The 455427-nt window shown below is 57.5% G+C and carries 444 protein-coding genes, 4 tRNA genes, 2 other RNA genes, 2 pseudogenes and 3 riboswitches (1 of these 455 cut by a window edge); of the genes and pseudogenes, 170 read left to right on the forward strand and 282 right to left on the reverse strand.

Annotation, left to right across the window (positions count from 1 at the left end):
• Positions 1-333 precede the first annotated feature (333 nt).
• The gene (locus G6L01_RS07995) at positions 334-639 is read left to right on the forward strand and encodes a DUF1883 domain-containing protein (RefSeq protein WP_015916040.1); all 306 of its coding nucleotides are present in this window, start codon (positions 334-336) and stop codon (positions 637-639) included.
• A 14-nt stretch (positions 640-653) separates the two neighbouring features.
• Here G6L01_RS07995 and G6L01_RS08000 read toward each other — a convergent pair whose 3' ends face one another.
• From G6L01_RS08000 to crcB, 5 genes are all read right to left on the reverse strand, one after another.
• The gene (locus G6L01_RS08000) at positions 654-1439 is read right to left on the reverse strand and encodes an ATP12 family chaperone protein (RefSeq protein ID WP_070165141.1); all 786 of its coding nucleotides are present in this window, start codon (positions 1437-1439) and stop codon (positions 654-656) included.
• Between the two features lie 9 nt (positions 1440-1448).
• Complete coding sequence (locus G6L01_RS08005) at positions 1449-2102, reverse strand: HAD-IA family hydrolase (protein ID WP_070164847.1); 654 nt, start codon at positions 2100-2102, stop codon at positions 1449-1451.
• Positions 2099-2302 carry a hypothetical protein gene (locus tag G6L01_RS08010; protein ID WP_070164848.1) on the reverse strand — a complete coding sequence of 68 codons (204 nt, stop codon included), beginning with the start codon at positions 2300-2302 and terminating at the stop codon, positions 2099-2101. Before G6L01_RS08010 ends, G6L01_RS08005 begins: the two co-directional genes overlap by 4 nt.
• A gap of 14 nt (positions 2303-2316) precedes the next feature.
• Complete coding sequence (locus G6L01_RS08015; protein WP_070164849.1) at positions 2317-3306, reverse strand: RluA family pseudouridine synthase; 990 nt, start codon at positions 3304-3306, stop codon at positions 2317-2319.
• Between the two features lie 231 nt (positions 3307-3537).
• Positions 3538-3915 carry a fluoride efflux transporter CrcB gene (gene crcB / locus G6L01_RS08020; RefSeq protein ID WP_071206415.1) on the reverse strand — a complete coding sequence of 126 codons (378 nt, stop codon included), beginning with the start codon at positions 3913-3915 and terminating at the stop codon, positions 3538-3540.
• 217 nt (positions 3916-4132) lie between these two features.
• On the opposite strand from crcB, the gene G6L01_RS08025 reads away from it, so the two are divergent.
• Together G6L01_RS08025 and G6L01_RS08030 are read left to right on the forward strand one after the other, a co-directional pair.
• Positions 4133-4429 (forward strand): hypothetical protein, encoded by a 297-nt coding sequence (locus G6L01_RS08025; RefSeq protein WP_070164851.1) that lies wholly within the window; start codon positions 4133-4135, stop codon positions 4427-4429.
• Between the two features lie 210 nt (positions 4430-4639).
• Positions 4640-4852 carry a hypothetical protein gene (locus tag G6L01_RS08030; protein ID WP_070164852.1) on the forward strand — a complete coding sequence of 71 codons (213 nt, stop codon included), beginning with the start codon at positions 4640-4642 and terminating at the stop codon, positions 4850-4852.
• A 99-nt stretch (positions 4853-4951) separates the two neighbouring features.
• Here G6L01_RS08030 and G6L01_RS08035 read toward each other — a convergent pair whose 3' ends face one another.
• Positions 4952-5560 (reverse strand): copper chaperone PCu(A)C, encoded by a 609-nt coding sequence (locus G6L01_RS08035; protein ID WP_234891823.1) that lies wholly within the window; start codon positions 5558-5560, stop codon positions 4952-4954.
• Positions 5561-5730: 170 nt separating this feature from the next.
• A riboswitch (glycine riboswitch) is annotated at positions 5731-5817 on the forward strand.
• A gap of 151 nt (positions 5818-5968) precedes the next feature.
• Here G6L01_RS08035 and gcvT point away from each other — a divergent pair.
• The 4 genes from gcvT to G6L01_RS08055 all read left to right on the forward strand — a co-directional run bounded on the left by gcvT (position 5969) and on the right by G6L01_RS08055 (position 10897).
• Positions 5969-7108, forward strand: coding sequence for a glycine cleavage system aminomethyltransferase GcvT (gene gcvT / locus G6L01_RS08040; RefSeq protein WP_070164854.1), 1140 nt, complete (start codon positions 5969-5971; stop codon positions 7106-7108).
• Positions 7109-7124: 16 nt separating this feature from the next.
• Positions 7125-7487: a glycine cleavage system protein GcvH gene (gene gcvH / locus G6L01_RS08045; RefSeq protein ID WP_070164855.1), complete on the forward strand. Its 363-nt coding sequence runs from the start codon at positions 7125-7127 to the stop codon at positions 7485-7487.
• Positions 7484-10348, forward strand: a complete 2865-nt coding sequence (gene gcvP, locus G6L01_RS08050) for an aminomethyl-transferring glycine dehydrogenase (RefSeq protein ID WP_070164856.1) — start codon at positions 7484-7486, stop codon at positions 10346-10348. The genes gcvH and gcvP overlap by 4 nt, the downstream gene beginning before the upstream one ends.
• Before the next feature lie 261 nt (positions 10349-10609).
• The gene (locus G6L01_RS08055; protein WP_070164857.1) at positions 10610-10897 is read left to right on the forward strand and encodes a hypothetical protein; all 288 of its coding nucleotides are present in this window, start codon (positions 10610-10612) and stop codon (positions 10895-10897) included.
• Between the two features lie 48 nt (positions 10898-10945).
• On the opposite strand, the gene speB is transcribed toward G6L01_RS08055, so the two are convergent.
• Entirely contained in the window at positions 10946-12001 is a 1056-nt protein-coding gene (speB, locus tag G6L01_RS08060) for an agmatinase (RefSeq protein ID WP_070164858.1), read from the reverse strand.
• A 25-nt stretch (positions 12002-12026) separates the two neighbouring features.
• Positions 12027-13208: an aminotransferase gene (locus G6L01_RS08065; RefSeq protein ID WP_070165142.1), complete on the reverse strand. Its 1182-nt coding sequence runs from the start codon at positions 13206-13208 to the stop codon at positions 12027-12029.
• A gap of 377 nt (positions 13209-13585) precedes the next feature.
• On the opposite strand from G6L01_RS08065, the gene sthA reads away from it, so the two are divergent.
• Positions 13586-15010, forward strand: a complete 1425-nt coding sequence (gene sthA / locus G6L01_RS08070; RefSeq protein WP_070164859.1) for a Si-specific NAD(P)(+) transhydrogenase — start codon at positions 13586-13588, stop codon at positions 15008-15010.
• Between the two features lie 57 nt (positions 15011-15067).
• Here the strand turns inward: sthA and G6L01_RS08075 are convergent, their stop codons facing one another.
• From G6L01_RS08075 to G6L01_RS08095, 5 genes are all read right to left on the reverse strand, one after another.
• The gene (locus G6L01_RS08075) at positions 15068-15820 is read right to left on the reverse strand and encodes an MBL fold metallo-hydrolase (RefSeq protein ID WP_070164860.1); all 753 of its coding nucleotides are present in this window, start codon (positions 15818-15820) and stop codon (positions 15068-15070) included.
• 171 nt (positions 15821-15991) lie between these two features.
• On the reverse strand, positions 15992-17473 hold the full coding sequence (tig, locus tag G6L01_RS08080) for a trigger factor (RefSeq protein ID WP_070150637.1): 1482 nt from the start codon (positions 17471-17473) through the stop codon (positions 15992-15994).
• 383 nt (positions 17474-17856) lie between these two features.
• Positions 17857-17941: transfer RNA gene (locus tag G6L01_RS08085), tRNA-Leu, on the reverse strand.
• Between the two features lie 134 nt (positions 17942-18075).
• Complete coding sequence (locus G6L01_RS08090) at positions 18076-18657, reverse strand: GDYXXLXY domain-containing protein (RefSeq protein WP_070164861.1); 582 nt, start codon at positions 18655-18657, stop codon at positions 18076-18078.
• Entirely contained in the window at positions 18654-19766 is a 1113-nt protein-coding gene (locus G6L01_RS08095; protein WP_081344055.1) for a DUF2157 domain-containing protein, read from the reverse strand. Before G6L01_RS08095 ends, G6L01_RS08090 begins: the two co-directional genes overlap by 4 nt.
• Positions 19767-20400: 634 nt before the next feature.
• Here G6L01_RS08095 and G6L01_RS08100 point away from each other — a divergent pair.
• Positions 20401-20550: a DUF1127 domain-containing protein gene (locus G6L01_RS08100; protein ID WP_070164863.1), complete on the forward strand. Its 150-nt coding sequence runs from the start codon at positions 20401-20403 to the stop codon at positions 20548-20550.
• 160 nt (positions 20551-20710) lie between these two features.
• On the opposite strand, the gene G6L01_RS08105 is transcribed toward G6L01_RS08100, so the two are convergent.
• Genes G6L01_RS08105 through G6L01_RS08115 form a run of 3 tightly spaced genes read right to left on the reverse strand, consistent with a single transcriptional unit; the run spans position 20711 to position 23959 of the window.
• Positions 20711-21250, reverse strand: a complete 540-nt coding sequence (locus G6L01_RS08105) for an MOSC domain-containing protein (RefSeq protein ID WP_070164864.1) — start codon at positions 21248-21250, stop codon at positions 20711-20713.
• 1 nt (position 21251) lies between these two features.
• Positions 21252-22559, reverse strand: coding sequence for a replication-associated recombination protein A (locus tag G6L01_RS08110; protein ID WP_070164865.1), 1308 nt, complete (start codon positions 22557-22559; stop codon positions 21252-21254).
• The gene (locus G6L01_RS08115; protein WP_070164866.1) at positions 22556-23959 is read right to left on the reverse strand and encodes a DegQ family serine endoprotease; all 1404 of its coding nucleotides are present in this window, start codon (positions 23957-23959) and stop codon (positions 22556-22558) included. Before G6L01_RS08115 ends, G6L01_RS08110 begins: the two co-directional genes overlap by 4 nt.
• A 54-nt stretch (positions 23960-24013) precedes the next feature.
• Between G6L01_RS08115 and G6L01_RS08120 the strand changes: the two genes are divergently transcribed.
• The 6 genes from G6L01_RS08120 to G6L01_RS08145 all read left to right on the forward strand — a co-directional run bounded on the left by G6L01_RS08120 (position 24014) and on the right by G6L01_RS08145 (position 29508).
• Positions 24014-24211, forward strand: a complete 198-nt coding sequence (locus G6L01_RS08120) for a hypothetical protein (RefSeq protein WP_139190303.1) — start codon at positions 24014-24016, stop codon at positions 24209-24211.
• Between the two features lie 2 nt (positions 24212-24213).
• A complete protein-coding gene (locus G6L01_RS08125; protein ID WP_070165143.1) occupies positions 24214-24576 on the forward strand; it encodes a lysozyme inhibitor LprI family protein in 363 nt (120 codons plus the stop codon).
• Between the two features lie 105 nt (positions 24577-24681).
• Entirely contained in the window at positions 24682-25191 is a 510-nt protein-coding gene (locus G6L01_RS08130) for a DUF1203 domain-containing protein (protein ID WP_070164867.1), read from the forward strand.
• Positions 25192-25211: 20 nt separating this feature from the next.
• On the forward strand, positions 25212-26810 hold the full coding sequence (locus G6L01_RS08135) for an asparaginase domain-containing protein (protein WP_071206421.1): 1599 nt from the start codon (positions 25212-25214) through the stop codon (positions 26808-26810).
• Positions 26811-27022: 212 nt separating this feature from the next.
• Positions 27023-27340, forward strand: coding sequence for a PilZ domain-containing protein (locus tag G6L01_RS08140; RefSeq protein WP_272950981.1), 318 nt, complete (start codon positions 27023-27025; stop codon positions 27338-27340).
• A gap of 164 nt (positions 27341-27504) precedes the next feature.
• The gene (locus G6L01_RS08145; RefSeq protein ID WP_070164870.1) at positions 27505-29508 is read left to right on the forward strand and encodes a bifunctional 2',3'-cyclic-nucleotide 2'-phosphodiesterase/3'-nucleotidase; all 2004 of its coding nucleotides are present in this window, start codon (positions 27505-27507) and stop codon (positions 29506-29508) included.
• Between the two features lie 83 nt (positions 29509-29591).
• On the opposite strand, the gene G6L01_RS08150 is transcribed toward G6L01_RS08145, so the two are convergent.
• Positions 29592-29918, reverse strand: coding sequence for an HlyU family transcriptional regulator (locus G6L01_RS08150; RefSeq protein ID WP_060717018.1), 327 nt, complete (start codon positions 29916-29918; stop codon positions 29592-29594).
• Between the two features lie 139 nt (positions 29919-30057).
• Positions 30058-31098 carry a glycosyltransferase family A protein gene (locus G6L01_RS08155; protein ID WP_070164871.1) on the reverse strand — a complete coding sequence of 347 codons (1041 nt, stop codon included), beginning with the start codon at positions 31096-31098 and terminating at the stop codon, positions 30058-30060.
• A 686-nt stretch (positions 31099-31784) separates the two neighbouring features.
• Here G6L01_RS08155 and ilvA point away from each other — a divergent pair.
• From ilvA to fghA, 15 genes are all read left to right on the forward strand, one after another.
• Positions 31785-33035, forward strand: coding sequence for a threonine ammonia-lyase (gene ilvA / locus G6L01_RS08160; protein ID WP_070164872.1), 1251 nt, complete (start codon positions 31785-31787; stop codon positions 33033-33035).
• Between the two features lie 185 nt (positions 33036-33220).
• Positions 33221-33329: riboswitch (guanidine-I (ykkC/yxkD leader) on the forward strand.
• Between the two features lie 70 nt (positions 33330-33399).
• A complete protein-coding gene (locus tag G6L01_RS08165) occupies positions 33400-34473 on the forward strand; it encodes a putative urea ABC transporter substrate-binding protein (RefSeq protein ID WP_070164873.1) in 1074 nt (357 codons plus the stop codon).
• Positions 34474-34543: 70 nt separating this feature from the next.
• Positions 34544-35362, forward strand: a complete 819-nt coding sequence (locus G6L01_RS08170) for an ABC transporter permease (RefSeq protein WP_070164874.1) — start codon at positions 34544-34546, stop codon at positions 35360-35362.
• Positions 35359-36174: an ABC transporter ATP-binding protein gene (locus G6L01_RS08175; RefSeq protein WP_070164875.1), complete on the forward strand. Its 816-nt coding sequence runs from the start codon at positions 35359-35361 to the stop codon at positions 36172-36174. The genes G6L01_RS08170 and G6L01_RS08175 overlap by 4 nt, the downstream gene beginning before the upstream one ends.
• 11 nt (positions 36175-36185) lie before the next feature.
• Positions 36186-37013 (forward strand): urea amidolyase associated protein UAAP1, encoded by an 828-nt coding sequence (locus G6L01_RS08180; protein WP_070164876.1) that lies wholly within the window; start codon positions 36186-36188, stop codon positions 37011-37013.
• An 11-nt stretch (positions 37014-37024) separates the two neighbouring features.
• Positions 37025-37675 carry an urea amidolyase associated protein UAAP2 gene (locus tag G6L01_RS08185; protein WP_070164877.1) on the forward strand — a complete coding sequence of 217 codons (651 nt, stop codon included), beginning with the start codon at positions 37025-37027 and terminating at the stop codon, positions 37673-37675.
• Positions 37676-37678: 3 nt separating this feature from the next.
• On the forward strand, positions 37679-41248 hold the full coding sequence (gene uca / locus G6L01_RS08190) for an urea carboxylase (RefSeq protein WP_071206425.1): 3570 nt from the start codon (positions 37679-37681) through the stop codon (positions 41246-41248).
• 203 nt (positions 41249-41451) lie between these two features.
• Positions 41452-42093: an RBBP9/YdeN family alpha/beta hydrolase gene (locus G6L01_RS08195; protein WP_070164879.1), complete on the forward strand. Its 642-nt coding sequence runs from the start codon at positions 41452-41454 to the stop codon at positions 42091-42093.
• A 93-nt stretch (positions 42094-42186) separates the two neighbouring features.
• On the forward strand, positions 42187-43125 hold the full coding sequence (locus G6L01_RS08200) for a DMT family transporter (protein ID WP_070164880.1): 939 nt from the start codon (positions 42187-42189) through the stop codon (positions 43123-43125).
• Positions 43126-43326: 201 nt separating this feature from the next.
• Positions 43327-43860, forward strand: a complete 534-nt coding sequence (locus G6L01_RS08205; RefSeq protein ID WP_070164881.1) for a hypothetical protein — start codon at positions 43327-43329, stop codon at positions 43858-43860.
• An 87-nt stretch (positions 43861-43947) separates the two neighbouring features.
• Positions 43948-45075 carry an S-(hydroxymethyl)glutathione dehydrogenase/class III alcohol dehydrogenase gene (locus tag G6L01_RS08210; RefSeq protein WP_070164882.1) on the forward strand — a complete coding sequence of 376 codons (1128 nt, stop codon included), beginning with the start codon at positions 43948-43950 and terminating at the stop codon, positions 45073-45075.
• Positions 45075-45548, forward strand: a complete 474-nt coding sequence (locus G6L01_RS08215) for a GNAT family N-acetyltransferase (protein WP_070164883.1) — start codon at positions 45075-45077, stop codon at positions 45546-45548. Before G6L01_RS08210 ends, G6L01_RS08215 begins: the two co-directional genes overlap by 1 nt.
• Positions 45549-45553: 5 nt before the next feature.
• The gene (locus G6L01_RS08220; protein ID WP_070164884.1) at positions 45554-46018 is read left to right on the forward strand and encodes a YaiI/YqxD family protein; all 465 of its coding nucleotides are present in this window, start codon (positions 45554-45556) and stop codon (positions 46016-46018) included.
• A complete protein-coding gene (locus G6L01_RS08225) occupies positions 46015-46686 on the forward strand; it encodes a DUF1345 domain-containing protein (RefSeq protein ID WP_070164885.1) in 672 nt (223 codons plus the stop codon). The genes G6L01_RS08220 and G6L01_RS08225 overlap by 4 nt, the downstream gene beginning before the upstream one ends.
• A gap of 19 nt (positions 46687-46705) precedes the next feature.
• The gene (gene fghA, locus G6L01_RS08230; RefSeq protein ID WP_070164886.1) at positions 46706-47539 is read left to right on the forward strand and encodes an S-formylglutathione hydrolase; all 834 of its coding nucleotides are present in this window, start codon (positions 46706-46708) and stop codon (positions 47537-47539) included.
• Between the two features lie 3 nt (positions 47540-47542).
• On the opposite strand, the gene lpxB is transcribed toward fghA, so the two are convergent.
• The 14 genes from lpxB to G6L01_RS08300 form a co-directional block, all read right to left on the reverse strand.
• Positions 47543-48718 carry a lipid-A-disaccharide synthase gene (gene lpxB, locus G6L01_RS08235; protein ID WP_071207208.1) on the reverse strand — a complete coding sequence of 392 codons (1176 nt, stop codon included), beginning with the start codon at positions 48716-48718 and terminating at the stop codon, positions 47543-47545.
• Positions 48719-48764: 46 nt separating this feature from the next.
• Complete coding sequence (locus tag G6L01_RS08240; RefSeq protein WP_071206430.1) at positions 48765-49637, reverse strand: LpxI family protein; 873 nt, start codon at positions 49635-49637, stop codon at positions 48765-48767.
• Positions 49638-49640: 3 nt separating this feature from the next.
• Positions 49641-50456: an acyl-ACP--UDP-N-acetylglucosamine O-acyltransferase gene (lpxA, locus tag G6L01_RS08245; protein WP_070164889.1), complete on the reverse strand. Its 816-nt coding sequence runs from the start codon at positions 50454-50456 to the stop codon at positions 49641-49643.
• Positions 50453-50917 (reverse strand): 3-hydroxyacyl-ACP dehydratase FabZ, encoded by a 465-nt coding sequence (gene fabZ, locus G6L01_RS08250; RefSeq protein WP_015916223.1) that lies wholly within the window; start codon positions 50915-50917, stop codon positions 50453-50455. The genes lpxA and fabZ overlap by 4 nt, the downstream gene beginning before the upstream one ends.
• Positions 50914-51978, reverse strand: coding sequence for a UDP-3-O-(3-hydroxymyristoyl)glucosamine N-acyltransferase (lpxD, locus tag G6L01_RS08255; RefSeq protein ID WP_070164890.1), 1065 nt, complete (start codon positions 51976-51978; stop codon positions 50914-50916). The genes fabZ and lpxD overlap by 4 nt, the downstream gene beginning before the upstream one ends.
• Positions 51979-52029: 51 nt before the next feature.
• Positions 52030-54366, reverse strand: a complete 2337-nt coding sequence (gene bamA / locus G6L01_RS08260) for an outer membrane protein assembly factor BamA (RefSeq protein ID WP_070164891.1) — start codon at positions 54364-54366, stop codon at positions 52030-52032.
• Between the two features lie 194 nt (positions 54367-54560).
• Positions 54561-55682: an RIP metalloprotease RseP gene (gene rseP / locus G6L01_RS08265; RefSeq protein WP_070164892.1), complete on the reverse strand. Its 1122-nt coding sequence runs from the start codon at positions 55680-55682 to the stop codon at positions 54561-54563.
• A 110-nt stretch (positions 55683-55792) separates the two neighbouring features.
• Positions 55793-56635, reverse strand: a complete 843-nt coding sequence (locus G6L01_RS08270) for a phosphatidate cytidylyltransferase (protein WP_070164893.1) — start codon at positions 56633-56635, stop codon at positions 55793-55795.
• Positions 56636-56641: 6 nt separating this feature from the next.
• The gene (locus tag G6L01_RS08275; RefSeq protein WP_070164894.1) at positions 56642-57388 is read right to left on the reverse strand and encodes an isoprenyl transferase; all 747 of its coding nucleotides are present in this window, start codon (positions 57386-57388) and stop codon (positions 56642-56644) included.
• Between the two features lie 44 nt (positions 57389-57432).
• Positions 57433-57993, reverse strand: a complete 561-nt coding sequence (frr, locus tag G6L01_RS08280; protein WP_015916229.1) for a ribosome recycling factor — start codon at positions 57991-57993, stop codon at positions 57433-57435.
• A gap of 87 nt (positions 57994-58080) precedes the next feature.
• Positions 58081-58803: a UMP kinase gene (gene pyrH, locus G6L01_RS08285; RefSeq protein WP_070164895.1), complete on the reverse strand. Its 723-nt coding sequence runs from the start codon at positions 58801-58803 to the stop codon at positions 58081-58083.
• 218 nt (positions 58804-59021) lie between these two features.
• On the reverse strand, positions 59022-59948 hold the full coding sequence (gene tsf / locus G6L01_RS08290; RefSeq protein ID WP_070164896.1) for a translation elongation factor Ts: 927 nt from the start codon (positions 59946-59948) through the stop codon (positions 59022-59024).
• A 259-nt stretch (positions 59949-60207) separates the two neighbouring features.
• Positions 60208-60975, reverse strand: a complete 768-nt coding sequence (gene rpsB / locus G6L01_RS08295; protein WP_060717043.1) for a 30S ribosomal protein S2 — start codon at positions 60973-60975, stop codon at positions 60208-60210.
• Positions 60976-61157: 182 nt separating this feature from the next.
• Complete coding sequence (locus G6L01_RS08300; RefSeq protein WP_070164897.1) at positions 61158-61976, reverse strand: cell envelope integrity EipB family protein; 819 nt, start codon at positions 61974-61976, stop codon at positions 61158-61160.
• A 124-nt stretch (positions 61977-62100) separates the two neighbouring features.
• Here G6L01_RS08300 and G6L01_RS08305 point away from each other — a divergent pair, with 124 nt between their 5' ends.
• From G6L01_RS08305 to G6L01_RS08320, 4 genes are read left to right on the forward strand one after another with little or no spacing between them, the layout of a single operon-like run.
• Positions 62101-62571: a RidA family protein gene (locus tag G6L01_RS08305; protein WP_070164898.1), complete on the forward strand. Its 471-nt coding sequence runs from the start codon at positions 62101-62103 to the stop codon at positions 62569-62571.
• Entirely contained in the window at positions 62568-63293 is a 726-nt protein-coding gene (locus G6L01_RS08310; RefSeq protein ID WP_070164899.1) for a glycerophosphodiester phosphodiesterase, read from the forward strand. The genes G6L01_RS08305 and G6L01_RS08310 overlap by 4 nt, the downstream gene beginning before the upstream one ends.
• Before the next feature lie 17 nt (positions 63294-63310).
• On the forward strand, positions 63311-64519 hold the full coding sequence (locus G6L01_RS08315) for a GNAT family N-acetyltransferase (RefSeq protein ID WP_070164900.1): 1209 nt from the start codon (positions 63311-63313) through the stop codon (positions 64517-64519).
• Between the two features lie 55 nt (positions 64520-64574).
• The gene (locus tag G6L01_RS08320; protein ID WP_070164901.1) at positions 64575-65000 is read left to right on the forward strand and encodes an HIT family protein; all 426 of its coding nucleotides are present in this window, start codon (positions 64575-64577) and stop codon (positions 64998-65000) included.
• Here G6L01_RS08320 and G6L01_RS08325 read toward each other — a convergent pair.
• From G6L01_RS08325 to cysE, 7 genes are all read right to left on the reverse strand, one after another.
• A complete protein-coding gene (locus G6L01_RS08325) occupies positions 64995-65327 on the reverse strand; it encodes an AzlD domain-containing protein (protein WP_070164902.1) in 333 nt (110 codons plus the stop codon). The two genes, G6L01_RS08320 and G6L01_RS08325, sit on opposite strands and share 6 nt — an antisense overlap.
• The gene (locus G6L01_RS08330) at positions 65324-66100 is read right to left on the reverse strand and encodes an AzlC family ABC transporter permease (RefSeq protein WP_070164903.1); all 777 of its coding nucleotides are present in this window, start codon (positions 66098-66100) and stop codon (positions 65324-65326) included. Before G6L01_RS08330 ends, G6L01_RS08325 begins: the two co-directional genes overlap by 4 nt.
• A gap of 126 nt (positions 66101-66226) precedes the next feature.
• Positions 66227-68713, reverse strand: coding sequence for an ATP-dependent Clp protease ATP-binding subunit ClpA (gene clpA / locus G6L01_RS08335; protein WP_070164904.1), 2487 nt, complete (start codon positions 68711-68713; stop codon positions 66227-66229).
• A 10-nt stretch (positions 68714-68723) separates the two neighbouring features.
• Positions 68724-69071: an ATP-dependent Clp protease adapter ClpS gene (gene clpS, locus G6L01_RS08340; protein WP_041698048.1), complete on the reverse strand. Its 348-nt coding sequence runs from the start codon at positions 69069-69071 to the stop codon at positions 68724-68726.
• Between the two features lie 412 nt (positions 69072-69483).
• A complete protein-coding gene (locus tag G6L01_RS08345) occupies positions 69484-69837 on the reverse strand; it encodes a phasin family protein (RefSeq protein ID WP_070164905.1) in 354 nt (117 codons plus the stop codon).
• Positions 69838-70028: 191 nt separating this feature from the next.
• Positions 70029-70232 (reverse strand): DUF3126 family protein, encoded by a 204-nt coding sequence (locus G6L01_RS08350; protein WP_060717075.1) that lies wholly within the window; start codon positions 70230-70232, stop codon positions 70029-70031.
• A gap of 341 nt (positions 70233-70573) precedes the next feature.
• Entirely contained in the window at positions 70574-71398 is an 825-nt protein-coding gene (gene cysE, locus G6L01_RS08355) for a serine O-acetyltransferase (RefSeq protein ID WP_070164906.1), read from the reverse strand.
• Between the two features lie 72 nt (positions 71399-71470).
• Here cysE and G6L01_RS08360 point away from each other — a divergent pair, with 72 nt between their 5' ends.
• Positions 71471-72274: an enoyl-CoA hydratase-related protein gene (locus G6L01_RS08360; protein ID WP_070164907.1), complete on the forward strand. Its 804-nt coding sequence runs from the start codon at positions 71471-71473 to the stop codon at positions 72272-72274.
• A gap of 6 nt (positions 72275-72280) precedes the next feature.
• Here the strand turns inward: G6L01_RS08360 and G6L01_RS08365 are convergent, their stop codons facing one another.
• Entirely contained in the window at positions 72281-73066 is a 786-nt protein-coding gene (locus tag G6L01_RS08365) for an alpha/beta fold hydrolase (protein WP_070164908.1), read from the reverse strand.
• Positions 73066-73482 (reverse strand): hypothetical protein, encoded by a 417-nt coding sequence (locus G6L01_RS08370; protein WP_070164909.1) that lies wholly within the window; start codon positions 73480-73482, stop codon positions 73066-73068. Before G6L01_RS08370 ends, G6L01_RS08365 begins: the two co-directional genes overlap by 1 nt.
• On the opposite strand from G6L01_RS08370, the gene G6L01_RS08375 reads away from it, so the two are divergent.
• The gene (locus G6L01_RS08375; RefSeq protein ID WP_015916247.1) at positions 73471-73716 is read left to right on the forward strand and encodes a zinc-finger domain-containing protein; all 246 of its coding nucleotides are present in this window, start codon (positions 73471-73473) and stop codon (positions 73714-73716) included. The genes G6L01_RS08370 and G6L01_RS08375 overlap by 12 nt on opposite strands.
• 38 nt (positions 73717-73754) lie before the next feature.
• On the forward strand, positions 73755-74933 hold the full coding sequence (locus G6L01_RS08380; RefSeq protein WP_070164910.1) for an FAD-dependent monooxygenase: 1179 nt from the start codon (positions 73755-73757) through the stop codon (positions 74931-74933).
• A gap of 51 nt (positions 74934-74984) precedes the next feature.
• Here G6L01_RS08380 and G6L01_RS08385 read toward each other — a convergent pair whose 3' ends face one another.
• Positions 74985-76175: a cystathionine beta-lyase gene (locus G6L01_RS08385; protein ID WP_070164911.1), complete on the reverse strand. Its 1191-nt coding sequence runs from the start codon at positions 76173-76175 to the stop codon at positions 74985-74987.
• 438 nt (positions 76176-76613) lie between these two features.
• Between G6L01_RS08385 and G6L01_RS08390 the strand changes: the two genes are divergently transcribed.
• The 4 genes from G6L01_RS08390 to G6L01_RS08405 all read left to right on the forward strand — a co-directional run bounded on the left by G6L01_RS08390 (position 76614) and on the right by G6L01_RS08405 (position 81010).
• The gene (locus G6L01_RS08390) at positions 76614-77639 is read left to right on the forward strand and encodes an amino acid ABC transporter substrate-binding protein (RefSeq protein WP_174089206.1); all 1026 of its coding nucleotides are present in this window, start codon (positions 76614-76616) and stop codon (positions 77637-77639) included.
• A 133-nt stretch (positions 77640-77772) separates the two neighbouring features.
• Positions 77773-78969: an amino acid ABC transporter permease gene (locus G6L01_RS08395; RefSeq protein WP_070164913.1), complete on the forward strand. Its 1197-nt coding sequence runs from the start codon at positions 77773-77775 to the stop codon at positions 78967-78969.
• Between the two features lie 4 nt (positions 78970-78973).
• Positions 78974-80128, forward strand: coding sequence for an amino acid ABC transporter permease (locus G6L01_RS08400; RefSeq protein ID WP_070164914.1), 1155 nt, complete (start codon positions 78974-78976; stop codon positions 80126-80128).
• 111 nt (positions 80129-80239) lie between these two features.
• Positions 80240-81010 carry an amino acid ABC transporter ATP-binding protein gene (locus tag G6L01_RS08405; RefSeq protein WP_070164915.1) on the forward strand — a complete coding sequence of 257 codons (771 nt, stop codon included), beginning with the start codon at positions 80240-80242 and terminating at the stop codon, positions 81008-81010.
• 155 nt (positions 81011-81165) lie between these two features.
• Here G6L01_RS08405 and G6L01_RS08410 read toward each other — a convergent pair whose 3' ends face one another.
• The 3 genes from G6L01_RS08410 to recA all read right to left on the reverse strand — a co-directional run bounded on the left by G6L01_RS08410 (position 81166) and on the right by recA (position 86552).
• Entirely contained in the window at positions 81166-82563 is a 1398-nt protein-coding gene (locus tag G6L01_RS08410) for an amidase (protein WP_070164916.1), read from the reverse strand.
• A gap of 67 nt (positions 82564-82630) precedes the next feature.
• Complete coding sequence (gene alaS / locus G6L01_RS08415; RefSeq protein WP_070164917.1) at positions 82631-85294, reverse strand: alanine--tRNA ligase; 2664 nt, start codon at positions 85292-85294, stop codon at positions 82631-82633.
• A 169-nt stretch (positions 85295-85463) separates the two neighbouring features.
• On the reverse strand, positions 85464-86552 hold the full coding sequence (gene recA, locus G6L01_RS08420) for a recombinase RecA (RefSeq protein ID WP_015916255.1): 1089 nt from the start codon (positions 86550-86552) through the stop codon (positions 85464-85466).
• A 246-nt stretch (positions 86553-86798) separates the two neighbouring features.
• Here recA and G6L01_RS08425 point away from each other — a divergent pair, with 246 nt between their 5' ends.
• From G6L01_RS08425 to lexA, 3 genes are all read left to right on the forward strand, one after another.
• Positions 86799-87764 (forward strand): carbohydrate kinase family protein, encoded by a 966-nt coding sequence (locus G6L01_RS08425; RefSeq protein WP_070164918.1) that lies wholly within the window; start codon positions 86799-86801, stop codon positions 87762-87764.
• The gene (locus G6L01_RS08430) at positions 87761-88684 is read left to right on the forward strand and encodes a pseudouridine-5'-phosphate glycosidase (protein WP_070164919.1); all 924 of its coding nucleotides are present in this window, start codon (positions 87761-87763) and stop codon (positions 88682-88684) included. Before G6L01_RS08425 ends, G6L01_RS08430 begins: the two co-directional genes overlap by 4 nt.
• A gap of 381 nt (positions 88685-89065) precedes the next feature.
• Positions 89066-89785 carry a transcriptional repressor LexA gene (gene lexA / locus G6L01_RS08435; protein ID WP_060717064.1) on the forward strand — a complete coding sequence of 240 codons (720 nt, stop codon included), beginning with the start codon at positions 89066-89068 and terminating at the stop codon, positions 89783-89785.
• Here lexA and G6L01_RS08440 read toward each other — a convergent pair.
• Positions 89766-92795: a ComEC/Rec2 family competence protein gene (locus tag G6L01_RS08440; RefSeq protein ID WP_070164920.1), complete on the reverse strand. Its 3030-nt coding sequence runs from the start codon at positions 92793-92795 to the stop codon at positions 89766-89768. The two genes, lexA and G6L01_RS08440, sit on opposite strands and share 20 nt — an antisense overlap.
• A gap of 344 nt (positions 92796-93139) precedes the next feature.
• On the opposite strand from G6L01_RS08440, the gene gltA reads away from it, so the two are divergent.
• The 7 genes from gltA to G6L01_RS08475 all read left to right on the forward strand — a co-directional run bounded on the left by gltA (position 93140) and on the right by G6L01_RS08475 (position 100850).
• Complete coding sequence (gene gltA, locus G6L01_RS08445) at positions 93140-94429, forward strand: citrate synthase (RefSeq protein WP_015916260.1); 1290 nt, start codon at positions 93140-93142, stop codon at positions 94427-94429.
• Between the two features lie 197 nt (positions 94430-94626).
• Entirely contained in the window at positions 94627-96516 is a 1890-nt protein-coding gene (locus tag G6L01_RS08450) for a peptidylprolyl isomerase (RefSeq protein ID WP_070164921.1), read from the forward strand.
• Positions 96517-96537: 21 nt separating this feature from the next.
• On the forward strand, positions 96538-97560 hold the full coding sequence (gene trpD, locus G6L01_RS08455) for an anthranilate phosphoribosyltransferase (protein ID WP_070164922.1): 1023 nt from the start codon (positions 96538-96540) through the stop codon (positions 97558-97560).
• On the forward strand, positions 97557-98372 hold the full coding sequence (trpC, locus tag G6L01_RS08460) for an indole-3-glycerol phosphate synthase TrpC (protein ID WP_070164923.1): 816 nt from the start codon (positions 97557-97559) through the stop codon (positions 98370-98372). Before trpD ends, trpC begins: the two co-directional genes overlap by 4 nt.
• Positions 98369-98854 carry a cyclic pyranopterin monophosphate synthase MoaC gene (gene moaC, locus G6L01_RS08465; RefSeq protein ID WP_070164924.1) on the forward strand — a complete coding sequence of 162 codons (486 nt, stop codon included), beginning with the start codon at positions 98369-98371 and terminating at the stop codon, positions 98852-98854. Before trpC ends, moaC begins: the two co-directional genes overlap by 4 nt.
• A complete protein-coding gene (locus tag G6L01_RS08470; protein ID WP_070164925.1) occupies positions 98854-100071 on the forward strand; it encodes a molybdopterin molybdotransferase MoeA in 1218 nt (405 codons plus the stop codon). The genes moaC and G6L01_RS08470 overlap by 1 nt, the downstream gene beginning before the upstream one ends.
• Positions 100072-100145: 74 nt before the next feature.
• Positions 100146-100850, forward strand: coding sequence for a phosphatase PAP2 family protein (locus G6L01_RS08475; protein WP_234891822.1), 705 nt, complete (start codon positions 100146-100148; stop codon positions 100848-100850).
• Here G6L01_RS08475 and G6L01_RS08480 read toward each other — a convergent pair whose 3' ends face one another.
• Positions 100851-102305, reverse strand: a complete 1455-nt coding sequence (locus G6L01_RS08480) for a cobyric acid synthase (RefSeq protein ID WP_070164926.1) — start codon at positions 102303-102305, stop codon at positions 100851-100853. It lies immediately after the preceding gene.
• A 579-nt stretch (positions 102306-102884) separates the two neighbouring features.
• Here G6L01_RS08480 and G6L01_RS08485 point away from each other — a divergent pair.
• The gene (locus G6L01_RS08485) at positions 102885-103883 is read left to right on the forward strand and encodes an ABC transporter substrate-binding protein (protein ID WP_070164927.1); all 999 of its coding nucleotides are present in this window, start codon (positions 102885-102887) and stop codon (positions 103881-103883) included.
• Positions 103884-103932: 49 nt separating this feature from the next.
• On the opposite strand, the gene G6L01_RS08490 is transcribed toward G6L01_RS08485, so the two are convergent.
• Complete coding sequence (locus tag G6L01_RS08490) at positions 103933-104079, reverse strand: hypothetical protein (protein WP_156584069.1); 147 nt, start codon at positions 104077-104079, stop codon at positions 103933-103935.
• A gap of 2 nt (positions 104080-104081) precedes the next feature.
• Here G6L01_RS08490 and G6L01_RS08495 point away from each other — a divergent pair, with 2 nt between their 5' ends.
• A complete protein-coding gene (locus G6L01_RS08495; protein ID WP_070164928.1) occupies positions 104082-104996 on the forward strand; it encodes an ABC transporter permease in 915 nt (304 codons plus the stop codon).
• Positions 104989-106056, forward strand: coding sequence for a quaternary amine ABC transporter ATP-binding protein (locus G6L01_RS08500; protein ID WP_070164929.1), 1068 nt, complete (start codon positions 104989-104991; stop codon positions 106054-106056). Before G6L01_RS08495 ends, G6L01_RS08500 begins: the two co-directional genes overlap by 8 nt.
• 95 nt (positions 106057-106151) lie before the next feature.
• On the opposite strand, the gene G6L01_RS08505 is transcribed toward G6L01_RS08500, so the two are convergent.
• Positions 106152-107174 (reverse strand): glycosyltransferase family 2 protein, encoded by a 1023-nt coding sequence (locus tag G6L01_RS08505; RefSeq protein WP_070164930.1) that lies wholly within the window; start codon positions 107172-107174, stop codon positions 106152-106154.
• A 404-nt stretch (positions 107175-107578) separates the two neighbouring features.
• Between G6L01_RS08505 and G6L01_RS08510 the strand changes: the two genes are divergently transcribed.
• Positions 107579-107929 carry a hypothetical protein gene (locus G6L01_RS08510; protein ID WP_409050044.1) on the forward strand — a complete coding sequence of 117 codons (351 nt, stop codon included), beginning with the start codon at positions 107579-107581 and terminating at the stop codon, positions 107927-107929.
• Positions 107926-109677: an O-linked N-acetylglucosamine transferase, SPINDLY family protein gene (locus G6L01_RS08515; RefSeq protein WP_070164932.1), complete on the forward strand. Its 1752-nt coding sequence runs from the start codon at positions 107926-107928 to the stop codon at positions 109675-109677. Before G6L01_RS08510 ends, G6L01_RS08515 begins: the two co-directional genes overlap by 4 nt.
• 22 nt (positions 109678-109699) lie before the next feature.
• Here the strand turns inward: G6L01_RS08515 and G6L01_RS08520 are convergent, their stop codons facing one another.
• The 3 genes from G6L01_RS08520 to G6L01_RS08530 all read right to left on the reverse strand — a co-directional run bounded on the left by G6L01_RS08520 (position 109700) and on the right by G6L01_RS08530 (position 111008).
• Positions 109700-110443 carry a phosphodiester glycosidase family protein gene (locus G6L01_RS08520; protein ID WP_071206438.1) on the reverse strand — a complete coding sequence of 248 codons (744 nt, stop codon included), beginning with the start codon at positions 110441-110443 and terminating at the stop codon, positions 109700-109702.
• Positions 110444-110614: 171 nt separating this feature from the next.
• On the reverse strand, positions 110615-110767 hold the full coding sequence (locus G6L01_RS08525; RefSeq protein WP_156540883.1) for a hypothetical protein: 153 nt from the start codon (positions 110765-110767) through the stop codon (positions 110615-110617).
• Positions 110768-110849: 82 nt separating this feature from the next.
• On the reverse strand, positions 110850-111008 hold the full coding sequence (locus G6L01_RS08530; RefSeq protein WP_070165145.1) for an entericidin domain-containing protein: 159 nt from the start codon (positions 111006-111008) through the stop codon (positions 110850-110852).
• An 18-nt stretch (positions 111009-111026) separates the two neighbouring features.
• On the opposite strand from G6L01_RS08530, the gene G6L01_RS08535 reads away from it, so the two are divergent.
• Together G6L01_RS08535 and G6L01_RS08540 are read left to right on the forward strand one after the other, a co-directional pair.
• A complete protein-coding gene (locus G6L01_RS08535; protein ID WP_139190304.1) occupies positions 111027-111260 on the forward strand; it encodes a hypothetical protein in 234 nt (77 codons plus the stop codon).
• Complete coding sequence (locus G6L01_RS08540) at positions 111224-112003, forward strand: formyl transferase (protein ID WP_070164934.1); 780 nt, start codon at positions 111224-111226, stop codon at positions 112001-112003. Before G6L01_RS08535 ends, G6L01_RS08540 begins: the two co-directional genes overlap by 37 nt.
• Before the next feature lie 16 nt (positions 112004-112019).
• On the opposite strand, the gene G6L01_RS08545 is transcribed toward G6L01_RS08540, so the two are convergent.
• Positions 112020-113399: a cytochrome P450 gene (locus G6L01_RS08545; protein WP_070164935.1), complete on the reverse strand. Its 1380-nt coding sequence runs from the start codon at positions 113397-113399 to the stop codon at positions 112020-112022.
• 98 nt (positions 113400-113497) lie between these two features.
• On the reverse strand, positions 113498-114436 hold the full coding sequence (locus G6L01_RS08550; RefSeq protein WP_234891821.1) for a LysR family transcriptional regulator: 939 nt from the start codon (positions 114434-114436) through the stop codon (positions 113498-113500).
• A 116-nt stretch (positions 114437-114552) separates the two neighbouring features.
• Here G6L01_RS08550 and G6L01_RS08555 point away from each other — a divergent pair, with 116 nt between their 5' ends.
• From G6L01_RS08555 to G6L01_RS08590, 8 genes are all read left to right on the forward strand, one after another.
• Entirely contained in the window at positions 114553-114786 is a 234-nt protein-coding gene (locus tag G6L01_RS08555; RefSeq protein WP_070164936.1) for a hypothetical protein, read from the forward strand.
• Between the two features lie 79 nt (positions 114787-114865).
• Complete coding sequence (locus G6L01_RS08560) at positions 114866-115087, forward strand: hypothetical protein (RefSeq protein WP_139190306.1); 222 nt, start codon at positions 114866-114868, stop codon at positions 115085-115087.
• A gap of 252 nt (positions 115088-115339) precedes the next feature.
• Positions 115340-116353 carry a GlxA family transcriptional regulator gene (locus G6L01_RS08565; protein WP_015916280.1) on the forward strand — a complete coding sequence of 338 codons (1014 nt, stop codon included), beginning with the start codon at positions 115340-115342 and terminating at the stop codon, positions 116351-116353.
• A 451-nt stretch (positions 116354-116804) separates the two neighbouring features.
• Positions 116805-118001 (forward strand): hypothetical protein, encoded by a 1197-nt coding sequence (locus G6L01_RS08570; RefSeq protein WP_070164938.1) that lies wholly within the window; start codon positions 116805-116807, stop codon positions 117999-118001.
• A 62-nt stretch (positions 118002-118063) separates the two neighbouring features.
• Positions 118064-118684 carry a phosphatidylinositol-specific phospholipase C/glycerophosphodiester phosphodiesterase family protein gene (locus tag G6L01_RS08575; protein WP_070164939.1) on the forward strand — a complete coding sequence of 207 codons (621 nt, stop codon included), beginning with the start codon at positions 118064-118066 and terminating at the stop codon, positions 118682-118684.
• A 30-nt stretch (positions 118685-118714) separates the two neighbouring features.
• Entirely contained in the window at positions 118715-119344 is a 630-nt protein-coding gene (locus G6L01_RS08580) for an HAD family hydrolase (RefSeq protein WP_015916283.1), read from the forward strand.
• Entirely contained in the window at positions 119341-120825 is a 1485-nt protein-coding gene (locus G6L01_RS08585) for a glycosyltransferase family 2 protein (RefSeq protein WP_070164940.1), read from the forward strand. Before G6L01_RS08580 ends, G6L01_RS08585 begins: the two co-directional genes overlap by 4 nt.
• Positions 120826-120896: 71 nt before the next feature.
• Complete coding sequence (locus tag G6L01_RS08590; RefSeq protein ID WP_070164941.1) at positions 120897-121526, forward strand: glycosyltransferase family protein; 630 nt, start codon at positions 120897-120899, stop codon at positions 121524-121526.
• A 182-nt stretch (positions 121527-121708) separates the two neighbouring features.
• Here the strand turns inward: G6L01_RS08590 and lepB are convergent, their stop codons facing one another.
• Positions 121709-122722, reverse strand: a complete 1014-nt coding sequence (lepB, locus tag G6L01_RS08595) for a signal peptidase I (protein WP_139190307.1) — start codon at positions 122720-122722, stop codon at positions 121709-121711.
• Positions 122723-122791: 69 nt separating this feature from the next.
• Positions 122792-126577 carry a vitamin B12-dependent ribonucleotide reductase gene (locus tag G6L01_RS08600; RefSeq protein ID WP_174376573.1) on the reverse strand — a complete coding sequence of 1262 codons (3786 nt, stop codon included), beginning with the start codon at positions 126575-126577 and terminating at the stop codon, positions 122792-122794.
• 804 nt (positions 126578-127381) lie between these two features.
• Here G6L01_RS08600 and G6L01_RS08605 point away from each other — a divergent pair.
• Positions 127382-129283 (forward strand): methyl-accepting chemotaxis protein, encoded by a 1902-nt coding sequence (locus G6L01_RS08605; protein WP_070164943.1) that lies wholly within the window; start codon positions 127382-127384, stop codon positions 129281-129283.
• Positions 129284-129514: 231 nt separating this feature from the next.
• On the opposite strand, the gene G6L01_RS08610 is transcribed toward G6L01_RS08605, so the two are convergent.
• The 9 genes from G6L01_RS08610 to G6L01_RS08650 form a co-directional block, all read right to left on the reverse strand.
• On the reverse strand, positions 129515-130093 hold the full coding sequence (locus tag G6L01_RS08610) for a hypothetical protein (RefSeq protein WP_070165148.1): 579 nt from the start codon (positions 130091-130093) through the stop codon (positions 129515-129517).
• A gap of 99 nt (positions 130094-130192) precedes the next feature.
• Positions 130193-130690 (reverse strand): xanthine phosphoribosyltransferase, encoded by a 498-nt coding sequence (gene gpt / locus G6L01_RS08615; RefSeq protein ID WP_015916290.1) that lies wholly within the window; start codon positions 130688-130690, stop codon positions 130193-130195.
• Positions 130691-131012: 322 nt separating this feature from the next.
• Positions 131013-131852 (reverse strand): universal stress protein, encoded by an 840-nt coding sequence (locus tag G6L01_RS08620; protein ID WP_070164944.1) that lies wholly within the window; start codon positions 131850-131852, stop codon positions 131013-131015.
• A 224-nt stretch (positions 131853-132076) separates the two neighbouring features.
• Positions 132077-132859 carry a competence/damage-inducible protein A gene (locus G6L01_RS08625; protein WP_070164945.1) on the reverse strand — a complete coding sequence of 261 codons (783 nt, stop codon included), beginning with the start codon at positions 132857-132859 and terminating at the stop codon, positions 132077-132079.
• Between the two features lie 377 nt (positions 132860-133236).
• On the reverse strand, positions 133237-135201 hold the full coding sequence (locus tag G6L01_RS08630; RefSeq protein WP_070164946.1) for a methyl-accepting chemotaxis protein: 1965 nt from the start codon (positions 135199-135201) through the stop codon (positions 133237-133239).
• A gap of 287 nt (positions 135202-135488) precedes the next feature.
• Positions 135489-135573: transfer RNA gene (locus G6L01_RS08635), tRNA-Leu, on the reverse strand.
• A 265-nt stretch (positions 135574-135838) separates the two neighbouring features.
• Positions 135839-136312, reverse strand: coding sequence for a chemotaxis protein CheW (locus G6L01_RS08640; protein WP_070150560.1), 474 nt, complete (start codon positions 136310-136312; stop codon positions 135839-135841).
• Between the two features lie 640 nt (positions 136313-136952).
• The gene (locus G6L01_RS08645) at positions 136953-137390 is read right to left on the reverse strand and encodes a DUF1489 family protein (protein ID WP_015916295.1); all 438 of its coding nucleotides are present in this window, start codon (positions 137388-137390) and stop codon (positions 136953-136955) included.
• Between the two features lie 45 nt (positions 137391-137435).
• Complete coding sequence (locus G6L01_RS08650) at positions 137436-138839, reverse strand: L-serine ammonia-lyase (RefSeq protein WP_070164947.1); 1404 nt, start codon at positions 138837-138839, stop codon at positions 137436-137438.
• A 486-nt stretch (positions 138840-139325) separates the two neighbouring features.
• Here G6L01_RS08650 and G6L01_RS08655 point away from each other — a divergent pair, with 486 nt between their 5' ends.
• From G6L01_RS08655 to G6L01_RS08665, 3 genes are all read left to right on the forward strand, one after another.
• Positions 139326-140099 carry a DUF599 domain-containing protein gene (locus tag G6L01_RS08655; RefSeq protein ID WP_070165149.1) on the forward strand — a complete coding sequence of 258 codons (774 nt, stop codon included), beginning with the start codon at positions 139326-139328 and terminating at the stop codon, positions 140097-140099.
• A 128-nt stretch (positions 140100-140227) separates the two neighbouring features.
• Positions 140228-141211, forward strand: a complete 984-nt coding sequence (locus tag G6L01_RS08660; RefSeq protein ID WP_070164948.1) for an acetyltransferase domain-containing protein — start codon at positions 140228-140230, stop codon at positions 141209-141211.
• Positions 141212-141222: 11 nt separating this feature from the next.
• Positions 141223-141699, forward strand: a complete 477-nt coding sequence (locus G6L01_RS08665; protein ID WP_070164949.1) for a methyltransferase family protein — start codon at positions 141223-141225, stop codon at positions 141697-141699.
• Positions 141700-141746: 47 nt separating this feature from the next.
• On the opposite strand, the gene G6L01_RS08670 is transcribed toward G6L01_RS08665, so the two are convergent.
• The 6 genes from G6L01_RS08670 to cobA all read right to left on the reverse strand — a co-directional run bounded on the left by G6L01_RS08670 (position 141747) and on the right by cobA (position 147942).
• Complete coding sequence (locus G6L01_RS08670) at positions 141747-142133, reverse strand: MerR family transcriptional regulator (RefSeq protein WP_060716796.1); 387 nt, start codon at positions 142131-142133, stop codon at positions 141747-141749.
• 144 nt (positions 142134-142277) lie between these two features.
• On the reverse strand, positions 142278-143693 hold the full coding sequence (gene mgtE, locus G6L01_RS08675) for a magnesium transporter (RefSeq protein ID WP_070164950.1): 1416 nt from the start codon (positions 143691-143693) through the stop codon (positions 142278-142280).
• A 121-nt stretch (positions 143694-143814) separates the two neighbouring features.
• Positions 143815-144786, reverse strand: a complete 972-nt coding sequence (cbiB, locus tag G6L01_RS08680; RefSeq protein WP_070164951.1) for an adenosylcobinamide-phosphate synthase CbiB — start codon at positions 144784-144786, stop codon at positions 143815-143817.
• A complete protein-coding gene (cobD, locus tag G6L01_RS08685; protein WP_070164952.1) occupies positions 144783-145796 on the reverse strand; it encodes a threonine-phosphate decarboxylase CobD in 1014 nt (337 codons plus the stop codon). The genes cbiB and cobD overlap by 4 nt, the downstream gene beginning before the upstream one ends.
• On the reverse strand, positions 145793-147103 hold the full coding sequence (locus G6L01_RS08690; protein ID WP_070164953.1) for a cobyrinic acid a,c-diamide synthase CobB: 1311 nt from the start codon (positions 147101-147103) through the stop codon (positions 145793-145795). The genes cobD and G6L01_RS08690 overlap by 4 nt, the downstream gene beginning before the upstream one ends.
• Positions 147100-147942: a uroporphyrinogen-III C-methyltransferase gene (gene cobA / locus G6L01_RS08695; protein WP_070164954.1), complete on the reverse strand. Its 843-nt coding sequence runs from the start codon at positions 147940-147942 to the stop codon at positions 147100-147102. The genes G6L01_RS08690 and cobA overlap by 4 nt, the downstream gene beginning before the upstream one ends.
• Positions 147943-148084: 142 nt before the next feature.
• Here cobA and G6L01_RS08700 point away from each other — a divergent pair, with 142 nt between their 5' ends.
• Complete coding sequence (locus G6L01_RS08700) at positions 148085-149212, forward strand: cobalt-precorrin-5B (C(1))-methyltransferase (RefSeq protein WP_081344059.1); 1128 nt, start codon at positions 148085-148087, stop codon at positions 149210-149212.
• The gene (locus G6L01_RS08705; RefSeq protein ID WP_070164955.1) at positions 149196-149885 is read left to right on the forward strand and encodes a cobalt-precorrin-6A reductase; all 690 of its coding nucleotides are present in this window, start codon (positions 149196-149198) and stop codon (positions 149883-149885) included. The genes G6L01_RS08700 and G6L01_RS08705 overlap by 17 nt, the downstream gene beginning before the upstream one ends.
• A gap of 62 nt (positions 149886-149947) precedes the next feature.
• Here G6L01_RS08705 and G6L01_RS08710 read toward each other — a convergent pair whose 3' ends face one another.
• The 10 genes from G6L01_RS08710 to G6L01_RS08755 form a co-directional block, all read right to left on the reverse strand.
• Positions 149948-150481 carry a chemotaxis protein CheD gene (locus tag G6L01_RS08710; RefSeq protein ID WP_337692692.1) on the reverse strand — a complete coding sequence of 178 codons (534 nt, stop codon included), beginning with the start codon at positions 150479-150481 and terminating at the stop codon, positions 149948-149950.
• A 464-nt stretch (positions 150482-150945) separates the two neighbouring features.
• A complete protein-coding gene (locus G6L01_RS08715; RefSeq protein ID WP_174089207.1) occupies positions 150946-151332 on the reverse strand; it encodes a GNAT family N-acetyltransferase in 387 nt (128 codons plus the stop codon).
• A gap of 200 nt (positions 151333-151532) precedes the next feature.
• On the reverse strand, positions 151533-152492 hold the full coding sequence (locus tag G6L01_RS08720) for a nucleoside hydrolase (RefSeq protein ID WP_070165151.1): 960 nt from the start codon (positions 152490-152492) through the stop codon (positions 151533-151535).
• Positions 152493-152562: 70 nt separating this feature from the next.
• Positions 152563-153354 (reverse strand): precorrin-4 C(11)-methyltransferase, encoded by a 792-nt coding sequence (gene cobM / locus G6L01_RS08725; protein ID WP_070164958.1) that lies wholly within the window; start codon positions 153352-153354, stop codon positions 152563-152565.
• Entirely contained in the window at positions 153355-153792 is a 438-nt protein-coding gene (locus G6L01_RS08730; RefSeq protein ID WP_070164959.1) for a hypothetical protein, read from the reverse strand.
• 3 nt (positions 153793-153795) lie between these two features.
• Complete coding sequence (cobJ, locus tag G6L01_RS08735) at positions 153796-155634, reverse strand: precorrin-3B C(17)-methyltransferase (protein WP_071206444.1); 1839 nt, start codon at positions 155632-155634, stop codon at positions 153796-153798.
• The gene (gene cobI, locus G6L01_RS08740; RefSeq protein WP_070164961.1) at positions 155634-156368 is read right to left on the reverse strand and encodes a precorrin-2 C(20)-methyltransferase; all 735 of its coding nucleotides are present in this window, start codon (positions 156366-156368) and stop codon (positions 155634-155636) included. Before cobI ends, cobJ begins: the two co-directional genes overlap by 1 nt.
• Entirely contained in the window at positions 156365-157591 is a 1227-nt protein-coding gene (cbiE, locus tag G6L01_RS08745) for a precorrin-6y C5,15-methyltransferase (decarboxylating) subunit CbiE (RefSeq protein ID WP_070164962.1), read from the reverse strand. The genes cobI and cbiE overlap by 4 nt, the downstream gene beginning before the upstream one ends.
• Complete coding sequence (locus G6L01_RS08750; protein ID WP_070165152.1) at positions 157584-158255, reverse strand: precorrin-8X methylmutase; 672 nt, start codon at positions 158253-158255, stop codon at positions 157584-157586. Before G6L01_RS08750 ends, cbiE begins: the two co-directional genes overlap by 8 nt.
• Before the next feature lie 995 nt (positions 158256-159250).
• Positions 159251-160576 (reverse strand): sirohydrochlorin chelatase, encoded by a 1326-nt coding sequence (locus G6L01_RS08755; RefSeq protein ID WP_070165153.1) that lies wholly within the window; start codon positions 160574-160576, stop codon positions 159251-159253.
• A 335-nt stretch (positions 160577-160911) separates the two neighbouring features.
• Between G6L01_RS08755 and G6L01_RS08760 the strand changes: the two genes are divergently transcribed.
• The 3 genes from G6L01_RS08760 (at position 160912) to G6L01_RS08770 (ending at position 162303) form a co-directional block, all read left to right on the forward strand.
• Entirely contained in the window at positions 160912-161697 is a 786-nt protein-coding gene (locus tag G6L01_RS08760) for a TSUP family transporter (protein WP_070165154.1), read from the forward strand.
• Positions 161698-161761: 64 nt separating this feature from the next.
• Positions 161762-162010, forward strand: coding sequence for a type II toxin-antitoxin system ParD family antitoxin (locus G6L01_RS08765; protein ID WP_070164964.1), 249 nt, complete (start codon positions 161762-161764; stop codon positions 162008-162010).
• Positions 162007-162303, forward strand: coding sequence for a type II toxin-antitoxin system RelE/ParE family toxin (locus G6L01_RS08770; RefSeq protein WP_070164965.1), 297 nt, complete (start codon positions 162007-162009; stop codon positions 162301-162303). Before G6L01_RS08765 ends, G6L01_RS08770 begins: the two co-directional genes overlap by 4 nt.
• 51 nt (positions 162304-162354) lie before the next feature.
• Here G6L01_RS08770 and cobO read toward each other — a convergent pair whose 3' ends face one another.
• The 6 genes from cobO to G6L01_RS08800 all read right to left on the reverse strand — a co-directional run bounded on the left by cobO (position 162355) and on the right by G6L01_RS08800 (position 169739).
• On the reverse strand, positions 162355-162999 hold the full coding sequence (cobO, locus tag G6L01_RS08775) for a cob(I)yrinic acid a,c-diamide adenosyltransferase (RefSeq protein ID WP_070164966.1): 645 nt from the start codon (positions 162997-162999) through the stop codon (positions 162355-162357).
• Positions 162996-166778 (reverse strand): cobaltochelatase subunit CobN, encoded by a 3783-nt coding sequence (gene cobN / locus G6L01_RS08780; RefSeq protein WP_070164967.1) that lies wholly within the window; start codon positions 166776-166778, stop codon positions 162996-162998. The genes cobO and cobN overlap by 4 nt, the downstream gene beginning before the upstream one ends.
• A gap of 3 nt (positions 166779-166781) precedes the next feature.
• Positions 166782-167855 carry a cobalamin biosynthesis protein CobW gene (cobW, locus tag G6L01_RS08785; protein WP_070164968.1) on the reverse strand — a complete coding sequence of 358 codons (1074 nt, stop codon included), beginning with the start codon at positions 167853-167855 and terminating at the stop codon, positions 166782-166784.
• Positions 167856-167858: 3 nt separating this feature from the next.
• Positions 167859-168386 (reverse strand): bifunctional adenosylcobinamide kinase/adenosylcobinamide-phosphate guanylyltransferase, encoded by a 528-nt coding sequence (cobU, locus tag G6L01_RS08790; protein ID WP_070164969.1) that lies wholly within the window; start codon positions 168384-168386, stop codon positions 167859-167861.
• Between the two features lie 4 nt (positions 168387-168390).
• Entirely contained in the window at positions 168391-168693 is a 303-nt protein-coding gene (locus G6L01_RS08795) for a hypothetical protein (protein ID WP_070164970.1), read from the reverse strand.
• 140 nt (positions 168694-168833) lie between these two features.
• A riboswitch (cobalamin riboswitch) is annotated at positions 168834-169216 on the reverse strand.
• Between the two features lie 64 nt (positions 169217-169280).
• Positions 169281-169739 carry a hypothetical protein gene (locus tag G6L01_RS08800; protein WP_234891820.1) on the reverse strand — a complete coding sequence of 153 codons (459 nt, stop codon included), beginning with the start codon at positions 169737-169739 and terminating at the stop codon, positions 169281-169283.
• 456 nt (positions 169740-170195) lie between these two features.
• Here G6L01_RS08800 and G6L01_RS08805 point away from each other — a divergent pair, with 456 nt between their 5' ends.
• The gene (locus G6L01_RS08805; protein WP_015916326.1) at positions 170196-170339 is read left to right on the forward strand and encodes a DUF1127 domain-containing protein; all 144 of its coding nucleotides are present in this window, start codon (positions 170196-170198) and stop codon (positions 170337-170339) included.
• 153 nt (positions 170340-170492) lie between these two features.
• A complete protein-coding gene (gene trmFO, locus G6L01_RS08810) occupies positions 170493-171950 on the forward strand; it encodes a methylenetetrahydrofolate--tRNA-(uracil(54)-C(5))-methyltransferase (FADH(2)-oxidizing) TrmFO (protein ID WP_070164971.1) in 1458 nt (485 codons plus the stop codon).
• A 45-nt stretch (positions 171951-171995) separates the two neighbouring features.
• Here trmFO and G6L01_RS08815 read toward each other — a convergent pair whose 3' ends face one another.
• The 5 genes from G6L01_RS08815 to yajC form a co-directional block, all read right to left on the reverse strand.
• Entirely contained in the window at positions 171996-172460 is a 465-nt protein-coding gene (locus G6L01_RS08815; RefSeq protein ID WP_070164972.1) for a hypothetical protein, read from the reverse strand.
• A 243-nt stretch (positions 172461-172703) separates the two neighbouring features.
• Positions 172704-173567: a phytoene/squalene synthase family protein gene (locus G6L01_RS08820; RefSeq protein WP_070165156.1), complete on the reverse strand. Its 864-nt coding sequence runs from the start codon at positions 173565-173567 to the stop codon at positions 172704-172706.
• A 4-nt stretch (positions 173568-173571) separates the two neighbouring features.
• Positions 173572-173958 (reverse strand): Mth938-like domain-containing protein, encoded by a 387-nt coding sequence (locus G6L01_RS08825; protein ID WP_070164973.1) that lies wholly within the window; start codon positions 173956-173958, stop codon positions 173572-173574.
• 3 nt (positions 173959-173961) lie between these two features.
• Positions 173962-176532, reverse strand: coding sequence for a protein translocase subunit SecDF (gene secDF / locus G6L01_RS08830; RefSeq protein ID WP_070165157.1), 2571 nt, complete (start codon positions 176530-176532; stop codon positions 173962-173964).
• A 208-nt stretch (positions 176533-176740) separates the two neighbouring features.
• A complete protein-coding gene (gene yajC / locus G6L01_RS08835; protein WP_015916332.1) occupies positions 176741-177112 on the reverse strand; it encodes a preprotein translocase subunit YajC in 372 nt (123 codons plus the stop codon).
• Positions 177113-177321: 209 nt separating this feature from the next.
• Between yajC and G6L01_RS08840 the strand changes: the two genes are divergently transcribed.
• Complete coding sequence (locus tag G6L01_RS08840) at positions 177322-178188, forward strand: ATP-binding protein (protein WP_070164974.1); 867 nt, start codon at positions 177322-177324, stop codon at positions 178186-178188.
• A 116-nt stretch (positions 178189-178304) separates the two neighbouring features.
• Here the strand turns inward: G6L01_RS08840 and G6L01_RS08845 are convergent, their stop codons facing one another.
• The 13 genes and pseudogenes from G6L01_RS08845 to G6L01_RS08905 form a co-directional block, all read right to left on the reverse strand.
• Positions 178305-179954, reverse strand: a complete 1650-nt coding sequence (locus tag G6L01_RS08845; RefSeq protein ID WP_070164975.1) for a LysM peptidoglycan-binding domain-containing M23 family metallopeptidase — start codon at positions 179952-179954, stop codon at positions 178305-178307.
• A gap of 225 nt (positions 179955-180179) precedes the next feature.
• Positions 180180-180833 (reverse strand): protein-L-isoaspartate(D-aspartate) O-methyltransferase, encoded by a 654-nt coding sequence (locus tag G6L01_RS08850; protein WP_070164976.1) that lies wholly within the window; start codon positions 180831-180833, stop codon positions 180180-180182.
• The gene (gene surE, locus G6L01_RS08855) at positions 180830-181600 is read right to left on the reverse strand and encodes a 5'/3'-nucleotidase SurE (protein ID WP_070164977.1); all 771 of its coding nucleotides are present in this window, start codon (positions 181598-181600) and stop codon (positions 180830-180832) included. Before surE ends, G6L01_RS08850 begins: the two co-directional genes overlap by 4 nt.
• 32 nt (positions 181601-181632) lie before the next feature.
• The gene (gene serS, locus G6L01_RS08860; RefSeq protein WP_070164978.1) at positions 181633-182916 is read right to left on the reverse strand and encodes a serine--tRNA ligase; all 1284 of its coding nucleotides are present in this window, start codon (positions 182914-182916) and stop codon (positions 181633-181635) included.
• Positions 182917-183007: 91 nt separating this feature from the next.
• The gene (gene tatC, locus G6L01_RS08865; RefSeq protein WP_070164979.1) at positions 183008-183820 is read right to left on the reverse strand and encodes a twin-arginine translocase subunit TatC; all 813 of its coding nucleotides are present in this window, start codon (positions 183818-183820) and stop codon (positions 183008-183010) included.
• Between the two features lie 188 nt (positions 183821-184008).
• Positions 184009-184701 (reverse strand): annotated as a pseudogene (tatB, locus tag G6L01_RS08870) (Sec-independent protein translocase protein TatB); the annotation flags it as partial.
• A gap of 94 nt (positions 184702-184795) precedes the next feature.
• A complete protein-coding gene (locus tag G6L01_RS08875; RefSeq protein ID WP_070164980.1) occupies positions 184796-185011 on the reverse strand; it encodes a twin-arginine translocase TatA/TatE family subunit in 216 nt (71 codons plus the stop codon).
• A gap of 179 nt (positions 185012-185190) precedes the next feature.
• Positions 185191-185871 carry an SMC-Scp complex subunit ScpB gene (scpB, locus tag G6L01_RS08880; RefSeq protein WP_234891835.1) on the reverse strand — a complete coding sequence of 227 codons (681 nt, stop codon included), beginning with the start codon at positions 185869-185871 and terminating at the stop codon, positions 185191-185193.
• A 41-nt stretch (positions 185872-185912) separates the two neighbouring features.
• Positions 185913-186794: a segregation and condensation protein A gene (locus tag G6L01_RS08885; protein WP_070164982.1), complete on the reverse strand. Its 882-nt coding sequence runs from the start codon at positions 186792-186794 to the stop codon at positions 185913-185915.
• Positions 186794-187810, reverse strand: coding sequence for a beta-N-acetylhexosaminidase (gene nagZ, locus G6L01_RS08890; protein WP_070164983.1), 1017 nt, complete (start codon positions 187808-187810; stop codon positions 186794-186796). The genes G6L01_RS08885 and nagZ overlap by 1 nt, the downstream gene beginning before the upstream one ends.
• Before the next feature lie 164 nt (positions 187811-187974).
• A complete protein-coding gene (locus G6L01_RS08895) occupies positions 187975-190662 on the reverse strand; it encodes an SPOR domain-containing protein (protein ID WP_070164984.1) in 2688 nt (895 codons plus the stop codon).
• A 68-nt stretch (positions 190663-190730) separates the two neighbouring features.
• Complete coding sequence (gene argS, locus G6L01_RS08900) at positions 190731-192488, reverse strand: arginine--tRNA ligase (RefSeq protein ID WP_070164985.1); 1758 nt, start codon at positions 192486-192488, stop codon at positions 190731-190733.
• 62 nt (positions 192489-192550) lie between these two features.
• Positions 192551-193768 (reverse strand): deoxyguanosinetriphosphate triphosphohydrolase, encoded by a 1218-nt coding sequence (locus G6L01_RS08905; RefSeq protein ID WP_070164986.1) that lies wholly within the window; start codon positions 193766-193768, stop codon positions 192551-192553.
• 194 nt (positions 193769-193962) lie between these two features.
• Between G6L01_RS08905 and erpA the strand changes: the two genes are divergently transcribed.
• Both erpA and xth read left to right on the forward strand, forming a co-directional pair.
• Complete coding sequence (erpA, locus tag G6L01_RS08910; RefSeq protein WP_070150521.1) at positions 193963-194295, forward strand: iron-sulfur cluster insertion protein ErpA; 333 nt, start codon at positions 193963-193965, stop codon at positions 194293-194295.
• Between the two features lie 186 nt (positions 194296-194481).
• Positions 194482-195276, forward strand: a complete 795-nt coding sequence (gene xth, locus G6L01_RS08915) for an exodeoxyribonuclease III (protein ID WP_070164987.1) — start codon at positions 194482-194484, stop codon at positions 195274-195276.
• 43 nt (positions 195277-195319) lie between these two features.
• Here the strand turns inward: xth and exoR are convergent, their stop codons facing one another.
• The 7 genes from exoR to G6L01_RS08950 form a co-directional block, all read right to left on the reverse strand.
• Entirely contained in the window at positions 195320-196135 is an 816-nt protein-coding gene (gene exoR, locus G6L01_RS08920) for an exopolysaccharide production regulator ExoR (protein ID WP_060716803.1), read from the reverse strand.
• A 610-nt stretch (positions 196136-196745) separates the two neighbouring features.
• Positions 196746-197960 carry an OmpP1/FadL family transporter gene (locus G6L01_RS08925; RefSeq protein ID WP_070164988.1) on the reverse strand — a complete coding sequence of 405 codons (1215 nt, stop codon included), beginning with the start codon at positions 197958-197960 and terminating at the stop codon, positions 196746-196748.
• Between the two features lie 482 nt (positions 197961-198442).
• Positions 198443-201286 carry a valine--tRNA ligase gene (locus G6L01_RS08930; protein ID WP_070165158.1) on the reverse strand — a complete coding sequence of 948 codons (2844 nt, stop codon included), beginning with the start codon at positions 201284-201286 and terminating at the stop codon, positions 198443-198445.
• Between the two features lie 213 nt (positions 201287-201499).
• The gene (locus tag G6L01_RS08935; RefSeq protein ID WP_070164989.1) at positions 201500-202447 is read right to left on the reverse strand and encodes a PopZ family protein; all 948 of its coding nucleotides are present in this window, start codon (positions 202445-202447) and stop codon (positions 201500-201502) included.
• 325 nt (positions 202448-202772) lie between these two features.
• The gene (locus tag G6L01_RS08940; protein WP_420359832.1) at positions 202773-204176 is read right to left on the reverse strand and encodes a TolC family outer membrane protein; all 1404 of its coding nucleotides are present in this window, start codon (positions 204174-204176) and stop codon (positions 202773-202775) included.
• A 314-nt stretch (positions 204177-204490) separates the two neighbouring features.
• On the reverse strand, positions 204491-204706 hold the full coding sequence (locus G6L01_RS08945) for a hypothetical protein (RefSeq protein ID WP_139190308.1): 216 nt from the start codon (positions 204704-204706) through the stop codon (positions 204491-204493).
• 97 nt (positions 204707-204803) lie between these two features.
• Positions 204804-205457: a protein-L-isoaspartate O-methyltransferase family protein gene (locus G6L01_RS08950; RefSeq protein WP_070165159.1), complete on the reverse strand. Its 654-nt coding sequence runs from the start codon at positions 205455-205457 to the stop codon at positions 204804-204806.
• A gap of 462 nt (positions 205458-205919) precedes the next feature.
• Between G6L01_RS08950 and G6L01_RS08955 the strand changes: the two genes are divergently transcribed.
• From G6L01_RS08955 to G6L01_RS08970, 4 genes are all read left to right on the forward strand, one after another.
• Positions 205920-206450, forward strand: a complete 531-nt coding sequence (locus G6L01_RS08955) for a hypothetical protein (protein WP_139190309.1) — start codon at positions 205920-205922, stop codon at positions 206448-206450.
• A 764-nt stretch (positions 206451-207214) separates the two neighbouring features.
• On the forward strand, positions 207215-207718 hold the full coding sequence (locus G6L01_RS08960; protein ID WP_070164994.1) for a hypothetical protein: 504 nt from the start codon (positions 207215-207217) through the stop codon (positions 207716-207718).
• 473 nt (positions 207719-208191) lie between these two features.
• A complete protein-coding gene (locus tag G6L01_RS08965) occupies positions 208192-208446 on the forward strand; it encodes a BrnT family toxin (protein ID WP_070164995.1) in 255 nt (84 codons plus the stop codon).
• Complete coding sequence (locus G6L01_RS08970) at positions 208436-208753, forward strand: BrnA antitoxin family protein (protein ID WP_070164996.1); 318 nt, start codon at positions 208436-208438, stop codon at positions 208751-208753. The genes G6L01_RS08965 and G6L01_RS08970 overlap by 11 nt, the downstream gene beginning before the upstream one ends.
• A 57-nt stretch (positions 208754-208810) precedes the next feature.
• Here the strand turns inward: G6L01_RS08970 and G6L01_RS08975 are convergent, their stop codons facing one another.
• Both G6L01_RS08975 and G6L01_RS08980 read right to left on the reverse strand, forming a co-directional pair.
• The gene (locus G6L01_RS08975; protein ID WP_070164997.1) at positions 208811-209647 is read right to left on the reverse strand and encodes a DNA adenine methylase; all 837 of its coding nucleotides are present in this window, start codon (positions 209645-209647) and stop codon (positions 208811-208813) included.
• A gap of 307 nt (positions 209648-209954) precedes the next feature.
• The gene (locus tag G6L01_RS08980) at positions 209955-210134 is read right to left on the reverse strand and encodes a hypothetical protein (protein ID WP_070164998.1); all 180 of its coding nucleotides are present in this window, start codon (positions 210132-210134) and stop codon (positions 209955-209957) included.
• A gap of 322 nt (positions 210135-210456) precedes the next feature.
• Here G6L01_RS08980 and G6L01_RS08985 point away from each other — a divergent pair, with 322 nt between their 5' ends.
• Together G6L01_RS08985 and G6L01_RS08990 are read left to right on the forward strand one after the other, a co-directional pair.
• Entirely contained in the window at positions 210457-210855 is a 399-nt protein-coding gene (locus G6L01_RS08985) for a hypothetical protein (protein ID WP_081344063.1), read from the forward strand.
• Between the two features lie 145 nt (positions 210856-211000).
• Positions 211001-211168 (forward strand): Thivi_2564 family membrane protein, encoded by a 168-nt coding sequence (locus G6L01_RS08990; protein WP_015916376.1) that lies wholly within the window; start codon positions 211001-211003, stop codon positions 211166-211168.
• A 44-nt stretch (positions 211169-211212) separates the two neighbouring features.
• Here the strand turns inward: G6L01_RS08990 and G6L01_RS08995 are convergent, their stop codons facing one another.
• From G6L01_RS08995 to G6L01_RS09015, 5 genes are read right to left on the reverse strand one after another with little or no spacing between them, the layout of a single operon-like run.
• The gene (locus tag G6L01_RS08995) at positions 211213-211623 is read right to left on the reverse strand and encodes a hypothetical protein (protein ID WP_070165000.1); all 411 of its coding nucleotides are present in this window, start codon (positions 211621-211623) and stop codon (positions 211213-211215) included.
• A complete protein-coding gene (locus tag G6L01_RS09000) occupies positions 211620-211778 on the reverse strand; it encodes a hypothetical protein (protein WP_156584071.1) in 159 nt (52 codons plus the stop codon). The genes G6L01_RS08995 and G6L01_RS09000 overlap by 4 nt, the downstream gene beginning before the upstream one ends.
• A gap of 28 nt (positions 211779-211806) precedes the next feature.
• On the reverse strand, positions 211807-212244 hold the full coding sequence (locus G6L01_RS09005) for a hypothetical protein (RefSeq protein ID WP_070165001.1): 438 nt from the start codon (positions 212242-212244) through the stop codon (positions 211807-211809).
• Positions 212241-212483, reverse strand: a complete 243-nt coding sequence (locus G6L01_RS09010; protein WP_070165002.1) for a hypothetical protein — start codon at positions 212481-212483, stop codon at positions 212241-212243. The genes G6L01_RS09005 and G6L01_RS09010 overlap by 4 nt, the downstream gene beginning before the upstream one ends.
• Positions 212480-213088, reverse strand: a complete 609-nt coding sequence (locus G6L01_RS09015; protein WP_174089209.1) for a glycoside hydrolase family 19 protein — start codon at positions 213086-213088, stop codon at positions 212480-212482. Before G6L01_RS09015 ends, G6L01_RS09010 begins: the two co-directional genes overlap by 4 nt.
• Before the next feature lie 85 nt (positions 213089-213173).
• Between G6L01_RS09015 and G6L01_RS09020 the strand changes: the two genes are divergently transcribed.
• Complete coding sequence (locus G6L01_RS09020) at positions 213174-213425, forward strand: type II toxin-antitoxin system RelE family toxin (protein WP_071206464.1); 252 nt, start codon at positions 213174-213176, stop codon at positions 213423-213425.
• A gap of 9 nt (positions 213426-213434) precedes the next feature.
• Positions 213435-213788, forward strand: coding sequence for a helix-turn-helix domain-containing protein (locus tag G6L01_RS09025; protein WP_070165005.1), 354 nt, complete (start codon positions 213435-213437; stop codon positions 213786-213788).
• 6 nt (positions 213789-213794) lie between these two features.
• Here the strand turns inward: G6L01_RS09025 and G6L01_RS09030 are convergent, their stop codons facing one another.
• The 5 genes from G6L01_RS09030 to G6L01_RS09050 are packed head-to-tail and all read right to left on the reverse strand — an operon-like array spanning position 213795 to position 219950.
• On the reverse strand, positions 213795-214298 hold the full coding sequence (locus G6L01_RS09030) for a hypothetical protein (RefSeq protein ID WP_070165006.1): 504 nt from the start codon (positions 214296-214298) through the stop codon (positions 213795-213797).
• A 1-nt stretch (position 214299) separates the two neighbouring features.
• Positions 214300-215367, reverse strand: coding sequence for a gp53-like domain-containing protein (locus G6L01_RS09035; RefSeq protein ID WP_070165007.1), 1068 nt, complete (start codon positions 215365-215367; stop codon positions 214300-214302).
• On the reverse strand, positions 215351-215542 hold the full coding sequence (locus G6L01_RS09040; protein ID WP_139190310.1) for a hypothetical protein: 192 nt from the start codon (positions 215540-215542) through the stop codon (positions 215351-215353). The genes G6L01_RS09035 and G6L01_RS09040 overlap by 17 nt, the downstream gene beginning before the upstream one ends.
• A gap of 47 nt (positions 215543-215589) precedes the next feature.
• Complete coding sequence (locus G6L01_RS09045) at positions 215590-217086, reverse strand: hypothetical protein (protein WP_070165009.1); 1497 nt, start codon at positions 217084-217086, stop codon at positions 215590-215592.
• Positions 217083-219950 carry a phage tail protein gene (locus G6L01_RS09050; protein ID WP_070165010.1) on the reverse strand — a complete coding sequence of 956 codons (2868 nt, stop codon included), beginning with the start codon at positions 219948-219950 and terminating at the stop codon, positions 217083-217085. The genes G6L01_RS09045 and G6L01_RS09050 overlap by 4 nt, the downstream gene beginning before the upstream one ends.
• Before the next feature lie 207 nt (positions 219951-220157).
• Here G6L01_RS09050 and G6L01_RS09055 point away from each other — a divergent pair, with 207 nt between their 5' ends.
• On the forward strand, positions 220158-220568 hold the full coding sequence (locus G6L01_RS09055) for a hypothetical protein (RefSeq protein WP_070165011.1): 411 nt from the start codon (positions 220158-220160) through the stop codon (positions 220566-220568).
• 150 nt (positions 220569-220718) lie between these two features.
• Entirely contained in the window at positions 220719-221096 is a 378-nt protein-coding gene (locus G6L01_RS09060) for a hypothetical protein (RefSeq protein ID WP_070165012.1), read from the forward strand.
• A 15-nt stretch (positions 221097-221111) separates the two neighbouring features.
• Here the strand turns inward: G6L01_RS09060 and G6L01_RS09065 are convergent, their stop codons facing one another.
• The 4 genes from G6L01_RS09065 to G6L01_RS09080 are packed head-to-tail and all read right to left on the reverse strand — an operon-like array spanning position 221112 to position 225586.
• On the reverse strand, positions 221112-221543 hold the full coding sequence (locus G6L01_RS09065; RefSeq protein WP_070165013.1) for a GNAT family N-acetyltransferase: 432 nt from the start codon (positions 221541-221543) through the stop codon (positions 221112-221114).
• A complete protein-coding gene (locus tag G6L01_RS09070; RefSeq protein ID WP_070165014.1) occupies positions 221536-222222 on the reverse strand; it encodes a hypothetical protein in 687 nt (228 codons plus the stop codon). Before G6L01_RS09070 ends, G6L01_RS09065 begins: the two co-directional genes overlap by 8 nt.
• Positions 222222-222848 carry a hypothetical protein gene (locus G6L01_RS09075; RefSeq protein WP_070165015.1) on the reverse strand — a complete coding sequence of 209 codons (627 nt, stop codon included), beginning with the start codon at positions 222846-222848 and terminating at the stop codon, positions 222222-222224. The genes G6L01_RS09070 and G6L01_RS09075 overlap by 1 nt, the downstream gene beginning before the upstream one ends.
• A complete protein-coding gene (locus G6L01_RS09080) occupies positions 222845-225586 on the reverse strand; it encodes a tape measure protein (RefSeq protein WP_070165016.1) in 2742 nt (913 codons plus the stop codon). The genes G6L01_RS09075 and G6L01_RS09080 overlap by 4 nt, the downstream gene beginning before the upstream one ends.
• A 289-nt stretch (positions 225587-225875) precedes the next feature.
• Here G6L01_RS09080 and G6L01_RS09085 point away from each other — a divergent pair, with 289 nt between their 5' ends.
• Positions 225876-226625 (forward strand): hypothetical protein, encoded by a 750-nt coding sequence (locus G6L01_RS09085; RefSeq protein ID WP_070165017.1) that lies wholly within the window; start codon positions 225876-225878, stop codon positions 226623-226625.
• Positions 226626-226692: 67 nt separating this feature from the next.
• Here G6L01_RS09085 and G6L01_RS09090 read toward each other — a convergent pair whose 3' ends face one another.
• The 24 genes from G6L01_RS09090 to G6L01_RS09205 all read right to left on the reverse strand — a co-directional run bounded on the left by G6L01_RS09090 (position 226693) and on the right by G6L01_RS09205 (position 245166).
• The gene (locus tag G6L01_RS09090; RefSeq protein ID WP_070165018.1) at positions 226693-227637 is read right to left on the reverse strand and encodes a lysozyme inhibitor LprI family protein; all 945 of its coding nucleotides are present in this window, start codon (positions 227635-227637) and stop codon (positions 226693-226695) included.
• 204 nt (positions 227638-227841) lie between these two features.
• On the reverse strand, positions 227842-228027 hold the full coding sequence (locus G6L01_RS09095; protein WP_070165019.1) for a hypothetical protein: 186 nt from the start codon (positions 228025-228027) through the stop codon (positions 227842-227844).
• Entirely contained in the window at positions 228024-228407 is a 384-nt protein-coding gene (locus tag G6L01_RS09100; protein WP_070165020.1) for a gene transfer agent family protein, read from the reverse strand. Before G6L01_RS09100 ends, G6L01_RS09095 begins: the two co-directional genes overlap by 4 nt.
• Positions 228404-228847 (reverse strand): phage tail tube protein, encoded by a 444-nt coding sequence (locus tag G6L01_RS09105; protein ID WP_070165021.1) that lies wholly within the window; start codon positions 228845-228847, stop codon positions 228404-228406. The genes G6L01_RS09100 and G6L01_RS09105 overlap by 4 nt, the downstream gene beginning before the upstream one ends.
• Before the next feature lie 26 nt (positions 228848-228873).
• A complete protein-coding gene (locus tag G6L01_RS09110; protein WP_070165022.1) occupies positions 228874-229281 on the reverse strand; it encodes a DUF3168 domain-containing protein in 408 nt (135 codons plus the stop codon).
• Positions 229278-229739: an HK97 gp10 family phage protein gene (locus G6L01_RS09115; protein ID WP_070165023.1), complete on the reverse strand. Its 462-nt coding sequence runs from the start codon at positions 229737-229739 to the stop codon at positions 229278-229280. The genes G6L01_RS09110 and G6L01_RS09115 overlap by 4 nt, the downstream gene beginning before the upstream one ends.
• Positions 229736-230098 (reverse strand): head-tail adaptor protein, encoded by a 363-nt coding sequence (locus G6L01_RS09120; protein WP_070165024.1) that lies wholly within the window; start codon positions 230096-230098, stop codon positions 229736-229738. Before G6L01_RS09120 ends, G6L01_RS09115 begins: the two co-directional genes overlap by 4 nt.
• Entirely contained in the window at positions 230073-230270 is a 198-nt protein-coding gene (locus tag G6L01_RS09125; RefSeq protein ID WP_070165025.1) for a hypothetical protein, read from the reverse strand. Before G6L01_RS09125 ends, G6L01_RS09120 begins: the two co-directional genes overlap by 26 nt.
• On the reverse strand, positions 230270-230818 hold the full coding sequence (locus tag G6L01_RS09130) for a head-tail connector protein (RefSeq protein ID WP_070165026.1): 549 nt from the start codon (positions 230816-230818) through the stop codon (positions 230270-230272). Before G6L01_RS09130 ends, G6L01_RS09125 begins: the two co-directional genes overlap by 1 nt.
• Positions 230815-231066, reverse strand: coding sequence for a hypothetical protein (locus tag G6L01_RS09135; protein ID WP_070165027.1), 252 nt, complete (start codon positions 231064-231066; stop codon positions 230815-230817). The genes G6L01_RS09130 and G6L01_RS09135 overlap by 4 nt, the downstream gene beginning before the upstream one ends.
• A gap of 61 nt (positions 231067-231127) precedes the next feature.
• On the reverse strand, positions 231128-232402 hold the full coding sequence (locus G6L01_RS09140) for a phage major capsid protein (protein WP_070165028.1): 1275 nt from the start codon (positions 232400-232402) through the stop codon (positions 231128-231130).
• 49 nt (positions 232403-232451) lie between these two features.
• A complete protein-coding gene (locus G6L01_RS09145) occupies positions 232452-233048 on the reverse strand; it encodes an HK97 family phage prohead protease (protein WP_070165029.1) in 597 nt (198 codons plus the stop codon).
• Positions 233023-234315: a phage portal protein gene (locus G6L01_RS09150; protein WP_070165030.1), complete on the reverse strand. Its 1293-nt coding sequence runs from the start codon at positions 234313-234315 to the stop codon at positions 233023-233025. Before G6L01_RS09150 ends, G6L01_RS09145 begins: the two co-directional genes overlap by 26 nt.
• Positions 234316-234327: 12 nt before the next feature.
• Positions 234328-236142: a terminase large subunit gene (locus G6L01_RS09155; RefSeq protein WP_070165031.1), complete on the reverse strand. Its 1815-nt coding sequence runs from the start codon at positions 236140-236142 to the stop codon at positions 234328-234330.
• Positions 236126-236593, reverse strand: coding sequence for a P27 family phage terminase small subunit (locus G6L01_RS09160; RefSeq protein ID WP_070165032.1), 468 nt, complete (start codon positions 236591-236593; stop codon positions 236126-236128). Before G6L01_RS09160 ends, G6L01_RS09155 begins: the two co-directional genes overlap by 17 nt.
• Positions 236594-236668: 75 nt before the next feature.
• A complete protein-coding gene (locus G6L01_RS09165; RefSeq protein ID WP_070165033.1) occupies positions 236669-237511 on the reverse strand; it encodes a hypothetical protein in 843 nt (280 codons plus the stop codon).
• 300 nt (positions 237512-237811) lie between these two features.
• Entirely contained in the window at positions 237812-239275 is a 1464-nt protein-coding gene (locus G6L01_RS09170) for a biosynthetic peptidoglycan transglycosylase (RefSeq protein WP_070165034.1), read from the reverse strand.
• A 762-nt stretch (positions 239276-240037) separates the two neighbouring features.
• The gene (locus G6L01_RS09175) at positions 240038-240694 is read right to left on the reverse strand and encodes a transcription termination/antitermination NusG family protein (protein ID WP_070165036.1); all 657 of its coding nucleotides are present in this window, start codon (positions 240692-240694) and stop codon (positions 240038-240040) included.
• A complete protein-coding gene (locus tag G6L01_RS09180; protein ID WP_081356550.1) occupies positions 240681-241964 on the reverse strand; it encodes a helix-turn-helix domain-containing protein in 1284 nt (427 codons plus the stop codon). The genes G6L01_RS09175 and G6L01_RS09180 overlap by 14 nt, the downstream gene beginning before the upstream one ends.
• Entirely contained in the window at positions 241961-242254 is a 294-nt protein-coding gene (locus G6L01_RS09185; protein ID WP_070165037.1) for a hypothetical protein, read from the reverse strand. Before G6L01_RS09185 ends, G6L01_RS09180 begins: the two co-directional genes overlap by 4 nt.
• The gene (locus tag G6L01_RS09190) at positions 242251-242811 is read right to left on the reverse strand and encodes a hypothetical protein (protein ID WP_070165038.1); all 561 of its coding nucleotides are present in this window, start codon (positions 242809-242811) and stop codon (positions 242251-242253) included. Before G6L01_RS09190 ends, G6L01_RS09185 begins: the two co-directional genes overlap by 4 nt.
• Complete coding sequence (locus G6L01_RS09195; protein ID WP_070165039.1) at positions 242799-244436, reverse strand: MT-A70 family methyltransferase; 1638 nt, start codon at positions 244434-244436, stop codon at positions 242799-242801. The genes G6L01_RS09190 and G6L01_RS09195 overlap by 13 nt, the downstream gene beginning before the upstream one ends.
• Positions 244436-244672: a hypothetical protein gene (locus tag G6L01_RS09200; protein ID WP_070165040.1), complete on the reverse strand. Its 237-nt coding sequence runs from the start codon at positions 244670-244672 to the stop codon at positions 244436-244438. The genes G6L01_RS09195 and G6L01_RS09200 overlap by 1 nt, the downstream gene beginning before the upstream one ends.
• The gene (locus G6L01_RS09205; RefSeq protein WP_070165041.1) at positions 244669-245166 is read right to left on the reverse strand and encodes a hypothetical protein; all 498 of its coding nucleotides are present in this window, start codon (positions 245164-245166) and stop codon (positions 244669-244671) included. Before G6L01_RS09205 ends, G6L01_RS09200 begins: the two co-directional genes overlap by 4 nt.
• 492 nt (positions 245167-245658) lie before the next feature.
• Here G6L01_RS09205 and G6L01_RS09210 point away from each other — a divergent pair, with 492 nt between their 5' ends.
• The 3 genes from G6L01_RS09210 (at position 245659) to G6L01_RS09220 (ending at position 248389) form a co-directional block, all read left to right on the forward strand.
• Positions 245659-246357, forward strand: a complete 699-nt coding sequence (locus G6L01_RS09210) for an XRE family transcriptional regulator (protein WP_234892416.1) — start codon at positions 245659-245661, stop codon at positions 246355-246357.
• A gap of 617 nt (positions 246358-246974) precedes the next feature.
• Positions 246975-247259: a MerR family transcriptional regulator gene (locus tag G6L01_RS09215; RefSeq protein ID WP_070165044.1), complete on the forward strand. Its 285-nt coding sequence runs from the start codon at positions 246975-246977 to the stop codon at positions 247257-247259.
• A 5-nt stretch (positions 247260-247264) separates the two neighbouring features.
• The gene (locus G6L01_RS09220) at positions 247265-248389 is read left to right on the forward strand and encodes a tyrosine-type recombinase/integrase (protein ID WP_174089210.1); all 1125 of its coding nucleotides are present in this window, start codon (positions 247265-247267) and stop codon (positions 248387-248389) included.
• Between the two features lie 118 nt (positions 248390-248507).
• Here G6L01_RS09220 and G6L01_RS09225 read toward each other — a convergent pair.
• Positions 248508-248581, reverse strand: a tRNA-Cys gene (locus G6L01_RS09225).
• 229 nt (positions 248582-248810) lie between these two features.
• Between G6L01_RS09225 and G6L01_RS09230 the strand changes: the two genes are divergently transcribed.
• Complete coding sequence (locus G6L01_RS09230; protein ID WP_070165046.1) at positions 248811-249128, forward strand: hypothetical protein; 318 nt, start codon at positions 248811-248813, stop codon at positions 249126-249128.
• 118 nt (positions 249129-249246) lie between these two features.
• On the opposite strand, the gene G6L01_RS09235 is transcribed toward G6L01_RS09230, so the two are convergent.
• The 6 genes from G6L01_RS09235 to G6L01_RS09260 all read right to left on the reverse strand — a co-directional run bounded on the left by G6L01_RS09235 (position 249247) and on the right by G6L01_RS09260 (position 257578).
• Positions 249247-250008, reverse strand: a complete 762-nt coding sequence (locus G6L01_RS09235) for an ABC transporter permease (protein WP_060717872.1) — start codon at positions 250006-250008, stop codon at positions 249247-249249.
• The gene (locus G6L01_RS09240; protein ID WP_070165048.1) at positions 250005-250931 is read right to left on the reverse strand and encodes an ABC transporter ATP-binding protein; all 927 of its coding nucleotides are present in this window, start codon (positions 250929-250931) and stop codon (positions 250005-250007) included. Before G6L01_RS09240 ends, G6L01_RS09235 begins: the two co-directional genes overlap by 4 nt.
• 207 nt (positions 250932-251138) lie before the next feature.
• Positions 251139-252464: a GGDEF domain-containing response regulator gene (locus tag G6L01_RS09245; protein WP_070165162.1), complete on the reverse strand. Its 1326-nt coding sequence runs from the start codon at positions 252462-252464 to the stop codon at positions 251139-251141.
• A gap of 504 nt (positions 252465-252968) precedes the next feature.
• Complete coding sequence (locus tag G6L01_RS09250) at positions 252969-253802, reverse strand: response regulator (RefSeq protein ID WP_015916382.1); 834 nt, start codon at positions 253800-253802, stop codon at positions 252969-252971.
• Positions 253803-254058: 256 nt separating this feature from the next.
• Complete coding sequence (locus G6L01_RS09255) at positions 254059-256572, reverse strand: GcvT family protein (protein ID WP_070165163.1); 2514 nt, start codon at positions 256570-256572, stop codon at positions 254059-254061.
• 235 nt (positions 256573-256807) lie between these two features.
• A complete protein-coding gene (locus tag G6L01_RS09260; protein WP_070165049.1) occupies positions 256808-257578 on the reverse strand; it encodes a helix-turn-helix transcriptional regulator in 771 nt (256 codons plus the stop codon).
• Positions 257579-257926: 348 nt separating this feature from the next.
• On the opposite strand from G6L01_RS09260, the gene G6L01_RS09265 reads away from it, so the two are divergent.
• Positions 257927-258721 (forward strand): class I SAM-dependent methyltransferase, encoded by a 795-nt coding sequence (locus G6L01_RS09265; protein WP_070165051.1) that lies wholly within the window; start codon positions 257927-257929, stop codon positions 258719-258721.
• Between the two features lie 44 nt (positions 258722-258765).
• On the opposite strand, the gene G6L01_RS09270 is transcribed toward G6L01_RS09265, so the two are convergent.
• The 3 genes from G6L01_RS09270 to hmuQ form a co-directional block, all read right to left on the reverse strand.
• Positions 258766-261204: a mechanosensitive ion channel domain-containing protein gene (locus G6L01_RS09270; protein WP_070165052.1), complete on the reverse strand. Its 2439-nt coding sequence runs from the start codon at positions 261202-261204 to the stop codon at positions 258766-258768.
• 482 nt (positions 261205-261686) lie between these two features.
• Entirely contained in the window at positions 261687-262220 is a 534-nt protein-coding gene (gene hutX, locus G6L01_RS09275; RefSeq protein ID WP_070165053.1) for a heme utilization cystosolic carrier protein HutX, read from the reverse strand.
• A gap of 7 nt (positions 262221-262227) precedes the next feature.
• Positions 262228-262569: a heme-degrading protein HmuQ gene (gene hmuQ, locus G6L01_RS09280; RefSeq protein WP_070165054.1), complete on the reverse strand. Its 342-nt coding sequence runs from the start codon at positions 262567-262569 to the stop codon at positions 262228-262230.
• Positions 262570-262901: 332 nt separating this feature from the next.
• On the opposite strand from hmuQ, the gene G6L01_RS09285 reads away from it, so the two are divergent.
• The 3 genes from G6L01_RS09285 to G6L01_RS09295 are packed head-to-tail and all read left to right on the forward strand — an operon-like array spanning position 262902 to position 265707.
• A complete protein-coding gene (locus G6L01_RS09285) occupies positions 262902-263801 on the forward strand; it encodes a heme/hemin ABC transporter substrate-binding protein (RefSeq protein WP_234891819.1) in 900 nt (299 codons plus the stop codon).
• Positions 263798-264883, forward strand: a complete 1086-nt coding sequence (locus G6L01_RS09290; protein ID WP_070165056.1) for a FecCD family ABC transporter permease — start codon at positions 263798-263800, stop codon at positions 264881-264883. The genes G6L01_RS09285 and G6L01_RS09290 overlap by 4 nt, the downstream gene beginning before the upstream one ends.
• Before the next feature lie 35 nt (positions 264884-264918).
• Positions 264919-265707: a heme ABC transporter ATP-binding protein gene (locus G6L01_RS09295; RefSeq protein ID WP_070165057.1), complete on the forward strand. Its 789-nt coding sequence runs from the start codon at positions 264919-264921 to the stop codon at positions 265705-265707.
• Positions 265708-266080: 373 nt separating this feature from the next.
• Here G6L01_RS09295 and G6L01_RS09300 read toward each other — a convergent pair whose 3' ends face one another.
• The 24 genes from G6L01_RS09300 to G6L01_RS09415 all read right to left on the reverse strand — a co-directional run bounded on the left by G6L01_RS09300 (position 266081) and on the right by G6L01_RS09415 (position 289393).
• On the reverse strand, positions 266081-266428 hold the full coding sequence (locus G6L01_RS09300) for a hypothetical protein (RefSeq protein WP_071207459.1): 348 nt from the start codon (positions 266426-266428) through the stop codon (positions 266081-266083).
• 3 nt (positions 266429-266431) lie between these two features.
• Positions 266432-266746, reverse strand: a complete 315-nt coding sequence (locus tag G6L01_RS09305) for a hypothetical protein (protein WP_071207458.1) — start codon at positions 266744-266746, stop codon at positions 266432-266434.
• A gap of 1 nt (position 266747) precedes the next feature.
• The gene (locus G6L01_RS09310; RefSeq protein WP_156585805.1) at positions 266748-266894 is read right to left on the reverse strand and encodes a hypothetical protein; all 147 of its coding nucleotides are present in this window, start codon (positions 266892-266894) and stop codon (positions 266748-266750) included.
• Positions 266887-267162, reverse strand: a complete 276-nt coding sequence (locus G6L01_RS09315; RefSeq protein ID WP_071207457.1) for a hypothetical protein — start codon at positions 267160-267162, stop codon at positions 266887-266889. The genes G6L01_RS09310 and G6L01_RS09315 overlap by 8 nt, the downstream gene beginning before the upstream one ends.
• A complete protein-coding gene (locus G6L01_RS09320) occupies positions 267159-267524 on the reverse strand; it encodes a ubiquitination-like system serine protease family protein (RefSeq protein ID WP_081356549.1) in 366 nt (121 codons plus the stop codon). Before G6L01_RS09320 ends, G6L01_RS09315 begins: the two co-directional genes overlap by 4 nt.
• Positions 267521-268348, reverse strand: coding sequence for a glycoside hydrolase family 108 protein (locus G6L01_RS09325; RefSeq protein WP_071207461.1), 828 nt, complete (start codon positions 268346-268348; stop codon positions 267521-267523). Before G6L01_RS09325 ends, G6L01_RS09320 begins: the two co-directional genes overlap by 4 nt.
• Positions 268349-268419: 71 nt before the next feature.
• Positions 268420-268824: a hypothetical protein gene (locus G6L01_RS09330; protein ID WP_071207456.1), complete on the reverse strand. Its 405-nt coding sequence runs from the start codon at positions 268822-268824 to the stop codon at positions 268420-268422.
• Between the two features lie 12 nt (positions 268825-268836).
• Positions 268837-270831: an autotransporter outer membrane beta-barrel domain-containing protein gene (locus tag G6L01_RS09335; protein WP_174089211.1), complete on the reverse strand. Its 1995-nt coding sequence runs from the start codon at positions 270829-270831 to the stop codon at positions 268837-268839.
• 71 nt (positions 270832-270902) lie between these two features.
• Positions 270903-271262, reverse strand: a complete 360-nt coding sequence (locus tag G6L01_RS09340) for a hypothetical protein (protein WP_174089212.1) — start codon at positions 271260-271262, stop codon at positions 270903-270905.
• A 77-nt stretch (positions 271263-271339) separates the two neighbouring features.
• A complete protein-coding gene (locus G6L01_RS09345) occupies positions 271340-273880 on the reverse strand; it encodes a hypothetical protein (RefSeq protein ID WP_174089213.1) in 2541 nt (846 codons plus the stop codon).
• A complete protein-coding gene (locus G6L01_RS09350) occupies positions 273877-275454 on the reverse strand; it encodes a hypothetical protein (protein ID WP_174089214.1) in 1578 nt (525 codons plus the stop codon). The genes G6L01_RS09345 and G6L01_RS09350 overlap by 4 nt, the downstream gene beginning before the upstream one ends.
• Complete coding sequence (locus tag G6L01_RS09355) at positions 275451-278294, reverse strand: phage tail tip lysozyme (RefSeq protein WP_174089215.1); 2844 nt, start codon at positions 278292-278294, stop codon at positions 275451-275453. The genes G6L01_RS09350 and G6L01_RS09355 overlap by 4 nt, the downstream gene beginning before the upstream one ends.
• Before the next feature lie 2 nt (positions 278295-278296).
• Positions 278297-278905, reverse strand: a complete 609-nt coding sequence (locus G6L01_RS09360; protein WP_156612757.1) for a hypothetical protein — start codon at positions 278903-278905, stop codon at positions 278297-278299.
• Positions 278905-281022 carry a phage tail protein gene (locus G6L01_RS09365; protein WP_174089216.1) on the reverse strand — a complete coding sequence of 706 codons (2118 nt, stop codon included), beginning with the start codon at positions 281020-281022 and terminating at the stop codon, positions 278905-278907. The genes G6L01_RS09360 and G6L01_RS09365 overlap by 1 nt, the downstream gene beginning before the upstream one ends.
• Positions 281023-281679, reverse strand: a complete 657-nt coding sequence (locus G6L01_RS09370; protein ID WP_174089217.1) for a phage connector family protein — start codon at positions 281677-281679, stop codon at positions 281023-281025.
• Positions 281680-281765: 86 nt separating this feature from the next.
• On the reverse strand, positions 281766-282050 hold the full coding sequence (locus G6L01_RS09375) for a hypothetical protein (protein ID WP_071201784.1): 285 nt from the start codon (positions 282048-282050) through the stop codon (positions 281766-281768).
• Between the two features lie 66 nt (positions 282051-282116).
• Complete coding sequence (locus tag G6L01_RS09380) at positions 282117-283061, reverse strand: phage capsid protein (protein WP_071201786.1); 945 nt, start codon at positions 283059-283061, stop codon at positions 282117-282119.
• A gap of 156 nt (positions 283062-283217) precedes the next feature.
• Complete coding sequence (locus G6L01_RS09385; RefSeq protein ID WP_174089218.1) at positions 283218-284171, reverse strand: hypothetical protein; 954 nt, start codon at positions 284169-284171, stop codon at positions 283218-283220.
• The gene (locus G6L01_RS09390; RefSeq protein ID WP_174089219.1) at positions 284168-284551 is read right to left on the reverse strand and encodes a hypothetical protein; all 384 of its coding nucleotides are present in this window, start codon (positions 284549-284551) and stop codon (positions 284168-284170) included. Before G6L01_RS09390 ends, G6L01_RS09385 begins: the two co-directional genes overlap by 4 nt.
• Positions 284548-286149 carry a portal protein gene (locus tag G6L01_RS09395; protein ID WP_156584089.1) on the reverse strand — a complete coding sequence of 534 codons (1602 nt, stop codon included), beginning with the start codon at positions 286147-286149 and terminating at the stop codon, positions 284548-284550. Before G6L01_RS09395 ends, G6L01_RS09390 begins: the two co-directional genes overlap by 4 nt.
• Positions 286149-286355, reverse strand: coding sequence for a hypothetical protein (locus G6L01_RS09400; RefSeq protein WP_143116650.1), 207 nt, complete (start codon positions 286353-286355; stop codon positions 286149-286151). Before G6L01_RS09400 ends, G6L01_RS09395 begins: the two co-directional genes overlap by 1 nt.
• Entirely contained in the window at positions 286339-286743 is a 405-nt protein-coding gene (locus G6L01_RS09405) for a hypothetical protein (protein ID WP_174089220.1), read from the reverse strand. Before G6L01_RS09405 ends, G6L01_RS09400 begins: the two co-directional genes overlap by 17 nt.
• Positions 286731-288212 (reverse strand): hypothetical protein, encoded by a 1482-nt coding sequence (locus G6L01_RS09410; protein WP_174096376.1) that lies wholly within the window; start codon positions 288210-288212, stop codon positions 286731-286733. Before G6L01_RS09410 ends, G6L01_RS09405 begins: the two co-directional genes overlap by 13 nt.
• A gap of 500 nt (positions 288213-288712) precedes the next feature.
• The gene (locus tag G6L01_RS09415) at positions 288713-289393 is read right to left on the reverse strand and encodes a hypothetical protein (protein ID WP_174089222.1); all 681 of its coding nucleotides are present in this window, start codon (positions 289391-289393) and stop codon (positions 288713-288715) included.
• 686 nt (positions 289394-290079) lie between these two features.
• Between G6L01_RS09415 and G6L01_RS09420 the strand changes: the two genes are divergently transcribed.
• On the forward strand, positions 290080-290385 hold the full coding sequence (locus G6L01_RS09420) for a helix-turn-helix transcriptional regulator (RefSeq protein ID WP_174096377.1): 306 nt from the start codon (positions 290080-290082) through the stop codon (positions 290383-290385).
• Between the two features lie 362 nt (positions 290386-290747).
• Positions 290748-290990 carry a hypothetical protein gene (locus G6L01_RS09425; RefSeq protein WP_345799414.1) on the forward strand — a complete coding sequence of 81 codons (243 nt, stop codon included), beginning with the start codon at positions 290748-290750 and terminating at the stop codon, positions 290988-290990.
• A gap of 86 nt (positions 290991-291076) precedes the next feature.
• On the opposite strand, the gene G6L01_RS09430 is transcribed toward G6L01_RS09425, so the two are convergent.
• The 12 genes from G6L01_RS09430 to G6L01_RS09485 all read right to left on the reverse strand — a co-directional run bounded on the left by G6L01_RS09430 (position 291077) and on the right by G6L01_RS09485 (position 298499).
• Positions 291077-292957 (reverse strand): hypothetical protein, encoded by a 1881-nt coding sequence (locus tag G6L01_RS09430; protein ID WP_174089224.1) that lies wholly within the window; start codon positions 292955-292957, stop codon positions 291077-291079.
• Between the two features lie 71 nt (positions 292958-293028).
• Positions 293029-293544, reverse strand: a complete 516-nt coding sequence (locus tag G6L01_RS09435) for a DUF2829 domain-containing protein (RefSeq protein ID WP_071207422.1) — start codon at positions 293542-293544, stop codon at positions 293029-293031.
• Positions 293545-293576: 32 nt separating this feature from the next.
• Positions 293577-294359, reverse strand: coding sequence for a hypothetical protein (locus G6L01_RS09440; protein WP_071207420.1), 783 nt, complete (start codon positions 294357-294359; stop codon positions 293577-293579).
• An 18-nt stretch (positions 294360-294377) separates the two neighbouring features.
• On the reverse strand, positions 294378-294671 hold the full coding sequence (locus tag G6L01_RS09445; RefSeq protein ID WP_071207418.1) for a DUF2312 domain-containing protein: 294 nt from the start codon (positions 294669-294671) through the stop codon (positions 294378-294380).
• Positions 294668-295228, reverse strand: a complete 561-nt coding sequence (locus G6L01_RS09450; protein WP_081356547.1) for a dATP/dGTP pyrophosphohydrolase domain-containing protein — start codon at positions 295226-295228, stop codon at positions 294668-294670. The genes G6L01_RS09445 and G6L01_RS09450 overlap by 4 nt, the downstream gene beginning before the upstream one ends.
• On the reverse strand, positions 295228-296349 hold the full coding sequence (locus tag G6L01_RS09455) for a DUF7146 domain-containing protein (protein WP_174089225.1): 1122 nt from the start codon (positions 296347-296349) through the stop codon (positions 295228-295230). The genes G6L01_RS09450 and G6L01_RS09455 overlap by 1 nt, the downstream gene beginning before the upstream one ends.
• Complete coding sequence (locus G6L01_RS09460; RefSeq protein WP_149916849.1) at positions 296346-296558, reverse strand: hypothetical protein; 213 nt, start codon at positions 296556-296558, stop codon at positions 296346-296348. Before G6L01_RS09460 ends, G6L01_RS09455 begins: the two co-directional genes overlap by 4 nt.
• Positions 296558-297100, reverse strand: coding sequence for a hypothetical protein (locus G6L01_RS09465; protein WP_174089226.1), 543 nt, complete (start codon positions 297098-297100; stop codon positions 296558-296560). The genes G6L01_RS09460 and G6L01_RS09465 overlap by 1 nt, the downstream gene beginning before the upstream one ends.
• A gap of 86 nt (positions 297101-297186) precedes the next feature.
• Positions 297187-297450, reverse strand: coding sequence for a hypothetical protein (locus G6L01_RS09470; protein WP_071201803.1), 264 nt, complete (start codon positions 297448-297450; stop codon positions 297187-297189).
• A gap of 232 nt (positions 297451-297682) precedes the next feature.
• A complete protein-coding gene (locus tag G6L01_RS09475) occupies positions 297683-297952 on the reverse strand; it encodes a hypothetical protein (protein WP_156585752.1) in 270 nt (89 codons plus the stop codon).
• Positions 297949-298287, reverse strand: a complete 339-nt coding sequence (locus G6L01_RS09480) for a hypothetical protein (protein ID WP_156585750.1) — start codon at positions 298285-298287, stop codon at positions 297949-297951. The genes G6L01_RS09475 and G6L01_RS09480 overlap by 4 nt, the downstream gene beginning before the upstream one ends.
• A complete protein-coding gene (locus G6L01_RS09485; RefSeq protein ID WP_174089227.1) occupies positions 298284-298499 on the reverse strand; it encodes a helix-turn-helix domain-containing protein in 216 nt (71 codons plus the stop codon). The genes G6L01_RS09480 and G6L01_RS09485 overlap by 4 nt, the downstream gene beginning before the upstream one ends.
• 166 nt (positions 298500-298665) lie before the next feature.
• Between G6L01_RS09485 and G6L01_RS09490 the strand changes: the two genes are divergently transcribed.
• From G6L01_RS09490 to G6L01_RS09535, 10 genes are all read left to right on the forward strand, one after another.
• Complete coding sequence (locus G6L01_RS09490) at positions 298666-299220, forward strand: LexA family protein (protein ID WP_174089228.1); 555 nt, start codon at positions 298666-298668, stop codon at positions 299218-299220.
• A 393-nt stretch (positions 299221-299613) separates the two neighbouring features.
• Entirely contained in the window at positions 299614-299889 is a 276-nt protein-coding gene (locus G6L01_RS09495; RefSeq protein WP_174089229.1) for a hypothetical protein, read from the forward strand.
• The gene (locus G6L01_RS09500) at positions 299886-300089 is read left to right on the forward strand and encodes a hypothetical protein (RefSeq protein WP_156585744.1); all 204 of its coding nucleotides are present in this window, start codon (positions 299886-299888) and stop codon (positions 300087-300089) included. Before G6L01_RS09495 ends, G6L01_RS09500 begins: the two co-directional genes overlap by 4 nt.
• Positions 300086-300355: a hypothetical protein gene (locus G6L01_RS09505; protein WP_174089230.1), complete on the forward strand. Its 270-nt coding sequence runs from the start codon at positions 300086-300088 to the stop codon at positions 300353-300355. Before G6L01_RS09500 ends, G6L01_RS09505 begins: the two co-directional genes overlap by 4 nt.
• Positions 300352-300633: a hypothetical protein gene (locus G6L01_RS09510; protein ID WP_174089231.1), complete on the forward strand. Its 282-nt coding sequence runs from the start codon at positions 300352-300354 to the stop codon at positions 300631-300633. The genes G6L01_RS09505 and G6L01_RS09510 overlap by 4 nt, the downstream gene beginning before the upstream one ends.
• Positions 300633-300761, forward strand: a complete 129-nt coding sequence (locus tag G6L01_RS09515; protein ID WP_267967456.1) for a hypothetical protein — start codon at positions 300633-300635, stop codon at positions 300759-300761. Before G6L01_RS09510 ends, G6L01_RS09515 begins: the two co-directional genes overlap by 1 nt.
• 229 nt (positions 300762-300990) lie before the next feature.
• Complete coding sequence (locus G6L01_RS09520) at positions 300991-301407, forward strand: Lar family restriction alleviation protein (RefSeq protein ID WP_174089232.1); 417 nt, start codon at positions 300991-300993, stop codon at positions 301405-301407.
• Complete coding sequence (locus tag G6L01_RS09525) at positions 301404-301661, forward strand: hypothetical protein (protein WP_174089233.1); 258 nt, start codon at positions 301404-301406, stop codon at positions 301659-301661. The genes G6L01_RS09520 and G6L01_RS09525 overlap by 4 nt, the downstream gene beginning before the upstream one ends.
• On the forward strand, positions 301658-302167 hold the full coding sequence (locus G6L01_RS09530; protein ID WP_071207387.1) for a hypothetical protein: 510 nt from the start codon (positions 301658-301660) through the stop codon (positions 302165-302167). The genes G6L01_RS09525 and G6L01_RS09530 overlap by 4 nt, the downstream gene beginning before the upstream one ends.
• A gap of 2 nt (positions 302168-302169) precedes the next feature.
• Complete coding sequence (locus tag G6L01_RS09535; RefSeq protein ID WP_071207384.1) at positions 302170-303357, forward strand: tyrosine-type recombinase/integrase; 1188 nt, start codon at positions 302170-302172, stop codon at positions 303355-303357.
• A gap of 3 nt (positions 303358-303360) precedes the next feature.
• On the opposite strand, the gene G6L01_RS09540 is transcribed toward G6L01_RS09535, so the two are convergent.
• Entirely contained in the window at positions 303361-303654 is a 294-nt protein-coding gene (locus tag G6L01_RS09540) for a hypothetical protein (RefSeq protein WP_143116644.1), read from the reverse strand.
• Between the two features lie 260 nt (positions 303655-303914).
• Here G6L01_RS09540 and G6L01_RS09545 point away from each other — a divergent pair, with 260 nt between their 5' ends.
• The 3 genes from G6L01_RS09545 to G6L01_RS09555 are packed head-to-tail and all read left to right on the forward strand — an operon-like array spanning position 303915 to position 305316.
• Positions 303915-304172, forward strand: coding sequence for a hypothetical protein (locus tag G6L01_RS09545; RefSeq protein WP_143116643.1), 258 nt, complete (start codon positions 303915-303917; stop codon positions 304170-304172).
• The gene (locus G6L01_RS09550) at positions 304169-304477 is read left to right on the forward strand and encodes a hypothetical protein (protein WP_071207378.1); all 309 of its coding nucleotides are present in this window, start codon (positions 304169-304171) and stop codon (positions 304475-304477) included. The genes G6L01_RS09545 and G6L01_RS09550 overlap by 4 nt, the downstream gene beginning before the upstream one ends.
• Complete coding sequence (locus G6L01_RS09555) at positions 304474-305316, forward strand: BRO-N domain-containing protein (RefSeq protein WP_081356545.1); 843 nt, start codon at positions 304474-304476, stop codon at positions 305314-305316. Before G6L01_RS09550 ends, G6L01_RS09555 begins: the two co-directional genes overlap by 4 nt.
• 98 nt (positions 305317-305414) lie before the next feature.
• On the opposite strand, the gene G6L01_RS09560 is transcribed toward G6L01_RS09555, so the two are convergent.
• The 4 genes from G6L01_RS09560 to G6L01_RS09575 all read right to left on the reverse strand — a co-directional run bounded on the left by G6L01_RS09560 (position 305415) and on the right by G6L01_RS09575 (position 309327).
• Positions 305415-305490 (reverse strand) — tRNA-Lys (locus tag G6L01_RS09560).
• Positions 305491-305628: 138 nt separating this feature from the next.
• Positions 305629-306546, reverse strand: a complete 918-nt coding sequence (locus G6L01_RS09565; protein ID WP_015916420.1) for a PhzF family phenazine biosynthesis protein — start codon at positions 306544-306546, stop codon at positions 305629-305631.
• Between the two features lie 74 nt (positions 306547-306620).
• On the reverse strand, positions 306621-307376 hold the full coding sequence (locus tag G6L01_RS09570) for an NUDIX hydrolase (protein WP_070165058.1): 756 nt from the start codon (positions 307374-307376) through the stop codon (positions 306621-306623).
• Positions 307377-307650: 274 nt separating this feature from the next.
• Positions 307651-309327, reverse strand: a complete 1677-nt coding sequence (locus G6L01_RS09575; RefSeq protein ID WP_071206478.1) for a methyl-accepting chemotaxis protein — start codon at positions 309325-309327, stop codon at positions 307651-307653.
• A gap of 394 nt (positions 309328-309721) precedes the next feature.
• On the opposite strand from G6L01_RS09575, the gene G6L01_RS09580 reads away from it, so the two are divergent.
• Positions 309722-310594 carry a MerR family transcriptional regulator gene (locus G6L01_RS09580; protein WP_070165059.1) on the forward strand — a complete coding sequence of 291 codons (873 nt, stop codon included), beginning with the start codon at positions 309722-309724 and terminating at the stop codon, positions 310592-310594.
• Between the two features lie 255 nt (positions 310595-310849).
• Here G6L01_RS09580 and ilvC read toward each other — a convergent pair whose 3' ends face one another.
• From ilvC to G6L01_RS09600, 4 genes are all read right to left on the reverse strand, one after another.
• A complete protein-coding gene (gene ilvC, locus G6L01_RS09585) occupies positions 310850-311869 on the reverse strand; it encodes a ketol-acid reductoisomerase (RefSeq protein WP_070165060.1) in 1020 nt (339 codons plus the stop codon).
• Between the two features lie 58 nt (positions 311870-311927).
• Positions 311928-312581, reverse strand: a complete 654-nt coding sequence (locus G6L01_RS09590) for a TetR/AcrR family transcriptional regulator C-terminal domain-containing protein (RefSeq protein WP_420359833.1) — start codon at positions 312579-312581, stop codon at positions 311928-311930.
• A gap of 283 nt (positions 312582-312864) precedes the next feature.
• Positions 312865-313374: a peptide-methionine (S)-S-oxide reductase MsrA gene (msrA, locus tag G6L01_RS09595; RefSeq protein ID WP_070165061.1), complete on the reverse strand. Its 510-nt coding sequence runs from the start codon at positions 313372-313374 to the stop codon at positions 312865-312867.
• A gap of 727 nt (positions 313375-314101) precedes the next feature.
• Positions 314102-314398, reverse strand: a complete 297-nt coding sequence (locus G6L01_RS09600; RefSeq protein ID WP_015916427.1) for a PRC-barrel domain-containing protein — start codon at positions 314396-314398, stop codon at positions 314102-314104.
• A 444-nt stretch (positions 314399-314842) separates the two neighbouring features.
• On the opposite strand from G6L01_RS09600, the gene G6L01_RS09605 reads away from it, so the two are divergent.
• Positions 314843-315070, forward strand: a complete 228-nt coding sequence (locus G6L01_RS09605) for a hypothetical protein (RefSeq protein WP_070165062.1) — start codon at positions 314843-314845, stop codon at positions 315068-315070.
• Between the two features lie 125 nt (positions 315071-315195).
• On the opposite strand, the gene G6L01_RS09610 is transcribed toward G6L01_RS09605, so the two are convergent.
• A complete protein-coding gene (locus G6L01_RS09610; protein ID WP_070165063.1) occupies positions 315196-315660 on the reverse strand; it encodes an Lrp/AsnC family transcriptional regulator in 465 nt (154 codons plus the stop codon).
• A gap of 174 nt (positions 315661-315834) precedes the next feature.
• Here G6L01_RS09610 and G6L01_RS09615 point away from each other — a divergent pair, with 174 nt between their 5' ends.
• The 3 genes from G6L01_RS09615 (at position 315835) to G6L01_RS09625 (ending at position 318610) form a co-directional block, all read left to right on the forward strand.
• The gene (locus tag G6L01_RS09615) at positions 315835-316548 is read left to right on the forward strand and encodes an aspartate/glutamate racemase family protein (RefSeq protein WP_070165064.1); all 714 of its coding nucleotides are present in this window, start codon (positions 315835-315837) and stop codon (positions 316546-316548) included.
• Positions 316549-316627: 79 nt separating this feature from the next.
• Positions 316628-317239: a TetR/AcrR family transcriptional regulator gene (locus G6L01_RS09620; protein WP_070165166.1), complete on the forward strand. Its 612-nt coding sequence runs from the start codon at positions 316628-316630 to the stop codon at positions 317237-317239.
• A gap of 156 nt (positions 317240-317395) precedes the next feature.
• Complete coding sequence (locus tag G6L01_RS09625) at positions 317396-318610, forward strand: MFS transporter (RefSeq protein ID WP_070165065.1); 1215 nt, start codon at positions 317396-317398, stop codon at positions 318608-318610.
• Between the two features lie 79 nt (positions 318611-318689).
• Here the strand turns inward: G6L01_RS09625 and G6L01_RS09630 are convergent, their stop codons facing one another.
• Both G6L01_RS09630 and G6L01_RS09635 read right to left on the reverse strand, forming a co-directional pair.
• Complete coding sequence (locus G6L01_RS09630; RefSeq protein WP_070165066.1) at positions 318690-320468, reverse strand: methyl-accepting chemotaxis protein; 1779 nt, start codon at positions 320466-320468, stop codon at positions 318690-318692.
• A 392-nt stretch (positions 320469-320860) separates the two neighbouring features.
• Positions 320861-321271 carry a winged helix-turn-helix transcriptional regulator gene (locus G6L01_RS09635; protein ID WP_070165068.1) on the reverse strand — a complete coding sequence of 137 codons (411 nt, stop codon included), beginning with the start codon at positions 321269-321271 and terminating at the stop codon, positions 320861-320863.
• Between the two features lie 240 nt (positions 321272-321511).
• On the opposite strand from G6L01_RS09635, the gene G6L01_RS09640 reads away from it, so the two are divergent.
• Positions 321512-322387, forward strand: coding sequence for an SDR family oxidoreductase (locus G6L01_RS09640; RefSeq protein ID WP_070165069.1), 876 nt, complete (start codon positions 321512-321514; stop codon positions 322385-322387).
• 131 nt (positions 322388-322518) lie between these two features.
• On the opposite strand, the gene G6L01_RS09645 is transcribed toward G6L01_RS09640, so the two are convergent.
• Positions 322519-323271, reverse strand: coding sequence for a pyridoxine 5'-phosphate synthase (locus tag G6L01_RS09645; protein ID WP_070165070.1), 753 nt, complete (start codon positions 323269-323271; stop codon positions 322519-322521).
• A 656-nt stretch (positions 323272-323927) separates the two neighbouring features.
• Here G6L01_RS09645 and G6L01_RS09650 point away from each other — a divergent pair.
• Entirely contained in the window at positions 323928-324620 is a 693-nt protein-coding gene (locus G6L01_RS09650) for a MerR family transcriptional regulator (protein WP_070165072.1), read from the forward strand.
• A 40-nt stretch (positions 324621-324660) separates the two neighbouring features.
• Here G6L01_RS09650 and G6L01_RS09655 read toward each other — a convergent pair whose 3' ends face one another.
• Together G6L01_RS09655 and G6L01_RS09660 are read right to left on the reverse strand one after the other, a co-directional pair.
• Positions 324661-325791, reverse strand: a complete 1131-nt coding sequence (locus G6L01_RS09655; RefSeq protein WP_070165073.1) for an ATP-dependent DNA helicase — start codon at positions 325789-325791, stop codon at positions 324661-324663.
• A 48-nt stretch (positions 325792-325839) separates the two neighbouring features.
• Positions 325840-326433 (reverse strand): LysE family translocator, encoded by a 594-nt coding sequence (locus G6L01_RS09660; RefSeq protein WP_070165074.1) that lies wholly within the window; start codon positions 326431-326433, stop codon positions 325840-325842.
• 149 nt (positions 326434-326582) lie between these two features.
• Here G6L01_RS09660 and G6L01_RS09665 point away from each other — a divergent pair, with 149 nt between their 5' ends.
• Positions 326583-327428, forward strand: coding sequence for an aldo/keto reductase (locus G6L01_RS09665; RefSeq protein WP_070165075.1), 846 nt, complete (start codon positions 326583-326585; stop codon positions 327426-327428).
• Positions 327429-327446: 18 nt separating this feature from the next.
• Here the strand turns inward: G6L01_RS09665 and G6L01_RS09670 are convergent, their stop codons facing one another.
• The 3 genes from G6L01_RS09670 to G6L01_RS09680 form a co-directional block, all read right to left on the reverse strand.
• Positions 327447-327761, reverse strand: coding sequence for a hypothetical protein (locus G6L01_RS09670; RefSeq protein ID WP_139190312.1), 315 nt, complete (start codon positions 327759-327761; stop codon positions 327447-327449).
• A 201-nt stretch (positions 327762-327962) separates the two neighbouring features.
• Positions 327963-328535 carry an acetolactate synthase small subunit gene (gene ilvN / locus G6L01_RS09675; protein WP_015916441.1) on the reverse strand — a complete coding sequence of 191 codons (573 nt, stop codon included), beginning with the start codon at positions 328533-328535 and terminating at the stop codon, positions 327963-327965.
• 20 nt (positions 328536-328555) lie between these two features.
• Positions 328556-330313, reverse strand: coding sequence for an acetolactate synthase 3 large subunit (locus G6L01_RS09680; RefSeq protein ID WP_070165077.1), 1758 nt, complete (start codon positions 330311-330313; stop codon positions 328556-328558).
• A gap of 408 nt (positions 330314-330721) precedes the next feature.
• On the opposite strand from G6L01_RS09680, the gene G6L01_RS09685 reads away from it, so the two are divergent.
• Positions 330722-332803, forward strand: coding sequence for an ATP-binding protein (locus tag G6L01_RS09685; RefSeq protein WP_420359970.1), 2082 nt, complete (start codon positions 330722-330724; stop codon positions 332801-332803).
• Between the two features lie 3 nt (positions 332804-332806).
• Positions 332807-333928, forward strand: coding sequence for a rhomboid family intramembrane serine protease (locus tag G6L01_RS09690; RefSeq protein WP_070165080.1), 1122 nt, complete (start codon positions 332807-332809; stop codon positions 333926-333928).
• 102 nt (positions 333929-334030) lie between these two features.
• Here the strand turns inward: G6L01_RS09690 and G6L01_RS09695 are convergent, their stop codons facing one another.
• Positions 334031-334288 (reverse strand): hypothetical protein, encoded by a 258-nt coding sequence (locus tag G6L01_RS09695; RefSeq protein ID WP_070165081.1) that lies wholly within the window; start codon positions 334286-334288, stop codon positions 334031-334033.
• 198 nt (positions 334289-334486) lie between these two features.
• On the opposite strand from G6L01_RS09695, the gene G6L01_RS09700 reads away from it, so the two are divergent.
• Entirely contained in the window at positions 334487-335194 is a 708-nt protein-coding gene (locus G6L01_RS09700) for a hypothetical protein (RefSeq protein WP_139190313.1), read from the forward strand.
• 36 nt (positions 335195-335230) lie between these two features.
• Here the strand turns inward: G6L01_RS09700 and miaA are convergent, their stop codons facing one another.
• Positions 335231-336124, reverse strand: coding sequence for a tRNA (adenosine(37)-N6)-dimethylallyltransferase MiaA (gene miaA, locus G6L01_RS09705; protein ID WP_070165083.1), 894 nt, complete (start codon positions 336122-336124; stop codon positions 335231-335233).
• Between miaA and serB the strand changes: the two genes are divergently transcribed.
• Together serB and G6L01_RS09715 are read left to right on the forward strand one after the other, a co-directional pair.
• Positions 336123-337013 carry a phosphoserine phosphatase SerB gene (gene serB / locus G6L01_RS09710; protein WP_070165084.1) on the forward strand — a complete coding sequence of 297 codons (891 nt, stop codon included), beginning with the start codon at positions 336123-336125 and terminating at the stop codon, positions 337011-337013. The two genes, miaA and serB, sit on opposite strands and share 2 nt — an antisense overlap.
• A gap of 9 nt (positions 337014-337022) precedes the next feature.
• The gene (locus G6L01_RS09715) at positions 337023-337589 is read left to right on the forward strand and encodes a GNAT family N-acetyltransferase (protein ID WP_070165085.1); all 567 of its coding nucleotides are present in this window, start codon (positions 337023-337025) and stop codon (positions 337587-337589) included.
• A gap of 62 nt (positions 337590-337651) precedes the next feature.
• On the opposite strand, the gene G6L01_RS09720 is transcribed toward G6L01_RS09715, so the two are convergent.
• From G6L01_RS09720 to G6L01_RS09745, 6 genes are all read right to left on the reverse strand, one after another.
• Positions 337652-339220 (reverse strand): Do family serine endopeptidase, encoded by a 1569-nt coding sequence (locus G6L01_RS09720; protein ID WP_420359835.1) that lies wholly within the window; start codon positions 339218-339220, stop codon positions 337652-337654.
• A 307-nt stretch (positions 339221-339527) separates the two neighbouring features.
• Positions 339528-340445 carry a protease modulator HflC gene (gene hflC, locus G6L01_RS09725; protein ID WP_070165087.1) on the reverse strand — a complete coding sequence of 306 codons (918 nt, stop codon included), beginning with the start codon at positions 340443-340445 and terminating at the stop codon, positions 339528-339530.
• A gap of 1 nt (position 340446) precedes the next feature.
• Positions 340447-341568 carry an FtsH protease activity modulator HflK gene (hflK, locus tag G6L01_RS09730; protein WP_070165167.1) on the reverse strand — a complete coding sequence of 374 codons (1122 nt, stop codon included), beginning with the start codon at positions 341566-341568 and terminating at the stop codon, positions 340447-340449.
• A 248-nt stretch (positions 341569-341816) separates the two neighbouring features.
• Positions 341817-342338: a dihydrofolate reductase gene (locus G6L01_RS09735; RefSeq protein WP_071207374.1), complete on the reverse strand. Its 522-nt coding sequence runs from the start codon at positions 342336-342338 to the stop codon at positions 341817-341819.
• Positions 342339-342553: 215 nt separating this feature from the next.
• Positions 342554-342946 carry a DoxX family protein gene (locus tag G6L01_RS09740; RefSeq protein WP_015916452.1) on the reverse strand — a complete coding sequence of 131 codons (393 nt, stop codon included), beginning with the start codon at positions 342944-342946 and terminating at the stop codon, positions 342554-342556.
• 236 nt (positions 342947-343182) lie between these two features.
• Positions 343183-343977, reverse strand: a complete 795-nt coding sequence (locus tag G6L01_RS09745; RefSeq protein ID WP_070165089.1) for a thymidylate synthase — start codon at positions 343975-343977, stop codon at positions 343183-343185.
• Positions 343978-344176: 199 nt separating this feature from the next.
• Between G6L01_RS09745 and G6L01_RS09750 the strand changes: the two genes are divergently transcribed.
• The 6 genes from G6L01_RS09750 (at position 344177) to G6L01_RS09775 (ending at position 346884) form a co-directional block, all read left to right on the forward strand.
• Positions 344177-344434 carry a hypothetical protein gene (locus G6L01_RS09750; protein WP_070165090.1) on the forward strand — a complete coding sequence of 86 codons (258 nt, stop codon included), beginning with the start codon at positions 344177-344179 and terminating at the stop codon, positions 344432-344434.
• A gap of 89 nt (positions 344435-344523) precedes the next feature.
• Positions 344524-344891: a transfer-messenger RNA gene (ssrA, locus tag G6L01_RS09755) on the forward strand.
• Positions 344892-345175: 284 nt separating this feature from the next.
• Positions 345176-345685, forward strand: a complete 510-nt coding sequence (locus G6L01_RS09760; RefSeq protein ID WP_015916454.1) for an SspB family protein — start codon at positions 345176-345178, stop codon at positions 345683-345685.
• Between the two features lie 26 nt (positions 345686-345711).
• Positions 345712-345924 carry a DUF4169 family protein gene (locus G6L01_RS09765; RefSeq protein WP_070165091.1) on the forward strand — a complete coding sequence of 71 codons (213 nt, stop codon included), beginning with the start codon at positions 345712-345714 and terminating at the stop codon, positions 345922-345924.
• Positions 345925-346049: 125 nt separating this feature from the next.
• On the forward strand, positions 346050-346274 hold the full coding sequence (locus tag G6L01_RS09770) for a ribbon-helix-helix domain-containing protein (protein ID WP_070165168.1): 225 nt from the start codon (positions 346050-346052) through the stop codon (positions 346272-346274).
• A gap of 334 nt (positions 346275-346608) precedes the next feature.
• Entirely contained in the window at positions 346609-346884 is a 276-nt protein-coding gene (locus G6L01_RS09775; protein ID WP_070165092.1) for a hypothetical protein, read from the forward strand.
• Between the two features lie 168 nt (positions 346885-347052).
• Here the strand turns inward: G6L01_RS09775 and G6L01_RS09780 are convergent, their stop codons facing one another.
• The 7 genes from G6L01_RS09780 to G6L01_RS09810 all read right to left on the reverse strand — a co-directional run bounded on the left by G6L01_RS09780 (position 347053) and on the right by G6L01_RS09810 (position 356576).
• Entirely contained in the window at positions 347053-350745 is a 3693-nt protein-coding gene (locus tag G6L01_RS09780; protein ID WP_070165093.1) for an AsmA family protein, read from the reverse strand.
• Positions 350746-350820: 75 nt separating this feature from the next.
• Positions 350821-352230: an FAD-binding oxidoreductase gene (locus G6L01_RS09785; RefSeq protein ID WP_070165094.1), complete on the reverse strand. Its 1410-nt coding sequence runs from the start codon at positions 352228-352230 to the stop codon at positions 350821-350823.
• 222 nt (positions 352231-352452) lie between these two features.
• Positions 352453-353253: a phosphate ABC transporter ATP-binding protein PstB gene (gene pstB / locus G6L01_RS09790; protein ID WP_070165169.1), complete on the reverse strand. Its 801-nt coding sequence runs from the start codon at positions 353251-353253 to the stop codon at positions 352453-352455.
• A gap of 36 nt (positions 353254-353289) precedes the next feature.
• Positions 353290-354141: a phosphate ABC transporter permease PstA gene (gene pstA, locus G6L01_RS09795; protein ID WP_070165095.1), complete on the reverse strand. Its 852-nt coding sequence runs from the start codon at positions 354139-354141 to the stop codon at positions 353290-353292.
• Between the two features lie 9 nt (positions 354142-354150).
• Positions 354151-355125 carry a phosphate ABC transporter permease subunit PstC gene (pstC, locus tag G6L01_RS09800; protein WP_070165096.1) on the reverse strand — a complete coding sequence of 325 codons (975 nt, stop codon included), beginning with the start codon at positions 355123-355125 and terminating at the stop codon, positions 354151-354153.
• Between the two features lie 99 nt (positions 355126-355224).
• The gene (gene pstS, locus G6L01_RS09805) at positions 355225-356274 is read right to left on the reverse strand and encodes a phosphate ABC transporter substrate-binding protein PstS (RefSeq protein WP_070165097.1); all 1050 of its coding nucleotides are present in this window, start codon (positions 356272-356274) and stop codon (positions 355225-355227) included.
• Positions 356275-356306: 32 nt separating this feature from the next.
• Positions 356307-356576 carry a hypothetical protein gene (locus tag G6L01_RS09810; protein ID WP_070165098.1) on the reverse strand — a complete coding sequence of 90 codons (270 nt, stop codon included), beginning with the start codon at positions 356574-356576 and terminating at the stop codon, positions 356307-356309.
• Here G6L01_RS09810 and G6L01_RS09815 point away from each other — a divergent pair.
• From G6L01_RS09815 to G6L01_RS09830, 4 genes are all read left to right on the forward strand, one after another.
• On the forward strand, positions 356575-359097 hold the full coding sequence (locus G6L01_RS09815; protein ID WP_071206472.1) for an ATP-dependent helicase: 2523 nt from the start codon (positions 356575-356577) through the stop codon (positions 359095-359097). The genes G6L01_RS09810 and G6L01_RS09815 overlap by 2 nt on opposite strands.
• Before the next feature lie 36 nt (positions 359098-359133).
• On the forward strand, positions 359134-359541 hold the full coding sequence (locus tag G6L01_RS09820) for a hemin receptor (protein ID WP_139190314.1): 408 nt from the start codon (positions 359134-359136) through the stop codon (positions 359539-359541).
• A 252-nt stretch (positions 359542-359793) separates the two neighbouring features.
• Complete coding sequence (locus tag G6L01_RS09825) at positions 359794-359943, forward strand: hypothetical protein (protein ID WP_156584107.1); 150 nt, start codon at positions 359794-359796, stop codon at positions 359941-359943.
• A 33-nt stretch (positions 359944-359976) separates the two neighbouring features.
• Positions 359977-360708: an AAA family ATPase gene (locus tag G6L01_RS09830; protein WP_174089234.1), complete on the forward strand. Its 732-nt coding sequence runs from the start codon at positions 359977-359979 to the stop codon at positions 360706-360708.
• 447 nt (positions 360709-361155) lie between these two features.
• Here G6L01_RS09830 and G6L01_RS09835 read toward each other — a convergent pair whose 3' ends face one another.
• Both G6L01_RS09835 and G6L01_RS09840 read right to left on the reverse strand, forming a co-directional pair.
• Positions 361156-361437: a DUF6074 family protein gene (locus G6L01_RS09835; protein ID WP_041696784.1), complete on the reverse strand. Its 282-nt coding sequence runs from the start codon at positions 361435-361437 to the stop codon at positions 361156-361158.
• Between the two features lie 308 nt (positions 361438-361745).
• The gene (locus G6L01_RS09840) at positions 361746-364079 is read right to left on the reverse strand and encodes a glucose/quinate/shikimate family membrane-bound PQQ-dependent dehydrogenase (RefSeq protein WP_070166400.1); all 2334 of its coding nucleotides are present in this window, start codon (positions 364077-364079) and stop codon (positions 361746-361748) included.
• A gap of 202 nt (positions 364080-364281) precedes the next feature.
• Here G6L01_RS09840 and pncA point away from each other — a divergent pair, with 202 nt between their 5' ends.
• From pncA to panB, 3 genes are read left to right on the forward strand one after another with little or no spacing between them, the layout of a single operon-like run.
• Positions 364282-364908, forward strand: coding sequence for a bifunctional nicotinamidase/pyrazinamidase (gene pncA / locus G6L01_RS09845; protein ID WP_070166401.1), 627 nt, complete (start codon positions 364282-364284; stop codon positions 364906-364908).
• 44 nt (positions 364909-364952) lie between these two features.
• Entirely contained in the window at positions 364953-365822 is an 870-nt protein-coding gene (gene panC, locus G6L01_RS09850) for a pantoate--beta-alanine ligase (RefSeq protein WP_070166402.1), read from the forward strand.
• The gene (gene panB / locus G6L01_RS09855; protein ID WP_070166403.1) at positions 365819-366643 is read left to right on the forward strand and encodes a 3-methyl-2-oxobutanoate hydroxymethyltransferase; all 825 of its coding nucleotides are present in this window, start codon (positions 365819-365821) and stop codon (positions 366641-366643) included. Before panC ends, panB begins: the two co-directional genes overlap by 4 nt.
• Positions 366644-366693: 50 nt before the next feature.
• Here the strand turns inward: panB and G6L01_RS09860 are convergent, their stop codons facing one another.
• A complete protein-coding gene (locus G6L01_RS09860; protein ID WP_070166404.1) occupies positions 366694-367428 on the reverse strand; it encodes a sulfite exporter TauE/SafE family protein in 735 nt (244 codons plus the stop codon).
• A 559-nt stretch (positions 367429-367987) separates the two neighbouring features.
• Entirely contained in the window at positions 367988-368251 is a 264-nt protein-coding gene (locus G6L01_RS09865; protein WP_070166421.1) for a DUF2164 domain-containing protein, read from the reverse strand.
• A gap of 310 nt (positions 368252-368561) precedes the next feature.
• Here G6L01_RS09865 and G6L01_RS09870 point away from each other — a divergent pair, with 310 nt between their 5' ends.
• The 3 genes from G6L01_RS09870 (at position 368562) to G6L01_RS09880 (ending at position 370011) form a co-directional block, all read left to right on the forward strand.
• Positions 368562-369272, forward strand: a complete 711-nt coding sequence (locus G6L01_RS09870) for an AzlC family ABC transporter permease (RefSeq protein ID WP_070166405.1) — start codon at positions 368562-368564, stop codon at positions 369270-369272.
• Positions 369272-369577: an AzlD family protein gene (locus G6L01_RS09875; protein ID WP_060717914.1), complete on the forward strand. Its 306-nt coding sequence runs from the start codon at positions 369272-369274 to the stop codon at positions 369575-369577. Before G6L01_RS09870 ends, G6L01_RS09875 begins: the two co-directional genes overlap by 1 nt.
• A gap of 233 nt (positions 369578-369810) precedes the next feature.
• Positions 369811-370011, forward strand: a complete 201-nt coding sequence (locus G6L01_RS09880; RefSeq protein ID WP_041696788.1) for a hypothetical protein — start codon at positions 369811-369813, stop codon at positions 370009-370011.
• Between the two features lie 75 nt (positions 370012-370086).
• Here G6L01_RS09880 and G6L01_RS09885 read toward each other — a convergent pair whose 3' ends face one another.
• Positions 370087-371931, reverse strand: coding sequence for an aminopeptidase P family protein (locus G6L01_RS09885; protein WP_071207372.1), 1845 nt, complete (start codon positions 371929-371931; stop codon positions 370087-370089).
• 270 nt (positions 371932-372201) lie between these two features.
• On the opposite strand from G6L01_RS09885, the gene G6L01_RS09890 reads away from it, so the two are divergent.
• Positions 372202-372366, forward strand: coding sequence for a hypothetical protein (locus G6L01_RS09890; RefSeq protein WP_156584108.1), 165 nt, complete (start codon positions 372202-372204; stop codon positions 372364-372366).
• 321 nt (positions 372367-372687) lie between these two features.
• Here the strand turns inward: G6L01_RS09890 and G6L01_RS09895 are convergent, their stop codons facing one another.
• Together G6L01_RS09895 and G6L01_RS09900 are read right to left on the reverse strand one after the other, a co-directional pair.
• A complete protein-coding gene (locus tag G6L01_RS09895; RefSeq protein WP_070166407.1) occupies positions 372688-373560 on the reverse strand; it encodes a 50S ribosomal protein L11 methyltransferase in 873 nt (290 codons plus the stop codon).
• Positions 373561-373686: 126 nt separating this feature from the next.
• On the reverse strand, positions 373687-374286 hold the full coding sequence (locus tag G6L01_RS09900; protein ID WP_070166408.1) for an SCO family protein: 600 nt from the start codon (positions 374284-374286) through the stop codon (positions 373687-373689).
• 504 nt (positions 374287-374790) lie between these two features.
• On the opposite strand from G6L01_RS09900, the gene G6L01_RS09905 reads away from it, so the two are divergent.
• The 3 genes from G6L01_RS09905 (at position 374791) to G6L01_RS09915 (ending at position 377902) form a co-directional block, all read left to right on the forward strand.
• Positions 374791-376797, forward strand: coding sequence for a methyl-accepting chemotaxis protein (locus tag G6L01_RS09905; protein WP_070166409.1), 2007 nt, complete (start codon positions 374791-374793; stop codon positions 376795-376797).
• A gap of 3 nt (positions 376798-376800) precedes the next feature.
• Positions 376801-377265 carry a chemotaxis protein CheW gene (locus G6L01_RS09910; protein WP_015916481.1) on the forward strand — a complete coding sequence of 155 codons (465 nt, stop codon included), beginning with the start codon at positions 376801-376803 and terminating at the stop codon, positions 377263-377265.
• Between the two features lie 289 nt (positions 377266-377554).
• Positions 377555-377902 carry a hypothetical protein gene (locus tag G6L01_RS09915; protein ID WP_345799415.1) on the forward strand — a complete coding sequence of 116 codons (348 nt, stop codon included), beginning with the start codon at positions 377555-377557 and terminating at the stop codon, positions 377900-377902.
• 535 nt (positions 377903-378437) lie between these two features.
• On the opposite strand, the gene G6L01_RS09920 is transcribed toward G6L01_RS09915, so the two are convergent.
• Positions 378438-378926 carry a CreA family protein gene (locus G6L01_RS09920; protein ID WP_070166411.1) on the reverse strand — a complete coding sequence of 163 codons (489 nt, stop codon included), beginning with the start codon at positions 378924-378926 and terminating at the stop codon, positions 378438-378440.
• Between the two features lie 83 nt (positions 378927-379009).
• The gene (locus G6L01_RS09925) at positions 379010-379633 is read right to left on the reverse strand and encodes a 3'-5' exonuclease (protein ID WP_070166412.1); all 624 of its coding nucleotides are present in this window, start codon (positions 379631-379633) and stop codon (positions 379010-379012) included.
• Between the two features lie 52 nt (positions 379634-379685).
• On the opposite strand from G6L01_RS09925, the gene G6L01_RS09930 reads away from it, so the two are divergent.
• The gene (locus G6L01_RS09930) at positions 379686-380327 is read left to right on the forward strand and encodes an alpha/beta hydrolase (protein ID WP_070166413.1); all 642 of its coding nucleotides are present in this window, start codon (positions 379686-379688) and stop codon (positions 380325-380327) included.
• 55 nt (positions 380328-380382) lie between these two features.
• Here G6L01_RS09930 and G6L01_RS09935 read toward each other — a convergent pair whose 3' ends face one another.
• Positions 380383-382212, reverse strand: coding sequence for a methyl-accepting chemotaxis protein (locus G6L01_RS09935; protein ID WP_070166414.1), 1830 nt, complete (start codon positions 382210-382212; stop codon positions 380383-380385).
• A gap of 486 nt (positions 382213-382698) precedes the next feature.
• On the opposite strand from G6L01_RS09935, the gene G6L01_RS09940 reads away from it, so the two are divergent.
• From G6L01_RS09940 to G6L01_RS09950, 3 genes are all read left to right on the forward strand, one after another.
• A complete protein-coding gene (locus G6L01_RS09940) occupies positions 382699-383181 on the forward strand; it encodes a GNAT family N-acetyltransferase (protein ID WP_081344156.1) in 483 nt (160 codons plus the stop codon).
• Positions 383182-383354: 173 nt separating this feature from the next.
• Positions 383355-385409, forward strand: a complete 2055-nt coding sequence (locus tag G6L01_RS09945; RefSeq protein ID WP_070166415.1) for a DEAD/DEAH box helicase — start codon at positions 383355-383357, stop codon at positions 385407-385409.
• Positions 385410-385723: 314 nt separating this feature from the next.
• Positions 385724-387622, forward strand: coding sequence for a flavin monoamine oxidase family protein (locus G6L01_RS09950; protein WP_345799416.1), 1899 nt, complete (start codon positions 385724-385726; stop codon positions 387620-387622).
• A 45-nt stretch (positions 387623-387667) separates the two neighbouring features.
• On the opposite strand, the gene G6L01_RS09955 is transcribed toward G6L01_RS09950, so the two are convergent.
• Both G6L01_RS09955 and G6L01_RS09960 read right to left on the reverse strand, forming a co-directional pair.
• Positions 387668-388123 carry a type VI secretion system amidase immunity protein Tai4 gene (locus G6L01_RS09955; RefSeq protein ID WP_197432307.1) on the reverse strand — a complete coding sequence of 152 codons (456 nt, stop codon included), beginning with the start codon at positions 388121-388123 and terminating at the stop codon, positions 387668-387670.
• Positions 388120-388581, reverse strand: a complete 462-nt coding sequence (locus tag G6L01_RS09960) for a type VI secretion system amidase effector protein Tae4 (protein WP_197432306.1) — start codon at positions 388579-388581, stop codon at positions 388120-388122. The genes G6L01_RS09955 and G6L01_RS09960 overlap by 4 nt, the downstream gene beginning before the upstream one ends.
• A 200-nt stretch (positions 388582-388781) precedes the next feature.
• Here G6L01_RS09960 and G6L01_RS09965 point away from each other — a divergent pair, with 200 nt between their 5' ends.
• Positions 388782-389723 (forward strand): bifunctional helix-turn-helix transcriptional regulator/GNAT family N-acetyltransferase, encoded by a 942-nt coding sequence (locus G6L01_RS09965; RefSeq protein ID WP_070166418.1) that lies wholly within the window; start codon positions 388782-388784, stop codon positions 389721-389723.
• A gap of 104 nt (positions 389724-389827) precedes the next feature.
• Here G6L01_RS09965 and G6L01_RS09970 read toward each other — a convergent pair whose 3' ends face one another.
• The 11 genes from G6L01_RS09970 to G6L01_RS10020 all read right to left on the reverse strand — a co-directional run bounded on the left by G6L01_RS09970 (position 389828) and on the right by G6L01_RS10020 (position 404596).
• The gene (locus G6L01_RS09970; RefSeq protein ID WP_139190055.1) at positions 389828-390166 is read right to left on the reverse strand and encodes a hypothetical protein; all 339 of its coding nucleotides are present in this window, start codon (positions 390164-390166) and stop codon (positions 389828-389830) included.
• Between the two features lie 244 nt (positions 390167-390410).
• Positions 390411-392570, reverse strand: a complete 2160-nt coding sequence (gene ligA, locus G6L01_RS09975) for an NAD-dependent DNA ligase LigA (protein ID WP_070166420.1) — start codon at positions 392568-392570, stop codon at positions 390411-390413.
• 61 nt (positions 392571-392631) lie between these two features.
• Positions 392632-393459 (reverse strand): endonuclease/exonuclease/phosphatase family protein, encoded by an 828-nt coding sequence (locus G6L01_RS09980; RefSeq protein WP_071205541.1) that lies wholly within the window; start codon positions 393457-393459, stop codon positions 392632-392634.
• A 44-nt stretch (positions 393460-393503) separates the two neighbouring features.
• The gene (locus tag G6L01_RS09985; protein WP_071205542.1) at positions 393504-394952 is read right to left on the reverse strand and encodes a phospholipase D-like domain-containing protein; all 1449 of its coding nucleotides are present in this window, start codon (positions 394950-394952) and stop codon (positions 393504-393506) included.
• A gap of 148 nt (positions 394953-395100) precedes the next feature.
• On the reverse strand, positions 395101-396774 hold the full coding sequence (gene recN, locus G6L01_RS09990; RefSeq protein WP_071205544.1) for a DNA repair protein RecN: 1674 nt from the start codon (positions 396772-396774) through the stop codon (positions 395101-395103).
• Positions 396775-396819: 45 nt separating this feature from the next.
• Complete coding sequence (locus G6L01_RS09995) at positions 396820-397689, reverse strand: outer membrane protein assembly factor BamD (protein ID WP_070166425.1); 870 nt, start codon at positions 397687-397689, stop codon at positions 396820-396822.
• Positions 397690-398066: 377 nt separating this feature from the next.
• Positions 398067-399023, reverse strand: coding sequence for a UDP-3-O-acyl-N-acetylglucosamine deacetylase (gene lpxC, locus G6L01_RS10000; protein ID WP_041696793.1), 957 nt, complete (start codon positions 399021-399023; stop codon positions 398067-398069).
• Between the two features lie 475 nt (positions 399024-399498).
• The gene (ftsZ, locus tag G6L01_RS10005; RefSeq protein ID WP_070166426.1) at positions 399499-401319 is read right to left on the reverse strand and encodes a cell division protein FtsZ; all 1821 of its coding nucleotides are present in this window, start codon (positions 401317-401319) and stop codon (positions 399499-399501) included.
• Between the two features lie 102 nt (positions 401320-401421).
• The gene (gene ftsA / locus G6L01_RS10010; RefSeq protein WP_015916499.1) at positions 401422-402747 is read right to left on the reverse strand and encodes a cell division protein FtsA; all 1326 of its coding nucleotides are present in this window, start codon (positions 402745-402747) and stop codon (positions 401422-401424) included.
• Entirely contained in the window at positions 402744-403682 is a 939-nt protein-coding gene (locus G6L01_RS10015; protein WP_070166427.1) for a cell division protein FtsQ/DivIB, read from the reverse strand. The genes ftsA and G6L01_RS10015 overlap by 4 nt, the downstream gene beginning before the upstream one ends.
• A complete protein-coding gene (locus tag G6L01_RS10020; protein ID WP_070166428.1) occupies positions 403670-404596 on the reverse strand; it encodes a D-alanine--D-alanine ligase in 927 nt (308 codons plus the stop codon). Before G6L01_RS10020 ends, G6L01_RS10015 begins: the two co-directional genes overlap by 13 nt.
• 236 nt (positions 404597-404832) lie before the next feature.
• Here G6L01_RS10020 and G6L01_RS10025 point away from each other — a divergent pair, with 236 nt between their 5' ends.
• Positions 404833-405294, forward strand: a complete 462-nt coding sequence (locus G6L01_RS10025) for a hypothetical protein (RefSeq protein WP_156584110.1) — start codon at positions 404833-404835, stop codon at positions 405292-405294.
• 433 nt (positions 405295-405727) lie between these two features.
• Positions 405728-407032 carry an MFS transporter gene (locus G6L01_RS10030; protein WP_070166456.1) on the forward strand — a complete coding sequence of 435 codons (1305 nt, stop codon included), beginning with the start codon at positions 405728-405730 and terminating at the stop codon, positions 407030-407032.
• Positions 407033-407150: 118 nt separating this feature from the next.
• On the opposite strand, the gene murB is transcribed toward G6L01_RS10030, so the two are convergent.
• From murB to G6L01_RS10115, 17 genes are all read right to left on the reverse strand, one after another.
• On the reverse strand, positions 407151-408125 hold the full coding sequence (gene murB / locus G6L01_RS10035) for a UDP-N-acetylmuramate dehydrogenase (RefSeq protein ID WP_070166430.1): 975 nt from the start codon (positions 408123-408125) through the stop codon (positions 407151-407153).
• Positions 408122-409537 carry a UDP-N-acetylmuramate--L-alanine ligase gene (gene murC / locus G6L01_RS10040; RefSeq protein ID WP_070166431.1) on the reverse strand — a complete coding sequence of 472 codons (1416 nt, stop codon included), beginning with the start codon at positions 409535-409537 and terminating at the stop codon, positions 408122-408124. The genes murB and murC overlap by 4 nt, the downstream gene beginning before the upstream one ends.
• A complete protein-coding gene (gene murG / locus G6L01_RS10045; protein WP_070166432.1) occupies positions 409534-410655 on the reverse strand; it encodes an undecaprenyldiphospho-muramoylpentapeptide beta-N-acetylglucosaminyltransferase in 1122 nt (373 codons plus the stop codon). Before murG ends, murC begins: the two co-directional genes overlap by 4 nt.
• A gap of 18 nt (positions 410656-410673) precedes the next feature.
• Positions 410674-411828 carry a putative lipid II flippase FtsW gene (gene ftsW / locus G6L01_RS10050; RefSeq protein ID WP_015916506.1) on the reverse strand — a complete coding sequence of 385 codons (1155 nt, stop codon included), beginning with the start codon at positions 411826-411828 and terminating at the stop codon, positions 410674-410676.
• A gap of 1 nt (position 411829) precedes the next feature.
• Complete coding sequence (gene murD, locus G6L01_RS10055) at positions 411830-413245, reverse strand: UDP-N-acetylmuramoyl-L-alanine--D-glutamate ligase (RefSeq protein ID WP_070166433.1); 1416 nt, start codon at positions 413243-413245, stop codon at positions 411830-411832.
• Positions 413246-413252: 7 nt separating this feature from the next.
• Positions 413253-414353 (reverse strand): phospho-N-acetylmuramoyl-pentapeptide-transferase, encoded by a 1101-nt coding sequence (gene mraY / locus G6L01_RS10060; RefSeq protein WP_060717637.1) that lies wholly within the window; start codon positions 414351-414353, stop codon positions 413253-413255.
• A gap of 52 nt (positions 414354-414405) precedes the next feature.
• A complete protein-coding gene (locus tag G6L01_RS10065; protein WP_070166434.1) occupies positions 414406-415839 on the reverse strand; it encodes a UDP-N-acetylmuramoylalanyl-D-glutamyl-2,6-diaminopimelate--D-alanyl-D-alanine ligase in 1434 nt (477 codons plus the stop codon).
• Positions 415836-417296 (reverse strand): UDP-N-acetylmuramoyl-L-alanyl-D-glutamate--2,6-diaminopimelate ligase, encoded by a 1461-nt coding sequence (locus G6L01_RS10070; protein WP_070166435.1) that lies wholly within the window; start codon positions 417294-417296, stop codon positions 415836-415838. The genes G6L01_RS10065 and G6L01_RS10070 overlap by 4 nt, the downstream gene beginning before the upstream one ends.
• Before the next feature lie 64 nt (positions 417297-417360).
• The gene (locus G6L01_RS10075) at positions 417361-419109 is read right to left on the reverse strand and encodes a peptidoglycan D,D-transpeptidase FtsI family protein (RefSeq protein WP_070166436.1); all 1749 of its coding nucleotides are present in this window, start codon (positions 419107-419109) and stop codon (positions 417361-417363) included.
• A complete protein-coding gene (ftsL, locus tag G6L01_RS10080; protein WP_060717641.1) occupies positions 419109-419528 on the reverse strand; it encodes a cell division protein FtsL in 420 nt (139 codons plus the stop codon). The genes G6L01_RS10075 and ftsL overlap by 1 nt, the downstream gene beginning before the upstream one ends.
• Positions 419529-419531: 3 nt before the next feature.
• Positions 419532-420557 (reverse strand): 16S rRNA (cytosine(1402)-N(4))-methyltransferase RsmH, encoded by a 1026-nt coding sequence (rsmH, locus tag G6L01_RS10085; protein ID WP_070166437.1) that lies wholly within the window; start codon positions 420555-420557, stop codon positions 419532-419534.
• A 116-nt stretch (positions 420558-420673) separates the two neighbouring features.
• Positions 420674-421114, reverse strand: coding sequence for a division/cell wall cluster transcriptional repressor MraZ (mraZ, locus tag G6L01_RS10090; RefSeq protein WP_070166438.1), 441 nt, complete (start codon positions 421112-421114; stop codon positions 420674-420676).
• Between the two features lie 430 nt (positions 421115-421544).
• An RNA gene (rnpB, locus tag G6L01_RS10095) (RNase P RNA component class A) lies at positions 421545-421944 on the reverse strand.
• A 50-nt stretch (positions 421945-421994) separates the two neighbouring features.
• Positions 421995-423188, reverse strand: coding sequence for an NAD(P)/FAD-dependent oxidoreductase (locus G6L01_RS10100; RefSeq protein WP_070166439.1), 1194 nt, complete (start codon positions 423186-423188; stop codon positions 421995-421997).
• A gap of 160 nt (positions 423189-423348) precedes the next feature.
• A complete protein-coding gene (locus tag G6L01_RS10105; RefSeq protein WP_070166440.1) occupies positions 423349-423942 on the reverse strand; it encodes a lytic transglycosylase domain-containing protein in 594 nt (197 codons plus the stop codon).
• Between the two features lie 295 nt (positions 423943-424237).
• Complete coding sequence (locus G6L01_RS10110) at positions 424238-424996, reverse strand: N-acetylmuramoyl-L-alanine amidase (RefSeq protein ID WP_070166441.1); 759 nt, start codon at positions 424994-424996, stop codon at positions 424238-424240.
• The gene (locus tag G6L01_RS10115) at positions 424993-425730 is read right to left on the reverse strand and encodes a J domain-containing protein (protein WP_070166442.1); all 738 of its coding nucleotides are present in this window, start codon (positions 425728-425730) and stop codon (positions 424993-424995) included. The genes G6L01_RS10110 and G6L01_RS10115 overlap by 4 nt, the downstream gene beginning before the upstream one ends.
• A gap of 320 nt (positions 425731-426050) precedes the next feature.
• On the opposite strand from G6L01_RS10115, the gene G6L01_RS10120 reads away from it, so the two are divergent.
• The 3 genes from G6L01_RS10120 (at position 426051) to G6L01_RS10130 (ending at position 429492) form a co-directional block, all read left to right on the forward strand.
• A complete protein-coding gene (locus G6L01_RS10120) occupies positions 426051-427265 on the forward strand; it encodes a pyrophosphate--fructose-6-phosphate 1-phosphotransferase (protein ID WP_070166457.1) in 1215 nt (404 codons plus the stop codon).
• Between the two features lie 240 nt (positions 427266-427505).
• Positions 427506-428141, forward strand: a complete 636-nt coding sequence (locus G6L01_RS10125; protein ID WP_070166443.1) for a LysE family transporter — start codon at positions 427506-427508, stop codon at positions 428139-428141.
• 253 nt (positions 428142-428394) lie between these two features.
• The gene (locus G6L01_RS10130) at positions 428395-429492 is read left to right on the forward strand and encodes a transglycosylase SLT domain-containing protein (protein ID WP_070166444.1); all 1098 of its coding nucleotides are present in this window, start codon (positions 428395-428397) and stop codon (positions 429490-429492) included.
• Positions 429493-429546: 54 nt separating this feature from the next.
• On the opposite strand, the gene G6L01_RS10135 is transcribed toward G6L01_RS10130, so the two are convergent.
• Entirely contained in the window at positions 429547-430926 is a 1380-nt protein-coding gene (locus G6L01_RS10135; RefSeq protein ID WP_070166445.1) for a serine hydrolase domain-containing protein, read from the reverse strand.
• Between the two features lie 292 nt (positions 430927-431218).
• On the opposite strand from G6L01_RS10135, the gene G6L01_RS10140 reads away from it, so the two are divergent.
• From G6L01_RS10140 to G6L01_RS10155, 4 genes are all read left to right on the forward strand, one after another.
• Entirely contained in the window at positions 431219-432466 is a 1248-nt protein-coding gene (locus G6L01_RS10140) for a BtaA family protein (protein ID WP_070148785.1), read from the forward strand.
• Positions 432463-433149, forward strand: a complete 687-nt coding sequence (locus G6L01_RS10145; RefSeq protein ID WP_070166446.1) for a class I SAM-dependent methyltransferase — start codon at positions 432463-432465, stop codon at positions 433147-433149. Before G6L01_RS10140 ends, G6L01_RS10145 begins: the two co-directional genes overlap by 4 nt.
• A gap of 224 nt (positions 433150-433373) precedes the next feature.
• Positions 433374-434177 carry a glycoside hydrolase family 25 protein gene (locus tag G6L01_RS10150; RefSeq protein ID WP_015916525.1) on the forward strand — a complete coding sequence of 268 codons (804 nt, stop codon included), beginning with the start codon at positions 433374-433376 and terminating at the stop codon, positions 434175-434177.
• Between the two features lie 116 nt (positions 434178-434293).
• Complete coding sequence (locus G6L01_RS10155; protein WP_070166447.1) at positions 434294-435484, forward strand: lytic murein transglycosylase; 1191 nt, start codon at positions 434294-434296, stop codon at positions 435482-435484.
• A 151-nt stretch (positions 435485-435635) separates the two neighbouring features.
• On the opposite strand, the gene G6L01_RS10160 is transcribed toward G6L01_RS10155, so the two are convergent.
• The 4 genes from G6L01_RS10160 to G6L01_RS10175 form a co-directional block, all read right to left on the reverse strand.
• The gene (locus G6L01_RS10160; protein ID WP_427832956.1) at positions 435636-436043 is read right to left on the reverse strand and encodes an orotate phosphoribosyltransferase; all 408 of its coding nucleotides are present in this window, start codon (positions 436041-436043) and stop codon (positions 435636-435638) included.
• 148 nt (positions 436044-436191) lie between these two features.
• Positions 436192-436860 (reverse strand): HAD family hydrolase, encoded by a 669-nt coding sequence (locus G6L01_RS10165; RefSeq protein WP_070166449.1) that lies wholly within the window; start codon positions 436858-436860, stop codon positions 436192-436194.
• Positions 436851-438209 carry an adenylosuccinate lyase gene (purB, locus tag G6L01_RS10170; protein WP_070166450.1) on the reverse strand — a complete coding sequence of 453 codons (1359 nt, stop codon included), beginning with the start codon at positions 438207-438209 and terminating at the stop codon, positions 436851-436853. The genes G6L01_RS10165 and purB overlap by 10 nt, the downstream gene beginning before the upstream one ends.
• Before the next feature lie 74 nt (positions 438210-438283).
• Positions 438284-438964: a class II aldolase/adducin family protein gene (locus G6L01_RS10175; RefSeq protein ID WP_070166451.1), complete on the reverse strand. Its 681-nt coding sequence runs from the start codon at positions 438962-438964 to the stop codon at positions 438284-438286.
• Positions 438965-439351: 387 nt separating this feature from the next.
• On the opposite strand from G6L01_RS10175, the gene G6L01_RS10180 reads away from it, so the two are divergent.
• From G6L01_RS10180 to G6L01_RS10195, 4 genes are all read left to right on the forward strand, one after another.
• Positions 439352-439819 (forward strand): DMT family transporter, encoded by a 468-nt coding sequence (locus tag G6L01_RS10180; RefSeq protein WP_070166452.1) that lies wholly within the window; start codon positions 439352-439354, stop codon positions 439817-439819.
• 3 nt (positions 439820-439822) lie between these two features.
• Positions 439823-440257, forward strand: coding sequence for a DMT family transporter (locus G6L01_RS10185; protein WP_070166453.1), 435 nt, complete (start codon positions 439823-439825; stop codon positions 440255-440257).
• A 242-nt stretch (positions 440258-440499) separates the two neighbouring features.
• Positions 440500-441066, forward strand: coding sequence for an isochorismatase family protein (locus G6L01_RS10190; protein ID WP_070166458.1), 567 nt, complete (start codon positions 440500-440502; stop codon positions 441064-441066).
• Between the two features lie 5 nt (positions 441067-441071).
• On the forward strand, positions 441072-442073 hold the full coding sequence (locus G6L01_RS10195; protein ID WP_071205557.1) for a GlxA family transcriptional regulator: 1002 nt from the start codon (positions 441072-441074) through the stop codon (positions 442071-442073).
• Positions 442074-442752: 679 nt separating this feature from the next.
• Here G6L01_RS10195 and metF read toward each other — a convergent pair.
• Together metF and G6L01_RS10205 are read right to left on the reverse strand one after the other, a co-directional pair.
• Positions 442753-443670, reverse strand: coding sequence for a methylenetetrahydrofolate reductase [NAD(P)H] (gene metF / locus G6L01_RS10200; RefSeq protein WP_070166455.1), 918 nt, complete (start codon positions 443668-443670; stop codon positions 442753-442755).
• Entirely contained in the window at positions 443670-444671 is a 1002-nt protein-coding gene (locus G6L01_RS10205) for an ArsR/SmtB family transcription factor (protein WP_070166459.1), read from the reverse strand. Before G6L01_RS10205 ends, metF begins: the two co-directional genes overlap by 1 nt.
• Before the next feature lie 182 nt (positions 444672-444853).
• On the opposite strand from G6L01_RS10205, the gene G6L01_RS10210 reads away from it, so the two are divergent.
• Positions 444854-445617, forward strand: a protein-coding gene (locus tag G6L01_RS10210; protein WP_139190091.1) for an IS5-like element IS869 family transposase whose coding sequence is annotated in 2 segments (ribosomal slippage) — positions 444854-445169 and positions 445169-445617 — 765 coding nt in all. Because the reading frame shifts where the segments join, the coding sequence is not laid out codon by codon here.
• 132 nt (positions 445618-445749) lie between these two features.
• On the opposite strand, the gene G6L01_RS10215 is transcribed toward G6L01_RS10210, so the two are convergent.
• On the reverse strand, positions 445750-447942 hold the full coding sequence (locus tag G6L01_RS10215; RefSeq protein WP_070164533.1) for a methyl-accepting chemotaxis protein: 2193 nt from the start codon (positions 447940-447942) through the stop codon (positions 445750-445752).
• A gap of 309 nt (positions 447943-448251) precedes the next feature.
• Positions 448252-448802: pseudogene (locus G6L01_RS10220) on the reverse strand (methyl-accepting chemotaxis protein); the annotation flags it as partial.
• Between the two features lie 227 nt (positions 448803-449029).
• Here G6L01_RS10220 and G6L01_RS10225 point away from each other — a divergent pair.
• Positions 449030-449254: a hypothetical protein gene (locus G6L01_RS10225; RefSeq protein ID WP_139190206.1), complete on the forward strand. Its 225-nt coding sequence runs from the start codon at positions 449030-449032 to the stop codon at positions 449252-449254.
• 154 nt (positions 449255-449408) lie between these two features.
• Here the strand turns inward: G6L01_RS10225 and ettA are convergent, their stop codons facing one another.
• Positions 449409-451058, reverse strand: coding sequence for an energy-dependent translational throttle protein EttA (ettA, locus tag G6L01_RS10230; protein WP_070164535.1), 1650 nt, complete (start codon positions 451056-451058; stop codon positions 449409-449411).
• 146 nt (positions 451059-451204) lie between these two features.
• A complete protein-coding gene (locus G6L01_RS10235; RefSeq protein ID WP_070164536.1) occupies positions 451205-451927 on the reverse strand; it encodes a ribonuclease T2 family protein in 723 nt (240 codons plus the stop codon).
• A gap of 203 nt (positions 451928-452130) precedes the next feature.
• Here G6L01_RS10235 and G6L01_RS10240 point away from each other — a divergent pair, with 203 nt between their 5' ends.
• The 3 genes from G6L01_RS10240 to G6L01_RS10250 form a co-directional block, all read left to right on the forward strand.
• A complete protein-coding gene (locus G6L01_RS10240) occupies positions 452131-453084 on the forward strand; it encodes an alpha/beta hydrolase (protein WP_070164537.1) in 954 nt (317 codons plus the stop codon).
• A gap of 76 nt (positions 453085-453160) precedes the next feature.
• Positions 453161-454132, forward strand: a complete 972-nt coding sequence (locus G6L01_RS10245) for a DMT family transporter (protein ID WP_070164538.1) — start codon at positions 453161-453163, stop codon at positions 454130-454132.
• Positions 454133-454163: 31 nt separating this feature from the next.
• Positions 454164-455427, forward strand: partial view of a thiamine pyrophosphate-binding protein gene (locus G6L01_RS10250; RefSeq protein ID WP_070164539.1) — the 5' portion only. It continues 389 nt past the right edge of the window; only the first 1264 of its 1653 coding nucleotides appear in the window; its start codon is at positions 454164-454166; its stop codon lies beyond the right edge, outside the window.

Genomic DNA, 455427 nt, shown 5'->3' on the forward strand with positions numbered 1-455427 from the left:
GGAATGGACCTGAATAGCCATGAAAAACCCCGCCCGGCATAGCCTGGGCGGGGTAACCATAGGTTGGGGACCAACGATCCGGCTCCGTAGGGGGGTCGAAACCCTCACATCAGCCCCACTGACGAACGAGTGACGAACCGATAAGTTCCCGATCATTCATCTAGGATTTCCTTAATGATCCTGTTTTATTTTAACGGGACTTAAAAGCCATGGCTCTTTCGGGATTTTTGGATCGATTATACGATTTTAAATCGTCATGGCAGCATGCAGACACGCTTCGCGCAACGGCCGCGATAACCACACAATCATGCCTCATGCGGGAGGAGGCCCATCATGACCAAACCGAGCTTTCGGTTCACTCATTACGATCTGAAGGAATTGCGGGCGGGCACCATTCTGGAAGTCCAGTTGAATGCCATCAACAACGTCCGACTGATGACCGCCAGCAATTTCCAACGCTTCAAGGAAGGGCTGGATTACAAATTTGCGGGCGGCGTCGCGAAGAAAGCCCCGGTCAAAATCGTCGTTCCCGAGCAAGCCCATTGGCATCTGATCGTCGATATGGAAGGCCACCATGGCCTGGCGGAATCATCCGTAAAGATGGTCGCACCGCCAGTGAAATCCAAAAAGGCAAGCTGAAACACTATATCGGCTCAAGCGCGAGCAGCCCTCAACACATCATGGGCGGCCTGCATGTCTACGAAACGCGCCGCGCTGCGCGCTTCTGCTTCCATATCGCTGCCCCAGTGCTCATCTGTCCAGTTTTCATCCAGATGGGCGAGATCCCAGGCTTCAAGCAGGCTCAGATGGCCATCGGCCAGCGCCAGCGCCAGGATAGCGGACCCCGTCAGCGTCGTCATCACGTGCAGGCTGGCGAGCGCCACACCATCGCGGTACCGCTGCAATGCCCGCTCGAAAGCCTCGGCTGCCTCTGATGGCTGCGGTTGATGAATGATGCCGCTGGTCTGAAGAACCCGTGCGCCATGCGTCTCGGCAAGCCAGTCCAAAACCGGATCCCATTTAACACTCTGACGCTCCACCAGTTCCTGAGGCGCATCGGCCCGGTAGCACAGCATGTCATTGCCGCAGAACCGGACGATATCATCCAGCACCTCTTGTGTATTGGCGCTGACAGCATCAAGCGCCGTATTGACAAGCCGGGTGACCGGCATCGTCGCGGGGTCAATCACCTCAGCCTGCGCATGCCATTCGGCAGCAACCAAAGCAGCCAGAGGCTCTGTCGGCAGCACGAGGGCGTTGCGGGCCGGCGTCTTGACCGCCTTGCCATCCAGAAGCACCGCATGACCGTCCTGCCCTGCTGCAATGGTCACGTCTTGATAGAAGCGCTTTGGCAAGGGCTTTTTCATCTGGATCTGCGCCCGGCGCACCGGATCGGGATCACTCAATTCAGGCGTCAAGCCCTCGAAAATATCACGCATGATGGTCACTCACAAAATATGGGCAAGAAGCGCGTCGGCCCGGTCTACGACGAAATGCGCACCGCTGGCCTTCAACTGATCGGTGCTGGCGCTGCCCCAACTGACACCGATCGCCTTGACACCGGCGCTTCTGGCCATTTGCATATCGTAGATCGCGTCACCAATCACCACGGTGTCTTTCAAATCCATGCCGGTTTCATCGCAGCACTCCGTCACCATGGCCGGATGCGGTTTGGACGGGCAATCGTCCGCCGTGCGCGACACGGCGAAATAGGACTGAAAGCCGTGGGCGTCGAGAACATAATTCAAGCCGCGCCGGGATTTGCCGGTCACGGCCCCAATCAGGATCTCGTCTTCCGCAGCCAGCCGCTCGATGAATGCTCGAATACCGTCAAATAGCGGTTCGCTATAGCCCGGTGCTTGGCGCACCTCGGTAAACAGTGATTTGTAATGGTCCCGCATGGCCATAGCTTCGTCATCGACATGCTGCTTGCCGTCGATGCGGGCGATGGCGATGTCCAGCGTCAGGCCCATGATGCTTTTGGTCGCATCAAGCGTCGGCTCCGGCTTGCCGAAAGCAAGAAACGTACGGCGCATGCTCTCGTGAATGGTCCCCGCGCTGTCGATCAAGGTGCCGTCGCAATCGAACAGGACCAGTTTCATTTGTCCTGCTCCTTAGATGCTAAAACCTGCCGTAATAGCGTTGAATTTTCCCGTAGCGCCTCGGAATTTTCCCGCAAAGCTTGCATGTGCTGTTCGGTCAAGACTATGGCTTTCCCTTGACGCCCACGAATCGAAACAAATCCATAGATTAAGAATCCGACTAAGAATAAAGGAATGAGGTAGTTAGCAACGGCATCCATTACAAGCGATCTTTCTAAAAATCTCCGCCATTTTCCATGTCGAGGCCCAGAAGGTTCCAGGTCTGCACCATATGCGGCGGCAAGGGCGCAGTGATGCGCAGGCGGCCGCCATCGGGATGGGGAATATCGATATGGCGGGCATGCAGATGCAGCCGCTTCTGGACGCCGCCGGGGAAATCCCAGTTGGGATCGTCGATATAATATTTCGGATCACCGATGATCGGATGGCCGATATGCAGGGCGTGGAGGCGCAGCTGATGGGTACGGCCCGTATAGGGCTCCATTTCCAGCCAGGCGAGGCTTTGCGCCGCTGTTTCCAGCACACGGTAATAGGAAACGGCGTGATCGGCGCCGTCTTCGCCGTGGCGGGCGATGCGCATGCGGTCGCCGTCTTCGGTCTGTTCTTTGACCACCCAGGTGGAGATCTTATCGTCATGCTTGCGCGGCACGCCCTTGACCAGCGCCCAATAGGTCTTCTTGGTGTCGCGCTCACGAAACGCTGCTGTCAGTTTCTGGGCGGCGCCACGGGTGCGGGCGACGACGAGCACGCCTGACGTATCGCGGTCGAGGCGATGCACGAGACGCGGCTTTTCGCCCTTCTTGCTGGTCCAGGCTTCGAGCATCTGGTCGATATGGCGATTGAGGCCGGAGCCGCCCTGCACGGCCAGACCGGCTGGCTTGTTCAGGACGAAGACTTTTTCATCCTCATGCAACAGCATGCGCGCCAGCAATTCACCGTCGCCAGCATGTTTCAGATCATGGGAGGCAATCGGCCCGGATTTCGGCGTCTTGGCATCAACATCCATCGGCGGCACACGCACCACCTGGCCGGGCTGCACGCGGGCATCGGTTTTCACCCGGCCGCCATCGACGCGGACCTGGCCGGAGCGCATCAGCTTTTGCAAGGGACCGAAGCCGAGGCCCGGATAGTGGATCTTGAACCAGCGGTCGAGGCGCATGCCCGCCTCGTCTGGACCGACGGTAATGTGTTCTATGCCTGCCATAAGGACGTCTTTCGTTCCCTTGGGCGCGCGCGCGCCAAACCCTGTCAATTCACTTAGAGTTTGTCAGGTTCATACTGAACCAGACAGATTCTAGCTTTTTTTGTTTTCGTTTGTCTTTTCGGGAAAACCGGTTTCCACGTTTCCCTGACAAACTCTATGGGCTGGCTTTACCCCATTTCTGCGCCCGTGTGAAACCGCGATTGCGAAAAAACCCCGGAATCCGAAAAGCCATCAGAAAAGCCAGCGACCAACGGCAAGTCCCGCAAACACAGCGCCAATGCCTAAGCCGATACTGGCAGCCACATAAGAGACTGGCCAAAGAAGGTCGCCGCGTTCCGCCAGACTGACCGTATCCAGCATGAAGGCCGAAAACGTGGTGAAGCCGCCGAGCAAACCGGTGATCAGCAGCATGCGCAGATCGGCTGACGCATCAAACTTGCGGGCAATCATTTCGGCAAACAAACCGATGCAGAAAGACCCGATGAGATTGACCGAAAACGTACCGCAGGGAAGAAACGGACCGAATAGCCTGATTGTGACGATGCCGATCCAATATCGCAACACCGACCCAACCGCGCCGCCAAGGGCGACATATATCATGTCTTTCATCGTTTTCCGGGCCTCGCTTCTTTCCTGCATCCCTTTGTGCGTCACCCGGCGGAACGGGCAAAGAAAAAATCAACGCAGTTTACAGCTTTCCCGGCATGTTTTTCTCAACATAAATCGCTTGAATCCGGTCGTTCTTTAAAATGCGATTCATTTATTTAAGGCACGATAGAATTTGTAGTGATGAAATGGCAACAGCTAAACAGATCATGTGAGTGCCATGGTTCAAGTCCTTTCGGTTTCGGCCACCACGGCTGGCTACATTTCCGATACGTTGAAGCCGGTGCAAAAACCAGGCCGCTCAACCTATGTCGAACAGATCAGCCGGCAGATCAGCGTCAAGAAAGAACTTGCCAAGACGCAAAGCATTAACCGCACGGCCATCGAAACCCTGCGGGATAGCTCGGCCATCGGCCTGCACTTCATGAAGGCGGGTGAAAACAAACATCCCCGCGCCAGCCTGGAAGAAACCAAACAGGCCTACCAGGAATCCGAGGACGCCGGTCTCAAAGCGTAACCAAGCCTGAAAGCTTAAGACCGAGCTTCGCGTTCCAAGTGCCCGATACACCCCTACCGGAACAACATCAGACATTCCGCGTTTGTCATCGACGCTGCATGCTGTTGGGCGCAAGTGCGCATGAGTTACAGAATGCAGCGTATAGACCTGGCGCATGATGCCCTCAACCGATCTGGTCCAAGGGATGATGCTGCATAAAGGAGGTTCGCGATGCATAACGACGCTAAAGCCCGTAACGCTGTCGAACACACGGAAAAACCAATTCCTGCCGGAACGAAGTCTGGCAACACCGGACAAGCGGCTGATAATCTTCCAGCCGGACCGCATTCCAAGGAACATTTGATCGACCGGGAGAAAACACCCGGCAGCGGAACTCTGCCGGGGCAACAAGATGGGCCAAATGTCGATGCCGGAACCGGTTGATGTGAGTGTTCCAAAAAAACAAGCCGACAGGTCTCGAATGGTGAACGAAATCAAACCATTATCGAAATGAATTGGCGCCGCGTCCTTTGGCGCGGCGTTTTACCTGCCGCGTATCGTCATCACCGGCATCGCCAGTTCGAGCTTGCCAGCCTTCTCGAAGGTTAGCGTTACCGGTACAGTCTGGTTCGCCTTAAAGGGCATCTGCACACCCATGAACATCAGATGGTAACCGCCCGGTTCCATTTTCAATGTGGCTCCTGGGGCAATGACAAAACCATCTGGTATTTTTCGCATTTTCATGATCGTGCCTTGCATGACCATTTCATGCAATTCCGCCCGCGTGGCACGCGGTGACGAGATTGCGATCAGCTTATCTTCTACGGGGCCGTTATTGGTGATCGTCACAAAACCGCCGCCAATCGGCTGTCCCGGGATCATTGCTTTCAAATAGCCATCGCTGATCTTAAGAGATCCCAGTGTCGCGGTAATCGCCTGTGCGGGCGCAGCCGTCTCACCCTGTGCCGTCATGGCGGCATGATCCATCTCTTGTGCCGCGACGCCGCCGGCGGCAAGCATGATGACAATGGCTGAGGCTAAAAATGTTTTGGTCATTATTGTCTTCCTCTCTCCCAAGCCTCCCGGCGGTAATCTCCGTTGCGCCGATAAGCAATTTTTCTGGAACCTGAGCGAATTGGCGAGGGAAAGCAAGAGGCGTCTGCGCCCTGCTCCCTTTCCGCAGGCTGTATAATTATATTGCTTTATCACTGTCTTTGCACGTGCATTTGCCTTGGATCAAACCGCGCAACGCTGCGACAAAAATTTGGCTTAGAACGACCGGTGGCACTTGCCAAGCGCCCCCCACTCCGGATAATTGCGCCATCACCTTGTAGGGAGAATCCGGTTCAGTCCGGTGCCGAAGGAGCAACCGCCCCGGAAACTCTCAGGCAAACGGACCACAAGGCGTAAACTGCACTCTGGAGAGAGGTTTGATTGCAAAATCAGGCCGCGCCGAAGGGATAACAATCTCAGGCAAACGGACAGAGGGGGCTCATGAACCGGCACAGCCGTGCCTGAATTTGAGCCTATGCGCGCTGCGCATGACAGTGGAGACGCCTCTTGGACGACCATCTCGCCCTCAAACGCACCCCCCTTTATGATCTTCACCTGTCGCTTGGTGCCCGCATGGTGGGTTTTGCTGGCTATGACATGCCGGTGCAATATCCCGCAGGCGTGTTGAAAGAGCATTTGCACACCCGCGCCAACGCTGGCCTGTTTGATGTGTCCCACATGGGGCAAGTTCTGCTGAAGCCAAAATCCGGCAAGGTGGAAGATGCGGCGCTTGCGCTGGAAACACTGGTTCCGGTGGATATTCTGGCCCTCAAAGAAGGTCGCCAGCGCTATGGTTTCTTCACCAATGCTGAAGGCGGCATTCTCGATGATCTGATGATCACCAATCGCGGCGATCATCTGTTTGTGGTGGTCAATGCGGCCTGTAAGGATGCCGATATTGCCCATATGCGGGCGCATCTTGCGGATGCCTGCACCATTGAGGTTCTTGATGATCGCGCCCTTCTGGCGCTGCAAGGCCCGCGTGCTGAAGCTGTTCTTGGTGAGCTTTGGGCTGGTGTCTCCGGCATGAAATTCATGGATGTGCGCGAAATTCCGCTTCTGGATACGCTCTGCATTGTCTCCCGCTCCGGCTATTCCGGCGAGGATGGTTTCGAAATCTCCGTGCCAGCAGATAAGGCCGAAGCGCTGGCGAAAGTGCTGCTGGATCATCCGGATTGTCAGCCGATTGGCCTTGGTGCCCGTGATTCCCTGCGGCTGGAAGCTGGCCTTTGCCTCTATGGCAACGACATTGATACCACCACCAGCCCGGTGGAAGGCGCGATTGAATGGGGCATTCAAAAAGCCCGCCGCGCTGGCGGTGATCGCGAAGGCGGTTTTCCGGGTGCTGAGCGCATACTGGCCGAGCTGTCAAACGGCCCTGCCCGCCGCCGCGTTGGCCTGAAGCCGGAAGGCAAAGCCCCCGTGCGCGGCCATTGCAAGCTGTTTACGGACGCCGAGGGCAAGGTTGAGGTTGGCGAAGTCACGTCTGGCGGCTTTGGACCGACTGTCGAAGGCCCCGTTGCCATGGGCTACGTCCTTGCCGACCACGCCAGTGTTGGCACCCAGCTTTTTGCAGAAGTGCGCGGTAAATATCTGCCTGTTGCCGTCGCCACCCTGCCCTTCATTACACCCACCTACAAACGCTAAATCTCCGGAGAGACCCATGTTGAAATTCACCTCTGAACATGAATGGCTGCAAATTGAAGGCGATGTCGCCACGGTTGGCATTACCGCCCACGCTGCCGAACAGCTTGGCGATCTGGTGTTTGTAGAGCTGCCAGAAGTCGGTAGCACCTTTGCAAAAGACGGTCAGGCCGCAACGGTTGAAAGCGTCAAGGCAGCGTCCGACGTCTATTGTCCGCTGGATGGCGAAGTGACTGAGATCAATCAGGCGATTGTCGATGATCCATCGCTGGTTAATTCCGATCCGCGTGGCGCTGGCTGGTTCTTCAAGCTGAAGCTTGCCAACCCTACTGACGCCGAAACCCTCCTGAACGAAGCCGCTTACAACGAGCTGATCGCATGACCACGCCCACAGAATTCCAGTTTACCGATTACCAGCCCTACGATTTTGCCAATCGTCGCCACATCGGCCCCTCTCCGGCTGAAATGGACGAGATGCTGAAGGTCGTGGGCTATGACAGCCTTGACGGGCTGATTGCAGCAACCGTTCCCGCCTCCATTCGCCAATCCGCACCGCTGGTGTGGGGCAAGGCCATGAGCGAGCGCGAAGCGCTGGACAAGCTGCGCGAAACCGCAAACAAAAACAAGGCTTTGACCTCGCTGATCGGTCAGGGCTATTACGGCACCATCACGCCGCCGGTCATCCAGCGCAATATTCTGGAAAACCCGGCGTGGTACACCGCCTATACGCCCTACCAGCCGGAAATCTCCCAAGGTCGCTTGGAAGCGCTGCTCAACTTCCAAACCATGATCTGCGATCTGACCGGGCTGGACGTTGCCAACGCATCCTTGCTGGATGAGGCAACCGCTGCTGCGGAAGCCATGGCCATGGCGGAGCGCGTTGCAAAATCCAAGGCCAAGGCCTTCTTTGTCGATGCCAATTGCCATCCGCAGACCATTGCCGTCATCCAAACCCGCGCCGAGCCTTTGGGCTGGGGGGTCGTGGTCGGCAATCCCTTCACCGATCTCAACCCCGGCGAAGTGTTTGGTGCGCTGTTTCAATATCCCGGCACGCATGGCCATGTCAGCGATTTTACCCCGCTGATCAACGCCCTGCACAATGCGCAAGCCATTGCAGCCGTGGCGGCTGACCCGCTGGCGCTGCTGTTGCTGAAATCCCCCGGTGAAATGGGTGCCGATATTGCCATTGGCTCCAGCCAGCGCTTTGGTGTTCCTGTCGGCTATGGTGGCCCGCACGCCGCCTATATGGCCGTCAGGGACGCCATCAAGCGTTCCATGCCGGGCCGCCTTGTCGGCGTATCTGTGGATTCGCGCGGCAACCGTGCCTATCGCCTGTCGCTCCAGACGCGCGAGCAGCATATCCGCCGCGAAAAGGCCACCTCCAACATCTGCACAGCCCAAGTGCTGCTGGCGGTCATGGCCTCGATGTATGCGGTGTTCCACGGTCCGCAAGGCTTGAAGGCCATTGCCCAGCAGGTGCATCAGAAAACCGTTCTGCTGGCCAAGGGCTTGGAAAAGCTCGGCTTTACCATTGAGCCAGAGACCTTCTTCGACACCATCACGCTGGAAGTGGGCCATATGCAGGGCCTCATTCTGCGGGCGGCTGTGGCTGAAGGCGTTAACCTGCGCAAGGTCGGCACAACAAAAATCGGCATCTCGCTGGACGAGCGCACCCGCCCTGCCACGCTGGAAGCCGTTTGGCGCGCCTTTGGCGGCAATTTTGCGGTGGGAGATTTCACCCCGGATTATCGCCTGCCCACCAGCCTGCTGCGCACCAGCCAGTACCTGACGCACCCGATCTTCCACATGAACCGCGCGGAAAGCGAAATGACTCGCTACATCCGCCGCCTGTCGGATCGCGATCTGGCGCTGGACCGGGCGATGATTCCGCTTGGCTCCTGCACCATGAAGCTGAACGCCACAGCCGAAATGCTGCCAATCACCTGGCCGGAATTTTCCGACATCCACCCCTTTGCCCCAACCGATCAGGCCTTGGGCTATAAGGAAATGATCGACGATCTCTCGGAAAAGCTCTGCGCCGTGACCGGCTATGATGCCATTTCGATGCAGCCAAACTCCGGCGCGCAAGGCGAATATGCGGGTCTTTTGACCATCCGCAACTATCACCTCGCCAAGGGCGATACGCACCGCACCGTCTGCCTCATTCCAACCTCGGCCCATGGCACCAACCCGGCATCTGCCCAGATGGCGGGCATGCTGGTGGTTCCAGTCAAGGCGCTGGACAATGGCGATGTGGATCTCAATGATTTTCGCGCTAAAGCAGAGCAGCACTCCGCAAACCTGTCTTGCTGCATGATCACCTACCCCTCCACCCACGGCGTGTTTGAAGAAACCGTGCGGGAAATCTGCGAGATCACCCATGCCCATGGCGGGCAGGTCTATCTCGACGGTGCCAATATGAACGCCATGGTCGGCATTTCCCGCCCCGGTGATATTGGCTCGGACGTTTCCCACCTCAACCTGCACAAAACCTTCTGCATTCCGCACGGCGGCGGTGGTCCGGGCATGGGGCCGATTGGCGTCAAAGCCCATCTCACCCCTTACCTTCCCGGACATGTGGAAACCGATGGTCGCCCCGGCGCGGTTTCGGCTGCCCCTTATGGCTCGCCGTCCATCCTTCCCATCAGCTGGTCCTACTGCCTGATGATGGGTGGCGAAGGCCTCACACAAGCCACAAAGGTTGCGATCCTCAACGCCAACTACATCGCCGCCCGCCTCACCGGGGCCTATGATGTGCTCTACACCTCCGCCTCTGGCCGGGTGGCGCACGAGTGCATCATCGACACCCGCCCGCTGGCCGACAGCGCTGGTGTGACGGTGGATGACGTTGCCAAACGCCTGATCGATTGCGGCTTCCACGCCCCCACCATGAGCTGGCCCGTGGCTGGCACGCTGATGATTGAGCCAACAGAATCGGAAACCAAAGCCGAGCTGGACCGCTTCTGCACAGCCATGCTGGCAATCCGCGAAGAAGCCCGCGCCATTGAAGACGGCCGGATGGACAAGACCAACAACCCGCTGAAAAACGCACCGCACACGGTGGAAGATCTGGTTGGTGAATGGGATCGTCCTTACAGCCGCGATCAGGCCTGCTACCCACCGGGTGCGTTCCGCGTGGACAAATACTGGTCTTCCGTCAACCGCGTGGACAATGTCTACGGCGACCGCAATCTGGTGTGCACCTGCCCGCCGATGAGCGAGTATGCAGAAGCCGCGGAATAAGGCATGACATAGCGTGCGACCCTGCCGTCCACTTTCGTCGGGCGGCAGGACCTATTCTTTATGCGGTCGGATTTTACGACCAAAGACTGCAATTTTTGATTGTTTTTGTGCCAATTTCCCCCGAAGTGGAATTCGGCCCTTCTGTCCGCAGTTCAAAAAGAAGCTGTTATACCTAACAATTATGCTATATTAAGCGCTTCGTATCATCGACCATCCGCCTGCAGGCGTCTCTACGTGTAAGCGACAGAATAGGAAGATCCATTGACCCGTTTTCTCACCAGCCTTGCCCTTACCTCTGCCCTGATCCTCTCGGCCCACCAGAGCTTTGCTCAGGCACCGAACAGCGATCGTTGCGTCAAGGGCGGCATGAGCGATTGCCAATCGAAGCCTGGCAAACCGACACAGAAGAAAGCCGCCACCCACGAGCGCATGCATCAAAACAAGATGCCTCCTCAAAAAGCGGCAAAACAGCATCGCGGCAAATCGGTGGACCCGATGACAACCTGCGCCATGGGTTCAAAGTCCCCCTGCAAGCCGCAGCGGCCATAATCAAAATGGCGGGGGTGAACAGGTCACCCTCGCCTCGTCTCGACGTGTCTATTTCTCGCCGATGGACGGACTGAAAACCATCAGGCTGAGGATTTCGAACAGCACCTGTGCGCCCGCATGCGCCGTATTGGTGTTGCTGTCATATTGCGGTGCGACTTCCACCACATCGCCGCCGACAAGGTTGACGCCTTTCAGACCGCGCAGCAATTCCAGCACCTCGCGCGTGGTCAAGCCGCCAACCTCGGGCGTGCCGGTTCCCGGCGCAAAAGCCGGATCGAGACTGTCGATATCAAAAGACAGATAGGTCGGACCATCACCGACCACCTGCAAAGCCTTGGCGATCACCGCTGGAATGCCAAGCACTGAAATCTCCTCGGCATGAATAACCGTCATGCCGCTTTCATAGCTGAATTCCCAGAGATATTCCGCCGGTCCGCGAATGCCGATCTGCACCGTGCGCGTTGGGTCCAACACGCCATCCAGCACCGCATTGCGAAACGGACCGCCATGGTGAAACTTGGTCTGATCGAACAGGCCACTGGTATCGCAATGAGCATCGATATGAATAAGCCCGACAGGTCGGTCTTTTCCAACGGCCTTCAGGATCGGATGGGTGATTGAGTGATCGCCACCGACACTGAGCGGCACCACTCCTTGCGCCACCATCTGGCCAATACGGTTTTCAATATCGACATGGCTCTGTTCCAGCCGATAGCGGCTGGCAAACGGCACGTCACCGACATCCGCCACCTTCAACTCATGCACAGGCGCGCAATCCAGCACATGGTTATATGGCCCGATCCGCTCAATGGTGCGCAGGGCCCGTGGCCCGAAGCGGGAACCAGGGCGGTTGGTGACGCCAAGGTCCATCGGCACACCGATGATCCCCACGTCCAGACCGCCGAAATCCGGATTCTCCGCTTCGACCTGTCGATAGGGTGCCGATAGAAATGTCGGAATGCCCGAATAAGGAGCAAGCCTCGTCCCCTTGCTGTCAAAGATTTTTTCCGCCACCCGCTTGAAGCGGGGATCAAACACTTCCCCGCCGGTTTCGCCGCCATATTTACGTCGCAACGCGTCGAGCTTTTCATTGTCGAAGGCCATAATCGTCACCTTTTCCAGACAGTTTTCAACCAGCCAACGTAAATGTCCTCAACCGGTCCGGCAATGTCGCTATGGTCGGGCAATCGACATTGGCGAAGGCAAGCCGCAGATAGCCCTCCTGCCGCGACCCGAAAAATCCGCCGGGAACCGCCAGAATGCCTGCTCGCCGCGCCAGTTGTTCGGCGACATCGATGGATGCGGCCTGTCCGAACGGATGGCGGGCAAAGGCAAAATAAGCGCCGATCGATGCCAAATGCCATTGCGGCAAAAACTCGAAGGCGTGACGCAGCGCCACGGTACGCCGGGCGATCTCGGCGGCGTTGTCCGCCCGCCAACCATCCAGAACCGGCAAAGCCTTGGCAAGCGCGATCTGGGCAGCGCGCGGTGCGCAGATCTGCAAATTATCCATGATCTTGGCGATTTGCTCCACCACGGTTCTATCAGCGCAAATTGCCGCCAGGCGGTGACCGGGGATGGCGAAGGATTTCGAAAAACTGTAAATCTGGATCAGACCCTCCGGCCAATCAGGCTGCGAAAACAGATCATGCGGCCTGCCGAAATCAGGCTCGAGAAAATCGCGGTAGGTTTCATCGACAATCAGCCAGACACCATGGGCGCGGCAGAGCCGGTAGAGATCGGCAAGCAGGTCCTTCGGATAGACTGCACCGGTCGGATTGTTGGGCGTTACCAGCGCCAGCGCCTTGATGCCGCTTTTCACCACCTGTTCGGCCCGGTCGAGATCCGGCAGGAAACCGTTATCGCTGTCGCAGGGCAAAGCCACCGTTTCAATGCCCAGCATGGCGAGCGTCGTATCATGGTTGAAATAGAAGGGATCGGTCAGCGCGATCCGCTCACCTGCTCCCGCCAGCGCCATGGCAGCACAGATGAAAGCCTGGTTTGCACCGGCGGTAATGTGAATCTGCTCCGGCGTAAAACCTGCACCATAAAGCTCGGACAGATGCGTGCAGTAGGCCTGCCTGAGCACCAACTCCCCCTCGATTGCCCCATAGCCGCAGGCCTCGGCAGACCCCGCCGCCTGTGCGAGCCAGGCCAGCAGATCGGCATGCGGTGGATGGCCGGGCGCTGCCTGCGACAGATCGATCAACGGTCCAGCCGCTCCATCATAAGCGCGTCCCCAACCGAAAACCGAGGGAATAGGCGGCGTCGCGAGCCGGGCGACGCGCGGATTGAAGGAGGCAAGAGACATGGGAAGATCCATATTGGCGGGAGGAACATGAAATATATAGGCTGTCCCGACCGGTTGGCGCAATCACTGAGCCACCGGACCTGGATGTTCTTCCACAGAGACCCCGGAAATCGCCATCTGCTATATATATCAGTCTGATAACACCATTTCCGGATTCGTTTTATGAACAGTCCGATCCTTTCGCGGATTCCTCTCGTCCAGTAGGAGCCCCTAAAAGACCCACTTTTTTAAGGGGATTTTTTGTGTGCAGCGCAATGCGGGATAACCAAACAGTTAGAATGCTCTGCTATCATTGTCGTCATTGGCATACGCAATTGCGTTGCGAGACAAGCCAGGCAACGGTCAAGGCAGGCCGGTAGCAAACAGGAAGAACGGATATGTACCAGTATGATCTCGTGGTAATCGGCAGCGGTCCCGCAGGACGCCGGGCTGCCATTCAGGCCGCCAAGCTTTCCAAGAAGGTCCTGGTCATTGAGCGCGGCGGTCATGTCGGCGGGGTCTCCGTCCATACCGGCACCATCCCTTCCAAAACGCTGCGTGAAACGGCTCTCAACCTGACCGGCTGGCGCGAGCGCGGGTTTTATGGCCGCTCCTACCGCGTCAAGCAGGAAATCAGCGCCGATGACCTTCGCCGCCGGTTGCTGATTACCCTCGACCATGAAGTCGATGTGCTGGAACACCAGTTTTCCCGCAACCGAGTGCATCAGTTGCGCGGGCATGCCATCTTCCTTGATGCTCATACGCTTGAGGTCACCAAGGAAGACGGCGAAGTGCAGCGGGTCAGCGCCAATGCAATCCTGCTGGCAGTCGGCACCCGCCCCCACCGGCCTGCCCATATCGCCTTCGATGGCGTCAGCATTCTCGACAGCGATGATATCGTTCATATCAAGGACGTGCCGCGTTCCATGGTGGTGATCGGCGCGGGCGTTATCGGCATCGAATATGCGACGATCTTCAGCGCTCTGGATACCCAGGTGACAGTGGTTGAACCGCGCGACAGCATGCTGGATTTCATCGACAAGGAAATCGTCGAGGACTTTTCCTACCAGCTCCGTGACCGCAATATGAAGCTGATCTTCGGACAATCGGCGGAAAAGGTCGAAAAGGAAGATGGCAAATGTCGGGTGACGCTGAAGAATGGCCGAGTGCTGAATTCTGAAATGGTGCTGTTTGCCGCAGGCCGCGTCGGCGCCACCGATACGCTGAACCTTGCAGCCTGCGGGCTGGAGGCTGATAACCGTGGCCGGTTGAAGGTCAATCCGGAGACGTTCCAGACCGATGTTCCCAATATCTATGCCGCGGGTGACGTGGTCGGCTTTCCAAGCCTGGCCTCCACATCGATGGAACAGGGCCGCATCGCCGCCCGCCATGCGGTTGGCGCGCCCTCGGGTGAGCCACCGCAATATTTCCCCTACGGCATTTATGCCGTGCCGGAGATTTCCACCTGTGGACTGACCGAGGAAGAGGTCAAGCAACGCGCCATTCCCTACGAATGCGGCATCGCCCATTTCCGCGAGACCTCGCGTGGCCATATCATGGGCCTCGATAGCGGCATGTTGAAAATGATCTTCTCGCTGAAAACCCGCCGCCTGCTTGGCGTCCATATCGTTGGCGAAGGCGCAACCGAACTGGTTCATATTGGCCAGGCCGTGCTGAACCTGAAGGGAACAGTGGAATATTTCGTCGAGAACACCTTCAATTACCCGACGCTGGCCGAAGCCTACAAGATCGCCGGACTAGACGCCTGGAACCGGATGGGAGAACTGAAGGTCGAAAAAACCGTGAAAAATGCGGCGCAATAGGCTCGAAAAGCTGGCATTCGCCAAAGATAAAACTCTGCGCGCTTTTGCTAGACTATTCTAGAAAACCAGGCTGGCGCCATCGGTCGGGATATAAAGCCTTGCTCTCGCCTCTGGCGCTTGCCTCTGTGCGGCGGCGGCGAGATCGGCGCGGCTGACTGTGGCGTGGTCGACGGCGTCCAGATGGGTTGCGATGACCGTGGCCTGCGGCGCCAGTTGCAAGACCTCCATCACCATGGCGGCATCCATTACCAGCGGTCCACAGCCGTTCCATTCCGCACCGCAGGCGTGAACGACGATCACATCCGGTCGGTGATCGACAAGCACCTGGCGCACTGCATCGCACAGAATGGTATCGCCAGCCCAGTAAAGCACCGGCTCCCCGGCGGCCCGCAGCAGGAAGCCGCTGACGTCTCCCATATCCGCCAGCACCTCAGGCGGCCCATGCTGGCCATCTGTCGTTTCCAGACGAACGTCGCCAAGCTGTGTGGCACTTTCAAGCCCCATCACCCGCGAAAAGCCCAGGGCACGGATCGCCGCCACATCACGTGGGTGGCAGAACAACGCGATGTCAGGTGGCAATAACCGTATAGCAACATCGTCGAAATGATCGGAGTGAAGGTGCGAAACCAGCACCGCGTCAATGCCATGAAGCACCTGCTCGACCGGAATTGGCAGATCGACCAGTGGCGAGGTCAAGGCCCCACGATAGCTTCGGCCCTGCCCCTTTGGTGCAAGCCAAGGGTCAATCAGCAGCGTTTGCCCGGCCATCTTTAACCGCAGCGTGGCACTGCGGATCAATTCTATCTGCATGCCGCTCTCCAACCGCTCCGATGCTTCAACAGCCTTCTATCAAAGACAATTGATTCTCTGGAACCACCGGCCCTGCCGGGCGTCACCCCGCCTTTCAGAAAGACCGTCATCACCATAAAAAAACCGCCCCGAAGGGCGGTTTTATCATTACCGAAGTCGCAGAAGGATCGCTTATTCAGCGTCGCCTTCGTCAGCAGCCTTCTTCTTCGCAGCAGCCTTTTTCTTCGGAGCGGCTTCTTCGCCTTCAGCGGAAGCGTCTTCAGCCTTGGCAGCCTTCTTCTTGGCGGACTTCTTAGCAGGCTTGGTGTCGTCGCCGTCTTCGTCTTCGGCCAGCAGTTCTTCCTTGGTCACGGTCTTGTCCGTAACATTGACCTCGGAGATCAGCTTATCCATGACCTTTTCTTCAAAGATCGGAGCACGCAGCGAAGCAGAAGCGCCGGGCGTGTTGCGGAAGAAGTCGATGATCTGCTTTTCCTGGCCCGGGAACTGCTGCAACTGGGCGTAAAGCGCGCGCTGCATTTCTTCCTCGGTCACATCGATAGCGGCCTTTTCACCGATTTCGGAAAGAACCAGGCCGAGACGAACGCGACGTTCAGCCAGGGCGCGGTATTCTTCGCGAGCGGCGTCTTCCGTGGTCTCTTCATCTTCGAAGGTCTTGCCGGACTGCTGCAGATCGGTGTTGATCTGGCGCCAGATATTGTCGAACTCGGCATCGACCAGACGCGAAGGCGCCTCGAACTTGTACATCTCGTCCAGCTGATCAAGGATCTGACGCTTGATCTTCTGGCGCGTCACATTGCCGTACTGGCTTTCGATCTGGCCGCGGACGATTTCCTTCAGCTTGTCGACCGATTCCAGGCCGAGCTTGGTGGCCAGCTCGTCATTGATCTCGGTTTCGGCTGGAGCCGCAACTTCCTTGACGGTGATGTCGAAGGTGGCGTCCTTGCCAGCCAGGTTTGCAGCCGGATATTCGGTCGGGAAGGTCACGTTGATGACCTTTTCGTCGCCAGCCTTCAGGCCAACGAGCTGCTCTTCAAAGCCGGGAATGAAGCGGTTGGAGCCGATGACCAGCTCTGCATCTTCGTCCTTGCCGCCGTCGAAAGGAACGCCATCGACTTTGCCCAGGTAATCCATGGTGACGCGGTCGCCATCAGCAGCAGCACCGTCCTTGGTGGCGAAGGTCCGCGCGCTTTCGGCGATCTTCATGATCTGCTCGTTGACTTCGTCTTCCGACACTTCAACGACTTCACGAACGATCTTGATGCCATCAACCGGCTTCAATTCGATAGCGGGAATGACTTCATAGGCAAGCGTGAATTCGAAATCGGCCTGCGCATTGAGGATCTTGTCGGCTTCTGCCTCGTCCTCGGTCATCGCCACTTCCGGCTGGGTCGCGGACTTTTCGCCACGTTCAGACAGGATAGCGGAGGGACGGTCGCGAACGATTTCGTTGACCAGTTCGGCCATGACCGACTTGCCATACATCTTCTTCAGGTGACCTGCCGGTACCTTGCCCGGACGGAAACCGTTGATGCGAACCTTGTCCTTGACGTCGGCAAGGCGCTCATTCATCTGCGCTTCCATGTCAGCGGCCGGAATGATGACCTTGAGTTCGCGCTTCAGCCCTTCAGCGAGCGTTTCGATAACCTGCATGTTCTAACCTTCGTGTCGTGGCAGCCATGCTCGGACAGCCATGTGTTTCGTTGGCGCCCGTGCCCGGACAGCCGGTTCTTATCGTCTGGGCTGCGAGGCAGCCGGTGGTTCTCCACAGTGCCGTGCGTTTGATAAAACGCACAAGGAACGCTGTAATACTTTAAATTCGCTGGATAATCCCTTGAACCAATACCGGTTCAAGGGATTATCCAGCCAGCACGCCTCCGCTTATCCAGAGGCGGCTGTGTGGCAAACATTCAGCATCTTGCCAGGCAAAGCAGCTCTAAAGGCCACGCGTGCAGGCCTCATCACATAGACCCTAACATACAAACAATGGGCCGGAATGCACGCATTCCCGCCCTCTGCCTTGCTGCCTTACGTTCTGGTGCGGGTAGAGAGACTTGAACTCCCACGCCTTGCGGCACCAGAACCTAAATCTGGCGTGTCTACCAATTTCACCATACCCGCGATCCATCAGAACGTCATGCACTTTGCATGACCCCGCCGGAGCGCGGTCTCTATAACACCCGTTTTTCAACACGCAAAGGAAAAATGACAGTGACATGTCCTCACTGTGAAATCGCACCCCGCGCAGGCATCGGTCAAAAATCCGGTTCGCGATAAACCGGCTGGCCCGCAACGAACAATTGCCGGATCTGCGCCCGTCCCGCAGAAGACACCCGTATGGCGATTGAAACAGCACCTTGATTGCGCTGTGCCTCGATATCGCGGCCCTCGCCTTCGGGAACATAGAATCGCTCGATCCCGTAATGCACGGTCAAACTGTCTCCGGGCGCCAGAGGCGATGGAAAGGACAGCGGCTCGCTTAACAGCACTACGCTTCCGGGCCTTGGCAACAGATCGGCGACCGACGCCTCCTCGACCGTGGCAAAGCCATCGGCCTGCGGCACAACGCGCACATGCAGGCGAACATCCTGCCGACGCGAGGGACGAGGACCGACGATCTTCTCCTCAGGAATGCGGGAAATCGGATAATTCAGCACGACAAAATCGCCGCGCAGCAGATCGCGCGGATCGACGGCCTCAGTCCGCAACAGGACCTCCTGGCCGTTGCGTAAAATATTGGCCCGTTCGCCAATCTGGTAGCCGATTGCTGCCGTTTGCAAGGCAGCCAGAAGAATAGCCGCGGAAACCAGACGAAAAATATGATTGCGCTGCATCATAGCCGCCCCCGTCCTTCAACCGCCACCGGACGCTTGCGCGTGCCCAGCAGCTTTTCCATCTGACTGACGCCGAGGGCCAGCAAAGCGACAATCACACCGGCGATCAGGAAAAAGCCCGATGTGCCCAGCAAAGAATCAATCGTTGTAAAGGACAGATAGAGGATCTCGCCTGCGAAAATCAGATAGGCCAACGCCCGCACCACGCCATCGTGACGCCCGCGAAGCACAAGGGCAGCAATGGAGATACCAACCGCCGTGACGGCCACCACAGCCAGCGGCAAACCGTGATCATAATCTATATTGAGGATGAAAAGGCCCATTGCCGCCAACAGCAAGCCATGAAAACCGGCGATCTGCACGGACATATATCGGGCAAGCATCGGTAGAGCCGAAACCGCGAATGCGGCAATACCTAAAGCCACATAGACCATGGCAAGGCCCGGCTGCATAACCTGCGCATAGACCCAGCCCAGCCAACCGAGAATCAGCAGACCGGAAATATGCTGAACGCGGATGTTGCCGGTGAAAAGCGCCAGGCCGGCAACGAGCGCAGCCAGCAGGGGCGGCGTCCACACCGTCTCCGGCGTCCAGGAAAAGTCAAACTGGTCAAGGGTTGCCGCCGCCAAGCCCAGCGCCAGAACACCAACGAAAGCCGCCATCGCGCCGGAGCGAAACAGCAGGCAGGACAGGCTCGCCATGCCGATCCACAGATAAACCAGATCGAGAAGGTCGCCCGACAGGTGATACAGCTGGCCAACCAGCGACAGTGCTGCGCCGAAACTGGTCGCTCCCAGCACCAGAAGGGCATGGCCCGACGCCTGACGCCCTTGTGCTAGGCAGAAGGCCGCACCGCCATGAAAGCCCCAGATCAGCAGAATCAGAGCAGAAACCTTCACCAGACGCGGAATGGCCTGCCAGTTGGCGGCCACAAGCAGCAAAATGGCAGCAGAGACCAGCACCGCCGACAACATGAGCAACACGCCGCCGATATTGAAATTGCCCGTCTGGCCGTCGTGATCCTCGATCATAGCCTCAGCGGCCTGTTTGCTAATCAGGCCCATGCCGGTCCAGCGATCAAGATCTCTCTTCAGTTTCGTCCGATACATCATAGCTCCGTCCGTCGCGGCAATATTCTATATAGGCGCCTTTTCACCAATGTCGAAAACCCGTTTTCAGTGCCGCAGCAGCGAGAAATATCGGGTCTATATGGGTCGTTCGACGAGCTACAGTTAATTCATGCATCAAACGCATAGCTCACATGATAATATCGCACTGCACAAAACCCATAAAAACGGTAGGATGAATACCAACAGCAGACGGGGACATCAGTGTTTACGGATGCGGGCAGCGCAAGCTGCAATTCAGTTTCGGTGCAGCATACTCCTCCTCCCAATGCGCGCCGAACGGGCTGACAACCCTCCTCCTCCCAGTTGTCGCCCATTTCAAATGACGCCCACCGGATCTCCTCCCCCGGTGGGCGTTATTGTTTTCAGCTTCTTCTTCTCCACCGCTTTCATGAACGACTGGAAACCGCTCAAGCGCAGATTTTCAGCCGCCGAACCGAAGTGAGCCGAATTTGCTCGAGAAATAGACACTTATTAACAAATCATTGAGATGCCATGCATTGAAAGCATAGGTGCTCCGCTGGAATGGCACTTCATAAGTTATGCCGCAGCGCATATATTCTCTTCAACACATGAGGGCTGGCCGATTTGCCAGCAACCGCTGAAAAGAGGCAAGACCATGAACATCACTCGCTCGCTGACCAACTGGCGCAAATATCGTCAGACCATTTCTGAACTGGGCCGCATGTCGGACCGCGAATTGCACGACCTCGGCATTGGCCGTGACGACATCCGTCGCGTTGCCCGCCACGCCGTAAAGGCTGGCTGATCTGCCGTTTAAGTGATCGGTTGAATAAACATATAAAGCGTCGAACATTCCCTTCCGGGTGTTCGGCGCTTTATTGTTTTATGCAGTAAAGATACCGGCAATGGCGCTGAAAAGCGGCTGTTCTTCCCATAAAACCCCGCAACGCGGGTTGGCTGAGAGTTTAGACCGGCTGCAAAGGCCGATGCGGAGGTCCGGGTTGCTCAACACGGATACGATCACCCGGACGAACCACACCACCCTCGATGACCACAGCCATCACACCTGCCTTGCGGATCAGGCTACCGTCCGGGGCTCGATCCAGTACTGCCTGCATCAGGCCCGGCTGAAAATCATTGATCTGTTTGCAGGGATTGCGAAGACCGGTCACTTCGACCACCGCACCCGAGCCAAAATGCAGGCGGCTTCCTTGCGGCAGCGCCAGAAGATCGATTCCAACCGTGGTAATATTCTCGCCAAGATCGCCCGGCGTTACGTCAAATCCCTTATCTTCCAGTTCATCGAACAGTTCGGCGTGAATAAGATGAACCTGGCGCAGGTTCGGTTGGCTCGGATCGGCAGCAACCCGCGAGCGATGCTGGACCGTGACACCAAGGTGAGCGTCGCCCTCCACGCCCAATCCCGCCAGAAGCAAGATCTCGTCTCGCCCCTGCTTGCTGAACAGGTGATCTTTCGAAAGGCTGACCGCCGCAACCTTCATCATGTCAATTGCGCTCCCGCCTCAGCTTTGCCCACCAGTCCAGCCGCTTGCGGATATCCCGCTCGAAACCGCGCTCTGGCGGATCGTAAAAGGTCTGGCGACCCATTTTTTCCGGAAAATAGTCCTGCCCGGAAAACGCATCCGGCTCGTCATGGTCATAGCGATAGCCGTCCCCATAGCCCTCGCCTTTCATCAGCTTGGTTGGGGCGTTGAGAATATGCTTGGGCGGTAGCAGCGAGCCATTTTCCTTGGCGGCGCGCATGGCGGATTTATAGGCGGTATAAACCGCGTTTGATTTCGGCGCGGTGGCGAGGTAGACGCAGGCCTGCGCCAGCGCCAACTCCCCCTCAGGTGAACCGAGATAGTCATAGGCATCCTTGGCGGCATTGCAGACCACCAGCGCCTGAGGATCGGCGAGACCGATATCTTCCACCGCCATTCGGACCAGCCTGCGACCTAGATAAAGCGGGTCTTCGCCTGCATCGAACATCCGGCAAAGATAATAGAGCGCCGCATCCGGGTCCGAACCTCGCACCGATTTATGCAGCGCCGAGATCAGATTGTAATGGCCGTCCTGCCCTTTGTCATAGACCGGCGCACGCCGCTGCACGATCCGTGTCAGCGCCTCGGTGTCAAAGACCTCTCCCTCCCGCGCTGCCCGCCAGACTTCCTCGGCCAGCGTCAGGGCCGCCCGGCCATCGCCATCCGCCATGCGGATCAGGCTGGTCCGGGCAGCCTCATCCAGCGGCAAAGGCTTCTCCTCGGTCGCTTCGGCCCGCTTTAGCAGCGTCTCGATACTCTCCTCATCGTGCGGCTTGAAGGTGAGCACGCGGGCACGTGACAAAAGCGCGGCATTCAGCTCGAAAGACGGGTTTTCGGTGGTGGCACCCACCAGAATGACCGTGCCATCCTCCATGACCGGCAGGAAGCTATCCTGCTGCGCCCGGTTAAAGCGATGGATCTCATCAACGAACAGCAATGTCTGGCGACCGGACATCCGCCGGGCGCGGGCACCCTCAAACACCCGTTTCAGATCCGCCACGCCGGAGAAAATTGCTGAAATCTGCTCGAAGGCCAGATCCGCCTCCCCCGATAGCAGCCGAGCAACAGTGGTTTTGCCGGTGCCGGGCGGACCCCAGAAGATCATCGACCCCAGAGAGCCGGACGCAATCATCCGGGCCAGAACACCGTCGGGCCCGGTCAGATGATCCTGCCCCGTCACATCGGAGAGCGTTTTCGGCCTTAGCCGATCCGCCAGCGGCCTGCGGGCCGCCATGTCCTCATCCAGTTTCGGGGCAAACAGATCACTCATCGAAACATCTGCCGCAGCCGCTGGCCATTGCGATCGATCTCAATCCGCCAATAGGCAGGCGAGCTTTTGGCGATCTGCACCATGTCCCGCGACGAAGTGACCTCCGTACCATTGATGGAGATGATGATATCGCCGGGCTGGAAGCCAAGCCGCTGCGCAACCGAGCCATCGGCAACAGCCGTAATGGCAACGCCTGTCGTCTGCGTGTTCAGTTTCAACTCATAGGCAAGGCGCGGCGACAGATTGCCGACCGTCGCCCCTTCAAACGGGCTGTTGTTCTTGATTACCTGCTCGTCGCGCGGACGGGTTTCAGGTGCACCGGCCAGCGTCAAAGTAATGTCCTTCGGCTTGCCGTTGTCGATCACGTTCAAGGTGACCGATTTGCCAAGCCCTATCGTCGTCAGGCGATAGTTCAGGGCATCCGGATGCTCAACGATGACCCCATCCACCGCCGTAATCACCTGCCCCGCCTTGATACCGGCCTTATCCGCCGGACCACCTTCCACCGTCTTCGTCACCAGTGCACCCAAAACCTGCTTCAGGCCAAGTGCATCGGCAACATCTGACGTGACCGGCTCGAATGTGGCGCCAACGTAAGGCCGCTCGAACGAGGATTCGCCCTTGTCTGCCGCCTCCAGGAACACCTTGACCAGATTGGCTGGAATGGCGAAACCAACACCGTTCGAGCCACCGCCCTTGGAAAAGATCGCGGTATTCAGGCCGATCAGCTCGCCATTCATATTCATCAGCGCGCCGCCGGAATTGCCGGGATTGATCGACGCATCGGTCTGGATGAAGAAGCCGAAATCGCCTTCCGATACCTGATTGCGCGCCAGGCCGGAGACAATGCCGCTGGTCACCGTCTGGCCAACACCGAAGGGATTGCCGATTGCCAGCACGAGATCGCCAACCTCGATCTTATCCGAATCGGCGATTTTCAGCGTCGGCAGGCTTTCCTTGGCGTCGATTTTCAGGACGGCCAGATCCAGCCGCTCATCTTTCAAGACCACTTTCACCGGATATTCCCGGCCATCGGACAGCGCCACCTTGATATCGTCGGCTCCTGCGATAACGTGATTATTGGTCATCACCGTGCCATTCGCCTCAACGATCACCCCCGAGCCCAGCGAAGTCTGGCGTTCCGTGCGGTTGGGAAAACGCTGGCCGAAAAACTGCTGAAAAAACGGATCGCCGGCGAAAGGATTGACGCGGCTCTGGACGATCCGCTCAGCATAAACATTAACGACGGCCCCATGGGTCTGCTTGACCAGTGGGGCAAAGGACATTTGCATATCCGCGCGGCTTTGGGGCAGGCTTTTCGCGTCCTGCGCCAGCCCCGGTGAACCGGCCAGACATGCAAGGACGATGACGGCGGGAGACATCGATTTCAGGCCACGCATACGGGTTTCCTCTTCATTCTCCCAAAACTTGACAACCAAGTCTTATGGGAGGTCTTGGCAAAGCAAAATAGGCTCTTGGGTGAAAATTGTGGCAAAGCATCGTCATTTCAAGCAGCGACGGTTCAGCGCAACGACAATAATGAAAACCGAGATGATCCAACCCACCAAAGCGGGGAACATTTGCTGGTGAAGCGCATTCTTGATAGCCTTGACGGCGAAAGCCTGCCGCGTCGAATGACGGGAAAGCAATGATCATGAAAACCGCATCTGCCACCGCCTCGATTTTGTTTCTCAGCACTCTGGTGATTGCAGGCATGATGCCCCGCCACAGCACTGCCGCGAGCTTCGATTGCACCAAAACCGATCTTAAGGCCGATGAAAAAGCGATTTGCGACAATCGTGCCCTCAACGATCTCGACGTAAAGATGGTCACCACTTTCGAGCTGATATCCGGCCTGCTGCCCATGGGCAATCGCGGCGAATTGCAGGACCAACAGACGGTTTGGCTGAAAACCCGCCAGTCCTGCAATGCAGATAATGACTGCATTGCCAAGGCCTATGATGCTCGGCTGAAGGCATTGAAGAGCGTTTACGACAAGATTGAACGACCTCTTTAAGTTTATTTACGGGCAAGTTTATTTGCACGCTGGCAAGAACCGGGTGGTTTCAGTCCACCGTCCAGGCAAGAGTTTGGCACATTCACGTCAAACAGGAGCCAGACAATGCAAACCATCCGCTTTGCCCCCATGCCATCCACCCTTGCCGAAGCCTACCGCGGAGGTGCGCCGGATGCCTATGGCTGCGTGCCGGAGCGCCGCATCTCGCCCGGTGGCAGTTATCAATGCCGCCATTGCCTGGCGTCAATTGCCGAAGGTGAGCCTTATCTGACCGTGGCCTATCGGCCTTTCCCGCATCTACAGCCCTATGCCGAAACAGGACCGATCTTTCTTCACGCCGAGGAATGCGCGGCTTACGATGATGGCGATACGTTGCCGCCCATCTTCGAAAGCCCTGATTATATTGTGCGTGGTTATGGCCATGATGACCGGATCGTCTATGGCACCGGGGCCGTTACCGAGACATCCCGAATTGCGGCGCGCGCGCAAGAGCTTCTCCAGGACGAAAAAATCGCCTATGTGCATGTCCGGTCGGCTCGCAACAACTGCTTTCAATGCAGGATCGAGCGGACCCCGGTGGGCGAAGGCCTGTCGGAGGGATTGGAAACCGTCTAGGCACTGCAAGGAGACATGTCTTGAAAATTGGCGTCATCAATACCGGCGGCACGATCAGCTGCGTCGGAAATCCGCTGGCTCCGATGACCAGCACGCAATTCAAGGCAGCCTGCCAGTCCCACCTCGATCCGATCCTCAAGCAGAAATTTGCCGATCTGGTGCTGGACTATGTGACCGACCTCGCCTTTCCCGAGAGCGACAGCGGCATGTTGGACAGCACCAATCTGCAACCCTCCGACTGGTGCCTGATTGCCCGCCATATCCTGGAGCGCTACGACACGGTGGACGGCTGGATCGTGCTGCATGGCACCGACACGATGGATTACAGCGGCACGGCACTGGCCATGTTGCTGGCGCGTTTCAGTGCCGATGGCACCGTGCTGGCGCAACTCAACAAGCCGGTTATCCTCACCGGCTCGCAGGTGCCGCTGTTTCACTCCCCGACGCCGGGGGTGATTTCCGGCATGACGTTCAATAGTGACGCCTTTCAGAATGTCTGTGGTGCGGTCGCGGCTGCCCAGACGGGTCTTGCCGGTGTCAGTGTGTTTTTCGATAGCCAGTTGATGCGCGGCTCACGCGTAGTGAAAGCCGATGCCAGCCAGTTCCGTGGCTTTTCCAGCCCGAATTTCCCGGTTATCGGCCAGTATGGCATCACCCTCGGCCTCAATGCCGACCTTGCCCCACTGCCACCCGTATCCTCCGCTGTCAGCCTGGATGATGAAGCCGCAAGGGCAGAAACCCTGGCCCAATTGCAGGCCATCACCTCCAGCATAAACAAGGCCCCGGTCATCACTCTCGGGGCCTTTCCTGCCTGGTACGATGCCGCCCAAGGTAAGGCGCTGCTGGCCGATATGATCCGCGCCTGCGTGGCCCAGGGCATTGGCGGACTGGTGCTGCAAGCCTATGGCGCGGGCAATTTTCCAAGCGGCAATGCCCGGCAGCCGGACCAGGGCGCCATCTACAAGGCATTGGATGAGGCCAATCGGGCGGGCGTGGTTGTCGTCGATAACACCCAGGTTCTGCAGGGTGCTGTGGATTATAATACCTATGCCGCAGGGGCCTGGTTGCCCGCTATAGGCGCGTTGAATCCCGTGGACATGACCGTCATGGCCTCCCTCGCCAAGCTGACCGTGCTTCTGGCTGCCCGCGACGCAAATGGTTGGTCACTGGACGATGTCAAATATCTGATGCAGATCCCGTTGGTTGGCGAGATGGCCGATATTTCCCGGCTGGACAGCCGCAGCAACGCTGTTCTGCTTCCCGGCCAATTGCTGTCCACGCTCAATGGCAGCGCCAGCCTGGTAAACGACCCGGTATACGGCCCGCAACTGCGCGATAGTTCAGGCAAGACGCTTTGGTCGATGCTGGGGTCAATGCTGAACGAAAATGAAAAAACCGCCCTGCCCGGCCGATTACAGATGCGCGACGATGGAAATCTGGTTTTCTATAACCGCAACAATCAGCCGCTGTGGCAGAGCAAGACCGGTGGCGAGCAAGGTGCCTCGTCGCAATTGCGACTTTCGCAGCCAGACGAAAACACGGTGTGTTTGAGCGTATATGATTACCACCGCCGCCAACCGCTCTGGAGCAAGAATTTTTTGCTCACATCCGACCAGTAGGAAGGTCCGAAGATGTGAACCACATCCTCGCCAGAAAATTGGAATGCGAGCTGCAATTTTCACTAGCCGTTCGTATGACGTGGAGGGCGGCCTCGATCGGCTCGGGGTAAGCTGAAATTTTAACGAGATCTTTTACCGTATTTACAACGGTCGCCTCTAAAATCGGAAATCAACCGAGAAAAAAGACTTTCACAATGCAAAACAACCTGAAAATGGATATTCGCACTGCTCCTCGAAGCCGCTGCCGTATGGACAGTGCCGTGCGTTATATGCGCCAAGTTGCCGATTGCCGGATCATCGATATTTCGCGCTCAGGCCTGGCGCTTGAACTCTACACCGCCTTCCACGCCGCGGCAGGCAGCACTGTCCTTATCGAAAATGAGGAAATCGGTCTGCTGGAGGGCATGGTGCGCTGGAATCGCGGTGGACGGCTGGGAATTCAATTTCGCCAGAATAGCAATTCCATTGCGAAGGTTGCCGCTTACTTTCGCAACTTCCATCAGGAAGTGCAGCCTGTCCTGAAACGATAGACTGAATCGCTTCTCCCGACAGATTTGATCGCCAACGGAAATGTCATCCGTCAATTTATGACGTATATGGCATTTCAGTTTAGCATCATCAACCTGTCATGATATGGATGCAACTGGTTTGCGATGCTCACGCATCGACGATGACATTTGCCAGGAGCCTTCCCATGTCGCCACTCGCTCACTTGCGCCCTTCCGACCTGCACCCTATTACGCGCCGCTCACTGCTGGGTGGTTTTGCCGCTGCCAGCGCTCTTGTCGTACTGCATCCGTTTGCCGCCCGGGCGGCCGCCAACCAGGCGCATCTGCGACTGATGGAAACCACCGATATCCATGTCAACCTGATGCCCTACGACTATTATGCCGACAAGCCCAATGACACGATGGGTCTGGCGCGCACGGCAACGCTGATAGACGAGATCCGGGCCGAAGCCGGTAATTCCATGCTGATCGACAATGGTGATTTGCTGCAAGGCAGCCCGATGGGCGATTACATGGCCTATAAGAAAGGCATCAAGGCCGGTGACCAGCATCCGGTGATGAAGGCGATGAACACGCTGGGTTATGATTGCGGCACGCTTGGCAATCACGAATTCAATTACGGCCTCGATTTCATGTTCAACACGCTGGCGGCGGCGAAATATCCTATTGTCTGCGCCAACCTGACCAAGGGCCAGCTGGCAACCGATCCGAAAAACGACGCGCTGTTCTTCAAGCCCTTTACCATTATTGAAAAGACGATCAAGGACGGGGCGGGTGCCGAGAGCGTGATCAAGGTCGGCTTTATCGGTTTCGTTCCGCCGCAAATCATGCTCTGGGATGCCAAGAACCTTGAAGGCAAGGCCCAGACTCGTGACATCGTCGAGGCGGCGCGCGCCTGGGTACCTGTGATGAAGGAGCAAGGTGCCGATATCGTCATCGCGCTATCGCATTCCGGTATTGATGGCAGCGGCCAGACGGAAAGAATGGAAAATGCCTCGCTCTATCTGGCGACAGTTGACGGCATCGATGCGATTTTCACCGGTCATCAACATCTGGTCTTTCCCGGCCCCAAGACCTGGGATGGCGTCCAGGGCGCTGATCCGCTGAAGGGAACATTGATGGGCAAGCCCGCCGTCATGGCTGGTTTCTGGGGCTCACATATGGGCCTGATTGACTTCATGCTGGAAAAAGATGGCAATAGCTGGAAAATCGTCGATTTCACCGCCGAGGCGCGACCGATCTATCACCGCGATGACGCCAAGAAAATCATTGCCGATGTCAGGGACAACCAAAACCTCGTGGCCTCCGTAAAGGACGAGCATGAGGCGACGCTCGCTTACGTACGCACCCCGGTCGGCAAGACATCAGCACCGCTTTACTCCTATTTTGCGCTGGTGGCCGATGACCCGTCAGTGCAGATCGTGTCCAATGCCCAGACCTGGTATATCAAGGACATGCTGAAGGAGACGAAGTACAAGGATTATCCGGTGCTGTCTGCCGCAGCCCCCTTCAAGGCTGGCGGCCGCGGTGGCGCCGATTATTATACCGATGTTCCCGCAGGCGATATTGCCATCAAGAATGTCTCGGACCTCTATCTCTATCCAAATACCGTGCAGGCGGTGCTGATAACAGGCGCGCAAGTCAAGAACTGGCTGGAAATGTCGGCTGGCATGTTCAACCAGATCAAGCCTGGGTCGAAGGATGCAGCCCTGCTCAATCTCGACTTCCCATCCTACAATTACGATGTGATCGACGGCGTCACCTATGAGATCGACCTGTCGCAGCCAGCGAAATATGACAAGGATGGCAAGCCGGTCAATCCAGATGCAAACCGGATCAAGAACCTGAGCTTTAACGGCAAGCCGATCGATCCCGCCCAGCAATTTGTGGTCGTCACCAACAATTACCGCGCCGGTGGTGGTGGAAAATTTCCTGAAATCGCCTCCGACAAGGTGATTTTCGTCGGCCCGGATACCAATCGCGATGTCATCGTCCGCTATATCGTCGCGCAGGGCACCATCAACCCTGCTGCCGATGGCAATTGGCGCTTTGCCGCGATCCCCGACACGACCGCCAGCTTCCAGACAGGCCCTAAGGGCCGGGTGTTTGCCGCTGAGATCAAGGGCGCGAAGATCGAGGATGCCGGTGACGGCGCGGACGGTTTTGCCAATTACCGGCTGATTCTGTAAAACCACGATCCAGCTGAAACGCAAAACGCCCGGACCAAATCCGGGTGTTTTTTATGCATTACGATAGAAGCAAGTGACTGATATCAGGCGCTGCGATCCTTGGCGCCATCGGCAAACAGCGAAGGTCCGTTCTGGTCGATAATCTGGCGGGCCTTACGGAAGGTGCAATCCAGCGCATCTTCCTTGGATGTAAACATGTCGGCGCGAATGAAGCTGCGGGTCAGCGTTTCGCCGTTAACATCCTTTTCGATCCGCCCGGCCAAACGCAACTGGCTGCCTTCCTTGATCGGCTCAGCATAGATCCGGCAATCGCCATGTAATTGCGGCTCAGCGGAAACGGATTGCTTCGTTTCATCTGATGATGATGAACCCGAAAACGCCGAAAAGATCTTCGAAAGAAAGGATGCCATTGCAACTGCCCTCTGCCTGCCAACAAATGTCATGGCACAGGGACGCTCCCGCATCCTGGCCAAGACCAACGTCGTTTGTCGGCAAGCATGATCATAAAATCAAGCGATTTTGCTCAGAACCCGCGATAAAAGGCTGATATCAGGCGACCGCATCCTCAGCAGGCAAGGATTTCACTGCAGTTTCATTGGTCATGACACGACGGTTGCGCAGGAAAAACTGGAAACTGGTTGGCGCCCGCATCAGATATCCCGGATAGGCAGTAATCAGGCGCATCAGAACCTTGAAATCCGGCAGGTAGCCCTTGGCCAAGCCACGCAACAGGGCATAAGTATAGGCGCCTTCATAAAGCTTCTGGCGGAACAGAACAGTCTCCGGATCAGCAAGCAGGATAACCGGCGTATCCTTGAGGTAATTATATTGAAGCGCCAGACACCCCTGGATCGCCACAGATTTCGGGCTCGCCCAGGACACGTTGGACCAATAGAGATTGACGCCTTCCAGGCAGCTGACATTGATCTTCGGATCGATCACCGTGTCGTTGAACAGGCAAAGCTCGATCCAGAAAACATGATCCTCACCGGCACTGCGCAATGCGCCATTGAAACGCAAACCGGCATTTTTCTTGAACCGGTAAACGACGGTCGAAGTCTGCGGAGGGCACTCGCGGATCATCACTTCAGCAAGCCGTCCCTTGCGGAAGGCATGGTAATTATCGCCGCAGATCAGGTCTTCAGCGGAAGCAAGCGCACGGCGCGTACCAGGAAGACTAATGAAATAGTCGGCATAATACTTGCCACGAACATGGTTGCAGAAGAAGAAATCGCCAAAGGCAAGCCCGTCCAAGGCGCGCTGGATGTGATTGTCGTGCCAGACGTCATCAGAATCGAGAAAGGCCACATAGTTGACGGGATCGGCTTCAAGATAATCCAGCGCCATATTGCGCGCTTCGCCTGGTCCACCATTGTCTTTTTCAAGCAGAACGATGCGCAGATTGGGACTAGCTTCGAAACCAGCAAGTTCCTCTTTGGCGGGAATTGGCGAGCTATCGTCAACGATAACAACGCTTATCTCAACGTCACTGTCTAATTTCTGCGCTTTAATCGATTCCAGAGCCCGGGATAAAATTCCCTTCTCTTTCTGGAAAAAGGGAATCACGACAGCAACCGATACACTCATCATACACCTCACGTTGCTTCAACGACACCCTTTGCCACGCGCGGATTTCAAGCCATGCGCAGCCAAGATCTGTTCAGACACCATCACTGATGCCGCAGCGTTCACGGAAAAAGCATTAATACAAAATTAAGCCTACACAACATTAGCCGAGCCAGCAACATCTAGAAACGTCATTTATTGGGTCTATTTTTTTAAGAATCGCGGGAACGAAATCAGCATTACCATTATGCTACACATGTATTTTTACCAATTTCCCAAATTGGGACAGCACTGTTTAAGCAGCAAAATTAAGAAAAACTATTCGAAATCAATATTTTGGAAGATTGGTGTGTATCTACCCCCTTATTATTGGGGATATTTTACAAACCTTAAGTGGATTTATTCTAGGCAATGCAACCGTTTATGATTGCATGCTTGAATGCAAAAAACGGAACTTATGGTAAATTTCTTGATAGCATCAGCTTATGATCCATATCGAGACATGGATTGGCCGTAGGCAGCGGTGTTTCTAACCCTGCCCTTCCTGCTTTCGCTTCAGTAGAGCGCGTCAGCAACGCCGTTCGCCTATACCCTGCCGAGGTAAAACCGTATTTTTCACTATCTGCTGGAGGATTGCTTAAAGCAGTTCCAACTTCGGGATTGATGCGTTAGCAGATAGCACTGATATTGCCGATGCTGGAAACCAGACCATGACAAAAACTGCCGTTCAAGATGCCGTTCATGCCCTTCGCGACCTGTTCCCCGCGACACCCCTGCAATTGAGCGAGCACTTGAGCACATTGTTCAATGCCAATATTTATCTCAAACGCGAAGACCTGACGCCGGTGCGCTCCTATAAGGTGCGCGGCGCCTATAACTTCTTCCGCAAAGTTATCGCCCGGGGACAGATCGACAAGATCTTCGTCTGCGCCTCGGCCGGCAATCATGCACAGGGCTTTGCATTCGCCTGCCGTCACTTCGGCGTGCATGGCGTGGTGTTCATGCCGGTGACCACGCCGCAGCAGAAGATCGACAAGACCCGCAAGTTCGGTGCCGAGTTCATCACCATCCGGCTGGTCGGCGATATCTTCGACCAATGCTATAAGGCAGCCCGCGACTATGTGGATGAAGCCGACGGCCTGATGGTGCCGCCGTTCGACCATGCTGACATCATCGAAGGCCAGGCAACCGTTGCTGCCGAAATTCTGGAACAACTACCGGAAGAGGTCACACCCGATCTGGTGATCATGCCCGTCGGCGGCGGCGGCTTGAGTGCGGGCATGACGGGCTATCTGGCCGAAGACCTACCTGCATCCGCCTTTCTGTTTGCCGAGCCGGTCGGCGCGCCAAGCCTCAAACGCTCGTTGGAAGCGGGTGAAGTCATCACCCTCCCCAAGGTCGATAATTTTGTTGATGGTGCCGCCGTGGCGCGAATCGGCGATGCCAATTTTGCAGCCTTGAAACAGTTTCCGCCCGCTCAGGTCATGCTGGTGCCGGAAAACGCGATTTGCGGAACGATCATCGACATGCTGAATGTCGAAGGCGTGGTGCTGGAACCGGCGGGCGCCTTGGCGATTGCTGCCCTCGGCCTGGCGGAGCGTCCATCCATTGAGGGCAAGACCGTGGTTCTCGTCGTCTCCGGTGGCAATTTCGATTTCGAGCGCCTGCCCGACGTTAAAGAGCGCGCCATGCGCTATGCCGGCTTGAAGAAATATTTCATCCTGCGCCTGCCGCAGCGGCCCGGCGCGTTGCGCGATTTTCTCAACCTGCTCGGCCCGGAAGACGATATCGCCCGCTTCGAATATCTGAAGAAATCCGCCCGCAATTTTGGCTCGATCCTGATCGGAATTGAAACGACGGATGCCTCGAATTTTTCCGGCCTGTTTCAACGCTTCGATGAAAATGGTCTCGGCTTCGAGGACATCACCGAAAACGACATCCTGGCCAATCTGATCATCTGACGATGTTTAAAATTGCACCGCTGTCTGCTTAAAATTTGACGTTCTGCCGCATTTGCCGGACGACAATAGCTCACGACAGAACAGTAAATTTTGAAAAACCGCCAAAAAACAAAGGATAAACAGACAAAACTCCAAATAGCACTCGGCAATTGCCAAGCTGGCACAAGAGTTGCTAGTATACAGCCAGAGTTGGCAGCTAGGGTTCCGGCGCGAGAAGCGTGACTGGTCCGAGAGCAGCCACCGGCGGGGGAGACATCCCTGTCGGGTGCACGGCGGGATAAAAGCCCGGGAGACCTCGTTAGCCAAGGGATTGGCGGCGTTGGTCTATGCCGATCCCTTTTGAAAAAAGCAAAAGGGGAAATTCATGCGCCTGTTCTCAAAACTTCTCTCTGTTTCCGTACTGTCCGCAGCTATGTCGCTCACCGGACTTGTCCCAGCCGATGCCGCCACCAAGAAGGAGTTCAAGGTTGCCTGGTCGATCTATGTCGGCTGGATGCCGTGGGGCTATGCCAGCGACCATGGCATCGTCAAGAAATGGGCCGACAAATACGGCATCAAGATCGATGTCACGCAGTTCAACGATTACGTGGAATCGATGAACCAATACACCGCCGGTGCCTTCGATGCGGTCACGCTGACCAATATGGACGGTCTTTCCATTCCCGCCGCTGGCGGCGTCGATACCACGGCGGTGATCGTCGGCGACTTTTCCAATGGCAATGACGCGGTCATCCTGAAGGGTAAGGACAAGCTTGCCGATATCAGAGGCCAGAACGTCAATCTGGTCGAATTTTCTGTCTCGCATTACCTGCTGGTGCGGGCACTGGAAAGCCTTAAACTGACGGAAAAAGACGTGAAGGTGGTCAACACCTCAGATGCCGATATGGTCGCTGCCTATAAGACCGACGATGTGACCTCGGTTGTCACCTGGAACCCGCTGGTCTCGACCATTCTGGAAGAACCGACAGCGAAGAAAGTGTTCGACAGTTCGCAGATCCCCGGCGAAATCATGGACCTGATGGTCGCCAATACCGAAGTCCTCAAGGACAATCCGGATTTCGGCAAGGCGCTGGCGGGCATCTGGTATGATACGGTCAAGCTGATGATGACCGACACCGCAGAAGGCAAGGCTGCCCGCGAGGAGATGGGCAAGGCTTCGGGCACTGACCTCAAGGGCTTCGACAGCCAGTTGGCCGCCACCAAGCTGTTCGACAAGCCAGCGGATGCCAGCGCCTTCACCACCTCGCCCGGCCTGCCGAAAACCATGGATCTGGTGCGTAATTTCCTGTTTGAAAAAGGCCTGCTGGGCAATGGCGCACCCTCTGCCGACGTGATCGGTATCGAAATGCCTGATGGTAAGGTGCTGGGCGACAAGGCCAATGTGAAGTTCCGCTTCACCACCACCTATATGGATGCCGCCGCCAAAGGCACACTCTGAGCAACGCCTGACCTGTGAGTGGGGCGGATATCTTTCCGCCCCACATTCCCCAAGAGTTCGGAGCGACAGGATGCGTTGGATCAATCAAAAACCGAGCAATGGTGCGAAACTTGGCCTCGCTGCCCTGCCCTTTGCACTGGTGCTTCTCGCCTATGGCGCAGGTTCGGCGGCACGGTTGGCGGAAAACGCCAATGACAAGCTGCTGCCAGGCTTTGCCGCCTTTGCCGATGCCATCAACCGTGTGGCCTTTACCGCCGATGCCCGCACCGGCGACTATGTTCTCTGGACCGATACGCTGGCCAGCCTGACGCGGCTTTCCTCCGGGCTTGGAATTTCACTGTTGATCGCACTGACGATCGGCATGGCCATCGGCATGCTACCCTATCTGCGTGCGCTGCTGTCGCCCTTCGTCGCCGCCATTTCCATGGTGCCACCATTGGCGCTGCTGCCCATTCTATTCATCGCCATGGGCCTGGGCGAGGTCTCGAAAATCACCCTGATCGTTATCGGCGTTGCACCGATCGTGATCCGTGATCTGGCGCTCACCGCCCTTGCCCTGCCGCGCGAACAGATCATCAAGGCGGAAACGCTAGGCGGCTCCTCCTGGCAGGTCGCCATCAGGGTGGTCCTGCCCCAAATCCTGCCGCGCCTGCTCACCTGTCTCAGATTGCAGCTTGGCCCGGCCTTCCTGTTTCTGATCGCAGCGGAAGCAATTTCCTCTGATAGCGGCCTCGGCTACCGGATCTTCCTGGTGCGCCGTTACCTGTCCATGGATGTGATTTTTCCTTACGTGTTGTGGATCACGCTGATTGCTGTTGTGGCCGATGTCCTGCTCGACCGGTTGCGCATCGCCCTGTTTCCCTGGTCCAACCTGGAGAAGGGCGCATGAGCGGGTTGAAGATCGACAATATCTGGAAGGAATATGGCGACCAGATCGTGCTGGAAGGCGTTTCGCTAACAGTCGCGTCCCGCGCATTCGTGGCGCTGGTCGGCCCATCCGGCTGCGGCAAGAGCACGTTTCTGCGCATGCTGCTGGGGCAGGAACAGCCGACGCGCGGCACCATCCTGCTGGATGGCGAACCGCTGCCGAAGGAGCCGGGACCGGATCGCGGCGTGGTCTTCCAGCGCTACTCGGTATTTCCGCACCTCACCGTGCTGGGCAATGTGCTGTTGGGTAAGGAATTGCCCGCCTCGCCATTGGCTGGTCGCCTGTTCGGCTCTGCCCGGCGCAATGCGGTGGATGAGGCCCGCGCGATGATTGCCGCCGTTGGCCTTGCCGGATCGGAAGCGAAATATCCGGCCCAGCTTTCCGGCGGCATGCAGCAACGGCTGGCGCTCGCGCAGGCACTGATCATGAAGCCAAAAGTGCTGCTGCTGGACGAGCCGTTCGGGGCGCTCGATCCGGGCATTCGCGCCGAAATCCACACGCTGATGAAAAAGCTCTGGCACGAAAACCCGATGACCGTCGTCATGGTCACTCATGACATGCGGGAAGCCTTCACACTGGCCAGCCGCGTTGTGGCTTTCGAGCGTCCCCGTGACCGGCCAGAGGAAAAACAGCGCTACGGCGCCACCATCACCAAGGACATTTCCATCTGGCCACCCCGCCAGGCGGGTACCCCTTCCATCTTTCGCCCTGACCGGGACGGCCCGGTCGCAGCAAACGGGCTTCACCGGGACGACCCGGCACATCGTCGATAGGAGATAAAAACATGCATATCCGACGCTCTGCCGAAGAGATTGCCGCCAACCGGGCGCGCTATGAGGAACACCAGAAAAACGGTCTGGACTTTTCCCCGAAGGCCCTGCCGGGCAAAAGCCCGCTGCCCGCACAGGACATCGAGGTGGCGGACCTTATCCATAGCGAGACCATTCCCGGCGGCTGGTATTGGTCCACGCCAGTAAAAACCCATGAGACCCTGCGCATCGCCCTGCCCCACGGGTTTTCAACCGTCACGCTCGTCGCCTGGAACGCTGCTGAGCCGTCCGAACGGCTGAACCTGCCTGATACCGTCAAGATGCAATGGACGACCGGGCTTGGCAAAGGCCGGTTGATGTTTTCCGACATGGGCAAGGTGATGTTTTCGATCACCGAAGACACATGCGGCGCGCATGATTGCCTGATGGGTGGCTCCACCGCAGCAAGCAACGCCCGCAAATACGCCAGTGCCAACAGCCAGGGCCTGCGCAATACCCGCGACAATCTCCTGATCATGGTGAGCAAGCTCGGCCTCGACAAGCGCGATATTCCAGCAGCCCTTGCCTTGTTTGCCCCAGTGCGGGTCGATGCGGAAGGACGCTTCCACTGGAGGCCGGAACTGCTCAATGGCGGAGATTACATCGAGCTTCGCGCCGAGATGGAGATGATCGTCGGCTTTTCCAATTGCCCGCATCCGCTCGATCCCAATCCGCTCTACCAGCCCAATCCCGTTGTCATTAGCCGGATAAAGGCCAAGCAGCCGCAAGCGGACGATCTTTGCCGCACGGCGACAGCCGAAGCTGTGCGTGGCTTTGAAAACAATGCGTTTGCAGCGCTGTAAGGGAGGAAACCATGTCTGAATTCAACACCACATCCCCCCTTCGCACGCCTTATACCGCTGTGCAGGATCACGTCATTGCGGCGGAAGCGCCATTTTCAACCGTGGTCAAGAAGGGCCAGATCCTGCGGATCGAGGACAGCTATGGCCAGCAGGCCATCGACACGCTGTTTTATAATGCCAAGGATTTGTCCGAGCGTTACTCCAATCAGGATACGATGCGCGAACAGGGTGCCGCCTATATTTCCACCGGCACCAAAATCATCTCCAATGAAGGCCGGATCATGCTGACCATGACCGCCGATAGCTGCGGGCGACACGATACCTCAGCCGGGGCCTGCTCCTGCGAAAGCAATACGGTGCGCTTTGGCCATGGTACCAAACATCTGCATGCCTGCCGCGATAATTTCGTGCTGGAAGTGGCGAAATACGGCATGAGCAAGCGCGACGTGGTCGCCAATATCAACTTCTTCATGAATGTGCCGATTGAGCCGAGCGGCCAGATGACCATTGTCGATGGCATTTCCGCCCCCGGCGATTATGTCGAGCTACAAGCCGAAATGGATGTGCTGCTGGTGATTTCCAATTGCCCGCAAATCAACAATCCCTGCAACGGTTTTGATCCGACGCCTGCCCGGGTTCTGGTCTGGGATAGCGAGGACTGATCGATGTTCAAGAAGGTTCTGATTGCCAACCGGGGCGAAATCGCCGTCCGGATCATCAAGACATTGCGGCGTCTGGGCATTGCCTCCGTCGCCGTCTATTCCGATGCCGACCGCTTTGCAGTGCATGTGCGGCTGGCCGATGAAGCCATCCGGCTAGGCCCGGCCCAGGCCAGCGAAAGCTATCTAAATGTCGAGGCTGTGATCGCCGCCTGCAAGGCGACGGGGGCTGAAGCCGTCCATCCCGGCTATGGCTTTCTCTCGGAAAATATCGGTTTTTCCGAGCGGCTACAGGCCGAAGGCATCGCCTTTATCGGCCCGACGCCAGAGAATATCGCCAGCTTCGGCCTGAAACATACCGCCCGGCAACTGGCGGCAGACAGCGGCGTGCCATTATTGCCAGGCAGCGGCTTGCTGGACAGCGCCGAAGACGCGCTTTCGGCAGCCGACTTGATCGGCTACCCGGTAATGCTGAAATCTACGGCGGGTGGCGGCGGCATTGGCATGCAGCTCTGCCATGATGCAGCTAGCCTGCAAGCGGCCTTCGACACCGTCCAGCGCACTGCCAAAGCCAGTTTCGGCGATGCGCGGGTCTATCTGGAACGCTTTGTTTCGAAGGCAAGGCATGTCGAGGTACAAATCTTTGGCGATGGACAGGGCCGGGTCATCGCGCTTGGTGAGCGCGATTGCTCACTTCAGCGCCGCAACCAGAAAGTCATCGAGGAAACCCCGGCCCCCGGCCTGTCGGACGCGGTGCGCCAGCGCCTGCATGAGGCAGCAGTATCGCTTGGTCGGTCTGTCCATTACCGCTCGGCAGGCACGGTCGAATTTATCTACGATCCCGCCCGCCAAGAGTTTTACTTTCTGGAGGTCAATACACGGCTTCAGGTCGAGCATCCCATCACTGAGTCCGTGTTCGGCATTGATCTGGTGGAATGGATGATCCGCCAGGCCGCCGATGAGGATGTGCTGACCGGCAATGAACATCTGGTGCCGAAGGGAGCTGCCATCGAGGCCCGGATTTATGCCGAAATGCCCCATGCCGATTTTCGCCCTAGCGCGGGGCTGCTGACGGACGTGGTGTTTGCGAAAACAGCCCGTGTCGATGGCTGGATCGAGACCGGCACGGAGGTGACACCCTATTACGACCCGATGCTGGCCAAGCTGATCGTGTCAGGCAAAGACCGTGAGGCGGCGATTGCCGCTTTGCAATCGGCGCTATCGGCAACGTCCATTTCCGGCATTGAGACCAATCTCGATTATCTCAGCGCTATCGCCGCCTCTGATCTGTTTTTAAGCGGTGATGTCGCAACCACGGCGCTGAAGGATTTTTCCTTCGTGCCTGATGTGGTCGAGGTCATCGCCCCCGGCGCCCAATCCAGCCTTCAGGAACTGCCGGGGCGGCTGGGGCTCTGGCATGTCGGCGTGCCACCGAGCGGGCCGATGGATGCCCGCTCCTTCCGCCATGCCAACCGGCTGGTCGGCAATGGCGACGATGTGGCGGCGCTGGAACTGACTGTCTCCGGGCCGATGCTGAAATTCTTCTCCAATGTCACCCTCGCACTGGCCGGTGCCGAGATGGCGATGACATTGGATGGCGCACCAGTCGCGCATAATACGGCTTTTACCGTCAAACCCGGACAGGTTCTCGCCATTGGAGGGATTTCCGGTCCCGGCCAGCGCGCCTATCTGGCAGTCTCGGGCGGATTTGCGGCGCCTGTCGTGCTTGGATCGCGCGCCACCTTCGGCCTTGGCCAATTCGGCGGCAATGCCACGGGAACCCTGAAAGTTGGCCATGTGTTGCGGCTGGCCCGCAGCCCGCAACACATCGCCACGCCAGCCGAGGAGCCACCAGAGCTGACCCGCGCATGGTCGGTCGGTGTGGTCTATGGCCCGCATGGTGCGCCGGATTTCTTTCTGGACAGTGATATCGAAACGCTGTTTTCGACTGATTATGAGGTGCATTTCAACAGCGCCCGCACCGGGGTCCGGCTGATCGGCCCTGCGCCGACATGGGCGCGGCAGGATGGCGGTGAGGCCGGGCTGCATCCCTCCAACCTGCATGATAACGCCTATGCGATTGGGGCCATCGATTTTACCGGGGATATGCCGATCATTCTCGGTCCTGACGGCCCAAGCCTGGGCGGCTTCGTCTGCCCGGCGGTGATTGCCGGAGACGAACAGTGGAAGATGGGCCAGTTCAAGCCCGGCGATACCATTCGTTTTCATCCTGTGGCGCGCGATGGGGATAGGGCCGCCGCGTTAAGAAACGCCGAGCACGGGATACCACCAACGCCAGCTCAAACCCGCCTCCCACCCAAAGCCGGATCACCCATCCTCAGCCACAATTCCAACGGCCCTGTCTGCGTCACCTATCGCCGTCAGGGTGACGACAATTTGCTGGTGGAATATGGCGAGATGCAGCTCGACATCGCCATTCGCATGCGGGTCCACCTGCTGATGCAGGCGGTCAAGGCGGCCAAGTTACCGGGCCTGATCGACCTCACCCCCGGCATTCGGTCGCTGCAAATCCATTATGATGGCACCAGCCTGTCGCGCGTCCGGCTGCTAGGCCTGCTAAACGAAATAGAGGCCAACCTACCCCCGGTGGGGGATGTGACGGTGCCGAGCCGCACGGTCTATCTGCCGCTCTCCTGGAACGACCCGGAGGCGGAACTGGCGATGCGCAAATACCAGGAGCTGGTGCGGCCCAACGCCCCCTGGTGCCCGTCCAATATCGAGTTCATCCGGCGGATCAACGGCCTTGCCGACGAGCAGGCCGTGAAGGACACCATTTTCAACGCCCGCTATCTGGTGATGGGTCTTGGCGATGTCTATCTCGGCGCGCCGGTTGCCACCCCGCTCGATCCACGCCACCGGCTGGTAACGACAAAATACAATCCGGCCCGCACCTGGACGCCGGAAAATGCCGTTGGCATTGGTGGCGCCTATATGTGCATCTACGGCATGGAAGGTCCAGGGGGCTACCAGCTGTTTGGCCGCACCATCCAGATGTGGAACACTTGGCGGCAAACGCCGGTCTTTACCCGCGACAAGCCTTGGCTGCTGGATTTCTTCGACCAGATCCGTTTCTTCCCCGTCAGCCACGATGAGCTGATGGAGGCTCGCGCCGCCTTCCCGCATGGCGGTTATCCGATCCGTATCGAGGACGGCACCTTTTCCTATGCAAGCTACGCGGCGGACCTGGCTGAAAATGCCGAAAGCATCGGCGCGTTCAAGCGCCAGCAACAGGCAGCCTTCGAGGCCGAACGCCAGCGTTGGAAGGACCAGGGCCTCGACAGCTTCACCGCCGATGAGGACGCGAGCCCCAGTGCTGGCGGCGATATTCCAGACAATTGCTTCGGCGTGGAAAGCGCCGTGCCGGGCAATCTATGGAAAGTGCTGGTGGAGGAAGGACAGTCCGTTGCCGCCGGAGAGACGATTGCCATCATTGAATCGATGAAGATGGAGATCACGGTGACGGCCCATGCACCGGGCATCCTGCGGGAATTGCGCGTCGTTCCAGGAAAGACGGTCAAAGCGGGCGACGTGATCGCCGTCCTGCAAAATCTCTGAAATAGCCTGCCACAACGCACCAATGACCGGATATCTGGAATGAAATTTCATTTATCCGGTCAAATTTTCTACTAAAAAACCAGAGAATAGATGGAGCTTTCTCGTCCTTGGTCAGATTCGGACCGATAATCACCGATATAGGAGCATGATCGACGCGGGATCGGCATGTTCGGATGTCCTGACAGTTACGGAAAGGATCAGCCATGCCAAGCCAGACCTGTAGCATCGATACCCTTGTCGTTCCGGGACTGAACGGTTCAGCCGCCGGGCATTGGCAGCGGCATTGGGTCGAAGACCAGCCCACCAGCATCATGGTCGAGCAGGACGATTGGGCTCATCCCGAGCTTGGCGCCTGGAAAGCCCGGCTGGAACAGCAGCTGTCCTCGTGTAGGTCAGGCGCTTGGATCGTCGCCCATAGCATGGGCTGCCTTCTGACCGCCCAAATGGCCGATAGTCCGCTTCGCCATCTGATCCGTGGCGCGCTGCTTGTCGCACCCTGCGACCTGAAAACCACAGAGAACCAACATCCCGATGTCATCAGGTTCGGCGAGATGCCGTGCCAGCGCCTGCCCTTTCCTTCATTGATGATCGGCAGCAGCAACGATCCCTATATGGATACTGAAACCGTGCAGCGCACCGCGTCCTGCTGGGGCAGCCGGCTGGTCAATCTTGGCCCGGTCGGCCATATCAATCCGCAAAGCGGATTTGGCCGGTGGAGCGAAGGCTATGCTCTTCTCTCGCAGCTGCAAACCACCGTTGAGGGCCGCCGCGCCATTCAGCCAGCACTTCCTGCGAGAACAGTGCCGACAGCCGCGGCTGAGACACATATGCATTCACACGCCTGAACATACGTACAATTTTTTTCAACCTGCCTTTGTGAGCCGAGCCTTGATTAAGGCCTCGCCTCATGATCATCATCGGAAAACCTGGATATTCCGATGACATCTGCATCCGCCAATCTTTCCAATCCGTTGCGCGGCATGGCGCTGATGGCAGGCTGCATGCTTGTGCTGCCGGGCATGGACGCGATTGCCAAATACATGGCCAATATCGAAGGCATGTCACCGGGGCAGATCACCTTTTACCGTTTCTTCTTCCAGCTTGCCTGCACCCTGCCCTTTCTGGTCGCATTGCAGGGCAGCAAAGCCTTTACCGCCAAGCGGCCGTTTCTCAACCTGCTGCGGGGTGCGCTGCATGGCGCGGCAAGCCTGTGTTTTTTCGCCGCCGTCAAATATATGCCGCTCGCCGATGTGTTCGCGATCTATTTCGTCGAGCCGTTCATCCTGACAGCGCTATCGGCGCTGTTTCTGGGCGACAAGGTCGGATGGCGACGCTGGCTTGCCATTCTGATCGGCTTTGGCGGCGCGATGATCGTTATCCAGCCAAGCTGGGAAATTTTCGGCGCGACCTCGCTTCTACCGGTGCTCTGCGCCTTCCTGTTTGCCCTCTACATGTTTCTCAATCGCGCCATCGGCAATGCCGATTCGCCAATGACCATGCAGACAATGTCGGGCGTCGGGGGCACGATTTTCATGGGCGGCGCGATCCTGATCGGCCAATCAGCAGGCAGTGCCGATTTCACACCGTCGCTTCCGGCCAGCGTGACCGGTCTACTGCTGCTGGTTCTGCTCGGTGTTCTCTCAGGCCATATACACCTTCTGGTAGTAAAGGCCTTCCGCATGGCACCGCTGTCCGTACTCGCACCCTTCCAGTATTTCGAGATCATCGCAGCGACTATTCTCGGCTATGTGCTGTTTGATGATTTCCCGTCACCGTCGAAATGGCTGGGCATCGGCATCATCGTCGCCTCCGGCCTGTTCATTCTATGGCGCGAACACCGTAACGCCTCTGCCGGCAAGGCTCTGGCCGCGACCTGAATACACCCAAAAAAGAGCAAATCCATATTCAGTATTTTGACCGGCGAAACCAGGGCATTTTGAGTGGTTATCCGCAGTGCAGCGCATATAACGTCTCGTTTCAGCTCATTGTAACCTTTTGTAAACTCCGTTCGTTATGGCGAAAGAAAGAATTGGCATTTAGATCAATCTACGGTTTCATGATGAAACGAGGTTTCGACTATGAGGGAATTTCGTCTCTCGTTTCCGGCATGTGTTATCGCCGGCAAGCAGAGATTGGACCACCATGACGTGGTTCTTCTCAAGACATACGGCCTGCCGCATGGCGTTTGCAGCCATGAGGACGCATTGACGCTTCTGGTGCTGAACGGATGCTGTCCCGATAAATGCGCTGAATGGCAGGGCTATTTTATCGATTCCATGGCGTCCTACATTTTACGCAAACACCCGCCGGAAAACCGCATTGACACTTATAAACTGCAATGGCTGATCAGCACCTTCACCACCGATGGCAAGGCAAACTCGCCCATCGAACAGCGGCTTTTGCAACACATTTCCATGATGATGGCAGATTTGCAGAGTGAGTCCGGTCAGACGCCGGACCTGGATGGTGTCACTGAAAAGACGGTCGTGAGCAGCGTTCATCCGCTGAAAAGACAGGCAAGAGAGTTGCGCAGCCGTTTCTCAGGCCGCAGCCCCAAAGAAGAAAAGAGCTTGCCTCTTCAACAGCCTAAAAAACGATTTGCGCTGGGCTGAGTTTTGAGAAAAACCCCTTCCGGATCTTGAGGCTTTGCGCAAGTCAGTGCAAAACTCCGCCGACAAGAAACCAAGGGAGACTTCTTTATGGATGTTCGCGCCGCCGTTGCCACCCAGGCAGGCAAGCCGCTTGAAATCATGACCGTTCAGCTGGACGGCCCGAAGGCTGGCGAAGTGCTGGTTGAAGTCAAGGCTACAGGCATCTGCCATACCGATGATTTCACCTTGTCCGGCGCCGATCCCGAAGGTCTGTTTCCGGCGATTCTCGGCCATGAAGGAGCTGGCATCGTGGTCGATGTCGGGCCGGGCGTCACCTCGCTGAAAAAGGGCGATCACGTCATTCCGCTTTACACGCCTGAATGCCGCGAATGCTATTCCTGCCTGTCGCGCAAGACCAATCTGTGTACCGCCATCCGCTCTACCCAGGGCCAGGGCGTCATGCCGGATGGCACATCGCGCTTTTCCATCGGCAAGGACAAGATCCATCATTACATGGGCTGCTCAACCTTCGCCAATTTCACCGTCCTGCCGGAAATTGCCTTGGCCAAGGTCAATCCCGACGCGCCTTTCGACAAGATCTGCTATATCGGCTGCGGCGTCACGACAGGCATCGGTGCTGTCATCAACACTGCCAAGGTGGAGATCGGCGCAACCGCCATCGTCTTTGGCCTGGGCGGCATCGGTCTCAACGTGCTTCAGGGCCTGCGGCTTGCAGGTGCCGACATGATCATTGGCGTCGATATCAACAATGACCGCAAGGCCTGGGGCGAAAAATTCGGCATGACGCATTTCGTCAATCCGACCGAAGTCGATGGCGACATCGTGGCCTATCTGGTCAACCTGACGAAGCGCAATGGCGACCTGATCGGTGGCGCCGATTACACATTCGACTGCACCGGCAACACCAAGGTGATGCGCCAGGCGCTGGAATCCTCACATCGCGGCTGGGGCAAATCCGTAATCATCGGCGTTGCGGGCGCGGGCCAGGAAATCTCCACCCGCCCGTTCCAGCTGGTCACCGGCCGCAACTGGATGGGCACCGCCTTTGGCGGCGCGCGTGGGCGTACCGACGTGCCGAAGATTGTCGAATGGTACATGGAAGGCAAGATCCTGATCGACCCGATGATCACCCACACCATGCCGCTTGAGGACATCAACAAGGGCTTCGAGCTGATGCATTCGGGGACAAGCATCCGCAGCGTGGTTCTGTATTGATGGCAAATATGCCTTATCGGGTTGACGTGCGGAGACTGGATGCATTCTCCGCACGAGACCTTTATGACCTCCTGAAAATGCGTGTCGATGTGTTTGTCGTCGAGCAAAAATGCCCCTATCCGGAGCTTGATGGTAAGGATATCGATGCCCTGCATCTGCGGCTGGCAGATGGGGACGATCTCATCGCAAGCGCCCGAATTTTAGCCTCCGACACGCCTTCGTCTGCGGTCAAGATCGGGCGCGTCGTCGTCTCGCCTTCCCATCGCGGCAAGCGGCTGGGCGATGCCTTGATGCGCGAAGCCATTGCGGCCTGTGAACAACGTTTTCCATCAAGTCCGATAGAACTTTCCGCCCAAAGCCATCTGCAACTTTTCTATCAGTCATTTGGCTTTCTTCCGATCTCGGCGGAATATCTGGAAGATGGTATTGCCCATGTCGATATGGTTCGTGCCGTCTCCATCGGGAGGGCCTGAAGCCAATGATCTATGTGGATGCCGACGCCTGCCCGGTCAAAGCCGAGGTGCTGAAAGTGGCCGAACGCCACGACATGCCAGTGACCTTCGTTGCCAATTCCGGCCTGCGCCCTTCGCGTGACCCGATGGTCACGAATGTTATCGTCTCCAATGGTTTTGATGCCGCTGACGACTGGATCGCCGAACGGGCTGGACCAGGCGACATCGTCATTACCGCCGATGTGCCGCTGGCCGGGCGCTGTGTCGCGACGGGTGCTTTCGTTACCGGGCCGACCGGGCGGATGTTCGATGAAACCAATATCGGCATGGCAACCGCCATGCGCGATCTCGGCGCCCATTTGCGCGAGACCGGCGAAAGCAAAGGCTATAACCGGGCCTTCAGCCCCCGCGACCGCTCGCAGTTTCTGGAAACGCTGGACCGGCTTTGCCGCCGCTGCAAATCCCTCCGTCAGGACACGCCCCCATTATGACCTCGAAGAAAAAGCCCCGTTTCTACGCATTGAGACGCCATAGGCACAGCCCGTTCTACGCATCCGGCCTGCTTGGCCTTTTAACTTTGCCGGTCTTTCTGTGGATCAAGCCCGCCTTGGCCGTCGAGTCCTCGGCTATCGTGTTTTTCGTGCTCTATGTCGCGTTGATGATCAAACGCATCCCCGGCATCACCGCCGAACGCCTGAAGAACAGCCCACAACGCGACGATGCCCCGACCATCGTCATCCCGCTGGTCAGCTTGCTGGCGGTGGTGGCTGCGGTCGCCGCTCTGTTCAACGCCTTGAACCGGGCAGGTTCTCCCAGCCTGCTGGAAGTGTCGCTGGCGTTTGTGTCGGTCATCAGCGGCTGGTTCACCATTCACACCATGTTTGCCATGCATTACGCCCATGATTATTGGCGACATCTGACGCATGTACCCGACCCCGGCCCTTCCGGCGGTCTGGATTTTCCCGACACGCCGGAGCCAGGCGGTTATGAGTTTCTGTATTTCGCCTTCGTCATCGGCATGACCGCCCAGACATCCGATGTCGCCATCACCAGCACGGCCATGCGGCGGCTCAACCTCGCCCATTCCATCGTGTCGTTCTTCTTCAATACAATCCTGGTCGCGGCAGCCGTCAACGCGGTCGTTTCGATAGCCAATTGATCAACAGGAGCCAAGTTTCATGAATATCCTGTCGCAAAACACCGCCTTTGGCGGCATGCAGGGCGTGTTTTCGCACCAGTCCGATGTCACCGGCTGCGAAATGACCTTTGCCGTCTTCGTGCCACCCCAGGCCATCACTGAAAAGCGCCCGGTGCTCTGGTATCTGTCCGGCCTGACCTGCAGCCATGCGAATGTGATGGAAAAGGGTGAGTACCGCCGGCTGGCCGCCGAACTCGGCCTGATCATCGTCTGCCCAGACACCAGCCCACGCGGCAATGACGTGCCGGATGAATTGACCAACTGGAAGATGGGCAAGGGCGCTGGCATGTATCTGAATGCCACCGAAATGCCCTGGGCCGAACATTTCCAGATGTACAGCTACATCACCGAGGAATTGCCTGCGCTGATTGCCGAACAGTTCCGTGCCGACATGAGCCGCCAAGGCATTTTCGGCCATTCGATGGGCGGCCATGGCGCATTGACCATCGCGCTCAAACATCCCGACCGCTTCAAGAGCTGCTCTGCTTTTGCCCCAATTGTCAGCCCGCTAAAAGCCGATTGGACGCAGGATGCTTTCGAGAAATATCTTGGCCCTGACCGGTCCCTCTGGCGACAATATGATGCCTGCGCCCTGATCGAGGATGGAGCGCGCTTTCCGGAATTCCTGGTGGATCAGGGCAAGGCCGATAGTTTCCTGGAAACCGGGCTACAGCCCTGGCTACTGGAAGAGGCAGTGAAAAATACCGATATCGGCCTGACGCTGCGGCTGCATGAACGCTACGACCATTCCTATTATTTCATCTCGACATTCATGGACGATCACCTGCGCTGGCATGGCGAACGACTGGGCTAATAATCATATAATTGCGCGGGTCTTCAAAACATCCAGCACGATCTTCGCCCCCGCCTCTCCGGCGGGGATTTCCGTCTGCATTTTCTGCCAGACCAGATCGAAGCCCTCCACCATGGCTTGACGCTCCCGCGTGTCGGTAGACAGGCGCTCCATCCAGCGGGCCAGCGATGCGCCGCGCAATTGCTCGTTCAGATATTCCGGCACCACGACATAATCGGCAATGATGCTTGGCAAGGCACCAGTCCAGGTCTTGATCCGGCTGTGCAGCAGCTTTATCAGCCAATCGGTCTTGTAGGTCGAGACAACAGGCACACCAGCCAGGCAAAGCTCCAGCAGCACCGTGCCTGAAGCTGCAATCGCCGCATCCGCCTCGGCAAAGGCGCGCCACTTTGCGTCCTCCCCGATAACCACGTCAGGCTTTTCTTCCCAATTGGCGACAGCTTCACGCACCTGACGCTCCCGCCGTGGCACGGTCGGCAGCACAAACCGCGTCGGCCCGTTGCGCTCAACGAAAATACGGGCAGCATCACGAAACACCGGAGACAGCGCCGAAATTTCCGCGCCGCGCGATCCCGGCAGCAGCATGATGGTTTTGGGCTCCTCTGCGACGGGGAGCGGACGCAGCATGCGGTCTGCTCTGCAGGCCAGCATGGCGGGGCTGGTGACCAGTCGATGACCGACAAAATGCGTTTCCGGCCCGCCAAGCCGTTGCATCACGGCTGGCTCGAACGGTAGGACGGCCAAAACACTATCGACATAGGCCAGCATCGCCTTGGCGCGGTATTCCTTCCATGCCCAGACGCTCGGGCAGACATAATTGACCACCGGCATGGTCGGGCAGGCAGCCCTCACCTTTTTTGCAACGCGATGGGTAAAATCCGGGCTGTCAACGATCAGCAGCAGATCTGGCTTGGCCGAGACAATCGCTTTGGCGGTCGTCCCGATCAATGTCAGGAAACGCGGCAGCTTGGCCAAGACCTGGGTAATGCCCATGACCGACAATTCCGAAAAATCAAACAATGAGGTCAGGCCCTGAGCCTCCAAAGCCGGTCCGCCGACCCCGATCAAGGTGATTTCGCCGTCATGGCGCTGTTTCAGCGCCGCAATCAGATCCGCACCCAGCAAATCGCCGGAGACTTCGCCAGCAATGACTGCGATCTTCAGGGGCCGGTTTTCCATGCTTCATTTCCCTCAGGGCAGACCCAATCGGGCTTCGCCCTCATGTTTAGTCTAATCGGGCTTCGCCCTCAGGTTCTAATTCAATACCGGAGATAAAAATACCCGCCGCATCAGCCTGTCTCAAGGTTTCCTGGCGTTGTAAAAGCAAGGCGCGTCCCGCCTGAACCGCGATCCCGGAAAGCCCGGCACGGGCTGCATTTTCAATGGTTGATTGCCCGATGGTTGGCAGGTCGGCGCGAATATCCTGCTGCGGCTTGCACAGTTTGACCAGCACGCCGCGCCGCCGCGATGAAATCCGCCCTTCGGCGCGAAGCTCGGCAACGCGCTGCAACATCCGGTCCGTGCCTTCAACACCTTCAAGAGCAACGATGCGCCCCCCGACGCTGACGGCCCCCTGGCCGACATCCAGCCGGCCCAACGCATCGGCGGCTTTGGCGGCGGCGGCAATGTCGCGCATGTCGTCATCGGTCGGTCGGGACGCACCGAGCGGCCCAAGCTCTGCAAGCAGTTGCGGCGCAATTTCATGCGCGCCCACCACCCGGCAGCCCTGCGACTCGATCAGTTGAATGACCATTTTCAGCACGGCGTCATCGCCACCCGACAACAGGGTTTTCACCGCAAAAGGCAGTTTCACCAAAAAGCGAAGATTAACGTGTATCTCTTTGAAATTCGGACGCTTTTTAACGCCACCCGACATCACAACTCGTTTAATGCCATGTCGTTTTATCAGGCTCGACAGCCCCGCCATGTCGCCAACCCCGATCACGGAGGACTGGAAACCCTCCCAGCGCTGGTCCGCCTCGTTTTTCAGCGGCAGGATGAAGGGATCTTCACCCGCCGCACGCGCTGCTTCGGCGACATAGACCGGCAGCATACCGCTGCCGGCAATGATGGCGAGACGCCCCTGCGGGCCGCTCATCCCTCAGCTCTTGCCACGGAACGGCGACGAGAGCGCCCGGTCGCTTTCGGCAACAATGAAATCCAGGATTTCAATGACCTCGGCGCAATCGGCAAACTCTTCGCGAATGGCCGCAGCCTTTTCACGAATGGCACCTTCTTCATCGAACAATGCTTTATAGGCCTTACGGACTCGGTGAATGGTGGCGCGTTCCACTCCGGCCCGGGTCATGCCGACCACATTCAATCCACCCAGCAGGCCTGGATTACCGTTCAGCATGCCATAGGGAATGACATCGTAGCTGCACGCCGTCAGCCCGCCGATAAAGGCCTGCCGCCCGATACGGGTAAACTGGTGAACGGCGGAGCCGCCACCAAGGATAGCCCGATCACCGATTTTGACATGGCCAGCCAACATCACGTTGTTGGATAGAATGATATGATTGCCGAGCTGGCAATCATGCGCCACATGCGAATTGGCGAGGAACAGATTGTTGCTGCCGACCACCGTGTGTCCGCCACCCTCTACCGTGCCGCAATTGATCGTCACGCCTTCACGCATCGTGCAATTGTCGCCGATGGTCAAGGTTGTCTGTTCGCCTGCATGATGGATGCTCTGTGGCTCGCCACCGATCACCGCATTGGGAAATATCCGGCTATTCTTGCCGACAGTGGTTTTTCCCGTCAGCACCACATGCGACATAAACTCAGCACCATCGCCCAACACGACCTTGGGACCGATATGGCAGAACGGTCCTATCGTCACATTTTCCCCGATAACCGCGCCATCTTCGATGACACTGGAAGGATGAATGCGGGCACTGGCTGGAATAACGGTCATTGGGCTTCCTTATTGACGATCATTGCCCCGATATCGGCTTCTGCGACAAGCGCACCATCCACCTTGGCATCGCAGTGGAACTTCCACACATTACCGCGCTGTTTCTGCTTGGTGACGTGGAACTCCACACGGTCGCCCGGCACAACGGGCTTGCGGAACCTGGCATTGTCGATCGTCATGAAATAAACGAGATCGCCAGCAGTTCCGGCCTTGCGTGCACAGATAGCCCCTGCCGTCTGCGCCATGCCTTCAATCAGCAGCACGCCTGGCATGATCGGCTGCTCGGGAAAATGTCCGGTAAACTGTGGTTCATTTGCAGTTACATTTTTGATGCCGATGGCCGCATTGTCGCCATCGATATCGATGATGCGATCCACCAGCAGGAAGGGATAGCGATGCGGCAGGAGCTTCATGATCTCCAGAATATCCGCACGTCCCAACTCTTTCTGCTCAACGGTCATTTCTGCCCCTTTCCAACCTTCGACTTGCCTTCAGACCGTCCCATGATCTGGGCGCAATCCCTGAGAAAATCCCCAAGCGGACGTGCCGGAATACCACCGAATTTCTCGCCCGGCGGAAGATCGCCAATAACACCGCTCATCGCGGCAATTTGAACACCGTCACCTATCTTGATATGGCCGTTAACGCCAGAGCCACCACCAATCAATACGCCATCGCCAATCACCGTGCTGCCGGCAATGCCAACCTGGGCAACGATGCCGCAATGGCGGCCGATGCGCACGTTGTGAGCGATCTGGACCTGATTGTCGATCTTGGTTCCTTCGCCGATGACAGTGTCATCCATCGTCCCGCGGTCAATCGTCGTATTGGCGCCGATTTCCACATTGTCCTGGATGATCACCCGTCCGATCTGCACGATTTTCACCATGCCGCGCGGGCCTGGCGCATAGCCAAAACCATCCTGGCCGATGCGTGCCCCGTTATGGATGATAACGCCATTGCCGATATAGCTAGCAATAATACTGGTGCCTGCGGCAATCGAACAATCGCGACCGATCTTGACACCACGGCCAATCACTGCGCCCGCGCCAATCAGACTGCCAGCGCCGATTTCCACATCCGCACCAATCACCGCCATTGGCTCGACCACAACTCCGTCCTCAAGACGGGCTGTCGGATCGACAAAGGCCGCAGGGGAAATATCGGGAGCGCCTGGCCGAGCCACAGGCAAAGGCTGTTTGCCATCCGGATGCAGAAACTGCCCTGCAAGGGCAAAAGCCGCATGCGGGTTTTTGATCAACAGGACCGGAATATGCTCAGGGATCAGCGATCGCAACGCGGCGTCACAGAGAATCGCGCCAGCATCGCAGGTTTCGAGTTCGGCTTTGTTGCGCCTCGACAGGATATAGCAAATATCGCCCGGCTTTGCCCGATAGACCGGTGCCACCGAACGAATGACGCGGTCACCCGCTTCATCCTGTAACAGTTCCGCCCCAAGACGGTCCGCCAGTTCTTTCAAACTGACGCCCGCGTGGGGCGGATAAAAAGTTTCATGCTCCATCACACCAATGTCCCAGACGAGTGAGTTTGTCTGAGGTTCGGACTATAGAAATCAGAACTGGTTCGCAATGGAGAATCGGAACTGCTGCACCTTGTCGTAATCTTCCTTGAGGATAGGCTGTGCGTAATCGAAGCGCAGCGGACCGAAAGGAGATGCCCAGACGATACCGGCACCAACAGATGCACGCCATGCCATATCTGTGCCCTGTGCTCCAGCACTGTTCTTCACTTCATTACCGTAAAGCGTACCGGCATCCGAGAAGACAGCGATGCGGAAGCCTGCATCCTGCGGAACGCCTGGAATAGGCATGCTCGCTTCAGCAGAAGCGGTGAAGTAGGTGGTGCCACCCAGGGAGTCGTCGTTGCTGTTCGGCATACGAACACCAATACCATTGTTCTCAAAGCCGCGGATTTCCTTACCGCCGATCTGGAACTGGTCGAAGACATTCAGGTTGTCGCCTGTAGCCATAACATGGCCGGCGCCGGCAGAAAGCGATCCGATAATATCATGTTCGTCCGACAGGCTCTTGAAGATACGGGCCTTACCATAGAGCTTGTAGTACTCGGAATCGCCACCGAGACCAGCAAACTCGTGGGTGAAGGTCGCATAGATGCCTTCGTGCGGCAGATTGCGATCATCCAGCGTGTTATAGGTAAAGGTCTGCGAAATCGAAGACACGACCCATGGGCTGCCGTTGATGAGGTCCTGATAGGGCTGCGAAAGTGACGTGGTCCAGTCGTCGACGCCCTTGTACTTGATCTGCTTGTACGTGTAGCGGAACGTCGTTGCCAGATCTTCAGTAATCGGCGCAGTGACGCGCAGAGTACCACCTTGTTCGTTGTAATCGTAATAGTCGTTGCTGCTCGTGCTGCTCTTGAACAGGTCAAAACCAACAGCGAGGCGGTAGCCGAGGAAGTAGGGCTCCGTGAACGACAGATTGTAGGTCTGGCTGTCATCCGTACCGGCACCAGCCGCTATACGGATATACTGACCGCGACCGAGGAAGTTCTTTTCTTCCACCGACGCTTCGAGGATCAGGCCATCGCCACCAACGGAGTAGCCAGCGCCGATACCGAACGAGCCGGTCGACTGGTCTTCAACATTGACGACAATGATGACGCGGTCTGGCGCACTGCCCTGAGCCGTTGTGATATTAACCGAGCTAAAATAGCCCAGCGCTTCAAGACGGCGCTTAGCGCGGGTAATGACTTCCTGGTTGAAAGCGTCACCTTCGCTGATATCGAATTCGCGGCGGATGACGTAATCGCGGGTGCGGGTGTTGCCCTTGACCTCGATGCGCTCGACATAGGCGCGCTCGCCCTGATCGACCATATAGGTGACGCCAATCGTGCCATTGCCCATATCGCGATTGCCGCGCGGAACAACACGGGCAAACGGATAACCCTTGGCGGAAACACGCTGCTGGATTGCTTCCATCGACTTCTGGATTTCGCGAGCGCTGTAGACGCCGCCCGGCGACGTCGTCACGAGACCCTTCAACTCAGTCGGGTCCACGCCTTCAACAGAGCTTTCGACATTGATGTCGGAGAATTTGTAACGCTGACCTTCGTCAACCGTGATGTTGACGGTATATTCGTTGGTCTGCTCGTTAAGCGCGGCATCCGAAGACGTGATCCGGAAATCGGCATAACCATGATTGTAATAGAACTGACGCAGAGCTTCCTCGTCAGCCTTCAACTTATCGTCGTTATAGACATCCTTACGGGTCAGGAACGACAAAGGATTGGATTTCTTGGTGGTGATAACAGCCGCAAGGCGGCTATCGCCATAGGCGTGATTGCCGACGAAGTTGATGGCAGCGATTTTGGTACGATCACCTTCATTGACGATAAAGGCGAGATTGACGCGGCCTGGACCAACCGGCGCGGTCTGAGTAGTCACTTCGACTTCACTGCGGCCGATGGCGGCATAGGCCTGCTTGATGCGGGCAATATCAGCCTGGATGAGTTCCTGGCTATAAGGACCGAGCGGCTGAGTCTGGACAACCGTCGACAGCTTGTCGTCTTTGATCTTCCGGTTGCCGTTGAACACGACCTGGTTGACCAACTGGTTCTCGTTGACCGTAACCACCAGCGCGCTGCCGGAAACCGAAATCTTCACATCGGAAAAATAACCCGTGGCGTAAAGACGCTTCACCGAATCGTCGATGTCGGAATTGGAAAAGGCCTTTCCAGGCTGGATCGTCAAGTTGGAACGAACAGCCTCCGTCCCGACACGCGTCGCGCCACGCACATCAATCCGCTGGATCAACGCCGCATTGGCAACAGAGGCAGATGCCACAACTGCGAGGCCTGCACTTAACGAAACTACACCAGCAGACAGCGCAATCGCTGACACCGCGTTCAAAAACTTTGAACCAGCCTTCATGTGAACTTCTAACCTTTTTTCCGTTGTCCCTCGGTCTTTAAACCGACTCCGGTCCGTTGGTGGTTTTAACCGCTTTTGCTCTACAAGCAAGACCAGTGGTTAATTTCCATTTACTTCGTTTCAACACGTGGCGTATTCGCCACTACCAAGTTGAAACATCGTAAACAAATCCTTATCATCAATGCAAGAACCACTCAGCCAATCAACCGGCTGATATCGTTCCATGTAGCGAACACCATCAGCGACAGAATCATGACCATCCCTACCTTGAACGCGATTTCCTGCGCACCGGCACTGACTGGTTTTCCACGTACTGCTTCTAGCGCATAGAGGATTAAATGGCCGCCATCAAGCACCGGAACCGGCATAAGGTTCAGTAACCCAATGGAAACCGACAAAACTGCCGCCAATTGCAGCAAAGCCACAACACCAAGTGTCGCAACCTGACCAGACGCCTGCGCGACCCTGATAGGTCCCCCCAGCTGATCGGCATTCATCCGCCCAGCAAACAGGTTGGCCAGATAATCATAGGTGCCGGTGACGATATTCCAGGTCTGTTCGACACCGGCACGGACCGAATCGATAGCCCCTAGTTTTTCCACACGAAAATTGCCGCTGGCAGCCGTAGTCATAATGCCGATCTGGCCCACTTCCATTTTGTTGCCAAAACGGTCGGTGGTTTCGGTCCGGCGCGGCGTCATCGATAGATCCACCTGGGATTCACCACGCTTGACGGTGACGACGATTGGCACAAGCGGGCGAACACTCACATAGCGGACCACATCGTCGAAGGTCTTGACGCTGCTGCCATCGAGCGCCACCAGGATGTCTCCCGGCTGCACACCGGCTTCAGCCGCCGCGCTCGCAGGCTTGACCTCTGCCACGACAGGATCGGAAACGGGCTTTCCATAAAGGCTGAAGGTTACCGAAAAAATTAAAATTGCCAGCAGGAAATTAGCAATTGGCCCAGCGGCAACGGTGGCTGCCCTTTTCCACAATTTTGCGCCGTTCAGTGTGCGGGCGCGGTCCTCAGGGCTCAGCGCCTCAAACTCAGCGGTATCTGTCTTGCTGGACGCATCGGCATCACCGAAGAAGCGCACATAGCCACCCAAGGGAATGGCGCTCAGTTTCCAGCGCGTGCCGTGGCGGTCATTGAAGCCGATCAGTTCCGGACCAAATCCCAGAGAGAATGCGAGAATCCTGATGCCCGACCAGCGCCCAACCAGATAATGGCCCATTTCATGCACGAAAACGATCAGCGACAGGACCAGAACGAAGGGAATGATATAACCCGTCAGGAAACCGATAACAGCCATAGGACGCCCTTCTCATATACTCGCTTTACCTATGCGCCAGATTGGCACCGCCGTAAAGCATACACATCACCACCGGCGATGGCAGAAACCGACCGACAGTCAAACGAATGTCAGTGACCGGCGAAATCGAACAACAGTCCGCCAACCGAATCGGTCACTCCGTTGTTGATCGCAGCAACAGCCATAGCAATCATAAATGCCGCGAAGCTTGCGGTCGCCAGCCCGTCGACCCGATCCATCACACCGCCGTGGCCGGGTATCAGATGACTGGAATCCTTGGCGCCGCAGCGGCGCTTGACGAAGGATTCAAACAGGTCTCCCATTTGGCTACAAATTGACAAGACCAGCGCCAGCGCAGGTATCCACCAGCCATAGACCGTGAAATAGGATGCCGTCACAGCATACCCGCCGATGATGGCCGCCACGGTGCCGCCGATGGCGCCGGACCAGGTCTTGCCGGGCGATATGCGGGGCGCCAGCTTCGGGCCACCGAGCGTGCGCCCGACGAAATAGGCGAAAATATCCGTGCTCCAGACAATGACGAAGACAAAAAGCATGGCGACAAAGCCGATGGCATCATCATCGCGAATGGACGCCAAAGTGACGATACAGGCTCCGGCATAAAATACGCCACCGGCAAGCCACCAGGACCAGCGACGCAAAAATGTAAGGAAAACCAGCGTCAGTGTGAACCCGGAAAGCAAGGGGAGACTTAAAGAGGTATCGCCCGCCACAACATTGCCGGCAATGACCGCAACCGAAAGCCAGCCGATGGCAAGACCGCGGATACTGACCTCGCCGAGCCGGGTCATCGTCGACCATTCCCAGAACACGGCAAGGCCGATGACGGCGGCGAGCCCCCGGAAAGGCAGGTCACCGGTCCAGGTGGCGGCAAGCACCACCGCGACCATGACGATGGAAGACAAGATACGGAGCCTGAGTTCTCTGGTCATGGCCGGCTACGATCCGGCAACCACGGCGGCGGCAGGTGCCAGGCCGCCGAACCGCCGATTGCGGGAGGCATAAAGTTCCAAGGTCGCCAAAAAATTCTCGCGGCTAAAATCGGGCCAATATTCCGGGACGAAAATCAATTCGGAATAAGCAGCCTGCCAGAGCAGGAAATTCGACAGACGTTCCTCGCCGCTGGTGCGGATGATCAGATCCGGGTCGGGTATTCCCGCCGTATCCAATCTGGCCGAAATCGCCTCCGGTGTGATCGCGCTGGCCGGTAAAAGCCCTGCCTGCACATCGCGCACCAGGGCTGAGACCGCCCTGGTCATCTCATCGCGCGCACCATAATTGAAGGCAATCACCATGGTCATGCCGGTATTGGTGCGGGTGGTCTCCTCTGCCTCGATCAACAGCTTGAGAATGTCGCTCTTCAGCGAGCTGCGCTCACCGATGATCCGCACCCGGACGTTATTGGCGCGGAGCTCGGCGAGATCACGTCGCACGAAAGTCTTGAGCAAACCGAACAGGTCGGTGATCTCGGTTTCCGGCCTGCGCCAGTTTTCCGATGAAAACGCAAACAGGGTCAGATAGCGCACGCCGATTTCGCCTGCCGTGCGAACCACGGTCTGCAAGGCTTCCATTCCCTGCCGGTGGCCATAAGCGCGCGGCATGCCGCGCTGATTGGCCCAGCGTCCATTGCCATCCATAATGATGGCAACGTGCTCAGGAACGGCGGAAATATCCAAAGTCGTCATATCAGGTCCTGCATTGGCGTCGCAGAGAAGGCGAAATGTGCAGATTAGACCTGCATGATTTCCTTTTCCTTTTCAGCAAGCAAGCGATCGATATCGGAAATCGTGTCATCCGTCATCTTTTGCAGCTTTTCCGAAAGGCTTCGCGCATCATCCTTACCGATTTCGCCATCTTTTTCAGCCTTCTTCAGGCTGTCCATACCATCGCGGCGAACATGGCGGATCGCGACTTTCGAGTTTTCGGCATAACCATGCGCCACCTTGACCAGCGACTTGCGGCGCTCTTCGTTCAGCTCCGGCAGGGGAATGCGCAGGTTTTGGCCGTCGACAATCGGGTTGAGGCCGAGATTGGATTCCCGGATTGCCCTGTCAACCGCACCAACCATGCTCTTGTCCCAGATGGAGACACCCAGCATGCGCGGTTCCGGCACGGTGATATTGGCCACGGTGTTCAGCGCCACGCGCGAACCATAGGCTTCAACCATGACCGGGTCGAGAATGTTGGCCGAGGCGCGACCGGTGCGCAACGAGGCGAGGTCGCTCTTGAATGCGTTGATCGCGCCATCCATACGGCGCTTGATATCGTTGAGATCAATACCTGCTGTCATCTTACAGTCTCCGACAATTCTTCAGTGACGCCTTGAAAACGTGAAACGATCCGTCTGTCAATCGGTCCCGGCTGCCATTCGCCTCCGTCAATCGTCATTAACGACTGTTTTCACACCGCCGCCTTGCAGGATGGCGCTGAAGCCACCTTTTTCGTGGATGGAGAAGACAATGATTGGGATCCGGTTTTCCCGCGCCAGGGCAACGGCGGTGACATCCATCACCGCCAGACCCTTTTCGAGCACTTCAGCATGGGTAATATGGTCGAAGCGGGTGGCTGTCGGGTCTTTCTTCGGGTCGGCGGTATAAATGCCGTCCACCTGGGTGCCTTTGAAAATCGCCTGCGCACCCATTTCGGCAGCGCGCAGGGCTGCGGCAGAATCGGTGGTGAAGAATGGATTGCCGGTGCCGCCAGCGAAAATCACCACCCTGCCTTGCGACAGATGATGAACCGCGACGCGCTGCGAAAAACTCTCACAGATTTCCGGCATGGCAATGGCCGAAAGCACCACGGTGTCGATGTCCAGCTTGCGCAGCGAGGTTGCCAGCGCCAGCGCATTGATGACCGTGCCGAGCATGCCCATATGGTCACCGGTTACCCGGTCGCCGCCCTTGGAGGCGACGGCCACGCCGCGAAAGATATTGCCGCCGCCGACCACGACGCCGACTTCGACGCCCATGGCGCGCGCCTCTGCGATATCGCCAGCGATCCGGTCGGCAACCGCGACATCAATGCCGAAGCCCTGGCTGCCCATCAGGGCTTCACCGGAGGCTTTGAGGAGAACTCGTTGATAAATGGGCTTGGAGGTCATGGTCTCTCCTGAAATGGAACCTGCCGCCTGATGAACACCCCCAGCTTAAAGACCGGCGGACGGTGGAACATAGGCCGCAATGGTGAAAAACGTCACGATATGGACCGCAGCTGACGATGAGCGCGGGCACCAGCAATGCCGGATACACGAAGGGCACCGCGTTGTCACGCGATGCCCTGACTTTTCCCATGATTGGAATGTTTTACGGTAAAGAGCGATCAGCCCTTGGCGACAGCCGCCACTTCGGCGGCGAAATCGCTTTCTTCCTTCTCGATTCCTTCACCCAGCAGCAGACGGGCGATGCCGGTGATCTCGATCGGCGCGCCGACGTCCTTTTCCGCTTCCTTGAGGGCAGCAGCAACGGTCTGGTCGGGGTTGATAACGAAAGCCTGCGACAGCAGGGCAACGTCTTCGAAGAACTTGCGCATCCGGCCTTCAACCATCTTTTCGATGATGTTTTCCGGCTTGCCCGATTCGCGCGACTGCTCGATGAACACATTGCGCTCGCGTTCGGCAACAGCGGCGTCTACTTCTTCAGCGCGCACGGCCAACGGGTTGGTGGCGGCAACATGCATGGCGATCTGACGACCGATGGTGTTGAGTGCTTCCTTGTTGCCGGTCGACTTCAGGGCAACCAGCACGCCGAGCTTGCCGAGGCCGTCCGATACAGCGTTGTGAACGTAGGTGGCGACAACGCCGTCTTCAACCTTCAACTGTGTTGCACGGCGAAGCGCCATGTTCTCACCGATGGTGGCAATCGCATCCTTGATCGAATCAGCAACCGTCTTGCCAGTCGCGGCATAGTTTGCTGCATTGATGGCATCGACAGTGCCGTCGGTGGAGAGTGCGACGGTGGAAATGCCGCGAACCATGTCCTGGAAGGCGTCGTTGCGGGCAACGAAGTCGGTTTCGGAATTCACTTCGACGACAACGGCGGTGGTGCCGGCGCTGGCAATACCGATCAGGCCTTCGGCTGCGGTACGGCCGGACTTCTTGTCGGCCTTGGCAATGCCCTTGGCGCGCAGCCAGTCGATGGATGCTTCCATGTCGCCGCCGTTTTCAGCCAGCGCCTTCTTGCAATCCATCATGCCTGCGCCGGTCTTTTCGCGCAGTTCCTTCACCATTGCAGCAGTGATCTCGGTCATTGTTTGCCTCTTTGTCTGTTCAGGGGCGGGCCAAAGGACAGATGCCTGAAACCGGCGCCCGGATTGGGCACGACTTGTACCCGGAAATGTTACAGCGTGATGAAATCACGTCATCACGTAAGCGGGGAAACCGCAAGGCGGCTCCCGCAAAAGGAAACCCATTCAAAAGAGCGGGCCGCCGCACAGCCTGACGCTGACGGGCGGCCCATCAATCTTTTGTCAAAGGCGGGGCAAGCCCGCCTTCATGCATCCGATTGCATCAAGCCTCGGCAGAGCCTTCCAGAGCCGGCTCGATCGGAGCCTCAACCATGGCGCCGATATCACGGCCAGACGAACCCTGCTGGCGAGCGATACCGTCGATGGCAGCGCGCGAGATCAGGTCGCAGTAGAGAGCGATGGCGCGCGATGCGTCGTCATTGCCTGGGATCGGGTAATCGATCAGGTCCGGATCGCAGTTCGAGTCGATGATGGCAACGACCGGAATGCCCAGGCGCTTGGCTTCATCGATAGCGATCTTTTCCTTGTTGGTGTCAACGATCACCATCAGATCAGGGGTGCCGCCCATGTCACGGATACCGCCGAGAGCCTTGTCAAGCTTTTCGCGTTCGCGCTCAAGGTTCAGACGTTCCTTCTTCGTGAAGCCCTGGGCTTCCGAATTCAGGATTTCGTCGAGCTTGCGCAGGCGCTGGATCGAGTTGGAAATGGTCTTCCAGTTGGTCATCATGCCGCCGAGCCAGCGGGAATTGACGTAATACTGGGCCGAACGCTTGGCAGCATCGGCGATCAGGTCAGAGGCCTGACGCTTGGTGCCGACGAACAGAACGCGACCGCCACGAGCAACCGTGTCAGATACGACCTGCAGGGCGCGCGACAGCATCGGTACGGTCTGAGCCAGGTCGATGATGTGAATGTTGTTACGATCGCCGAAGATATACGGCTTCATCTTCGGGTTCCAGCGATGTGTCTGGTGGCCGAAGTGAACGCCAGCTTCCAGAAGCTGACGCATGCTAAAATCAGGCAATGCCATGCCTTTTTCTCCTTTTCCGGTTGAACCCCCGTGAAGCAAACAGCGTCTTTTTCAAAACGCCACCGGGCGGAACGGACCGGATGTCTCCCGGCCTATCCCAAGCTTCACGTGTGGAATGCCGGTCGCCATAGAACGATTTGACGGCCAAGGCAAGTGTAGGGCCGAGAAAAAGCCTGCAATTGCTACTTTTGCGCCTTGCAGGCCGTCGGCGGCAGCAATTCCAGCTTGGAAAGCTTGCCCGTCAGGACAACATCACCGTAATCCAGCGTCAGGTCGCGCGTCACTCCATTGTCATAGAGGTCGAATGACTGGGTATAGACCGGCAATTGATCGCCATCCGACTTGTCGTCGTAATAGGCGATGGCGACCGGCCAATAGGTACGGCCCGACAGGGGGTCCTTGGTATCGCCCGTCAGCTTTTTCGATGTTCCCAGCACCGTCGTGGTCAAATAGCTCTTGTCGCCGTCTTCCGTGCCATCAAACACACGAGCCTCGAAGAAGCGATTGCCCTTCCTGGCGCGTTCGATCATATCAAGCATATGTTGCGCCGGGAATCGCGCCGAGGCCAGTTCCAGCTCCTTCTTCTGCGGCTCCTTCAACTCGATACGCAGACCATCGGTTTTCGCGGCAGCAGCGCCTTTGACATCCTTGTCCAGTTTATCGTCGGTAAAACTTTTCGATTCGAAATCGAACCGTTTGGCGGCCATGTCCTCGAACGTGCGAACCTGTTGATCGGTGACGCTGACCTGATCGCCGGTCTCGATTTTGGTGACGAATCGAAAGCTGGTGGAATAGCCATCACAGGCCGAGCCGTTGAACTCATAGACCATACGGCCACTCATATTGTCGACGCCGGACTGATCGGTCGCCTTTTTCAGCTGGATATCATAGGTGGCGCGATGTGGCGCGAGATCGCCTACAGCCTGCGGATCGACCTTGACGGATGTCACCGCGGTGTTTGCCGTCAATGCCATAACAAGGGCCAAGGTCAACTGCGGCATCGATATTCTCCTGTTGCGGTCTGGCTTGATGCTATAAGAACTGAGTTGTCAAAAGCGAGGCGCTTACGCAACTTGCCTGAGTTTATCACCACGTTTCCGTTTTCATGCTAGCTGGGATTTGATCATGTCCGACACTATCGACAGCCGCCTTGCCGCCCTTGGCATTACCCTGCCCCAGGCCGCAGCACCTGCTGCCAATTATGTACCCTATGTCATCAGCGGCAACCTACTTTATCTCTCCGGCCAACTTCCGATGGAATCCGGCAAAATTGCCGTGAGCGGCTTGGTTGGCAGCGATGTGGATCTGGCCTCGGCCCAGCGCGCCGCAGAACTGTGCGCCATCAATATTCTGGCCCAGGCAAAATCGGCACTAGACGGCGACCTTTCCCGCATTGCCCGCGTCATCAAGCTCAACGGCTTCGTGGCATCAGGCCCCGGCTTTACCGATCAGCATCTGGTGATCAACGGCGCTTCAAACCTGATCGCCTCGGTGCTGGGTGAGGCTGGCAAACATGCGCGCGCCGCCGTTGGCATGGCCGCCCTGCCGATGAACGCCGCCGTCGAGATCGATGCGATCCTGGAGATCCGCCTGTGACGGATGCCAGCTGGATCAAGGACACGCCGGTTGCCCATCGCGGTTTTCACGACCAGAACAAGCTGGTCTGGGAAAATACGCTGTCAGCCGCCCGCCGCGCCATAGAGGCCGGTTTCGCCATCGAATGCGACCTGCAATACACCACGGACAGCGTGCCGGTGGTGTTTCACGACGACGACATGCAGCGCCTGTGCAACATGACCGGCGACGTACGCGCCCGAACCTCGGCGGAACTGAAAATGATGTCGGTTGGCGGTACAGCCGACAAGGTGCCGACGCTGCGGCAATTGCTCGATCTGGTCAAGGGTCAGGTGCCACTGGTGATCGAGCTGAAAGGCAGGCTCGGCGACGACGAAGGCTTTGTCGAGGATGTACTGGAGGTTCTCACCGGCTACCAGGGCAAAGTCGCGCTGATGAGCTTCGACCATCATCTTTTGAAAGAGCTGAAGGCCAATGACTGCCCCTACCCGGTCGGACTGACCGCCGAGGGCGCCAAGCCGGAAAACTTCTTTGTCCATGACGAGGCCATGCAGCTCGGTCTGGATTTCATCTCCTATTGCGTCGCCCATCTGCCCAACAGCTTCATCGAGGCGCAGCGGCAGAAAAACATTCCAGTGATCACATGGACGGTGCGGGATGAAATCATGCGCGCCCACACCTATACTTACGCAGATCAGATGACGTTTGAAGGCTTTGACCCACGCGAGACCGTGGCATCATAACCTTGTAATGGAGTGGCATGACACAAGAGGTCATCATTCGGGTTGAGCAGTCCTTCAAGGCCATCAACCAAAGCGCATGGAACAGGCTTTCCGGTGCCGCCAAGGCATCGGGAGGCGAAGCCTATAATCCGTTCAACAGTTGGGCCTATCTTTCGGCTTTGGAAGAATCGGGCTCTGCCACCGCCAAAACCGGCTGGCTTGGTCATCATCTGCTGATGGAGGATGGCGACGGGCAATTGCTTGGTGCCATGCCCTGCTATCTCAAGAGCCATAGCCGGGGTGAATATGTGTTCGACCAGGGCTGGGCCGATGCTTTCGAGCGGGCTGGCGGGCAATATTATCCGAAATTGCAAGCCTCCATCCCGTTTACGCCTGCAACTGGGCCAAGGCTGATGGTTGCGGATGGCGTCGAGCCGGAAAGCGCCCGCGCCTCGCTGGCCTCCAGCTTTGCTGAAATATCCCGTAAGCTCGGCGTCTCCTCGGCCCATGCGACCTTCCTGCCGGACAACGAGCTGGAGCATTTCGAGGATGCGGATTTCCTGCATCGGCTGGATCAGCAATTCCACTTCATCAACCAGGGCTACGCCAATCACGACGCCTTTCTGGAGACTTTGGCGTCGCGCAAACGCAAGGCCTTGAAGAAGGAGCGGCGGGCGGCGCTGGAAAACGGCATAACCATCGATTGGCTGACCGGCAGCGACCTAACCGAAGCGATCTGGGACCAGTTTTTCACCTTCTACATGGATACCGGCAGCCGAAAATGGGGCAAGCCCTACCTGACCCGGCAATTCTACTCGCTGATTGGCGAGCGTATGGCAGAGGACATTCTGCTGGTGATGGCCAAACGCGACGGCCGCTATGTGGCGGGCGCCATCAACTTCATTGGCGAGGATACGCTGTTCGGTCGCCATTGGGGCTGTAGCGAGGATCACCCCTTTCTGCATTTCGAGGTCTGCTACCATCAGGCCATCGACTTTGCCTTGGCCAAAGGCCTGAAAAAGGTTGAAGCGGGGGCGCAAGGCGAGCATAAGCTGGCGCGCGGCTACCAGCCGGTTACCACCCATTCCGCCCATTACATCGCCCATCCGGGCCTGCGCCGGGCCATCGCCGACTATCTGGAACGCGAACGCGAAGAGGTGGAGCACATCGGTGCCTATCTCGGCGAACATACGCCGTTTCGCAAGGGCGAGCGTCAGCCGCGCGACGGCGAGGAAATCGATGGCTGACCTTGATTGACAGGTCAGGACCAGGATAGACAGGACCCGGTAACGGAGACAGATAATGACCATTTCGGCCTATGATCCAGACAATATTTTCGCCAAGATCCTCAAGGGCGACATCCCCTCGATCAAGCTTTATGAGGATGACGACGCGCTGGCCTTTATGGATGTAATGCCGCAGGCGCCGGGCCATTGCCTGGTGATTCCAAAGCAGGGCTCCCGAAATCTGCTGGACGCCGATCCGGCTGTGCTGGCGAAACTCATTCCAGTCGTGCAGAAACTGGCTGCTGCCGTCAAACAGGCCTTCGATGCCGACGGTGTCTACGTTGCGCAATTCAACGAGCCTGCCGCAGGCCAGACCGTGTTTCACCTCCATTTCCACGTCATTCCCCGCCATGACGGCCAGCCATTGAAGCCACATGTGGGCGGCATGGAGAATATCGACGTGCTGAAGGCCAATGCCGCGAAGATTATCGCAGCGCTATAGCACAAACAAACCTACCGCTAACACACCCAGCGACACCAGAACGCCAACGATGATCCGCTGACCGGCAAGCAGGAACGCTGCAAAGCCGAGACCGGTGGCCGTGAGCCGCAGCCAGAGCGGCGAGTGTTCCAGTGTTCCGGTTGGAAAGACGATCAACTTGGCAGTCACGGCCATGACCAGGGCCGTGGCGACTGCCCTCACCCAATAGAGCGGCTCGGAACCTTCCTGAAGGCGGTTTCCGGCCAGCACGCCCAGCCAGCGCCAGAGATCGGTCGCCAGCCAGCCAGCGACGATGATAACCAGATAGGGCCAGAACTCCGCCATCATAGCTCCTCCGCCAGGTTTTCAACCGGCTGAATATCCGAGGGCTCATGGCTTCGGCGGCGGATTTGCCGGTCGATCAGATAGGCAAGCGTGCCGCCTCCCAGTCCTGCGATTAGGATGTCGAAACCTGGAGCTGCGAGTGCCAGCAGCGGCCCGGAGACGATGCCGATCACGAAGGCGATCTTCACAACCCGCTGCTTGCCCGTCGCCCAGATCGAGGCGACGAAATAGACCGGCGTGAGGAAAAACAGCAGACCGGCAACAAGCGGCGGCAGGCTGGAGACAAGGCCATAGCACACACCGACCAGAATGGTATTGACTGCCACCAAAGTCAGGCCAAAGCCCGCGAAGAACGCCACCCGCCCTTCGCGCGGCACGGTCTTCAGATTGCCCATCGCATAGACCCAGGCGGTAATGGCGACGAAATGCGACAGGAACAGCAGGAGCCAGGTCGGTGTCTTGCGGTCGCGCATCTCCGGCACCAGTGAGGCAACCATCGGCATCATCCGGATTGAGGAAAGCGATACGGCCAGAAAACAGGCCAGCAGATTGGCACCGCTCGACATCATTCCGATCAGGATCATCTTGGCAGGCAAGGCCCAGACGATCACCGTCATGAACATCGCTTCATTGCGGCTGACACCGCTTTGCAACGCGAAGGCGCTGAAACCGACAAACGATACCATGAGAATAATCGCCGGCAGGCTAAAAAGGCCGCGCATGCCCGTGAAGAACCAGCGCAACTGACTGCGGTCGGCAAGAAGGAGAGATGACATAAGATTTCCAGCAAAAGTGCGAAACGGCCTACAGCGCCAAAAGAATTAGCGCTTCCGCTCATGACAATGCCGGGCAAACTGCCCGGCATTGATGCTGTCAAAAATTTGACCGTTCTTTCAAAAGAATTACTTCTTTTTCGGCACCTTTGGCACCGTGGTTTTCTTGGCGACCGGCTTGGTCTCCTTCAAGGCTTCAACTTCCGGCTCGGCCTTGGCGACTTTTTTAGCCTTGGAGCGAGGCTTGGCGATGACCTCGCCATCATCAGGCACCACGGCGGCAATTTCGGCTTCTTTCTTCGGCTTGACCGGCGCCACATCGGCCACGCAGTCGAGGGATAGCTGTTCGTCACCATCCTTGGTGACGGTGCCGACCTTGACGATCCCGCCTTTTTTCAGCTTGCCGAACAGGATCTCATTGGCCAAAGGCTTTTTGATATGCTCCTGAATGACGCGGCCAAGCGGTCGGGCGCCCATTTTCTCGTCATAACCACGCGTAGCCAACCAGGCGACAGCCGGTTCCGACAGGTCGAACGTAATGCCACGTTCCGAAAGCTGAGCTTCCAGCTGCATGACGAACTTCTGCACGACCTTGTGGATAACCTCGCTTGGCAGCGGGGCGAACGGAATGATCGCATCCAGACGATTGCGGAATTCCGGGGTGAACAGACGATTGATCGCCTCTTCATCCTCACCACTGCGCTTGGAAGAACCAAAGCCGATAGCCGACTTGGCCATTTCCGATGCACCCGCATTGGTGGTCATGATCAGGATCACATTGCGGAAATCGATCTTCTTGCCATTATGGTCGGTCAGTGAGCCGTGGTCCATGACCTGCAGCAAGATGTTGTAGATGTCAGGATGGGCCTTTTCGATTTCGTCCAGCAGCACCACGCAATGCGGATGCTGATCGACGCCGTCGGTTAGCAGGCCACCCTGGTCGAAGCCGACATAGCCGGGAGGAGCCCCAAGCAGACGCGACACCGTATGGCGCTCCATATATTCAGACATATCGAAGCGCAGCATTTCCACGCCAAGCGACGCGGCCAATTGCTTGGCAACCTCGGTCTTGCCGACGCCTGTCGGACCTGAGAAGACGTAGGAGCCAATCGGCTTATTGGGTTCACGCAGCCCTGCCCGCGCCAGCTTGATCGCCGTCGATAGCGCTTCGATGGCATCATCCTGACCGTAAACAACCGAGCGCAGTTCCTTGTCCAGATTGGCAAGAACCAACTCATCGTCCTTGGACACGGTCTTGGCCGGAATCCGCGCCATCGTGGCGATGGTGACTTCGATTTCCTTCTCGGTGATCAGCTTGCGGCGACGCGAGGCAGGCAGCAGCATTTGCGCGGCACCCGTCTCATCGATCACGTCGATCGCCTTGTCCGGCAGCTTGCGGTCGCTGATATAGCGGGCCGAAAGCTCGACAGCCGTCTTGATCGCCTCGTTGGTGTACCGCAGCTTGTGATATTCCTCGAAATAAGGCTTCAGGCCCTTCATGATCTCGATGGCATCGTCGATAGACGGCTCATTGACATCGATTTTCTGGAACCGGCGCACCAGTGCCCGGTCCTTCTCGAAGAACTGCCGATATTCCTTATAGGTGGTCGAACCGATGCAACGGATCGCGCCAGACGACAAGGCGGGCTTCAACAGGTTGGAGGCATCCATCGCCCCGCCGGAGGTGGCCCCTGCGCCAATCACCGTATGAATTTCATCGATGAACAGCACGGCGCCCGGATAGTCTTCGAGCTCCTTGACCACCTGCTTCAAGCGTTCCTCGAAATCGCCGCGATAGCGCGTACCGGCCAGAAGCGTACCCATGTCGAGCGAAAAGATCGTCGCATCGGCCAGCGCCTCAGGCACTTTCCCTTCGACGATCCGCTTGGCGAGGCCCTCGGCAATTGCCGTCTTGCCCACACCTGGATCGCCGACGTAAAGCGGATTGTTTTTTGAGCGGCGGCACAGAACCTGAATGGTGCGGTTGACCTCGTCATGACGACCGATCAGCGGATCGATGCGTCCCGTCTTGGCCTTTTCATTCAGGTTGACGCAATAGGCCTTGAGGGCTTCCGGCTGCTTCTTGGCCGGACCCTCCTCCTGCTCACGCGGCGGCTTCTGGCTGGCTTCGCTCTCTTCTTCGACACCGCGTGGCGGGCGAGGCTGGGAGGTGCCCGGACGCTTGCCGATACCGTGGGATATGTAGTTGACCGCGTCATAGCGGGTCATTTCCTGTTCTTGCAGGAAGTAAGCCGCATGGCTTTCACGCTCGGCAAAGATCGCCACCAGAACATTGGCACCGGTCACTTCTTCCCGACCGGAAGACTGGACATGGATGACAGCCCGCTGGATGACCCTCTGGAAGCCGGAGGTGGGTTTGGAATCCTCATCATAGCCGGTCACCAGATTGGCCAGCTCATTATCGACGTAATCGCTCACGGTCTTGCGCAGCGTATCGAGGTTCACATTGCAGGCGCCCATCACGGCGGCCGCATCGGCATCATCGATCAGTGCCATCAGCAAATGTTCAAGCGTCGCATATTCGTGGTGGCGCTCATTGGCAAAAGTCAGTGCCTGATGCAGCGCCTTTTCCAGGCTCGGAGAAAATGTTGGCACGGTCAGATCCTCATTTCTTTTCCATGACGCATTGCAGCGGATGCTCGTGCTGCCGCGCGAAGTCCATAACTTGGCTTACCTTGGTTTCGGCGACCTCATAGGTGAAGACGCCGCATTCCCCTACCCCGTGGTTGTGTACGTGCAGCATGACGAGGGTTGCCGCTTCCCTGTCTTTTTGGAAGAACCGCTCCAGAATATGGATGACGAACTCCATAGGCGTATAGTCATCATTTAGCAGCAGAACGCGATATAAATTGGGCTTCTTGGTTTTCGGCTTCGTGCGCGTGATAACCGACGTGCCCCTGTTTGGTCCGTCGTTGTTACCCTGCGCTTGCATGACGATCGGTTGCGCGATCATTTCCATCCATTCTCCCGAGTTCCGGCCGCTTCATCGCAAAAGGCGAATCCCGCCAGACCTCACAGATTCATTAAGGTAGTCCATTTCTCATCGATTTTAAGCCCATAGATACGCACTGCAAAGAGAATTGCGTGTCCGACCTCAAAAAGGCACCCCGGACAAGTCCCGATACCGACGCAACAGGCCTAAAGATAAGTGCCTTACCCGCGTTTTCCAGACCAGCAATCGCAGCGCGTTCAATTCGAGCTGAGATTACCACCAGATAATCATATTGTCTCCCCAGCAATGCCCCAGGCTGACTATAAGACCGCGCATCGATACGAGCCGCCAAACCGGGGCTAGCACGGGAATCACCAACGAAAAACGGCCATCCCACAGGACGGCCGTTTGCAACGACATCAATAAAAAATGATCAGGCAGCCGTCGCGGCGGACGCCGCTTTCGAAGCCTTGGCAAGAGGAGCCTCGTAAGGCTTATAGGCCGTCTTGGCCAGGTCGGCATACATTTCGGTGATCTTGGTGGCTTCCGACACGAACGCTTCGTAGGACGTCTTGGCGTATTTCGTCTGCAACTCGAAAACAGTCTCGATGCTGCGGGCAGCGGTCAACTGTTCCATGAAACCAGCCAGATCCTGGAAGGACTTTTTCGAATAATCCTGGGCTTCGGCAGCGATCGACTGCATGCCCTTGGCAACCTCGGAATAATTCTTCACCATCGTATCGACGGCTTCTTTGCTCTTTTTGTTCACGTCTTCGAAATTCAACATAACAGCACTCCTTTTTCCTCTGCTGACCCAAACCATAAGACAGATTGCTAAAATTGGTCAAGTCAAATTGTGCAGTGCGTCATCGCCAAAAAGTTGCATTTTATCAATAACAAAAAAAAGGCGACCCCTTACGAGGCCGCCCTTCATTATCAAATATCAATAAATGCATTCCTTATGAATGCAACCTGTGATCAAAGATCGACATCCAGAATGGCCATCGAGAAATTATAGGACAGATCGCCATCCTCGTCATCCTTGAAGACAACGCCGAGAAACTCATCGCCCACATACACTTCTGCCGAGTCATCCTTGCGCGGGCGCGCCTTTACAGCCATCGTCGGGTTGAAAGTCCGCTTGAAGTAAGCGTCCAGCTTCTTGATTTCGTCTGCTTTCACAAAAATCTCCATGGATTGTCTGCGCAGCACGAACCTTCGATCCGGCCATGGTGCCGCAGCGCTCTCAAAATTCCAGCATGGCGGTGACTGACAAACCGCACGAACCATGCTTCGGCGGCCTGCTTGTCGCATGGGCCAAACAGCTGTGTAAAGCCGGGAATATCGATCCGCCCCTGCTTTTAAGGGATAATTGCTGGAAGCGGAATCGGTTCACTAAAAAATCAACAGAGAGGGCGATTCTTGATCGCCAACCAAAGCGGCCCCGATGTTATATCGTTCGCACTCCAGCACGACCTCTCGAAATCAACGTGACTTCTGAGACCGTATGGGCACGCATTACGTCAGCCGTCCTCGGACACCACCTGGTTCATCGAGCGGGCCGGCTCCGCACAGCCTGCCTCGCCGACCACCTTGGCCGGTACGCCTGCCACGGTCTTGCCAGCCGGTACAGGCTTCAGCACAACAGAACCGGCGGCCACGCGTGAGCAGCAGCCGATCTCGATATTGCCAAGCACTTTGGCGCCCGCGCCGATCAGGACACCATTGCCAATCTTGGGATGGCGGTCTGCCCCTTCCTTGCCGGTGCCGCCCAGCGTCACCCCATGCAAGATTGAAACATTATCACCGATCCGTGCTGTCTCGCCGACCACCAGGCCTGTTGCGTGATCCAGAAATATTCCCTTGCCGATGTGGGCAGCCGGATTGATATCCGTCTGAAACACACTGGAGGACCGGCTTTGCAAATAGAGCGCAAAATCGCGCCTGCCTTTGTTCCAAAGCCAGTTGGCCAGCCGATGGGTCTGGATCGCGTGAAATCCTTTGAAATACAACACAGGCTCGATAAAGCGCAGGCATGCCGGGTCGCGGTCGTAATAGGCCTGAATATCGACGCGCAGCACGGTGCCCCATTCCGGCCAATCGGTCAGCATTTCCTCGAAAGTCTGGCGCAAAAGACTGGATTGCAGGTCGGCATGGTCGAGCCGTTCACAGATCCGGTAGATCACGCTGCCTTCAAGCGAACGGTGGTTGAGCACGGTGGAATAAAGGAAGGCCGCCAGGAGTGGGTCATGCTCGGCGGCACTGCGGGCCTCCTGGCGCATGCTGTCCCAGATCGGGTCCATGGGCTTGATCATCTCGCGCACAGCAAGATCGTGCATGACAGCCATTGCAATCTCCTCGTTGACGTTCATCTTCCATTATATAGATGATCTATCGATCAGACCAGATGGGGGCATGACATGAAAAAAGCGCGGACCTTTGCAGATAACGGCATAAGGGTGGCCGGACAAAATGGCATTGGCGCGCTGATTATCGACAATCCGACACGCAAGAATGCGATTACCCAGGCCATGTGGCGCGCCATTCCCCCGGCACTGGACTGGCTGATTGGAGAGGCAGGGGTTCACTGCATCGTCATGACAGGTGGCGGCCAGACGGATTTCAGCGCCGGCGCCGACATTTCCGAATTTGACGCCGTGCGCAATGACAGCCGGCAGGCGCGGATCTACGAGGCTGACAATAGTGCGGCTTTCGCGGCCATTCGTGAGGCGCGGGTGCCTGTCATCGCCTCACTTCGCGGGGTTTGCTATGGTGGGGCCTTCGGGCTTGCCGCCGCCGCCGATATCAGGATCGCCGACGACACCGCAATCTTCGCCATACCCGCAGCCCGACTTGGCCTCGCCTATCCAGCAGATGCCGTTGCCGACCTCAGTCGGACGCTGGGCAGCCAGATCGCCCGGCGGGCGCTGTTTACCGGTCAGGCATTTCCCGCCGCTTCTCTATTGAGCTGCGGCTTTTTGGGCGATCTCGTCGCCCCTCAAGCTCTTGACGGTGCTGCCTTTTCTTTGGCAGAAACCATCGCCGCCAATGCGCCGCTGTCTATCCACGCTGCCAAGCTGGCGCTGCGGGCAACGGAAAGCCAGGACGACAGCCTGCTGAGCGAGGCCGCTGTTCTTGGCTCCACCACGTTCGAAAGCGCCGACTACCGTGAAGGCCGCGCGGCCTTTCGCGAAAAACGCCAACCGATCTTTACCGGAGAATAAAAACGTCTACCGGCCATCCAGCTCGGCGTAGAATTCCAGAACGGCCTGTTTAAACACCCTGTCGCCAACCGCCAGCATATGGTCGCGCTTGGGAATATCGATGGCGCGGGCATTGGGCATCAACGCCGCCAGTTCATGGGGTGATCCGGCAATATCATCCACTGTGCCGACACCGATTAGGACAGGCATGGTGATTGTGGCAAGCTCGGCTGCGGACACCAGATCGCGCGACGTAGAGATACAGGCGGCCAGCGCCAGCCGGTCGCTGCGTGTCTGCTCGGCAAAGGCGCGAAACATCCGTCCGCGCTCATGGGTCACATCATCAAGCGAAGGAGCCAGCAGCGCATCGGCAATCGGGTCCCAGTCGCCGACCCCGGTGGATATGCCAATGCCAAGCCCGCCAAACACCAGCGAGCGGACCCGCTGCGGAAAATCCAGCGCCATGAAAGCCGAAATCCGCGCGCCCATGGAATATCCCATCACATGCGCTTCAGCCACACCAAGATGATCGAGCAGCGCTGTGGCATCCGCTGCCATGTTTTCAGGATGATAGACTTCCGCTTCATGCGGCTTGTCGCTCTGGCCATGGCCGCGATTGTCGAGTGCGATCACCCGGTAGCCAGCATCGCCCAACGTCTTCAACCAGCCAGGATGCACCCAATTGACCAGGGCGCTGGAGGCAAACCCGTGGATCAGCAAAACCGCCGGGCCAGACGGATCGCCCTCATCGAAATAGGCGATCTCCAGACCGTCATGACGAAAGCGGGAAAAAGCGGGAGCGTTCAAATTCATCACAATCGGTCCAGTTGATAGTCGATCAAGGCAGCATGACCCGGCCCGCCGCCCCACAACATGCCATCCCCAACCTGCCAACAAGGACAGGACGACGCCAGACATCCGCAAGGGTTGCGATACGCAGTACTCCTTGCTGCATAAGTCGTAACCCCTGCAAGGTTCAAGACGTTATCTGCTTCTACCCCCTGCAAACGCACGCCAATTCTGTAAAAACAATCGGCAGCGCCCTGCATTGGCTCTACCCATTTCAAAAAAAGGCGGCTAATGTCTGGCGCAACCCAATCGCGGTGCATGGCGGTGGCAGAGATGCCGATCACGCGCCATAAACGTTTCATCTTCAGTTGAGTTTCCAGGCCTTGCAGGCCTCGGAAACTGGGCAACAAGGCATTCGGAGCATAGACATGGCCGGTCATTCCATTCCCCATTTCCAGAACGACGGCGGACATCGGCTTGTCGAAATCGGCGTCAAGGAATTCATGTGCACCGGCGCGTCCGTTCCTTTCGATCATCCGCATATCTTCATCGACCTCGGCCATGACACCGAGAAGGTCTGCCCCTACTGCTCAACGCTCTATCGTTATAACAGCAGCCTGAAGGCAACCGAAACCAACCCCGCAGGCTGCGTCTTTCACGTCAAGGCGGCCTGAGCGGCTCTCAGCGACGCGCCAGCGATCGGATTATCACCATGTCCACGAAAACCGTGGCAATTGTCGGCGGCGGCATAGCCGGCCTTGTCGCGTCCTTGTGCTTTGCCCGCGTGGGTATCGCGACCCGGATTTTTGAGAAAAGCCCGCAATTGCTTGAGGTCGGCGCAGGCCTGCAACTGACGCCAAACGTCACCTGGATTCTCGACGAACTCGGAGTTCTCGAGAACCTGCGCGCGCGCTGGCATGAGCCGGATGTGGTGGCGCTCGCCTCCGGCATCAGCTTGAAACGCCTGTGCAACGTGCCGGTTGGCGCACACGCTAAATCCCGTTGGCAGGCGCCCTATGGCGTGTTGCATCGCGCAACGCTGCAACAGGCTCTTCTTGAGGCCGTGGCGCAAAATCCGCTTTGCTCTCTGACATTGGACCAGAGGGTCGAAAGTCCCGATGCGCAAATCCTGCGCGATACGCAGACCGGCGAGCGTCCCGACCTGCTGATCGCTGCCGACGGCGTCTGGTCGCGGTTGCGCAATTTCGTGGCTGGCGGCCCGGACGTGTCCTTCAGCGGCAGCATCGCCTGGCGCGTCACCCTTCCCCAGGCCGAGGCCCCCGCCTTTCTCGACCGACAGTCCGTAACGGCCTTTCTGGGGCCGAATGCCCATATGGTCACCTACCCCTTGCGCGATACCGACAGTATCAACATCGTGGCCATCGGCGCGGGCGTCGATCCCGGCGAAGGATGGGCGGCTCAAACGCAGGATAGCCAGGCTCTGCTGCTGGAGCGGGCCTTCAAAGGTTGGAATAGCGACATCTGCACCATGCTGGCGAATGCCAAGACCAATATGACCTTCTGGCCGCTGTTTCAGGCTGGAAATGGCCGTTGGCACAATGATCGGGATCTGGTGCTGATCGGTGATGCCGCCCATGCCATGCTGCCCTTCTCGGCCCAGGGGGCCGCCATGGCCATCGAAGACGCTTTCGAACTTGCCGATCTCGTCTCCAGGCGGTCCATCCCCCAGGCGCTCGCGGCTTATGAGGCCAGTCGGCAAAAACGGGTCAGCGCTGTGCGCAAACGAGGGGCAATCAACAAATTTGCCTATCACGCCAAGGGGCCGCTGCAAATTGGGCGAGACGTCCTTTTGTCCTTGCGTTCTTCCGATAGCTTTGCCCGCGATCTCGACTGGCTCTACGGCTACCGGCCTGCCTTGACAGACCGGTAAGCAGTAAATTGTCCGATGCCTTCAACCAGAAATTGCTTTCGGATCAGACAGTTAAACAGTAGCTGCCGCAGCAAAACCACGCTCCAGATCCGCCTGGAGATCGGCAACATCTTCAAGTCCGATCTGAAGACGAATCAAAGGCCCATCGGTTGGCGGTTTGGCAACAACGCGGTCGCCGACATTGGCCAGTACCGCCAGGCTTTCGTAACCGCCCCAGGACCATCCAAGGCCGAAAATCTGCAAGGCATCGAGAAAGGCATGCGCCTTGCGCTTGAACCGCGCCGGATCGCTTTCCGCCAACACAAAGGAAAAGATCCCCGAAGCACCTTTGAAATCGCGTTTCCAGATGTCATGGCCGGGAAAACTGGGCAGGGCCGGATGCAGGACGCGCGCAACATCGCCCCTCGTCTCCAGCCATTCTGCAACGATACGAGCACTGCGATCGTGATGAGCAAGCCTGACCGCCATGGTTCTGAGGCCACGCAAAACCATATAACTGTCCTCTGCCGAACCGCAGAGGCCCATGGCGCCATTGGCAGCCATAAGGCGCGGCCAGCAGGCCGCATTGGCCGAAACCGTCCCCATCAGGATGTCGGAATGGCCAGCCGGATATTTGGTTGATGCCTGCATGGAGATATCGACACCGAAATCCAGGGGCCGGAAATAGAGCGGTGTTGCCCAGGTATTGTCCATGCTGACCACGGCGCCATGACTATGAGCGATGTCAGTCAGAAGGCGAATATCCTGCATTTCAAATGTATTGCTGCCAGGAGCCTCGGCGTGAACTAGCTTTGTATTGGCGCGCATCAGCGATGCTATACCTGCACCAATGGCAGGATCGTAATATTCGACCTCGACACCCATCCGCTTCAACATCGTATCGCAGAAATGCCGAGCCGGGTCATAGACCGAATCAACGACCAGCGCATGATCGCCAGGCGACAGGAAAGCCAGGAAAGGAACGGTAATTGCAGCAAGGCCGGAGGGCAGTATAATCGTGCCAGCCGAGCCTTCCAGAACGTCAATCGCATCGCAAAGCGCGTCCGTTGTCGGGGTGCCGCGGGTACCATAGGTATATTTCTGCGTCCGCGTTTCCATGCTTTCGGCAGTCGGAAACAGCACCGTCGATGCCTTGACGATCGGCGGATTGACAAAACCATGGTAGCTTGAGGGATCATGGCCGATATGGCACAATTTTGTATTGGTGCCAGCGCTCGTCAACCAGTCTTTTTTGTCGGACATCCGCTATAACTGCCTTTTTCACGTGCTGGCCGCCTGCCCGATCGAGCAACTTGCCAAGAGTTATGACTATCGAAGATAGCGGCGCAATCCACCTCGTTATCGGTTTATCGCCGCCGCTTCACCACTTCTTTTTTTGAACAGGCCAGCCAAGCATGGTCAAGCCTTGCCGCGTCACCGGGACAATGAAATTCAACGGCGCCATTTAGACTAATTTTTCATCATCAACTGCGGCTTTCCTGTGTTGTCGGCCTAATTTATGAGCAAAAAAATCGAATTGCCACTTTTCGACGCAATTTCCACCCATCAACACTTGACCATGAACCCATTTATGAATGTGATGGGCTTGCTAGGGTCACAACCCGGGCACCGGTGCATGGAGAGGGGCAAGAGCCGTGTCAGGCACCGGAGGGAAGACAAACAGAAAAAAGGTTGGGAAACATGAAAAAGACGCTCCTGTCAGTTGCGCTTGGCGCTGCGGCATTTGGTTTTGGCGCATCGGCAGCCTCGGCCGACACGCTGAGCGATGTTAAGGCAAAAGGCTTTGTTCAATGCGGCGTCAGCCAGGGCATTCCGGGATTTTCCGCTCCGAATGACAAGGGCGACTGGTCGGGTCTGGATGTCGATTATTGCCGCGGCATTGCTGCCGCCGTCTTCGGCGACGCATCCAAGGCCAAGTTTACGCCGCTGTCCAGTAAAGACCGCTTCCCCGCATTGCAGTCGGGTGAAGTCGATGTGCTGACGCGTAACACCACCTGGACGATCAGCCGCGACACCTCGCTCGGCTTCAACTTCCGCACCGTCAACTATTATGACGGCCAGGGCTTCATGGCGAAAAAGAGCCTCAACGTGAAGTCGGCTCTGGAACTGTCCGGCGCGGCCGTCTGCGTTCAGACCGGTACCACGACCGAATTGAACCTTGCCGACTATTTCAAGGCCAACGGCCTGAAATACAACCCGGTCGTGTTTGAAAAGGAAGACGACGCGACTTCGGCCTACGACGCCGGTCGTTGTGACGTCTACACCACCGACCAGTCCGGCCTCTATGCGATCCGTCTGAAGTTGAAGAACCCCGATGACAACATGGTTCTGCCGGAAGTCATTTCCAAGGAGCCGCTCGGACCGGCTGTGCGTCAGGGCGACGACAAGTGGTTCGACGTGGTCAGCTGGGTTCACTATGCCATGGTGAACGCTGAGGAAGCCGGCGTGACCTCCAAGAACATCGACGAAATGAAGGCCAATGGCGGTCCGGACGTCAAGCGCATGCTCGGCGCTGAATCCGGCAGCAAGCTGGGCACTGATCTCGGCCTCAAGGAAGACTGGGCTTACAATGTCATCAAGCTCGTTGGCAATTACGGCGAGGTCTTCGACCGGAATGTCGGTAATGGCAGCCCGCTGAAGATTGCCCGTGGCGTCAACGCTCTGTGGTCGAAGGGTGGCCTGCAATACGGCCCGCCGATCCGCTGATCCGCAACCGGGTCCGATAACCAACCCAAACCAAGCCTTTCTGGGGAGGCGGTGTCCGCACCGCCTCCCCATTGCAAAAGGGCAAGGACATGCGCACCCAAAACCAAGGGTGAAAAAGGGGGAAAAAGCCTCAATGGCAATACAGGATTCGAGCTCCTCTAAAACCGGATCGGTCAGCGCGGCATCGCTCATCTACGACCCGAAGGTCCGGGGCATATTTTATCAGGTGGTTACCTTAGTAATTTTGGTCGCCTTCATCTGGATGGTCGCCAATAATACCATTCACAATCTGCAAAAAGCCAATATCACCTCCGGCTTCGGCTTTCTGCAAGGCCGCTCCGGCTTCGACATCGGTCAGCAGCTGATCAGCTACAGCAGTGATTCCACCTATGGTCGAGCGCTGGTCGTCGGCCTGCTCAATACGCTGCAAGTCGCCGTGGCTGGGATCATCACCGCCTCGATCATCGGCTTTGCCGTCGGCCTTGGCCGGCTGTCGCACAATTGGCTTATCGCCAAGCTCTGCCAGGTCTATGTCGAGATTTTCCGCAATATTCCGCCGCTGCTGGTCATCTTCTTCTGGTACCGCGGCGTCATCGCCATTCTGCCGCAGGCGCGCGATTCCATTGCGCTGCCTTTCGATATCTATCTGAACAATCGAGGCGTCACCTTTCCAAAGGCGATTTTCGGCGACGAGGCCTGGCTGCTATTGCCTGCCATCGCAATCGGTATCGTTCTTTCCATTCTCGTTAGGAAATGGGCCCGCAAGCGCCAGATGGCGACAGGCCAACAATTTCCAATCCTATGGTCGTCGCTGGCTTTGATCGTCGGCTTTCCATTCCTGGTGTTTATGGTGATCGGCATGCCGTTGACCTTCGATCTTCCAATTGTCGGTCGATTCAACATGCAGGGCGGTTCGGTCGTCGGACCCGAGTTCACCTCGCTGTTTCTGGCGCTGTCCTTCTACACCGCCGCTTTCATAGCGGAAATCGTTCGCGGTGGCATCAAGGCTGTCTCCAAGGGGCAGACAGAAGCGGCCAGCGCCCTCGGCCTCAAGCATAACCATACCTCACGGCTCATTGTCGTGCCGCAGGCGATGCGGATAATCATTCCGCCGCTGACCAGCCAGTATCTGAACCTTGCGAAAAACTCCTCCCTGGCTGTCGCCATCGGCTTTGCCGATATCGTCGCCGTCGGAGGTACGATTCTCAATCAGACCGGACAGGCCGTCGAGATTGTTGCCATCTGGTTGGCCGTCTACCTGACGATCAGCATCAGCACTGCGGTCTTCATGAACTGGTTTAATGCCAAGATGGCGCTGGTCGAGAGGTAATATCATGGCATTACACACCCCTGTATTTGTACGCACGGAGATGGTATCCGCCTCTCCGGCTCCCGCTGGCCAGATCGGCACGACAGCCTGGGTCCGCAAGAATCTGATTGCGACCCCGAAAGACGTCGTGCTGACACTGTTGGCATTGGCCTTTCTGGCCTATGTCCTGCCCGGCTTGATCAACTGGCTGTTCGTTCACGCCGTCTGGTCAGGAGCAGGCCGCATTGCCTGCCTTACGGTCTCTCAGGGCGGGGCATTACCGGATGGCAGCGCCGGTGCCTGCTGGGCCTTTGTCGGCGCCAAGTTTCAGCAATTCATCTTCGGACGCTATCCGAGCGAAGAGATCTGGCGTCCATTGACCGTCATGATCCTGTTCGCCGTCCTGCTGGCTCCCATGCTGATTCCGAAGGCGCCGTTCAAGGGTACCAATGCCCTGCTGCTGTTTCTGGTGCTGCCAGTAGTTTCCTTCTTTTTGCTCACTGGCGGCTTTGGCCTCGAGCATGTGGAAACGGCCCGTTGGGGCGGCCTGATGGTGACCCTGATTCTGTCCTTCTTTGGGATTGCGGTGTCGCTGCCGGTTGGCATCATGCTGGCGCTTGGCCGCCGGTCGACCATGCCGGTCATCAAGATGCTCTGCGTGATCTTCATCGAAGTGGTGCGCGGCGTCCCCTTGATCACCGTATTGTTCATGGCCAGCGTCATGCTGCCGTTATTCCTTCCCGATGGCTGGAGTTTCGACAAGTTGCTGCGCGCTTTGGTCGGTGTCTCGATCTTCTCATCGGCTTATATGGCTGAAGTCATTCGCGGCGGCCTGCAGGCCATCCCGAAGGGGCAGTTCGAAGGTGCCGACTCGCTTGGCCTGAGCTACTGGCAGAAGATCCGGTTGATCGTCCTGCCGCAGGCGATCAAGCTGGTCATTCCGGGCATCGTCAATACCTTTATCGGGCTGTTCAAGGATACGTCACTGGTCTCGATCATTGGCATGTTCGACCTCCTGGGCATCGTCATCCTCAACCTGTCGGACTCCAACTGGGCAACGCCTGAGACAGCCGTAACCGGTCTGGTCTTTGCAGGCTTCATCTACTGGCTGTTCTGCTTCAGCATGTCGCGCTACTCGTATTTCATGGAACGGCACCTCGACACGGGCCACAAGCACTAGCATCTGTCGGTTTCGACCTGATCCGACATTTGCTTCATTCTTTCGTTCGTTTGTCGGGACAAGATCGACGTCCTGCTTTCCCGACAAACTCCACTTCTAGGAAACTCAATTATGGCTGAAGCTCAAACCTCCATCGAGAAAGCCCCGACCAAGACCGCAATCGAACTGATTGCCATGAACAAATGGTATGGCGAATTTCACGTCCTTCGTGACATCAACCTCAAGGTCGCGACCGGCGAGCGGATTGTCATCGCTGGTCCGTCGGGCTCCGGCAAATCAACGATGATCCGCTGTATCAACCGGTTGGAGGAACACCAGACCGGACAGATTATCGTCGATAACATCGAGTTGACCAACGACCTCAAGAAGATCGATGAAGTCCGCCGCGAAGTCGGCATGGTGTTCCAGCACTTCAATCTGTTCCCGCATCTGACGATCCTCGAAAATTGCACGCTGGCGCCGATCTGGGTTCGCAAGATGCCAAAGAAGGAAGCCGAAGAAGTCGCGATGCACTATCTGAAGCGCGTCAAGATCCCGGAACAGGCCAATAAATATCCAGGCCAGCTTTCCGGTGGCCAGCAGCAGCGCGTCGCCATCGCCCGCGCCCTTTGCATGAAGCCGAAGATCATGCTGTTCGACGAGCCGACCTCGGCGCTTGACCCGGAAATGGTCAAGGAAGTGCTGGACACCATGGTGGGTCTGGCCGAAGAAGGCATGACCATGCTCTGCGTTACCCATGAAATGGGCTTCGCCCGCCAGGTTGCCGACCGGGTGATCTTCATGGACCAGGGCCAGATCGTCGAACAGAACGCGCCCGCCGAGTTCTTCGACAATCCACAGCACGAGCGCACCAAGCTGTTCCTTAGCCAGATCCTGCACTAGGATCTGACTAATATCCTGGAGCACAGCGCCGTGCGCCATATATGGTGCACGGCGCTGTCGTGTTTGTCAGGGACAAGTGGAAACCGATTTTTCCGAAAAGACATGCGAAAGAGAACGCCATAGAATGTCAGATGAATCCAGATAGACCCGTCACGCTATGGAATCGGGGGCCGTACAGGCGGTCCTTGCACGGCTTTTGCCAGTGAAAACAGCAGGGCTTCCTGAAACGGAACTGCCATCAGATCCAACCCAACCGGCAACCCGTCAGCTTGCCCGACCGGCACATTGATGGCGGGCCACCCAAGCGCCGAAGCCAATACGCCATTGCGTTCAGGTCTCGACTGTTCACCGATCAAAAGAGCGGTACGATGTTGCGCAGGGTAGGCCAGCGCATCGAGCCGATGCCCCTGCATCAGCTCCTCGGTAAGCATTCGTATCGTCTTCGCAGCAGCGATCTTACGGGCATAATCTAGCTTCGCGTCATCCCTATCCGCATCCAGGGCCGTTTTAAGCAGCATATGCATGGTCGAATGAGGCCAGCGTCCGTCTTCGACATAGGCTCTGAAGCTACGGATCGGGGCACCGGTGTTCAAGCCGCTCAGCCAGCCGTCGAATGCGCTTTCAAATTCGTGAGCATGCAGCGCCAGATCATTATATAGCGATAGAGAATTAAACCGTGGTTCCTCAATTTCGACAACAACGACATCCCTGCTGCGAAGTCGCTCAAAAGCAGCATCCAAGCAACGGTTGATGCCGACATGCTCCTCGCCCTTACCAAACAACCCCTTCAGCACGCCGATGCGCATGCCCTCGACTTTCGGCCACCGTGAAACCTTAAGACCATCCCTATCCAAGTCGCGGGCCGCCAAACTCACGGCGTCATCCGGATCAAAGCCAATCATCATCCGAAATGCCAGCGCCAGATCTTCGAGCGTCCCCGCGAGCGGCCCCAGCACGTCCATGGTCGGCGAGACGGGAATCGTTCCGCTTCGGGCGATCAGCCCCCGGCTTGGCCTCAATCCGAAAACGCCGCAAACATGAGCGGGATTGCGGATCGAGTTTACTGTTTCCGTGCCGAGGGCAACGTTGCAAGCCCCAATCGCTACCGCAATAGCCGAGCCGCCGGAAGACCCGGCTGGCGTACGGGACGGATCGTAGGGATTGAGTGACTGGCCGCCAAGCGAGCTTAATGTGCTTCCCGCCCCGGCCAGTTCATCCAGATTGGTCTTGCCGATCACCACCGCGCCATGCTGTTTCAACCGGCGCAGTGCAAAGGCATCACGACGCGGCACATAGTCTTTAAGGGCGACGGCCCCGCCGGTCGTGTTCAGCCCCGCGGTTTCGATATTGTCCTTGACGGCAACAACCACGCTCCGCAGCGGAAGGTACTCACCCTCTTCATGCCGGCGGTCCACAGATTTCGCCTCATCCAACATCATTGGATTGAGGCAAAGGAACGCCTCAAGATGCTCGAAAATCCCGAGGTTTTCCAGGCACCGTTCCGCATGAGCGACAGACGAGCCGAGCGTTGGCTCTTGATCCTCAACAACCATCAACCTCATGCTCCGCGCTACCGCATCGGACCAAAAAGATGAAGGCCGACGGTCTTACGGCTTGAGATTAGGCCGCCTCAATGGCCTTGGCAACGGCTTCGATGGCATCGTCGGCCTTGGCACCATCAGGACCGCCTGCCTGGGCCATATCGGGCCGTCCACCACCGCCCTTGCCACCAAGGGCGGATGAGGCAATCCGGACCAGATCGACAGCGGAAACCTTGCTAGTCAGATCAGCCGTCACACTCGCAACAGCACTGGCTTTGCCATCCTCGGCCACTGCGATCAGAAGGACCACGCCAGACCCGAGTACAGATTTGGCGTCGTCGGCCATGCCCTTGAGATCCTTCGGATCGATCCCAGCGAGTTGCTTGCCGATGAATTTGATCCCGCCCAAGTCGCGCGGCACGTCGGCAGCGCCGGTTGAGCCGCCACCCATGGCAAGCTTCCGCTTGGCATCAGCCAATTCACGTTCCAGCTTGCGGCGCTCGTCCACCAAAGCTTCTATGCGAGAAACGACATCGACGGGCTGGACCTTCAAGGCGGATGCCAGCGCTTTGACACGTTCGTCCTGTTCGGCCAGATAGGCACGGGCGGATTCGCCTGTCAGGGCCTCGATCCGGCGGACACCTGCACCAACAGCGCTTTCGGCCACCAGCCGTACCAAGCCGATATCGCCTGTCGCCGAGACGTGCGTTCCGCCGCAAAGCTCAATGGAATAGGGCTTGCCAGCCTTGGGACCGCGCACCGCCGTACCCATCGACACGACACGCACTTCATCCCCGTATTTCTCGCCGAACAGCGCCATGGCACCCTCGGCAATCGCATCATCCACCGCCATCAAGCGGGTGGTGACGGCAGCATTTTGGACAATGATTTCATTGGCCATGTCTTCAACGATCTTCAACTCCTCCGCCGTGACAGGCTTGGGATGGGAAATGTCAAAACGAAGACGTTCCGGCGCAACCAGCGAACCCTTCTGTGCCACATGGCTGCCTAGCACATCGCGCAAGGCCTCATGCAGCAGATGCGTCGCGGAATGGTTGGCCCGTAGTCTGGAGCGCCGAGCATGATCAACATTGAGCGCGACGACCGTACAGGCGCGAACAGTCCCTTCACGAACCGTGGCAACGTGGACAAACAGCCCCTCGCCCTTCTTTAGGGTATCGCGCACCTCAAGAACGAATCCATCTCCAACGATTTCACCGGTATCGCCAACCTGACCACCGGATTCGCCATAAAATGGGGTCTGGTTGACCACAACCTGGACATTCTCGCCCGCAGCAGCTTGCTCGATCACCGCACCATCACGCACCAGCGCCTGGATTTCTCCCTCGGCGCTTTCGGCGGAATAACCGAGAAACTCAGTTGCGCCGTGCTTGTCCTTCAATTCGAACCAGACAGTTTCCGTCGCCTTGTCGCCTGAGCCGGACCAGCTAGCACGGGCTTCCGCCTTCTGGCGCTGCATAGCATCGTTAAAGCCGGTGATATCGACGCCAATGCCACGGGCCCGCAGCGCATCCTGCGTCAAATCCAGCGGAAAACCGTAGGTGTCGTAAAGCTTGAAAGCGGTCTCGCCGTCAATGCTATCGCCCTTGTTCAGAGTGGCGGTCGCGTCGGATAGCAGCGAAAGGCCACGCTCCAACGTCTTGCGGAAACGATTTTCTTCGAGCTTCAAGGTTTCGGAAATCAGTGCCTCGGCGCGGACCAGTTCCGGATAGGCGCGCCCCATCTGCTGCACAAGCACAGGCAAAAGCTTGTAAATCATCGGATCGCGGGAGCCGAGCAGTTCCGCATGGCGCATGGCGCGGCGCATGATCCGGCGCAGAACATAGCCGCGACCTTCGTTCGATGGCAACACACCATCAGCGATCAGGAATGCGGACGACCGCAGATGATCGGCAATCACCCGGTGGCTGGCCCGGCGCTCTCCCTCAGCCGGAACACCGGTGAGATCGACGGAAGCATCGATCAGGGCGCGGAACAGGTCGATATCGTAATTGTCATGTTTGCCCTGCAACAGGGCCGCAACCCGCTCCAGGCCCATGCCCGTATCGATGGACGGACGCGGCAGGTCGACCCGCTGCTCCTTGGTCACCTGTTCATATTGCATGAAAACCAGGTTCCAGATCTCGATGAACCGGTCGCCATCCTCATCGGCAGAGCCCGGAGGGCCGCCCCAGATATGGTCGCCGTGGTCATAAAAGATTTCGGAGCACGGACCGCAGGGACCGGTATCACCCATTGCCCAGAAATTGTCGCTGGTGCCAATCCGGATGATCTTCTCTTCCGGCAGACCGGCTATTTTCTTCCACAAGCCAAAGGCTTCGTCATCGGTATGATAAACGGTGACGCAAAGCTTGTTGCGATCAATGCCGAATTCCCGGGTAATCAGGTTCCAGGCCAATTCGATGGCATTTTCCTTGAAATAATCGCCGAAGGAAAAATTGCCCAGCATTTCGAAAAACGTGTGGTGACGGGCCGTGTAACCGACATTGTCAAGATCGTTATGCTTGCCCCCGGCCCGAACGCATTTCTGCGCCGTGGTCGCACGGGAATAAGGCCGGTGTTCCAGTCCGGTGAAGACATTCTTGAATTGCACCATGCCGGCATTGGTGAACATCAAGGTCGGGTCATTGCGCGGCACGAGCGGGCTCGACGCAACAACTTCATGACCATTGGTCTTGAAGTAATCGAGGAAGGTCGACCGAATGTCATTTACGCCGCTCATGGGATGCCCTTGGAATAAGTGTCCGTTGCCGGACAGACGTCAGAAAACAACGGCTTTTATCGTCCGCCATGACGCCTGTCCAGCCTATCGAAAGAAAAGGGCCGGAGATGTAAATCCCCAGCCCGCAACAATGAACAGGTCCAACCACCAGATAAGTGGTCCCGATCAATCAAGCGTCATCAAGACCGACGCTGTCATTGGCGTCCGGACCGCCATTTTCAAGAAAGCGCTCGGCGATCAGACCAGCGTTCTGGCGAAGCGCCGTTTCGATTTCATCGGCAACCGCAGGATTATCACGCAGGAAGATCTTGGCGTTTTCCCGGCCCTGCCCCAGTCGCTGGCTATTATAGGAAAACCAGGCCCCGGCTTTCTCAACTATCCCGGCCTTGACGCCCAGATCGACCAATTCACCGGTCTTCGACACGCCTTCGCCATACATGATGTCGAATTCCACCTGCTTGAAGGGCGGCGCCATCTTGTTCTTGACCACCTTGACGCGGGTCTGGTTACCAACGATCTCTTCGCGATCTTTGACGGCACCGATACGGCGAATATCAAGACGAACCGAAGCGTAGAATTTCAAGGCGTTACCGCCAGTCGTCGTTTCCGGCGAACCGAACATCACGCCGATCTTCATACGGATCTGGTTGATGAAAACCACCATGCAGTTCGAACGCGAGATCGAACCCGTCAGCTTGCGCAGCGCCTGGCTCATCAACCGCGCCTGCATGCCCGGCAGGCTATCGCCCATTTCGCCTTCTATTTCAGCTTTCGGCGTCAAGGCCGCAACCGAGTCGATCACCAGCACATCGATGGCGCCCGAACGCACCAGCGTATCGGTGATTTCCAGTGCCTGTTCGCCGGTATCTGGCTGCGAAATCAGCAAATTCTGGAGATCAACGCCCAGCTTGCGGGCATAGACCGGATCCAGCGCATGCTCGGCATCGACGAAAGCGCAAACGCCGCCCTTTTTCTGGGCCTCGGCAATGGTTTGCAACGCAAGCGTCGTTTTACCGGAGCTTTCCGGTCCATAAATTTCAATGATACGGCCTTTGGGAAGACCACCAATGCCGAGCGCGATATCGAGGCTGAGAGAACCCGTCGATACGGTTTCAACCTCCACGATTTTTTCGTTCGCACCGAGCTTCATGATTGAGCCCTTGCCGAATGATCGCTCGATCTGCGACAGGGCCGCTTCCAATGCCTTGCTTTTATCCACCGTTTTGTCCTCTACGAGCCGCAAAGAATTTTGTGACATTTGAACCACCTTTAGGTTATTGAAGCCGCGTAGGCAACGAAACAGCAGACAGCGACTATGTACATGGTTTGTTCTGTTTTTGCAAGTCCTACTCAAGTCGTTGTGTTTATTTTTTAATCTGACGGGTGTTCTCTTAATGTTTCCATGGCATTGGCCAGCGAGAGAAGTTGGTTTCCAGCCTATGACACCCCAGGGAATGACGCCTTCGCGATTCGAATTTCCACTGTTTCAAGGAGGCTGGCAGATATGAGTCTCGACATTCTCGTTCTGGGCGGCGCGCATATTGATCGGCGCGGACGCATTGATGCGGAAACCGTTCCTGGCGCCAGCAATCCGGGGCGATGGCTGGAAGAACCGGGTGGCGGCGGCTTTAACGCTGCACGCGCCCTGGCGCGGCTTGGATTGAATGTTGCCATGATCAGTCCCCGCGGCGGCGATGCGCTTGGGCAACGAGTTGCGGTCGCGGCCGAAGCGGCTGGTGTTGACGACCGGCCTTTCACCTTTCTCGACCGGAGCACACCAAGCTACACTGCTATTTTGGAAAAAGACGGCAATCTGGTGATCGGCCTTGCCGATATGGAGCTCTACCGTTTATTCTCGCCGCGCCGGCTGAAAGTACGCGCCGTTCGCGAGGCTTTCGAGACCGCACACCTTTTGCTGGTTGATGCCAACCTGCCGCAGGAGACGCTGGAGGCGATTGCTACGATGGCGCGCCAGCTTGCCAAACCTCTGGCCGGGATCGGCATTTCACCGGCCAAGGTGGTGCGATACGCAGCCTGCCTCGATAGCTTCGATATGCTGTTCCTCAATGGCGCTGAAGCCGCGGTACTAGCTGGAATAAGGCCGGATGACCCTTCTGATTGGCCAGACCTGCTTCGCGCCAAAGGCCTCCAGGGCGGCGTAGTCACCAATGGTGCGGGGCCGGTCGTGGCCTTTGATCCCAGCGGTGACTACGCCCTGACGCCGCCGCCGCTGGAAGCACTGGCCGATGTGACCGGGGCTGGCGATTCGCTTTGTGCAGGAGTGCTTTCGCAAAGAGTGAATGACAGTCCCTTGCCGCTGGCGTTGCGCCACGGTGTTGCCTTGGCTGGCCTGACCCTGCTATCAGACAGGGCAACAGACGAGGATCTCACCGCAGATCGCCTCGCCGTGCGCCTTGGCCTTGTTGGCGAGCCGCGCGCCCTTTCCCACCAAACGAGTTCCCGACCATGACCCGTTCGATTTCCCCGCTCCTGCCCATCGTATACGCCCGCGAAGTGGCTGCGGCCAAGACGCACAATGCTCCCATTGTCGCGCTGGAATCCACCATTATCACCCATGGCATGCCCTATCCGAAAAATGTTGAGATGGCGCAAAGCGTGGAGGCAATCATTCGCGACGGCGGCGCCGTACCGGCCACCATCGCCGTGATTGAAGGTGTCTTGCATATCGGGCTGGAAGAAGATCAGCTGCAAAAACTGGCGCAGATGACTGATGTCCTGAAGGTCTCTCGGGCCGATCTCGCCTACGCCATTGCCGAACGCCGCAGCGGCGCTACCACGGTAGCCGCGACGATGATCGCCGCCGCCCGCGCCAACATCTCGGTTTTTGCCACCGGCGGCATCGGCGGCGTGCATCGTGGCGCGGAAGAAAGCTTCGACATTTCAGCCGACCTGGAAGAACTGGCGCGCACCCCGGTCATCGTCGTCTGCGCCGGGGCAAAAGCCATTCTTGATATTCCCAAGACCTTGGAAGTCTTGGAAACCCGTGGCGTACCTGTCGTGACTTACGACAGCGACGAATTTCCAGCCTTCTGGTCGCGGGAATCGGGTTTGAAAAGCCCACTTAAACTGGAAAGCCCGGCGGCAATTGCCAATTTCCAGAAGGTACGCGACCAATTGGGTATCGATGGTGGCATGTTGATCGCCAACCCCGTGCCGGAAGCAGACGAAATTGCGCGCGAGGAAATGGAAATCTATATTGGACGGGCGCTGGCCGCGGCCGAACGCGAGGAAATCACCGGCAAAGGCGTCACGCCTTTCCTGCTCGACGCAATCTATCACCTTACCGACGGCCGCAGCCTGACCACCAATATCGCATTGGTGGAAAACAACGCACGTCTTGCAGCGGAAATTGCCGTCGCGATGCTGTAAGCATCTGATATCAAAGCAGATTGGGGGCAACAATGCCCCCGATCAGACACGACGGCAGTTTATTGTTGTCGATTTATCGTTGGCCATCGGCGCTGGAACGACCTTTCACCAAATCTCATTCTGTAATTTGTTAGTATTCATTTTCTCTCTCTTTCTGCCTGTTCCCAACGGCAGGCATCAGAACAAGAAGGTAAAGACTTCCTGGACGACGCGAGCCTCTCAGCCTCCCTTATTTAAAAGGATGCTTCTCGTCCCGCCCCTCTTCAAAGCTGTCTTCTCGCTGCGTCTTCAAAGGAAATTTGCAAGAAGGACTTGCAGAACACAACTGGAACAGATAGCGTATGTTCTGTATTTGTTTCATAATTCAAAGGGTAGGTCCCAATGCTGACTCGCAAGCAACAGGAACTTTTGCTGTTTATACACGAGCGCATGAAGGAGTCAGGCGTACCGCCCTCCTTCGATGAGATGAAGGACGCCCTGGACCTCGCCTCCAAATCCGGCATTCACCGGCTGATCACCGCTTTGGAAGAGCGCGGTTTCATCCGTCGCTTGCCAAATCGCGCACGAGCGCTGGAAGTGATCAAGCTGCCGGAGGCCATGACCTCCAGCATACCGCCCCGACGCACAGGATTTTCGCCATCCGTCATTGAAGGCAGCCGAGGCAAGTTGCAGGCAGTGCCATCCGCTCCGGCCAAGCCGGTCGAGGAAGTACGCAATTCCTCATCGATCCCTGTCATGGGCCGTATCGCGGCGGGCGTGCCAATCTCCGCCATCCAGAACAACACCCATGACATTTCCGTGCCGATGGAAATGCTGGGCAGCGGCGAACATTACGCCCTCGAAGTCAAGGGCGATTCGATGATCGAGGCTGGCATTCTCGATGGCGACACGGTGATCATCCGCAACGCCACCACGGCCAATCCGGGCGATATTGTCGTCGCTCTTGTGGATGATGAAGAGGCGACCTTGAAACGCTTCCGCCGCCGTGGGGCCTCCATCGCGCTGGAAGCTGCTAATCCGGCCTATGAGACGCGGATTTTTGGACCGGATCGGGTAAAAATCCAGGGCAAGCTTGTCGGCCTTATTCGTCGCTATCACTAAGATCGCTGACATCTCCGACGCCTGACTGGATGTCGTCGCTGGCAGCCGATGGGACATTGGCGTGGATCCTGCCATCCGGCCGTTCATAGCGATTGCTGCGCCAATCAAAGTAACGATGGCGAGTCCAGGGCCGATACTGATTTTGAAATGCCGTAACGATATGCAGCGTTCGTGTGGCGGGATCACCAAGCGTGATTTCCATTGCACCGAAACGTCGCAAATCGTTACGGGTCAGGACTTTCGGGGGACGTGACAGCATCGGTGCAGCGTTTCCAACCTTCTCCGTTTGCAAGAAGGCGACGGTTTCACCCGATTCTATGAGAGACGGGGAACTCTGGGCCGAGTTCGAGGCGCCGTCCTGCACTTGGCTATCCGTAGGCATCGCAATGTCCTGCCTAGGTACTGTGCCTGCTCTGACTGCGGAAATGCCTCCCGCTTGCATTCGTTTGATTGTTTGGGAGCGAACGGACGGGCTGCTGTTGTCAGATGCCAGCACATCATCGTCGGCCATCATCCGTTCACTTTCAACGTCCAACCCAGTGCCGTCTTCCGTAGCGTCCCGGATAACGGTCATTCCGGTGTTTTCAGAGGAAGCAGTTGATGCCATCGACGCCTTACAGGCAGCATCGCGACTGACCTCAGTCGAAACGATCAGATCGGACAGGGCGCAGGCGGCCTGGCTATAGTCGCGGTTCTGTACCAGGCTGACTGTCCAACCATTGCTCAACCTTGCGAGACAAAAGGCATCGGTTCGGCAATGGAAAAGATCAGGTTTTTTATCGGCCTTTTCCTTTGCCGCCGTCATCTCCGCCATCGCCTGTTGCGGCTCTACCGGCTCTCTTCCCTTGGCTTTTTGGCCACCCGTCTTTGTTTTTATTTTTCCGGCCGGCGTTGTTTTCCACGCTTTGTCGTCGCTTTTCCCCGCTCCCTGTTGGCCTTTCTCCATTTCGACAGCTGCCAGCTTGGGCAATATTTCAGGCGCAATCGGATCGGCAATGTCGAGCACTGAGCGCCATTGGTTGAAAACGAAACCCGGCGGACGCTTCTTGTTGGTGGCAACGGTCAAGGCATGGCGGTCGTCTGTCCGAAACAGAGCGAACAGTTGACCATCTTCGGTTATGGCGAGATCGGGCAGCGGCGGATCGGTTTTTATCGCCTCATAGCCAAACGCCGTCAGCATCATCGCCACGCCAATCAGCCTCAGCCGCGTCTTCATCAGGGTTAGTATCAGCAGACCAGTTGCCGAGACCGGCAGAAACCACCATTCGAACCGGCCGAAGGTAAAGCCCGCACCCCAGCTCGCCACTTTATTGGCAATCAGCAACACGCCCTCAAGGCCAAGCCCCATCAACTGGATCGGCCATTGATCCAGGCCGAAAGGCATGAGCAACACACCGATCATCGCGGCCGGCATGACAAGCATCGACATCAGAGGCGCGGCCAGAAGATTTGCCTCCAACCCGTGCAATCCCACCCGGTGGAAATGCGCCGCTGAAAACATCGCGGTGGAGAAGCCGCCGAGTGCTGAGGTCATCAGAATGCCGCTGACCAGCGTCATCAACGGCTTCAACACTGTCAGCACCGGGATAGCCGGCAGGATGGGAGGCAATCGCGGGCGCTGGCGCCACAGGTCGAAACCGGCGATCAGGGCAAAAGTAGCCGCAAAGGACATTTGCAAGCTCGGCCCCATAACCTGCGACGGCGAGAGGAGAATCACAAGGATAGCCGCCAGCGCTGCATTGCGCAGGCTGAGCACAGGCCGGTCGAAGAAAGCCGCCGAGAGCATGATGACCATCATCAGATACGCGCGCTGGGCGGCGATGTCATAGCCGGAAATCAAAAAATAGCCGGTCGTGGTGGCAATCGCCCCCGCTGCAGCAATCTTCTTGATCGAGCGGGCCTCCGCCATACCAGGCACAAGGCTCAACAGGCGCCGGATCCCCACGAAGAACAGCCCACCGGCCAGCGCCATATGCAGACCGGAAATCGAGATGATATGGGCAAGGCCGGAAACGCGAAGATCGTTATTGGCCTCCTCAGAAAGGCCGCGCCGCTCGCCGGTCACAATCGCTACGGCAAATGCGCCAGCGTCGCCCGGCACGATGGCCCTGATACGGTCGGAAATGCCATTGCGCAATTCCTGTGTCATTTCATCAAGCCTGATTCCCGCTCGTTCCCAAAAATCCGGCAGCGCGATTGCAGGTCCCGGCAGGAATCGCTTTGGAGGCTGATAAAAATAGCCAATCGCCCCTGTGCCAGTAAAATAGGAGGAAAAAGCAAAATCGTTCAGGCCTGGCAAGGCAGGTCCGGATGGCGGGGAGAGCCGCGCCCTGCCCTCGATCCAGTCGCCGGGATTGAAGGGCTCATGCGCGCCGCGGGCCAGAAGTGCTACCTGCTGCGGCATACGCTTCAGGCTAGGGAACCGTGTTTGATGCAGTGCAATCACATATCTTTGATTGCCGTCCGCATTCGGCTCTACAGAAACCACTTTGCCGCGCACCACTGTCGTCACTGCACTGTCGATGATGATCGTGTCCAGACGCGCTGTTTGCACATCGGCCAGCAACATGCCGGCAAGACCGAGAGTTGCAATGCCGCAGACAGCGGCCAGAACAGGATGACGGTAGCGGACCCGCAGCCAGACCACCCCGGCGGCACAGAAAGTCAGGAGAATCGGCAGACGTGGAAGGTCCTGCGGACGGGTAAACCACCAGATCGCCCCCAGCCCAAGCAGAACGGGTAAAAACAGAAATGTGCGGCCATAGGCAAGCTCCTGCAGAGTGTCCCGGTGGAGAGCACGCAGAAAGCGCTGCCAGCGGGAGACCAGAAGAGGCGATGCATTGAAGTTTCCCTCGAAATCAGGGATTTCCGCTTCGCCTTCCGGCTCTATGTCCGGACGCCGCAGAACCTCGTCAAACAGGGTTTTGGAAGAGCCCCTATCCCATGGCAAGCCGCGCGCGGTAAGCGCTTCTTTTTGCCTGACCAGTTCCCATTCCGCCGTATCCGGCATCGATCCTGCCGTCGCCCCGGTGCCCTGCTATGCCACCCGCCTTCAAAGCGTTGAAAACGAGCGGCGAGGCCCCTGAAAATTGCTTTTATAATAATTCGGCAACACATCTTACCTTGCTGCTAACGCCAGACTATCAATCAAAAGCTGTAGGAGAAAGGGGGTATAAACCAAGAAAAGAAGTTCTGGCAATAACGCATGCCTGCAATGCAAGTGCCGATTTATTGCAATGCACACTTTGTCCTTTGGATAGCTTGGCATTAACCTCTGGATCATATAGCTAATTGCAACGCTTAACCTGGGACAAGGCGAAAGCTGCGTCTCCCGCCTATATCCGGAGGATCACCATGACGGAACAAAGCGCAAACTTGAAGATTGAGGACAAGGCCGTCGATCTTGACGTGCGAAGCGGCACGATCGGCCCCGATGTTATCGACATCGGCGCTCTTTATAAGCATACCGGCAAGTTTACCTATGATCCCGGATTCACCTCCACGGCATCATGCGAATCGAAGATCACCTATATCGACGGCGACGAAGGCGTGCTGCTGCACCGCGGCTACCCTATCGAACAGCTGGCTGAAAAAGGCGACTTCCTGGAAGTCTGCTACCTGCTGCTCTATGGCGAACTGCCGACAGTTGCTCAGAAAAAAGACTTCGATCACCGCGTCACGCATCACACTATGGTGCATGAGCAGATGTCGAAATTCTTCTCAGGCTATCGTCGCGACGCCCATCCGATGGCAGTCATGGTCGGTACGGTCGGCGCATTGTCGGCTTTCTACCACGACTCGACCGACATCACTGATCCGCACCAGCGCATGGTTGCCAGCCTGCGGATGATCGCCAAGATGCCGACCATCGCCGCCATGGCTTACAAGTATCACATCGGCCAGCCTTTCGTTTATCCCAAGAACGATCTGGATTACGCCGCCAACTTCCTCAACATGTGCTTTGCCGTGCCTTGCGAGGAATACAAGGTCAACCCGGTTCTGGCCCGCGCCATGGATCGGATCTTCATCCTGCATGCCGATCATGAGCAGAACGCCTCCACCTCCACGGTGCGCCTGGCCGGCTCGTCGGGTGCCAATCCGTTTGCCTGCATCGCGGCTGGCATCGCCTGCCTCTGGGGCCCTGCCCATGGCGGCGCCAACGAAGCGGCCCTGAACATGCTGCGGGAAATCGGCACGGTTGACCGGATTCCGGAATATATCGCCCGCGCCAAGGACAAGAACGATCCGTTCCGCCTGATGGGCTTCGGTCACCGGGTCTACAAGAACTACGACCCGCGCGCCAAGATCATGCAGAAGACCATGTATGAAGTGCTGGAAGCCACAGGCAATGCAGGCGATCCGCTGATGCAGGTCGCGCTCGAGCTGGAAAAGATCGCCTTGAGCGACGAATATTTCATCGAGAAGAAGCTCTATCCGAATGTCGACTTCTATTCCGGCATCACGCTTCGTGCCCTCGGCTTCCCGACGGAAATGTTCACCGTTCTGTTCGCACTGGCGCGCACCGTCGGCTGGATTGCGCAGTGGAACGAAATGATCGAAGATCCGCAGCAGCGTATCGGTCGCCCGCGCCAGCTTTACACCGGCGCACCCAAGCGCGACTACCTGCCCGTCGCCAAGCGCTGATCGGCAATATCCCGTCTTATGCAAAGCCCGGCGATCAATTCGCCGGGCTTTTTCGTGGGCCAGTCTGCAAATGACAGGTTTCATGCCATGGCATTGGGGTTTTCCACCAAGAAAGCCTTCAATTTGCTCAGGGATTGCTTTAAGCAACGGCGACTGCTTCGCATCCGGCGAAGAATATTGATGAGGTTTTCGTTCCGATGCTCGTGATCCTGAGAAAAGCTGCCGGCACCTGGGTGGCAAAAGGGCTTCTTCTTTTGCTTGTCGCATCCTTCGCGATCTGGGGCATTTCCAGCTCGATCATGAGTGATACGTCGGACAAGGTCATCAAGGTCGGCAGCCAGAGCGTCAATTCCAACGAATTCCGCCTCGCTTATCAGCGGCAGATCTCCGATCTCAGCCGCCGTTTCGGCACGCAATTGACAAGCGAGCAGGCCCGTTCGCTCGGCATCGAGTCGCAGGTCTACCAGCAACTGGTCGCCGGTGCCGCTCTCGATCAGCTGGCCTCGGACATGAATCTCGGCCTTTCCCAGGACCGCCTGGCACAGCTGATCGGCGACGATCCGGCGTTCAAGAACACCAATGGCCAGTTCGACCGGCAATTGTTCACCTCACGGCTGCGCAATTCCGGCATTCGCGAGCAGGATTATATCACTGAGCGTTCCAAGGTCGCGGTTCGCAGCCAGATCGTCGATGCGACAGCGGAAGGATTCGTGCCTCCGAAAGCGCTTGTTGATGCGCTGAAGCTCTATCGCCAGGAAAGCCGCAGCATCGATTACCTGCTGCTGACCACTGCCAATATCGACCCGATCAAGGCACCGAACGAAACGGTTCTGAAAACCTGGTTCAACACGATGAAATCGCGCTACCGCGCGCCGGAATATCGCAGCTTTTCCTTTGTAAAGCTGGAGCCTGCCGATATCGCCGATCCGAAAGCCGTGACTGACGAGCAGGTGAAGCAGGAATACGACGCCAATCTCAAGAAATTTGAAGTGGCTGGCACCCGGACGCTGGAGCAATTGACCTTCCCGACCAAGGAACTGGCCGAAGCCGCTGCCCAATCGTTGAAGAATGGCAAGACATTCGACCAGTTGGTCGCTGACCAGGGCAAGACGGCAACAGATGTGCTGCTGGGTGATTTCACCCGGGCGGATATTCCCGACCAGAAGCTGGCCGATGCTGCCTTCGCAGTCGCAAAAGATAGCGATACGACACCCGTCGTTGAAGGCGCGTTCGGCCCGGTTATCCTGCGGGTCAGCAATATCAAGCCAAGCCACACAAAGACGCTGGACGAAGTCAAGGATCAGATTCGCGCCGATCTTGCCGCCAATGCCGCCGCCCAGCAGATCAACGACGTGCATGACCGGTTTGAGGATATGCGCGCCTCCGGTTCCAGCCTCGAGGAAGCCGCCACCAAGGCTGGCCTGAAAGCCATCAAGGTTGACGGTATCGATGCCCAGGGACAGGACAAGACCGGCAAGGCGGCAGAAAATCTGCCGGAAAAAGCCAATCTGTTGAAATCAGTCTTCGAAACAGAAGCGGGCGCGGAACCCCTGCCGCTCAATATCGGCAGAAATGGCTATCTGTGGTTCGACGTGACGGCCATTGACGCGTCTCGTGAGAGAACGCTGGATGAGGTCAAGGACAAGGCCGTCTCCGACTGGACCACTGAGCAGCAAAAACAGGCGCTGGGCGCCAAGGTCGAGCAGTTGAAGGCCAAGGCCGATACAGGTGTAGCGCTGGCTGATCTCGCGACTGAACTGGCCATCGGCGTCGAGACCAAGGCCGGTCTTCGCCGCGATACCGAAGATCCGGTGCTCGGCCCTGCCGCCATTCAGGCCGCTTTCCGCGGACCCTCCGGCATGATTGGCTCGGCGGTAGGTGCCGATCCGATGACCCAGATCCTGTTGAAGGTCACGGATGTCAACACCCAGCCGACCGGCGATGTCGTCGACCAGCAGGAGAGCCAGATTACCGCGCTGGCCAAATCCGCCGGTGACGATATTCTCGACCAGATGGTCAACCAGCTGCAGACCAAATATGGCGTGACTATCAATCAGGCGCTGGCCCAGCAGGCCATCACACGCTGAACCGCCGGGAGGGCGAAGCATATGAACGGGCTGAAGCCATTCATCGCAAAGGTCGCCAGCGGGCAAGCACTGACACGGGATGAGGCGGCGGACGCCTTCAATATTCTGATGTCGGGAGAGGCAACGCCTGCCCAGATCGGCGGCTTCCTGATTGCGCTACGCATGCGCGGTGAAACCGTGCCGGAGATTGTCGGCGCGGTCACCGTCATGCGTCAAAAGATGCTGCCGGTCACCGCCCCAGCGGATGCCATCGACATCGTCGGAACAGGCGGAGATGGCACCGGCACCTATAATATCTCGACGCTGGCGGCCCTGATCGTTGCAGGCGCTGGTGTTCCGGTCGCCAAGCACGGCAACAAGGCGCTCAGCTCGAAATCCGGCGCAGCTGACAGCCTGACTGCCCTCGGCGTCAAGCTGGATATCGATCCGGCCATCATTGGCCGCTGCATATCTGAGGCTGGCGTCGGCTTTATGTTTGCCCAGTTGCATCACTCCGCCATGCGCCATGTCGGCCCGGCGAGGGTAGAGCTTGGCACACGCACCATTTTCAATCTTCTGGGACCGCTCGCCAATCCGGCTGGTGTCAAAAAGCAGTTGCTCGGTGTCTATGCGCCGGAATGGGTGATACCGCTGGCCGAGACGCTGCGTGACCTGGGCAGCGAGAGCATCTGGGTCGTGCATGGCAATGGCCTTGATGAAATCACCACGACCGGCACGACGCAGGTGGCAGCACTCGAACAGGGCAAGATCCGCAATTTTGAGCTGACGCCCGGTGATTTTGGCGTGGTACAGGTTGAGCTAGCCGCTCTGAAAGGTGGCGACGGCGAATATAATGCCAAGGCCTTGCGCGCTGTTCTTGAAGGTGAGAAAAATGCCTATCGCGACGTGGCGCTGTGCAACGCCGCCGCGGCCCTGGTGATTGCCGGAAAAGCCGCCACATTGGCAGACGGCATGGCGCTAGGCGCGCAATCGCTGGACAGCGGGGCTGCCCTGAAACGGCTGGAGACACTGATTTCCGTCTCCAATGGAGAACATTCGGCATGAGTGACATCCTGAAAAAAATCGAAGCCTATAAGCGCGAGGAAATCGCTGCCGCCAAGAGCGCGATACCGCTGGATGAAATCAAGGCCCGCGCCGCCGACCAGTCGCCGGCACGTGGTTTCTACAAAGCATTGCGGGCAAAGCAGGCTTCGGGCAATTTTGGATTGATTGCCGAGATCAAGAAGGCCAGCCCGTCCAAAGGTCTGATCCGTCCCGATTTCGACCCACCGGCGCTGGCTAGCGCCTATGAAGCAGGCGGGGCTGCGTGTCTGTCGGTCCTGACCGACGCTCCAAGCTTTCAGGGCGCACCGGAGTTTCTGGTCGCGGCCCGTGCGGCCTGCACACTTCCGGCGCTGCGCAAGGATTTCATGTTCGAGGCCTATCAGGTGCATGAAGCTCGGGCCTGGGGCGCGGATTGCATCCTGTTGATCATGGCGTCCTTGTCAGATTCTGAAGCCGCCGATCTCGAAGGAGAAGCGCTCGCACTTGGCATGGACGTGCTGATTGAGGTGCATGATGAAGAGGAAATGGTCCGGGCGCTGAAACTCACCTCGCCGCTTGTTGGCATCAACAATCGCAATCTGCGGACGTTCGAGGTTGATCTTGCCGTCAGCGAGCGGCTGGCTGCCATGGTGCCAGCTGATCGGCTGCTGGTCGGCGAAAGCGGAATTTTCACCCACGAGGACTGCCTTCGCCTGCAAAAGTCAGGCATAGAAACTTTCCTGGTCGGTGAAAGCTTGATGCGCAAGGACGATGTGGCTGGTGCCACCAAGGCGCTCTTGACCGGTGCATCCGACCGTATAGCCGCCGAATGAGCGGCCTGACCCATATCGGTGCTGCGGGTGAAGCGCATATGGTCGATGTCGGCGACAAGGTCGAGACCGTGCGGATCGCCATAGCCGAGGGTCATATCCGTATGGCACCGGAAACGCTGGTATTGATCCGCGACGGCAATGCCAAGAAGGGCGACGTGATCGGCACGGCACGGCTGGCGGGCATCATGGCCGCCAAGCGCACAGCAGACCTGATCCCGCTCTGTCATCCGCTGATGTTGACCAAGGTCAGCGTCGACATCACCGAGGATACCGCCCTGCCCGGCCTGCGCGTCACAGCAACCGTCAAACTGACCGGCAAGACCGGCGTCGAGATGGAAGCGCTGACTGCCGTTTCTGTTGCCTGCCTGACGATTTACGACATGGCAAAAGCGGCCGACAAGACCATGGAGATCGGCGGAATTCGGGTCGTTGAAAAAACCGGCGGAAAATCCGGCCCGTTTCGCCATCCGGAGGCAGGATAATGGCGCTGCTACCCGTGGAAGAGGCCCAGGCCAGACTGCTGGCCTCTGCAACCCCGTTGCAGGGCACGGAAATTCTCCCGCTCCGCCAGGCCTGTAATCGCATCCTCGCAGAGGATATCACCGCTCGGCTAACGCAGCCGCCTTTCGATGCCTCGGCCATGGACGGCTACGCACTGCGGGTCGAAGATGCGCTTACGCCGGGGACTGAATTGTCCGTGATCGGCCAGTCGGCGGCCGGACACGGCTTTGATGGCCGAGTGGGCGCCGGGCAATGCGTACGGATCTTTACAGGCGCTCCGGTGCCTGATGGTGCCGATTGCGTCCTTATCCAGGAAGACACCGAACCGGCGGAAAAGAACCTTCGTATCCGCACCACATTCGCCGCCGTGCAGGGACGCCATATCCGGCCTCGCGGCCAGGATTTTACCGAGGGCGCGGTTTTGATTCCGGCGGGCAAGGTTTTGGATTTTGCAAAGCTGATGCTGGCTGCGAGCGGCAATCATGCACATGTCCCAGTCTACCGCAAGCCGCTCATCGCCCTTCTCGCCACTGGTGACGAACTGGTTATACCAGGGACTGCGCCGGGGCGAAGCCAGATCATTGCCTCCAACACATTTGCCATTGCAGCCCTTGCCGAAAATCTGGGCGCAGACGTGCTGGATCTCGGCATCGTGCCTGATGATCATGATGCCATCGTCGCGGCCATCCGCAAGGCGGAGGCCGCAGGCGCGGATGTACTTGTTACGACCGGCGGCGCATCGGTCGGCGACCACGATCTGGTGCAGGCAGCGCTTACCGATGCGGGCATGGTGCTGGATTTCTGGAAGATCGCCATGCGCCCGGGTAAACCGCTGATGGTGGGCAAGCTCGGACCGATGCATGTGCTCGGTCTGCCCGGCAATCCCATCTCCAGCATGGTCTGTAGCCTGCTGTTTCTCGAACCGCTGATCGCCAAGCTCGGCCATCGCCCTCTGCCGCAGCGCCTCAAGCACGCCCGCACGGCAACAGCGCTTGCCGCCAACGATCAGCGACAGGACTATCTGCGCGCCCAATTGCGGATCGATTCGGCGGATGGACTTTGGGTGACCAGCTTTCCGAAACAGGATTCCTCGATGATGCAGATTTTCGCCGAGGCCGGGGCCTTGATCGTGCGCCCACCGCATGCGTCGGCCCTTCGGGAAGGCGGCCAATGCATGGTGTTGTTATTGCATCCGTAAGCGCCTCTTGGTGAAAGGCATCTGCCGCATTATCTACTGAAACCACAAGCGGACGACCAAACCCGGAGCATGCCTTGAAATTTCTGCCAGAACGTCTGCGCAACCGGATTGAGCCGCGCCTTCTTGCCAGTCTGACTGTTTTGGCCGGGCTTGGCTTGCTGTTTGCAAAAATCGCAGAAGACGTTTTCGATCAGGAAAGCCATGCCTTCGATCGCGCCATATTGCTGGCGCTCCGGATCAAGGACGATCCCGGCCTGACCATCGGCCCGCCCTGGCTGGTCAATTCGGTCCGTGACATTACCAGCCTTGGCGGCTTCACTGTGATTACCCTCGTCACCGTGTTGACGGTGTTTTATCTGCTTGCGGCGGGCAAGACTCGCAATGCCATGATTGTCGGATTGGCGATTTCGCTCGGAGCCTTAGCCGAGTCTGGTCTGAAACTGCTATTTTCCCGAGCCCGGCCGGATGTGGTTCCGCATCTGGTCAGTGTGCAGACCATGAGCTTTCCAAGCGGCCACGCCATGATGTCGGCGATTACCTATCTGACGCTGGGCGCCATGCTGGCCCGCGCCCAGCCGACATGGCAATTGCGCTATTTCACCTTCGGCGCAGGCTTATTCCTGACGCTTTTGATTGGCGTCAGCCGGGTGTTTCTCGGCGTGCATTGGCCAACGGATATCATCGCGGGATGGACGGTTGGCGGCGCCTGGGCGCTGTGCGTCTGGATGATTGCCGATGCGTTGAACCGGCGTCGCATACCGCTTGAGCCGGAACAATGATCAGCCGATCAGCCGGTCCAGCCAGGCCTTGTCCAGCACGCTTTCCAACTCGTGAGCCAGATCGTCCAGCGCCTGTTCGACGCTTTGCCGGTAATTTTCGGTCGTATTGCTGATCCCAAAGCTTTGCAGCAATGCCGCCCGGTAACCGTCATTGGCAAACAACCCATGCAGATAGGTGCCCATCACCTTGCCATCAGCAGACATAGCTCCATCGCCGCGGCCACGGATCGTCAGCGCAGGACGCTGGCAATCCGGGCCATCGGTCTGGCCGAGGTGGATTTCATAGCCACTCAGCGCCACATCATATTCCAGCGAATGGGCGGCGCTGTTGCGCACGGTCTTTTCCGGCGCCATCTCGGTGTTAATCTCAAGCAGACCAAGGCCTTCAACGCGGCAGGGAGCGCCCTCCAGCCCCAGCGGATCGGCAACGCTATTGCCCAGCATCTGATAGCCGCCGCAAATACCGATGATCCGCCCGCCACGCCGACGATGCAGGGCGAGGTCCTTGTCCCATCCCTGCGCGCGCATATCTGCCAGATCGCCAATTGTCGCCTTGGAGCCCGGCAGAATCACCAGCGCCGCATCGGCGGGCAAAGGTTCACCGGGACGCACATAGACCAGATCGACGGAAGGCTCCGTGGCAAGCGGATCGAAATCGTCGAAATTGGCAATACGTGACAAAACCGGCACGGCAATCTTCAAAGCACCCGTCGAACTGCGGCTCAATCGTTCCAGCGCCACGCTGTCTTCCGGCGGCAACCGCCCTGCGGCCTTCAGCCAAGGCACGATGCCGAAACTCGGCCAGCCGGTGTAGCGGCCAATGGCTTCGATACCGTCGGCAAACAGGCTCTGGTCTCCCCGGAACTTGTTGATAATATAGCCGCAAATCATCCGGCGGTCTTCCTCCGGCAGGATGGCATGGGTGCCGACCAGCGAGGCAATCACCCCGCCGCGATCGATATCGCCAACCAACACCACCGGCACATTGGCGCGGGTGGCAAAGCCCATATTGGCGATGTCCCCGGCCCTCAAATTGATTTCGGCTGGAGACCCGGCGCCCTCGACAATCACCAGATCCGCTCCGGCCTTCAGCTCTTCAAAACTGTCGAGTACGGCACCCAGCAATTGCGGTTTCAGCCGTTGGTAATCGCGCCCCTTCGCCTGGCCAAACACCCGGCCTTGCACGATGATCTGGCTGCCAGTCTCGCTTTGTGGCTTCAGCAGAACCGGGTTCATATGCACCGAGGATGGCACGCCACAGGCCAGCGCCTGGAGCCACTGCGCCCTGCCAATTTCCCCACCATCATCAGCCACGGCAGCATTGTTGGACATGTTCTGCGGCTTGAAAGGACGCACGACCCGTCCATGCAGCCGCGCCAACCGGCAAAGCCCCGCCACCAGCACCGTCTTGCCGACATCCGAGCCAGTGCCCTGGAGCATAACCATCCGCGTCATGACGTTTGCCAGCTCCTGCAATTTGGTTCAAAGCGCAGCCGTATTCAGAATGGGCCGCGCGTCTTTCTACCAGACCTCATGTCAATGGTTTGTGGTATGGCCTGCAGCCCGCTGGAAGGCAATGGCGTTCAACGATTGGTTTTTCCACAGTTTTTCCTGAAGACGACAAGGAGTCAGCGGGAACCAGCTTGATTAACAGCGCGGGATTGCGGCCGTTTTTCAATCCATTGGGGGCTGATCAGGACATGAGAACGCTCGGATTTGCCCATGAGAGCCTGTGTGTTTGCATGATGCTTAATGGCTTTTATGCGACATTTATTCGAACAAAAAGCTACAAGGTGGTTGATTTATGCGGCCAGCCCCCTACCCTTGTCACTGTCGTAAACAGACAAGTATTGCAATGGGACTACCCTGGAGCTGCCCCGGACTTCATAATCCGAGAGGTTCGCCGATGAGCGGTCCCTCCATCAAATATGCCCGACCCGGGTTGCGAAATATGCGGCCGGGATCGGCTGTCATGCGTGAAACAGTCACGCCCATGCGCTAAACATGCGCCAATAAAACGGAGAACTCCACGATATGAGGACATTGCTCGTTTCCACGATACTCGCCGCCGGATTGTATGGCATGGCCGGTTCTGCCGAGGCCGCTGATTGCGGCTCGGTCTCCATTGCGGAAATGAACTGGGCCTCAGCCGGCGTCGCGGCCAATGTCGACAAGATCATTCTGGAAAGCGGTTATGGTTGTTCCGTCAATCTGGTGACTGGCGACACCATGCCGACCTTCACCTCAATGAATGAAAAGGGCGAGCCGGATCTGGCCCCTGAGCTTTGGGTCAATACGATTCAAAAGCCGCTGGCGGAAGCCGTCAAGGACGGTCGCCTGCTCAAAGCCGCGCGCATTCTGAAGGATGGCGGCGTTGAGGGCTGGTGGGTTCCGAAATACATCACCGATGAGCATCCAGACATCAAGACCGTACAGGACGCGCTGAAACATCCCGAGCTTTTCCCAGCCCCGGAAGATCCCTCCAAGGGTGCCGTCACCAATTGCCCATCCGGTTGGGCCTGTCAGGTCACCACGGAGAATATCTACAAGGCGCTGAAGGGTGACGATGCAGGCTTCCAGCTTGTCGATAGCGGTTCCTCTGCCGCACTGGACGGCTCGATTGCCAATGCCATTGAAAAGAAAAAGGGATGGCTTGGCTATTACTGGGCGCCAACAGCCATTCTTGGCAAATACGATATGGTCAAGCTTGGTATGGATACCAGTTTCGACAAGGCCGAATGGGACCGCTGCACATCGGTTGCCGATTGCGCCGATCCCCGCGTCAACGATTATCCGGTCACGGATGTCTATAGTGTCGTCACCAAGAACTTTGCCGAGAAGGCAGGCGTGACGATGGACTATGTCGGCAAACGCCAGTGGGACAATGAAACCATCGGCAAGGTTCTGGCCTGGATGAGTGAGAACCAGGCGGACAATGCCGATGCGGCAGAATATTTCCTGAAGACCTATCCCGATGTCTGGACACAGTGGGTCTCGCCTGACGTCGCTGAAAAGGTCAAGGCCGCTCTTTGATAATGTCCGGGAGGCCGCCTTGGCGATCTCTCATCAGTGATGAATTCAATCAGTCGCGGGTGACGGTGGACATGTCTCCACCGTCACCCGCGTAGCGGTTTGGCCATGCCACCGCCCCCTGCAATGCAATGATCAGGCTGCACCGATAAAGCCGAAACACACCGGCATTGGTTTTGATCCCTACGATAAGGAGCACATATGGCATCCGCTATCTGTAGCTACATCCCCACCCTCCTCTGCCGGTTTCCGGCGGTCGATGATACTCTCATGCGGAGTTTCAAGAAGACCGTCGATACCGGCTTCAAGACTTTCGTCCGCTCTTACGGAGATTTCCTCGACGGATTGACCCTGCCGCTGCAATGGTTCCTGAACTGGCTCCAGGCGCTGTTCGTTGATATGCCCTGGATCTTGATGATCGTCGCACTGGCCGCCATTGTCTACGGCGTCAGCCGCAATTGGCGCATTACGCTCGGCACGGCTCTTGCCATGGTGTTGATCGGCATGGCCGGTCTCTGGCAGGATACCATGATAACGCTGGCCATGGTGACGGTTTGCACGCTCTGCGCCGTCGTCATCGGCATTCCCATCGGCATCTGGATGGCACGGTCCGACCGCGCCCAATCGACCTTAAACCCAGTGCTCGACGTGATGCAGACCATGCCGAGTTTCGTCTATCTGATCCCTGTGGTGATGATTTTCGGGATCGGCAAGGTGCCGGGCCTGATCGCGGTGGTGATCTATGCCATCGCGCCGATTATCCGGCTCACCAATCTCGGTATCCGCCTTGTCAGCCGCGAAGCCATCGAAGCAGCCGATGCCTTCGGGTCGTCGGAGCGCCAGAAACTGTTCAATGTGCAGATCCCGCTCGCGCTGCCCAACATCATGGCGGGCATCAACCAGACGATCATGATGTCGCTGGCCATGGTGGTCATCGCCTCGATGATCGGTGTTGGCGGGCTCGGCAAGAATGTCTTGCAGGCCATCACCAACCAGTTCTTCACCATCGGCCTGCTCAACGGCTTTGCCCTTGTAGCAATCGCCATCATTTTCGACCGGGCAAGCCAAGCCTATGGCAAACGCCTCCAGAAACATACACAGGTGCTGCATGGCTAGTCACGGCATAGACATCCGCAATCTCTACAAAATTTTCGGCCCCGACGAAAAAACCCATATTGACGCCGTGCGCCAGGGCATCACCAAGGCCGAATTGAACGACAGGCATCACCATGTGCTCGGCCTGCGCGACATCAGCATCGACATGCCCGGCGGCGAGATCACCGTGGTCATGGGACTTTCCGGCTCCGGCAAATCCACGCTGATTCGCCATATCAACCGATTGATCGAGCCGACAGCGGGCGAAGTGCTCTACGACGGAACGGACATCTGCGCCATGTCGCCAGCACAGCTGCGCGATTTCCGACGCCGGAAAACCGCGATGGTCTTTCAGAAGTTCGGCCTGCTGCCACATCGAACCGTGATGGAAAACGTCCTCTACGGCCTCGATATCCAGGGCATGCCGCGGCAGCAAAGCCTTGCCAAGGGACATTACTGGATCGAGCGGGTCGGGCTTGCCGGTTTTGAAAACCATTATCCGAACCAGCTTTCCGGCGGCATGCAGCAGCGCGTTGGCCTGGCGCGAGCGCTCGCAACCGATGCAGATATCCTCTTGATGGACGAAGCCTATTCCGCACTGGACCCGCTAATCCGGGTCGATATGCAGACCATGCTGATCGACTTGCAGCAGGAATTGCAAAAGACTGTGGTGTTCATCACCCACGATCTGGACGAAGCGTTGCGGCTGGGCGACAAGATCGCCATTCTGCGCGATGGCGAAGTGGTGCAGCAGGGCAGCGGCCAGGATATCGTGCTGCGTCCAGCGGACGATTACATTGCCGCCTTCGTGCGCGAGGTCAATCGTGGCCGGGTAATCCGCATCGGCACGGTGATGGTCCCGGCGCATAATCAGTCAGGCCAGCAGTCGGCGGGCCAGTTCAAGCTCACCGCCCGCACGACGCTGGAAACGGCGGCCCGGGCCATGGTCGAGCAAGGCGTCACAGAGGCGCAGGTGACCGATAAGGCCGGTCACCAGATTGGCACCATCGACCTTTCGATCATCCTCTCGGCTATGGTCTCGCCAGCGCACAGCGTCCAACCGGCCCTGGCGGCAGAATAGAGGATTTTGGCGGCAAGGCAGTAGATCGTCCCACTGCCTTGCCGCCATTTTCTCGAACTCGTCGTGTAATGGGTTGGAATTGTTATCGCCTGCCTTTACACTCCGGCAATCGAAGCTTGAATGAAGGCGACGTATTTGTCTTTGAGACCGGGCTGCAGCCGCTCGGCCATCAGCATGGCGATCTGGAATTGGGTGAAACTATCGGTTTCCTCCAGTGCCATTTCCGCCAGACCTGTGACGCCTTCGGCGTAAAGTTCAGGAGAATCGGCCACCTGCTTGATAAAGCTGCCCAGAAACCGGTTGACCGTGAACTTGCCAAGACGTTGGCGCTCATCGATTGAGAGCGGCGAGCCAACGCGGTTGATCAGCACGAAAACATCGAGAAACAGCAGAAGCATTTCATAATGGACCGCATTCTCCGGCAGTCCGGCTTCCAGCAGCATAGCCTTGCGTTCCACATCGATCTGCGCCTTTTCAGCCCATTTTTCGGCATTGTAGCGGTAGCGGATCGACGGATCATGGGCCATTTTTCCGGTCGAAAACAAAGATAATGCGACGGCCCAGTCGCATGTCGCTGCCTTGGTCGGATGGGATCGCAGAAACAGGTCCATCGTCGCAAGCCAGACTTCGCGGCGCAGGATGGAATAGAAACCGCCATTGTTGGTCGGGCTGTTGTGCAGATAGGCAAGCATTCTTTCGCCGGGATCGTACTCTTCCAGGGCAAAGGCTTGAAGCGAACCGGCTTCTGACCGCTGGAGGAAGCTTTCGGTTACCGGCAGCACACCGACATAATCAAATGGCAGATCGTCGAGATCAAAAGGTGTCTGATCGGCCTCGGCGATGATCTCGTCATCATCGCCCATTGGGATAATGAAGGGCGTGGATGCCGCCTCGACAGCGTTGAACATATTGGCAAAGGCCGTTTGTGCCTCGCTTGCCACATAGGTCAACCGGGGCGACAAGTCCTGCAAATAGGCTTTTTTGGCGGCATCGCCGGAATTGTCGCTGACCACGAGCAGGGCGTCCCGCGCCTCGCAAAACGCGAGCGCACTGTCGATGGCAGCGCGCGAACCATCAAGCGGGCGATGGCTAGGCATGCAGATAGTCAGTTCGGCCATAAAAACACTCCGGGAAAATGCGGGCCCTATGACAAACCCCCATTGCAGAAAATAGTATTCAGGCGGGATCAGCTCTCAGACAATTTTTCCAGCTCAGACTCGAAATGGGTAATTGTACAATATCCGCAAAGCTTTGCCGCATTTGGTTCGCCTTTGAAGAACGACGATATCCCACCGTCAAACGTTGCGGCATCTGTGTCAACCAGTGGATGAAGCGGACCGCAAGCCTCACACAAGCCTGAACCAAACCATATGTCCGACGACCAAACAATGCCATGAATTATTCAGTTGATAAAATCGCAAGCTCTACTCCAGCGACGATTGTTTAAGAACCAATGCAGATAATATCGCCAGAGACTCACAACAGAGACGCCGGGCAAAAGCCAAGACAGCAGGAGACCTTCATCATGTCCGCCACCGCCGTTACCGACCGAGACACCGTTGCCATGAAGCTGGGTGGGTTCTCTGATGACGACAAGGCCTTCCTGGCCCTGATGCTGGAAAACCCCAAGCAGGACGAGACCTTTGCCGAAGGCCTGTTCGCCTATCTGGAACAATCCGCCGGTCAGCGCTTCCTCAACTCCCTGAAGCTTGAACGCTGCGGTGAATGGCTGGGCAATAGCTGCCCGGCCCGGATGCAAATTCGCTTGATGGAAATTGCCAAATCCAGTCAACATGGCGCCTATCTGGCCTTTCGCCAGGGGCTGACCCGCTCCGGCGGTCTGGAGCGCGCCTATCCGAAATCAGCGCTGTGAGCGTGGCTCCGTCCCCGGCCTTCATCCAGGCTTTGCAGGCCTATAAGCAGGGCGATTTGCGAGCCTGCCTCGACCGCCTGCATCCACTTTTGAAAAAGCGTCCACCAGATGCCAATATGCTGCTGGTGGCGGCCCAATGCCATGCAAAGCTCGAGGAAAAGCTCCAGGCCGCCGAGCTTTATGCCAGGGTGGCGGATTTGCAGCCGCAAAATCGCCGGATGTTTCTCTTGATGGCCGCGCGTTTGTATATGCAGGCCGACCAGGGTGAGCAGGCGCTTTCCCTGATCCGCAAAGTGCCGACATCACAACATCTCGCATCGCTCGACCCGGAAGAGCAGAGAACCTATCGGCGGCTGCTGCGCGGACAATTATGCCTCGAGGAAATCGAAGCCAGCGACAACGCGCTGCTGGCCGCGATGAGAGAGGGCATCGATCCGGCGTTTTTCAACATCGACGACCCCTACCAGCACATGCTGTGGTGTGGCGACGAGGCGATCAATGGCCGCCAGACCCGGATGGCCAGCGGAAAGCCGTTTACGGAACAATCGCGCCAGGCACGCCGCAGCCTGCCCCATCGTTTCGGGGAAAAAATCCGTGTCGGTTATCTTTCCTCGGATTTTTCCGACCAGCATCCAACCATGCGGCTGTTGCAAAGTGTTTTGCTCGGTCACGACGCCGCACGCTTCGAGATCCACCTGTTCTGTCACACGCCAGAGGATATCAGGGGGCTGGATCGTGGTCTGCGGCAGACCTACCCCAATCTTCACGACATCCTGTCCATGGACGATGCCACGGCGCGCGATTTCATCCGCAGTTTCGACCTTGATATTCTGGTCGATCTCAAAGGCCATACCAAAGATGTCCGCGCCGATCTGATCAATAGCGGCCTTGCCCGAATACAGGTCGCCTATCTCGGCTTTCCAGGCTCCGCCTATGGGATCGATTGCGATTATGTCATCTCCGACCCAATCGTCACACCTCACTCATCCAAACCCAATTATCACGAGAGGCTCTGCCGATTGCCGGAAACCTATCAGGCAAACGACAACCGCTATCGCCCGCTGCCACCGGCCACGTCCCGCTCCCTGCTCGATCTGCCGGAGGATGCCTTCGTGCTGGCTTCCTTCAACATGGTTCGCAAGATTTCCCCGCAAACCGCCCGTCTCTGGGCAAGACTGCTGGACGCTATTCCCTCCTCCATTCTCTGGGTTCTCTGCGCCGGGCGCGAACAGCGCGACCGGCTGACTGCATTCATGGTCGGATGCGGTATCGACCGTTCACGCCTATATTTCACCGGAGCCGAAAGCTACGCGCCGCATATTGCCCGAATGCAGGCGGCTGATCTCGGTCTCGATACCTATCCCTATAACGGCCACACCACGACCTCTGACAAGCTTTGGGCGGGCCTGCCTGTCATCACCTTCAAGGGCAGCAATTTCGCTTCAAGGGTGTCAGAAAGCCTTTTGACCGCGCTCAAGGTTCCACAATTGGTGGCGGAGACACCGGACGATATGGTGCGTCTCGCCGCAGATCTGGCACAGGACCGTCCCCGGCTCGCCGCACTCAGGCAGACGATTGCCGACAACCGGCTGCGCGCGCCGCTCTTCGACACGCAACGGTTCACCCGCCATCTGGAACAGGCTTTTGAGATGATGGTAGAACGGGAAAAGGCCGGCTTGGAACCGGATCACATCGATGTGCCAGCCCTGCCAAACAGACAGGAACCGTTCAGGCGGGATACCGACTGATAGGCACAAAGACCCAGATGCGTCAGTTCGGGCGCGGGTCTACCACAGCAATGATCGGGCCGAGCGGATAGGCCCGGTCGATCCGGCCAGCCATCGGCTCGGCAAGGCTTGAAATCGTTCCATCCAGATAAAGCGCATTAGCCGCGCCCAGCCGGTCGCGAAAGAACGCGGCCATATCGTAGAAACGCACAGGGTCTTTGCTCAACACAAACACCACCTGTCCGCTGGCATCGATACCGACGCCATTGCGGATTTTCAAACTGTCGCTGGCGGGGAGAAACTTCGGGTTCAGGACACCATCAATGACCAGCATCGGGCCGGATTGGGTGGCAAAATCCGCGTCAATCTTCCGGGCTTCAAATTGCGTTGTCTCAAGCACACCTGCTTGGCCGCCTTTGAGAAAAAACACGCCATTCGGCTTCAGGTAAAAATTGCCCCAGCCATCGGCTGTTTCGGCTGGCTTGCGCGTCACGCCATAGTCCACGAACAGGCCAACGGGGCTGAGATCGGAGTGATACATACCGCCATTGACGGCGAAGGTGAGGATAAGTCTTTGCTGCCAAAGCTGGCTTCGCAATGCATCGAACCCGCCATAGACATCGCCGTCAGAATTGCGGTTGAATATGCGAATTGTGCGCGTGGCCGGATCAAATCGGCAGATACGATAAGCAACGCCGTTTTCCGTCTGGTCACGACAATTATCTTCTGCTGCCTCTACACGCTTCGGAGAAACGGCAAAAGCAGAAAGGATCACAAAGAACCACACGGCTATTTTCAAACGCACTGCGTTTTGCGAGCAAAATCTCAAAAGTGAACTCTCAAATCAAATACTTGAAGGCGCGACCCTTCGGGTCCGTCATCTGGCACGGACGCCCATACTCAGGTTTCACAAGGAAATCGAGCAAAACAGCTATGTATCCCGCTTTTCACGACGTTCTTACTGCTGGGCGGAAGCGGTCAGAATCCCCACTTCCTGAGTTTGGCCCGCAAATTGAAGCGGCGGACCCTGGAAGGCAACATGCCCAGCGGCCGAAACGACAACCGCCAGAATATAAGCAGCACTCACTTTGGCAACCAGATGCATGGACATGGACCTAATCCCTCTTGCCTCTCCCGAGGCAGTCTTGCTTCATCCGATGAACGACATGAAGCAAAACTGCTGTGAGGTTGCGTTATTTTGCAGCCTTGGCGACATTATTGCCTGCTGACTGCGTTGCATTCACGGTATTTGCTGTATCTTTGCCCATACCACGGATCGTGTTACCGCATGACGACAATGCGGCAGCAGCAACAAAGAGAGCAGCAACGGCAGCGAGCTTTTTCGTGTTCATATTGGATAAACCCCTATTATGATAATCGGCACCACAGGTGCCTTGCATTGGCATGAACGCGGCAAGTCGAAAAAAGTTCATTCTCACCCAAAGATTTCGGCGTTTTTAACCAAACATTTACGCCAGATGATATCCGGGCTTATGAAAGGTTGGTTCAACCTGCTCGCGGACGCAACAGATAATATGGGGCAAAGCGGCACTTGGGGGGATCAATCATGGGGCAGCAGCACGACAAAGGCGCAATTCTGGTGATGACCGCCGGGGGGCCAAACCCCTGGATGGTGGTCAACGCGCTGCAAGCCCGTTTCGGTGGCGTGCACGTCCTCTTGGAAGAACAGGAAAGCAAGGCGGAGATTTTTCGCCGCCGTCAGCGGAGGGTTGGAACCATCACCGCCCTTGGCCAGCTTGCCACCATGGCCGTAGGCAAATTCATGCGCCGGGCCGCGCAAAAACGTAGCCAATCGATCTGCCAGGATTTTTCCGCCAATCCGCGTTTCGATCCGCAGATCCCAGTGACTACAGTGCGCAGTATCAACAGCCCCGAGGCGCAGGAGGCGGTCCAACAGCTCTCTCCGGGCGTGATCCTATTGGTCAGCACCCGGCTGATGACGGCCAACGCTCTGGCCAGCATGCCCTGCCCCGTGCTTAATCTTCATGCTGGCATCAATCCCGCCTATCGCGGTCAGATGGGCGGCTACTGGGCGCTGGCAAAAGGCGATCGCGGCAATTTCGGTGCAACGGTACATCTGGTCGATCAGGGCACCGACACCGGAGACGTCCTTTACCAGGTGCGTGCGCAGCCAAGCTCCGGTGATTTCATCTCCACCTATCCAATGCTGTTGACGGCAGCAGCCCTTCCCGTCACCTGCCAGGCGGTGGGCGACGCTCTGGAGGGAAAGCTGACCCCTATCGCGCCGACCGGACCATCCGCACTCTATTTTCCACCGACCCTCTGGCGCTGGCTGTGGACTGGCCTCACCAAAGGCATATGGTAGCGAAGCGAACCCCGGTTCAGGCTGAAACCGGCACGGCCTCCTGCCGCTTCTCAATCTCCATGATCAGTTTTTTCTTCGGCCTCAGAGTAATGCGCATCATCGGCTCCGGCGTCACCTCGCTCTTGTTGCGCAGACGAAAGGTCTTGGCCAACACCGCCAGAATGGCAACGGCCTCCATGGTTGCAAACGCACTGCCGATACAGATGCGCGGCCCAGCGCCGAACGGCATGAAAGCGTAGCGATGCCGTGCCTTGACCGCTTCGGGCGCAAAACGGTCGGGATCGAACTCTTCGGGCCTGTCCCAGATCAGGCTATGACGATGAATGGCGTGGATTGGCACCAGCAGTATGGTCCCTGCCTCGATACGGTGTTGACCCAAGGTAAACGCCTCGTTCGCGGTCCTGGTGATGACCGGCGCTGGCGGATAGAGCCGCATGGCTTCATTGAAAACCTGTTTGGTATAGGTCAATTTCTCGACATGCTCGGCCAGCACCGGACCATCGCCCACCACCCGGTCCAACTCGTCCAGCAGCTTTTGCTCGATGGCCGGGTGCTTTGCCAGCAGATGGAATGTCCAGGCAAGCCCAAGGGCGGTGGTTTCATGCCCAGCGGAAATGAAGGTCAGCAGATTGTCGATGATTTGCTCGTCGTTCATTTCGCGGTCTGTTTCGGGATCGTGAGCCGATAGCAACATCGAGATCAGGTCGGCGCGCTCCACGCCTTCAACGCGCCGCTCGGCAATCATCTTGGCCATCGCGGACCGCAGATAAGTCACGGCACGGCTTGCCTTTCCCTTACCGGGATAGGGTATCCATTCCGGCGCCTTCAGCATCCCAAGCGCAAACATCCAGCCCGTCGGTTCGAGATAATCGGTAACGCTCTGCTCGACCCGCGCGACATCGATCCTGTCGCGCCCTGTCATCATCGTCTCGACAATGATGTCGAATGTCGTCTGCATCATTTCATGGCCGATATCGACAGTCTCGCCAGCCTGCCAGGAATCGCGGCGACGTTCGGCTGCGGCCACCATCGCCGGCAGAAAACTTCTCAACTTTTCCCACTGAAAACCAGCGGCAACGGATTGGCGCTGCCATTTCCAATGAGCGCCATCAGCGGTCAACAACCCTTGCCCCAATGCCGGACCCAGCGCACGGCGAACGTCTTCACCCTTGCCAAGCACCGCTGCATTTTTGACCAAAGCCTCATGGATCAGTTCAGGGTCCATCACATGCAGCCGCACTTCATCGCCAAACTGCGCATAGACCAGCTTATGATCATAGATCTGCGGCGGAAGGGCATCCAGCGGATTGCGGATCAGATCAGCAATCACCCGCACCGGCGAGCGACGGCTTGCAACAACACCTTCACTCGTAGCGGACAAGACCGGCATATTCATCTGCCATCTCCTTTGCGTAGAACCTTTCGGGCGGCATCCAGGATGTAGAGATCGAAAAGCACTGTTCCAAGCCCCGCCGCCAAATTGCCTTGATCTGATCAGGCTGCCACGGCCGTGCCGACACAGCCACGATTTCCCAGCACGCACCGCACGTAATCGGCAACGGCCTTGACCGGCGGTGACGCATCCTCACACAAGGCAAGACCGACCTCGTAACTGCCAAGATCCGGCATTCCATCCTGCTCGGTCAGTTCCACCATATCGTCCTGCAACAGGAAGCGAGCGAGCGGCGCGACGGCGATATCGGCGCGTATGGCCGCATATTGCCCGACATGATGACCGCAGAAATAGGCGATGCGGAATTCCTTGCCCTTGCGGGTCAATTCGGTCATGGCGCGCTTGCGCCACACGCAGCTCTCGTCCCAGACAGACAGCGGCAGCGGCGTTTTCAGATGGGCCTGACCGTGTTTTTTCCCGGCCCAGACCAGCTTTTCGCTCATCACCGTCATCGTCGGATCGGCAGCGATGCCGTTTAGGAAATTGAACAGTGTTACGTCCAGCCGCTTCTCATTCACCGCCTTGCGCAGCTCAACAGACCCGGCAATCGTCACCTCGATAGCAAGATGCGGCCATGTGCGCGCCAGATGGGTGAGAATACCGGGCAAGATCAGCTCGCCGATATCATCAGGCGATCCCAGCCGCACCACACCATTCATTTCCGGCGCCAAAAACCGTGCCACCGCCTCGTTATTCAGGGCCAGGATGCGTTTGGCATAGCTGAGCAGCAGAGCCCCATGCGGGGTCAGCGTGACGGAACGAGCGTCGCGGCGAAACAGCGAAACGCCCAATTGATCCTCCAGCTTCTTGATCTGCATGGATACCGCCGAGGGGGTGCGAAACACCATGTCTGCGGCAGCGGTAAAGCTTCCGACCTCGGAAATCGCCACGAAGGTGCGCAGCACATCATTATCCAGAAGCGGCAAACTGGCCGCCGCCAGAACGGTGGAAGGCATGGAGGGTGACTGGGAAAGGGTCATCGGGCTACCATCAATTTTTCTCAACATAAACATCATATCGTTTCGTTTGATTGAATGTCAATTCCGCCTGACACTGTTTGCAACGAAGCCGACCGACATCAGGAGGAGTGAAAAGCATGGTCTTCGAAGCAACACCCAGCCGCGTTCCACCCATGCTGCGGCTCTGGCTGGCCTTTCGGCGCTGGCGGGAGAGACGCCATCTCCGCCAGGCGCGTGAAAAGGCGATGGCTCACCTTAACTGCCTGCCTGAATACCTGCGAGAAGACGTGGGGATTGTCGTGCCGGAACAGCCAAACAGCAAACCGATCACAATATGCGATGCAATAGATCACAAACATTCGCTTTATTGATCAATAAACAAGGCAGATGATGTCTCTGCCGCCTGAGGACCAGGAAGTCTTTTGGCGAGATCAACGAAAGGAACTTTCCATGGCCTACATCTCTCATTCCAGCCCTTCGCGGCTGTTTACCAGCAGTATCGTCCTCGCCGAATCGGCTTTGCATGCGATTTCCACGTGGTTCAGTCAGATCGAGTCCTGGCGGCAACACCGCGCCATGGAAAAGGCGCTGGCAGAAGCCCCTTTCGATATGCGCAAGGATCTTGGCTGGCCTGCACACGACACGTGGCAGACCCGTCGCGACATGGTTTAAGCCGCCCAAAAAGGCTGCTCCAGGCCTTGCTTTCCCCGATATTCAAGCAAAATAGTGTGTTTTTTCAATCTGCTAGCTATACGTGTTCCACACGTGTCCCATGACGGCTCGCTGATGAAACACCCACAAATGGTCCGGCAATAATGATGTCAAATTGTTGTCGTCGGTTTCTATCGTGCTATTGTCGTTTTTGAGCTATTGGCGGAATTAAAAACTGTCAATTCTAGCAGATCTCCTCAGCACGGTGGCATCATGAGCAAAACGCCTGTTAAAAAACGCAATATCGTCTTTTTTCTTGTTCCGAATTTCACGCTATTGCCGTTTGCAGGCGCTATCGAAACATTGCGCATTGCCAACAGAATGCTTGGCTATGCGGCTTATGAGTGGCGGCTCTGTTCAGTCGACGGCAACAAGGTGTCGTCTTCGTCGGGCATCAGCATCGAGGTGGATTCGTCGCTTGCCGATGAGCGCCGCTTTCTGGCCGGTGAAAACCGGCCCAATATGGCGATTGTCTGTTCCGGCGTCTTTGTCGAGGAGTTCAACAACAAATCCGTCAATGCCTGGCTGCGGGAAGCCTATAATCGAAATGTCGCGGTCGGCAGCCTTTGCACCGGCGCCCATGTGCTGGCGCAGGCCGGACTTTTGAACGGCAAGCGCTGCGCGATCCACTGGGAAAACCTGCCGGGCTTTTCGGAAGCCTTTCCCCAGGCCGAGGTCTATGCCGATCTCTATGAAGTCGACAGCAATCTCTATACCTGCGCGGGCGGAACCGCCTCGCTTGACATGATGCTCAACCTGATAGGCCAGGATTTTGGCGAAGGCCTTGTCAACCGGGTCTGCGAACAGCATCTGACCGACCGGGTCCGGGCTGCCGGAGACCGGCAGCGCCTGCCGCTGCGCGCCCGCCTTGGCGTGCAGAACAACAAGGTCCTGCAAATCATCGAATTGATGGAAGCAAGCTTGGCCGAGCCCTTGTCCCTGCTTGATATCGCCGACAAGGTGGATCTGTCACGACGCCAGATCGAACGGCTGTTCCGCCAGGAAATGGGCCGCTCACCGGCGCGCTACTATCTGGAAATCCGCCTCGACCGTGCCCGGCATCTGCTGGTGCAGTCCTCCATGCCAGTGGTGGAAGTCGCCGTCGCCTGCGGCTTCGTCTCCGCCTCGCATTTTTCCAAATGCTACCGCGAATTCTACAATCGCTCGCCCCAGCAGGAACGCGCCGAGCGTAAGCTGGCAACGGCAAAAGCAGCGGTTGCCGCATAAGTATAATTCGCCACAGCTTACCGGCTTTTACAACACGCCCTCGTGCACCGTATTTGGTACACGAGGGCGTTTCTGCTCTTGGTGGAATCGCAGCAACGCTCTTTACTTTTGCCCATATCCGGTTGGCAAAACCGGTTTTCACTTTTCCTGGAAATGCTCAAGGATAAGCTGTAGCTCGCTATTGGTTGCATACGGTCCCGCTGAAACCTCTTACAGTCCGTCCAATAATCGCTGCTGGCCGTCTGCAAATGGTAATTTCTGCGCTTCCGGTACTCACGTACGTTAAGTACGCTCCGTTCCGGTTCTCGAAATCACCATTTTCGCCAGGCCAGCAGCAATTCTTGAACAGACTGTTAGGCTTCAACCGCTAAGACAAGGGAAACAAAGACCGACAGCTTCATACAAGTTTGCCTTCCTACCGTGCCTTGTAACTACGGATAGGAGTGCAACAATGACGATCGGCCTTGATGATTTGTCGCTTGAGCGACTGATGAAGGAGCGTGTGTGGACCTTCGGTAAAGCTGGCGCCGAAGAGGTTTTTGCATCGCAGATATCCTTCGAGAGCGGCGGTTGGCTGCGCGGATATTCCCATACCAATGAAAACTCCTGGCGCGTAAAAGGCGGGGCGATTGAGTTTCTGAGCCAGAACGCTGCTGTCACCACGCGATTCGATACCGTACGGTCTGTCGACGGACGCCTCGAAATGGAGGGACAGTTCCGTCTGCCGGGAGAGCATGGCGTGCATCTCTTGACGGAATCCGGCGAGGCACCGAAGCCTCAGAACAGAACCGCTCTTATCGTGCCCATTCACGATGCCTATTTCATCTATGGCATCAACCTGCTGTTTCAGAGCATTGGCGCTGACTACGACATTATTTTCGTCTTTTCCACCGATGCCGATCGCCTGCAGTTCAGAGAGATGCATCAGGCATCCCCTTTCCTAAACTACTCGTCCATCGTGCTGTCGGATTATTTCTCAGGCAGTGCGCTGTCGGTCGTCGCGGAGGGTAGAACCTGGCCGACGGTCAAGAAATTCCTGGCGCTTTCTCTCGCCCATAAGCTTTACGACTATCTCCTGTGCGTCGATGCAGAGACCTTCATTCTCAATAGAACGGGCTGGACTGAGGCCGCCGCAGCCGTTGTTTCCGCAGCACGCTGGTACGGCGGCACACTGACTGTAAACCACTCAGCCGAAAGGCAGATCATGCACGCCTCGGCCATCAAGCTGGCACCGGCGGTCGATCATGAAAAAATTCAGGCCATTTCCGGCAATTGGGGCATCTATACCTGGTGGTGGGATATTCCGGTCTATTCGGCCAAGAGCGTTCCGGGCTTTCTGGAGTGGATTGGCTGGGACACCAGCCTGCAATTTGTGGAACGGCTCGTCCACAGCGTCTTCGACCATATCACCTACCAGTTCTACATGGCTCTTTACGGCGGTTTCTCGTTTACGATGGTCGAAGGCATCGCCCATGCGATGGAATTCTGCAACGCCGGGATTGTCTCCAAGGTGCATCAGCAGATCCATCCCATGAGATGGACGAATGCCTTTGCCTATACGCAGGACCCGAATTTTTTCCGAGAGAACAACTATCTTGCTGTCTATCACATCGACAGGAAGAGCTTTCCTCAATTCAACCCCGGCTAATTCCCAGGAATTTGCAGTGATCGGTGAAGCATCTATTTCGCAACTTTTGAATGGAAAGAGCGATGAAAATTCTCGCGCACAGGGGCTGGTGGTTGGAAGCTGCCGAAAAAAACAGTGAAGCGGCTTTCAGGCGCGCCTTTGAAAATGGCTTCGGGGTCGAAACGGACACGCGCGACCAGAATGGCGTGCTGAAAATCGCCCATGACATGCCCGTCGGCGACCAGGTTATGGATCTCGACTACTTTTTGGATCTGCACAAGAGCCATGCCGGATCAGGCACGATCGCCATGAACATTAAGGCAGACGGCCTGCATAAGGCGCTCCGCGCCTCGTTGGATGGCGCCGGGATAACCGATCTGTTCTGCTTCGATATGGCTGTCCCGGATGCCATCGGCTACCTCAACAACGGCTTTACCACCTATACCCGCCATTCCGAACTCGAACCGTTGCCTCCCTTTTATGACAAGGCCCAAGGCGTGTGGCTGGATGCATTCTATTCCGACTGGATCACTCCTGACGTCATCCAGAAGCATCTCGACGCCGGCAAGAAGGTTGCGCTCGTCTCTCCCGAACTGCATGGACGCGATCATACCGCCGCCTGGGATGTTTGGGGTGATCTGACAGGTGACGACATCTCAATCTGCACTGACTTGCCGCATCTCGCCGCCGAAAAGTGGGGATAAGCCAGCCATGAACCAGACGGACAGGACATTATGATCAAGGCAGTGCTTTTCGACATGGACGGCGTTCTGATCGATGCCAAGGAATGGCATTACGAGACGCTGAATGACGCGCTGGCCCTTCTCGGGCTCAATATCAGCCGCACCGAACATCTCGCCGTCTATGACGGCCTGCCAACACGTAAAAAGCTGGAAATGCTGACCAAGACGCGGGGATTGCCGCCAAGGCTGCACGATTTCCTCAACACGCTCAAACAGAAGATGACCTATCAGGTCATCGTCGAAAAATGCCAACCGGTCTTTCATCACGAATACGCCCTCGCGCGCCTGAAGCGGGAGGGAAAGCATATCGTCGTCTGCTCAAACTCCGTCAGGTCGAGCGTCGAGGCGATGATGCGCCAGGCTGACCTGCTTAAATACCTGGATTTCTTTCTGTCCAATCAGGATGTCGGCAAAGCGAAGCCCGATCCCGAAATCTACCTGACGGCAATCGATCGGCTGCAATTGCAGCCGGAGGAATGCCTGATCCTGGAAGATAACGATCACGGCATACAGGCCGCACGCTCCTCAGGCGCCCATGTGCTGGTGGTGGGATCGACCAACGACGTCACCTATGAGCGTATCATGAACGAAATCACCAAGATCGAATCGGCCCTCACATGAGATATCTTATCCCCATTGCGTCGAAGGATGATCTTTTCCCAAAGGACGAGTTTCATTTCCCCAAGCCTCTGATCGAAGTCGACGGTTCGCCGATGATCTCGCTCGTCGTCAACAGTATCCGCAACCGCGATGCATCCGCGAAGTTCATCTTTATCATTCTTAATCAGGATGCGCTTGAATACAGCCTTGATTCGATTTTGAAATTGCTGGCTGGCGAAAGCACCGTTGTCATCAAACTAAACAATCCGACCATGGGCGCTGTGTGCTCGGCGCTGATGGCCGTCGATCATATCGTTGACGACGACCCTCTGGTGATCTGCAATGGCGACCAGATCATCGACGCCGATCTGGCCGGTATTGCACGAGATTTCATGCGCTCGGGAGCCGATGCCGGTGTCGTGACCTTCAATTCCGTACACCCCCGCTGGTCCTATATTCGTGAGGATCAGGCCGGATATGTCATAGAAACGGCGGAAAAGCGCGTTCTGAGCCGCAAGGCGATTGCTGGATATTATTATTTTAGAAGCGGCAGCCTATTTGTGGAATTTGCCCAGAATTATTTGCTGAAAGCCGACCCGTTTGGCGGAAAATACTATCTTTCCCCGGTTCTGAACGAGGTCATTCTCGCTGGCGGTAAAATCGTCCAACACGAGATTCCATCCGACAGCTATATCTCGTTCTATTCGCCCAAGCGCATCGAATTCTACCAGAACGAGATCCGGGACAAGGTCGTCGCAATGACCAAGCCAGCTCGGCAGGTCCAGGTCGTCATTCCGATGGCGGGCCTTGGCAGCCGGTTTGCGCAAGTCGGCTACCTCAAGCCAAAGCCGTTCATCGATGTAAAAGGCAAGACGATGATCGAGCGTGTCATGGACAATCTGCGCCTCGATCATGCACGCTTCGTCCTGATCGCCCGACAGGACCATCTGGATGCGGAACCCGATGTCGTCAGTGGCTTGAAGGCCCATGGCGATCTCGCCTTTTCGCCGATCAACTTCGTAACCGAAGGTGCGGCTTGCACGGTCTTGACGGCGCGGACACATCTTGACCCCGATGCCCCGCTATTGATTGCCAATTGCGACCAGATCGTCGATTTCGAATGCGCGGATTACATTCAAGATGCACTTGAGCGCGATCTGGATGGATCAATTCTCTGCTTCAAGGATAAAGATCGAGACCCGAAATGGTCGTTCGCGCATGTCAACGATGATGGGCTGGTCGATGAGGTGAAAGAAAAGGTAGCGATTTCCGACAACGCGACCGTTGGCATCTATTATTTCAGACGCGCCCGCGATTTCATCGATTCCGCGACCGATATGATCGCCCACAACGACCGGTCCAACAACGAGTTCTACGTTTGCCCGGTCTACAACTACCTGATCAAGCAGGGAGCCAGGGTCGGCGTCTATCATGTCGCTCCCGACGCCATGCACGGTATAGGCACGCCTCCCGATCTGGAGGCCTATCTTAGGCTGATTTGATAAGCATGAAATGCATCGTACCACTTGCCGGGCCTGATTTGTGGACCCCAAAATATGGCTTTAGACCTCTCGTGGATCTCAGCGGAAAGCCGCTGATCGACGCTGCCTTGGGTGAACGGGCGTGGGCGAACCGGCTTCGGCCAGAGGATTACATCTTCGTCATCCGCGAGGTTCCAAACCTCGCGGAGCTTGTTGAATATCTGCGCCTGAGATGGCCCGGCTGCCGCATCGTGACACTTTCCGACCTGACCGGAGGCGCTCTGTTCTCCGTGCTGGCAGCAATGGCGCTCGTTGCGCCAGACGAGCCCGTCATCATCGATCTGGCCGACATCCTGTTCACGAGCGGACCAGACGACCCGGAGACACTGTTTTCGACGGAAGGATGTGGCGCAATCGTGCCGGTCTTTGCCTCAAGCGAAAACTGCTACAGCTATTTGAAGATGACCGACGGCGTGGTGGTTGAAGCGCGGGAGAAAGAAGTGATCTCGGAAAACGCCTCCGCAGGCGTATACATGTTCCGAAACATCCAGATATTCCTCAGTGCAGCCGTTCACAGTATCAACAACCGCCAGACCATGAGCTATAAAGGCGTGCTTTTCATTTGCCCCATGGTCAACGGCGTCATCGCTGACGGCCACACCGTGCTGGCACCCACTATTGAAAACTGCCAGCCGGTGGGAAAGATTTTTCACGAGCGATAGAGTGGCTCGGTCATTTGTGATGTCAGCGTCAAATCTTTCAAGGACCATTTAGGCTGGACGTCTGTCAACGGGCCTTAGTTCTTCGCGTCATATTCTTCAGAAAAGCGGCTTTGATCAACGCGATTATGAAAAGTCAAACACGCGAAAAACGACCTGCTCGACATAGATTTTTTCAAGCATTCTCACTTTATCGGAAGCCACGATCTGCTTAGCAAATGGGAATTGACGAGAATTAAGAAAGGGCGAGACGCTATGTTTTCTGTCGGAACGAAGCCTACATCAAAACGACTGTCGTTACTGTTGTCCCGGTTATCTCCCATCATAAAATAATGCCCGTCAGGAACCAGAAACTCAGCAGAATTGTCTCCTTTTGACTTATCTGTCATTTCGATAATCTGATGTTCTGCCCCTCCAGGCAATCGCTCCAAATACAGAATTCCAGGCGATCCTGGTCGGGTTTCGTCTGGCCCGAGCCGTTGGCGATCAACGAGAGTGTCGTTGATGTAAAGCCGCCCACTGCGCATTTGAATACGGTCACCGGGTAATCCAATGACTCGACTGACGAATTTGTTGCCCGAATAAGAGGGAAGCATGAAAACGACGACTTCGCCTCTCAGCGGCAGGCGTCCGCCAATACGGGACGATGGCCCTAATCCTTCCATGATTGAATATCGGCTCATTCCGTAAGTTAATTTTTCGGAAAATACATAATCCCCAACCTCAAGGGTCGGCAGCATCGATCCAGAGACAATGGAAAACGGTTGAATGAGAAGGTTTCTTATCGCCAAGGCGATGAGAAGTGGCACAATAATCAAGACAATTGCCAAATTATGAAACCGCGCAAACCACGGATAGCGATCCAGAGGCGGCTGGCGTGAAGCCGCAATGTAAACGTGGAGGCTGCCTCCCAAGTTATAAATAATAACAACAATAATAAATATAAGCTCGTGCTGCTGGACCCCTTGGTATTTCAATATGAATGGAAATACATATCCGATAAAACCATCGGCGAGCATATACAGAAGACCTAATCGCCCTCTGCCAAGATAAAAAAAGCCAATAGCCGGAGAAAGAGCAAGAGCCAAACAGGCAGCCCATATCGGATTCCGCTTACGAAAGGCAGAAACAAATTTCAACGGCAGCTCCTTTGAAAAAGACTGAATATGAGTCAAGAAAGCTGTGATGAAATTAATCATCACAGCTTTCTTTTGGAAAGACAGAGAGATGAAAGAACAATCGTATCTTTATCTCTTTACAGGTCTAAATCAGCTGCATCCACTCGTCGATCCACAAGTGTCGCACTTTTCACATGTCCCATTCCGTACCATCGTAAAGTTCTGGCACTCGGAGCACATGTTGCCGGTATAGCCTTGGGCAATCGAGCGCATGCGGCGGGCGGCTTCGACTTTCTTGGCTTCGGCCTTGGCGGCTTCGGCCTTGGCGGCTTCGGCTTCGTCGGTGGCGGCGTCGGAGAACAGGGCTTCGGTTGCGACGTCCTCGACCAATTCAGCTGCCCGTTCCTCGTAATCGCGCTTGAAGGACACGACTTCGGAGGTGGAAATGGCTGTCGTCACTTCCAGCTTGCGGGCTGCATTGCCAGAAAAGGCTGCAACATTGCCCGAGGCCTTAGCCGGAGTGCCGGTTACGGCGCCACGCGGTTCGGCGGTTCCGGCCTGGCTGCTGGAGACCAGGGTCGGCTTGTAGCCACGGGTCAGGCCCTTGGAGACCACATCGGCCTTGCCTTCCTTCACGCCGCGGCCAAGCGCGGTGGTGGAGAAGTCGGACGTGTCGACATGGGCCAGATCGTTGCGGCCGAGGTAGGAGATCGCCAGTTCGCGGAACACGTAGTCGAGGATCGACGTGGCGTTCTTGATGGCATCGTTGCCGGTTACCATGCCCGCCGGTTCGAACTTGGTGAAGGTGAAGGCATCAACATATTCTTCCAGCGGCACGCCATATTGCAGGCCGAGCGATACCGAAATCGCGAAGTTGTTGATGAAGGCGCGCAGAGCCGAGCCTTCCTTGTTCATGTCAAGGAAGATTTCGCCGAGACGGCCATCGTCATATTCACCGGTACGCAGGAAGATGGTGTGACCACCGATCTTGGCCTTCTGGGTATAGCCCTTGCGACGGGTCGGCAGCTTTTCCTGTTCGCGCACAACACGCTCGACGATGCGCTCAACGATCCGCTCGGTGATGGTCACGGCCTGGGCGGCCTGCGGCTGGGCCAGCAGATCTTCCAAAGCGTCCTCATCATCCTCGTCCTCGATCAGCGAGGAATTCAGCGGCTGGCTGAGCTTGGAGCCATCGCGGTACAGCGCATTGGCCTTCAGCGCCAGCTTCCAGGACAGCATGTAAGCTGCGCCGCAATCTTCCACCGTCTCCTCGTTCGGCATGTTGATGGTCTTGGAAATCGCGCCCGAGATGAACGGCTGTGCTGCTGCCATCATGCGGATATGGCTTTCGACAGACAGATACCGCTTGCCGATCTTGCCGCACGGATTGGCGCAATCGAACACCGCCAGATGCTCCTTCTTCAGGAACGGCGCGCCTTCCAGCGTCATCGCCCCGCAGACATGAATATTGGCAGCCTCGATGTCCTTCTTGGCAAAGCCCAGATGCTCCAGCAGGTTGAAGCTCATGTCGGTCAGCTGTTCAGCGCTGACGCCAAGCGTTTCCTTCAGGAAATCAGCGCCCAAGGTCCATTGGTTAAAGACGAACTTGATGTCGAAGGCAGCGCCCAGGGCCGCATTGACAGCCTCGATCTTCTCGTCGGTAAAGCCCTTGGCCTTCAACGAACCGGGGTTGACGCCCGGTGCCTGATTGAGATTGCCGTGGCCGACAGCATAGGCTTCGATTTCGGCAAGCTGGCTTTCCGTATAGCCAAGCGTGCGCAGGGCTTCGGGAACGGCGCGGTTGATGATCTTGAAATAGCCGCCACCGGCCAGCTTCTTGAACTTCACCAGGGCGAAGTCAGGCTCAATACCGGTCGTGTCGCAATCCATCACCAAGCCGATCGTGCCGGTCGGCGCAACAACGGAGACCTGAGCATTGCGGTAGCCGTGCTGCTCACCCAGTTCCAGCGCCTTGTCCCAGGCCGCCTTGGCATGGGCAATCAGGGCCGGATCGGAGCATTCGGCATGGACCAGCGGCACGGGATCGACGGCAAGACCCTCATAGCCGTCGAACAGGCCATGGGCAGCGCGGCGATGGTTGCGGATGACGCGCAGCATGTTGTCGCGGTTTGGCGCATAGCCCGGGAACGGACCAAGCTCGGAGGCGATTTCAGCTGACGTGGCATAGGAAACGCCGGTCATGATGGCGCTCAGCGCGCCGCAGATGGCGCGGCCTTCAGCAGAGTCATAGGGAATGCCGGTCGACATCAGCAGGCCGCCAATGTTGGCATAGCCAAGGCCGAGCGTGCGGTATTCGTAGGACAGTTCGGCAATCTGGCGCGAAGGGAACTGCGCCATCATCACGGACACTTCGAGTACGACGGTCCAGAGACGAACGGCATGTTCGTAATCAGCAATGTCGATCTTCTTGGTATCGGCATCCTTGAACTGCAACAGGTTCAGCGAAGCGAGATTGCAGGCGGTGTCGTCCAGGAACATATATTCAGAGCACGGATTGGAGGCACGGATCGGGCCAGCCGCCGGGCAGGTGTGCCAGTCGTTCATGGTGGTGTTGAAATGCAGGCCCGGATCGGCGGACGCCCAGGCGGCATAGGAAATCTTTTCCCAGAGATCGCGGGCCTTCAGCGTCTTCATCACCCGGCCATCGCGGCGGGCGGTCAGGTTCCAATTACCATCGTCTTCGACAGCGCGCAGGAAGTCATCCCGCAGCGAGACAGAATTGTTGGAATTCTGGCCCGAAACAGTCAGATAGGCTTCCGAATCCCAATCCGTGTCATAGGTCTTGAATTCGAGATCCTTATAGCCCTGCTGGGCGAACTGGATGACCCGCTTGACGTAGTTTTCCGGCACCATATCCTTCTTGGCAGCGCGGATTTCGCGCTTCAGGGCCGGGTTTTCATTCGGGTCGAAGCAGGCGTCGTTATCGGCTGAGCAATTGACGCAGGCCTTCATGATCGCCTTCAGATGCTTGGCGACGATCTTGGAGCCGGTGACGAGAGCGGCAACCTTCTGCTCTTCCTTCACCTTCCAGTCGATGTAGTTCTCGATATCAGGATGGTCGATGTCGACAACCACCATCTTGGCGGCGCGGCGCGTCGTGCCGCCGGACTTGATGGCGCCGGCAGCCCGGTCACCGATCTTCAGGAAGCTCATCAGGCCGGAAGACTTGCCACCGCCCGACAGCTTTTCGCCCTCGCCGCGCAGATGGGAGAAGTTAGAGCCGGTGCCGGAACCGTATTTGAACAGGCGCGCTTCGCGCACCCACAGATCCATGATGCCGCCCTCGTTGACGAGATCGTCTTCGACGGACTGGATGAAGCAGGCATGCGGCTGCGGATGCTCATAAGCCGACTTGGACTTGGTGAGCTTGCCAGTGAAAGGATCGATGTAGAAATGGCCCTGGCCGGGGCCATCAATGCCATAGGCCCAATGCAGACCGGTATTGAACCATTGCGGGGAATTCGGCGCGACGCGCTGGGTAGCGAGCATATAGGCAAGCTCATCGCGGAAAGCGAGAACGTCTTCTTCCGTGGTGAAATATTTGCCCTTCCAGCCCCAATAGGCCCAGGTTCCAGCCAGACGCGAGAAAACCTGGCGCGCATCGGTTTCCGAACCGTAGCGCTCGTCCTCGGCCAAATCCTTCATGGCCTTTTCATCGGCAACCGAACGCCACAGGAACGACGGAACATCGTTCTCCTCGACCTTTTTCAGGATCTTCGGCACGCCGGCCTTGCGGAAATATTTCTGGGCCAGAATATCGGCTGCCACCTGGCTGAACTGCGCGGGCACATCGATATCCGCCAGCCGGAAGACAACAGAGCCATCCGGGTTCTTGATTTCGCTTACCGCCTTGCGGAATTCAATCTCCGCATAGGGCGACTGGCCGGGCTTGGTGAAACGGCGTTCGATGCGCATCTGGCTAGTCCTCGTTGGTCCAAGCACCCGGAAAACGGGCGCAAAATAGGTTTTACGGCACCACGGTGAAGCGGCTTGCCGTTGGTTCGCTCTCTTCGGAGCGAGGCCGATCATAATGATGGTCCGCTCTGTATCTTGCGCCAGCCTTATCCGCCAGACACAAAATATAGTGTCCCCAGCGTTTTTATGCCAGAGCAAATAGCCGCAGCGCGCCAGAAAAATTCAAAAAGATATCCTCGCGGTCAAAGCGGGGACGCCGTGACCGTTTCAATCTTGATGATGTTCGCTGATTTGAACCGACCTCGTAGACATCTCGGTTCAGCCGCCGCCGCAACAATCAATTCATTAACCCTGCCCGCGGGCAAGCGCAAGAGCTGGTCTGTATCGAAAATATGAACCCTATATGTTGTGGTCAGCATCTGTGGAAAACGGGGAAAGAGGCTAGCCTAGAGAATTCATAGGCTTGGCGGAAAAGCTTCATGATTAACGCTGGGTAAAGGCTTTTTTTATCCACCGTCACATCACGACACGCAAACAATACGACAGAAGCCTCCTGCCGCGTGTCGGCCAGTATCCCGCATCGAATCGGTTTGTTTGGGTGTCCAGGAATGACCTGGTCTTACCCCTTTCCATCAGAAAACCCTTTAATACGCGGGGAATAGATCTTGCTAATTTCCCAGAGAACTAAAGGGATATTAATGTTTGTGGACAACTATATGGGGACCAGGGTCTGGAATGATGTCCACGCCTAGATTTGCTGCGCCAGCCGCCATGAGAGCGCCGGGCCGCGCTTAAGGTTTGGTCATGACCATCAGTAATCTGTCTATCCTGAAGAAGGTCAGTCTTCTTGTAGTGCTGATGGGCGTTGCGGCAGGTGCTATTGCCGCTGCCGGCGCCTTCGGCCTGTCTTCGCTTGGTGCCTCGCTTCAAAATACCGGGAAACGTGAAGAAGTGGCCCGCGAGGCCATGGACCTGCGCGTCGACATTATCGCCATCAGCCGCATGACTTATCAGTTGGCTTTCGCGCCGGAAAAGGCCGCCGATTTCGCCAAGGAAACCGAAACGCGCTCCAGCGAAATGCTGGCGCGCCTGCCAAAGATCGCGGCGACCGCCGACGAGAACGAGCAGAAACAATTGCAGGACGTCCGCACGACGCTCAGCACCTATTTCGACCAGATCCGCCAGATGGTGAAAGTGGCCGGCACAGACGCCGCCAAGGAACCCGGCGTGATGGCCAAGGAGCTTTCCAAGGCCCTTGACGGACAAAAAGCGGTGACGGCGGCGGTCAAGGTCTACAGCACCTATTCCGCCAAGACCCTGTCTGCGGCCCGCAGCAATGCCATTGCCAGCTCGCAGCTGACGATGATCGCACTGCTGTCGACCGCAGCGATCAGCATTGTTGTCGGCGTTGCGGTCAGCACGCTGATTGCCCGTCGCGGCATCGTCAACCCGATCCGTCTTTTGACCGACAACATGAATCGGATTGCCAAGGGCGCCCTGGGCGACGCCATTCCGGGCACAGAGCGCGGCGACGAAATCGGTGAAATGGCCCGCGCCCTTGAAATCTTCCGCGCCAACCGCTTGCAGATGCAGGAAATGGAAGCGCAGGAAGCCGCCCTCAACAGCCAGAGCAAGGATCTGCAATCCAGCATCAGCAGCATTGTCGCCTCGGCAGCCGCGGGCAATTTCTCGCAGCGCATCACCAAATCCTACGAGGATGCCGACCTGCAACGCTTCGCCTCCAGCGTCAACGAGTTGGTGGCCAATGTCGATCTTGGCGTCACCGAGGTCCGGCGGGTGATTGCCGCCCTCTCCTCTTCCGATCTCACCCAGGATATGCGCGGCAATTTCCAGGGCGCCTTTGCCGAATTGCAGAGCAACGTCAACCATGCGATGGCGACGCTTCGCGAAGCCATGCAAAGCATTCGCGGCGCTTCGGGTACGATTACCGACAATTCCGGCGAACTGAGTTCCGCCGCCAACCAATTGGCCCGCCGGACCGAACAGCAGGCAGCAGCCCTGGAAGAGACCGCAGCAGCGCTCGAAGAAATCACCACGACGGTCCGCACCTCCACTGAACGCGCCCATGAAGCCAACCAGATGGTGGAGCAGACCCGCAACAGCGCCGGCAAGTCCGGCGAGATCGTCCGCAGCGCCATCGATGCGATGGGCCGGATCGAGCAATCCTCGCAGAAGATCAGCCAGATCATTTCAGTGATCGATGAAATCGCCTTCCAGACCAACCTGCTGGCGCTGAATGCCGGTGTGGAAGCCGCCCGCGCCGGAGAAGCCGGACGCGGCTTTGCGGTCGTTGCCCAGGAAGTCCGCGAACTGGCCCAGCGCTCGGCCAATGCGGCCCGCGAAATCAAGGCGCTGATCAACACCTCCGCCGATGAAGTCAAGGGTGGCGTGTCGCTGGTTCTGTCCACCGGCGAAGCGTTGAACGAAATCGTCGGCCTGGTTGATCATGTCAACGGCCATGTGGCGAGCATCGCCCGCGCCGCGCAGGAGCAGTCGGCGGCGCTGGCTGAAATCAACACATCCGTCAACCACATGGACCAGATGACCCAGCAGAACGCCGCCATGGTCGAAGAAACCACGGCTGCCAGCCAGGTCCTTGCCAGCGAATCCCGACAGCTGCTGGTGCAGATTGAACAGTTCCGGCTGGAAGATAACAGACGGGGTGAGTATCGCGCGGTGGCGTAATCAGCCCGCAGAGGTTTTTACTCTTCCTCCCAAAGCTACGAAATCCAAAGCCCCTGCGCTTGAAAAAGCGCCGGGGCTTTTGGCATTTTGGGTCAGGAAAATGATGGAAGGGGGCTATTTACTGCATAATTCTTTAAACCGGAATCGGTTTAAAGAGAAAATTATGCAGCAGATATAAAGAGCTACAGCGAACCTTTGTGCGCCATATAGGGCGCACGGCGCTGTAGCTGACTAAACCGTGGTCACAACGCCAACGATAAGAGAGACCGAGACGCATGTGAGCCAGACAGCGGCGACCCGCTGGAGGACATGTAATCTGCCCTGACCGCTATGCCCTGCCTGAGTCAATCGCCCGGCACAGCCCCAAAGCAAGGCCACGGCGCCGACCAACAGGCAGAACAGGCCGAGACACGGCAGGAAATTCGGGTTGTCAGGAGTAGGCAGAAGAACGAGACCGAAGACCAATGCCTTGGGATTGAGCGCCGTCGTCAGATAGATCCGAGCCGCCGTGATCTGATTGAGAGCGTTGCCCTGCCCCGGCGCCTGCCAAAGCTTGAAAGCGATAACCAATACCCAGATCGCTGCGGCGATTTTCAGCAGGATGGCAGCGGCAGGCCAGCGCGCCATCAGTTGGTCTCCCAGATAAACCAGCGGCAATACAGTCGTCAGATAGCCTGCCAGTTCCGCTGGCAGCAGACGCAACACGCGCCTTAGGCCAGCCTGGGCACCGGCAACACCCATCAAGGTATTGGTTGGCCCGGGCGCCAGCAACAGCGCCAGGACAGCGGGGAGAAAGGTCGCAATCAGCATGGGGAAATCCATTATCAACAACAGATTGCCTTTTGCAGGGGAACCATGGCCGACGCATTGACAGCGATCAATTGCGCCGATCCATAGATTGCAAGGCTTTTAACCCTTATGGCCCTTGGCAATCGGTTCCTGATAGGTAAAGCCCATGTCCCAGGGGAAATAGATCCAGGTATCTTGGCTGACCTCGGTCACGAATGTATCGACCGTCGGCACGCCTTTCGGCTTGGCATAGACGCAGGCAAAATGCGCCTTCGGGATGATCGAGCGCACTTCCGTGGCAGTCTTGCCGGTATCGGTGAGGTCGTCGATAACAAGCACGCCTTCGCCGCCATTGGTGAGCAATTCAGGCGTGATGCCCTTCAACAGGTTGAATTCGCCCTGGTTGACATAGTCGTGATAGGAGGCGACGCAAACCGTCTCGATCAGGCGGATATTCAGCTCGCGCGAAATGATCGCTGCCGGCACCAGCCCGCCCCGGGTGATGCAGACAATGGCGCGAAACTCCTGCCCAAGCCCGGCCAGGCGCCAGGCAAGCGCCCTGGCATCACGATGGAATTGATCCCAGGCAACGGGAAAGGCTTTATCGGGAAGAGACATGCAAGGGCTCCGCGCATCAAGAAAAGACAGAAGGAAAGGCAACCGAAGCGCTTCGCGTTTCAACCGCCCGCCGCGTCATCGCAGCAAAAACGAAGACAGTGACGCCATCCAGCTTGCGCATCGGCCCGGAAACCACGTGGCTGGAGGAGCCATGGGCGCAGCAGGCCTTGCGCAAAAGCCCTTTCGGCTCCTTGTCTTTCTCGGTGCTATAGCGGCAATCTGCCCATTAAGGCAAGAGACGGAAAGAGGATGCCGGAAACAGCAAGGTATCCGGTTGGAAACCGAATGCCTTGCGTCATCACATTCTGCAATCCAGCGCTTATCAGCGCGAAAGTAATGTCAGGGCCGTCATGGAATCAAGGACGGTGCGGGTCACGCCACCGAACAGCACTTCCCACCAGCGCTTGTGGGAATAGGCGCCCATCACCAACAGATCGATGCTCTGGTCGGATAAGCGGTTTTCGATATGCGCCGCCGCCTTCAATTGCTCCTGATCCTGCTGGGTCACGGTGACATTGATATCGTGGCGGCTCAGCGTCGCGGCGATTTCGGCTCCGGGCAGGCTGCGCGAAAGATCGTCACCGCCGCTATCGACCACCGAGAAGATTTCAACGCTTTCAGCCTGTTTCAGGAAAGGGAGGGCATCGAATGTGGCGCGAGCCACTTCACGCGATCCGTTCCAGGCGATCAGCACCCGCTTGATCGGCCGCGGTGTCTTCAAGATGTAAGGCACCAGCAGCACGGGCCTGCCGCTATCAAACAACGCCGTTTCCAATTCGCTGCGGTTATCCGAAAGCGAACCGCTTTCTCCCTGAGCGGCGACGACCAGATCGGCGCAGCGGGCGCTGTCGACAAACGAACCTGTCGAGCCGACGGCGGTCACGAAATTGCGCCATTCGGTCGACACGCCTTCGCGCCGCGCCACCTCGGCAAAGATCGCCTCAATGGCCCCGGTTTCCTTATGGGCCAGATCCTGCATGGCCTGTACCGCGACCGGATCGGGTATTTCCATCGGCGCGATCAGGGGCATGCCGGCGACCGCTTCGCAATGAACGCCGATGACATGGGACCCGAACTGTTCGGCCAGCGCTATGGAAAAATCAGAAACCTGCGCTGCCGTACGGCGATTGTCGAGAACGCTCAAAATTGTCTTGTAAGCCATTGTCATCTCCCCGCAAATTGCTCCGATCGAACATCGTCCGAGCAAAAGCATACTGCATCGTGGTCTGGGCGACAGGAAGACACGCTTGCGTCATCCCGCCCAACCACCGAAAAAGATAATGCGCCGAAACCACGCCGGTTCCTTGATTTCGCTCAAGGCTGAATTGGGATTTCGCTCAAGGCTGATCTGGATTCCCACTCAGGTCTCAGCCACGCCGGACATTTTCAGGCCTCCAGCACGGTCTTGCCGCCGGTAATTGCCGCAATCATCTCCTCGACATCAAGAACAGCGGCATTCAGAACATCTTCTGCCCGCGCCCGCACCACGAGTTCGGTGTGGAAGCCCTTGGAACCGTCATAGCGTGGATAAGAACCGATGCTGGTCTGCGGATGCGCCTTCTGAACGGCGGCCAGCGCCGTGCCGATCTCGCCTTCGCCATAGGGGCAGGCAATTGCCCGCGACAGAACGCGGACGCCACCGGGCAGGGTTTTGACGACATTCTCGAGCATGGCCTGAAACACCTGCGGGACACCGGCCATGACATAGACATTCCCCACCCGGAATCCCGGCGCGGTGGAAACCGGATTGGCGATATGCTCGGCGCCTTGCGGCATGCGGGCCATCCGTTGGCGCGCCTCGGTAAATTCCAGGCCACGGCGGGCATACATTTCCGCCATCAGCGCCATGGCCTTTTCATCATGCAGGCAGGGCAGACCGAAGGCTTTCGAGATGGCATCGGCGGTAATATCGTCATGGGTCGGGCCAATGCCACCCGAGGTGAACACATGGTTATAGCGACTACGCAGCGCATTCAGCGCCTCGACGATTGCCTCTTCCTCATCAGCGACAATCCGCACTTCCTTGAGGTCGATACCGGCCAGGGTCAACACATCGGCCAGATGGCCGATATTCTTGTCCTTGGTGCGGCCAGACAGCAATTCATCACCTATGGCAAGCATGGCGGCGGTGACAACTTGAGACGGGGAAACGGAGGTGGAATCGGACATGGCGGGGCCTTCTAACGGACTTTGACGAACTGGGACGAACTGAAACTATCTTTGGCTAACCGCATAATTCCCTCAATCGGGTCCGATTTAAGGTGACGACCAGGCAACGGATCGGAAATCGTGCGGCGGCTTTCGTGCATTTCTTCGATGCATATCGATGTAACGTCACTTTTGCGAGACTGGACCAAACAGAGAGACGAAATTATCGGCCAAGACCTTTTTTCGTCCTTGCCGCTCGTCCCCGATGTCTTGTTCCTCCATCCGCCAAACAGCAAGCCGCCCTGCGTGAGAGAAATCGCAGGGCGGCTTGAGCAATGAGAGGATAGAGCCGAAAAATAAGCACCGGGTTTCGGAAAATCCGATGCTGTCAGATGGTGTTAAAACTCTTCCCAGCTTTCCTGCTTGGCTGCAGTATTCATGCCGAGTGCCTTGGCGACCTGACCCACCATGCGGCGGGCGGGTGACGCGACAGGCCTTTGCCCGGCGCCGGCTGGAACAGGACCAGCGGATCTGCCGCCGGAAGGGCCCGCATTGACTACTGCTCCGGAACCTGAACCAAGCTGAAACTGGCCGACCAGATGGCGCAGCTTTTCAGCTTCATTGGCCAGTGAAGAGCTGGCAGCGGTGGCTTCTTCCACCATGGCGGCATTCTGCTGGGTGACCTGGTCCATCTGGTTGACGGCGATATTCACCTCAGACAGACCGACAGACTGCTCACGGGCCGAAATGGCGATTGCATCGAGCTGGCCGTTGATGGCGACGACATGGCCTTCGATCACCTTCAGAACTTCACCGGTTGCGGTCACCAACTTGACGCCGTTTTCAACTTCGCTGGCGGAATTGCGGATCAGGTCCTTGATTTCCTTGGCAGCCTGGGCAGAGCGCTGGGCAAGTTCGCGCACTTCCTGGGCGACCACGGCAAAGCCCTTACCAGCCTCACCTGCCCGCGCCGCTTCCACACCGGCATTCAGCGCCAGAAGATTGGTCTGGAAGGCGATTTCGTCGATCACGCCGATAATGTTCGAGATCTGGCTGGACGACTGCTCGATCCGCTGCATGGCGTTGACGGCATTCGAGACCACTTCACCGGACTGCCGGGCCGACTGATTGGCCTGGACGGCCATTGACCGGGCTTCTTCCGCACGCTTGGAGGAATTGGAGACATTGGTGGTGATCTGATCCAGTGCGGCGGCCGTTTCTTCCAGCGAGGCGGCCTGCTGTTCGGTACGCTTCGACAGGTCGTTGGCGCTCTGGCTCACTTCCCGCGAACCGCTGTCAATCGAGCTGGTCGCGATGGCAACGGACGACATCGTATCGCGCAGTTGTTCAACCGTGCTGTTGAAGTCGGTACGCAAACCTTCGAATTCACTGGCAAAATTCTGGGTAAGCTGGAAGGTGAGATCCCCAGCCGAAAGCCGCTTCAAGCCTTCCGCAAGACCAGACGTTGCCTGGGCCATTTCAGCCGAGCGCTTGGCATCGGCCTCAGCAACGCGCTGACGTTCCACTTCGCTCATGTCGCGGACCGCAGCGGCCTGTTTTTCCAGCTCGCGAGCGGCAAGGCCGTTATCCTTGAAGATCTGCACGGCACGCGCCATGACACCAACTTCATCACGACGGTCTGTTCCCTCGACCATTGCCGAAAGATCACCGCCGGACAGAATGCCCATCTTGGTGGCCAGATCGCGGATCGGTAGGACCAGCCAGGCGCGGATGGCGAAAAAGCCGATTGTCAGAACGAGCACCAAGCCTACCAACACGCCAACCACAGTCGTCATCACCGTGTTATGAGTCATGTCGGAAAGGTCTTGACTTTCTGCCTCTGCGGCCTTGCTGATCGCCGTGACCATATTGGTGAAGCGCGGCGAGATCTTTGCAAATTCAGGCTGGCATTCTTTCAGAAAAATAGCCTGGGATTTCGTAACTTCGTCATCGGCGGTGGCAGCTTTGCCCACCTGCATGGCATTGCCACAGGCCTGATCGAGAATTTTCAAAGTGTCTGCTTTGAGCCCGACGATATCGGCATTCTCCGGCAACGCCTTTGCCGCCGTATCCATAAACGTGACGAAGGAGTTTCGTGCCGCGTCGAACTCCTTACTGGCGGCTTCATTAAGCTGCGCCGTACGAGACATCATGACATCGGCCATGGAAGCCCGTGCAGCCTGCATCGACCGATTGGCGCGGGCCAGATAAAGCGAGGCAGCGGACTCCTCGTTCAGCAGGCCGCTATAGGCAGTATCGATTGATTTCAGCTTAAACCCGGAATAGGCCGCTATACCGAGAGTAAACAACCCGAACAGCGCCATGATCGACAGAAATTTCCCGATGATTGATAGGTTTTTCATCTCATTGCCTCGTAACTCAAGGTGGCTCGACCTTCGAGTGCATGTGGGGGTAAATTTTTGGCGCGCCGAACCGGCTCCAGTCCCCGCCAAACCGCACAGAATGATCGGTCTGCAACGGTCGGCTGATCCGGCGGCACCCTTGAAAACTACCGGGTAAAATCTAATTTTTAGTGAATTCTAATTTTCTTATACTTAAGATTAGGACCGCGATGGGACACGCACACAGCCAGCCGCAGAAAACAGCGACAAAAACAACACCGGGGATAAAGGACACAGTCCATTGTAGTTGGTGCGGACGACGGGGGTCGAACCCGTACAGATTGCTCCGAGGGATTTTAAGTCCCTTGCGTCTACCAGTTTCGCCACGTCCGCGTAAGCAGCGTTTTCAACGACCTGAGGCGGAATTGCAAGAGGGCGTTTGAGATATTCCCTATTGGATAATTCTTTAAACTGATTCCGGTTTGAGGAATTCCCCAATTGGGAATAGTCAGCGACAGCGAACCTTTTTGCGCCATATGTGCCGCATGAAGGTTCGCTGTCGCTCGCACAAAAAACCCCAGACCGAAACCGGTCCAGGGTGATTGCTGAAATGCATCGAGGTTGGAAGTCGAATACCGACGTTATCAAACGTTCGATATTAAACTGCCATGCCCCAGTCGTCTGCGTCATCAACGCCGAACATCCGCTCAAGGTTGAGGAAGCAAATCATGCTCTCGCCCTGGGCAATGATGCCATCGGAAAAAGCAGCGCTTGGTCCTGCGGCCTGCGGCAAGGGCTGCAAGCGATCGGCGGGGATGGTCAGGATGTCGGAAACGCCATCCACCAGCAGGCCGACGGTCACGCCATTGACATCAGCCACGACCACCGCGCTGCGCTGGTTAACCTCGGAATTGGCCATGCCAAGCTTGACGGCCAGATCCACAATCGGGATGACCGTGCCGCGCAGGTTCATCACGCCCAGCACTTCGTAAGGCGCATGGGGGAGCGGGGTCACAGTGGCCCAACCGCGAATTTCACGAATAGAGGTGGTTTTAACGCAAAATTCCTGCGCATGAAGCCGGAAAGCAATGATCTCCAGAGAGCCTGCTTGCACCAGATGCGATGTGGTCATCAAATTTTCTCCCAGCTTTCATAGGTTTGGGACAGTATTTTAGAATATACGTCCTTAAATCGCTGCCGATCCAGACAAACACGTGCAATGCAAGCCTCTGCACCGTGAACCGTCCGACTTGCAATCTATGCCGTAATCCTGCCAGCCTTCGATTGTGCCTCTGCCAGCCACACGTGGCCACTTTGGATTCCTTGAACAGAAACATAGTTGATGCGTCTTAACCGTTAGTGAATTCAAATATAAATTTTGACGCGCGCGCCCGGCATGTCACAACCGACGAAATGAAATGGCAGTCAAACATTTGATTTTTATAAATCATTTCAAGCATATTGCTTTTCGACAAAGATATCCAATTTGAAAACGATCTCCATGACCTTGATCGCCATGGATAATATCCGAGGCTCAAAAGTGAGAATCAGATCTTTGCCTTGACGAAATAGCAAATACATCAACGGCTTGTGAAAATCGAAAATGGAACACGACGAATCGTTTTCAATGGCTGGTCAAATCATACGAAGAGTCATTGAAGATGACTCATCATATTCCGTTTGCAAATATCTCAAGCCACTGATGCATTTGAGATATTTCCAATGCCTTCAAGGCGAGAATGCGCCAGCATGTCAGAGCCTTGGTATAAGGCCTACAGCAATCCGAGTTCGGCCAGTTCCCGCTTCAAGTCGTCGGGCATGTCATCCAGGCCCGCACCGCCGGCGGAAAGATCGCGCGGTGCGTCTTTAGGGTCCAGATAGCGCCAGCCCTGAAACGGGCGGCGTGGCGCAGGCGTGGTTTCAATGACCTCAGGGCCAAGCACCAGTTCGCAGCGGTTGATTCCGTCGGCGCCGGTGACGCTGACAATATCCAACAGCGGCTGGCGGGCCGCCACCTGACCCTTGATGATCCAATAGAGTGAGCCGCCGTCCAGCAATTCCTCGACCCGTTTTGGCATCATCCGGGTGACATGCGAACTTTGCGGCGCCAAGCCAGCCGACATCGCCACCAGGGCGCGTTCCGCGACCCAGTGCTTGAGATCGTCGATGCTATCGGCCCCGACACAGAGTTTGATGAGATTGAGCGCCATGGGTTTTGCAGATAGACCTTTCATGCCGCGGGTCAAGCGGCACGGTTAACATTCCACGACATTAACGGCCAAGCCACCGAGCGAGGTCTCTTTATATTTCTCACTCATGTCATTGCCCGTCTGGCGCATGGTCTCAATACAGGCGTCGAGCGGCACGAAATGGCTGCCATCGCCCTTGATGGCCAGCGAGGCCGCCGTCACCGCCTTGACCGCGCCCAGCGCATTGCGCTCGATGCAGGGAACCTGCACCAGCCCCCCCACGGGATCGCAGGTCATGCCGAGATGATGTTCCAAAGCAATCTCGGCGGCATTTTCGATCTGCTCCGGGCTGCCGCCCATCACCGCCGCCAACCCTGCCGCTGCCATGGCCGCTGCCGAACCCACCTCGCCCTGGCAGCCGACTTCGGCACCGGAAATCGAGGCATTGTGCTTGATAATGCCGCCGATGGCCGCCGCCGTCAGCAGATAGTCGCGCACACCCTCCTGATCGGCATCGGGATGAAAATGCAGGTAATAGCGGATCGTTGCAGGCACGACGCCCGCTGCCCCATTGGTTGGCGCCGTCACCACCCTGCCGCCAGCGGCATTTTCCTCGTTGACGGCCATGGCATAGACGGAGAGCCAGTCATTGGCGAGCAGCGGGTTCTGCCGGTTGGAGCGCCATTCTTCCTGGAGCTTGTCATGGATGTAACGGGCGCGACGCTTGACTTTCAACCCGCCGGGCAGTTCGCCCTCGCCCCGCAAGCCGCGATCGATACAGCCGCTCATCGCCGTCCAAAGCCGGTCGAGGCCTTCGTCCAGCGCCTGGCGGCTCAGGGAAACTTCCTCATTGGCGCGCTTCATCTGGGCAATCGTCAGTCCTGATGACGTTGCCATGGCCAGCATCTGCCGGGCGGAGGCGAAAGGATAAGGCACTTTGACAGCGTGAGTTTCTGTTTTCTTCGTTTTCTGCACGGCGGCAAGCTCGATATCGGTCACCACGAAACCGCCACCGATAGAATAATAGACCGTCGTCAGCAGCAGACGACCCTGTTTGTCAAAGGCGGAAAATCGCATGCCATTGGCGTGACCTGCCAGCGGCGTCTTCTTGTCCAGCACCAGATCGGTGGCCGGATTGAACTGATAGGCCGGATGCCCGGTGGGACAGACCTTGCCGCTGCGCTGCACCTCGGCGACGAGCTCCGCCATCCGGTCCGGATCGACCCTGTCGGGCATCTCGCCGGTCAGACCGATGATAACGGCGCGGTCGGTGCCATGACCTACACCCGTATAGGCCAGCGAACCGTGCAGGCTGACCTTCAGCGCCGCGACCTCGGCGCCAGCCGGGCGCGGCCACTCATTGGAGAGAATAAGGTCAAGAAACCGGCCCGCTGCCGACATCGGCCCCATCGTATGCGAGCTGGATGGCCCGATGCCGATCTTGAAAACGTCGAAGACGGAAAGAAACATGCAAGGACCCTACCCGTGAAGCCGCAGCCAATAGCCTAAACTCTAGCCTTATCCTCGGCAAATTCGTGATGAAGGATCGACATTCAGTGAAACCGAAGCGACAAAAACCGCAAAACAAAAACAGCGCGGCTCGTCTCCAGCCGCGCTGTCGTCCCCCGCCGTAAAGCGGATTTCTACCGCAACAAAGCGGCAGGCACGAGGCCAATCCCCCGAAAGCCCCCGAGCACAGCATGGATAGACGATTTGGCGGCCTTGCTCAATCGCTGACAGCGGTCACAGCTGTATATTTGTCAAACGAGTCTGCAAGCACCTTGGCATGAGCGCTTCATCTCCATCATCGACAGTGACAATTGATATTGTCGCTTTGTGAATTGGCCTCGGCCTATCATGATAAAATCAGCCCAGCATGATAAAACAGGATGAAAAATGCAGATTCGCAACCATCATCCCTGTCGCTATCGCAAAATTTGAAAGACAATGTCGGACATGACCCTTCTGGATTGGCTTGCTCTGCTGCTGTTTTTTTGCGGCTGGTTCGGTCTGGCTTTTTTAACCAATGGCCGTCTGATCAAATCCCGCCTCAGCCTCAGCCGGATCATGGCGGAGCGCCGCCGCGCCTGGATATTCAATGCGCTGAAGCGCGACCTGCGGATGATCGACACGCAGATTCTCGCCGGCTTGCAAAACGGTACCGCCTTCTTTGCCTCGACCTCGATCATCGCCATCGGCGGCTGTTTTGCGATGCTGGGCGCCACCGAAAAGGTCGATCTGGTGTTGCGGGACCTGCCTTTATTCGGCGCGGGCGGGCGGGCCGCATTTGAATTGAAAGTCTGCGGGCTGATTGCGATTTTCGGCTATTCTTTCTTCAAATTCGGCTGGTCCTATCGCCTGTTCAACTATTGCACCATTCTGTTTGGCGGCCTGCCCATGCATGCGGAGGTTCGCCAGGACCCGGCCGCAGCCGAAGACGCCGCCGAAACTGTGATTGCCATGAATGTCATCGCCGCGCAGAATTTCAATTCGGGCCTGCGGGCAATCTTCATGTCCATGGGCTATCTCGGCTGGTTCCTGAACGCTTACATGTTCATGGCAACCACGGTGCTGATTTTCTTCGTGCTGGTGCATCGCCAGTTCTTCTCCAATGCCCGGCTGGCCGCCATGCTGAAAAATCCGCTCTCCGCGCCAGGACAGATGACAGCAAGCCTTCAAACCAGCCCCCACCCTGCAACCGATGGCGACAGGTCATCTGGAATGTCGTAAAGGACCGTGATGCCAGGTGTCATTAAAATGACCTTGGCATAACTCGAACCAAGGGCATGATCTGCCCCGGTGACCACTTGCCATCCCAGCATGTCCGGTCGCTGTAGATAGCTGTTTCAGGACATCGCGTGGCTTTTCCAACCGAATCTCCCCTTCCCGCCAAATCCACCCCCGCCAAATCCACCACCCGCATCGGCCTGCTCGATGCAATGCGCGGGCTCGCGCTGCTGGCTATGGCTTCCTATCACTTCAGCTGGGATCTGGAATTCTTCGGCTATCTGCCTGTGGGCACGGCGGAAACCGGGGTTCTGAAGATCTATGCCCGCTGCATTGCCTCGACCTTTCTGTTCCTGGTCGGCATCGGTCTGGTGCTGGCGCATCGAAATGGCATCCGTTGGAAGCCGTTCGGCAAGCGGCTGGCGCAGATCGCCGCAAGCGCCTTTGCCATATCCGTTGCCACCTATCTGGCCATGGGGGCAGGCTGGATCTTCTTCGGCATTCTGCATGCCATCGCGCTGATGAGCCTGCTCGGCCTGGCCTTCATTCGCCTGCCGGTGGTCGTCACGCTGGGCGCGGCAATTGCCACGCTGATCCTGCCATTCTATGCGCGCTCGGCTGTGTTCGACGCACCCTATTTCTGGTGGCTTGGCCTATCCGAGACCATCCCGCGTTCAAATGACTATGTTCCTGTTTTTCCATGGTTTGCCGCCGTATTGTTTGGCATTGCCAGCGCCCGCCTCGCCCTGCGGTTCGGCCTGTGGCAAAAGCTGGCAGCCTGGCCGTCCGGCCCGAAATTGCTCTCACTTGCGGGCCGTCATAGCCTGGTCTTCTACCTGTTGCATCAGCCAGTACTGATCGCTCTCGTCTATCTGGCGACGCTGGTCGTCACCCCGCCCCCACCCGACAGAGCGGCAGCCTATGACCGCAGTTGCCAGCAATCCTGCACGGCAGGCAATAACGACGCTGGCTTTTGCCAAAGGTTCTGCGGCTGCACACTGGAGAAGTTGCAGACCGGAAATATACTCGAACCGCTCCAGTCTGGGGCAATCATAGCGGCGCAAGATGAAAGGGTCCTGAAACTGGCGCGGGAATGCACGATCGCCAGCCAATAAAGGGTCCTAACATGAACGCCTATCGCATGAAGCCGCTGAAATACCCATGGCCGCCGCTTCTTTATGTCGGCGCCTGTGTCATTGCTTTTTTTCTAGATGCCTATGTTGCCCCTGTCAGTCCTTTCGAGGACCAGGGGCCCGTCATGTGGATGACCGGCGCAATGATCGCCACCGGTGCAATCGCCATCGATTTCTGGGCCATCAAGACCCTGATGTCCAACTATACACCCCTTAGCCAGCACCAGCGCGCCCGGCGGCTGGTGACAGAGGGGCCTTACCGCTATTCCCGCAATCCGATCTATCTCGGCTATACGCTGCTGATGGTCGCGGCGGGAATGATTCTCGGCAATGTCTGGCTGGTCCTGGCAGCGCCCCTCACCGCCATGTTGACGACCATGGTCGCTATCCGCTGTGAGGAAATGCATCTATTGGTACGGTTCGGCGTCGATTTCGAACGCTACTGCCAGCACACACGCCGCTGGCTTTGACGGAATACCGGAAGCGATGAAATTAGCAAAAAGGGTGTCGGCTCGCTCTATGAACCGACACCAATTTCCACCAGACGGGTCAGGCAGGCCTCTTCGGCCTGATCCAGTTCGGCCAACGTCTCCTCGATATCCTTACGCTTCTGGCGCAAATCGTCACGCTTTTCATCGATACGCTTCATCATCAGCTTCAATTGGCCAACCTCGCCCGGCGGCTGCTTATAGACATGGATGATTTCGCGAATATCTGCTACCGTAAAGCCGATGCGACGAGCGCGCAGAATTTCTTTCAGAAGATGGCGGTCGGCACCCCGGTAGACACGGGTACGGCCCTTGCGTTCCGGCTGGATCAACCCCTCATCCTCGTAGAAACGAAGAGTACGGGTCGAAACGCCGAATTCGCGGGTCAACTCGGTGATGCTGTAAGATTTTTTCAAGGCCATGGTGTTCCGTATCGCTCAAGTCGATAATCATATTAACTTTGACGTAAAAGTCAATTTTTGTTCACCTCGCTGCCTCAAGCGGGGAACATCTCGCTGCTTTTACAGATTTTTCCAATTGCAGATGGGGTGTTCAAAGGCCTAGATCGCAAACCACCAGGTGGCCAGCCCGAGAAACGAAAAGAACCCGGTAATATCGGTGACGGTGGTCACGAAAACCGCCGAGGAAACCGCCGGGTCGGCACCGATCTTGTCCAGCAATAACGGAATGAGAATGCCAGCAATGGCAGCGGCCATCATATTGATCAGCATGGCCGAGGCAATGATGCCGCCGATATTGGCATCATGGAACCAGAACCCGGCAATGACGCCGATCAAGATGCCGAAGATCACTCCGTTCAACAACCCGACGCCCGCTTCGCGTCTCACCACCCGCCAGGCATTGTGAATGTCGAGATTACGGGTGGCGAGCGCTCGCACCGTCACGGTCATGGTCTGCGATCCGGCATTGCCGCCCATGCCCGCCACAATCGGCATCAACACGGCCAGCGCGACGATCTGCTCAATGGTTGCCTCAAACAGCGAGATCACCGAAGCCGCCAAAAATGCGGTCAGCAGGTTGACCAGCAGCCATGGCACGCGCGAGCGGGAGGTCTCTGGAATGCTGTCCGACAATTCTTCATCGCCGACGCCGCCCAGGCGCATCAGGTCTTCCTCGGCCTCTTCCTGGATCACGTCAACCACGTCATCAATGGTCAGCACGCCCACCAGGCGTCCACCTTCATCGACCACGGCGGCGGAGAGAAGGTCGTATTGCTCGAAGAGCTGCGCCGCCTCTTCCTGGTCCATTTCGGCCGGGATCGGATGGTTGGTCTCGCGCATGATGGTTTCGATCTTCACCTGTCGCTTGGTGCGCAGGATACGGTCGAGATCGACCACGCCCAGCAGCTTGAAGGTGGGATCGATGACGAAGATCTGAGTGAAGCTCTCGGGCAGACCTTCTTCTTCGCGCATATAGTCGATGGTCTGGCCCACCGCCCAGAACGGCGGAACGGCCACGAATTCCGACTGCATACGCCGTCCGGCGGAGCTTTCCGGGTAATCCAGGGCGCGGCGCAACCGCACCCGCTCGGTAAACGGCAATTGCGCGAGGATCTCGTCGCGGTCTTCCTGGTCGAGGTCTTCGAGAATGTAGACCGCATCGTCCGAATCGAGATCGCCGATAGCTGCGGCGATCTGCTCGTTCGGCATCTGGTCGACGATCTGCAGACGGATGGCGTCATCCACCTCGGTCAGCGCCGTCATGTCGAAATCGTCACCCAGAAGGGTAATCAGCGCCAAACGCTGATCCGGCTGGATCGCTTCGATCAGGTCGCCCATTTCCGATTCGTGCAGATGCGCAACTTCCTTGCGCAGGAACAGCACATCGCGATCGGCAATAGCGGCACCGACCAGAGCGCGAAAATCGCTGCGGATCGAACCGTCCTCGTCGTAGATATCGGCCTTTTCATCATCACGGAAATGACGCGGGCGTAGCTGTTCTTCAATATCACTCATACTCGCGCCCCGTTCGGTTCGCGGCAGCCTGCCGCAAACGAATCCTGCATTTCACCGGATCAGCTTCACCATAAGTGCATGACAGTGACGATACATGCCACAAAAAACAGCAGGTTATCCGTCACAACAGGGCCAGCAGTAGCAAAATGCCAACACCGATGCGCCAGGCACCGTCAATCAGCAAAAGACCCCGCCGGATATCCGCACCACCAATGGCGCGTTGGCCCGCGGCATTCATCATTGGCTCGTTGACCGCGTCTCCGGCATAAATACGCGGTCCCGCCAGCGCCACATCCAGCCCACCCGCCGCCGCTGCTTCCGGCCAACCGGAATTTGGCGAGCGATGCAGGCCGTGATCAGCCATCATCACCATGAAACATCTTTTGGCCGCCGCGATGCCCTTGCCAACGCCGGCAGCGCAGACGATCAATATGCCGGCAAGCCGGGCCGCAGGCCAATTGGCCAAATCGTCCAGCCGGGCAGAGGCCCAGCCGAACTGCAAGTAGCGCTCGGATTTATGGCCGATCATCGAATCGGCGGTGTTCAGCATTTTATAGGCAAGCAGACCCGGCAGGCCGAGCAGGCCATACCAGAAGGCAGGTGCCACCACCCCGTCGGCAAAGTTTTCCGCAAGGCTTTCCAGCGCAGCGCGCGCCACACCGGCCTCATCAAGCACATCGGGATCGCGCCCGACAATCATCGACACGGCCCGGCGACCACCGGCAAGCCCCTCATGCTGCAAGCCATCGGCGACGGCCTTCACATGGTCCAGCAGACTTTTCTGCGCCAAGAACACCGCCGTGACGGCAATTTCCAGCAGCATCCCGAGAAATCCAAGTGCCGCAAACAGGCGATGCAGCCCATATCCGACGCCAAGGCTTGCCAGCAGCAGAAGCACAATCGCCACAACGCCACCCGCCTTGCGTAGCGGATCGGCCAGAACAGGCCGGTTCAGCAGCCATTCGAATGCGGCAATGCATTTGCCGAACAGCACGACCGGATGCGGCAGGCGCGCCCATAACCAGGGCGGATCGCCAACCACGCGGTCAAGCACCAGCGCCAACAACAGGATAAGCAGATTTGCCTCCATCATGAGCGAAAAGCCTGCAAGGCGGCCAGAAGCCGCGCATCGGCGTCTTCGTCGGGCGTCAGACCGATCCGCAGCCAGCCCGGCGCATACTCAAAAATCCGGGTCAGGATATGCACGCGCGCCAGATGAGCATGCAAATTGGCCGCATCCGTGTGCTCCACAAGCGCAAACAGCGGCGTGCTACCGATAACCGTCAGACCTGACTGCGCCAAAACCGCATCAAGTGCTGCCTTACGGGCAACAATCTGAGTGCGAAGCGCATGGTGATCGGCACTGAACAGTTGGGTTGCCACCGACAAAGCTGGGCCGGATACCGCCCAGGGACCAAGCCAACAGGCAAAGCGGTCCAACATCACCTGATCGGCAATCACAAAGCCCAGCCTCAAGCCAGCCAGACCGAAGAATTTGCCGAAAGAGCGAAACAAGACCAGATTGGCGTGCTCAGCCACAAGCGGCGCAAGAGACTGCTCCGGCTGCGCATCGGCAAAGGCTTCGTCCACCAGCAAAAGACCGCCATCAACCGCCATGCGCTGCGCAACGGCGACCAATTCAGCTCGTCCAATCTGACGCCCGGTGGGATTGTTGGGGTTAACCACCACCGCCAATCCATGGGCGGATGTCATTGCCTCAAGACTGTCCACCGCATCGACAGAGATACCGGCCAGCGTGAGGCTGCGGGCATATTCCCCATAGGTGGGGCTGAGAATGGCGGCGCGCCTGCCTGCATCCATCAACTTCGGCAAAAGCTGGATGACTGATTGCGTGCCGGGAACCGGTAGCGGCAGAACGGTGCCGCTGCGATAAAAATCCCGCGCCGCGAGACGGGCGGTGTCCTCGCGTTCGCGGTCCGGCAGACGGTGCCAGGCGCGGGCATCGATGGCGGGCAGATCCGGTGGACAGGGATTGATCCCGGTGGACAAGTCCAGCCAGTCTTCAACGCTCCCGCCATAAAGACGCGCTGCTGCCGCAAGGCCGCCGCCATGGGCAATGGTTTGGCCGGGCTGTACTGTCATGCCCGGCTCTCGCCCGCACGGTCGATCAGATGCATATAGGAGCCAGCTACATTGGCGCGTCGCAATCCGACCTGCCCCAGGGAGACGCCCAGGGCATCCTCGGCGGCAAACAGCCGGTCTCCCTCGCCTTCCTCGATCACGGTCGAATAATGAAACTCGTGGCCGGTCATGGCATGGGCAAAGAAATCTCCTGCCAATGGCCGCAAAAGCCGGTAGCCCAGATGGCGCTTTCGCGTGGCAAAGCTGGTTTTCAGCGGTAAAAGCCCCAGCATCGCATGGTCGGTTCCATCCGCGTCGGTCAACCCCTCGCCCAGCACCATATAGCCACCGCATTCCCCGTAAATCTTCACCGGCCCTGCCGCTGCTTTTTGCATAGCCGCCCGGAACCGTTGGGCATTGGCGATCCGCCCAGCATGAAGTTCGGGATAACCGCCGGGCAGATAGATCGCATCGGCATCATCTGCCGGGGCCTCATCCTGCAAGGGCGAAAAGAAGCTGATCTGCGCGCCCCGTCGCCGCCAGCCCAGCAGCATATGCTCATAGCAAAAGGCAAAAGCCTCATCTCGCGCCACGGCGATATGGCGACCAAGCGGCGCAAGCCGGGCAATATTGGCATCCGAGACCGGATCAGGGCTGCGAACCGCAGCCCGAATGATAGCGTCGAGATCACAGCCTTTTGCCACCACCTGCGCGGCATGGCTGATAAAGCCTTCAAGATCGGTCTGCTCCGCCGCCTGCACCAGTCCCAGATGCCGCTCCGGCAGGGCAAGCCCCGTATCGGTGCGGATCACGCCCAGCACCGGCATGCGGATTGTCTCCAGGGCCTGGCGCAGCATCGCCTCATGCCGGTCGCTGGCGACCCGGTTGACGATAACACCGACCATCAGCAGACCGGGCCTGAAATCGGCAAAGCCCTTTACCAAGGCAGCGACGGAATGCGAGGTGCGGGCACAATCAACCACCAGCACCACCGACAGACCCAGCATCAGGGCAAGATCCGCCGCCGAGCCGGTGCCATCCGCTGCCCCGTCGTAAAGCCCCATCATTGCCTCGACCACCAGGGTCCGGCCACCCTGACGGTGCAGGGCGGCATTGGCGGCGATCAGTTCCGGTCGCATCGCCCAGGGGTCGAAATTCAGGCAGGTCTCACCGCTTGCCGCCGCATGAAAGGCCGGATCGATATAATCCGGCCCGGCTTTGCCCGGTGCCAGCTTATGCCCGGCCTCGCTCAAGGCGCGCAACAGGCCCAGCGTGACGGTGGTCTTGCCTGACCCGGAGGCCGGCGCGGCAATCAAAAGGCCACTCATGCCGTGTCCTTCAGGCTTCGATTGGCAAAGGGGGCCGGTTGCAGGGGGCGGCCCGACAAGGCACCCAGCCAGTCCAGCGAGGGGCGAAGCCGTACCACGTCGCCCAGCACCACAATGGCGGGTGGCTGGATGCCTGCGGCCTGCATTGCGGCATCGGCCTCACCCAGCGTGGTTTCCAGCACCCGTTGCCGGTCCGTTGCAGCATCGCAGACGAAGGCCAGCGGTTCTTCAGGCTGGCGGCCTGCCGCCATCAATTGCGCGGCGATATGGCCCATATGCTTCATCGCCATATACATGACAATCACCCGCGAGCCCTTGGCGACCGCCTTCCAGTCAATGCCATCAGGCATGGCCCCAGACGAATCATGGCCAGTCAGGAAGGTGACAGCATGGTTGACCTCGCGGTGAGTGACGGGAATGCCCGCATAGGCCAGCCCGCCGATACCCGCCGTAATGCCGGGTACGATGCGAAACGGCACGCCATGCTCGACCAGGGTCAACGCTTCCTCACCGCCGCGCCCGAACACGAAAGGGTCTCCGCCTTTCAGCCGCAGCACCCGCTTGCCGGATTTGGCCAGTTCCACCAATCGCAGGGAAATATCGCGCTGCCGGGCCGAGGGCTTTCCGCCACGCTTACCCGCATATTCCAGCACCGCACCCGGATTGGCGTAAGCAAGGCAAGCCTCATCCACCAGCGCGTCATGAACAATCACATCAGCCATGGACAGGCCACGCACCGCCAAAAGCGTCAACAGACCTGGATCACCCGGCCCTGCCCCCGCCAGCCAGACATGGCCCGGCTGCAACGGTGGCAAAGGCTTGAAAACATCTTGCATCATGGTCAGAAGATCTACTGCATAATTCTGCAAACCGAAATCGGTTGGCAGGGAAAATTATACCGCCATGAAGATGATTTGTCCGAATGAGCGGCAAAGGACGCCCCCATCTTTCCCCCGCCGCAAGCCTTGCCTATAAAGAGCCATGACCGAAGCCGCGCCGCCCACCGAAACACCCAATGCCGCCGCTTCGCGCAAGCCGAATGGACCGCTGCGCAAGGGCTGGACCACGGGCGCCTGCGCGACAGCCGCGACCAAGGCAGCACTGACGGCGCTTTTGACCGGTGAATTTCCCGATCCAGTGTCGATCCGCCTGCCGGGCGGGCAGGAACCGGCCTTTGCGCTCGCCTATGAACAGATCGCGGGTGGCCAAGCCTCAGCGGGTATCATCAAGGACGCGGGCGACGACCCTGATGTGACCCATGGCGCAACCGTGATCGCCACTATACGGCGTCTCACTGCTGGTTCTGGCATCCGCTTCGTGGCAGGCGACGGCGTCGGCACGGTGACGCGGCCCGGCCTGCCGCTGGCCATTGGCGAGCCGGCCATCAACCCTGTCCCGCGCACAATGATGGCGGCCGAGGTGGAGGCGCTGGCCAAACAGCATGGTGTGGCGCCCGATGTGGAAATAACCATTTCCATTCCCGGTGGTCAGGCACTGGCGGAAAAGACATGGAACCCGCGCCTGGGCATTATCGGCGGGCTTTCGGTGCTTGGGACGACCGGCATCGTCAATCCATTTTCCTGTGCGGCCTGGATTCACTCCATCCATCGCGGCATCGATGTGGCACGCGCCATGGGACTTCCGCATGTACTGGGTGCCACTGGCTCAACATCAGAGCGCACCGCGCAGCAGCTTTACGGCCTGCCGCAGGAAGCGCTGCTGGACATGGGTGATTTTGCCGGTGGTCTGCTCAAATATCTACGCCAGCACCCCGTGTCCCGGCTGACAATTGCGGGTGGATTTGCCAAGTTGAGCAAGCTGGCGCAAGGCGCGCTGGATCTGCATTCCGCCCGCAGCCAGATCGACAATTCCTTCATGGAAACATTGATGTCCGATCATCCTCTCTCGCAAGACATCAAGGAAAAGATCAGGTCTGCCAACACCGCCCTGGAAATCCTCGACATCACCCGGCAAAACAATCTGGACATGGCAACACCGATTGCGCAAAGGGCAAGACAGACAGCTCTTTCGGTCCTGCGCGGTGCCGATATCGCCGTCGATGTGATCGTCACCGACCGAGCGGGAGCGATCCTTGCCATCGCTTCCTGAACGCATCCTCATTCTCGGCGGCACAGCAGAGGCGGCAAAGCTTGCCGCAGAACTGGTGGAGCGAGGCGAGGCTTTCGTCATTACCGCACTTGCCGGACGCACCGAATATCCGGCCAGTCTGGCCGGAGACGTCCGCATTGGTGGTTTCGGCGGTATCGATGGGCTGGCGGCCTATCTGAGGGGCGAAGGCATTACCAGGGTGATCGACGCCACACATCCCTTTGCCCGGCAAATATCCGCCAATGCCATCGAAGCCTGCCGGAAAGCAGAGGTACCGCTGACCGTGCATCTGCGACCGCAATGGCTGCAACAAGCCGATGACCGCTGGATCATGGTCGAGACGTTGGAAGCGGCGGCCCAGACGTTGCCGGAAGGAGCCAGGGTCTTCCTGGCGCTGGGGCGGCAATATATCGACCTATTTGCACGGCGAACGGATTGCCACTTCGTGATCCGCATGGTGGATGCGCCTTCTACACCGCTGCCCTTTACCCATGCCGACCTCATTCTCGGCAAAGCGGCGGCGGATTGGGAAGCGGAAAAAGCCCTGCTGCAAAGCCATGCCATCACCCATCTCGTGACCCGCAATTCAGGCGGCGAGGCAAGCTATGGCAAGATTATCGCGGCGCGAAAATTGGGATTGCCCGTGGTGATGATCGCCCGTCCGGCGACTTGACGACAGATTGAGATATCAACTTGATTTACTTTGGATTTTTCGCCCAGGTAAAGGCGATATCCTCAGATCTTCTGAACTGACGACCGAATGGCCGTAACCTTAGGCTTCCCACCCATGCGTCCGGTGAGCGGCATGCAATTGGCCTTGCCCGAATAGGGCCAATATTCGAGCTTGCAACCATAGGGGCCGCCGACATTTTCCTCAATGACCGCAATACCATTTGCTGCCAGAAACTGCCGTGCGAAATCGAAATTGCGCGCTCCCACATTATAGAAGGAATTGCCGGGACTGGCGCCACCAAAAATCTTTGCCTCCAACCGCCAGACATTTGCGCCACGCGCCAGCAATCCGTCAACAAGAAGCTCCATCAACTGGCAGCCATACCGCGCCGCCTCGCTCTTGCTCATGCCCTTGGCAACCGGACCCGGTAATACGAAATGATTCATACCGCCGAGGCCCAGCACAGGATCGCGAATACAGGCCGCGACGCAGGAACCAAGCACCGTTGTCATCACCGTACCGGGATCGTCGCTGACGGCAAATTGTCCCTGCGAAATGGTCACCCGGCCCTTGGGCAGATCCATTCGTGAAGCCACTGGAGCATTCCAAACGAAAGACATTCAATCCGACCCCTAACATTACATTCTAATGAAAGCATAGATTGAGACTAAAACCTATTGATCATTTCTGTCCGCACGCCGCGCCACAGCGCCCGCGTTTTGGAAAACCGCACAAGGAACGCTGTAACACTTTATATTTTCTGCATAATTCTCTCGTTAAACGACAACCTGTTTAAGAAATCCTGCCTCTGGCTTTGGATAAGAAATTACACCAGACATCATCTCAACATGCTCACTCATCGGACACAACGCAGACACCACCCAATTTAATGGTGCCAACTCCCCGATGAGGCGGGCATTCTGGCTTCCTGGCTAATAAACCATGAATATATTGATTTATTGTCTACTCTTCATCGGTTAACACATGGGGCGGTGCGAAATAGAGCGTTTCCAGGAAAAGTGGATTCCACTTTTCCCTGACAAACTCTGGGAAACATGCGTCACAGTGCTTTTGTAAAGCGTATCCCCGTATTTTCGTAGCCCAGGCGATGATAAAGCCGATGAGCAGGGAGACGATGGTTGCTGGGATTTATTGTCACCCGATCTGCACCTCTTTCGCGAAGCCATTGCTCTGCGTGGGCGACAAGTGAAACCGCGATTCCTTGTCCTCGAAAATCAGGCGAGACAACCAGGGCGATGATGGCACCACCAAGACCGCTGCGGTAAAAGGATGGCGAAACAGAAACGCCGATCATTCCGGCAACCACAGTTTGTTCGACTGAAACAAACGCAGCGTAATCATCGCGGCCTGCGATGACCTCCATCCGCATTGCAATATCTTCAACCAAACTGGGATAGCCGAGTTCGGTGATGAGATTTGCCAGCATCGGAAAGTCCGATCTCATCGCAGGTCTTATGTCCATCTGCTTTCCAAACCCTGTCTTTTGGGAGCAGCCACGGCGGACATCGCTACTCTGACAATGTTCTACCGAATTATGCGCTACAGCGCACGGCGCTGTAGCGCTTTATATTTGCTGCATAATTTTCTCCTTAAATCGATTCCGATTTAAGGAATTATGCAGGAGACTTATGCTTCCTGGACCGAAACGATCGTATCATGGATCAGTTTCAGCACTGCTTCGGCCTCGATATCGGTGCAGATCGTCTGGCTTGGCAGGTCATCCCAATCACTGGGACCAAACCCCATGCTGTCGGGCTTCTGGATGGTCTGGCCATCGGCAATGCCGCCGCAGACCACGCGGATCGAGCCGCTGCGGGTGGTGAACAGCTCCGGCGCCACCACATACACACAGGCGCAGCTGTCATGCACCACCATGCCATCAGGCACCCGGCTCTCATAGAATTTGATGTAGAATTGGGACAGATCGAACAGCAATTGCGCCCGCATGCCCGCCGCGTCGCGGATGTCGGACAGCGCCTGGCGGGTCATCACGGTTTTCGTCGTTACATCAAGACCAACCACCACCACCGGCCAGCCGGCGGTGAAGACAATATCGGCCGCTTCCGGGTCGCCGTGGATATTGGCCTCGGCGGCGGGCGTCACATTGCCGTTGATATCGAAGGCGCCGCCCATAATGACCACGTCCTTGACCAGAGAAACGATCTCAGGATCTTCCTTCAAGGCATTGGCAAGGTTGGTCATTCGACCAACGGCGACGATCCGCACCTCGCCTGGATTGGCGCGGATGGTCTCGACGATGAAGCGATGTGCCGGGCGCGGATCAAGCGGCACGTCCACGGCATCCGGCACGCCGATATTGCCAAGACCATCATCGCCGTGAATGAATTTCGGCGGCTCATGGCTAACGCGATGCGGAATGAAGGTTTCGCCAGCACCCCTAGCAACAGGCGCCTCGATATTCCACTCCTGCTTGAGATAGAGCGCATTGCGGGTCGTGGTCTCGATCGTGGCATTGCCGAACACTGTGGTAATGCCCAGCAGATCGATATCCGCATGGTGATGCAGAAACAGCAGTGCCATGGCATCGTCAACGCCGGGGTCCGTATCGAAAATCACCTTATGCATCGCGCTGTCCTTTATATATCCTTTGACGGGACAATAGCGGCCTTGCGCCATCCCGCAACCACTGTTGCCGTCAGACGGCCTGGTTTTTCTTGGATACACCCTTCTTGCCCACATTGCGCAGCACATGGGAAAAATCAGAATTGTAGAGATCGCTGTCGCGGAAGGCGACATCGCCAAACACCTTGCCGACCATGACCAGCGCCGTTCGGGTAATCTTCGCCTTGCGCACCTCCTCCGCCATGTCCTTCAGCGTGGTGCGAATGAACAATTCATCCGGCCATGTGGCGCGGTAGGCAATCACCACCGGGCAATCCTCGCCATAGTAAGGCGTCAGGGTCTCGCGGATATGGTTGAGATTGCGGATCGACAGATGAATGGCCAGCGTGGCGCGGGATTTACCGAGGATTTCAAGCGTTTCGAATTCCGGCATCGACGACGCCTTCATCTCCGTGCGGGTAATGATGACCGTCTGGGCCACTTCCGGCAGGGTCAATTCGGTCTTCAACCTTGCAGCCGCCGCCGCAAAGGCGGGCACGCCCGGCACCACGTCATAGGGAATATCCAGCGCGTCCAGCCTGCGCATCTGTTCGGCAATCGCCCCGTAGATGGCCGGATCGCCGGAATGGACCCGCGCCACATCCTGGCCCCGTGCATGGGCCGCCTGGATCTCGGTGATGATCTCATCCAGATGCATCGGCGCGGTATCCTTGACCAGGGCATCAGCAGGCGCGGCCTTGACGATTTCCTCCGGCACCAGCGATCCCGCATAAAGGCAGACCGGGCAGCGCTCAATCAGCCTCAAGCCCCGCACGGTGATCAGGTCGGGTGCACCTGGACCGGCACCGATGAAATAAACTGTCATTTAAAACTGTACCTTCTTAGATTTCCGAATTCGCTCAACAACCGACCGCGTGCAATTTAATAATGTTTCACTTTCCTCTTTGACGTTTCCACTCCTAGATCCTTTGAATTTCTCAAGTGCATCTATCAGAGCCTTTTCCGTCGGATCGTCTGATATCAACAATGCTTGAGCTATGGCGACCGCTCTATAAGATTGAGATTCCATTTCATAAGGAGCATCTTCCTTATTCAATCCCAACTCCCATGCACGGGCGACACGTATCACATCACCAATAGTAGTAATTAGAAGCTCAATTCTCTTGTTTTTGCTTGCAATAATTTGCTCTCGCCGACGAGCACGAGACTGATCCCAGCCGACGAAAAATGCTGCAAAAGCAGCAAGAAACCCAGACAAAGGGGCATAACGTAAAAGGCAACTGAGCAACATTTCTATTGACATAGATCAGCCTCTATTAGCCATCGCCGTACCCGCCTTGCCGGAATAGCCGCGCGGCGTGTAAACCCAGGTCTTTCCGTCACCGGTTTTGACGGTGCGGCTTTCTGACGAACCGACGATGACCACCGTCAGCATATCGACATCATCGACATTCAAGCCAGCCAGTGGCACCACCCGCACCGTCTCGCCAGGACGGCCAAGATTGGTGGCGAGAATGACCGGTGTGTCAGCCGGGCGATACGTGAGGAGCTGGTCGCGGGCATAGGCCAGCTGCGTGCGCCGCTTCATCGACACCGGATTGTAAAAGGCGATGACGAAATCGCCCTCGCCCGCCGCCCTCACCCGGCGCTGGATATGCTCCCAGGGCGTCAACAGGTCCGATAGCGAAATGGTGCAGAAATCATGGCCAAGCGGCGCGCCGATCCGGGCGGCGGCAGCCTGAAGCGCGGAAATGCCCGGCGAAACCTGCACCTCGATCCGCTGCGCGCCCGCAGAAATTCCGCCCTTGTCCAACAGCTCAAACACCAGCGTCGCCATGGCATAAATGCCGGCATCGCCGGAACAGACCAGCGCCACCGTCTTGCCCTCGCCCGCCAGTTCCATGGCATGGACCACGCGGGCTTCTTCCTTGCCAAGGTCGAAATCATGCCGCGCCTTGCCATCAGTGAGCGATCCCAGCAGGTCGAGATAAAGCGAATAGCCAACGAGATCACTCGACGCGGCCACCATGCGCGAGACTTCCGGCGAGCGCCAGCCTTCCGACCCCGGCCCGATGCCGACCACGAACAATGTCCCACGGGCGCGGCCAAGGTTTTCGACTTTGATGGGCTGTGCGCTGCGGCCAAGCGCAGCGGTGACGCCTTTCGATTTGATCTTGGGCAGAACCAGCACCCCATCCGAACCGGCCACCACCAGCGCAGCACCCTCCGCCACGCCGTGGCAACCGACTTCGGCAAACACCACGTCCGATGGATTTTGCATCCGGGGCCATTCCTGTTCCAGCCGCTCGGCGGAAAAGAACCGGGCGGGCACACCGAAATGCGCGGCCACCGCATGGATTGCCGCCTCATCGGCTTTAACGTCAATCGAGGCCACGGCGGCAAGGCTTTCGGCGGCAAGACCCGATATATCCAATGCCTGCTGCGCCAGGGCAATCGCCTCTTCAACGGAGGCATGGCGCTCGCAACCCATGCCCAGCACCAGGGTATTCGGGTGATAAACCAGTTCCAGCGGCCCCGCCGTTCTGCGCTGATCGGTGACGGTCAGCGTCACCTTGCCCTCGTCGTCAAAGGCAAGGCGGGACGCCGCCAGCCACTCCGCATCGCCAACCAGACGGACACTTGCCCCGGCCACCAGTTCGGCCATGACGGTCTTGGCCTGTTCGGGATTGGCCAGCACATAGCCCTCAGGCGGCACATCCAAAGCCACACCAAACCGCAGATCACCCGCCGTGGTAATTGCCGCATGGGCATCCAGGGCCTTAGCCACCGCTCGCGCCATGTCATTGGCACCGTGATGGCCGCCCAGCAGTGGCACGACGGAAGCGCCATCCTCGGACACGCAGAGCACCGGCGGTTCGGACTGTTTGTCGGCAAGCAATGGGGCCAGCAGCCGGATCAAGGCACCCGATGCCATGACAGCAATGATCGGACGGCCCGCAGAAAACAACGCCCGGACATGGCTTTTCACATCGTCAAAGGTCTGATCAGCCCCTTCCACACGGGAGGCGGCGGCGTGAACCTCACCGCCAACGGCCTCGACAATGCGCCGCGCCAAGGCCAGCGCCGTTGGCATCAGAATGACAATAGCGGGTTTTGTATTGCCGGTTTTTTGGGGCGTCGTCATCAAAGTCTTTCCGTTTGCGGAGCCGCACTGAGCGCCCAGCCCTCTGCCCCCTTGTAAATCAGGATCATCGAGAAATACGGGGCAACATATTCTGCGACATCGCCCAGCGGCAGCAGGCGCTCGCTTTGCAGCGACACCCGCTCGACATAACCGGCATTTGCCGTCAGGCCCATGGCGTCGATCAGTGCTCGAATGCGGGGGAAATGCCGTCCCAGTTTAATGATGGCGACGGCAGAGGCGCTTTCGATCCGGCTGCGCAGGACATCATCCTCCAGCGGGCCTGGCAACACAGTCAGCACATCGTTGCGGGCCGCCAGCGGTCGGCCATAGGCAGCGGCGGCGGCCATCATCGACGAGACGCCGGGAACGACTTCGGTCGGATAGCGATGCGCCAGCCGCTCGAACAGATACATGAACGAGCCGTAGAAAAACGGATCACCCTCGCACAGCACCGCCACATCCGAACCAGCATCCAGATGATGCGACAGGGTCACAGCGGCAGCGTCATAAATTTCCTGGGCCGGATAGCGCTCCACCCGCATCGGCACGATCATAGGCACCTCAAGCTGGTCGGCCCGCAGATAGGGCGCGGCAATCTGACGGGCAAAGCTTGGGCCGGTATCCGGTGCCGGATAGGCAATCACCGAAACGGAGGTCAGGATGCGATGCGCCTTCAAGGTCATCAGTTCCGGATCGCCGGGGCCAAGGCCCAGACCATAGAGTTTACCCGTCATTTGGAAACACTCCATGTTGTCACCGGCATCAGCGATTTCCAGCCGCAGAACCGACCGACGGGTGCTGCGCGCGACACGGAAATCCGGCTCATCTCACCGCCATGCAGGCCGCGCAACGTCACAAGCTGTGCCTCGCCTTCCAGCGTCACGGCATTGGCGACCAGCCGTCCGCCTGGCTTCAGCGCCTGCCAGCAGGCCTCAAACAGACCTTCAGTGTTGATGCCGCCGCCGATGAAAATCACATCCGGCGGATCAAGCTTCAGCAGTCCCGCCGGTGCTTCGGCCTCGACAATCTCCAGATCCGGCACGCCCAGCACCTCGGCATTGTCGCGCATCATCGCCAGCCGCTCGGGCTTCGGCTCGATTGCGATAGCACGGGTGCCCATGCCAGCGCGCAACCATTCAATGGCGATGGAGCCGCAACCGGCACCGACATCCCAGAGCAACGCATTGGGAAACGGTGCCAGATGTGCAAGCGTTACCGCCCTCACCTCACGCTTGGTCAATTGCCCATCGTGACGGAAGGCATCGTCCGGCAGGCCCGGCACCGGCGAGAGAATCGTCCCTGCACCGGCGCAATCTACGGCCAGCGTGTTGAAATCGGCAATCCCCGGCAGCTGCGCCAGCAGGTCTTGTGCGGTGATGTGCAGAATGCGCTCCAGCGCACCGCCCATATGTTCCAGCACATGCAGCATGGACGCCCCAAAGCCGCGCCGCACCAGCAGGTCGGCAGCCTCGAAAACCGTTTCGGCATTGGAGGTCAGGGCGAGGATTCGCGCACCCGGCAGCACATGCCGGTTGAGATAGGACAGCGGGCGGCCATGCAGCGAAATCTGTGCCACACTTTGCAAGGGCCAGCCAAGCCGGGCGGCGGCCAGCGAAAAGGCCGAGGGGCTGGGCAGGACCCGCATTTCCTCTGGCTGCACATAGCGCCGCAGCGTAGCACCGATGCCGAAATGCATGGGATCGCCGGTTGCCACCACCACGACCGGCGTGCCGCGCAGTGCCAGAAGCTGATCCAGCGTTTCGCGAAAACCGGCCCCCCAGGTGAGAATGCGTCGCACATGGGGAATGGCATCGGCCACCGCATGCTCCAACCGTTCACCGAGCACCAGCACCTGGGCTTCGCTGAGATGGGCAAGCTGCTGCGGCGTCAGGCTGGCGAGACTGCCATCACCGATGCCGATAATGGTCAACCATGGATCGCTGGAGGCCTCAGTCATTTGCGCCGAGCCCTCCCGCCAGCGCATTGACCGCAGCCGATGCCATGGCAGAACCGCCTCGCCGCCCTTGAACGGCAATGAACGGCACGCCCCGGCTGTTGGCGGCAAGCTCTGCCTTGCTTTCAGCCGCCCCGACAAAACCGACAGGCAGACCGAGGATCAATGCTGGCTGCGGTGCGCCCTGATCCAGCAGTTCCAGGAGGCGAAACAGCGCCGTCGGTGCATTGCCGATGGCCACGACAGCGCCTTCCAGCTGACCAGCCCAAAGATTGACCTGCGCCGCCGAGCGGGTATTGCCTGCCCAGGCAGCCAGTGGCCGCACCCTGACATCATTGATCAGGCAGATCACTTCGTTTTCCGCTGGCAGAAGACTGCGGATAATGCCGTGCCGAACCATTTCCGCATCGCAGAGAATGGGCGCACCGGCGGCAAGTGCCTTAGCGCCTGCCTCGAACGCGCCTTGCGAAAACACGATGTTATCAGCCAGATCGATCATGCCGCAGGCATGAATCAAGCGGATCACCAGCGGCTGCATGGTGACAGGAAACCGGTCAAGATTGGCCTCGCGCCGGATGGTCTCGAAGGACTGGCGGTAGATCTCGGCTGGCTGGCGGATATAGTCGAGCGCTCGGGTCTGCCTGACCTCTTCCGCTGCGTCATCCAGCTCGCCTAACGGAAGCTCCGCACCTGTTGCGGCCAGATCTTCCATAACCAGATCCTCATGGCCGATGCCCAGCACCCAGCCCTCTTCCTGCGTCGTCACGTCAATCTCCTCATCCGAGAGCATGTGGGGCCGTTCAAACAGCCTCCCCAACATCCCCTCCGCATCGAACCCGGCAAAGGCTACAGCCACCCCGCGTACCTGCACGGCATCCTTCACTTCATTCTCGTGATCCCCCAGCGAAAACAGCGAGGGATAAATTTCCGCCAAAACCACATGATGGTTGCCGCAGGAACTGCCCGGCTGGGCATCGAGTCGCCCAAAGGCACCCTGTCGTTTTTCCGCATTTCCAGCCGTAAAGCCAGTCTCAAACGGCCAGACCGCAATCTTGTCACGGTTCGGATGCCCGTCGAGAAAACGGCTCAGCCGGGCAATGCCCAGCAGGCTCTGGCTGCCGACCGACCCAGCATAGGCCAATTGCCAGACGGATTTTGCGCCGCGCGCATGCCGCTCCGAAAGCCGCATGGTAAAAGGCGCGCTGGTGGGTGCAGCGGGCTTTGTTGCGGGCAGACCGTCTAAATCCAGCGCCTGCGGCCTGCCCCAGAAGCGCGGCTCCCGAGCAAAATAGTCCCGGTTCCAGCGCGCGGCCAGCGCGAAACGGTTATTGGCGTTATCAGCACCGTCTTCAACCTCACGGGCAATGGTGCGCCACAGGCTTTGCCAATCCGCAGCACCCGTCACCCGCGCCGCCGTACCCCTGGGATAACCGAAAGCGAAATCGAAACCGGCCAGCAGGCGCTTGCCCGCCGCCAGCGCATCGCTGACGACGTCCTCAAACCGCGCCATGAAGGCGGCACGGGTGGGGAAGTTTTCCAGCCAGACGATCTCGGGGCCTGCCTCACCGCAATCGACAAGGCAGGCCCAGATGGAATTCTTGCCCGTCACCGGTTTGGCTGCGCCGGACCAGTCCACGATCAAGATGCGGTCGAATAAGGCCATCAGGTCTTCTTCATGGATTTTGGCCCGAGCGGATGATCCGCATGGGGATAAGGCGCATGGGTGTGGCTGTGGGCGTGTCCATGGTCGTGATGGTGGTCATGCGTGTGGTCATGGTGCTCATGTCCGTGATGATCATGCCCATGGTGGTCGTGGCTATGGTCATGACCACAGCCGCAATCCGGCCCGTGTTCGTGGACATGCGCCTTGCCGCTGGACGGCGCATTCATCACCGCTTCCAGCCCGGCATCGGGGCTGGCATTCAGCAAATGCCCGTATTTGCCGCCAAGCGTTGTCGAAGCGCCATAGTCGAAAGCCGGTTGCAGCGGTGCCGGATCGGCATGGCTATGCACCGGCGTCCACGGCAGGCCATGCTTGAGACAGAACTCCTGATCACGGCAGGAGGCGTCGCAATCGCCCTTGCACGGACAGTCTTCCAGCCCGCCGCCAATGCCCTCGACATGATGGTGGTGGCTTTCCTGCGGCTGGCCGATATCGGCCTCAAAGCCTAAAACCTGTTCGCGGTATTTGCACATCTGGCAGTTCATCACCGCAGCGCCTTCGAGGATTTCGCGCACCCGGTCCTGAAAGGCATCCAGCACCAGCGGATGATCGTTGAGATAGCTGGCCTTGACGAACTGGATATCCGGATGGCGGGCCGCCACGTCATCGGTATAGCTGTAAATTCGCTTCACCAGCACGCCGGTAAACAGGAAATAGGGGAAGACGATAATACGCTTGTAGCCCAGCTTGGCGGCATGGGTCAGGCCCGGCTCGACCAGCGGAAAGGTCACGCCGGAATAACAGGTTTCGCCCCAGCCAAAACCCATGCCTTCCCACAGCATCCGCATCACCTTGGTAGCGTTGGAATTGGCATCGGGATCGGAAGAGCCCCGCCCGACCACCATCAGCAGCGTGTCATGCTTATCGACAAAACCCAGTTGCCCATTCGCCTCGTCCACGGCAGCCTGGATGCGGTCACCGGCAGCGCGGATCATCTTCAGGTCGATACCAAGCTCGCGTCCATAGTTGATCACCATGCCGGGGTTCTGCGCCTGATAGGTATTCAGCACGGAGGGAATATCGTTCTTGGCATGGCCCGCGGCAAACAGCATGCCCGGCACGGCCAGAACCCTGGTGACGCCCTTTTCCCGCAGACTGTCGAGGCCCGCCGAGATCACCGGGTTGCAGAATTCCAGATAGCCGTATTCGACCGGCAGGTCGGGATTGCGCGCCTTCAGCCCTTCAGCGATGACAGCGAATTCGCGCGCCGCATTCTGGTTGCGGCTACCATGTCCACAGACCATGATTCCGAGTTTTTCTGCCATGACAAAAGGCTCCATGCTTCGTTTCGTTTTATGTACGAAGCGCCGGAGCTGCCGGTTTTTCCGGCATCTCCTATGGCCTTTGGGACAGCTCCGGAATTGGCCCCCTGGTTGGGTCAGCCGCACCGGACGATTCCAGCCTGTCGAACAGGCGCCGTCGCACATCTTGGCGGGCAGGAATAGCGAAGCGCCCGAGCCGGGTCAAACCGCAATTTCAGCCGAAGACGATCCGCCCACGGTCAAGATCATTCTCACGGAAAATTTTCCTCTCAAACCGATTACCGTTTGGCAGGGAATGCAGTATGAGGCTTGATATTCAACTCTTCTCCGGATTTCCCATGACCGATATTGCCATCCAAGCCCTGATCTTTCTGTTTTTTGCCGCCTTCATTGCAGGTTTTGTCGATTCGATTGCCGGTGGCGGCGGGTTGATCACCATTCCGGCCATGCTGATTGCCGGTATTCCGCCGCTGGAAACGCTGGGAACCAACAAATTGCAGGGCATGTTCGGCTCGGCCTCTGCCACCATCGCCTATAGCCGCAAGGGCCATGTCAACCTGAAGAAGCAATTGCCGATGGCCGCCATGTCGGTGCTGGGCGGCGCGATTGGCGCTGTTATCGCGACCTATGTGCCGGGCGATGTGCTGAAAGCGCTAATGCCGTTTCTGCTGGTGGCAATTGCCGCTTATTTTGCCCTGAAGCCAAATATTTCCGACGTCGATAGCCACCAGCGAATGACGCCTTTCCTGTTCGGCCTGACCCTTGCCCCGCTGATCGCCATTTATGACGGCGTGTTCGGCCCCGGCACCGGCTCTTTCCTGATGCTGGCCTTCGTTTCGCTCGCCGGTTTCGGCATGTTGAAGGCCACCGCCCACACAAAACTGCTGAATTTCGGCTCCAATGTCGGTGCCTTCCTGGTCTTCGTGTTCAACGGCGTGGTTTTGTGGAAAATCGGCATTGTCATGGGCATCGGTCAGTTCCTCGGCGCCCAGACCGGCTCGAAACTGGCAATGAAAAGCGGCGCCAAAATCATCAAACCGCTGTTGATCGTCACCTGCATCGGGCTGGCGATAAAGCTGCTGCTGGACCCGACCAATCCGGTGCGGGTCTGGATGGGGATCTGAACCACGTTGCTATGTTTACAACCATCCACTATATTCATTTTGAATACCGGATAGAGGTTTACCCATGGCAACAACCAGCCTGACACTTGGCCCGCATTGGGAAGGCTTCATCAAGCAGCAGATAAACAGTGGCCGCTATGCCTCTGCGAGCGAAGTGGTGCGCGACGCGCTCCGCGAGTTGGAGGAGCGGGAAGAAAAGCTGAAAATTTTGCGCCATCAGATCGACATGGGCTGGCAACAAGCAGATCGTGGAGAATTTGCAGAGGATTGGTCGCTCAAATCACTCAATGAAAAACTCGACCGCGAACAATGAGCGGCAAAAGCTATCGGGTCACTGAAATAGCACGTCTCGATGTCGAGGATCTCGGTCGTTACACCAACAAAACCTGGGGCAAGCGTCAGAGAAACGATTATCTGCGAGCCTTGTTTAGCAGGTTCGAGTTTCTCGCCGAATTTCCCTATTCGGGGCAAAAGCATGACAACATCAGGGAAGGCCTTTTCGGTTTTTCCGAGGGCGCGCACGTGATCTTTTACCGGATCAATGCTGAGGGGATCGACATCCTCCGTGTCCTTCACCAGCGCATGAGCCTGGAAGAGCGACTGTAACAGCCCCGATCAAATAACAGCGCGCGCGCCAGAATACTCAGTTCTGGGCCATCAGAACTCCACACCCAACTGAGCCTTGATGCCGGAACGGAACGGGTGTTTGACCAGTTCCATTTCCGTCACCAGATCGGCAATCTCGATCAGCTCATCCTTGGCATTGCGGCCTGTCAGCACCACATGGGTCATGGGCGGCTTTTCTTCCGACAGGAAAGCGACGACTTCGCTGAGATCGATATAGTCGTAGCGGATAGCGATATTGATTTCATCGAGCAGCACCATGCTGTTGGCGGGATCGCGGATCAGTTCCTTGGCCTTGTCCCAGGCGGCTCTGGCCATGGCCATGTCGCGTGCCTTGTCCTGGGTTTCCCAGGTAAAGCCCTCGCCCATGGTGTGGAAGGCGCAGAGGTCGGAAAAATGCCGCAGGATCAGGTCGCGCTCTCCAGTTGACATCGCGCCCTTGATGAATTGCACGACCGCGCATTTCTTGTCATGGGCAATATGGCGGAAGATCATCCCGAAGGCTGCCGAGGACTTTCCCTTGCCCTTGCCGGTATGGACGATGACCAGGCCCTTTTCGCCGGTCTTGGTCGCCATGATCTTGTCGCGCGCAGCCTTTTTCTTCGCCATTTTCTCGGCGTGGCGGGCAAGATCGTCCGATGCTGCTGCAACGGCTCCGCTATCGACGGTTTCGGTCATAGGGCATTCTCCAATTGGATCGTCTGTAAAATCTGGGCGTCAGAAATCTGGGACAAATGATATCTCGCCGAATTGCTGCGCGGCGTCCAGAGGCCACGCTCGATGGCTTCCAACAACCGCTGCGACATGTCCTTCAGCGCTGCCGGGTTTTTATCAGTCATGAAAGCCCGCACCCGGTCATCGCCGATAAAAGCCCGGTAAACGGCTTCGAAATGCGGCTGGCGCACGGCACCGGTGGTGGCGGCAAAGGCGAACAGATAATCCACCGTCGCGGCAATTTCAAACGCGCCCTTATAGCCATGCCGCATCACGCCTTCGATCCATTTCGGATTGACGACACGAGCGCGCACCACCCGGCCAATCTCTTCCTCCAGTGTGCGGATGACAGGCTTTTCCGGTCGGGAATGGTCGTTGTGATAGACGGTTGGCCTGCGACCCGAGAGCTGCTCGACCGCCGCCGTCATGCCGCCCTCGAACTGATAGTAATCGTCGCTATCCAGCAAATCATGCTCGCGATTGTCCTGGTTCTGCACCACCGCCTGCACGCCCTGCAAACGCTCTTCGAACAGACCGCGCTCAGCCTTGCCTTCTTCGCCCGCGCCGTAAGCGTAAGCGCCCCAGACCAGATAGGCCTCGGCCAGATCGGCCCGGCGCTCCCAGCCCTTTTCATCGATCAAGGCTTGCAGGCCCGCTCCGTAAGCGCCGGGTTTCGAGCCGAACACCCGGTAGCCCGCCCGGCGACTGGCGGTCTTTTCGTCCAGCCCCTGTTGCTGGAACAAGACTGTTTCAGCCTTGATACGCGCTGCAATCGGGTTATCCGCCGCATCCTCATCCAAAGCGCCAACTGCCCGCACCGCCTTGTCGAACAGGGCGATCTGCTCAGGAAAAGCATCACGGAAAAACCCTGAGATCCGCAGCGTCACATCAACACGCGGGCGACCTAAAATCGCCTGGGGAATGATCTCATAGCCCGTCACCCGGCGCGAGGCGTTGTCCCAAAGCGGCTTGACGCCGATCAGCGCCAGCGCCTGGGCAATATCATCGCCGCCCGTGCGCATATTGCTGGTCCCCCACGCAGTGATACCGAAGGACACTGGCCATTCGCCATGATCCTGCACATAGCGGGCAACCAGCAGTTCGGCGGATTTTTGGCCAAGTTGGTAAGCGGCGGGTGTCGGCACGGCGCGGCTATCGACGGAGTAGAAGTTACGGCCGGTCGGTAGCACATCCGGCCGCCCGCGCGTCGGCGCACCGGATGGGCCGGGAGCGACGAACCGACCGGATAGTCCTTTGAGCAGTCCGGCAATTTCGGCTGGGCCGGATTTGATCACGCTCGGCTTCAGCCGGGCTTCAACCTCATCCAGAACAGCGCTTGTGTTTTGCCAGTCTTCGGGACAGGCAAGCCTGCCTGACACCATGTCTGCTGCTAGCAATTCGATCCGCTCGACCGTATCGCCCTTGGTGCGCCAGGGGGCTAGTGTGACGTTTCTCAGAAGGTCGGGTTGCGGCCCGTCCCAGATATCGGAAAACACACAGTCCAGAGGGTCGAAATCGGCCCATCCGCCAAGCGCATCCGCAGCAATCGCCCGGTGCAGACTGGCATCGCCGCCTTGGCCCCCTTGGCTCTGCCCTTGTCCACGCGGCACCCGCGCCAAGGCCACAACCAGATCGGTCAGCAACCGGCCTTCCGGTGCCTGCCCGAAAATATGCAGGCCATCGCGAATCTGCATTTCCTTGAGGTCGCAGAGATAGGCGTCGAGCTTGGTCAGCTTGACCTCCTCCGCCTCGCCCCCGGCAATGCCTGCATCCTCATCCAGACCAATATCGGCGACCAGATCGAGGATCTGGGTTTTCAACAGGGTAACCCGGCGCGGATCACCGCCCATCGCCTGGTAATATTCATCGACCAGCGCTTCCAGATCCTTCAGCGGACCGTAGCTTTCCGCCCTGGTCAGCGGCGGCGTAAGATGGTCGATAATGACAGCGCTGGTCCGGCGCTTGGCCTGCGTGCCTTCGCCGGGATCGTTTACGATAAAGGGATAGAGATGCGGCACCGGACCCAGCACCGCTTCGGGATAACAGCTCTCACTCAGCGCCAGCGCCTTGCCCGGCAACCATTCCAGATTGCCGTGCTTGCCCATATGGATGATCGCGTGAACGCCAAATGTCTGGCGCAAAAATGCGTAGAAGGCGAAATAGCCATGCGGCGGTACCAGATCCGGCGAATGATAACTGTCCTTCGGATCGATATTATAGCCGCGCGCTGGCTGGATGCCGACCATCACCTTGCCGAACCGCAGCAGCGGCAGCGCGAAACCGTCGCCAGCGAAAAACGGATCGGCCTGCGGTTCTCCCCATCTGTCGCCAACCTCCTGCCTGATTTTGTCAGGCAGCCTCGCGAAAAACCGCTGGTAATCGGCAAGCGGCAAGGTTTCGCGGATCACCCTGCCCTTTACCGCCGCATTGGTGACACCGGCCATCAGTGTCGCCATCAGCGCATCAGAGCTGGCAGGCAGGATGCCGCTGTCATAGCCGTCGGCCTTCAGGGCCTTCAACACTTCAAGACTGGCAGCAGGCGTATCCAGCCCGACGCCATTGCCCAGCCGTCCATCCCGGTTGGGATAATTGGCCATGATCAGGGCGACCTGCCGTTCAGGCGAAGGTGTATGCCTCAGCCGCGCCCAATTGGCGGCCAGACTGGCGACGAAGGCCATGCGGCCCGGGTCCGGGGCATGGCTGACCAGGGTGGTTTCCACCCGCGCATCATAGCGGGCAGCGGATTTGAACGAGACAGCGCGGGTCAGCACCCGCCCATCCACCTCCGGCAGGGCAACATTCATGGCAAGATCGCGGGCACTCAGCCCTTGCATCGATGCGTCCCAGACGGAACGTGGCGACGAGGAAAACAGCGCCTGCAACACCACCGCGCCCTGCTCGTCCAGCACGGTCGAGGGTGCGTCGGCGCCCGGAACAGAAACGGCAAAGCCTGTCGTGTTGACCACCACATCTGGAGCGGCCTGGTTAAAAATCATCCGCAGCGTCTCAACGCAAACGGCATCCTTCAGACTGGCGACAAACACCGGCAAGGCCCGCAACCCCTGTGCTTGCAGCGCCTCAATCATCGCCTCAACCGGCGCGGTCTCGCCGCTCTGGACAAGGGCGCGGTAAAAGCAGAGGGCGACAATTGGCCCATCACCTGCAAGCACCTGCCATGCCTGAACGTCAATCGTCCCTCGCCCCGGCCACCAGAGCCCGGCCTTCAACAACGGCAAGGCCTCTTGCGGTTTTGGTGCATTGGTCAGCAGCGCTTGCGCATAGGACACGAAATGGCTGGCATTGCTATCGCCGCCCTCAATCAGATAGGCCCAAAGCGCCGATAGATCCGGGGCATCCAGGTTTGAAAAAGCCTCCAGCCCGGCATCCGGCTTGTCGTCGCCGGGCAAAACGGCAATTTTGATCCCATGACGGTGGGCGCAGGCGTGCAGCGCTTCCAGCGCATAATGAAAATAGCTGGCCCCACCCAGCGCCCTGACAATGATCAGTTTTGCATGGCGGGCGGTGCGCTCGATATAGGTATCGACCGACATCGGATGTTTCAGCGCCATCAGGCTGGCCAGCCGCCATGTCGCGGTCTCGGCTTGCCGCGTCAGCGCCGCCGCGATGGCGGACAGCTCGGTATCGGCGGCAGACAGAAACAGGATATCCCCCGGCGTCTGGCCGAGGTCTATCGCATCATCCCCGTCGCTGATCGAGCCTTGCTGGGCAAGCAAAAGATGCATGGCTTACGCTGCCGCCCGGATGGCATCGGCAATCGCCGATTGGTCGAGATCATGCAGGCCGATCACCACTAGCCGCGTCGCCCGCTGCTCACCCGACGCCCAGGGGCGGTCGTAATATTGATCGATACGGTTACCGACGGCCTGCACCACCAGCCGCATCGGCTTGCCGGGCACATCAACGAAGCCTTTCAGCCGCAGCACGTCATGTGCTTCGATCACGGTCTTCAAACCATCGACAAAACGGTCCGGTTCGCGCACCTGCGGCAGATCGACAACGAAACTGTCGAATTCGTCGTGGTCGTGATGATGGTCATGCGCCTCGCCGCTGGCATGCAGCGCCTCATGCTCCAGCTCGTGATGGGACTTGCGATTGTCGATATCGGCTTCCGAACCAGCTCCAATGCCAAGCAGCACCATAACCGGCACATCGCCATTCTTCGCCTCGATCAGGGTCGGCTTGCGGCTCATCCGGGCGGTCACATCGGTTCGCACTTTGGCGAGGCCATCGGCATCGAGCAGATCGGTCTTGTTGAGAACGATCAGGTCGGCGCAGGTCAGCTGATCCTCGAACAGCTCCTCGATTGGGCTTTCGTGATCGAGACTGTCATCGGCGGCGCGCTGGGCATCGATCCGGTCGTGGTCATCGGCAAACCGGCCAGCGGCGACAGCGGCGCTATCGACCACCGTCACAACACCATCAACGGTAACGCGGGTGCGGATGTCAGGCCAGTTGAAGGCGGCCACCAGGGGCTGCGGCAGAGCAAGGCCGGAGGTTTCGATGACGATATGGTCGGGCAAGACATCCCGTGCCAGCAGCTTTTGCATGGTCGGCACGAAATCATCGGCAACGGTGCAGCAGATGCAGCCATTGGTCAGTTCGATAATGTCGTCCTCGGTGCAGGTCTCGGCGCCGCAGCCTTTCAGCACTTCGCCATCGACCCCCAGATCGCCGAACTCGTTGATAACAAGCGCGATTTTCTTGCCACCCGCATTCATCAGCATATTGCGGATGATCGTTGTCTTGCCCGCACCGAGAAAACCGGTGATAACCGTGACGGGAATTTTCTTTTGCAACATTGTTCAGCCTTTCATTTTCAGGGGCAGGCCAGCCGCGACGAAGTAAACCTCGTCAGCACTTGCCGCGATCAATTGATGAAGCCGCCCGGCATGGTCGCGGAAATGGCGCGCCATGCGGTTTTCCGGCACAATGCCAAGGCCGACTTCATTGGAAACAAGCACGATGGAGGCGGAAAGGCGCGGCAGCAGATCCGCAAGGGCCGCCGCCTCAGCAGCCATGTCGCGCCCCTCCTCCATCATCAGATTGGTCACCCAGAGGGTCAGGCAATCGACCAGCACCACCCGGCCTGACGCATCGATCTGCCTAAGCGTGTCCACCAGCGCCAGCGGCTCCTCATGCGTCACCCAGAGCGGGCCGCGATCCTGCTGGTGCTGGTCGATGCGGTCGCGCATTTCCTCGTCCCAGGCCCGTCCGGTCGCCAGATAATGACGCTCCAGGCCGGTCTCTGCACAAAGCTGTTCGGCAAAACGCGACTTGCCGGACCGCGCGCCTCCGAGAACGAAGACACGTTTCGAAATTGTCTCTGCCATGGCGTCAGTTTCCACCCGTAGGCGGCGTATAGAGCCCGCTGGAACGCGGCACAAAGCCCGGCCATGCCGATGGGGCAGCATCGGCAGCGGATGGCGCAGAAGACCGCACATCCGGCCTTGGCTGCGACAGCGCCCCGCCAAAGGTGGAATTGGAACCCGGTGGCACCTGGAATTGCTGTTGAGCAGGCCGCTCAGAAGGGCCAGAAGGCGCACGACGAGAAAAGGGCAGCAGCGCAAAAACCAGCGCCGCCAGCACAAGCAGCGCTAAGGCTGCACCTATGCTGCGTGATGACACGAGCGTCATCATGACCTGCCTCCATTGGGCGCAGGCGGCGTAATACAAAACGGCCAAATGACCGTGAAGCGGAGCCTGAAAGGCCCGCGATCAATCTGTTTCGCCACGACAACCTCCGTGCTGGCGTCGGGGATCTCTCCCCCAATTGGGCTTAAAGCCCGTCACGGACGGCAGGTCTCCTGGCTCACAGCGTCAAACCGGTACCATCACGGCACTCGTTCGCAGATTTTCCTCACCTTCCCGGAGTCCACGGCAAAAGCGAAAAGGCGGACGATTCGTAGATAAAGAGGCGTCCAACCCCGGCAGATCGCTTTGCCACTCCAGTGGCTTTTCCGGCCTATCCGCTCACCGCACCGGCCACACCACGCGGCCCGCCATGCAAGGATCTTCAAAACCGGATGGAAAACCCTCGCTGTTCTACAGTCGCGGGGTCGGCTGCGTTTGGCATGCCCTGTCTGGGTCCACGCCTTCGCATTCCCTTTTGCTTTCCAGCCTCAATCTCTTCAGGCCGAAAACCGTCCGCCTCTAGGGTTAGCAGAATGACGTTTGAAGTCAATCTGCAAGCCATGAGCCATCGCTCTCTCGTGTCTTGGTACCCGCTATAGTTTTGGTGCCGTGAGCGAAAACAGCGAGCGTATCCGTGCTGAAATTTCTTCTGCCAGGCTTTCAGGGCCGAGCGTCGGGTCATTGGTAATGGTCAGCACCTTGAACGCGCCTTGGGCGACCACATCACCAGTCTCGACCGAGGCGGCACTGATTTTTACTTCGGCTTCGTTATGCCGCTTGTCCAGCCCAAGCCCGCTTTCCATCGTCTCAACCCTGACCGTCAGAATCACCCGCGGCAGAGCCTCGCTGCGCACCGTGGCAGCAACGGCAGAAGACAGTCGCCGCTCCACTCCCTGAACCAGGGCCAGCGGCACTTTTGGACCCGCCAGCACGGTGACTGCGCGAATATCATAGTAAAACTTCTTCGGCGCTGATGGAAACAGCCCGGCCATGCACCCGGCAAGCGCCATGCAGATCGATAGAAAGGCAAAAACGCGCAAATACCGTAGCAAGGTCAAACTCCGCACAAAGATATGGCACGGACCATCAAAGCCAGAGCTTGCCGCAAGCTTACGCTATAAGTCCGCAACGGAGATAGGCGTGATGAAGGCGGTTTGACGAATTATACCGCCTTTTGCTAGTCACAAAGCAGGGAATGTTGCGCAAAATGAAATATGCGCTGGATTCTTCTTAAACAAACCCATTATGGGACCGTTTTGTGCCTGAAGATCGGCAATTCCACACCCTCTCACCAGTGAGAACTTCACCCGGAAAATGCCTGTTTTGAGCGCCCCAAGATCACGCTCAAATCTTAGCCGAAGCACAATAAATAGCCATGAATCTGCACAAACGCATAGCAGTCGCCCATTTATTGCACTGTCTCTAATGCCTTCCCCGATGTATAAGCATGCCAACAGCTGAGGCGGGAGAGACCGCCGGATCAGCAAACAAGATCTCGAGGAAATGTCATGAACCCGATCCGCATTGCTAAAAACTGGATTAGCTATCGCCGCACTCTGTCCGAACTGGGCGGCCTGTCGAACCAGACCCTGTCCGATATCGGCATCACCCGTTACGACATCCGTCACATTGCCAACCGTTCGTTCCGTTAATCGGATCCGGTTTTAAAATTTGAATTGAATGTTCGAACGGCGCTTTTGGCGCCGTTTTCTATTTCTAACTCTCCAAACCAAGCTTGCATCTCCAAAGTGCAATTTGCTCTGTTCAAGATTGGAAGCGGCGGCAAGGCGTGATAAGCAGCCGCCATGACAGACAACAACTCCTATTCCCCTATTCACATCATTGGCGGCGGGCTGGCTGGCTCCGAAGCCGCATGGCAGATCGCTGAGGCGGGCGTGCCGGTCATTCTTCATGAGATGCGCGGCCTTCGCGGCACCGACGCCCATAAGACCGATAGCCTTGCTGAGCTTGTCTGCTCCAATTCCTTCCGCTCCGACGATGCCACCGCCAATGCGGTCGGGGTTATCCATACGGAAATGCGGCTGGCCGGCTCGTTGATCATGGCCTGCGCCGACCGTCATCAGGTGCCAGCGGGCGGCGCGCTTGCCGTCGACAGGGATGGCTTTGCCGAAGCTGTGACGCAGGCGCTGGAAGCCCACCCGCTCGTAACCGTGGTGCGCGAGGAAATCACCGGCCTGCCGCCGGGCGATTGGGATCTCAGCATCATCGCCAGCGGTCCGCTGACATCACCGGCACTGGCCGAGGCCATCCGCGCTGAAACAGGTGAGGACGCGCTGGCCTTTTTCGACGCCATCGCCCCCATCGTCCACCGCGACAGCATCAATATGGATATCTGCTGGTATCAGTCGCGCTATGACAAGGTTGGCCCGGGCGGTACGGGTAAGGATTACATCAACTGCCCGCTGGACGAGGCCCAGTATAACGCCTTCATCGATGCATTGATTGCCGGTGACGCAGTCGGCTTCAAGGAATGGGAAGGCACACCCTATTTCGACGGCTGCCTGCCCATCGAAGTCATGGCAGAACGCGGGCGTGAAACCCTGCGCCATGGACCGATGAAGCCGATGGGGCTGACCAATTCCCATAATCCTACCGTGAAAGCCTATGCCGTCGTGCAGCTGCGCCAGGATAATGCGCTGGGCACGCTCTATAATATGGTCGGCTTCCAGACCAAGCTGCGCTACGGCGCCCAGGCCGAGATTTTCCGGATGATCCCCGGTCTGGAAAACGCCGAATTCGCCCGGCTTGGTGGCCTGCACCGCAATACCTATATCCATTCGCCGGTACTGCTCGATCCGTCTCTCTCCTTGAAGAGCAGACCGGGCCTGCGTTTTGCCGGGCAGATCACCGGCTGCGAAGGCTATGTCGAGAGCGCCTCCATCGGCCTTCTGGCCGGTCGCTTTGCTGCTGCCGAGCGCAAGGGCGAAGCCTTTAGCCCGCCGCCGGTGACAACGGCGCTTGGTGCGCTGCTCAACCATATTACCGGTGGCCATATCGTGTCCAACGACGAACCCGGCAAAAAGTCTTTCCAGCCGATGAACATCAACTTCGGACTGTTTCCGGATCTGGAGCCCGGCTCCATCGTCAAGCCAGAAGGCGTGAAGCGTTTCCGGGGCAAGGACAAGACTGTCATGAAGCGCCAGTTGATCGCCATCCGCGCCCTCGCCCATTGCCGGGAATGGCTCGGCCTGCCGCCGCACATCCCACAGCCGGTTGCGGAAATGGAAGACGCAGGCCTTTAATACCGAGGCCCGAAGATCTCAATGAACCTGATGGTCCCATCCTACTCAAGACGAAGTCTTGTCAAACCGGTCTTCCGCCGGCTCCAAGTCGTTCGGCGCGATATAGTTGCCGAGCAGCCATAGCGACACTTCTGCTGCCTCGGCGGGCTTGGCGAAAATATAGTCGCCGTTATGCTGGGCTGCATCGAGAAACGTGATGTGGAAACCGTGAACGCTCTCCAAGGGCTGGACCTGCACATGCCCCGGCTCGATCAGATGGCAGGCATAATGATTGCGAAGATTGCGCATGAAGCCCGCACGGTTGTCATGAAGCCTGACGAAAACGGCTTTGCCATCGGCTGTGGCATGCAGGCTGCGGATGGCTTCACCAGGAAAGGCCCGGCCGAATTCCAGGATGGCAAGCCCGACATCGCTTAGGGTTTCGCCATCATTGCGCTCCGCCATGCGCGAGACATACCAAGCGAAGGCGATAATGCCCAAAAACACAAAAATACCGATCCCAACGCCCACTGGCAACCTCCGGATGATGCTTGAGCAGCACTGCCGATCAAGGATCGCGCAATTGCGGCAACACTTTATATCTGCTGCATAATCCGTTGATACGATTCCAACTTGCGGATTTTGCAGTTGGCAAGATCTAACGGTTGAGCCTTGCGTGAGTTTGGAGGCTCAGTGCGAACCTGTGCAGCGTTTGCCAGGAAAAGTGGAATCCGGGTTTTCCCGAGGGGCTGGTTCAGGAGGGACCTGACAGCCCTAAAATCGACCCGTCACGCTGGCGCGCAGCAGTGTCAGTTGGCGGCGCCACTGAGCTCGGCGAATCGGTGTTTGCAGAATATCGGCGCCGCGCCGACGAGCATCCCGCAGAATCGGCCCGGCGAGCGCCACAGGCAGATAGGCAGCAACCAGAGACGCCGGAAGCTTGCCACCAGCGCGCGCCTTGGCAAGGTGATCGAGCCCCAGACCGGCAAAGGCTTCGATTGCCCCATCTATCCTCATCTCGTCCTTGCCCGACAAAAAGGCATCACGGTCGAGGCCAGTCGCAGTCAATATCTCGTCGGGAATGTAAAGCTGTCCCCGCGCCCGATGTTGCGGCATCAGCGCCAACAGTCCGGCAATGGCCTGGGCAACACCAGCATGTCCGGCGATGGTTGCGCAATTCAGCGCGGCCTCGGTATCCAGCACCAGGCTCGCCAGCTGGATTAGCGCCGAGGCGGTCTCTCCCGCATAGCCTTCCAGCGCCGATCTCGGCCCGATCGGATCATCGTAAAGATCGGCAATCCGCGCATCGATCATGTCGAGCAAGGGCTGAACCGGCAGGTGATAGCGCTCCACAGCCGCCAAAAGCCCTGCCGCCAGCGGATTGGCCTTGGTATCGCCATGTCCCTTGCCCGAAAGCAGGTCGCGCCAATATTGCAGCCGGATTTCGCCCGGCAAGGGTTCGCGCACCAGATCACGCACGCGGGCAAGCTCGGCATTGAAGGCATAGAGTGCTGCCAAGGCAGGCTGCTTTTCCGGCGGGGAGAGAAGGCAGGCCAAATACCGATCGCGGTCAATCTCCCGCAGTGTCGTAAGGCATACATCCGGGACCAATGGCGATGGCTTTGCACTTTCGGCCATGGGATCAGACTGCAATCAATGCGGCGGCCACGGGCCGTTCTTCCGCCAGCATCACATTATAGGTCCGCACCGCGGCACCGGTGCTCATCGGGTCAGAACCGATGCCGGCAGCGGTCAGGGCAGCTTTAACTTCACTGGGGATACGGCGCAGTTCCGTGCCCGTGCCGAGCAACAGGAACTCGACCTTATCCGCCTCGTCCAGCAGGCGCTGGAGGGCGGCAACCGTCAGGTCCTCGCCCTCGCGCATATCCCAGCCATAAATGCCTGATGGTAACAGCAAAAGGGAGCCGCGATGCGACATATCCGCGAACCGGAACCCGCCATTGCCATAGGCATCGATGGGGGACCGACCCGGAAAATGCGCCTCGCGGATGATAATGCCCTTTGCCAATGCCTATGCTCCCGCCTTGCCCGCTGTGCCGTTCTTCTCCGGCTTTGCTTTTACAGCCTTGTCCGGCTCGCCCTGACCTTCGGGGCGCAGACGGAAGGCGATCAGCACCGGTGCCGCCATATAGATAGAGGAGAATGTGCCAACGAGAACCCCGAACAGCATGGCGAAGGTGAAGGAGCGGATAACTTCGCCACCGAACAGGAACAATGCCAGAAGGGCCAGAAGCGTGGTGACAGATGTCAGGATGGTACGAGACAGGGTCTGGTTGATCGACGTGTCGATCAACACATCCAGCGGCATTTTCTTGTAACGGCGCAGGTTCTCGCGCATGCGGTCATAAACGACCACGGTATCGTTCAGCGAATAGCCGACAATCGTCAGGATCGCCGCGATACTGCTGAGGTCGAATTCCACCCCGGTGACCACATAGAGACCAAGCGTCAGGATGACGTCATGGAGGGTTGCGATGATGGCGCCTGCCGCAAACTGCCATTCAAACCGGATCCAGATATAGACCAGGATCGCCATCAGCGAAATCAACACGCCAATGGTTGCGGATTTCGTCAACTCACCCGACACGGACGGGCCGACAACTTCGGTACGGCGGAACTCATAGGCCTGTTCCAATTCGCCACGCACCTTGGCAACAGCCGACTGTTCGCCGTTTTCGCCCTCATCCTGGGCCTGCAAACGGACCAGAACGCTGCTCGGATCACCAAAACCCTGGACCTGGACATCGCCGAGGTTGAGACTGCTCAACTGTTCGCGGATGGCGGCGGGATCGGCATTGCCCTGACGGGCCTTCAACTCGATGATAGAACCACCGGTAAAATCGATGCCGAGCTTCATGCCGACCGTGCCGAAACCGACGAGAGCGGCAATGGACAAGGCAGCCGACAGCAGGAACGTGTAACGGCGTACCCCCATGAAGGGAATATTGGTTCCGTCGAAAATCCCGGTCCGCACCCCCTTGGGCATTGCCTTGGGACGACGCGTATTCACCCAGACGGTAAACATCCAGCGGGTCAAGCCAAAGGCGGTAAACACCGTGGTGATGATACCAATGGCAAGCGTCACCGAGAAGCCACGCACCGGACCGGAGCCGAGAAAGAACAACACGCCGGCAGCAATCAGCGTCGTAACATTGGCATCGACAATCGTCGCCAAGGCCTTGTTGAAGCCGATATCGATCGACTGAATGAGGGAGCGCCCGCTCTTATATTCCTCGCGGATACGCTCGTAGATCAGCACGTTCGAATCAACCGCCATGCCGATGGTCAATACGATACCGGCGATGCCCGGCAGCGTCAGCGTCGATCCAAGCAGCGTCAGGATGGCAATAATCATGACGATATTGGCCAACAGCGCCAGCACGGCAAGCACGCCGAAGAATCCGTAAAGCCCGATCATCAGCACCACGACGAGCCCCGCGCCGATAAAGCCGGCAGAAACCCCGGCCCGGATCGAATCGGCACCAAGGCTTGGGCCAACGGTGCGCTCTTCGACCACGGTCAAGGTTGCTGGCAAGGCACCGGCACGAAGCAGCACGGCCAAATCATTGGCGCCCTGCACCGTGAAATTGCCGGAAATCTGGCCGGAGCCACCGACAATCGGTTCACGGATCACAGGCGCGGAAATCACCTGATTATCGAGCACAATGGCAAAAGGCCGCCCGACATTCTGCTGGGTCGCCTGGGCAAACCGCTGCGCACCACGGCTATCAAAGCGGAAGCTGACGACCGGTTCATTATTCTGCTGATTGAAGCTTGCCTGCGCGTCAACGAGATCCTCGCCGGACACCAGAACCCGCTTTTCGACCAGATAAGGCACCGCGGCCTCATCCTGGCTGTAAAGCACTTCGGACGTGGCAGGCGGGCGACCGCTGATCGCTTCGGTGGCCGACATGCTGGTATCGACCATGCGGAAGCTCAGCTTCGCGGTCTGATTCAGAAGGTTCTTCAACCGCTGCGGATCATCAAGACCCGGCACCTGAACGATGATCCGGTCAGAACCCTGGCGCTGGATCAACGGCTCGGTATTACCAAGCTCATCGACGCGGCGGCGCACGACTTCGATGGACTGGGTGAGTGCCGAGGACATGCGATAATCGATACCGGCATCGGTGAGGTTGAACTTCAACAACCCATCGCCGCTATCGTCCAGCGTCGCTTCCTGGATGCTGCTCGACCCGAAGCCGCCGGTGCTGACTGGTGCAGTCAGCGTCTGCAAGCCCTTGCGCGCCGCATCAAGCTGGGCCGGATCGGTAATGCGCACCTGAACCGCCTGGCCAACGCCATTCAGCCCCGTATAGCGAACGCCCGCATCGCGAAGACTGCTGCGGATATCGCCAACCACGGCTTCAAGCCGCTCCTTGACGATATCGTTGCGCTCGATCTTCAGCATGATATGCGAGCCGCCCTGCAAATCGAGACCGAGCGTCATCTGCTTGCTCGGGAACCAGGACGGAAGACGGGCCAGTTGATCCTTGCTGAACAGATCGGGCAGCGCGATCAAAACGCTCGCCACGACGGCAAGCCAGAGAAGAATTGTTTTCCAGCGGGAGAAATGCAGCATCGACATCTCGAAGGGTAAGGTCTGGGCAAATAGACCGGGATCGTCAAACGGAAATGGCGGCTTGATACGCCGAGCAAGATTTACCGCAGGGCAAACCATCGCTCAACATACAAAGCGGCCATTTCAGAGGACGGAAGCGGCTTTTCTCCAGCAGACAGCAGAAAAAAGTCAGGCCGCCCTGTTGGGCGGCCCGGTGTTCAAACTTGGGTCAAGCGTCGGTCTTGGAACCGTCGGCTTTGGCAATCTCGGCCTTGACCGGTTCACCCTTGACGCGCACTTCGGCGATCAGGCTGCGCAGCGCCTTAACCTTGACGCCATCGGCGATTTCGACTTCCAGTTCCTTATCGTCGGTAACCTTGGTTACCTTGCCGATCAGGCCGCCGCCAAGAACCACCTGGTCGCCGCGACGAATAGCCGACAGCGTTGCTTCCCGCTTCTTCAGCTGGTTGCGCTGCGGGCGGATCAACAGGAAATACCAGATCACCATCAAGGGTGCGAAAAGCAGCAGCATTTCAAACCCGGACCCCATCCCGCCAGCGGCAGGTGCTGCATCCTGAGCGAATGCCTGTGTTATGAACATGAGAAACTCCTTCGGAACCGGGGCAGCAAAGATCCTGTCCCCCCTGTTTTGCCGCCGGAATATAGGAATACCCCAAGGGAATGCAACAGAAACAGCGGCTTTGCGTACCGAATCCCCGGTCAATACACTTTCGAACCCTGTATGACCATGGTAGCGCAACGATCACAGGCGGTCTTGAACCACTTTTCCTAGATGAACGGAGGCAAAACATGACCGATACGCTGGCTGATCTGCTGCGGGAAGTGACCCGGCTCGCCGATGCCATGGAACGGCTGGCCGGTCCCGCCCCGGCGATTAACGACTGGAGCAGAGCCGATTGCTTCGTCTGGCATCCGGCAAATCAGCATCTGCAACCGGTGCCAAGGCCCAACCGAGTCTCGCTCGGCCTCATCAGGGGTGTCGATCGGGTGCGTGACATCCTGCATGAAAACACCGAACGGTTCGCGCTCGGCTTTGCCGCCAACAATGTTCTGCTGTGGGGCGCGCGCGGCATGGGCAAATCCTCGCTGGTGAAGGCAGTGCATGCCGATATCGTAATGGCCACCGGGGTGCGGCTGAAATTGGTGGAAGTCCACCGCGAAGACATCGCCTCCCTGCCCGCGCTGATGGACCTGCTGAAAAACAGCGACGAGCGGGTGCTGCTGTTTTGCGACGATCTTTCCTTCGACCATGACGATACTGCCTATAAATCGCTGAAAGCGGCACTGGATGGCGGCATCGAGGGCCGTCCGGACAATGTGCTGTTTTACGCCACCTCCAACCGTCGCCACCTGCTGCCCCGGCATATGATGGAAAACGAGCAGTCGACCGCCATCAATCCGTCAGAAGCGGTGGAGGAAAAGGTCTCTCTTTCCGACCGGTTTGGCCTCTGGCTCGGTTTTCATAAATGCAGCCAGGACGACTATTTGGCGATGATCGACGGCTATGCCGCGCATTTCAAGCTTCCGCTGCCGCCTGAACAATTGCACGCCGAGGCTCTGGAATGGGCCACCACGCGAGGGGCGCGCTCCGGGCGAGTCGCCTGGCAATATATCCAGGATCTGGCCGGGCGGTTACGGGTCGAACTTGAGCGGTAGGCTTATCCGCCCTATAGCAAGCCCCTTATGAAGAAAGGCCCGGATTGCTCCGAGCCTTTCTCAACTTTCCTGAAACGCACTACCTTATTCAAGAAAAAGCTTTCGCCCTGCGACGCCTATTCCAGGAAGCCCATCGGGTTGACTGGGGTCGCATCCTTGCGCACTTCAAAATGCAGGGTCGGTTGGCTGGCATTGCCGCTCATGCCCGATGTTGCCACCTGCTGGCCACGCTGCACCTTCTGGCCGCGCTGAACGGAAATGGCATCGGCATGGCCGTAAACAGTCACAGTGCCGTCGTCATGGCGAACAAGCACGGTGTTGCCGAGTTCTTTCAGGCCATTGCCAGCGTAGATAACCACGCCGTTTTCGGCGGCCTTGATCGGTGTACCGGTCGGCACGGAAATATCGATACCGTCATTGCGCTTGCCAGCGACATTGGCGCCAAACGGAGCCACCACAGCGCCACGCACCGGCCAGCGATATTTGCCGATGCCAGTTGCGTCAGGGGCCTTGTCGCCGGGATCGGCGGAGGCAACATCAGTGACAGACTTGGTCGGCGCGGCAGGCGCCGGAGCCGCAGCAGTCACCTTGGGCGCTTCCGGCTTGGTATTGGCAGGCGCCGTGCTGACAGGTGTCGCGGCAAGCTTTTGATCAGCCTGGGGCAATTCCAGCGTCTGGCCAACGCGAACACCCTGGGTGCCGAGATGGTTTGCCTGCTTCAAGGCAGCAACCGAAACACCGTTCTCACGAGCAATCTTGGCAATCGAATCGCCCGACTTGACCACATAGGTGCCAGCGGCTGGCGGCGTCTTGCCAGTGCCGGCGGCATTGGTGGTGTTGTTTGCGGCAATATCAGTCTTGACCTTGTCACGCAGTTTCGGATTGGTCGGCAACACTGCGACCTTATTTTCCTGGCGCGGCGCAGGTCCGGGGGACTGACCTGGAGGCAACAACGTGCCTTCGGCAGCAGCAGCCCTGGTCGGCGTATTGCGCGAACCGAAGGTCGGAATGAGGATGGACTGACCGGGACGCGCAGCCCCTGCCGTCGAAAGACCATTGGCCTTGACGATTTCCTTTTCCGGCACGCCGTAGCGCTGCGACAGCGTGGCAAGGCTTTCGCCCGGCTTCAGCACGACGCGAGGTGCATTGACCGTGCTCCAACCATTCGCACCTTGGCCATTCGCACCCTGGCCAGCACCAGCGCCAGCCGCCAGGCCGGGCTTTGCGGGCTGTGGCAGGGTGTTGGTGGACAAGCCGTCGCCATCCTCCAGTGCAGCCGACTGGTGAGTGGCCGCCGGAAATGGCTGAGCCGAAGCCGTCTGACGGCGCGAAGAGATCGGGCCTGTCGATGCGGTAGAGCCGGATGGCGGCGCGAGTTCGGCCTTCTGAACGGACACGGCCGAAGAAGCACGCCGCGCTGGTGAATAGGTCTGCTGGGCCGGATAAGGCTGTGTCATCGCCTGCTGGCGATTGCCATAACCACCGCCGCCCATCGATCCGCCGGACGCCGCTGGAGCATAAGAGCCACCACCATCTACATCAGCCTGCGGCACTGGTGCATTGTTCATCCCGGTGATCTGGCCGCCCGTCGAGGCGGTCGTCATCGAATCGGTTTTGGAAAACAGGCCGGAAAAGCGGCTTGAATCGGAACTGCAACCAGTCGCGACGCTCGCCATCAGGCCAACCCAGAGAATCTGGGCAACAGGCATGCCGGATTTATAAGACTGACTCTGACGCATGATACAACCCACTGACGACGCAACCATTTGTGAAGTTTATTAAAGCGCGTTAGTATTACCGGGCGGTTAACCGCGTGGAATCCTTATGAACATTCAGCAAAAAAACGCAGGAAAACCGGGGACTACGTCTCTGGAAACCCTGATTTTCCGGGGTTTTACGAAAATGTCGTTAACCATAAAAATTAAGGGCGCAGTGCCAACCACCCACAAACCCTCCCATTTTGGCAAATTTAGCGAGATCAAAGCTTCCAATCAGAGGAAGGCAGCCACATTTGGGGTTAGGGGCAGATAGGGAACCTCGAACAGGTCTTCCCGCTCAAACCGGCTGCCGGTGCGGGTCAGCCGCACCATGACGCATCGGTTTTCGTCCAAAATAAGCGGAGCCAGCAGCACACCGTTATGGACCAGTTGCTCGGTAAAGACTTTCGGCATTGAGGGGAAGGCGGCTGTCGCAATGATTCGGTCGAACGTCCCCTCGCCCGGCAAGCCAAGACTGCCATCGCCATGGCGAATAATCGCATTGCGGACTGACAATTGCTCGAGACGCGCCTGCGCATCGTTTACCAGCGTCTTATAGCGCTCCACCGAGACGACACGTTCGCTAAGACGCGCCAATACAGCGGTCATAAACCCGCTGCCGGTGCCGACCTCCATCACCCGCTGGCCGGGCTTGACGCGCAGCCGCTCGATCAGCCGTACGGCAAGATCGGCCCCTTCCATGAAGGCACCGCATTCGAGCGGAATCGTCTGGCGGGAATAGGCGTGCTCGGCCAGATGATGGGCGACGAATCGCGACCGGGGCGTCTGTTCCACCGCCGTCAGCAGGTTGATGTCGGAAATCCCCTCCGAGCGCAGCCGCAGCACCAGGGCGGCAAAGCCTTCTTTTTCAAGCATTGCGGATTTCAAGACCCCACCTCCGGGTTCAGCGCGGCGGCGATGATATCCTGAACCGCGTAATCGGTCAGGTCCAGCTTCAGCGGCGTGACCGAAATACGGTTGTCGCGCAACGCTCCGATATCCGTTCCGGCGCGGAAATTGCCCTTGCGGTCGCCGAATCGCAGCCAGAAATAGGGCAGCCCACGGCCATCCAACCGCTCTTCGACGCTGAGACCGAAGTCGAGCTTACCCTGCGAGGTCACATCGACACCCGTAACCTCGTCCGGCTCGCAATTAGGGAAATTCAAGTTGAGGAACGTGCCGGGCGGCAGGTCGATATGCATCAGCTTGGCAATCAGCGCTGGCGCATGGGTTTCAGCCACATGCCAGGGAATGGAATGGCCAGCTACGTAGCTATAGGCCTGGCTAAGCGCAAACGAGCGCACCCCATGCACCGTGCCTTCGATGGCCCCAGCCACCGTGCCGGAATAGGTGACATCATCAGCAAGGTTTGCCCCGGCATTGACGCCTGACAGCACCAGATCCGGTTTGCCGGGCAGCAGTTTGCGGATAGCCATGATGACGCAATCGGTCGGCGTTCCCCGTAGGGCAAAGCGCTTTTCGCCAAGCTGCCGCAGCCGCAACGGCTCCGACAGGGTCAGCGAATGGGCAAGCCCGCTCTGATCGGTTTCAGGCGCCACAATCCACACATCGTCGGACAGCGTCCGGGCTATCTTTTCCAGAACGGCCAGACCGTCTGCATGAATGCCATCGTCATTGGTCAGCAGAATCCGCATTGGTCCTCGTCAAGACGTTTCTGAAGCCGGAATTAGCTGGCTTTTTCGATTCTCGTCAGACCGCCCATATAGGGCAACAATACGTCAGGCACAGTGATCGAGCCATCTTCGTTCAGATAGTTCTCCATCACTGCAATCAGGCACCGGCCAACCGCCGTGCCCGAACCGTTCAGCGTGTGGACGAATGTGGTGCCCTTGCCGTCCTTGTTGCGGTAGCGGGCATTCATCCGCCGTCCCTGGAAATCGCCGCAGACCGAGCAGGAAGAAATTTCACGGAACGTGTTCTGTCCCGGCAGCCAGACTTCCAGATCGTAGGTCTTGGCAGCACCGAAGCCCATGTCGCCGGTGCAGAGCGTCATGGTGCGGAAATGCAGGCCAAGGCGCTTCAGCACTTCTTCGGCGCAGGCCGTCATCCGCTCATGTTCCGCCAGGGCGCTCTGCGCATCGGTGATCGACACCAGTTCGCATTTCCAGAACTGATGCTGGCGCAGCATGCCGCGCGTGTCACGTCCGGCAGACCCTGCTTCCGAGCGGAAGGACGGCGTCAAGGCTGTAAACCGCAGCGGCAGTTTTTCCTGATCGAGAATTTCGCCGGAGACCAGATTGGTCAGCGTCACCTCGGCTGTCGGGATCAGCCAGCGACCATCGGTGGTCTTGAACAATTCCTCAGCAAATTTCGGCAATTGGCCGGTGCCATACATCGCTTCATCGCGCACCATCAGCGGCGATGAGACTTCCGTATAGCCGTGTTCGCTGGTGTGGAGATCGATCATGAACTGGCCGAGCGCCCGCTCCAGTCGCGCCAAAGGCCCGGTCAGCACCGTGAAGCGTGCGCCGGAAAGCTTGGCAGCGCGGTCGAAATCCATATAGCCCAGCGCTTCGCCGATTTCCGGATGCTCGATGGCCTTGTGGTTCCAACCCGGCTTCTGGCCAACAACACGCGCCACGACATTATCGTGTTCATCCGCACCGACAGGCACGTCGTCCAGCGGAATATTGGGAATGCGCGACAGGGCATCGGTCAGCTCCGCACTCAGGCGGCGCTCGTCTTCTTCGGCAGCCGGCAGGGTGTCCTTCAGCGAGGCAACTTCGGCCTTCAGCTTTTCGGCCAGCGCCATATCCTTCTGCGCCATAGCCGCGCCAATTTCCTTGGACGCGGAATTGCGGCGCGACTGCATGTCCTGCATGGACTGAACAACGGCCCGGCGCTGTTCATCAAGCGTGATCAGGCTCTGCGACAGCGGCTCTGCTCCGCGCTTTGCCAGCGCCTGATCGAGTAGCTCAGGGTTTTCACGAATCCATTTGATATCAAGCATCGTCGTTCCAAGTATGTAAGCGGGCCAAGTATGTAAGCGGGCCAAGTATGTAAGCGGACCAAGTATGTAGCGAGCCGGATTTTGACGCAGGCTATTCCACCTCGGTCGAGGTGCTGGCTTCAGTAGCGGCCTTCTTCGACCGTTCCCTTTCCACGATCTTTGCGGCGTAGATCGAGACTTCGTAGAGAAGGATGGTTGGCAGTGCAAGACCGATCTGGGACATCGGATCGGGCGGGGTTAGCACTGCCGCAACGATGAAGGCGATGACGATGAAATATTTACGCTTTTCGGCCAGCCACTTACTGTCGATGATCCCGACCCGGGCCAGAAGCGTGGTCACCACAGGCAATTGGAACACAAGTCCGAAGGCAAAGACCAGCGACATGATCAGGCTGAGATATTCCGAGACTTTCGGCATCAGCGAAATCGCCACATCGCCCTCACCCGGCGCCTGCTGCATCGCCAGGAAGAACCACATCACCATCGGGGTAAAGAAGAAATAGACCAGCGCCGCACCCATCAGGAACAGAACCGGAGAGGCAACCAAGAACGGCAGGAAAGCCTGGCGCTCGTTTTTATAAAGGCCCGGTGCCACGAACTTGTAGATCTGCGCGGCAATCACCGGAAAAGCGATGACCATGGCAGAAAACATCGCCACCTTGACCTGGGTGAAGAAAAACTCCTGCGGCGCCGTATAGATCAGCTCCGCCTTGCTGACATCCAGATGCGCCCAGATCACAGCCCATTTATAGGGGATGACCAGAAGATTGAACAAATGCTTGGCGAAGAAAAAGCAGACGATGAAGGCCAGGAAAAACGCACCCAGCGACCAGATCAGCCGCGTCCTCAGCTCTATCAGATGCTCGATCAGCGGCTGCGGCTTGTCCTCAATGTCGTCGCTCATGCTTCACCCTTGGTGATGTCTTCCGCTCGGGGCTCAGGCTGGCTGGCCATCGTTTCACCAGGGACAGTCTTCTTCCTGGATGCGGTTTTCTTTTTCAATTCTGGCACAGCAGCCGTCTCCGGCAGACCCTTTGCCGCTACTGGCCTTTTGGTGCGCGTCGTCTTCGGGGGCGCACCCTTATCCGATACAGCAATGTCAGCATCAACAGAGGTTTGCGCGACAGGCGCGGTGACGGCTGCTGGCTTCAGATTTTTGACTGGCTTGGAAACAGCCTTGGCTTTTACGGCTTTTACCGCCTTAGGCGACGACATTTCAGACGTTAGCACGTCAGGCGCCGCGACATCCGACTTTGGCTTTCGCACCCGTTTCACCGGTGCTTTTTCCACTGGGGTAACAGTGTCGGCGGCTTTGACAACCGGTGCTGTCACAGGTGCTGCGGCAGCCGAACCCGGCAATTGTGGTTTTGCCAGAGTATCACCCAGCGGTGGCAGCGGCGGAAGATCTTCCGCCGTCATCGGCCGGGCCGGTTCATCCGCCAGCGGCAAGCGGCTACTCTCATCTTCAGGGAAATGATCCACCTGCGTCGAGCGCTGGAGATCGGATCTGATATCGGCACCCATCTGGCGCAGCGGGTTGATCGCCTCGCGCAGCGCATTGGCAGGGTTCAGCCGTTGGGCATCATCGATCGTGCGGCGCACGTCGTCCATGTCGGCTTCGCGCAGGGCTTCGTCAAACTGGGCGCGAAACTCGCCCGCCGTCTTGCGCAGCCGCGTTGTCATCTTGCCAAAGGCCCGCAGCATGGGCGGCAAGTCTTTCGGACCGACCACAACGATCAGCACGACCGCGATGACCAGCAATTCGCTCCAGCCAATGTCAAGCATTCTTCAGTCTCCTGAAGCCGTCGGCCAAGCGGCGACCCATTCCAGAAACAGACCGGCGCCGTCAGGCACCGGCCTCATTCAGTTTCACACATCATTATTTGTGATCGTCGGCCCGGTGGTCCACGGTCTTTGACGGATCGGCAGGCCGGGACGGCGCATCCGGGGAACTATCGTCATCCGACATGCCCTTCTTGAAGCTCTTGATGCCCTTGGCAACGTCGCCCATCAGTTCCGGGATCTTGCCGCGGCCAAACAACAACAGCACAATCGCCAGAACGATCAGCCAATGCCACATACTGAAAGAACCCATGGTCCCCACTCCTTATTGATCGGTCATACCGATGTAAGATGTTTGTGCATCTTTTTCAAATTACAAAATCTTTTACCTGCTTGGCATGGGAAATGACGGGAGGCAAGACACCGCCGCCGCCCCATCAACAGTCCCGCAGATTTTCATGAGCATTTCTACAGCCCAAGCTCAACAACAGATTACGCATCACGGGCATCGGCGGGTGCCAGCAGGCCAAGTTCCTCCAGATCCAGCTGGGTGATCGGGTCCTCATCCTCACCAAGCGCATCGCCATCCATCGGCATCGGCACATGGAAATTCGCCGGGATTCGGCCTGTCAGCAGCCCTGCCCCTTTCAATTCCTCCATGCCCGGTAGATCGCGCAATTCCTCCAGCCCGAAATGATCGAGAAAATCGCGGGTGGTGCCGAAGGTCACGGGCCGTCCCGGCGTGCGGCGACGGCCGCGAAACCGCACCCATCCTGCCTCAAGCAACACGTCAATCGTACCTTTGGAGGTCTGTACGCCTCTGATTTCCTCAATTTCCGCCCGCGTCACCGGCTGGTGATAGGCAATGATCGCCAGCACTTCCAGCGCCGCCCGCGACAGTTTGCGCACCTCGTTGTCTTCACGGCGAATGGCAAAGGCCAGATCGGCGGCGGTGCGAAATGCCCAATGCCCATCAACCCGCACCAGATTGACGCCGCGTGGCGCATAATCGGCCTGTAGCGCCTTCATCAGCCCGCCAATATCGGTGCCGCGTGGCAGGCGCTCGGCCAGAAAGCCTTCCGAGACTGGCTCTGCCGAGGCAAACACCAGTGCTTCGACGATACGTAAGGCCTCACGCTCCCGTATACCAGCAAGCCCGCCTGCCCCATCCATGGCATCGGCTTCATCTGGTTGATTGTCGCCCGTCATCGCCATCATGCTTGACCACCATCATGCGGCACCAGCATTCCCGCCGCGTCCCGGCCCTTGCCGCCCCGCATATAGATCGGCTCGAAAGCACCAGCCTGTCGAATTTCCAGCTTGCCTTCCCGCACCAGTTCCAGCGAAGCAGCAAAGGCGCTGGCAATCGCCGTGATCCGCTCCGTTGGATCGGCAAGATATTGCAGCAGATAGGCGTCCAACGCCGTCCAATCGCTAATTTCTCCAATCATCCGGTTCAACAGCGTGCGCGCATCGACCAGCGACCACACCGTGCGCCGTTCGATCGTCACCTGCGTATAGGCTTGGCGCTGGCGCAAATTGGCATAGGCAGACAGCAGGTCGTAGAGACTGGCCTCAAAGGCCGAGTTCACCCGATCCGGCACATGTTCAGGTGCGCCGCGCTGGAAGATATCACGGCCCAGCCGGTTGCGGTTGACCAGCTTTCCAGCCGCATCGCGCATCGCCTCCAACCGCTTCAGCCGGAAGGCCAGAGCTGCGGCCATTTCTTCGCCGGATGGCTCGTCGTCCTTGGCTTGCTGAGGGATCAGCAGCCGGGATTTCAGATAGGCAAGCCAGGCCGCCATGACAAGGTAATCGGCGGCAAGCTCGATGCGGATGCTGCGGGCCTGTTCGACGAACAGCAGATATTGTTCAGCCAGCGCCAGAACCGAAATCCGCGACAGGTCAACCTTTTGATTGCGGGCCAGAAATAGCAACAGATCCAGAGGGCCTTCAAAACCAGCGACGTCGATGACCAGAGACGGATCATCGCTGGCCCGCTCAATCGCCGTATCGCCCTGCCACAGCTTCTCCATCGGCGTGGCGGTGCCGCCCTTCACACTTGAAGCCAGAGCGGGGGCGACAGGTTCTACCATCACGCCACCGCCATCAGAGAGGCAAATTCCGCACGGATCACCTGTTCGTCGGCGCCGTCGTTACCGCCGAAAGCCGCCTCAACGGCCTTTACCCGCGCAAGCGCTGCCCCGGCCAGTACGGGAGCGCGCTCGGCCACCTGCACCATTTCCTCCATAATGCCGTGGCAATGCAGCAGAACGTCGTTACCAGCGGCAATCACCGCCGCTGCCCGCTCGGAAATCGTCCCTTTAAGGGCATTCATCGACAGATCGTCATTCATCAGCAGCCCCTGGAACCCGATCAGTCCCCGGATTACCTCATCTACGACAATGGATGAGGTCGAGGCCGTATAATCTGGGTCATAGGCAGAATAGACCACATGCGCGGTCATCGCCATTAATTCACCGTTGAGCCGCTGGAAGGGCGGGAAATCATGTGCCTCCAGCTCGGCCCGCGAGGCTGTGACCACCGGCAATTCATGGTGAGAATCGGCCATGCCCCGGCCATGGCCGGGAATATGCTTGACCGTTGGCAGCACACCGCCCGCCTTCAACCCAGCCGCCGCTGCCTCGCCCAGCGCTCCAACGGTGTCAGGATCGAAACCATAGGCGCGGTTGCCAATCACATTGCTGGCGCCTTCGACCGGCACGTCCACCACCGGCAGGCAATCGACATTGATGCCGTAGCGCATAAGATCAAAGGCATGCAGCCGCGACATCAGCCAGGCGGCGCGAATCCCCTTCTCCTCGTCTTGACGGTAAAGCGCACCGATCTCGGCACCCGATGGATAGCGCGGACACATCGGCTCGCGGATACGCTGAACGCGCCCGCCCTCCTGATCGATCAGCACCGGCGCATTGCGCCCGGCAACCGTATCGCGCATCTGCGCAACCAGATCGCTGATCTGCGCACCGTCAAGGCAATTGCGCCCGAACAGAATGAAGCCCCAGGGCTGGTGCTCTCTAAAGAACGCCTGCTCATCGAGGGTCAGAGCCGGGCCGGAACAGCCCAAAATCATAGCTTTTGCGTGGGTCATGGCCAGACAATAGTCCAGCTTTGCGAAAAGCCGAGGGCAAAGCGCCGATCATGCACAGGAATCCACGAAAAAAGCAGCAGAAAGGGCGCTAATCTGTGGGAATAGCGCCCTTAAACGATGTCGCATTCAATCAAAGAGAACCGTAAAAGGCTCCCTGTGCGCCTTTAGCGTACCACCATGCAATTTCCGCCAGCGCCGCGATACCGTTCGCAGAGCGACACGGCTTCATCCTTGCTGCCAGCCGGGATACGGACACGGTAATAGGTGCCCTTGCCCGGAATTTCGGCGGCCTTGATATCGACGCCCCGACCACCGATCACGCTGCCGAATTTAGCCGACAGGTTCTTGTAGCTTTTCTGGGCATCGGCTTCGCTTGGCAGCGAAGAGATCTGAACCAGATAACCACCGGAGCCAGCAGCCGTGCTGGCTGACGCAGGAGGTGCAGAAACAGGCGTAGCAGCTGGCATTGGCTTGGCTGCCGCCGCTGTCTGCACTGGGGAAGACGCCGGTCTGTTGCGCGGAACCGGCATATTGGGAGCCGGAACGCCAGCACTATCCTGGGCGGCATCCGGTGCAGCCGTTGCCGTATCGGCGGAGGCCATGGCCTGTTCCACGCTCTGCGGAGCAGCAGATCCCGGCTGGGCCGCAGCTGGCTGAGGAGTACCACCTTGGGCGGTCGATGGCTGGGAAGCCGCAGGCTGCTGGGCAGGGGTTTCCTGCGCCACCAGCGAGCCGTCCGGCCGCACAATCATGGTTTTCACCTTGCGGGGCGAAAGGCTTTGGTGGTCGCCCTGCTTGGCAGCATCGCCCGGCTGGCCATTCTGCCCCGTCTGCGCGGCATCGCCGTTCATACCGGCCCCGTTTATACCGGCATTGTCAGCCTCGGATTCCTGTTCCAACGGCAAATTGTCAGGCTCCAGCGTGCGCTGGGCGACATCCACCGGCTCTTCCTGCGAAGAGATCAGGCTCTTTTGCTGAGGCTGGTCAGGAGCCGAACCAGACACCCTGTCATAGACCGCCTTATTCTGGTTCGGAACGGACTTGCCACCGGGATCGGCAGGCACGACCTTGACCGGCCCCTTGTCAGCCATCACCACTTTCGGTTCGCTGGAGCTGAACGTTTCGCCCCCACTGGTCTTCATCCAGGCATAGACGCCGCCACCGCCAACCAGCACGACCACCGCTGCCGCAGCCATCGCCACCCAGCGGCGCGAACCGCGCGGCTCTTCGTAATCGTCATAATCCTCGGCCTCCAGTGGAGTCGGCACAGGACCACCGGGTCTGGCACCAAAACTATGGGGACCATCGAGGCTCTTGCGAAAATCTTCCTCCAGTGCCTTTTCGAACACGTCGAAATCATCACTGGGCATATTCTTGACCTGCTCGGCCAAGGGCGGCATGGGCGCTACCGGCGCAGCAACAGCCGCCGTGGCCGCGACCTGCGCGGCTTTTGATGGTGCAGATGCCGAACGCGGCTCTACCGTCTGATCCAGCAATGTCGCCAGTTCGGAATCGATATCGAAATCGTAATCCTGCCGATAGGTGGCAGGCGCAGCATCCTCCACAGGCGGCAAATCGGGAACGTCCAGATGGACGACCGCTTCCAGGTGTTCGTCTTGATCGGAAATTTCGGCGGCATCAAACGGCAGCGGAACGGGTTCACTCACATGCTGCGGCCCCGTTTCAGCAATGGGCGCTGTCGCGCGAACAGGTGCAGCCTCGGCAGGACGGGACGGCTGATGCATAGCAGGACCAGCAACGGCAGCTGCGACGGGCTGCGGCTTCCTCTGCTCTGTCACCGGTGGCGCGGACTCAGCCTCCAGCTCGGATAGATCGAGTTCGATCTCTTCCAGATCGAAATCAAAATCGCCACCGAAAGGATCGGCCTCCTGCTGGGCGAGAGATGGTTCGTCCGGGATTTCTGGCTGATGGTCATGGCGTAAGGACGCTGCCTGAGGTTCGAATTGAGGCTCTTGCACCGAATAGGCCGAAGCTGCGACGGGTCGAGCTTCCACCTCTTCATTGCGCGCCAGGGCATCGAAAAAGCTCGGAACCTCCCGCGATGGCGGGGCAAGCGGTGCACCTGCGAAAACCGAATGGGCAACAGGCTGGAAAAGCGGCGGTTCACGGCGCTGGGCAAAAGCATCCTGCGTGCGCGCGGCCTGTACTGGTGATCGCGACGCTTCGGGGCTGAACCCAAAATCGAAATCCTGCTCCATCTCCGGAACATCACGCTCCGGGTGGATAACAGGGGCAGCCGCTTCAACCGGCGCAGGCTCCATCACCGGCTCATGCCGCTGGCGGGTCTGCTCTTCATGGCGAGCCGCACTGGAGCGCGAGGCACCAGCACTGACCGGATTGAAATTGGCAAGCGGCAGACGATGACGCCCATAGCCTTCGGTTGGATCGGCTCCGCCGGAACGGGCCGATGGCGGTTCTACCGCCACGTCACCAACCGACCACTCAAGTTCATCTGCAAGAGATATGTCCGACGCAGAAGAGCCGGCAGACGCAGGAGCCTCAGCACCACCGAATGATACCGGCTCGTGCGCCGATACCGCTTCATGGGAATATCCGGCCGACGGCTGGGATACGCCGACATAGGCAGGCGCATCAACGTAACCGTCAAGATCCTGAAGCAGCTCGTCCTGCAAATTGACCTGATCATGCGCTGGCGAATGCCGGTGCGGCTCGGGTGCCACAGGCGGAGTCATATTCGGAGTCATGGGAGGGTCACGACGCGCCACCGGCGCATCGTAGCCGACGAGACGGGCCAGCTCTGCCAACGGATCGTCATCCGCAAACGCACTGCCTGCTGGATCCCTGCTATATGCAGCCTGTTTTTGCACCATAACCCTACACTTCCACTCGCTACGCGACCATCGGCTTGCCAGCGCAATGTGGGGAATTGGTGACGATACTATCGCATCTCTTGCGGAGCATCCGTGCCGGTAATGGCCAATCCGGACTGCAACACAGAAGCGACAGCATGCACCAGCCCAAGTCTGGCAAGACTTGATTGTCGGTTTTTATCGTTAACAAATCGTAATTCCGGCTGATCCTTGCCCTTATTCCAGTGAGCATGGAACGAACTAGCCAGATCGTAAAGATAAAATGCGATGCGATGCGGTTCCATTGACTGGGCCGAAGCTTCAATGATTCGCGGGTATTCCGCAAGCTTAGCAATCAATTGTACTTCGCTCGGCTCGGTAATACCAGCCACGGCAGCTTCCAGAATGTCAGGCGAAAGATCGATATCGCCGAAAGCTTCGCGCGCCTGACGGAAGATCGACATGCAACGGGCATGAGCATATTGCACGTAGAAGACCGGATTGTCCTTGGACTGTTCCGTCACTTTGGCAAAGTCGAAGTCCAACGGCTCGCTGCTCTTGCGGTAAAGCATCATGAAGCGCACCGAATCGCGGCCAACTTCCTCGACCACGTCGCGCAACGTCACGAAATCGCCCGACCGCTTCGACATCTTGACCGGCTCGCCATCGCGATAAAGCTTGACGAGCTGGCAGAGCAGCACCGTCAACTTGGCTTTGCCCTCGGACACAGCCTTGGCCACTGCCTCCAGCCGCTTGACATAACCGCCATGGTCGGCGCCCAGAACATAGATCATCCGGTCGAAACCGCGATCATACTTATCCTTGAAATAGGCGACGTCGGCGGCAAAGTAGGTATAGCTGCCATCCGACTTGATCAGTGGACGGTCGATATCGTCGCCAACTTCGGTGGAGCGAAACAGCGTCTGCTCGCGATCTTCCCAATCTTCAGGCAATTGTCCCTTCGGCGGCGGCAGCGTACCGCGATAGACATGGCCCTTGAAGGTCAGATCGTTGATCGCGGTGCGGATCGCGGCAGCCCCATTGGCATGCAATTGCCGCTCGGAGTAAAACAAGTCGTGATGCACATTAAGGGCTGCGAGGTCCTCACGGATCATCACCATCATCGCATCGATGGCGCGATCCTTGACGATATCCATCCACTGCTCTTCCGGCATGTTGTGCAGACGCACGCCGTATTCCTGAGCCAGCGCCTCGCCGACCGGTATCAGATAATCGCCAGGATATAGGCCAGCCGGGATATCGCCGACAGCCTCGCCCAGCGCCTCGCGGTAGCGCAGGAAAACGGAGCGGGCCAGCACGTCGATCTGCGAGCCCGCATCGTTGATGTAATATTCCTTGGTAACGCCATAACCGGCAAATGCCAGAAGATTGGCCAGCGCATCGCCGACCACGGCACCCCGGCAATGGCCGACATGCATCGGCCCTGTCGGATTGGCCGAGACATATTCGACATTGACCTTGCGGCCAGCGCCGGTTTGCGAGCGGCCGAAATCCGTACCTTCCGCAATCACATTGGCCAGCAGCCGCTGCCAATAGGCAACGGACAGGCGGATATTCAGGAAGCCGGGACCGGCCACGGAAACCTCGGCAATATCCGCATCTTCCTTGAGCTTTTCACCGATCAGATCGGCCAGAACCCTGGGGCTGACGCCGAGCGGCTTGGCCAGAACCATCGCTGCATTGGTTGCGGCATCGCCGTGGCTTGCATCGCGCGGCGGCTCGACTACGATCCGCTCGAACGATAGCTCACTTCGCTTTTCCTTTACAAGATCAAGGGTTTCCAGCGCAGCTTTGATTCGATTTTCGAAATCGGCGAACAGGTTCATGAGGATCAATCCAGACAGATGCAGGTCGAGGCCAGCCCAACAGGCGGCGTTTCGCCCGCTGCCTAGCGCAAATCGGGTGTATGGTCAAACAGCTGCCGGTGGACACGCACCGCATAAGTGTCGGTCATCCCGGCCAGAAAATCGCCGACATGGCGGGCTTTGGCGGGCGTTTCGAGGCCTGCCGTATGCTCCACCCAATAGTCACTGCGCATCAGGGTCGGATCGGCCATATAGGCATTGAACAGATCCGTGACGATCTGGGCGGCACCAGCGCGAATGCGCATGATATCAGGATGCCTGTAGATTTTCGAAAACAGCAGTTTCTTGATCTGCCGGTCGGTCTCGGCCATTCCTTCCGAAAAGGTAATCACGGTTTCACCCGCCTGGCGAATATCGTCAGCCGACATCGGGCGAATACGCGATAGCCGCTCCTGGGCCACCGCAATCACATCCTCCACCATCCGGGTAATCTGACGGCGCATGATTTCATGGGTAAACCGGTCGGCCTCCAAATTTGGATAACGGTCGCGCACATCACGCATCAGACCAGCCAAAAACGGCACATCCTCAAGCATATCAAACGTCAGATAGCCGGAGCGCAGGCCATCGTCGATGTCATGGGTGTTATAGGCAATGTCGTCGGCGACGGCGGCGGCCTGGGCTTCCAGGCTGGCATGGCTGGCAATATCGAGATCCTGCATCTCACAATATTCTGTTATCGGCAAAGGCACCGGTCCGCGCGTCCCCTCACCGGCCGCATTCATCAGCGGCCCATTGTGCTTGACGAGGCCCTCCAGCGTTTCCCAGGTCAGGTTAAGGCCATCGAATTCGGCGTAGCGGCGCTCCAGTTTGGTAACGATCCGCAGCGATTGAGCATTGTGATCGAAGCCACCATAGGGTTCCAACAATTCGTGCAGCGCATCCTCGCCGGTATGACCGAACGGTGTGTGGCCGAAATCATGCACCAGAGCCACGCCTTCGGCCAGATCCTCATCAATGCGAAAGGCGCGGGCCAGCGCCCGAGCAATTTGCGCCACCTCGATCGTGTGGGTCAGGCGGGTGCGGTAATGGTCACTGTCGGGGCCGATGAACACCTGCGTCTTGTGCTTGAGGCGGCGAAAAGCGGTGGTATGGACGATGCGGTCACGGTCGCGCTGGAAATCGGATCGGGTCAGGCTGCTGCCCTCCGGATAGAGCCGCCCGCGCGAATTCCAGGGATCGGCAGCAAAAATCGCCCGTTCTCCAACACCGAATCCCAATGCATTTCTATCGATTGTCATGCCTGCTCTTCATCCTGCCCATTGACGCTCTCGCCTATGGTTCATACCTATAGGAAAATCCCGTGCAAGGCACCGGTTTCCTCTTTATAATGACCTAACTTCCTGCCAATTTTTGCTGCTTTGTAGTGAAGTTGACAGGTAAAAATAGACAAACCCCAGGTTTCTACGGGCCTTGAACCCGTCAGGAGGCAAAAATGACCACGCAGACAGTTACAGTTTCGGAAAACGCAGCCAAGCGCATCGCCAAAATCGTCTCCAGCGAACAGGACAAACACGCTCTGCGCGTCTCTGTCGAAGGCGGCGGCTGTTCCGGCTTTTCCTATAAATTCGACTTGGATCAGGGCCCGCAGGATGGCGATCTGGTGATCGAAAGGGACGGCGCCACGCTGCTGATCGATCCGGTATCACTGGTCTACATGGCCGGGTCGGAAATCGATTTTGTTGACAATCTCATGGGCCAATCCTTCCAGATCACCAATCCCAATGCGGTGGCCAGCTGTGGCTGCGGTACCAGCTTTGCCATGTGAGGCTTTTGTGGGTTCCGCATAATTCTCCGTGGCAAACGATGGGCTTTCAGATAAAACTCAGGCCTGAACCTCGAGTTTGTCAGGTTCATACTGAACCAGAAAAACTCTCGATTACTTTGTTTTCGTTTGTCTTTTCGGGAAAACCGTATTCCACTTTTCCCTGACAAACTCTAGGACATCCCACCGATGAAAATTGCCACCTGGAACATCAATGGCGTGAAAGCACGCCTTGCCAATCTCTGCCAATGGCTGGAAAGCTCATCTCCAGACATCGTCTGCCTCCAGGAAATCAAATCCGTCGATGAAGGCTTTCCACGCGCCGAGATCGAGGCTTTGGGTTATCATGTGGAAACCCATGGCCAGAAGGGCTTCAACGGCGTCGCGCTTCTGTCGAAAATCAGGCCGGACGAGGTCAATCGTGGCCTGCCCGGCGACGAGGCCGATGAACAGGCGCGCTTTATCGAGGGCGTATTTTCGGTGGCCGAGGGCGTATTGCGGGTCTGCTCGCTTTACCTCCCCAACGGCAATCCCTCCGACGATCCGGTGAAATACCCCTACAAGCTGGCCTGGATGGCGCGGTTGCAACGTTTTGCAGCGGATCGGCTTGCCCTGGAAGAACCGCTTATTCTCGCAGGCGACTATAACGTCATCCCGCATCCGCATGATTGCTTCGACCCGGCGGTCTGGGCCAATGACGCGCTTTTCCTGCCCCAAACCCGCGCCGCATTCCAGTCCCTCGAAAATCTGGGACTGACCGATGCTGTCCGTGCCACGACGGATGCAACAAAACTCTACTCATTCTGGGATTATCAGGCTGGCGCCTGGCAGAAGAACAACGGCATTCGCATCGATCACCTTCTGCTCTCGGCAGAAGCCACCGACCGACTGGTCTCGACAGAGATCGAAAAGCATGTGCGCAGCTGGGAAAAGCCCTCAGACCATGTTCCGGTTATCGGGCATTTCAATTTCGTCGCAGCATAGAGGGTTTCTAACGGGTTAGCCCGTTCCTAGCGGGCCAGCCCGTTCAGGGCTGTTCCTGCACCTGCGGCACGAGCGCCACGGCAACGCGACGATCCTTTTCATCGGCAAGCGAGAAGGCGCGCTCCTGGAGATCCTCGATCCACGGGCAATCCTTCGGCGCGCATTTATCGAGCGCCGCCGTCAGGAAGGCGAGGCCACGGGCCGCCTGCCCTTCTTCAAAAATCACATCGCCAAACAGCGCCATTGCACCGGCATGGCCGTTCTTGCGGGCAAGGTTAAGCCATTTCTTGGCCTGCTGAACGTTGCGTTTGCCGCCCTCGCCCGCCAGCAGCATTTTCGCCAGTTCGAACTGGGCTTCAGGAAAACCAAAGGCAGACGCCGCTTGAAAATAAAGCTGGCGGGCCTGGACCAGATCGGACTTCACTGGGCTGCCGGCAATGCCCTGCTGGTAATAGCTGGCAAGGGAGATCAGGGCATTGACGAAATAGACCGTGTCCTCCGACCCTGGCTCTACACCCTGGTTGGCAATTTCGGAATAGATCTTGAAGGCTTCATAATCGTTTTTAACGACACCATCGCCATCGGCATACATATTGGCCAGCGCCCAGCGCGATCCGGTATGACCTTTTTCAGCCGCATACCGATAGGCTTCAACGGCATCCTGTGTCTTGCCGCTCTTTTGAGCGTTGAAGCCGAACTTGAAAAGGTCGAAGGGACCGGACTCCCTGGAGACACCGGCCTTGAAGTCGAAGGCATGGGCACAGCCCGTATAAAACAGATTGCCGAGCGCCAATGACAGCAGCAGAAAGGCTGAAGACTGTCCGATTGTCCGCCCCTGATTACCGTAAACCTTAAACATTTCCACGACCAAAGGCCCTTCTACGCACAAGCGAAGGATTTACGACAGCGCCAGAGCCAACAACGTCCGCAGCCGGGTACAGATCCAAATCCCATAAAGAACGCAACCAGATTGAAATCCGGTAAATTATTCTTCGCGTTCTCTCGATTTTCCCCAACATAAAGTGCCTTTCGGGCGAGAAAGCGGCCTGAGACCTGAAACTGCGGCCGGTATACTGCTCCACGCTTTTTGCTGTGCCGAATAAGTCGGAGCCTCCTGAAAAACCGAGGTTTTTCCTCCGAACCCATCTTCTTTCGACCAAGCAAGCGCAGGGATTGCACACCCGGAACTTCGCAACGATCTTGTGCTGCGCTCTCTTTGTGGCGGGAAATAGACATTTTAGCACTGAGAGGATTACGGTGGAGAGGATATGGAACATGTTGCAAATAGAGCACAGATCTACGGACGGCCCGACATCAAGCAGAGGACATATTTTGCAACATGACGTACAAGCATATGGAGTTTCTACCCATGCGCTAATGATAGACAAAGGGCGCGGTCGCTCGGTAGTGAACAACCACGCCCATTTTTATAGTTCAAAACTATCAGACCTCAAAGATAGATCGATCGATTAGAATTTGACCTTCAGGTTAGCGGACAGCGCGCTGACGACATCGTTGCCGAAAGAATAAGTGGCGTCATCCCCGTATGTTTGACCATTGATCACAACGGTTCCTGATTTACCGCTGGTCAACAAACCAACCAGGCCGGCCAGCCGCATTTCGACATTCTTGGTCGGCGAATACATCACCGCAGCGCCCACTGCCCATGTATCGGTCTGGGTGCCATAGCCTTGCGACGTGCCACGATCCCAACTCAGGCTTAGAGCACCGCTCCACTGTTCATTAAATTTATGGCCCAGGCCGCCGACCACGGTAACACCATCGCGATAACCAAGGTCCAGCGATGTCACCGCTGTGCTGGTTCCCTTAATGTAGAATGGAATCGACTGGAACTGGCTCCAATCGGCCCATTTGACCGAGCCGAAGGCCAGCCAATCGGGTGCAATGCCGCTTTGGACTTTTAGCTCCAAAGTGTCGGGCATATTCTGCGATCCGTAGACATTGTAAGTCGAACCATTAACCTGGCTAAGATCCAGCGTACCGGTAATGTTATCGAGCTTGACTTCACTGTTATAAACCAAGCTGGCTCGGAAAGCATATTCGGGAATTTCGTAGGCAACACCGGCCCGCCATCCCCAGCCGTCGCCCTTCAATTCCAAATGGCCAATACCATTGCCGAACGGCGTAGCTGCATCGGGCACCACAAGGCGATCCTTGAAGCCGCTGACCTCCTGGTAGAAGCCGCCACCGATCAAGCGAATCTGACCTGGACCGGCATCAAAACGATAAGAGCAAGTGAGCGCATAATTTTCGCTTTTGATCTTGGTTTCGACATTGCTGTTGGCCCCAACCCAGTTTGAGCCTGGCTTGCTGTGAGCTCCCCACGGTTCGGAATAATCCACAAGGCAGTCGACGGCGCTCCCGATCGCGGCTTTCATACCGATGCGGGAATTCCAATAATTTTCGGTGTCGCGAACAGATGTACTACCCCCACCGGCGCCGTTCGACCCCAGGCCGTCGCTTGAATCGACATCCTTTACGTTCTTCAGCTTGCGGTCTGGCATCACATACACTGTGGAACCTTCGGCTGTGGCTGTCGAAGGATCGAACAGGAGATCGATATTGTAACCGCCCCGCTCAAGACCCCCTGCCAGGGCCGCCGTGCTGGAAAGCGTCGTCGCGACCAAAGCCAGAACGCCCCGCGTAATTTGTTTTTTTGACATGTCCCCTCCACACATAGGAATTTTGTTGAATGAAGCCTAACCTATTAAAACTAAATGACAACTTCACGAAACACTACTGCAGCGCACCATATGAAGGGATCGTTTTACGTAAGGTCTTATTAACGCCGCAAAATTGACAAATTGAAAGGAACGTTTTGCGTTAAACTGGGATTATCCCCGAGTTTACGGAATAATATTTTACATTTCTTCACAACCGTTGCGAAACAGCAACGCAGCCTCTATTCATCATTCCTAAGATTTCAACGGTATTTTTTGCAGCGCAAAAACAGCATTCCGCTGGAAAACCACAGGGCAGGAATGGGCTTGTCAGGGATAAAAAAATACCCGAGGGCGCTTGCACCTTCGGGTCCCGATCACAATGGAAGCGAAACCCTGTCTGGTTCAGATTGAACCAGACAGGGTTTCATCTTTCGGATTGCCGCTTTTTTCCAGAAAAAGCGGGTTCCTCTTTTCCTAAGGGGTCAACCGGCCTCGTTGACCCGCTGCAGGGCCACAGCCAGCACGCCGCGCTGCTCTTCCAGTTCGGCAAGCCGCTGGCGCTCAGCAGCAACGACTTCCGGATCGGCATTGGCGACAAATTTCTCATTGCCGAGCTTCTTGCGCCCCTTCTCGATATCCTGGTCGACCTTGCCGATCGATTTTTCCAGGCGAGCACGCTCAGCACCAAGGTCGATCAGGCTGCCAAGCGGCAGGCAGGCCGTGGCCTCGCCGACGATGACCTGAGCCGAACCCTTCGGCGCTTCCGGGGCATGGCCGATCTCACCCACCCGCGCCAGGCGCTTGATGGCGGCTTCATGATGCTCCAGCCGGGAGCGGGTCACACCATTGGCGCCAACGACGGTGAGCGGCGCGACGGCGGAAGGTGGCACATTCATTTCCGCCCGGGCTGAGCGAATGCCGCTGACCAGATCGACCAACCAATTGATATCGGCAGCCGCCTGCTCATCGCTGAAGGTCAGAACCGGCCAGTCGGCATGGCACAGCAGCGTTTCGCGCTCGACACCCTCACCTGCGGTATGCGCCCACAGTTCTTCCGTCATGAACGGCATGAAGGGGTGCAGCAGCTTGTAGGTCTGCTCCAGCACATAGGCAGCACAAGCCTGGGCTTCAGTCTTGGCAACTTCGTCTTCACCGGCAAAGACAGGCTTCAGCAATTCAAGATACCAGTCGCAGAACTGGTTCCAGACGAAGCGATAAAGCGCACTGGCCGCGTCATTGAAGCGGAAATGCGCGATGGCCTCCGTGACCTCGCGTTCAGCCCGCGTCAGTTCCGTCAGTATCCAGCGGTTTATGGCCAGCGTCGCGGCCTCGGGCAGGAAGGATGGATCGGACTTCACGCCGTTCATCTCGGCAAAACGGGTGGCGTTCCACAGCTTGGTCCCGAAATTGCGATAGCCTGCAACCCGCGCCGTATCCAGCTTCACGTCGCGGCCCTGAGCGGCCATGATGGTCAGCGTGAAGCGCAGCGCATCGGCGCCATATTCATCGATCAGTTCCAGCGGGTTGATGACATTGCCCTTGGATTTCGACATTTTCTGACCGTTCTTGTCACGCACCAGCGCGTGAACATAAACGGTTTCGAATGGCTCAACCGGATTACCCGCTTCATCCTTCATGAAATGCAGGCTCATCATCATCATCCGGGCAACCCAGAAGAAGATGATATCAAAACCGGTGACGAGCACATTGGTCGGATAATAGCGCGCCACTTCCGGGGTTTTTTCCGGCCAGCCGAGCGTGGAGAACGGCCAGAGCGCCGAGGAAAACCAGGTATCGAGCACGTCTTCATCGCGCGTCAGGATCTCGCCCGGTTTAAAATTCTCGATCTTGTCTTCCACGAAAGCCTTCATCGGCCCTTCATGCGACAGATAATGTTGAATGGCGGCGTGAAGCGCCGTTTCCTCGTCCTTTTCGACGAAGACCTGGCCGTCAGGACCATACCAGGCCGGGATCTGATGTCCCCACCAGAGCTGGCGCGAGACGCACCACGGCTGGATATTCTCCATCCACTCGTAATAGGTCTTGTCCCAGTTTTTCGGCACGAATTTGGTGCGGCCCTCGCGCACGCTGTCAATGGCGGGCTTGGCCAGTGTCTTGGCATCCACATACCATTGCTCGGTCAGGCGCGGCTCGATTGGCACGCCTCCACGGTCGCCATGCGGCACCGTGTGTTTATGCGGCTCGATTTTATCAAGCAGCCCTTCCGCCTCGAAGATCTCGACGATCTTCTTTCGCACGAAGAAGCGGTCCTGGCCTTCCAGCTCGGCCCAGACCATCTGCTGTTCGCGGCTCGGGGTCAGTCCCTCCAGGAAATCGTCATTTTCGACAATGGTCACGGTCGCATCGATATTGAGGATGTTGATCATCCTCAAACCCGCACGCTTGCCGACATCAAAGTCGTTGAAGTCATGGGCGGGCGTCATTTTTACAGCGCCTGTACCTGCCGTCGGATCGGGGTATTCGTCACCGACAATAGGAATTCTACGGCCAACGATCGGCAGGATCACATGCTTGCCAATGATCGACTGATAGCGCGCATCATCGGGATGAACGGCAATGCCGGTATCGCCCAGCATGGTTTCCGGGCGGGTGGTGGCGACCACCAGGTAGTCGCGGGTCTCCCATTCCGTCGCCTTGCCGTCTTCATCGAAGGCAACAGGGTGCTGGTAGGTCACGCCTTCTTCCAGCGGGTAGCGCAGGTGCCAGAGATTGCCATTGACCTCTTGCTGTTCGACTTCCAGATCGGAAATCGCCGTCAACAGCTTGGGGTCCCAATTGACGAGGCGCTTGTCCTTGTAGATCAGCCCCTGCTTGTAGAGGGTGACAAAAACTTCCAGAACCGCCTCGGACAGGCCCTCGTCCATGGTGAAGCGCTCACGCGACCAGTCGCAGGAGGCGCCAAGCCGCTTCAACTGGTTGAAGATCAACCCGCCCGATTCGTCTTTCCACTCCCAGACCTTATCGATAAAGGCATCACGGCCCATCTCGCGGCGGCCCGGCAGCTGCTTTTCCATCAACTGCCGCTCGACCACCATCTGCGTGGCAATGCCGGCATGGTCCATGCCCGGCTGCCACAGCACATCCTTGCCGCGCATGCGCTCGAAGCGGATCATGATGTCCTGCAAGGTATTGTTGAGCGCGTGGCCCATATGCAGCGACCCGGTCACGTTCGGCGGCGGGATGACGATGGTGAAGCTTTCCGCACCCGGCTTGGCATTCACACCGGCGCGGAATGCCTCCGCCTCATCCCAGGCCTTGGCGATTTTCGGTTCTACGCTTGCGGAATCATAGGTCTTATCGAGCATGTTCTGACCAGACATTAAGGCCCTGCCGGTTCACGGGAACGCGGGCGGACGTTGGATTTCATTGTTTTCGTCAACCACGTGGTAAAGCGGACAGGTCGCGCAGTGTCAAGAAAGGAAAGCAAAAAGCCGCCCATTCACAAGGCGGCTTCTGATTGTTCCAGTTCGACGTTTTCATACGCACGCTTGCCGAGAGCAGCCTGCGACACCGCTCTCTTAGCGGCGCGGACCACGTGCAATTCGTTCGATCTCTTCGCGCACCAGACGCTCAACCAGCGTCGGCAGATTGTCGTCAAGCCAGTCCTGCAACATCGGCCGCAACATATCCTGGGCAATTTCATCCAGCGACCTGCGCTGCTGACCATCGACGACAGCTGCCAGTTCCTCAAAGGACTTGGCCACCTGCGCACCGGCCTGCATGGACAAAAGCGCGCCTTGCCGATTATCGGCCCGAGTATCATTCTGCGTATCAGCCTCCTCGGCCTGCTCCTGAGGAGACATCGCAGCCTGGGCCACAGGTTCCGACTGCAACAGCGCTTCGATATGGCGCTGGCTGGCGCTCATGGCTTCCGGTTCAGCGATTCGCGCCTGTGCCAGAGGCCGGACCTGCCCCATAGGCCCCGCTTGCTCCGTAGCAATCTCGCGAAAACCACCAATAGCGTCAGAGATGTAGGAGGAAGCCCCACGACCATCGCGAGACTGCGGCTCTTGCTTGGAAAAAGCGGGGGGAAATTCAGAAAGAAACTCGGAAACGCCAGGCTCTTCGCGCCGCTCGGACGTGGCGCGCACCCGGGCCGCCAGATCGGCAAGCGAGACCGGCTTTCCGGCATGTCTTGCGTCATCTGCTATCTGCTGTCCGCCAACGCCAGGCTCACGGTTTGAATGGTCACGGCCCTGATCGCCTGCACCCTCAGAGAAACGGTTTGCAGCAGATGTTGCCAGCTGAACCGGACCGGGCTGGTTGGCCGCAACCGGCAAATCCATGGGCACAGCCTCAACGGAAAAAGCATTGCCTGCAATATCCAGTTCGTCCACTTCGCTGTCATAACCATAGGCATCATCGAAAGACCGGGCGGGTGCCGGCTCATTGCTTTCGATAATCCGGCGAATGGAGGCCAGGATCTCTTCCATGGACGGTTCACGCGATACATTCGGCTGGGCCATTACATTCCCCATTTGGCTTCAAACCCCATCGGCTTTTGCCATGTGATTCGCTTGACCTTAGGATACCCCTTTGCTCGAGGAAATCGCCTTCAAAAGCTTAAAGCCCAAAATACACAGCTTTATGAGTTCAATCGAGGATTGTTTCGCAAGCTGGGCCGAATTATCCAGGATGAAGGGCATCATACCAAGAGACGATGATGCTCACACATACGCGCCTTGAAGGCATTGCACCATATCTCAAATGCATTGGACGCATGAGATATGGTGCGAAGGCAATATCAACTGCCGTTTTCAATGACCCCGTAGGTGACTTGCCCCCTTGGGTTTACTTGCCGTTGGCGACCCGCAATCCGAACCATTTGTCCTTGACGGCATCGTAATGCTCTTCAGCCTTATATTCCGCCACTTGCAATCCCTGGCTCCTGACCGTCAAGGTGCCGGTTGCCGCCAGCAATGAGTAGCTGGCCACCACTTCATTGCGCTGTGCATTCACGAGGCTTTCCTGAGCGTCGAGTGCGGTCTGCTGCGAGTTCAAAACGTCAAGGGTGATTTTCTGGCCGACATTGCGTTCCTCGATAACACCTTGCAAGGCGAGCTTTGCGGCAGCAACCTGCTTGCGGCCCGAGGTGATAGCCGCCGTTGCGGCTTGCATCTGGGCAAAAGCGGTCATGATCTGCTTTCGTACGCTCAATCGGGCGTAATCGACTTTCAGCTCCTGCGCACCAACGGTTTCCTTGGCTTTGCGGATCTGGCCATATTCCGAACCGCCCTGGTAGAGAGGAATTTTCACCTGCGCTGTAATCGATGCAGCGGAATAATCGCGGTCGGTCGACTCGCTGGGATTATCTGTATTGTGGCGATCAAGGCTACCCTGAAGGCTGACGCCCGGAAGCAGGCTGCCTTCAGCCGACTTCACCTGATATTGCGCCGAGGTTACCGCATGGAGCGCGGCAAGCACGCTGGGATGTTCTCTAATTCCCAAAGCAACGGCCTTGTCGAGATTGGTCGGCATCGCCTTGGTGGCGCGCACGGGCTGGCGCACGTCCTTCGGCATCTCGCCGACCACCTGCATATAGGATGCCTCGCTCTGTCTCAACTGGGCAATAGCGGAGGCCAGCAGACTATCGGCACCCGCCAGCTGCGCCTCTGCCTGGCTGACATCGGTTTTGGTGCCTTCGCCCACCTCCAGCCGCGCATTGGCGGCTTTCAACTGTTCCTGAAGGAAGCTCAGGTTCTGGCGGCGGATACTGACAAGCTGCTGGTCCCGCGCCACATCGGCATAGGCCTGGGCTGCACCGAGCAGGATCTGGATTTCATCCGCCTTCATGCTTTCCCGATTGGAAAGCACGCCCGCTTCTGAGGAGCGCACATTATTGAGCGTCTGGAATCCATCGAAAATCTGCTGGGTCAATGTCAGCTGCACGTCGGATTTATAATAATCCGCCGAATATTTATCCGCCGGGATATTACCGACGGCGGTGCCGTTGAAATTGGCAAAGGAAGACTGAGTGCCGGAGACGGAAAAGCCCAGTTGCGGCCTGTAGCCGGCCTTGGCAATCGTCACACTCTCATCCGTTGCCCTCAGGGCGGCACGCACCGAGTTCAGATCAGGATTGTTCTTATAAGCCTTTTCCATGGCGCCGAAGATGGTTTCGGCATGCAGCACGGCAGGTTGAAAAAACAGCGGAAGAAATGCTGCGGCATAAGCCACGTTACGAAGGCTCGACAAGGATACATCTCCCAACTTTAATTAAGCCAAGGCCCGATCCATCATGGAAGGGCCGGCCCCGAAGGACCGCCTGAGTTTTTTACCAGCATGCTCATGTGAAGCCGATTCTCTCCAACTTGTCACCAACATTGGAAACGGCTCTCACCCATTCCCTGCATTGCTGACAAGATGGCGACAGACTCACCATCAAACTGCGACAGCCCTTATTCTAAGGGCCTAGATTGCGTGAAGCTGACCACAAATCATCCTGGGAGAATTCATAGGCCGAGCCCGCAGATTTACAGGAGGTTGACAAGAGCCTGACAGCTTGCAGTTCATGCCGCCAAAAAAATCAATGATATAAAGAATTGAACGAAAACAACTTTAAAACAAGAAACAGCCACACGGTCATCCACAACCAAAATGGATATAAATAAAAAATACAACCACGCTGCGGAGATAGATGATGGAACAGGCCGGGGCAAGGCCAGAAGCCATGCCAAAAACACCAGGGCTTGAAAGTGTGAACCACCTTCTTGCCTTGAAAGCATTTTGAATATCCCAAACGCACCGAGGACTTGAGATATTCAAAAATTCAATGCGAACGATCATTGACGATGACCGTTCGCAAACCTTCTGCCGCGATGATCAGAATACGAATTCGCGCGCTTTTTCAAAGCCGGGAAGCGGCTTGATCGAAGCATTGAAAAGTGAGCTTGTCGAAACAGAACCACCAGCCTTGACGAAGACATGCGCACGGACGGCACGGCCGCTACCGACCACGCCAATCAAACGACCACCGTCACGCAATTGATCGAACAGCGCAGGCGACACTTCCTCGACCGACCCGCTCAGGAAAATCAGATCGTAAGGACCTTCTTTGGCATAGCCCGCCTCCAGCGGACATTGAACGACCGTGACATTCGCGGCACCCAGCTTTTCAAGATTGGACTTGGCAACACTGGCCAGTTGCTCATCGCTTTCAACGGCAAAAACCGCCCCGGCGAGACGTCCGAGCAAAGCCGAGACGTAACCCGTACCCGCTCCGATCTCCAGGACCAGTTCACTACGACCGATTTCCGCCAGCTGCAAAAGCTTGGCAAGCGGCGACGGATCCATCAGGTAGCGACCGGGAGCGACCTGAATATCTTCATCGATATAAGCCAGAGCCTTCAGATTGTCCGGCACAAACGCTTCCCGCGGTACGGACAGAAAAGCCGAAAGCACGGAATGAGAGGTTACATCCGTCGTTCGAATCTGGCCGTCCACCATTTTCGCCCGCGCTGCTTCAAAATCGATCATATCGTTGCCCATTTTATACCGGTTGCGTTTGCCGCAGAACACCCTCGGCAAACAATCCAAAGCCGCCGCCCCGACATGTTCCGAAGCGGCTCCATACCACCGCTCGCCGCGCCTCCGCTGACCGAAAACAACGACGTAGAACCTGAGACCTGCCATCGCCAATGGCGCCATCCCCACAGGGATCGCGCCATTGGCTATAGTGTGTTTAATCGGCGGCAACGCAGCTTTCAAGCCATGTCAGGCAAGAGCTTCTAAAATCTCTGCCTGCAATGGACCAAGACCCGCAAGGCTCTTGCATTTTCCAACCTGGATCTGAGACGTTCAAGCCCGGATAGCGTTGCGCATGGAGACAGGAAGCTTACCGCAGTGCGATCGCATTGAGCACAAATCAACCCAATATTGGTCAATTTACCCCTAGTAATTCAGTGTATTTTTTCTGCGCCCTAGATTACGAGTCAAAACGTGGGAACTGAATCAAAACAATACCGGGATCAGACAGCAGGTGAAACGTATTACGACGCCACGATGCCATCAAATTTGATGGAGATTGCTGCGAATACACCCTGCGAAAAATTCACCCTAACGTATTTGCTAGGAATTGAGCATCCCACTCGCATATCAACTCAATTAAACATTGCAGACGGCGCGACCATGATAAAACCGAGAGACATCGTTGGAAGTTCAATCAAGGAATTGGCCTTCTGCGCACAATATATGCATATAACGTTCTCCAATCACTATCGGCTGACGGCCTCTCTTGCCGCTATCTTTGGTGATGAGCCGAAGGAGAAATATGTCGGTGACATCATTCTGTCTGTCAATGATTGCGGCGAAGGCATGCTCATCCGCTTCCTGCGCCGCTGGCCATTGCTGATCGGCGCTCCTGACGAGGCGACATCAAGCCCGGCCATCATGACGCTGCGCCACGAATCACAAGTGCTGACCTGGCAATTCGAACACCAGAATGCCGAGATTTATACGAAGAGTCATTGAAGATGACTCTTCTTATTCCATTTGCAAATATCTCAAGCCACTGATGCATTCGAGATATTTGCAATCTCTTCAAGGCGAGGATGCGTCAGCATGTCAGAGCCTTGGGATTAATCGGAAGAGTCATTGAAAGACGGTCCATGTTTTTGCACATGGATGTTACTGTTGAAGTGATCCCAGTTAAACGCGACATGCGGCAGTATGAATCGCACTATCGAAATATTTTTCGCAAAAATGGAAATAACACCGGCGGCTCCTGCCCTATGGCTCCATAGCCTGACCTCGTCAGCGAAAACAGCTTATCCTCTCCTCGCTCCGAGCGCGTCATATAGAGCATGTTCAATGCTTGCAGGATCGCAGGCGTCATCCCTGTCGACCAAGGCAAATCCTTCGCATTCACGTCCCGGCCTCCGGCATCGTAAAGCGTCTGCAAGATATAGCGGAGATCACCGTGCTTCATACGCCATTGTTACATGCCAACGCTGATTTGAACAGTCGTGTGACCGAACCGTTACCTGGATAGATATTTTGTTACAGCACATAAACACCACCAATCCACAGGTCTTGCGAAATCCGATTGCGACTCGCTGACAAAGATCGGCCTGAAGAACCGATTATCTCCACCCTTACCGAAATTGTGGCAGTTGCCGGAATGGATTTCAAATGTGGGTTTAAGGCCCTTCAGTCTCAATCCTCCATTGACTTGAAAAGAAGTCGCCACGCGCCATCCTATCTGGATGATCCAATGAATTTGCGGAGAACCGCTATTGAACGCTCCAGACTTTAACCAGCATCGCTTTGCGCCGTTGCTGATTGCCGCGGCAATTATTTACCTTGGTCCGGTCAGTATATCTGTCGCAAATGGCATTACGACCGCTCAAGCTCTTGCTGTTTGTCGATCCACAAGTGTCGAGGAGGCAACGCAAAAGGGAGACCAACTCGGATGGCCCCGAATGCCGGAAGACAAAAATTGGAAATCATCTTACGAGAGCTATAACAAGGTGACGGTCGACGTCGTTGGATGGTGGGATGAAGAGGCCGGGAGCCGTTTATCATTCTGGGTCGCGACAGGGGTGAATCCCGGCCGGGCATGCGGCTACAGTTTGACCAACAATGACAGCCTGCTCGCCGACCTAAGGGCTGAACTCGGCAAGCCTGAAAATGAAGATCACAACGAGATCTCTGACACCGCATATTGGCAACGCCCCGGGGCGGAGATTTATTTCACAAAGGTAGGATCATCGTCCTCTTTCACCATGGGCGATAAATAACCGACGAGAAGAACGTGGGTATCCACGAAATCGAAGCTTGCGTGGCTCGCCCGAGCGTGGGAGCTATCAATTGGCACGTAACGTCGGGCGTTAAAATGGCTGCAAAATAAAATCAGCAACACCTGCAAGAAGCAGAAAATAACGTCATAAAATCGAATACTTACAAATTGAGAAATAAGGGAATGGAGGCCTCGCCCGGAAGGCCGGAACCTCCATTCATTCAAGATTTTACCGGTCATCGGGCCACACTTTCCCGGAAAATTTTTCCATGAAAAATCAATGCCGCTTGCCACACCTGGCCACACTAGTCACAGCCGTAAACCGATATCGCTGAATCCCGCTTGACTTAAAACGCTCAATGCGTGTGGCGCCGTTTAGGGAGCGTCAGAATTATGCGACAAGGCATTCGGCTGCACTATTTTTCGTGTACTTTTATTCTTGCCCATTCATGATTTTACGTGTACGAAAATACCATGAAGATAATCTGGGATGAGCCGAAGCGATTGGCCAATCTACACAAGCACGGCTTTGATTTTGCAAACGTGGTCGATTTCAGATGGGAAACGGCGATTATCGATGCAAGCCATTCCAGGCGTATGAAAGCCATTGGTTACTATGCGGACGGAACTGCTGTGGTGATTTTCGCCACGCTTGGCACGGAAGCAATGTCCATCATCAGCTTTCGTCCCGCCAGCGCCAAAGAAAGGAAGGCTCTACATGGGCACTAAACATCCAACCAAGCCCAACTTCGAGCCGGGCAACGGCTATACGCAAGAGGATTGGGAAGCAGTTGATAGTTCTGAGCTGACGATCGAAGAAATTGCCAATATGCGGCCTGCAAAGGAGGTCCTTCCAGCCTCATTCTTTGATGGGCTGGCTGAAGCACGTAAAACCCGTGGACGCCCCAAGGTGGAAAAGCCCTTGGTGCCTGTGACGTTGCGGCTGGAACCGGATGTGCTGGAGGCCTTCAAGGCATCCGGCAAAGACTGGCGCGGTAAGATGAAGGATGCCTTGCGCAAGGCGTCAGGCATCTAAACGCCTTTTCTATTTGAGCGATGGCCAGGATCTGTCCCGGCCATCGATATTTCCTGTCTATGCTAGAGGCAGATTCTCCACATCCTCCTTCCCATCCATAATAATCACCTCCCCGACATCCTTTCCCGCACCACCCCGCACCGTATAAGTCAGCCCAACCGTCACGAATTGGAAATTCTTGAACACTTCGCGGACACCCTCGCAATCATTGAGGGAGATAATAAACCGGCCTTTGACCGACTTCAGGCGTTCGGCCATTTCGGTGAAGCGCTGGCGATTGAAGGCATCCCTGCCGTAATCACCCTCGTTTCCGAAATAAGGCGGATCGAGGTAAAACAGGGTGCCGGGTCGGTCATATCGCTCGATAAATTTCGCCCAGTCGAGGTTTTCGATAACGACGCCGGACAGGCGTTCATGGACTTCCTCCAGAACGACGCCGAGGCGAGAGATATTAAAGCGCGCCGGGCCGCTGGTATCGACACCGAAGCTCCGACCGACGACCTTTCCGCCAAAGGAAAGCCGCTGGAGGTAAAGGAACCGCGCCGCTCGCTCCAGATCTGTCAGAGTAGATGGATCGGTTGCCACCAGGCGCTCGAACTCCCGGCGTGAGGTGATCTGGAATTTCATGAGATCCATGAAAAACGGATAATGGCGCTGCAAAATACGAAACAGTGTTGCCACATCGCCGGAACGATCATTGATGACCTCACATTTCGGGATAAGCCTGCGCCGGAAAAACACACCGCCCATGCCGACAAATGGCTCGGCATAAAGCGCATGCGGGATTTGCTCGATGATGGAGGCTAAACGTTCGGCCAATTGCCGCTTGCCACCCAGATAGGCAGCCGGAGGCGACACGGGGCGAACCGAGGTAAAGTTTAACGCATGTTGCATTGTGGAGAATCACTTTTCCTGCCACACCGCCCGCGCCTGCGCAGGTGCCGGGTGTGGTATTGATTCAGGTTTTTACCAAGCGGGGTCTGACGCCAATCTAGCCCGCTGCTGTGGTCGCAAGACCGCAGCCACCCGTTGCCAGGTGCTATAAAAAAGGCCGGAAGATCACTCTTCCGGCCTTTTCTCTAAGTTTCGGAGCGAGGCACTGCTCGATCTCGTAATTCGCGGTCAGCCTCTTCAATTGCCCGAGACAAAAGGTAGGCCAGCATCACTTTGCCTTCCGCTTCGGCGATGGCCAGAACCCTCCTTAACTCGGCAGCGACAAACTCAAGGTCTTCCGAGCCTCGCAAGTTCTTGTTTCCAGCAATCGCCCGTCTGGATCGTTTTCCATTTGAGCCATACTTATCAGGTACGATAGGAATATTTCACCTTCCCTTTCCGCCAACAGTTTTGCCACGTTCAAATGCTCAGCAATAATTTTGTTCATATTTATATCCCCAACCAATTATCGAAGGATAACAAAACGATTGATGAAAACATCCCTGAATCAATAGTGGTATTGGTCACATACTAATTAAACTTAGTCGGACGGCGTCAGGATATACGACAATATACCTCTTAAAAATTGCAATTTAAATTCAATATGTATTTCTAGGTTGTTTCCGAAAAATTATTATCGAACCTAATCCGGCAAAAGCACATGTTGTGATCTTCAAGCCCTACACAAACCGGGAAAACCCCATGCCGCCCCTTCCACTTATCCGCGATAAGTGATTACTCATGCACGGGGATTAAATTAGGGGGCTGCCATGAGAGTTCAATATGTTGCCTTGGTCGCTTTGGCGGCCATTTCTAGCTGTGCAAAACGGCCTGATGCAATTGTTCCTGTAGACATTCCGATGGCTGCCTATACGAACATGGACTGTCAGGCGATTGCCCAGGAAATGGTGAAAGAGCAGGGCCATCTCGCTGCTATATCGAAACAACAAAATGATGCTGCAAATGGCGATGCTCTCGGCGTCTTCCTTCTCGGCGTACCCGTATCAAGCACCTTCGGTGGGGACAAAGAAGGGCAAGTTGCTGTGACCAAGGGCAAGATAAACGCTATGGAATCGGCCATGCGAAGTAAGGGGTGTAACGCCCCTCCGGTCGAAAAAATCCCAACCAAACCAGTGGCTGGAAGTAAGCCCAGTCCTAAGACACCCTAACGCAGCGATTGCGTCGCCAATGGTCTATCGTTTAAATCTACACAAAGGTGGGGTTGCTATTTTGTGAGCCCCTCCCCTTTCCTTTTGAAATCACAGCATTAGGTTCCACCGCACGGCGCAATCAAGCGTCTTTAGGAGTGGGGCTTTGGGTACTTCAATTCTCATCAGCATCCTGATCACCTTCCTGGTGATTGTGCTGATTCTCTATCTCATTGGCATGTTGCCGATTGATGGCCGGGCAAAACAGATAGCCCGTCTCGTCGTAATCATCATCGGCATCCTTTCGCTGCTGAAGTACATTGCGGTGTTCTAAATCACAAAAACCCCGCCAGGATGCTGCCGGGGTTTTTGGCTTGCTCATCGCCCATAGGATGGCAGAGGCGGAACGCCGCGTTGCGCCGCCTCGATCCGCTGTAAGATTTCCCGCATAACCCGCAGATCGCCGCTTTGCCCGCTGGCCGTTATTTGCAGTTCCTTGATGGCCTGTGAGATCGAGGTGGCAGATTGTTCGGCAACTGTGACGCGATAGGACAGGTTATCGAGCTTGCGCAGCTCAACCTCGTTCACCTTGAAGCGCTCCTCGATTTTGCCGTCAGCATTGCCAAGCCGGCCTTCCACGGCCACGCGCCAGCGCTTCAGCTCGTCAATGTCACTATTGGTTTGCGCCCAGGCATAGCCGCCGCCAGCGATGATGCTGACCAGCGTCGTGAGATTGATCCAGGTGTTGATATTGTATTTCGGCGGCTTTGCCGCTGGTTCGTCCGTCACGTCCCGCCCCTTTGCAAAGCATTGATGGTGTCTGCCTTAGCGGCATTTGTGGCGCGGCAATCGGCAAGCGCCTTCCGGTCCTTACCCCACAGCCGATATTCAGCCGTCCGATCCGCCCCAGCCGGGATGAACACAGGTGCATCGCAATCAGCCATGATGCTGGCCGAGACGCTTGGTTTGCGATCAGCGGTCGGTTGCGCCGATGGCGTTGAGAGCGTTTCGCACCCTGTCAGGCATAGCAGAGCAGGCAGGAGCGGCGCTTGGCCCAGCCGCAGCATTCGGTTTCGCATTATCCCTTTCCCTTTCCTCGGCAAGCGCTGCCTCAAGTCCCGCGACCTGCCCAACATGAGCGGCCATCGTGGCGACCAAGGCCGCATCGGCGGCATTGATCTGTTGCTGTTGGGCCTTGATCTTGGCGAGCTGAAGCAAGTCAGCCTTGCGTTGGGCTTCGGCCCATTGCTGGCGGATCTCAGTCCGGCCGGCTTCTTTCAGCGACGATGCCCACCGATGCAGGCCTAGTCCGGCGATAAGCACGGCAACAATCAAGGCGATGCCGCGCCAGTCGAGCTTTTCGCGGAGCGCCTTGAGGGCACTCCAGGCAGTCAGGGCGATAGCAATCATCGGCAATCACCTTTGCCGTCGCGGTCATGGGCCGGCTGCCAGCCAGCCGGAGGCTGGGGCTTCATCATCCCCGCAGGCCCATCGCGCCAGGTATTGATCAGGATCTTGGCAAGGCCGAGCAATCCGACAATCTTCAAGGAAACCGCCTCGCTAAAAAACGCCGTCCAGTCGAACAGCGCCAGCGCCGGGATCGCGGCGATGAGCATGTTGATGATGTTGTGGAGGAGATTTGTGTTCATGCCGCCCCCACCAGCGCAGCATGAAAGGCCTTCGCGTAGGCGGCCACATCCCCCGCCCGTTCCTTGCCATTGATGATACGGCGGGCGTTTACCCAATCGGCTTTAGTCCCGACGAAGAAATGTCCGAGCTTGGCCCCGGTAAACAACCCCTCACCCATGCCCACAAACATCACCTTCAGGGCAATGTCTTCGCGCATCGCCCGCGACGGATTGGCGACGAGGTCAACGCCGATTGCACCGCCGAGCTTGATATAGTTGCCTTTATGAGTGAGCTGCACATAGCCACGCCCCAGCCAACTCTTGCCGTCCGAGCCGATCCGCCAATAAGGTGACTTCACCCAGGGCATTGTACCCTTTGCGAATGACCGGTCGAGCATGGCAATAGCCTGGTCATCCGTTGCCGCGCGCGTCTCTCGCACCGGCTGCATGGTCTGTGCGGTTTCGTGGAAGGCCGTCGCGAACATGTAACCCAGCCACCGCAGATCGGTCATCGCGCTGGCCTGCCAGGCATCAAGAATGGCCGTGATGCCATTCACCTGATTTTGCGTGAGCGCACCGCCGAACAACGACGAGCGCACAGCCGCGAAGAATTTCGCGCGATCCATAATAATCATCCTTTTCTTGGATTTTTTGGCTGCAATCCTCTCGCAGCCCGTTGTAAATTAGTTCGCTATTTGCTATTTTTATCTCATGAAAAAGATCGCATATAGCAAATCATCATTGAAGGTTCTTCGCCGCCTGCCAACCAATGAGGCAAAGCGGATTACCCAGAAGATCGAGCAATATGCGAGCGATCCGCAGTCCATGGCGAACAACGTAAAGGCACTGACCAGCTCGCCTTACATCCGGTTGCGGGTGGGTGATTGGCGGGTGATCATGGACGATCAAGGCAGCGTCCTTGAAATCCTCAAGATCGGCCCGCGTGGCAGTGTCTACGAATAGGAGATGACAATGCAGACCATCATTACCCCGAACGGCGAAACGCTAGTCGTGCTGCCTCTGGCAGAATACGAAAGCCTGATCGACCGCAGCGACATTGCAGCGGCGGATAAGGTCAAGGCCGATATCGCCGCAGGTGACGACGAGCTTGTTCCAGCCGAAGTCGTCAACCAGCTTCTTGCCGGTGACAATCCGGTCAAGGTCTGGCGCACGTTTCGAAAGATGACGGCGCGGGAATTGGCCGAACAGGCCGGTATCAGCGCGCCCTATGTTTCCGAGATCGAGAGCGGCAAGAAGGACGGAAGCTTTGCGACGATGAAGAAGATCGCAGAGGCCCTTAGCGTCGATCTGGACGATCTGGCGTAAATTCGCCTAAAACTCGGCAGCCCATACCCAAAGGCTATCGAGCTGCTCACCGGAAATGCCGAGCAAGACCGCCACTTCGTCAATGGCAGGATTGGACCGTTCAAAGCTTACGGCCTCGGTAATCTCGATGCGTAGATCCGCAGCTGCCTGCTTGTCATCCATGGCATCAACCAACGCCAGTACATCCGCCTTACTTACATTAATGCGCGAGGCGGCCAGCCAGAACTGGCGAGGCGTCAGCGTTGGCATGACAGGCGCGACTGGAGGTGGCTGGTATTCAATCACAACCCCGTCAATCAGCTTGCGCAGGGACGGAAAGCTCAACATCTCGCTTCGCTGCGCTTGAGTGATCTCCACGGCCTCATTCGGAATCAGGCAGTCGGGGTTTGGCTGATGGCCAGTAACCTCGCCCACTTCATTATAGACCGGCAGTTGCCTGTCGCCGTGCACCGCCTCGTCGTAATATGCTTTGGCAAAACCCTCGTCATCGATCATCGCGTAAATCGACATTTTAAACCCCTATCGCTATCCAATGGAGATATGTTCCCGTATGTCCGCCTACCCCTGCTGCCGAGATCACCCGCGAGCGGATATCGAAACCATTCTTTGTCAGCTGCGACACTGTGATCGATAGCGCATTGCTTGCGCCAAGAATGTTATCGGCCACAGGAGCCACCGCCCAACAGGCCGATGTGAAGGCGACCGGAAAAGGTTGATAGTAATCACTGTTGGCGCTGTCTGAAGATGAACCCCACTGGATCATCGGGCCGCCCGGGATCTTCTGATACCCCGTTGCAGCCAGCTGTCGCCCCGATCCAAAATCCGTCCAGATCCGCCCCAGATCCGTGGCGTCCACCTGGCCCCGCAGCGTTGAGCCATCCCAGCCGACATAGATCTTGTTGGAACCCTGCCCCGTTCCACCGCCCTGCTGCACGGGCGCAAATCCCAGATTTGCCTGTGCGCCGAGCTTTGCCCGTCTGGCAGCCGGATCGCCCTCGACATAGGCGTTTGTCCAAAGGGCACCCATCTGCGTGGCATCGACCTGTGCCAACAATCCCGACCCATCCGTCGCCCAGCCTATCTTGATGATATTGTTGCTTCCTTGGCCAGTCCCGCCGCCCTGCTGGACGGCACCCAAAGTCGAACGCGCCGCAGCGGCATCCGCATCATCGAGTAACGAGCGCGCGAAGGCCGTTAGTGTCGTCAGGCTCATTTGACCTGATCCGGTAAAATAGCTGAGCCGGTTGGCGAGACCTTGTAAGCCGCCCAGCGCTTCGAGATTGCCGGAATTGCCCAGCAGATCGATCAACTGCCGGGCCTGCGCCGAGATCCGCGACCCGTCACCCTGATAGCGCAGTCGGTAGGCCGCGCCATTCAACGTTCCACCCCGCCAGGGCTGGGCCAGCGTTAGCGCCGTGTCGCTGGTGACCGAGCCGACAATCCCGCAATATCCATCGGCAAACAGCAGATCCCCTTCGGCAAACCCCGCCGTTGACCAGGCCGTGCCGGAGCCGGTAACGGCCGTTGCACCTGCGGCAACCGAGATCGTGCCTGCCCTATAATCACTGCGCAGCGCCATCGGCATTCTCCTGCTGATTCGTGGCGGTCGAAGCCTTCAATTCGGCTTGCAACTGGTCGCGCTCGGCACTGACTTCGGCTAGCGTCTGGGCTAGCGCCAGATTGCGCTGCTTCAGAAAGTCGGCCTGGGCTGACAACTCGCGATAGGCGACATCGGGGTGAATGTTCATGGTCATGATAGGCCTTTCGGTGGACATGGAAGACATGGGGAGAAAGCCCCGCCTTATGGCAGCGCTACGCCGAAGACGTAGTAGCGAAGGCCAATGATGGCGGCGGGATCGTTGACGGTTTCAGTGCGCACCCCGCCGCCGCTTTGATTGTAGTAAGCGACGTAAAGCGGGTTGCCCCGGAAGGTGTAAAAGGTCGCGCCCGTGTCCGTGTATTGGACATAGCTGGTGTCGCCGGTGAAGGTCGGAGATCCCCAGCTGTCGTTATAGGTGCGGTATTTGCCAAGCCTTGGCGTGCGCACGAACTTGGTGGTGTTGATCGACAGCGAGCCGCCTTCAACCTTGCCGCTACCGTGGACGGTACACCACTTGATAAAGGTGAACATGCCGCTGGCATCGTAGCTGATCGTATTGGCCTGGTTGCCGGTGGCGATCGACAGATAGCCTTCCTTGACGATTTGCAGTGCTGGCCACCGGCTATCGATGACGATATCGCCAAAGCCCGGCGATGCCCCTGCACCAGGTCGAAGGAATTGCACAACCTGCTGACCGTTCTGATCGAATTGCCGCAGCACATTGTTGGCACCGCTGGTGGCACTGGCCGGTGCCTCGGCAAAGACGATCACCCGCGCCCGGCAGGCCCCGTTCGGATTGGAGAACTCGACGGTATTGCCATTGGCCCGAAACGTTGCACCGAACGGCCCATTGTTGGGGTGGCACGGAAAATAGATCGGCTGGCCAGACGCATAGAAATGGCATTCGATGATCGTGTCGGTGGGCAGCGCCATGCCGCAGTCGAAATAACTCGTTCCTTTTGGAACAACGATATCGGCGGCGGCAATTACCTTGGCCGGGATCTGCGTTGAGCTAAATGCCAGCTGGCTGCCAGTCGCCGTATTCACATCGAAGCCCGGCTTGCTGACCCTGAGATCAGTCGAACTGATGATGATCTGTGGCTGGCCTGACACCGCCGCTTGCGGCGTACCATTCTGGATGGCCGTCTCATCGCCCGGCAATTGCCAGACAACCAGCTTGTCGGTGCCTGATAGCCAGATCGAGCTTTCCGTGGGTTTGATGGTCGCCGCGAAGTACCCGGAAAAGCTATAGGTGGCATTAGCTGAGGCCCAGCCCATCAGATAGGTTCCCTCGTCGCCGAGCTTCCAGACCTGTGTGCGGTCATTGGTGCCGAAATACATCTCCAGCATCCGCATATGGGTATAGAACCCATTGGCATCGACCCGCTTGCGGTCATAGAGCGGCAGGTCATAGATCAGGCCGGGAAAATAGGACTTCTTATAGATGTCCTGATAGCCGCCATCGCCATTGCCGGAACTCCACCAAGTCCAGGACGAGGCAGACGGATAGTAGCCACGGGGCGTCGTTCCGGTCGCCCCGGTTTGGATGGCGTTGACCTTACAGTCTGCCGCCCATTTGGACGAATAGTAAAACTTCGATATCTCGGCATCCGAGGTGGTTGCCGGATCGAAGCTTCCTTTGGTGATCTTGATGCAGGCCGTGCCGGTATAGTCGAGGCCAATAAGGGTTTTGGTCATGAAGAAATCACAATCGTGCCTGCGTTGAGCGAAATGACCATCTTGCCGTTTGAACTGCGGATCTCACCGGCTGTCACCGTGCCGATATTGGCGACATTCATCCGCACGGCAGCACCATCGACCACGAACGGGTTATTGAGATTGCCACCGGCAACGACGAGGAATTGCCCGGCCTCGACCACGAACCGGCTGGGCAGGTTCGCGTCATTGGGGACATCGAGATACCAGGCCGCACTGCGCCAGCTTCCATTGCCGCCCTGTCGCGCTTCCGCACCGATACGGGCATAGCCCGCAGGCCCGCCCATGGCGGACATTCGGAAATTGGCAGTGGAGACATCGCCGCTGGCAGAGGCTGCCGTCAGCGAGGTCAGCGCTGTGGCAATCGATGAGACATTGCCATTGGTGGTGGCGACACTGGCTTGCAGGGTCGAGACGGCGGTGGCGGTATTCTGGAGGCCTGTCTTGGTATCCGCCAGCGAGGCGGCCAGGGTATCGACACGGCTCGACAGGGCCGTATCGGCTGCGGCCAGTGCATCGGCCCGCGATGACAAGCTAGATGACGACGACGCGAGCGAGGCCGACAAGGTATCGATGCGCTTTGAAAGACCTGTATCGGCACTGCCAAGGGCGGTGATCTGCGAGGTAAAGCTGGCCGTGACGCTGTTAAAGCTGGCGGTCAGCGTCTCGACCCGGCTGGCCGTGGCTGCATTGGCAGAGGCCACCACATCAACGGCAAGGCTCCAATCCGCCGTGATGCCATCGGCAACCGCCTTGATCTGCTGGCGCAATTGCTGACGGGCATAAGCCGTTCCCAGATCCAGACCGGCAATGCGCACATCCAGTTCCTCCAGGGTTGCCTGCACATCGCGCAGGCCAGAGCCGATCCAGTCCTGATAGCTGGCGAGATCATCGTCCAGGCCCGACAGGCCGACTGCGCCCTCATACGGATCATAATCGGCCCCAGCCAAAAACCGCACATCCGGCGTCAGCACATCGATCCAGTCGCCCCATTCGGTGGTGCGATTGGAATAAGGCACGAACCGGCCCCGCGCCTGATAGAGCGAGGCTGACAGGAACGTGCCGTTCAAGATCCACTCAAACGGGGCAGCATAGGCGGTGGCATTGCTGTCGAACACCACCATCTGGCTCGCCTTCAGGCGCACTTGCACCCAGACATTGGCCACGTCATCCTGATCCGGCGCACAGATCACCTTGATGGATGGGCGCCGGGCATTGCCATTGGCATCGAAGATCGTCGCCGGCTCGGCCTTCCAGCCGTACATGGGTTGTGCAGCAGGCACCCCGCTGGACAGACTGCCGGTGACCGGCGGCTTATAATCCGTGCCCTGGTTCCAGCCGTAATCGGTCGGATCGACTTCCGTGATATCCAAAACCACATCAAGGTTGGGCTGATCGAGAACGCCATCAACCCGAAACCGCTTCTCGATATAGCCGTTGCGATTGCTGGACGTGGCGACAATGTCACCCGGCTCCAATGCCCCAAACTTTGGCGGCATGGAAATGGTATGACGGCGGGCGCGACGCGCCTCCTTCAAGGCCGATTGCATCAGCCGCTGCACCTGCGCAGCGTAAGGCACAAAATCGAGACTGACATCAGACAGCAGACGGCGGTTGCCGTCTTCCACCTCATAGTCGCTGTTATAGAGCGGCGGGGCTTCCGTCATGTTCCAGGCGTCATCTTGCGATGGATAGGACGCAGAAATCCCGTTGATGGTATCGGACAGGCCGAAGAAAGGTGTAAAGCTCTGCTCTTCCGTGGACAGAATATCGGCGTCGGTGAAGGTCATGACCGGTTCGTCCGACACGCCGATAAACGGCTTATAGGTGCCGCCAATCTCCGCAAGCCTCCCATTGCAGGCGGTCAGCATCGCTTGTGCCGCGTCTTGGATGGCCGCACTGACCTGCACCTCAGCGCCGGAGCGGTAGGTGGCCTCCATGCCATCAGCGCCTTCGATCAAGGTGCGGCATTTGCCGATCTGGGCAATCCAGTGACTGGCAGGCAAACGCCGTTCGGTGACGGTCTGGAGGCCATAGAGCCATTGACCGTTCCAGCGGATACCCCGCATCAGGGCATAGAGCTGGACAACAGGCAGCCTGTCGCCGTCGCCGCCCCAGGTCGAGGCGTCGCTCCAGCGCTGCGCACCATTGCCGCCAACCGAGCTATCCTTGGATGGATCGTAAAGCCGCATTCCGTCCAGCACGAACTTGAAGGATGGGAAGCCGGAAAACAGCTCCTGGTTCACGCGCGAGGTGGCAATCACATAGGCAACACCATGGCCGACGCGGGTATTCTCATAAGGCCGGGCCGTGGACGAGACGCGGTTGACCAGAAAGCTATCCGCTTGGGTCTGCGTGCCATCGTAAAATTTGAGCCAAAGGTAATCGGTATTGCCCTTGCGGTAATCGAGCACCGGCCAGCCGTATTCGGCGTGCGGATGATCGAAATCGATCTCGCAGGCCACGCCATTGACCACCGCCACCAGCAGCGACTTAATCGGCGCATCGGCCAGCGCAATGACCTGCGTGACATAGGCATTCGGTGTTTTGCCTGCGTTGCCCCAGGTATTGGCATAAACCAGAGAACCAGCCGTGGCAGTCATCCCGAAGATGACCGAACGCGGCACGGTGCCACCGGACTGCAATTGCCCATTGACGGCAAAGCTTGCCGTCGAAGCCTTGTTCTTGCCAGCGACAGCCGAGGCCAGATAGTTCAAGCCAACCCCGACCGCCGCCTTCAGCAGTGTCGAGCCGATGATGCCCATACCACCGATAAAGGTTGAGACCGCGCCAAGTGCCGACGCCACGCCGCTGACAATGGCGGCGATGCCAGAAAAGATTGCCATGGATGGGATACCCTTAGAGGGGTTTATGAACTACGTTTCGGCCAGATCGGCCGTGCGCGGCGGGAGCGATAACCGCCAGGCTCATCAACCGCAGGAGCATCTGGACAAGCGTTCCAACTAGCTCATCTGTACCGGTTGACATTCCGTCTTCTTTCACGCTGAAGTCCGGGTCATAGGTCGGCCAATATTCAACGGATTGAAGATAAAATGAAAACTGTGATCTTAGCCACGTCGATGCTTTTGACTGTTGCGGCACATGCGCAAGCGGCATCCTGCGAGAGTAATTTCCAAGTTACTGGTGTTCCTATGGTCACGGCGCTCAGTTATCGTTCGTGGCAGGAATATCCAAAAGCCAAGGCATCCGTCGTTTTGAAGGAGCTGGCTCAGGCCGTTGCGGCGGAAGGTTTCTCCGGGATTAAGATCAACAAAGATCTGTCGTCCATTGACGCCTTCCAGGAAACGAGTGGCAGTGGCCGGATTCAGACTCTTCGCGTCGTCGCCCGCCAGAAAGGCGCAGGTGTCAGGGTCGATGCTGTGTTTGATATCCAGGCCGGTCAGCTCACCAGCAAGGACGCTGTGCGCTCGAGCATTTGCAAAATTATCGATTCAGGCCGCTGACGGTCTGGTCCCCTCGGTTAGCTGTCTTGCTCATGATGGCTCCGCGTTTTCGGAGGTTGGAGCTGGCGGCAAGCCTGTGCGCTTTGGTTGCCTTCCCATTTTATTGGCAAGCAGTATCAACATCATCATCGGCCTTGTGAGGAAGCCATTATGAAAGCAGTGCTCTTTGCAGTCCTTACCTTAAACACTTTCATGGCCTGTAACGCTTTCGCAAACGATAAAGACGTTAGCCAGCCGACCGATCCCGTCTGGCGCGCCTACACGCAGCAGATCAACCTCATCTGTCCGACAAAGCATCTTGACCTGTTGAGGCCGGCTGATCTGCGTGATGCGCTCGACGCCTATAAAGAGCGGCAGACAGCAACCGATCAAGAACAAATGCTGAAAGCCGAAACTAAGTCCTGCAAAGGCGTAACAGCGGGTGCCACCTGCGACAATTTTGGCGACATCAAACTCGCAAGCCAGACAGGCAAACTTGCCCCACTCGCGCGCGATATCTGCGATCACGTAAGCAAGCAACAGCAATAGAGCCTGTCGCCACCGTCAGATGGGTTTTATAAAATGCGTCTCGGCAGGCGCATAACCGCGCCGGAGATAGAGGCTCGACACATCGTTGGTGGCAAGCGCCGCCATGCCGATGGAGATGCAGCCGATGGATTTGGCCCATGCCTCATAGGCATCGAGCATGATAAGGCCGGAGCGACCCCGCGCCTGCGGTGCAATGAACCACACCGTTTCCTTGGCCATCAGACCCGCCCCGAAGGGATGATCGAAAGCTGAGGCCATCAAGAGGCCACAGACAATGCCGTCACGCTCCAGCAGCAGCGCACACGCCATCGGATTATCGAGGTGCAGGCGATACAGCGCATCGGCCCGCACCGCCTCGAACCGGAAGGTATAGCCCGCCGCTGCATGACTGTCCCGCAGCAAGGCGATGACGGCAAACCGGTCGGATATCGTGCCGGACCTAACCATTCTTAGCCAAAGCCTTGGCCAGAAAATCGGCCATGCTGTTTGCCTTCGACGTGGTGATCTTGCCGTTCGTCTGCCCCCAGAACAGTTCCCAATCGCCCACCACCGCCGTATCCTGATAGAAATTATCGGTGGAACTGCGCAGCTTTTGGCTGGCATCCGAGCGGGTGTCAGGATTGGAGCGGGTGATTTCCTGCATATGGGAGACGCAGGTCAGCGTCACCGCTCCGGTATCGCCTTCGGCTGGGGTCTTGATCTCTATCGTGTCGACAAAGCCCAGGAACCGCAGTTCTGCCGGAGACACCAGCCTGCGGGTCTGCGGGGAAAACAGACCGCGATAGATTTCCACGCGGGCTTGTTTGCAATCGTAGAGCCGCACGGCCTGCGCCACCATGTCATCAATCTGGGACATGGTGATGGTGACGTTTTGCGCCTCCAGCGTCGAAACCAGCGGGATTTCGGTGATGCTGATCAATGTGCCGGAGCCGTAAAAGCTCCTGATATCAGCATTGCCCGTGTCGGGATGCACCACCTCGGCAGAGACATTGCCGACATCCGACCAGAAGCCAACGGAAACCGGATTGCCGCTGGTTCGGTCGCGCGCAATAATCCAGAGAAAATCACGCGCCACCAATTGCCGCGCCGAAAGCGCGTTGGTGATTGCAGCAGGATATAAGCGCATCAGCGCACCTCGATACCTTGGAAAGACACAGAGCCGCGCCCGGTGGACGCATCGGCTTCAGAGGAAATCGACCCCGGCACGATCATCATCGTGCAGGATGGCCGCAGCAGCGTGACCGCAGACCCCGCAGCGGTCCCCGGCCACAAATGCGGGCGAAGCTCGAACGGCCCGGCAATCCCCGCCCCATTGGCAACAGCACCCTCGACAACGCGGTAAAGCCCGCTGCCTGCAATCTGGATCATATCGCCAACCGAGACCACGTAACCGGCACCCAGCCCGGAGATCGTCACACTCTTATTGTCGACACCAATGGCCGACAGCACCACGCCATTGTCTGGCACGGGCTTGCCAGCCGGAGAGGCAATGGGCCGCGACCGAGACAGCGAATATCCCCGGAAGTATTGCAGCCCGCCTTCCAGCACCTCGATCCGCGCTCGCCAGACGTCCAGGTCATTCGGCTTCAACTGCTTTGTCTGATAGGTCGCCGACCACAGCGGCGACCCCAGATCCTTGGTGTAAGTCACCCCGCCGCCTGTGCGCGATTGCTCCTGGCGAAACAGCGGTTCGAATTTGGTTGTCCAGCCGGGGAAATCGGCGAGCAGGTCAATGGGATAGACGATGGTCATATCTTCACACCCCTTGCCCGCGCGCCTTTCACGATCCCGATCACTTTGGCTTCAAGGGTCTTGCGATCCTGGGCAATCGCATTCTGCAAGCGACTGACCGCCTCAACATCCGCCCCACGAGCATCAATGACCGGTGAGTAGTTGATCTGGGTAGCGGCTGCTTTGCTGGACGCCGCCTTAGACACATCCGGCATGCGAGGCGCACTCGGCCCGACATAGCCACCGCTGGAATAGCCCTTGAGCCGCTTGCGCATGGCGTCCAGGCCAGCAGGCCCGCCAGCCTTGCGGACAGCATCGGCATCAAAGACATATTCGCCTTTATGCACGACACCGGCAGGCTCATATTTGCCCCCCGCCCCGGTATAGCCCCCAGAGGCAAAGCCAATGGCCTTGAAGGCATTGGCCACCCACCCACCACTACTGGTCGCGGACGATCTGCCGAACAGGCCGTCAAACGCACTGTTCAAGGCCAACTCGCCCAGCTTCTTGAGAACGCCGGACAGGGCATCGCTAAAGCTTTCCGCCCCCATGATCACATCCGAGAATGCGGATTTGGCGGTATCGTAAAACTCTTGTGCTGCCTGTTGCGACCGCTGCTGGGCTTCTTCGACCTTACGTAGAATATCGGCCTGCTCGGCATAAGCTTCGGAGGCGGCATTGATCTTGGCGATCTGTTCAGGCGTCAGCTGGACCGTGCGCCAGTTCTCATCATTGTTGCGCCGGGCCTCTTCACGCGCATCCTGGAGCGCCTGCTGTTCGAGATCGAGCGCCATGCGGCGCTTTTCCTGCTCACGGTAGGATTGCCCAACCGCCGCCTGTTCTTCGACCAGAGCTGCCGTGCGATCCCGGATCGACTGGATATCCATATCCAGCCGGTCATCTGCCGTCGCTCTCGGCACGCTGGTCTTTTTGTCGGACGAACTGGACCGCTGGTTGTCGGCCGTCACATTCGACTGCGCCAGCTTGCGGATCTGATCGTCAGGCAGATAGCCGCCATTCTTTTGCAGATCGGCCTTGATCTTGGCGATCTCTTTCTCGACCGCCAGCTGATCCTTCGACAGCGTGTTCTGCCGCTGCGCTTCGTCAGCATAAGCCTTGCCCAGCCGCAGCATCTCCTCGCCCTGTTGGCGCGACTTCGAATACTGACCATAGCCCGCTGCCACCTTCGGATCGATGGTCGAGACATTGCCAAGCTGCTTTTGCAAAAGCGCCGTTGCGGCAACCGCCTCTTTCAGCCTGTCGAGCAGTGGTGCAAGCTGATCGGCCAATTTCTGGAATTTGGGGTTGGAATTGGCGAGCGCATAGAGTGCGTCGCTGGCACCGGCCGCGGTGACCTTGCCATCCTTCAAACCATCGCGCAGATCCGAAAGCGACTTCAGCTGGTCCTCAGTGATAAGGCGGCGTGGCGCGTTGTCGATGATCTGGGTGAAGAGATCGAGCACGGCTGTCTTTGCCGCCTCGATATTGGCTTTCCCCTCGTCGACGCCGCCTGAAAGCGCGTTGCGGGTCCGCTCGCTGATCGAGTTGGCCGCACCTTCGACGCTGGTTGCCGCCTCCTTGGCGCGCTCCTGCACCTGGGCGAGCGCCTGCGCATAGGTCTTTGCCGCCTGACTGGCTTCTGCCGACGACGAGGAAAACAGCGCAAGCGCACCGACGACCGTTCCACCAATGATCAAACCAAGCGGACCGGCTGCCGCACCGATGCCGCTGATGGCGGTCGCAATGCTGGCCATGGACGATGCAGCCCGCAACGCCGCGATCAGGCGCGTGACGGCAGCTGTGGCCAGGCCAAGATTGGCAATCATCAGAGCAATCGACCGGCCAACCAGGGCAGCAGCAATGACAGAGGCGAGCTTCAGCACGACATCAGCCGTGTGTTCGAAATCGTTAGCCAAGGCATTCAAGCCGGCCACCAACCGCTGGGATGCACCGAGGCTTTCATCCGTCTGGCCGATATAGCGGGTGAAAGCGTTGTTCACCTTGGTCACGCCCTGTTCAATCGTCTGGGTGGCATTGGCCGCCATCCCCTGAATGGTCGGCAATCCCTTCAGGAACGACTGGAAAAAGTCCCGATTGGACACCGCCCCATCGTTGACCAATTGCTTGAGCTTGCTGACAGAACCACCGGCAGCACTGAGACCATTGGCAACCGCAATCAGGATCGGCCGCGCCCCTTCGTTGACAGAGTTGAATTCTTCTGCCTGGACGCGGGTCGAGCCGAGAAGCTGGCCGAGCTGTGTCAGCGCGCCCTGCGCTTGCGTGGCAGACTTGCCCTCGATCTTCAAAGCCGTGCCGACACCATCGGTGAATTTGAGCAGATCGGCCTGAGACGCACCAAGCGCATCGCCGGATTGCGCCGCCTTGCCGAACAGATCGGCCATGGCACCAATCGGCGCGGCATTGCGTTGGGCCGAGTTGTAAATCTGGTCGAGGACCGCGACCTGACTGACGCCAACAACACCGGCCACCGCCAGACTGTTCTTGGCGCTGGTCCAGGCGTCGGCATAATGGATGACGGAATCCACCGTCAGCGCAGCCGAGATCCCGGCAAGGGGTGCAATGAGGCCCCGCGCCATCGATGTACCAAGCGCCGAGAACCGGCCGTCCATTTTCTTCAGGCGGTTCTCGATGGCGCGGGCCTGTGAACTGGTCACAGTCGCGGCCTTCTGCATCTCGCGCTGATATCCTTTAATATCAGCCGAAAGCTGCACGACGAGCCGTTCAAGATCGGTTGCCATGGGTACCTCGATATATGGGGGATTGGGGACGGCTCAGACGGCTGGGAAATGACCCCGGGAATTACAGGCTACTGCTTCAAGGGACCATCGAGGTCGGATAGGACATTTCACACTCGGCAGAAAAGCGCCTCTATTTTCGCCGATCTCGCACCTGTTAGTCTGTGCTGGAAGCAGCAGCTTGTCGCAACTTAACCGCCCTGATCAAAGCTCTTTCCGTAGAGTTGAAACTGGTTTAAATTGCGCCCTATTGATGCGCCTATCTGGCTTGTTGCCGCCATGGGATTAAAAGTTGACAGAAGCCGATTACAGTAAATTAAAAGGCGTCGCGGATGAAAAGCATTTCGACGAATTCATCAAACGAATTGGCGGAGAGAGGGTAGATCCCCTGATCACTCGGTCTGGGGTTAAAAAGGCCGATTATCTTTTCAGAGACGCCGGCGTAGTTGTAGAATTAAAAATACTGGAAACCGAATTCGCCCACACAGAAGAAGCCGAAGCAAAATTCACTAAGCTGCTTAACGAATACGAAGGATTCGAAGCAGCCGCCGCCGAACAAGCCATATGGCGGGGCGCACTTGAAATCCTTCGAGCCCCCTTGCAGCGTATCATTAGAAAGGCAAACACTCAAATAAGGGAGACAAAGCAAGAACTTGGTCTAGTCGGCTATGAAGGAGTACTTCTTTGCGTAAACGACAATTTCCGAGGTGTATCACCAAAAATTGCGGAATCTCTGATCAGTCATATTTTGGCCGGGGCACATTTCAGAAGTATCTGCGCCAGCATATATTTGACAAACCATCACATTGAACACCCCAATAGAAAAGATGCCTTGTTTCTCTGGGCACCACGGTACTCGCCGCAAGCCTCGGATAAACTCCAGACGTTCATTAACGAACTTGGACGACGGTGGTTCGACTATTCTGAAGAGCAGATTGGTCCGTTTATATCACGAGAAGAGCATGAAACATTTGATCTAACCCCCGCTTCAGTCGTGACAGGTCTGCGGCGAAACAGTCAATACGTTGATCGCAACGAGTAACGAATGGTAGCAACGCAACAAACAGGCAGGGTGATTTCATTGGTGAGCCATTTGATCGGCCTGGCGATCATAACTCTCCCTCTTGTCTCTCCATCCACCAGCGGAGCGTGTCCAATCGGCGGCGTGTTTCTTCTTGCTTGGCGCTGGACCAGACCGAAGAGTACATTGATCCTCCTGCAACAAGAGAGGCATGCAATTCAGCCTCTTTAGTTGCGTAAAATTCCCAAGCTTCTTGAGCCTTGTCAAACAAGTTGACGTCTAATTCGCCGCGCTCCTTAATAGACGTGATAATATCATCCATTTCCCTTTCATGAGCAGCCAAAGAAGCCCCGGCTTGGGCATTTATTTCAGTCTGCGTCCTAGGCACAGCATCCCGCAACGTTTCCACGAGCACCCAGTCAGCCGCCTCAATGAACTCCCCCGCTGCCCTTAGGAAACCATCAATCTGTGACGTTTGAAATGCCGGTTCGCTCGGAAGTTCATGGGTTACAATATGACGCACGGTGAATAGGCTAGACAGATTCGCCATCATCAAATCGTAGTCGGAGATGATTGGGTCTAACGGCCATTCCTCTCTCTCTTCGATCCATCTAGGATGAGAAACTTTGAGCCGCTGAACGAAATCGGGGATCAATGCAGAGAGATAAGCAACAATACGACCGGGTTCATTGATGGACACAGTGTGAGCGATGAGATCTCCGATGGATACCTTTCGCCCTTGGAGACCCGCCAGCAACGCGAAATCCAACCTAGCACCTTTAGAAAGCGCTTCTGCCTTCTCCAAATAAGGAGATCCCTCTTCGATGAGTTCGCGGATAGCCTCTCTTGTAAATACTTCGATGATCGTGACGAGCCGCATAGGTATAAAATCGGCAAACTCTGCGGCGTATTCCGCTTTAGACCTCCACAAAACACTAAGCCTTTGTAGGTCATAGGCCATCATAAAACTAGAACCGGACTGCCCGCGGCGCTTTTTCCATTCCAGCATATTTTCAATATCGGATTTCGCCATATAGACTTTCCCGAGTCCGAGCTGATATCGTTTTCGAAGCATAGACATGTTTTAGAAATGCTGAAGTCCATTATAGCTACTTTAAAATCAGATGGCAGCGGTCTCCTTCCGACATAATAGCAGACAAAATGCTTCGGGAGCTTTGCGCGATAAAATACCATCTCCGTTTATTTCGTTCGCCGCCTCCCTGACCGGTTCGAAACATCACCGACCAATAAACTCCCACAACTCATCCCTTTCCCTCTCCGACAGCGCGTTTTCCTCTTCCGGCACATTCGCTTTCATCCAGCCGTCGACCGCCGCAAAGAACTGGAACATGGACATGGCGCGGACGGCTTGCGGGCTGAAGCCCATGGCCGAGCCATTGCCGTAAATCGCGGCAAATCTCAACTTTCCGTTGGGAAGGTCGTCGAGGGCATCGCCCCCTCCTGATTTGCCGCGTCTGGCTCCCCCGGCTTTTCATCCGGCGCGCCGACGATGCCAGCTGTCAGAATCGCCTGGGCAAACAGCAGATTTTCAGCGGGCGGGCGGGCCTCAACCCATTTGCGCACCAGAGTAAGCGCCTCGACCGGCGACTTGCCGCCGCCGATCAGGCCAAAGCGGATCACATGGGAGATGTCCCCGACGCGCCAGGTGCTGGTCTGGAGCCGGTCGAGGATCACATACGGCCCGGCATCGCAGGCTTCCTGCAATCCTTCCAACTCACCCCAGCCGAGACGGAAGGTGTAATCCCCATCCGCCCAGGTCAATGTCAGCTCGGCATTCCTCATTTCTGGGCAACCACGCGGGTCATCTTGCCGTCGCTCTGCATCGAGATGCTGGCCGTGGCGCGCTTGCCGTTGTCGCCAGCACCTTCGAACTTCTCGACATGCATGCGGCCGGTCCAGGTGATGGTCTTGGCCGGGAACTCCCATTCGACCTTGACCGGAATGCTGTCGATGTCTTCCCAAGCATCGAGCCAGGTCTCAACGCTTTCCTGCGCCAGAACACCCTCGCCTGAGATCGACATGGAGAGCGACGAGGCATCGCGACCGACCCAGTCGACGGTATCGGGATCATCGCAGTCAGGGATAGAGCTTTCTTCCAGACCCTTGTCGAGCGACACCGACCGCTGGGTAAAGCCGCAAGGGGCGGAATAGACGATAGGGGTGGCGGAATTTCCGAGCAGAACACGGATCTTCCCGCCACGCATGGTGGTTGCTTGTGCCATGATGGCCTCCTGATTTTGGAAAAGTGTCAGTGATTTTCGATGCCGGCCCGGAAGGTCAGCGCAATATGCGTGGTCAATCCATCCGGGTCGCGCAGATCGCGCCGGCCATCCAGTTCGAGATAGACAAGCGCATTGTCATTGAGAGACAGCATATCGCCGGACAGCGCCGCAACGATTGCCTTGGCAATCCGCCGCCCCTCGGCAAAGCCAGGATCGTCCGACCAGACGCTCAACTGGATGAACAGGTCGGACAGGTCCAGCCCATCGGCATCCTCGGGCAGTTCCTGGGTGGGACCGAAGGACACATAAGGCAGGCTCACACCCTGCGGTACCCGGTCGTAGACGCGACCGGCAATCAAGGCGGCCACATCAGCATCGGCTTTCAGGCAGGTAACAATCGCCACCTGTAATTCATGGGCCGCATCTTCGCTCATGAGGCCGCCACCTTTCGCGCTGCGGTCCGAACGGCTTTGCGCACCATTCGTTTGGCTGACTTTTTGCTGGCCCGCCAGGACACATAAAAGAACGGCCGCGCCCTGGTGCCGGGGTTTTCTGATCCGGCATACATGCCGCCGTTCTTGTGGGGTGCCGTGCCATATTCCACCCAGCGGGCATAATAGGCCTCGGTGCTGCCGGCATAGATGGTGATCGAGAGATCATTGCCCATCTGCGATTTGACCGCAGCCACAATGCCCGACCCTTTTGGCACCTTGCCCCAGGTCCAGCCGATACTGTCGCGCAACGTGCCGTCCTCGACCGCAACAAGGTTCTTCATCATGGCAACGACACCATCGGCAGCTGCTTCCATGCCGGCCTTGATGTCGGCTTTGGCCATATCGGGCAAGCGTTTTAGTTTTCTGTCCAGTTTTGCCAGATTGAGGATCTTGCTCATCCAGCCACCCCGCCACTTTGGCAGAGGAAATCGATCCAGCGCCGGTCGTCGTCAGTCCATTCACCCTGGGTGATATCCCGGACATTGAAGGTGCGCTGCGTATCGAGATCGCGAATGCGCCACTCAGTTTCGACCTCCCTCGCCTCGCTGCAATCGCGCACAAAAATCACTTGCGAATGCTCGCCTTGCAGCCGATCCGCCATCACGGTCTCGCCACCACGAAGATGGACAAAACCCGCACGACAACAATAGCGCTCAATCCAAGACGCAACCGTGACGCCGTCGCCCCGGTCGATCTCGTCACGCTGCTCGAAGATGACAAAGTGTTTCAGGTCACCCGTCGTTCTCTTGCTCGCCATCGGCCCCTCCTGAAGTTTCACGCGGCGGCTTGGGCAGCTCCACCGCCTTTCCAGCCGCCACGGCCTGTTCGCCGCAGCGTTTCAGCACCGTCACTTCCATTCCTGCCTGATAAGCAATCGTGGTGGCGCGGGTGGGTTTGAAGTCAAAATCCTCTAGGAACCGCACCCGCATCACGCACCCCGCCGCCAGTTGACCAGCAGCCGGTCAAAGTCCGTCACCGCGTCCGCCTCGCGGTTTTCCGGCCGCCCGTAGATTTCGGCGACACGCATGATAAAGCCGAGGCGCAGATCAAACGGCAGTTCGGCAAAGCCGACCTCATAGGTGACGGTCACGGGCGCACCGCGATGGGCTGGCGGCCAGGATCGGTTCGGAAACAAGCCAAGCGTCAGCCCATCGGATTTGAGCCGATACAGCGAGGGATCGAGGACAACTTCCCCACCATCCGGCGATGTGTAGGTGATGATGGGCTTACTTCCCGGCTTCACCGGTCCATCCGGCAGGCGCTCCAGATCGGCCCAGGTGTCGCATTGTGCCACCAGGGTTTTCGGGATGACCGACAGATTGCAGGTCTGCTCGACAACCGCGACGACTTCTTCGATCATCATTTGCAGGATCGCATCATCATGGGCGGTATCGATGCCGCAGCGCTCTTTGACGGTCGCGACCGTGACCGGCAGATCGTCCGCTTTCGCCGTGACTGTCGCGGCATACCAGCTCATGCGCCATCGCCTTGCGCCGGCTTGGTCGCCGCTGCAAGAGCAGCCACCGTCGCGGCATGACGGTTGCGCAGCATCATCAGTTCGGCGCGCAATTTGCCAAGCTCATCGCCCTCGGGGTCAACGACAAACTCAGCAAGGCCGGCTTCGACCAGCCGGCGCGCTTCCGGGATCTCGTAACGGTCGGTCACTTCACCCCTGTTAAGAACAAAGTCGGCCCCGACAGCACCGGTCAGCATTTTGATTTTCATGGCTGTTCTCCAATCAGGAAACCGGCCGGCGCTCTTTGCGCCGACCGTGACCAGGCGCCGATCAGGCGGCGGCGGTTTGCATGGCCTTGATGGCCTTGGCGTCGCCCAGCTCACCGTCGAAGCGGATCAGACCGGCAATGCCGACCTTCGGCCAGAAGCGTTCGCGCAGCACGCCGATGACGGGCGAGCCGACCTTGCGGACGTAGTATTTGGAGAAGTCGCCAAACAGCGCGATCCGCTTGCCGGCCACCACTTCATCCATGTGCTGATTGATCGAATAGGCGCGACCGTTGAAGCTGGCCGGGGTTCCCTTCTGCACATCCCCCTGCTGCCAGAGATAATTGCCGTTGCCATCCTTCAGCCTGCGGGTGGCCAGCAGGAACTTGTCATGGAACATGTAGCGGCATTTGGGCGAGCCACGATACGCCGGGTCAATGGAATGCTCCAGTTCAAGGATATCGTCGAAGGTGAAGGCATCCTTGGCAGCCGTGGTGACGCCGAGGCCAGCCGCATTCACCACACCATTTGGCTGGTTCTGGCCGGTTCCCGATGTCAGCTTGCGATTGCCGATCCGGCCGAGGCGCTCGCCGATCATCCCGCCGAGCAAGGACTCCATGTTAAACAGCGAATCCGCATCCAGCTCGAAGGACCATTTGATGAACGGCGTGGCATAAACATAGGCGTTCAGCACCTTTTGCCCGAACTCGACATCGCCGCTGCCGTCTTCCAGGAGATCAGCCGCCTCGGCCAGGGGATCGGCCTCATTGTCGGTATCGTCAACGGTCGGCACCAGCATTTCATTGCCTTTGGACGTGGTGATCACCGTGCAGATGTTTTCGTCATAGAGCGGCCCCCAGGCTTTCATCGCCTGGATGATCGTGGCTTCCAGCTCGACCGGCACGGTATAGCCACCCGCAACGGCACTGGTTGTCACCTGATCGCGGGTCTCAAACGAGGCAACGCCGCGCTGAAGAACTGCGCGCTCTTCCTTGCTCAGATCGGACGGATTGACACCGCAGACCACCTTGGCAAACACACTGCGATATTCAACCTTGCTACCCTGTGGCAGGTCGTCGCCGCGCATTTCCGGGGTATCGCGTAGCGGGCGCTGTTTGGCGCGGCGCTCTTCATCGCGCTTTTCCAGCTCGATCAGCTTTTCTTCCCGGTCGAGGATACCTTGCAGCCGATCATATTCGGCCATCGCCGTATCATGGGCGCTTTCCAGTTCCTTGGACCGAACCTCATCTGTGTCAGGCGTGATCGCCTCCAGCCGTTCGCGGGCCTCGGTGACAAGGCGCGCCTGCTTTTCGCGCAATTCTTTCAGTCTTTGCGACATAGTCATGCTCCTGATTGTGGGGGAGAGTGGGATGGTGGGGACGCAGGTCTTACGAGCGCCGCGTCAGGTCGAGGCCGATTTTCAGGCGCAGGCGTGTGGCCAGCCCATGAGTACGGGTTTCGTTTCCACGGGCGCTTTCCAGCGACCGCAGCGCAATCGAGGTGCCGGCATAGGCCGGAATGGAGACGATAGAGACTTCGAACAGATTGAGGTCGGTCAGCGTCCGGCGCGGCATGGATCTGGAAAAGTCCCACTCCTCGCCAACCGCCTCGAAGCCGAACGACATGCCTGACACGTCGCCCCGGGCAATCAGCGTGCGGACATCGCGTCCGACCGTGGTATCGGGAAGATCGATCTCGACAGCCAAGCCCTTGGCATCCTCAGACAGCCGCAGCGTTCCCGCCCGGTTGCGCCCCAGCACATGGGCCGTGTCATGGTCATAGAAGGCGCGGATATCATCAGACCGCAGCGACCGGGCGAAAGCACCGGGTGCAATGCTCTCCTCGAACACCCCGGCGATGGTGGTGACATCGCCAAAATTGGCGGCATAGCCGGCCACCGTCATTCGCTCGCCATCGCCCCGAGCTTCCACCGGCAGCACCAACGAGCGGCGCTCACGCTCACCCGGTTTCGGTTTCGGTGTCATCGGTCACCTGCCTTTCTGTGTCTGCTGCGGGATCATTGAGCGGCGGGTTATCATTCTCGCCGGTGGCATTTGTGTCGATGGCACTGGTGCCGATGGCAACGGTTGCGCCCTGGATGTAGAGCTGGTCGGCAGCCGGGTTCGGATCGCGTGGACGGCCTTCAATCTCCCGGCCCTCGTTCGGGGTCAGCAGCGCCGAATTGACACCGGTTGCCAAGGCTTCCAGGCGGCTCTTGAAGTCACCGCGCATCAAGCCGTCAAGGTTGTGACGGACATAACGGCGGGTGTTCATCCGGCCAAAAATCTTCAGGTTCATTTCCCCTTCGAGCGCCGTCGCCCATTGGCTGACCAGGTGCTTGACCAGATAGAGGTCGTTCTGCTCGACATTGGAGAAGGTTGCCCGGCTCAAGTCCTGAAGAAAGTTCGGCGGGATCTGATAGGCACGGGCAATTTCCTGCACCTGATACAGCCGGGCCTCGGTCATCTGCCCCTTGGCCGGGTCGTAACCCACTTGGGTGAGTTTGTAGCCAACCGGCAACTGGATCAGCGGAAGCTGATCGTCCCGCGCCGCTTTCACCGCCCGTTTGATGTCTTCTCGCGCCCGCTGCATGGCCTTGTCATTGGCGGGCATCGGCCCTTCCAGCGCCAAGGGCGGAACGCCGCCGCCTGCAAAAAAGTTCGAGGCATAGTCGTTCATGGCCAGCGCCAGCTGGATGGCCTTTTCCGCCATGGCAATCGGGCCGCGATGCTGGACCAGATTGCGCTTCAGCATATAGGGGATATCGATCACGTCGGTGGCTGGATATTCCCTGCCGTCGAAACTGTAGAACAGCCGCCCGCCGCGCCGCCTGATCGAACAACTGCCGGGATCAATTGGCCAGAGCGCCTCGATGCCAGCACCCTTGCGCTCGATCCAGGCCAGCCCCCGCCCACCGGTAAACACCTGTTCCCAGAAGAAGCGCCGGAACTTCGAGGTGTCCATTTCGTCGTTCGGGTTTTCTTCCAGAACGACAGCCAGCTTGCCACCGAGCCGCACCGGTCCCCGTTCGCCCGTCCGGTAGACATAGAGCGGAAGTGTTGCGAGGGTCCGCGATAGAAACGACACCGCCGCCTGCACAGCCGGGACTTTCAGGGCCGTTTCAATATTGACCGTGGGCAGCGCGCCGCCGCCAAGCCCGAAGAACTCCATAAAATTGGTGGCGCTGACCGGCACGGTTTCGCTTTCGAGCGACGTTGAACGCCGCTCGGCCTTGCCCTTCTTGGATGCCATCAGGCCACCCCTTTATTGATGTATGGAATAATCCGGGTCATCCCATGGGGATGCCTGGGAGGCACGAACACGACACATCGCCATGCCCATCGACATGGCCAAAGACACCATGCCGTCGATGCGGCCAAAGGCATGTTCCTTGTCGAACATCCGATGGCCGGTGCGGTTTTCTGCAAAGACGGTGCTGGCCGCACAACTGTCCAGCATCGGGTTCGGGTCGATCTCGATGCGCGTCTCATAGAGCGCATTCTCGAGCTTGTTGATGCTATGCGGCATCCAGAGATAGATATCCTGCTCACCATCAGGTGCATTTGGATCGCGCTCCAGCACCCGGCGCTGGAAGCCCTGAGGGTGGATGGTCAGCGGTAGGGAAACACCCTGATCCTCCAAATGCTCGGACAATTGCTCCAACCCGTACTGGTCGGCGCCGATCTCTGTCGGTTCGAACTTTGCGCAGATCTCGGCCAAGGCTTCTGCCAGCCAGGGATATTTGAGCCGCTGGCCCGGCACCGCCTCGATAAAACCCTGGTCACGCCAGAGGTCATAGGGGGCCTGGTCGGTATTGGCCCGATCCTCCAGCGTATCGGCCGGGGTCCAGAACCAGGTCTTTGACGCAAACCGCTCTGCATCCTTGGTACTGTCCAGGACCCAGATCAGGGTCAGCGCGGTAAAGTCACGGGTGCGCGACAAATCGAGGCCGCCATAGCAGGGAAAGCCCTCGGCGATCAGCCAGTCAAGATCAAGATCCTTCTGGCAGGCCATCCAGGCCTCACGCTTGATTGCCGCATTGACCGATTGCGTCCATTCGCAAAAGTGCAGCCGGGCAATGCCGTTTCGTTTGCCGGGCATCATCCGCGCCTGGTCAACGACCCCATGCAGATAATCCGTGGTGATCGTCACATCCAGCAGCGGGTTTGCCTTCACCCAGCAGGACGGATCATTCTCCCAATCATCGCCCTCATCGAGCGAGCAGACAAAAGCGAATGTCGTATCGTCCTGGACGATGCCCGCCGCAACGTTGACCGCATGCTGATGCTCTTCCCAGCAGATCGATTTGCGGTCCGACCCGGAATTGGTTGCCATCACCAGCAACGGCTGTTTGCGGAATTTAAAGCCGCGTTCCAGCATTTCGATGACATCCCGGTTGGGATGTTCATGCACCTCATCGCACAGCGCACAGGACGGACGCGGACCCGATTGCGCCTTGTCAGCCGAGATCGGTTTGAAGAAACGCTTGTCGCCACCTTTGCTGATATAGGTCAGTTGCCAGACCGGGTTTTCCCCCGAGGTGGTAATCCGCCGCATCAGTTCCGGCGACTGGTCGCGCATGGCAACCGCATCACGAAACAGCACCTGCGCCTGATCTTTCTTGGCAGCCGCCGCATAGATCTCGGCACGGGGTTCGCCATCGGCCACCATCATGCAGATGCCGATCCCGGCCAGCAATGGCGATTTGCCGTTGCCCTTCCCCTCCTCGTCATAGAAGCGCCGGAACCGACGCAAGCCGGTATCGGCCCATTTCCAGCCGAACAGCGAGCCGACCCGGAAAGCCTGGCTCGGATGCAGCCGAAACCGCCGTCCCTCGAATTGCCCGCCATTCAGGCGCAGCTTGGACCCGAACCACTTGATCCGCGTGTTCGAGGTCTCCAGATCCCAGACCAGGCCACGGGCCGGACCGTCGATGAGATCGCGCAGGTGACGGCGGCAGGCATTGCGAACATGGGGACCGGCAACGATGTCGCCGCGCACCACATCCGCCGCCCAGGCGGTCACCGGATCGTCGTCATAGCTGACATCCGGGATCTCGACATCAATCGAATCCATCATCGGTCGGGAACTCAAATCCTAGCTGGCCGGTCGCCTGCAAGCCGCGTTCGGCAGATGGCGTCATACCAAAATCACTCGCCAGCGCCCGGATCTGCCGCCACGTCTCATTCAACTGGCTGACCTCCGGGCGGCTCTTCAACTGGGTGCCGTTGCGGGTTTGGCTCTCATAGGTTTCCCCGCCTTCCCGCACATCGAGCCGCAACCGCTCATGACGGGCTATTGTCCAGCAGAGCTGTTCGAACATGTAAACGTTGATTTCATTCAGTCGGTTCTTGCGGGGATCACACAGCGGCGGCGCGATCCGGTCCCAGATGGCGCGCACCTCGAACGGCAGTTCATCCGGCCGCAGCTCCCGCGCCTTGGCCGCCGCCCGCGCCTCGAAGTTCGCCCCCTGCCCATCCTCGGCTTTGAGCGGGACCACGTTTTCGGAGGTAGGTTTGCGGCCTTTCATCCCAAATCCTTTACAGAGTAGAAAAAACAAACCAACGCAATCTGGAGCCAGAAATTTGAACAAAAAAAGATTTTTTTAGTCATCCTCATGGGATTGGCCAGGTCTCTTGTATCTTTCGTCCCGACCTTCAAGGCTTGAACTCTCAAAACCTCTACGCCATACTAAATCTGAATTATATTCGTCTTCTTCAATCCATGAAAATACAGCGTCTTCTAAACGGAAAATGTATCCTAGCTTATTTGTCTTTGAATTTCTAAACCAAGCTGCCAATCTTGACGGCAATGTTTCACAAACAATTGCTCCAGCAATGAGTTGCTGGACCGCCTTTCGTGCACTGATTTGCTGACTGCCAATCCCCCAGGTTATGACCGTAAAATCTTCCAGAGGAGATTTGAGGTGAGATGCATCTGCCTCTGCAATCTCTTTCTCCGTTAAGTATAGCTTCACAAGTTCAAACCGCCGCCAAACATCATCTGCCTTCTTATTAAGTTCGCGAGCTGCTGAAACCACCTCTTCACGACCAAGGTCAGGAAACAATGCCTGCTTCCCAATAAATATTAGCGGCGATCTACCATCTAACGGCCTTTGAGAAATAAAGGAAGATTTGTATACAAAATTCCTATCTTTAAATACTACCCCCCTAAGCTGGTCTAAATCGCTACAGACATCTCTCAGTCCCGAAAGCATCATCGCCATCTCGGCGTTGCGGCTAGATGCAATCAATGCCCGCTCAGAAATGCTAAGTTGCTGTTTGGTAAGATACACACTTGAAAATGACGCGAGTAGAGCCACTATGGCCGTTATCTCACCAAAACCTAAACTGAGCTTATTTTTTAATTTTTCTCTGCCTATCAGTTTGGAAACACGATCATGCCGTAATATTTCTCGGCGTCTCCTTGGCTCAAATTTCCTGATCATTTCCACCCCATAAATTCAATTATCTGCTATTAAAGAAAACAGGCAGTTACTCAAGTAGCTGGCAACAAGCCTACTTATTTTTGAATGGATAATTGCTGAGAGTGGCTTTTTCCCTCCAATTTCCGCTGGCTACACAGAAATGATAAACGCCGCCGCCCGTGCCTCGAAGTTCGCGCCCTGGCCATCCTCGGCTTTGAGGGGCACGACGTTTTCGGAGGACGTGTTGCAACCCTTCATGGTAAAATACTCCTGTGAGACTTTGCAGCTTATAACAGAAATTAAAACACGCTTATCTTCATTTTATATATTACGAATTATTTTGAAAAAGCTCTTATACAATTTAATTATCTCGCCACGTAATATTTCATATGTTGTTTTTTTTGTTTCAAAACCGTAAAAAAACATGTGATTAAAAACATCATTTTTTATCTTATCTAAGTTGTTTTGGCTAGATTTTATCCTTTTCGCTTCAATTTGGTATTTAAATATATCAATAATATTAAACACATCTTGTCGATTTATAATTTTATTATCAAATAGGTATTTTATATTTAAAATAAGCTTATCCACGATCAGCCCTGAATTGATGTTAGATACTCTTTCAATCAAAAAGAATGCCTGACTGACATTTACATTGCTTAACTGTTCGTGCGGGAAGAAAAATTTAAAAGCTTCAATGACACCATTTACCCTACGCTCATAACGCACAGAACATATGTAAAGATCAATAATGTCGTTCTTCGAGAAGCAGCGATCAAACCAGACGGCCAAAAAGATCTCCACAATCTTTCTACGCACCGAACCACCAGACATTTTCAAAAACAACGTTCTGGCTATCTGCTGGGTTATCGTTGAGCCTCCGCTACGTTTTCCTCGCTTCAAATAGCGGTATGCTGCTGCGAATATTGCTCTTAAACTGACACCATGGTGCTTATAAAAAGCCCTATCTTCCAACGCCACAAGTATAGTCCTAAAAATCTCGACTGGAACACCAAGCCTTTTTGCCTCCATTACAGACAATCTAGATCTGTAAATTATATATTCAAAATTTAATTCAATTTTTTGACGTAAAATCCTAGCAGTAAATACAGATACAATACGAAATATACTCTCGTATTGGTCGAGCAAGTGTAATCGATAATACAGCGCCACAAAAATTCCCCACAAAAAACTCAGAGCAATTGGAAAAAAATTATATCCAAAAACAAAATATTTCTCTCCAAGCTGAAACTTAGGAAAAAACAACCAAACAAGGACACCTGAAGTAATTGAAAGGCAATATACTGGAACAGCCTTCGGCGAAATCCACCCATGAAACATACGCAAGTGGTATGGTTCATTTGCACCTTCAATTCGCTTATTAGGCAGCACCAACTCTATATGGCCATAACTGAGACCGAGCATACGCCTTAATATTATAATTTTACGACTAGATAATACTACAGAACGTCGTGTATCAGCAAAATATGACGTAGACGCCAAAGTAAGCAATACAAAAACGATTACGAATGCGGCTAGCGTATGAGTACTTTCAATTCCATTTTTAAGTGCTCCCTCGACTCGAACAGCGTTGTCTTTATAGAACGCCGCCGCAACACCTATGAAACCAAGTAAGACTGATGTCGACATATTGAGGACTTTACCCTCGCTTGCGAGAGTTGATGCGGCAAGATCATACTCCTTTAGGGCGACCTCAGTAGCCTCTTTAGAAAGATGATAAGTCGGGAAATATTGCTGATCTTTAATTCTGGTCGTTTCAATCATTTAAGCCCACTCAATCGCGATTGCGCATCGCATATCAGAATAAGCTACAACCTTAAGCCAATCAGTAAGCGTCAAGCAAACTTTTAAATCACGACCCTAGACACACAATAAGATGGCTTTTTCCCTCCAATTTCCACTCGCTACACAGAAATGACCAACGCCGGTGCGGGAGGCGGATCGGGTTCAAGGCTGACCCACCCCCTGCCCTCGACCATCGTCCGAGGGGTCACGTCCGGTTCGCCGGGTGTCTGGGATCGGTGGGCCAGCCATTCGCGCCCATGGCTGTCGAGAAGCCGCGATGTTCTTCCCGCTGTTTGGTCGCGTCGTGATGCTTCTTGCACAAGGTCTGGAAAGGTCCGTTCCAGAACTTCTCCGCATTGCCGCTATGACGTTCAATGTGATCGCAGACGAAGCCCTTCTTGAGCCTCCCTTGCTGCCTACACATCCGGCAATAGGGATCCCGCTTCAGCTGGATTGCCCGGATGGCTCGCCACCTCGTAGTGTAGTACCAAGAGCGCCAGCCCTTGGCCTCATCTGATCTCTGATCTGTCGCCATATCCTAGAACGCAAAAAGGCGACCCATCGGCCGCCTTGTCATCGTTCATCTGGTCATAGCTTACGCACTGGCCCTGAATCGCATCGCCTATTGGCTTGGATCAGAGCGAGGCCGGGGGAGAACATCAATCCCTTGGGAGCATCATACGCCCCGGTCATCTCGGTTGGAAAGGCGCTGTTCGCCTCTCCACGTTTCAAGCGATAATCTCAGGCCGAAATGAAGTCAATCCCCATCGTGATTTCGCTCATTCCGCCGAACAACGGCACGTCAACGACCACCTGGCCACGCTTCGACAGCACCTTGCGCACTGTCACCACGAAGTCGACAAACGGGCCAGAGCGGATCGTCACCTGCTTGCCCAGCACATCTGGCATCGGTGGAACATCCCGCCCATCCATATGTTTTCTCTCCGCTTTCTTGGCAGACAGCATCAGTTGGCGCATCAATGATTCGGGCATCAGGTGCGGCTTGCCATCCTTGCCCATCAGCCCGCGCAGCTTGGATGCAAGCATCAATCCGACGAAGGCTTCATTGTCGGGAATGACCTGCACGAACAGGTAGCCCCGAAACAGCGCCCGCTGGATATCCACAGCTTGCTTGCCGCGTCTGGGAGGCAATCTCAACCGCTCGAAGGGGCACCAGCACTCGATTTCCTGCTGTTCGAGCGAACCGCGGATCGCCTCTTCCATGCCGCTCTTGCAGCTCGCCACCACCCACCGGGCCAAGCGGTCGAACTCAGGCCGATCGCGCCTTGCCATGGCAACCTGTCGCTGCCGCTTGGCCTCGATAGCGTTGATGTAAGCCAGCCTCGACAAGCCATCATCCGAGACGCCATCCAGAAGTTTCCCGTTATGCTGCATCATGGGTGCGTCCCTCGCTCAGGCTGGTTTGGAAATGGTCGAGTGCCGCCTCGACCGCCGCGTCGAGATCGGGCTGATCCGGGTCAACGGGCGGGAAATAATTCCAGTCGCGCAGGCCCTCGACGAACATCCAGCCACGGCGTTCGTGCAGGCGCTTCCAGGCTGCAAACAGCGCACTGTTGCTTTCGACCCGCTCGAAGCTGGCAACCAGCGGCAGCAAGTCCACCGAGGTGACGAACGGCTCATTGCGGCGGGCAAGGTCGCGCATCCGGCTCACCAGCGGCCAGCCGTGTTCCCGGCGCTTTTCCCACACCAGGGCTTCCCGGCTGATCGCGCCGGAAGCCAGCCGCCGATTATCGAACGCCGTGAACACGAACTGGCCTGTCGGCTCGCAAAGCAGCGTTTCCAAGCGCCGCCCCATCCAGAGCTTGCCGCAAACCTTGGCGGTGGCATGGGTTTGGACCGCCTGGGCAACCTCAGGCATTTTTTCCCAAGCCCGGTCTCGCAGGAACACAGCGGCGAAGGTGAACGTGCCTTTGCCGATCCACTGGATGTAGGCCGGTGTTTTCTCGATGCAGGCTGCCCGCTGATCAGCCGTCAGGGCAAACCAAGCCTTCCTCGCTGCCGTGTCGCTGCTCTTGTCGTAATTCGGCCAAGTCGGATACCAGCGCTTGAAGGCGAGATCGATCTTTCGCAATTCCTCTCTCGAAAATTCCCCCCGCCCCGCGCCTGCGGTGGGAGAGTTGTTTGGAGAGTTAGCTGGAAGAATCTTATCTTGGTGGAGCTGCTCCACCACCTTTGTGGAACCATTTCCACCACCTTCGGGCGCCATTTCCACCACCTTTTCCGCGCAAGGCGGTGGAGCTGTTCCACCACCTTCCGGCAAAATCTCACCCTCAAAAGGTGGTGTATCTCCTCCACCAGCTTGCGCATTTGCGACAGAAGCGGCGGCAGCACTGCCCGTCAGATCGCGGCCAGGCCAGCGGGCGATATACTCGTTTCGCTTCCACTTCTGCCCACGAAAGCCGTGCTGGGTGACCTCGATCCAGCCCGCCTGTTCGGCAACATCGAGATGCTTCAGGATTGTTTTCTTATCCAGACCAGACAGTTCGACCAGTTCGGAAACCGGCGGATAGCAAGAGCCACCCGTGGCATCCATCTTCAGGCCGAGCGTGTGCAGCACCAGTCGCGTGATCGGCGGCAGGCCAGATTTGGCAACGGCATGACGCCAGGACCATGCCCGCGACGTTGCTCCGTGATCAGGCTCCATCATGCCGCACCGCCTTTGCGCGCCACGTCCAGCATCGCTGCTCTTGCCGCACCAATGGACAGCAACACGCTATCGCGCCAGCAGCCCTGCCCGTTCCGCGTGGAATTGATCGCCGCAAACTCGGCATCGAGATAATCGACACCGGCCAAAAACCCGGCCGTCCGCAACACCATGCAGATGGCAGCATGGTCGCGGTAAATGACACCTTGCGGCACCCGCAGCAGCCAATTGGCCCGCTCCGCGTCCGTCTGGCAATCGCAAAGCTGCTCTACGATTGGAAGTAGCCCGGTCATCCTTCACCCCCGCCGCGCAGCCACGCCTCGTACTCGCCAAACAGCGAGAGCCAGGCCGCTCTGACACGGTCATCTTCATTGATCTGTTTTTTGCTGGTGATGCCGAGGCGGGCCTTGAGTGCCGCGTCGGCAGTGTCTTTGTCGTCAACCACGCACCCGCCGCCTGTCTCACTCAGAAACCGGTGAAAGGCAGCGTGGGACAGCAGAATGGAGGCTTGAGCCGAGTGGTTCGGCTTGTGCTGTCGGGCCGCTGGCTGGCTATTGTGGTGCGACGCAAGCTCACCCCGCAGATCGCGCACCGCAACCGCTGCCCGATCCACAAGACGAAGAAACAGGCGCAAATGATCGAGCGCTCCGCAGATCAGGTCACGCTCGTCATGCAAGGCGTCCGGATGAATGGTGGCAATATGCACCTGCTCACCCATCAGCCGATGCACCACCAGGCGCAACCCGCCCCGATCCGCTTCCAGCGTCCAGACATCATCATTCAGACGCTCAGCCGAACCCTTGAGCCGGTTCACCGTCGAGGCTTCACGCTGGCGGTTCACATCCTGCATGATGCCGCCTCCGAGGTCTGCGAGACCTCCGTGGCCTGCGAGACCGGCGCGGTCTGCGTGGCCTCCGATGCCTCAAAGCCCCAGAAGTCCCATTTGCCGCCAAGCCGCACGTCACCCTCGGCAAGGCTCTCCTTGCGCTGAAACAGTTCCAGTTTCGGCAGTTGCGGCCACAGCCGATCGATCTGCTCGGCAAACCACACGGGCTTGCGGCTATGCTCGGTCTTTGCCTCGGCATAGAGGCTGTCCGGCTGCGTTCCGGGCAATGGAGCGAGTGAGACCTTGCCGCGCTTGCCGATCAACAGCAGTTCATGGCGATCCCGCACCCAGCGACCCATGCCGATATGCACCTTGTCCCAGGCCATGCAGGTGACATAATCAAAGCCCCAGGCCCGCAGCACGTCGATGCCATCGGGCAACCGGTTGGCGGTCACCCACAGGAACAACAGCGCATCCATGGTGAAGGGCGAGTTCTCGCCTGCGCAGAGCGCCTTGATCTCCTCCACCGGCATGGCGGGATATTTGAGGCCTTTGTCCTGGCCGGTCTCATCGCTCCAGGCCTCTTGCTGCCACGGTGGGTCGGCATAGCCGATGGCATAGGCACCACGCGGCACGTCGCCACCTTTGCGCCGGCCATGCTCGGCAATGGCGCTCACCAGGTGCAGCCGCATGTCCCGGTGATGTTTTTGGTTGGTGGTGCGGATGGCCTTCGATTCAGCCGTGACTGCCTTGTCTGCGGCGATCAGATCGCGGGCAAAGCGCTCCTGCGCCTCTGCCGTCTCCAGCCGCTTTAATTGGTCGAGCGTCACGCCCTTGTCGTGTCGCGTTCCCCGCAACATCTGCAATGCGGTTCGGGAAATCTTCGCGCCACGCTCGACATCACGCTGAATGGTCCGCTCTTTCTGCCCGGTTGCTTGCGCCGTGGCAGCGGTGAAGCGTTTGACCTCAGTAGCGTCGCCAATTTGGCGAACCTTCGGACGGCCATTTCCAACAGCGCCATTTGCCGTATCTGGAAACTTGACCAGATAGATTTCCTTGCGACGATGCAGAAACAGCGCCCGGTCGGATGGTGTCAGATCGGCGCGGATCAGGTTCTCGTCGATCTCGCAAAGCTGCCGGTCGAGATCGTCGCCACGCTTGTGAAAGCAGAGAATGAACTCTAGCCCCAGCCGCTTGCAGGCCTCCAGGCGGTGGCCGCCCGCACCGAGATCCACCTCAGCGTCGTCAACATCGCCATAGACGGTGATCGGGGTTTCCAGCCCGTAGTCGCGGATGTTGTCCATCAGCGCCAGAACGGTCGTCTCATTCAGGGTCCGCAGCCGGTGTTCGGCGCGGATGCTGTCAATCCGCCGTTCCGTTGCCACTTTGGTTTTTGGCTGGATGACTGGTACGGGTTCGCTTAGGCCCAGCACCGCGAGCATCTCGCGGGCGCGGTCCGTCGGATACCAGCGATTGCCGTCCTTCTGATCGCGGATCAGATAGCCGCAGCCTTCGGCTGCCACCTTGTTGGCGGCAATCACCTGCGCCACGTCCTTGGTGACCACCTCGCCATCGCGAATCGCAGCAACAATAAGGGAAAGCCCGGCGGAACCGGGCTTGGGAAACTTGACTGACGTATAACCGGCCATCAGTTCGCCCTCATCAGACGATCAAGATAGGCCTGCCCCAGACCGGTCAGCAGCACCGTCTTGTGATCCTCGCGGATCAGCACATAGCCGCAGGCACGGCAGTCATTCGCCAACTGCCGGTCAGGGCCATCAGGCACGATCAGCTGACCACCATGGATTTTGAGCTTGCGCAGGAAGGCCCGTGCCCGCGCACTCAAGGGCCGCTCGAATAGCGGGGTCAGGGTTGCGTCGATCATGGCTGATCTCCCACGATCCGCAGGCCAAGCTTATCGCCGCCCCTCGCCTTCACACCGGCCAGCGCCTTGCGAAGTGCTGCAAGACCGACTTCCAATTCCGCCGCATCCCGGTCCATCTTGGTGGCTTCCGCAGGCGTCACCACCATGTCGGAGATCGCCACCGCGCCACCGGAAATCAGGTCGCCAGCCCGGCGCACCATCTCCGAATAGGCAACGACAACGCCCTGCTCTACGGCGCGTTCACCCGCCGGGTCGGTCAACCGCCGCCCGCTCAATTCCGCCATGGCCGAGGTCACGACCGGCACCCCGCATTCGCTCTCCAGCGCATAGACAACAGAAATCGGCATCAGGTCCGTATCACGCGGATTGTTCATCCGGCCGATATGGCTGGCAGACACCGACGAGATCTCCGACGCCCGCTCGATACCGCCAACCAGCCTAATCAGGTCACGTTGCGCCGCTTTGATGCGATGAAACCAAGCGCTTGTGTGCATAAGACAAAACCTTTCCCGCGCCGGGAAATCTCCGGCGTTTTTCCCGTGGTGGGAATTGATCAAAAATGTGAGGAATGGACCGTCAGTTCATCAGGGAGGACCGCATGCAAACCGAAACTTGCCCGCACCAGATCGGACGCCAAACAACCTGGTGCGGGCTGCGCGCAGCCGGGAGGAGGAAATGCGCGGGTCACTTAACAAAAGAACCAATCGACTCATGGACTGGGTTTCCTTTTGCTGAGGCAAATTTCAAGGAATTGGATCGCAGTAACTTTGCGACCTGTTCCGCGCTCCACATCACGAGCTAGATCCACACTGGGATCACGTTGGCCCAAAAGCACGCGCGATAACGTACTGGGCGAGCGCCCAATTCGAAGCGCAAAGCTCGATAGCTTCTCACCGGATTCGTCTAAATATGTTGTCAAAGCATCCATAGCCCAAGACTTGCCAAATAGGCAAATTTTAGTCAAGGGCAATTTTGCCTATTTGGCTATGGTGCTATATCAGAAAACTGAGCATTTTTGCCATATGGACAAACAATACCCCAACAGACTAAATGCGCTCCGCGAAGAACGCGGGATGACAATAGAGCAAGTTGCCGAGGCAACCGGCTTATCGACCTCCTATGTATCGAGGCTTGAAAACGGAGACCGCAATCTTTCCGTTAAAAATCTCAACCTGTTTGCACATGCGCTAAGTGTAGAACCGCAGGAAATTTTAATTAAAAATACCGAACCGAAAGCGAATGTTGTAGCCGTGATGGGACGTATCGGAGCCGGAGCCGAAATCCTACCGGACGAGGAACAAGTACCTCCAGAAGGTCTGCACGAAGTCGAGACACCCTTTCCTCTTCCTGATGATGCCTTGGCATTCGAGGTCAACGGCGATTCGATGTGGCCTAGATATGATGATGGCGATATTATAATTTGTTGGTCTCAAAGCCTTGTCCCCGAGGACGTGCTTGGATGGGAGGCCGCAGTTAGAACGCGGGACGGCCGGCGCTATCTCAAACGTGTTCACAAGGGAGCAGATGCTGGGACTTACGATCTAGAAAGCCACAACGCACCAACAATTAGAGGTGTTGAATTGGTGTGGGTCGCATCCATACAGTCCGTCATTAGGAGCGGTCAGTGGAAGAGGGCCGCTCCATCTGAGCGCCACAGACGTATACGCAAGATGACTTCAACATGATCTTTGATAAACCAGCTAATCATGCAGCCCGGACATTTCCGGGCTTTTTTTTGCCTCTACGATCTTTGCCAAATAGGCAAATTATATCTTGACGAAAATTGCCTATTTGGCAATATAGCGCTTGCAATCAATTCAGAGATGACTTTGACGCAGCCAAATATGGAACGCGCCAGTAGCCGGGGCCGCGAACGCCGATCTGCGCTTGCCTCAAAGCCTCCACAAGAAGGAGCGTTATAATTGGCATTCGTGAAAAATATTAAGAGGCCGACTGACCAAGCACTGTTGGATATGGTGCAGGACAGACTATCGCCGGCGCAGATCGCAAAGACAGTCCCTTGCTCTATCGATTCGGTTCGCAGCTGGCTCCGAGAGCTCGGCTGCAGCCACAATCACAAGGGAAAGTGGTTCCTCCCAAACGAAGCACGCGAGACGCCGCGACGGCCCAGCCTACCGGCTAAAAAGCCATCGCTCAACATCAGCAGGAGCGTGCTACAAGAGCAGTTTCCATTTATTCGCACCCACGTCACAATCACGGACGATGGCAGCCGCATCACCCTTCCCGACCTTTCTATGCTTGCCTCCGCCCGTGCAGAGCGAGACAGAAGGGAGCGCCGCAAATGATAAAGACCGAACAAATTCGTTCAGGCCCGCCTTTTTCACCCATCGCCAGCGTCCCTCGGCTGGGCCTTAACCGCGTGGAGGTAGCTGCCGCCATTGGCGTCAGTGTCGGCACTGTAGATCTGATGGTGACCGAGGGTTTCCTGCCACCGCCACGCCGTTGGCACAGCCGCAAGGTTTGGCTGGTGCAGGAAATTGCCATCGCAATGATGGACTGGCCGGAAGACAGCAACCCTTTGACAAAGAAAGACAGTAACGCCGATGAATGGCGGGCATCTGTGTGATGGACATGACCAATATCGAATTGCCCTACATCGAGAGAAACAAGACCCGTCACGGCTCCATGCGCTATTACCTGCGCATCGCTGGCAAGCGCATCTGCCGCCTGCCCGATGACATCGAGTCAGAAGCCTTCGCAATGGCCTACTGGAAGGCAAGGAACGCCGTTCGCCCTCCAGAGGAGGACACAGGGCCAAAACCGATTTCTCGTCTTGTGAAGACCGGTACGTTCCGATGGCTCTGCATGGAATACATGCGCAGTCATGAATTCACGACCTTGGACAACACCACGCAGACGCGCCGCCGGCACATCATCGAAGCCATGTGGCACGAACCCTTGAAAGCAGGCGACGAACGCACTTTTGCAGACATGCCCCTCCAGCACATGGACGTCACAAATCTGGAGGTTCTGCGAGACCGTAAGAAGGAAACGCCGTTTGCGGCAGATGAGAGGCTGAAAGTGCTTCGGCAGGTGTTTGACACCACCCAGAACGGAAAACCGATCACGGCCAATATCGCGCGTATGGTGAAGCCGTTTCGCGCTCAGACCGATGGCCACCAAACGGCAACACCCGGCGACCTGGAGCGCTTCATCGCACACCATGGCACCGGGTCAAAGGCGACACTCTATCTAGCCATCCAAATGTATACGGGCTTACGCGTCTCCGATCTCGCCGCCCTTGGGCCGAAACATCGTCATAAAGACGCCTTCCGGTTTCGCCTGTTCAAAAACCGCAACAGGACGCCTGTAGATATCAACATCACCATTCATCCGATCCTCGAAGCCGTCCTAGCAACACACAAGACCACAGGCCCCACCTATCTGGTGACGGAATTCGGAAAGCCGTTTAGCGTAAAGGGTCTGGGAAACAGGATCTCAGATTGGTGGACGCAGGCGGGCATGCCGCACTTGACCTCCCATTCTGTTCGCAAAGGCCTGGCGACAGACGTTGCACACAACGAAGCGACCGACAGCATGTTAGAAGCAATGTTCGGCTGGCGCGACAGCAAGACATCAAAAATCTATACCCGCGACGCGGAGCGCTCTCGACTTGCTCGCCAGACCGTGGAGCGGATCAACTGGGATGGAATTGGGCCGCAATTATTGGCGCTTAAAGAAGCCGAAAACAGCTAATTCAGAAACGCACTGCCACACCCTCAAAATTGCGTGGCGGAACAAGAGGCGAACGAACTGCCACACGCTAAAAATAACGTCGGAAAATCAGAGACTTACATATGGGAGAAAAAGGGAATGGAGGCCTCGCCCGGAATCGAACCGGGGTGCAAGGATTTGCAGTCCTCTGCGTAACCACTCCGCCACGAGGCCATTCCATAACTTAAAAGCGTGTGGTGACGGGCATTTAGAACGGATCGAAAAGAAGCGCAAGAGGAATTTCCGAAAAACCCCGTTCTAAAATTTTTGAAACTATATTCGAGCCGGGTTCCGCGGGAATGACGGGACAAAAAGTCTTAAATTTGCCTCCAGTTCGGCATCCCCTGTGCAGAAACGATGAAACCACACATCATTCTTGACTCTCCCCAAGCGAGAACATAACATGAACAATATGGCGTATCGATACGCTGAAAGTCTGCTTTCACAGGAGATCTTCGATATGTGTTCAAAGTCTGGTTCCCCGGATGCCGACCGGATTGCTCATCTTATTGAATGGCACGACGGCGATGCAAGAGCCGCCATTGCCACGCTCCTGGACGATGTGCATCGTTTGCGTCAGCAATTGGCAATTGCGTCGAATGCAATCAGTCTCGGCTATACGAGAGGATGGATACCCATTGATGAGGTGAACTGTATGAGGGATATCATCGGCGGCGCCATGCCGCCCATCCCCATGGCGGATCATGAAGCGACTGCATAATTTCTTAAACCAGTTGCGGCTTAAGGAAAAAATCATGCAGCCGATATGCAGAGTTACAGCATCCTTTGTGCTTTTGCCTTTTCAGGAAAGCCGGGCTCCGCTTTTCCCAAATAAAATTCTAGGCCTTCAGCTTGTAGCCAGTGCGGAACATCCAGGTCAGCACAGCAAGGCAGAGGGTCAGAAATAGGCCGATCATGGCCAGACTGATCAGTGGATTGATATCCGCCTCCCCGAAGAAGCTCCAGCGGAAGCCGCTCACCAGGTAGAAGACCGGGTTTAAGTGGCTGATCATCTGCCAGACGGGCGGCAGAGCGTTGATCGAGTAGAATGTCCCACCCAGAAAGGTCAGCGGCGGGATGACCAGCATTGGCACCATGCTCAATTGTTCGAAATTCTTTGCCCATATGCCGATGATGAAACCCGCCATGCTGAAGGACATCGCCGTCAAGGCCATGAACAGCAGCATCAGTACCGGATGATCCACCCGGATATCGACGAAAAGCGTCGATGTGGCCAGAATGATCAGGCCGACGATCATCCCCTTGGTCGTCGCCGCCCCGACATAGCCCAGCAGAACCTCGCCCAGCGCAATCGGCGCCGAGAGGATTTCATAGATGGTGCCCGTGAATTTGGGAAAATAGATGCCATTGGCGCCATTGGAGATGCATTGCGAAATCAGTGTCAGCATGATCAGTCCCGGCGTAATGAACCCGCCATAGCCCACCTCAGTCCCGGTCTGCATTTTCGTGCCGATCGCCGCACCGAACACGATGAAATAAAGCGCGGTCGATACGACAGGAGAAATCAGGCTCTGCATCAGAGTGCGACGCATACGCTGCATTTCGGCCCGGTAGATGGCCCAGACTGCGGTATAATTCATGATTTCCCCCCGGTCAGCGAAACGAAAATATCCTCGAGCGAGGTTTGCCTGGTGGAGATGTCAACCACAGCGATGCTGGAGGTTTCCAAAGCCGTCAAAAGCGCCATCAAGGCGCCGGGCGTTGCCTGCGGCTCATAGTCGTAGACGATCTGGCGACCCTCGCCAGCAAGGCTGAGGCGCCATTCGTCCAGCCGTCCCGGCAGGCTTTTCAGCGGCTCGGCCAGATCCAGGATCATCTGCTTGCGGCCAAGCTTGCGCATCAGCGCCACCTTGTCCTCCACCAGCAGCACCTCACCCTGGTTGATGATGCCGATCCGGTCAGCGATCTCCTCGGCCTCCTCGATATAATGGGTGGTGAGAATGATCGTAACGCCCCGGCTGCGCAGATCGCGTACCAGGTTCCACATATCGCGGCGGAGCGCGACATCGACCCCCGCCGTCGGTTCATCCAGAAACAGCACGCGCGGTTCATGGGACAGCGCCTTGGCAATCAGCACCCGGCGCTTCATGCCGCCAGACAGCTCCCGCAGCACCGCATCGCGCTTTTCCCAGAGCGACAGGGATTTCAATATTCCCTCAAGATAGGCTGGATCGGCCTTGCGCCCATGCAGACCGCGCGAAAAGGCCACGGTATTCCACACGGTCTCGAACTGATCCGTGGTCAGTTCCTGCGGCACGAGGCCAATCACCGCCCGGGTCTGGCGAAAATCCTGAACGACATCGTAACCATCGACGACAACCGTTCCGGATGTGGGGTTGACGATACCGCAGATGATGGAAATCAGCGTGGTCTTGCCCGCGCCATTGGGGCCGAGCAGAGCGAGGATCTCGCCCTCCTCGATCTCCAGCGAAACATCCTTCAGTGCCGAAAAACCGGTGGAATAGGTCTTGGTGAGGGACTTGATCGATACGATAGACGCCATTCGTGCAGACATTCCTGAACGTCCGCCTCCTTGACTGTCGAGACAATGCGACAACACGGACCTTCCCATGCGCCCCACCGGTCTCCACTCCCGGAAACGGACTGTGAGCAACAGAGGCGCCTATATAGCACGGCTCCTTGCACCGGCCACCGCTATAGGAGAAATCTTTTGTAAAAGAACAAATTCACACACCTGAAAATTGTCGCGTCACACTTCAGAGGGGAGCGGTACGGCCTTGGAAGAGGCAACGGAATGGTCGCAATAGACACGGTTTCGGCCGCATTGCTTGGCCAGATAGAGATATTGATCGGCCGCATGCAGATAGTTGTCGAAAACTTCGCGCCCACCTACTTCCGCCACACCGATGGAAACCGTGACCGTCACGTTACCAGTGTTCAGCATCACCTGTCCGTGTGAAAGATCGACACGCAATCCATCGCAAAAGGCCGCAGCCTGCTGGCTGTTAAATCCCGGCAAGAGAATCCCGAATTCCTCGCCGCCGAGCCGCCCCAGCAGCACCGGCGATCCATGGGCATAGACCGTCATGCGATCCGCGATCTGCTTCAGCACCCGGTCTCCCGCTTCATGACCATAGGTATCGTTCAGTTTCTTGAAATGATCGACATCGAGGATCGCCACGCTACAAGGACGCGCATTCAGCAGGCATTGCTCAACCAGAGCCGGCCCCTCATGGAAAAAATAACGCCTATTGAACAGGCCGGTCAGGTAGTCCTTGAAGGCGGCCGTGCGCAATTGACGGATCTGTAGCAGCGCCCGCACATGCAAGTTGATCCGGCACTGCAATTCCTCGGTGACATAGGGCCGGTAGACGAAATCGCATGCCCCAGCCTTCAGGAAGCTGGCCGAGAGCAGCCGATCGGCAGAGGACGAAATACCGATAACCCGCAGATCGTCACTGGAATAGATTTGCCGAATCGATCGGGTCAGTTTGTAGCCATCCATATCCGGCATATGGTAATCGGTCAGAACAAGCGAAATGTCTTTCTCAGCAGCCAAAAGATCGAGGGCCTGCCTGCCGGTTCTGGCTTGGAACACCTGGAACCCCTGAATCAACAGGATATCGACCAGACTTTGTCTGGCGGAGGCAACGTCATCGACAACAAGAATCTTTAGGTTCCGATTATTGAGCAGGCGTTCAACTGTTTCAAGCACGATATCAAGGGCATGTTCGTTTTCCTTGACAATGTAATCGGCAACGCCACGCCCAACGATCTTGTCACGTAAATCGAGGCTGAAGGTGGCGGTAAATACCACCGCGGGAATGCCGAGGGCCACGACCCGGTCCAACAATTCACCGTCCATTGCTCCTGGCAGATTGAGATCAACAATCGCAACATCAAAATGGCACTCGTTCTGCGACAGCACGGCGCTGCATTCGGCGGCAGTAAGGCAACAGATGACATCAACACTGAGCGAAGTCGTCATTCGATGCTGCAAAAGCCGGGATATAGACCTGGAATCCTCGATCAGCAGCACGCGAGGCTTTGCGTTTTTCTCAAAGGCTTCGCTCATCCCGGCGGCTACAGTCTGTGCACAAAACACCATTTCCTGATCCATAAACTCTCCAGGATTGGCCCATTGAAGGCATAGCAGTGCCACGTTTCCGCAAACACAGACATGCTTTAACGCAAGCCAACCAAGCCTCTCCTCGATGGCGGCAACCTCTGCCTCCTTCAAGACTTTACGCCCCAAGGAGCGCGCACTCATATTCTCTAAATTTTGGGGGAGGAAAACTGACAGCGCCACAACATGCAGCAGAAATTTATTTATAAGTCGAAATCCAAAACAAACGGCAGACGACGGACAGTCATTTTCAACGACGACTGACGTAACCGCAACGCAGGGTAAGCTTTAGTCAGCTATATACTGCAATACCAAATCTCGAAGAGACTTACACCGAAAAAGATATTCGCAACAGCAATACCAAGAGTCATTTTAAATAACTCCTGGTACAAGGGTTTTGAAATTCAAAAACTCCATAAATCTGTTTTGATTCAAGGAGTTATACAAGGAGCATTAAGCCGCCGCCTGGTTTCTCTTGCGCCCGGCACGGATTTGCACCAGCGTATCGAGGTTCTGATTGACGCGGCAGTAGAACTCTTCGTCGATGAACGGACGCAGCATGAAATCATTGCCACCGACCTTGAGGAAACGCGCTGACAGCAAACGGTCCGACGAGGACGAAACGCCGATGATCCGCAGCTCATGCGAACCGCGCACAGCGCGAATGCGCCGTGTCAGTTCAAATCCATCGATGTCAGGCATGTTATAGTCGGTCACGACCAGACCGATATCGGCATTGCTCTTCAGGAGTTGCAGGGCCGTGGCACCATTATCCGCCGTGCTCACCCGGAAATTGTAACGCTTCAAGCGGCTCGACAGCAAAGCGCGCGCGGTCGGGCTATCATCAACGATCAGCACGTGGTGATTGTGATTGGTGAGAAAGCGGCAGACGGACTCGATCAGCATTTCAACCGCGAAGATATTGTCCTTGAGGATATAGTCGACAATGTCCTTGGCCAAAAGCTTTTCACGGGTTTTCTCGTGAAATGTGCTGGTAAAGACGACTGTTGGAATGTTCAGATCGGTCAGATATTCCAAAGCCTCGCCATTTTCGGCGCCCGGCAGGTTGATATTGGAGATTGCCAGTGTAACAGGCTCGTCGGAAAGTTCGTTTGCGGCCATCAGATCTTCGTATGTGCGGCAGATTTCCGCATCAATATTGAAAATCTCTTTCAAACGCTGCGTGATCATGGACGTAAAGACATTGGAGTCTTCTGCGACGATAATACGTGCGTCCGGAAATTTTTCGCCCGAATATTGCATTCCTGAAACGCCAAGATAGGTCATGACACGCCTTTGAACAAGAGATCTTGCCGCAATATAGACATGATCGATTGCTGAAATATTAATCGAAACGGGGCGTTATACCTTCTATGCTTAATAAGAACAAAAAGGCGGCCCGCAGCAGGCCGCCTTTTTGGATAGATTCAGCACGTCGTTTATCGACGGTAGGTTTCAAACATTGCCATCCGTCCTGCGTTCAGAAAACAGCAAATATTTCCAAACACCTGAGCAAGCAATATCTAACTCCATTTTACCGCTCTCAAGCCCTGAGAGCGGCATTATCAGGATCGAACGGGCTTTCGCCCACAACCACCGCGTCAAAGAGATCGCCGAGGATCTTGATCTTCAGCTTGGTGCCTTCAGTTGCATAACCGGGTTGCAGCATGGCGAGCGCGATAGACTTGCCGATGCGCCAGCCATAGGTGCCATTGGTTGCACGCCCGACCAGATCGCCCGCTTCATTATAGATCGCTTCCGAGCCGCGAGCATCGACATCCGCGACCCCTTCGACAACCAGCGTGGCGAAATTCCATTTCAGGCCCTTCTCCTTATAGGCAACCAGAGCCTCCTTGCCGATAAAGTCCTTGTCGAGCTTAATGAAACGGTCCAGTGCCGATTCGTAGGCATTGTATTCGATCGACATTTCGCGCGGGATCAGGCGGTAGGATTTCTCGACCGACATCGACAGCATGGCGCGGATGCCGAAAGGCTTGATGTCGAATTCGGCACCGGCTTCCATCAGCTTGTCGAAAATATAGGCCTGCATCTCGATGGGGTGATGCAATTCCCAACCGAGTTCCCCGACAAAATTGACGCGCAATGCATGGGCACTCGCCACGCCAACCGAAATCTCCTTGCCGGTCAGCCAGGGGAAATCCTTGTTTTCAAGGCTGGTACGGGTCAGTTTCTGCAAGACCTGCCGCGACTTTGGCCCGGCCAGAACCAACACGCCGAGCTTCTGGGTGATCTGCTGAAGCTTGACCGACCCGTCGGTGGGCGCCAGCTTGCGCAGATAATCATGGTCATGGGCCTCATAAGCGCCAGCCGACACAAGATAGAAACGGTTCGGAGCCCATTCATAGACTGTGAATTCGGCACGGACCCCACCGTGCTGGGTCAGCATGTGGCAAAGCGCGATACGGCCGCGCTTCTTCGGGATCGCATTGGCAAAAAGACTGTCCAGCCAGGCCCGAGCGCCGGGACCGGAGACTTCCATCTTGGCGAAAGCCGACATGTCGAGCACGCCGACATGCTCATTGACATGCTTCACCTCATTGCCGACATGCTCGAAATAGTTCGAGCGGCGGAACGACCATTTCTCCACCACGCGGCCATCCTCGGTCGGGGGGGCATAATTGTGGTTGGTGATGACATCGACGCCAACGCCAAGCTCGTTCTTGGGCACTTCATAGCCTTCAGGCGCAAACCAGTTAGCGCGCTCCCAGCCATAGACGGAGCCGAAAACGGCGCCCATCTTCTTCAACCGGTCATAGACCGGTGTGGTTTTCAGCGGACGGGCGGCAGCGCGTTCCTCATCCGGGTAATGCATGGTGAAGACATTTGCATAGGCTTCTTCGTTCTTAGCGATTAGATAGCCTTCCGTCGCATAAGGACCGAAGCGGCGCGGATCGGCGCCCATCATGTCGAGGGTGGATTCGCCATCGACGATCCATTCCGCCAATTGCCAACCTGCCCCGCCAGCCGCGGTGATGCCAAAGGAATGGCCTTCGTTCAGCCAGAAATTCTTCAATCCCGGTGCCGGGCCAACAATCGGATTACCGTCCGGCGTATAGGCGATGGCACCGTTATAGACTTTCTTGATGCCGACTTCGCCAAAGGCTGGCACCCGCACCATGGCCGTCTCGATATGCGGCATCAGCCGGTCGAGCTCTTCCTGGAACAGTTCGTATTCACTTTCGTCGGACGGACCATCGACATAACAGACCGGCGCGCCAACTTCGTAAGGTCCGAGCAGCAGACCACCATTTTCCTCGCGCATGTACCAGGCGCTATCGGCCTCGCGCAGCACGCCCATTTCCGGCAGACCCTTGGCCTTGCGTTCAACAATGGCCGGATGCGGCTCGGTGACGATATACTGGTGCTCGACCGGAATGACCGGAATGTTGATGCCGACCATTTCGCCGGTCTTGCGGGCAAAATTGCCGGTACAGGAAATCACGTGTTCGGCGGTGATCTCCCCCTTGTCGGTGGTGATCTTCCACAAGCCATCCGCCTGCTGCTCGATCGCGGTTACCGTGGTGTTGCGATAGATGGTAGCGCCACGGTCGCGGGCTCCCTTGGCCAGCGCCTGGGTCAGGTCGGCGGGCTGGATGTAACCGTCATCAGGGTGCTGGATGGCGCCGAGCAGGCCTTCGGTCTCACAGAGCGGCCAGATTTCCTTGACCTGTTCAGGTGTCAGGATGTTGACCTTGACGCCAATGGTTTCGGCAATCCCGGCATAATACATGAACTCGTCCCAGCGGTCCTTGCTGCGGGCGAGACGGATATTGGAGACCTTGCTGAAACCGACATTCATGCCAGTTTCTTCCTGAAGTTCCTGATAGAACTTCACCGAATATTTGTGGATCTGGCCAACCGAATAGCTCATGTTGAACAGCGGCAGCAGACCGGCGGCATGCCATGTCGAGCCGGATGTCAGTTCCTTGCGCTCGATCAGCACGCTATCGCTCCAGCCCTTCCTGGCCAAGTGATAGAGCGTGGAAACGCCGACGACGCCGCCACCGATCACCACGGCCCGTGCATGAGATTTGATCGACATGGAATTTCCCCTGTTCTGCTGCGAGCGCAAGGCGCAAACGACCGGATGACGCCGCAAGATTGATCCCGCGACTATGATAAAGACCCGCCCCCCTGTGCCGCCCGTTTGCGACATGGGCATGGGCTGGCGCGACCTGCTGATAAAATCTGCTGATGTCACGATCCTTGATCAATCGCAAATCGTCAAACGCAGAGAAAGCCCTTCTCATGGCGCCCATCGCGGAGACGCTTTATTGCGGTATCAGGAAGACCAGTTTGCAATCCGGGCGATCACATGGGCGGTAATTGAACTGGCGAAATCGCAGCCTGCCGCGATCCGGAGAAACCAGTTCACGCTCTCCGCCTTCGCGATCCAGCACCGTCTGCTCGCTCCACCCTTGAGCAAAGAGCGGACTGTCACGCTGCAACTGTTCGATCAGCGCACGGACCGTCGCATCGCGCAATGCATGACTGTAATCGGCGCGAAATTCGGCCAGCAGCCGCAGCGCGCGTATTTCCCAATCGACAATGATCTCCCGGGCGCCGGGATTGAGGAATACGTAACGCAGCAGGTTTCTATCCTTGCTGTGCTCCCCAAGCCAATCAGGAAACAGGGATGCGGCCGCTGAATTGAAACAGCAGGCATTCCAGTTGCGATCAAGCGCATAGGCAGGATGCTGCACCATGCTGACAGCCGTCACCAGGGACGCTGGCACATCATCGATGGCGTCTCCGTCTTCCTCATCAGGGTCGCGCCGGGCTGCCAGTTCAAACAGATAGGCGCGTTCGGCCCGGGTCAATTCCAGGGCACGCGCCAGTCTCGCCAAAGCCTGCGGCGAAGCCTGCACCTGACGCCCCTGCTCTATCCAGGCACACCATGTGGCGCTGATGCCCGCTCGTTCAGCCAGTTCCTCACGCCTCAGGCCCGGCGTGCGGCGCCGTCCGATCCGGTCCGGCACCAGTTTTTCGCGGTGGGTGCGCACGAACTCACCCAGCAAACGTCTCTGTTCAACATCCAGCATGGCAGCATTTATAACAGGATAACTGCTCCTCTTGTAACAGCATATTGTTGGCGTCATGCTGTTTACACCAAGCGACATCACCATGCCCCTTGGCCTTCTTATTGTGACGATCTCAAGCCTTTGGCGTCTTCGAGAAAAGCACAATTCCACTTACCGAGGATGCCTACCCATCTTCGATGCCTTGATACGATGCGGACAGCTCATGCAGCGGGACCTGAGCGAATTGCCGGGAGCAAAGGCCAGGAACAAAGGAAAGACGCGCTACACTCCAGACATGGAGTTGCAACGCTGAATTTCAAGCGTTTCATGATCTGAACCGGGATAAACCAACTTAACAGGAACAGTCAGATGCCAACAGCAACCAGCAAGAAAAATACACTGAACGAAAATCACGACCACCACGTGCAGCAGAATTTCGGCCCAAGGGCGAGCGCCTATGTGGAAAGCGCCGTCCACGCTTCCGGCGCCGATCTGGTTCGCCTGGGCGACATCGCCCGCACTGCCAATGCCAGCCATGGCGTCGATCTGGGATGTGGCGGCGGCCATGTCGCCTATGCAATCGCACCGTATATGGCAACCGTGACCGCCGTCGATCTTTCCGCCGATATGCTGGCCGCAGTCTCGCAAACCGCACCGGAGCGCGGTTTGACGAATATTGCGACAATCAGGGCCTCAGCCGAACAATTACCCTGTGAAAATGGCCAGTTCGACTTTCTCGCCTGCCGCTTTTCAGCTCATCACTGGCATGACGTCCATGCCGGCTTGCGGCAGGCCCGGCGCGTGCTGAAACCGGGCGCCCCAGCAATCTTCATCGATGTGGTCTCGCCGCAATCGCCATTGCTGAACACGCATCTGCAAGCAGTCGAGCTGCTGCGCGACACCTCGCATGTCAGAAACTATACGCTGGGCGAATGGACGCAGATGCTGGGACAGGCTGGCTTTGCGATAAAAACCTGTCAGACCAGCCGGTTGCGGATGGATTTCAAGGTGTGGACGGACCGCATGAAGACGCCCGATGCCCTGCGCACCGCCATCCGCCTGTTGCAGCAGGATGCAGCAGCCGAGACCAAAGCGCATTTCGAAATTGAAACCGATGGCTCTTTCATGCTCGACGTGGCGCTGTTTGAAACCCACCGGATATGACGAAACCGGTTCGTCGCAGGCTGGTTTGCCTGCGACGAGGCCCGTTACGAACCGGGCGCCGGTAGTGGCGGCGGTTCGTCCTCTGCCGCTACATCCGCCACGGCTTCTTCCTTCATAACCACGCCTTCGGCCTTGAATCTTTCGAAAATTCCCAATCTCAACTCGTTGCGCACCGCAAGCCCGTTCAAGACATCGCCGACAAAGACGCGGACTTCAAATTCAAGGTCCGCTCCATCAAATTTCTTGAAGACGACGACCGGTTCGGGGGTGCGCAACACGCCGGGTACATCGCTTGCCACCTCTCTCAGCATCCCCATCACATGGCGCGGATCATTGACCGCCTTGGCGGAAATCTCCATATCGATCCGACCCAGCTTGTTGCGATGGGTCCAGTTACCAACCGAGGCGTTGATCAGCTGCGAATTCGGCACGATGATCGACTGACGTTGAAAGGTTTCAATTTCCGTGGCGCGCACCGAAATACGCCGCACAAAACCTTCACTCGTGCCCGTCGCCACCCAGTCGCCGACCTTAAAGGGCCGCTCGAAGAGCAGGATCAGGCCTGAGACGAAGTTGGAAATGATATTCTGCAAACCAAAACCGATACCGACCGACAAGGCACCGGCAACCAGCGCCAGGCTGGACAGGTTGATACCGGCCGCCGACAGGCCCATGAAACCGGCGACAATCGCGCCGAAATAGCCGACGGAGGTTTTGACCGAATTGCGCACGCCCGGATCGACCTGCGAGCGCGCCATGACATTGCCGTCAAGCCATTTCTCGAACCAGCGGGTCAGCACGACACCAATCAGGAAAATGGCGATCCCGCTGAAGATGCCGACGATGGAAATGCTGATGCCGCCGACATTGATCTGGATGAACAGGTTATAGAACCAGGTCTGGATATCCGGCGGCTGGAAGCCCCAGGACATCATGATCAGGGGAACGCCGATCACGAAAACGAAACCGTAGATCAGCAATCCGGCGGCAATACCGAACTGGTCGAGCGCGACTGGTCCAAAATTGAAGCGGCGCTGCAAGAAACGGCCAACGATCGTCTCGGCAAACCGGTCACGCTCGGACACAGCCCGACCTGAACGGATGCCGATATACATGGTGGCCGCCACGCCTCCCGTCAGGATAAGCTGGCTGGCGACAAACCGGGCCAGGCCGATATAGCCGATCAGGCTGGTGAAGATCAGCCAGACGCCGCAGACCCGAAGAGCGATGGCTGTCCGCTTCGACCAGGGACGGCCACCCGTGGCGGCTTCATCCTCGGATTTCGGCAGAAGCGGACGAATGAACGAAACCCAGAGCAGGATGAGACCGACCAGGCTTGACGACACCATACCCTTCAACACCGAGAGCTCGACTGGCGATCCCAATGTCTGCGCAATACTGGACAGGCCATAATCGAGACCGTTGATCACCGTCATAGCCACGAAGGCTGCTACCAGCTGGCGGCTGCCCCGGTCGGACACATGCACGAGCCGCCATTTGGGCGCCCATGGATTAAATACGGCAATGGCAAGCCGCGACGAGAAAAACACCAGCCAGAACACACCGAAAAACGACGCGATGATCGGCTCGATGTCCGGCCGCATGACGCTGAAGGTATCGAGAAAGAAATAACTGGAAATCAGAAAGAAACTGAAGGCAAAGGACGGAATGATCGTTGCCCAGAAGGCCACCGAAAACCGGCTCATATAGGAGGGATTTTCCTCCAGCTTGCCCCGTTCGATGATCGGCCCCAGAATCCGCTGAAGAACGAGCCGTAATCCCAGCGCCATGGCGAGCGACAAAACCATGGCCGAGACCAGCGAAATTTTCTTGAAGCGCCAGGCGAAACCCGTCCACCCCTCGAGCATCTCGGTAAAGCGGCTCGCTTCTGTGCCATAGGACAAGGCGGCATTCGTCATACTGTCAACGGAAATGTCCGTATGGGCCAGCAATTGCCGTGTGAACAATTCCCGCCGCACAGCAGTGACCTTGATAGACAAATCGCTCGCAGCCTTGCTGACTTCGTCGATCCGGTTCAGGACCGAAGCAATCTGTGCTTTCTGGGCATTGAGCTTGTTTCGCTGCTGGGTCACCTCGGCCGCTTCAGCAGGCTGACCGTCCTTCGGCGGATCGCCGAGTTCTTTCAAGCGAGCGGCAAGGTCATCCTGACGCGGCGCAATCAGCAGCTTCATGGCCTGCAATTGTCCGACGATGTCGTCCAGGCTAGATTTGGCTTCCATCAACTCGCGGTCGTTGTTTCCAGCCTTTTGCGGCAAGCTGGCAAGCGAATCGATTTTCTTTTGTAACTGGTCAAGCGTCGCAGGTGCCTTAGCAACCGGATCGTCATCGGCAAAAATACTGTCCTGCGCCAGTGCCGTCCCGACAAAACCCCCGATAAAACCATGAGGCCCGGAAGAACCCATCCCGACAGCAATCAGCAGGATGATCGGAAATAGCGCTAGAAACTTCTTCAGGCTCTGCAAATCACTGTCCCTTTGTCCGTATCGATTACAGCGGCGCGCAAATCACATGCTGCACGAAACCTGCTGTAGCACTCTAAACCTGCTGCATAATCCCTTAAACCAGCACCGGTATCAGTAATTATGCAGGACAGTCTGTCAGTTTTATATTGACCCAAACAGACCATCGTTTTTTTGTTTTCGTTTGTCTTTTCGAGAAAACCGGTTTCCGCATGTTCCCCGGACAAACTCCAGATGCCGCCATGCTGGCCTGCCGCATATTTCAGGCCAATCGATGACCAAACTGCCTTATGCACAAGACAGCAGCATAACCAAGCAGGACGGCGGGCCCTAATTGGCACCATGCAGGTGTCCAATACTCGATTCCCTGCCCCTACAAAACAAAGGTCAACGGCAAAAAGCCGCCGGAGAGTTTCCGGCGGCTGAGCAAAGCTCCAGGCATTTCAGATGCGAAGATACAGGCGCCCGATTGGCAATAACCAGCCCTATCCCGGCAACGAGCCCCGATACTGGGAACGGAGTTGCTCAAACAGGGCGACTTGCTCGGCAATCAAAGTCTTTTCCGCATCCCTGCGCACGAAGATCTTCAACATTGCAGCGCCCTCGCCATTCATGAACCACACCGACAGGGACCGTCGGCCATGAAACATCCGGTCAACAAAGGCGACGGAGCGGCAATGGTCGATACGGATATGGCCGCCGACCGGGCTATCGCCGTGAATGTTGAACCAGCCATGACCAATGGACCCCGGCGGCAGAGCGCCGACCACTTCCAGAACGACGTCTTTTGTGTGGACGATGGTCAGCACGTCGCCCCAACCTGACAAATGGCCCCAGATCGGCTCGAAAGCCAGTGACGGCGCGATGGTCACACAATCTGGGGGCAGAATGGCCAGAATTTCGGCGGGCGTTACCCCTGCCTCCGCAGCGATGGTTTCCACCACGCCGTCAGGTTTTTCGGCGAGAGCCGCTTTGGCAATCTCAAGGGGTGAAAGACCAGCAGTCTCAACAGCAGCCATAATCGCCTCAGGCCGCCTTGGAGCTGCGCGTACCCGTGCTGTCTTCATGAAGGATCACTTCAAACCCTTCGAAATGCGGACCGCCAAGATATTGAACCTTACTCTGCCCGGCATTGGCATGGGCGGCGCGGAACTGCTCGGATTTCGTCCAGGCAACAAAGGTTTCATGGCTTTCCCAGACCGTATGGGACACATAAAGCGAGTGATCCTCGACCTTGGGGCCTTTCAACATATGAAATTCGACATAGCCCGGCACTTCCGCCAGGCGGCCCTGGCGATCACGCCACTGAGCTTCAAACACGTCCTCGAAACCGGGAACGACACGAAATCGGTTCATTGCAATATACATACTCTGCTCCACACGTTGGCTGGAAATGCAATGCTGCATAATTCCTCAAACCGGCATTGGTTTGAGGAATTATGCAGCAGATATAAAGCGTTACAGCGTCCTTTGTGTATTTGATAAAACACAGGGCGCTGTCATGCACCTGTCCTGTTGCGTCATTATGAAAACTTGTGCATTGTAGTCAAGTTAAAATCCAGCCCGCTGCTGTTCGTCGTCATTCGTCACATGAAGACCGGACCCGACGTCCGCGAAGGGGCTCGATTACGATACACAATCCTGCTCTGAAAACGCATGAAATGGCGTTGCCCGGGCAACCTTCTCAGGACGATACCTTGATGAGACCTTCTTCTCTTCTGACCTCGCTTGCACTTTTCGGTCTTTTTACCCTCCCTCTTCCCCTCCCTTGGGCCATGACCTCAGCGGCCTTCGCGGCAGACAGCTTTCCCCAGGCCAGCCGCATCGTCTCGATTGGCGGGACGGTCACCGAAATTCTCTATGACCTGGGTGCCGGGGAACGCATCGTTGCGGTCGATTCCACAAGCCTCTATCCTCCTGAAGCATCGACAAAGCCCAATGTCGGCTATATGCGCCGCCTGTCCGCCGAGGGCATACTGGCCCAGAAACCCGATCTCATCCTGACGGAGGCGGGCTCCGGGCCGCCCGATGCTCTGGCTGTGCTGGCGCAAAGCGGCATAGCCCTGGTGAACATCCCTCAACAGCCTTCGGCGGAAACCGTCGCTCCCCGTATCCGCGCCGTCGGTGCGGCAATCGGCAAGGGTCCGCAGGCCGAGGCATTGGCAAGCCGGTTCGAGACGCAATTGGATAAGCTGAAGACTGATCTCGCCCACCTTCCAGCCGAGAAGAAGCGGGTCCTGTTCGTTCTATCCATCGCCAATGGTCGTATCATGGCCGCAGGCAAAGACACTGCAGCCGATGCGATGATCCGGCTTGCTGGCGCCACCAATGCGGTGGGCGACAGCACAGGCTACAAACCACTTAGCGATGAAGCCGTGATTGCCGCAGCACCTGATGTAATCCTCGCCATGGACCATGGGGCAACTCAATTGTCCGCCGCACAGGTTTTTGCCTTGCCAGCCCTTGCCACCAGTCCGGCAGCCAAGACGCAAGGCTTTCTCAGCATGGATGGGCTTTACCTGCTAGGCTTCGGACCGCGCACCGCTGACGCGGCCCGAGAACTGGCGTCCAAGCTCTACCCAGAGGCAACCATCCAGTGACGATTGCCGCAGCCTCATCGACAGTGCCACTGGCATCGACGGGCGACCGCTCGCGCCGTGGCATGGCAGCCGTGTTGCTGTTGGTGACATTGCTTGTGGCAGCCTGCTTCGTCTCGCTGATCAGCGGGCCGACGGGGGTCGGCTTGAGCGATCTGGTTACATATTTCTCTGGAAAGAGCGCGCTGGCGCAGCAGGACCGTATCGTGCTGGAGGCCGTCCGTCTGCCCCGCACCTTGATGGGTGCTCTGGTGGGCGCAGGTCTCGGGCTTTCCGGGGCGATGATGCAGGGCCTGTTTCGCAATCCGTTGGCCGACCCTGGCATTGTCGGCATCACCTCCGGGGCCAGCCTGGCCGCAGTGGCGGCCATCGTGCTTGGCCCCGGCCTGCTTTTACCGCTGCAAACGGCCCTTGGAGAGGAATTCCTGCCGATCATGGCGTTTTGCGGCGCCCTGCTCAACACCGCCCTGCTCTATGCCATCGCCACCCGTGGCGGCCAGACATCGACCATTTCACTAGTGCTATCAGGCATTGCCATCGGCGCCCTCAGCATGGCCGCAACGGGCCTGCTGATCTTCATGGCCGACGACCGGGCCTTGCGCGACATCACCTTCTGGAACCTGGGATCGCTGGGCGGGGCGACCTATGCCAAGGCCGCGTCAATCGCACCCTTCATTCTCGGTGCGCTTGCCGCCGTACCCTTCATCGCGCGTGGACTGGACGCACTCGTGCTGGGCGATGCCGCTGCTTTTCACATGGGAATTCCAGTGGAGCGGCTGAAACGCGTCAGCGTACTGATCGTTGCCGCCGCCTGCGGGGCCGCTGTGGCCGTGGCTGGTTCGATTGCCTTTATCGGCATCGTCGTCCCGCACCTGCTGCGCATGGCCATCGGCCCATCGCACCGTTTCCTTTTACCGGCCTCCGCACTGGGCGGGGCAAGCCTGCTGCTTCTGGCCGACAGCCTTGCCCGCACCATTGTTGCACCGGCGGAACTGCCCATCGGCATCGTCACCGCCTTGATCGGCGCGCCTGTTTTTCTGCTCCTGCTGCTCGGCAAAAGCGGACGCGGCATGATGCAAGACTAGAACCTGCTCAATAAGAATGCCTGGGGATACGTGCCATGATAACCGCAGAAAATTTGACATTGCACCGCCACGGACGCTTGCTGCTGGACAGGATCAGCCTGCGCCTCGTACCGGGTCGCTTCACCGTCATTATCGGTCCAAACGGCGCGGGCAAATCAACCTTGCTGAAACTGCTCTGCGGCGACCTGAAAGCTGATAAAGGCCGGATTGCCTATGACGGCCAAGATATAACCCGGTTGAAACCGCAGTATCTGGCCCGCAGACGCGGCGTTCTGCCGCAAAGCACCAGCCTTTCGTTTCCGTTTACAGCCCTGGAAGTCGTGCGTATGGGCGCCATGGCTTCAGGCACCGCCCGACCGATGCAGGCTGCAAGACAGGCATTGGCGCGGGTGGATCTCTCAACATTTGAAGCGCGCGCCTACCATGCACTGTCCGGCGGCGAACAACAAAGGGTACAATTTGCCCGCGTCCTGGCGCAACTGCCAACAGCGGTCGATGAAAACGGCCCACGCGCCCTGTTTCTCGATGAGCCAACCTCAAGCCTCGATCTTGCTCACCAGATTTCCGTCCTGGAAATCGCCCGCACCTTTGCCGCTGATGGAGGCATGGTGCTTGCGGTTCTGCACGACCTCAATCTCGCAGCAGAATTCGCCGACAGTCTGATCGTGCTGGATGGTGGACAGGTGATTGCCGAGGGTCCGCCGCAAACGGTCATCCGCGACGACATCATCGCCTCCGTCTATGGACTGAGTGGAACGGTCAGCCGGGCGCCGACCCATCTCCCTTTTGTCCTGCCGCAATCCAGGCTGACCCTCTCGGCTTAATCATCCAGAATGAGCAATTCCAGACAAAAGTTATCCACAGGAATCCACAGCTATTTTTGGATGAATATGAGGAATAAATGTGAACATAACGAGAAAATAAGTCGCCATGCGAGAACATAAGCGGATCATAGTTTTATTTTGAAAAAAATCGTCTGGATGAGTTTACCTGCGTCCAACAGATGTCGTTTGACAAACTCTACACCTGGAGAATTGCCTGGATATCCGAGGCAAATGAGTTCATCTGGAAAGTCATAAAAAGAATGGTGGGTGATGTAGGGTTCGAACCTACGACCCGCTGATTAAGAGTTATTTCGGAAATGACCTAATACAATGACTTGCGGGTGTCAACGTGCGACGAAATGTTTCTTTCAGTCTATTTACCGATAAACCATTTCAACCCGCTGACAATCGTTTCAGAGATCGAATATAGCCACCCGGCAGCCGCCAATACACCACCGCCAACCCATAACAATTTCTGCCCAAGCCAGCCCGCTCCGGCGGCCTTTGCCTTCAAATCCTGATATTGCTGGAGCGTCATCGTGTGGCCGGTAATGGACACTTCCACCGCCCCCACGCGAACATTGATCAGCGCTAGAGCCACATCCTGCTCATTCAGCTTTTCCCATGTCCGGCGGCCACGCTCGGAGCCTTCCTTCGATACATCGTCGATGCGGCGATTGATCTGCGCAAGCTCACGCAGGATGAGAGCGGAAGCGTCCATGACTTACTCCACAATAACCAGCACATCGGGGTTCGTCGCCCCGGCCAGGATAACGACGATCTCACCCGAGGTTTGAAGCACGAGCTGCTGCACAACATCGTTGTTGCCGTCCACCTTGGAAACGGTCAGCTTGGCGTTTGGCAAAGGTGTTTCGATCTCCACACCATCAACCGGCGACAGATCGAGAGACTTTGAAGACACGGACAGCGTGCCACCGCCGAGACTTCCCGAATATTTCAGCATCCGGTATCCCGCATCAATGCGACCGGAGACACCAGTGTTCCAAGTCGCATTGGCTTGCAATCTCTTGATAGCCATTTCACTTCCCTTTCCTGCAAAGCTCGTCCTTGCCGCATTGCATGTTGTGCGCCACCACCTGGCGGGCAAAGCGTTCATCGTGGTTGACGATCCAGGCAGCCGTTTCAGGCGCAGGTGTCAGTGCGGCATAGCCAGCGCCATCATTCACACTGCCCGTTGTTCCACATCCGGCCGAGAGCGCGGCACAGGCCAGCACCATCCATCTGCTCAATAACGCCATCGATCGTTCCTCGCTCGTTCAGCTGCTCGATCAGCTCTTGTTTCGCCGCGTCGGCCGCCAGCGCCTTGCCATCCATCCGGCCTTTGACATAGGCAAAGAGAATGGCGAGCAAGACGAGGCCCGTCAGAACACCGAGCGCCGCCGCCCGCCAATGCTTCTTGATGAAGGCCAGCACGGCCAGCGCCTCGGTAATCATGTAGGCTCTCCATCAGACCAGTCCGGCAGATCAACTGTTTGGCCAGCCAAGGAATGCGTGCAATCGCCCAGAAACTCGATGCGGCCATCAGTAACGAATGAGTGGCAGACCATTTTCTGATCCTTACTCTCATCGTCGAACTCTTCAGGCACGTCACTGGGAACGCTCCAATTCACAAGTATGGAGGGCCGGAATGTGGGTAAATCCACATTACCGTTGAACGACCAAGAGGGTCCGCCGATAACATTGCCCCGCAAAGCGGCTGCATTCACTTTGACCTGATGTGTCTCATGGCAACCAGGGCAATAAAATGCGATGCGACCACCGGAAAGGCTACGAAGCTTTTTAGAGAGGGCGCTCACACCGCCACCCCGTTCACCGCCACGTCAACGGCCTTGGCCCTGCGCTTGGCATAGATGCTGTAGGCAATGCCGCCGATTGCCACCAAGGCCCCGGCAACAGTCAGGAAAGCGATGATCTTGCCAACCAGCTCGATGCTGGAGAATGGCGCAAGCTGCTGGGTGGTCTGGGCCAGCACGGCGCTGGCACCGCCCACCGCCGTGGCGGCTTCACCTGGCGCAGAAGACGGCGCAGCCTTGACGGCAGAAACCGGAGCCTTGGCATCGCCGTTTTCGTGATAGACCGGAGCCGGACCGACATCGCCGCTCGCCCACGCCTGACCGACATCGAGCACATGCTTGAGGCGGTTGGCCCAGCCGTTCTTATTCGCCTCCCAGTTCGAAAGCGTCTTCATGAAGGCAAGGCGCTGGCGTATCATGTTGGCAATCAACGCATCATGGTTCGTATGCGCTTTGGCAGCGGCAATCGTCGCCGGACCAACCAAACCGTCATCCGGCACGCCAAGCGCGCGCTGCAACCACTTGGCGCTTTGCGCAGGACCGGAATTCACTGCACCGTCGAACACGACATAGGAGACGCCAGCGGGCAGCTGATCAGCCTTGACCAAGGCCCAGTAGCGGCCACGGTAAATGCTTTCGGCTTCCGCCCGCACGATGAACTTGACCGATTGCGGTTTCGCACCAATCGACCGCCGATACACATCATAGACGGGCTGTGTAACACCCATATTGGTGGCCCCGCCCGGATCGTCTTTTTTCGGTCTGTTGGAATACGGCCCCTCAGAACCAAGCACCTGCGCCACACTGCGCTTGAATTCGTCCGCCATAAAAAAAGCTCCAGCTTGATTTGCTGGAGCCATTTTAAGTTTCGCCGGAGGGCGTCAAATGCGAGAAAACGCTACTCGATAATCGTAAGCAGCGAAGAAAGCAGCGCCGGAGGTATGGGATTGTCGCCAAGACGAAAATCCGCTTCCTTTAACAATACCAGATCCACGTCTATTTCCTGCTTGCCAAGGTCGGCCATCGCGGTGTTCAGCGCGGAAAATTTCGGATGGTCCGGGTCGATCTTTCCCGTACCGTCCGAATATTCGTTGATCAAAGCATCCCGCGCAACACTGAAATCATCGACATGTCCTTTCAATATGCGCAGGTTCCGCGCCAGCGTCATGCGCATGTCGCCGCCAAAGGCATAAGGCACGATGACAGCCTTTTCAACGCCGCCCTCCTTCACCACTTTATTCTGTCCGCCGAGCTGGGAAATTGCATTTGCCAGCTCGGTTGCTTCGCTCAATTTAAGTTTCATGGGTCAATCCTCTTAGGCCAGAGTACAAAGAATGTTGACTGACGTACCATTGTAGACAGCCGGGAAATAACGAGTGGCGCCAGCGCTGGTCGTACCGAGAGCAACGCCAGTCGTAATCGAAAGCAGGCCGGTTCCTTTGGTCACGAGCGAAAGATTGATATTCGTGTCGCTGCCTTGCACCGCAACCGATGGAGCCGCACCGGTATTTGCCCCGGACAGCAACAGCGAATTCACGGCGGAGGAATTGCCATTGATCTGCACCAGGGTGTTGCTGCTACCGCCTTGCAGAAGATACCCACCATTACCTTTCGTCCGCAGCGCAAAGCCCGCATTCGTCTGCGTGGCGTTTGCAAGGCTCAACAGCGCATAGCCGGAAGCCGCCGCGCCCAGATACAGTTCGGTTTCCGTCAGGCTTGTGGTCTTGCCCTTGATCAACGCCCCCGAAACCGTCACCAGAGACGCATCAATCACATGGGTAATCGATTGCGTGTCGAAATAGATGGCCGTGCTATCGGAGGCGAGAGCGTGCGCGCCATAATTGGAAACGAACGCCAGGCCATATTTCCAGAGCGGATTACCGCTATCCGAAAGATTGCCGACAGCAATAGCCGCATCGAGCGCCGTACCACGCACTTGGCCGCCAGCCGGGATCTGAATGCCGGTACGGATCGCAGCCGCGCCGCCCGTATTAATGACGGTGTTGAATTCACCGCCCGTAACATTGTTATAGCCGGTGACATTGGCCTTGATCTCCGCATACGTGTTGAGACCGAACAACGCATCGCTGTTGACGGAACTGACATTGGCATACGCACCACCCTGCAACGCCACGAAATGACCACCGCCAGCGAGAATACCGGGCTGCCCTTCAATGATCATCTGCCCGCAAAGCGTCTGGATGATACCGGTCGCCCCGGCCTTGGCGCGATGGTAGACAACGAAGCCCTGCTTGCGACCGCCACCCGACACTTGCGCATCGTCGACAATATCCAGAGAATGGAAATCGACGCTTGACGTGGTGACAAGGCCAAGGGAACGCGCCTCATCGCGACGGAAAATCGAAGACGCAACCCCGTTACGCATATCGCGACGGCCGACATTGACCACATTCCCCGGAAGAATGTCGGACCAGTTATAGGCCGTCAACGCCAGATCGCCACGAATGACCCAGTTGACGGACTTGGTTCCGCTGATCCCGGTTGCAAACGTATAGCTGCCTGCCGGAACCTCGATATCACCGCCAGCCGCGCACGCCGCATAGGCCGCCGCAAACGCCGCCGAACTGGAAACCGCTCCGGTATTGTCCGCGCCATAGGACACGACATTAATGGGCAGATTGTTTTTTATGGCAAATTGCGCCGGATTGATCGATGCGGCATATCCCGCCGCAGTCGTGGCGGACGCCGCCGCCGCAACCGCAAATCCGTCCGCATCGGCGGCGTGGGCCTGCGCTTGCGTCATATACCCCTGCGCGGCAACCGCATAGCCTTGTGCCGCCTGAATATCGCTGGCATTCGGCCCGGCCACCAGCACCCCGCCAAGGGCCAGCATCAAGGTTGCACCAACGGCCAGACCGGCAGAAACCTTATAGCCCTGCCCGCCAGCGTCGAAATCCATCTTGATGGATCGATCACGGTCGCGCGCCAGCTCCTGAAGGATAATGCCCTGTTTGGTTAGCTCCTTTTCCAGGGCATCCGAATTCAGTTGCACGCCTTGCGTCAGACCCGCCGTGCGTTCATGCACGCGCGCACCGATAACCTTGATTTTCGTGGTGTTGGGAACGTCGCTGGCAAAGTCGATGGAAAATTCGTCGAACGGCTCATCACTGACCTTGGTGACAGTCACAGCCTGTTCGGTCCAAACGGTTTCCCCCGTGGCCTTGGTGCAAACCAGCACATCGGCGCTATCGAAAATCTTTAGCCCGAACGGCCCATAGCTCGAACCGCCATCCCCAAGGAAAATCGCTTCTTCCCGCGTCTCGCGCGAAATCGGATAGGGTTGCGCCATGGAAAAGCCCCGCCTGAAAATCAATCTCAGGCAAGGCTAATGGATGGCAGGGTGTGTTAAGTGGGTGTTAGCTACTTGTACTTCAGCACTGCTTCCATGAGATCGTAAAGAACAAGAAGCTCTTGCTTCGACATCGCCGCGAAATCATCCAACACGGGCTTAGGTGGAAGCCCCTCGACGTTCTCACTGGTCTCTGCCAACATTTGTCGAACAGGATGCCCAACCTCACCTTCAGCTTGTATAGTCCTTGTTACAAAATCGCCGAAAGACAGCAGTTGGCTTCTATCGAGGGATGCGACGTAAAAACTCAGCGCTTTCCTATCAGGCAAAATATGGTCAGCAGCTCGACACAATGCCATGGTGTCAACCGCTATCTCCCATTCTGCCTTGGAAGGTTTGCCTTTTCCGAAAATTCTTGAAATCCAACTCATGAGCCCCCTCCAGTTGTCACGAGTAAAATCACAAAAACACGACCAAAAGTCGAGATCTGTTTTGGTGACAATGACATTCAATCTGGGCCAGCCACATTTCCAAACTCAGGCAACCGTTGCGGCGTCAGTGTTCCGGGTTCCCACCAGGCGCTGGCTTTGCGCTTTTGCATCTTGAAGCTCTTTTCCGCTTCCGGGTCGAGCAACCATTGCAATTGATCGACGAACATCCGTTTATAGGCCGCCCGCGTGAAAGGATGTGACGATAGCAGCGGCGTATAGCGCCCCACATATTTCACCGCCGCCCGGCCTGCCTTGCTGCGGTCGAACTCTTCCGGCAGCTCGCCGCGCGCCAGATCGGCACCAGCCCCCACCACATCCTGAATGCCGCGCAACGTCAGATCCAGCGTATCGCCAATAAATGCCCCGCCAATGCCGCCCAAGGTCTGGGCAAAATTCTGGCCGAAGCGGTTTTCAGCCTTGTCGACGAAATCGGCAAACAAGCCACCGCCGCCACCCTTCACAAACGCCTTGCCCCAGAAAGCCGGGCTGGACATATCTTCCGGGTCTTTCCCGTTCAGCACATTGAGGATCTGGGTATAAGCCGCCGCCCCCATGGTCAGCGGAATGGCCATGGCCGCGAAATAACGCCCGCCCCGTGCGATCTTTCCAGCCCGGCTATTCCCGAGCATGGAATAAACATAGATCGCTTCCAGCTGGCGCGCCGTAAATGACATGCCGAAACTCATGAACTGGGAACCGAATTCGGCAATCTCACCCAGCACCGTGCCGCGCTCGACTTTGCCGGTCAGCACGCTTTTCACACGCGGATCGCCAGCGGGAACGCTGCGTTCCGTCCATTGCGTGATCATTTCAGCATATTTTTCCGCAAGGCCACGATCACCGGTTTTCTCGAAAACGCCACCCGGATCGAGAAAGCCCAACTCATCCACTCCGGCGCGCATCCTGTGCCAGTCCTCGGCGGTAAAGCCAAAGCCCGTCATCGTCTTTTTCAAAAGCGGATGCAGATCCAACCAGTCGGTGTTTTTCTCGGCAAAGCCGCCAAGCGTCTCGTGCCAGGCGCCCGCCTCAACCCGCTTGCGGGCATCCGTCAGCGGAATGAGCGCGTTCCACGTCAATGCACGGTCGACAAAATACTTGCTCCATTCGTTCGAAAACATCTGGTCGACAAACCGCGCCTTGTCATTCGCCACAAACAGAAAGTCATCCCAGATCACCGCCCGGCGTGCCATCGCCCGCTTGTCCGTATCGCGGGCAAACCGCTTGACCATATCGATCAGCGTCGAGGTGACAGGCAGGCCCGCCAGCCGCCGCGCTGCCTGTGATACGAACGGGTCCGTCATCGCCGCCAGAATGCCGGTCCCGCCCAATGCGGCCGAGGTGGCGAGATTGCGGATATCGCCGGAAATCTGCGCGGCGGCCGAGGATACGGTTTCGCGGCCGCGAAGCGAGCGCCAAAGGCTATCGATCCGGTAATCAGCCACTTTCAGCGCCGACATGCCCGGCACCTTCAGTCCCTCTATTGTCAGCGCACCGGATTGCCGCTTGCCGATATCAACCTGTATCGCCTGCTTGATCCATTCCACCGTTGCATCTGGGTTCGGCCCGAAACGTTCCATGGAAGCAATATCGCGGGCAACGCCATTGATATGGCCGAAAATCGATTGGATGACGTCTTTCTGCCCGAAGCGCTCGTTATAGGTCAGCCAGCTTTGCGCATCGTTGAAAATCAGGAACCGGCCATCCTGATAGCGGCTGGCAACCTTGCCCTTGCCAAACCGGCGACTTTCCGGCTTCCGGTGCGCCCAGCCATCCGACATGATGCTATCGAACACATAATCGAGCGAGGAATTCAGTCCGTCCGGGCCAATCACTTCACCCGTGTTCGGATTGGTCATTTCCTCGGCATTCAGCAGCGGCGCAATGAAGGCCTTCCACTCCTCCCGCGCCTGATCGATGGAGCCGCCCAGTTTGCGAATGCGCGTCTTGTCATGGCTGTGGGGAATGCCCCAGTCTGCCCGCTTGGCAATATTGCCACCAGCAGCATTAAACCGCTGGCGCAAATCTTCCAGCACGTTGGAAATTGCCCCGGCCATGGTTTTCGCCTCGACATTCGCCACCGGCTCGCCATGCATGGCCTTGATCAGGTCCGGCAGGTCCACCGTGTTCTTGCGCAAGCCAAGCCCTTTCGAGCGCCGGAAATGATACATGACATTAGAAAGGTCACGTTGCGCCATGGCGGTAATGGCATGCGCCCGCCCGACCATGGAAAATGTGCCTTTGTAGCCGTTGTGGATCATCAACGACAAAGCCGCGTCCAGCTGATCGGGCTTGCCCTTTTCATCGCGGTAGGTTTCGATGAAGTCAGCGATTTCCTTGCGCCGCGCTTCCGCCAGCAACACTTGCCTGCGGTTTTCCATGGCTTCATCCCGCAAGGCTTTGACCACTTCGTCACGCGCCGCCGAGGCCGCTTCCCGGTCTGTCATGCCCGGTCGCTTCTTTTTGAACCGGGCTTCATAATAGCGGTGCAACTCTTCCGCCTGGCGGGAATTGATTTCCTTGGCGGCAACGGCGGCATTCAAACAATCACGAAGGCTCATAGCTGGCAGGTCTCCAGAATATCGGCAAGAATGTGAGGTTCAGACGCAAGCTCCAGGGCTTCCCGCGTCGAAATCCATTTCTGATTTCCATCGCCATCTTCAAACGGCAGGTAGTCCAGAACGCTTTCCGGGTTGCCATTGGCATCCACACGCGGCTCAATAATTTCGCCCGCCTGCTTTTCCGCCACACCCATCGCCTCAAGGGTCGCTGGCTCGGTGGTTTGCACCGGGCGAATGGTCTGCTGTTCGATGGATGTTTCCGGGAGATCAGCATCCGCCCGCACGGCCTGCCCTTCAGCCGCCACGGCCTCTCCCATCGCCGGAACGGCTTCATTGATCTGGCGACCAGTCCCATCGATCTGCCGCACCGCCTGCCCCGCATTTTCACCGAAAAACGTATCGCGGATATCATCGATCGCATTGGCGTCGCCACCATAGGCACGCTCATATTCATCGGCGGAAAGCGTGCGCAGCGGTCCGGCCTGTTCATCGGCAAGCATCCGCTCAACCACTTCCGGCGGCGGATGATTGTCAGGATCTTCCGCATAGCGCATGGCGGCATCGAGCACGCGATGTTGTTCCGGGGGCGCATCCGGCGCAATCATCACATCATCAAGCACCTTGTCTTCAAAAGACCGGTTCAGCAGATCGAGCTTTTCGGGCGATAGCTCGACATTCATCGCTTTCGCCAGCGCCTCGACATCGCCGGGCTGCGGATTGCCATCAAGTACCCGCGCCGCAATTTCCGCGCCGCCGTCGCTCATCCGGTAAATCCGGGCCAGTTCGCCAGCGCCTTGCACCGTTCCGCCAAACAGCGAACCGAATACGGCGGAAACGCCGATATTCTTCAACGCGCTTTCCATGCCGTATTCCAGCCCGGCGTCACGGCGGCGCTGCTGGCTTGCCGCCTGCAAGACCGCTTCCTGCCCGCCATTCAGCAAGGCTTCCGTCATCATGGTGCGGCCGATCCGGGCGGCAACGGTCGCGCCTTCGCTGGCGCCAGCCCCCAGCATCGCCATGCGCCATTGCGCCGGGTCGCGCGCTGCACCTTTCAGACCGCCGACAATCTGGGCCATGAACCCGCCAACCGCGCCCAGCTCGGGCGAACTGGCGGCCAGCTGCTGTTGCCGCTCGGCTTCCCGCATCTGGCGGTTTTTCACATCGGCAATCGAGCCGGACAGCACATCATTGACCGCCGGATACTGTTCGGCCAGGGCTTGCGCCTTGGTGTTGAACTCCTCTTCTTTGGATTTGGCATAGTCCGGCCTGATCCAGTTGCCGTTGACCATATCGCCGCCCGCCTCGCCCAGCAGCATCTGGGTGGCGGTTATCGCCTGCATGTCCGTTTCGCTCGGCACCCGCATGGGATTATCCAGCGTCTGGCCGGTAATATCGCGGATCTTGGCAATCCGATCATCATAGGCCCGTTCCAGACCGGCATCATCGGCATTCATATTGTCCACGGTGGTGGTGACGATATCCGTAGCCGTCGCCAGCTTGCCAAAGGCTTCGCTCCAGCTTTCCGGGCCGTCCGATACCTGTTTCGGCAGATCATCGAGTGTTGCCAACCTCATTTGAACGCCTCCGGCACCCGCTTTTTCAGGGCGTCCATATTGCCGAGATCAAGCAGGATCGGCTTGCCATCCTCCCCGGCGATAAACATCGGCGTGGACGAGGCCGGATCACCGAGTGCGAACACATAGCCACCATCCACAGCAACCGGCATGGCCTTCTGGAAATCCGCCGCCGTCCAGGCGCGCCCGTTCTTGGCCTTGACGCCACCAAGATCCGCGTCTGAAATCGCCTCGATGACAGTGCCGAACCGATCCGCCCGCACCGTCGGCGGCACAAGAACCTGCTTTTCCCGGTAGAACATTCCCCGGTCATATCCGGCAAACCCGCCATATTGCACCGATCCGGCAAAGCTTGCGCCCGCCGCTTCCTGAAACGCCCGCTCATAAATCGGCTTGGCATCCGGTGTTTTCGGGTCGATACCAGCATCATACAGACGCTTGCGGGCAATGGCGGCAGCTTGGGCGTCCAGGCTGTTGACCTGATCGGGCGAAAACACCAGCGCACCGCCCGCGATTTTTTGCGCTTGCGGCACCCGCGCCGTCACCTTCATGTCGGGATAGGCCTTGCCGTCAGGCGTCTTGCCATATCCCGCCAGCAAATCACGCGCCGCCTTGACATTGCCGCCCAGCGCCATGATTTCACCGGCGCCGGAAACAGCTGGCGCATCCTGCCCCAGTTCGCGCAACACCTGCGGGGCATTGCGCCCGGCCGCATCCACCAGCCCGGCAGCAATCGAAACGCCACGTTCCGGGTCCGTTGTCACGGTCTTTTCGATCTGATCGACCTCGCCGGGCCGGAAATATTTCGGCTGTACGCCAAAATGCCGGGCCACGGCTTCCGCCTGATTGATCCGTTCGGAAAAGGCACCGGAAACCGTGGACGGGTCTGCATCGCCATCGATGGGCAAGCCAGCCGAGGGTGGCAAGATCCCGAAGCGCTCGGCAACGCCAATCGGATCGGTCTGCAATTCCTTGCGGTGGCTTTCGATCAGCTTGCGGGAAAAATCACGGTCATCCGCCGTCGCCTTGTCACCCAGCAGCGACGGAAGCCGTTTTTCCACCTCTTCAATCGGCAAGGTGCGGATCGCGTCGGCAACCTTCCTACGGGTCAAGGTCGATCCGACGATCTCCGAACCTTTCGGTGCGGTCGCCGCATCGAGCTGGAAACGCGCGAATTCATCCGGTGAAACCGGCATGCCCCGTGCAATCCGGCTGACTAAGTCTTCACCCCGCTTTGTCAGATCCTTGTCTGACTTTTCATCCTGCGTGCGCCGCGCCCGCTCGGCGGCAATCATCTCTGCATCGATCTTATCCCAGCTATCGGCGTCAACACCGTCCAGCTTTCCGGCGCTGTAATCGGCCGTCATGCTTTTGCGCATGGAGGCGATATCGTCGGCAGGAAGGCTTTGCGCCTGCTTGGTGTAATAAGTCACCATCATGTCGCCCCGGCTAGCGCGCTTCGCCCGCTCTGCATCAGCGGCGGAAATCACCCCTTTTGCCACCGCCGTGTCGTAATGATCGTCAATCGTCGCCTGTAAATCTGCCAGCCGTGCCGGAGCGCTATCACTCTTGAAATCGATACCGGCCATCGCCCGCGATTTGGTATCCTCAAGCGTTCCAACGCGCCCGAGAAAATCGCCCCGGTCCTGCTGCTTGATCCGCGTCTGCTGCGCATCCTGCGCCTGGCGCACAAGGCCATAGGCCCGCTTATTGTAAGCCGCCGTGTAATCCGCTTCGATTTCCGGGAAAAGATGCTCCTGCTTATGGGCCTGCAACAGCTCGCCGTAAGCCTTTTGCAGCATGGCAGGATCATCCTTGTATTTGTCATACACGGCGTCCTGATCCTGCAACAATGTCAATTCGAGCTGCTGGATATAGGTTTTTTCCCCGGCAACATTATAGGCCCGTGCATAGATCGTATCCCCCTCTTTCGGGCGAAACGTTCCCGCCTTGCCCGGTTCGATTTTCACAGGCACAGAAACAGGCGTAACCGAGACAGGCGCGACGGACGAAGCGGACGGCATAGAACGGTACGTTGGCTTTGCCGCGCCATCTACTGGCGCCGGAACCGCACTATCTGGCGCAGCAACAGCAGATGGTTGCCCACCATCCGCCGGGGCAAAGCTCAAAGCATAGCCCAACCGATTGTCATAGCCATGCCCGGCGGTCGGATTGCCGGGCGTCCAGCCCGCCGGGCGTTCGTAGCTCATCAGGGCGCTCACCGCATCCTGCACATTGCCGGAGGCAAAGAACTTGTCGCCCGCAGATTTTTCCGTGCTTTTCAGCTCGCTGACGGCAAAATCAAGCTGCGTTGGCAGATCGACGACATTCCGGCCCGATTTCGCTGCAAATTGCCGCAAGGCCGTCTGGCGATCACCGCGCCATTGCATGATGCCAAAGGCAGAGCCATTGTCACCGCTGGCTTGCGTATTAAACGCGCTTTCCTGCATTCCGTGGCCAACAAAGGCCGCCGCCTGCGCGGGAGAAAACCCGTGTTGGGCGACAAGATAATCGCGCGCCTTGGCCGCTTCCGCATTCGCCGCTTTCGGATTGACAAGGCGGCCTTGGCGCGGCCCATCAACAGGCCCAACAGCATCACCCGTAACCGTCGAAGCACCCGGCGCACCGGCCAACGCATCGGCTTTACCGGCTTTCTGCCCCGCCGCCACCGCTTCCCGATCTGCACGTTGCCCGAATTCGTCGGCCACTCGGGCAAGGCCAACGGCCACTTTGCGCTCCAGCTCGCCGTCATCGCGCGGACTGGGCAGCACCCCTTCCTGCAAAATCGGCTGCACACGAAAAGGCCGGTATCCGACCGGCTGGGGCAATCTGTTCGCCATGGTCAGCTCACTTTCGACGTTTTATAGAGGCCTTGGTTGGAAATAGATGCGCCGGTGCTGAACAGGCTGGTGGCAGCGTTGACCCAGCCGCCAAGCCGGGCTTTTCCTGCCATCTTCCGGTAATTTCGCTCACGGTCGGAAAGCTGCGCTTGTGTCGTCTGCTGCGTTCCCACCTGGGTGGCCGTGCCGAGATCTGCTTCACGGAAGGCTTCCTTGCGCGCCTGGTTGGGTGTCCCGAACGAAAGATCAGTCCCCGACGCCGCATAGGCAACATCCTGCTGCCCAACCTGATCCACCATCGCCTGCTTGATCGAACTTCGCCGCGATATCCCTTCCAGCGTCGTGAGCCGCTGGTTTGATTGGGCTTCCGTCGCCGCCTGCTCATAGCCTTCCGCCTGCGCATTCCCGGCGGAAACGGCAGAGACGGCGCTCAACACGCCCGCCGTCCCCTGCAAAATGGAGCTGATGGAAAGCCCGCTGGAGACCGCGCCAACGGTTCCACCAACAGTACCCGCCGTTCCCACCGCACTGCCAACCGTCGCAGCCGTTCCAGCCGCCGCCGACCCGCCACCAAAAAGCCCGCCCAATGCAGCAAGAGTTGTTTCAACCATCAGAGTTTGACCTTCGGAACATAATCGCGGAGCCGCAGCCGCCCCGGCCGCGTTTGTGTGATGGTCAATGTTGGGCCAGTTTTCACCCCGTTCAGTCCGGCAATGATCAGATGGCCGGTGTAGCCGCTCCAGGGCGCAGTCAGATCATCCGTCATCCGGCTCAGAGGGATGTTGCGGGCTGGCCTCCCGTTCGCGCCGATGGCAATGCTATCGGTGTCGATCACATAGAGATCGAGCGCCTTCACCTGGCCGGGCCGCCGCACAACGGTATCGTCCTGATTGACACGCACATAAGGCATGCTCTCGCAAACTGGCGGTTCCCAAAGGCCGACTTTCAAGGATGCGCTAGGAAAATCCGTGGTAATTTGCCCACCGACCACGGTGAAAGGCCCGTCGAAATTGCGATTGGCCTCAATCCACACGGTCTGACCTTCCAGCACGTCGAGGCCTGATGCCATGCCACTGGCATTCGTCGAAACGGTCAACGTCGCCTGAAACACCGTATCGGCGGCTTCCGCCAGCACTTCCAGCCGGGTCGCGCCGCCACGCTTCACCATCACCCACACCTGTTCTTGTCCATCGACACAATGGCCCAGCACAGTTCCACCGCCATGCACGCCCCATTCGGCCGCGGCGATCATCGTCTGTTCATCGGCCAGCATCTTGTTAACGATGATGCAGGCCATCCGGCCATCGTCGCGCCGGTGCCAGATCCGGGTGGATGTCGATCCAGCAATTTTCCGCTGCACCATTTGGTTGGCAATATCGCGGACAAGATCCTTGCTCAGATCGTTTTGCCGGGTCGGATTATAACTTTCCGAAACCGCGTCATAGGAGACCGAGTAAAGCGCCCCGCCATCGGCGGAAACAAAAAACACCATTCCGTCAACCGAAACCGGCTTGCAATTCTTTTTAGAGCCAACTTCGGAAGCACGAACCCAGTTCAGCGCCGCATTGCGCTCAATGGTTCGGTTCGAGGCAAACCATTCTGCTTGATCGGTGAACAGCACCAGATAGGTGTTATCAAGCACATGCAGCACGGTTTCGGATGTCGATGTCCGCAGCGCTTCCAGCCGGGCGCCGCTATCGGCCGTGTTCTTGATGTTGAGCGTAAAATATTCGCCGGTCTGGCTCATGGCGACGGCGGCTTGTTTCGCTTTTGGGCTGATATAGATACCGCGATCCTGATAAATTCCCATGCCGCGAAACCCGCCGCGCGTGGACGAAATCAGCGCCTCGCCGTCTGTTTCGCCAATCTGCACATGTGCGACCAGCGCCGAGGCGGAGGATGTATTCACCACCTGCACGTCAAAATCATATTCGTCACCCGCCAGACTGCCCGAAAAGGTTACGGTCAGACGGCGGTAATTGTCGGAATTTTCCACATAGGCCACCGCCACGTCGGCCTCGAAACCGGCCAGCGTGTTGATTGCCGCCTGCAAATTGACCGCAAACAGGTTCCAGATGTCAGAGCCGCCGCCGGGCGCCGCCGGCGTGCCATCTGTATTGAGCAGCCGCACCGCGCTTGTGGTGTTTCCATCGACTTTAACACTGACGGTCAACTGGTTAACGCCATCCGCCCAACGAATGTAGATATCCCAGATATCGTTCGTCTTGGTATAGCTACCACCCAGATCCACATCCGGGATATATTCCCAAGGCCAGTCGCTCAGCGTCCATACGGTATCATTGGTGCTGTTGCGCAGCAGCCGGTAACCCTTGCCATCGTTCAAATCCTGATGGAAAATCCCGAATGTATTGGCCTCCCCAAAAAATTCGAGATCCGGCACCATGGCGCTGGTAATGGCCGCAATGGCAATTTCCGCCACCTTCACCCGGTCATAACGCCAGATATCGACATAGCCGGGCGTAAACACCAGCGTGTAGGACAAGCCCACCTGCACCTTGAGCACCCCGGCTTTCAGGATATCCGAGCGCAGGGCGGCAATGTCAAAGCTACCGGGCAGATTGGCAAAGCCGGATTGCGGAATGGGTTCGAACCCCTTCATGACCAGCGCGCCGGAATAATATTGCTTGAGATTGACCTTACCGGCCAGATCCTCGGAAAGCTGCCCGGCATTGGCCGAGCTTTTGAATGGACCGCTGATCGCCGCCATTTACCACCTCCCATACCAGGCGTCACCAGCGCCGCCAGCACCTTGCGGGCGCACAGTGGTCAGCGGACTATTGTCGGCCATCGGTTCACCCACTGGGCGCGAGGTCTTGTCCTGCGCCATCAACCGGCCAAACAGCCCGCCGCCGCCCTGTTGCGAGGGCGACCCGAAAGCCTCTTGCAATCGCGCATCCCGCAAATTCTCATCCTGCCAGACAGGCACGGCCAGATAGCCGCCAAAGGCCACCACAAACGCCGCCCGAAAATCCGGCGGCCAGATATCTGGCGACACCAAAACTTTGCACAGCGACCACGTTTGGGTGCAATTGGCAAAGAGAAGGCCTTCTTCAATGGTAAATTCGCGCAACGGGCGCGGACTGGCCCCGGCCTGATCCATGATTTTCAGCGGATTGCCGATCCGAACACCCGGCAAATCGAAGGCATGGCGCCAACCGTTTTCCGGCTCTTCCTCCCGCAAGCGGTTTTTGAAGGTCTTGAGCGAAAAGCTCCAGTCATGCAGCCCGAAAATATGATCGACAGTCCGTTGCCAGACCAAAGCGACATTTTCCGAAAGCTCCGATCCGTCATCGACCGAAAACACCGGGCCAACACCGATATCGGCCAACGTCATATTGATGATTGTCGGTTTATCGATTGTCATGGCAACCACCTGAAACAGAAAGGGACCGTGGCAGATTAGCCGCCACGGCCCCTTGTTCAGTGCATCTGCCCCGCCAGTTCGGCGGATCAGTCCGCCGTGGTGTCGCCGGTCACATCCGTCACGGTGACATTGCCGGTTGCCGGCACAGTCGCCACCTTGATCCGCACATATTCCGGCGTGCCGTCGCAATCGACCACCGCGTTGATGATAGAATGCGGCGTCAGGTCATCCCGGCTGGCATTGAAGAAACCAGCCGTCAACACTTCCGCTTTGGTGTGGTCGGTCGCATAGTTGAAAAACTTGATGATCCGCGTATTGCTCAGCATCACCGGGCGGCCTGCCGAAACGAGGTCATACTTGATATGAGCCATGGTCCTGTTCCTGTTGAATGGAGAAGAGAAGCAATCCGGGCCGGACAAACCAGCCAGGATTAGCGCTTATTCGTTGATCTTCACGGCCTTGTTGATGGCCAGCATGCGAATGCGCTTCACGCCTTCCGGCAGAATGCCCACCGCCGCCGCCGAAAGCTGGACCTTGCCCAACCAGGGCGAACCCTTCAGGGTCGGAACCTGATCAATGGTCATGTTCTCCTGATCCCATTCCACTTCGCAGCCCATGCTATCCTTGGTCCAGGCAAAGGCATCGAGATAGCCCGTGCCGTTGAAGGGCAGACCATTGGAGCCGGTCCCGAAAGCACCCGTGCCGAAGCTGAAATATTCGTTTGGCAACGTCACGAAATGCGTGCCTTGGAATGTCTTCTTCTTCATCTTGCTGGCCTTGGCGAAAGGCAGGTCAGCAGGGCCGGTGTAATCGGCATTGGAGAAATGCTTGTTGAAGCACAATTGCGTCATCCAGACCTGCGGAATGGCGCAGAAGGCTTCCTCATCCGATCCGGTACCGGCGATGCTGTCACCAATATAGGCCGCAAATTCCACATCGATTTTCGCCGTACCGTCACCGATGGTCTCCACCGTGGACGGCGTATCGGCCAGGGTGGATGTGGCATTGGCGAACGTGTTGAGCGCCGTCAGCTTGATGGTGTCGCGCTTCATGCGCACGGCCTGGGTCAGCAATTTGGAAATGCCGTCCTGCTGGCTTGGCCCCATCTTGCGCAGATCCTGCTGGAACCACGTCGCCGCCGCTTCATAGTCGGACAGGGACAGCGTGATGGTGTCCATGTTCACTTCGCTGGGGTCGATATCCTGCAAGGCGCGGGAAATCAGATACATGGGAATGCGGCCGCCAAGAACCGGGAATTTAACGACACCCGCGCCGCCATCGCCCCGGATCATCGTATCGTCGAGATAGCCGCCAAGCGCCATATAGCGCACGCGCACCATGTCGCGGATTTTTTCTACAAACCAATTCGGTGCAGAAGACATGAGAAACCCTCAATGTTTGTGATGGACGAAATCACCGTGAGGGCCGATTAGCCGGAGCTTGCGGCGGGTCCGGTAAAGGATAGCCGCCGCGTCGTCCAGGTCGCTCCCGTCCGGTAGCAATTGCATGTTGCCACCGGGCGGGAACCGTTCAGTGCGTCAGCCGATCAGCCGCTGATAATCCGCTTGCAGCGCGTCATGGCTGGCCTTGTCGAATTTCGGGCTGCCGGGGGTATTTTCCGGCAACGCCGCACGGCGTGACAGTTCCGCCCGCGCATCATTACCGCCGCCAGCACCCGGCAGACCCATGGCAGGCCCCTTGTGACCGCCAGAACCTTGCGCCCGAAGGAATTCAATGAATTCATGCCCGCGCGCGCTATCGCCCAGCATGGCCTTGGCAAAATCACCGGCTTCCTTGGAAAGCCCGCCCTTTTCCTTGCCCATGGCCACCATCTGGTCGACATAGGCAAAGTTTTCATTCATCCGCTTTTCAACGGCGATCTTCTGCTGCGCTTCCGGTAGATGCTTGGCATTCTCCGGCACCAGGGCTTGCCGTTCGGCCACCACGTCAATGGGCGGTTCCAGCAAATTCATTTCAGCCGAGACAGAAAGGAAACTCTGCACCATAGCCTGAAAGGCTGGCACCGATATCTTATGCTCCAGAGCCTTGTCGCTGACCCGCTTGAACAGGTCATCGTCTTTCAACGTATCCAGATGGACTTTGATATTTTCGGGAACCTCCCCCGAAAACTCGCTATACGCTTTCGGATCGTCCGGAATTTTCGCATCCGCATCCCGCGTGCGATAACCGTCGAGCGCCTTTTTCATGTTGTCGATTGTCTGCTGATCGTTGGCACCAAGCATATGATCGGGCAGGCCTTCGGGGCGATAGATCGAAGGAGCGGCGGCGGTTGACCCGTCCGCCGCCGCCCCTTCTGCTGCACCGGGTGGCGATGGAGGCGCGCCCGGCGTTGCATCGGCAGCGTTCTGGGAGGAGGAAGAACCCGCCGAAGGTGTTGCGGCCGCACCGGCGGCCGGAGCGTCACCGCCCCCGCTACCAGCGCCGTCCGCGTCAAAGAAAATCTGTGGCATGCCACGCAAAAGATGCTTCATGATCCAGCTCCATTCTGGGATTGTTTACGGGTGGAATTGATCTGGCTTCCCTTGGCAATTGCCTTCAGGATCACCTCGGCAAATCCGTTGATGCCTTGGCGCGTTGCGCCCATCAGGGCGCTTTGCTCAATGGTTGCGCCGGTAATGCGCAGGGGCTGGCGGATGGAAATATCCATCATCCATTCGAACATCTTTCGGCCATGCGCGGTCTGGGACAGCCCCCACATGAATTCCGCCAGATCGTCTTCCGGCTTCAATTCATCCTTGGGACCGTCAAGATTAAACAGGCCTTCCAGCCCTTCCCAGCCATTTCCGGCCACACCTTGTTCCAGCAAATCAAGCGGCTGCGCCTCTCGGCCCGCGATAAATGGCCCCGTCATGCCGCCGCCCTCATATCCTGCGCCGCCGCATCACCAACCACTTTAGGGGCCTGCTTGGCGGCTTCCTGCGCAAACATTGCAGCCATTTGCTGCTGTTGCTCCTGCTGTATTTGAGCCATGATCGCCTGTTTTTCTTCCTCATTCGGGATCAAATCCTTGTCGATCTGCAATCCTTCACCGATCCGCTCCATGATCTTGTCCATGTTCTCATAGAGCCTAGCCTGTTCCGGCCCGACGAAATTCGCCACGAGATCATGGTAGTTGGCGATGGCATTCAGCCGGTCAGCATTCAGGGCCGCCTTCATGGGCGAGCGCACCGAGATCGCAATCAGCAGGTCATCGACATTGGCAACCATCGGCAGAATGCCGAACCCAGACAGGATTTCCGCCACGCGCGGCACGATGACAGGCATGATCTCATTCACCAGCCGCCCGAAGGCACCGATATGGATGTTTGCCCCTTGCTGCATCCGCCCGGTCATTTCCGAGGCAGAACGCGGCGTACCCTGATATTCCGGCAGGCGGTTGTCAAACGTGGCCTGCTTGATCTGGCTTTGCAGATCGCCAACCAGCACATTCGCCACATTCATGTTGCCGGGCGTATCCAGCCGCGACACATCCGGCCCCATCATGCCGCCGGTCGATTGCATCGCCCAGAATTCACCAGGCCCCATCCGCACATTGTTGGGGTTGAACGTACCGCCCGACCGATAAGCCCAGATACCCAGCATCGAAATCGCCGCTGTTTTCAGCGCCAGTTCCTGCACCTTGTTCAGGGTTTTAATGGTCGGCAACGCCGTCAGGATCACGCCCCGGCCATAAGCTTCGCCTGGCACACGATAGTAGCGCGGCACGGCAATCGGCTGGGTGCGATAGCGTTCATGCCGGATCGGCACGGCGCTCTTGTCGACATAGGCGACGAAATGCCAGCCGCCGCCGGGCAGGCTATCAGCGTAGAAATCCTGATAGAGCGTCGTCTCATCGGAAGCGTGGGATTTCGCTTTTTCCTTCACATCGTCAGGGAAATCCCCATCCGGGAACGCGCCCACCAGCTGCTCGTATTCGATCTGCTGTTTCCAGCTGACGTAATTCACCCGGCCAAAGGCATCGACACCAATCGCCAGCTGGTCGAACGGAATGGCGCAGAACATCACCGGCTTGTCGGGCGTTCCCTTCACCGGCAGAATGGCACCGGTTCCCACCGAAAGATCGACGCACATTTCATGAACCGCCGTATCCCAGTCACCCGCCAGAAAAAACGGATGGATCAGGGTCGAGGTCTCGTAAAGGATGCGGTCGAGCTGCTTTCGGTCCGGCGCGGAAAGCTTCATGGCCGCCAGCGGCCCGGTTTCGAGCACAAAGGCAGGCTGACCCGCCGGGAACAAGCTGCGCTGTAGGTTACCGGCAAAGTACATGGCCGACATCGGCGCGGTCATATCAAACAATTTATCGGCGTATTTCAACTTCCCAGCGCCACCAGGGCGGCGCATCGGCACGGCAAAATCATAGGCTTCCTGATAAATCGACGTCCAGGGCGCCCGCTGGCCCCAGATCTTATCCTTGCGCCGGATAACGGATTTCAGATCAAAGGCCGCCATCAGGACAGAACCGCCGTGGCACCGGTCGAGCCGCCATCTTCGAACAGCCTGCGGCCACGCGGCGTGCGCCGGGTCGCAAGGATCTTGCTGTCACTGGTGTTCAATGATTGCAATTGCCGGTCGTTCGCTACCTGCTGGAGCTGCTGGCTTTTTTTCTGCTCATCACTTTGCCCGCCGCCGAACAACCCCTTAACCGTGTTTGACATGCTTCCCGCTCCACTTCCACAGCGTCCCGCCAGCGGGCGTAAAGCCCACAAGGCGCGCCATGCGCGAACCGGTCTTGTTGCCGTCCATCACATGGCAGATGATCACGGCCCCAGTGTCGACCAGCCGGGCGAGCGTTAAGTGGGCGAAGCGGCACAGTTCGAGCATCCTCTCGCGTGCGCGTGCGCGTAAGGCCAGCGCGAATTCCCAAGTGCCGTCCCCACGGCTCACGAGAAACGCCATCGCCAGCAACCCGTCATCATCGAAAATCGAAATGCTATCGCCGTTCTGATGCTGCCAAAGGAACACCTTCCGCGTCACCGACCACGGCCCGGCCATGTCAAGGCAATCCGTCAGCAGCGCCGGACTTTCAAACCTCAGACATCCCATACCGAGAAATCCCGTTTCGGGCCGGTCGCGCGGTCTTGCCGATGGCGATGCAGGTTTTCGACATTCGACGGCAAGGTGGATTGAGCCGCATGGGCCGTCAGAGCGGCAATGCCGAGAATACCAAGGCAGCGATATTGCTCACCGTCATGCGGGTGAGAGTAACTGTTTTTGACAACTAGCCCCTTGTCCGTCTCAGAGGTTGAGGTCTTTTTCGTAAACTTGTAGTGGGCCGCAAATCCGCCACGAATAACCTTGCAACCAGGGTCGATGATGTATCCCGGCGTGTTGTTATCCAGCCGAAGCCCAAGGTAATGCTTCACCGCCTCTTGGCGAATAGATGGCTCATTCGACGGCGCGGGATTGATCTGAAAGCGCACCACGCTTTGCAACGTGTTGATCCAGTGGAATTCACCCGTGGAGCTATCGGCCCCATACCACGCCGAAGGGTCACCCCACGCATGCACGAAGGCAGCACCCGCAAACCGCCCCATCATCAGCGCGACCATCATATGGCCAAAGCGTGTTGGCCCGGTTCCCGGCGGTGCAACCAGCTCGGCCAGCAATCTGTTCTGCCCGCTTGGCGACAACTGCCCAAAGGTCGCCGCTGGCGAACCGCCTGCGTCAATCCCGATCGTCAAACCCAGCTGTGGGACAAATTGTATTTCCTGATCGGCACAATGAAATTCAACCGAAAAATCATCTTCATAGACCGGAGTTCCATCCTTGGCATAGGCCGGCAACGAATGAACCATTCGACGCACAACAGCCTTATCCTTGGTAATCGCCTCTTCCTTTTGGTAGGAACTTCGCGGCTTGCCAGCCCTATTCTCAGCATGGGGAGATAGCCCGCCGGGTTGCCAGAACCCATTCCAGCCTGGCGTAATATCCTGCACGATAATTCCCGGTTTCCCCTCTTGCCCGAAAGGGATCGTATAGGCAGGATGATCCATATCCGGCGGGTTCATATCCCCCCAGGCAATCTGAGGGACGACCAATTCGGTATCCGAAATCTCCAAACCCATACGCCGCATTTGGGCACGGCCATCTTTCGAAACCCGTTCCAGCTCAGATGGAGCAATCATTTCCATCGGGGGATAACGGCCACAACGACCAAGGAAGAGCGGCAGGGTCTTTTCCGGCATCAGGTCATACTCGTTGACCCACGCCATTGAAATTTCATACCCTTTTGCAAACTCCTCAAGATCGTTATCACCGACTGCGCCGGTTTCCATGATATACTGGATCTTGATTTTATCCGCGCCGCGATAAGCTTCCCATTCCAGCGTGTGAACGATGGGACGATCCTGCCCTCCGTCATGCTTGACCTCCCATTCACAACCGAGAGGAAATTTCCCGTACCAGCTTTCCAAGGCTGTCTTCGCAAAGCTCCGATAGGTATTTCGCACGCAGAGCGTTTTCACGCGCACCCAGCCATCCTTGCAGACTGGCATGTACTGCGCCGCAATCATCGGGCCTTTCATCACGGAACAGACTGTTTTGCCTGATCCACCTGGCCCCATAATGACATCAATTGGCCCACGCGATTTCAAAAACGCCGCCCCAATCGGTCCCGGCGGCCGATAATTCTTGATGTCCACACCCATACCCGCAACCCTCCATAAGCCGCCAGAAATCGCGCGCCCGCGCCCGCTCTGTCGAAATAGAGATTAGGTCGGCCACAAATGGGTTCACTGGCAAAGGCCCGGGCGGGCCGGTGTGTGTGAGCCGAGAGGCCCGGGGTGGGGTGGCGCGCGCGGATTTTTGAAGCGCCGCCGCCCGCGCCTGCACACGCACGCGAGGGGGTCCCCACCAGGCGCGACCACGCGGCGGGCGCACGGCGGGGAAATGCCCGCCGGTTCAAACCGCCCTAATGATTTATGATTATTGCGATATCGAATGATATCAGTGACTTAACAACCGTGCGACATGACCATTCCAATGTCGCACGGCTAACACATTGAATTCATTATCACGGATCGGGGAATTTGGTCAGGTCGAGGATATCGCTCTTATCCGCCTTCGGTGCTTCCATGTCACCGATGAACATGATCCCCATGGCCGACTTCTTGTCAACATTCAGCTTTGTCGGGGCCTTGCTCTCGAAATACGGCAACAGCTCGGCGTTGGCCTTGCCGATGATATCCTGCGCCTTGACCATCAGCTCAACCGCGTCATCCCGCTTGATGACGCCAGTCAGCACCATCTTGGCTAGCCACTCATGCGCCGCAACGCCCTCGGGCGGATCAGGCCACAAGCCCAGCTCCAGCGCCAGCGCCGCCGGATCGGCATTCGCCATGGCGGCAAGGTTGAGGCCAGGGTGGCGATAGCCCATGCGCTGCAACACATCGGCAAATTCCCGGCTGGACTTGTTCTGGCTGCCTTTCGGCCTCCCTCTCCCGCGTCTGGCGATATCGATTTGGTTCGCCACATGGCGCACCGGCCCGGAGAACAAGGCCATCTGCTCGTCCATCTCATCAAGCATCAACGATGGTTGCTCGGCCTCTTCCTCCTGTCCGGTCAGCCGCGCCGCCAGATCGCCCATGGCGTCGGCAACCGCCGCCTTGACCGCGCCAACCTTGGCCGCCGCAGGATTTTCGCCCGGCGTGTGTGCTCCAAAAAGCCCCGAATTCTCGCCTTTTCCGTCATCCATCACTATCACCCGATTTGTTTATTCGGTTGGTGGCCTGTTACCGCAATGTTACCGCGTTGTTACCGAGATCATTAATGAATTCAATTCAGTAACATAAGTAACAGGGTAACAAGACAAATCTTCATACGTATACGCGCGCGCGTATGGGGATACATTTCCTTGTTACCGTGTTACCGACCACTAACCGCATGATTTCCTTGATGTTCTCGGTAACATTTAGCTGTTACCGGCTTGTTACCGGCTTGTTACCGGCCCTCTCCCGTCCCCGGAAGGTAGCGGATTGCTCCGCCATATCGCACCGTGCCACGCCCTTGGCTGCGTTAGTTGCCTGCGCCCTTCTTATCGCCAGCGCTATGCGCCACGCGGGCAGGTCGATGGCGGTAAGGCGCAAGGATTGATCCGCGATGGCGCAGGATGGGGAGACCGGCCACGGCCTTGACGATTTTATGTCGCCTGTCTCCGGTCTCGAAACGCCAACGCGGCGCAGGCTCCGCTTTTTATCCCTCCGGGGCGGGGGTTTATGTTAAGTGCGGCGGCAATTTTTGGGGTATTGGTGGCGCAATCGCGATAGGGCGTGGGCTTACGGAATGCAATTTCCACTCGCTAGCGGTGGCCCTCTCGATGGCCTTATATCCAAAGCAATGAGTGAGCTTTACAAGATCCGGGAATGGCGGCGCGCAATGCGCATGAAGCAGGTTGATTTGGCCGCCAGAGCGGGCAAGTCGCCACAGGCCATCTCTGCTATCGAGAACGGCGGCCGCGCGCGCCTAGCAACCATGCAGGCAATAGCAGGAGCGCTCGGCATCACTCTGGAAGAGCTGACAACGCGCCCTCCTCGCAATCCCAAAATGCTGCCTGACGTCATCGAGGACGTGGCGCGCGCTGGCCGTATCATGGTGGCGATTGCTCGGATTGCGGCGAATGACTGTCAAGAAATTCCGCCACTGATCGCGGCTTTTGAAAAAATCGGTGGCCGTTCTCGCACTCGCTAAAGCGCGGGCATTCATAGCAGCCCGTCAACAGTTCGGCTGCGCGCAGCTCATTGCTGGACAGCTTGTCCAGCACCGTTGATACTCTCTTGCGCGTGATCATGCTTACTCCATCCATCCAGCCTAATATTAGGCGAGATGAATGTTTTAATGATGAGCATTCACGCTAAAAAAATTTCAAGTTTGTTAAGCCTTAGACAAGCATTTCACCCCCAAAAATTGCGGGGAAATTTGCCCGTGAAACTTTAAGTTAGAAATATCTTCAAAAGAACCACTCAATCAAACGCTTTGACAGCTAAAGCAATGGTTGCTTTACTACTTTCGAGAGCGCGACACTTTGTTTTTATTGCGTAAATCGGGGAATAATGATGACGGAACAACCTTTGCACCACCTAGAGGGCGCGTTGATAGACTTGCGGGCAATGATCACAATATGCCTGCGCCTGCATGAAACAGCCCTGCCCGCCGATCTTCCGACCCTTACGCATGATCTGATCACTCTGTTCTATATCATGCTGGAGAAGATCGAGGCGGCCGAGAGCGGCACAAATCAACTGTATCGCGCTGACTACAGCCGCTCGGCCCCGCCGGTCACATGTCCCGCGTAGGGCGATCAAGCCTTTCCCAGCCAAAATAAAACCCGCCGGATCGCTCCAGCGGGTTCATATGGCATCCAGCCCGAGGGCGGGGGAAATCACTCTAGCACATCCGCCCCGCCCACAATCGCAGTCTGGTAGGCCTCGAAATCCACCACAATGCAGCGTTTCGGTTCGCGGCTGATCTTCACCAACGGCGTGGTCTTGGTGACGATATAGTCAGGCGCTTGCTTCAGTGCCTGGTTCCAACCACCGCTCTGGTAATCCGTGCCCTCAAAGATCCGTGCCACGCGGGTGTCATTGACAGGCACGGCCAGCCCGTAGCCTTCAAACAGCTTGCCGGGCTGAGTTAGGCCCACACCGGCATTGCCCAGCGCCTGGCGGGCATCGTCGAGCGTCATCAGCTCGCCGCCCGCCCTCACCGACATGATGATATCGTGGATTGACTGTTTCTCGCCGCGCTTCCAGACCTCTGGCATATGCTCCAGCACGCGGGAAATCACATCCTGCCATTTTTCCGTCTGTTCGGATCGCTCGATGGCGGTCGCCTGTTTCAGCAGGTCGATGGCATGTTCGGGATCGTCGGCCGGAAAGCCGATATCGATCATGCCTTGCTCACCCACCAGCAGCTCGGCCGTCGCCAGCAGCGTGCCATAGGTATCGATCTGGCGGGCGTCGAAACCAGCCTCATGCAACAGCCGACGCCAGCGCGGCAACACATGCATGTCGAAATCGTGCCAGCCGTCCATGATCTGCCGCAGCAGCATCCGCCCAGCCACATCGGAGACAACAGGTTCACCCTTGCCGTCATTTTCCAGCGTCTTGAGCTGCAAAATCGCCATGCGGCTCTTGTCCTGCACAGCAAGCGGCGGATGCATGATGGCCGAGAACATGAAGGCCGATCGTAGCTCGAATTCGACGCCTTCATGGTTCGCGCCACCGCGATAAAGCTTTGCACCGGAATAGGCCTGGCGCGCCAGTTCGATAATCGCCTGTTCCTTAAACCCGCTGGCCTTGGCCTCGAATTCGTCGATCGCTACCGGGCGGCTGTCCTGGCCGAGGTTCTGATAGATGCCGGCGGCTGTGGTGTTGGCCGTGGCATAGAGCGTCTGACCGAAAATCGCCTTGATGATATCGTGCAGCGTGGATTTACCCGTGCCACGTCCGCCAGTGATAAAGATGATCGGACGGGTTTTCAGCGCCGCACCCATCAGCGACGAGCCAATCCAGCCCAGCAGAAACAGCGGATCGAGGCTGGGGCGATGCCAGTTCCATGTGCCGAAATCCTGCAACAGCTGATGCGCCGGGCTATCGCGCCAGCCAATCGGGCTTTTCCACGGCTGGAGAATATCACTGTCCTGGCGGTAATACATGCCGCCATATTCGCCGGTCGGGGCGCGCTGCAAATTCCAGTCTGCGGCCTTGCCGTCTTTCTGCTTGGTTTGCACCGTCCAGATATGGCGGCCGGAATGCCAGATGAATTGTTCTCCATCCTTCCAGCCGCCCCGACCGCGCACATTGTCCTGCGGATCGAAGATACCGCGACGGCCCGCCTCGCTGATAATCGCTTCCCAAGCCTTGTCGCGCTCGACACGCTTCACCTTTGGCGGCAACGCCTCCCCGGTTTCCGGGTCGGCTTCCGCTTTGCCAAATGCAGGCCACGCCCAGTGCAGATAATTGATGTAGGGCGAAAACAGTTTCAGCAGCGTCGGATAATCAAACCGGCTGATTTCGTGCAAGCCGCCCGTGGCGCCGACGCAATAGACCACCTCGCCTTTCATGCCCAGCACCGTGACGGGGCATTTCGGCGGCATGGCATCATGCGGCGCGCCGGGCCATTGGCCGGGACGAATGCCATCACGGGCAAGGTTCTTGTCGGGATCGACAGTATCCCGGCCTTCCCCCACCTCCTCCAGCGCATCGAGAAAATGCGCCCGCGCACCGGCAACGCCGCCCTGCAATTTTGGTTTCTTGGTCATCTGCCCCGCCGCGCACCGTCATGAGATAAAAAAAACGGCGCGCCGGATCTCCAGCGCGCCGGGCATGGGTTTCAGGCTACGATCTGCCAGTCGTCGGCGAGCATGTCCGTTTGAGAGGCCAGCCAACCGACAACAATCGCCCCATCGGCCGCGCGCATATCGATATGCGGCAAAATCGAGATACTTTCGGCGTCCATTTCAGCAGCACGGAACATAGCGGCGCCACCACGAGCAAGATTTGCGGGAATAACTGTTCCGGTCTGAATAGCGACATACATGCCCTTGCCATTCCAACCGGCCCGCGCGACGCGCTTTCCTTCTTTCATTGCGGCAACGGCATGGCCGAAGCTCATCGCTGATGTCGGCTGATACGCGGCTTCAAACTGCTCTTTCGGGGACCATGAGATATAGCCAGCATGCGCAGAGTGGTTTGATTTTCCGCCATCGAGATATTCGACGAGGTAGCCGTTATCATCCCCATTTTCATCCGATGGCAGCGCCCAGCCGCGATAGTCATTATATTCCTGGCGCGTCATAGGGACGGCCTTAATACGTTTCGTCCCGTAAAATTCCAATGCATCTTCCATGCTCATAGTCTCCTGTTGCGCTTGGGGTGAGGTCAGTAAGTCGGCGTGAAAAAGTCGTCCGCCGGTTCGAAAATCGTGTCTTCAATCGGGGTCGGCGCGGGCGTTTGCCGCTCTTCCTGCGCCTTGGCCTGCGCTTCACGCTCGGCAGCAATGAAGGCGTCCAGATCAAGCAGGGTCTGGATATAGGCCGTCAGGGCGATCCGCTCGGGCGTGGAAATCTCGGCACTGTCGCGCAGCTTGCGGATTTTCAGGTGTTGGGCCAGCACATCGGCGGTGGCGCGGCGACCGATCTTGCGCACGAAACCGGCCATTTCCCGCGCCATTAAGGTGCTGGCCGGATGCGGGCCGCATGTCAGCTCAGCCCCGGCAAGCTTTGCGGCAACCGCCTGGCCCACAGCAATCAGCGCCTGATAGGCCCCGGCCGCCGCAATCATCGGCATGGCCTCCGGTTCCAGCGCTGCGAATTCGCTGTAGCTCATCTGTGCCGCAAGTTCGTCGGCAGAAGCATCTGAACGCGATCCTTGTGTGACATTACCTGCCACAGCCTCTCCGCCCGCGCTTCCGCTATCGCGTCCAAGATCCGATCCGTCAGTGCCTCCGGCGTCTGCCCCGCTGGCACCGTCGATGTCACCACTTGCTTCCTGTGGTGCGGCAGCCCCTGTTGCCGCCGCAGATTGTTCGCCACTTGCACCCGTATCGCTTGCTCCGCCTGCATCCGCCGGCGCTTCGTTTCCAGTGGGTGTTCCATTGCCATCATCCTTTCCAATCGCCCCCGCCAATGCGGCCAGCTCTTCCGGTGTTTTTTCCTTCGCCATGCTCTTTCTCCTGTGAAATCAGTCTTCCGAAGGGTCTTCGCCATGGCCGAGCGCGGCCATGTACGTGTCAAAAATCAAATCCTCTTCCATAAGGGCTTGTGGGTCTTTGGCCCGCGCGGCCACCACGCGCTTAAGCACTTTCTTGTCGAAGCCCATGGATGCGGCTTCGCCATAAACGTCTCTCTTGTCGTCGTTGATGGCCTTATTTTCTTCGTTGAGCCGCTCGATCCGCTCGACGAAGGCGCGCAGCTGGTCGCGGGCAATGCCATGGGCAACGTCCTGCGCGAAACTGTTGTGGCCAGGCCCGGTCATTCACCACCAGCCTTTGCACCTGGCTGTGAAATCTCTCGCCACTTGTAGGTGGTAAGTTTCCCACCGGTTTCGTCCCCTGTTTCGAGGTCAACAATGGGAGAGCCATCAAGGCAGGCAGCGTGACATGGCCCCATAGTTATCTCTGAGGCGCAAACATCATCGTCCCGGAATACGGACGCGCAGATCGGGCATTTTTCAACGTATGCCTCGGTGTCCTCAGCAACGTGCAACACCGCCTTGCCATCTTCTGTGAAGTGCCACGTACGTGCTTTGTTGATGGCGAGTTTTTCGATCATCGCTTGGGTGATCTGATCATCCGTAATTCCGGCCCGTCGCTGCGCATCCCATAGCAGAAACTGCATATCCGCCCATTCGGACAAATCATGCACAGCGCCAGCCGCCTCCAAAGCTTCTTGGCTCAAATGCATCAGCGGACCCACGGGACCAACGTCACCGAACGCTGACTGCGACCACTCAGCATGTTCAAGTCTCACCTTTTGCCGAGGGGAAATGAAAATGCAGTCATCATCTGGCCTTTCCTCCATTGCACTGTTCATCACTCTTCTCCTTGCATCAAATCGTTGAAATCCTTGCCGATATGGCTTTTCTTCGCCACCACGGGTTTGCCAAAGCTTTCCAGCTTTGCCATTTCATCGGCAAATTGCTTTTGTGCCTGGGGCTTGGCCCAGTCATTGTCCTGGCAGATCAAGGCCCACTCTATGCAGGGCAGATTGAGCGGCGCGCCTGACAGCATGGAGAGCGAGCCGACAGCGGCGGCGCGGGCCATGTCACCATTGGCGCGGGCTTGGGAAAGCGCATCCTCGATCCCCTCGCCAAAGATCGCCGGATGCGGCTGGCGGGCTTCCCAGACCGGAAGGTTTTCCGGCCCATGGCTCACCCAGATCATCGCGCCCGCGCATTCGAACCGCATCATCTTGGCGTTTTCGTTGGCTGCTACCGCCAGCTTGACCGGCCGCACCGGATCGAGGAAGGTGTGATGCACGCCCGTCACCTGCCCGGTCGGCGTGCGCATGGCAGAAAGAATGCAGGGAAAGCGCGGCCCGGCCTGCACCTTCACCGAGCGACCACCCTCATTGCGATAGGTCGCCCGAGGCCAGAATTCGAGGCTCGGATGAAACCGGAAGGTATCGGCGGCCAGATTGGGAATGTCATCGAGCGGAATTTTCCGGCCCGCGAAATAGGCCAGCGCATGCGCTTCCGCCGCCGTGCCGCTGCCATAGGCATCCGCGCTCATGAACAGATCATTGGCCCATTTGATCCGCTGGAGACGCTTTTCCTCCGAGATCCGCGCCGCATCGGCCATGGCCTTTTGCGTATCGCGGGCAAAGCGGTCACGCTCTTCCCGGCTCATCTGGCGCAGCCCGAGGAAATCGCGCGCCCAGTCCATCGCCCCACGAAAATCTGTGGCGTTCAGATAGGCAATCAACCCGATCACATCGCCCTTTTCACCGGTGCGATAATCCTTCCACGCACCAACATCCCGCGTCAGCGCCACCTTGAATTCCCGGCTTTGCGCATAATCCCCGGTAATCGGATTATGCGCCACCCAAAGCCGCCCATTCTGCCTGCCATCCGGCAACAGATGCGCGCAAAGCCCGACAATCCGGGCTTTCAGGCCTTCCTTGATTTGCAGGGTGTCGTTGGGGCGGGTGTTCATCGACCTGCCCTCACATCACGGGCAGCATGAATGGTCCGATATACTGCATCTTCTTTCAGCGTCAGCATGCGGGCGATATCGAGCGTATCGAAAAAGCCGCTATTCCAGAGGATAATCACAGCCAGCGCCTGGTTAACTTCAAGCGGCACGGCCATGGCGGCAGACATGGCGGCGGAACGGTTGCGACACAGATCCCAATCATCAGCCATTACAAAAACACCTCCTCAACCGCGCCGATCATCGTCTGCACCTGCGCATCGCCGCGCAGATCCTCCATGTCTTTCAGCATGCCGCAGACGGCGGCGCGCGACAGGCCAGCGGCGCGGGCCAGATCGGCCTGCTTGATGCCCAACTGCACATTGGCGATGTAGATGGCGATCCGCCGCAGATGGGCGGCCCGCATCCATTCCGCATCCGCCGTGGCCCGCTTGGCCGGATCGGCGGCCAGCACCGGGCCGGGCGATACACCGGCAATGGTGCAGACCAGCCACAGGAGCAGCCGATATTGCGCCGTCAAAGGATCATGCCGGGCATGGGATTTTCCAACCACCGCCGCCAGCGCACGGCCAGCGGAAGCCCTGTCATGCGCGCCCTTTGCCTTCTGCAAATCGACAATCGCCGTGGTCAAACGCACATGGGCCTTTTCGGTCAACGAGCACTTGCCAGCGCGAACCCGGTAGAGATAACGCGGACACATTGCGGCATGTCGCAACACAACACTTTCCTTGATGCCAAGACGTTGAATACGCATGGAAATATCTCGAATACAGTCATCAGGCATCCGCATTTCAAACCTCGAAAGCGAGAGCCGTACGCAATACAAATCGGCGGGAAATTTCAGGGGCGCGCTATCGTCAACATGACTTCCGCGTAGGTATTCAAAGGCATAGCGCCAAGCGCGCGCGGTGCGCGCATCCGGGACAGTTCCCATTCCAGATAGACAACACCATCGAAGAACCCGGCAATTTGCAGCCGGTTGCGAATGGTCATTTCATACTTGGAAAGCACCATCAGCGGGCAGGTCAGCAGCCACACCGCCCGCTCCTGATGCGTCCGGCAATCCGATAGCTGCTGGATTTCATCGACAAGATGCAGATCCATCACGCCACCTCGGCGGTCTGTCGCCGCTGCAATGCGCGCTCACGCTTCGCTACCGCGTAGAATTCGCGGTATGCGATGGCATTTCGCCGCCTTACCTCAACGGGAGCTGGTATTTTTGCGCGCTTGTAACGATCATATTCGTTAAGCGCCTTCCGTAACTCGCAGGCCTTAGAGCCATCGTCGCAATCAGGGAGCCTACAATTGAGGCATGGATGTTCAGTATGAGCAACCATCACGCCACCTGCCTTTCTGCTTCGCGCGCCCGGCGCTGCTCTTCTCGAAATGCTGCCAGCCGTTCCAGCGTCAACGCTTCCGTTCCCGGCACGATTTCAATCGCAACCCGGTTATCCGCACGGCCGTAATGGGAAAAATCAGCGCCAGCCCAACCCTGCCGCGCCACTTCGCGGGTCAGATCGTCAAGCAGGCTTTGGTGAAACACCCGGTTTTCCGCGATATCCAGCGGAGCCTTGCCGCCATAGGCGATGAGATAAGCGCCGCTCATGCATCCACCCCGCCATAAGCAAAGGGCGCGGGTGTTTTGGTCAGATGCTGGCGGAACTGGTCAAGGCGGCGTTCGTCGAGCGGCTTGAAATGCCGCGCCGTGAAGAACCACTCACTTTCCAGAGGCTGGTATTTCGATGTTGGAACACCCAGACTAACGAATTCCACAAAGGTCAGGCAAAGCACCACTTCGCCATCAGAGCAATCACCCATCTCCGCCGCGCGGATCGTGTAAACCCTGCCTTTTTCAGGAATGATGGAGCAAAAGGATCGAGATTTAGAGAAATCGACCACACACACCACGCGCCGCCCCGGCTGATAGTCTGCCCAGTTCATCGCCCTTCCTCCTGCATGGAATTCAGTTCCCGCCGCCGTTCATCCACCAGCGCATCGAGCGCGGTCGAGAGGCAGGACAGGGTTTCCTCGCGCATATGGCCGCGTCCGCTTTTGCGGCGCGCATAAGTTGTCTGATGCACCCCGGCGCGCTGGCAAAGATCGCCCTGCGGAATGCCGGCACGTTTACGACGTTCTTCGATCTGCTCGAACATGCTGCAAATCACCTTGTTCATCTCACTGCTTAGTGTAATAAGCAAAATTGCTTATTCCGCAAGGTGTATTTTAGTGACAGCGTTAGCACTTGCACAGATTAGTTTTGCGCGCATGGCTCTTGATCAGCGCGAAACAAAAGATTGGCTTAAGGCGATTGCCAGGCATATGAACCTGTCATTGAGCCAGCTTGCCCTCAATTCCGGCATGGCCGCATCCACGCTGACGCGGTTCATCAATGATACCACCAACACGGTGGGCATCACCCAGGCCAGCCTTGAGAAGATCTCCCATTATTCCGGCTTCCGGCCCAATCAGATGCCGGGCCACCTGCGCGGCATGGCCGAGCCGGATGCACTTCCGCTTATTCACGACACCGATCAAAAGCCGAATTGGATCATGTCCGCCGTCGAGGCCGCCAAGGCGGGCCGCAATGGCGTGGAAGCATGGTCTATGAAGGGTGCGGCACTGGATGCACTCGGCATTTTTCCGGGCGATATCCTGCTTGTCGACCAGAACAAGCGCGCAAAGACCGGCGATATCGTCCTTGCCCAGCTGGTGGACCACTCCCTAGGCACCGCCGACACGGTGGTGCGCCTCTATCAGGCCCCATTCATCACCACCCACAGCATGCGGCTTGGCCCGCAAAGGCCCGAGCAGGTGGATGATGATCGCGTTTCGATTGTCGGCGTCGTGGTTGGCAGCCTGCGCAATACGCATTAGCTCAAAAGCGACACGTCACACTGAATTTTTGCACGTGCGGAAACCCGACCGCCGCCCCATAACCTTTTCCACAGGTTTGATGACATTTTGCACGTGAGGTTTTTCCGTCGCGGCAAATCTTTTTGCACGTGTGAAATTCCGGCCGACATCAGGGGCGCTGAAAACTTATCCACAGATCAAATGACATTTTGCACGTGTGAACGCTTAGGCGCTCGCTGATTTTTTGCACGTGCAAAAATGGGCATAGCTGCACACCCGGCAGCAGCCACGTGACGCACTTCCAAAACATGCGCCGATCCGAAATCAGCATCATTGCAAATATTGCTTGCCATAATAAGCAATTTCGCTTACTCCTAAGCACCGTAAGCATTTTAGCAAACGGGAGCTTTGCAAATGATCCCCCTGCATCAGCAGACAATAGACGCGGCAGAGATCGCCGCCGCTTTGGGGTACACGTCGAGTTATTTTCTGCGTCTCGTCTCTTCCCTCACCGACCGCCACGGCATGCCCCAGCGCCTGCCCGGCCGCAAACGCTGGTCGCGCCCCGCTATCGAGCAATGGCTGAAAAGCTACGGCGCCACCACCACCCCGGCACAAACCACGCTGCCCCCCACCATCGCCGCCCAGCGCCAGGCGCTGCATGAGGCTTACGCGGGGGTACGGGCATGACCGGCTGCCGCTGCGGTTCCGTATCGATCGACCACGACCGGTACAAGCGTTTGTCTTGCGTACAGAAAATGTCCTTCTGGATGGAAGCCCACGCCTGCGGCAACTGCGGCGGCGTGGCAGCAGGGCCGGAAGTCATTCCGCCCGCCATGGTCACAGCCAGCGCCTATGAGCGCTGCATGGGCCGGGAGGTGCGGCCATGATCGCCATGCCTCTGGCCGACAATCCGGCCATCAACAATCCACGCAAGGCGCTGACCAGCTATCAGCAGGACGCGCTTTGCACCATTAACTTCTACAAGATCGTCCGTTTCAAGTCTGGCTATTGGCTGGCAGGAAAGAAGTCTTTCAAACACAGCTCCATCATGGCGCTGGTGAGCTTCAACCTGCTTCAGATCAGCGGCAACAGCCTTACCCTCACCGTCGCGGGGAAACTGGTGATCGACAAACTCACAGGCGAAAACCAATGACCCAGAGCAAGCAGCCGATCCGCGAGATCATCATGGAGCTGGACAATCTGTCCGCCCGCCAGAAATACCTGTCCGACCAGTTGATTGCCGCCCTGTCCTTGGCTGGCCCTCTGGATGAGGAAGATCAGGCAACCCTCAAATCCAGCGCGCATGACGCCCGCGCCGAAAGCGTCAATTTCGTCGTCACCGCCGCAATGATCCGCGGCGAACAGGAAACCGGCTGCACCACGCGCCAGCTCTTCCGCAATCGTCGCGCCTCGCTTCGCATGGTGCAGTGATGGATTGGCTGTCCTTTTCCCTTGGCATGACGCTCGGCATCATCGCCAGCGTTTTCGCCGCTCTCATCGTCGGCCTCATCCTGGCCTTCTGGGTTCACAAGATCGACGAGAACGACACGATCTATTGATCGTCGCACGTTTCGGCCCCGCCGCCTCCCGGGCGTGGCCGTGAAAGCAGCGGGCCGGTTCATCCCCATCGATCATCCACGATCTGGGGATTGGTGGCGGACCACCGGCCCGCTGCATCCCTTCACCAGTACCCCCAGGCGCTGTCCGTTTGCCCGGCCAGCGCACCACCTGCCCGGCGGCGATCTGTATCGTGTACGCCGCCGGGCTCTTTTTGTTCGGAGACAGGAAATGACCGACACACTTTTGCCCTGCCCGTTTTGCGGCAGCACCGAACTGACTATCGCAGCAAACCAGTTTTCATGGGTAGCGTGCGCTTTCTGCGCCGCCGAAGGCCCGCAAGTTGTCAGTATCAGCGAAGCCACGAAGACATGGAACCGCCGCGCCATGATCGCCGTGGAATGCGGCGGCGAGGCTCCGCCGGTCTATGTCCCCAAAGTGACACCAGTTCTCAAGCTAGAACCGGGCAGGCTCTACGAGAGCCACAATTTCGGCTTAGTCGAATATATTGGCCTTGATCGATTTCATGACGAAACCACGCATGAGTTTCGCATCAGTGGCGCGTCTGGGCTTCATTCAGACCGGAGATACGCAAAGCCGGAAAAGCTCTTTGAGTTTTTGAAGCCATTGGACGGTAGCGCATCATGACCCCCTGTGATTTCCGCACCCACCGTGAATGCGCCTGCCCGCCCGACCAGTGCCAGCAGCAGCGCCCGGCCTATGGTCTTGCCAACCACCGAAAGCCCGTGCCGCTTTACATGCCGTCCCTGCGCGACGGCCTGGCGCTGGCCGCCATGGGTCTCACCCTCTTCCTCGGTGGCGCGCTGCTGCTGGAAACCAGCCTGAAACGGCAAAGCCTGATCGAACAGGAAAGCCGGGCAGTCGTGAGGGCCGCGAAATGACCACCACCATCAAAGCCGAAATCGAAATCAGCAGAACGGGTCGCCTCACCGCGCGCATTCTCGACCCTAAAATTCACTTCACCGGGCATCAAATTGGCGAAGACAATCGGGGCCTGTTCACGGTGCACAGCATCATCGACGGCAAACTCCTATGCGTCAGCGCCACACGCGAACAGGCGGAACAGGCCATCGCCACGGAGTGGCTAGCCTTCACCGCCGCCCACAAGCCGGAAACAAGCCGAGAGCATGCCGCACGGTGGGATAGCTTCCACAAGTTCGGACAGAATGCCGCCGAGAATAATCTACGAAACTTCTTGGCCGACCAGGCCTTGCGCCCAATCCTGAAACCCGGCGACCGCCTCCGCGCCACAAAGGCCGAATGCGGCAAAAAGGAAGCCAGCTTCCTTTTTTCGCACTGGGAACACGGCTGGATCGTCTCGACCGGCGGCAGCAGCATCGCGCCCGGATCGGTCTACAGCATCAACCACGAAATCTTTCGGATCTAGTCATGGCAAAACCATCCACCCCGAAAATCCGCTATGTCGCTTGGCGCAATGGCCGTCCGCGTTTCAATCCATCAGAGACGTTGCGGGCGCGCGGCCATGCCGGGCAGGATCTGAAAGACGAGGCGGGCAACTGGCTGAAAGAGGCCGAGTGCCGCGCCTGGTCGCAGAGCTTCGCGCGCCAGATGGAGGAAGAAGCCCGCCAGAACCGCCGCAAAAAGCCGGGCCGTCCGCGCGCCGCCACAGAAGCCGCTCCAGCGCGGCGCGGTCTCACGCTGGAAACCCTTTTGGAAAACTGGCTGAACACCGCCAGAAACCCAGATATGGCCGACCGCCAGCCCAATACCATCAGGGACTACCGCCAGAAGATCGGCGTCATCGAAAAGCGCGCACAAGATATCTGGTATTCGGCGGCCGAGGCGTTGAGCAAACAGATCTGCCTGGGCCTCTATGACAAGCTGCGCACCGAATGCGGGTTGCACACCGCCCATGCCGTGCTGCGCGTGCTGGGCATCGCCCTGCAATGGGGCATGGATCGCGGCCACCTGCCTTCCATGCTGATCAATCCGGCCCATAAGCTGAAAATGAAAACCCCGCCGCCGCGTATCCGCTTTGCCACCATCAAGGAAATCGACCATCTGGTGAAAGTAGCCGACGCCGGCGGCCGCCCCGAAATGGGCGACATGGTGATTTTCGCCGTCTGGTCAGGCCAGCGGCAGAATGACCGGCTGGCCTTCATCCACACCGGCCACGAAAACGGCCGCATCAAACTGCGCCAGGGCAAGACCGGTGCGCTGGTTTCCATTCCCAAGGCCGAGACCTTCCGCGTGCGGATCGACGCCGCCATGCAGCGCCGCAAGGAAGCGGGCGTGATCTCGCCCAATGTCATTCTGGACGAAAGGCGCTGGCAACCCTTCAAGGCGGACTACTATCGCCATTGCTTCGAAGACCTGCGCAGCGAAGCCGCCAAGACCATGCCCAGCCTGAAAACGCTCCGCGATCAGGATCTGCGCGACACCGCCGTAACATGGCTCGCCATGGCAGGCTGCACCATCCCTGAAATCTGCTCCATCACCGGCCACAGCTTCCAGACCGCCAACGAGGTGATGAAACACTATCTGGCCCTGAATGAAGAACTGGCCGACAGCGCCATGGCGAAAATGGTTCGCTGGCACGAGGGGGAGAGCAAGTGAGGCTTAAGAAAAAACAAGCCTTACAACATGCTGGAATGGATACTGAGATGATCCGACATATCCACCGGCGAACCGGCAAACCCTCCATGCGCAGAGCAAATATATCGCGGCAAGAGGCCCGGAGGCGATCAGCCCAAAGGCCTTTGATAACAGACTGTTGCCAAAAAAGGCGGCATTGAAAACGGAAAGAAACAACGCAAGCGCCGTAGCGACAATGCCAAAGGCAATACCTGCCGCGACGAAAAATCCAATCATGCGCAACACAGGGTCAACCAGACCCACAATCAACTCCAACACCGGCACACCCCTTGACAGCTCCCATTAACCACCGCACCATATGTGTGCTTCGCGAAAAAGGCGAGGCCCGGGTTGAGAGCCGGTTCTGTCAAAGGCGTCCGAACGCGCCACTCCTCTGTGAGCGCGTTTTTCTATGGTCGGGCGTAATGGGGAGGCTTTGCCTCGCCGTGTTCCTTTGCGCGGTCTCTCAAACCTATTACTGCCCGGCCACCAGGGTGAGAGCTGATGGTCCGGGTTCGCTCGAACAAAGGACCCGCGCCATGAACGCCACGCATCCGCTTGACCAGATGACAGACGAGAGCAGCCGTATCGAAGACACCATGTTCGATATGAAAGCCATGCTCCGCTTCGGCCTTCACATGACTGAAAGTTGCACCGAGGAAGAGTTCGGCCAGTACCGAAACGATTGGTGCACGCTCATGTATCTCCTCCTCGACAAGATCAAAACCATCAACGACGCGAACGACCACCTCATGGCGGCCGCCCGCAAAACAGCAACCATGGAGACCATGCAATGACAAACGCTGCACCCAAAAGACCAAAGACAGCAGAAGAATTCGAAGACGCTTTTATGAGCCTCGTTTCCAGCGAAATGGTTCGCCATCGCAAGAACGGCGAACGCATGGCCGCGTTGTTGGAACTACTGGCAAGCACCACAGGAAAGACAATCGCAGTGATGGCCGAGGGCGATGCTCGCGTTGCAGAAAAATTGATGATCGGAGTTGATGGACACATCGTTGAGACAACGACCAGCTTTACACCCATATTTTCCGCACTGAATGCAGTCTTCGACGAATTTCGCAGCAGGAGGGATCAGAAATGAGCGCACTTCAACACTTCAATTTTGAAGGAAAGCCGTTTCGGATAATTTTCAAAGATGAAATACCTTGGTTTGTCGCCAAAGATATTTGCGCAATTATCGGCCTCAAGAACCACAACGATGCTATCGAGCCTCTTGATGACGACGAAAAAGATTGGGTCGTTTTAAACGATGCACTCGGACGGCCCCGCAACACAAGGGTAATCAATGAAAGCGGCTACAGTATCCTAGTGCTTCGTTCTCGACAGGCAATGATACCGGGCACAGTGTTTCATCGGTTTCGGAAGATGGTAACAAACGAAATTCTACCACAAATTCGTAGAACTGGCAGCTTTTCAGGACAGCCATTAGCACCAACCTCCCCACAACCGAACACACCTGCCCCTGTTGATGAAATAACCAGAAAGCTAGCCGTCATTCAGGAAGCCCGCATGACCAAAGGCCCAGCCTATGCGGCACGGCTTTGGGACACCATGGGTATGCCAACGCCACCAGCACAGCTTCCAGCGCCCGTTTACGACGAGCAAGCCATAAGCTGCCTTCGCCACATGCTTCGCGCAGATTTTCAGGGCGTCAAGCTGGGGCAAATCATCCGATCAGCGTTTCAAGGTGAACGCCTGGCCGTGAACGTGCTGAAAGAATTGCGCATCGAGCTTAAAGATGACGGCTTCATCGTTCCAAACATCTTTCCGCCGTTCAACGCGCTTTTCGCGGGCACACGATGGGAACGCCCGTTTGAGCATTTGCGCAAGCTTCCGAATGCAAAACCCCATCTTCCTTGGGGCGGAAGACACGCAAAAGACTTCACCTTCATTCCATCAACATATCTGGATGAAGCATAGCCCATAAAACCCGTGCGACCGTACGACAAAGCGACCAAGTCGCACGGTCGCATAACCGGCGCAAATTGGTCGCAAAAATCTGCTAACTTATTGAAAAATGGTGGGTGATGTAGGGTTCGAACCTACGACCCGCTGATTAAGAGTCAGCTGCTCTACCAACTGAGCTAATCACCCGCCTGCAGCGCTTCGTTTGTGCTTCATCGCTGCCGTGAGCGGGGATATAAAGGGGTTGCCTCTGCTTGTCCAGCGCCGTTTCGAAAAAAATGACATGAAACAGCAAAAAAAATCAAAACTCCAAAAAACCAAGGAAAATCAAATGTCGAGCATGCCAGAAGCGATGCGGACGGCGGTTCCGCCGATGCGAGCGCGGAAAACTTTGCCTTCCTTGGTATCGATATGCAGATGGATGAAGGAGGGGCGCCCCATTTCCACGCCCTGCTCGATCAGCAGCGGATGGTGGCCGTCCGGTAGCGCGTCGAAATGCTGGATAGCGCCGGACAGCGCCGCCACTGCCGAGCCTGTGGCCGGGTCCTCGGCTATGCCCATATCAGGGGAAAACATCCGGGCGTGAAAATCAGCGGCGTGGTGAACACCACCACGACAATAGACATATGCCGAGGTCAGCGCGCCGTCGCAGAAAGGTGCGGCCCGCTCCCAGAGCTGCGGATCGAATTCGATGCTTTCGACATCTCCCAGACTACTAACCGGTATGAGCAGGAAAGGCACACCAGCCGACCAGATCGACGGCAGGTGATTTTCGAAAAGCAATTGGTTCGGCTTCAAGCCCAGCGCATCGGCGATGCCCTGGCGGTCGAGCGGCAGCTGAATCTGGGTGGAGGTTTTCGGCAGATCGAATTCCGCAAAACTCGCCTCACCCGGCCTCAGGCTCACCGCACAGCGCACCGGGCCGATCTTTTCGTCGATCACTGAAACCAGATCGAGCGGGCCCTCGCGGTCCTGATGAGCCTTTTCCGCCAGGCCGATCGCCGTGCCAACCGTCGGATGGCCGGCAAAGGGAAGCTCACGTCCGGGAGTGAAAATCCGAATACGCGCCACATGCGCGACATTGACGGAGGGGAAAACGAAAACCGTTTCCGAGAGATTGAATTCCCGCGCTATCGCCTGCAACGCATCGTCATCGAGATCCTCACAATCGAACACGATTGCCAAAGGATTGCCGCACAGCTTCTTGTCGGTGAAGACGTCGTAAATGCAATAGTGTCGAGCCAAACAAGCCTCCAGTCGCCGTTACAATGCCAGCAAACTGCACGAGCAGCGCCAGCCATGCAAGGCGAACCAGCCGCTTAGCTGGGAAAAATCCAATCCAACAGGGGATACATGTCTGGCGTGTAATCATGCGCATTGCGATCTGCCGAGCGAATGGCCACGGCGCGGGCAATTTCCTGCTCTTCATCGACAGCCATATGAGCCGCGATTCGCTCGAAAATCGCCTCAGTGGTCAAGGCTAGACGAAACACCCGAAACAACGTGACCCTCCGGCCCCGGCGATAACCGCGCAATTGCGGATCGATCACCGCGTCATCTACCGATAGTCCGGTTTCTTCCTGCACTTCGCGGCGCATATTGGCATCGACATCGACCATCGCATTGACGATATCCGAAGCATCGAGCGAGCCCGCCGGACAATAGACCCGGCCTGCATTGGCGGTGTGAGCGGCCATTTCAACCGCGATCAACGCGCCATCGGCCGACATCAGCACCGGAAACCCGAACAGGTGATAGCCACTCTGCGGTTCTGCCTGGCGGCGCCAAAACAAAAAGGTAGAATAAGGGATAAGGTGTCCCGCGCCAGTCACCGCTCCTTGCCCGATCTGCAATTCGTCAAACAAGACCATGGCACCATCGAAAAGCGCGGGATTGGCCGCCGACTCGGCCTGCCAATTGCGGCGGATCGCATCATGATTTGCGCTGTGAAACGGATGCTCCCCAGGCTTCACCCGCAATTCCAGCCGGTTCACATCGAATATTTCCCCATCCGCCGGCCAGGACAAATGATCGTCAGCGGTTTGCGGCAGAATGGCTTTTGCATGGGACAGCATGGATGAAACTTTCTTTTCCAGTCTCTGGCTCTTGCAGCACTGCCTCTTGCAGTTCACGGCCCTTGCGGGGGCAAACAAGACACCAGATCACTCTTTATTCGCTGCGACAAAGGCACTTTGTAAAGGTGTCGCAGCGCAAAAAGATGACGGTCTCATCACGTCTTTGCGTTTTGCCCATGTTTCAACTCGCAAACACGACTCAAGGCAGCAAAAAAGAGCCGCGCGCCCAGAGAGCGCACGGCACTGTCTTGAAGAGCAATACGCGACTTTGTCTTCAGGCGGCGCGAGAATAGGATGACGAAGAGCCAGTCGTCGTCGTCTTGAATTGCGCGACCATCTGGAACAGATCGTCTACATCCTTGGCAAGGGAGAAAGCTGCTGCCGTTGTTTCCTCAACCATGGCTGCATTCTTTTGCGTGGACTGGTCGATGACATTGACGGAACTGTTGATTTCCCGCAGCGCGGTGGTCTGCTCCTTGGAGCCTTGAACGATTGCCGTGACATTGGTATCGATGGCGCGGATCTGATTGAGGATATTTTCCAGAGCCGAACCGGTCTGGGCAACAAGGTCCACGCCACGGTCAACCTGCTTGCCGGATGTGCTGATCAACTGCCGGATTTCCTTGGCGGATGAAGCTGATCGCTGGGCCAGTTCGCGGACTTCCTGGGCGACGACCGCAAAACCCTTGCCTGCTTCACCGGCCCGGGCCGCTTCGACACCGGCATTCAACGCCAAGAGGTTAGTCTGAAAGGCGATTTCATCGATCACGCCCAGAATGCTGGAGATCCGCCCCGAAGACTGTTCGATCTCATTCATGGCAACCACGGCATCCCTGACAATGACACTGGATTGCTCGGTATTCAACCGGGTCTGCTCCATCAGCCGGCCAACTTCCTCGGCGCGTTTGGCGGAGTCGGCAACCGTTGTCGTCACCTCTTCCAGAGATGCAGCTGATTCCTCTACGGACGCAGCCTGTGCTTCGGTACGGCGCGACAGGTCGTTGGCAGCCTCCTTGATTTCATTGGTGCTCGAGGCAATCGACCTGGCGCTCAGGGTCACGCCATCCATTGTCTTGCGCAAATGGCTGAGGGCTTCGTTGAAGTCGACACGCAGTTTTTCCATGGTCGGCACGAAAACATTGTCCAGCGTGCCGGTCAGATCGCCGCCCGCCAGCGCCTTCAGCGCGGCACCCAGATGGGAAATAGCATCCATCCGGCTCGACACATCGGTTGCAAACTTCACCACCTTGTAGACTTTTCCCCATCTGTCGAAGACCGGATTGTAGGAGGCCTGTATCCAGACATCGTGGCCATCCTTGGCGATACGCCGGAACTCATTGGCCAAGGTCCGCCCAGTCGCCAGATCCCGCCAGAAGGATGCGTAGTCTGGGGAAGATGCATAGGCCTTCTCACAAAACAGACTGTGGTGACGCCCGACAAGTTCCGTCAGGCTATAGCCCAGCGCCTTGCAGAAATTTTCATTGGCGGTGATGATCTTGCCATCAGGGGTAAACTCGATGACCGCCATCGACGTCGAAATCGCCTTCAGCTTGGCATCGTCCTCCATCGCCTGCAATTTAACGCTGGTGATATCCGTGGCATATTTGACGACCTTATAAGGCTTATCACCCTTCATTATTGGATTGTATGAGGCTTCGATCCATACATCTCGACCGTCCTTGGCAATACGACGATACTGGGCGCGCTGGAATTTACCCTGCCGCAACCCCTCCCAGAAATTGCGGTAATCGCTGGTCTCAACCTCGCTTGCATCGACGAACATGCGGTGGTGCTTGCCTTTGATTTCAGCCAGACTGTAGCCGAGTGCCCGACAAAAATTGTCATTGGCGTCCAGAATAGTTCCGTCCAGTCCAAATTCTATAACGGCCTGAGATTTGCGCAAAGCCGCAACTTCCGACTTCGCGTCGGCGCCCAATCCAAAAATAGCCATGCCTAAATCCTTCGACATTTGCCTTGTGAGCGCATCTCATTTCGCTCTTGATAAGAAAAGCATCCCACAAGAAAGTATACAACAAATTACTAATTTAGGGAAAATCTCGAAAAGCTGTATATCATCGTCATGACGTAAAAATCGCGTTATTATTATCAATAAAATGCAACTCAACCAAAACAGACGATACATTAAACAATAGAAAAAGCGGTAACATCGTAAACAAAAGACTGAATATCGATCAATATGGCACAGCGCAAACCTTCCCCCCCTACGCAGTCCTCTCACTGTCTTTAAAAGGCTGACGCTAAAAAATATACACAAACCGACAATTTACAAACACATCCGCCTATGCGTATATATTTTATAACTACAATAAAAATGGCAACCGATTATGAAGGAAACCTATTCGCTTCGTGAAGTCGTGGACGAGACAGGCCTGACGAAGCTTGTCCTGCATGCGTGGGAGCGCCGCTATGCGTCAATCGTACCCGAGCGCACCGCGACGGGCCGCCGCATCTATTGTCATGAGGATCTTGTCCGCCTGCAATTGCTGAAGGCCTGCGTCGATAACGGACAAAGGATTGGCTCCATAATCCATTTGTCGAGCGAAGAACTCAGACGCTCTCTTATTAATGAGAGGCTGCTGAACGATCTCGCGCCCGTTTTCGAGGCTATTGAAAATCTCGATAGTGATAAATTGGACCGGCTGCTGAACACCCGCTATATCGGGCTTGGACCGGTGGACTTTTCAAAGCAAGTGGTCCTGCCTTTGATGGCGGAAGTCGGTCGACGCTGGGCGGACGGCAATTTGTCTATAGCGTCGGAGCATCTGGTTTCGACTTCGGTCAGAGCATTGTTGAGCAGCGGGTTCAAATTTTTGGCTTTGCCGCGCGGCTCGCAACGAATAGTCTTCAGCACACTTGAAGGCGAATTGCACGATCTGGGCGGGTTGGCGGCAGCGCTGATCGCTCGCAGCCACGGTGTCCACGCCACCTATCTCGGCGCGCAGCTTCCTGCCAGAGAAATTGCCACAATGGTCCGGCAGTCTGGCGCTACCATCGTGTGCATTAGTGGCGCATTCAAACGCATTCGTAATTTCGAAGCGCAGATCAAAGAGATCCGCCAGGCCTTACCGGCAGAGGTCCCGCTCTGGCTGGGTGGCGCGGCGTTCATGGATCTGCCCCCGATCGAAGGGGTACATTATTTTCAGCAGATGGACCTATTCGAACAGGCTGTCATCGCTCTGCAAGGCGAAAGCGTCTGAAAAAATCAAGCGCCGCATGTCGGCAGACACGCGGCGTTTGAAGATTTTCCGTTAATTACGGGCCTTATCAATCAGTTGGTTCTTGGCGATCCCCGCAATGCCGAAGGCATGCAGACAAGAAAGCTTGGAGCGCCAGGAACCCTTCAAGGCTGATGAGTTGCGGGCCTTATCGACCAGCTGGTTCTTGGCGATCCTCCGCGATGCCGAAGGCACGCAGACAAGAAAGCTTGGATCGCCAAGAGCATTCGAGGTTAATTAGTTGCGGGCCTTGTCAACCAACTGGTTCTTGGCGATCCAAGGCATCATGCCGCGCAGCTTGGCGCCGACTTCTTCGATCTGGTGCTTGTCGTTCATGCGGCGAATGCCCTTGAAGCGAGCGGCACCGGCGCGGTATTCCTGCATCCAATCCGAGGTGAACTTGCCGGTCTGAATGTCGTGCAACACGCGCTTCATTTCAGCCTTGGTTTCAGCAGTGATGATGCGCGGACCGGTGACGTATTCGCCCCACTCGGCAGTGTTGGAGATCGAGTAGTTCATGTTGGCGATGCCGCCTTCATAGATCAGGTCTACGATCAGCTTCACTTCGTGCAAGCACTCGAAATAGGCCATTTCAGGCGCATAACCGCCTTCAACCAGCGTTTCAAAGCCAGCGCGGATCAGCTCAACCAGACCGCCGCACAGAACGACCTGCTCGCCGAACAGGTCGGTTTCGCATTCTTCCTGGAAGGTGGTTTCGATAATGCCCGAACGGCCGCCGCCAACGCCACAAGCGTAGGACAGAGCCAGCTCAAGGGCATTGCCCGATGCATTGTGGTGAATAGCCACGAGGCAAGGCACGCCGCCGCCCTTCTGGTATTCACCACGAACCGTGTGGCCAGGGCCCTTCGGTGCGATCATCACAACGTCAACGGTGCTCTTTGGCTCAATCAGGCCGAAGTGAACGTTCAGGCCGTGGGCGAAAGCAATCGCTGCACCATCACGGATGTTGCCAGCAATGTCTGCCTTGTAGATATCAGCCTGCAATTCGTCAGGAGTTGCCATCATCATCAGGTCGGCCCATGCAGCCGCTTCGGCAACGGTCATGACCTTGAAGCCATCGGCTTCAGCCTTGGCAATGGTGGCCGAGCCAGCCTTGAGGGCGATGACGACGTTCTGTGCGCCCGAATCCTTGAGGTTCAGCGCGTGAGCGCGGCCCTGGGAGCCATAGCCAATGATGGCGACTTTCTTCGCCTTGATGAGGTTCAAATCGGCATCACGATCATAATAGACGCGCATTGTGTTATCCTTCCCTATGCTGTGTCTGATGTTAAAGTGTTTTATCCCTCGCCAGGATTTACGCTGACGATGTCTTGTCCGTGCCGTGCAACACAAGAAAGGCGGACACCGCCTTGTGTGCGCGGGCGTCGAATTTTCGTGGCTCGGGTTTTTCACCCAGGAGCAGGCGAACATGAAGATCGGAAACGATCAGGCCGTAGAGCGTGCGATAGGCATCCTCGCCGTCTTCAAACCGCAACAGGCCATCGCGCCGTCCGGCATCCAGCAGCGCCCTCGCCCGGCGGTCGATCTGGCGGCGGCCACGCTCCAGCAGCATTTGCCCCAGTTTCGAGCCGTCGCGACTGGTCTGGCCAATGGCAAGACGGTTCAGCGCCAACGAGATTTCCCCTGAGAGAACGTCCAGCAAATCGCGGGCGAAAACCTCCAAATGATCGGCCAGCATCTGCGGTGTCAGGCGCTCGCCGGCGCGCTCGAATGTGCGCACTTTGCTTGCCTGATAGGAAATCATCGCCGACAGCAGACCGTCGCGATCGCCGAACCATTTATAAAGGCTTTCCTTGGAGCAATTGGCTGCCCGCGCCAAACCGGCCGTGGTCAATGCCTTGTCGCCACCTTCGACCAAAAGGCGCAGAGCCTCCGCCAGAACCGCGCTCTGGCGTGCAGAAAATTCTGCTGTTGGCATGGCATTGGTCGACACGGTGAAGCCCTTCAATCTAAGTACCGTACGGTACGGTTCTTGTTAACGCTCTTCGCATTGCGCGTCAAGCGGCAGAGTGACTGAGAAGGCTAAAGAATGCAGCGATGACATGAAGAAGGGGAAATTTCAGGCGAAAGCGCCAGGTGGTTTTGGCAGCCGGAAGGTTTTGAAAACAGAAACAAGGAGGATTTCCGCCCTTCACTGAAAAGCGGAAATGCTCAATGATCTCAGGCGAGACGCTGAGAAGGCAAGCCGAGAAACTGCCGCCTTCAAGAGGCGGAACGTCTTTCGAGGACCGTTATGCCACGGCCTGACGTTTTGGCAGCTTCCAATTTGGCCGCGGAAAATGGCAGGTATAGCCGTTTGGAATGCGCTCAAGATAATCCTGATGCTCCGGCTCGGCCTGCCAGAAATCACCCACAGGCGCCAGTTCGGTCACGACCTTACCAGGCCAGATGCCGGAAGCATCCACGTCGGCAATGGTATCCTCGGCCACCTTTTTCTGCTCTTCACTCGTGTAGAAGATCGCCGAACGATAGCTGACGCCGACATCATTTCCCTGACGATTGGGCGTGCTTGGATCATGAATCTGGAAGAAAAACTCCAGAAGTTCGCGAAAGCTCATCTTTGATGGATCGAAGGTAATTTCAATCGCCTCGGCATGCGTTCCATGATTGCGATAGGTCGCGTTCGCGACATCGCCGCCGGAATATCCCACTCGGGTAGAGATCACCCCGGGACGCTTGCGGATCAGGTCCTGCATGCCCCAGAAGCAACCGCCTGCCAACACTGCGCGTTCACTCGTCATGGACGTAACTCCTATGGTTGGAATGCAATCTATGTAGGGACTATAGCACTCTGTTTCCAGCCGCCAATCGGCATAGTAACGGCCTTGCTGGCCATGGCGGCGGAATAATCCACCCGCCCCTGCCCGACAAAAAGTGACAAGTCATCTCCTCAGGTAGCTTTTCGTGCCGCTATCGGTAAGGCAGAACCGCCCACCTCGGGGACCAACGCAAAAGCTGCCGGAACGGCATGAGCAAGACCCTTCCGACGCTGGGGCCAAAGATGGGTCCATGGGTGGCGTCAGGTTGAACGCAGGACCATCCGTCCGCCCTACCGTTCCCCCCATAAATCTCGAGCATGACTTCTTGCTGGCGCTGATTGAGCCATCATTACAGACAAAAAGATCGCCGCGGCACATTGCGATGCCTGCTTTACGGCCACTACAGGGGAGATTTTCAGCGTGTAAAAGGGTTGGCATCACACAAACGGCTACCGAAAAAACCGCCGATCTCATGAAAAGGCCAGTCCGGTCTATGGGTCGAGAACACCTTCGTCGGGGCGCAGTTCCAGAATATCCATAGAGGGCGTTAAGGTCGCGCCGCCACCGACGTTCCCATCCCCGGCCTAAACCAGTTCTATATCCCATGAAAATGGCCACCCTGATCCCAAGGTGGCCATAATATCGTATTTAAGTGGAATTTCACATAACATACGTCATGGAAATCTTGCCTCGCGAATGCCTGGGACGATTAGTCCTTATGCGCAGGCATGTCCTTCAGCTGATCCTTCGTCCATGTGGTGACGGCATGGACGTCGCCATCTTCATCCCGCATGAATTGCAGATCCGACAGCGGAACGCCGACAGGCTTTGCACCTATACCCAGGAAGCCGCCGACATCGATGATCGCGGTGCCGCTGGCACCCAGACCATGGACGTGATCCAGCTTGCCGACCTTGTGGTCGTCAGCACCATAAATGGTTGCACCTTCGAGCACGGCGGGAGTGAGTTCAGCAGTGGTGAGACGAACGTGATTGGTATGATTCATTGGATTATCCTCCTTGTTTGTACTGTAGAGGTAACCAGCGGGGCCGGTGTTTGTTCCCTGCTTAACAAACCAAAGCGTGTGCAGAGAGTCAGGATCGAAATCCCCGGCGCTTATTCGCACCATATCGGCAGAGTCATCGCATAACGCGACCATCGCACAATTTTACATCACATCCATGTCCTCTAAACAGCACACCAATCAAAAGGAAGTGAGACTGCCGAGAGGAGGCCGCCCAAGGCGGAAACGCCTGGTGACAGCAAATTTAACAGGCTGATTTTAATAGCTTTTTATAATCAAAACTCGACAAGAGGCGCCAACGCATGCCTGCAATGCCTTTTCGGTCAGGCGCGCGCCGTTGCAAAGCGCAGCAAAAGCGCCCAGATTCCAGGCATCGAACCGAAGAGTTCGACTTAATTTTATCCACTTGTAAAGTTGGAGAGATCCATGAAGACCTTTATCGCCACAGCCCTGCTCGCAAGCCTGATCGGCGCTTCCGCATCGTTTGCCGCAACCACGACAAAGACCACCACCCAGCCTGCCCAGACCACTGCGTCCACGCAAACGGCGGCGCAACTGAGCGCGAGCGACAGCAGCCAGCAGTCGTCCAGCAGCGAATGGCAGTTCAAGGCCCCCACGAAGAAGCCGCATCACCGCAACGAATATAACGGCTGATTGCCGCGACCATCCAGATTGGGATGCCTTGTGGCATTAAGAGGGACAGCGAATCTCTGTGCGCCATATATGACGCACGGCGCTGTATTGAGCGAAACGCCGGTCTTTCGGCGTATCGCCTTTCTTCACACAGCATAATCCACCGGCACCGCGGACCCGCTTTTCATCGTCTCCATCGAAATAGAGGCGGACACATCGAAAAGCTCGATACGCCGCACCAGCCGACGATAGACGACGTCGTAATGCTCGACCCGTGGCAGGACAATCTTTAAGATATAATCATGATGTCCGGTCAGGCGATGCGCCTCGACGATTTCGGCGATATCGGTAATCGCTCTGCGAAACTCCTCCGTCCATTCATCAGTATGGTGCGCGGTTTTCACCAAGGCATACACGGTTGTCGGCACGCCCACCTTGTCGCGATTGAGCACGGCGATCCGTCGCTCGATATAGCCCGCCTCTTCCAGCTTCTGAATCCGGCGCGAACAAGCCGAAACCGATAGGGCGACCTTGTCGGCGAGATCGCTCACCGCAATGGCGGCATCCCGTTGCAGAAGGTCCAGAATCTTCCTGTCTCTCTCATCAATCACGCCTTAATTCTCCGCCCTTCAGGATGAATGCGCAAATCATACGCGCATTTCCATTTTTTCTCGCAATTTTTGTGCGGAACTTTTGGCGATTTTCAAGAAATTTGCAAATCAACCGCTTCCATCCACTGGCATAGTTCTGTTCATCACCACCAAAGACACTAGGGGAACACGACAATGCGGATGATCGGCTTGATCGGCGGAATGAGCTTTGAAAGCTCGGCGGTTTACTATCGGCTCATCAATGAGGCGGTTCGCCATCAGTTGGGCGGTTTGGCATCGGCTGAAATCGTCATGCGGTCGGTCGATTTTTCGCAGATCGTTGGCTACCAGAAGGCAGGCCGTTGGGATCTTGCGGAAAAAGTGCTGGGCGATGCCGCTGCTGCCCTGGAGCGTGCCGGTGCCGAATGCGTGCTGATCTGCACTAACACCATGCATCTGATTGCCGATGCCGTAGCAGCGCGTGTTTCCGTGCCGCTTATCCATATTGTCGATGCGACGGCCCAGGCTATCAAAGACTCTGGCTTCAAGCGGCCCCTGCTGCTCGCCACCCGCTACACGATGGAGCATGGCTTTTATACCGACCGCATGCGTGCCCTCGGCCTGCTGCCCATGGTGCCAGGCGCAGAGGATCGTGGCACTGTCCATGATGTGATTTTCGATGAACTCTGCGCGGGCCGCGTCGAAGAGCAGTCACGGGCTGCCTATCTGGCAATCATCGAAAAAGCCAAGGCAGACGGTGCCGATTGTGTCATTCTCGGCTGCACCGAGATTTGCCTTTTGCTCAATCCAGACGATCTTTGCCTGCCGGGCTTTGATTCCACTGCCATTCATTGTGGGTCTGCGGTCGAGTTTTCGCTCACTCCGCAAGAGGTTAAGAAGATCGCCTGAAGACATTGACTGCGGTTTATTGATCGCAGTCAATTTTTTGCTTGATTTGGAAACGATCATTTCCTATTGTAGAACCATGATGAACCAGCAAACAAAATCCGGCAGACCTGCGGGCCGCCCTCGGGAATTCGACACGGATGTGGCGCTGGACGCTGCCTTGGTGGTGTTTTCCGAGCGGGGCTACCAGGCCGCCTCGATCAGTGAGCTTGCCGAAGCCATGGGGTTGACGGCAGGTAGTATCTACAAGGCATTCGGCGACAAGCGCGGCGTGTTTCTCGCCGCCTTCGATCGCTACTGGTCGTTGCGCCATGCGATGATTCTGAAGCGCATGGCACCGCTTGCAACCGGGCGGGAAAAGTTGTTTGCCCTTTTGCAGCATTATGCCGACCACGCCCATGGCGCGGCAGGCCGGCGCGGCTGTCTCATCGTCGGCGGCGCCAATGATCTGGCACTGCTGGATGCGCAAGCCTCCGCCCGGGTGGGGCTCGCTTTTACCGCCAACCAACAGCGCCTGAAGGACCAGATTGTCACCGGACAGGCCGATGGCTCGATCCGGGCCGATCTGAATGCCGATGTCATTTCCAGCACCCTGCTCTGCCTGACGATGGGCATGCGCGTGGTCGGCAAAACAGGCCGAACAGAAGACGAGATGCAGGCCGTGGCGCAAGCGGCGCTGCGGCTTTTGGACTGAGCCGTATCTCATCCCTTACAGCGGCGTGCAGCAGCATGGTGCAGTGAGGTTCGCCATAACACTGCCTATTCGCTGAACCATTCAACAGTCGCCACTCACAACAGTACCATGGCATCCTCCCAAGACCATGGCGCCCCAAGCCGAAAAGCAACCACAATGACCCTTTCCAGCCCGCTCTTGCGGCATGACGCCGAACACGCCCTTTCGCCGATATTGACCTTTATTTTCGCCCTGGCCTGCGGGCTTATCGCCGCCAATCTCTATTACGGCCAGCCGCTGGCCGGACCGATCAGCGCGGATTTGGGGTTCTCACCCCAGGCGACCGGCCTGATCGTCACCCTCACTCAGCTTGGTTACTGTCTGGGCCTTTTGCTGCTGGTGCCGCTGGGTGACCTGATCGAAAACCGCAAGCTGGTGCTCATCCTGATTGGGCTTGCCGCGCTGGCCCTGCTGGGCGGCGCGCTTTCGACCTCGCCGGGTCTTTTCCTGCTGGCCTGCCTTGGCATTGGCCTTGCCTCCGCAGCCGCCCAGGTTCTGGTGCCGTTTGCCGCCAGCATGGCACCGGACGCCTCACGCGGGCGGGTTGTCGGCAATGTCATGAGTGGCCTGCTCTGCGGCATCATGCTGGCCCGGCCCATTGCCAGCTTCATCGCCGAGGCATCGTCCTGGCATGTCATCTACGTGCTTTCGGCGGTTGCCATGATCGGGCTGATGGTGGTGCTCGGCATGACCCTGCCCCGCCGCCAGCCGCATGCGCAGATCGGCTACGGCGCGCTGCTGTCCTCCATGGCCCATATGGCGCTCACCAACCGTGTACTCCAGCGCCGGGCGCTTTATCAGGCCGGGATGTTTGGTGCCTTCAGCCTGTTCTGGACCACGACGCCCTTGCTGCTGTCAGGCCCGCATTTTGGCCTGAGCCAGAATGGTATCGCGCTGTTTGCACTCGCCGGAGCATCCGGTGCCATCGCCTCACCCATTGCCGGACGAATGGCTGATCGCGGCCTGACCCGGCAAATTTCTATCGGTGCCATGGTCATGGGCATCGCTGCGTTCCTGCTTGGCCGTTATGCTATTGAAACCTCCCCGATCACCGGCGTGATCTGCCTGACACTCGCGGCTATTACCCTGGATTTCGGCGTGCAAGCCAATCTAATCAGCGGCCAGCGCATCATCTATTCGATGACAGCCGCCCATCGCAGCCGGCTCAATGGCATCTATATGGCGACATTCTTTCTTGGCGGAGCGCTTGGCTCAGCCATCGGCGGCTGGGCCTACGCAACAGGCGGATGGTCGCTGACCGCCTGGATCGGCCTTTGCTTTCCCGCCGCCTCGCTTGTGCTGCTGCTGACGGAAGGGCGGCAAACGGCCTAGAGTCTAACGAGACGAATAGGAAGCGCCGTACGTTTTATAAACGCACGGCGCTATACCGGTTTAAATTTATTCAGCTTTTTTAAAACTCGCTCCACCCGCCGCTGGATTGAGATGCGACGGAACCCGCCACCTTCGACATCAATTCCCGTGCGGGCGAGGTCGTGGGCCGATGAACTGATGTCGCCGCGCCGAGCTGGCGTGATGAAGGTCTCATGCCGGTTCCACCCAGCTGGAACTTTTCAATCAACTCACGCAGACGCGCCGTTTCCTGGGCAAGCGATGCACCGGCAGCATTTGTCTCTTCCACCATCGCCGCGTTTTGCTGCGTCACCTGGTCCATCTGGTTGACGGCCGCATTGACCTCGGAAAGCCCGGTGGCCTGCTCACGCGCTGAACTGGTAATGGCTTCCATATGCTCATTGACCGCAACAATATTCTGCTGGATCGTTCGAAGCGCCTCGCCCGTTTCGCTCACCAGCCTTACCCCGGTGCTGACCTCGTTTGAAGAATTACGGATCAGTTCCTTGATTTCCTTGGCTGCCTGGGCAGAGCGCTGCGCCAGTTCGCGCACCTCTTGCGCGACCACGGCAAAGCCCTTGCCGGCTTCTCCGGCACGAGCGGCCTCAACACCGGCATTCAGCGCCAAAAGATTGGTCTGGAAGGCGATTTCGTCGATCACCCCAATGATGTTGGAAATCTGATTGGACGAATTCTCAATGCGTGACATCGCGCCAACCGCATCCTCGACAACCTTTGCAGAGCGCACCGCATTGTCGCTGGCCGTCGATGCCGAATGACGGGCTTCTTCTGCCCGCTTTGAGGCATTCGAGACATTGACGGTAATTTCGTCAAGCGCCGCAGCGGTCTCTTCCAGGGAGGCGGCCTGCTGCTCGGTCCGCTTCGACAGATCTTCGGCGCTCTGGCTGATTTCGCGCGTGCCATTGTCGATCTGGCTGGTTGAATGCGACACCGCGCCAAGCGTGTTGCGCATCTGAAGCAATGCATCATTCATCGTGCGGCGCAGTTCTTCAAAATCAGGCGCAAACGGGTTGTCCAGAGTGAAGGTCAGATCACCCTGCGCCAGCCGCGTCAGGGCAGCGCCAATCGCATTGACCGCATTCACCCTTTCCGTCACATCGGTGGCAAATTTGACGACTTTTGTAACCTTGCCCTCGGCGTCCAGGATCGGGTTATAGGCGGCATTGATAACCACCTTTTTTCCATTCTTGCCGTAGCGAATGAATTCTGCCGATTGAACTTCTCCGCGGCGCAAACCAGCCCAGAACTCCTGGTAAGCGGAGGACTTTGCATATTCGGGGTCAACCAGCATGCTGTGGTGACGACCCTTTATGTCGTCCAGTTTATAATCAATGGCTTTGAGGAAGTTTTCGTTGGCGCTAACAATTTCCCCGTCCGTGGTAAACTCGATAATGCCTTGAGAACGGCTGATAGCCGCCATCTGCCCCTGATAATCCAGGTTTTGCAATCGCTCCTTGGCATTGGCCCATTCAACAACAAAACCGGTTGTTTTTCCACTTTCGCGCAAAGGCGTAACGATGAGATCGAAGGCGCGGTGACCCACCCAGATCGTTGCCCGGTGCTGCGTTTTGAGGGCAGCCAGCATATTGCGCTGATGGGAGGGGTTCTTGTGGAAAATATCGATATTGCTGCCAATGAGTTTGCTGAAATCGAAGCGCGGAAGTTCTTTTTTTAACTCCGACTCGGCATCCTTGAGCAAATCCTTAAGCGATTCGTTCATATATCGAATATTCAGGTTCACGTCGGAGACCATAATATTGGCTGTAATCAGTTTTAAGGCTTGGGTTTGCATCCGATTTATACTGGGGTTCCCGAACATAATTTAGTCCCTCTCAGAATATTTATGGAAGGCACGAAAATATGCTCTGTTCCGCACAGAGCTTCACGAAATCCGACCAAAATGACATTGCCAGCATAAGATGCAATCAAAAACCCATATATTTTATTAAAATTTTATAATATTCGGAATAATATATCTTAAAGCATCACTCCCATCTGAGCCTCTCGCTGGATTTTCATTTCAAAATGAGCTCGATGGGCTCCGAAGCCCGCTTTACCCTCGTGCAAATGCGGTTTTATTTCAGCGCTAACGGCCTGTTTCGAAAACGTAGAAACGCTTCGTATCCTTGCTTTGTAGCATTTCCAGATGCCAAACCACGACGGACTATGCTTGGGGCGAAAGTGCCTTAAATGTTCGGCTTGCATCCATCTTCAAACATTCTGCCTATCGAAACGGGCGCGAGCCTCAACCACGCGAGCATGGTTATCGATGGCAAACTCCACCAGATATTTAAGTGAAAATACCAGCTGCTCACCCATCTCCGTCAGTCCATATTCAACGCTGGGCGGCTTGGTGGGAAAGACCTGCCGGTGAACGTAACCATCACGTTGCAGATCTCTCAGGGTCTGAGTCAGCATGCGCTGGGAAATATCAGGCACCAGGCGTCGAAGCTCCCCGAAACGATAGGGTTTCTCGGCAAGCGAGCCTAGAATGAGCGTCGACCATTTGTCGCCAACATGGGAAATAACCGAGCGCACAGGACAATTGTCTTCGGCGCGCTTGCTTTTATTAGGGGCCCTCACCGTTGCCTCCAATGGAGCCCGCTGCATGGCATCGTTCATGATGGTACCCTTTCTGTAACCAAAGGCGCGAAAACTGCCTTCTTTACAGCAGTTTCAAAAAGCTGATTATAGCGCTGGTCTCATATTGAGAGCAACAAAATAGTCGGATATGAAGCGCTTACGGTGCCGTGCGGTTTGTAAAATACGCAAAGGACGCTGTAACACTTTATATCCGCTGGATAATTTTCCCTTCAACCAATTCCGGTTCAGGGAATTATGCAGTAGCCAGGATAGAGAAATATGACCAAAATACTGATTACCGGAGCCTCCGGAAAGCTTGGAAGACTTGTCATCAACCATTTGCTGGAAAGCCAGCATGTTGCCGCCGCTGATATCGTCGCCGCCAGCCGCAACCCGTCGGGTCTGGCGGATCTTGCCGCAAAGGGCATCGAAACGCGACGAGCCGACTTTACCGATACGGCATCGCTTGACCACGCCTTTTCCGGTATCGACCGGCTCCTGATCATTTCCACCGATGCCATCGGTTCGCGCATTGATCAACACAAGGCAGCGATTGCCGCCGCCACCAATGCCAAGGTCGGCCGGATTTTTTACACATCCATGCCAAATCCAGAGACATCCAAGATCCTGTTTGCTCCCGAACATGTGCAGACCGAACAGGCCATCAAGGCTTCCGGCCTTGCCTATACGATTTTGCGCAACAACTGGTACATGGAAAATCTGTTCCTGACGCTGCCATCGGCGCTGGCCAGCGGCCAGTGGTATACATCCGCCGGCGAGGGCAAGACCGCCTATATCGCTCGGGAAGACATTGCCCGCGCCATCGCCAGCACCCTGGCCAAGCCTGTGGCCGAAAACATCATCTATACGCTCAGCGGCAGCCGCGCCTACAGCAATAAGGAAATTGCCGCCCTGGCCGAAAAAGCCACAGGCAAGCCGCTTGCCGTGGTCGACATCACCGACCAGCAGCTGGAAGAGGGCATGGTCGCTGCCGGCGTTCCCAAACCCGTAGCGCCGGTGTTCGCCTCAATCGATACGGCCACACGCGCTGGCGACCTGGATGTGGTAACCGATGAGGCGCAAAGCTTGTCGGGCCATCCATTGCTGCCGCTACAGGCCTTCATGGAAGCGAACAAAGCCTCCCTTATCGGCTGATCGAGCCATATCAACCATCCGGCACAGGCTCTCGTAGCCTCAGAATGACGCCAGGCAATCTCTGCTCAGCATGGCGTCATTCTGGATGGCACATCTGGAATATATAGAACTGTATAAGTGGCGCCTGGACTTCAGACCAACTCGCCACCGGCCCGACGAAAACGCCGGACGGTTTCGGCCATGCCGAATTCCAGCGCGTCCGCCGTCAGCGCATGACCGATAGACACCTCGGCCAGGAAGGGAATCCGCTCCGCCAGCGCAGGGAGGTTGGCGACTGTCAGGTCATGACCACCATTCACGCCCATGCCCAGAGCATGCGCCGCATCCGCCGTAGCCCCCAGAAGCGCAAGTTCCCGAGCCGCTTTTTCCGGCGCGTCGTAGCAGCTGCCATATGGCCCCGTGTAAAGCTCGATCCGGTCGGCGCCGGTCGCCTTGGCCGTGGCAACCGCCTGCGCATTCCCATCGCCATCAGCAAACAGGGAAACCCGCATGCCCGCCGCCTTCAATCGTGCAACGACATCTGTCAAAAACACTTGATGCGCGGCGAAATCCCAGCCATGATCAGAGGTGGCCTGAGACGGGTCATCCGGAACCAAAGTCACCTGCTCCGGCTGCACCTCTTCGCATAGCTGTAGAAAATCTTCGCTGGGATAACCCTCGATATTGAACTCGGCCTTTGGAAACTCGTCATCGATCAACGCCCGCAGCAGCGGCAGATCGCTGAACCGGACATGCCGCTGATCGGGCCGCGGATGAACCGTCAGGCCTTGAGCACCCGCCTGAAGCGCCAGGCGACCAAAATGCCGGACATCCGGCCAGGGAAGATCACGCCGGTTACGCAGCATGGCGATGGCATTGAGATTGACGGATAATTTTGCTGGCATTGGCGAAACCCGTTTTCTTGCTGCGGCGCTCAAAGTCCGCACTCAGACGGTCATCGCCGTCCACCCACTTCTGTAAAACCTTGGCGCAGAAAAGACCAACGAGATTATGCAATAAATCGATGGAAATTGATGATCGGTCGCTAGAACTTGCTGGATAATACCAAGGGTCATTGAAAATGCCTCTTGGTATTCCCTTTGCACTCGCCTTCAAGGCGAGGATGTGCGAGCATCTTCGATGCCTTGGTACAAAACAGGGACTTGCTGTGCTGGCCGCTATTTTGGGCCAACCGAACCGTAAATCCATCCAGCATGAACAGCACCGACAAAACTTGAAGGCGCGATCGAATCTCCACGCCAGGAAAATAATATCGAGGAAAACATCCGAAGCCCTGAAAACCATGGGTTTGAATTTTAGTAAAATTGATGATAACATTGCAAACAAGAGTTTAGATCGATAATCTTTAGATCGGACATCATCGCATTTTGGAAATTCTTTGGCGGGGGCGTCAAGTATTTCCAGGTTTCGAACATCAAGCAGCTACATCTTATGGGTAGAGATATAGAATATTGCAACTCATGGATGGATCAACAGAGAACGATATTGGAACGAATTGAAAATATTTCCCGACATTATCGGGAAAAGGGGGACTTATCGCATGGCAGGCCAACCCGAGTTTCTTGACGTTACAGAATCCATCACTCATGCCTTGAAAGCAGGTCTTGCCATGATGCCGGATCTGCCTTTGCCCGAGGATCTACCACCGGAGCCGGTGGCAATTTCCGAAATGGCCAATCTGTTTGGCGTCACCCACAGGACCCTGCATTTTTATGAGGAAAAAAATCTCCTCTCCTCAAGCCGCATGGGGCTGATGCGGGTCTATTATCATCGTGACATTATCCGCATGGCCCTGATCAACACCTGCCGGGAAATCGGCATGCCGATTGCCGCCATTCAGGACCTGTTTGCCGAACTGAACGGCACCCTCACACAGGCGCAAGCCAATGAACTTCTCAACGCGGCGCTGGAGGCACGAAAACGGGAATTGATTGCATCGCAATCGATGATGTTCCGCCAGATCGAGCAAATCAACAGCCTTCTCACCCGCGAAGATGACCAGAACGAAACAGAGATACCGCCACTGCGCCATGGCATCGATCTGACCGAACTGGAACATCAATGCCTGTCGCTGATGGCGGAAGGCTATACCCAGGTGCGGGTGGCGCGAACCATGCAAATGACCTTTGAAGCTGTTATCGCGCTGGAAGCCAGCATCATGCGCAAGGTCCAGGCGACAAACCGGTTCCAGGCGGTGGCAAAAGCGGTTCTGCTTGGCATCGTCGCCAATTAGCAAAGCCAGCCACTACCGGCCCCCCTTACCGGACGCCCCCTTACCGCACAATGGTCAGCGTCTCCGCCGCACGGGTTACGGCGGTATAGAGCCACCGTTCGCGCGTATCACGAAACGCCCAGCTTTCATCAAACAGCACGACATTGTTCCACTGCGAGCCCTGGGCCTTATGCACCGTCAGCGCATAGCCGTAATCGAACTCGTCATAGCGCTTGCGCGTCGTCCAGGGAATGTCAGTCTCGACGTCTTCGAAGGCCGCTTTCAGCAGCTTGATTTTGGCCGCACCGCGATCCATGTCGTCGTCTTCCGGCTTGATCAGCAGGTTCATGCCGGGCTTCACCGTCTCCCGCGACGAGGTCATCACCTGCCAGAGCGAGCCGTTCAGAAGACCCTTGACCTGATCGTTGCGCAGGCAGACCAGCTTGTCACCCGATTGCGGGTAATCGGCGGTAAAGCCCTTCAACTCGCGCAGCCGCTTGTTATAGCGCCGCCGGGTTTTGTTGGTGCCAACCAGAACCTGATCGCAATTCAGCACCAGATCCTGCGTCACTTCGTTCTTGGAAATCACCCGCGCGGTGCTGCCATAATCGCCATGCATGATTTCCTTGCCTTCGCGGATCTGCATGGCCAGTTGGATGATCGGATTGTCGCGGGCCTGGCGATGAATATCCGTCAGCAGATAGTCCGGCTCCTGTTCAGTAAAGAACCCGCCGCCTGTCACCGGCGGCAACTGGCCAGGATCGCCCAGCACCAGAATCGGCGTGCCGAAGCTCATCAGGTCGCGGCCAAGCTGCTCATCGACCATTGAGCATTCGTCGATGACGATCAGCGCAGCCTTTGCCACCGGGCTTTGACGGTTGACGGAAAACATCGGCGTCATCGAGGTCTTGCCGGTTTCCTCGTCCGACACCTCCTCTTCGCCACGCGGACGATAGATCAGCGAGTGAATGGTGCGCGCCGTCGTCGCCCCGCGCGAGCGCAAGACCTGCGCCGCCTTGCCGGTAAAGGCTGCAAACAACACATCCCCATCGACATTCTCGGCAAAATGCCGGGCAAGCGTGGTCTTGCCGGTTCCGGCATAGCCGAACAGACGGAAAACCGGGGTCTTCCCCTCCTTCAACCATTTGGCAACGGCCTTGAGAGCTTCATCTTGTTGAGGTGCAAATTCCATAGCGAGGAAATGCGCGGATTCGCAGGGCAAAAGCAAGAACAAAGCGCTTTATGCCAGCATAGGCCACAGGCTTACGACCAGCAGCAAGGCCATGGTGATATTGAACCACTTCAACCGCACCGGATCGGACAGCCATTCCCGCAGCACTGAACCGAATCCCGCCCAGGCCGAGACGCTCGGCACATTCACCAGCGCAAACACCAGGCCGACCAGAAAGACCGTGAACCAATAGAATTCCGGATTGGTATAGGTCGCCATCGCCGTGACAGCCATGACCCAGGCCTTGGGATTGATCCATTGAAAACCCGCTGCGGCGAGAAAGGACATCGGTGCGGCCTGCGCCTTGCCTTCGCTGAGGCTGCGTGATGAGCCGATCTTCCAGGCAATCCACAGCAGATAGAGACCACCGGCAATTTTCAGCCCGTGATACAGCACGGGCACTGCCGCAAGCAAGGCGCCCAACCCCAGGCCAACGCCGATTAACAGCGTGAAAAATCCAGCACCAATGCCAAGCATATGCGGCACAGTCCGCAGAAAGCCGAAATTTACCCCTGACGCAAACAGCATCATATTGTTCGGTCCCGGCGTAATCGACGTGGTGAACGCAAAGAGGATCAAGGCGACAAGCGTTTCGGGTGTCATGAAAATGGTTCCGGTTCAACAGTAGGTCAATATAGCTGACCTATCATCTCCGTCCATCAGCAGATTGTATCGGTGACATCATTTACAGTTCCCAACTTGCCCGTTCCAACCACGCTGCTATCCTGACCGAACACTTTGGGAGCCAGATCATGAACGATACCCTTCCGACGATTACCCTGCCTTCCGGCCAGATCGTGCCAGCACTTGGCCTTGGCACCTGGATGATGGGTGAGAATTCGGCCGCGGAAAAAGATGAAATCGCCGCCGTGAATCATGCCCTCGATCTCGGCATGACAGTGATCGACACCGCTGAAATTTACGCGGATGGCGGCTCGGAGCGAATTGTCGGACAAGCCCTGAAAACCCGCCGCAACGATTCCTTCCTGGTCTCGAAGGTTGCGCCATGGAACGCCAGCCGCGACGGCACGATGAGCGCTTGCGAAGGGAGCCTCAAACGGCTCGGCACCGACTGCCTTGATCTCTATCTGCTGCACTGGCGCGGCGAACACCCGTTGGCGGACACGGTCGATGCATTTGAGACATTGAAACGTCAGGGCAAAATCAAAGCCTGGGGCGTCTCGAATTTCGATGTCGATGATATGGAGGAACTGTTTGCCGTAGAGAACGGCGCAAACTGCCAAGTCAACCAGATCCTCTACAATCTGAGCCGCCGTGGCGTGGAATATGATCTTCTGCCCTGGTGTCAGGAGCGCGGCATCGCCATTATGGCCTATTCGCCGATCGAACAGGGACGACTACTCAAACACCCCGAGCTGATCCACGTGGCAAAGGCCAATCAGGCAACGCCTGCGCAAGTGGCGCTTGCTTTTCTGCTTGAGCGCGACAACGTTTTGCCAATTCCGAAGACTACAGCCACAACCCGTATCGAAGAAAACCGTGGATCGGTCGATCTAGAACTAACGGATGAGGATCTCGCACGGCTCGATGCTGCGTTTCCACCACCGCAACGAAAGCAGCCGCTGGAAATGCTGTGATCGAAACAACTATACGCATCAGCCCTTCAAGCAGGCCTGCAAACTTACCTGGTTGGCCTCTTCGCCATCCGCACCATAGGCATCGTAGCAATCCAGCGCCCATTCACTCGATCCGTCGTCACCAAGAGCGCTTTGCTCGTCATGCGGCGGTTCTTGCTCAAGGGGAAGGCGCGAGGTTTTAGGTAGTTTGACCTCGGCAAATGGATAATCGATCACCGGTGATGCACTGACAAAAGACGCCGATGGTATTTGGCGTTCAACAAGTCCCTTTGCCGCAAGACCAGCCGGAAGAGACAAGGATGCGATAAGTATTACGACTGTTGCTGCTTTCATGGCAGGCTCCCGTGTTTGGTAAGCCGTTAACGCGCCATTAGCACTTTTGTTCAAACCAGGGCGTAAAGAGAAAATCACAAGCCCGTGTAGTGCAGCCTACTTGTCAAGAGCAATGACCAAAGAGGGCTGGGGAAAAGCAAGGGCGCATCCGGATTGAGGCTGGATGCGCCCTCAAATAGTTCAGCACAAACAGGGTAGCAATCACATACCCTGCGAGCCGCGGTTCATCGCGGCAATACCGGTGCGGCAGACTTCGTTCAGCCCCAGCGGCTTCATGATCGACACAAACTGGTCGATCTTCGAGGACTTGCCGGTCAGCTCGAAAATGAAGTGATCAACCGTCGCATCCACCACCTTGGCGTGGAAGGCGTCGGCCAGCCGCAGCGTTTCGGCCCTCATCTCGCCGGTCGATACCACCTTAACCAATGCCACTTCCCGCTCGATTGGCCGCTCCTGGCCAAGCTGGCGGGCGCGCACGGTCAAATCCAGCACCCGGTGGACCGGCACAATCCGCTCCAGCTGCGCCTTGATCTGCTCCAGCACCAGTGGCGTGCCACGGGTGACGATGGTGATGCGCGACAGATGCGCCTCATGCTCTGTTTCCGAGACGGTCAGGCTTTCAATATTGTAGCCACGCCCGGAAAACAGGCCGATAACACGGGCGAGAACGCCCGGTTCGTTATCGACCAGCACGGACAGGGTATGACTTTCGACGGCAGCCGTTTCCGGGGAGATGAAATAAGCCGAACCGGTCGGTTGTAGGTGTGCGTTCATAACTCTTGCTCCTCCTGGTGTTAAACGAGCTGACGGCCCTTGGCATCGATGGCCGTTGCCACCGCATCGTCCGTCGCCTCGTCCGGCAACAGCATTTCGTTATGCGCCTTGCCCGATGGGATCATCGGGAAGCAATTGGCGAGGTTCGCCACCCGGCAATCGAAGATCACAGGCTTCTTGACGTTGATCATTTCCAGGATCGCGTCATCCAGTTGATCCGGCTTTTCACAGCGGATGCCGACCGCGCCATAGGCTTCCGCCAGTTTGACGAAATCAGGCATGGCTTCGGTATAGGAGTTGGACAGCCGGTTGCCATGCAGCAACTGCTGCCACTGGCGCACCATGCCCATATACTGGTTGTTGAGAATGAAGATCTTCACCGCAGCGTTATATTGCACGGCGCAGGACATTTCCTGAATACACATCTGGATCGAGGCATCACCCGCAATGTCGATGACCAGGCTTTCCGGATGGGCGATCTGCACGCCAATCGCCGCCGGGAAACCATAGCCCATCGTGCCGAGGCCACCAGAGGTCATCCAGCGGTTCGGCTGTTCGAAACCGAAATACTGCGCCGCCCACATCTGGTGCTGGCCAACCTCTGTCGTGATATAGGTGTCATGACCCAGCGTCAGCGCCGACAATCGCTCGATGGCGTATTGCGGCATGATCACATCCTTGGACGGCGTATAGGAGAAGGACTTGCGGGCCTTCCAACCGGCAACGCTGGCCTTCCATTCCGCCGTCTGGGCCGCATCCGGCTTTTTCGCCAAAGCCCGCCATTGACGCACCATGTCTTCGAGAACATGGGCGATGTCGCCGGTGATCGGAATATCGACGCGCACCGTCTTGTTGATCGAAGACGGATCGATATCGATATGGATCTTCTTGGAATTGGGCGAAAACGCATTGAGACGACCGGTGATGCGGTCGTCGAACCGCGCACCGATACAGACCATTACGTCGCAATCATGCATGGCCATATTGGCCTCGTAGGAGCCGTGCATGCCCAGCATGCCCAGCCAATTCTCGCCCGATGCCGGATAGCTGCCCAGGCCCATCAGGGTCGAGGTGATCGGAAAATCGGTGAGGCTGACCAGTTCCCGCAGCAGCTTGGAGGCTTCCGGCCCGGAATTGACCACACCGCCACCCGAATAGATCACCGGACGCCGGGCGCTGGCCATCAGCTCGACTGCGGCCTGGATCGCCTTGGAATCACCCTGCATTTTCGGCTGATAGCTGCGCTGGATCGTATGGTTTTCCGGCGGCGTATAGGTGCCGGTGGCAAATTGCACGTCCTTCGGAATATCGACGACGACAGGGCCGGGACGCCCCGTCTGGGCAATACGGAAGGCTTCATGAATGACCCGGGCCAGATCGTTGACATCCTTGACCAGCCAATTGTGTTTGGTGCAGGGACGGGTAATGCCAACCGTGTCGCATTCCTGGAACGCATCCGAGCCAATCAGCGTGGTCGGCACCTGGCCGGACAGGCAGACCAATGGAATGCTGTCCATCAGCGCGTCCTGCAAGGGCGTGACGGCATTGGTGGCGCCAGGGCCTGACGTGACCAGCATGACGCCTGCCTTGCCGGTGGAGCGGGCATAGCCTTCAGCTGCGTGGCCTGCACCCTGCTCATGACGCACGAGAATGTGCTGGATCTCATCCTGCTGGAAGATTTCGTCATAGATCGGCAGCACAGCGCCGCCAGGATAGCCGAATATATGCTCGACCCCGTTATCCTTCAGCGCCCTCAAAACAATTTCCGCGCCGGTCATCCTGTTATCTGTGCCAGTCATGTCTGCTCCCGATATTTCCCGAATGCTGCTGTTATCGTGATTTTGGCCATAAAAAAAGGCCCCTGGAAGGAGCCTGTCTGTCGCGCATGGGAGGCTATTGCCTGACGGTCACACCGTCATGCCCATGCGCGTACCCACCACGAGAAGAATGTTAAAATTGATCATGGGCAAAGTGATAGCCAGTCTGACAGCAAGCGTCAACGGCAAAAAGCCTGCAAATGCGGCAGGAGGCGCACATTTTCGAAGCATCTGCGCCCGTCTTGCCGACAAGACGATATACCGGATCTTAATAGCAGACGGCTACCATCGCTGGCCGGTCCCTTTGCCAACCGATCTTTTGCCAGCCCAATCTTTTACCGTCCCCGGTCCATCACAGATGAGCGCCTTTTGCAAAACCCTGATCTTCCATTTCCTGGCTCCGCTCTTTCCACCCCATCCGCCGGGCAGGATCGCCGTGACCAGATGACACCCGGCAATCGCTTTCTGGGACGTGTGGTTGCCTGCAATGGCGCACGCGCCACGATTGCCGCTACCGCCCAGGAAGGCGGCACCGACCTGACGTCGCTCTGGTCGGTCGGGCGGCTGATTTCCATTACCGTCGGGGAAAACCGTGTCGTCGCGCTGGTCTATGCCATGCGCACCGAAACCGGCCTGTGGAGCGAAGATCGGGATAACGGCTTCATCGTCGATGTCGAGCTGATGGGCGAGGTCTGCCGGGGGCCGGATGGAAGCGAAGTTTTTACCTCAGGCATTACTCAATATCCCTATCTCGGCGCCATTGCCCACCGCATCCGCGTCGCCGATCTGAAGCGGATCTACGATTCGAAAGAAGGCGGCAGTTGCAAGATAGGGCGCTTGAGCCAGGACGATTCCATCGACGCCACCATCCATATCCCTTCCATGCTCTCCAAGCATTTCGCCGTGGTCGGCTCTACCGGCGTTGGAAAATCCACCGCCGTGTCCTTGCTGCTGCATAAGGCAATTGCCGCCGATCCCAAGCTGCGGGTGCTGATCCTCGATCCCCATAATGAATTTGCCGCAGCCTTTGGCAATCAGGCCGTGGTGATCGACACCGACACGCTGGACCTGCCCTTCTGGCTGATGCGCCTCGATGAACTGACCGAAGTGCTCTACCGAGGCAGACCTGCCGTCGTCGAAGAACTGGATGTTTTGCGCGACCTGATTCCGGAGGCCAAACGCGCGTTTAAAGGCTCTGAAGCTGGCCTGACACGCCGCAGCGAGCGGGCTGGCTTTACCGCCGATACACCTGTTCCCTACCGACTGTCTGATCTGCTGGCCGCCATTGACGAGCGGATCGGCAGGCTGGAAGGCCGCGACGAAAAGCCCGCCCTGCGTTCGCTGAAAATGCGGATCATGTCGGCGGTCAACGATCCGCGCTATCGCTTCATGTTCTCCAGCAACACGATCAGCGATACGATCATGGAAACCGTCGCGCATATCTTTCGCGTGCCGGGCCATGGCAAGCCGATTTCCACGTTCCAGCTGGCTGGCATCCCATCTGAGATTGTCAATTCCGTCGCGTCGGTCCTCTGCCGCATGGCCTTTGAGCTGGCGCTCTGGTCGAACGGCGCGATCCACATGCTGGTGGTCTGCGAAGAAGCGCATCGCTATGTACCGGCAGACCCCAGCCTTGGGTTTTTCCCGACCCGGCAGGCCATTGCGCGGATTGCCAAGGAAGGCCGCAAATACGGCGTCTCGCTCGGCATCATCACTCAGAGACCGGGGGAGCTGGACCAGACGATCCTGTCGCAATGTTCGACCGTTTTTGCCATGCGGCTTTCCAACGACAGCGATCAGGCCATTATCCGCAAGGCCCTGCCCGACAGCTCAATCTCCGCCACCAGCTTCATTTCCTCAATAGGCAATGGTGAAGCGATTGCCTTTGGCGAAGCGATTGCCGTGCCGATGCGCATGCGGTTTGACCGGGTGGAGCAACGCCACCTCCCCAAAGCCAGCGGCAGCACGCTGGCACCCTCCGAAGACATGCCCGATAATATCGACCTCAGCGAAGTCATCTCACGGATGCGCGCCAGCGCTGAGCCGGATATTTCAGGCTTTCAACAGAGCTATCGCGTACCGGAGCCGGAAGCGTATAGACCGCCAGCTCCCAATCCTGAGCCGACCATCGCCAGCCCACTTGCCGAACCATTCCACGCCCCAACCGTCGAGCCGCCGGAAGCGCCACGCCCGATCCTGCCCAGCCCGCCCATCGAGCCCTACCGGCCCGACATGCTACCCGGCACCGAGCTTGGCACCTCACCCGCTGCACCCCGCCCCGAACCCGCCTCCGGCTTTCGCCCTGCCAGCGCCTATGCGGGCCTGCGCAAACCGGACGCCCAAACCCTGTTTGCCGCCGCCCCCTCGCCCGCTGTGCCTCCCAGGCGTGACACGGGCATGAGTTTGCGCGAGAGTATCTTGAAGAAGCCGCTGGGTGGGTTGAAGGATTGAGCGATGGACGAGATCGTGCCTGTTTCGAGCTCTAAGCAGAACTCAACGAGCTGTAAAATTCCGGTAGCGACATTAATTTTATGCGCAGTGTTTCTAATCGTGTTCAGGCTGCAAACGGAATGGGCATTCAGCCCTCAAGACAAGGCAGGCTTTGACCTCCAGACATTGGTCGCATTCGGGGCAGCCTCCAGAAACCTTGTCTTTTCAGGCGATTGGTTTCGGTTGCTGTCCGCGAACTTCATCACTGACTCAGTCACTCAACTGCTTCTCAATCTACCGTTCCTGATTTTCGCCGGGATGTCGCTCGAAAGGCATTTTGGCTCCATATGCTTTCTCGCGATTTTCTTCGGAGGCTGTATTGTCGGCACGTCGTTTTCCGTGCTCTTCGGCAATCCTGGAATTATCCACTTCGGTCCGATTGGCGGACTGACGGCAATCCTGATAGCGAGAAGCATTTCAGTGCCGCAAACACCTAGCTCCCCGTCCAGAGGGAAGCTATATCGGCAAGCTGCCTCGCGTGGCAGGTTGTTTCTCACAATCGGCCTTCCCATTATATATTTCAAGACAAACCCAGCGTCGTATTTCGGCAATATCATGGGTGGGGTCTGTATCGGAGTAGCCTGCGGCATCATTCTGCGGTGCAAATGGGACATCAAATACGCAGCGCGCGTCAGGAAAGCAGCATCGGCACTGGTCTTTGCAAACGCGGCAATGGCAGCTTATGCCATATACGCGGTTAATGCCGGATTTGGAGACTACGGATATCTGCACAGTATGGCCCCGGCCCAGGAAACTAGGCGGTTAATTGCGGACGCCCAAAAAGGCGGCACCCTTTATATAAAATCCTATCCTCTCGATCCGATCGGCTATGCCCTTATCGCCGATCATGCTCTTGGCGAACACGATTATCCGGCGGCTGAAAAATACGCCAGGAAGGGCTTATATATCGTTCAGCAGATCAACAGGCCCGAATTGCAGTCAACAAAAATGGTTATGCTCGCCGAACTTGCTCTCAGTCTGCGTGGAGAGAACAAAATGGACGACGCTAAGGAACAGGCTAGGATGCCGTGTTCTAGATGGACGAAAATTGGAAGGACGCTGCGAAAAGACAGCTTGTGTGGATAAAGTTTGTCAGGGAAAAGTGGAACCCGATTTTCCTGAAACGACAAACGAAAAAAGAGAAGTAAGAGCCGGATGTGACCATGTCAGGCTATTGCAGCATCCATTTCAGATGCGTCCATCCCGCTTCGCCGCCTCCACAAGCACGCTCAGATGCCGCTCGATCAGCGTCAGGAAAGCGATGGTGCCGCAGACCAGAGCTGCGACCAGTATACCTCCCAAACCACCGATGACAGCGCCTGGAATGGAAAGCTCACCGGTGTAATACATGCCACGCGTGGCGCCGGATGCGGTCGCAATAGTGATGATCAACAGAGCAAACATGATGTTGAGAGCGGAAAGCGTTCTCGCGAGGAAGCGATTCATGGGGACTCCGTCATTGGACACGGCGGACCTTTTACCTCATGGGCAGCGTGGGCGCAAAGGAAGTAGCCTTGGTATTCGCTATGAAATGACGCTCTGGAACTGCGCACATACGCATTTCCAGCGGACGACGTAACCAATGTCACAGACAAATCGATGGAAACAATTCTTGATTGCAGCAATGCAACAAAGGAGCTTTCCATGACATTCGATTCAAATGCAATTCACGGCTATAATCCGGCCTATCGTAATCTGGGAGCCGGTACACGCTTCAGTTCCTTTAACATGAGTCCGAATGGTCAAAGACCAGTGCAGTTCAGCAGCCAGCCGATTGCCGGGACCGGCTATCTGGATCACCAGGGGCATATCATTCCACAGAACAACTATCAGGCCCGGCTGATCGTCATTGCCCAGGCTGCCGATCATGCGATGCAGGGCCAGCCGGCATATGATCTGGCGACCCTTGATGCACAGTTGGCCATTCTCTTTCCCGGAATGAATTTCAACACAGTCACAACCTACATTCAGCAACGGCTGATTGTTGCAGGCGGCGCCGCTCCTGCAATCTTCGTCGATCCAACCGAGAACGATCCCCTCGAAAGGCTGAATGGATATTTTTCAGTCATCAACTGGAACCCCGTCAACATATGCCGGGCGCCGGATGACAATCACAGGAACAACTACCCGGGCAATGGTCCAGATAATGTCGTGGCGGCAAAATTGCTAACCGATCCGAACAATGCCGGCATCACACTGGATGCGAACTACCAGGGCTTCCTCCAGGCCAATATCGGCAATTTGCTTGGCAATGTCGATAACTTCATCACGGCCTGCAATGCCAGTCTCGCCAATGCGCCGATAGGCTTCTACAAATTCGGCTGGGCAACTCTGCTGACAGCAGTGCCATGACGACAAGCTGGCATATATGCCATCAATCGGAAAGGGTCAGCCGACCCTTTCCCAACTCTCATCCATCTGATTGCGAAACCAGGTCATCTGGCGCTTGGCATATTGCCGGGTAGCAGCACTGGCTTTTTCGATAACATCCTCTCGGCTGATCTCGCCCCTCAGCATGGCGGCGATCTGGGAGACGCCGATGGCCTTCATGGCGGGCATGTCCGGGGAGAGGTTCTGCGCCAGCAATGCCTCGACCTCTTCCACCGCGCCCTCATCCATCATCATCGCAAAGCGACGGTTGATGCGGTCATGGAGCAGTTTTCGATCCGGCAGGACAACCAGTTTCTTCGCCCGGCTCGGATCAACAATCATTGGCCCGGAGCGGGTTTGAAAGACGGAAATCGACTGGCCGGTGACCTCAAGCACCTCCAGCGCCCGGATGATCCGCTGGCCGTCGCGGGGGTCGAGCCTTGCCGCAACGGCCGGATCACGCAGTGTCAGGTCGTGATGCAGGCTTTCCGCCCCTTCCAGTCTTTCACGCTGGCGCAGGGCCCCGCGCACCGCCTCGGGTATGGCGGGCATGTCGGACAAGCCGCCGGTCAGCGCCTTGAAATACAGCCCCGTGCCGCCGACGATTACTGGCAACCGGTTTTGCGCCCGCAGGTCCTGCAGCAACATAGTCACGTCGCGCAGCCAGTTGCCGGTCGAATAGGCAGCGCCCGCCGCCACGTGACCGTAGAGGCGATGCGGCACGCCCTGCATATCCTCTTCGCTCGGGCGTGCAGTCACCACACGCAGCGTGTCATAGACCTGCATGCTGTCGGCATTGATCACCACGCCACCCGCCTCAGCCGCAAGCCTCAGCGCCAACGCGGACTTGCCGCTGGCGGTCGGTCCGGTTATCAGGATGCCATCAAAATTGTCATCAAGGTTGTTCATCATGGCTTTCGTTGCCACGCTTATTGCCAATCCGTCAAATCCTGTTCTGACCCCGGCACTTGCCGAGCAAGCCGCAGAAGCGGTTTCAGCCTCTGGCCTCTATTGGCTGGCGGATGGTGTAGCCTGCGACATCGCGCTGAAAGATGGCAGCGATCTTGACGCAACGGAAGAGACCTTACGCCAGGTGATAGCAGGTCACCCCATTGATCTCGCCATCCAACAGGCCGACACGCGCCGCAAGGCTTTCCTGATTGCCGATATGGATTCGACCATGATCGGCCAGGAATGCATTGATGAACTGGCCGCCGAAGTCGGTCTGAAGGACGAGGTCTCGCAGATCACCGCCCGCGCCATGAATGGCGAAATCGCCTTCGAACCGGCGCTGCGCGAACGCGTCGCTCTGCTGAAAGGCCTGCCCATTACCGTGGTCGATGAGGTGATTGCCAAGCGGATCACGCTCACCCCCGGCGGCCTGGAGCTGATCGCCACCATGAAGGCCAAGGGCTATTATACCGCGCTGGTCTCCGGCGGGTTTACTGTCTTCACCTCGAAAATTGCAGCCACCCTGGGCTTTGACGAAAACCGCGCCAATATCCTGCTGGAACAGGACGGAATATTGACCGGCGAAGTCGCCGAACCCATCCTCGGCAAGCAGGCCAAGGTGGATGCATTGCTGGATATCGCCAACTGTCTTGGGATATCGCCCGACGACACGATAGCCGTCGGCGACGGCGCCAATGATCTCGGCATGCTCGGAATCGCGGGCTCGGGCGTAGCGCTCCATGCCAAGCCCATGGTGGCGGCACAGGCGAAAATCCGCATCGACCATGGTGATTTGACGGCTTTGCTTTATCTTCAAGGCTACCGCAAGACCGATTTCATGACCCCTTGAGTTGAGGCTATGATTATTCTCGAAACCGACCGGCTGTTGTTGCGCCGATGGAAAGATAGCGACCGCAATCTGTTTCGGGAAATCAATGCCGACCCGAAGGTCATGCAGTTCTTCCCTTTTCGCCGCACCTATGAAGAAGCGGACCTGATGATGGAGCGCGTCAACAGGCTGATCGATGAGACCGGCCTGTGCTTTTACGCGGTCGAACTCAAGGAAACCGAAGAGCCCATCGGCTTTTGCGGATTGTCGGACGCGATGATGCCGGACATTCTGACTGAGGGCACAATAGAAATTGGCTGGCGTCTCGCCACCCGCTTCTGGGGCCATGGCTATGCGACGGAAGCAGCACGTGGTCTTCTCGGTTACGGTTTCGAGACCAAAGGCTTGGACGAAATCGTCTCCTTTGCGGTCGCCACCAACCACCGCTCCACCGCCGTCATGCAGCGGTTGGGCATGATCCGCGACCTGAACGGCGACTTCGTCCATCCGCGTGTCCCTGACACCCATCCGCATCTGAAACGGCATGTGCTCTACCGGATGACAAAACTGCGTTGGGCGTCCCAACACATCACTTGAAGCAGCGGATTCAAACTCTGAACCCGCCGCCATAGACCGCTGAATCGGCTCTCAAAAATACCCTATTCCAGCGGCACAGCCACGAAACGCAGATCGCCCTGCGGGGTTGCCACCATCAGGTGAATGGCACGGCGGCCATCGGATTTCAGCTTGTCGATTTTCTCCACCAAGGCTTCTGGCGTGGCGACGAATTCCTGCGCCACTTCGACGATCACCTCACCGGCTTTCAAGCCCTTCTGGTCAGCGGCGGAGCCCTGCTGCACATCGGTTATCAGCAGGCCCTCGACACTTTTGGCAATCGAATTGGCGGCTCGCTTTTCATCGTCCAGCGCCTCGACGCTCATGCCAAGGACCATGCCGCTGGCCGCTTCATCCGTGTCTTCGCTGTCACTGGCCTTCGGATCGGCCTGTTCACTGTCCTTGGCTTCCGTCGCCTTGTCGTCGGGCAATTGCGCCAACTTCACTTTCAGGGTCTCCCGCTTGCCGTCACGAAACACCACGACATCGATATCCTGATCAATGGGGCTTTCCGCGACCGTGCGCACCAGATCGCGGCTTTCAGCAATATCCTTGCCGCCGAAGGAAATAATCACGTCGCCGGTTTTGAGCGGCCCCTTGGCCACCGGACCGCCTTCAATAATGCTGCTGACCAGCGCACCCCGGCCCGGTTTAAGGCCTGCCGACTTGGCCAGATCATCCGGCACCGGCTGAATGCGCACGCCCAACCAGCCGCGCCGCGTCTCGCCAAAGTCGCGAAGCTGCTTGATGACGTTTTCGGCCAGTTCCGAGGGCACGGCAAAACCAATACCGATGGAGCCGCCACTCGGCGAAATGATCGCGGTATTGATGCCGATCACTTCACCATGCATGTTGAACAACGGGCCACCGGAATTGCCCTTGTTGATCGCCGCATCGGTCTGAATGAAATTGTCATAGGGACCGGCATTGATATTGCGGCCCCGGGCCGAAACGATGCCGAGCGTCACCGATCCACCAAGCCCGAAGGGATTGCCGATCGCCATCACCCAATCGCCGATCCGCATCACTTTCGAATCACCGAATTTTACCGCCGTCAGCGGTTCGGTCGGTTCAACCTTAAGCAGCGAAAGATCGGTCTTGGTATCGGTGCCGATCAGCTTGGCCTGCAATTTCGACCCGTCGGAGAAAATCACTTCGATATCATCGGCATTCTCGATGACATGGTTGTTGGTAACGATGTAACCAGCGGGATCGATGACAAAGCCGGAGCCGAGCGAATTGACCTTGTGGTTGCTGCCCTTGCCCTCGCGATTCTTGTAGAAATCCTCAAACAGATCCTCAAAAGGCGACCCTTTCGGCACCTGTGGCAGGGGCGCAGACTCGTCATCGTCGACATTCTGCGACGTCGCGATATTGACCACCGCACCGAGAAGCCCCTCGGCGAGATCAGCGACGGGTGCCGGACCGCCCTGCGCGGATCCAGGTGTTGCGGATGCACTAGGGCCGGAAGCAGGCGGCGATGGGGGAATCGGCGCTGCGGTCTTGACCTGCGCGAAGGCTGCCGTGCTCGTGGCCACAGGCCCAAAGCTGACCATGCCCCCGACGACAACAGAGGTCAGAAGGCGGGTGGCCGGTCCGCAACACTTGATCATAAGCTTCCTCATCGTGAGTTTCATTCCTACTCGCATCCGACCGATCATAGGACGCATGGCTACAAACCGAAACCGCCTTGCCGGGTTTGTTCACGCTATCTTGAGTATAGGGCGGCGTCATGGCGCGAAGTACCGTTTATACCCGCCCCCCAAAATGCTGAGGCATCGTCGTTTCGAAGGATTCGGCGATCTCAACTGCATCAGGCGGTTGAGATATGTGCAAATGACATACCCATAGAAAAGGGGCCGGCCCATAGAAAAAGGGGCCGGAATGACCCGGCCCCTTTTGACTTTAAAGATGTGTCTATCAGTTGGCGGCAGGTGCTGTGGGCGTTGCCGCCCCAGTTCCAGCCTGCGAACGGAAGAACTTGAAGAATTCCGAATTCGGCGACAGCACCATGGACGTCCCAGTCGTGCCGAGCGATGCCTCGTAAGCCGCCATCGACCGGTAGAATTCGAAGAAGGACGGATCGCGCTGATAGGCATCGGCGAACACCCGGTTGCGTTCAGCATCACCCTGACCGCGCAGGATTTCCGAATCGCGCTGCGCATCGGCCTGCAACTCGACAACCTGACGGTCGGCGATGGCCCGGCGACGCTGGCCCTCTTCATTACCACGCGCCCGGATCAGTTCGGCTTCGGCCAGACGCTCGGAACGCATCCGGGCATAGGTCTGTTGCGAAATCTCCTGGGTCAAGTCGGTGCGGCGAATGCGCACGTCCTCAATGGTAATACCAAGGTTTTCCGCATCCGATTTCAGATCGTCGGCAACCTCCTGCATCATCTGCGAACGGGCATCCGACAGGGCGGCCTCGAAGCCGCGCAGACCGTAGACCCGACGCAAGGATGCATCGAGACGGGTGCGAAGCCGCGCTTCCGCCAGATCGCGGTCACCACCCGAAACGATCCCGATAAAGCGGCGGGCATCGGTGATCTTGTAGATCAGGAAGGCATCGACCTCATAGAACTTGCCGCCGGAAACCTGGACACGGATATTGTCCAGATCAAATCGCAGGGACTGATCCGAGATAATCTGCACCTTGTCGGCGCCGGCAAAGGCGAAGGGCATTTTGAAGTAAAGGCCAGGCTCGCTATAGACCGCCTTGATCTGGCCGAAGCGCACGACGACGGCCTGCTGGCGCTGGTTGATGACGAAAACCGAAGAGTAGATCAGCAGAAGCACGATGGCTAAGCCGATCAGCACGGCAGGAAGACGATTGGTCATCTTACTTGCCTCCCTGTGCTGGCTGGGTGCCCATGCGGCCGATTTCGTTCAACGGCAGATAGGGAACCACACCCTGGCCCTGCTCATCAACGATCACCTTGTTGGATTTCTTCAGGACCTGCTCCATGGTTTCAATGTAAAGCCGCGTGCGGGTCACGTCCGGCGCCTTGGTATACTGGTCGTAGATCGAGATGAAGCGCTGCGCCTCACCCTCGGCTTCCTTCACGACGCGATCCTTGTAGGCAGCAGCCTCTTCCCGCATCTGCGCGGACTGGCCACGGGCCTGACCAAGCTTCTGGTTGGAATATTGGTTGGCTTCCTCGACGAAGCGGTCCTCGTCCTGCTCGGCACGCTGCACTTCATCGAACGCATCGGCGACTTCGCGCGGCGGCGCCGCATCCTCGATAGCCACCGAATTGATGGAAATGCCGGAACCGTAGCTGTCCATCGTCCCCTGGATGATGTTGCGCACGTCGACAGAGATAGACTGACGGGCATCACGGAAAATTTCCTGGGCCGGGCGACGTCCGACGACTTCGCGCATGGCGCTCTCCGCCACCTGCTGCAAAGTCTGCGGCGGGCTTTCAAGATTGAACAGATAGGCCTTCGGATCGCTGACCGTGTACAACACGGAAAACTGCACGTTGACGATATTCTGGTCGCCGGTCAGCATCAGGCCAGCCGTGGAATTGGAGGCAACCTTGGCACCGATATTCTGTTGCTGCTCGGTCACCTTGACCTTCTCCACCGTTTCAAACGGCCAGAGATGGAAATGCAGACCGGGGGCGGAAATTTCGTCCTTCGGCTTGCCGAAACGCATTTCCACGCCGCGCTCATCCGGCTGCACGGTATAAACGGCCTGGGTCAACCAGAGACCGGCCACGGCGAGCACGACGATCAGGCCCATGCCTCCGCCCAGACCACCAGGAACCAGGTTCTTGAACTGATCCTGCCCACGCTTGATAATGTCTTCCAGATCCGGCGGCTGTTTGCCACCGCCGCCATTGCCGCGAGGCCGGTTCGGTCCCTGCCCCCACGGTCCTCCATTATTGTTATTACCACCGTTGTTATTACCACCGCCGCCGCCCCACGGGCCGCCGCCGTTCTGATTACTCCAAGGCATCAAAACCTCTTTTTCTGAGAATGCTCCCAACAGCGCCATGGAGCTCGTAAACCCGGCACGACGCTGCAAAACCTCTAGTCTCCTGCACAATCCACGCCAAAGACTATTTCAGTCCATAACTGTTGTGCAAAGGCCCGCAACGGCGCCGTCAAAAAGGCATCCACCCGGATTAATCCCGTTATAGGGATCGCGGCGACGCCTTTCAACGAAAAGGCCCTAACTTCTTCGATTTCTATGGAAATAAACGGTTACAAAGCCGCTTTTCGCCGATAGATCGTGTAGCGCGTGGCGAAACTGTCGCGTTCGCCGGCTGGCACGGCCTCTTCATGCAGTTTTTCAAACTGTGACGGATCGATTGCCGGAAAAACCGTATCGCCGTCGGCAATCTCCGTCTCCACATGGGTGACATGCAGGATATCAGCCAGCGGCAAAGCCTGCCGGTAGATTTCACCGCCGCCGATCACGCAGATCTCCTCTATCCCCAAATCCCCGGCAATCTGCCCTGCCCGCTCAAGCCCCGCCTCAAGGCTGCGCACGGTTTCCACCCAGGGCATGACGATATCGGCATGACGGCTGACGATCACATGCGGGCGACCGGGAAGCGGTCGGGAGCCGAAACTCTCGAAGGTCTTGCGGCCCATCACCAGCGGCTTGCCAAGCGTCAGCGCCTTGAACCGCTTGAGATCGGTACTCAGCTTCCAGGGCATGTCGCCGTTGCGACCGATCACGCCGTTGTTTGAGACGGCAACGACAATGGAGATTTTCGGCATGGTCTGCTCTCTTCATTTACCGGGCGAAGTGGTGTCACGAGCCACCGTAAACGTCCATAAAAAAGGCCGCCATCAACGCGACGGCGGCCTTAGAGCATCGTACTGAAAATTGAACGCAGCACGATGCTCTAAGTTTTTGTTTACGCATCGGAATTTTCCGAAAACCGGTTCCCACTTTTCGGTCCGACGCGCTAAATCCAACCTTTACAGGCAGACTATTCCTTGCGCATCGCCGCATCGACGCTGAGCGGGCCAGGGCCGGCAAAGACGATGTAGAAAAACACGAAGCAGAACAGGATAGCCGGCTCGCCGTGATTGTTCATCGGGTAAAAGCCCATCTGGGCATGCACGAGGAAATAGGCAAAAGCGCACATGCCCGACGCGATGAAGGCGGCTGGGCGGGTGAACAGACCGATGGTGATCAGTGCGCCGCCAACCAGCTCGATGCAGCCGGCAATCCACGGCAGCGACATCACAGCCGGGTTCATATCCGAGGGCGGAAAGCCCAGAAGCTTGCTCATGCCATGTTCAAGAAACAGCAGGCCCGCAATAATACGCAGGATGCTAAGGACTGTCGGAGCCCAAGGGCTCAGTCGAGTGAAGATCATGAAACCTAAACCTTTTTAGGAAGAAACGATGAAAGAGCGAAACCACAGCTGCGGCATTCTGTCACTGAAATTCTCGGTAACATTGTCGTGACCAACACCGAAAAATTGTATCACACCAAGGACTATTGAAAATGGCAGTTGGTATTCCCCTTGCAAACATCTCAAGCGGTGCAAGCATTTGAGATATTTGCAATGCCTTCAAGGCGAGGATGCGTGAGCATGTCAGAGACTTGGTATCAGACCGCAATCGGTGCCTTGATGACAGGATCGGCACTATAGTTTTCCAGGCTGAAGTCCTCAAAGGCAAAGCCGAAAACATCCTTCACGTCTGGATTGATCCGCATCACCGGCAAGGGTTTCGGCTGCCGGCTCAATTGCAGCTGTGCCTGCTCGAAGTGATTGGCGTAGAGATGCGCATCCCCCAGCGTATGAATGAAATCGCCCGATTTCAGCCCCGTCACCTGCGCCACCATCATGGTCAGCAGCGCATAGGAGGCGATATTGAAGGGCACGCCGAGGAAAATATCGGCGGAGCGTTGGTAGAGCTGGCAGGAGAGCTTGCCCTCGGCCACATAGAACTGGAACAGGCAATGGCAGGGCGGCAACGCCATGTCGTCCACCTCGGCCGGGTTCCAGGCCGAGACGATATGGCGACGGGAATTGGGGTTGGTCTTGATGCTCTCGACGAGATTGGCAATCTGGTCGATATGGCCACCATCGGGCTTTGGCCAGGAGCGCCACTGCGCGCCATAGACCGGTCCGAGATCACCATTTTCATCGGCCCACTCGTCCCAGATGGAAACGCCGTTTTCCTTGAGATAGGCAATATTGGTATCGCCCTTCAAAAACCACAGGAGTTCATGGATGATTGAGCGCAGATGCAGTTTTTTGGTGGTCAGGACCGGGAAGCCCTCAGCGAGGTCAAACCGCATCTGATACCCAAAGACCGAGCGTGTGCCAGTCCCGGTACGGTCGCCACGGTCGGAGCCGTTTTCCATCACATGCTGCAAAAGATCGAGATATTGCTTCATCGTCGCCCACTCATTTCCGGAGAACTGCCATGATAAGGCACCAGCCGCGAAGATAAAGCACGGATAGCACATCTTTCCACGACAATCGGTCCCGGCATCACAAAATCGCGCTTCTGAACCGAATGTATCTTTCGGTACAGACACAGCCGCGATTTTTTGAAGGTTACTACCGGTCTATAAACTGGAAAATTCCGATAGCTTGGAAGGAATTATCGTGAAGGTTGAATGGCAATTAACCGGGACCTACGCCGCGGAACAACTTGGACTCGACCTCGGCAACTTTGGCAATGCAGTGCAAACATGGGTGGACAGCAACCCGAAAGACATCAATCCTCATGGCGATACGGCAAACGTCATGTTTGAAAATGCAGCCTATACGGTAACTTACATGGTACAGAAAAGCATTCCTGTACAGAATAGCCTGTTCTACATCATAGACGTGACACCTAAACTGTAGTGACGCCGGAATAATGGCACTCGAGTGGGATTGCCTATTCCGCAGTTTCGGCAAAGGCGGGCCGCAAAACATGTGAAATCGGCCAACGACCCCTTTTCATGCGTTCATAAAATATCTATATCCCACTTGCCGGTGCTTGCATCGGCTATGGCAATAAACGGTCGGTGAAATAAACCTATTGGACCCGGGGGCGGTACCCGGCGCCTCCACCAAAAACCGGTCGGTCTTTGTGACCGGCTTTTGATGGGGGCGAAATAGGATCGACAAGGGCGTAAAGATCGAACTTTTGCTCGGCATGATACCACCGTCATCGGGTCACAAGTGTAGTTGCAAATGACAACAACGCTCAGGGTTACGCTGTCGCTGCTTAATCGCGGTGCCAGAAACCCAAACTAAGTCCTTACGGGTAGCACCGTAAGGCGGGGTTCGGAGGTACCTGGCAACAGAAACCTCCACTTTCTCCCTCCCTTCATATCCCTTGCCCTTCAATATTCTTTGTTTGGCCACATCCAGATGCCGTAGCTGTTGTATGCTGAATGGCTTGCTATCTGAGCCTCCTCGCGCATCCAGCCACCCTCGCGTCCTCCCCTGAGCCCTACCCTCGCCCTTGAGTTTGATTTATAGTGATATAGATAGAAGCGGAATCGGGCTTTGCGCCAAAGCCTTGCATGGCTTATAAACAACAGACACGCGCATCATTCGTGATGCACATGACCGGACGCAGAAGAAAGACAGGACCATATGGGGCAGGACCACATCCGTTACGACATTCTGGCTCAGGACGCATTGCGCGGCGTTATCCGCAAGGTGCTGACCGAAGTCGCCGCAACGGGCCGGCTGCCGGGTGAACATCATTTTTTCATCACCTTTCTGACGGGCGCTCCGGGTGTACGCATCTCCCAGCACCTCAAGGCCAAATATGCCGAGCAGATGACCATCGTCATCCAGCACCAGTTCTGGGACCTGAAGGTCACCGACAGCCTGTTCGAAGTGGGCCTGTCCTTCTCCGACACGCCGGAAAAACTGGTCATTCCTTTCAATGCAATTCGCGGCTTCTACGATCCTTCGGTGAATTTCGAACTGGAATTCGATGTACCCCAGGTTGAAGAAGACGAAAATTCTGCCGAAATCACCGCCTATCCGCTGGCCGCCGAATCGGAAAAATCCGAGGATGGCGCTGCCGACAAGCCGGAAGGCGAAAAGAAGGAAGGCTCTGTCGTCTCCCTGGATGCGTTTCGAAAGAAGCAGTAAGGCGGGCCAGCCAAGGAAAGCAGCGCATGTCGGGCGAAGTCGTTAATCTGCGTCAGGTCAGGAAAGCCAAAGCGCGCACCGAAAAGGAAAAGATCGCGGATCAGAACCGCGTGAGTTTCGGGCGAAGCAAGGCTGAGAAAAACCTGACCAGCGCACTGAACGACAAGGCCCGCGCTGCTCTCGACAATTCAAAGCTGGAACCGAAACCGACCAGTCCTGCGCCAGACGAACAAGGCTGAAAGCGACGTCTGCTCCTATCGCTCCTGCCAGCACTGTCCAAGCCAGCATTGCCCAAGCCAGGATGCGGACGTGCCAAACCAGTCGCTTGCCTTTTTATGTCCCTTGAATGGCGCACTCTATGCCGCTGATCCGCAAGCATTCTATTTCCCTCCATGGCCATCGCACCAGTTTTTCACTGGAAGATGCCTTCTGGCAGGAAATTCGGGCGATTGCCGAACGCCGCAATGTCCCGATTGCTGCATTGATTGCCGATATTGACGGCAAACGTCCGGCTGATTGCAATCTCTCGTCAGCGCTGCGGCTCTATGTGCTGGAATGGCTCAAACAGGCAGGTTCCGATTCGCATTGAAAATGCGCTTGCCTGTGACTGAGCCAATGATTCGGCAATCGATTCGCCAACGCGACAATTTGGGCATTTTATATGCCCCACCAAGAGGCCTGTCGTATTCCAGTTTACTGCCTGGTTAGCCAAGCTGGTACGTTTCAGGGGCCCATGAAGTAAAGTTATGTTAATCCGACCGATATCTCCGAACAAAGGTTATGTTGAATAACGTTTCATTAGGGAACGACTACTATGGTCAGGCTGCGCTGAAAGCTGCAGGACGCCCGGGAATGGTGCAGAATTTCTCCACCCGATACGCCCCCTCCAACAGCGCCAACTTAATTTGAAAAGGATTTCAAATATGACAAGCGCAGTTTCTTCCCAGATGTCCATGCCGATGATGCCGCCTATGGGCCGCATGCAGAAGCCAAGCGAAGAGCAGACCACCACCGACGCGACAGCATCGACCAGCACAACAGCATCATCCACCAGCACCTCCTCCGAGACATCGACCTCCGCCGAAGGTTCCGCACCTGAAGGTTTCGAAGGCTTTGAAGGCAAGTTCCCGAATTTCGGTGGCGGTAACATGGGTGGCGGCGCCATGCCTCCGTTTGGCCAGCGCGAAGCCTTCCTCTGAAATTTTCTGATCGATCTCTATCGAGACGCAGCACCGCTCTGCCATGATGGCATAGCGGTACTTTTTTGTCTTTTCGACAAGTGGCAAGTTCATAAGGCCGCAAAAGTGCGCGCAGCAAAGCCATCAGGCGGTAAGCTGCCGTTATGCACTCCCGTTATTGCACGTAAATTATTGCACTCCGGGCAAATCCTGCAACTCCAGTTTAAAACCGTTATTCGGCCCATCGCGCGGTGTTGATGGCGCAGCATTGCCAGCACCACGATCCGCCGCTCTCGCCGCAGCCTCCGCGGCCCGTGCCGCGGCATCGGCTGCCGCCGCAGCCTTGGCCTGCGCCGCCGCACGCTCCGCGGCAAGGGCGGTATAATAGGCCACTTCGCGCCGCAGCCTTTGCTTTTCCAACACAGCCGCTTGCAATGTTTCCACCCGTCGGCGCTCACGCTCAAATGCCTGGAGCGAGAGGTAGCTTGCCATTTCGCGGACATCCAACTGCCGCTTGGGCGCAGCAAGCGGACCCGTCAGCAGCAGGTGGACGGTCGGCGCGGCATCTCCCGCCGTTGCCTGCCCAGAACCCGTCTGCGCTGCACCAGCCTCCCCAGGCGTAGAGACCGCCGTAGCCGGATCGAAAGCGATCTGGACATCGGCATCGACGTCACCGGAGGCAACCGTCACGACGGCCTGTGTCTCGATAGCGGCATCCTTGGCTGGGACTTTGACGCCCTGCATCCGGGCTTTACCGTCACTCAGCGTAAACGGCATGGTCACGTCGCCCAGCCGGGCTGGCGCGCGGGCCAGTAGTGGTGTCAGAGCTGCGGAGACCTGCTCCGCCGTCACCTCACTGGTCGCAGTTCCAAAAGCCGCCGAGAGTGCCGGAAAGCTGGAGAGGTCCAGTTCCGGGATAGTCAAAGCGGAGAGATCGACCTGGCCGGAACCGTTGACCGATCCAAGCAGGCCTTGGGCGCTGCTGCCGCTGCCTTCCGCCATCACTTGCAGCCTGGCTTGACCGGACAGGCCGCTGTCAGGCCAGATCTTGCCCAAGTCGGCATTGGCAAGGGACAGTCTGCTGCGCAGGAAAGCCGTGCCCTGGTTATTGGCGAGCGACATGCGCCCGGACAGAGCGCCGCCAAACAGCGTGCCGGACAGATCCTCCAGCGCCATGCCGCCATCCACCAGCGTCAGGCGCGCTGCAACATCACGGGCGGCGGGCAGCGGGCCAAGATCGAGTGTGCCAGCCTTAAGACCGATGTCCATCTGCATGTCGCCCCAGACAGGGGGGTGCACGTTCGCCGCTGATAAGGCATCCGATGCGGCATCCTTGACCGGACCGATCACCGTCGATGCGAGCCACTCGAGATCAAGCGTATCCACCGCAACCGCACCGCCGATTTTAACCGCTGAAGCCGTTGGCTCCAGCACCAGCGAGCCGGACAAGCCATCGCCCGCAACCGCGCCTTTGATATCGTTCAATTGAGTCTTGTTGTCGCCCTGCCGCTCGATGTCGCCGGTTAGGGTGATCGGCAGACCGGTGTCGATGCCGGGGAGACTGACTGCATTCATGATCAGCAATGGGGCAATATCGTCGCTGGCCAGTTCCACCTTGCCCTTGCCCTGCAAGAACAGTTCGGCACCGAGATTGACCGTTCCGCTCACCCCAAGCCGGGTCGCCCCTGCCGTAAGCGACATCTGGCCATCCGCTGGCGCGGTGCCCTGCTGCTTTAATTGCAGGGTCAGTTTCGCACCGCCATCCATCGGCACCGGCAGCGGATCGAAGCCAAGCTGACCCAACAGCGCCGAAGGTTCTTCATTGGCAGCGGTCAGCGAAAAGCTCTTCTCAGAATCGTCGAACACATCAAACAGGCTGTCCTGCCGATAGGCGGCATTGACCGCCGTGCCATTCGCCTTGCCCTGTAGATCGACCTGCAAGCCGCCATACTGGGCATCGCCAAAACGGGCATTCACCACGATATCGGCATCGGAATACCATTGTCCACTGGACGCCAGCCGGGCGAGCAGCGGGTGCTGCGGCAATTGCTGATGCAGCATGGCCAGAAATCCGCTGATGTCGTCAGCATGCAGCATGACCTGCGCCTTGCCGCTATAATCGGCAAGCGAGCCGGTGGCTTCGCCAGTCGCCTTGATACTGGCACCGGCAAGATTGCCGATATCCAGCTTGCGCACTGAAAACCCGCCATCCTTGTAGGTAAACAGCCCGTCCACATCACGCGCTGTGATGCCGAATGCCAAAAAGGCATCGACCTTGATGTTCCCGGCGATCTGGTGGCTCAGCAGTGCATCGTCGCTGGCATCGCCGGACACCAGCGAGGCCAGTGCCTTCGTTGCATCGAAGTCGAAGGCATTGCCAGCGAGATCAAAGGACAGGCTGGGCATGGCGCCATCGGCTGATCGACGCTCAAGACGGCCATGCAGGCTGGCTGGCCCGATGGCCAGTTCAAGCTTTTCGAACCGTTGCAGGTCAGAGGTCAGGTTGACGTTGGCGGAAAAACCCGCCGTGCGCAATTGCCGGATGGCCGGATCGACATCGCCCGACAGCCAGGAAGCCAGCCCGGAAGGCTGGCTTGAGGCCACCAGCAGCGAACCGTTAAACGATGCCTGCCCCTTCAACTGCAACCGTCCCGATGCTTCCGCCTGGGTGCGGCCCGGCAGGGTGGCAACCGCCTTGTCCACCTGCCAGCCGGTTCCGGCGGGCCGCAGATCCAGGGTGATGTCTCTGATAACGGTATCGCCTGCGACAATCGCCGGCAGTTTCAGGCTGGCGCGACCCGGCATGTCGGGAATGGGGATCCGGTCTGCCAGCGCTATCAGCGACTGGATGCGCTGGCGGGCGGAATTCTGCATTTGGCGACCGGTCTTGCCCTTCGGCAGGGTGGGCGTCAACTTATCGACGTCGATCTGCTGGCCCTCGGCTGTCAGCAGGAATTCCGGCGCCTTGCCGCTATCCAGCGTCGCCTCGCCGGTGATGATGTAGGGCTGGTCGCTGGCGCCGATTTCCATCCGGTATTCCGGTACCCGCACCCGATCATTGGCCAGTTCGAACTTGCCCTTGATGCGCGGCGGCAGCACCGGGTTGCCCATTGGTGCGCTTACCTGACCGTCCTCGGCATTGGCGCGCAAGGCAGCCAGGAAGCTACCCTGCAATGTCGGGCGCTTGTCGACAAGCGCGAGATCGCCGGACAGGTCGATATCGACAGGTGTTGCATCAGGCGCGATATGGATTTTCACCGGCACCGCGCCCTTGGCCGGGTCCGGTTGCAGGCTGGACAGCGAGAAATTGCCGGACTGGCCATCCAGCGCCCCCTGCCCCAACACCGTCCACGGACCAGCCAGCGAGCGGGCCGTCATATCGGCATTCAGACCGCTGACCTGGCGGGTGCGGCCTGTCTGCTGATCGACCAGGGTCAGAGCGCCATCGACAACAGTGACTTTTTCCAGCACGACATTGCGGCCCGGCAGGCTTGGCTGGCTGCCCTGCAACCAGTCCAGCGAACCGTCCGGCAACAGTCTCAGCCGCACATTCGGCTGCTCGATCCGCATAGCGAAAATCCGGGCCTCACCAGACAGAAACGGCGCAAGCTCGGCATCCATGGAAAACCGCGCCACATGCGCCAGCGTCTTGCCATCGGTGCCCGGCCCGACCGTAACGTCATTCATCGTGATCGACGGAAACGGCAGGATACGTGCCTCGACAGCGCCGTGGACCACCACCTTTTTACCGAGAAGACGGCTGGCCTGATCCTCGAAATCCTTGCGGAAATCCGTCCAGTTGACGAAAAGCGGCGCTAGAAGCGCGGCAAACAGCGCCACCACGACCAATCCGCCAAACGCGATGAACAGTCTGCCTAGCACTGCGACTCCCTATGGTGTTTCATGCCCGTTATCATAACGGCTTACTCATTATCGTAACGGCTTTAAGCCTGCGGATCAAAGCCGGAAGATCTTGCCCGGATTAAACAGATTGTCGGGGTCCAGTCCACGCTTTACCTGGCGCATCACATCCAATGCGCCGCCAAGCTCAGCTTCCAGATAGGACATCTTGCCCTGACCGACCCCATGTTCGCCGGTGCAGGTGCCATCCATGGCCAGCGCACGGTCGTTCAACCGCGCCATGAACGCCTCTACCTTATCGACATTCTCAGCGTCCTTGTCGTCGAACAGGATCAGCAAATGGAAATTGCCATCGCCGACATGGCCGACAATCGGCGCCAGAAGCCCGGTCTCTGCAATATCGGCCTGGGTTTCAGCCACGCATTCCGCCAGTTTGGAGATCGGTACGCAGACATCGGTGGACAAGCCCGCCAGCTCCGGGGCCAGCGCCCGGCCAGCCCAATAGGCGTTGTGACGTGCTTTCCAAAGTTGGGCGCGCTCCTGCGGATCGGAGGTGAAGCGCAGATCTTCGGCGCCATATTCCTCGGCAATGGCGGCGAATTGCTCCGCCTGCAAGGCCACCGTTTGCTCCGTGCCGTGAAACTCCAGAAACAGCGTCGGCCTTTCCGGCAGGCTGAGGTTGGAATAAGCATTGCAGGCCCGGACCTGCATGGCATCGAGCAGCTCGATCCGCGCCACGGGAATGCCCATCTGAATGGTCATGATCACGGCGTCGCAGGCCGATTTAACGTCAGCAAAGGCGCAGACCCCGCCACCGATCTTTTCGGGGATGCCCTGGAGTTTAAGGGTGATCGAGGTGATCACCCCCAGCGTGCCTTCGGCACCGACGAACAGCCGCGTCAGATCATAGCCCGCCGAAGATTTACGGGCGCGGTGGGCGGTGCGGATCTCTTCGCCATTGGCAGTCACCACCGTCAGAGCCATGACATTGTCCTTCATCGTGCCATAGCGCACCGCATTGGTGCCGGAGGCACGGGTCGAGGCCATGCCGCCGATCGAGGCATTGGCGCCGGGATCGATGGGGAAGAACAGGCCGGTATCGCGCAGATAGGTGTTCAGCGCCTCGCGCGTCACACCGGGCTGGACGGTGCAGTCGAGATCCTCGGCATTGACCTCGATAACCTGGTCCATCCGGGTGAAATCGATGGAAATGCCGCCATGCGCCGCATTGACCTGCCCCTCCAGCGAAGAGCCAACCCCAAACGGCACCATCGGCACCTTATGCTGGGCGCAGGCCCGCACAACGGTCTTCACATCCTCGGCGCTTTCGACGAAAACCACCCCATCGGGCAATTGCGCCGGCAGATAGGTGGTGGTGTGGGCATGTTGCTCCCGGAAGGATTGCCCGGTCTGGAACCGCTCGCCGAAGGACTGCTTGAGCAGATCCAGAACGAGTGCAATCCCCTCCTCGTTGCGCATTCCCGCCACGACATCCTTCCTGCTCATGCCCGTCTCCCTGCATCTCGAGAATCTGTCAGGTTCAGATTGAACCAAACAGTCTCTCGATTCTCTAGTTTCGTTTGTTTTTTCGGGAAAACCGGTTTCCACTTTTCCCTGACAAACTCTAACCATTTTTTCAATTGGTTGCAGGTATGGCCAGACCAGACAGGCTTGTCCAGTCATTGCGGCAGGAATTGCCAATATCCTGTGAGCGTCATCCCCGAACGATCAGCCGAACCGGCCGGTCACATAATCGCTGGTACGCTGGTCGCTTGGGGCGCTGAAAATCGCTTCGGTGCGGTCAAATTCCACCAGTTCGCCCAGATACATGAAGGCGGTATATTGCGAGATACGCGCCGCCTGATGCAGATTATGGGTGACGATGGCGATGCAATAGGTGGACCGCAGGGTTTCGATCAATTCTTCCAGCTTGCTGGTCGAGATCGGATCGAGCGCCGAGGCTGGCTCATCCAGCAGCAGCACGGACGGCTTGACGGCAATGGCACGGGCAATGCACAGGCGCTGTTGCTGGCCACCGGAAAGACCAAGCCCGCTCTGATGCAGCTTGTCCTTCACCTCGCCCCAAAGTGCTGCTTCCTGAAGTGCTGCTTCAACGCGATTGTCCATATCCGGCTTGGAGAGCTTTTCATAAAGGCGGATGCCGAAAGCGATATTCTCGTAGATCGACATCGGAAACGGCGTCGGCTTTTGGAAAACCATGCCAATCTTGGCGCGCAGCCGGTTCAGGTCTTCGGATGGGTTGAGAATATCGCGTCCGTCGAGCAAAACCTCGCCCGTCACCCTCTGACCCGGATAGAGATCATACATCCGGTTGAAAATCCGTAACAAGGTCGATTTTCCACAGCCGGACGGGCCGATAAAGGCGGTGACCGTGCGGTCACGCAGGCCGAGATCGACATTTTTGATCGCCTGATAGCCATTCTGGTAATAAAACGACAGCTGCTTGGCCTCGACCTTGATAGGGCGGCCGATATCGGACGGATTAAAGGCTTGCAGAGGTGCGCGCATCAGGGGCGTCCTTGTACCCGTATCAGACATTTGCATCTATCTTTCCTTCTTTCCGAACAACAACCCCGCCGACAGGCTTCGTGCGACGATATTCAAAACCAGGATCGTCACCGTGATCAGCAACGCCCCGCCCCAGGCCAACCGCTGCCAATCCTCATAGGGGCTCATGGCGAACTGGAAGATCACCACCGGCAGATTGGCAATCGGCTGGCTGAGATCGGCGGTCCAGTATTGATTGTTGAGGGCGGTAAACAGCAAAGGTGCCGTCTCGCCGCTGATCCGGGCAACAGCCAGCAGCACGCCAGTCAGCATGCCGGAGCGGGCGCTGCGCCAGATCACCGAAGTCATGATTTTCCAGCGCGGCGCGCCAAGCGCCGCCGCCGCCTCGCGCATCGCATCCGGCACCAGCGCCAGCATATCCTGGGTGGTGCGGTTGATGACCGGAATGGCAATCAACGCCAGCGAGGCAGCCCCGGCATAGCCGGAAAAATGCCGGAACGGCACGACCATCAGCGTATAGACAAACAGGCCGATGACGATGGACGGTGCGGCCAACAGGATATCATTGACGAAGATCGCCACCATGCCAAGCTTGGTGCCACGCCCGTATTCCGCAAGATAGGTACCAGCCAGAATACCAATTGGCGTTGCCACCACGGTTGCCAGCAGCGTCATCATGAAGGAGCCGTAGATGGCATTGGCAAGACCGCCATCAGAGCCGGGCGGCGGTGTCATCTTGGTGAAGAGGTCAAGCGTGATCGCTTGCAGACCATTGCTGAACAGCGTCCACAGGATTGCCGCCAGAACGGCGAGACCAAGCATGGCCGAGGCTAGCGACAGGCCAAGGGCAATGCGGTTGACGAGATAGCGGCGGGAAACAATCGACATCGGCTGGCCTCAAAAACTTTCGCTGCGCCCGATCAGCCACTTGGCAAGCGCCAGCACTGCAAAGGTGATGAAGAACAGGATGAGACCGAGCGCCACCAGACTGGACGTATAGAGATCCGACGTCGCCTCGGAAAACTCATTGGCAATCGAAGCGGAAATCGTAGTGGCGGGCGACAACAGCGAGGTCGCGATCCGGTGTGAATTGCCGATCACGAAGGTGACTGCCATGGTTTCGCCCAGCGCCCGGCCAAGGCCCAGCATGACGCCGCCGATCAAGCCGCGCCGCGTATAGGGAATGATGATGTGGAAGACGACTTCCCAGGTGGTCATGCCCATGCCATAGGCCGATTCCCTGAGCAGCACCGGCACCGTGCCGAACACGTCGCGGGTCACGGAGGTGATGAACGGAATGACCATAATCGCCAGCACGATCCCCGCTGTCAGAAGACCGATGCCATAGGGTGCGCCGGTGAACAGCAGGCCGAGAACAGGCACATTTCCGAATGTGGCAATCAAAGCTGGCTGCACCACGGATTGCATGATCGGCGCCAGTACAAAGAAGCCCCAGAGCCCGTAAATAATGCTGGGAATGCCCGCCAGAAGCTCGATGGCCGTACCGATAGGCCGTTGCAGCAGCGGCGGACACATTTCAGTCAGGAAAATAGCAATGCCGAAGCTGACGGGAACGCCAATCACCAGACCGATGACCGAGGTAATCAACGTGCCGTAAATGGGTGCAGCGGCCCCGTAAATGTCCTTGGCCGGGCTCCAGCGTTCGTTCCACAGGAACGATAGGCCGAATTCGCGCCAGGTCGGTAGAGATTCGATCAGCAGCGACAGGAACACTCCGAGCAATGCGACCATAACCAGCATGGCACAAAGCCAGGTGGCGCGGATGAACACTGTATCGGCAAAGCGCACCCGCTTGGCGGCAGCTGTTCTTAGCTCGTCCTCGCTCATGGTCGGTTGATGGATGACAGTCATACAGAGCTTTCCGAAGGGACAAGGCAGCGCAGTGGTTCAGATATGCAAACAGCGGGCGATGACCGTCCGCTGTTATTGTAGAGGAAAGACCAGCGGCGATTACATCGCCTTGAAGACCGGCTTGCCGTCCTTCTGGATGCTATCCCAGGAGTTTTCGATCAGCTTCACAACCGGCTTGGGAATAGCGACATATTCCAGCGCCTTGGCTTCACCGGTGCCATCCTTGTAGGCCCAGGCGAAGAACTTCAGCGCGGCTTCGGTCGCGTCCTTGTCGACAGGGTCCTTATGGATCAGCACCCAGGTGGAAGCAGCAATCGGCCAGCTCTTTTCGCCGGGCTGATTGGTGATGACGACGTTGAAATTCTTGGCACCGGCCCAATCGGCATTGGCAGCGGCAGCAGCGAAGCTGTCCAGCGAAGGCTCGACCACCTTGCCGGCGTCGTTCTTCATCTTGGCATAGCCAAGCTTGTTCTGGATCACATAGGCATATTCGTTATAGCCGATAGCGCCAGCGGTCTGCTTGACCGTGTTGGCAACGCCTTCAGACCCCTTGGCACCGATACCAACCGGCCATTCGACAGCAGTGTCGGAGCCGATCTTGCTCTTCCACTCGGCGGAAACCTTGCTGAGGTAATCGGTGAAGTTGAAGGTCGTGCCGGAACCGTCGGCGCGATGCACGACAACGATGGCTTGCTCAGGCAGCTTGACGCCCTTGTTAAGGGCTACAATCGCCGGGTCGTTCCACTTGGTGATCGTACCCATGTAAATGGCTTCGAGCGCCTTGCCATCCAGCACCAGTTCGCCCGGCTTGACGCCTTCGATATTGTACATCGGCACGATGCCGCCCATCACCATCGGAAACTGCGTCAGGCCGTTCTTGGTGAGTTCTTCGTCGCTCAGCGGCTTGTCGGTAGCGCCGAAGGTGACGGTCTTGGCTTCGACCTGCTTGATACCGCCGCCTGAACCGATGGACTGATAGTTCAGGCTGATGCCGGTCTTGGCTTTGTAGGCTTCACCCCATTTGGAAAACACAGGATAGATGAAGCTGGAACCGGCACCGGAAATATCGGCGGCAAAAGCCGCACCGGTAAAGGCGACCGAAAAGGCGGCAAGCGCCGCACCCGTGGCGATCTTTTTCATGAAAGTCATCGGAATAATCCCCGTGTTCGTCGAGCAATCTCTTAAAGCCCCAGCGGCTTTTCGAGCGACACTGGAATTGGCGTAAGTCGCTTCCATGAAGCTTTCGTGACAAAATTCCGACCAGCGAGCGGCATCACGCGGCTGTGATTTTCAGGCAAGCTGGCGTGATTTTCCTTCCATTTGCAATCAGGTTTCTGACCGTCTTTTAAGGGAGGTTTTTTCCTCTCTTCACTGACCCATCGCTGAATCTGGAATGAAACAAGAACGTTTTCACTGGCCTTTCGGAGTAGAATCACTACATTGAGCAGCATGAGCAACGGTTTTGACGATATTCCCTTCTTCGACGAAGAGCCTGCACCCCGGACCTCCCCAGCGGGAGGAAAGGCCACGGCTACGCCGGAAAAGGAAACCACGACGCCTGCGGGCGGCGGTTTGGGCATCGCGGCGCGGGCCATGGCCGCGCGCGACCAGAACCGCAATCCGGATTACCTCTCCGGCCTCAACCCGGAACAGCGCGAAGCGGTGGAAACCCTTGATGGTCCGGTTCTGGTGCTGGCGGGTGCCGGCACCGGCAAGACACGGGTGTTGACCACCCGTATCGCCCATATTCTCGCCACTGGCCGCGCTTTCCCCAGCCAGATCCTCTCCGTGACCTTCACCAACAAGGCAGCCCGCGAGATGAAGGAGCGCGTCGGCGTTCTGGTCGGTGGCGCTGTCGAGGGCATGCCGTGGCTCGGTACGTTCCACTCCATCGGCGTCAAGCTTTTGCGCCGCCATGCCGAGCTGGTCGGCCTGACCTCGGATTTCACCATTCTCGATACCGATGACGTGGTGCGGCTGATCAAGCAGCTCATCCAGGCCGAAGGGCTGGACGATAAGCGCTGGCCCGCCAAGATGTTTGCCGGAATGATCGACGGCTGGAAAAACAAAGGCCTCGACCCGGCGCAGATCCCCGAGGGCGACGCGCGCGCCTTTGGCAATGGCAAGGGCCGCGAGCTTTACGCCGCTTACCAGGCCCGGCTGAAAAGCCTGAATGCCTGCGATTTCGGCGATCTTCTGCTGCACCCGATCCGCATGTTCCGCGCCAATCCGGATGTGCTGAAGGATTATCACCAGCGGTTTCGCTACATCCTTGTCGATGAGTATCAGGACACCAACACGGCGCAATATATGTGGCTGCGACTGTTGGCGCAGCGGCCAAGCAGCAGAACCGCTGACGGCAAGGTCACAAACGGCACAGTCAACATCTGCTGCGTCGGTGATGATGACCAGTCGATTTACGGCTGGCGCGGGGCCGAAGTGGACAACATCCTGCGCTTCGAGAAGGATTTTCCGGGCGCGAAAGTTATCAAGCTGGAGCGCAATTACCGCTCGACGGAGCATATTCTTGGCGCTGCCGGGTTCCTGATTGCCCATAACGAGGGGCGTCTGGGTAAGACGCTGTTTACCGACCGGGTCGATCCGAACGATGAAAAAGTCGTGGTGCATGCCGCCTGGGATTCCGAGGAGGAAGCCCGTGCAGTTGGCGAGGAAATCGAGCAGCTGCAACGCAACCAGCATAAGCTCAACGACATGGCCATTCTGGTGCGCGCCTCCTTCCAGATGCGCGAGTTTGAAGACCGGTTCGTAACGCTTGGGCTGAACTACCGGGTCATTGGCGGTCCACGCTTTTACGAGCGTTTGGAAATCCGCGATGCCATGGCCTATTTCCGCATGGTCTGCCAGCCCGCCGACGACCTGGCCTTTGAGCGGATCGTCAACACGCCGAAGCGCGGTCTGGGTGACACCACGGTGCGTACCCTGCATGACTATGCCCGCAAACGAGATATTCCGATGCTGGCGGCGGCGTCCGACATCATCGAGACCGATGAGCTGAAGCCGAAGGCGCGCAAGGCGCTGTTTGACGTGGTGACGGATTTCCGCCGCTGGCAGGATCTGCTGGAAAACACGCCGCATACCGAGCTTGCCGAACAGATCCTCGACGAGAGCGGCTATACCGCCATGTGGCAAAACGACAAATCGGCGGAAGCGCCGGGACGGTTGGAAAACCTGAAGGAACTGATCCGCTCGATGGAAGCCTTCGAGAGCATGCGCAGCTTCATGGAGCATGTCTCGCTGGTGATGGATGCCGAGACCAACGAAAATCTCGACGCCGTATCGATCATGACGCTGCATTCCGCCAAGGGGCTGGAATTCGAAACGGTGTTCCTGCCCGGCTGGGAAGAAGGCCTGTTTCCGCATCAACGTGCTCTGGATGAAGGCGGACGCGCCGCGCTGGAGGAAGAACGGCGGCTGGCCTATGTCGGCCTGACGCGGGCCAAGCGCCGCTGTCACCTGTGGTTTGTCTCCAACCGACGCATCCATGGCCTCTGGCAATCGACCATGCCGTCGCGCTTCCTGGATGAACTGCCGCCCGCCCATGTGGAAGTGGCGGAGGTGGAAACCAGCTATGGCGGCTATGGGCGCGGCGGCTACGGCCAGTCCCGCTTCGACAAGCAGGAACCGTTTGCCAATTCCTACTCCACCCCCGGCTGGAAACGCGCCCAGGCCAACAAAACCGACGCCACCCGCGAAAACTGGGGCAGCCGCTCCGGCCACACGGTCGAACGCATCGGCTACGGCGAAAGCGGCCCCCGCGGCCAAACCATAGACGGCCAGTTGGTCGCCAAATCCACCAGCAATGAACCATCAAAGTTCACAGTCGGCGACCGCGTGTTCCACATCAAGTTCGGCAACGGCAATGTGTCTGTCGTTGAGGGGAACAAGCTGACGATCGATTTTGACCGGGCGGGGCAGAAGCGGGTGCTCGATGGGTTTGTAGAGCGGGCTTGATTCGAACTGCTGTTTAAAATTTGGGAGTTAGATAAGTTGGAACCTGAAATTGGAAAATGCGGCTTTCCGTTGATTGGTCCACATAACGACCAGGAACTAGAACTTATGCTAAGGGGTGAAAAGCCCATGGCAACTTTTTCAGTCGAACCAGGGATGGAGCCGCAGTACACTGGAGAAGAATTTGAACCTTACGTATTAAATGGTACTTTCGTAAAATTCACAGCAATGGGAACTCCTCCAGTTATCGAAAAGCGATGGTTTTGCTTAAAAGGACAGGAGTGGCGGGGGAAATTAGCAAAATGGATATATGAACAAGCTCAAAGTGGAAAAAACCCGATTGCCTTCGATATAATTGATTTACATAAAGTAGACGGATTTTTATTAGGATATACAGATGAATGTATTGATTTTTTCATTTCAAAAATGACTGCAGAAAGAAAATAGTCGGATTTTTGCCCGATTTTTGCATCAGCTTTTTCGCGGGGGCCTGCATTCAAATTATCTCAAAACTTGTTGAACATAAGTGAGGATTTGAAATGGTCAAAGTTGCATTTCTGAGCATACTTCTTCTAACATCGGCACTGTTAACGTCAAATGAAGCAGTAGCTGCCCGCTCATCAGGCGCCCGATGCAGTTCTTGCGGCGCCCCTGGGCAGACAGGTTCAATTCGAAATATGAGCGGCGGCGTGATGTGCGATGACTGCGCAAGCAAGAATGGTGGAAAATCATGGGACGAAGATTCAGGTGGGTACACCTCGCCTGGTGACGATGATGATGATGGCGGCGGTGACGATGATTGAAAAAAAATGGACGTTGGCAATCTACGCCAACTCAACCGCTAGATAGATGGTTTACCTGAGATCAATTACTCGAAAAAATTTGGACTGGGCCGACTGCCCAGTTCATTTAAAAAAAATTATAGACGTAGCTAAAACAATCGAATTCAGTAGTAATATCACATTTTTCACTGGGGAAAACGGCTCCGGAAAATCAACAATTATCAAGATAATAGCGGCTGGAATGGATGCCTATGCTCTAGGATATTCGGGTCACGTTACCAGTGATCCTTATCTTAACATTACGTCAAAACTATCTGAATTGTATTATTTTTCACGTACAAAAAAAGCGCGAACAAGAATGCTATTAAGATCAGAGGATATCCTAGGATATGTAAAATATTTAAATGATTATGAAATCGATAATGGTAAAGAAACACACTCTTCTTCATTGAAGAAGAATTCATTCGACAATCAACAATTGATAGATACAATTAACAGCAATCAGTTGGGCATAAAATCCTACGGACAAATATTAATTGAGTTAATAAATAATAGAGTTCATGATGAAGGTCTATATTTACTTGATGAACCAGACACTCCATTATCAATTATGAATCAAATAATTCTCTCAGAAACAATAAAAGAAAAATCCAGAAATGGAGCGCAATTTATTATTGCCACCCATTCACCTATCCTATTAAGAAACAAAAATGCAACCATATATGAATTCAGCGAAGACGGCATAAAACAAAAGCAATTTGATGAATTGCGCAGCGTATATTTACTAAAACGATACTTGAGTGATCGGGATTTTTTAAATGAAGAAAATTAAATATTTTATAAAAAAAATTTAATTCAATAAATTTGAAGATCGAGCTAATATTTTACGGCGCGTGTCTTAATTCTGAGCAAGCCATATCAGTCCCACTTGCATAGCCTTCTATAAATTCATGATCTAGCCACGAGACAAGTCTTCCTGGCAACCAACGGTAAGGAGTTCAGCTCCACACGCTTAGGGTGCTGAAACTACTCTTGTCTCTCAATGGAAAGCATCCGCCAAACTGCAGCCCTCCATATTGCACCAAGAAAGGCGATGCGTTGTATGTAGGTATGTTCATACAATGGAGTATGCCGATAGGTACGTCCAGCTAAACCAGTCGCAAATTCAATCAGGATGTCAGCGGCGAAGCGGCCCGCGGAGGCGGCACCCATTATCATCACGGATCACGGCAGACCATCACATGAAAGCTTGAGCTGAACGGCCTTATGACCCTTCGTATCAGCCCAGCGCTTCTTCATTCCGGTGCAGCCACATCAGTTCCATTTGCACGGCGTCCTGGAAATTCATGATCTCACCGCGCATCACGTCTTCGGGGCAGCCGAGGTCGAGGAGTTCGGCACCGAGCTGGCGGCAGGTGGCGCGCCAGTAGATGGTGGCATCGTTGCCTTGCAGGCGGTCCAGCGTCACGGCGGCACCGCGCACCATGTCACGGCGGCTGGCCAGCGGGAAGAAGGCCAGCGTCGAGGCGACGGGCTCAAGCTTGGCGGCAGTGTTGGGCATACGAACCATCCTTTATACTGATGATTCGTTTTACGGCTTCATGGTTAAGGTTTGGTTGCCGTAGCGGAAGGACATTTGAATCAATTGTTTCAAAAGAAGACCCCTCCCGGTCAAAACCGGAAGGGGTGAGATTTTATAATATTTTGTATTCGCGGAATGCGAGGTGCCGGTTCGTTCCAGAATTGCCGATGACGTGGCGAAAATGGTGATGTCGAGAACCGGAGCGGAGCGTACTCATGTACGTGAGCCTAGGTAAGCACAGACATCACCATTTACAGCCCGTCAGCGGCGATTATGGGGCGGACCGGCTAGGGCAGCGTATAGGCGATCACGTAGTCCCCCGGCTTGGTGCCGAGAGAACCGTGGCCGCCAGCGACCATGACAACATATTGCTTACCGTTCAGTTCGTAGCTCATCGGCGTCGCCTGGCCGCCAGCCGGAAGCCGGCTTTCCCAGAGAACCTTGCCAGTGGCGAGGTCATAGGCGCGCAGATAATTATCGACGGCGGCACCGAGGAAAGCCACGCCGCCCTTGGTAATCATCGGCCCGCCAATGCCGGGTACGCCGACCTTGAAGGGCAGCGGCAGCGGCGTCATGTCATGCACGGTGCCATTGCGGTGCTGATAGGCGATTTTGCCGGTCTTCAGATCAACAGCGGCAACCGTACCCCATGGCGGCGCCTGGCAGGGAATGCCGATGGGCGACAGGAACGGACCCATCTTGACCGCATAGGGCGCGCCGTCATTGCGGTTCAGCCCCTGTTCTGAACCTTTTTCGTCCTGGCCCTTGGCCGGAACCTGATCGCGCGGCACAAGCTGCGAGGTGAAGGCCAGATAGGTCGGCATGCCGAACATGACCTGCTTTTCCGGATCGACAGCAACCGAACCCCAGTTGAACGTGCCGAAATTGCCGGGATAGATGATCGAGCCCTGCAACGATGGCGGGGTATATTGGCCGTCATAGCGCAACTGATGGAACTTGATGCGGCAGGCCAACTGATCGAGCAGCGTCACGCCCCACATATTGCGCTCTTCGAGCTTTGGTGGGCGAAAGCTTAAGGCCGAAATCGGCTGGGTCGGCGACGCATGATCTTCCGGAATAGTGCCGCCGGGGGCTGGAAGTTCCTTGATCGGAATGATCGGCTGACCGGTGCGCCGGTCCAGCACATAGATATCGCCCTGCTTGGTGGAGGCAACGAGCGCCGGAACAGTGGTGCCATCGCGGGTAATATCCAGCAGCACGGGCTGGGCAGGAACATCCATGTCCCAGAGGTCGTGATGGACGAATTGCTGCACCCAGCGGTCGGCACCGGTATTGAGGTCAAGCGCCACGACCGAGGAGGAATATTTCTCCACATTGGCGCTGCGGTTCATGCCCAACTGGTCCGGCACCTGATTGCCGAGCGGGATATAGACGAGGCCCAACTGTTCATCGACCGAGAATACCGACCAGCTATTCGGCGAATTGGCGGTGTAAGTCTGGCCTTGCGGAAGCGGCTGGGTCTGGCCCGGATTGCCGCTGTCCCAGTTCCACACCAGCGCCCCGGTCTGGACGTCAAAGGCGCGGATCACGCCGGATTGCTCCTTGGTGGAATAGTTGTCGTTGACCGCCCCACCAATGATGATCTTGCCAGCCGCAATCACCGGCGGCGACGTCGAATAGTAATAGCCAGCCGGATTATAGGGCATGCCCTGTTCCAGATGCAGCACGCCCTTGTCGGCAAAGCTCTCGCAGATCTTGCCATTGGCGGCATCGAGCGCGATCAGCCGCGCATCCGAGGTCGGAAGATAGACGCGGGTGGCGCAGGGCGCACCTGATGTAGCGGCAGGATCGGCATAATAGGTGACGCCACGGCAGGTCTGGTGCTGGCGATCCGGGTTCAGGCCGACATTGGGGTCAAATTTCCATTTCTGCTTGCCGGTTGCCGCATCCACGGCGATGGCCCAATTGTGCGGGGTGCAGAGATAGAGCGTGTCGCCCACTTTCAGCGGCGTGACCTGATAGGTGGTCTCGCCGACATCGCCGGGCAGTTTCACATCGCCGGTCTGGTAGGTCCAGGCGGTCTTCAGCGTCTTGACATTGTCGGTGGTGATCTGGGTCAGCGGCGAATAGCGCTGGCCATAGGGTGTGCGGCCATATTGGTGCCATTCGCCATCGGCCATGTCGCCGCCATAGGATGGCGTGGCGCTGGCCACATCCATCGGCAGCGTACCCGGCTTGTCATAGGGGTCCTGTGTCATGGAATAACCGGCGACAACAAGCGCGACCAACACCGGCAGCGCTACTGGCCAGGCGCTCGCCGCAATGCCGCCTTCACGGCGATGTAGCGGTCCCAGCCTGCGGCGGATGGCAGGCAGAAGCAGCACGAAGCCAAGTACGATGACCAGCCCTCCGCGGGTGCCAAGCTGCCACCAGTCGAAACCGACCTCCCAGATCGCCCAGCCTAGGCAGCCGAGAATGAACAGCCCATAGATCCACAGAGCAGCCGCCTTACGCATCAACAGAAGCAGCGCAACGAGAATGAAGGCAAGACCGGCGATGAGGTAAAACGGGCTACCGCCGAGCGACAGGAGATAGCCGCCTCCGCCGCCGAGCGCGAGCCCGAGGACGGCGAAAACGACCGCTGTAACGATAAGGATCATAGGACAAATCCGATGCATGTTGAAAATAAGCGGGGCTGCGTCAAAAATTTACGCATAGGTAAACTGCAAACGCATGAGCGACCGTTAGGTTCCTACCGATCTTACCGGCAAATCAAATTTTGAGACCAAATACTCTTACCCATACCCTTGCGCGCATCGATCCACCTTGCCATGGTCTGGCGCAAAATCAGCAGGAGGGATCATGACCAAGGCGCTGCTTCTCATCGATATCCAGAACGGCTTTTGCCCGGGCGGCAATCTGCCGGTGCCGGAAGGCGATCAGATCGTCCCCATCGCCAATGCCCTGATGGCCAGCGGGGCCTATGACCTGATTCTCGCCTCGCAGGACTGGCATCCAGCCAATCACGGCAGCTTCGCCTCTCAGCACCCCGGCACCAAGGTTTTCGAACTGGGCGAGCTTTCCGGCAAACCGCAGATGATGTGGCCGGACCATTGTGTGCAGGGCACGGATGATGCCGAGTTTTACCCCGGCCTCGATCTCTCCCGGATCGATCATGTGCAGAAAAAGGGACTGAACCCGTTGGTGGACAGCTATTCAGCTTTCCGCGACAACGATCAGGCAGCCCTGACCGGCCTTAGCACCTGGCTGATCGGTAAGGGCGTCACCGAACTGGATGTCATGGGCCTTGCCACCGATTACTGCGTCAAGTTTTCCGTGCTGGATGCGCTGGACATGCTGCCGGGCGTAACTGTGCGGTTGATTATCGACGGCAGCCGGGGCATCGATCCACAGACGGTGGAGGCGGCGATTGCCGACATGCAGGCTCACGGCGCAAGGCTTATCACCAGCGCTGATGTCCTCGTCTGAGAAACATCTATTACTGCAAAAAGAATGGGTTCGGGAGGGCCGCCATGGAGATTATCAACACGATTGCAGCGCTGCGCCAAAGGCTCGATGCCTGCCGCAAGGCTGGAAAATCCATCGGTTTCGTGCCGACCATGGGCTATCTGCATAAGGGTCACCTGACGCTGGTCGAACAGGCGGAGACTGAAAACGCTGTGACTGTGGTGTCGATCTTCGTCAACCCGCTGCAATTCGGCAAGGGCGAGGATCTGGAGAAATATCCCCGCGATCTCGCCCGCGACAGCGCCATGCTGGAGGCAGCAAGCGTCGATTTTCTGTTCGCGCCTGGCGTGGCCGACATGTATCCGCGACCGATACAAACGGTGGTCGATCTGCCGGAGCTGGGCGGCGAGCTGGAGGGCAAGGCCCGGCCCGGCCATTTCGCGGGCGTAGCAACCGTCGTTACCAAGCTGTTCAACATCGTCCAGCCGGATGCCGCCTATTTTGGCGAGAAGGATTATCAGCAGGTGGCGATCATCCGCCGCATGGTCGAGGATCTCGCCATGCCGGTGCGCGTCGTGCCGGTGGCAACCGTGCGCGAGGCCGATGGGCTGGCCTGCTCGTCGCGCAATGTCTATCTGACCGAGGAGCAGCGTGCCGCCTCCGCCATCGTGCCGAAAGCGCTGGAGGAGGCGGAACGGCTCTATCGCAACGGTCTGCGCGATGCGGCGGAGATGGAAGCCGCCCTTGCCGCCTTCATTGCCCGCGAGCCGCTGGCGCGGCCCGACGTGGTCGCCGTGCGTCACCCCGATACGCTCGCCACCCTGCCCCATCTGGACCAGCCGTTTCTGGTGCTGCTTTACGTACAAATCGGCACGACCAAACTGCTGGATAACCGGGTTATCGACATCGAAAGCAAGAAGGAAGCCGCCGAGTGAGCGCCCCGCCCCGCCAGAAACGCCTGACGCCCACCACCATTGCCGCGCTGAAGCATCAGCGCCCGATAGTGTCCCTCACCGCCTATACCACGCCGATGGCGCGGCTGATGGATGCCCATTGCGATCTGCTGCTGGTCGGCGACAGTCTTGGCATGGTGCTGTATGGGCTGGACACCACGGTTGGCGTCACCCTGGAGATGATGATTGCCCATGGGCAAGCGGTGTTACGCGGAGTCAGTCATGCCTGCGTCATCGTCGATATGCCCTTCGGCTCCTATCAGGAATCCAGAGAACAGGCCTTCCGCAATGCGGCACGGATCATGAAGGAAACCGGCTGCGATGGCGTCAAGCTGGAAGGCGGCACGGAAATGGCCGAGACCGTCGCCTTTCTGGTGGAACGCGGCATTCCGGTGCTGGGCCATGTCGGGCTGATGCCGCAACAGGTCAACACATCAGGCGGCTACCGTTCCAAGGGCCATGATGAGCCGGAAGCAGGCAAGATCCGGGCCGACGCCACCGCTATAGCCAAGGCAGGCGCTTTCGCGCTGGTCATTGAAGGCACCGTCGAGCCTTTGGCGCGAGACATAACCCAGACCCTTGCCATCCCCACCATCGGCATCGGCGCCTCGCCTGCCTGCGATGGCCAGATCCTGGTCTCAGACGACATGCTGGGCCTGTTCAACAATTTCAAACCGCGCTTCGTCAAACATTATGCCGAGCTGGCCGGGGTGATTTCAAAGGCCGTGGAAGACTATGCAACCGAGGTCAAGGCACGGCAATTTCCCGGACCGGAACATACGTTCCAGCCGCGTAAATCGTAACTGCCAAGGCAGCAGCACCTCGCGCCCTTTTCCGGCGCGCGGTGCTACGGCTATTTGACGATGATGAGCAGCCCCGCGGCAATCAGCAATGTGCAAAACGACAGAACCAGGGTGCGTTCATCGACCTTGTGGGCCAAATGAACGCCCGCTGGCACGCCCAAAAGCCCGCCGATGGCCAGCATGGAGCCAAGCACCCAATCGACATGGCCGTAATAGCCGTATTGCATCAGACTGATGCTACATCCGGGCAGCGCCAGCGCCAACCCGAGTCCTTGCGCGCGAACCTGGGAATGCCCGTAAAACATCACCAACAAGGGAACGGCCAGCATGGCGCCTCCCACCCCAAACAAGCCAAGCGATATGCCGCCAATAGCCCCCGGCAGAAAAGCCCATCGATAATCAAGGCTATGCGAGACGAATTTTATGTTGCGCGTGACAGCGACGAAGGCCGCAAGCAGCATCAAAAACACGCCATACCAGAGCTTCAATGTCTCGCTCGACGGCGACAGAGCCCAAAGAGAGCTGATCGCCGAGGTGATGCTGCCACTGGCGGCCAGCACAAGGGCCGTCTTGAGATCGAAACTGCCCTTGTTGCGGTATTTCACCAGGGCATAGAGAACATTGGTGACCACCATGACCAAAGCTGTCCCTTGGGCAAGCTTCTGGTCATAGGCCGCAAACAAAACCAGAAGCGGGATTGCAAATGTCCCGCCTCCGGTTCCCAGGAAGCCTCCGGCTGTTCCCAGAAGCGCGCCAAAGGGAAGTCCAAGCATATTAATCAGCATCGAATGCGGACCCAGGAATATTTACAAAAATTCATAAAAACAAATACTTAGAGGAGGTACACGTTGTAAAAACACAGTACATAGGTAGATGTGCTCTACAGCACTGTGCGCCCTATATGGGCGGAAGTGTTCGCTGCGCTTTACATCAGCTGCATATTTTTCTCCTTAAATCGATTCCGGTTTAAGGGAGCGGCTATGCTGGCTTGGTCGTCTACCAGGCAGAAGATAGTCGGCGCAGACTATTTATGTGAATGTGAGAGCCCGCGTCTCCCCGCTAAAGATAAGGCGAACGCCTGGCCCGCCAATCCGGCGCCAATCACCAGAACGTCGTAGTAATCCTCAGTTCCGTCTGAAATCATCATATTGCCCCCCGGCAAAACAGCAGATCAAGCGTTTCAATAATACCCATGCGCCAGATACCCGCAGAGGTTGCTTGATCAACAGGGCGCGCTTTAAGTTCTTGAAAGCATCAAGTCAACTGGAAGCGCCCCTTTTAATTGCAGTGCACTCACCCTTCAATCAAACGAATTTGACAGAAAAACGCACCATGGCGCAAACCTCAAGACGCCATCGTCCGCTCCAATTGGTAGATCCCGTCATTGAAGCGATCGATCTGCTCGGCCAGCAGGGTCTGGGCGTCGGCAAGGCCTCTGTTGTAGAAATGCACACCGACCGTTCCGGCCAGAAAATCGATCAGACTTTCGACCTCGAACCGTCCAAGCTCGACCTCATGTTCAATCGCCAGGTGTTTTTGCAGCCGTGAAACCAGCAGAGCCAGTTCTTCTTTTGAAAAATCGGCTTTGACATCATCGGGCTTCGGCATCTGAAACGGTTCCTTTTCGACAAGAATGGTCGGATGGAATAGGGCATGACTATGAGCACGCATCAATGGAAATCAACGCAGGATCACTCCTATTGATTTGCTCGTTTCGCGCTGATGTTCTAATCCACCCCTCATTCTTGGGAGGGAAAACAAGGGCTGGCCTGAAAGACAGGCCATCCCAAGGCATATACCCATTTAGAGCATTTCCGCCTTTCATAGAAACGCATAAATACTCTAACTGTTTGTTTCAACAGATTTCCAGACGCAAAACCGCACCGCATTTTTGCTGGAAATGCTCTAGGAAAAGACGATGTCAGACTTTACCGATGGTGCGCGCCAAAGCGTTCCCATCACTCTTTCCACATTGCCCTTCGCCGCCTTGTTTGGTGCAGTCGCTGCCGCCCATGGCCAATCGGTGGCTGAGGCGACGCTGATGAGTGCGACGATTTTTGCAGGCGCCAGTCAATTGGTCGGCATCGATCTGTTCGGCAATAACGTTCCGGCCTGGCTGATCGTGCTGTCGGTGTTTGCCGTCAATTTCCGCCATATCCTCTATTCGGCGGCCATTGGCCCTTATTTCCAAAGGCTGAGCGGACTGCAAAAGGCCGTCGCCTTCTTCTTCATGACCGATCCGCAATTCGCCGAAACCGTCAAACATGCCGAAGGTGGCAAGTCTGTTTCCTTTGGCTGGTATATGGGCTTTGCGCTGGCCATCTATATTCCCTGGGTCGGATTTTCGGCGATTGGCGCATTGTTCAGCAGCCTGATCGGCGATCCGAAAGCGGTCGGCCTCGACGTGCTGCTGCCCGTCTATTTCATGGGCAGCGTGCTTGGCTTTCGCAAGCGCCCGAACTTCCTGATCGTGGTTGCCGTCAGCGCCGTGGCCGCGGTGTTCGCCATGCATGCCGTTGGCTCACCCTGGCATGTCAGCCTCGGCGCACTGGCGGGCATTGTTACCGCAGCCCTGTTGCCACCGAAGACGCAGGCGGCCCTTGAGGATCGACCGGAGATGACGCAATGATGGATCTTGACCCTTCCATGGTGGCGATCATTCTGGCCGCCGCCCTTGCCACCTACCTCACCCGCGCTGGCGGCTATCTGGTGATCAGCCGTTTCAAGACTTTGCCACCCAGGGTCGATGCGGCGTTGAACGCGGTTCCTGCTGCCGTGCTGACCACGCTGGTCGCTCCGGCCTTTTACGCCGGTGGGATGGAGGTGAAATTCGCCATGCTGCTTGGCCTCGTCGTTGGCCTGCGCTTTTCGCTAATCCCCATGCTATTGACCGGTTGGGGTGCCGCCGTACTGATCCGCCAGTTCATGGCCTGATCGCTATCGGCTCCACCCCGCGGCAATCACCTCTCCAAAGCCGCTAAAACTGGGGTGAAGCTTGTTTTACAGTTAGTATCTCTTATTCAGCCATATTTAATATAAATAACCTATGGTAGAACTCTGTCGTCGCGACCGTTTGCCTTGCCGATTCGTCTCGTAACCACGTGAGGGCAATTTGATTGATGGCGCCATGCGGCAAAAAGGCGGAATGCATTGAGAGGGGTTTTTAAATGGGTCATCAACGTCATCGACTGGAACTGATTGCTGGCGGCAAGGAACCGGCAGCGAACGCCCATTCCATCCATCAGATTGCCGAGGACCTGCAAAAGCTGATCAAGGCGTCAGACGCCGCCCGCTGCGAGATGTTGAGCTATCTGCTGGAAGTGGCACTGGATGAGGCCATCCGCGAAAGCGAGGAAAGAGGGCGCTAATCACCCTGCTTCCTCCTCTGTCGTTTTTCTAAACGAACATGCCCAAAGCGAAGATGCCTATGCATCCTCGCTTTTTTAAATAGCCGACCGCGCCAATGGCTCGGTCGCCCGGATCAGCCAGCTTCGAGCATCGTCTCCCTCTACCAGCGGCAAAAGCTGCTCTCGCGTGCGGGCATGATAATCGTCCAGCCAGCGCAGTTCCTCACGGGTCAGCATGTCCTCAACGATCAGATAGCGGTCAATGGGCGCGAAGGTCAGCGTCTCGAAGCTCATCATATCAAGGTCGCCGCCGTCCACCGGCTCCAGATCGCGCACATAGACGAGGTTTTCGATCCTGATGCCGAAATGACCGGGCCGGTAGTAGCCAGGCTCATTGGACAGAATCATGCCTGGCAGCAATTCCTGGGTGGAGAGCCGGGAAATACGCTGCGGTCCCTCATGCACGGACAGAAACGAGCCGACGCCGTGGCCGGTGCCATGGGCGAAATCCGCCCCGGCCTTCCACAGATTGATACGCGCCAGCGGATCGAGATCGCAGCCGCGCGTACCCTTCGGAAAGCGCGCCGTGCTGATGGCGATCATACCTTTCAACACCAGCGTGAAGAACCGCTTCTGATCATCCGGCACCGCGCCGACGGCAAGCGTGCGGGTAATATCCGTGGTGCCGTTGACATATTGGGCGCCTGAATCGACCAGGAACATTTCGCCTGCCCGGATTGGCCGGTCGCTTTCCGTCGTCACGCGGTAATGCATGATGGCGGCATGTTCACCTGCGCCGGCAATTGTATCGAAAGACACATCCTTCAGCGGGTTCTGCATCCGCTCGCCCACTTTGGCGCGGATGGTTTCCAGCGCCCGCGTCGCACTGATTTCCGTCGCGCTGCCCGCCGGTTGCCGGTCGAGCCAGCTCAGGAATTCGACCACGGCCACGCCGTCCTGCACATGGGCGACGGCAGAGCCGTTCAACTCAACAAGGTTTTTCACCGCCCGCCCCAGCTTAGCCGGATCGCCACCGTCCACGACCTTACCGCCCCGGCTGGCCACCAGACGTGCCAATGCCGCTGGCGAGAGATCCGGGTCCATCAGAATGCGGGCACCGGTCTGCGCCAGCATTGCCAATTGAGACACGAAATTCTGCGGATCAAGCCGGGTGGCAAGACCATCGAGATAGGTCTCGACCTCCAGATTCGTCTTGCGTCGGTCCAGAAACAGTTCAGCCTTGCCATCGGCGTGGATGATTGCGCGCGACAGCGGATGCGGCGTGTGAGGCACATCCTGGCCACGAATATTAAAGATCCAGGCCACCGACGATGGATCGGTGATCACCACCGCCGCTGCGTCTTTTGCTGCAAGGCCATCGGCGATTTTGGCAATCTTCTCGCCCGCCTCGACCCCGGAGGCCGAGATCGGCTGGATCGACACGGCGCCCAACGGCTCGGCAGGACGGTCGGTCCAGACCGCATCGAGCGGATTTTCATCGACCAACACCAGCGTGCCGCCAATCTCGTTCAGCGCCTTTTCCAGCCGCGACACCTGCGCCACCGTATGCATCCATGGATCGATGCCCAGCCGGAAACCCTTCGGCGCATGGGCTGGAATCCACTTGGCCGGAGGCTCGTCAATCAGGTCGCCCGGCGTGAACACGTCGAGATCCACCTGCTGGCGCACCTGCGTGACATAGCGGCCATCGACAAACACCACGGCCTGGCTCTGCGTCACCAGAACTTCGCCCGCCGAGCCGGTAAAGCCGGTCAGCCAGGACAGGCGTTCGGCTGAAGCGGGCACATATTCGCCCTGATATTCATCGGCCCGCGGGATCAGAAAACCATCGATACCCAGCCCCGAAAACCGGTCACGCAGCGCCGCGACACGGTCGCGACCGAATTGAGGAGTGGAGGTAACGTCAAAACTTTGGAACATGAGACCTGTCCGACACTGTCAAAAACTGCTGCCAACCTATAACAGCGGCGCCGAAATGACACCCTTTCCATCACATTTGCCCTGCTTTTCGCCTTGCCCCGTCAGCCCGGGGCAGATTGTGACGGTTTTTTGACCACAAACAGTCTGACAGCATGATAATCGATGCGCTGAGCGCATGGCTCCCATGCCAGCAAAACGCTGTCGCAAATCAGCTAAACCGATTAGAAGCACCGCAACGCAACATGCTAAACAAAACCGAAGAGACATCCGATGACCAGCCCGATCCGCACCTCTGCTCCGACCCGCGCCATGCCGCTCGGCCGTCAGATTGGCCGCATCGGCCTGACCGGCGCCTCTTCCCTGTCGCGTGACATTCTGGCTGGTGAAACCCGCACTGGCACTGTCCGCAACGGCTCGGTTCGCGCTGCAATCTAACATCATCCTGAAATTGCCCATGCGACGCTGCCGCTATGGTGGCGTGTCGAGCGGACATTTCACCTATCGAACACAGTCCCGGCTACGGGACCCGCTTGAGCCTCTCCTCCCAGGGTTCGCGGGTTGATCAGGGAAACCTGATCGAGAAAAAGGCGGCATGGCGGTGCCGCCTTTTTTGTTTTTTGTGAAAAGCGACATTTCTGAAAACGCTAGTCCGATGGCATAAGTCTGACGGCAATTGGCCCGCTCAAGAGCCATGCGCGCTATTCACTGCTGCACCGCACACAATCATCGCAAGCTGAAAACCCATTACAGGTGGGCCTATTGCAGATGAATGGTGACCCAGCCATTGCGCCAGATGGTGCGCACATGCTTCACCCCTGCACCATTATAGGCGGCGATCACTTTCCAGCGTTGCGATGCCAGAATGCCGGAGAGGATGACGGAACCGCCCGGAGCCAGATGAGTGACAAGCTGCGGCGCCATCTTCATCAAGGGACGAGCAAGAATATTGGCGATGATCAGGTCGAAAGGCCCGAATTCACCAAAAGCCGTTGAATGGAAGCCCGGAGCGGTGCGCCATTCGATGCCGTTGGGAACGCCGTTGCGCGTGCCGTTTTCCTTGGCCACCCGCACTGCGATCGGATCGATATCGGTGGCCAGCACCGGTACATTCACCAGTTTGCGCACAGCGATGGCCAGAACGCCGCTGCCGGTGCCCAGATCCAGCGCGTTACGGGGCTTGCGGGCCCGCACCACGCTATCGATCATCTCCAGGCAGCCAGCGGTCGTGCCATGGTGGCCGGTGCCGAAAGCCTGACCGGCATCGATCTCGATGGCCAGATCATGAGGACGGACCTTGTCGCGGTCATGGGACCCATGCACCAGAAACCGCCCTGCCCTGACAGGCGTCAGGCCTTCCAGCGATTTGGCGATCCAGTCGATATCGGGGATCACTTCACGCTCGACCGGCAGATCCGGAAATTCCGCGACCAGCGCCGTCTTCACCCGCACCAGTATATCGTCTTCCTCATCGAACATCAGGTAGATCGATGTTTCCCAGATATCGCGTTTTTCATCGACCTCCGTGGTGGCAATCGCATAATCTTCTTCACCGAACTCAAAGCTTAAGAGGTCGAGAATGTGATTGGCCTGCACTTCGGTGGTGCTGGTGAAAAAACGAAGTTCGCTCACGGTCGATATTCCCTATGGGGCGGGCTGATTGAACGCCCACCTTTCTGCCGCTTCCGGTACAATGCCTGACGCGCCGTTGCAACATCAAAGCAGGACAGGCATCGCTCCGCCCCCACCCGCGAGCGGTCAACCCTTCATCAGCTTTTGCAGCTTCTGGACGGCGGTTTCAGGGTTCTCCCCATAGGCAATCGTTCCTTTGAACCGACCCTCGGCATCCAGCAAAAACACCGAGGCCGTGTGGTCCATGGTGTAATCGCCATTCGGATTGCCCTCATCCACCGGCACTTTCTTGGCGTAGACCCGGAAGCCCTTGACCATCTCCATGACCTTGTCGGGCGCGCCGGTAATGCCGGTGATCCGGTCGGAAACATTCGAAACATAGGTATTGAGGATCTCGGTCGTATCGCGCTCGGGATCGACGGTAACGAAATAGGCATTCAGATGGCCGCCCTGCGGATCGATCTGTTTCAGCCAACCATCCAGCTCGAACAGGGTGGTCGGGCAGACTTCGGGGCAATGGGTGAAGCCGAAGAATACCGCGCTCGGCTTGCCGCGCAGCACCTGCTCGCTGACCGCCTGCCCCCGTTGGTCCACCAGCTGGAAGGGCACGCCGTAAGCCGCCTCGCCCACCGTGCGGCTCGATTGGCCAATTTCAAGCGTGAGATAGCCCAGCAACGCCGCCGAGGCCGCCACCAATATCCAAAGCCCGATCCGCAGTCTCTTCATCGCTTCACTCAATTTTCAAAGCCCGGCATTTTCAAAGCGCACGGCATGATTGACCGCCGCAAATACCGTCCGCCCATGTCCTTCCATACAAGCCAAGGGACAGGCAAGGCAAATCAAACAAACCGCAAAGCTGGAAAATCCAATGCCATGGCCCGAGACATATCGTCGCCCGCAACCGTCCTACAGGCTTATGCACATGACCAAACCAAAGGTGTTGCGTGGTGCAGGATAGAAATAAATTATCAATCGGGAATAGTATTAGTAGAAGCTTAATAGTCTTGAGAGACAGTCAGCCTGCATGTCGGCCTTACGCCGTCAGGACATGATGTCCTTGGAGGATTGCTGCAAAGATCGCTGTCCCGCAAAGGGCTGGACGTGAAAGTTGCGGCGGTTTCAGCAATGACAGCAGCCCTTCCGTGGGAAGAGCGCAGTCCTTCTAAACTCCTCACAGCATGTTCCATAGGACCGACCCGGTCACGTCAACTGAGCCATGCGGGGATATTCATGAGCAACGCAATTTCCGGCCGAAGCCTTTCCGTCGGCCAGCGCCTGATGACCTTGGGCGGTGCTGCCATCTGCGCCATCGCGGCCATGCTGGCCGTCGGCTACTATAAAAGCAGCCAGCTGGATTACTCGTTGCACCGGGCGATAGAACTCAAGAACAAGCTGGAAACGGTCAACGAGCTTCGGCTCGCCAATGGCGAAATCACTCTTGCGGCCATGGACACGATCATCGACCGTGACGAAGGCAAGGTACAGCCGGACCGTCAGGAAATTTTCGAAAAGAGCGGTCTCGCGCTCGCCAATGGGGCCGCCATCGTCAAGCAGGTTGCCGCCGATGTCGGCCTGTCGGCAAATGTGGCAAGCTATGATAGTGACGTACAGAAGATCCGCCAGGAAACCACCGTCGAACTCAAGAAACTGGTGGAAACCCAGGCGCCGGACGAAGCCTATGCTCGGATCGACGATGTGATAGACGGCGCTGGTGGCAAGCTGAGCGACACCCTGGCCAATCTTTCAGCCGCCGCTGGAAAACTGGTCGAAAGCCGCGTGACTGCCGCAACTGAGGCTTCCAGAAGCGCCATCACCATGCAGATTACCATCGGATTGATTGCATTTTTCCTGGTTCTCGGATTGCAGATCATTCATGCCCGTTCTGTCGTCAGCGGCATCCGCAATGTCCGCACCAGCCTCAAGGATATTATCGATGGCAATTACGACAGCGAGATTGTCGGTCTCACCCGCGGCGATGAAATCGGCGACATCGCGCGTTCCGCTGATATTTTCCGTCAGGCTGTCATCGACAAACGCACGCTGGAAGCCGAGGCTGAAGACAGCCGAAAGAGCCGCGAAACCGAGATGCGCGAGAGCGAAGCCGCCGCGGCTGCCGAGCGCGACCGGATGAAAGCCGCCGTCGATGCCCTAGGCAAAGGCCTGAACCGATTGGCCGAGGGCGATTTACAGGCAGCGGTCGATGAAGCATTCCCGCAGGAAGTCGAACGCCTGCGTACCGATTTCAACCTGGTCACCACGCATCTGCGCAATGTCATGGGCGAGATCTCCATCAATTCCAGCTCAATCCAGGCCAATGCCAATCAGATGCGCTCCGCCGCCGACGACTTGGCGCGCCGGACCGAACAGCAGGCCGCATCGCTGGAAGAAACGTCGGCTGCACTGGCCGAGATTACCGAAACGGTCCGCACCAGCACGCAGCGCGCCGAAGATGCCAGCCACATGGTTGACAATGCCAAGACCTATGCCGAACAGTCCGGTGCCGTCGTCTCCGACGCCATGGCCGCCATGGAGCGGATTGAAAGCGCCACCGGCGAAATCGGCAAGATCATCAACGTCGTTGACGAGATCGCCTTCCAGACCAACCTCCTTGCCCTAAACGCAGGCGTCGAAGCCGCCCGCGCTGGCGAGGCCGGCAAGGGCTTTGCCGTCGTTGCCCAGGAAGTGCGCGCCCTGGCCGGACGCGCCGCCGACGCCGCGCGTACCATCAAGGATCTGGTGACGAAATCCAACGACGAAGTGCGCACCGGGGTCGAGCTTGTGACCGCCACCGGCGAGGCTTTGCATAAAATAGGCGAAGATGTTCTCCGAATTAACGATCACGTTAAGTCGATTGTAACCTCGGCGCGCGAACAATCAGTTGGCCTGAGTGAAATCAATTCCGCCGTTGGACAGATGGACCAGGTCACGCAGCAAAATGCCGCCATGGTCGAAGAGACCAATGCGGCAAGTCATACGCTTGCCAGCGATGCAGACAATCTTGGACAGCTCGTTGGGCAATTCAAGATCGGCGGCGCAGGCGAGACGCGGCCAGGCTCACACCCGGCGCGACCGACATCAAGCAGACCTGAGTCGGCAAGACCGACCTCAGCACCGACGCAGTCTCCCGCAAAACAGCTCATGAGCAAGGTTGCGGGGGCTTTCACCAAAGGCAGCGGCTCCGCGCCAGCCCGTGCAACGGCGGCCGCCCCATCAACCGACCACTGGGAAGAGTTCTAAACCATGTCCAATGCCATCAAGCAGTCCGGCGCCTACCTCGAAATCGTCTCCTTCCATCTTGGCGATCAGGAATTCTGTATCGACATCATGGCTATCCGTGAAATTCGCGGCTGGGCACCCGTCACCCCGATGCCGCATACCCCCCCATACGTCCTGGGCCTGATCAACCTGCGCGGCGCCGTCATCCCGGTCATCGACATGGCCTGCCGGCTGGGCATGAGCATGACAGAACCGTCCGAGCGCTCAGCCATCATCGTCACCGACATCGCCGGCAAGCTGGTTGGCCTGTTGGTCGAACAGGTCTCGGACATGATGACCATTCGCGGTGAAGACTTGCAGCCCGCCCCGGAAATCATCCCGGAAATGCAGCGCGCCTTCTGCCGCGGCATCGTGGCGCTGGAAAAATCCATGGTCTGCTTCCTCAACCTCGACACGGTAATCGCCGACGAGCTGGCCAACGCCGCCTGAACGGCGGAGTGTAAGCCTGGCTGAGCAGCCGAAGAAACAAGAGACCGCCGGTTCGGACGTGATGGCACCGAACCGGTGGTTTGTTGTGTTTTAAAATTGTGATGGTGACGGGGCTGAAATTGCCGCTATCGGCTCTCTATATGTCTTAAGAGGTCGGCACGATGGTCGCAGTCAAGAAACCTGAGGCTCCGCCGCAAAACGGCCTTGGAGTTTTGCGCGACATGGTTTGGAAGGGCATATCGTGACAGCAAAACCGCTGCACACTTTTGCGCGACATGCCTGATGGAGAATGATGATGAAAAAACAGATTTCGGCACTTCTAACCGCAGCAAGCCTGGCGATAGGCTTTACATTTCCCGCAATGGCAGGCGAGCTTACCCTCCCCGACATCCTGTTTGGCAAGCGCTATAATGACGGCGTCTCGGTGGAGTTTATCGCCCAGCATCCGCCCGGCCACGGCAATGACCTGCCGCTTCTGGTACGCTACCCCTCACGCCAGCGGATTGAGACATCACAGGCCGAAGTCAATGGCAGCCCCGCTTTGCGTGAGGCCATGAAGGTCCGGGGTATTTTGGTGAAAAATGTCATCTGGGTGCAGACCGCCGCCAATGGCGGCAAGGTCGTCTACGTCAAGTAGGTCAAACAAGGTTGGCACGTCCCGAGACGCCATACCGACTGAAAAACCTGTCCGCCCAAGTTGAGCGCACAGCGAGGAGATCAGCTTAAGAAAAGCGGGCCTGTTTCTTGAGAAAGACAGCTGAGAACAAAACGATCGAGGGTCTGTCCGGCTCAATCTGAACCGGACAGACCCTCGAATACAGAAGTCCACCCCGGTGGCATGGAGGCGACTTTCAACATCTCCAGACTGGTGATCCCAGGAGAAGGATCAACGGCCTTGGCAGACAAGCGGTAGATCACGAGCTTCGTAACAACTGTCACGTTATCGGAAACGCTCTCAAGCCGGTAACGGCTTAAGGAACAGACGATCCGCAGACAAAAGCGTTACAACAGACCCATGACGCTGCAACTCCCCAGCGCTCCGCTGGCGACTAATCTGCACCATAAGGGCGCACCAATAAAGCCGCGACACGCCCGAATTGGCGGCTCATCCGCTACGAATCCTGACCTTTTTTGGTATTTGCCTTGGCATTCATCAAGGGCAAGCCATACAATCAGGGCTTGCCGTTTTTCCAGGTTACGCTTTGATTGAACAGCGGTACGGTCGAAATCGCCATTTTGGCGGAGCCATCAACCACCTGCCGGGAATGGATGAGATAGACCAGCGTGTCATTATCCTTGTCATAGATCCGGTTGACGACCAGCGTCTTCCAGATCAGCGACCGGCCCTGGCGAAACACTTCCTCGCCGCCTTTTGACAGATTGATATCGCCAATCTCGATCGGGCCGGTCTGACGGCAGGCGATGGAATTGTTGGACGGGTCCTCAAACCAATTACCCTTATGCAGCCTGTCAATCAGCGAACGGTCGAAATAGGTGACATGGCAGGTAATGCCTTTCACCTGCGGATCGGCCACGGCCTCAACGACGATATCGTTGCCCACCCAGTCCACACCGACCTTGCCGACCACATCGGCCATGGCAGGCGTACCAAGAAGTCCGGCAAAAGCCGCAGCCAGCAGCAGCTTGGATGATTTGAACATAACAGCCTCCGAGAAATACTCAGTCAGAGATATGCTTTCGCCATCACGTTACAAGATGCGCGGCAATGCCATGCCAAAAACTGTCAAGCAGACACCCGCGCTGGCTTGCGCACCGAGCAGGCTTGATAGCCACCCGGAAACAGCCGCCCGATGGAAAGACCCATCATGCCAGCAAGCTCGCCCAGATCCTGCGCGCCCCGGCGCTCCATCATCGCGATCACCGCTTGCGCGCAAACCGACGCATCTTCAGCGGCATTGTGATGCCGGAAGGACAATTGCAGATGTGCCGCCAGCACATTCAGCCGGTGGGAAGGCAGATGCGGCCAGACCTTCTGCGCCAGTTTGACGCTGCACACATAAGACAGGCTTGGATAGGGCTGGCGATAGAGATCACAACTTGCCCGCCATACCGACAGATCGAAGGCGGCATTATGCGCCACCACCATCGCACCGGCGAAATCATCGGCAAATTCGTCCATCACTTCGGGAAACTCGCCCGCATCCTCGACATGATCGGGCCTGATCCCGTGAATGGCGATGTTGAAGGAGGAAAACCGCATGGTCTTTGGCCTGATCAACCGCTCCTCCACCCGCACCACCTGCCCGTTCTCGACAAAGGCCAGCCCGACCGAACAGGCGCTGGCCCGCTCTTCATTGGCGGTCTCGAAATCGATTGCGATGATTTTGGGCTGCAATGGCGTTGACATCGATCCCCTTTATGGTGCGAGAGCGATTCGAGCAATGTGAGGAGGGACGGGCATGTCGAAAATCTCCGGATTCCACTGCGAAATAGACGGACCGGATGAAACCGGCAGCCCAATCGTCATGCTGCATGGCAGCGGCCAGGATGAAACATGCTGGGGAGACATTCCGGCACGCATCGGCCCCGGCTCGCCCATCGTCCGTGTGCGCGGCAATATCATCTGGGAAGGCAAATACGCATTTTTCCGGCGCAAGCCAGATAGAACGTTGGATCTGGCCGACCTGGCACGCTCCGCCAGCGAAATCAGCTTGCTGCTCGAAAGCCTGACGCAACGGTTCACTGAGCGAAAGCCGATCCTGATCGGATATTCGAACGGCGCAATTCTCTCCGCAGCCGTTCTTCGCGATTTTCCGGATTTGATCGAGGGCGCCATCCTGCTGCGGGGCTTATCACCGGCTCCGGCTTCACCCTTTCCTCGGTCCGTGACCTGTCCGGTGCTGGTCATATCAGGCGAAACCGACAGCCGTCGCACCCCGCAGGACGGAGCAATCCTCGCGTCGCAACTCGTGGCGGCCGGGGCACCGACCTCCTATCATCTTCTGCCCTGCGGCCACGGCTGGGACCCGCAGGAACGGGATCTGGTCTTGATGCAGGACTGGCTATGTCAGGTGACGAGACGCACCGTGTCCGGTTCCTGATCAGAGCTGACCCGCAAGAGACAAGGATGGTACAACCGAGCGAGCGGAACGCCTATCATGCCGCCCGATCACGCCGTCCCGTCGTGACGCCGCCTTGCCTGTCAGCCAGAAGAAAGCGGTCGACGAGCTTTTTCAGCCCTTCGGCACTGTCGCTCATCGTGTGAGCTGTGCCGCTACAGGCATTGGCCAGATCTGCATTTTCATGGGTCATCTGATCCATTTGCCGGACCATGTCGGTCATGTCCTTGAGGCTGGCGGATTGTGATGCGGAGCTGTCGGCGATCGCCTCAATGCCGACGGCGATCCCCGTGATCCGGTTCTGGATTTCGCTTAAGGATTGCCCGGTTCGCCGCACCAGTTCGACACCCTGCGTAACCTCGGCGCTGGAGGTCGATATCAAGGCGTCAATTTCCTTGGCGGCATTGGCAGAGCGCTGCGCCAGATCGCGGACCTCTTGCGCCACAACGGCAAAGCCCTTGCCCGCTTCTCCCGCCCGGGCTGCTTCCACGCCGGCATTCAAGGCCAGCAGATTGGTCTGGAAGGCGATTTCATCGATAACACCGGTGATTGAGGCAATCTTGCCGGAAGCATCCTCGATCCGGGACATAGCCGCCACCGCCTGCTGCACCACGGTGGCCGAACGCTCCACGGCACCACGCACCTCAATCGTCTGGCCCTTCGTTTCGGCACTCCGCGACGAATTGACATCGACATTGCCGCTGATCTGGCTGATCGCCGCAGCGGCTTGCTTCAGGGCCACAGACTGGCTTTCGGTTCTCTCGGCAATCGAGGATACCTGGTTGTAGAGATCAGCGGAGTTAGCTTTCACATATTCCACCTTGCCCAGGATATCCGCGACGGTCGCCTGGAACAGTCCGAGAGACTTGTTGAGATTGACCCGGAGCGGTTCGAAATCCTCGGCAAAAGGATGATCGAGCGTCATGCGCAGATCGAATTGCGCCAGCCGCTCCAACGCCGCGCCGAGATCGTCTACGACATGCTTGAGCGCCTTAGCCTGCACAGCCTGCTCTGCCAATCGCTCCGTCCCCTGTTGCAGGTCGGCTTCGGCGCGCATCCGTTCGGCTTCGCGCATACGCCGCCGCTCGATAGCGGCTTCGCGCAGCACGGCACCGGCTCTCGCCATTTTTCCGACTTCGTCATGCCGGTTCAGGAAAGGCACGGTCAGATCGAAATTCCCCTCCGCAAGCACTGTCATGAACCGCTGGAAGTCCTGCATCGGCCCGATGGCGGAGCGGCGGAAAGCATAGAGACCGACACAGAGAACGAGGATGGAAACCGCCGTCGCCGTGCCGGCAAGCACCTGCCAGGTCATGGATTTCAACGCTGCCTCGCGTTCCACGGTCTGCAAATATTCGTTGGAGGCCTGCACCAGCTTCTCTACCGCGGCCTTTTGCGCCAGAAAGAGCGTACGCAGCTTGACCAGGCTTTGCCCGGCATCGGCAGCGCGATCCGCTTTCAAGGCCGGGAGCAGAACGGTTTCCACTTCCCGCCAAAAGATGGCGCTCGCGGGTTCCACCTCATTGCGCAGCAGAGTGTCCAGTGCCTTAGGCAGCGTCACGCCGTGCCAGAACGCAATACGCGTGTCAAAGCTTACCCGCAGCCGCGCCAGCTCCTCGGCATTGGCCTGAAGCCTTTGCGGCTCGGCGCCCGCATCCACTGCCGCCACATAGGCCTCGATGACGAAAAGCGGCGGCGGCAGGATATCGGCGATCATGTCCTTGGCATACACAATCCGCTCATAGACCGGCCCATTCACTTTAAGTGTCACCAAGGCATAAAACATAATGCCACTGGACAATAAAAGCCCGAGAAACAGGCTGGCTCCGAAAAGCGCAAGGCTGCGGGAAAGGCTCAATCGTGCCATGCTATTATACTCCTTCACAAGCCAATCGAGGGCGTTGCTGCGCGCGCAATCGGGCCTGTCAATCACATCCGAACGCCAAATTGTCCTGTAGAGTTTTCAAGGATAGTTATTTAAACATTACTAATAAATACGTCTTTTAAATTGCAAAGCGAAGGTAAAACAGCCCTTTTATATCTGCGATGCAGCATATCTTGACATGTGTCATGTTGTGCGGGACACTTCTCATCATGATCGCCAATCGCTCGACCCATTTGATGACCGTCCTCACCACCGTTCCGCAGGGAACGTGGGACCGTCGTCACATCGTCACGATGTAAAAACGATCATTCCACAAACCCTGCCGAGTAGAGCAGGGTTTTGAAAGCACCGCTGCTCCCTCGCCTCACCTGGAGACCAGCCGTGCCGGACAATGCCTCTCTCGCACCACCCGCCTCGCCCGTTGCTGCAAATGCCCCTGTGGCCAAAGATACAAGCTGGCCGGATGGACTGCTTATTCGTGCCCAATCCCCTGATGATGCCGCTGGCATTGCCGCCCTGCAAAGCCTGCCCGGTGTGCGCGCCGGTACGCTGCGGCTGCCCTATCCAGCGCAACAGGATGTCCGCAAATATATCGAAAACCGCCAGTCAAACGGCGTATCGCTGGTCGCTGTGATGGATGGTATCGTGGTTGGCAATGCAGGCTTCATGCAGGGCCAAGGTCGCCGCAGCCACACGGCCAGTCTCGGCATCGGCGTTCACGATGCCTATCAGGGGCGCGGCATTGGCCGGGCGCTGGTGAGCGAACTGGTGGCGATTGCCGAGGACTGGCTGAACATTTGTCGCCTGGAGCTGACAGTGTTTACCGACAATACCGCCGCCATCGCTCTCTACGAAAACCTCGGTTTCATTCGTGAAGGCACCCACCGCGCCTTTGCCTTCCGTGCCGGCGCCTTTGTCGATGCTTATGCCATGGCGCGAGTGCGGGTTTAAACGGCGGATGATGGGGGGCTCGTCTGCCCCTCTTCACCATTTCACCCCTTTTTCCACCGTCCCCCTGTACTTTCCGTGGTTTGGAGGGTAGGAACAGCCCAAACATGCCCGCAATCGGCGGGCGTCGTGCTTTTTGCGCGACCTGAAGACAGACATTTCGAGAGATGACCCCCATGACCGATTATGACGGCATCGTCCCGGCGATTGCCGAGGCCTTGCGCAAACGTGGCTATGCCACCCTCACCCCCGTTCAGCAGGCGATGATCGATACCGATCTCGAAGGCCGGGATGCGCTGGTTTCGGCCCAGACAGGCTCCGGCAAGACAGTGGCTTTCGGCCTGGCGCTGGCCCCGACCCTGCTGGGTAGCGAGAACCGTTTCGGTCGGGCCGTCAAGCCTTTGGCGCTGTGCATTGCGCCGACCCGCGAGCTGGCCTTGCAGGTGCAGCGCGAGCTGGAATGGCTCTATGAAAACACCGGCGCGATTTTCGCCACCTGCGTCGGCGGCATGGACATCCGCAACGAGCGCCGGGCGCTGGAACGTGGCGCCCATATCATCGTCGGCACACCGGGCCGCTTGCGCGACCATATTACCCGCCGCGCCCTCGACCTCTCCGGCCTGCGCGCCGTGGTGATGGACGAGGCCGATGAAATGCTCGATCTCGGCTTCCGCGAGGATCTGGAATTCATCCTGAAGGAATCGCCGGACGAGCGCCGCACCCTGATGTTCTCGGCCACCGTGCCGCGCTCCATCGCCGATCTGGCCCGCAGCTATCAGCGCGATGCCAAGCGTATCGAGACCGTTTCCGAACAGAAGCAGCATATCGATATCGAATATCGCGCCATGCTGACCGTGCCTGCCGACAAGGAAAACGCGATCATCAACGCGCTGCGCTTTTATGAAGCCCGCAACGCCATCGTGTTCTGTTCCACCCGCGCCAATGTCAACCATCTGACCGCCCGCCTGCACAATCGCGGCTTTTCCGTCGTGGCCCTGTCGGGCGAGCTTTCGCAGAGCGAGCGCACCCATGCGCTACAAGCCATGCGCGATGGCCGCGCCCGTGTGTGCGTCGCGACAGACGTTGCAGCCCGCGGCATCGACCTGCCCGGCCTGGAGCTCGTCATCCATGCCGACCTGCCAACCAATTCTGAAACGCTGCTGCACCGCTCGGGCCGCACAGGCCGCGCCGGTAACAAGGGCGTTTCGGCGCTGATCGTGCCGATGAGCCAGCGTCGCAAGGCCGAACGTATCCTTGGCGGTGCCAATGTCCAGGCCGCCTGGGTCAAGCCACCTTCCGCCGATGAAGTCATTGCCCGCGACGATGAACGCTTGCTGGCCGATCCGGTGTTCAGCGAAGCCATCAGCGAGGAAGAAGCCGCCACCATCGCCCGGTTGCTGGAAGCCCACGGTGCCGACAAGATCGCTGCCGCCTATCTGCGCGCCTATCGCAGCACCCGGTCCGCTCCGGAAGACCTGATGGAAGTCAAGATCCAGGCGGAACGTCCGCGCCGCGAGAATGACACCTATGAGCCGAACACCCCGCCGCGTCCGCGCAGCGAGTTTGGCCCCAGCGTCTGGTTCTCGCTGTCGGTCGGCCGCCGCCAGAGTGCGGAGCCGCGCTGGCTGATCCCGATGCTGTGCCGCAACGGCAATATCACCAAGAACGAAATCGGCGCGATCAAGATGCAGCCGGAAGAAACCTTCGTGGAGATCGCCCAGGCCAATCTCGACCAGTTCCTGACGGCTCTTGGCCCCAACAAGACTCTGGAACGCGGCATTATCGTCAAGCAATTGCCCGGCATGCCGGATTTCAACGCGCCGCCAAAGGAACGTGCGGCCCGCCCGCCACGCGATGATAGCGACTTTGCCGAGCGCAAGCCGCGCGCCGCCCAAGGCGACAAGAAGCCCTATGCCGCCAAGGCCGAAGCCACCGAACGCCGCCCCTACAAGGACGACCTGGCCAAGGCCGATGACGATGTCTGGGGCAACCCAAAGCCTGCGTCTTCCTTCAAGAAAAAATCCAATGCCGCTGGCGACACCCGCAGCTGGGACAAGCCCAAGGCCGATTGGGCGGGCAAGCCTAGAGGTGATAAGCCAGCTTATGCGGGCAAGGGCGAGAAGCCCGCTTATGCCGGAAAGGGCGATAAGCCCGCTTATGCAGGAAAGCCAAAGGGCAAGTTCGAAGGCCCGGCTGGTGGCGCCAAGAAAAGCTTCAAGCCGAAAGGCTGATGAGTACCAACCATTTTGATAGGTCAGCAGCCCGGAAATCACCCCTGATTTCCGGGCTGCTGCGTTGAAGGCTTGTTTTTTCGACAACCGCACTCAAGTGCAAGACCAGACATTGCAACCAAAAATAGTCTATCCTTTCCGTCCATCAAGAGTTGACGGTGAATTTTAGATACTTCATGATTACCGCTGGAGGTTGTAGATTTGTGCTGTCTGCTGAACGCAGAGCGCAGGAGCACCCTCGAAATTTCACAGAAAATTTCATTCTCCTTTCCATGAAGGAAGGGGCTCTTTTTCCGATCGAGCCGACCTTGATCATGACGTTCCCGGCCGCTCGCCACCCTCTCTTCAATGACAGGATTGCGATGTCTTACTCGATTTCCCGCCGCACGCTGCTGCGCGGCATGACAGCCCTGGCCGGTTCTTTTGCGGCTCCGTCTCTCATCACCGGTTTCAGCACTGCCCAAGCTGCCTACCAGACCAGCAAGCCCAATCTGCCGACCGGTTTCGGCAAAGGCAAAAGCGTCGCCATCCTCGGTGCCGGTGTTGCCGGGTTGACGGCTGCCTTGACGCTGGCCCGAAGCGGCTTTTCCGTTCAGGTCTTCGAGGCCGACAACCGCTATGGCGGCCGCAGCCTGACGGTGCGGCCAACGAATGAGCACTACAAGAGTTGGTGGTTCAAGAACTATCCTGGCACCCAGGAATTTTCCGAGATGTATGTGGACCGCTATCAGGAGACAGCGGACAGCCCGGCACCTGACCTGCAAATCTGCCAGTTCATGGACGACGCCTGGGCCGCGAAAAAATATGCTGGCAAGCCTGTCGAGCTTTACCTGAATGCCGGGCCGGGCCGCATCCCTTCAAACCATGTCAATCTCATCGGCCTTTGCCAGGAAATCGGCGTGTCGCTGGAGCCTTACTTCTTCCAGTCAATGTCCAACCTGATGCAAAGCAAAGAGTTCAACAACGGCGCGCCGGTATCCTTCGCCCAGGCCACATTCAGCCTCTATAGTGAAATGGCGGCGATGATGTACAAGGTGACGAAAGAAGGCGTGCTTTTGCAGGGCGATACCAATGCCGTGACCCGCGAAAAGCTCAAGGATCTTTACCGTGTTTTCGGCGACCTGACAGGCACCGGCGAGATCCAGACAACGACCCGCGTCGGCTTCAGCCATCTGCCCGGCGGCTGGCGCGATGCGCCAAAGACGCGGGATGCCATCGGGCTCGAAAAAATCCTCGATTCGGGCTTCGTTGGCGATCCCACGGCCAATCCGGAATTGACGCCCGGCTCCTTCCTGTTCAACAGTTTCAACACGGATTGGCAGCCAAGTTTGATGCAGCCGGTTGGCGGCATGGACCGGATCTGGCAACAATTGCTGATTCAGGATGTTCCGACAACCGCCCTGTGGAAAAAGGGCAGCAAACCTCGCCACCCCAAAGTCGGCCATCTGGTGATGCTCAAGACCAAAGCGTCGAAGATCGCCTCCGCTGGTGAAAAAGTGGTCGTGACCTTTGAAACGGCTGGCCGGAAAGCCGAACAGGCCCAGTTCGATTTCTGCATTTCCACCATGGCGCCTTCGCTGCTCAACACCATCATTGGCGATTATCCGGTCCCGCCCGACTTCCGCAAAGGCCTTGAGGCCTTTTCCAAGACCGGCAACTGGAATGATAAGACCCCCAATCTCTGGACGCCCGCCATCAAGGTCGGTTGGCAGGGCAAAGATCGTTTCTGGGAAACGGACAATGAGATCTATGGCGGTATTTCCTGGACAACGGATATTATCGGCCAGATCTGGTATCCTTCCGAGGATTTCACCGCCCATACCGGCGTGCTGACCGGCGCCTATAACCGTGGACCGCTGGCCGTAGATTATGCCAAGCTGAACAATACCCAGCGCGTTGAAACAGCCCGCAAGGGACTTGGCCTGCTGCATCCGGGGAAAACCGACCAGGTCTATCGCGGCGTCTCCATTGCCTGGCAATATATGCCACACCAGGTCGGCGGATGGGCGTCGGATACGGCAACGACAGACAACGAAGCCTATCAGCAGATCACCACCTTCGAGAAAAACGGCCACTTCTTCTGCGCGGGCGATACCTGGAGCTACCTGCCCGGCTGGCAGGAAGGCTCCGTCACCTCAGCCTATTGCGCCGTCAACGCCATAGCCCGGACCATGGACCCGGCCAAATACAGCGACTGCGCCTGCTTCCAATAAACTGATGGCCGCCGGGGACCATGTTCCCGGCGGCCTTTCATTGGCTCAATCACCTTTTGATTGATTATCCTGCCGATAGGTATGACTGGGCTTCACAACATATTTTTTCGCCTGATCGTTCAATTCCTTGCTGTGATACAGATCGAGGCACTTCAAGAAATCGAATTTCACACCTTTGACTTCCGATTCAGCGAGCGGGTTGCTGTAATTTTTCGTCAGAAATTTTTCGATCAAAGCCTTCATGTCATCAGGGCTTTTGTCCATATCGTAATATGTCCAGTCCCTCAGCGCGCTCACACTGCTCCCCGCATCGACTGACGCGCCCTTATCCTCTTTATAGGCATTGGAAATGCAGGTGGCCAAAACCATGTCCTTGTAATTCTGAAGATAGGTGCGACCAGCCGCTTGAGGCCCGTTGCCCACACCCAAGTCGTTGGCGGCAGCGACTTGGGAGCTAACACAAAGACCGACCAAGCCGAGAAGAAGCAAACGGTACATCATTGCAAACTCCAGAAATTTGCCTTGTCTGTTTTGTAAGCCACTCCTGGCTCATTAAAATAGCAATGATCGTAGCAAACTGTTCCATTAAAAAGCGTTGCATGACCCTGTGCGTCGCTCCAACCTGATACTTCAAAGAGAATGACACCCCTTTTTCCCGCAAGCGTACCTCCATTAGACGGAGGGTACTGAACCACCTCTGGCTTACCCCAGGTTTTTTCAAGATAATCAATTAGGTTTTTCACGCGAAAAAAATACCATTTCTGGTCTGCGCCAGAAACCGTTTGGGCAGCGACATGCGGGAGGTGCATGCCGGAATAGTTCAAAATATAGCTCATTCTGACTGCGCAAGTGTTGCTCCAACGCGCAACCGGATTGGGATTATTGACATTTTTTGCGACATTTCCCCCAATGACTTCAGAAACTTTGGCTCCTGATGCTTGCGGATCGTAAATCCGCATTGAAGCTGCCCACGCAATGTTAAAATTTGGCCGTCCCATATCTAACCTCAGAAAATTTACAACAATGTCGCAATCAGGATAAAACGACAAAACCCTAAGGGCAATCGCCTATTCCGGAAATAAAATTTCCAAAGCAAAAACGCTTGCGGCGAGCAGCACATGCCAATAACGTTGCATCATGCAACCAATATGGAACTGGTATGATGCAAGACCATTCACACGTCGAAGCTATTCGCGCCTCATCACGCCAACTGGTTCGTGAACTCGGCTTTATGGGAGGAGATTTTGCTGGAACGGACCTTCCTCCATCAGCCGTCCATGCCTTGATCGAGATTGATGCGTGTCCTGATATCACCGCCCGCGACCTTGGGCATCTTCTTCGCCTTGAGAAATCAAGCGTCAGCCGAATGCTCCGCAGGCTCATTTCATCGGGCGATCTGTTGGAAGAGGTGGATAAGGACGATTCCCGAATCAAGCGGCTGCGCTTGAGCGAGAGCGGGCAGAAGCGAACCGAAACCATTCATGCGTTTGCGCGTCATCAGGTTTCAAATGCTCTGAACCGATTGAGACCCAACGACAATCGCAGAGTTCTTGACGGGCTTCGCCTGTATGTTCAGGCTCTTGCCAATCGGGGCGATGCGACCGCACCCGAAATTGACATTGTCCAAGGCTACAGACCGGGTCTCATTGCCCGCATCACGCAGATGCATGCGCTTTACTATGCGCGAACGGCAGGCTTCGGGCTCAATTTCGAATGCGTTGTCGCCACTGGCCTCGCCGACTTTTGCAATCGTCTGGGAAACTCGAAAAACTCCATCTGGCTGGCCATGCAGGCGGGTGAAATCATCGGCTCCATCGCCATAGATGGCGAGGATCTGGGAGCCAAAACAGCCCATCTGCGATGGTTCATCATCGATGATGGCTTGCGCGGCGGAGGCGTCGGGCGTCAATTGCTCTCCGCCGCCCTCGCCTTTGCGGATGAGAAAGGCTTTGAAGAAACGCATCTATGGACGTTCAGCGGCCTGACGGCGGCGCGACATCTGTACGAAAGCCACGGTTTTGTTTGCGTCGAGGAGCGCACCGGCAATCAGTGGGGAAGCGAAGTGCTGGAGCAGAAATTTGTCAGAGCTCCGCAGTTGTAGAGTCTGCCCGGTTCAGATTGAACCCGACAGACCCTGTGTCCTGGCAGAGCAGAAACCGGATTTGTATCCAGATCTGGCTGCCATCAAGTAGATGGCTCCTCAGCTCAGTTGGCGCTGAGCACAAACTGGCCAAGTTTGCAAAGATCGGCCTTGCTCATCAGGTCGTAATAACCGGAATCCTGCTCCATCTCGCCCAGCACACCATATTTGCAGGTACCGTCGTTCGGAACAGAGACAACGCGGCTCTGGCCCTTGCCAACGCTGTGGCCGTTCAAGACCTCCACTTTACCGCCCTTGCCATCCAGAGAACGGAAGGTCAATCGGACAATCGCCGACTCGGTCTTGTTGACAAACAGAAAACGATGGCTGCCGGAAGCAGCAGAAACAGTCGAGGCCATAGCAATAGCAGCCACGCCAAACACTAAACCTGTCAATAAACGCATAATGTCCCCACGATAAACATGCCGTGTAAAACCGTCGGGCGGCGTTACAAGTCGGCATAACAGATCAAAACCTCAAGGCACCCCTTCCCGATACCCCTCGGCGGAAGCAACCCTGGCACAGATTTTTGTGTGCATTGAGAGACATGCACCCGGACAAGGGACTTTGCAACTGGCCTGATCGAGCATTTTTGGGGCCTGTTCCAACACGGTAAATACCCAATCCCTGATAGCCGGGAGGATCAGGTTACCCGCCAATCAACGCCAGCCACTCATCCTCGGTCATGACAGTCACGCCCACCTCACGGGCCTTGTCCAGCTTGGAGCCGGCACCAGGGCCAGCCACCAGATAATCGGTCTTTTTCGAGACTGATCCGGCTACCTTGGCACCGAGGCTTTCGGCCCTGGCCTTGGCCTCATCACGGGTAAAGCGCTCCAGTGATCCGGTAAAGACCACGGTTTTTCCAGTCACGGGGCTATTGCTTGCCGTAACGGCTTCTGCATCCCGTGGAGTCACTTCCTTCAACAAACGGGAGACAACTTCAAGATTGCGAGGTTCCTTGAAGAATTCAACCATGGAGGCGGCGACCACTTCGCCGATGCCATCGATGCTGTTCAGCTCATTCCAGGCCTCGCCGAATTTCGGGGCGGCCTCCTGCATGGCCTCGGCAAACGCCGCGTAAGAGCCATAGGAGCGGGCCAGCAGCTTGGCAGTGGTTTCGCCAACATGGCGGATGCCGAGCGCGAAAATGAAACGGTTGAGGGCAATCTCGCGGCGCGCGTCGATGGCATCGAACAATTTGCGCACGCTGACCCGGCCAAAACCGTCGATATTTTCAAGGCGGGTCAGCGACGAGGCTTCCTGCCTCTGGTTGAGCGTGAAAATATCCGGCGCGGTGCGGATCATCAACGCTGGGTCTTCACTGTCGAAGAAGAAATCCACCTGTTTGGTACCCAGCCCTTCAATGTCGAAGGCATTGCGCGATACGAAATGCTTGATGTGCTCCTTGGCCTGCGCCGAGCAGACAAAGCCGCCGGTGCAGCGGGTCACGGAATCCAGCTTGCCGGTCTTCTCGTTTTTCTCGCGCACCGCATGGCTGCCGCAAACCGGGCAGGTTTTCGGAAATTCGTATTTCACCGAACTCTCAGGCCGTTTTTCCAGCACCACATCCAGCACCTGCGGGATAACGTCACCGGCCCGCTGGACAATCACCGTATCGCCGATGCGAATGTCGTGGCCTTCCTCTCGGATACGCTCGCCGCCATTGCCGATACCCTCGATATAATCGGCATTGTGCAGGGTCGCATTGGTCACCACCACCCCACCAACGGTAATCGGCTCCAGCCGCGCCACCGGCGTCAGCGCGCCGGTGCGGCCCACCTGGATGTCGATGGCCTCCACCTTGGTAAAGGCCTGCTCTGCCGGGAATTTATGGGCTGTCGCCCAACGCGGCGAGCGGGACCGGAAGCCGAGCCGGGCCTGCAAATCCAGCCGGTCGACCTTATAGACCACACCATCGATATCGTAATCCAGATCGGCTCTTTGAAGGCCGATCTCGCGGTAATGGGCAATGATTTCCTCAACCGACGTCAGACGCCGGGTCAGCGGATTGACTGGGAAGCCCCAGCCCTTGAAGGCCTCGACCATGCCCGATTGGGTCTCGGCAGGCATGGTGCTCATCTCGCCCCAGGCATAGGCGAAGAATTTCAGCTTGCGGCTGGCGGTGACTTTCGCATCCAACTGGCGCAGTGACCCGGCAGCCGTATTGCGTGGGTTGACATAGGTTTGGCGGCCCTCGGCCTCCATCTGGGCGTTCAGTGCCAGAAAGTCGCTTTTCGCCATATAGACCTCGCCGCGCACCTCCACCACATCGGGGGCATCAGCGGGCAATTCGGTCGGGATTTCCTTGATGGTCAGGATATTGGCGGTGACATTTTCGCCCGTCGTGCCATCACCGCGCGTCGCCGCCGTCTTGAGTTTGCGGTTCTCATAGCGGATCGACATCGACAGGCCATCGATCTTCGGTTCGGCTGTAAAGGCAATGGAATTATCCGGCATCACGCCCAGAAAGCGGTAAACCGAGGCAACGAAATCCGAGACGTCTTCGTCGGAAAACGTGTTGTCCAGCGACAGCATCGGCCTTGCATGGGTGATCTGCGTGAAAATCCCGGCGGGAGCCGCCCCAACCCGCTGCGAGGGGCTATCGCTGCGCACAAGCATTGGAAACCGGGCCTCGATGGCATCGTTGCGCCGCTTCAGCGCATCGTATTCGGCATCGGAAATTTCCGGCTGGTCGTTGCCGTGATAGAGCGCATCGTGATGGGCGATGGCAGCAGCCAACCGGGTCAGTTCCTGCCCAGCCTGCTCTTCGCTGAGGTCTTCGACCGGGATCAATGCATCCACCATGACTGTCTCCTGACTATAGGCTTTGTCCGGTCTTAAATGAAAATTTCCAGATTAGAAGCTCTCATCCGACAGCTTCTACTGCCTTGTCCAGATCAATCCACGCTTTCAGTGGCAGGTGGTCAGAGGCGAGCCGGGCCAGCGGACTGTCATGCACCTGCATGTCGGCAATCAGGCCCGGGCGGTTGGTCATGATCCGGTCCAGCGCCAGAACCGGCAGACGGGCCGGAAAGCTGGGGACCGGCGGTGGCAGCGGGCCAAACAGCGGCTCCAGCCGGGTCAGCGCCGAACCCGGCCCGACCCGCCACTCGTTGAAATCCCCCATCAGCACGGTCGGACAATCGGCCCGCTCGCGCATCAGCTTCAGGATGAAATCCGCCTGCTGGCGGCGCGCCCAACGCAACAGGCCAAGATGGGCGGCGATGATCCTGAGTTCACGCCCGCCGTTCAATTCGATTTCCGCTACGACAGCGCCGCGCGGCTCCAACCCCGGCAGCACAAAGGGATGCACATCCCGCACCACGCCTTCGCGAAACAGCAGCACATTGCCGCGCCAGCCATGGCTTTTCGTGAGGCCCGCGACCGGGACGCGGGTCAAACCGGTTTCACCTTGCAAGCGAGAAAGGTCGAGAAGCCCGTTGCGCTCGCCAAAACGCTGGTCCGCCTCCTGAAGCGCGATCACGTCAGGACCGATTTCGCGGATCACATGCGCAATCCGTTCCGGGTCGAACCGGCCATCCACGCCGACACATTTGTGCACATTGTAGGAGGCCACCAGAAGCCCGGGCGTCTCCGCTTCCCGTCCACCGGCATTGGACGTCAGGGGACGGCTGCGGCGATTGCGCAGCGAGGTCAACATTTGCGTTCGTAGCGAATGGGTTTGCTTTTTCATGCTCACTCAAAAAATAGGAGGCGGAAGGCCGATGTCCACCCGCTTTACAAAGCCAGCGAGCCCAGCCACAGCACTCTTTGCATCAGTTTCAGCAGGAAAGGACGGTCATGCAGGCTTTCCAGCGTCACCTCCACGGCTCCTTCCAGGCTCTCGTCCATCCGGCTCGCCACGAAGCGAGCAAAATCATCATCATAGACTTCCAGATCGATCTCGAAATTCAGCCGCAGCGACCTGGCATCAAGATTGGACGAGCCGACAAAGGCCCATTTATCATCGATCACAAGCAGTTTCGAATGATCGAACGGTCCGGTTGAACGAAAGATCCGGCAGCCATCCCGAATGATCTGCTCGAATTGCGCGTTCATCGCATGGCTGACGACAGCCAGATTGTTTTTCGAGGGTACAATGATTTCCACCGCCACCCCGCGCCGGGCCGCCGTCGCCAGGCCAGAGAGAAAAATACTGTCCGGCAGGAAATAGGGCGACAGAATGCGGATGGAGCGTTCGGCGACGGAAAACGCCCCGGTCAGCACCCGGTGATTGCTCTCCAGATGCGCATCCGGCCCGGACACCACGGCGCGGGCGTAAGGCGTTTCACCGGCCTCACCGGCAGCAAGATGCAATTGCCAGGCTTCGCCGTTCAGGGCTTCGTCGGTCTCGAAATGCCAGTCGTCGGCGGCAACCGAAAACAGTTCGGCCACGACCGGTCCGGTGACGTGGAAATGTGTGTCACGGGCCGCATTCGGCCCTGCAAAGGCCTCGCGGATATTCATACCGCCGAAAAAGCCCACCGCGCCATCCACCACCAGGATTTTCCGGTGGGTGCGCAGATTGGCATAGGGCAGCCTCAAGCCGACAATGACCTTGCCGTTGAAGGAAGCGACCGTGATGCCTCCATCGGCGAGATAGCCGACAATGCTCGGCACGCTGTAGCGCGCGCCCACGGCATCGATCAGCACCCGCACCTCGACGCCCCGCTTGCGCGCCGCAATCAGGCAATCGGCAATGCGCAGGCCAACGCTGTCCCTGTCGAAAATATAGGTTTCCAGCAAGATACTATGCTGCGCCGCCTCGATGGCCGCACACATCGCATCATAGGCCTCATCGCCGCTGGCAAGCGGTGTCAGGCGATTACCCGACGTCAGCGGATGGCGGGTGACACGCTCGCCCAGATGCCGCAGCGCTTCCAGGCGCCCGCCGAATTTTGCCTTAACATCACCTTCCGGCACGGCGTAATGGGCCAGAATGCCTTCCATCTGGCTCCGGCGCAGCGCCCGGCGCGCCATATAGGAGGCGCGCCTTATGCGGTTGACGCCCGCGACCGCATAGATCAGCGTGCCGATGATCGGCGACAGAATGATGACCCCAACCCAGGACAGCGCCGAACGCACATCGCGCTTGGTCATCGCCGCATGCACGGCAGCCACCGTGCCGATCACCGTGGAAAGCACAGCAAGAAGATGCGGCCAATAATGGGAGACAAGGTCGAGCATCACTTACCGGCATAAAGGGAATGGAACCGCGCGAACGCGCAGTATTCGACGAAACGAAGATTGGCGCAAACGTCTGACTTAAGGAATTGTTCCTCCTTAGGCCCGACGAGATGACAGGATCACAAGATCCATCGGCAATCCGTCAGCGTCAATGGTCCCCGGCCAGAAGCTTGGCCGCCGCCGCTCTTGCCTCATCCGTCACGGAAGCGCCTGCAAGCATCCGGGCGATTTCTTCGCGGCGATGGTCGGGGCCGATCATCGCAACTTGGGTGGCGATCTTTTCCGCATTGCCGCTGGCCGGTCCCTTGGAGATCAGCAGATGCGTGGCGGCCCGTGCGGCCACCTGTGGCGCATGGGTCACCGACAAGACCTGGACGCGCTCAGACAGCCGCTTCAGCCGCTGGCCAATGGCATCGGCCACAGCCCCGCCGACACCGGTATCGATTTCATCAAACACAAGCGTTGGGGCAGAACCGCGATCGGCCAGCGCCACTTTCAGCGCCAGCAGAAACCGCGAAAGCTCACCACCGGAGGCCACTTTCATGATCGGGCCGGGCCGTGTGCCAGGATTGGTCTGCACATGAAACTCGACCAGGTCGATACCGTCTGCAGTCGCATTGTCGGCATCTGCCGTGACCTCAACCATGAAGCGGGCGCGCTCCAGCTTCAGCGCAGGCAGTTCATCCATGACCGCTTCGGCCAGCGAGGACGCGGCGTTCTGGCGTTTCTGCGACAGGGATTGCGCATTGGCGAAATAGACAGTCTTGGTTTCGGCGACGGCTTTTTCCAACGCGCCGAGCTTTTCCTCACCGGCATCGAGATCGGCGAGATCTGTGATCATCTTTTCGGCAAGGGCCGGAAGATCGGCCACAGCGACCGAATATTTGCGGCCAGCGGCCCGCAGCGCAAACAGCCGTTCCTCGACCCGCTCCAGCTCACGAGGATCAAACTCGGTACGGCGCAGCGCCGATTCGACCTCCATCTGCGCGCTCGACAAGGTGTCCAGCGCCGTACCCAGCAGGCTGACCGTGTCCTCCAGCAGGCCCGGGGCTTCGCCGCTCTTGCGCTCCAGGCGGCGCATCAGCGAGGCGATCATTGGCACGGGCGAAGCATTGCCATTCAGGAATTCACTGGCCTCGGCGATATCGCCAGCGATCCGCTCGGATTTCTGCATCCGGGATCGGCGCTCGGCCAGATCCTCTTCCTCGCCATCCTGGGGGCTCAGGCCTTCCAACTCCTCAACCGAGGCCCGCAGGTAGTCCGCCTCGCGGGCAGCAGCCTCGACCTTGGCCTTGTGGATCTTGAAGGCGCGCTCGGCCTCACGCCAGCGGCGATAGCTTTCGCCCAGCGCCTGCGCTTCTTCAGTCAGCCCGGCAAAGGCGTCCAGCAGCAGACGGTGGGCAGCGGTATCCACCAGCGCCCGATCATCATGCTGTCCATGGATTTCGACCAGATATTGCCCGGCCTGGCGCATCAGCTGTACGCTGATCGGCTGGTCGTTGACATAGGCGCGGGTGCGGCCATCGGCGGATTGCACCCGGCGGAAAATCAGGTCGCCGTCGTCATCGATGCCGTTTTCGCGCAGCATGATGCGGGCCGGATGGCTGACGGCGACATCGAACACCGCCGTCACCTGCCCCTTGTCTTCGCCGTGGCGTACAAGGGAGCCATCGCCGCGCCCACCAAGGGCCAGCGATAGACTGTCGAGCAGAATGGATTTCCCCGCCCCCGTTTCGCCGGTCAGCACAGACAGACCGGCCGAAAAGTCAAGGTCGAGCCGCTCGATCAAGACGATGTCGCGGATCGAAAGCTGGACGAGCATGAGTGTTCACATCTCTCCGAAGGCGACGGTAAACCGTCTGGAAAATCAGGATGAGCCCAAAATCTTTTTGCCAGCTCTGGAAATCCAGCTCTCCTGGGCTTCCCGCGGCTCAAGACCACCGGTTTTCAGCAGTTCGAAACTATCCTTGTACCATTTGCTGTCAGGATAGTTGTGACCCAGCACGGCAGCCGCCGTCTGTGCTTCCTGCACCACGCCCATGGCATAATAGGCTTCCACGAGACGCGCCAGCGCTTCCTCGATCTGGTTGGTCGTCGGATATTGCTCAACCACATTGCGGAACCGCTGGATCGAGGCCAGATATTCCTTGCGCTCCAGATAATAGCGGCCGATCTGCATTTCCTTGCCGGCCAGCTGGTCGCGGGCAAAGCGCATCTTTTCCTGGGCGTCGGACACATATTCGGAGGTCGGATAGTTCTTGACCACCTTATCCATGGCCTCAAGCGTCCTGGACGAGAATTTCTGGTCCTGGGTCACGTTGGGGATCTGGCGCCAGTTGGACAGGCCGATCAGATATTGCACATAGGCCGAATCCTTGGTCGACGGATAAAGCGTCATGTAGCGCGTGCCGGTCGAGATGGCCTCGGTATATTTGGCCTGGCGGTATTTGACGAAAGTGCTCATCACAAGCGCCTTCTGCGACCAGTCAGAGAACGGGTTCTGCTTGTCGACAGCGTCGAACTTGCGAGACGCTTCAGCAAGATTGCCAGCCTTGATGTTGGCCAGGCCTTGATTATAGAGCGTCTCCGGCGGATCGGTCTCGGCGCCGAGCTTGGTAATGTCAATATCCTTGTCGGTATTGCAGGCGCTGAGCAGCGGCGCAACGCCGGCGATAGACAGGCAAACGGCAAGCATCCGCGCTGATTTGTTGATCATGGAAGACTTCACTTCACTCATACGACAGATCCCGATTGCAGCGCTGCTTCTAAAAGCCATCGCTTCCGCTTGGCGTTTTAGCCATAAAGATAACGATAGGGCAACGCAATGGTGATGTTTTAACGCATTTTTATGGCGTGACGCCACAATCTGCTGTTTTATTTTGGACAATAGAGCATCAAGCAGAAAACCGGAATCAGCACGATGCGATAGCTTTTTGCTTTCATATCGGATTTATCCGAGAACCGGCTCTTAACTGTCGCTCCTATATTATAGCATTCAATGAAATGCCTGAAACCAACCACACGAAAACGGCGCCTTCCGGCGCCGCTTTAATTCAACTGATTCTATCGCCACTTCGCCAAACACAGATCTCCGCGAAATGATGCGGCGAATCTTCAGGCCGTCCAAGGTGCGAAACCCGGTGCATTGACTGCCACGAATTCCCGCACTCTTGCCTTGCCGCTCCGTGCGCCGGGTGCTTCCACCACTTCATAGGCTGAAGCGTCCGACAGCAGCGCCTTCAGCGCCAGCGAGTTCATTTTGTGACCGCCGCGATAGGAGCGGTAGCAGCCGATGAACTGCGCGCCGGCCAGAGCCAGATCGCCAACAGCATCCAGCGTCTTGTGACGGGCGAATTCGTCGGGATAACGAAGACCCTCGATATTGACGACCTTGTCGTCATCGGAAATCACCACGGAATTTTCGAGCGACGAACCAAGCGCCAGGCCTGCGGCCCACAGGCGCTCTACATCACGCATGAAACCAAAGGTCCGGGCGCGTGACAATTCCTGCTTGAAGCTCTGCGGTGTCAGGTCACCCTGCCAGGACTGGCGGCCAATCAGCGGGCAATCGAAATCGATTTCCACTTCAAAGCGCGTCCCCTCATAGGGGCGAAACTCCGCCCAAGACGCGCCATTATCGACCCGAACCGGCTTCATCACCCTGATATAGCGGCGCTTGACACCGAGGCTGACAATGCCAGCCTGCTCGATAGCGTCGATATAGACGGCGGAGCTGCCATCCATGACCGGGGTTTCCGGTCCATCGACCTCAACTACCAGATTGTCGAGACCGAGCGAATAAATGGCCGCCATCACATGCTCGACGGTGGCGACCCAATGGGTTGGCGAAGAGCCCAGAACGGTGCTGAGATCGGTATTGCCGACCTGAGAGGCGACAGCCTTCAACTCGGTAACGGAACCATTGGCATGCTGGCGGTGGAACACGATGCCAGTTCCGGCTTCGGCAGGCAGAAAGCTCATGGTAACAGGCTGACCGGAATGCACGCCGATCCCCTTCAGGGTGACCGGTTGAGCGATAGTCGTCTGGAAGCTCAACAAACCGATTGCCATTAACATTCACCTTTCAAGTCTTCAAATCCGATCCGAGGCCGTGAAGGCTGAACCGGCTAGTCATCTGCCCGTCCATGCCCTTGCGTAACCGCCGGGCCTCGTCGCTTCTGAAGCGCCACCCAACCGCTCATCGGTCTGCCTGGCACTCTTCGTTATCAGGGATATACGTTTGGAAACGCAACAATCCAAATCAATGTTTCTTTCCGATTGTTACGAAACCGAATCCTTGAAAAAACCTTGGAAAACTGTGGATTAACGGCACTGTCTCAACAAGAAATCAGCAACTGAAATAGGCAGCATACAAGCAGAAACCCGGATCTTTCGATCCGGGTTTCAAAACAGTGTCTCTGGCGAGAGACTCAGAGTCTGGCAGGTTCCAATTGAACCAGCCAGACTCCGGATTTTTTCACATCGTTTGTCTTTTCGGGAAACCCGGGTTCCACTTTTCCCTGACAAATCTTAGCTTGACCAAACTTTAGTTCGACTGGCGGCGCAAGAAGGCCGGGATTTCCAGCTGATCGTCATCATGGGCCGCGCGCTGCTGCGGCACCTGACGACCCTGATCGTCCAGACTGCCACGACGCGGTGCGTAGAGGCTTGCTTCCGGCGACAGCGGACGACGCTGCTGCGAGGCGGCAGCCGGTGCTGGTGCAGTCATGTCGGAAGCGACATTGTCTTCCTGACGGCCGAGCGAGTTGGTGATGCGGCGCAGCAGCCCCATCGGACCACGATCCTCGGACGCCTGCTGGGCGGCAGGCTGGTTGCGGTGGTCCAGCTCCGCCTGCACGACCGGCGAGAAATCCTCGACCTTCGGCATGCGGGACTGTTCGGGCTGGCGCATGACCGGCGCGGCAGGTTCCTGGCGCATGACAGGAGCAACCGGCTCCTGGCGGAAGGCTGGCTGTGGCGCAGCAGCAGGCTGCATGGCAGGCGTTGGCTGCGGCGCACGGGCTACCGGCTGTTCCGGAGCGGCAAACGAGGAGAACAGCTTGCTCTGCGGGCGGAAATCGTCAGCAGGCTGGGCAGCAGCAGGCTGCTGCACCTCAGGCTGGGCATGCATGGCGGCCTGACGGGCGACAGCGATTTCCAGTTCGCGTTCCATTTCAGCTTCAGCATTGCGGATCTGCTCGGCGACCGGATCAAGCGGGCGCGTTGCAAAGATCGACGGAGCTGCGGCAACCGGAGCTGGAGCTGGTGCCGGGGCAGCAGCAACAGGTGCTGGCTGAGGCGCCGGAGCGGCAGGAGCAGGTGTGAAGGCAGCGGAAGGACGAATCGCTGACTTGGCAGAGATCGTGCGCATTTCAGCGCCGCGGGCTTCCAGCGCATTGGCGGCGCGGTCGATGCCGGTGGCAACAACCGATACGCGGATCAGGCCTTCCAGCGCTTCGTCGAAGGTGGCGCCGAGGATGATGTTAGCGTCGGCATCCACTTCTTCGCGGATACGGGTTGCGGCTTCGTCGACTTCGAACAGCGTAAGGTCGCGACCACCGGTGATGGAGATCAACAGGCCCTGGGCGCCCTTCATCGAGGTTTCGTCGAGCAGCGGGTTGGCAATGGCAGCTTCGGCAGCCTGAAGCGCACGGCCTGGGCCGGAAGCCTCGCCGGTGCCCATCATGGCGCGACCCATCTCACGCATCACCGAGCGAACGTCGGCGAAGTCGAGATTGATCAGGCCTTCCTTGACCATCAGGTCGGTGATGCAGGCAACGCCGGAATAGAGAACCTGGTCGGCCATCGCGAAAGCGTCAGCAAAGGTCGTCCGGTCGTTGGCAATGCGGAACAGGTTCTGGTTCGGGATGACGATCAACGTATCGACCGACTTCTGCAGCGCATCGATACCGGCTTCGGCCAGACGCATGCGGCGCGCGCCTTCGAAATGGAAGGGCTTGGTGACGACGCCAACCGTCAGGATGCCTTTGTTACGGGCAGCCTGGGCAACGACCGGAGCCGCACCGGTGCCGGTGCCGCCGCCCATGCCGGCGGTGACGAAGCACATATGTGTGCCGTTCAGGTGATCGATGATCTCATCGATGCATTCTTCGGCAGCTGCGCGGCCGACTTCCGGCTGCGAACCGGCGCCGAGGCCTTCGGTAACATTGGCGCCGAGCTGGATGATCCGCTCTGCCTTGGTCATGGTCAGGGCCTGGGCGTCGGTGTTGGCAACAACGAAATCCACCCCCTGAAGACCAGCGGTGATCATGTTATTGACGGCATTGCCGCCGCCGCCGCCGACGCCGAACACGGTAATGCGCGGCTTGAGTTCGGTAATATCCGGCTTGTTCAGATTGATGGTCATGTTACCCGTTCCTTCTTTCCCTGGCCGCATCGCCACGCTAGCCATGTCTTGTCTCTTGATCGCGCGCCCCGAATCGATTTTTCACCCGCAAGGCGCAGGTCCTCAAAAACTCTCTTTCAACCATTGTCCCACGCGCATCATGCGGCTGTTGCCGGAGCCAGAGGAGAACAAGCCTCCCTGCCCCACGGCGATCTCCTGATCGGCCACCTGCGGATAGATCATCAGACCTACCGCAGTGGAGAAAGCCGGTCCCTTGGCCGCCACAGGCAGGCCAGAGACCCCCATCGGGCGACCAATCCGAACATTGCGGGCGAGCATCCGCCGCGCAACTTCCGGAAGACCGGTCAACTGGCTTGCGCCACCGGTCAGAACCAAACGCTTGCCGACCACGGGGCTAAAGCCCGATGCGTGGATTCGGTCGCGAATCATCTCCAGAGTCTCTTCAATACGCGCTTGAATGATTCGCGTCAGCAAAGAACGTGGAACCTGGATCGGTAAATCGCGATCGTCTTCGCCGATTGGCGGAATTGCAACAACATCGCGCTCCTCAGAGCCATTGGCAAAGGCCGAACCATGCACGACCTTCAACCGCTCCGCATCCTCGATGCGGGTCGAAAGACCACGCGCCAGATCCGTGGTGACATGATGGCCGCCAATGGCGATGGCATCCGTATGGATCAGCTTACCCTCGGCAAATACCGAGATCGTTGTGGTGCCGCCACCCATGTCAATGGCGGCGCAGCCCAGTTCGACTTCGTCGTCCACCAGAGCGGCAAGGCCGCTGGCGTAAGGCGTCGCCACCAGGCCCTCGACCGTCAGATGGGCGCGGTTGATGCAAAGCTCGAGATTTTTCAGCGCCGGCCGTTCCGCCGTCACCACATGCATGTCGACACCCAGCGTATCGCCGAACATGCCAAGCGGATCGCGGATGCCACGCTCGCCATCCAGCGAAAAGCCGGTCGCCAGCGAATGCAGCAGCACGCGGTCACGACGTTGCGACTGGTGGCTTGCAGCCGACAGAACCCGCTTGAGATCGGCGCTTTCCACTTCCTGGCCGCCAAGATCGATGGTGGCGGTATAAACGTCCGAACCGATCCGGCCAGCCGAAACATTGACGATCAGGCTGTCGACAGTCAGGCCCGCCATGCGCTCGGCGGCATCGACTGCAAGCCGCACGACGCTTTCTACCGATTCAATATCGGAGATCACGCCGGACTTCATGCCACGTGAACGCTGGTGGCCGATGCCGATCACTTCGACATGATGGGTCCGGCCTGGCAGGACATCGCTTTCCTTGCGCGGCGTCAGCCGACCGATCATGCAGACCACTTTGGTAGAGCCGATATCGAGAACCGAAACGACATGGCTGCGCTTGTGCGAGAGAGGTTTCATACGGGGCAATCCGAAAGAGGAACCGAAGACGCTCATGTCTCTTTCTCCGCCTTGGCGAGGGCCTTGGCGCGAGCCGTCACCGCAGCCTGACGGCGCACCAGCGCTTCGGGCGTCAATTGGACGGTCATGCGGTCTGAAAGGCGAAGATCAACGGCGGCAATGTCGCGGTCCAGCAATTGGTGATCCGCTTCCATCTTCGCCAGACGCGCCATCGCGCCATCGACATCGTCTTCCGGCAACCTCACCACGACGCCATTGTCGAGATAGAGATCCCAGCGACGGCTGGCGACGCGCACATAAGCTTTGACGCGACCGGTAATCTGAGGCCAGGTCGCAAACTCTCCGGCAATGTCCTGGGCTGCCACTTCGGCATCACGGCCAACGAACAGCGGCAGGGTGGCAAATTTATTGTCACGCAGCGGCGCGATGATGCTGCCGCTCTTTTCGATCAGCGACAGGTCGGTGCCATGCTGCCAGATACCATAGGCCTCACGTTCCTTGATATTCACCTCGATGGTGCGCGGATAGATCTTGCGAACCTCGACTTGCTCTACCCACGGCAGATCCGCCACCTTACGGCGTGCGTCGTCGGCGTCGATAGCCACCAGGGAGGTCGCACCATCCAGACCCAGCGATTGCAGCACATCGATTTCGGATGTGTGAACATTGCCCGACAGCTTGACGTCTTCAACCGCAAAACCCGCAGTCGAGGTCATCGCTTCGGCAAAGTCCGGCCAGTGACCACCCTTGACGATACCGTAACCACCGACAGCAAGAATATAGGCTGCGAAGGAAACCTTGCCGAGATGCTCCGGCACAGCCACCCTGCCCGAGCAGAGAGCGACGACGAACCGCATCAGCCGACGAACCGGGCGCGGCAGGGCCATCAAACCGTCATCCGCCAGACTGGGCGCGCGATAAGGTGCAGCCTTGCTGCCCTTTGCCGATTTTTTGGCGCTTACCGTGAACACGACGCGTCCTCCACCATCCAGCTGACGAATTCACCAAAGGAAATGCCCGCATGCGCGGCCATTTCAGGCACAAGCGAGGTCGGCGTCATGCCCGGCTGGGTATTCACTTCCAGCCAGATCAAGTCGCCATCTTCGGAAAATCGGTCGTCGTAACGGAAGTCGGACCGACTGACGCCACGGCACCCGATCGCGTTATGGGCCCCGACAGACAAGTCTTGTATTTTTTGGTAAATTTTCGGTGAAAGTTGCGCAGGAATGACATGGGTCGAGCCGCCCGCAGCGTATTTGGAGTCGTAATCGTAGAATGTATTGGCCTTGGCGATCACCTCGGTCACAGCCAGCGGCTTACCATCCATGACACCGCAGGTCAGCTCACGGCCAGCCACATAGGATTCAACCATTACGGTATCGCCGTAGCGCCACTCCGAGGAGCCAAGGATCTGCGGTGGATGCGACTGATCCTCCTTGACGATCACCACGCCGAAACTGGAACCTTCCCGCACTGGCTTGACGACATAAGGCGGCTCGATCGGATGGATATTGCCGATCTCAAAGCGCGACATCTGCCGGGCAAAAGCCACGGGAATACCCGCCGCCGCCGCTACGATCTTCGCCTGCGCCTTATCCATTGCCAGCGCCGAGGCCAGCACACCGGAATGCGTATAGGGAATGGAGAGATATTCGAGGATGCCCTGAATGGTGCCATCTTCACCGAAAGGACCATGCAAAGCATTGAAGACCACATCAGGCTTCAATTCCTGAAGCACGCTGGCGATATCGCGGGTGACATCGACCCGCGTCACGCGGTAGCCCTGCTCCTCAAGCGCCGATGCGCAAGGGGTGCCAGAGGCCAGACTGACTGGCCGCTCCGACGAAAATCCTCCCAGCAATACGGCAACATGCTTCTTAGCCATTCACGCACCCAAACAAAACAATCGCGGTTTTCCGCCTTACCTTTGCGCCCGACTTGCGGCGCGAATCGCGCCGGTTCATGCACCTGACATGATAAAACGCCATTAAGGTTAACGAACCGTTTACAGGTGTTAACGGCCAAAAATTACTTTTATTTTTCTGGGAGTTATCGAGGGGCGCCCGATGGGTTCGGCCCCAGAACGGAAGGCGCAGGCCCTCAGTGAAGCAGGCCATGCCGATGGGTGAGAACAGAGACAGCACACTGGGTACCGGCAGCGACATGATGGCCGGAATAACAAAAAGCCGTGCCGAGGGAACAATGAGAACCCTATACAGCACGGCTTCAAATTCATCGATCACGTCAACCCGAAGAGGGTCAACGCTTCATCAAGGCTTGGAAACAGACGAGCAGCCCGATATCGAAACGCAACTTAATACGTTCGATGCGAAGCCGCACATCCGTATCAGGGTTCCACAACGCCTGGAACTCGCCGTCCATCGGGAAGCCGGCAGCTACAAGGCGCGCCAGGCGGCAGTGGCCTGCGAACCGGGCAAACCAGCGGCGGCATACCGCGCCGTGGCGGCGGTGCGACACAGGATGGCGGCGGCGGCATTGCCCCCGGCCCCGGGGGCACAGGACCTGGACCTGGTGGCGGTGGCGGCATTTGTGCAATGGCTTGCCCCGCCATTAGCACGATAGAACAGACGAAAAGAAACCGTTTCATAAATCCACTCCGGAAGCCGCACCGAATAAATCCTGTCATTGATGACGGGAAAATATCGGAGCGATTAAGTCAACAAATCCCACAGTTTGCACTTGTCGACATCGCGATTATATAAATATTTTATAAACAACAACAATGATAAAAGTCAATCTAAACTTCGTTCGTCTAAAGGCACACAGAGATGAGCCGATCGGTCATCCTGATGGTTTCCGACGATTTTCAAGCGATGTTCCCCGCATGACGATTGACCAGGAAAACACCGCTTATAGCGCCCAAATAAGCAGGACCAGTTGAAATTGCCTATGCAAATGCGTAAAGCCAACCGCTAACGACAAGTGCCGCATACTCTTTCAACATACGGCACGATTGCGAAAAACCACCATTGAACTCAAATTGGACCCCATCACCATGACTGATGCGATACGCACCGTATCGCCGTCCGCCGAGCCGCTGGCACCTGTTGCATTGAATTCTCCTGCACGAGTCCTGACGGCAAGCCTGGTCGGCACCACAATCGAATTCTTTGATTTCTACGTCTACGCCACTGCCGCCGTCCTGGTTTTCCCGGCGCTGTTCTTCCCCAACAGCGATCCGATGACGGCTCTGCTGGCGTCTTTTGCCACATTTTCCATCGCATTTTTCGCCCGTCCGCTGGGTGCTGTGGTGTTCGGCCATTTCGGTGATCGTATCGGCCGCAAGACGACGCTGGTGGCGGCTCTGCTGACCATGGGCATTTCCACCGTGGTGATCGGCCTTCTGCCAACCTATGCACAGATCGGCGTATTTGCGCCGTTGCTGCTGGCACTTTGCCGGTTTGGGCAAGGTTTTGGCCTTGGTGGCGAATGGGGTGGAGCCGTGTTGCTGGCCACCGAAAACGCCCCGGAAGGCAAGCGCAACTGGTATGCAATGTTCCCGCAGCTTGGCGCACCGATTGGCTTGTTCCTGTCTTCGGGCATTTTCTGGCTGCTGCTGCATGTGATTTCCAAGGACGACCTGCTGGCCTGGGGCTGGCGCGTTCCGTTCCTGGCTTCCACCCTGCTGATCGTCATCGGTCTTTGGGTGCGTTTCTCGATTTCCGAAACGCCCGCCTTCCAAAAGGCCATGGACGCCCATGAGCGGGTGGCTGTGCCGGTTGCCGAAATCTTTGGCAAATACAAGCGCAGCCTGTTCCTCGGCACCTTCGTGGCGCTGGTCACCTTCGTGCTGTTCTACATCGGCACGGCATGGCTGCTGTCCTACAATATCAAGGTCTTGCAGATCCCCTTCCTCGACGCTCTGGAAATCCAGATCATGAGCTCGGTGGTGTTCGGCATCTTCATTCCGCTGACGGCCAAGGTCGGTGACAAGATCGGCCGACGCAAGGCACTGATCGGCATCACCGTGATGATCGCCGGTTTCTCCTTCCTGCTGCCGGTTCTGCTGACCTCAGGTGAGACAGGCGTGGCAATCTTCGCCGCAGGCTCCATGGCCTTGATGGGCATGACCTATGCGTTGATCGGGGCAGCCCTTTCGGCACCCTTCCCCACCAATGTCCGCTATACCGGCGCCTCGCTGACCTTCAATTTCGCAGGCATCGTTGGCGCGTCGCTGGCGCCCTATGCGGCCACCTGGCTCCAGACCAATTACGGCATGGCCTATGTCGGCTACTATCTCGGCCTTGCTGCGGTGATCACGCTGGTCTGCATTCTCGCCTCTCGGAAGGGTGAAGTTTAAGCGTCTTAAAGCCCGGCACGCCGGGCTTCTTCTGGCGATATTGAATCAGATTCTGAACAACAAAAAACGCCGCCAAGTGATTCACCTGGCGGCGTTTTTTATGAATTCGCTGTTGAGTTTATTCGCTCGTCACGCCCATGAAGGGCCGCACTTCGCTGCCGGGCATGAACAGGCCGAGGCGCTTGATTTCCCATTGCAGCTTGATGCCGGACTGTTCGAATACCTGACCACGAATGGTCTCGCCCAGATATTCGAGATCGTAGGCCGTGGCATGGCCGACATTGATCATGAAATTGCAATGCAGCGACGACATTTGTGCGCCACCGATCATCAGACCGCGTCCGCCGACTTCATCGATCAATTCCCAGGCGGAATGGCCTTCCGGATTTTTGAAGGTCGAGCCACCAGTCTTTTCCTTGACCGGCTGCACGGTTTCGCGGTGCTGGCGCACGGCGTCCATTTCAGCCCGGATCGCGGATTTCTCCTGGGGGAAGCCCTCAAACAGACCGCTGATGAAGATCAAACTTTCCGGTGCCGAGGAGTGACGGTAACCATAGCCCATGTCAGCCTTGGACAGCACATGCAGATTGCCCTGGCGATCCACGGCCTCGACCTCAACCACCCGCTCTGCCGTCTCGCCGCCATTGGCGCCAGCATTCATCCTGAGCGCACCGCCGATCGAGCCGGGAATGCCATAGTAGAACGCGAACCCGCCGATATTGTTGTCCATCGCCATGGCGGCGATATGCTTGTCCGGGCAGATGGCACCGGCGCGGATGCGGTTTTCGCCTTCCAGCTCAAGGCCGCCAAACCCCTTGGCCGACAGGCGGATCACCACGCCGGGAATACCGCCATCGCGCACCAAAAGGTTGGAGCCGACACCGACAACGGTGAGCGGCACATCATCGGGCAGCAGTTTCAGGAAGGTGACCAGATCGTCCCTGTCGTGCGGCTGGAACATCAGTTCCGCCAAACCGCCCGCCTGGAACCACGTCACCCGGTCCATCGGCGCGTCCGGTGTCAACCGTCCCCGCAGCGCATCCACACCCGGCCCCAAGCGGGCCAGCAGCTTTTCCCCATCCACCTGTTTCATTCCGATTTTCCCGAAAGCGCTTGCAATTCTGAAGGCAGCGCCGCTGCCCATTGTGTAATATTTCCAGCCCCCAACAGGACCACAAAGTCACCCGGCTGTGCAATGGCCGAAATGATCCCTGCCAGCTGATCCGGTGAGGCCAAATAGCGCACATCGCGATGGCCGCCCGATCGGATGCGCGATACCAGCGCTTCAGAATCGATGCCCTCGATGGGATCTTCTCCCGCAGCATAAACTGGCGACAACAGAATACTATCGGCATCGTTGAAGCAATTGGCGAAATCCTCGAATAGACTCGACAAACGCGAGAAGCGATGCGGCTGATGCACGGCGATGATCCGGCCCTTGCAGCTCTCGCGGGCCGCCTTCAGCACGGCCTTGATTTCCACCGGATGGTGGCCGTAATCGTCAAACACCTGCACGCCGTTCCATGTGCCGGTCAAGGTGAAGCGCCGCTTGACGCCGCCGAACGTGGACAGGCCCTTGCGGATTGCTTCCTCGGAAATATCCAGCCGGTTGGCGACGGCAATGGCCGCGCAAGCATTGGAAATATTGTGGCGGCCCGGCATCGGCAGGGTCAGGTCTTTGAAGTTGAAAACACGGCCCGTGCGGCGACGGCGGATTTCCACATCGAAAATCGACTTGGTGCCTTCGTTGCGCACATTGAAAAACCGCACATCGGCCTGCGGGTTTTCACCATAGGTGACGACCTTACGGTCCTCGATCCGGCCAACCAGCGCCTGCACTTCGGGGTGATCGAGGCACATGACCCCAAAACCGTAGAACGGCACATTCTCGACGAACTGCCGAAACGCGGCACGCACGGCGTCAAAATTGCCATAATGGTCCAGATGCTCCGGGTCGATATTGGTGACAACAGCCACATCGGCAGGCAGTTTCAGGAAAGTGCCGTCCGATTCGTCAGCCTCAACCACCATCCACTCACCCTCACCCATGCGGGCATTGGTGCCATAGGCATTGATAATGCCGCCATTGATCACAGTCGGATCGAGCTGGCCCGCCTCAAGCAGCGCCGCCACCATCGAGGTGGTCGTCGTCTTGCCATGCGTGCCGCCAATGGCGATGGCATTTCGGAACCGCATCAGCTCGGCGAGCATTTCGGCGCGACGCACCACTGGCAGCAGCTTTTCACGCGCGGCCACCAGTTCGGGATTGTCTTTCTTGATGGCGGTGGAAACGACAACGACCTCGGCATCACCAAGGTTCTCCGGCTTGTGGCCAACAAACACCTCGATGCCCTTGGCACGCAGGCGCTGCACATTGGCGCTTTCGGCCTGATCCGATCCCTGTACCCGATGGCCGAGATTGTGCAGCACTTCGGCAATGCCGCTCATGCCGATCCCGCCGATCCCGATGAAATGCACCAGACCGATGCTCTTCGGCATTTTCATGCTTTCACGTCCTTCATAGTCTTCACGTCCTTGCCTTCGGCAATAGTCTGAACCAGATCAGCAAGCAAGCCTGCTGCCAGCGGTTGTCCCGCACTTCGCGCCGAGGCCGCCATTTGGGCCAGTTTGGCCGGGCTGGTCATCCAGTCCTTCAACAACGCCGACAGCTTTTCCGGCGTCAGATCCGATTGCGGCACGACAACCGCACCACCCTGACCGGAAATCGCCGCCGCATTGGCGGCCTGGTCGTGATCCAGCGCATAGGGATAGGGAACCAGCACCGCAGGGCGACCAATCACGCCCAACTCCGATACGGTAGACGCGCCGGAGCGGGAAATCACCATTTGCGATGCGCCGATCCGTTCCGCCATATCGCCGAAGAACGGCGAGACCGACGCGGGAACCTTCAACTTCTCATAAAGCGCCTTCACCCGGTCGGCATCTTCCAGCCGTGCCTGCTGCGTTATCCGCAGGCGCGCGCGCAACACGTCGTCCAGAATGCAGATGGCGCTCGGCACGGCATTGGAAAAATGCTGGGCGCCCTGGCTGCCGCCAAACACCACAAGTTCGAATGGATCGCCATCGCCGGACGGCTGATAATCCGTCTTGGAGGCCGCCAACACGGCAGGCCGCACAGGATTGCCAGTCACCACGGTCTTGTCGGCATAGGCACCGCCCGCTGGCAAGAAGCCACCGGCAATGGCCTTGACCCTTGGCGCCAGAAACCGGTTGGCCCGGCCCATCACAGCGTTCTGCTCATGGATAACCGTGGCAACACCAAGCGCGCGCGCCGCTAGCAAGGGCGGGATGGTCGGATAGCCGCCAAACCCGATCACCACTTGAGGCTTCAAGCCTGCGATCAGGGTGCGAGCGGCACGATAACCGCGCCACAAGGTCAAAAGCGCTTTCGCGACGGCAATCGGATTTTTCGAGCTGATGGTGGCAGAAGGCACGACATGGATGGCGTCGGCTGGGAACTTGCCCGCATAGCGCTCGGCGCGGCTATCCGTCACCAGATGCACGCTATAGCCCCTGGCCCTCAGTTCATGAGCCAGCGCCTCGGCTGGAAACAGATGGCCGCCGGTTCCCCCGGCGGCAAGAAGAATGAGACCTTTGGTCATGATTTACTCCGCTGGCCCCTATTCTGCTGGAACACCCTGGACCGACCTGAACAAGCGTCGCTCCTGCGAGCGCTTTTCCGGCCGGTGGCGCGTCAGCGCCAGAATGAAGCCCGCTGTCACTCCGATCGCCACCATGGAAGACCCACCATAGGAGATCAAGGGCAGCGTCATGCCCTTGGCGGGCAGGAGTTCCAGGTTGACGCCGATATTGATCATCGACTGCACACCGATTTGCAGGATCAGGCCAGCCACCGCGAACCGATTGAAGTCATTGCGTTCACGAAAGGCATGGCCGAGACCGCGAATGACCAGAAAGGCGAAGATCGACACCAGCAGCAGGCAGAAAATAATGCCGAACTCCTCGGCAGCCACCGAAAAGATGAAGTCGGTATGGGCATCGGGAATGATCCGCTTGACGATGCCTTCACCCGGCCCGACCCCAAACCAGTTGCCGCGAATAATCGCCTCACGCGCCGTATCCACCTGGAACGTATCGCCCTCGCCGGTCAGAAAGCGGTCGATACGGCCAGCCACGTGCGGCATGGTGTAATAGGCAATCGTCGAACCAGCCCCACCGACCAGGGCCAGCACGATGATGAAGATCCACGGCACGCCCGCCATGAAGAACATGCCGCTCCACACCACGGAGGTCAGGATGGTCTGGCCGAAATCCGGCTGGACCATCAATAGCGCCACGACGACCATGAACAGCAGGATAGCAAAGAAATTGCCCGGAATATCCGGCTGGCGGGCATGTTCGGCAAACAGCCAGGCGCAAACCACCACGAAGGCGGGCTTCATGAATTCCGAAGGCTGGATCGACAGGCTGCCGAAATTGATCCAGCGATGCGCGCCCTTGACCTCCGGCCCGAAGAACAGCGCCAGGATCATCAAGGCGATCGAGGCAAGCAGGATGAGGACAGCGGCGCGGCGCACCTGCCGGGGAGACAGGAAGGACAGGCCGACCATGGTCGCAAGACAAGGAATGGTAAAGGCGGCCTGACGGCGCACAAAATGGAAACTGTCCAGCCCGATGCGCTCAGCCACCGCTGGAGACGCGGCAAAGGACAGCATGAAGCCAATGCCGAGAAGCACGATGAATGTTACCAGAAAGAGCCGGTCGATGGTCCAGAACCAATCCGCCAAAGCTCCACGTTCTGCACGGCTTACCATGTCATGTCTCTCCTGAAGCCTGTTGGATCAGCATCGTCACATCGTCAAGCCCGGCTACCAGCGAAACGAAGGCTTCGCCCCTGACTTCAAAATTCTTGTACTGGTCGAAGCTTGCGCAAGCCGGGGAGAGCATCACCGCAACCTCGCCGCCGTTCATATCGTCTTGCGCATCGGCGCTGGCATGGGCAAGCGCCCGGTCCAGCGTGCCGGAAATTTCGTAAGGAACGGCATTGCCGAGCGTGGCGGCAAAGCCGGACGCCGCCTCGCCGATCAGATAGGCCTTGGCAATGCGCGCAAACAGCGGCGAAAGGCTGGCAATCCCGCCTTGCTTGGGCAGGCCGCCAGCAATCCAGTAGATCCGCTCGTAACTGGACAAGGCCGGTGCAGACGCCTCGGCATTGGTCGCCTTGCTGTCATTGACGAACACCACATGTCCCCGCCGCCCGACAGGCTGCATCCGGTGTTTCAACCCTGCAAAGGAGGACAAGCCAGCCTGGATTTGCTCTTTCGATAAACCGACCGTCAGGCAAGCGGCAATGGCCGTTGCCGCGTTCTGAGCATTGTGGCTGCCACGCAGCGTGGCGATCCCGTTCAGGTCGGCGATCAGATCGGCGGCTCCACCCGAGCCACGCATAATCCGCTGGCCGTCATTGTAAAGACCGTCGGTCAAAGGCTGGCCCTTGGAAATCCGCACGACCTCTTTGCCCGCCTCTTCGAGCCGTGTGGCGATCTCAAGGCAATAAGCGTCATCGACGCCGATGATCGCCACACCGCTGCCAGACACCAGCCGCTCCTTCACCGCCGCATAACTCTCCATGCTGCCGTGGCGGTCGAGATGGTCGGGGGTGAGGTTGAGGAGAATGCCCGCCGTCGGATCAATGCCGGGGGCAAGATCGATCTGGTAAGACGAGCATTCCACCACATAATAACGATCAGGTGCAGGTGGCTCCAGGGTCAGCACCGCCGTGCCGATATTGCCGCCCATCTGCACGTCATAGCCGTTGTGGCGAAGAATATGACCGATCAGCGCCGTGGTGGTCGATTTGCCATTGGTGCCGGTAATGGCGATGAACGGGCAATCTGGCGCTTTCGCCCGACGCTCGCGCACGAAAAGCTCGATATCGCCGATGATCTCGACGCCTGCTGCCTTTGCCAGGTCCACAGTCCAATGCGGTTTTGGATGGGTCAGCGGCACGCCCGGCGACAAGACAAAGGCGGAAAGCCCGCTCCAGTCGATTTGGCGCAGATCCCGCGCCTCCAGCCCTTCTGCCCGCGCTTTCTCAACGCTGTCAGGATTGTCATCCCAGACCGTCACCGCTGCCCCACCAGCCACCAGGGCGCGAGCCGTGGCGAGGCCGGAGCCGCCAAGCCCGAACAGGGCGACGCTGCAATTGGAAAAGCTGGTGACCGGGATCATCGCGCCCTCACCGCAGCTTCAGCGTGGCAAGGCCCAGCATGGCAAGGCCGACAGCAATGATCCAGAACCGGATGACGACCTGGCTTTCCGTCCAGCCCTTCTTTTCGAAATGATGATGGATCGGCGCCATCAGAAACACACGCTTCTTGGTGCGCTTGTACCAGAACACCTGGATGATGACCGACAGGGTTTCCATGACGAACAGCCCGCCGATGATTACCATGACGATCTCGTGCTTGGTGGCAACCGCCACCGTGCCGATCAACCCGCCCAAAGCCAGCGAACCGGTATCGCCCATGAAAATTGCCGCTGGCGGCGCATTGAACCACAGGAAGCCAAGTCCGGCCCCGATGACCGCGCCGAGAATGACGGCCAGTTCGCCGGTGCCCGGCACGAAATTGATCTGCAAATATCCTGAGAACACCGCATTACCGGCGAGATAGGCAATCAGCCCGAAGGCCGCCGAGGCGATCATCACAGGCACAATGGCCAAACCGTCCAGCCCGTCCGTCAGGTTGACGGCATTCCCGGCGCTGACGATGACGAAGCCGCCAAACACGATGAAGAAATAACCGACATTGAGCAGCGCATCCTTGAAGAACGGAAACGCGATGGAGGTCGCCAGATGCGGGCCTTGCGGCGCGGAAATCTTTGCCGCTTCCATCATGAAAAATACCGCGATACCGGCAATCAGAAACTCGATGGCCAGCCGCGCCTTGCCGGAAAAGCCCTTGTCCGACTGTTTGGTGACTTTCAGGTAGTCGTCGTAAAAGCCGATGGCACCGAAACCCAGCGTCACCAGCAGTGTTGCCACCACATAGACATTGGACAGATCAGCCCAAAGCAGTGAGGAGCCGACAATACCCGCCAGAATCATCAACCCGCCCATGGTTGGCGTACCGGATTTCTTGAAATGGGTCTGCGGCCCGTCGGCGCGGATCGGCTGGCCCTTGCCCTGGCGCACTTTGAGAGAGGCGATGATCTTCGGTCCAAACAGGAAGACGATCAAGGCTGCCGTGAACATCGCCGCCCCGGTCCGGAAGGTGATGTACCGGAACAGGTTGAAAAATTGTACGTGGTTTGCGAGTTCGACGAGCCAAATCAGCATCAAAGGCACTTTCTAACATCTATCCAGCCCGCGACGCGGGTCCGGCATTAGCCTATTCTGGGCGGCGGGTGTCGTCCAATGGGGGATACTTGTCAAGCAAAGCCGCGACAATCTTGCCAAAACCGATGCCCAGCGACGACTTGACCATCACCACATCACCACCGTGAACAGAGGCGACGGCAAAAGCGGCCAGATCTTCAGCGGTGTCGAAAGACGCAACGGAAACGGTCTCCGGCAATTGCGCGCGCAGTGCCGCCATGGCGGGTCCGGCCAGCCAGACATGCTCGATCCCGGCGGCCAGCAGAGGGCCAGCCAGATCGGCGTGCAATTCTTCAGAAAACTCGCCCATCTCCAGCATATCGCCAAGCACCGCGATGCGACGACCCTCGCCACGCGGCTGGGCGGCGGCCAGGACGGCAATCGCGGCACGCATAGAGGCGGGGTTGGCGTTATAGCTTTCATCAATTAGCGTGAAGAGACCCGAGGCACAGCGCAGACGATGGCGCTCCCCCCGGCCCTTGACAGGCGACAAGCGGCTCAGTGCATCGACCGCACCGTCAAGATCGGCACCCAGAAGACGGGCCGCGCCCAGCGCCGCCATGGCGTTTTCAGCGATGTGACGGCCAGGCGCCGCAATCACCACTTCACGGGTCTCGCCATCGATAATTGCCCAGGCGGTCGAGCTTTCGGCAGCGCCATCAAATTCTGCCAGCCGGAATTCCGCCTTGGCATGCTGGCCGAAGGAATGGATGTGGGTGATGCCCGCTTCCTGCGCCTTGTGTTCCAGATACTCGAAATAGGGATTGTCGTGGTTTAAAAGCACGCCGCCATTGGCCGCGACACCGGAAAAGATTTCCGCCTTGGCATCGGCGATCTCATCGACGCTGGCGAAATTGCCGAGATGGGCAGGCGCAATGGTGGTGATAACAGCCAGATGCGGGCGGACCATCTGCACCAACGGGGTGATTTCGCCGGAATGATTCATGCCGATCTCAAACACACCGAATTGCGCGCTGGCTGGCATCCGCGCCAGCGTCAGCGGCACGCCCCAGTGATTGTTGAAGGAGGCAACAGCCGCGTGCACTTCACCTGACGGTGCAAGCACCTGACGCAGCATTTCCTTGGTCGTCGTCTTGCCGACTGAGCCGGTCACAGCCACGATCCTTGCCCTTGAGCGGGCGCGGGCAGCGATGGCAAGCCTTCCCAGCGCCTGCAACACATCGTCAACGACGATCATTGGCACGGTCAACCGGCCGAGCGCTGGCAGTTTGGCCTCGTTGACCACCATCAGCGCCGCGCCATTCGCCACGGCGATGCTGGCATAATCATGCCCGTCCACCCTATCGCCCTTGATGGCGAAAAAGGCTTCTCCGGGCTGGATGCTGCGGCTGTCGATGGAAATGCCGGTAATGCCCGGCGGCATGGTACCGACCGGGCGTCCGATCATGGCCGCAACCAGATCTTCGATGGTCCAGAGCAAGGTCAAGGGTGAAACTCCTCCATGGCTTTGCGGATTTCGGCGTGATCGGAAAACGGCAGCGTCTGCGCGCCGACAATCTGGCCCTCTTCATGGCCCTTGCCAGCAACAATCAGCGTATCGCCGGTCGCAAGCATTGCCACACCGGCGCGGATTGCCTGGGCGCGGTCACCGATCTCAATACCTTTCGGAGAGGCCGCCATCACCTCACCGCGAATGGTGGCCGCCACTTCCGAACGTGGATTGTCATCGGTGACGATAACGATATCGGCCAGCCGGTCGGCGATCTCGCCCATGATTGGGCGTTTGCCCTTGTCGCGGTCGCCGCCACAGCCAAACACCACGATAATCCTGCCGCTGGTAAAGGGCCTGACCGCCGTCAGCACCTTTTCCAAGGCATCCGGCTTATGAGCGTAATCGACATAGGCGAGCGCACCGCTTTTCGCCTGCCCCACCAGTTCCAGGCGGCCCGAAGCGCCTTGCAGTTTTTCCAGTGCTTTCAGAGCAACCGAAACCTCGACGCCGGTGGAAATGGCAAGACCGGCGGACACCAGCGCATTGGCAATCTGGAAATCCCCCGCCAGCGGCAGATCAACCTCATAAATCGCGCCTTGATGATGAATTTCGGCAATCTGCTTGTGGCGGAAGTGCTCGACCCGTTTCAGGCTGAGAAAATCCCCGGCCCGGCCAACGGTGCGCACATCATGACCCGCCTGCCTTGCCACCCGGATTGCTTCCGCCGACCATTCGTCATCGGCAAAGATCACCGCAGGAGACCCCTTGGGCAGCAGGGTGTCGAACAGGCGCATCTTGGCGGCCATGTAATCGGCAACGGTTGGATGATAATCCATATGGTCGCGGCCAAGATTGGTAAAGGCGGCAGCGGCAAGCCGCACACCATCCAACCGGCTCTGGTCGAGACCATGGCTGGAGGCTTCCATGGCCGCGTGGGTCACGCCCTCTTGCGCAAGGTCTGCCAGCAATTGGTGCAGGGCAACCGGATCGGGCGTGGTCAGCGAACCGTAATCGCTGCGAGTTGGGGAAATCACCCCGGTCGTGCCAATCTGCGCACTGGCAAGCCCGGCATACGCCCAGATCTGGCGGGTGAAAGAGGCAACCGATGTCTTGCCCGCCGTGCCGGTTACCGCCACCATGGTTTCCGGCTGACCGGAATAGAAGCGGGCGGCAAGACGTGCCAGCGCGTGGCGCGGCTGGTCGGTAACCAGAGCCGGAACGGCAATATCCAGATGAGAACCGGAGAGCACGGCAGCAGCGCCCCGCGCTACCGCATCGGCAACGAAACCCGCGCCATCGGCCTTGACGCCTTGCAAGGCCACGAACAGCATGCCGGGTTCAACCTTGCGGCTGTCGGCGGTTAGGCCGGTGATTTCAACGTCGCCAACCAGACCATCCAGTGGTCCGGTCAGATCCCCAAAATCGCCGCTGGCGAGATCTCGCAATTTCATCGTCTACCTGTCCCCTGCCGCGCAGCAGGAGCAGAGCCCTGCGGCAACGGCGAATCAATCACCCTCAATATGAGACGAGCATATCATTGCCCACCTGACCATAATTGGGTTCTACACCGAGAATTGGGGCCGTTCTGCGAATAACGTCACGCACGATCGGCAAAGCGGTAAAGGCGGAAATCGTTCCTCCACCCTCGCCGCTCAAGGGTTCGTCGATAAAGCTTAGAACCACATAGCGCGGCTTGCTCATCGGGAAGGCACCCAGAAATGCGTTGAAATTCAGCTTGTTATCGTAGCGACCGTTGACGACCTTATCGGCTGTCCCCGTTTTGCCGCCGACATCGAGACCGGGGACGCGCGCGCCACGACCGGAACCGTTAATGCCGTTATATTCAAAGAGATAACGCATATCGGCGCTGGTGGATGGCTTAAGCACCGCCTCGGCCACTTCATTGGCCTCATCCACAGTGCGCGGCAGGAATGTCGGCTGGATCAGTTTGCCGCCATTGATGAGTGCCGCACCGGCAACCGCCGTCTGCAGCGGCGTCGTTGCAACACCGTGACCAAATGAAATGGTGACCGAGCTGATCTTCTTCCACTCGCCCCGTGGCTGAGACGGCATTTTTACTTCCGGCAGTTCCGTCTTCATCTTGGTCAGAAGACCGAGACGGTTCAGGTATTCCTTCTGCTCGGGAATACCGACCACGTCGATGATCTTTGCCGTGCCGATATTGGAGGAATATTTGAAAATATCGGGAACGCTCAGGAATTTGCTCTGGCCGTGAAAGTCGTGAATGGTAAATCCACCGATTTTCAGTGGATAGCGTGCATCGAACACGTCGGTCAGCTTCACCCGACCGGTATCAAGCCCCATCGCCATCGTGAAAGATTTAAAGGTCGAGCCCATTTCGAACGTACCGTTCGACATCCGGTTCAACCAGCCTTCCTTAGCGCCTTCCTCGGGCTTGTTGGGGTCGAAATCGGGATAGGACGCCATGCCCAGCACTTCGCCGGTCTCGACATCCAGCACCACGGCACCCGCCGACTTGGCCTTGAAATTCACCTGGGCTGCCGCCACCACGTCATGCACGATATTCTGGACACGCAGGTCGATGGAAAGCTTGACCGGTTCCAGCGGCGCATTGCTGGTCATGCCGAGATCGGCCAGATCCGCCAGGCCCTGATTGTCGATATATTTTTCCATCCCGGCCATGCCGCGATTGTCGATATTGACGAAACCGACAATATGGGCCGCCGTGGAACCGCCGGGATAGAAACGGCGAATTTCCGGACGGAAGCCAATGCCGGGAATGCCCAGCGCCAAGATCTGGCTCTGCTGCTTGGGCGTCAACTGACGGCGAAGCCACTGGAAATGCGATTTCGACGAGAGTTTCTTGTAGGTGTCGCGGCTATCGAGATCAGCCAGCACCGTTTGCAGCTTTTCGACGGCTTCATCCACATCGACAATCTTATGCGGCTCTGCAAACAGCGACACCGTCCTGATATCGGTGGCCAGAACCTGGCCATTGCGATCGAGAATATCGGGACGCGCCGCCATCAGCCGATCCGGCGGCATGATGCTGGAGGTGCTTTCGGGATGGGCATAGCCGTATTGCACCAGCCGACCGCCAATCACGCCATAGACCAGCGTGAAACCGAGGATCAGCAGGCCGACGCGGCGCTTGGCCATATCGGCCTTGCGCTTGCCAGCGCCTTCGAACGCACGGCCCTTGCCGCGCACGGCGCCACGGCGCACATCGGTGGAGAAATGGGCCCGGCTTTTCAGGAGCATCATGCGAGAAAGAAAAGTCATCAGCGTTTCACCGATCCGGTTATGACCTTATCCATCGGCACGGGGACCGGTTTACCATTCACCATCTTAATGCCATCCGCGATCTTGGGACCGCCTGTCTTGGCCGCCGGGGCCTGTACCACAGGCACCTGGGATTTCAGCATCGGCAATTCATTGGCTCGCGCCAACTGGTTGGGATCGGTCTGCTGGAGCTTCAGCTCCTGACCAAAGGTATTGGCCAGTTTTTCGAGACGATTCGGCTGGGTCAACAAGGCCCAGTCAGCCTGGAGAAGCTCGATCGTATCCTTCTCCAGCTTGATCTCGGCTTCGATACGCTTCAGATCCTGCACTTTCTCATCGGTATTGTGCTTGATCTGGTACGTTACGGCTGCCGCTGCCGCCATGGCGCCAATCATCACGATGTCAAAGGTTCGCAACATGGTTCAGGCCCCCAACCGTTCGATTTCCGCAAGATCCGGCAAATCGAAAATGGAAAAATCGGCCTTCATGGCTGGATGTGCGGTACGGATGCCCGCGCGTAGTTTTGCAGAACGGGCACGAGGATTGATCTCGGCCTCCTCTTCTGTGGCTGTCACCATTCCCTTACCGACCGGCTCAAAGGTTGCCGGGCGCTCGAACGCCATAGGCATATGGCGCGAACCGGCGGCCTTGCCGGAACGGTCTGAAAAGAATTTCTTGACGATACGATCTTCAAGCGAATGAAAGGTGACGACAACCAGCCGCCCACCCGGCTTCAAGGCCCGCTCGGCAGCAAACAGTGCCTCGGCCAATTCGCCAAGCTCATCATTGACGAAGACCCGCAAGGCCTGAAACACCCGCGTCGCCGGATGTATCTTGTCCTTCGCCTTGCGCGGCGTCACGATCTCGATCATGCCCGCCAGATCGCGTGTGGTCTGGAAAGGATGATTGACGCGGCGCTTTTCGATGGCGCGCGCAATGCGGCCGGATTGCTTTTCTTCGCCCAGAAAGCCGAAAATCCTGATGAGGTCACCAACCTTGGCCCGGTTGACGACATCGGCGGCAGACACGCCCGTGCCGGACATCCGCATATCGAGCGGCCCGTTGCGCTGGAAGGAAAACCCACGCTCGGCCTCATCAATCTGCATGGAGGAGACGCCTATATCCAGCACGATGCCATCCAGCCCGCCTTCGGGGGCAAAATTATCCAGCGTGGAAAACCGGGTATGGTGAAGCGTGAGATGACCCGCCCGAGAGGCGACCATGGCTTGACCGCCAGCAATGGCGTTCGGATCACGGTCGAGCGCGATTACATCAGCGCCAGTATCGAGAATGGCTGAGGTATAACCACCCGCTCCAAACGTGCCATCCAGGATAACCTTACCGGCAGAGGGCTCGAGGGCATCTATGACAGGCTCGAGAAGAACCGGAATGTGACGGACCGGTCCGCCTTCGGCTTCAGCATACCCTCCGCCAAGATCCGTCACCATTCCGCTTCTCCGTCTCAAACTATCTCCACTTTTCTTTGAAAAGTGGAGATAGTCTACATCATTGCATTTGCGCATTTCAGGACGGAAAACCGGTTTCCACTTTTCCTGGAAATGCTCTAACTGGACCCCGCCCTCTTCAGACCAAGTCCCCTTCTTGCCGCCGCCTGCGCCTCGTGAAACGCCTGCGGCTGCCACACTTGAAAATGATCCGAGCGACCGACAAAGGTCACCTCGGACGCAATCCCCGTAAAGTCGCGGATAAAATCCGTGACCATCAGACGCCCCTCGCTGTCGAGGCGCATGAAAACGCCGCCCCCATGTACGAGAAGCGACATTTCGTTGGCAACCGGCGAAAACGGATCCTCGCCGACAATTTGCCGTTCGTAGCGCTCCAACAGATCCGGACCACCGATACTGATCGCCGGAAAGGTGAAATCCTGGAAGCAATAAAGCTCCTGAATGCCCCGCCCCACCAGAACAGCACGAAACGCCGCCGGAACGGAAACCCGCCCCTTCGCATCGATCCGGTTCGTCGCATTGGACAAGAAGCGGTTCATAACGCTTTACCGCCGCCCTTTTCCCATCTACGCGGCCCACACATCCGCATTTCCATTGATACACCCGAGCAGGCATGCCCATTGCCGCAAGGTCGAAACAGGAAAAATAGCCCTTCAGGACCTGCTTCGCAGTTTCGCATGTCGGGGCCGTTATTCGCCCCTCGGCAGTGCAATTATGGGATAACATGGGACACCATGGGCGTCAATGGGATTAGGGTTGGCAAACCAGTCTACTGCATCGGAAATTTATAACCCGTTAAGATTAATGAATAGTTATTACGGCTTGCGGGCAGCAAACTACCTATATCCGCAAGCATGCTTTTTAAGCACTTGAAAATAAATGTAAATTAGAAGGTGAAGGCAAAAATGACGCGGGTGCGCCTTTGCTTTTTCAACCCGAAGCGACGCCTTTGAGCGGCCCGCGATAGGAAACACCAGTCGGCCTGTAAGCCGGGTTCTGTATGGCCCCGGTTTCCCGGAACGTGGCAGCCATTCATCTGGGACGATACTTGCGCACCGCCTCTCGCAACCCACCCGGATGACTGGCCCGAAAACCGGCTGTAGCGCAACTTGCGTTGCACCCGCGTCATCCCTATTCGGTCTTGCTCCCGGTGGGGTTTACCATGCCGTCCCTGTCACCAGGAACGCGGTGGGCTCTTACCCCACCCTTTCACCCTGACCCCGATAAACGGGGCGGTCTGCTTTCTGTGGCACTTTCCCTGAGGTCGCCCTCGCCGGACGTTATCCGGCACCGTGTTTCCGTGGAGCCCGGACTTTCCTCACCCTACCGCCTTTCGGCATTGGTAAAGCGCGGCTGCCCGGCCGACTGGTTCGGCGTGATTAACGGAGACATCTGGAGAAAGCCACCGAAATCATCCGCTCAGACGAAAACAGGGGTGAAATCTGCATCATAACCCTCATGCGCAATCGTGCCGCGCAGGATAAACTCGGCACCCAAACGGCCAATTTCATCCGAGCTTTTCGCCGCCGCCCCGCAGCCACCGGTCAGAACGGCGATGCGCGGGCTGTCGCTAAACCCGATGGCCGGATAGCCGCTCCCCGTAAAGGAGGTCACACAGGGTGCCATCGACACCGGCGCCTGAGCAACTCCTGGCACCAGCGATCTGCAAATGAGCGCCAGATGATCGCGGGCGCTTTCCCGTCCGCCACCCCTGAACCAGGCTCGGATTTCGGGCTCCGTCTTCAGCCTGACATCATCGGGATCGCCGCCGATTTTGAGATAGGTTTTACCGTCAGGATAGCGCACCGGTGGCAGCAGATAGATATGATCGCGCGGATTGGACGGCTCGTGAATGAGCGACGGCATGCCGTGATAGGCTGGCAGATCCTGATCGGCGATTTCGAAAAAGGTAACGGTGCGGGCATAAACCGACAGATCGATCCGGCGCGGCAACAACGTGTCGGCAATGGAAAACCCGCCCGTGGCAACCAGCAGCTTTTCGGCTTTCAACGCCTTGCCGCCTGCGGTCGTGACCACCGCATGTCCGCCCTCGTCACGAATGCCGATAACCACATCGTTGATCAGAGACGCTCCCGCCCGAGCCGCCAGCAGCGACTGGGCCTCCACCAACCGGCGCGGATTGACGTAGCCGGCGTGATGCGCCTCATAAATCCCAATGGAAACAGGCTCGAAACGGAAATAACCGAAATGCTCAGCAAGACCGGCATGGTCGAAGGACTGTGTTGAAATGCCAAGCCCTTCGGCAGCGCGCGCCGCCTTGTCGACATAGTCGGAATGACCATCCGGGCTCGTCCCGACAATCAGGCAACCGGCTTCGTGGTAAAACCGGATACCGCTCTGCTGTTCGATTTCACTGTAGCGGGCAATCGACGCATGTGCGAGCTTTGCCCAGACAGGATCGCCATCGATGGTGCGAGTGATTCGGGCTTCGTCGTAATGGCTGGCAAAGACGCCTTCGTGGCTTTGCTTGTCGGCAGGCTCATCCGGCCCAACCAGTGCCACGCCATCCGTTTGCAAGGCCAGGTGCCGCGCTGCCGCCGCCCCCATCATACCGCGTCCGATAATGAGATATTTGAAGACCTGATCCGTCATGCCGCTCGTCCAGAATGATTTGCCAACTGGATAGCATTATCAATCAAACTTGCCATTCAGTTTGATTGATCTGACGCAAGAACCGGCAGAAACTGCGGTTCTTGCGTGATCGTCAAACCGTCTCACCCACATGATCGGCAGAAGGGACGCTGTCAGGTTTTCAGCTGTTTTCAAGCGCCGCTTCAACCTGACCGCAATATTGCTTGGAAACCGGGTTCATGCGGGTCGCGCCGTGGCCTGCATTGTAGCGCAGGATGGCACCGCAGGTATCACCGCCGCCGAGCTGGTGGGCCATGGCGAGATATTTCATCCCGTATTTGAGATTGGTGGAAGGGTCGTAAAGCCCGGCGACAGTGCCGGTATAGCCCATGGCGCGGGCGGTGGCGGGCTTGATCTGCATCAGACCAACTTCGCCATGCGTGCCGCGCGCTTTCGGATTGAAGCCGCTTTCGATCTTCACCACGGCGCTGGCCAGCTCCACCGGCACGCCATATTGCTTGGCATAGGAAGAAATCAGGGCGTGATAGGGTGCCTTGCCAGTTGCCGCACCGGTATCGGCCTTCTGATCATCAGCCTCGGTTTTATTCGAGAGCCTGGTTTTCTCCAAGGGCTTGGCGAGGTCGGCTTGCTGTTTATTGGCACGCAACATGTCCATCAGGGTCAAGCCCTTGCCGGTATCAGCAGCCTCGGCGTGGGAAACAGCAGACATAGAAACGGCGATGCATGCCGCGGCAGCGAAAAGCGAGGTTTTCATGAAAAAGGTCAGTCTCCAGACAAAGGGGCGGACACGGATGCCAGCAAAGCGCACTATTTACCCGTCCACTGCCCAGCAAAGGACAGCGATGTTCATCGCCCTCATCGTTGATATTTGCGAAAGACTTCCATTTCGGAAATCACATTCGCTGTTCATCTCAACCGCTGCCGAGGAATACCATGGCTGCGACGGCTGCTGTTAGACAGACTCAATAAGGAAATCCTATGGCATGGTAAAAAGAGCTGGTTTTTGCCCCTGCCGAAAGCCGTCTGCGAACCTCAGCGACCCGCAATCCTCAGCTGAACTTTGGCAGCGCTGCCAGCAGACGATGCAAGGTGTCTATGGTCGAATAATCGGCCACGCCATCGACCTTGGAGGGGCGGAAATGCAGCTGGAAACTCCTGACGACACCCTCGGTCGCCGCATCGAAATCCCCACTGATTTCAATAGGGTATCCATAGAGCGACAGCATGGACTGCAGTGCTTCGACCGGCTGGCCGCGATCGCCTCTCTGGAAGAACCGGCCACCAGTGATCGCGGTTGGTTCCACCCAATGCCCTACGCCCATGGCGTGCAGACGGTTCCAGGGGAAATGTTCGCCCGGATCGACCTTGCGAACCGGGGCAATATCGGAATGGGCCAGCACCCGCTCCGGGGCGATGGACCAGCGACTTGCACAATCCAGACACAATTGCGCGACGGCCTCGATCTGTTTTTCGGGGTAATCCGGCAGAGACGGATGTCCGGCATTGGCAATCTCGATGCCAACAGAGCGGGAATTCATATCAGTCGCGCCCGCCCAAAAACTCTTGCCGGCATGCCAGGCCCGACGGCTTTCCGGCACCATCTGCACGACATCACCGTTTTCACGCACCAGATAATGGCTGGAAACCTGGCTTTCGACAGTGCAGAGCCAGGAGAGCGCCGCCTCTTCGCTGGGCATGCCGGTATAATGCAGAATGATGGTGTCAGGGGCCGCGCAATCAATACGCTCACCGTGGTTGGGGGATGGCACCACCACGGCGTCTGGATAATCGGCGATGAATGCAGTCATGCGGCCCGGCGTTCCTTTTCAATCGCGGCATAGGCCGCGTTGAAACTGGCCATCCGTTGATGGGCGGCGGCATGCATTTCCACAGGCAAGCCGCGCGCATGCAGCCGGTCGGGATGATGCTCGGAGGCCAGCGCCCGGTAGCGTTTGCGAATCGTGCCGAAATCATCGCTGCGCGACACGCCGAGAATGCCATAGGGGTCGTGGTCGGGCGCGAGATGACGGGCGGAAATCTGCTCGAACCGATCCTCGCCAATTTCAAAAATTTCGGCGATGCGAGAGAGAAAAGCCAGTTCCTTCTCGTGGATCAGCCCATCCGCCGTGGCGATGTGAAACAAGGCGTCGACAATCTCTTCGAGCACAGGGCACCCTCTGGTGCGCGAGCCGCAGAGATTGGCGAGCTTTTCAGCATAGGCTTCGTAACCGGCAATATCCTGCTTGGCGAGATTGTAGAGGCGCGCGACATTGCGGGCCTCTTCCGGCGGAAAATCGAAAATGCTGCGAAACGCATTGACCTCCGCCTGCGACACGACGCCATCCGCCTTGGCCATCTTGGCGGAAAGCGCGATGATCGCCACGGAAAAAGACACGCGCCTGCGCGTTTCCGGATCGCCTTCAAAGACGGTGCGGATCGCTTCGACAATCGACGACAAGGCATTGCCAGCCGCGTCGCTGACCGCGCCGAGCAGCCGCTCCCAGAGTGACGACAATTGTTGGCAGGCGAAATCGAAAATCATTTTGACAGATTGACCAAATTATCACTTGAAATGCAAGGGAAGCACCCCACTGTTTCGGGTTAAACTTTGTTCACTTTCCAGGTTTAGCCGCAGTGCGGAGTCAGCGGATGCTTCACGTCGTCACGGGCATACCAGCTTTTCCACAAGCCTCGCGCTCACCGCTTTCCATTTGAAACGATTATATTTCCGCGGTTGATGACAATTCCACGAAACTGCGGATTTTGTTCAATTTTTCGCTTTACAGCATCCGGCCGCTGTCGCATCCATTGGCACCATTTCGCAAACGTCTGCGGCGTTTTGTCCGCAAGAAGGAGGATTTGATGGCCAAGACCAAAGTCGCATTGCTGACCGCCGGGGGCCTGGCGCCCTGTCTCTCATCGGCAGTGGGCGGGTTGATCGAGCGCTATAGCGACATCGCGCCCGATGCCGAGATCGTTGCCTATAAATCCGGCTATCGCGGCCTGTTGATGGACTACAAGATCGAGATCAACCAGCATATGCGTGAACAGGCCCATGTCCTGCATCGCTATGGCGGCTCGCCCATCGGCAATAGCCGCGTCAAGCTCACCAATATCGCAGATTGCGTCAAGCGCGGCCTGGTGAAGGAAGGCCAGAACCCGTTGCAGGTGGCCGCCGAGCGCCTGGCCGCCGATGGCATTACCATTCTGCACACGATCGGTGGCGACGACACCAATACGACGGCGGCTGATCTCGCCGCCTATCTCGGCGCCAATGGCTATGACCTGACGGTCGTCGGCCTGCCCAAAACGGTCGATAACGATGTCGTACCGATTCGCCAGTCGCTCGGCGCCTGGACGGCGGCGGATGTCGGCGCCCGCTTCTTCGACCATGTTTCCAACGAGCAGAGTGCCGCCCCGCGCACGCTGGTCATCCACGAAGTCATGGGCCGCCATTGCGGCTGGCTGACAGCGGCGACCGCCCGCGCCTATATTCAGCGCATCAAGCATAATGAATATGTCGAGGGCTTCATGATGAATGAAGAACTGAAGACCATCGACGGTCTTTATCTTCCCGAGACCCATTTCGACATGGAGGCCGAGGCCGAACGCCTGAAGGAACTGATGGACCGCACCGGTTTCGTCACCCTGTTCGTTTCGGAAGGCGCCTGCATGGATGAAATCATCGCCGACCGGGAAAAGGCCGGCGAAGAGATCAAGCGCGACGCTTTCGGCCATGTGAAGCTCGACACCATCAATGTCGGCGGCTGGTTCCAGAAGCATTTCGCCAAATTGCTCGATGCTGAACGCTCGATGGTGCAGAAGTCAGGCTATTATGCCCGTTCGGCTCCGGCAAATTACGAGGACCTGCGGCTGATCCAGAGCATGGTGGATCTGGCCGTCGAAAGCGGCCTGAACGGCGTTTCCGGCGTGACCGGTCATGACGAGGACCAGGGCGGCAAATTGCGCGCCATCGAATTCCCCCGCATCAAGGGCGGCAAGGCTTTCGACCTCTCCACCCCATGGTTCAAAGATGTGATGGACCATCTGGGCCAGAAATTCCGTCCGGCACATTGACCTTGACGGCGAATGGTGGCTTCTGTTTGCAGGCGGTGCTGACGGTATAATAGCCCGAAGCATGCCTGCATGACTGTTAGGACCCACCTTGGGTTTTCCGAACGGAAATGACAGACTATTTATTGTGACAGCGCCGGTGCCAATGGCATGCGGCGCTGCTATGTTTGTATCGGAAGTGCCTGGACCGGGATGAGGTTCACGATATCCCGCTACAGGCTTACCGAACACGGAGGCAGGCCCATGACATTTCAGGATTGGCTGTTGTTTTCAGCAGCAAGCGCTGCCTTCCTTGTTGTGCCTGGACGCAATACCAAACGGATCATCGCCTGCCGGCAGGCGGGCGGCGGTCGGGCCGCGACACTCTGCGTGCTGGGCAGCATGACAGGCTATGGAATTGCCGCCTGTCTGGTATTCGGCATGGCGCAAGCGCTGAGCAATATCAACGCCACCGCCCTCTCTGCCCTGCGCTGGCCGGGCATGGCCGTGTTGATGGTCCTGGCGCTCAGGCTCTGGCGGGCGCCTTTGCACATCGGCCCGGTGGCCGATAACGACAATCTGGCCGACCGGCGCGCCATGGTCATTGTGTCGCAGGCCGTGATCGGTTCGGCTCTGGATGCGCGCACGCTCGTCTTCCTTTTGGCGATCACCACTCAGATCACATCGGGCTTTTCACCGTTCAGCGGCGATTTTCTGGCCATGGAGCTGGCTTTCCTGGCTCTCGCGGCCTTTGCCTGTGGGCTGCAGGCAATTTATGCACACGCTTTCGACAGGATGATTCGCCGCCGCTCGGCACGCCGTATGGTGCAGCCGAAAGGCAAATCCATGCTGATTTCCGCCCGCTCCGTCAGCGCCGGTTATCGCCGGATTGCCGCCTGAATCACGGCCTTTGACAGGTTATCCCCTTTTAGACCAAGGCATCGAAGATGCTCACGCATCCTCGCCTTGATGACATTGCAAATATCTCAAATGCATCAGTGGCTTGAGATATTTGCAAAGGGAATACCAACGGTCATTTTCAATGATCGTCGGCATTAGACTTCAAGGGGGCTGTCAAATTTGTGAATCCGATGTTAATAGTTCGTGCGTTGCCTATGGGCAGCGCTCGTTTCAATAGCCGACGGACATCTGCATGACAGCGAAAACGGACCGCACGATTGCCATCAGCATCACTGCTGTCATCGTCGCAGCCCTTTCCAGTTGCACCAATGTAAATGACAATTCCAAAGCCGATATAGCCCCAAAGCCTGCATCGGCGCATCAAGCCGTTGCCGCCGCAGCGCAGCCGGGCACTGGAACTGGCACCGCAACACCGGCAAATGGCACCGTAGCAACAGGCGCCTCGACCACTGTGGCCGCTGCAAACGGCATCATGACGACGGTCGCTCCTGGCACGCAGGTCGTGACGCCACCCTCGCAATCTGCTGTCACCGCGCTTGCCAATACCGCGTCGGGAAACAATGCACTGGCCGCCATAAATGGTGCCTCGGGTACAGGCCAGACGGTCAACCTCGCGACCGGCCAAGGCCCCTATCCGATCCAGAAGCCAGGCCTGACGCAGGTCGCCTCTCTCGGACCAACCGTCAGCACCGTACCGTCTTCCGACAATGCACCAGCCCGGATTTCGGATAACGAACCGATCGGCCTTGAAAACGAAGCGTTGCAGCCGGATGTGATGGCCATGCATTCCGCCGTTCCCACGCCGCGCCCGGGTTCGGTTGCCTCATCGTCGGTCGCCTATGCCTCACCGGCCAAGCCGGTCGTCAAATCTTTTGCCCTCCTTGATGCACAATTCGATACCAGCGCCCCCGGCCCCGTGCCGAGCGCCACGCCGGAAGCCTCCAAAAGCTCCGCTTCTGGCGCAAGTGAAACGGCAAGCCGTGGCCCGACGGTCATCAACGGCCTGGTCAACAAATATGCCGCCCTATACGGAATGCCATCCGCGTTGATCCACCGGGTCATACACCGCGAAAGCCGTTATAATCCGTCGGCCTATAGTCGTGGCAATTATGGGCTGATGCAGATCCGCTATAATACGGCCCGTTCTCTCGGCTATGAAGGTCCGGCAGAGGGTCTGTTCGACCCGGAAACCAACCTGAAATACGCGATCAAGTATCTGCGCGGTGCGTGGATGGTGGCCGAAAACAACAATGACAACGCCGTTCGCCTCTATGCCCGTGGCTATTATTTCGATGCCAAGCGCAAGGGCCTGCTGGACGAAGTGCAGTAAACCACTTCGTCCATGCCGACACGGACCACTGTCCCTTTCTGTCGATTCGATTTCCTACGGCATTGCGTCCAGAACCGCTTTCAGCAATTTCTGCGGCCTGTAGTTATCCCAGGCAGGCGTCAGCCCCATCCGCAGCACAATCAACTTACGTGACGGGACAATCGCAATTGTTTGTCCATCATGACCCTGAAACCAGAGGGTTTCTTCGGTAATGCCGAAGGTGGAATCAGGTTCCCGGCCCGGCCCGCTCCGCCAGATCTGCCCCTGCCCGTAGGTGCCGCCGGATGACTTTGTCGGGGTCGCCATGATCTTTACATAGCCTTCCGGCAACAGACGCCGCCCCTGCCAGACGCCATCCTGCAACAGGCATTGGGCAAGCTTGGCCCAATCACGGGCATTGGCATAGAGATAGGACCCACCCGCCAAAGTGCCGGTTTCATCTGCCTCCAGCACGGCGCTGGTCATGCCGAGCGGTTTGAACAAGGATGTTTGGGGATAAGACAATGCCTGTTCCGGGGGCAGGCTGTCCATCAGCAGGCGAGCCAACAGCACGCTGGTGCCAGTCGAATAGTGAAACAGCGTACCGGGCGTCGCGTCTAACGGCTGAGAGGCGACAAATGCCGCCTGATCCGGCTCCAGAAACAGCATGCGTGTCGCATCACTGACATCGCCATAATCCTCGTTGAACCGCAGGCCGCTTTCCATGCCCATCAATTGACGCAGCGTGGTTGCCGCGCGCCCATCGGTCCATTTCGGCAAAAGATGGCCCTTGTCGAGATCAAGCCCGCCCTCCCCCATCCGCTGGCCAATCAGCATAGCCATGACAGTCTTGGTCATCGACCAGCCGATCAGCGGCGTATCGGGGCCAAAACCCGGACCATAGGCCTCACCAAGCAACTCTCCATCCCGAATCACCAGTGTGGCCCGCATCGATGGCCCGGTCAGGGCTGGATCAGCAAGAATGCCCGCCAGCACCGGGTCGGTGTGCGGTGCGCCCGTTCCATCCGGCCAGGGTGCCGGGTTCGGTGCTGAGCTTTGTGCCGGGGCAACAGGAACCTGCTGCGGCAGATGCACTTTGCGAGCCGCATCGATTTTTCCATCGGGCACGTTGGCGCAACCCAGACCGGGCCGGGCAATGGCCGTGCTGGGTGCAAAAGCCCCGAACATATAGGCCGTGACCATGCCTGCATCCCTATCGACATTCAGCCGCAGGAAACGCAACAGCGGATGGCCCGGCGCCTGCACATCCTCAGACAAAACCTCCATCGGATCACGTTTGGCGATGAACACATTGGAGCAGACAATCTTGGCGGCGTAGCCTGTCCCGACCCGCAGCAATTCCGGCGGCGCCAGCCAAAGCCATGTGACAGCCCCGACGATAACCACCAGGACAACAAGCAGCAGTCCTTGGACAAACCTGATCAGCAAACGCATGCGATTTCCTCCCGCCCCGGATGGTCTCGCGGATCGGGAACTGCGAACCGATATCCGGAAAATCCGATGCTTAAACAATAACCTGGAGCGGAAAAGTGATTCTGTTTCACAAGCCGCCACACGAGGTCCGTATGCAAGCATGATTACAGCGGGCATGAAAGGGTATGACGGTTGAAAAACCATGGGATTTTCCCCGGGCGCACCGCCCGGCCACTGGTCAACAGGCCCCGTCATCAAACTGTAGTGGACAGCCACTATTCCGATAAAAACTTCAGAACGGGGCACCCTTCACATGACAGAACTTGTTCCAGATGCCGGATTCCGCAAAAACCAGAAGCTGAAATCGGCGCTGCTTCAACATAATGCACTGTCACGCAAGGGCTTGTCGGAACGGTTGTTCGGGCTGCTGTTTTCCGGCCTGGTCTATCCGCAGATCTGGGAAGACCCGGATGTCGACATGCAGGCCATGCAGCTTGGCGCTGGACACCGTGTCGTTACCATCGGCTCCGGTGGCTGCAACATGCTGGCCTATCTGTCGCGCGAGCCTGACAGCATCGACGTCGTCGATCTCAACCCGCATCACATCGCCCTCAACAAGCTGAAGCTGGCCGCCTTCCGGCATCTGCCCGATCACACCGCCGTGGTGCGCCTGCTGGGAACGGACAATGCCCGCAGCAATGCCGCCATGGTCGAGCAATATGTGGCACCGCATCTGGACGCCACCACGCGGCGCTACTGGAGCCGTCGCACCCTGACCGGACGCCGCCGCATCCGGGTGTTCAACGGCAATTTCTATCGTACCGGCCTCTTGGGCCGCTTCATCACCGCCACGCATCTTCTTGCCCGCCTGCACGGCGTCAAGCTGGAAGAAATCACCCAGTGCCGCACCCCGCGCGAACAACGGCAGTTTTTCGAAACCCGCATCGCGCCGCTGTTTGAAAAGCCTGTTATCCGCTGGCTGACCAACCGCAAAAGCTCGTTGTTCGGCCTTGGCATTCCGCCGCAGCAATATGACGAACTGGCCAGCGTTTCGGAAACCGGCACCATTGCCCCGGTGCTGAAAGGCCGGCTGGAAAAGCTCGCCTGTCATTTCTCACTGCGGGATAATTATTTTGCCTGGCAGGCTTTCGCCCGCCGCTATCCAAAATCCCACGAAGGCGCGCTGCCGGATTATCTGCGGGCCGATTACTACCGCACGATCCGCACCAGCGTCGACCGCGTCAATGTCCATCATGCCAGCTATACCGAATTGCTCTCCACCAAGCCCGCGGGCAGCGTCGACCGGTTCATTCTGCTCGATGCCCAGGACTGGATGACCGACGAGCAGTTGAACGATCTCTGGACCGAAATCACCCGCACCGCCGCTAAGGATGCGCGGGTCATCTTCCGGACCGCCGCCGAAAAAAGCGTAATCGAAGGTCGGATTTCCCCGGCCCTTGCCGAGCAATGGTCCTATCTGAAAGAGCTGTCCGTGCATTTCAACGCGCTTGACCGCTCGGCGATTTACGGTGGCTTCCATATCTATGAGAAGACGGCATGAGCGATGCCCGTATCGGTCAGGACCACTCCAACCCTAAATTGGACCGTCAGCATGCCAGCAAGATGGATCAGGTCTATCGCAGCCAGCGTCATATCTATGACCTGACCCGCAAATATTACCTGCTTGGGCGCGACACCGCCATTGTCGATCTGGACCTGCCAAAGGATGGCAGCCTGCTGGAAGTGGCCTGTGGCACGGGCCGCAATCTGATCTGCACCGAGCGGCTCTATCCGATGTCGCATCTCTACGGCCTGGACATTTCCAGCGAAATGCTGGTGCAGGCCAGGCGTAACTTTCGCGGTCGCCCCCGCCAACCGGATCTGCGCATCGCCGACGCTTCGGCGTTCACCGCCGCGGATTTTGCCGTGACCGGTTTCGACCGCGTGCTGATTTCCTATGCCCTGTCGATGATCCCCGACTGGCAAAAAGCAATTGCCTGTTCGCTTGCCGCCTTAAACCCCGGCGGCTCGCTGCATATCGTCGATTTTGGCCAGCAGGAACAATTGCCGGGCTGGTTCCGAAACGGCCTGCATGCCTGGCTTGTCCGGTTTCACGTCACGCCACGGGCTGATCTGCGCGACGAACTTGCCGCCCAGACTGAAGCCGCAGGCGCAACACTGAGCTTTTCATCGCTCTATCGTGGCTATGCCTGGCATGCCATTATCCGCCGCCCGGCGGCCTGACAGTTCGCCGCTCTTTCCGGTCTAACAGGCCGGTATTTTCGATCTATCGATATGAGCGGTTGAAAATAACCACATTTTAACGATGATGAAGCAAAGTTGGGTTGGAGGCATTCCAGTTCGGCTTCGTCGGATCGGTGTTATCTCCAGTTCTGATTTTCCGCGTCTTTTGATCTTGCCATGCGCATGTGCTGCCTTGGCATAACAGTTGAATGAATGGGTTTTCGATGCGGTCGCTGGTCCTGGCACTTATTCCGATTTGTTTGGCGATGGCGTCCTGCACCTCGACGAGCTACGACTTTATGGAAACCGGCTCGATCCAGCCGAAATTCCAGGACAAGGACCCGCAGGATTTCGGTATCAATTCCCCGCATCGCCATCAGGTGCACGGCATCGACGTGTCGAAATGGAACGGTAACATCAACTGGATGCAAGTGCGCCAGTCCGGCGTCTCCTTCGCCTTCATCAAGGCAACAGAAGGCAAGGATGTGATCGATCCAAAATTTGCGGATTATTGGCAGCAGGCCAATGCCGCTGGCCTGCCCCATGCGCCCTATCATTTCTATTATTTCTGCTCCAGCGCCGACGAACAGGCGGACTGGTTCATCGCCAATGTGCCGAAAGCCTCGATGGACATGCCGCCGGTTTTGGATGTCGAGTGGAACCACACGTCCAAGACCTGCACCAAGCGCCCGCCCGCCGATGTGGTACGCAGCGAGATGAAACGCTTTATGGACCGGCTGGAAGCCTATTACGGCAAGCGCCCAATCATCTATACATCGGTCGATTTTCATAAGGACAATTTGCAAGGTGCGTTCCAGGATCATTATTTCTGGGTCCGGGCCGTCGCCAAACACCCCTCGGAAATCTATCCGGACCGCCGCTGGGCCTTCTGGCAATATACCTCGACCGGCGTCATCCCCGGCATCAAGGGCGATACGGACATCAACGTCTTTGCGGGTACCCAGCAGAACTGGCGCAAATGGGTACAGGCCGTTTCCCTGCCGACCCAGCAGACTGCCGCAAACTGACAATTCCAGACCGGGGTTTTGCGCCATGCCGGGCAAAACCCGGCTCCTCTCCATGCTTCCGTCACAAAGCTTCGGCAGAGCGGAGCATGTTCTTTTCATATCCGGGGGCTTTATCCATGCATATCCTGTCTCGCTTCACGCTCGCAGCCGTGTTGAGCGGCCTTATGGCCGGCACGGCCTTTGCCCAGGCACCGCAATGCGGCGGTGATCTCAGCGCTTTCCTGGCTGGCGTCAAGGCGGAAGCTGTCGCCAACGGCGCGTCGGCCGAGGCAGCCGACAAGGCACTGGCCGGTGCGCAGATCGACCAGAAGGTGCTGGGCCGCGACCGCGCCCAGGGCGTCTTCAAGCAAACCTTTACAGAATTTTCCACCCGCACCGTTTCCAAAGGCCGGTTGGACCAGGGAAAGCAGAAATTGCAGCAATATAGTGCGGTCTTTGATCGCGCCGAAAAGGAATACGGCGTTGCCCCCGGCGTGATCGCCGCCTTCTGGGCGATGGAAACCGATTTCGGCGCGGTACAGGGCGATTTCAATACCCGCAACGCCCTGGTAACGCTGGCGCATGATTGCCGCCGCCCGGAACTGTTTCGCCCGCAATTGCTGGCGCTGATCACCATGGTTCAGCATGGCGACCTCGACCCCGCCACCAATACCGGTGCCTGGGCCGGTGAAGTTGGCCAGGTACAGATGCTGCCCAAGGATATCGTTGCCTTCGGCGTCGATGGCGACGGCGATGGCCATGTGGCGCTGAAATCCAGCTCACCCGATGCGATCATGACGGCAGCGAAATTCATCGAGCATCTCGGCTTCAAGCGCGGCGAGCCGTGGATTCAGGAAGTCACCGTGCCGGACACCCTGCCCTGGGAAAAGAGCGGCTTCGACAGCGGCATGAAGGCGGGCGACTGGTTCAAGCTTGGCGTCAAGCCGCGTGACGGCAACACCAAATTTGCCGATCTGGAAGGCGAACTGGTGCTGCCTCAGGGCCGCAAGGGACCGGCCTTCATCACCTATCCCAATTTCGGCATTTATCTGGAATGGAACAAGTCGTTTATCTACACGACCTCTGCCGCCTATTTCGCCACCCGTCTCGAAGGTGCCGAGGCTTATCTGAAGGGCAACCCGGAACAGGGTTTGACCGATGTGCAGATGAAGGAATTGCAGACCAAGCTGAAGGGCCTGGGCTATGACGTCGGCGAAATCGACGGCATCCTGGGCGGCGGCACCCGCGACGCCGTGCAAAAGGAACAGTTGAAGCGCAATATCCCTGCCGATGGCTGGCCCACGCCAGCACTTCTGGCAGCGCTGTAAGATATAAAAAGCCAGAGTCTGTGAGGCCGCGCATCCGAAGGGATGGGCGGCCTTTTTATGCCTATGTGCCGTAACGAAGAATACGAAGAGCCGCTTTCAATGATTTATCGTGTTGCCCATTACGCGGCGACAGCATCTGAGAAGCGTTTGACTAAACGGGCGATGCTGTTAGCTCCGTTTTTGCCTCGTAAAGATCAACAATCGTACGGACCTTATGACCGAGGCTTTCCAGAGCCTCGACACCGGTGTCGCCGCGCCGTATCGCGGCGGCAATGCCAACCACCGTCGCATCCTGGCGTGCCAATATATCAAGTGCCCTTCGCATGGATGCGCCGGTACTGATCACATCATCTATGATACAGACCTTCTGGCCCGATCCAATGTCATGATTTAGCAATCCGACATAGCCATGGGTCTTTTCGCGGTCGCGGATCATTGCCACAGGAATTGGGCGCGCCGTTTCAACACTCAAAACACTGATTGCGCCGGCAAGACAACATCCGCCCATGGCAAGTCCGACAAGATATGTGGCGTCCGTCCGTTGAACGAAATCATGCAATATTTCGCTGCACAGCCGAAGAATTGCCGGGGATGCAAGCAGCTTGTGACTGTTAAGATAACGCGGCCGCATAATGCCATTGGAATCGCACAATGGCGTCGCACTCATACTCTCAGTGATTGCCACCAAAAGCCTTTGACGGTCGCCGTCACGCAGCATCATGCCCTCGCATTAACCGTTCAGCGATCTGCGACAAGGATGAGAAGACGCTTCCTCCCGCGGCTAGAATCGCAGCCGTCTCAGCTTCGGCGCGATCCACACCGATAAACGCAAGGCCTGCATCGCGTGCCGCCTGCATGTCCTTGATGCCATCACCAATGTAGACCGTGTTGGCTTTATCGAGATCAGGAAACTCGACAAGCATTTCATCAAAAACCCTACCCGAAGGCTTGTGAAACTTGGTGTCAAAACAGCCGTAAATTCTTGCAGGTTTAAGAGTGGAAAGCTCACATGCGGCGAGCTGTCGCTCAATCAATTGCCGCTCGCAGGAAGAGACGATGATGAGCTTATACTTCGTTTGCAACCATTCGAGGGCAGATTTCGCGTCCCTGTGCGGGATCAAGGGAAACTCGCTATCCATGGCCGCATACTGCGAAAGGGCGGCGTCCAATTGGGAGCCGGAAATGGAGAAAACGGTTTCGAAAAGCGCTGTGTGGGCAATTCCCCAGTGCTTTTCAATCTCCTGTCGCGCAATGTCACGGCTGAACATTCTGCGACCGAGTTCCACGATGGCAGAGATCTTGCATTGACGTGTCTGCATGATGGTGTCGTCGTAGTCCAAGACACAGTAACCACAGCCTGTGAAATCTAGAAGCATTTGGCATTTCCAATATAGGTTTCAGGAGACAATTCCGCCAGTTTCCGTTTTATGTCCTCGGAAACTGTAAGTCCTTCGATCCAATGTACGAGTTCAGCGCGACCGATTGACGTACCTCTCACCAGATTTTTCACCAGATCGTAGGATTGAGGAATGCCCTCTGAACGAAGGATGGTTTGAATACCTTCCGCGACCACGACAAAATGCCTTTCAAGATCGGACGCGATATTCGCTTCATGGGCGATACTGCGTGACAGCCCCTCGCCGATATTCTTCACGGAGAGCAACAGATGCGCCATCGGCACGCCGATATTGCGCTTCAGCGTATAATCGGTCAGATCGCGCTGAAGCCGCGACACCAGCAACTTGCGGCTCAGAAACGAAAAAATCGCTGAGGCCATCTGAAGGTTTCCCTCTGCATTCTCAAAGCTGATTGGATTGACCTTATGCGGCATGGCGGAAGAACCGACCTCGTTCTTCTCAGACCTCAAGGTCAGCAAACCAAGCGAAAGATAGAGCCAGACATCCTGCGACAGGTCCTGCAAAATCGCGGCGATGCGTGATAGGCAATCAAAGATCCGTGCCAAACCTTCATGGTTGTTGATCTGGGTTGTCAGTGCGCTTCTGACCAGGCCAAACTCGTCGTGAAGGAACTCAGCACCAAATGTGACCCAATCAACATCCGGGTAAACAAGAATATGAGCGTTCAAATTGCCAGTTGCACCGCCGAATTTGCCATAGTGGGGAATAGCTTTGAGCACATCCAACTCGCCACGCAGGCGATGTGCAAAAACGCGAAACTCTTTTCCGAAGGTACTTGGTGAAGCGGGCTGACCATGCGTCCGTGCTATGAAGGTCACGAACCGCAACGTCTCCGAAAGTCCTTCTATCGAAGCGGCAAGCGTTTCAAGCTCCGGTACAAGGATATCGGCAAGCGACAGCCGCAGCAGGAACGGAATAGCGACATCGTTGATGTCCTGAGAGGTCAATCCGAAATGGACCAACTCAGCCGCCCGGCTTCCCAACAACGTTGATATACGCCGCTTCAGGAAAATTTCCACCGCCTTTACATCGTGCCGAGTTTCCCGCTCTATGGCCTGAATTTCCTCGTAATCTTCGAGAGAAAATCCATCATGGTACTTCCGCAGGCTGGCAGTATCAGCAGCTGACAATGCCTGCTCGCCGTGTCCAATGGCATGCCATAGACGAATGAAATACTCAATTTCGACCTTCAGACGTGTTTTCACCAACGCAAAGTCTGAAAAATATCGGCTCAGATCTCCGACCTTTTGAAAATAACGACCGTCGATGGGGCTGATTGCCGTCGCGTGGCAAAATTCGGTAATCATTGGCAGGTCCAGAAGAGAAGCAGGGATTTACACCAAAAAATGCAATGTCGCGGTTTGAAGCACAGCATGTGCAATCAAATTCTTTTTGCCAATTCGTATAATTCCTGCTCCTCGCTGTCGTTAAGGTAGTTAACAGAGGCGGATGCGAGATGGGCAAGTTCCGTGGCCATCATGATCCGGCGCACCTCCGCCACCATGCTATTCAGGCGATGATAGGCCTGAGAGAGACTGGCGCCGTAAGTGGTAATGCCGTGATTGGCAAGGATGAGCGTGTTTGTTCTCATGATTGCCGCCGAGGCCTGGGCAGCATCGACCTCAACATTCAGTTCCGGTGGAAAAATCTCGACCGGAGCACCCAGAATGGCCGCCGCATCTGCTGAGATAAAACGGAAGCGGCGTTGATAAAATAGCGAGAAATAGGCAATCAGCTCGTCAGCGTGAACATGTATGACCGCCATCACATCCGGACGGCACAGAAAGATTTCCCTGTTCAGAGCGTGACCGATGCTTGGAAGCACATCGCCAAGATAAAGCCTGTTGGATTCCAGGCCGATCGCGATAATGTTGTCACGGGTCATTTCCTCAAGTGAAATGCCTTTATGTTTCGTCAAGATCAGGTTTTCAGCAAGTTCGTCCTGCTTTTTTGAGCGAAGGGCGATGTTGCCCAATTGATTACAGACATAGCCTTTTTTTGAAACCAAGTCGGCATAGCGCATCAACTCGACAATTTCCTGTTGAACATGGCCGCCTAACATGATGCCTCCTGAAAAACGATGTTAAAAACTGCTTGAGCATCTCCAGGAAAAGCTTGGAATGGATTTGCCAACTCGAAATGCATAAAAACAAAGAGATTAGGCATTTCAGCGCCTCCCCGAGGCGCTGAAATTCATTATTAAAAAATAACTTGCCTTCTGTCGGCGCGACAATTAGTTGATTTTTTTATTTTGTCAATCTAGGGGTGCAATCGTTACAAAAGCAGTGTTTTATAGCGCACGTAACGTTGCTACAGCCGGAATGGATGGGCGTAAACGTCCAGAGGTGACCTTGATGCTTGCGGACGTGTATGCTCGTAGATATGCACTCTATGGACGCAAACGACAATTCCAGAGCAGAGTTTATTGATTTTTTTTAGAGCGCAAAACGTGGCCGTGAATCCGAAAATCCTATCTCTCACCGCCGCCCTCGGTTCGGGTGGCCTTTTGGCCGTCATGGCACATTTGAATGGTGTGCTGACAATACACGGCGGTGCCGTGCTCGCATCCTGGATTGCCCATGGCACCGGCACAATAACAGCACTGGTGTTTATGCTGGGGTTCGCGGCCTTTGGCCGGAAAGAACAGCTCAAAGTCACCTCACAGGCGCCAGCCTGGGCTTATCTTGGCGGCGTATCCGGGGCGGCCACGGTTATTCTCATCAGCCTTGCAGTAAACTCACCCATCGCCCTTTCGGGAACGATTGCCCTGACGCTTGTAGGACAAGGGCTTTTCAGCCTCGCCGCAGACTGGTGGGGATTATTTGGCTTGTCAGCACGGCGGGTGACGCTCCGCGACGTGGCAGCCATGACCCTGATTATCGCCGGCAGTTGCCTCATGGTTTTCTATGGAAAATAAATTATGATGGTTTCGATCCTTTTTGCCGCAATCGCCGGCGTCCTCATTAGCCTGAGCCGCCAGCTGAATGGCAGACTGAGCCTTACCACCACCGCTCTCGTGGCGTCTTTCTGGAACCATATCGTTGGCTTTGCAGTGCTGACGATATTGGGCTTGGCCTACGGCGAACTTTCGCGTCCAGATGTTTTCGAAGCGCCGCTCTACGCCTTTTGGGGTGGCACGCTCGGGGTGATCTTCGTGGCATCAGGTAGTTGGCTGATTGCCCGAATCGGGGCAACGGCGACAGCTATTTTGATCATTGCAGGTCAGATGGGCACTGGTCTCATTCTCGACATCCTGCACGGCACAGAAATGTCCTATACCTTCACCGGCTTGGGCCTCGCCATGATTCTGGGTGGTGTGGCGCTGATACAGCGCAGAGAGGCGGAGGAAACCTAATACACCAATCCAAATGGAGCCGTCAGCCGAGTTTGGATCGGTGCATAAACAAAAGGCTACTGCATAATTCCTTAAAACAGAAGGATGCGCGGCTTTTTCATGCTCGACAGAGCAGACCGCATCGTCGACAAAGATTGGCGTGATTTGTCCCATCCTCGTCAGAAAGCGGTATTTCGCCGGGGGATTACATCGTTAGATTGGCATCATCTTCAGCGATAAAAACTCCCTTGGAGGCAATGGCCATGACACATTCCGACAGCGCCCTGCTGGTCATCGATGTACAGCAATCCTTCCGCCACAGCTCCTATTTCCGCGAGGATGCGTTGCCCGCCTATCTGGACCGGCAGCAGGCGTTGATCGATGGCGCCCGCAAGGCGGGCATTGCCATCGTGCAGATTTTCCATTTGAACGACACTGGTCCGTTTAGCGAGGCCTCAGGCTTCGTCTCCACACTGTCCCCTTTGACGATTGTGCCGGATGCGGTTTTCCGCAAGCATCGGCATAGCGCGCTGGTCGGTACGGGGCTTGATGTCTGGCTGACCCGAAACAATATCCGCCATGTGATCGTCTCAGGTATCCGTACGGAGCAATGTTGCGAAACCACCACACGTCATGCTTCCGACCTGGGCTATAGCGTTGATTTCGTCGGTGAAGCCACCCTCACCTTTCCGATGACCGACGATCAGGGCCGTGAATGGAGTGCGGCAGAGATCCGCGCCCGCACCGAACTGGTTTTGGCCGGTCGCTTCGCACGCATTGCCACGGTCGAGCAGGCATTGTCACTCCCACCCACAACACTCGCGGCATAGACTTGATGACAGGACTGATCCCGCCGCAGCGCCTTATCGAAATGTTCGTCGTCGTACCGCCACGCCTGCTGCTGCTGGATCTGGCAGGGCCGATGGAAGTCCTGCGCAAGGCCAATCTTGAGCAGGACAGTGTGCGGTTCACGGTTCGATATGTCGGCCCCTCTCCCCACGTCAACAGCTCGGTCGGCCTGGCGCTTGCCGGGATCGAACCGCTGCCGGATGCCGTAGCCGACGGCGCGATGATTATCGTGCTGGGCAATGCCGCACAGCCGCTCGGTGCAGTCGATGCGAAGCCGGAGCCGGACGATCATCTCCAGGAGGCCGCTATCGTCGCCTGGCTGCGGGCTGCTGTCCGGCCAGGCGTAAAGCTCGTCACCATTTGCTCTGGCGCCTTGTTGGCGGCCCGCGCCGGACTATTGGAAGGTTATACCTGTACCGCACACCACACCGAAATTGCTGAGTTGCGGCAGTTGGCACCGACGGCAAAGGTTGCGGAAAATCGCCTCTATATCCAGGACCGGGACAGGTTGAGCACGGCAGGCATCACCGCCGGTATCGATATGATGCTGGCCCTGGTCGCAGACGAGGCAGGACATACGATAGCACTCAACGTCGCCCGTTACCTGGTCGTTTATCTGCGCCGGGCGGGCAACGACCCGCAGCTCTCTCCCTGGCTGGAGGGGCGTAACCACATCCACCCCGTCATTCACAAGGTCCAGGATGCGGTTTCGGCTGACCCTGCCGGCAACTGGACGGTTGCCAGCATGGCAGCCGTTGCCGCCACCAGCGCCCGCAGCCTCTCCCGCCTGTTTAACGAGCAAACCGGCATGAGCGTAACCGATTATGTCAACCGCCTTCGGGTCGCGTTGGCCCATCAGTTGGTCACCGCATCGCGGTTGGATATGGAAACCGTTGCGCAACGCGCTGGTTTTGCATCCACCCGACACATGCGCCGCGCCTGGAAAAAGTTACATGGCGGAACGCCAACAGCATTGCGCAATACCTGACTTCACCAAACCCGAGTCGTCTGTCCTGCAACGGTCCAGATTCATGCCGATGACATCACCGCCATTAACGATGAAATATTTCGTTATCACGCGACTTTAACAATATGTTTCCGTGCGTTACCTTTTCTTCCAAGGGTTTATACAGGCAGGCTGCTGCATCGCAGCACAATTTTCGCTTTTCAAATGACACGAAACGGTCATATTCTTTAACTGTTAACGCAAGGGAGACCGAGATGGGACTGACACGTTCTTTCAACATCCTGGCAGTCGGAGTAGCGTTTCTTTTTGTCGCAGCGATGCTTTTCATCTGAGGACGACAACGACAAGAACTCCAACACCGTATGCGGCGGCGGCATGGACCGCCAAACATTTTCATCATCAACGATGCTAAAAACGCCGTGCGCCCTTGATGGCGCACGGCGGTTTTTTATGGAGCACGAGGGTTGAGCCACCAACCGACTCATTAGAGCATCGGACCGAAAATAGGAATCGGAACGATGCTCTAAGTTTTTGTTTACGCATCGGATTCACCCGAAAACCGGTTCCCACTTTTCGGTCCGATGCTTTAATTGCGGAGAACGAGTAGAAACCCGCCCTCATTTACGCGATTGGGTATGTCGCGATCAGGCGAGCGTCTCACGCTTTAAGGTTTTGCTTTATCGCAAAATTATTGCACGTTTTACGCCACAACCCCTGCCCGCTCGGCGACGGCAGTATCAGAGCGCTGCAATCCCAGCCGTTCCAGCGTGGCATGGACCAGCGGAGCACGGTTCATCGTATAGATATGGAATTCGTCGATACCCCGTCCCTGCAGGTCGGCGATCTGCTCGGCAGCCAGCGCCGCGGCGACATTGGCGCGCTCGGTGGGCTTGTCGTCAAGCCCTTCGAAACGCTTGTCCAGCATAGCGGGAACGGATGTGCCGCACATTCCAGCAAAGCGCTTCAACTGCGTGAGGTTGAGGATCGGCATGATGCCTGGCACGATAGGAATGCTGATCCCGGCGGCCCGTACCTTGTCGAGATAGCGTTCAAAAATATCGTTATCGAAGAAAAACTGGGTGAGCGCCCGGGTCGCGCCATTGTCGACCTTGCGTTTCAACATGTCGAGATCCATGGCAAGATCCGCACTTTCCGGATGCTTTTCTGGATAGGCAGAGACAGAGATCTCGAAATCGCCAAGCTCTTTCAGACCCTTCACCAGGGCTGCTGCGTTTTCAAAGCCACCCGGATGCGGCTGATAGGCCGAACCGACACCGGTCGGCGGATCGCCGCGCAGTGCCACGAAATGCTTGACGCCAACCGCACGAAAATCCTCGACCACCTGGGCGATTTCCTCGCGTGTCGCACCGACGCAGGTGAGATGGGACGCGGTGGCAAGCGGCGTTTCTGCCAGCAAGCGGCGCACGGCGGCCAAGGTCGGCGCCTTGGTGGTGCCGCCAGCGCCATAGGTCACGGAGACGAATTCCGGCTCCCAGCCGGTGAGTTCATCGACCGTGGCCCAGAGCTGAGCCTCCATCTCCTCGGATTTCGGCGGAAAGAATTCAAAGGACAGCTTGAAGGGCCGCGCCTGATCTTTTTTGGACGATGTATGTGCCATCAGTAAACTCCCGCCCGCGCGGCCTGCTGCGCCACGGATGCTGTGGCTTGACCATAGGTCGCCAGCCAGATTGTTGCCGTAAGCGCCTCCCCATCCCTGTGGTTCGGCGCAATATCGATTGCGTTTGTGACGTCAAAACCAGTCTTGACGAGCCAGCCCTCCATCAAATGATGAGAAAACCCCAACCGCACATGCGCGTGATCCTCGCGCAAATGCTCCAGCTTATGCGGTGCAAGATCGATGATCACCAGGCGGCCACCGGGCTTCAGCATACGCGCCGCCTCGTTCAGCGCCAGCTCCGGCTCCACCAGGAAATGCAGTACCTGATGAATGATCACCACATCGAACTCGCCACCATCGAGCGGCAGATTGAGAATATCGCCCTGGCGCACGGCAGCCTTGGCCACACCGGCCTTGTCGAGATTGACCCGGGCAACCGCCAGCATGTCGCGGCTGGCATCAATGCCCACCGCCCGATGATAGCGGCTTTCGAGCAGTTGCAGGATACGCCCGGTCCCGGTGCCAAGATCCAGCAAAGCCTCGACTGTGTCTTCGCCGATCAGCTTCACCAATGCATCTTCGACCTCGCGGTCATTGATATGCAGCCGGCGCAACTCGTCCCATTCAGCGGCGTTGCGACTGAAATAGGCCTGTGCCTTTTCCGCCCGCGCCCGTTTGACCGCTCCAAGCCGCTCGCCGTCCCGCGCCAAAACAGGATCGGAGGTGGAGGCAACCGCCAGGAGATGACGGGCGAGATCGCCCGCAGCCCCCTCCTGTTTCAAACGGAAATAGGCCCAGGCACCTTCCTGGTAACGATCCACCAATTCCGCCTCAGCCAGAAGCTTGAGGTGGCGCGAGATACGCGGCTGGGACTGACCGAGAATGTCGGTCAGGTCAGATACGGTCAGATCTCCCGCCGCCAGAAGTGCCAGCAGACGCAGGCGGGTTGGTTCACCTGCCGCCTTGAGAAGATCGACCAGACCGTCCAATGTAAAAGACATGCTCATGTCGCTTCCATCAATCAAGATATAAACATATCTTTATGTGATGCGTGGAGTTTTCGCAAGCCCCAAATTGCTGTTCACTATCCTCCCTGCACCGTGAATTAGGCCGCACACTCATAAACCGGGTTTGCAAATCGGCCTGATTTTGATTCACTGAGGCCTTGATTTGGAGGCCTCTCATGACCCGTCGCCGGTTTGATCTCACCGATTTCGAATGGACTGTCATCCAGCCCTTGTTGCCCAACAAGCCGCGTGGGGTGCCACGTGTTGACGACCGGCGGGTGATCAACGGCATCTTGTGGCGGTTTCGGACAGGTTCACCCTGGGCAGACGTTCCTGATCGATATGGTCCATATACAACCTGCTACAACCGGTTCGTGCGATGGCGAAAGGCGGGTGTCTGGGATCATGTTCTGGGCGAGATTTCCAAGGCTTTCGACGGCGATATCGTTATGATCGACAGCTCCTGTGTCCGTGTTCATCAACATGCGGCCACGGGAAAAAGGGGGATCAACACGATGGCTGCATGGGACGTTCCCGTGGCGGCTTGACCACCAAAATCCACGCCGTTGTCGATGCCGATGGCCGACCGATCCGTCTCGCACTCACAGCCGGTCAAACCCATGATGGTCGCATGGCAGAACCATTGTTACAGACAATCTCCAAGGGTGCGATCCTGCTGGCGGACAAGGCCTACGATACCAACGCGATCAGAGCATTTGCAAAGCAAAGGCAGGCATGGGCCAATATTCCTGCCAAGAGCAATCGGAAGGGAAGCTTCCCTTTCAGCCAATGGGTTTACCGACAGCGCAATCTCGTTGAGCGTTTCTTCAGCAAACTCAAACAGTTCAGAGGCATCGCAACCCGTTACGACAAAGACCCATTGAACTTTCTCGCCGCTGTCAAATTGGCAGCAGCAAGAATTTGGATCAGATCGTTATGAGTCTACGGCCTAACAAAAATCCGCCGGTGACTGGTGCCACCGGCGGTATTGAAAGTCCTGCCTCCTGAAATAAACAGGCTCGGCATTGTTTGTCTTTTTGGGAAAATCGGCCCGATTTTTCCCTGACGAGCTCTAGGCGACCCGCTGGCGTGCGAAATCCGCCCGTCCAGCGGAAGCCGCAGCACGACCGGAGTTCTGGTGGCCCGTCTTGAAATTCGCCAGTAGTTCCGAGAGCTTGGCTGCTTCATCGGCAAGCCCTGCCCCGGCGGCATTCATCTCTTCGACCATCGCTGCATTCTGCTGCGTGGCTTGGTCCATATGGTTGACGGCGACATTGACTTCGCCAAGCCCTACCGATTGCTCCTGGGCGGCTGTCGCGATGGCATCCATATGTTCATTGATCTCCTCGACCACCTGCGCGATGGCACCAAGGCCCTCGCCCGTATCATGAACCAGCTTGACCCCCTCGGAAACCGCAACTTCCGAATTTCCGATCAACTGTTTGATTTCCTTAGCCGCGTTGGCGGAACGCTGCGCAAGCTCGCGCACTTCCTGGGCAACGACGGCAAAGCCCTTACCGGCCTCCCCGGCGCGCGCTGCCTCAACGCCTGCGTTGAGCGCCAGAAGATTGGTCTGGAAAGCGATTTCGTCGATCACGCCGATGATCTGGACAATCTGCCGAGACGCATTCTCGATCCGGCCCATCGCAGTCACTGCATTGCCGACCACGTTACTGGACTTGTCGGCGCGGCTGCGGGCATCCCGAACGAGATCACGGGCCTGGCCAGTTCGCAGCGAGGTCGACTTCACATTGGCGGTGATTTCTTCCAGCGCCGCCGCTGTCTGTTCCAGTGAGGCCGCCTGGGTTTCGGTCCGCTTGGAAAGATCGTTGGAGGCATCGGAAATTTCACCGCTGCCATTGCGGACGCCGCTCGCGGATATGCCGACGGAAATCAGAACGGACCGCAGCTGGTTGACCGATGTATTGAAGTCGTGCCTCAACGCCTCGAACTGCGGCGCAAATTGCTCCTGGATTTCGCAGAGCAAATCACCCGCCGCCAACTGGCGTAGCCCGGCGGCCAAGGCCCCGGTGGCGCGGGCGAGACGTTCGTTTGCCTCCGCCTCGGCCTTGGCCTGCATTTCCTCGCGCTCGATCTCGGCAAGACGGCGATTTTCCTGAGCCGACCGTTCCAATTCATCGTTGCGAAGCGCTGCCTGGCGGAACACCTCAACGGAGTGGGCAATGTCGCCGATCTCATCTTTGCGGTCGAGATAGGGAATAGCGCCAGCTTTGTCACCCTCGGCAAGGCCGGTCATACGGCTCAATATCCGGCGAATGGCATTCGAGAGAACCCGCAGGACCGAAATGCTGAACACGGCAGTGACCAAAACCAGGATGCCGAGAACCGTCACCATGACATAGAAGGAGTTACGCGCGTCCGACAGCTGCGCATCGGCAAAGGCGCCCAGATCTAGCGAGGTGGATTTGATCAGGTTGGCAACGAAATCCCGCCGCTTGGCCATGATCGTGTTCCAGGTGTCGAGATCGCCAGCGGTTGGAGTATATGCACGACCCACGGACATTGCGTCGACGGCGTTCTGGACAGGCGCGACATCGTTTCCTCGCCAGAACTGGTCGTACTGATCGATCAACGGCTTGGGCAGGAATTGCTGCATCGGCTTCAAGTAGATCATGGCCTTATTGAAACCAGCATGGAAACGGGCCGACTCTTCCGGAGAAAGCGTGCCTTTTTGGGTATAAACCTGGCCGATCCGGTTGATGATCAGATAGGAGTCGTTGACCTGCAACAGGGAATAATAGCCCTGGATACCTTGTGACAACAGGCGATCATCGACCAGATTGGCGGCACGACCGGCCAATTCCATTCCCATGGCGGAAATAGGCTGGAGATATTTCAGAGGCATGATCGGATCGACGCGATCAGCATCGACGGCAGAGCGAAATTCGCCGATTTTGGCAAAGGAATCAACCAGCCGGTTCTTCAGGCCATTCAGGATTGCGTCATCATAGCCAGCGGCGATGACATCGTTATAGGCGCTCACCACCTTCGCATAGGCCGCATCCGATGTTGCCCGCGCCTCTGCCCTTGCTGCCGGCTCAGCCGCGCCCTCCAGAGGCATGACCAACAATAGATTGCCGCCGTCCCGTGCCAGTTGCTCGAGGGTCACGGCCTTGGACGTTTTCGTATAGTTTTCCCAGGCCTCCCAGCTCAGGATCGCACCCAGCACGATCGCCGCCAACAAGGGCACGATCCCAAGGCTCGTCAAAAGCACCTTAAACGGCAAAGCGGAAATAATTCGCATAACCCCCCCCAAAAAACATAGGATTCGTCGCATAGAGCAACAAAAACTCATAGTGATTTTCAATTTGCGAGAAATTGATTATTTTTTCGTAAGTAAATTAAAACAAACGGAATCAACCTAAAGATGCTGTATTTCATATTAATCGCATCAATGATTAGCATTTATTAATATAAATCAAAAAATGCCCTCGAAATTTTTCGAGCTAATTTTCTCTGGCTGGGGTTTTCTCTAACTGCGGACTGGGCCTCACATTGAACGAAAAAGCCTCCCCCCTGAGCGATGCCGGGCTTTTTTGTGTTGGAGAGGGGTTTAGAATTCTTCCCAGGCATCCTTCGAAACGGTAACAGCGGCGTTACCTCGGCTCTGACTTGCTACCACTCGGCTGGCTCGCGTGAGGGTGGCTGGCTGCCGCTCCGTACGGGCCGGCGCTGCCGCAGCCGGTCGAACGGATCGATGCGTGCCACTCGCCGCCGCGCGAAACAAACCAGCCTTTTGCCCGCCCGTCTCGAAATTTGCCAACAGGTCGACAAGCCTGGTTGCTTCACTGGAAAGACCCGCCCCGCCGCGCTCATTTTCTCTACCATGGCAGCATTCTGTTGGGTGGCAAGGTCCATGTGATTGACGGCGGTATTGACTTCGCTAAGACCGACCGACTGTTCCTGCGCCGCCGTCACGATGGCATCCCTATGCGCATTGCTGGTCTGCACGAGTTTGGTAATTTCGCTCAGGCCCTTGCCGGTATCGTTTACAAGCCTCCCGCCATCGCCGACTGCCACTTCCGAATTGGCAATCAGTGCCTTGATTTCCTTTGCTGCATTGGCGGAACGCTGGGCAAGCTCGCGAACGCGCTGAACTTCAATGCAATCAAGCTCATCACAACGCCGCATCTCCTCGGCTTCAGGCTGTTATCCTGAGTCCGAATGGTCGATTCGGTGAAAACCGAGCTTGTTTTCGTGATCGCGAGCACGGTATCGCCATAGAAAAGCTGCTTTACATTCAAATTCTTATTGCGACTTTCCAGGGGACGCGAAAACGCGCGTCAAGCAGTTGGCACATCGAGACGATCGTGTCGAAATGTCCTTGGATCTTGTTCAACATCGCCGCGAATTTTGGGCTGCCGACAAAGGTGACCGCTGCGATAAAATCCTTCATGGCCGCGTTTCAGACGGCAATTCAGCAGAAAATCAAACAGCGGCTTATTGACCGTTGTCAGTTTTGCGACATCGCGGAGCACACCGAACTGCTTTTAAGCGACATAGAGCGATCACGATACCATGGCGCCCAAGGCAATGCTGATAATAAAAAAGACTGAAACCAGAACGTTACGTATAGAAAACATACCTCCCAGGGGACTAAACCCCTGGATGAATTTCATCACGTAAGCAATCAATGCGGCGGTAAAATTATGATATCCGATAAACAACCCTGAGATGGAAAAACCTTCTCAGGGTTGCCAATAATCACGATTAACGGGTCAGGCGCTTGTAGCTGACGCGCTTCGGATTGACGCTTTCGGCGCCCAACCGGCGGATCTTGTCCTTTTCATAGTCTTCGAAATTGCCTTCGAACCATTCCACGTGGCTGTCGCCTTCGAAGGCGAGAATGTGAGTGGCCAGGCGGTCGAGGAACATGCGGTCATGCGAAATGATGATCGCGCAGCCAGCAAAGCTTTCCAGCGCATTTTCCAGCGCGCCGAGCGTTTCGGTATCGAGGTCGTTGGTTGGTTCGTCGAGCAGCAGAACATTGCCGCCAGCCTTCAGCATCTTGGCCAGATGCACGCGGTTACGCTGACCACCGGAGAGATTGCCAACCTTCTGTTGCTGGTCGCCGCCCTTGAAGTTGAAGGCACCGCAATAAGCGCGGGAGTTCATGTCGAACTTGCCGAGCTTGATGATTTCGGCACCACCGGAAATTTCTTCCCAAACCGTTTTGTCAGCAGCCAACGTATCGCGGCTCTGGTCGACATAACCGAGCTGCACGCTGTCGCCGACTTTGACCGAGCCTGAATCTGGCGTTTCCTGGCCGGTGATCATCCGAAACAGTGTTGTCTTACCGGCACCGTTCGGGCCGATCACACCAACGATACCGCCCGGCGGCAGTTTCAGGCTCAGATTGTCGATCAGCAGACGGTCGCCATAGGACTTCGAAATCCCGTCCAGTTCGATCACCACCTGGCCGAGCCGTTCGCTAACGGGAATGATGATCTGCGCATCGCCGGGACGCTGCTTTTCAGCTGCTTCCACCAGTTGCTCATAGGACTTGATACGGGCCTTGGACTTGGCCTGACGGGCCTTGGGGCTGGATGCAATCCATTCCTGCTCGCGCGACAGCGCCTTCTGGCGCGACGCATCTTCGCGGCTTTCCTGCATCAGGCGCTTGGCCTTGGCTTGCAGATAGGCCGAGTAATTGCCTTCGTAAGGAATGCCACGGCCACGGTCGAGTTCGAGAATCCAGCCGGTGACATTGTCGAGGAAGTAGCGATCGTGGGTAATCATCAGCACGGAGCCGGGATATTCCCGCAAATGGTTTTCCAGCCAGCCAATGGTTTCAGCGTCCAGATGGTTGGTTGGTTCGTCGAGCAGCAGCAGGTCTGGCTTTGACAGCAGCAGCTTGCAGAGTGCCACGCGACGGCGCTCACCACCGGAAAGGCTGGTTACATCGCTGTCGCCGGGCGGGCAACGCAGCGCATCCATGGCCATTTCGACCTGATTTTCCAGATCCCAAAGGTTCTGGCTGTCGATAATATCCTGAAGCTTGGCGCCCTCGTCAGCCGTCTCGTCCGAGTAATTCATCATCAACTCGTTGTAACGGTCGAGGACGGCGGTCTTGGAGGCAACGCCTTCCATGACGTTTTCGAACACGGTCTTATCAGGGTTCAGCTTCGGTTCCTGTTCCAGATAGCCCATGGTCGCGCCTTCGGCGAGCCAGGCTTCACCGGTATATTCCTTGTCGAGACCGGCGATGATGCGCAGAACCGTCGATTTACCGGCACCGTTCGGGCCGAGAATACCGATCTTGGCATCGGGATAGAAGGACAGGTTGACGTTCTCAAGGATCTTCTTGGCGCCATAGGACTTGTTAAGCCCGGACATGTGGTAGATGAACTGACGTGCCATCGGTAAAATGCTCCGCACGGGTAAATGGAATTGCCCGCTATGTAGGCGAAACCGCAAGCGGGGGCAATGCCGCCCGCGCAATTCCTTCAGGTCTTGCCCTGTTTACGGGATAGGATGGAGCCGCACTATTCGGTCTTAAAGCAGGCTCATTGCAGCCCAACCGGATCGACAATACCTTGATTGCAATCAAACTTGGTTGAGCCTGCCGCCTGGATGCGCTCCTGTAGCGGCGTCCCGGCATCGCCATCGCCAAGTCCTATGGTCAATTCCGTCACAATCCGTCTGTTGCCGTCTTGTTCACAGCTCATTTTGACCCGCCGTCCAGCACCCGTACCAAAGCTGGCATCAAACGCCGTCTGCACATCTTCCTGGGTGACCGTCTTGCCCACATTGGCGGCAAACAGACCGTTGACCGCCGAACCGTTCAGGGTCTCGATCAGCGCGATCGCCTCGGCAAAATAATCTTGCTGACCAAGCCCAGTGCAGGTGCCATGCTTGATCCATTCGTGCCGCTCCAATGATGACTGTGTGCCGGGCATGACCCGGTCCAGCGCCTGACGAGTGGAGGCAGACAGTGTCACTTCCGGCAGATCGGTCCAGCGGCTTTTCTTGTCGGCATCGATATCGGCCTGATCAACACCGCAATAGTTCTGGCGCATCGGCCAAAGACCATGCAGGGTAAAATGGCTGGCATCATAGCGGTCCGCCGTCTGGCTCTTGCATTCCGGCTTGTCCGGCTTGGTTTCGCAAAAGCCCGGCTGCCAACTGACGGCCAGAATGCTGGTCGTCCTGCCTTTTTCTGCTGCGAAAGACGGATGACCGGCCAAAAAGACCGCCGCAGCCAGACCCAGATAGTGAAAATGCTTCATGATGCTCTCTCTCCGAATCGCTTAAGGTCTTCATGGAACGGTTGAAACAGGCTTGCAACCTTGAATAACGGTATGAACCTGCCTTTCAGCAATTGCACTTGGCAGCAAAATCACGTCATTTTTCGGGGCGGGCCGGTTTTCGGGGCAGAACGAGTTGAGACTCGCGATATACCATTCGCGTTCGGCACTATCGGGAGGACAGCATGTTTGACGAAACGCTTTACCTGCAAAGGCCGGATGGTGCCCGGATCGCCTACCATCATCATCAGGCAGACAATGACGGCAAGGCCATTCTGCTCGTCAATCACGGGCTGATCGAACATTCGCGTCGCTATCGCCGCTTTGCCGCCTTCATGGCCGCTTCGGGCTTTCACGTTTACGCCCACGACCACCGTGGACATGGAGAAACCCAGGCGCCGAATGCGCCGCTTGGCCGCTTTGCGCGAAAGGATGGCGTTTCGCTGGTGATCGAAGATGCCAAGGCAATCCGCGACCTGGCCATTGCCAACCATCCAGGCCTGCCGGTTCTGCTGTTTGGTCATTCCATGGGCGGGCTGATCGCGCTGCGCACCGCCACGGAGTTCCCGGAAAGCTTTCAGGCGCTGGCGGTGTGGAATTCCAATTTCAACAACGGCATCGAGACCCGGTTCGCCCGGCTGGTTCTGAAGATCGAGCGGGCCTTGAAAGGCTCTGACGTGCCAAGCCTGCTGATGGCCAAGGCCACCTTCGAGGCCTGGGGCAAGTCCGTACCCGGCCGGCGCACTCTGTTCGATTGGCTGAGCCGCGATGACGCGGAAGTCGATCTCTATGCCAATGATCCGCTCTGCCGGTTTCAGGCCAGCAATTCCCTATGGATGGACGTGCTTGACCTGACGGCGCAAACCGCCACCCTGCCCCGCCTTGCCCGGTTGCGGACCGACCTGCCCATTCATCTGGTCGGTGGCGGGCAGGACCCGGCCACCAAGGGCGGCGAGGCCACCCGCGCACTGGACCACCGCCTGCGGCAATCCGGTTTGACCGATGTCACGCTGACCCTTTATCCGGCCATGCGGCATGAAACGCTCAACGAAATTGGTCGTGACGAGGCCATGGCGGCGTTTCGGGATTGGGCGCGAACGGCGCTGGGGCTAGAGACTGTTCATTCCGGTTTGGAATGACCCTATAACAGAAAGTCACGTGCCGTCCGGCACGATGGACGGTATAGACAGACGATCAAAAGCGAGACAATTCCGCATGTCCACTCCACCGCGCGCCCCTTCAGGCACATCCAGCCAAGCGCCGTTGTTCTCCGGCGTCACGTTCGGACTTGGCATGATGGTCCTGTCGGTACTGGTCACGCCGCTGGTGGATGTGTTTTCCAAGCTGGCAACAGAAACCATGCCTGCTGCCGAAATCAGCCTTGCCCGGTTTTTCTTTCAGATCCTTTTCATGCTTCCCGTGCTGATGATACGCCGCACATGGTTGAAACTGTCCTGGTCCAACACCCGCCTGCACATGATCCGTGGCGGTGTGCTCTGCCTGTCGATGCTGACCTTTGTTACGGCTCTCAGGACCATGGAAGTGGCGGATGCCGTGGCAATCTTTTTCGTCGAGCCGATCATCCTGACGATCTTGAGCGGCATTATCCTCAAGGAAAAAATCGGCTGGCGCCGCTACCTCGCCTGTGGCACCGGATTTATCGGCGCCATGCTGGTGGTGCAGCCCAGCTTCCAGGAAGTCGGAGCTGTCGCCTTCCTGCCGATCATCACCGCCTTTTGCATCGCCATTTTTGCAATCCTGACACGGCTATTGTCACGCCATCAGGACCCGTTCGTCATGCAGGTGGAAACCGGCTGCTGGGCCATGGTGTTTTGCACCATCATGATCGCCATAGGCCAGACAATGAACCTCGCCATGTTCGATCTGGTCCAGCCGGACATGACCGGTACCATCTGGCTCATCTGCACCGGGGCCACCGCCGCCGTGGGCGGTGTGCTGGGCGTGTTTGCCTATCGCGCCGCACCACCCTCGATGCTCGCGCCGCTGCAATATCTGGAAATCGTCACCGCCACCCTGTTTGGCTGGCTGGTCTTCCATGACCTGCCGGATGCGCTGAAATGGCTGGGTATTGCCATCATCATCGGCTCCGGCCTCACCATCATCTGGCGGGAGCGTAAACACGCATCCAGCCCTGTTTCCGACAGCAACGGGCCACCGCAACCTTAAATTCGGCCAAACCACATCCAAGGATTACTCGATGAAAAGAACCGGCGGACAATTGATCGTTGAAGCCCTGAAGGCCAATGGCGTGAAGCGCGTCGCCTGCGTGCCCGGCGAAAGCTATCTGGCGGTGCTGGACGCGCTGGTCGATAGCCAGATTGAAACCGTCGTCTGCCGTCAGGAAGGCGGGGCGGCGATGATGGCCGATTGCTGGGGCCGGTTAACCGGCGAGCCCGGCATTTGCATGGTAACGCGCGGTCCCGGCGCCACAAATGCCTCGGCGGGCCTGCATATCGCCCGGCAGGATTCGGTGCCGATGATCCTGTTTATCGGACAGGTCGCCCGCGACATGCGCGAACGCGAGGCGTTTCAGGAAGTCGAATACCGTCGCGCCTTTACCGAATTTGCCAAATGGGTCGGCGAGATCGATGATGTCGCCCGCATCCCGGAATTTGTCAGCCGCGCCTTTGCGGTCGCCACCTCCGGGCGTCCCGGTTCCGTGGTGCTGACCCTGCCGGAAGATGTGCTGGTGGAAGAGGCGGACGCGCCAGAAGCCCGCCCCTATATGCCGGTGGACGCGCATCCCGGCCCTAGCCAGATCGCTGCGCTTGGCGCGATGCTGGAAAAGGCGGAACGCCCGCTGGTCATTCTCGGCGGCACCCGCTGGGATGAGGCCTCGGTGAAGGCGTTTGAAGATTTCGCCGCGCAGTGGAAACTGCCGGTCGGCTGCTCCTTCCGCCGCCAGATGCTGTTTGACCATCTGCACCCCAATTACGCGGGCGATGTCGGCATCGGCATCAATCCGGCGCTGGCGAAAGAGGTGAAAGAAGCCGATCTCATCCTGTTGCTGGGCGGGCGTTTTTCCGAAATGCCGTCGTCCTCCTACACACTGATGGACATCCCCTACCCCAACCAAAAACTGGTGCATGTCTACCCAGATCCCTCCGAGCTTGGCCGGGTTTATCGCCCTGATCTCGCCATCTGCGCCAGCCCAAAAGATTTCGTTGCGCCTCTGGTAAGCCTCAAAGCGCCAGCCTTGCCGGTTTGGGCCGAGCGGACAAAAGCCATGCATGCCGCCTATCTGACCTGGTCCACGCCGCCTAAGACCGGACCCGGTGCCGTGCAGATGGGGCCGATCATGGAATGGATCGAAGCCAATACCGCGAAAGACGCCGTCTTCACCAATGGCGCGGGCAATTACGCCACATGGCTGCACCGTTTCCATCGTTTTCAGGGCTACAACACGCAGGCAGCCCCCACCTCTGGCTCCATGGGCTACGGCCTGCCCGCTGCCGTGGCCG

Origin of the sequence: Agrobacterium vitis (assembly GCF_013337045.2) — a bacterium.
GTDB classification, from domain to species: Bacteria; Pseudomonadota; Alphaproteobacteria; order Rhizobiales; family Rhizobiaceae; genus Allorhizobium; species Allorhizobium vitis_B.

Excerpts from the sequence above, each read along its gene's own strand:
- murD (WP_070166433.1), bottom strand. The coding sequence starts at position 413,245 with ATGATCCCGGTCACCAGCTTTTCCAATTGCAGCGTCGCCCTGTTCGGG.
- pstS (WP_070165097.1), bottom strand. The coding sequence starts at position 356,274 with ATGACTTTCATGAAAAAGATCGCCACGGGTGCGGCGCTTGCCGCCTTT.
- G6L01_RS08625 (WP_070164945.1), bottom strand. The coding sequence starts at position 132,859 with ATGTCCGATTCCACCTCCGTTTCCCCGTCTCAAGTTGTCACCGCCGCC.
- G6L01_RS10120 (WP_070166457.1), top strand. The coding sequence starts at position 426,051 with ATGGCCAAGACCAAAGTCGCATTGCTGACCGCCGGGGGCCTGGCGCCC.
- G6L01_RS08275 (WP_070164894.1), bottom strand. The coding sequence starts at position 57,388 with ATGACGACTTTGGATATTTCCGCCGTTCCTGAGCACGTTGCCATCATT.
- G6L01_RS08015 (WP_070164849.1), bottom strand. The coding sequence starts at position 3,306 with ATGGCAGGCATAGAACACATTACCGTCGGTCCAGACGAGGCGGGCATG.
- G6L01_RS08885 (WP_070164982.1), bottom strand. The coding sequence starts at position 186,794 with ATGGTAGAACCTGTCGCCCCCGCTCTGGCTTCAAGTGTGAAGGGCGGC.
- G6L01_RS10125 (WP_070166443.1), top strand. The coding sequence starts at position 427,506 with ATGACATTTCAGGATTGGCTGTTGTTTTCAGCAGCAAGCGCTGCCTTC.
- G6L01_RS09300 (WP_071207459.1), bottom strand. The coding sequence starts at position 266,428 with ATGGACGCTTCCGCTCTCATCCTGCGTGAGCTTGCGCAGATCAATCGC.
- G6L01_RS09470 (WP_071201803.1), bottom strand. The coding sequence starts at position 297,450 with ATGGATCTGCATCTTGTCGATGAAATCCAGCAGCTATCGGATTGCCGG.
- G6L01_RS08220 (WP_070164884.1), top strand. The coding sequence starts at position 45,554 with ATGATCTATGTGGATGCCGACGCCTGCCCGGTCAAAGCCGAGGTGCTG.
- G6L01_RS08540 (WP_070164934.1), top strand. The coding sequence starts at position 111,224 with ATGGGGCAGCAGCACGACAAAGGCGCAATTCTGGTGATGACCGCCGGG.
- G6L01_RS08305 (WP_070164898.1), top strand. The coding sequence starts at position 62,101 with ATGTCCGACACTATCGACAGCCGCCTTGCCGCCCTTGGCATTACCCTG.
- G6L01_RS09155 (WP_070165031.1), bottom strand. The coding sequence starts at position 236,142 with ATGATGGATTCGATTGATGTCGAGATCCCGGATGTCAGCTATGACGAC.
- G6L01_RS09000 (WP_156584071.1), bottom strand. The coding sequence starts at position 211,778 with ATGGCTGATTGCGATGCACCTGTGTTCATCCCGGCTGGGGCGGATCGG.
- trpD (WP_070164922.1), top strand. The coding sequence starts at position 96,538 with ATGAACGGGCTGAAGCCATTCATCGCAAAGGTCGCCAGCGGGCAAGCA.
- G6L01_RS09950 (WP_345799416.1), top strand. The coding sequence starts at position 385,724 with ATGACGTTCCCGGCCGCTCGCCACCCTCTCTTCAATGACAGGATTGCG.
- G6L01_RS09715 (WP_070165085.1), top strand. The coding sequence starts at position 337,023 with ATGATTATTCTCGAAACCGACCGGCTGTTGTTGCGCCGATGGAAAGAT.
- G6L01_RS09160 (WP_070165032.1), bottom strand. The coding sequence starts at position 236,593 with ATGAAAGGCCGCAAACCTACCTCCGAAAACGTGGTCCCGCTCAAAGCC.
- G6L01_RS09840 (WP_070166400.1), bottom strand. The coding sequence starts at position 364,079 with ATGATCCTTATCGTTACAGCGGTCGTTTTCGCCGTCCTCGGGCTCGCG.
- G6L01_RS09915 (WP_345799415.1), top strand. The coding sequence starts at position 377,555 with ATGATGATGAAAAAACAGATTTCGGCACTTCTAACCGCAGCAAGCCTG.
- G6L01_RS09415 (WP_174089222.1), bottom strand. The coding sequence starts at position 289,393 with ATGGATGACGGAAAAGGCGAGAATTCGGGGCTTTTTGGAGCACACACG.
- G6L01_RS09250 (WP_015916382.1), bottom strand. The coding sequence starts at position 253,802 with ATGACCTATCTTGGCGTTTCAGGAATGCAATATTCGGGCGAAAAATTT.
- trmFO (WP_070164971.1), top strand. The coding sequence starts at position 170,493 with ATGACAGACAACAACTCCTATTCCCCTATTCACATCATTGGCGGCGGG.
- serS (WP_070164978.1), bottom strand. The coding sequence starts at position 182,916 with ATGCTTGATATCAAATGGATTCGTGAAAACCCTGAGCTACTCGATCAG.
- G6L01_RS08840 (WP_070164974.1), top strand. The coding sequence starts at position 177,322 with ATGACCGATACGCTGGCTGATCTGCTGCGGGAAGTGACCCGGCTCGCC.
- G6L01_RS09860 (WP_070166404.1), bottom strand. The coding sequence starts at position 367,428 with ATGCTGATTAATATGCTTGGACTTCCCTTTGGCGCGCTTCTGGGAACA.
- G6L01_RS09335 (WP_174089211.1), bottom strand. The coding sequence starts at position 270,831 with ATGGCGCAACCCTATCCGATTTCGCGCGAGACGCGGGAAGAAGCGATT.
- G6L01_RS08845 (WP_070164975.1), bottom strand. The coding sequence starts at position 179,954 with ATGGTTGCGTCGTCAGTGGGTTGTATCATGCGTCAGAGTCAGTCTTAT.
- G6L01_RS08075 (WP_070164860.1), bottom strand. The coding sequence starts at position 15,820 with ATGCAGATAGAATTGATCCGCAGTGCCACGCTGCGGTTAAAGATGGCC.
- G6L01_RS09295 (WP_070165057.1), top strand. The coding sequence starts at position 264,919 with ATGATAACCGCAGAAAATTTGACATTGCACCGCCACGGACGCTTGCTG.
- G6L01_RS09420 (WP_174096377.1), top strand. The coding sequence starts at position 290,080 with ATGAAGCAGGTTGATTTGGCCGCCAGAGCGGGCAAGTCGCCACAGGCC.
- recA (WP_015916255.1), bottom strand. The coding sequence starts at position 86,552 with ATGTCACAAAATTCTTTGCGGCTCGTAGAGGACAAAACGGTGGATAAA.
- G6L01_RS09775 (WP_070165092.1), top strand. The coding sequence starts at position 346,609 with ATGACAAGCGCAGTTTCTTCCCAGATGTCCATGCCGATGATGCCGCCT.
- hutX (WP_070165053.1), bottom strand. The coding sequence starts at position 262,220 with ATGGCTGCTGTTGAGACTGCTGGTCTTTCACCCCTTGAGATTGCCAAA.
- G6L01_RS09120 (WP_070165024.1), bottom strand. The coding sequence starts at position 230,098 with ATGGCGAGCAAGAGAACGACGGGTGACCTGAAACACTTTGTCATCTTC.
- G6L01_RS10190 (WP_070166458.1), top strand. The coding sequence starts at position 440,500 with ATGACACATTCCGACAGCGCCCTGCTGGTCATCGATGTACAGCAATCC.
- G6L01_RS09285 (WP_234891819.1), top strand. The coding sequence starts at position 262,902 with ATGAGACCTTCTTCTCTTCTGACCTCGCTTGCACTTTTCGGTCTTTTT.
- G6L01_RS08365 (WP_070164908.1), bottom strand. The coding sequence starts at position 73,066 with ATGAATTTGAACGCTCCCGCTTTTTCCCGCTTTCGTCATGACGGTCTG.
- G6L01_RS10205 (WP_070166459.1), bottom strand. The coding sequence starts at position 444,671 with ATGTCTTTTACATTGGACGGTCTGGTCGATCTTCTCAAGGCGGCAGGT.
- G6L01_RS09410 (WP_174096376.1), bottom strand. The coding sequence starts at position 288,212 with ATGATTGCGGCGCAGTACATGCCAGTCTGCAAGGATGGCTGGGTGCGC.
- G6L01_RS08945 (WP_139190308.1), bottom strand. The coding sequence starts at position 204,706 with ATGCTTTCAAGGCAAGAAGGTGGTTCACACTTTCAAGCCCTGGTGTTT.
- purB (WP_070166450.1), bottom strand. The coding sequence starts at position 438,209 with ATGATTACCGAATTTTGCCACGCGACGGCAATCAGCCCCATCGACGGT.
- G6L01_RS08930 (WP_070165158.1), bottom strand. The coding sequence starts at position 201,286 with ATGCTCGATAAGACCTATGATTCCGCAAGCGTAGAACCGAAAATCGCC.
- G6L01_RS09580 (WP_070165059.1), top strand. The coding sequence starts at position 309,722 with ATGAAGGAAACCTATTCGCTTCGTGAAGTCGTGGACGAGACAGGCCTG.
- ilvN (WP_015916441.1), bottom strand. The coding sequence starts at position 328,535 with ATGAACGCACACCTACAACCGACCGGTTCGGCTTATTTCATCTCCCCG.
- tatC (WP_070164979.1), bottom strand. The coding sequence starts at position 183,820 with ATGAGCGACGACATTGAGGACAAGCCGCAGCCGCTGATCGAGCATCTG.
- nagZ (WP_070164983.1), bottom strand. The coding sequence starts at position 187,810 with ATGACCCACGCAAAAGCTATGATTTTGGGCTGTTCCGGCCCGGCTCTG.
- G6L01_RS09740 (WP_015916452.1), bottom strand. The coding sequence starts at position 342,946 with ATGATCTTCACTCGACTGAGCCCTTGGGCTCCGACAGTCCTTAGCATC.
- G6L01_RS09810 (WP_070165098.1), bottom strand. The coding sequence starts at position 356,576 with ATGCTGCTCAATGTAGTGATTCTACTCCGAAAGGCCAGTGAAAACGTT.
- G6L01_RS09490 (WP_174089228.1), top strand. The coding sequence starts at position 298,666 with ATGAACCTGTCATTGAGCCAGCTTGCCCTCAATTCCGGCATGGCCGCA.
- G6L01_RS09140 (WP_070165028.1), bottom strand. The coding sequence starts at position 232,402 with ATGTCGCAAAGACTGAAAGAATTGCGCGAAAAGCAGGCGCGCCTTGTC.
- G6L01_RS08370 (WP_070164909.1), bottom strand. The coding sequence starts at position 73,482 with ATGACCGGCCATGTCTATGCTCCGAATGCCTTGTTGCCCAGTTTCCGA.
- G6L01_RS09400 (WP_143116650.1), bottom strand. The coding sequence starts at position 286,355 with ATGTCAAACACGGTTAAGGGGTTGTTCGGCGGCGGGCAAAGTGATGAG.
- cbiE (WP_070164962.1), bottom strand. The coding sequence starts at position 157,591 with ATGACTGAGGCCTCCAGCGATCCATGGTTGACCATTATCGGCATCGGT.
- G6L01_RS09605 (WP_070165062.1), top strand. The coding sequence starts at position 314,843 with ATGAAGACCTTTATCGCCACAGCCCTGCTCGCAAGCCTGATCGGCGCT.
- G6L01_RS09865 (WP_070166421.1), bottom strand. The coding sequence starts at position 368,251 with ATGCCGAAGCCCGATGATGTCAAAGCCGATTTTTCAAAAGAAGAACTG.
- miaA (WP_070165083.1), bottom strand. The coding sequence starts at position 336,124 with ATGATGAACAACCTTGATGACAATTTTGATGGCATCCTGATAACCGGA.
- G6L01_RS09030 (WP_070165006.1), bottom strand. The coding sequence starts at position 214,298 with ATGTCGATTTACGCGATGATCGATGACGAGGGTTTTGCCAAAGCATAT.
- G6L01_RS08170 (WP_070164874.1), top strand. The coding sequence starts at position 34,544 with ATGCGTTGGATCAATCAAAAACCGAGCAATGGTGCGAAACTTGGCCTC.
- G6L01_RS09325 (WP_071207461.1), bottom strand. The coding sequence starts at position 268,348 with ATGGCGGACGAATTCAAGCGCAGTGTGGCGCAGGTGCTTGGTTCTGAG.
- G6L01_RS08985 (WP_081344063.1), top strand. The coding sequence starts at position 210,457 with ATGAGAGTTCAATATGTTGCCTTGGTCGCTTTGGCGGCCATTTCTAGC.
- G6L01_RS09165 (WP_070165033.1), bottom strand. The coding sequence starts at position 237,511 with ATGATCAGGAAATTTGAGCCAAGGAGACGCCGAGAAATATTACGGCAT.
- G6L01_RS09905 (WP_070166409.1), top strand. The coding sequence starts at position 374,791 with ATGAGCAACGCAATTTCCGGCCGAAGCCTTTCCGTCGGCCAGCGCCTG.
- G6L01_RS08700 (WP_081344059.1), top strand. The coding sequence starts at position 148,085 with ATGACCGAAGCCGCGCCGCCCACCGAAACACCCAATGCCGCCGCTTCG.
- G6L01_RS09170 (WP_070165034.1), bottom strand. The coding sequence starts at position 239,275 with ATGATTGAAACGACCAGAATTAAAGATCAGCAATATTTCCCGACTTAT.
- G6L01_RS09350 (WP_174089214.1), bottom strand. The coding sequence starts at position 275,454 with ATGAGGTTGGCAACACTCGATGATCTGCCGAAACAGGTATCGGACGGC.
- G6L01_RS09665 (WP_070165075.1), top strand. The coding sequence starts at position 326,583 with ATGAACGATACCCTTCCGACGATTACCCTGCCTTCCGGCCAGATCGTG.
- murB (WP_070166430.1), bottom strand. The coding sequence starts at position 408,125 with ATGAAACAGGTGGATGGGGAAAAGCTGCTGGCCCGCTTGGGGCCGGGT.
- G6L01_RS08560 (WP_139190306.1), top strand. The coding sequence starts at position 114,866 with ATGGCCTACATCTCTCATTCCAGCCCTTCGCGGCTGTTTACCAGCAGT.
- G6L01_RS09005 (WP_070165001.1), bottom strand. The coding sequence starts at position 212,244 with ATGATTGCTATCGCCCTGACTGCCTGGAGTGCCCTCAAGGCGCTCCGC.
- G6L01_RS09620 (WP_070165166.1), top strand. The coding sequence starts at position 316,628 with ATGAACCAGCAAACAAAATCCGGCAGACCTGCGGGCCGCCCTCGGGAA.
- serB (WP_070165084.1), top strand. The coding sequence starts at position 336,123 with ATGGCTTTCGTTGCCACGCTTATTGCCAATCCGTCAAATCCTGTTCTG.
- G6L01_RS09985 (WP_071205542.1), bottom strand. The coding sequence starts at position 394,952 with ATGCTCGACCTTGTCTCCCATTATTGGCCGCATCTTCTTGCTGTGCTT.
- panC (WP_070166402.1), top strand. The coding sequence starts at position 364,953 with ATGGAGATTATCAACACGATTGCAGCGCTGCGCCAAAGGCTCGATGCC.
- ilvA (WP_070164872.1), top strand. The coding sequence starts at position 31,785 with ATGACAAAAACTGCCGTTCAAGATGCCGTTCATGCCCTTCGCGACCTG.
- G6L01_RS08965 (WP_070164995.1), top strand. The coding sequence starts at position 208,192 with ATGAAGATAATCTGGGATGAGCCGAAGCGATTGGCCAATCTACACAAG.
- G6L01_RS10115 (WP_070166442.1), bottom strand. The coding sequence starts at position 425,730 with ATGATTTTCGATTTCGCCTGCCAACAATTGTCGTCACTCTGGGAGCGG.
- G6L01_RS09910 (WP_015916481.1), top strand. The coding sequence starts at position 376,801 with ATGTCCAATGCCATCAAGCAGTCCGGCGCCTACCTCGAAATCGTCTCC.
- lpxB (WP_071207208.1), bottom strand. The coding sequence starts at position 48,718 with ATGGAAAACCGGCCCCTGAAGATCGCAGTCATTGCTGGCGAAGTCTCC.
- G6L01_RS09880 (WP_041696788.1), top strand. The coding sequence starts at position 369,811 with ATGGGTCATCAACGTCATCGACTGGAACTGATTGCTGGCGGCAAGGAA.
- G6L01_RS09065 (WP_070165013.1), bottom strand. The coding sequence starts at position 221,543 with ATGGTTAGGTCCGGCACGATATCCGACCGGTTTGCCGTCATCGCCTTG.
- G6L01_RS08690 (WP_070164953.1), bottom strand. The coding sequence starts at position 147,103 with ATGAGTGGCCTTTTGATTGCCGCGCCGGCCTCCGGGTCAGGCAAGACC.
- G6L01_RS09430 (WP_174089224.1), bottom strand. The coding sequence starts at position 292,957 with ATGACCAAGAAACCAAAATTGCAGGGCGGCGTTGCCGGTGCGCGGGCG.
- G6L01_RS08715 (WP_174089207.1), bottom strand. The coding sequence starts at position 151,332 with ATGCTGGCAAATCTCATCACCGAACTCGGCTATCCCAGTTTGGTTGAA.
- hflC (WP_070165087.1), bottom strand. The coding sequence starts at position 340,445 with ATGACCAATCGTCTTCCTGCCGTGCTGATCGGCTTAGCCATCGTGCTT.
- G6L01_RS10150 (WP_015916525.1), top strand. The coding sequence starts at position 433,374 with ATGCGGTCGCTGGTCCTGGCACTTATTCCGATTTGTTTGGCGATGGCG.
- G6L01_RS09930 (WP_070166413.1), top strand. The coding sequence starts at position 379,686 with ATGTCGAAAATCTCCGGATTCCACTGCGAAATAGACGGACCGGATGAA.
- G6L01_RS08650 (WP_070164947.1), bottom strand. The coding sequence starts at position 138,839 with ATGTTTCTTTCCGTCTTCGACGTTTTCAAGATCGGCATCGGGCCATCC.
- G6L01_RS09385 (WP_174089218.1), bottom strand. The coding sequence starts at position 284,171 with ATGAAGCATCTTTTGCGTGGCATGCCACAGATTTTCTTTGACGCGGAC.
- G6L01_RS09520 (WP_174089232.1), top strand. The coding sequence starts at position 300,991 with ATGACCGACACACTTTTGCCCTGCCCGTTTTGCGGCAGCACCGAACTG.
- G6L01_RS09480 (WP_156585750.1), bottom strand. The coding sequence starts at position 298,287 with ATGAACTGGGCAGACTATCAGCCGGGGCGGCGCGTGGTGTGTGTGGTC.
- G6L01_RS09150 (WP_070165030.1), bottom strand. The coding sequence starts at position 234,315 with ATGGCATCCAAGAAGGGCAAGGCCGAGCGGCGTTCAACGTCGCTCGAA.
- ftsZ (WP_070166426.1), bottom strand. The coding sequence starts at position 401,319 with ATGACCATCAATCTGAACAAGCCGGATATTACCGAACTCAAGCCGCGC.
- metF (WP_070166455.1), bottom strand. The coding sequence starts at position 443,670 with ATGGCACATACATCGTCCAAAAAAGATCAGGCGCGGCCCTTCAAGCTG.
- G6L01_RS10215 (WP_070164533.1), bottom strand. The coding sequence starts at position 447,942 with ATGCGAATTATTTCCGCTTTGCCGTTTAAGGTGCTTTTGACGAGCCTT.
- G6L01_RS08030 (WP_070164852.1), top strand. The coding sequence starts at position 4,640 with ATGCATAACGACGCTAAAGCCCGTAACGCTGTCGAACACACGGAAAAA.
- G6L01_RS09720 (WP_420359835.1), bottom strand. The coding sequence starts at position 339,220 with ATGATCAAGTGTTGCGGACCGGCCACCCGCCTTCTGACCTCTGTTGTC.
- bamA (WP_070164891.1), bottom strand. The coding sequence starts at position 54,366 with ATGAAGGCTGGTTCAAAGTTTTTGAACGCGGTGTCAGCGATTGCGCTG.
- G6L01_RS09955 (WP_197432307.1), bottom strand. The coding sequence starts at position 388,123 with ATGATGTACCGTTTGCTTCTTCTCGGCTTGGTCGGTCTTTGTGTTAGC.
- G6L01_RS10235 (WP_070164536.1), bottom strand. The coding sequence starts at position 451,927 with ATGAAGCATTTTCACTATCTGGGTCTGGCTGCGGCGGTCTTTTTGGCC.
- G6L01_RS08795 (WP_070164970.1), bottom strand. The coding sequence starts at position 168,693 with ATGATGACGCTCGTGTCATCACGCAGCATAGGTGCAGCCTTAGCGCTG.
- G6L01_RS09090 (WP_070165018.1), bottom strand. The coding sequence starts at position 227,637 with ATGGCGAAATCCGATATTGAAAATATGCTGGAATGGAAAAAGCGCCGC.
- fabZ (WP_015916223.1), bottom strand. The coding sequence starts at position 50,917 with ATGACCGTTGAGCAGAAAGAGTTGGGACGTGCGGATATTCTGGAGATC.
- G6L01_RS09700 (WP_139190313.1), top strand. The coding sequence starts at position 334,487 with ATGACATTCGATTCAAATGCAATTCACGGCTATAATCCGGCCTATCGT.
- G6L01_RS09455 (WP_174089225.1), bottom strand. The coding sequence starts at position 296,349 with ATGAACACCCGCCCCAACGACACCCTGCAAATCAAGGAAGGCCTGAAA.
- G6L01_RS09575 (WP_071206478.1), bottom strand. The coding sequence starts at position 309,327 with ATGGCTATTTTTGGATTGGGCGCCGACGCGAAGTCGGAAGTTGCGGCT.
- scpB (WP_234891835.1), bottom strand. The coding sequence starts at position 185,871 with ATGGATGGGGCAGGCGGGCTTGCTGGTATACGGGAGCGTGAGGCCTTA.
- G6L01_RS08895 (WP_070164984.1), bottom strand. The coding sequence starts at position 190,662 with ATGGTGCAAAAACAGGCTGCATATAGCAGGGATCCAGCAGGCAGTGCG.
- alaS (WP_070164917.1), bottom strand. The coding sequence starts at position 85,294 with ATGAGCGGCGTAAATGACATTCGGTCGACCTTCCTCGATTACTTCAAG.
- G6L01_RS08140 (WP_272950981.1), top strand. The coding sequence starts at position 27,023 with ATGGATATTCGCACTGCTCCTCGAAGCCGCTGCCGTATGGACAGTGCC.
- ftsW (WP_015916506.1), bottom strand. The coding sequence starts at position 411,828 with ATGGTAAGCCGTGCAGAACGTGGAGCTTTGGCGGATTGGTTCTGGACC.
- G6L01_RS09215 (WP_070165044.1), top strand. The coding sequence starts at position 246,975 with ATGATAAAGACCGAACAAATTCGTTCAGGCCCGCCTTTTTCACCCATC.
- G6L01_RS08980 (WP_070164998.1), bottom strand. The coding sequence starts at position 210,134 with ATGAACAAAATTATTGCTGAGCATTTGAACGTGGCAAAACTGTTGGCG.
- G6L01_RS09105 (WP_070165021.1), bottom strand. The coding sequence starts at position 228,847 with ATGGCACAAGCAACCACCATGCGTGGCGGGAAGATCCGTGTTCTGCTC.
- G6L01_RS09045 (WP_070165009.1), bottom strand. The coding sequence starts at position 217,086 with ATGACCAAAACCCTTATTGGCCTCGACTATACCGGCACGGCCTGCATC.
- pncA (WP_070166401.1), top strand. The coding sequence starts at position 364,282 with ATGACCAAGGCGCTGCTTCTCATCGATATCCAGAACGGCTTTTGCCCG.
- G6L01_RS08150 (WP_060717018.1), bottom strand. The coding sequence starts at position 29,918 with ATGGCATCCTTTCTTTCGAAGATCTTTTCGGCGTTTTCGGGTTCATCA.
- G6L01_RS08765 (WP_070164964.1), top strand. The coding sequence starts at position 161,762 with ATGGCAACAACCAGCCTGACACTTGGCCCGCATTGGGAAGGCTTCATC.
- G6L01_RS08395 (WP_070164913.1), top strand. The coding sequence starts at position 77,773 with ATGGCAATACAGGATTCGAGCTCCTCTAAAACCGGATCGGTCAGCGCG.
- G6L01_RS08640 (WP_070150560.1), bottom strand. The coding sequence starts at position 136,312 with ATGACCACATCGCATCTGGTGCAAGCAGGCTCTCTGGAGATCATTGCT.
- frr (WP_015916229.1), bottom strand. The coding sequence starts at position 57,993 with ATGACAGCAGGTATTGATCTCAACGATATCAAGCGCCGTATGGATGGC.
- G6L01_RS10030 (WP_070166456.1), top strand. The coding sequence starts at position 405,728 with ATGACTGATGCGATACGCACCGTATCGCCGTCCGCCGAGCCGCTGGCA.
- G6L01_RS09815 (WP_071206472.1), top strand. The coding sequence starts at position 356,575 with ATGAGCAACGGTTTTGACGATATTCCCTTCTTCGACGAAGAGCCTGCA.
- G6L01_RS10195 (WP_071205557.1), top strand. The coding sequence starts at position 441,072 with ATGACAGGACTGATCCCGCCGCAGCGCCTTATCGAAATGTTCGTCGTC.
- speB (WP_070164858.1), bottom strand. The coding sequence starts at position 12,001 with ATGGCCTTCGACAATGAAAAGCTCGACGCGTTGCGACGTAAATATGGC.
- G6L01_RS09505 (WP_174089230.1), top strand. The coding sequence starts at position 300,086 with ATGATCGCCATGCCTCTGGCCGACAATCCGGCCATCAACAATCCACGC.
- G6L01_RS10145 (WP_070166446.1), top strand. The coding sequence starts at position 432,463 with ATGAGCGATGCCCGTATCGGTCAGGACCACTCCAACCCTAAATTGGAC.
- secDF (WP_070165157.1), bottom strand. The coding sequence starts at position 176,532 with ATGCTGCATTTCTCCCGCTGGAAAACAATTCTTCTCTGGCTTGCCGTC.
- G6L01_RS09645 (WP_070165070.1), bottom strand. The coding sequence starts at position 323,271 with ATGCCAGCAAAATTATCCGTCAATCTCAATGCCATCGCCATGCTGCGT.
- G6L01_RS08095 (WP_081344055.1), bottom strand. The coding sequence starts at position 19,766 with ATGATGTATCGGACGAAACTGAAGAGAGATCTTGATCGCTGGACCGGC.
- G6L01_RS08970 (WP_070164996.1), top strand. The coding sequence starts at position 208,436 with ATGGGCACTAAACATCCAACCAAGCCCAACTTCGAGCCGGGCAACGGC.
- G6L01_RS10165 (WP_070166449.1), bottom strand. The coding sequence starts at position 436,860 with ATGCTTCTAGATTTCACAGGCTGTGGTTACTGTGTCTTGGACTACGAC.
- ligA (WP_070166420.1), bottom strand. The coding sequence starts at position 392,570 with ATGGTGGATGCATTGATCCCGGTCGAAGACCTCAGCGAAGAGCAGGCT.
- G6L01_RS09345 (WP_174089213.1), bottom strand. The coding sequence starts at position 273,880 with ATGAGCCTTCGTGATTGTTTGAATGCCGCCGTTGCCGCCAAGGAAATC.
- G6L01_RS08025 (WP_070164851.1), top strand. The coding sequence starts at position 4,133 with ATGGTTCAAGTCCTTTCGGTTTCGGCCACCACGGCTGGCTACATTTCC.
- G6L01_RS09185 (WP_070165037.1), bottom strand. The coding sequence starts at position 242,254 with ATGACCGGGCTACTTCCAATCGTAGAGCAGCTTTGCGATTGCCAGACG.
- pstB (WP_070165169.1), bottom strand. The coding sequence starts at position 353,253 with ATGCGCGCACCTCTGCAAGCCTTTAATCCGTCCGATATCGGCCGCCCT.
- G6L01_RS09145 (WP_070165029.1), bottom strand. The coding sequence starts at position 233,048 with ATGACACCGAAACCGAAACCGGGTGAGCGTGAGCGCCGCTCGTTGGTG.
- G6L01_RS08390 (WP_174089206.1), top strand. The coding sequence starts at position 76,614 with ATGAAAAAGACGCTCCTGTCAGTTGCGCTTGGCGCTGCGGCATTTGGT.
- xth (WP_070164987.1), top strand. The coding sequence starts at position 194,482 with ATGAAAATTGCCACCTGGAACATCAATGGCGTGAAAGCACGCCTTGCC.
- G6L01_RS09630 (WP_070165066.1), bottom strand. The coding sequence starts at position 320,468 with ATGTTCGGGAACCCCAGTATAAATCGGATGCAAACCCAAGCCTTAAAA.
- G6L01_RS08665 (WP_070164949.1), top strand. The coding sequence starts at position 141,223 with ATGAACGCCTATCGCATGAAGCCGCTGAAATACCCATGGCCGCCGCTT.
- G6L01_RS08580 (WP_015916283.1), top strand. The coding sequence starts at position 118,715 with ATGATCAAGGCAGTGCTTTTCGACATGGACGGCGTTCTGATCGATGCC.
- G6L01_RS09025 (WP_070165005.1), top strand. The coding sequence starts at position 213,435 with ATGCAGACCATCATTACCCCGAACGGCGAAACGCTAGTCGTGCTGCCT.
- ftsA (WP_015916499.1), bottom strand. The coding sequence starts at position 402,747 with ATGAGCGTCTTCGGTTCCTCTTTCGGATTGCCCCGTATGAAACCTCTC.
- cbiB (WP_070164951.1), bottom strand. The coding sequence starts at position 144,786 with ATGATGGAGGCAAATCTGCTTATCCTGTTGTTGGCGCTGGTGCTTGAC.
- cobU (WP_070164969.1), bottom strand. The coding sequence starts at position 168,386 with ATGGCAGAGACAATTTCGAAACGTGTCTTCGTTCTCGGAGGCGCGCGG.
- G6L01_RS08090 (WP_070164861.1), bottom strand. The coding sequence starts at position 18,657 with ATGATGCAGCGCAATCATATTTTTCGTCTGGTTTCCGCGGCTATTCTT.
- G6L01_RS10100 (WP_070166439.1), bottom strand. The coding sequence starts at position 423,188 with ATGACGGATCAGGTCTTCAAATATCTCATTATCGGACGCGGTATGATG.
- exoR (WP_060716803.1), bottom strand. The coding sequence starts at position 196,135 with ATGTTTAAGGTTTACGGTAATCAGGGGCGGACAATCGGACAGTCTTCA.
- cysE (WP_070164906.1), bottom strand. The coding sequence starts at position 71,398 with ATGGCTGTCATGCACGATCTTGCTGTGCGCGAGATGATCAAGCCCATG.
- G6L01_RS08620 (WP_070164944.1), bottom strand. The coding sequence starts at position 131,852 with ATGGCTTACAAGACAATTTTGAGCGTTCTCGACAATCGCCGTACGGCA.
- G6L01_RS09010 (WP_070165002.1), bottom strand. The coding sequence starts at position 212,483 with ATGAACACAAATCTCCTCCACAACATCATCAACATGCTCATCGCCGCG.
- G6L01_RS08270 (WP_070164893.1), bottom strand. The coding sequence starts at position 56,635 with ATGACCAGAGAACTCAGGCTCCGTATCTTGTCTTCCATCGTCATGGTC.
- hflK (WP_070165167.1), bottom strand. The coding sequence starts at position 341,568 with ATGCCTTGGAGTAATCAGAACGGCGGCGGCCCGTGGGGCGGCGGCGGT.
- G6L01_RS09340 (WP_174089212.1), bottom strand. The coding sequence starts at position 271,262 with ATGAGTTGGATTTCAAGAATTTTCGGAAAAGGCAAACCTTCCAAGGCA.
- G6L01_RS08225 (WP_070164885.1), top strand. The coding sequence starts at position 46,015 with ATGACCTCGAAGAAAAAGCCCCGTTTCTACGCATTGAGACGCCATAGG.
- G6L01_RS09680 (WP_070165077.1), bottom strand. The coding sequence starts at position 330,313 with ATGACCGGCGCGGAAATTGTTTTGAGGGCGCTGAAGGATAACGGGGTC.
- G6L01_RS09130 (WP_070165026.1), bottom strand. The coding sequence starts at position 230,818 with ATGAGCTGGTATGCCGCGACAGTCACGGCGAAAGCGGACGATCTGCCG.
- G6L01_RS09055 (WP_070165011.1), top strand. The coding sequence starts at position 220,158 with ATGAAAACTGTGATCTTAGCCACGTCGATGCTTTTGACTGTTGCGGCA.
- G6L01_RS08100 (WP_070164863.1), top strand. The coding sequence starts at position 20,401 with ATGAACATCACTCGCTCGCTGACCAACTGGCGCAAATATCGTCAGACC.
- G6L01_RS08240 (WP_071206430.1), bottom strand. The coding sequence starts at position 49,637 with ATGAGCGGCCCGCAGGGGCGTCTCGCCATCATTGCCGGCAGCGGTATG.
- cobJ (WP_071206444.1), bottom strand. The coding sequence starts at position 155,634 with ATGACGACGCCCCAAAAAACCGGCAATACAAAACCCGCTATTGTCATT.
- G6L01_RS08770 (WP_070164965.1), top strand. The coding sequence starts at position 162,007 with ATGAGCGGCAAAAGCTATCGGGTCACTGAAATAGCACGTCTCGATGTC.
- G6L01_RS09650 (WP_070165072.1), top strand. The coding sequence starts at position 323,928 with ATGGCAGGCCAACCCGAGTTTCTTGACGTTACAGAATCCATCACTCAT.
- G6L01_RS09205 (WP_070165041.1), bottom strand. The coding sequence starts at position 245,166 with ATGCACACAAGCGCTTGGTTTCATCGCATCAAAGCGGCGCAACGTGAC.
- G6L01_RS09390 (WP_174089219.1), bottom strand. The coding sequence starts at position 284,551 with ATGACGGGGCCATTTATCGCGGGCCGAGAGGCGCAGCCGCTTGATTTG.
- G6L01_RS08485 (WP_070164927.1), top strand. The coding sequence starts at position 102,885 with ATGAGGACATTGCTCGTTTCCACGATACTCGCCGCCGGATTGTATGGC.
- G6L01_RS09360 (WP_156612757.1), bottom strand. The coding sequence starts at position 278,905 with ATGGTTGAAACAACTCTTGCTGCATTGGGCGGGCTTTTTGGTGGCGGG.
- G6L01_RS10020 (WP_070166428.1), bottom strand. The coding sequence starts at position 404,596 with ATGGCTAAGAAGCATGTTGCCGTATTGCTGGGAGGATTTTCGTCGGAG.
- G6L01_RS09965 (WP_070166418.1), top strand. The coding sequence starts at position 388,782 with ATGATGCAAGACCATTCACACGTCGAAGCTATTCGCGCCTCATCACGC.
- G6L01_RS09670 (WP_139190312.1), bottom strand. The coding sequence starts at position 327,761 with ATGAAAGCAGCAACAGTCGTAATACTTATCGCATCCTTGTCTCTTCCG.
- G6L01_RS08330 (WP_070164903.1), bottom strand. The coding sequence starts at position 66,100 with ATGTCATCTCTCCTTCTTGCCGACCGCAGTCAGTTGCGCTGGTTCTTC.
- G6L01_RS08145 (WP_070164870.1), top strand. The coding sequence starts at position 27,505 with ATGTCGCCACTCGCTCACTTGCGCCCTTCCGACCTGCACCCTATTACG.
- G6L01_RS09355 (WP_174089215.1), bottom strand. The coding sequence starts at position 278,294 with ATGGCGAACAGATTGCCCCAGCCGGTCGGATACCGGCCTTTTCGTGTG.
- G6L01_RS09570 (WP_070165058.1), bottom strand. The coding sequence starts at position 307,376 with ATGCTGTCCCATGCAAAAGCCATTCTGCCGCAAACCGCTGACGATCAT.
- G6L01_RS09970 (WP_139190055.1), bottom strand. The coding sequence starts at position 390,166 with ATGCGTTTATTGACAGGTTTAGTGTTTGGCGTGGCTGCTATTGCTATG.
- G6L01_RS08320 (WP_070164901.1), top strand. The coding sequence starts at position 64,575 with ATGACCATTTCGGCCTATGATCCAGACAATATTTTCGCCAAGATCCTC.
- G6L01_RS08165 (WP_070164873.1), top strand. The coding sequence starts at position 33,400 with ATGCGCCTGTTCTCAAAACTTCTCTCTGTTTCCGTACTGTCCGCAGCT.
- G6L01_RS09180 (WP_081356550.1), bottom strand. The coding sequence starts at position 241,964 with ATGATGGAGCCTGATCACGGAGCAACGTCGCGGGCATGGTCCTGGCGT.
- G6L01_RS08215 (WP_070164883.1), top strand. The coding sequence starts at position 45,075 with ATGGCAAATATGCCTTATCGGGTTGACGTGCGGAGACTGGATGCATTC.
- G6L01_RS09535 (WP_071207384.1), top strand. The coding sequence starts at position 302,170 with ATGGCAAAACCATCCACCCCGAAAATCCGCTATGTCGCTTGGCGCAAT.
- pstA (WP_070165095.1), bottom strand. The coding sequence starts at position 354,141 with ATGTCGATTGTTTCCCGCCGCTATCTCGTCAACCGCATTGCCCTTGGC.
- G6L01_RS09315 (WP_071207457.1), bottom strand. The coding sequence starts at position 267,162 with ATGATTACCGAGGCGCTGGCCGTGCTGGCCTTCATCAAGAAGCATTGG.
- G6L01_RS08205 (WP_070164881.1), top strand. The coding sequence starts at position 43,327 with ATGAGGGAATTTCGTCTCTCGTTTCCGGCATGTGTTATCGCCGGCAAG.
- G6L01_RS09495 (WP_174089229.1), top strand. The coding sequence starts at position 299,614 with ATGATCCCCCTGCATCAGCAGACAATAGACGCGGCAGAGATCGCCGCC.
- G6L01_RS09195 (WP_070165039.1), bottom strand. The coding sequence starts at position 244,436 with ATGGCCGGTTATACGTCAGTCAAGTTTCCCAAGCCCGGTTCCGCCGGG.
- recN (WP_071205544.1), bottom strand. The coding sequence starts at position 396,774 with ATGCTCGTCCAGCTTTCGATCCGCGACATCGTCTTGATCGAGCGGCTC.
- G6L01_RS09190 (WP_070165038.1), bottom strand. The coding sequence starts at position 242,811 with ATGCAGGATGTGAACCGCCAGCGTGAAGCCTCGACGGTGAACCGGCTC.
- G6L01_RS09545 (WP_143116643.1), top strand. The coding sequence starts at position 303,915 with ATGAACGCCACGCATCCGCTTGACCAGATGACAGACGAGAGCAGCCGT.
- G6L01_RS09885 (WP_071207372.1), bottom strand. The coding sequence starts at position 371,931 with ATGTTCCAAAGTTTTGACGTTACCTCCACTCCTCAATTCGGTCGCGAC.
- murC (WP_070166431.1), bottom strand. The coding sequence starts at position 409,537 with ATGAAAATGCCGAAGAGCATCGGTCTGGTGCATTTCATCGGGATCGGC.
- G6L01_RS08500 (WP_070164929.1), top strand. The coding sequence starts at position 104,989 with ATGGCTAGTCACGGCATAGACATCCGCAATCTCTACAAAATTTTCGGC.
- gcvP (WP_070164856.1), top strand. The coding sequence starts at position 7,484 with ATGACCACGCCCACAGAATTCCAGTTTACCGATTACCAGCCCTACGAT.
- mraY (WP_060717637.1), bottom strand. The coding sequence starts at position 414,353 with ATGCTGATTTGGCTCGTCGAACTCGCAAACCACGTACAATTTTTCAAC.
- G6L01_RS08975 (WP_070164997.1), bottom strand. The coding sequence starts at position 209,647 with ATGCAACATGCGTTAAACTTTACCTCGGTTCGCCCCGTGTCGCCTCCG.
- G6L01_RS09690 (WP_070165080.1), top strand. The coding sequence starts at position 332,807 with ATGGACGAGATCGTGCCTGTTTCGAGCTCTAAGCAGAACTCAACGAGC.
- cobO (WP_070164966.1), bottom strand. The coding sequence starts at position 162,999 with ATGACCGAAACCGTCGATAGCGGAGCCGTTGCAGCAGCATCGGACGAT.
- G6L01_RS08375 (WP_015916247.1), top strand. The coding sequence starts at position 73,471 with ATGGCCGGTCATTCCATTCCCCATTTCCAGAACGACGGCGGACATCGG.
- rpsB (WP_060717043.1), bottom strand. The coding sequence starts at position 60,975 with ATGGCATTGCCTGATTTTAGCATGCGTCAGCTTCTGGAAGCTGGCGTT.
- G6L01_RS09100 (WP_070165020.1), bottom strand. The coding sequence starts at position 228,407 with ATGAGGAATGCCGAGCTGACATTGACCTGGGCGGATGGGGATTACACC.
- G6L01_RS08430 (WP_070164919.1), top strand. The coding sequence starts at position 87,761 with ATGACCCGTTCGATTTCCCCGCTCCTGCCCATCGTATACGCCCGCGAA.
- G6L01_RS08480 (WP_070164926.1), bottom strand. The coding sequence starts at position 102,305 with ATGACGCGGATGGTTATGCTCCAGGGCACTGGCTCGGATGTCGGCAAG.
- G6L01_RS08730 (WP_070164959.1), bottom strand. The coding sequence starts at position 153,792 with ATGTCAATAGAAATGTTGCTCAGTTGCCTTTTACGTTATGCCCCTTTG.
- pyrH (WP_070164895.1), bottom strand. The coding sequence starts at position 58,803 with ATGACCTCCAAGCCCATTTATCAACGAGTTCTCCTCAAAGCCTCCGGT.
- tig (WP_070150637.1), bottom strand. The coding sequence starts at position 17,473 with ATGCAGGTTATCGAAACGCTCGCTGAAGGGCTGAAGCGCGAACTCAAG.
- G6L01_RS09330 (WP_071207456.1), bottom strand. The coding sequence starts at position 268,824 with ATGAAACTTAAATTGAGCGAAGCAACCGAGCTGGCAAATGCAATTTCC.
- G6L01_RS08440 (WP_070164920.1), bottom strand. The coding sequence starts at position 92,795 with ATGCCGGATACGGCGGAATGGGAACTGGTCAGGCAAAAAGAAGCGCTT.
- G6L01_RS08530 (WP_070165145.1), bottom strand. The coding sequence starts at position 111,008 with ATGAACACGAAAAAGCTCGCTGCCGTTGCTGCTCTCTTTGTTGCTGCT.
- G6L01_RS09040 (WP_139190310.1), bottom strand. The coding sequence starts at position 215,542 with ATGACCATGAACATTCACCCCGATGTCGCCTATCGCGAGTTGTCAGCC.
- G6L01_RS09745 (WP_070165089.1), bottom strand. The coding sequence starts at position 343,977 with ATGAAGCAATATCTCGATCTTTTGCAGCATGTGATGGAAAACGGCTCC.
- clpS (WP_041698048.1), bottom strand. The coding sequence starts at position 69,071 with ATGATCGCGCAACCGATCGTCATGCAAGCGCAGGGTAACAACGACGGA.
- G6L01_RS09900 (WP_070166408.1), bottom strand. The coding sequence starts at position 374,286 with ATGAAGAGACTGCGGATCGGGCTTTGGATATTGGTGGCGGCCTCGGCG.
- G6L01_RS09785 (WP_070165094.1), bottom strand. The coding sequence starts at position 352,230 with ATGAGCAGGAAGGATGTCGTGGCGGGAATGCGCAACGAGGAGGGGATT.
- G6L01_RS09305 (WP_071207458.1), bottom strand. The coding sequence starts at position 266,746 with ATGGCTATCAAGAGATTGCAAGCCAATGCGACTTGGAACACTGGTGTC.
- G6L01_RS08585 (WP_070164940.1), top strand. The coding sequence starts at position 119,341 with ATGAGATATCTTATCCCCATTGCGTCGAAGGATGATCTTTTCCCAAAG.
- lpxC (WP_041696793.1), bottom strand. The coding sequence starts at position 399,023 with ATGGCAATCGGTTTGTTGAGCTTCCAGACGACTATCGCTCAACCGGTC.
- G6L01_RS09765 (WP_070165091.1), top strand. The coding sequence starts at position 345,712 with ATGTCGGGCGAAGTCGTTAATCTGCGTCAGGTCAGGAAAGCCAAAGCG.
- G6L01_RS08325 (WP_070164902.1), bottom strand. The coding sequence starts at position 65,327 with ATGATGGCGGAGTTCTGGCCCTATCTGGTTATCATCGTCGCTGGCTGG.
- G6L01_RS09635 (WP_070165068.1), bottom strand. The coding sequence starts at position 321,271 with ATGAACGATGCCATGCAGCGGGCTCCATTGGAGGCAACGGTGAGGGCC.
- G6L01_RS09890 (WP_156584108.1), top strand. The coding sequence starts at position 372,202 with ATGACCAGCCCGATCCGCACCTCTGCTCCGACCCGCGCCATGCCGCTC.
- lpxD (WP_070164890.1), bottom strand. The coding sequence starts at position 51,978 with ATGGAGCATGAAACTTTTTATCCGCCCCACGCGGGCGTCAGTTTGAAA.
- G6L01_RS09370 (WP_174089217.1), bottom strand. The coding sequence starts at position 281,679 with ATGACAATCGATAAACCGACAATCATCAATATGACGTTGGCCGATATC.
- G6L01_RS09245 (WP_070165162.1), bottom strand. The coding sequence starts at position 252,464 with ATGAGCGAAGCCTTTGAGAAAAACGCAAAGCCTCGCGTGCTGCTGATC.
- G6L01_RS08180 (WP_070164876.1), top strand. The coding sequence starts at position 36,186 with ATGCATATCCGACGCTCTGCCGAAGAGATTGCCGCCAACCGGGCGCGC.
- gcvH (WP_070164855.1), top strand. The coding sequence starts at position 7,125 with ATGTTGAAATTCACCTCTGAACATGAATGGCTGCAAATTGAAGGCGAT.
- G6L01_RS08405 (WP_070164915.1), top strand. The coding sequence starts at position 80,240 with ATGGCTGAAGCTCAAACCTCCATCGAGAAAGCCCCGACCAAGACCGCA.
- G6L01_RS08820 (WP_070165156.1), bottom strand. The coding sequence starts at position 173,567 with ATGGCCGAAAGTGCAAAGCCATCGCCATTGGTCCCGGATGTATGCCTT.
- G6L01_RS09125 (WP_070165025.1), bottom strand. The coding sequence starts at position 230,270 with ATGCGGGTGCGGTTCCTAGAGGATTTTGACTTCAAACCCACCCGCGCC.
- G6L01_RS08110 (WP_070164865.1), bottom strand. The coding sequence starts at position 22,559 with ATGAGTGATCTGTTTGCCCCGAAACTGGATGAGGACATGGCGGCCCGC.
- sthA (WP_070164859.1), top strand. The coding sequence starts at position 13,586 with ATGTACCAGTATGATCTCGTGGTAATCGGCAGCGGTCCCGCAGGACGC.
- cobI (WP_070164961.1), bottom strand. The coding sequence starts at position 156,368 with ATGACGGGTAAACTCTATGGTCTGGGCCTTGGCCCCGGCGATCCGGAA.
- fghA (WP_070164886.1), top strand. The coding sequence starts at position 46,706 with ATGAATATCCTGTCGCAAAACACCGCCTTTGGCGGCATGCAGGGCGTG.
- lpxA (WP_070164889.1), bottom strand. The coding sequence starts at position 50,456 with ATGACCGTTATTCCAGCCAGTGCCCGCATTCATCCTTCCAGTGTCATC.
- G6L01_RS09075 (WP_070165015.1), bottom strand. The coding sequence starts at position 222,848 with ATGACCATCGTCTATCCCATTGACCTGCTCGCCGATTTCCCCGGCTGG.
- G6L01_RS09935 (WP_070166414.1), bottom strand. The coding sequence starts at position 382,212 with ATGGCACGATTGAGCCTTTCCCGCAGCCTTGCGCTTTTCGGAGCCAGC.
- G6L01_RS08505 (WP_070164930.1), bottom strand. The coding sequence starts at position 107,174 with ATGGCCGAACTGACTATCTGCATGCCTAGCCATCGCCCGCTTGATGGT.
- G6L01_RS08410 (WP_070164916.1), bottom strand. The coding sequence starts at position 82,563 with ATGGTTGTTGAGGATCAAGAGCCAACGCTCGGCTCGTCTGTCGCTCAT.
- G6L01_RS08125 (WP_070165143.1), top strand. The coding sequence starts at position 24,214 with ATGAAAACCGCATCTGCCACCGCCTCGATTTTGTTTCTCAGCACTCTG.
- G6L01_RS08755 (WP_070165153.1), bottom strand. The coding sequence starts at position 160,576 with ATGGCAGAAAAACTCGGAATCATGGTCTGTGGACATGGTAGCCGCAAC.
- G6L01_RS08195 (WP_070164879.1), top strand. The coding sequence starts at position 41,452 with ATGCCAAGCCAGACCTGTAGCATCGATACCCTTGTCGTTCCGGGACTG.
- G6L01_RS08575 (WP_070164939.1), top strand. The coding sequence starts at position 118,064 with ATGAAAATTCTCGCGCACAGGGGCTGGTGGTTGGAAGCTGCCGAAAAA.
- G6L01_RS09380 (WP_071201786.1), bottom strand. The coding sequence starts at position 283,061 with ATGTCTTCTGCACCGAATTGGTTTGTAGAAAAAATCCGCGACATGGTG.
- G6L01_RS08345 (WP_070164905.1), bottom strand. The coding sequence starts at position 69,837 with ATGTTGAATTTCGAAGACGTGAACAAAAAGAGCAAAGAAGCCGTCGAT.
- G6L01_RS10075 (WP_070166436.1), bottom strand. The coding sequence starts at position 419,109 with ATGACTTTTCTTTCTCGCATGATGCTCCTGAAAAGCCGGGCCCATTTC.
- G6L01_RS08905 (WP_070164986.1), bottom strand. The coding sequence starts at position 193,768 with ATGACAATCGATAGAAATGCATTGGGATTCGGTGTTGGAGAACGGGCG.
- G6L01_RS08610 (WP_070165148.1), bottom strand. The coding sequence starts at position 130,093 with ATGCTGATTGCGACCTTTCTCCCCGCTGTCCTGGCGCTGTTGCTGGCG.
- trpC (WP_070164923.1), top strand. The coding sequence starts at position 97,557 with ATGAGTGACATCCTGAAAAAAATCGAAGCCTATAAGCGCGAGGAAATC.
- G6L01_RS10185 (WP_070166453.1), top strand. The coding sequence starts at position 439,823 with ATGATGGTTTCGATCCTTTTTGCCGCAATCGCCGGCGTCCTCATTAGC.
- G6L01_RS09035 (WP_070165007.1), bottom strand. The coding sequence starts at position 215,367 with ATGGCGCTGCGCAGTGATTATAGGGCAGGCACGATCTCGGTTGCCGCA.
- G6L01_RS10070 (WP_070166435.1), bottom strand. The coding sequence starts at position 417,296 with ATGAAATTGCGAGATCTCGCCAGCGGCGATTTTGGGGATCTGACCGGA.
- G6L01_RS08925 (WP_070164988.1), bottom strand. The coding sequence starts at position 197,960 with ATGTCAAAAAAACAAATTACGCGGGGCGTTCTGGCTTTGGTCGCGACG.
- tsf (WP_070164896.1), bottom strand. The coding sequence starts at position 59,948 with ATGACCGAGATCACTGCTGCAATGGTGAAGGAACTGCGCGAAAAGACC.
- G6L01_RS09835 (WP_041696784.1), bottom strand. The coding sequence starts at position 361,437 with ATGCCCAACACTGCCGCCAAGCTTGAGCCCGTCGCCTCGACGCTGGCC.
- G6L01_RS09020 (WP_071206464.1), top strand. The coding sequence starts at position 213,174 with ATGAAAAAGATCGCATATAGCAAATCATCATTGAAGGTTCTTCGCCGC.
- G6L01_RS09980 (WP_071205541.1), bottom strand. The coding sequence starts at position 393,459 with ATGAAAAAGCAAACCCATTCGCTACGAACGCAAATGTTGACCTCGCTG.
- G6L01_RS09435 (WP_071207422.1), bottom strand. The coding sequence starts at position 293,544 with ATGGAAGATGCATTGGAATTTTACGGGACGAAACGTATTAAGGCCGTC.
- mraZ (WP_070166438.1), bottom strand. The coding sequence starts at position 421,114 with ATGAACCGCTTCTTGTCCAATGCGACGAACCGGATCGATGCGAAGGGG.
- G6L01_RS09460 (WP_149916849.1), bottom strand. The coding sequence starts at position 296,558 with ATGGCTGATGATTGGGATCTGTGTCGCAACCGTTCCGCCGCCATGTCT.
- G6L01_RS08105 (WP_070164864.1), bottom strand. The coding sequence starts at position 21,250 with ATGATGAAGGTTGCGGCGGTCAGCCTTTCGAAAGATCACCTGTTCAGC.
- uca (WP_071206425.1), top strand. The coding sequence starts at position 37,679 with ATGTTCAAGAAGGTTCTGATTGCCAACCGGGGCGAAATCGCCGTCCGG.
- G6L01_RS09655 (WP_070165073.1), bottom strand. The coding sequence starts at position 325,791 with ATGGAATTTGCACCTCAACAAGATGAAGCTCTCAAGGCCGTTGCCAAA.
- G6L01_RS08385 (WP_070164911.1), bottom strand. The coding sequence starts at position 76,175 with ATGTCCGACAAAAAAGACTGGTTGACGAGCGCTGGCACCAATACAAAA.
- G6L01_RS08495 (WP_070164928.1), top strand. The coding sequence starts at position 104,082 with ATGGCATCCGCTATCTGTAGCTACATCCCCACCCTCCTCTGCCGGTTT.
- G6L01_RS09200 (WP_070165040.1), bottom strand. The coding sequence starts at position 244,672 with ATGATCGACGCAACCCTGACCCCGCTATTCGAGCGGCCCTTGAGTGCG.
- lexA (WP_060717064.1), top strand. The coding sequence starts at position 89,066 with ATGCTGACTCGCAAGCAACAGGAACTTTTGCTGTTTATACACGAGCGC.
- G6L01_RS09175 (WP_070165036.1), bottom strand. The coding sequence starts at position 240,694 with ATGATGCAGCATAACGGGAAACTTCTGGATGGCGTCTCGGATGATGGC.
- cobW (WP_070164968.1), bottom strand. The coding sequence starts at position 167,855 with ATGTTGCAAAAGAAAATTCCCGTCACGGTTATCACCGGTTTTCTCGGT.
- G6L01_RS10025 (WP_156584110.1), top strand. The coding sequence starts at position 404,833 with ATGGGTGAGAACAGAGACAGCACACTGGGTACCGGCAGCGACATGATG.
- G6L01_RS10105 (WP_070166440.1), bottom strand. The coding sequence starts at position 423,942 with ATGAAAACCTCGCTTTTCGCTGCCGCGGCATGCATCGCCGTTTCTATG.
- G6L01_RS09875 (WP_060717914.1), top strand. The coding sequence starts at position 369,272 with ATGGATCTTGACCCTTCCATGGTGGCGATCATTCTGGCCGCCGCCCTT.
- G6L01_RS09530 (WP_071207387.1), top strand. The coding sequence starts at position 301,658 with ATGACCACCACCATCAAAGCCGAAATCGAAATCAGCAGAACGGGTCGC.
- G6L01_RS08000 (WP_070165141.1), bottom strand. The coding sequence starts at position 1,439 with ATGCGTGATATTTTCGAGGGCTTGACGCCTGAATTGAGTGATCCCGAT.
- G6L01_RS08130 (WP_070164867.1), top strand. The coding sequence starts at position 24,682 with ATGCAAACCATCCGCTTTGCCCCCATGCCATCCACCCTTGCCGAAGCC.
- G6L01_RS09475 (WP_156585752.1), bottom strand. The coding sequence starts at position 297,952 with ATGAGCGGCGCTTATCTCATCGCCTATGGCGGCAAGGCTCCGCTGGAT.
- G6L01_RS09060 (WP_070165012.1), top strand. The coding sequence starts at position 220,719 with ATGAAAGCAGTGCTCTTTGCAGTCCTTACCTTAAACACTTTCATGGCC.
- G6L01_RS10245 (WP_070164538.1), top strand. The coding sequence starts at position 453,161 with ATGTCCACTCCACCGCGCGCCCCTTCAGGCACATCCAGCCAAGCGCCG.
- G6L01_RS08315 (WP_070164900.1), top strand. The coding sequence starts at position 63,311 with ATGACACAAGAGGTCATCATTCGGGTTGAGCAGTCCTTCAAGGCCATC.
- murG (WP_070166432.1), bottom strand. The coding sequence starts at position 410,655 with ATGACCAAAGGTCTCATTCTTCTTGCCGCCGGGGGAACCGGCGGCCAT.
- G6L01_RS08645 (WP_015916295.1), bottom strand. The coding sequence starts at position 137,390 with ATGGCGCTCAATCTCATCAAACTCTGTGTCGGGGCCGATAGCATCGAC.
- G6L01_RS10175 (WP_070166451.1), bottom strand. The coding sequence starts at position 438,964 with ATGTTAGGCGGCCATGTTCAACAGGAAATTGTCGAGTTGATGCGCTAT.
- G6L01_RS09425 (WP_345799414.1), top strand. The coding sequence starts at position 290,748 with ATGATGACGGAACAACCTTTGCACCACCTAGAGGGCGCGTTGATAGAC.
- G6L01_RS09640 (WP_070165069.1), top strand. The coding sequence starts at position 321,512 with ATGACCAAAATACTGATTACCGGAGCCTCCGGAAAGCTTGGAAGACTT.
- yajC (WP_015916332.1), bottom strand. The coding sequence starts at position 177,112 with ATGTTCATAACACAGGCATTCGCTCAGGATGCAGCACCTGCCGCTGGC.
- G6L01_RS08630 (WP_070164946.1), bottom strand. The coding sequence starts at position 135,201 with ATGAAAAACCTATCAATCATCGGGAAATTTCTGTCGATCATGGCGCTG.
- G6L01_RS09525 (WP_174089233.1), top strand. The coding sequence starts at position 301,404 with ATGACCCCCTGTGATTTCCGCACCCACCGTGAATGCGCCTGCCCGCCC.
- G6L01_RS09600 (WP_015916427.1), bottom strand. The coding sequence starts at position 314,398 with ATGAATCATACCAATCACGTTCGTCTCACCACTGCTGAACTCACTCCC.
- G6L01_RS09405 (WP_174089220.1), bottom strand. The coding sequence starts at position 286,743 with ATGGGATGTCTGAGGTTTGAAAGTCCGGCGCTGCTGACGGATTGCCTT.
- G6L01_RS08525 (WP_156540883.1), bottom strand. The coding sequence starts at position 110,767 with ATGTCCATGCATCTGGTTGCCAAAGTGAGTGCTGCTTATATTCTGGCG.
- cobN (WP_070164967.1), bottom strand. The coding sequence starts at position 166,778 with ATGCATCTTTTGCTTGCCCAGCAAGGCTCGATCAGCGACGGGGATGAT.
- G6L01_RS09070 (WP_070165014.1), bottom strand. The coding sequence starts at position 222,222 with ATGCGCTTATATCCTGCTGCAATCACCAACGCGCTTTCGGCGCGGCAA.
- erpA (WP_070150521.1), top strand. The coding sequence starts at position 193,963 with ATGACCACGCAGACAGTTACAGTTTCGGAAAACGCAGCCAAGCGCATC.
- ftsL (WP_060717641.1), bottom strand. The coding sequence starts at position 419,528 with ATGTTGCGAACCTTTGACATCGTGATGATTGGCGCCATGGCGGCAGCG.
- G6L01_RS09515 (WP_267967456.1), top strand. The coding sequence starts at position 300,633 with ATGGATTGGCTGTCCTTTTCCCTTGGCATGACGCTCGGCATCATCGCC.
- G6L01_RS09375 (WP_071201784.1), bottom strand. The coding sequence starts at position 282,050 with ATGGCTCATATCAAGTATGACCTCGTTTCGGCAGGCCGCCCGGTGATG.
- G6L01_RS08875 (WP_070164980.1), bottom strand. The coding sequence starts at position 185,011 with ATGGGTTCTTTCAGTATGTGGCATTGGCTGATCGTTCTGGCGATTGTG.
- mgtE (WP_070164950.1), bottom strand. The coding sequence starts at position 143,693 with ATGAGTGATATTGAAGAACAGCTACGCCCGCGTCATTTCCGTGATGAT.
- ettA (WP_070164535.1), bottom strand. The coding sequence starts at position 451,058 with ATGGCACGTCAGTTCATCTACCACATGTCCGGGCTTAACAAGTCCTAT.
- G6L01_RS09500 (WP_156585744.1), top strand. The coding sequence starts at position 299,886 with ATGACCGGCTGCCGCTGCGGTTCCGTATCGATCGACCACGACCGGTAC.
- G6L01_RS08565 (WP_015916280.1), top strand. The coding sequence starts at position 115,340 with ATGAGCAAAACGCCTGTTAAAAAACGCAATATCGTCTTTTTTCTTGTT.
- G6L01_RS09230 (WP_070165046.1), top strand. The coding sequence starts at position 248,811 with ATGAACAATATGGCGTATCGATACGCTGAAAGTCTGCTTTCACAGGAG.
- cobD (WP_070164952.1), bottom strand. The coding sequence starts at position 145,796 with ATGACAGTACAGCCCGGCCAAACCATTGCCCATGGCGGCGGCCTTGCG.
- G6L01_RS09395 (WP_156584089.1), bottom strand. The coding sequence starts at position 286,149 with ATGGCGGCCTTTGATCTGAAATCCGTTATCCGGCGCAAGGATAAGATC.
- G6L01_RS09695 (WP_070165081.1), bottom strand. The coding sequence starts at position 334,288 with ATGAATCGCTTCCTCGCGAGAACGCTTTCCGCTCTCAACATCATGTTT.
- G6L01_RS09995 (WP_070166425.1), bottom strand. The coding sequence starts at position 397,689 with ATGAGTGAAGTGAAGTCTTCCATGATCAACAAATCAGCGCGGATGCTT.
- G6L01_RS08210 (WP_070164882.1), top strand. The coding sequence starts at position 43,948 with ATGGATGTTCGCGCCGCCGTTGCCACCCAGGCAGGCAAGCCGCTTGAA.
- G6L01_RS09625 (WP_070165065.1), top strand. The coding sequence starts at position 317,396 with ATGACCCTTTCCAGCCCGCTCTTGCGGCATGACGCCGAACACGCCCTT.
- G6L01_RS08935 (WP_070164989.1), bottom strand. The coding sequence starts at position 202,447 with ATGGCCCAGCCGAATGTATCGCGTGAACCGTCCATGGAAGAGATCCTG.
- G6L01_RS08425 (WP_070164918.1), top strand. The coding sequence starts at position 86,799 with ATGAGTCTCGACATTCTCGTTCTGGGCGGCGCGCATATTGATCGGCGC.
- G6L01_RS08200 (WP_070164880.1), top strand. The coding sequence starts at position 42,187 with ATGACATCTGCATCCGCCAATCTTTCCAATCCGTTGCGCGGCATGGCG.
- cobM (WP_070164958.1), bottom strand. The coding sequence starts at position 153,354 with ATGACAGTTTATTTCATCGGTGCCGGTCCAGGTGCACCCGACCTGATC.
- G6L01_RS09260 (WP_070165049.1), bottom strand. The coding sequence starts at position 257,578 with ATGCTGGATGTTGAACAGAGACGTTTGCTGGGTGAGTTCGTGCGCACC.
- G6L01_RS08065 (WP_070165142.1), bottom strand. The coding sequence starts at position 13,208 with ATGTCTCTTGCCTCCTTCAATCCGCGCGTCGCCCGGCTCGCGACGCCG.
- G6L01_RS08300 (WP_070164897.1), bottom strand. The coding sequence starts at position 61,976 with ATGCCGCAGTTGACCTTGGCCCTTGTTATGGCATTGACGGCAAACACC.
- G6L01_RS09870 (WP_070166405.1), top strand. The coding sequence starts at position 368,562 with ATGTCAGACTTTACCGATGGTGCGCGCCAAAGCGTTCCCATCACTCTT.
- lepB (WP_139190307.1), bottom strand. The coding sequence starts at position 122,722 with ATGATTAATTTCATCACAGCTTTCTTGACTCATATTCAGTCTTTTTCA.
- gltA (WP_015916260.1), top strand. The coding sequence starts at position 93,140 with ATGACGGAACAAAGCGCAAACTTGAAGATTGAGGACAAGGCCGTCGAT.
- G6L01_RS08655 (WP_070165149.1), top strand. The coding sequence starts at position 139,326 with ATGACCCTTCTGGATTGGCTTGCTCTGCTGCTGTTTTTTTGCGGCTGG.
- G6L01_RS09080 (WP_070165016.1), bottom strand. The coding sequence starts at position 225,586 with ATGGCAACCGATCTTGAACGGCTCGTCGTGCAGCTTTCGGCTGATATT.
- G6L01_RS09945 (WP_070166415.1), top strand. The coding sequence starts at position 383,355 with ATGACCGATTATGACGGCATCGTCCCGGCGATTGCCGAGGCCTTGCGC.
- G6L01_RS09825 (WP_156584107.1), top strand. The coding sequence starts at position 359,794 with ATGACTGCGCAAGCAAGAATGGTGGAAAATCATGGGACGAAGATTCAG.
- G6L01_RS08555 (WP_070164936.1), top strand. The coding sequence starts at position 114,553 with ATGGTCTTCGAAGCAACACCCAGCCGCGTTCCACCCATGCTGCGGCTC.
- G6L01_RS09920 (WP_070166411.1), bottom strand. The coding sequence starts at position 378,926 with ATGTTCAAATCATCCAAGCTGCTGCTGGCTGCGGCTTTTGCCGGACTT.
- G6L01_RS08360 (WP_070164907.1), top strand. The coding sequence starts at position 71,471 with ATGAAAAAAGCGCGGACCTTTGCAGATAACGGCATAAGGGTGGCCGGA.
- G6L01_RS08805 (WP_015916326.1), top strand. The coding sequence starts at position 170,196 with ATGAACCCGATCCGCATTGCTAAAAACTGGATTAGCTATCGCCGCACT.
- G6L01_RS09440 (WP_071207420.1), bottom strand. The coding sequence starts at position 294,359 with ATGGCGAAGGAAAAAACACCGGAAGAGCTGGCCGCATTGGCGGGGGCG.
- G6L01_RS08450 (WP_070164921.1), top strand. The coding sequence starts at position 94,627 with ATGCTCGTGATCCTGAGAAAAGCTGCCGGCACCTGGGTGGCAAAAGGG.
- G6L01_RS09445 (WP_071207418.1), bottom strand. The coding sequence starts at position 294,671 with ATGACCGGGCCTGGCCACAACAGTTTCGCGCAGGACGTTGCCCATGGC.
- G6L01_RS09960 (WP_197432306.1), bottom strand. The coding sequence starts at position 388,581 with ATGCGGATTTACGATCCGCAAGCATCAGGAGCCAAAGTTTCTGAAGTC.
- G6L01_RS10135 (WP_070166445.1), bottom strand. The coding sequence starts at position 430,926 with ATGCGTTTGCTGATCAGGTTTGTCCAAGGACTGCTGCTTGTTGTCCTG.
- G6L01_RS08535 (WP_139190304.1), top strand. The coding sequence starts at position 111,027 with ATGATAATCGGCACCACAGGTGCCTTGCATTGGCATGAACGCGGCAAG.
- argS (WP_070164985.1), bottom strand. The coding sequence starts at position 192,488 with ATGAACCTGTTCGCCGATTTCGAAAATCGAATCAAAGCTGCGCTGGAA.
- ilvC (WP_070165060.1), bottom strand. The coding sequence starts at position 311,869 with ATGCGCGTCTATTATGATCGTGATGCCGATTTGAACCTCATCAAGGCG.
- G6L01_RS09235 (WP_060717872.1), bottom strand. The coding sequence starts at position 250,008 with ATGAATTATACCGCAGTCTGGGCCATCTACCGGGCCGAAATGCAGCGT.
- G6L01_RS09660 (WP_070165074.1), bottom strand. The coding sequence starts at position 326,433 with ATGACACCCGAAACGCTTGTCGCCTTGATCCTCTTTGCGTTCACCACG.
- G6L01_RS08010 (WP_070164848.1), bottom strand. The coding sequence starts at position 2,302 with ATGGATGCCGTTGCTAACTACCTCATTCCTTTATTCTTAGTCGGATTC.
- G6L01_RS09465 (WP_174089226.1), bottom strand. The coding sequence starts at position 297,100 with ATGCGTATTCAACGTCTTGGCATCAAGGAAAGTGTTGTGTTGCGACAT.
- pstC (WP_070165096.1), bottom strand. The coding sequence starts at position 355,125 with ATGACTGTCATCCATCAACCGACCATGAGCGAGGACGAGCTAAGAACA.
- G6L01_RS09550 (WP_071207378.1), top strand. The coding sequence starts at position 304,169 with ATGACAAACGCTGCACCCAAAAGACCAAAGACAGCAGAAGAATTCGAA.
- G6L01_RS08400 (WP_070164914.1), top strand. The coding sequence starts at position 78,974 with ATGGCATTACACACCCCTGTATTTGTACGCACGGAGATGGTATCCGCC.
- G6L01_RS08470 (WP_070164925.1), top strand. The coding sequence starts at position 98,854 with ATGGCGCTGCTACCCGTGGAAGAGGCCCAGGCCAGACTGCTGGCCTCT.
- G6L01_RS09365 (WP_174089216.1), bottom strand. The coding sequence starts at position 281,022 with ATGGCGGCGATCAGCGGTCCATTCAAAAGCTCGGCCAATGCCGGGCAG.
- G6L01_RS09210 (WP_234892416.1), top strand. The coding sequence starts at position 245,659 with ATGGTGCTATATCAGAAAACTGAGCATTTTTGCCATATGGACAAACAA.
- rseP (WP_070164892.1), bottom strand. The coding sequence starts at position 55,682 with ATGGCTGTTATCGGTTTCCTGACGGGTTATATCATTCCCTTCGTTCTG.
- rsmH (WP_070166437.1), bottom strand. The coding sequence starts at position 420,557 with ATGGTGACGGATCTTGGCGGAGGGTATGCTGAAGCCGAAGGCGGACCG.
- surE (WP_070164977.1), bottom strand. The coding sequence starts at position 181,600 with ATGCGGATTCTGCTGACCAATGACGATGGCATTCATGCAGACGGTCTG.
- G6L01_RS08950 (WP_070165159.1), bottom strand. The coding sequence starts at position 205,457 with ATGATCGATTTTGAAGCAGCGCGGGCGAAAATGGTGGACGGCCAGATT.
- G6L01_RS08155 (WP_070164871.1), bottom strand. The coding sequence starts at position 31,098 with ATGATGAGTGTATCGGTTGCTGTCGTGATTCCCTTTTTCCAGAAAGAG.
- G6L01_RS10155 (WP_070166447.1), top strand. The coding sequence starts at position 434,294 with ATGCATATCCTGTCTCGCTTCACGCTCGCAGCCGTGTTGAGCGGCCTT.
- G6L01_RS09735 (WP_071207374.1), bottom strand. The coding sequence starts at position 342,338 with ATGCCGAAAATCTCCATTGTCGTTGCCGTCTCAAACAACGGCGTGATC.
- G6L01_RS09485 (WP_174089227.1), bottom strand. The coding sequence starts at position 298,499 with ATGTTCGAGCAGATCGAAGAACGTCGTAAACGTGCCGGCATTCCGCAG.
- G6L01_RS10140 (WP_070148785.1), top strand. The coding sequence starts at position 431,219 with ATGACAGAACTTGTTCCAGATGCCGGATTCCGCAAAAACCAGAAGCTG.
- G6L01_RS08600 (WP_174376573.1), bottom strand. The coding sequence starts at position 126,577 with ATGCGCATCGAACGCCGTTTCACCAAGCCCGGCCAGTCGCCCTATGCG.
- G6L01_RS08380 (WP_070164910.1), top strand. The coding sequence starts at position 73,755 with ATGTCCACGAAAACCGTGGCAATTGTCGGCGGCGGCATAGCCGGCCTT.
- G6L01_RS09760 (WP_015916454.1), top strand. The coding sequence starts at position 345,176 with ATGGGGCAGGACCACATCCGTTACGACATTCTGGCTCAGGACGCATTG.
- G6L01_RS08115 (WP_070164866.1), bottom strand. The coding sequence starts at position 23,959 with ATGCGTGGCCTGAAATCGATGTCTCCCGCCGTCATCGTCCTTGCATGT.
- G6L01_RS08605 (WP_070164943.1), top strand. The coding sequence starts at position 127,382 with ATGACCATCAGTAATCTGTCTATCCTGAAGAAGGTCAGTCTTCTTGTA.
- G6L01_RS09265 (WP_070165051.1), top strand. The coding sequence starts at position 257,927 with ATGCCAACAGCAACCAGCAAGAAAAATACACTGAACGAAAATCACGAC.
- G6L01_RS08175 (WP_070164875.1), top strand. The coding sequence starts at position 35,359 with ATGAGCGGGTTGAAGATCGACAATATCTGGAAGGAATATGGCGACCAG.
- G6L01_RS10130 (WP_070166444.1), top strand. The coding sequence starts at position 428,395 with ATGACAGCGAAAACGGACCGCACGATTGCCATCAGCATCACTGCTGTC.
- gpt (WP_015916290.1), bottom strand. The coding sequence starts at position 130,690 with ATGTCTCTTCCCGATAAAGCCTTTCCCGTTGCCTGGGATCAATTCCAT.
- G6L01_RS09450 (WP_081356547.1), bottom strand. The coding sequence starts at position 295,228 with ATGAACAGTGCAATGGAGGAAAGGCCAGATGATGACTGCATTTTCATT.
- G6L01_RS09555 (WP_081356545.1), top strand. The coding sequence starts at position 304,474 with ATGAGCGCACTTCAACACTTCAATTTTGAAGGAAAGCCGTTTCGGATA.
- G6L01_RS08550 (WP_234891821.1), bottom strand. The coding sequence starts at position 114,436 with ATGACCCTTTCCCAGTCACCCTCCATGCCTTCCACCGTTCTGGCGGCG.
- G6L01_RS10110 (WP_070166441.1), bottom strand. The coding sequence starts at position 424,996 with ATGACTGCATTCATCGCCGATTATCCAGACGCCGTGGTGGTGCCATCC.
- G6L01_RS08720 (WP_070165151.1), bottom strand. The coding sequence starts at position 152,492 with ATGCATAAGGTGATTTTCGATACGGACCCCGGCGTTGACGATGCCATG.
- moaC (WP_070164924.1), top strand. The coding sequence starts at position 98,369 with ATGAGCGGCCTGACCCATATCGGTGCTGCGGGTGAAGCGCATATGGTC.
- G6L01_RS09925 (WP_070166412.1), bottom strand. The coding sequence starts at position 379,633 with ATGTCAACGCCATTGCAGCCCAAAATCATCGCAATCGATTTCGAGACC.
- crcB (WP_071206415.1), bottom strand. The coding sequence starts at position 3,915 with ATGAAAGACATGATATATGTCGCCCTTGGCGGCGCGGTTGGGTCGGTG.
- G6L01_RS09050 (WP_070165010.1), bottom strand. The coding sequence starts at position 219,950 with ATGGCAATCTTTTCTGGCATCGCCGCCATTGTCAGCGGCGTGGCGTCG.
- G6L01_RS09510 (WP_174089231.1), top strand. The coding sequence starts at position 300,352 with ATGACCCAGAGCAAGCAGCCGATCCGCGAGATCATCATGGAGCTGGAC.
- G6L01_RS09115 (WP_070165023.1), bottom strand. The coding sequence starts at position 229,739 with ATGAGCAAGATCCTCAATCTGGCAAAACTGGACAGAAAACTAAAACGC.
- G6L01_RS10240 (WP_070164537.1), top strand. The coding sequence starts at position 452,131 with ATGTTTGACGAAACGCTTTACCTGCAAAGGCCGGATGGTGCCCGGATC.
- G6L01_RS08185 (WP_070164877.1), top strand. The coding sequence starts at position 37,025 with ATGTCTGAATTCAACACCACATCCCCCCTTCGCACGCCTTATACCGCT.
- G6L01_RS09110 (WP_070165022.1), bottom strand. The coding sequence starts at position 229,281 with ATGAGCGAAGATGCGGCCCATGAATTACAGGTGGCGATTGTTACCTGC.
- hmuQ (WP_070165054.1), bottom strand. The coding sequence starts at position 262,569 with ATGTATATTGCAATGAACCGATTTCGTGTCGTTCCCGGTTTCGAGGAC.
- G6L01_RS08760 (WP_070165154.1), top strand. The coding sequence starts at position 160,912 with ATGACCGATATTGCCATCCAAGCCCTGATCTTTCTGTTTTTTGCCGCC.
- G6L01_RS07995 (WP_015916040.1), top strand. The coding sequence starts at position 334 with ATGACCAAACCGAGCTTTCGGTTCACTCATTACGATCTGAAGGAATTG.
- G6L01_RS08545 (WP_070164935.1), bottom strand. The coding sequence starts at position 113,399 with ATGAATATGCCGGTCTTGTCCGCTACGAGTGAAGGTGTTGTTGCAAGC.
- G6L01_RS09015 (WP_174089209.1), bottom strand. The coding sequence starts at position 213,088 with ATGGATCGCGCGAAATTCTTCGCGGCTGTGCGCTCGTCGTTGTTCGGC.
- G6L01_RS08005 (WP_070164847.1), bottom strand. The coding sequence starts at position 2,102 with ATGAAACTGGTCCTGTTCGATTGCGACGGCACCTTGATCGACAGCGCG.
- G6L01_RS09240 (WP_070165048.1), bottom strand. The coding sequence starts at position 250,931 with ATGGCGTCTATCGTATCGATCAAGTCCCTCACCAAGACCTATTCCACC.
- G6L01_RS09135 (WP_070165027.1), bottom strand. The coding sequence starts at position 231,066 with ATGAAAATCAAAATGCTGACCGGTGCTGTCGGGGCCGACTTTGTTCTT.
- G6L01_RS08570 (WP_070164938.1), top strand. The coding sequence starts at position 116,805 with ATGACGATCGGCCTTGATGATTTGTCGCTTGAGCGACTGATGAAGGAG.
- G6L01_RS09220 (WP_174089210.1), top strand. The coding sequence starts at position 247,265 with ATGACCAATATCGAATTGCCCTACATCGAGAGAAACAAGACCCGTCAC.
- cobA (WP_070164954.1), bottom strand. The coding sequence starts at position 147,942 with ATGATGCAAGATGTTTTCAAGCCTTTGCCACCGTTGCAGCCGGGCCAT.
- G6L01_RS09615 (WP_070165064.1), top strand. The coding sequence starts at position 315,835 with ATGCGGATGATCGGCTTGATCGGCGGAATGAGCTTTGAAAGCTCGGCG.
- msrA (WP_070165061.1), bottom strand. The coding sequence starts at position 313,374 with ATGACGAGTGAACGCGCAGTGTTGGCAGGCGGTTGCTTCTGGGGCATG.